The following is a 461373-nucleotide window of genomic DNA, read 5'->3' on the forward strand; positions in this document are numbered from 1 at the left end:
GAGCGACGCCGCGGTGGACGATGAGCTTCTTGTGCTGCGGCCCGTCGGGGTCCATCCACGCGATCGTGAGGCCGCCGAAGAGGGCGGGCGCCACGTTATCGGGGTGCCCTTCCAGCTCGGTCGCGAGCCGCAGCAGCGCATCGGGCCCGAGTTCGACGTCGCCGGAGAGCAGCCCCTTCGCCGCGAGCAGCCCCGCGACGACCGCCGCGCCGGAGGAGCCCATGCCCCGGCCGTGCGGGATCACGTTGCGGGCGCGCAGGCGCACACCCGGCATCCGCCGCCCGCACGCCTCGTAGGCGTAGGCCATCGAGCGCACCACGAGGTGGGAGGCGTCGCGCGGGATGTCGTCGGCGCCCTCCCCGGTGGCCTCGATGTCCAGCTCGCCGTCGGGCAGCGCCGTCACGGTGAGCTCGTCATAGACGCTCAGCGCCAGGCCCAGGGTGTCGAACCCCGGACCCAGGTTGGCGCTGGTCGCCGGCACGCGCACGACGACGGTGCGCCCCTCGGCGTCACCGCGGTCCGCCGCGACCTCCGGCGAGGGTGCGCTCACGCGGTGGCCTCCGCCACCAGCCCCAGCACCGAGGCGACCTCGCTCGTCGCGGCATCCACGACCGTCGGCTCGACCTGCGACCCGTCGGCGGCGCGCAGCGCCCACTGCGGGTCCTTCAGCCCGTGCCCCGTGACGGTGAGCACGACGCGCGCGCCGGCGGGCACGATGCCGGCCTCGGCACGGTCGAGCAGCCCGGCGACGCTGATGGCGGATGCCGGTTCGACGAAGACGCCGACGGAGCCGGCGAGGAGCTTCTGGGCGGCGAGGATGCGCTCGTCGTCGATCGCGCCGAACCAGCCGTCGGTGGCGTCCCGCGCTTCGAGGGCGAGTTCCCACGAGGCGGGGTTGCCGATGCGGATCGCACTGGCGATCGTCTCAGGGTGGCGCACCACTTCACCGCGCACGAGCGGCGCGGAGCCCTCGGCCTGGAAGCCGAACATGCGGGGAACCCGGGTGGCGGCGCCGCGCGCGGCTTCCTCGCGGTAGCCGCGGGAGTAGGCGGTGTAGTTGCCGGCGTTGCCCACGGGGATGAAGTGGAAGTCGGGCGCATCGCCCAGCTGCGAGACGACCTCGTACGCGGCCGTCTTCTGACCCTCGATGCGGTCGGGGTTGACGGAGTTGACCAGGTGCACCGGGTAGTGCTCGGCGAGCTCGCGGGCGATCTCGAGGCAGTCGTCGAAGTTGCCGCGCACCTGGATCAGCCGCCCGTTGTGGGCGACGGCCTGACTGAGCTTGCCCATCGCGATCTTGCCCTCGGGCACGAGCACCGCGGCGGTGATGCCGGCGTGCGCGGCGTAGGCGGCCGCCGAGGCCGACGTGTTGCCGGTCGACGCGCAGATGACCGCCTTCGCACCGTGCTCGACGGCGCGCGACAGCGCGACCGTCATGCCGCGGTCCTTGAACGAGCCGGTCGGGTTCATGCCCTCGTACTTCACCCACACGTCGGCACCGGTCATCCGCGACAGGGCCGGCGCCGGGATCAGCGGCGTGCCGCCCTCGCCGAGCGTGACCACCGTCGAGGCGTCGGTGACCCCGAGCCGGTCGGCGTATTCGCGGAGCACCCCGCGCCAGAGATGTGCCATGTCAGTTCCCCTCCACGCGCAGCACGGACACGACGCGTCCGACCACGCCGCTCTCGGCGAGCCGGGCGACCGTGTCGCTCAGATCCTGCTCACGCGCCGTGTGCGTTCCGATGACGAGCCGGGCGACGCCCGCCTCCTGCTCTGCGCCGGGGACGTCGGCCCCGGACAGGATGTTCTGCTCGACCGTGGCGATCGACACCCGGCCATCACTGAGGATGCCGGCGACGGACGCCAGCACACCCGGCAGGTCGTCGACCTCGAGCGTGATCTGGTACCGGGTCGTGACGTGCCCGATCGGGACCACCGGCAGGTTCGCACGGGTGGACTCCCCCACCCCGACACCACCGGCGATATGGCGTCGCGCCGCCGAGACGACATCGCCGAGGACGGCCGACGCGGTCTGCAGGCCGCCGGCGCCGGCGCCGTAGAACATGAGGTCGCCGGCGGCCTCGGCCTGCACGAACACGGCATTGTTCGCGCTGTGCACGCTCGCCAGCGGGTGGGCGCGCGGGACGAGCGCCGGGTACACGCGCACCGAGATGGCCTCGCCGGTCGGCGATGCGTCCGCCTCGCCGACCAGCCGCTCGCACACGGCCAGCAGCTTGATGACGTAGCCCGCGTGGCGCGCGGCATCCATCATCGCCTTGTCGATCCCCACGATGCCCTCACGGTGCACGGCCTCGATCGGCACGGCGGTGTGGAAGGCGAGGCTCGCGAGGATCGCGGCCTTCTGGGCGGCGTCGTAGCCCTCGATGTCGGCGGTGGGGTCGGCCTCGGCGTAGCCGAGCGCCTGAGCCTGGGCGAGCACGTCGTCGAACTCGGCACCCTCGGCATCCATCCGGTCGAGGATGTAGTTGGTGGTGCCGTTGACGATGCCCATGATGCGCTGCACGCGGTCACCGGCGAGCGAGTCGCGCAACGGCCGCACGATGGGGATCGCACCGGCGACCGCGGCTTCGTAGTACACCGACGCGCCGACCTGGTCGGCGGCGTCGAAGATCTCCGGTCCGTGGGTGGCCAGCAGCGCCTTGTTGGCCGTGACGACGTCGGCGCCGGAGTTGATCGCCTGCAGGATCAGCGTGCGTGCCGGCTCGATGCCGCCCATCAGCTCGATGACGATGTCGCTGCCGGCGATGAGCGGGTCGGGGTCGGTGGTGAACAGGTCGCGCGGCAGATCCACGTCGCGCGGGGCGTCGAGGTCGCGCACGGCGATCCCCGCCAGCTCGAGTGAGGCACCGGCGCGGTCGGCGAGCTCGTCGCCGTGCGTGAGCAGCAGGTCGGCGACCTGGGCGCCCACAGCTCCCGCTCCCAGCAGTGCGACACGCAGGCGGCGGTGATCGGTCATGCGGTTCCCTTCGTCGATGCGACCCCCACGTCACGGGCGAGCAGGTCGTCGACGGTCTCGCCGCGCACGATGACGCGCGCGGACCCATCGGCGACCGCCACGACCGGCGGGCGGGGGATGTAGTTGTAGTTGCTGGCGAGCGAGAAGCAGTACGCCCCCGTCGCCGGCACGGCCAGCAGGTCTCCGGGGGCGACGTCACCCGGCAGGTATTCGGCGTCGACGACGATGTCGCCCGACTCGCAGTGCTTGCCGACGACGCGCGCCAGGGCGGGTGCGGCATCGCTGCGGCGCGAGGCGACGCGCGCGCTGTAGTGCGCGCCGTACAGCGCCGGCCGGGCGTTGTCGCTCATCCCGCCGTCGACGCTCACGTAGAGCCGCTGCAGATCGTCGCTCGCCTGCACGTGCTTGACGGTGCCGACCTCGTAGAGGGTGACCCCTGCCGGCCCGACGATCGCGCGGCCGGGCTCGAACGCGACGACCGGGACCGGGATGCCGTGCGCCGCGCACTCGGCGGCGACGGCATCGACGATGCCCGCCGCGAGCTCCTCGATCGGTGTGGGGTCGTCGGCCGAGGTGTAGGCGATGCCGAAGCCGCCGCCGAGGTTGAGCACCGGCACCGGCCCGTCGGCGAGGAGCCGCGCGTGCACCTCCACCAGGCGGGCGGCGGATTGCGCGAACCCGGCGGTGCCGAAGATCTGCGACCCGATGTGGCAGTGCAGCCCGCCGAACTCCAGGCTCCCGAGGGAGCGGATGCGGGCGACCACCTCGTCGGCACGCGACAGCGGGAAGCCGAACTTCTGGTCCTCGTGGGCGGTGGCGAGGAAGTCGTGGGTCTCGGCGTGCACACCGCTGTTGACGCGCACCCGCACCGATTGCACGACGCCGTGGGCGGCGGCGACGGCCGCGACCCGGGTGATCTCGATGTCACTGTCGACGATGATCGACCCGACACCCACCTCGACGGCGCGGGCGATCTCAGCCTCGCTCTTGTTGTTGCCGTGGAAGCCGATGCGCGCGGGGTCGGCGCCGCCGGCCAGCGCGACGGCGAGCTCCCCGCCGGTGGCGACGTCGATCGACAGGCCCGCGGCGGTGACCCACCGCACGACCTCGGTGCAGAGGAACGCCTTGCCGGCGTAGTAGACCTGCGCGGTGGTGCCGTGCCGGGCGGCGGCCTCGTCGAACGCGATGCGCGTACGGCGCGCACGACGGCGCACCTCGTTCTCGTCGAGCACGTACAGCGGCGTGCCGAACCGGGCGGCGAGCTCGGTCACGGGCACTCCGCCGAGCCGCACCACGCCGTCGGCGTCGCGCACGGCCGAGTCCGGCCACACGCCGGAGACCAGCGCGTCGGCGTCCTCCGGCTCGACGAGCCACTCTGGGACGGACACACGGGCGGGCGAGGCGGACACGGAGCAGACCAATCGGGTGGGATACGGGAAGCTGCACCTGGCGGAGCAGCGGCCTGATGCCGGGCGGATCATCCACGCGCCGACGTTGCAAGCAGTCTAGGGCAACGGTCGCCCCGGGGCCGTGCGTGCGACGCGGTGTGACAGGCGATGCAGAAGCAGGCGGTCAGGAGCAGGCGCCGTCGGCCAGCAGCGTGCGGTCCACCAGGATGTCGTCGGCGACGTCGAAGCGCGCCCGCAGCACGTCGCCGGTCACGGCGACCTCGCTCAGGGTGAGCCCCTGCGGCAGGTACGCCGCGATGCAGACCGGCCAATCGCGCAGCACCGCATTGGAGACGATGCCGAACTGACGTCGCAGCTCGTCGGCGCCGATGTCCGACCCGGCGACCTGCACGCTCGAGGGCGTCAGCACAAGCTCGCCGTCCTTCGCACCGGGGGTCAGCGACAGCCCCACCGGGATCTGCGCGCCGAACAGCGACAGCTCGATCGTCGCGGTGATGTCGGGCTCGGCGAGGCCCACCGACTGCGCGGGGAACCCATCCACGGACGACAGCAGCTCCTGCAGCTGCGGCTGGTCCAGTGTCACGGTGGCGCGGCCATCACGGATCGTGCGCTCCCCGCTGACGGGGATGTCGCGGGCCTCGACGGCGATGTCACCGGTGAAGGGCCCGAAAGAGACGTCCGCGGAGGAGATCCGCAGCTCGTCGAGGCTGCCGCCGATCAGCTGCGGCAGCACCGCGCCGGGCACGTCGACGTCGATCGGGTGATCCTCGGGGAGCGACAGGTTGGTGACGATCTGCTGGCGGATCGTGTTCACCACGATGCCGCGCGCGATCGCCTCACCGGCGAACCAGGCCACGAGGGCGAGCACCACCACGACGAGGCCCGCGACGACCCACCGCAGTGTCCGGCGGGGACGACGCGGCGGCTCCCCCGACGACAGCACCCACTGCGCCGACGGGTCGGGAAGCGGCTGGGTGGGGTGCGTGTCGCCGGTCATGTCACATGCGCTCCGGCGCGGTGACCCCGAGCAGGTCCAGGCCGTTGCGCAGCACCTGGCCGGTCGCGTCGTTCAGCCACAGGCGGGTGCGGTGCAGGTCGGTGACGGGGTCGTCGCCGAGCGGGATCACGCGGCAGTTGTCGTACCAGCGGTGGTAGAGGCCCGCCAGCTCCTCGAGGTAGCGCGCCACACGGTGCGGCTCGCGCACCTCCGCGGCGAAGGCGACCGTGCGGGGGAACTCCTGCAGCGCGCCGAGCAGGGCCGACTCCGTCTCGTGGGTCAGCAGCTCGGGAGCGAAGGCGCTGCGGTCCACGCCGCTCTCGGCGGCGTTGCGCGCGACGTTGTGGGTGCGCGCATGGGCGTACTGCACGTAGAAGACGGGGTTGTCGTTGGTGCGCTTCTGCAGGATCTCGGGATCCAGCGTCAGCGGGGAGTCCGCGGGGTAGCGCGCGAGCGAGTACCGCAGCGCGTCGGTGCCGAGCCACTCGCGCAGGTCGTCGAGCTCGATGATGTTGCCCGCGCGCTTGGAGAGGCGGGCGCCGTTGATCGAGACGAGCTGCCCGATCAGCACCTCGATGTCCTTCTCGGGGTCGTCACCGGCGGCACCGGCGAGCGCCTTCAGACGGTGCACGTAACCGTGGTGGTCGGCGCCCAGCAGGTAGATCTTGTGCTGGAACCCGCGGTCGCTCTTGTTCAGGTAGTACGCGGCGTCCGCGGCGAAGTAGGTGAACTCCCCGTTGGAGCGACGGATGACGCGGTCCTTGTCGTCGCCGAAGTCGGTGGTGCGCACCCACACCGCGCCGTCCTGGTCGAACACGTGGCCCTGGGCGCGCAGGCGCTCCACGGCCTCCTCGACGAGGCTCGGTCCGCCGTCGGCGCCGGGGGCGTGCAGCAGCCGCTCGCTGAAGAAGACGTCGAAGTGCACGTTGAACTTCGCCAGCGACGCCTGCAGCTCGCCGAGCTGCAGTTCGTACGCACGGTCGCGTGCGGCGACCAGCTGCTCATCGGCGGGGAGGTCCAGGATGCCGGGATCCGCGGCCTGCACCCGCTGGGCGAGCTCATCGATGTACGCCCCGGCATAGCCGCCCTCGGGCGTGGGCTCGCCCTTCATCGCGGCGAGCACGGAGGCGCCGAAGCGGTCCATCTGCGCACCGGCGTCGTTGATGTAGAACTCGCGCACCAGCGTGGCGTCACAGGCCAGCAGCAGGCGGGCCATCGCGTCGCCGAGCGCCGCCCACCGGGTGTGTCCGATGTGCATCGGACCGGTGGGGTTGGCGCTGACGAACTCGAGGTTGATCGTGTTGCCGCGCTGACTGTCGTTGCGGCCGAAGGCGGCCCCCATCTCGACGATGGTCTTCGCCAGGGCGCCGGCGGTCGCGGCATCCAGGCGGATGTTGATGAAGCCGGGCCCGGCGACCTCGACCGAGGCGATGCCGGGGACGGCGGCGAGCGCCTCGGCGATCTCGGCCGCGAACTCCCGGGGGTTGGCCCCCACGGCCTTCGCGAGCTTCAGCGCCGCGTTGGACGCCCAATCCCCGTGGTCACGGTTCTTGGGCCGGTCCAGCGGCAGATCGGCGGGCGTCAGACCCTCGGTCGAGCCCGCGCGTCGCGCCTCGGCGGCCGGGCGGACGACGTCGAGCAGGACAGCGGAGAGGGCTTCAGGATCCATAACCCTCCGATTCTACGCGGGGCGTGCACGCCCGACCGCTCAGGCCAGCTGCACGAGCGCCGCGGGGTCGTCCGCGGCGGGATCGGATGCCGCCAGCGCGGCGGCCGCGGCATCGTCGCCGGCGCCGTCGGGCACGAGGTGCGCGTCCACCTGCATGCGGGTGAGCCCGACGTAGCCGCCGTGGTAGCTGAGGAAGGCGCAGTCGGCGGCGTCGCGGCCGGTCGCGATGCGCACGAGGGCGCTGCGTCGCGACAGCCGGGTGGCGTCGATGACGTACCAGGCACCGTCGAGGTACGCCTCCGCGACGGCGTGGAAGTCCATCGGCCGCAGGCCCGGCGCGTAGCACGCGGCATAGCGGGCGGGAACGTCCATCGCCCGCAGCAGCGCGATCACGAGGTGCGCGTAGTCGCGGCAGACCCCCTGCCCGCTGCTCAGCGTCGTCACCGCGGAGTCGGTGCCCTGGCTGAAGCCGAGGGTGTACGTGGTGGTGGTGGCGACGAAGTCCTCGACCGCGGCGACGAGCTCTCGCCCCCACAGCCCCCGGAACTGGCGCCGCGCCTGCGCGAACACCTCGTCGGACTGGCAGTAGCGGCTGGGCCGCAGGTACGTGATCGTCTCGAGCCCGCTCGCGTCGGGTGCGGCGGCACCCGCGGCGACGCGTGCCTCGTAGCGCACCTGCAGCGGTCCGGCGTGGCCCCGCAGCCGGTGCAGTCGCGCCCCGGCGGGGTCCGCGATCTCGGTGACCGCGACCGCGCCGTCGTCCTGCATCACGGTGAGCCGCTCCTGCACGAGGTGCGCGCTGCGAGCCGCTGTGATCTGCAGGATCAGGTCGACGTCCGCCCCCAGTTCGAGGTCGAGTTCGGCGGTCACGTTGCGCAGCACCGGGCTATCCTCGCACGCGGCCAGGGGCACCCCGGAACGGTGCGGACAGCGCGGCAGGGCGCCCGGGTGCGGGGCGCTCCGCGGTGACCTACCCTCGAAGCGTGACGCTCACCGCACGCCCGCGCAGCCGACGCGCGGCGTGGCCGCTCGCGGTGCTGATCGTCGCGGTCGCGGCCATCTGCCTGCTGGCGGTGTGGCGCCCGTGGCCGGCGCCCTCAGCGCCCGCCGCCGACGCCGGCGCCGGCAGTGCGGTGGCGGCCGACGCTCCCGCTGCACTGGACCTGCCCGCGGCGCCGCGCGTGCTGATCTTCGGCGACTCCTGGACCTACGGGTCGGCGGCGACCACCCTCACGCGGGGGTACGCGTACGTGGCAGCGCACCTGCACGGCTGGGATGCCGTCGTCGACGGCGTGCGCGGCAGCGGCTACCTGAAGCCGGGCAGCGACGGCGGCGCCTATGGCGAGCGCATCGCCGCACTCGACCCCGGGCTCTCCCCCGACCTCGTCATCGTGCAGGGGTCGATCAACGACCGCAGGCAGGGCGCTGCGGGCTATCGCGAAGCCGTCACCGCGGCATGGGACGACCTGACGGCGACGTACCCGCAGGCGCGCATCGTCATCCTCGGCCCCGCACCCCAGGTGCTTCCCGTCGAGGCCGAGACCGCTCGCATCGACCGCGACCTGCGGGAGCTCGCCGCGGCCCGCGGCTGGTGGTACGTCTCCCCCCTCGCCGGCGAGTGGATCACCGCTGACAACCACCGGGACGTGATCGACACCTCCGACATCGGCCGGGACCACCCCTCCACGGCCGGGCACGCCTACCTCGCGCAGCGCCTCGCGGAGGCGATCGCCGACATCTCGGTGACGACCCAGGTCGCCGCCGATCACGACAGCGAGCCACTCCCCGAGCCGCTCACCCCCTGAGGCGGCCCGCCTCGGCCCCGCGCCTAACCCACCGACGCCGACGTGTAAACCCCTGTGATCGTGGCGCCGTGGTTTCCTAGCGTCGAGACATGGACGCCACCTTCTCCCCCACCCATGCCATCGTGACCGCCTCGGATTCCGGCATCGGCGCCGCCACGGCGATCGCCCTGGCCGAAGCCGGGCTCGATGTGGGCATCACCTGGCACTCCGATGAGGAGGGTGCGCAGCACACCGCAGAAGCCGTGCGCGCCCGCGGCGCTCGTGCCGTCGTGGCGCAGTTCGACGCGACCGACCTCGCCGGCGCCCCGGCTGTGCTGGACCGGTTGGCAGAGGAGCTCGGCGGCGTGGACGTGTTCATCAACAACGCCGGCGGCGGCGGAGGCATCCCTGTGCTCGAGATGTCGCTGGACGACTGGCGCTCGACCGTCGCGCTCAACCTCGACGGTGCGTTCGTCGGCATGCAGTGGGCAGCCCGCCGCATGGCCGCGGCCGGCACGGGAGGACGCATCGTGGCCGTCACGAGCGTGCACGAGCATCAGCCGCGGGTCGGGTCGGCGGCGTACGTCTCCGCCAAGCACGGTCTGGGCGGGCTGGTGAAGACCATGGGCCAGGAGCTCGGAGCCGCGGGCATCACGGTCAACGCGGTGGCACCGGGCGAGATCGCGACTCCCATGAACGACATGGAGTCCGAGGATGCCGAGCAGACGCACCGCCCCGGCATCCCCGTCCCCCGGCCGGGTCGTCCCGAGGAGATCGCCGCAGTCGTGGCCTTCCTCGCCTCGCCGGCCGCCTCGTACGTGAACGGCGCGAGTTGGCCCGTCGACGGCGGCATGCTGCAGATGGGGCCGCAGGCCGGATCGCACCTCGAAAGCGACCAGTGGCGCCAGGGCTGACCGGACGAGCGTAGGCTCGAAGGGTGGGAAGAGGCCTCCGAGCATGAAGATCGTCGCATCAGCAGACTGGCGGGACGCCGTCCCGTTCGAAACCCCGGTGGTCGTCGCAGACGTCGTCCCCGGCGACCCGGCGCGCTGCGTCGCGTGCCGCACCGAAGCCGACCCGCACCCCCGCACGCAGCTGTGGGCCGTGAAGCACCGGCATCCGAAGCATCACGACGGGTTCATCCGCTTCTACTGCGCCGACCACCTGCCGGCGATGGAGCTGCCCGACGCGCCCGCGCCGGTCGCCGCCAAGCCCAAGCGCGCACCGCGCGCCTCGTCGCGCACCGCCGTCCGCCCCGAGCGCACCCCCGAGGTGCGCCGCAGCTCGTCGGTCGACGAAGCGCCGCGCGCGATGTGCCCCGAGTGCTTCGTCGAGGTGTCGGCGACGGGCATCTGCGGCATGTGCGGTCTCACCGTCGCGTGAGCAGCGTCCGCAGCGTCTAGGGATCCGAGGGCGACCTGTCAACCGCCCCCGCGCTGAGGTGGCGAGCAGCCAGAATCGACGAATGACCGGACTCGCTGTAATCCTCCTCATCGTCGGAATCGTCCTGCTGCTGCTGGGCGTGTTCGTCCAGGCCGTGCAGTTCCTGCTCTACGTCGGCATCATCATCATCGTCATCGCGATCATCGCGTGGCTCATGCGCTTCATCCGCCGTCAGGCCTGATCCCGACCGCCGCGGCGACCGTCGGTACACCCGGGCGGTCCCTCGCGCACGAGCCCCGGCTCGGCGCGCAGCCTTAGCGCCACTCCTCGCGCGCGATCGGCGCGGGAAGCTCACCGCCGCCCCGGCGGGCACGAGCCATCAGGGCGAGCTGCCCGGGCCGGTCCATCGCGTGCAGCACGCAGGGGCCGATCTCCTGCTCCCACGCCGCGGCGAACGCCTCGGCATCCGCCCGGCGACGCCCGATGGCGGTCGGCACCGGCAGGAGATGCCCGGTGTCCCGGCGTCGTGCTGCGAGGCGGAGCACACCGCGCACCAGGGGCGCCCGGCCTCCCTGACCCGTCTCGAGCAGGAAGCGGGGGGTGCGCACGACGCCGAACAGCTCCCCCAGCGCATCGGCGAGCGTCCGCTGATCGGCCGGGGCCGCCGACGGCGCCGAGAGGGCGATCGAGACCACCCCGCCCCGCGGCTCGCCCTCGATCGAGACGAGGTCTGCATCCACGTCGGCGACGCGTCCCGCCCGCCGCAGCGCCTCCCAGACCAGAGTCGCGATGCGAAGGTGGACTCCGGACGCTCGCGCGGTCTGCCCGCGAGTCTGACGCCATGCCATCCCGAGCGGGACGGCATGGACGATCCCCACGACGAGCACCGCGATCCCGGCGACCACGCCGAGCTCGGGTGAGGCCACCGCGACCCCCGCGGCCGCCGCTCCCGCCGTGCCGACGAGCGTCGCCGCGGCCGTCGCCCCGAACGCGCCGCCGAGGGCCCGTGACGCCGACGCGCTGGTGCGGAACACCGGCGCCCCGGGCCGTCGCGGAACCAGCGCGCTGACGCTCTCGCGGTCGAGGTACGCCTCGCCGATCCGCCATCGCGCGCGCGTGACCCCCCGCAGCGCCGGCGCGGACAGATCGTTCAGCGCGGCCACGGATGCCGCGGCATCCTTCGCCACCACCGCGTCCAGCGCCCGGCGCTGAGTCGCCGCCATCGCGATCGACAGGCCGCGCACCACCCGCGACGGCTCGTCGGCGTCGAGCCCCCAGAGCCTCGCGTGCTTGCGGGACAGGCGAGCGACATCGGGCTGCGCGCGCAGGGGGAACGACGGCGGCAGCACGGCGGTGACCGTCCAGTTGTGTGCGACCTTCTCCGGCCAGGCGGGGTCGAGGCGCAGCGTGCGCCCCCGCAGCTGCTGCGTCGCCGAGGCCGTCGACACGGCGGTCAGGTCGATGAGCGTGTTGACGGCGGGGCAGTCCCAGCCCTCGCCGAAGAGACCTCGCGTGCCGACGACGACCTGCACCGTTCCCTGAGCGAGCAGCACGGATGCCGCGCGCACGAGTGCCGCGGAGCCGGCCCCGGGCGCGTGGATCTGCGACACCTCAGGTGACTCCAGCACCGGCGCCGCGGCGACCGGCAGGCCGAGCACCTCGCTCAGCGCGGGGACGAGCACCTCCGCGTCCCGCGTCGCGATGCGCGTGGACCTGCCGGAGACGAGGATCGGGCGCAGTCCGCTCGTGGCGGCATCCGCCACCAGCGTCGCGAAGGTGCGCAGGGCGCCGGCAGTGCCCACGAGCCCGCCGTGCCTGTTGCCGTGCTCGGCGAAGTCGGTGACCACCAGCGCGCGCAGCCGGTCATCGCCCAGCGCCTCGCGCTCGGCGCCCAGGATGTCGCACGCGGCGTGGTCCTTCGCCAGCGATGAGGCGAGCATGGTTTCGACGGGGTCACGGGTGCGGCGGACCCCCCGATCGGTGATCGCGTAGCCGAAGTCGGCGAGGGTCCGGCGGATGCGGTGCCAGTGCTTCTCTTCGGCCGGATCCGGAAGCAGGCGGTCCAGCGCGAACCGCGCGAGCAGGCGCATCGCCTCGTCGGCGGTCGGCGGCCGGCGTGCGACGTCGGGCAGGCGCGGGACGAGAGGATGCTGCGGAGCGACGGTCGCCAGCATGGCCGCGGCCGCCTCGGCGCCGGCGAAGTCGGCGGCGAACGCGGCCGCGAGGCGGGCGTCGGCGGCGTCTTCTGCGGGCGGGGCGGGCGGCGCGGGCGGCGGCTCGAGATCGCTCGGCGCCGGTGGAGCGCCGGGCCCGGGCTCGGGCTCGGGCTCGGGCTGCAGGATGTCGACGAGGAGCTGCAGGCCGGCATCGCGGGCGAACGTGGTGCGCAGCAGCACCTCGAGCCCGTCGGCGTGGGCGGCGAGGAAGGCGAGCTCCTGCGGCGTCGGCTCGGTGAAACGCACGAGATCGCGGTAGGGCGCAAGGTTGCCCTCCCGCACCACCGCCGGCACCGGCACCTCGTAGTCCACGTCGCCCAGGAGCGAGGTGTAGTTGTCGTACTCCGCCGCGTCGTCGGGTGAGGGCAGCGTCGCCGTGAGGCCGATCAGCAGCGGCTCGCGGCCCGCGGCCCGCAGCCGCGCGACGAGGGTCGCCACCACCAGCGCCCAGTGATCGAGCAGGTGATGGCATTCGTCGAGCACGACGGTCTCCACGCCGTGCTCGACGAGCCGGTCGATGAGAGCGAGGGCGTTCGGGTGCAGCGCCGCCGCGAGCACGCCAGCATCCTCCCGCACCAGCTGCCGCCGCACCGTGCGCGACCGGCTCGCGATGCCGCGGCCGTAGGCCTTGGGATTCGCATCGGCGAGGTCGTCGAGCCAGCGCGTCGCGGCATCCGGCGAGCGCCCGTCGGCTTCGAGTTCGCCGAGCCAGCGCGTGCGGGCGATGCCGGCCAAGGGGTGGGCGGCGTCGAGCACGCTGAGGGCCTGGTAGGTCAGCGCCGTGAGCTCCGCCGGCTGCGCGGGGTCCTCCGACACGGCGGCCGGGTCGGGGGCGAGCGTCGCCGCGGCACGGGCCCACTGCCCGCGGATCGTCGTGGTCGGGGTCAGCACCACGGCGCGGCGTCCGCGTCGGGCGGCCAGCAGCAGACCCAGCAGGGTCTTGCCCGACCCTGGCGGCGCGACGATGTGCAGCGCCGCGCCGGCGTCGACGTCGACGCGGTCGAGCACGTCGGCCTGGTAGTGCCGCAGGGTGCCGGTGAAGTGCCAGTCCGCCAGCGCGGCGGTGACGGCAGGCTGCGGCATCCGATCAGCTTACGAGCACCCGTCGGGCGAACCGGGCTCCCGGCGGGAGCCGTCAGACTGGGAGGAGACAGATGAATGGAGACCCTGTGTCCTCACCGCAGCCCCGCCCGACCTCGGAGTACCAGCGCAACGCGTTCGCGCCGGCGATCCTCGCCGCGATCGCGTGCGTTGCCGGGACAGCGCTCATCGGTCACGAGTACTACCTCGCGATCCGCTTCATCGTGGCGATCCTCGCCGTGATCATCGGCTGGTTCGCCCTGCAGGCCCGCCAGTGGTGGTGGGCGCCGGTCATGCTGGCGATCGCCGTCGTCTGGAACCCGCTCTTCCCGTTCCCGTTCGCCGGCCCCTGGTGGTCGGGCGCGCACGCCGTTGCCGCGGCGGTGTTCCTCGTCGCCGGATCGCTGATCAAGACCCCGCGCACCCCGGCCTAGTCCGCGCCGCGTCCCCGAACCCTCACCGGTGTGGTGAGCGGACTCGCGGGAAGGTCCACCATCCCGGCCAGGAGCCGGCACGGCGAGGGATGCCGGGATCACCGACATCCCCCGCCGGCGCTGTCAGGCCACGCGGGCGCTGTGCGCCGCGGCGATCTCGCGCCCGGAGCGCACGGCGTGCTGCTCGGCGTCGGACTTCAGCGCCGCGGCCGTGTCGGCGAAGGCATCCATCGCGGGGTTCACCCCGACCAGAGTGAACGGCCGCTGCACGACGCGCAGGTCGAGACCCCAGACATCTTCGAGCACGCGGCGCAGCCACGCGGTCGAGTGGTCCCAGCCCTCCCGGGGGCTGCCCGGTGCGTAGTTGCCGCCCAGCACGGTGACGAGCGTCGCGGGCTTGCCGTGCAGTGCCGTCCCCTGCGGGTCGATGCGCGGATCGGTGTACGCGAGGTCGAACCACGTCTTGAAGTGCTGCGAGACGCCGTAATTGTACAGCGGCACGGCGAACAGCAGCGCGTCGGCGGCGGTCAGCTCATCCCCGATGGTCGTCGCGAGGTCGACGGCCGCCCGCTGGCGTTCGCTGCGCTCGGCCTCGGGCACGCCCGGCGCCGTGACGGCATCGGCCCACGCGGTGGCCGGCACCGGGTCGAGGCTGAGGTCGCGCCGGGTGACGGTGGAATGCGGGTGCGCAGCGAGCCACTCGGCCTCGACGAGGTCGGCCAGGGCACGGCTCGACGAGGTGGCGGGGAAGATGCTGGCATCCAGCCGGAAGAGGGACATGGGGCTCCGATCAGGGCTTGGGTTTCAGGAGTCGCTCCGAAAAGCAGAGCGACCAGCGAAACGCTAGCACGGTAGAGTCGGATTGTGGACGGGGACCAGCACGAGGGGCGGCAGTGTGACGCCGCCGTCAGCTTGGCCTTCTCGGTCCTCGGCAAGCGATGGAACGGCATGATCGTCGACGTGCTGCGCGGCGGGGCGATGTCGTTCGTCGAGCTGCGCCGGGGCGTGGGCGGCATCAGCGACGCCATGCTGTCCGATCGGCTCACCGAGCTGGCGCAGGCCGGGCTCGTGGTGCGCCAGGTCGCTCCCGGCCCTCCGGTGTCGGTGGCCTATGAGCTGACCGAGGCCGGCCGCGAGCTCCTCCCCCTGCTGACCCAACTGGGCCAGTGGGCGGCCGACCACCTCGGCGCCACCGCTCGCTGACGACGAGGCGTTCGCAGCGCAACGACGAATCGCCGCCCAGAACTGGACGGCGATCTTCGCGTGGAGTGGTGGTGGTGGGTTGTACGCGGAACCCGTTCTGCCGCGTGATTCCTGAGGTCTGGGGGGCATGCCGCACCGTTCATCCTCCGTGAAGCCCGCGTTAATCCTCCGCGCAGCCCTCACGCTAGCCGTGGCCTGGGTGCGACGTGCCCGGTGAAGGGGGTGGCCTGCCCAAACCCTGCAGGACTGCGACACCTCGACGAGCTGCGCGCTCGCGCCGGTGAATTGTCCAAGGCTTGACACCGTTGTAACTACGATCGGCTCATGACTGCGCTCGCTGCACTCGTCGATTTCTGGGATGAGGAGATTGACCGCTGGGTCAGCGGTCACGCCGGGGTGTCCGACCGACTGCAGCCATGGTTTGAGTCGTACCGAGGCAGGGGCCACGGAGAAGTGCGCCTCGACGCGTTTCCCGAGCCATACACCGGCCGACTGATCGGGAACTCGACGCCCGTCGTCATGCTCGGGCTGAACCCGGGTGCGGCGGTCCCTCGGTTCCAGGCCCCCGGTGGTGTGTTCTTCGAGCAGTTGAAGACTCTGCGCTACAGCGAGTGGGCCGCAACCGTGCCGTATGCGAGCAAGGAGTGGGAGAGCATTGCTGGCCCGAATCGCTTCTATCAGAACCGGTTTGCTTTCGCTCGCCGCCTCCTGGGCGAGCCGAACTGGTCTATTGCAAACGGCGTGTACTTCGAGTTGTACCCGTACCACTCATCCGGCGTGAACGCCTCGATGGAACCTCCCGGCGATGTCATTCGTGAATTCGTCCTCGATCCCATCGGCGATCTGGACACGCAGCACGTCTTCGCATTCGGGAAGCCCTGGTTCAGCGTTCCCGCGAGAATCGGCCTTCCGCCAGGCCGCGTCCTCTCGGCGAAGTGGGAGATCCCAAGCCGTGAGGCCAGGATCTACTCGTTGCCGAGCGGTCAGGACCTGATCGTGATGGCGCAGAACGGCTACGCCGGCCCTCCGGGCGCCGGCGACACGGAGGCACTTGCCCGGGCAATCGGTCTCCGCTGACTTCGTCGACATCTGTACGACAGTCGGGACTGCAGCCGCGGGTCACGGCCAGGAGCTCCTACATGGCCGTGAGCGCAGAGTGCGACCGCGTACTCGCCGGTCTCCTCATCGAGCACGATGGCGCCCCTCGTCGGTGAAGCTGACGGCCGGCGGCGCGGTCGGTGAGGGCATCGACGACGCCGCGGAGCACCTTCTCCGTGTATGTGTCGCCGAGTTCCCGCATGCTGGCGAGGAACTGTGGGCCGACGGCGTAGCCCGCGAGTTGGTATTCGAGCTTCTCGGAGGCGAGGGTGCGTGCCGGCCAACCGCGCGCTTCGATAGTGGTCCTGAGCCGCCGCGACCCACCTACCCCGATGCAGGCTCCGCAACGGGCCCGATCCGGTCAGCATGCGAACACATGACACGACTCCGACCAAACCCGAAACGCCGCCTGAATCCAGGCGGCGTTTCTTCGTTCCTAGAGGTTCCGCGTACGAGTTCCCACCCGTTCCGCGTACATCCCATGGCGGTGCCCCCGACAGGAGTCGAACCTGCGACCTACGGTACCGGAAACCGGCGCTCTATCCACTGAGCTACGGAGGCGTACCGAACGAGACTATCACCGGCGCAGCACGGCTCCCGACAACGCAGAACGCCCCGGAGCCGAAGCTCCGGGGCGATCAATTGCGTGTGTCGGTTTCCGTATCCGGTCACCTCTCGGTTTCCACGTTTCCGTTTTCTTCTCGCAGAACTGAAGCTACTCCGATCCGACGGGGCGTCAAGACTCCCGCCCGAAGTCGTCTCACCCTCCGGTTGAAGCTGAAGGATGCCGGCACTGCCGGTCTACTCGGGGCTGACGAGCTTCAGCCCGACGATGCAGCCCACGAGCCCCAGGATCAGCAGGAACTTCACGAGCGAGAAGGCCTCGTCCCCGGTGACCATCGCGTACGCCACCGTGATCGACGCCCCGATGCCCACCCACACCGCGTAGGCGGTGCCGGTGGAGATCTCGCGCATCGCGTAGGCGAGGCCGCCCATGCTCAGCACCAGCGCGACGCCGAACACCACCGACGGCCAGAGCTTGGTGAACCCCTCGGATTTGCCGAGGGCGGTCGCCCAGACGGCCTCGAGCACTCCCGACACGACAAGGACGATCCATGACATGACACAGCCTCCGTGGCCAGTCTTGTCGTTCACCGGGTACTGAACCCTCGTCCGGGGATCCGGTCGGGATCCGCCCCCGATGCTACCGCCGGGCACTGGGCAGCGGCCCACCGCGTGCACAACGTCGTCGATCCGGCGTCGAGCGCCCGCCGCCGGCGCCGTTTCCGCCCTCTCGCGCCGGAATGCCGACGTTGTGCACGCCGCGGCGGGCGCACACGCCCACAACCCGCGCACCGCTGCGGCCGTCCCCTGCAGGAGCCGGCCGGCCGGCGCACCGCGCGCACCGCGTGCACAACGTCGTCGATCCGGCGTCGAGGACGCCCGGAGGGGCCAGTTCCCCCCGTCCTGCGCGTCATTCCGCGACGCTGTGCACGTGGCTGCGCACGCGGCCGTGGCCGCCCCGCGCGGACCGGGCGGCCTGCACCAGCCGGCCGACCCCGGTCAGGGCGAGACGAAGAAGATCGCGTCGAGCATCCCCGGATTGTGGGCGTGCACCAGCACCGCGAACACCACCGCGTCGAACAGCAGGTGCACCGTCACGACGTACGCGAGCGAGCGCGTGCGCAGGAAGATGTAGCCCTGCAGCAGCGCGAACGGGATCGTCAGCGCCGGCCCCCACTCGCGGTAGCCCAGCTCCCACAGGAACGACACGAACACGATCGCCTGCAGCAGGTTGGCCGACAGGTCGGCGAAGTGCCGACGCAGCAGCGCGAACACGGTGCAGATGAAGAACAGCTCGTCCCAGATGCCGACGGCGCCGACGCCGACGAACAGGCGCGCGATGAGGTCGGGGGTGTCCACCACCGGCCAGTTCATGTAGACGCCCGACGTGATGAAGTAGAACGGCAGGATCAGCCACCCGAGCACCAGCACGAGCACCAGCCACACCCACTGGAAGGTGGTCCACCGCCCTCCCCCGTGCCACGGGAAGGAGATCGCCCGGTCGCGATACACCCAGCGGGAGATCACGTACGGCACCACGACGGCGCCGCCCAGAGCGAGCGTGAAGCGCACCATCGCGGCGTTGTCGAGCTCGGCCTTGAGGTCGATGAGACTCACGACGACCATGCCGGCGGCGATGAGGGACAGGTCGCGCACGAGGCTGGGCGGACGGGTGTCGGATGCCGCGCGCGCGGCATCGCGCCCACCCCGCCGTTCCACCAGAACGGCGGCGACGAGCCCCGCGATCAGCAGCCCCCAGCCGAGCAGCGGCTGCAGCAGCACGAAGAACGCCGGCGCGGCCAGACACACCAGCAGAGCCGGCACCGTCGCCAGCGACACGAGCGGCCGAGCCGCCGGGACGACCGTCTTCACGAGCGCGCCTTGCGCCGGTACGACAGGTCGCGGATGGCGCGGCCCTTCGCGGCGCCCTTGCGCTCGAAGGCGGTGACGACCCGTCCGGGGTAGCGCGGCGCCCAGTCGCCATCGAAGGCGGGCTCGAAGTCGGCGGCATCCGCCATGACGTCGCGCATCTGGAGGGCGTAGTCCTCCCAGTCGGTGGCCAGGCGCAGCACGCCGCCGTCGCGGAGCACGCGCGCGGCGAGCGCGGGGAAGGGCGGGGCGATCAATCGGCGCTTGGTGTGCTTGTGCTTGTGCCACGGGTCGGGGAAGAACACCCACAGCTCATCCACCGACGCTTCCGGCAGCAAGTGCTCGAGCACCTCGGGCGCGTTGGCCTCGACGACACGCAGGTTGCGCACGCCGGCACGCTCGGCGTCGAGCATGGTGCGGGCCAGGCCCGCCTTGAAGACCTCGACGGCGATGAAGTCGCCGTCCGGTCGGGCGGCGGCGGCGTGCACGATGGCGTGACCCTGGCCTGATCCGATCTCGACGACGAGAGGCGCGGCGCGGCCGAAGACGGATGCCGGGTCGATCTCCGAGCCCGCACGCACGCTGGTCGTCGCGCCGTCGCGCTCGAGCGGCAGGGCGTAGAACGGGGCGAGATCGCTCCAGGCACGCTCCTGCGCCTCGGTCATGCGGCCGCTGCGACGCACGAACGAGACCGTGCGCTTGCGGAACGGGGCGTCGGGGGCATCGTCGGCGGGGACGGTCGGGTCCGCGTCGGGCTCAGGATCCGGCATGCTCCCAGGCTACCGGGGGCGGCGAGCGCATCGCCCGGCGCTCAGCCCTCTTCGGTGACGAAGTCGATCAGCTGCTCCACCCGCCCCAGCAGCGCCGGGTCGAGGTCGCGGAAGGTGTGGACGCTCCCGAGGATGCGCTGCCAGGCCCTCGCGATGTCGGCCTGCTCCTCGGCCGGCCACCCCAGCGCGCGGCAGACGCCCGTCTTCCAGTCGATCCCGCGGGGCACGGTCGGCCAGGCGGGGATGCCGACGGCTCGCGGTGTCACGCACTCCCAGACGTCCACGTGCGGGTGACCGACGACCATCACGTGCGCGCCGTGGGGGCCGCGGGCGACGGCATCCGCGATGCGCTGCTCCTTCGATCCCGGCACGAGGTGGTCCACGAGCACCCCGTAGCGGCGCTGCGGGCCGGGAGGCTCGTCGCGCAGGGTCTGCTCGAGCAGGTCGATGCCCTCGAGGTACTCCACGACGACACCCTCGACCCGCAGGTCGGCGCCCCACACCTTCTCGACGAGCTCCGCGTCGTGACGCCCCTCGACGAGGATGCGGCTGGCCCGCGCCACCCGGGCGCGCTGTTCGGGCGCGGCGAAAGATCCGGATGCCGTGCGCGTGCGGGGCTTCGGGCCAGCGGTGGGCGCCGTCAGGCGCACGGGGTCGCCGTCGATGAGGAAGCCGCCGCCGAGCGGGAACTGCCGACGGCGCCCCACCCGATCCTCCAGCTCCACCAGGCCCGACTGCACGCCGGTGACCGCCCCACAGAATCCATCGCCGGCCACCTCGACCACCAGGCCGCGGTTCGCGGGCACTTGGGGGATCTCGCGCTTCCCCACGGTGCGCCACCCGGGTGCCAGCACGTCGCCGCCGTATCGATCGTCCATGTCTCCTCCGGGGGCACGAGCGTACCCGCGGGCGGCGACACGTCCGCGCCGACCCGCCGCACCGGCCGCCGGTCGGGGATTCTCATCGCGACCTCCCAGCAGCCGGACTACAGCGCGGCCGCGGGCGGGTGAATAGACTCGCCCTGAGGCGCTGTGAGGGGCCTCAGAAGGGGACACGATGCGCAGGCGCTGGGCCTTGGTGCTGGCCACGATTCTCGCAGTGCTCTTTTCCGCGGGGTCGGTGACGGCGTTCGCGACGGACCCTGTGCAGCTGGGCGGGGCCCGTCTGCTCGACCAGGCCGGGGTGCTCAGCAGCGCCGAGGTGGACAGGGTCGAGGACCGTCTCGCGGTGCTGTACGACGAGACCAGCGTCGACCTCTACGTCGTCCTCGTCGACGAATTCACGAATCCCGGCGATCGCCAGCAGTGGGCCGATGAGGTCGCGGTCGCCAATGGCCTCGGCGAACGGCAGTACCTGCTGGCCATCGCCACCGAGGGCCGCCAGTACTACATCTCCTCCGACCCGAACGGTCCCCTCAGCGACGGCGATCTCGACGCCATCGAGCAGGACATGCGCCCGCTGCTGGGACAGAACGACTACGCCGGCGCGATCGAGCTGGCGGCCGACCGGTTCGAGTCCGACCTCTCGGGCGGGGGCGGCGTCAGCTGGGTGTGGATCGTCGTCATCGTCGCCGCCGTGGGAGCACTCGTGTTCGTCTTCATCCGCACGCGACGCGGCGCGAAGAAGAGCGGCACGTCCGCGGACGAGGTCGCGGCGCTGCCGACGGCCGAACTCGCCCGCCGTGCCTCGTCGGCGCTCGTGGCCGTGGATGACGCCCTGCGCACCAGTGAGCAGGAGCTCGGCTTCGCCCGCGCGCAGTTCGGCGACGCCGCCACGGTCGAGTTCGCCGAGGCACTGGCCAAGGCCAAGGAGAATCTCAACCAGGCGTTCACGATCAAGCAGCAGCTCGACGACAGCGAACCCGACACGGAGGAGCAGACCCGGGCCTGGAACGCCGAGATCATCCGGCTGTGCGAGGAGGCCGACGCCGACCTCGACGAGAAGGCCGAAGCGTTCGAGGAGCTGCGCAAACTCGAGCAGAACGCCCCCGAAGCGCTCGCCCGCGTGCAGGAGCAGCGGGCCTCCGTCGGCGGCCGCCTCGATGCCGCCGCCACCACGTTGCAGACCCTGCGCAGCACTTACGCGCCTGAGGCACTCGCGACGGTGGCCGACAACCCCGACCAGGCCCGCGAGCGCCTGGCGTTCGCCGATGAGCAGCTCACCGCTGCCGCCGCCGCGATCGCTGCAGGCGAGGGGGGCGAGGCAGCCGTCGCCATCCGCGCGGCCGAGGGTGCCGTCGACCAGGCTGCGCTGCTGGAGGACGCGATCGGTCGGCTCCGCGACGACTTCGCGCAGGGCGAGAAGGATGCCACGGCACTCATCGCCGACCTCGAGCACGACATGGCCGTCGCCGCCGCGCTGCCCGACCCCGACGGTCAGGTCGCCGCGACCATCGCCGCCACCCGTCAGCAGGTCGACACCGCCCGCGCGAACCTGACCTCGACCGCCAAGCGGCCGCTGGTCACCCGCGAGGCCCTCGAGGCCGCGAACACCCGCATCGACGGCGTGGTCGCAGCCGTCCGCAATGCACAGGAGCGGGCGCAACGCGCCCAGCAGCAGCTCGGCCAGCAGATCGCCCAGGCTCAGGCGCAGGTGTCGGCCGCCGAGGACTACATCTCCGCGCGCCGGGGAGCCGTCGGCGCCCAGGCACGCACCCGGCTCGCCGAGGCGGGCGCCGCTCTCGTACAGGCGCAGCAGGTGGCCGCCACCGCGCCCGAGCAGGCTCTCCCCCTCGCGCAGCGCGCGACCCGTCTCGCTTCGCAGGCGATCCAGCAGGCCCAGAACGACGTGGGCGGCTTCACCGGCGGCGGCTACGGCAGCGGCGGTGACGGCAGCGTCATGGGAGCCGTCATCGGCGGCCTCGTCATCAACTCGCTGCTCAACAGCGGCGGCGGACGCGGCCGATCCGGCGGCTTCGGCGGCGGCTTCGGCGGCGGCTTCGGCGGCGGCTTCGGCGGCGGCGGCAGCCGCAGCGGGCGCAGCAGCGGCGGTTTCGGCGGCGGACGCAGCGGGCGCAGCAGCGGCGGCAGCCGCAGCGGCCGCAGCGGAGGGGGGCGCTTCTGACCCCCTGGCCCGGCCGCCGGCGCGCGGCATCCACCGTTCAGTCCACATCACTTCGACAGGAAGGCACATCCATGGCAAAGCAGTCCATCTTCGGTCGCATCTCGACCCTCATGAAGGCGAACATCAACGCGCTCCTCGACTCGGCCGAGGACCCGCAGAAGATGCTCGACCAGCTCGTGCGCGACTACACCAACTCCATCGCCGACGCCGAGTCGGCCATCGCCGAGACGATCGGCAACCTGCGCCTGCTCGAGCGCGACCACCAGGAGGACGTGCAGGCGGCCGCGGAATGGGGCAACAAGGCCCTCGCCGCCAGCCGCAAGGCCGACGAGCTGCGCACCGCCGGCAACACCGCCGACGCGGACAAGTTCGACAACCTGGCCAAGATCGCCCTTCAGCGTCAGATCAGCGAGGAGAACGAGGCCCGCGCGATCGCGCCGACCATCGCCACGCAGAGCGAGGTCGTCGAGAAGCTGAAGGACGGCCTCAACGGCATGAAGCAGAAGCTGGAGCAGCTGAAGTCGAAGCGCTCCGAGCTGCTGGCCCGTGCGAAGACCGCCGAGGCGCAGAACAAGGTGCACGACGCCGTGCGGTCGATCGACGTGCTCGACCCCACCAGCGAACTCGGCCGCTTCGAGGACAAGGTGCGCCGCCAGGAGGCCCTCGCAGCCGGCAAGCAGGAGCTCGCGGCGTCCACCCTCGACGCGCAGTTCAATCAGCTCGAGGACGTCGGCGAGCTCACCGAGGTCGAGGCGCGACTGGCTGCGCTGAAGTCCGGCGCCCCGGCGAAGGCGATCGACTCCGGCGCCTGAGCCGCACCGCACGACGCTCCGGGCGCCGCTCCTTCCGGGGCGGCGCCCGGAGTCGTCTCCGGCGCCGCGCGCGGCCGGCGATTTCCCACGGCGCGGACGCACGCCGCACCTCCTGCGACAGGGAAGGATGGTGTCATGACCCGGTTCATCGTCGTACCGCAATGGCAGGGCTCACCGTCTGCGCGCGCCATGCTCCTCGTCGATGGCGCGGAGGTGATCGCCGGCGACCTGCCGCGATCCGCCTGCACCCGCATCGACATCCCGCTCGAGGCCGGCGAGTCGCTCGGCACGGGCGTGCACCGGCTGAGCGCCCTGGCACGGATCCAGGCGCTGGTGACCGAAGCGCTCGCCCCTCTCGCCGAGCCCGCCGTGGTCGTCGGCGGCGACTGCGCCGTGGCCGTTCCCGCCATCGGACACGCGGCTCAGCGGCACCCGAACCTCGCGGTGGTCTGGCTCGACGCCCACCCGGATCTGCATGATCCGGCGTCCTCCCCGTCCGGAGCCTACGCGGGGATGGCACTGCGGGCGGTGCTCGGCGACGGCGAGCGCGCGCTGCCGGCCGGCGCGGTGCCGGCGGAGCGCGTCGTGCTGGCGGGGGCGCGCGAGGTGGATGCCGCAGAAGCCGCGTACCTGGAGGCATCCCCGCTCACCGTTCTCGCCGCCGACGCCCTCGCCGACCCCGATGCGCTGGCCGACGCGGTCGCCGCCACCGGGGCCGACGCCGTCTACGTGCACGTCGATCTGGACGTCCTGGATCCGGCAGCCATCATCGGGGTGAGCTCCGCCGTGCCGTTCGGTGTCGAGGTGCCGCAGCTGGTCGCCTCCCTCGCACGGCTGCGCAACCGGATCCCGCTGGTCGGCGCGTCGCTGGCCGGGTTCGCCCCGGTGACCCCGGCGGCCGCCGTCGACGACATGGGCGCGATCCTCCGGGTGATCGGCGCGCTCGCGTGAGTCCTCTCACCCCTCCCCCTGCCGGGTGGCGGGAGCGGGCCGACCGGGCCGTGGCCCGCGGTCGCCGCGCGGACCGCATGATCCCCGCCGTGCTGCTGGACTCCCCGCTCAGCCGGGTCGGCTACCTCGCGGGGACGGCCTTCGGATTCGTGTGGGGGACGCTGTGGTCCACCGGACCCATCGAACGCCGGGCGGGACTGTGGGTCTTCCGCGGGATGCCGTCGTGGACCTACGGGCGCGGCGGGGTGTGCGTGGGCGGCTGCTTCCTCACCGGAACCGGTCGCGTCACGCCGCAACTGCTGGCCCATGAGGCGCGGCACAAGCGTCAGTGGCAGCGCTACGGAGCCCTCATGCCGGTGCTGTACCTGCTGGCGGGGCGCAACCCGCTGACGAACCGCTTCGAGATCGAGGCCGGCCTCGAAGACGGCCGCTACGTGCCGCGGGGGTCGTGACGCGCGACGCCACGGCGCCACGGCGCCACGGTCGACCGTCAGCGGGCGGTCGAGAGCCCGAAGCGCTCGGGGGTGCGGATGTCCTCGGCGGGCATGCCGAGGGTGCCGGTGAGGTGGTCGACGATGTCGGCGGTGCCGAGGTAGCCGCCCAGGAGCATGACGCGGGTGCCGTGGCCGTCGGCGCACAGCATCTCGTCGGCCCAGGCGTTCACCGCGCGCGCGAGCGCCTGCCCGCGGGCGCAGCCCCGGCCGGTGCCCGGCTCACCCGAGCGGCGGGAGCGGTCGAGCCACGTCACCGTCATGCGCGGCGGCACGGCGAGGTCGGCCTGCCAGGACGCGTCGGGCACCTCGATGAAGACACGGCCCGTGGAGCACAGCGGCAGCGTGGCGATGAGCGCCTGCAGCTCGGCGAGCGCGTGCTCGTCGGCGGTCACCAGGTGCTGCACACGGGTGTGCTTGGCCGCGCGGCAGGCGGCGGCGCTGTGGGGTGCGGTGCTCATGACGCCTCCACGATACACCGACCAAGGGTTGCCTAACCTATGAAGGGCTGTGTACCAGCACCGACGTGAGTTCGGCGATCTCGTCGTCGCCCAAGCCGTGCGCGCGCAGGAACTCCACGGGCGCGCCGTAGCGCTCGCGCAGTCCGTCGAGCAGGGTGCGCATGGCGGCCGCGGGCGATTTCGTGGCCAGCTCCTCGAGGTGGCGGGACTGCGGATGCTGCGAGCGCAGGTACGCCAGCACCCGGGCGTTGCGCTGGGGAGGCAGCAGCGCCTCCGTGCGCGCGTAGTCGGCGACGACGGCATCCTCCGCCACTCCCGCGGCCGCGAGGGTCAGCGCCACCGTCACCCCGGTGCGGTCCTTGCCGACCGTGCAGTGCACGAGCACCGGCTGGTTCGCGAGCACCCCGCGCACGACCTCCACGACACGGTCTGCCGCCTCGTCGAGCAGCGCACGGTAGAAGTCGTCGAGACACACGTCCTGCTCGAAGAACGAGGCGGCCGAGCCCGTGAACAGCGGAAGTCGCAGGGTCTCCAACCCCAGGCCGTCCACCAGCGAGGGCTCGAGGGCCACCTCGTCGTCGGCACGCAGGTCGATCACCCGCCGCAGGCCCAGTTCGCGCAGCGTCGCCCTCCCGCTGTCGTCGAGGCGGGCGAGGTTGCCCGAGCGGAAGAGCACGCCCGACCGGGTGACGCCGGCGCGCGCCGGCAGCCCTCCGACGTCACGGAAGTTCAGCGCCCCCGCGACGATGCGGTCGGCGGCCGTCACGCGTTCTCCCCGGCGCGGGGCTCCACCGGGTAGCGTCCGGCGATGGCCACGCGGTTGAACGCGTTGATCGACACGAGGATCCAGCTGAGCGCGACATACTCCTGCTCCGAGAGGATGCCGCCGACGTGGTCGTACACCTCGTCGGAGACGCCCTCCTCATGGATGTACACGTGCGCCTCGGTGAGCTCGAGCGCGGCACGCTCCCGCTCGGTGAACACCCCGGAGTCGCGCCACACCGGCAGCTGCGCCACCAGGTCGACGTCCATTCCCGCTGCCACGGCGCGGTCCACGTGCACACGCACGCAGTAGGCGCACCCGTTGAGCTGCGACGCGTGGATCTGCACGAGTTCGCGCAGGCGGGCGTCGATGCCGGCGTCGTCGGCGAGCGACCCGACGGTCTTGGCGAGGCCTTCCAGCGCACGGTAGGCGCCGCGGGCGGAGCGGGACAGGTGCACACGCGGCTGATCGGTCATGGTCCGACCCTAGCCGCCTGCTGCGGAGGGGCGCCTGCGGCGGTGTGGCGCGCGCAGGCATCTCTCGGCGGAGCGCGATTATCCTGGTCGCGCCGCGCATGGGCACCCGATGCGCGACCATGCCCAGCAGGACCATAGGCTGTTACGCGCACCAGCGTATGCGGGGGCCCGCCAGCACCGACGCCGCCCGCCCTGTGAAAGGACCTCTCCCATGCTCCGCCGCAGCACCACCCTGGCCGCCGCCGTGCTCATGGCCGGCGCGCTCGCCCTCACCGCCTGCAGCGCGTCGCCGTCCCCGGCGCCGAGCACGAGCGCCGCCGCCGACCCGGATGCGTCGGTCGCGGTTCGCCTGGTCGCCGAGCCCGGCAACCTCGACATCCGCGAGACCGCGGGAGCCGCCCTCGACCAGCTGCTCATCGACAATGTCTACCAGGGCCTCGTCTCGCGCACGCCCGAGCAGGACATCGTCCCGGCGCTCGCCAGCGACTACGAGGTCTCCCCCGACGGCCTCACCTACACCTTCACGCTGCGGGAGGGCGTCGTCTTCCACGACGGCCAGCCGCTGACCCCGCAGGACGTCGTGTGGTCGCTCACCCAGGTGCGTGACACCCCGTCGTACCGCGACTCCGACCGTCTGGCGGGCGTCACCGGCATCGCAGTCGACGGCCAGGACATCGTCCTGACCCTCGCCGAACCCGACTCGAGCCTGCTGTGGAACCTCACCGGTCGCGCCGGACTCATCCTCAAGGAGGGTGACACGATCGACCGCAAGACGGCAGCCAACGGCACCGGTCCCTTCACCCTGTCGTCGTGGAAGCAGGGCGACAGCGTCACCCTGCAGCGATTCGAGCAGTACTGGGGCGACCCGGCGGGCGCCGCCGAGGTGGTCTTCGCCTACATCCCCGAGAACCAGGCGGCCCTCAACGCCGCTCTCGCCGGTGAAGTCGACGTGGTCACCGGTTTCGACGCGAACCTCGCCGAGCAGATCGAGGCCAACGGCGACTTCACCGTCGAGGTGGGCGCCTCCACCGACAAGGGCACGCTCGCGATGAACGCGTCCGAGGGCCCGCTGGCCGACGTGCAGGTGCGTCAGGCCATCCGCCAGGCGATCGACCACGACGCGATCGTCGAGGCGATCGGTGCCGGGCAGACGCAGTACGGACCGATCCCCGAACTCGACCCCGGCTATGAGGACCTCTCCGACGTCGCACCGTTCGACCCCGACGCGGCCCGCGAGCTGCTGGAAGAGGCCGGTGCGGACGACCTCGAGCTGACCCTCACCATCCCCTCGTTCTACGGCACGACGGTGTCGCAGATCCTGGTCTCCAACCTGCACGACGTGGGGGTGACTTTGAAGGTGGATGCCGTGGAGTTCTCGTCCTGGCTCAACGACGTGTACATCAACAAGGACTTCGACCTGAGCTTCGTGCTGCACACCGAGGCGCGCGACTTCGAGAACTGGGCGAACCCGGACTACTACTTCGGCTATGACAACGCCGAGGTGCAGGAGCTGTTCGCGCAGTCCCTCGCCGCAACCGACGAAGCCGAAGCCGCGGAACTGCTGGCCGAGGCCGCCCGCATCGTGTCCGAGGACCACGTGGCCGACTGGCTGTACAACGGCGCATCGGTCGTCGCCGTCGGCGCTAGCATCTCGGGTATGCCCACGGTGAACGTCAACGAGCGCCTGAACCTCGCCGAGCTGACCAAGAGCGAGGGGTGATCCGCTACGCGCTGACGCGGCTGGCCCTGCTGCTGCTTGGCCTCGTCGTCGCCAGCGTGTTGATCTTCCTGACCCTTCGGGTGCTCCCCGGCGACGTCGCCCAGATGATCGCGGGCGTCGGCAGCACCCCCGAGCAGGTCGCGGCCATCCGCACGCGACTGGGCCTGGACCAGCCGCTGTTCCTGCAGTACCTCGACTGGATGGCGGGCGTGGCCAGGGGCGACCTCGGCACGTCACTGCTGACCGGCGCACCCGTGGCCACCGAGCTCGCGCAGAAGGCGCAGGTCACGGTGCCCCTCGGCATCCTCGCCATGGTCATCGCCCTCGTCTTCAGCGTGCCGCTCGGGGTCGCCTCGGCGCTGCGCCGCGGCCGGGCCGACGGCACTCTCATCACCGTCGGCGCACAGACCCTCGCCGCTGTGCCGGTGGTGTGGGCGGGCATGATGCTCGTCGTGGTGTTCGCGGTGTGGCTCGGCTGGCTGCCCGCGCAGGGGTTCCCGCGCGCCGGGTGGACCGACCCATGGGCGGCCTGGCGGGCGCTGCTGCTGCCGGCGGTGACGATCGGCATCGTCGAGGGCGCCATGCTGCTGCGCTTCGTGCGCTCGGCGACGCTGCAGGCGGTGGGGCAGGACTACGTGCGCACCGCGGCCGCGAAGGGGCTGACCCGCACCCAGGCGCTGGTGCGGCACGGACTGCCCAACGTCGGACTCTCCGTGATCACGGTGCTCGGCCTTCAGGTGGCCGGCATCATCGTGGGCGCCGTCGTGATCGAGCAGCTGTTCTCGCTCCCCGGCATCGGTCGCATGCTGGTCACCGATGTGGGGCAGCGCGATCTGCCGAAGGTGCAGGGCGAGCTGCTCGTGCTCACCGGGTTCGTGCTCGTCGTCGGCTTCCTCGTCGACCTGTTCCACCGGGTCGTGGACCCCCGGCAGCGGGAGGCGGAATGAGCGCCCCCGCCGGTGCCACCTCCTCCCCCGCGATCACGGGGCGATGGGGCTGGCTGCGCCGACTCCTCCGCCTGACCACCGGGCGGGTCGGCGTGGCCGTCGTCCTCGCCGTCGGGGTCACCGCCGTCGTCGCAGCGGTCTGGACGCCGTTCAACCCGCAGCAGGTGGACATCTCCGAGCGCTGGGCGCCTCCCGGCTGGCCCCACGTGCTGGGCACCGACGGCACCGGCCGCGACATCCTCAGCCTCCTCATGGCGGGCTCGGTCACCACGGTGTGGGTCTCGCTCGGGGCGGGCCTGGTCGCCACGCTCGTCGGGCTGGTCCTCGCGTCGCTCGGTGCGCTCACCCGACGATGGATGCGCGAGTCGGTCGCCGTCCTGGTGGACATCCTCATCGCCTTCCCCGTGCTGCTGATCGCCATGATGATCTCCGCGGTCTGGGGGGGATCGCTCTGGGTGGTGATCCTGTCGGTCGGCATCGGCTTCGGCGTCAACATCGCCCGCGTCACACGGCCGGAGCTGCGACGCGTGCTGCACAGCGAGTTCGTGCTGGCGGGCAAAGCGGCAGGGCTTACCCCCGTGCAGAACCTGCTGCGCCACCTCTTCCCCAATGTCGCGCCGGTGTTCATCGTGCAGCTGTCATGGGGCATGGCGGTGGCGGTGCTCGCCGAGGCCGGCCTGTCGTACCTCGGCTTCGGCGCACCGCCCACCGAGCCGTCATGGGGGGTGCTGCTGAGCGAGCTGCAGAGCTACATCACGGTGCACCCGGTGTCGGTGGTCTGGCCCGGGCTGGCGATCACGCTCACCGTCCTCGGGCTGAACCTGCTGGGCGACGGGCTGCGTGAAGCCACCGACCCGACGCTCTCGCGCCGCAGCAATGCCGCACGCGCGCACGTTCCGGAGGTGGTGGCGTGAGTCTGCAGGTGCAGGACCTCGTGATCGAGCTCGGCGGTCGCCGCGTGGTCGACGGCGTCTCGTTCGAGGTGCCCGACTCGGCGCGCGTCGGGCTCATCGGCGAGTCCGGCTCGGGCAAGTCCCTCACCGCCCTGGCGATCATGGGCCTGCTGCCGGATGCCGCGACGGTCGAAGGCAGCATCCGCTGGAACGGGCGCGAGCTGGTCGGCCTGCCCGACCGCGAACTCGCGCAGCTGCGCGGCGACGAGATCGGCATCGTCTTCCAGGAGCCCCGCACGGCGCTGAACCCGATCCGCACCGTGGGCCGGCAGATCTCCGAGTCGGTGCGCATCCACGAAGGCGTCACCCGGCGCGAGGCGAAGTCACGCGCGGTGGCCGAGGCCCGCCGCGTCGCCCTCCCCGATCCCGAGCAGATCGTCGCCCGCTATCCCCATCAGCTCTCGGGCGGGCAGCGACAGCGGGTGGCGATCGCGATGGCTCTCGCCTGCCGCCCGCGCCTGCTCATCGCCGACGAGCCGACCACGGCCCTGGACGTGACGATCCAGGCCGAGATCCTGCATCTGCTCGGCACCCTCGTCACCGGGGACGGCATGTCGCTGGTGTTCATCACGCACGACCTGGCGGTGCTGTCCCAGATCGCCAGCCACGGGGTCGTGCTCGAGCACGGCCGCGTGGTCGAGTCGGCACCGGTGTCGACCCTGCTCACCCGTCCGTCGTCGGAGGTGACCCGCGGGCTGCTGCGGGACGCCACCGCGACACTGTGGCGACCGGGGGGCGCGCTGTGAGCGCCCTGCTGCGCGGCCGGGGCCTCACCCGCCGCCACCTCGCGCCTCGCTCCGGCCTGTTCACCCCCCGCCGGTACACGACGGCGCTGGAGGACGCCGACGTGGATGTGGCGGAGGGCTCCGCCCTCGGTGTCATCGGCGAGTCCGGCTCCGGCAAGTCGACCCTCGTGCGGCTGCTGCTGGGCCTGGACACCCCCACCGCGGGCACCGTGGACTTCGACGGCCGGCCGGTTGCGGCATCCGCCCCCGCCCGCTCGCTGCACTGGCTGCGACGCCAGACCGGTGTCGTCTTCCAGGACCCGTACGCATCGCTCGACCCCCGCATGAGCGTGGGACGCATCGTGGGCGAGCCGCTGTGGGCGCTGGGGATCGAGGGCGACCGGCGCGCGCGGGTGCGCGAGGTCCTCGCCGATGTCGGCCTGGAGCCGGACATGGCCGACCGTTTCCCGCACGAGTTCTCGGGCGGGCAGCGCCAGCGCATCGCGCTGGCCAGGGCGATCGTGCACCGCCCGCGGCTGCTCGTGGGCGATGAGCCGCTGTCGGCGCTGGACGTCACGGTGCGCGCTCAGATCCTCGAGCTGCTGCGGGAGCTGCGCCGCCGCGACGGGCTGGCGCTCGTGCTGGTGTCGCACGACATCGGCGTGGTGCAGAATCTCTGCGACGAGGTGATCGTCATGAAGGACGGCCGCATCGTCGAGGAGGGGCCGACCGAGAAGGTCCTGCTGACGCCGCAGGTGGCGTACACCCGGCGACTGCTGGCATCCATCCCGGTCATCGACCCGCGTGCCGGGCGCGAGGATGTCGCACCTCCCCCCTAGCCTCGTGGCATGAACGCCATCGTCCCGCCGTACCTGCTGGCCCGTCTCGCCGAGACCGACGCGCCGCACCTCGCGCGGGCCGCCCGCGCGGCGCGCAACACCCTGGCCGCGCAGCGGCACTACCGACCCGAGCTGACACGGCTGCGGCTGTCGATCGATGAAGACGGCGCCCTGGTCGCCGAGGGCGCCCCCTCCCCGAACCGCGTCGTCTCCGACGCGCAGAACGAGGAGAACCTGCCCGGCATGACGGTGCGAGGCGAGGGCGACCCGCCCACCGGCGACGCCGCGGCCGACGAGGCGTTCGACGGCCTGGGCGTGACCTTCGATTTCTTCTGGGACGCCTACCAGCGCGCGGGGATCGACGGGGTGGGCGGCACCCTGGCGGCGACGGTGCACTACGGCGTCGACTTCGACAACGCCTTCTGGAACGGCGAGCGCATGGTGTTCGGCGACGGCGACGGCGAGGTGTTCCGGGGGTTCACGGGTTCCCTCACCGTGGTCGCGCACGAGCTGACGCACGGGGTGACGGAGTACTCCGGCGGCCTGGCGTACGTGGGGCAGTCGGGCGCGCTCAACGAGTCGATCTCCGACGTCTTCGGCGCCCTCGTCGAGCAGCACCACCGGCAGCAGCGGGCCGACGAGGCGTCGTGGCTCATCGGGGAGGGCGTGTTCACCGACCTCGTGCAGGGTGTCGCGCTGCGCTCACTGGCCGCACCCGGCACGGCGTACGACGACGACGTGCTCGGGCGCGATCCCCAGCCTGGTCATCTGCGCGACTACGTCGACACCGAGGACGACAACGGCGGCGTGCACATCAACTCCGGCATCCCCAACCGCGCGTTCCATCTGGTGGCCACCGACCTCGGCGGCTTCGCCTGGGAGCGGGCGGGCCTCATCTGGTACCGCACGCTCACGGGTGGGTCGCTCGCGCCGAGCACCGACTTCGCCGCATTCGCCCGCGCCACACTCCTCACCGCCGCGGCGGAGTACGGTGAGGACTCGGAGGAGGTCGCCGCCGTCCGCGCCGGCTGGGCGGGCGTCGGCGTGATCGAGGATGCATCAGCGTGACGAACCCGACGTCTCCGTGACCGTCGTGCGCAGCGGCGGCATCGCCGGCCTTCGCCGGGAATGGCACGCCGAGGCCTGCGGAGCCGAGGCGAAGCCGTGGCTCGCCCTCATCGAGGGCTGCCCGTGGGACGAGCCCGTACCCGAGACGCCGGGGGCAGATCGCTTCCAGTGGCAGGTGAGCGCCGCCGTGGGCGCTGCCCGGCGGGACGCGCGGATGCCCGACGGCGCGGTGACCGCACCGTGGCGGGCGCTCATCGACGCCGTGCGCGGCGTCCCCGCCGTCAGCGGCCCGAAAGCCGCTCGCGCAGAGACTTCTTGACCGGCTTCAGCGACCTCTGCAGGTACACCGTGCCCAGCCAGCGGCCGAACTTGCGTCCCACACGTCCCATGCGACCCACCTCGACGAACCCGAGCCGCTCGTGCAGCGCGATCGACGCCTCGGCGCCTCGGTCGCTGATGACGGCGACCATCTCACGGATGCCGGCCTGCTCGCAGGCGACGATCAGCGCCTCCAGCAGCGCGCGTCCCAGGCCTTTGCCGGTGGCGGCCTGCCCGAGGTAGATCGAGTTCTCCACGCTGTAGCGGTAGGCCGATTTGCTCGACAGGGGCTGCACGAGGGCGTAACCGAGGATCTGGCCGGACGGCGCCTGCGCCACCAGGAACGGCATCCCCAGCTTCTGGAGGTGGTTCAGCTTCTCCCGCCACTGCGCGATCGACCACTTCTCCTCGTCGAAGGTCACCACCGAGTTGGTGACGTAGTGGTTGTAGATCTCGCGGATGTCGGGGACATCCCGCTCAGTGGCGGGTCGGATCTCGTAGGCGAAGGGATGCTCCGGATCCGGCCGCCGCCGCAGGTGCCACGGCAGACGCCGGCGGTCGCGGTCGTACTCGTCCTCCAGCATGAGGTCAGCCTAGAGCGGCAGCCGGCGGCAGCTCCCACCGCACCGGCGAGGACCCCTGCTGCACGAGCAGGGCGTCGGCGCGCGAGAACGGGCGTGACCCGAAGAACCCGCGTGATGCGGAGAGCGGAGACGGGTGCGGGGACTCGATGCGCGCCGTGTCGCCCAGCAGCGGCGCGAGCGAAGCGGCATCCCTCCCCCACAGGATCGCCACGAGCGGCCCGCCCCGGGCGACGAGGGCACGGATGGCGTGCTCGGTCACCTTCTCCCATCCCCAGCCGCGATGCGAGCCGGCCGCGCCCGGCGCGACGGTGAGCACGCGGTTGAGCAGCATGACGCCCTGGTCGCTCCACGCGGACAGGTCGCCGTGCTCCGCCGGGGCGATGCCGAGATCGTCCGACAGCTCCCGGTAGATGTTGCGCAGGCTCCGCGGGATCGGGCGCACGTGGGCGTCGACGGCGAAGGAGAGCCCGATCGGGTGCCCGGGGGTCGGGTAGGGGTCCTGCCCCACGATCAGCACGCGCACGTCGGCCATCGGACGCTGGAAGGCACGGAGCACGCGGTCACCGGCCGGCAGGTAGGCGCGCCCTGCGGCCGTCTCGGCGCGCAGTCGCTCGCCGAGGGCGGCGATGTCGCCCGCGACCGGCTGCAGCGCCTGCGCCCAGTCGGGAGCCACCAATCCCGCGTCGGCGAGTTCGGGCAGGGTCATCGCCATCCACTCCTCCGTCCACACCCGACCAGCCTACGGAGGGGCGCGCCGGGTGCGGGTGCGCGTCGGGTGCGCGACGGGTGCGCGTCGGGTGCGAGCCGGGTTTTCGGGTGCGCCGGCCGCCGCCTCCTCCACAGCCCGGGGTGGATTCGCGTCATCCACAATGTCCGCCTGACCTGGGGTTACCACCCGTTCGATGTCGGAGGGGAGCGGCAGAATCAGAGGCATGAACAGCTCCCCCATCGTCGACTCGATGGCCGTCGACTCGATCGCCGCCGCCTCACACGGCGCGGTGATCTCCGGCGTGGAGCAGACCCGCCGGGCGATCGCGGCGTTGCAGGCGCGGGAACTGCAGTGGCTGGCGCGGGCCGAGACGATTGCAGCCGAGGAGACATCCCGAGTGCCCTCGAGCGAGGGGCGTGAGCGCGAGATGCCGCGGCGGGCGATGGCGGCGGAACTCGCGGCCGTGCTGCGGCGTTCCGATCGCGGCATGCAGCAGCGGATGCGCGATGCCGCCGGGCTGGTGGGGGGATTCGCGGCGACGCTGGCGGCGCTGGAGGCGGGGAGAATCGACGTGGCCCACGTCCGGGTGATCCACGATGCCGGCGTCCGCATCACCGACCCCGAGGCCCGAGGCCGGTTCGAGCAGGCCGCACTGGTGGTCGCGGAGCGGGAGACGCCAGGGCGGGCGAAGCCGATCATCCTGATGCTGGCGCAGCGACTCGACCCGGTGCCGTTGCAGGAGCGGCATGCCGAAGCGACGGCGGGGCGGCGGGTGTGGGTGCGGGACCTCGACGACGGAATGGCCGAACTGGTGGCGACGCTGCCTGCTCCGCTGGCGTACGCGATCCGGGAGCGGCTGACCGCCTACGCCCGCGAGATCGTCGGCGCGGGGCGGGGTGCGCGAGGTGCGGCCGCCGCCGGCACCCCGGCGAGCGCAGACCTGGGCGATGACCGCGCCGTCGCCGGCACCGCAGGTGGGCATGTCACCGACGACGCCGTCGCAGAGGCGGACGTCATCGCGACCGACCGGCGCACCACCGACCAGGTGCGCGCCGACGTTCTCGCCGATCTGCTCCTCACTGGGCACGCCACCGCGCCGGTCTCCTCCGGCAGCATCCCCGCGACGGCTGCGATCACCGCCCACGTGCAGATCACCATCCCCGCCACGACCCTCACCGGTGACGACGCCGAACCCGCCGAGCTCGTCGGGTACGGACCGATCGACCCCGACACGGCCCGGCGCCTCGCCGCGACCGCCGGCATCTGGGAACGGCTGTTCACCTCCCCTGCCACCGGAGCAGTGCTTCAGGTCGACACGTACCGCCCCAGCGCCCGGATGCGCCGATTCCTCGATGCCCGCGACGAGCACTGCCGGTTCCCCGGCTGCCGCCGACCCGCACGGCAGTGCGACGGCGACCATACGATCGACGCCGCCCGTGGCGGACCGACGCGGGTCACGAACCTCGCAAATCTCTGCCCGGGCCGACATCACCCGCTCAAGCACGGGACTGCCTGGAGCGTGGTGCACAAACCCGACGGCATCCTCGAATGGACGAGTCCTGCCGGGCGCGTGTATGTCGACGTCCCGCGCCGGATGCTCGAGTTCAGAGCCTTCGCCGCGGCCGCCGAGCCCGCACCGTTCTAGACACCCGCCGTATCGGCGGCGGAGCTGTTCACTCCCCCGGCAGCCGCGGCCGCAGGGGGCCACGTGCGAGCAGGTGCTGCGCCGACTGCGCCACCGGGCGCATCGTGACGAGGTCGAGGTTGACGTGCCCCGGCGCGTTCATCGCGTACACGATGACGTCGGCCACATCGGATGCCACGAGCGGCTGCGCGACGCCGTCGTACACCTTCTCTGCGGCGGCACGGTCACCGCCGAGGCGGTTGAACGTGAACTCCTCCGTGTAGACCATCCCGGGTGCCACCTCCACGACCCGGATCGGCTCACCGTTGAGCTCCAGACGCAGGGCCTCGGCGAGCATGGACTCCCCCGCCTTGGCGGCGTTGTAGCCGCCACCGCCGGGGTACGCCCGCTGCGCCGCAGTGGAGGTGACGAACAGGGTGTCCGCATGCCCATCGACGGCAGCGGCGGCGCGCAGCTGAGGGAGGAGGGCTGCGACGAGCATCTGCGCCGAGAGGACGTTCACCTCGAACATCCAGCGCCAGTCCTCCGGATCGCCGTCCTCGACACGGTCGGTCCCGCGCGCCCCGCCAGCGACGTTCACGAGGGCGTGCACGGGGCCGGTCTCCGCGAGCCACGCCGCCAGGGCGTCCACGTCCGCCTGTCGCGTGAGATCGGCCGCATAGGCGGCCGCGCCCGTTTCGGCTTCCAGGGCGGCGAGACGGTCGGCGCGTCGGGCAACCCCGACGACGTCCCATCCGGTCGCCCGGAGGGCACGCACCGTCGCTTCCCCGATGCCCGAACTGGCTCCCGTGACTACCGCGCGTCGTGTCATGTGACCCACCGTACCGCGCACGTTACGTCACATTTCCGCGCCGTTGTTGACAAGAGCGCCCAGTCCGTAGCCTCAGACCAGGCCGCGGCAGCCGCGGTCGGCCCGAGATCCAGGAGTCATCATGTCCGCACCCGAGAACTGGCGCTTCGAGACCAAGCAGGTCCACTCCGGTGCCGCCCCGGACCCCGTCACCAAGGCGCGCGCGACGCCGATCTACCAGACCACCTCCTACGTGTTCGACAACGCCGACCACGCCGCGAACCTGTTCTCGCTGGCCGAGTTCGGCAACATCTACACGCGCATCCAGAACCCCACGCAGGACGTCGTCGAGCAGCGCATCGCGGCGCTGGAGGGCGGCACCGGCGCCCTGCTGGTGGCCAGCGGCCAGGCCGCCGAGACCTTCGCCGTGCTCAACATCGCGCAGGCAGGCGACCACATCGTCTCGTCGAGCTCGATCTACGGGGGCACGTACAACCTCTTCAAGTACACCCTCGCCAAGCTCGGGATCGAGACGACGTTCGTCGAGAACCAGGACGACCCCGAGGAGTGGCGCCGCGCCGTGCGCCCGAACACCAAGCTGTTCTTCGCCGAGACGATCGGCAACCCGCAGATCAACGTGCTCGACATCCGCACCGTCGCCGACATCGCGCACGAGTCCGGCGTCCCGCTCATCGTCGACAACACCATCGCCACGCCGTACCTCATCCGCCCCTTCGAGCACGGCGCCGACATCATCGTGCACTCGGCGACGAAGTTCCTCGGCGGCCACGGCACCACCATCGGCGGCGTCATCGTCGATGGCGGCAGCTTCGCGTGGTCGCAGAACGTCGAGAAGTTCCCGGGCCTCACCGAGCCCGACCCGTCCTACCACGGCGCGTCATACACCACCGCCGTCGGCGACGGGCTGGCGTACATCATCAAGGCGCGCGTGCAGCTGCTGCGCGACCTCGGTGCCGCGATCGCGCCGATGAGCGCCTGGCTGCTGCTGCAGGGCATCGAGACGCTGTCCCTGCGCATCGAGCGCCACGTGCAGAACGCGCAGGAGATCGCGGAGTGGCTGGAGAACCACGACGACGTCGCCGCGGTGAACTACTCCGGCCTTCCCACCTCGCCCTGGTACGCGGCGGCGAACACCTATGCGCCGAAGGGGGTCGGCGCCGTGCTGTCGTTCGAACTCAAGGGCGGTGTCGCGGCGGGTCGCGAGTTCGTCAACTCGCTCACCCTCTTCAGCCACCTCGCCAACATCGGCGACGTACGCTCGCTCGTGATCCACCCCGCCTCCACGACGCACTCGCAGCTGACCCCCGAGCAGCAGCTCACCTCGGGCGTCACCCCGGGGCTGGTGCGGCTGTCGGTGGGCATCGAGGCCGTCGACGACCTCAAGGCCGACCTCGCCCAGGCCCTCGCCGCCGCCCGTCGCCTGTCGGAGGCCGCGCGCGCCTGACGCGCCGCATCGGCACTACGACGCGCCCCGGCCCCGCATCGCGGCAGCCGGGGCGCGTCGCGTACGGCAGGCGGCACCCGGGGCATCGGCACAGGGCGGAACCGAACCCGCACCCCCCTTGTACGCTGACGCCGTGACCGACGCACTCGCCGCGACCTACGAGACCTTCGGGCGCCGCTGGGCGCACGGCACCTCCCCGCTGTACGAGGACTGGGCCACCGGCATCGCGGGAGACGCCGGCATCCTCGCCGTGCTCGCCGCCCTGCCACCGGCGATGCAGCAGCCCAACCGCATCTTCGCCGCAGCCCGCTGGGCGGGCAGTCCCCTCGAGCCGTTCCCGCAGTGGCGGAAGTGGCTCGAGGCGAACTGGGCACGGGTCGCCGAGATCGCCGCGTCCCGCACCACCCAGACCAACGAGCCCGCGCGGTGCGCCACGCTGGTGCCGCAGCTCGCACGTATCCCCGGTCCCCTCGCGCTGCTGGAGGTCGGCACCGCGGCGGGACTGTGCCTGCTGCCGGATCGCTTCGCCTACGAATACACGGCCCCCGGCGGCGTCCATGTCCTCGGCGATTCGCCCGTCGTGCTGCCGTGCCGCGTGGACGACGACGCAGCGGTGCCGCAGCGCGTTCCCGAGGTGATCTGGCGGCGCGGCATCGACCTGGCGCCGATCGATGCCCGCGACGACACGGCCGTCGACTGGCTCGCGACCCTCGTGTGGCCGGGTCCCGACCACGACGGGCGCGTCGCGCGGCTGCGGGCCGCAGCGGCCATGGCCGCGGCCGAGCCGCCCGACATCGTCCGCGGTGATCTGCTCGAGACGCTGCCCGACGTCGCCGCATCCGCGCCGGCGGATGCCACGCTCGTGATCTTCCACAGCGCCGTTCTGCTGTACCTCGACCAGGACGAGCGGCACCGCTTCGTCGAGCTGGTGCACCATGTGCGCGCCGCACGCGACGGCCGCGTGGTGTGGATCTCGAACGAGTCGTCGGGGACGCTGCCGGGAGTGGATGCGCGCGTGCCCGAGGGACTCGACACCGATCGGCGGTTCGTGCAGTCGGTCGACGGGATGCCGGTGGCTCTGGCCGGCCAGCACGGCGCGACCTACGAGGTGCGTCCTTTCACCGCCCCCGCGACGCCCGCGCGGGCTCTCTAGTCAGTCGCCGTCCCACCACCGCAGCACCCGCAGCGCACGCAGGGTGACCCAGCGGCTCGGGAAGCCCTCGCGCTCGGCCTCGAGCTCGAACAGCGTGGGGCCTTCGTGTGTCAGCTCCAGCTTCCACATCCCGAACGGGAGCATCTTCGCGCGCAGCAGCTCGATCGCCTCCGCGCAGCGATCGTCGCGATCCGGGCGTGCGGACCGGACGTAGTCCAGAGCCCGCAGCACGTCGTAATACCAGTGAGTCGGGAACGACGGCATGGTGAACCGGGGGTCGACGACCTCGCCGGTGGATGCCCGGCGGAAGAGGCGACGCTCCAGCAGATACTCCTCGCCGCGCAGGCGCGCTGAGGTCACGGCATCGGATTCCCCGCCGGCCTGCTCCCACGCCCACAGACCTTCGAGCGCGCAGATCGTCGAGTGGAACGACGAGGGGCTCGTGCCGTCTTCGTCCCAGCAGTTCCATCCGCCGTCGGCCAGCTGACCGGACAGCAGCGTCTCGACGATGCGCCCGCCGTCCTGGGCGAAGAAGGCGGCGTTGGCCAGCGCTCCGCCGTTGATGCACGGCTCCACCTCGCCCTCGAAGTAGGGCTGCCCTTCGTGCTCCCAGCGCACGTTCTCGCGCACCCGCGTGATTGCGCGCACCACCTCGGGTGCCGCCGGGTCGGGCCCGAACGCACGCAGCAGGTCGAGCGACGGGTGCGTGGCGGACCAGGCATCGAAGAAAGGACGGCTCTCGTCCACCCAGCCGGGGCGGTAGGTACCCCCGTCCCACAGCCCGTCCTCGGCCTGCTCGGCGAGGAGCCGGGCGCCCCACCCCTCCGTCGCCACCCGCGCCCGCTCCGCAGCAACCTCCTCGGGCGGGGCATCCGTCAGATCTCGCAGCACCTGCCAGCGGATGGCCGGGTCGGAGTCCAGGAGGTAGTCGATTGCGCTCATGCGCGCAAGCTACTCCCCTCCTCCGACACGTAACACGGGGCCGCGCCTCGACCGCACCGGCCAGAATGGGAACGTGGACTGGCAGACCTCCGAAGACACCGTGCCCTCGGCGCCGGTGACCGAGGCCGACGCACGCCTGCTGCTGGGCCGCCCGCCCGCGACCGGCGCCTGGCGCGACGGCGATCCGCCGGGCGAGCGCAGGTTCGCCGCGTTCGGCGCCTTCCGCACCGAGAGCGGACGCGAGCTGCCGGCGATGCGGCTCGCGTACGAGACCTGGGGCGAGCTGAACGCCGCGCGCGACAACGCCGTGCTGATCCTGCACGCCCTCACCGGCGACAGCCACGTGCGCGGTCCCGCCGGGCCGGGCCACCCCACCTCCGGCTGGTGGAGCGACATCGTCGGCCCGGGCGCCCCGATCGACACCGACCGCTGGTTCGTCGTGGCGCCCAACATGCTGGGCGGATGCCAGGGCTCCACGGGGCCGGCGAGCATCGGCCCCGACGGCTACGAGTGGGCCTCGCGATTCCCCTACCTCACCATCCGCGACCAGGTGGCGGCCCAGGTGCGCCTGGCCGACGCGCTCGGCATCGACCGCTGGGGGGCGGTCGTCGGCGGCTCGATGGGCGGCATGCACGCGCTGGAATGGGCCGTGTCCGAACCCGACCGCGTCGCGCGCCTCGCGATCCTGTCCGCCCCACCGGCCAACACCGCCGACCAGATCGCGCTGAACTCGGTGCAGCTGGAGGCGATCGCGATTGACCCGCGGTTCCAGGGCGGGGAGTACTACGACGCCGGCGACGGCGACGGCCCCCACCGAGGGCTGGCCCTCGCCCGCCGCATGGCTCTGCTGAACTACCGCTCGCCCACCGAGCTGAACTCCCGCTTCCAGCGCTCGTGGCAGTCCGGCAAGAGCCCGCTCGGTCACGGCGGCCGGTTCGCCGTGGAGTCGTATCTCGACTTCCACGGCAACAAGTTCACCCGTCGCTTCGACGCCAACAGCTACCTCGTTCTCGTCGAGGCGATGGACTCGCACGACGTCGGCCGCGAGCGCGGCGGCATCGAAGACGCCCTGGCCCGCGTGACCGCCACGACGCTCGTGCTCGGCATCGACAGCGACCGGCTCTTTCCCGTGGACGGGCAGCACCGCATCGCCCGCGGCATCCCGCGCACCCTCGACGGCGACCGCGCGGTGGTGCTCTCCAGCGACTTCGGCCACGACGGGTTCCTCATCGAGACCGAGGCGGTCGGCCACCACCTGCGGCGGCTGCTGCAGTCCTGAGCGCTCAGCCCGGCGTGAGCGTGTAGCGCCAGGGCAGGGCGCCGACTTCGAGCCGGTGGCGGGCGGCTCCGGGTGGGGCGGCCGCGTCGTACTCGTCGTCCTCCTGCCACATCAGCAGCGGCCCCTCGGCCCCGCGCCGGGCGACCGTTTCGAACGAGCGTCGACCGACGAGGCGCACCGCGGCGAGCGCCCCGGCGACATCGCCGTGGTCGCGCAGGCCGTGCAGCGTCACCCACGTCGGCGGGTACAGGATCATCTCGTCGCGGCCGTGGGCGGCCAGTGCGTCGGCAGGGCGCATCCAGCGCGCCGCGACAGCCTCATCGGGTGACGGCTGCACCTGACCGCCGGGGTCGGCGGCGACGAAGAACCAGGTGCGGATGCGCAGCGGCAGCCCCGGCGGCGGGTCCCACACCGACAGCGGCACGAGCTGGGCCGGGTCCACCACGAGCGCGCTCTCCTCCCGCGTCTCCCGCGCGGCCGCCCGGCGGGCCGGCGCGTCGTCGTCCCGGTCGTCGTCGCGTCGATCGGCGTCGTCGAGCCGGCCGCCGGGAAAGACCCACGCCCCGGCGAACGAGCCGCGGTCGGGCCTCTCCAGCATCAGCACCTCGACACCGGCCGCGCCGTCGCGCAGCAGCACGACGGTCGCCGCCACAGGGATCGCCGGATCCTCCGCGTCGCCGGGACGGCGCGGCGCCGACTCCCCCGCGGCGTCGGCGAGCGCCCGCAGCGCGCCGCGCCCGCCGTCGACCCCCGCCACGTCAGTCCGAGCGGGCGGCGTCGGACGCGGCGCCCGACGCCTGCGCCGGGTCGTCCTCCGATGCGGCGCGTTCGAGCGCCTGCTCGAGGCGCTGCACCTTGCCGTCGATCTCCCCGGAGTGACCGGGACGGATGTCGGCCTTCAGCACGAGTGAGACGCGCGACCCGAACGGCATCACCGCGTCGGTGGCGCGCTTGACGACGTCGAAGACCTCGTCCCATTCCCCCTCCACCTCGGTGAACATCGACGTCGTGCGGTGCGGCAGGCCCGAGGCGCGGACGACCGCGACGGCGGCGGCCACGGCGTCGTGCACCGAGCCGTCGGCGCGACCGGTGCCGCTGGGGGCGACGGAGAAGGCGATGAGCATGGGAGGACCTCCGGTTTCAGGGCGATGGTGCGAGAACGGATGCCGGGCGGCGGACGCGGGCAGGGACCGGCACGGCCGCGAGCCGCACCACCGCCCACACCAGCAGCGCGATGTAGAGGGCGTTGCGCACGGTCAGCACGCCCACCGGCAGCGCCGCGGCCGAGAGCACCCCGCCGTAGAGCACGGGGTACACCAGCTGCGTCAGCAGTGCGGTGACCAGGCCCAGCGCGGCGGGAGCCCACCACCGGCGGCGGTCGATCACGAGGCCGAGCACCAGCGGTGCGACCAGCCACGTGGCGAACTGCGGCGAGCCGACCTTGTTGAAGACGATGAGGACCGTCACGAGGCTGAGCGCCAGGGGCGGCAGCAGCACGGCGAACCGGGCGCCGCGCCACGCCTTGACCGCGCCGAGCGCGGCCACCGCCAGCACCGCGCCCGCCAGCAGCGGCGTCATGACGGCGATGACGAGATCGACCTGCGCGCCGGTGACCTGGAAGGTGAGCAGCTCGCGCTCGTAGTAGATCTGGGCACCGGGTGTCCCCCGCACGGCCTGCCACAGGTACACCGCGCTCACCGGCGCCTCCAGCTGCAGGCCGCGGCCGGTCTGACCGGCGACGAAGCCGAACACGTGGGCACCGCCGCCCGCCGCCACGACGCCGGCGACGACCAGCAGGGACACCGCGGCGGCGCCGCCGATCACCCGTCCCCGGCGGCGGCCGGCCACCAGCGCCGCCGCCAGCAGCGCCGCCGGCCACACCTTCATCCACGTCGCGATGGCCAGCAGCGCGGATGCCACGAGGGGCCGGCCCGCCAGCCACAGGCATCCGGCGATGGCCAGGGCGACGGTGAGACCGTCGAGCCGGTACATTCCCACGGGCCCGAGCGCGAGGATCGCGGCGAGCCAGAACGCCGCAGCAGCGGTGCGGCCGCGGGAGCGCCCGCGCCCCACGAGCAGCGCGAAAGCGAGCGCGTCGACGGCCGTCACCACCAGCGCCCAGCCGATCGTGTAGCCGCCGATCCACGACAGCGGCCAGGCCGCGATCATCGGCAGCAGCGCCAGCGGCGGGTACACCCACGAGAGGGTGACGCCCATGACCTCGGTGCCGGCGGGACAGAACCCGTCGAGCCCGCCGCGCAGCGCGCACCAGGCCCACGGCTCGTAGACGAGGTAGACGTCGCCCATGGGCTGATTCGGCAGCGCGAAGCCCAGCCCCGCCACCGCGGCATGCACCACGACGAACGCCAGCCACAGCACCGCTCGCCTCGACACGTCCCCCATCCTACGAACGTCTCCCCCGCCCGTCGGCAGCGGGTTCGGCCGCCGGGCGGTCAGAAGCGCCCCGACAGCACGCCGCCGACGATCCGCGGCAACGCCGCCGCGGCATCCATCGCGGTGATCGGCCCGTCCCCGACATCGGCGGCAGCCCGCGCTCCGGCGCGGCCGTGCAGCCACGCCCCCGACGCGGCGCAGCCCACCAGCGTCTCGCGATCCACGTCGCCCGCGGCAGCGGCGGATGCCACCAGCGCCGCGATCACGCCCGCCAGCACGTCCCCGGTGCCGGCGGTGGCCAGCCACGGCGTGCCGGCGCGCACCCGCACCGCCGTGCGGTCGGGGGCGGCCACGAGCGTCTCCGCCCCCTTCAGCAGCACCACGGCCCCCAGCGCCACGGCCGTCTCGGTCGCCGCCGCGGCACGATCGCCACCCTGCGGGTCGACGGCCGCGAGACCGAGGAGGGACCGCAGCGCGTCGTGCTCGCGGTCGTGCGGCGTGACGATGATCGGCGCCGTCGCCGCCGGCGCCAGATCCAGCGCCCCGGCGTCGACCACGACGGGCTCCTCACCGGCGAGCAGGTGCCGCAGCGCCGCGGTCTCCGCCTCGTCCCGACCGGCCGCGTCGGTTCCGGAGCCGATGAGCCATGCCTGCACCCTGCCGGGGGCGGTGACCGTCTCGGGCCGCCGCGCGAGCACGGATGCCGCGGCCCCGGCCGGTCCGAGGTAGCGCACCATGCCCACGCCGGTCCGCCACGCCGCCTCGACGCCGAGCACGGCGGCGCCCGGGTACCGGTCGGATCCGGTGCGCACCCCGACGACGCCGCGGGAATACTTGTGGTCGGCGTCCGTTGGCCTCCGGAGGGAGCTCACCACGTCCCCGCCCGTCCACACGCCCGTCGTCGTCATGGGCGTCACCCTACCCGTGCCGGAGACACCGTGACCCTGCTGCTGGACCCCCTGACCCTCGGTGCCGACACCGACACCGACACCGACACCGCCACCGTCGTCGCCCGCAACCGGCTGTGGGTCGCCCCCATGTGCCAGTACTCGGCCGAGGACGGGATGCCGGGTGAGTGGCATCACGTGCACCTGGCGCAGTTCGCGTCGGGCGGGGCGGGCATGGTCACGGCCGAGGCGACCGCGGTGACGCCCGACGGGCGGATCTCGCCCGACGACGTGGGGCTGTGGAACGACGCCCAGCGCGACGCCTGGGCGCCCATCGCCGCAGCCATCCGCCGCCGCGGGGCGGTCCCCGCGATCCAGCTCGCGCACGCCGGCCGCAAGGCGTCGACGTGGTCGCCCCTGACCGGCCGCCGCGGCGCGGTGCCGCACGCCGAGGGCGGCTGGCCCACCGTCGCACCCTCGGCCGTCGCATTCGACGGGTTCGCCGAGCCCCGCGCCCTCGACGCCGCGGGCATCGAGGAGGTCGTGGCCGCCTTCGCCGCCGCCGCACGACGGGCTGTGGCCGCCGGCTTCGACGTGCTGCAGGTGCACGCGGCCCACGGCTACCTGCTGCACCAGTTCCTCTCCCCGCTGTCCAACCGCCGCGACGACGACTACGGCGGGTCCCTGCAGAACCGGGCGCGGCTGCTGCTGCAGGTCTGCGATGCGGTGCGCGATGCGGCGCCGCATGCCGTGATCGCGGTGCGCTTCTCCGCGACCGACTGGGCCGAGGGCGGCTGGGACGTCGCCGACACGGTGACGGTCGCCGGCTGGGTCGCCGCGCGCGGCGTCACCCTCATCGACGTCTCCAGCGGCGGACTCGTCGCCCACCAGCGGATCACCACCGGGCCCGGCTACCAGGTCGCCTTCGCCCGCGCCGTGCGAGCCGGTGTCGACGTGCCCGTCAGTGCGGTCGGCGAGATCACCGACGCCGCGCAGGCCCAGTCGATCCTCGCCGCGGGCGACGCCGACGCCATCATGGCCGGACGGGAATGGCTGCGGGATCCCCACTTCGCGCTGCGCGCCGCCGGCGAGCTGGGCGCCGACATGGAGTGGCCCGCTCAGTACGTGCGAGCGCGCCGCCGCTGACACCCGACGCCGCGCACCGAGGGGGATGCCGGCCGACCCGGCATCCCCCTCGGGTCAGCGCAGCCGCCGAGTGGCGTCCTGCACCTCGCCGACGAGTTCTTCGAGGATGTCCTCGAGGAACAGCACGGCGGTGGTGCGGCCTGTCGCATCGCGCACCTGAGCGAGGTGGCGGCTGGAGCGGCGCATCACCGCGAGCGCGTCTTCGAGGTCGGTCGTCTCGGACACCGGCACCATGTGGTGGATGCGCTTGGGCTTGACAGGCTCGGCCGTCACGACCGCGGCATCCGCCCCCTCGGCCTCGCGCAGCACGTCCTTCAGGTGCACGTAGCCCACCGGGGCGCCCTCGTCGTCGACGATCACGTAGCGGGAGAAGCCGTGCCTGGCCACTGCGCGCTCGATCTCATCCGGGGTGGTCGACTGCGGCAGGGTCACCAGCGCGGACAGCGGAACGGCGACGTCGCCCGCCTTCTTGTCGGTGAACTCCACCGCCGCCGCAACCGCGCCGGTGACGTCGTCGAGCACGCCCTCGATGCGGGACTGGTTGACGATCGTGGCGACCTCTTCGAGCGTGAAGGTCGAGGCCGCCTCGTTCCTCGGCTCCACCCGGAACAGCCGCACCGCATGGTTGGCGATCCAGTTGAGGGACACGATGATCGGGTGGAAGAGCTTGGACACCCACACCAGCGGGGTGGCCAGCAGCAGCACCGCACGATCGGGCAGCGAGAACGCGAGGTTCTTCGGCACCATCTCGCCGAACACGACGTGCAGGTACGACACCACCAGCAACGCGACCACGAAGGCGGTCACGTCGACCGCGGCCTCGCCCAGTCCGGTGAGCCCGAGCGGCACCGCCAGCAGGTGGTGGATCGCCGGCTCCGACACGTTCAGGATCAGCAGCGAGCAGATCGTGATCCCCAGCTGCGCCGTGGCGAGCATGAGCGTGGCGTGCTCCATCGCCCACAGCGCGGTCTTGGCCGCCCGGGACCCCTTCTCGGCGAGCGGCTCGATCTGGGAGCGGCGTGCGGAGATGACGGCGAACTCGGCGCCGACGAAGAACGCGTTGAACGCCAGCAGCACGACCAGCCAGGCGAGGCCTGCCCAATCACTCATCGTCTGCCCCTTCCGCTGCGGCATCCGGGGTCGGGCGCGGTGTGAACCTCACTCTGTCGACACGGCGGCCGTCCATGCGCTGCACGGTCAGCGTGCCGTCTTCCAGCTCCACTTCGTCGCCCACCTTCGGGATGCGCTCCAGCACGCTCATGATGTACCCGCCCACGGTGTCGTAGACATCGCCTTCGGGCACCCGGATGCCGGTGCGGTCGCGCACCTCGTCGGGGCGCAGATCGCCGGGGAAGGTCACGAGGTCGGCGGTGCGCACGATGCCGGCGCGACTGCGGTCGTGCTCGTCGAGCACCTCGCCGACGATCTCCTCGACGAGGTCCTCCAGGGTCACCACACCCGCCGTGCCGCCGTACTCGTCGACGACGACGGCCATCTGGTAGCCGCGGGCGCGCAGTTCCGTGATGAGCGCGTCCAGGTGCACCGCCTCGGGCACGCGCAGGGGCTCGGAGGCGATCGCGGCGGCGGGCACCTCGGCGCGCCGCTCCCGCGGCACGCTGACGGCGGCCTTCAGATGCACGACGCCGGTGATGTCGTCCATCGACTCGTCGTAGACGGGGAAGCGACTGTGCCCGGTGCGGCGGGCCAGCTGGATCACATCCTCGACGGAGTCCGACGCCGCCACGGCGTGCACGCTCGGGCGCGGCGTCATCACATCGGCTGCGGTCAGGCGGGTGAAGGTCAGGGTGCGCTGCAGCAGCGAGGCGGTGTCCTGCTCGAGAACGCCGGCGCTGGCGGAGCGACGCACGAGGCTCGACAGCTCCTCGGCGGTGCGAGCGCCCGACAGCTCCTCCTTCGGCTCGACTCCCATCGCGCGCAGCACGCCGTTGGCGCTGCCGTTGAGCAGGCTGATGGCGGGCTTGAACACGGTGGTGAAGCCCACCTGGAACGGGATGACGAGCTTGGCGGTCTGGCGCGGCACCGCCAGGGCGAAGTTCTTCGGCACCAGCTCACCGAGGATCATCGAGAAGATCGTCGCGATCGACACGCCCACGACCGCCGCGATCGGCCGGGACACCGCCTCGGACCAGCCCCACGCCTCGAAGACGGGTGCCAGCAGGTTCGAGATGGCCGGCTCCATCGTGTAGCCGGTCAGCAGGGTCGTCAGCGTGATCCCCAGCTGTGCGCTGGACAGGTGGGTCGAGGTGACCCGCAGCGCCGAGATGGTCATCGCCAGGCGGGACTCCCCCGCAGCCTGACGGGCTTCGAGGTCGGCGCGGTCGAGGTTCACCAGGGCGAACTCACTGGCGACGAACAGACCGGTGCCCACGGTCAGGAGCAGCCCGACGCCGAGCATCACGTAGTCGAGCACACGTCACCCCCGGTCGGAGGCGAGGAGAGTCGGTGGAGCGGGCGTCTGGTACTGGGAGGGTCGTCCATCGTAGAGGGATTCTACGACACGCTCCTCTCCTCTCCCCGGGCGTTTCCCCGCAGCATCCGCCGGCCGCGCCAGGGTCAGCGGCATCACCAGCTGACGGGCAGCGCCTTGCCTTCCTCATAGCCGGCGGCCGACTGCAGGCCGACCATCGCACGCTCGTGGAACTGCGTCACCGTGGCCGCGCCGGCGTAGGTGAACGACGACCGCACTCCTGCGGTGATCATGTCGATGAGGTCCTCGATGCCCGGGCGCAGCGGATCGAGGTAGATCCGCGACGACGAGATGCCCTCGGCGAACAGTTCCTTGCGGGCGAGCTCATACGGGTCCAGCCGACCGAAGCGCCCGTGCACCGCCTTCGTGGATGCCATCCCCCACGATTCCTTGTACGCGCGTCCGGACTCGTCCTCCCGCAGCTCCCCCGGCGCCTCGATCGTGCCGGCGAACCACGACCCGATCATCACCGACGAGGCGCCCGCCGCCAGGGCGAGGGCCACATCCCGGGGATACCGCACGCCGCCGTCGGCCCAGACGTGGGCGCCCTGTTCCGCGGCGGCCTGCGCCGTCTCGTGCACGGCGGAGAACTGCGGCCGGCCGACCGCGGTCATCATGCGGGTCGTGCACATCGCGCCCGGGCCCACCCCGACCTTCACGATCGACGCGCCCGCCGCGACCAGATCGGCCACGCCTTCCCCGGTCACGACGTTGCCTGCCGCGATGGGGAGGCCGAGGTCCAGAGCCGACACCGCGCGCAGCGCCCGCAGCATGCCGTCCTGGTGCCCGTGCGCCGTGTCGATGACGAGCACGTCGACGCCCGCTGCCGCGAGGGCACGGGCCTTGGCCGCCACGTCGCCGTTGATGCCGATGGCCGCGGCGACGATGAGCCGACCGTCACGGTCCACGGCGGGCCGGTACACCGCCGAGCGCAGCGCGCTGCGTCGCGACAGGGTCCCCACGAGCATCCCGTGGTGCAGAACGCACACGACGTCGGTGTCGGCCGCCACGATGAGGTCGAAAGCCTGCCGCGGGGTCTCCACATCGTCGGCGTCGATCGCTGCCGCCCGACCGCGCACCAGGTCACCCAGCTGCGCGTCGGCCAGGGCGGTCCCGAGCCGCGTGGCCGGCACCACGCCGATGACGTCGTCCATGAGGAGGCCGCCTCCGGCCGCCGACCCCGTTGCGGGCGCGACGACGATGCCGTGGCCCTCGGTCGCGGGCAGCAGCCGCCGCGCGTCGGTGACGGTGGCCTCGGGGGGCAGCACGAGCGGGGTGTCCCACCGCACCGGCTGGTCCTTGACCCACCGGATGGCGGCATCCAGCTCCTGGAGCGCCATGTCCTGGGGGAGCACGCCGAGCCCGCCGCGTCGCGCGAGGGTCGCGGCCAGTCGCGCCCCGGTGACGGAGTTCATGTTCGACGACACCAGCGGGATGGTCGCCGGGGTGCCGTCGCCGGGCGCGAGGTCGACCTCCAGACGGCTCTGCACCGACGAATGGCGGGGCACGAGGAACACGTCCGAATAGGTCAGATCCACGGAGGGGCGCTCACCGGAGAATCGCATGGTGCCACGCTAGCCGCGCACGTGCTCCGGCGGGCCAGTATCCGAATCACCCGAAAGGTCAGCACGGGCCTGAGATGGCCCGGCAAAAGGCGTTAGTCTTGACTGTTGTGTGCGCGCAGGCGACGACGAGGCCGCGCGAATCGGAACTTCACCGAAGAAAGCAGGCGATCCAGCGTGTCCAGCCAGGTGACCGGCGTCGGAACCTCGAGCGAAGGCGAGTTCGGGGCAAACGCCTGGCTCGTCGATGAACTCTACGAGCAGTACAAGGCGGACAAGAACTCCGTGGACAAGGCCTGGTGGCCGGTGCTCGAGGCCTATCAGCCCGGGGAGGCCGCGGGCGCAGCGTCCGCCGGGGCCGGCGCACCCGCGCCCAAGGCCGAGCCTCACCCGGTGACCGCTCCGATCCCGGTGATCGGCACGCAGCCGGTGGCGCGCACCACCGCGCGTCCCGCCGCGCCCCAGCCGATCCCCGCCCAGGCGCAGGACCGCAAGCCGCGCGAGGCGGAGCAGGCGGGCGAGGACGTCGTCACTCCGCTGCGCGGCATGACCAAGACCCTCGCGGCGAACATGGACGAATCGCTGACCGTCCCCACCGCGACGAGCGTGCGCACGGTGCCGGCCAAGCTCATGATCGACAACCGCATCGTGATCAACAACCACATGGCGCGCACCCGCGGCGGCAAGGTGAGCTTCACCCACGTCATCGGGTGGGCGATCGTGCAGGCGCTGAAGATCTTCCCCAGCCAGAACGTCGCCTACGCCGAGGTCGACGGCAAGCCGTCGGTCGTGGCCCCCGCCCACATCAACCTGGGCATCGCGATCGACCTGCCCAAGCCCGACGGCTCGCGGTCGCTGCTGGTGCCGAGCATCAAGCGCGCCGAGACCCTGACGTTCGGCGAGTACCTCTCGGCATACGAGGACCTCGTCACCCGTGCCCGCGCCAACAAGCTCACCGCAGCGGACTTCCAGGGCACGACCATCTCGCTGACCAACCCCGGCGGCATCGGCACCGTGCACTCCGTGCCGCGGCTGATGAAGGGCCAGGGCTGCATCGTCGGCGCCGGCGCGCTGGAATACCCGGCGGAGTTCCAGGGGTCGAGCGAGAAGACGCTGGTCAACCTCGGCATCGGCAAGACGATCACCCTCACCAGCACCTACGACCACCGTGTCATCCAGGGCGCCGGCTCGGGGCAGTTCCTCAAGATCGTGCACGAGATGCTCACGGGCGGGCACGACTTCTACAGCGACATGTTCGCGGCGTTGCGCATTCCCTACGCGCCCATCCACTGGGCCAACGACATCAACGTCGACCTCGCCGAGCGCGTGGACAAGACCGCGCGCGTGCAGGAGCTCATCAACTCCTTCCGCGTGCGCGGCCACCTCATGGCCGACATCGACCCGCTGCAGTACATGCAGCGCACGCACCCCGACCTCGAGATCGAGAGCCACGGCCTCACGTTCTGGGACCTCGACCGCGAGTTCGTCACCAACGGCTTCGCCGGCAAGCGCACCATGAAGCTGCGCGACATCCTCGGGGTTCTGCGCGATTCCTACTGCCGCACCCTCGGCATCGAGTACATGCACATCCAGGACCCCGCGCAGCGCACGTGGTTCCAGGACAACGTCGAGTCGAAGTACGAGAAGCCCACCCACGACGAGCAGCTGCGGGTGCTGAGCAAGCTCAACGAGGCCGAGGCCTTCGAGACCTTCCTGCAGACCAAATACGTCGGCCAGAAGCGCTTCAGCCTCGAAGGCGGCGAGTCGCTCATCCCGCTGCTGGACCAGGTGCTGCGCGGCGCGGCCGACGCCGGCCTCGACGGCGCGGCCATCGGCATGGCGCACCGCGGCCGGCTCAACGTGCTCACCAACGTCGCAGGCAAGACCTACGGCCAGGTGTTCCGGGAGTTCGAGGGCTCCGTCGCGATCGGCTCGAAGAGCGGATCCGGCGATGTGAAGTACCACCTCGGCACCGAGGGGACGTTCATCGCCGACAACGGCAAGGAGCTGCCGGTGGTGCTGGCGGCCAACCCGTCGCACCTCGAGACCGTGGACGGCGTGCTCGAAGGCATCGTCCGGGCCAAGCAGGACCGCAAGCCCATCGGCACCTTCTCGTGGCTGCCGATCCTCGTGCACGGCGACGCGGCGTTCGCCGGTCAGGGCGTCGTGGTCGAGACGCTGCAGATGTCGCAGCTGCGCGGCTACCGCACGGGCGGCACGGTGCACGTGGTCGTCAACAACCAGGTCGGCTTCACGACCCTGCCTCAGGATGCCCGCACGTCGGTGTACGCCACCGATGTCGCCAAGACCATCCAGGCGCCCATCTTCCACGTGAACGGGGACGACCCCGAGGCGGTCGTCCGCGTGGCGGAGCTCGCCTTCCGCTACCGCGAGGAGTTCCACCGCGACGTCGTCATCGACCTCGTCTGCTATCGCCGTCGCGGTCACAACGAGGGCGACGACCCCTCGATGACGCAGCCGCTGATGACCAACCTCATCGAGGCGAAGCGGTCCGTCCGGCGCCTCTACACCGAGGCGCTCGTCGGCCGCGGCGACATCACCGAGGAGGAGTACGAGCAGGCCAAGCGCGACTTCCAGGAGCGCCTCGAGATCGCGTTCGCCGAGACGCACGCCGCCGAGACCGGCTCCTCCCCCGTCATCGATGCGGCGACAGCCGCGTCCGCGGTCGAGCCCGCGTCGGGTGAGCCGGAGAGCACGGGCGTCTCGCGCGAGGTGGTGCACCTCATCGGAGACGCGTTCGTGAACAAGCCCGACGGCTTCACGGTGCACAACAAGCTGCAGCAGCTGCTGGACAAGCGCAACGACATGAGCCGGAACGGCTCGATCGACTGGGCCTTCGGCGAGCTGCTGGCCTTCGGCTCGCTGCTGCTGGAGGGCACCAACGTGCGCCTGGCCGGCCAGGACGCCCGCCGCGGCACGTTCGTGCAGCGTCACTCGGTGCTCCACGACCGCGCCAACGGCCAGGAGTGGCTGCCGCTGACGAACCTGTCCGAGAACCAGGGCCGGTTCTGGGCGTACGACTCGCTGCTGAGCGAGTACGCGGCCATGGCCTTCGAGTACGGCTACTCCGTGGAGCGTCCCGACGCACTGGTGCTCTGGGAGGCGCAGTTCGGCGACTTCGCCGACGGCGCCCAGACCGTCATCGACACCTATCTGTCGTCGGCCGACCAGAAGTGGGGCCAGCAGTCCAGCGTCGTGCTGCTGCTGCCGCACGGCTACGAGGGTCAGGGACCCGACCACTCCTCGGCACGCATCGAGCGCTACCTGCAGCTGTGCGCCCAGGACAACATGACGGTCGCGCGTCCCTCGACGCCGGCGTCGTACTTCCACCTGCTGCGGCGCCAGGCGTACGCCCGGCCGCGCCGCCCGCTGGTGGTCTTCACCCCCAAGGCCATGCTGCGCCTGCGCGGAGCGACCAGCGCGGTGGACGACTTCCTCACCGGCAAGTTCGAGCCCGTGCTCGACGACGACCGCGGGCTGGAGCGGTCGGCTGTCAAGCGCGTGCTGCTGCACTCGGGCAAGATCCACTGGGACCTCCGGGCCGAGCTGGAGAAGAAGCCCAACCCCGAGATCGCACTGGTGCGCCTGGAGCAGTTCGCCCCCGCGCCGATCGATCAGCTCAACGCCGTCATCGAGAGCTACCCCGACGCCGAGCTGGTGTGGGTGCAGGACGAGCCCGAGAACCAGGGCGCCTGGCCGTTCATCGCGCTCGAGGTCGTCAAGCACCTGCGCGGCCGCACGATCGCCCGCGTCTCCCGCTCGGCTGCGGCGTCCACCGCGACCGGGTCGTCGAAGAAGCATGCGATCGAGCAGGCCGAGATCCTGCGTCAGGCGCTCACCCTCTGAGGTCGGCGCCGTGGACGGTCAGTGCGCGGCCTGCGCCTCGCGCAGGCGCGCCAGCACCTGGTCGCGCAGCTCCTCGGGAGCCGTCTCCTTGCAGGCACGCGCCACGACGTCGGTCAGTGTCTTGGCGACCAGCGCCTCGTCCTGACAGGCCGGACAGTGGTCGAGATGCTCGGTGATATCGGCGTGCGCCGTCTTGCAGACCTCGTTGCGCAGGTACTCCTCGAGGTCCCGGCGAGCCTTCTCGCAGCCGCAGTCGGTCATTTCGCACTCCTCGTCGCGGTCGTGTCGATCCCGCGTTCTCTCGCATAGTCGGCCAGCAGCTCCCGCAAGAGGCGTCTGCCGCGATGCAGGCGACTCATGACGGTGCCGATGGGTGTTTTCATGATGTCCGCGATCTCCTGATACGCGAAGCCTTCGACGTCGGCGAAGTACACCGCGAGGCGGAAGTCCTCGGGAATCGCCTGCAGCGCCTCCTTGACCGCGGATGCGGGCATGCGGTCGATGGCCTCGGCCTCCGCCGAACGGGCGCTGGTGGCCGTGGTGGACTCCGCACCCCCCAGCTGCCAGTCCTCGAGGTCGTCGAGCGTTCCCTGATAGGGCTCCCGCTGCTTCTTGCGGTAGGTGTTGATGTAGGTGTTGGTCAGGATCCGGTACAGCCACGCCTTCAGGTTCGTGCCCTGGGTGAACGACGCCCACGAGGCGAAGGCCTTCACGAACGTCTCCTGCACGAGGTCGGCCGCGTCGGCCGGGTTGCGGGTCATGCGCATCGCGGCTGCGTACAACTGATCCATGAACGGGAGCGCCTGCTCCTCGAACTGGGCGCGTGCGTCCGCTGCGGCATCCACTTGGTCGCTCATCACCGGCCAGTCTACGTCCGCGCTCAGAACGCCCCACGGGGGTTCGTCAAGGGTGACGGACATCTTTCTCCATTTCCTGGCGCAAACGGCGCGTTTCGTTAGGGTAGAACGCGATGAGCGTCGCTGAGTATTCCTCCCCACCTTCTGCCGATGACGGCGGGTGGGCCGCGCCCACCGCTGAGGCCCCCCTGGATGCCGTTGTGAGCGTCCCCGGATCCAAGTCGCTGACCAACCGGGAACTGATCCTGGCGGCCATCGCCGAGGGCCCCGGGAGGCTGATCTCGCCGCTGCACTCCGATGACTCCGCGCGCATGATCGAGGCGCTGCGGACGCTGGGAGTGGAGGTGCAGGAGGTCGCCGGGACCGGCGACTTCGGGCCCGACCTCGTGGTCACGCCGATCAGCCCGCTGACCGGCGATGCGGTCGTGGACTGCGGCCAGGCGGGCACGGTGATGCGCTTCGTCGCGGCGATCGCCGGCTTCGCCTCGGGCGAGGTGACCCTGACGGCCCACGAGACGGCTCTGCACCGCCCCATGGGCGAGATGATCAAGGCCCTGCGCGCCGTCGGCAACGACATCGACGACGAGGGCACCTGGTCGCTCCCGTTCATCGTGCACGGCCATGGCCACGTGCGCGGCGGCGAGGTCGAGATCGACGCCAGCGGTTCCAGCCAGTTCGTCTCCGGCCTGCTGCTGGCGGCGGCACGCTTCGACGTCGGGCTGACCCTGCGTCACGTCGGGCCGCGCCTGCCCAGCATCCCCCACATCGACATGACGGTCGAAGCCCTCGGGCACCGCGGTGTGCACGTGGAGCGGCCCAGCGCGACGGAGTGGATCGTGCCGGCCGGCCCGGTGCGCGCCAAGGACGTGGCGATCGAGCCCGACCTTTCCAACGCCGCGCCGTTCCTGGCCGCGGCGATGCTCGTCGGCGGTCACGTCTCCGTGACCGGCTGGCCGGCGCACTCGACGCAGCCCGGAGCCCTCCTCACCGAGATCCTCCCCGTCATGGGTGCCCGCACGCAGCGGCGGGGTGGCGCCCTGACCGTCACGGCCGGTGCCGGCGGCATCCACGGCGTCGACCTCGACCTGTCCGCGGCCAGTGAGCTCACGCCCACCCTCTGCGCCCTCGCGGCTTTCGCCGACGGACCCACGACCATCACCGGGATCGGCCACATCCGCGGCCACGAGACCGACCGCATCGCCGCGCTGGTGGGCAACCTGCGCGCACTGGGCGGCGAGGCGCACGAGCTGCCCGACGGCATCCGCATCGTCCCCCGCCCCCTGACCGGCGGCGTCTGGCGCGCACACCACGACCACCGCATGGCGACCACCGGTGCGCTCATCGGTCTGCTCGTGCCCGGCGTCGTCGTCGACGACATCGGCACGACCGCCAAGACGCTCCCGCAGTTCCCGGAACTGTGGGCGGCGATGCTCGGCGCCGACGCGGCGGACACCGCGCGGTGACCGCAGGCAGGAGGAGCCCGCGATGAGCTGGCTCGACCCCGACGACGACGACGAGCCCGACTTCGAGGCCGATATCCGCACGCGGCCCAACCCCAAGGCGAACCGCCCGCGTACGAAGCGCCGCCCCGCCCACACCGACGCCCGCATCGCGCGGGTGCTGGGCGTGGACCGGGGGCGCTACACGGTGCTCGTTGACGAGGATGGTCCCGACGAGCACACCGCCTTGGCCGTGCGCGCGCGCGAGTTGCGCAAGACCCCGATCGTCACCGGCGACCTCGCCCGCATCGTCGGCGACACCTCCGGAGCCGACGGCACCCTCTCGCGCATCGTGGGGCTGCAGGAGCGCACGTCGCTGCTGCGCCGCTCGGCCGACGACACCGACCAGGTGGAGCGGGTCGTCGTCGCCAACGCCGATCAGATGCTCGTCGTCGTCGCCGCGGCCGACCCCGAGCCGCGAGAGCGCCTCGTCGACCGCTATCTCATCGCGGCACTGGATGCCGGCATCCGCCCGCTCCTCGTCGTGACCAAGACCGATCTGGCCGACCCGACCGCGTTCCTGTCCCACTTCGAGGGCGTCGAAGGGCTGCAGGTGTTCACCAGCGCCCAGGGCGCCATGCCCGTGGACGAGATCGGCAGGCATCTGGTGGGACACTCCACGGTGTTCGTCGGCCACTCCGGGGTGGGCAAGTCCACGCTCGTCAACGCGTTGGTCCCGGAGGCCCGCCGGGCCACCGGCCACGTGAACGAGGTGACCGGACGCGGCCGCCACACGTCGAGCTCCACGGTGTCGCTGCGCTACCACGGTGCCGACGGCAGCGGCTGGGTCATCGACACGCCCGGGGTGCGCTCGTTCGGCCTCGGCCACGTCGATCCGGCGAACATCATCGCGGCCTACACCGATCTCGCCGCCGCGGCGGCAGAGTGCCCGCGTGGCTGCACCCACCTGCGCGATGCGCCTGACTGCGCCATCGCGGAGGCACTGGCCGAGGGCCGGCTCGGACCCAACGGCGCCGCGCGCGTGGATTCGCTGCAGCGGCTGCTGGAGACCTTCGCCGAGCGGGACAGGAACGCCGCCTCACGTCCTTAGGCTGGAGGGATGAAGCTCCAGCCCGGCTCCCCCGCGCCCGCGTTCACCCTCGACGACCAGGACGGCACCCCCGTCTCGCTCTCGTCACTGCGTGGCCGTCGCGTGATCCTCTACTTCTACCCGGCCGCCATGACCCCCGGCTGCACGACGCAGGCGTGCGACTTCCGCGACAGCTTCCCGGCGCTGCAGGCGGCCGGCTACACCGTGCTCGGCGTCTCGCGTGACGAGCCGGCGAAGCTGCGCACCTTCCGCGAGCGCGACGGGCTCAGCTTCGATCTGCTCAGCGATCCCGACCACGCCGTGCACGAGGCCTACGGCGCGTGGGGCGAGAAGATGAACTACGGCAAGGTCGTCGAGGGCGTCATCCGCTCGACCTTCGTCATCGACGCGGACGGCGTGATCGAGCAGGCTCTCTACAACGTGCGCGCGACCGGACACGTCGCCCGTCTGCGCACGCTGCTGCAGATCGCCTGAGCCCTCAGGCGCCGGGCTGCGCGTCGTCGCGCGGGTGCCGCGCAGCCGCAGCCCGGACGCTCAGGATGAGCAGCACGAGGGTCAGCAGCGCGGGAGCAGCCAGGGCCAGCGCCAGCGCGCCGTCGCCGAATGTCCCGGTGGCCGCGCCGAGGGCCACGGCCAGCAGCAGCAGCTGCAGGACGATCCCGCCCGAGCGGCCCCACGACTCGTCGCGCAGCACCGCGAACGCGAACGCCCCCATCGCGACCGCGCCGAGGCCGGTGACCACCAGCAGGGCGATCGCCGTCGGCACCGAAAGCGTGTCGCCTCCGGCGAGCGCGGCCGCCTCCCACACGACGAGGGCCGCCACGCCCAGCGCCTGCAGAGCCAGCAGCACACCGGCGACGCGTTCGGCAGGGGTCAGAGCAGGCATTGTCGGCATCCTCGAGTCAGCTTCCGGAATCCAGCGGGTCGTTGTGTGAATCGTCAACCCGCTCCGCCACCGCACAGCAAGTTCCTCGGAACACCCCAGGCTTCACTCTTGCCCGGACTCGTCGCACTGTGAAAGCATTGTCAGGTTGTGTGCTCCCACAGCGCCGTGGGGCGAGCAGAGGCTCGCATTTCCCCAGAGTACCGGATACCCGATTCGGCACACTGACACGCACGTGAACATTCCCCCCGAATAAGGAGCATCCTGATATGGATTGGCGCGACAAGTCTGCCTGCCTGACCGTCGACCCCGAACTGTTCTTCCCTGTGGGCAACACCGGCCCCGCCGTGGAGCAGATCGAGAAGGCCAAGGCTGTGTGCGCCCGCTGCACGGTCACCGAGATCTGCCTGCAGTACGCCCTGGAGACCGGTCAGGACTCCGGCGTCTGGGGCGGTCTCTCCGAGGACGAGCGCCGCGCCCTCAAGCGCCGCGCCGCCCGCGCCCGCCGCGCCAGCTGACGCCGTGCCGTCGCGATGGTGCCGGGGGGCGCCATCGCGACGCAGCGGCATCATCGCTCGACGTCAGCCGGCACTGCGCTTGATGTAGCGCAGGGGGATGTCGATAGTCACCTCGGTGCCGCTTCCCACGATCGTGTGCCAGTCGATCGTGCCACCCAGTTCACCCTGGATGAGGGTGCGCACGATCTGCGTTCCCAGACCGCGACCCACCTGACCCTCCGGCAGGCCGATCCCCGTGTCGCGCACGCTCACCGCGAGTCGGTCATCGGATCGCTCGGCGGCGATCTCCACGTCGCCCTCCTTGCCGGCGAGCCCGTGCTCGACCGCGTTGGTCACGAGCTCGGTCAGCGCGAGGGCGAGCGGCGTGGCGTACTCGCTGGGCAACGTGCCGAAGCGGCCGGTGGTGCGCGTGCGCGCGCGTGTGTTCGGCGCTGCGGCGACCTCGGCGACGAGCTTGAGCACCCGCGCGAAGACGTCGTCGAAGTCCACGTTCTGGGCGAGGCCGCCGGAGAGGGTGTCGTGCACCACCGCGATGGCCGACACCCGCCGCATCGCCTGCGTGAGCGCCTCCCGCGCCTCGTCGGAATGCGTGCGTCGCGCCTGGATGCGCAGCAGCGATGCGACCGTCTGCAGGTTGTTCTTCACCCGGTGGTGGATCTCACGGATCGTCGCATCCTTCGTGATGAGCTCCTGCTCCTGGTGGCGGATCTCCGTCACGTCGCGGCACAGCACGATCGCGCCGATCCGCTGGTCGTGATCGCGCAGCGGAATGGTCCGCAGCGAGACCGTGACGCCCCGCGCCTCGATGTCGGCCCGCCAGGGCGCGCGCCCGCTGACCACGACGGGCAGGGACTCGTCGAACTGCCGTGACGCGGGGAGGATGCCGGTGGTGACCTCGACGAGCGACTCCCCTTCCAGCTCCTCCTCGAAGCCCAGCCGGTTGAACGCCGACAGCGCGTTGGGGCTGGCGAACGTGGTCACCCCGTCGGGGTCGAGGCGGATGAGGCCGTCCGAGGCGCGCGGCGCGCCGCGGCGCGGCGAGGTGGGGGCGGTCAGGTCGGGGAAGTCGGCCGAGGCGACCATCGCGAACAGGTCGTCGGCGCAGTCGTTGAAGGTGATCTGCTGGCGCGACGGCGTGCGGGTCTCACCGAGGTTGGTGTGGCGGGTGAGCACGCCGAGCACCCGGGGGGGGTCATCGCCCGTGGCCCGTTCCCGCACGATCGGCACCGCCCGCACCCGCGTGGGGGTCTCCTCGAACCAGTCGGGCGAGGCGGAATCCACGATGCGGGCGCCGGTGAACGCGTCGCGCACCTGCGTGCGCCACTGCGGGCGCATGAGGTCGCCCACGATGTCACGGTAGAACAGCGTGGCCGCGCCGCTCGGCCGGGTGTGCGCCACCGCGATGAAGGAGCCGTCCGCGGTCGGAACCCAGATGACGATGTCGGCGAACGCCAGATCGGCCAGCAGCTGGCTGTCGCCGGCGAGGCGGTGCAGCCACTCCACATCGTCGGCGGTGGCCCATCCCTGGGCATAGACGAGATCGCTGAGCGTCGACATCCTTTCAGCCTAATCGGGTGCACTCAGGCGGTCCGCGCCGACGACCACCCCCTCCGGCCTGCGCGCTCGCGGCGCGGCCGTGCGGCGGGCGCGGACTCCGCAGCCACCGGCGCCAGCGCCTCGCCGACAAGCCGGCGCACCGCCGAGGACAGCGCGCTGCGCCCCGCCACCTCCCGCACCGGCCGGGACGACAGCATCGCGGCATCCGCGGCGCGGGTGTCCAGCGGAACGAACCACACGTCGCGGATGCCGCAGAACCGCTCGAGCGTCGCCCGCACCTGTCCGCGCGCATCGACCCCCAGCGCACCGGCGCGCAGCCGATTCACCACCACGACCACCGGTGTGGCGCCGATCGTGGCTCGCAGGTCGGCGTGCCCTCGCACGAACCGCGCGATGCCGACGGGGTCTGCCGCGGCCACGGCCACCACGAGGTCGGCAGCCTGCAGCACCGCCAGTGTGGCCGCGTTGCGGCGCGGCCCCGCCAGGTCGCTGACGATCTCCTCGTCGCGCTCCAGCGACGCGGCCACGTCCACGACGATCTCGTCCGCCCACCGGCGGCAGACGTCCAGCGCCGCCGTGATGCGGTCGCCGGTGAGCTCCGGCCAACGGCCGGGGCGGTTCAGCCCGGTGAGCACCTCGACACCGCGGCCGAGCGGCACGCCGATCCGGCTGAGCTCGGCGGAGGTGAGCGTGGACTGCTCCGCCTGACGGCAGGCGGACGCGAACCCCGGCCCCTCATCGGCCAGCCCCAGAGCGAGGGCGAGCGACGGAGCGTGGGTGTCGGCATCGACCAGGCCCACCCTGCGGCCGTCGCGGGCCAGTTCGACGGCGATTTCGACGGCGAGCGTGCTGCGCCCCGGCGCCCCTGTCGGCCCCCACACCGCGATCACCCTGCCCGACGCCGCCGGCGCCGTCGGCGGGGCGGCCGGTACGGCATCCATCGCGAGGGCTCGCGGAAGCGCTTCGAGGTCGGTCAGCGGCAGCGGTGCGGCCAGTCCGTAGAGCTCTGCCAGGCGGCCCTCCCCTGCGGCAGCGCACAGCGGCACGATGCGAACCCCGTGCCGGTCGCACAGCGAGACCAGTGCGGGGGCGATCGTGTCCCGCCGCAGCTCGAGGAGGAGCAGGTCGGCGGCGGTGACGACCGCCAGCAGCTCCCGCCCGGCATCGTCCAGAAGAGGGTCCGCCGCCGCGCGCGCGGGAGCGGCCGCGTTCACCGCCGCCGAGGCCTGCACGCCGTGCCGTTCCAGGCTCAGCGCGATGTCGGAGGCGGCGGCGCCGTCGACGGCCACGACCGCGGTGGTCACCGGCCACCGCCCGCCAGGGGCACGACCGACAGTGCGGCCCCACCGGCCACCGCCGCCAGAGCGGCCGCGACGTCGGCGCGCGGGATGATGAGTTCGAGCGCCGCCCCGTCGGAGCCGAGCACGGAGTCATCACGCGTGACGGTGGCGACGGTCGCGTCCGGCACGAGGATGCGGGGCTGATCGAACTGGCCGCGCTCCATCGCGGGCGCCGACCACACCTCGACCCGCGTGCCCGCCGCGACGCTCGCAGGCACATCGGTCGTGGATCGCAGCACCACCGAGGTGAGATCGCCCGACGACGCGGGGCCGACGGCGCTCAGCGGCACCAGCTCTCCCGACGTGATCGTGCGCGTGGCGATCGCGTCCGGCTCGAGCAGTCCCGGGGCGGCGTATGCCTCCCTGACCTGGCCGAGCGCGACGTCGACGACCTGCACGGCCGCGGCGTCGATGGCCTCACCCGGCACGATGGTGCGCACCGCGGCGAACACCGGCACCGTCTGTCGTGACGCCGACACCACGAACCAGACCCCGGCCACCGACGCGACGATCAGGACGACGCCGAGGGCGAACCTGACGTCGGCCCATGGCGCCCGCTTTCGCGCGGGCGGGATCTCCGGTGCGCTCATGCCCCCATCGTGACCCAGAGACTGAGGATGTGCCGAAGGTTATCCACAGCCCGGTGCGGGGGCGCCCGCAACGCCCCCGGACACCGATAATGAGGGCATGCCCCGCATGACCCCCTCCGAGGCGCGCCTGCTCGCCCCCGCGCAGGTCGCCGAGCTGCTGAGCGTGACCGTCGACGAGGTGGTCGCCCTCGTGCTCGACGGCAGGCTCCGCGGTATGAAGGTGGGTTCGCCGGCGCGGTGGCGCATCGAGCACGACAGCGTCGAGGAGTATCTCGACGCCCAGGCGGAGGAGGCGCGGCGCATGGCGCTGTGGCGGGAGTCCAACGCGGCGAGCTTCCCCGAGCTGTGGGGCCGGGGGACGGTGCACCGCCCGGACTGAGGCCCGCCGGCTCACCCCAGCGGGACCGTGGCGTCCAGCCGCACCCACGACACGGCATCGGTCGCGACGATGCGGTGTCCGCTGACCTCTCCCGCACGACGTGGCCGATCCCGATCGTGCAGGGCGAGGTCCAGATGGTCGGCCGCCGCACGGTCGATGGTGCCGGTGAGCACGCGGCCCGGCCCCACGCCCACGGCCACCGGGATGCGCCGTCGCGACAGGTCGCGCAGCACGAACCCCAGTGTCATCCGATCCGCCAGACGTGCGGCCGGCTGCCCGGGTCGCGCGGTGCGCAGCAGCTCTTCCTGCGCCAGCCCCAGCGCCGTCAGGGCCGCCAGCGGCACCAGCATCGCCGCACTGCGGCGGGTGGCCGTGTCCAGTGCGAACCAGTCCGCACCGACGGAAGAGACCGTGCCGGCGGCGACGGTGCCGTCGCGCAGTTCCGCGGAGACGGCGGCATCCGCCCCCGCGAGCGCGCGCAGCCGCTCACGCAGCGTGAGCTTGGACAGCCGCAGTCGCTCGGCCTCGGTGTCGAGCGCCGCCCGCTCGGCTTCCCATTCGGACGCGAGCTGGTCCTCGAGGTCCTCGAACAGGCGGTCCCAGCGCATTCCGCGAATGTAGCGCCCGGCCGCCGTCGTCCCTCCCGGTTGTCCACAGGTTGGAGCATTCTCATCCCGCGCCGTCCTGGCGTTGTGGTTCACTCGTGCCACTTCCCGCTGCGCGATCCGCCGAGAGAAAGGAAGCCTGATGCTCCCCTCCCCCTCTCCGGCGCCGCGAGCCGTCTCGACGAGCATCGCTGTCGACGACTTCCTCGCGCCGCAGCGCACCTCCGCCGAGGATCTTCCCGACCCCGAGCCGCTGCTGCGCAACCTCACCCGGGGCGTGCTGGAGGTGCTGGCGGGAGTGCGCGAAGTCGACCAGCTCGCGCGCTGGTTCACCGAGGAGACCTACCGCGCCCTGGTGACGCGGGCCAACCTCGCAGCGCGTGCCCGCAGCGCCCGCGGGGTGCCCGCCGCCCGCCCGGTGCACACCATCGGCACGATCCGGCAGTCCTCACCGCTGGACGGCGTCGTGGAGGCGGTGGTGGTGGTGTCCGGACCGGCACGCACGCGCGCGGTGGCGATCCGGCTGGAGGGGATGGACCACCGGTGGCGTGCCACCTCGCTGGCGCTCCTGTGACGTCGCGGCCTAACGGTCGCCGTCGTCGATCAACGTCAGCAGGGAGGCGAGCGCGTCGCGGATCTCCGCGTGATCGTACTGCGCGGCGCGACTCTCGCCGGAGATGACCCCGGAGCGGTGCACGCGCTGGAAGTTGCCGAACGGGAACGTGTAAGCCTTCTTGGTCTGCGCGTTCTCGCTGCGGTCGACGCCGAGGTGCCAATGGGAGTACTCGGTCCAGCCGGCCTTGTCGATGAAGGCGTTCTCCTCATCCGCATCGGGCGCGGCCTCGGACCAGTCGTCGCGCTCGTCGCGGACGACCTTGCCGTCGCGGATGAGGGCGCGCGCGTGACGCAGGGCGGGTCTGTTCAGCTCGATTGCCATGCGCCCGACGATAGGAAGCGGCGGCGATGGCCGGCAGAGGCTTGACGGGACGCGGCGCGTCCGCTCCGGTCACTGGCGGTAGGAGGACAGGAAGTTCCCCAGCCGCTCGATCGCCTCGGTGAGCACACGCGCCTCGGGGAGGGTCACGATGCGCAGGTGGTCGGGCGTGGGCCAGTTGAACCCGGTCCCCGGCACCAGCAGCACGTGCTCGGCGACGAGGAAGTCGTAGACGAGGCGGCTGTCGTCGTGGATCTCGTAGACCTCGGGGTCGAGTCGAGGAAAGGCGTACAGCGCGCCGGCGGGCTTGTGGCACGTGACACCGGGGATCGCCTCCAGGCCCTGCCACGCGGCATCCCGCTGCTCGTGCAGCCGCCCGGATGGGGCGATGAGCGCGTCGATCGACTGCACGCCCGACAGCGCCGCCTGCACCGCGTGCTGCGCGGGGACGTTCGGGCACAGGCGGGTGGATGCCAGCAGCTGGATGCCCTCCAGGAACCCGGCCGCATGCTTCTTCGGGCCGGTGATGACCAGCCAGCCGGAGCGGTAGCCGGCCACGCGGTAGGTCTTGGACAGACCGTTGAAGGTCAGGCACAGCAGATCGGGGGCGAGGGTCGCGAGCGGGATGTGCTCGGCGCCGTCGAACAGGATGCGGTCGTAGATCTCGTCGGACAGCAGCAGCAGCGAGTGCTCGCGCGCGATGTCCACGATCCCCTGCAGCACCTCGCGGCTGTAGACCGCGCCGGTGGGATTGTTGGGGTTGATCACGACGATCGCCTTGGTGCGGGGGGTGACCTTGGCACGGATGTCCTCGAGGTCGGGCTGCCAGCCGGCGGCGTCGTCGCAGCGGTAGTGCACCGGCGTGCCGTCGGCGAGGCTCGTCATCGCCGTCCACAGCGGGTAGTCCGGCGCGGGGATGAGGACCTCGTCACCCTCGTCCAGCAGCGCCTGCATGGTCATCGTGATCAGTTCGGAGACGCCGTTGCCGAGGTAGACGTCGTCGGGATCGAACAGCGGGAATCCCGGCGTCTGCTCATAGCGGGAGACCACGGCCCGCCGCGCCGACATGATGCCGCGGCTGTCGCTGTAACCGTGCGCCTGGGGCACCGCCTCGATCATGTCCCGCACGATCTGGAAGGGCGCTTCGAACCCGAACGCCGCCGGGTTGCCGGTGTTGAGCTTCAGGATCGTGTGCCCGTCGGCCTCGAGCCGGTCGGCCTCCACAAGGGCCTGACCGCGGATCTCGTAGAGGACGTTCTTCAGCTTGCTCGACTGGTCGAGCGTGCGCAGCGGGCTCATCGGATCAGGATATCCCCGTCGCCGGGGCGTCTCCTGCGCCGGCGCCGCAGACACCACCGGCGCAGGAGGCTCCCGTGGGAGTCGTCCTGCGCCGGTGCGCCCTCCCGCCTGCGGCGGGCGGGATGCCTTCGGTGCTACTTCTTCTTGCCGGCGGCGCGGCGCTGTGCGCGGTTCTGCCCACCGCTCGCACCGGGGGCCGCGGCCTCCGTGCGCTGGCCGAACGCGCCGCGGGCGCCCTCCTGCGGCTCGGCGTCGACGACGGCGCCGGGCGCTCCGGCGGCCCGAGCCTCGCGCAGCCGGGCGGTCGCCGCCTGCTGCACCTGGCCGCGCTCGTTGCGCACCTCGACGTCACCGGAGTCGCTGGGCGCGGAGTACTCCAGCCGCGGCTGCTCGGGAGCGACGAGGCCCTTCGCCTCGACCTCGGCCTCCTGGCCGTCGGTGCGACGCACCTCGACCTCGAGGTTGTAGAGGAACCCGACCGACTCCTCCTTGATCTGCCCCATCATCGCCTGGAACATCTGATAGCCCTCGCGCTGGTACTCGATCAGCGGGTCGCGCTGAGCCATCGCGCGCAGGCCGATGCCGTCCTTGAGGTAGTCCATCTCGTACAGGTGGTCGCGCCAGCGGCGGTCGAGCACCTGCAGCACGACGCGACGCTCCAGCTCGCGCATCGCCGGCGAACCCAGCGACTCCTCGCGGCGCTCGTATGCGATCTTGGCGTCGGAGAGGATCTCGCGCTTGAGGATCTCCGGGGTGATGCGGCCCTTGTGGCCGGCTTCGGAGACGACCTCGTCGATCGTGACCGAGACCGGGTACAGGGTCTTCAGCTCCGTCCACAGGGCGTCGAAGTCCCAGCTCTCGGTGTGGCCCGACGAGGTGTGGTCGTCGATGACCGAGCCGATCGCATCCTCGATGAAGTGCGAGATGCGGTCCGACAGGTCATCACCTTCGAGCATGTGACGGCGGTCGGCGTAGATCGCCTCGCGCTGCCGGTTGAGGACGTCGTCGTACTTCAGGACGTTCTTGCGGATCTCGGCGTTGCGGGATTCGACCTGGGACTGGGCGCTCTTGATCGCCCGCGAGACCATGGTCGACTCGATCGCGACATCGTCGGGGAAGTTGGTGCGCGCGAGGATCGCCTCGGCGGCCCCCGACTGGAACAGGCGCATCAGGTCGTCGGTCAGCGACAGGTAGAACCGGCTCTCTCCGGGGTCGCCCTGTCGACCGGAGCGGCCGCGCAGCTGGTTGTCGATGCGGCGCGACTCGTGACGCTCGGTGCCCAGAACGTACAGGCCGCCGGCGGCGACGACCTTCTCGGCCTCCTCCGCGACGGTGTCGCGCACCGCGGTGTACACCGCGTCCCACTCCGCCTCGTACTCCTCGGGGGTCTCGGCGGGGTCGAGACCCTTGGCCTTCATCTCCTGCACCGCGAGGAACTCGGCGTTGCCGCCGAGCATGATGTCGGTGCCTCGACCGGCCATGTTCGTCGCGACGGTCACGGCGCCCAGGCGCCCGGCACGGGCGACGATCTCGGCTTCACGCGCGTGGTTCTTGGCGTTGAGGACCTCGTGCTTGATGCCCTTCTTGGCCAGCAGCCGGGAGAGGTACTCGCTCTTCTCCACGCTCACGGTGCCCACCAGCACCGGCTGCCCGGCTGCGTGGCGCTCGGCGATGTCCTCGACGACCTGGGTGAACTTCGCCTGCTCGTTCTTGTACACCAGGTCGGGCTGATCCTTGCGGATCATCGGCTTGTTGGTGGGGATCGGAACGACGCCGAGCTTGTAGGTCGACATGAATTCCGCCGCCTCGGTCTCGGCGGTACCCGTCATGCCGGCGAGCTTTTCGTACAGGCGGAAGTAATTCTGCAGCGTGACCGTGGCGAGGGTCTGGTTCTCGGCCTTGACTGGAACACCCTCCTTCGCCTCGATCGCCTGGTGGATGCCTTCGTTGTAACGGCGGCCGACGAGGATGCGGCCGGTGTGCTCGTCGACGATCATGACCTCGTCGTTCATCACGACGTAGTCGGCGTCGCGCTTGAACAGTGCGAGCGCCTTGATCGAGTTGTTCAGGAACGAGATGAGGGGTGTGTTGGCCGACTCGTACAGGTTGTCGATGCCGAGGTAGTCCTCGACCTTCTCGATGCCCGGCTCGAGCACGCCGATCGTGCGCTTCTTCTCGTCGACCTCGTAGTCGACTCCCGCTTCGAGCGTCTTGGCGATCTTCGCGAACTCCACGAACCACCGGTTCGCCTCGCCCGAGGACGGGCCGGAGATGATCAGCGGGGTGCGTGCCTCATCGATGAGGATGGAGTCCACCTCGTCGACGATGGCGAAGAAGTGGCCGCGCTGGACCAGGTCCTCCTTGCGCCAGGCCATGTTGTCGCGCAGGTAGTCGAAGCCGAACTCGTTGTTGGTGCCGTAGGTGATGTCGGCGGCGTACTGCTCGCGGCGCACCTGCGGGTTCTGGCCGGCCACGATCGTGCCGTAGGTCATGCCGAGCGCGCGGTAGACGCGGCCCATGAGATCGGCCTGGTAGGAGGCGAGGTAGTCGTTGACGGTGATGACGTGCACGCCCTTGCCGGCGATGGCGTTGAGGTACACCGGGAGCGCCGCGGTCAGGGTCTTGCCCTCACCGGTCTTCATCTCGGCGATGTTGCCGAGGTGAAGCGCTGCGCCGCCCATCACCTGCACGTCGTAGGGGCGCTGGCCCAGGGTGCGCTTGGCCGCCTCACGCACGGCGGCGAAGGCCTCGGGCATGAGCTGGTCGAGCGTCTCACCGGCCTCGTAGCGGGCGCGCAGCTCGGCGGTCTCGCCGCGCAGCTCCTCGTCGGTGAGCTGGGTGTAGTCCTCTTCGAGGGCGCCGACCGCCTTGACGACCTGCTGCAGGCGCCTGAGCACGCGCCCCTCACCGGCACGGAGCAGTTTCTCGAGAGGGTTGGCCACGGGGCATCTCCATCTGTCGTTCGGGCGCGGGTTGCGCCGGCACCGTCACGCTCGGGCGCGCGGGCATACATCGCCATGTTATCCGCCTGTGACCTCGGCGTCGCCCGAACGTCGCGTCGACCCTCTCGCCGTGAGCGAACCTCGGCGCGCGCAGCGGCTGCGCCTTTAGGATCATCACATGGCCGGATTCTGGGGAAAGCGCAAGCGCGAGCAGCAGGAGCTGCAGGAGCAGGACGCTGATCTGGCCCGACGCGCGGGAGCAGCGCTCGTGGCAACGGATGAGCGACTGCGCTCCATCAGCGACGAGCTCGTGTTCGCCGACGCCGAGCTCGGCGCCGACGCCACGGTCGAGCTCCGAGAAGCGCTGGCGGCGGTGCGTCACCACCTCGGCGAGGCGTTCCACCTCAATCAGCTCAACCACGACGACATCCCCGACACCGTCGAGGAGCTGCGCACGCGCAACGCCCGCATCGTCCAGCTGTGCGAGTGGGCGGACGATCTGATCGACGACCGCACCGGCGCCCTGGCCGAGCGCATCGAGCGCGCGCGCCGCGCCCCCGAGATCCTCGCCGGCATCCGTGCCGACGTCGCCCGCCTCACCGCGCGCCTGTCGACCGCCCGCGCCGTGGTCGAACGCGTCAACTCGCGCTACGCCCCCGCTGCCGCGCAGCGGGTGTCGGGCAATCCTGACGAGGCCGCTGCGCTGCTGGAGTTCGCAGAGCACGGCGCCGATGTCGCCGAGCGCCGCCGCGACGCCGGTGAGCGCGGGCCCGCCAACGTCGCGCTCGAAGCGTCGATGGAGGCGGTGCGACGGGCGGGAACGCTGCTCGACGCCGTCGACGACTTCGAGGTCGAGGCTCTGCGCGCCCAGTCGACGCTGGCGGCCGTCGTGGCCGACTCCCGCGAGGACATCGTCGTCGCGCGCACCGCACCCCAGGTGCCGGCTGTCACCCGCGCCACGGCGGAGCTGGAGCGCGCCCTCAACGACCTCACCCCTGCCGGTGGCAAGGCCGACCCCTTCGCAGAGCTCACGGTGCTGCGTGAGAAGAACGCCGCGCTGGATGCCGCGATCGCACTGGCGCGCGAGCGGGCGGCGCGCCCGCTCCCCGACGAGGCGCACGTGCGTCACGCCATCGACGACGCCGACCGCCAGCTGGCCGTGGCCCGATCGGTCATCTCCGGCCACCGCGGCTGGATCGGGGCCGACGCGCGCACGCGCCTCGCCGAGGCCGAGAGCCTGCGCCTCGGGCTGGCGTCGGTCGCGGCGGGTCCGATCGCCGAGGACGACAGGGAGCGCGCTCTCGCCGATGCGCGCCGCTGCGGGCTGCTGGCCTCCGAGGCGCTGCAGTACGCCCAGCGCGACATCGACTCCTCCCGCCCCGATGCGGGATGGGGCGGCCCGCAGGGCGGCTGGGGCGGCGGACGCGGCGGCCCCGGCGGCAACAACGTCATGGGCGGAATCCTCGGCGGGCTCGTCATCGGCAGCCTCTTGGACGGCATGTTCGACTGAGCCCCGCGCAGGTCGGCTCCTTCACGGTGCGCCGCCGGCGCCCGCGGCGCTGCCTGCCCCACTCCCCTGCCCGACCCCGTGTCGGGTCGACGCCGGGCACAGAGAAGCGGATGCCGCGTGTAGGCGATGATCCACGCGGCATCCGCTTCGAGGTCTGCTGCTACGACGCAGCCGGCGGCGCGGCGGCGGTCAGCGAGATGACGCCGTAGTCCCAGCCCTTGCGCCGGTACACGACGCTCGGGTGATCGGTGCGGGCGTCGATGAAGAGGAAGAAGTCATGGCCGACCAGCTCCATGCGGTCGACCGCCTCTTCGACCGTCATCCACTCCGCGGCGAACTCCTTGGTGCGGATGACGACCGGGGTGTAGTCGGCTTCCTCCTCGGGGTCGGTCTGCACGGGCACGGAGCCGGTGGCGACGGCCTTGAGCACGTCGGCCGATGCGGGCTGCACGTCGATGCCCTCCAGCGAGCCGTTCTCCTTCTTGAAGGTCGCGCCGCGCGGCTTGTCGCGAGCATCCAGTCGCTTCTGCTTGGCGCGACGCAGCTGCTCGGCGAGCTTGTCGACGGCGAGGTCCAGTGCCGCGAACTTGTCACCGTCCGTGGCCTCGGCCCGCACCAGCGGACCCTTGCCGGTGAGGGTGAGCTCGACCGTCTCGTCTTCCATGCGGCCGTTGTGGTAGGCGCGGTGGGTCACCTTGACGTCCAGCCGCTGGGCCCGCGGAGCAAGGTGCTCTACACGCTGAGCCTTGTCTTCGACAACGGTGCGGAATCGATCGCTGATTCCCACTCCCACGCCGACAATGCTGGTATCCATCCTTGACCTCCTTGTTCCGGTCCGCCCGGCCAAGGGCGGACCATCAGTCGCCTTGTACCTGCAACGCTACCCTTCGGCCGCGCCGGTGTCACATCCCCGACAGGCGCGCGCCGTGCCGCGGCGTGGCGGCCACCGTCGCCGCCGCCACGACCTGCGCCCCGGCAGCCCGCAAGGCTCTCGCCGCCTCGGCGAGAGTGGCCCCGGTGGTCACGACGTCGTCCACGAGCACGACGCGCCGTCCTGCCGCGGCAGGCGCCGCCTCCAGCGATCCGGCGACGTTCTGCGCACGTGCTGCGCGGGTGAGGCCGCGCTGGTCGGCGCTGGCGCGCACCACCCGCAGCAGGCGCCACGGGCGGGCACCCGCGCGACGGGCGAGCAGTTCGACCGGCCGGTAGCCCCGCCGCCGCACGGCCGCCGCCGTCGAAGGAACCGGCACGACCGCGGTGCTCTCCCCGCACGATCCCAGAGCCGCGGCGAGCGCCGGGGCGAGGGCGGTGGCCAGGGTCGTCCGCCCCTCCTCCTTGAAAGCCCGCAGCACCCGCGCGGCTACGCCGTCGAATTCCAGGGCGCTGTGCACGTCGAGGCCGCCCAGCCTGCGGTGCAGGATCAGCCGGGGTGGTGCGAGGGCGGCGCGGCAGTCGGCGCACAGCGCCGTGTCGGGGTCGTCGCACCCCGCGCACCACGTGGGGAAGGCCAGCGCCAGCGCAGCGGCGAGCGCGTCACGCACGGACGGGTGGAGCGGGGCCATGCCCCAGTGTGCGCGGGGGTGACGGATGCCGGGACACGTTCTCCCCGGCATCCGCTGGTTTCCGCGCGATCTCCCTGCTGTGCAGGAGTCTCAGTCGGGGGCGCCCTGCACCGAGGCGAGGACACGCACCCCCGACGCGGTCGTGCCCCAATTGGTGCCGCGACGGACGTACATCGCGCCCTGGGCGTCGAGCAGCCGCGCGATCGAGACCTGGTTGGTCGCGGAGATGGCGACCGTGCGCGCCGGTCCGGTGACGGAGGTCGCAGGACCGCCGACCAGCTGCTCGACGATGGTGGTGTCGTCCTCGACCGCGGCGACGACGCCGAGATGACTGGCATCCATCCAGCCGACGTCGACACCGGTGCCCTCCAGCGGCGAGAGCGGGTGCGGCTCGCCGAGCCGCACGGGCACCCGTCCGTCACGGATGATGCCGGCCACCCACACGGCCGATCGGCCGCCCTCCGTGACGAGCGCTGCCACCCGGGTGCCGTCGCGCGACACCTCCATCGAGGTGATCCGGGAGGCGTCCGGCCAGGCATCCGCCACCTCGACCACGGTGCCGTCCGGCCCCGAGGCGCGCACGGCGCGAGGGTCGGTGCGCGGCACGCTCCACACCCACCCGTCGTTGTCGACGGACGGCGCGATGAGGTCGGGGCGGGTGTCCACCTCCGACCAGGTCCCCCCGTCCACGCGCGCCACCGCGCCGCCGGCGCGCAGCACCGCCGCGGTGCGCTGATCAGCGGTCACCTGCACGGCGGTGGGGGCGACGTCGAGGATGGCATCGGACAGCTGCGGGATCGGCTCGACGGTGTCGCCGCTGAGGAACCCGAACGTGTCGCCGACGAGCACGAGCGCCTGGGGCGGCACGCGGGTGGAGCGGGCCTCGACGCGCGTCGCGGCCAGCGGCTGACCGTCCACCGCCAGCTGCACGGCCGTCACACCTGCCCCGGCCAGACTCTCCTCCAGCTGCGTCTGCATGCGGTCGAGGGTCTCGCGGTCCAGGTCCAGCGCGCCCGCCGTCAGCTCGATCTGCGCCGTGCCGCCGTCGCGCACGGGAACCGTGCGCGCGGCGAGGGTCACGCCTTCGGGCACGGCCGTGGCCACGGCACCCGCCAGCCACGGACTCGGCTCGCCCTCCAGCAGCGCGCTGGCGATGCTGGTAGCGGGGTTGGTGGTGGTGAACCACCGCACGTCGGGCACGAGGTAGCTCCACGTCGGATCGAAGTACGCCAGCGCATAGCTGCGGAACACCACCTGGAACCAGGCGTCATCCATCACGATGCCGTCGGGCGCCTCGCTGATGCGCCACTGGCCGTCCTCCTTCGCCAGGCGGAACGGCAGTTCCAGCGCGATCCCGCCGACGTCCTCGTACTCCCCCGCCCCGTCGACCGTGGCGTCGGCGCGCACGCTGAGCAGGACGGCATCCTCCGACGCCTCGATGTACTGGCGCTCGGCGGAGTCGTCGACGGTGACGCCCGCGGTGGGGTCCCACTCCTCGCGCGCCTGCGAGGTGAGGTACTCGCGCGCGGTCGCCCACTCCCCGCGGGTGCCGGAGCCGGCGCGGATGAACCCCTCGACGATCTGCAACGGGGTGGCGCCGGGCTGGGGCGGGTCGGCGACGAACGAGATGTCCGGCGGTCGGGAATCGCCGTCCAGCGGCAGTCCGGGGTTGACCGGGCCGCTGGTGGGAAGGCCCGCGCAGGCCGACAGCACCAGCGCGGATGCCGTCGCGAACGCGAGCACGACGGCGCGCAGCGGTCGTCTCATCGTCTTTCCCTCCGGTCGGCGGGTGGGATCTCGATGGGCTGGGTCAAACCCAGCGTGTCGAAGGTGGCGTCGTCCCCCGGATCTGCGGGGATGGGGGACGCGCCGTCGAGATCGGCGTCGTGGCGCGGGATGGTCAGCACGAAGTGGGTGCCGCGCCCCAGCTGCGACCAGACGGCCAGCGTTCCACGGTGCAGCCGTGCGTCGCCGAGCGCGATCGAGAGCCCCAGCCCCGTGCCGCCGATCGTGCGGGTGCGGGCGGGGTCGGCGCGCCAGAACCGGTCGAACACCCGCTCGGCATCCGCCGCGGTCATGCCCAGCCCGTAGTCGCGGACCCCCAGCGCCACCGCGCGCTGGTCACTGTCGACGGTGACCACGATGGGCCGCCCCTCGCCGTGCTCGATGGCGTTGCCGAGCAGATTGCGCACGATGCGACGCACCCGGCGCGGGTCCATGTCCACCGGCGAATAACCCCCCGGCGCGATCAGGCGCACGTCGGTGCCGTGCTGGTCGGCGAGCTGCTGCATCGAGGCGATGACGTCCTCCGCCAGCTGGGCCATGCTCGTCGGCTCCGTCTCCAACTGCACGGAGCCGGCGTCGTATCGGCTGATCTCCAGCAGGTCTGTCAGCAACGTCTCGAACCGCTGAACCTGTGCGTGCAGCAACTCGGCGGCGCGCGCCGTGGCGGGGTCGAACTCGTCCCGCCGGTCGTTGAGCATGTCGGAGGCCAGCCGGATCGTCGTCAGCGGCGTGCGCAGCTCGTGCGAGACATCCGAGACGAACCGCTGCTGCACGAGCGACAGGTCGGCGAGGTCCTTGATCTGCGACTCGATGCTGTCGGCCATCGCGTTGAAGGAGCGGGCGAGGGTGGCCAGCTCGTCGTCGCCGCGCACCTGGAGGCGCACCCCGAGGTCACCTTCGGCGAGGCGCTCACTCGTACGCGCGGCATCCGCGATGGGTCGGGTGACCGAACGCAGCACGATCCACGAGATCGCTCCGAGCAGCAGCACCAGCACGCCGGCGACGATCCACAGGGTGGCCTGCACGAAACCGAGGGTCTGGGACGCATCGGCCAGGTCGTATCCGAAGTACAGCTCGTACGCGCCCACCTCGGGCACCAGCAGCTGCTGGCCCACGATGATGCCCGGCACCGTGCCGCCCTCCCCGTCGGGCAGCGCCACCGACTGCCACCACTGCAGCTCGGGTCCGTCCTGCACCGACGCGCGCAGACCCGCCGAGAGGTAGTCCTCGTTCAGCCCTCCGGTGGTGAAGCCCTGCGGGGCCAGCGGAGAGGTCGTGTCCGTGCGCAGCGCCGCGGTCATCTGGGTGGACGCCTGACGTGCCACGGTGCTGACGTTGACCAGCAGGTTGTCCACCGCGACGGGGTCGCCCGCGACCTCCGCGGAGTCCAGGGTCGCCTGGGCGGTCTGGGTCGTGCGGCTGGCGTCGTCGAGCACCTGCTCCAGGCGCGACTGGAACAGGTCGTTCTGAATGGCCAGCGCCATGAACACGAAGGATGCCAGCACCGCCAGGGCGCTCAGGCCGAGCGTGAGCAGCACGGTGCGGAAGCGCAGCGACCTGCGCCACGCGAACGCCAGTTCGGTGGGCCACGACCGCCAGTCCCGCAGGCGGGACTCCGCGTCCCGCGCGCCCGGGGACGCCATCGACCTCAGACCACCGCGCCGGCGCGGTAGCCCACGCCCCGCACCGTGGTGACGATGCGGGGGTTGTCGGGGTCGAGCTCGACCTTGGCGCGCAGCCGCTGCACGTGCACGTTGACCAGGCGCGTGTCGGCCTTGTAGTGGTAGCCCCAGACCTGCTCCAGCAGCATCTCGCGGGAGAACACCTGCTGCGGCTTGCTCGCCAGCGCCACCAGCAGCTCGAACTCCAGTGGCGTCAGGGCGATGACCTCGTCACCGCGACGCACCTCGTGGGCGGCGACGTCGACGGTGAGGTCGCCGATGCGCAGCGTCTCCCCCGCCGGCTGGCTCGCGGGGCGCAGGCGGGTGCGGATGCGGGCGACGAGCTCCTTCGGGTTGAAGGGCTTGACGATGTAGTCGTCCGCGCCCGACTCCAGGCCGCGCACGACGTCGGCGGTGTCGGTGCGGGCGGTGAGCATGATGATGGGCACGCCGGATTCGGCGCGGATGCGCGTGCAGATCTCGATGCCGTCGACACCGGGGAGCATGAGGTCCAGCAGCACGAGGTCGGGCCGTTCACTGCGCCATGCCTCGACCGCGGCCGCGCCGTCGGCGCAGAAGACGGGGTCGAAGCCCTCGGTGCGCAGCACGATGCCGATCATCTCGGCCAGCGCGGTATCGTCATCGACCACCAGGATGCGTGAGGTCATGGGTACGTGCTCGTCCTCCGGGTTCCCCGGCCCGCGCCGCGGACGAGCGGACGGGCTCCGCCTAGACTAGCCGACACCCCACGGACGTGGCGGCAGCGCCCCCGGCGGGCGCGCGCCCGACCTCGGCCGGTGTGGCACGATGGGACAACCCCAGCCGCACAGGGAGAGTCATGACCGCATATCCGGCCTGGACACCCGTCACCCGCCCGGGCATCATCCCGCTGCGTCCGCTGACGTTCGGGCTGGTCCTCGGCCGCTCGTTCTCGGCCCTGCGCCAGAACCCGCGGGTGCTGCTCGGATTCGCCGTCCTGGTGCAGTCGGTGGCCACGTTCCTCGGCACCACCGTCATCGTCGCGGTGAGTGTCCCCGCCTTCCTGCGACTGGACACCCTGCGCCCCGGCACCCCTGCGTTCGACCAGGTGCTCGCCGGGTCCGTCGCCATGGTCCTGGCTGCCAGTGTGCTGATCGGCCTGGCGCTGAGCGCCCTGAGCGTGCTCGTGCAGGGCGTCGTCGTCAGCGAGGTCGCCCATGCGGTGGTCGCCGAGAAGCTCACCCTGCGGGTGCTGTGGGCGCGGGTGAAGCCGGTGGCGTGGCGCCTCGTGGGCTACACGCTGCTGCTGTCGCTGGCGACGCTGGTGGTGCTGGGCGCGGTCGTGGCAGCCGTCGTGGCGCTGGTGTTCGCGGATGTGCTGTCGGGCGTGCTGCTGGGCGTCGGGCTGGGCCTCGCGGCGATCCCCCTCGTCCTGTGGCTGACGGTGAAGCTGCTGCTGGTGGCCCCCACGATCATCCTCGAGCACGCCACCATCCGCGGAGCCCTGGCGCGATCGTGGTCGCTCACCCGGGGACGCTTCTGGCCGATGCTGGGCGTCGTGGTGATCATCTCGATGGCGTTCGCCACCCTCGGTCAGCTGGTGAGCGTGCCGTTCTCCCTGGCGACGACGGCGGTGTCCACGGTGCTCACTCCCACCGGAGACCCCGAGACGTCGGGGTTCGTGCTCCTCATCGTCGGCGGCCTGCTGACGCAGGCGGTCACCGTGCTGATCCAGGCCGTCTCGCTCATCGTGCAGTCCACGGCCACGTCGCTGCTCTACATCGACGCACGCATGCGCCGCGAGGGCCTCGACCAGGATCTGCTGGCCTATGTGGAGCGCCGGGATGCCGGGGTGGCGGACCTGCCCGACCCGTACCGGCTGCACGTCGGGCGCGTCATCGCTCCGACCCCCGCCTACGCCTACGGCTACGCGCCGTCTCCCGGCTATCCGGGCTCGCCGGCCTACCCGCCATATGCCCCGTACCCGCCCGCGCCTCCGGCCGGTGCGGCGCCGGGATGGCCGACCGGTGCACCGGCGCCGACAGGGCCGACCGGCGCACCGGCGCCGGGCGTCGCCGCGCCCCCCGAGGGATGGACGGCACCCGACGGCTCCGCGCCGCCCGCCGAGGGAACCGCCCCGTGGGCACGCCCCTGAACCGGGCCGTGCCGCTGATCCCCGACGGCGATGAGGCACGGCGCTGGGCCGAGCAGGAGCTCGCCGACCCGGTGTACGACATCGCCGAGCCCACGCCGCTGGACCGGTTCGCGCACGCCGTGGCGGAGTTCTTCGCGAACCTGTTCGGCGGAGGCGTCCCCGAAGGCTGGGGGCCTTGGATCGCGGTGGTCGCGTCGGTGGTGGTCGTCGCGGTCGTCGTCATCGCACTGGCGGTCTGGGGCATGCCGCGGATGGCCGCCCGTTCCGCGCGCCCCGTCGACCTCTTCGGCGCGACCGAGCAGCGCAGCGCCGCGCAGCTGCGCGCCGCAGCGCAGAGCCACGCCGCCGCCGGGGAGTGGGACGCCGCGATCACCGAGCGCTTCCGCGCCCTCGCGCGCGCGCTGGGCGAGCGCGGCATCGTCGACGCCGCGCCGGGGGCGACGGTGCACGCCTTCGCCCGCGACGCCGCGCGCGCGTTCCCTGCCCTGGCCGACCGGCTCGACGCCGCCGCCGCGACCTTCGACGACGTGCGGTACCTCCGCCGCCCCGGCACCGCCGTGACCTACCGGGCCGTCGCGTCGGTGGACGAGGACGCGGCCGCGTCCGCACCCGCCCGACTCCAGCCCGCCGGCGTCGCCCTGTGACATCCACGACCGACGCGCCGGCATCGGCCACCCGCCGCCGCGCAGGCGCATGGGCGCTCATCGCCGCCGCGATCCTCGCGATCGGCGCGGGCTCGGCGGCGATGCTCGCCGCGGGCGAATGGACCGAGCGGGATGCGCTGGACCCCGCCTCCGTCGGGCCCACCGGCACGAGAGCGCTGGCGGAGGTGCTGCGCGGGCAGGGCGTGGAGGTGACCGTCGCCCGCGACCGGACGACGGCCGAGCGCGCCCTCGCCGCGGGCGGCGCCACGCTGGTCATCACCGACACGGCACCGCTCGACGACGCCACGTTGCGGGACATCGCCGGCGCCGCTGCAGACGTCGTGCTCGTCGACCCGCGCTCGCGCGATCTGCGACTGCTCCTGGGTGCCCAGAGCGCCGGGGTCGGCGACGGTGCCGATGCGGAGCCGGGCTGCGCGCTGCCCGACGCAGAGCGTTCGGGAACCATCGTCCCCGGGGCGGTCTTCACCGCGCCTTCCGGCGTCACCGCCTGCTACCCGTCGGGCGACGGCTACGGTCTGCTGCTGGCGGAGACGGATGCCGGCCGCATCGTCGCCCTGGATGCGCGCGAGCTCTTCTCTAACGCCGGCCTCGCGGAGGACGGCAACGCGGCCCTCGCCGCCCACCTGCTCGGCCGCAACGACGAGGTCGTCTGGTACCTGCCCGCGCTCGGCGACGGCGCCCTGCCCGACACCGCCCCGAGTCTGGGCGAGCTGACACCCGACTGGGTCACCCCCGCGATCGTGGTGCTGCTGGCTTCGGCGTCTGCGGCCATGCTGTGGCGCGGGCGCCGCTTCGGCCCCCTCGTCGCCGAGACGCTGCCGGTCACGGTGCGGGCGTCGGAGACGACAGAGGGCCGCGCCCGGCTGTACGCCCGCGCCAGGGACGCCGTGCATGCCGCCGACCAGCTGCGCATGGGGACGCTGGATCGCCTCGCCCGCACGCTCGGGCTCGGCCCCGCAGCCGCCGCGCCCGAGATCGCCGACGCCGCCGCGGCGCGCCTGGGCATCGACCGGGCACGCGTACGCGGCATCCTGATGGACGACCTGCCCGCCGACGACGGGGAGCTGGTCGCGCTGGCCGACGCCCTGGAGAACCTGGAGACGGCCGTCCGCGACGCCGTCCGACCCGAGAGGAACCCGCAGTGACCCACCTCGATCCGCCGCCCGTGGCCCCCGCAGACCCCGCCGCGCCCGCGGTCACGACCGCTGTGTCGGACGGCGACCTCCGCGAGGCGATGAACCGCGTGCGACGGGAGGTCGGCAAGGCCGTCGTCGGTCAGGACGGCGCCGTCACCGGGCTGCTCATCGCGCTGCTCGCCCGCGGCCACGTGCTGCTGGAAGGAGTGCCCGGGGTCGCCAAGACGCTGCTCGTGCGCGCGTTCAGCCGCGCCATCGGCCTGGACACCACGCGGGTGCAGTTCACGCCCGACCTCATGCCCGGTGACGTGTCCGGCTCGCTGGTGTACGACGCCCGCTCGGGCGAGTTCGAGTTCCGCGAGGGCCCGGTGTTCACCCACGTGCTGCTGGCGGACGAGATCAACCGCACCCCGCCCAAGACCCAGGCGGCACTGCTGGAGGCGATGGAGGAGCGACAGGTCTCCGCCGACGGCGTCACCCGGCCGCTCCCGGACCCTTTCCTGGTCGCGGCGACGCAGAACCCCATCGAGCACGAGGGCACCTACTCGCTGCCGGAGGCCCAGCTCGACCGCTTCCTGCTCAAGCTCCTCATCGACGTGCCCGCGCGCGAGGCGGAGCTGGCGGTGCTCCGCCGCCACGCCGACGGTTTCCGCCCCGGCGACCTCGCGGCCGCGGGAATCGACGCGGTCGTCGGCGCGGACGAGATCCGCGCCGCGCAGCGGGCCGCGGCATCCGTCGCCGTCTCCGACGACGTGCTCGCGTACGTCGTCGACCTCGCCCGCGCCACCCGGCAGTCGCCGTCCGTGCAGCTGGGCGCGAGCCCGCGCGCCGCGACGGCCCTGCTCGCGGCGGCGAAGGTCTGGGCGTGGCTGGGCGGCTACCCGGCGATCACCCCCGACCACGTGCAGGCGATGGTCGTGCCGGCGTGGCGCCACCGCCTGCGGCTGCGCCCGGAGGCGGAGATCGAAGGGGTCTCGGTCGAGGCGATCCTCTCCGCCGTGATGCAGCAGACCCCCGTGCCGATCTAGACCGCCGCCGCCACCGAATCGGAATCCCATGTACGTCACCGGCCGCTTCCCCGTGCTCGTCGCCCTCGGCGTCGTGCCCGTCGTGCTGCTCGGCTCCGCGGGCATCCCGCCCTGGCCGGTGGCGGTGGTCTGGCTGGTGCTGTGCGCGGCGACCGCCGCGGTCGACTCCGCCGTCGCCCCTCACCCCCGCAGCCTGCGGCTGACGCGCACCGGTCCGACGCGCACCCGCCTGGGCGAACGGATCGACACCGCGCTCATGGTCGAGAACACCGGCGGTCGCCGGGTGCGCGGTCTGCTGCGCGACGCGTGGCAGCCCACCGCCGGCGCCCCGACGCAGCGCGCCGCGATCGACGTGCCTCCCGGGGAGCGGCGACGCGTGCCTGTGCCGCTGCAGCCCGTGCGCCGCGGCGAGCTGCGCTCCGGGTTCGTCGTGGTGCGCTCGCTGGGGCCGCTGGGGATGGCCGGGCGCCAGGCCCGGCTGGACGTGCCAGGCACGGTGCGCGTGCTCCCGGCGTTCGCCTCGCGTCGTCACCTGCCGTCGCGGCTCGCGCGGCTGCGGGAGCTCGACGGCAACACCAGCCTGCAGGTGCGCGGTCAGGGCACCGAGTTCGACAGCCTGCGAGAATACGTGCGCGGCGACGACGTGCGCTCAATCGACTGGCGGGCGACGGCCCGCGCGGGCACCACGATGCTGCGCACGTGGCGCCCCGAGCGCGACCGGCACGTGGTGATCGTCGTGGACACCGGTCGCACCTCCGCCGCGCGGGTGGGCGACGGGGTGCGCCTGGATGCCGCAATGGAGGCCGCGCTGCTGCTGGCAGCCCTCGCCACGCGCGCCGGCGACCACGTGCACCTGGCGATGTTCGACCGGGTGCTGCGCGCCCGGGTCACCGGCATCGACGGCGCCGCCCTGCTGCCGGCCATGGTCGAGGCGATGGCGCCCGTGCAGGCGCAGCTCATCGACACCGATTGGGATGCCGCCTTCGCGCAGGTGCGCGCCCTCACCTCGCGGCCGGCGCTCGTGGTGCTGCTGACCGCGCAGGACAGTCCGGAGGCCTCACGGGGCTTTCTGGGGTCGTTGGGCGCGGTGACGCGGCGTGCCCACGTGCTGGTGGGCACCGCCGCCGACGGCGCGGCGGAGGACCCCGTGACGCCCACCCCCACCGCGCGGCGCGCGACCCGGCGCACCGCCGACGACGTGTACCGAGCGGCATCCGCCGAGCGCAGCGCCCGCGACGCCGCGCGCGTCGCCGCCGCCGTGACCCGTGCGGGAGGCGATGCGCTCACCGCCTCGGCCGACGACCTGCCACCGCGGATCGCCGACCGGTATCTGGCGCTCAAGGCCGCCGGCCGGCTCTGAGCCGCCGGTGCGCGCCACCCCCTAGCAACTCAGGTTGACACTCCCTGTGCCAGCAACGTATGTTGACAGCATGCACGCTTCTCAGATCGCCGACGCCGCCAGCGACACGGCCGACCCTCGCGCTGGGCTGCGCGCCGTGGCATCCCTGCGGATCCTCACCGACCGACTCGAGCTGCGGCAGGTCGAGGCTGCGCTGCGCGCGGGCATGACGTGGCAGACCATCGCCGATGCCCTCGGCGTCAGCCGTCAGGCGGTGCACAAGAAGTACGCCAAACGCATCGACCCGGCCATCCCGGTGCCGCGGAGGCACGGCTGATGGCGACGTTCGGCGAGGCGGTCGCCACGAGCCACGTCCTGTCGCTGATGGCCATGGAGGAGGCCTCCCGTCAGGGCCTGCGCGAAGCGGACTGCGAGCACCTGCTCATCGCCCTGGCCCTCGACGGCGGCGTGGCAGGTCAGGTGCTGCGCAGCCTCGGCGTGACCGTCGAGAAGACGCGGGCCGCCCTGTCGGCGCAGCACACCGCGCAGCTGGAGTCTCTCGGGGTCGAGGCGCCGGCGGTGGAGCCCGGACGGATCGTCTTCCACGAGACGCAGGGGTACCACTGGAGCGGGCGGGCGCTGCAGGTCATGAAGGATGCCTCCCGCGCCGGCCGGGGCGGCGATGCGCCTGCGATCCTGCGCGCGCTGGTCGCCGAGCCGAGCGGGTTCATCGCCGCGACCCTGGAGCGGCTCGGGACCGATGCGGACGAGGTGGCACGACGCCTGGACGACGCCGACCGGCTGCCGTCGGCACCGCGGCGACGACGAGACCAGGCTCCTTTGTCGACCTCGACGACGGCGTTCGTTCCGGCGCCGCCGGAGCAGGTGTGGGCGCTGGTGTCCGACGCGGAGCGGATCCCCGAATGGGATGCCGTCATCGGCAGCGTGACCCGACCGCACGGCGGGGCCGGCGGCGATGTCTGGATCGGCCGGCCCCGCACGCACGCCCCCGACGGGCGACCGCTGCGGATCACACCGGCGATGCGGCAGCAGGAGATGCATCTCGTGTCGACACAGGAACCGGTGTCGGTCCAGTGGCGCTTCCGGTATCCGGACGTCGCCCGCAGCCACGCCCGTCGCGTGACGCTCTCGCTCGAGCACGCCGCCGGCGGCACGCACCTGGGCATCTCCTTGGCCTGGGAACCACCCGCGGAGCGCCGGCCGCGCCCCCTCGCCGCTCTCGTGCTTCGCCCCCTGTATCGCGCCATGCTCTGGATGCAGGTCTCCGTGCTGGCCGCCGCCATCAGTCGCGTCTTCCGGCAATGACCGACGCGCTCTCTCGCAGTGGCGCTATCGGGGCCCGCGGCGGCGGGCTACTGTGAGCGCGAAAGGAGGCACAGCCATGAGCAATGATCCCCGTCCGGAAGAACACGTCGCCCCCACGCCTCTCGACCACGCCGCCGCCCCCGGAGGACCGAGCATGGCGCCGCGGCTCGTCGCCGAGGCGATGGGCACGTTCCTGCTGGTCTTCGGCTCTATCGGCGCCGCCCTGTTCGCCGCCGATGCCGGCCTGGGGCCAGACGGCACCTCGCTCGGCATCGGCTACGTGGGCGTGGCGCTCGCCTTCGGGCTGACGGTCGTCGCCGGCGCGTACGCGTGGGGACCGATCTCGGGCGGCCACTTCAACCCCGCCGTCACGCTCGGGCTGGCCGCCGCCGGCCGTTTCCCCTGGCGCGAGACCGGCGCCTACATCATCGCGCAGATCATCGGCGGGATCGTGGGCACGACCCTCATCGTGCTCATCGGGCTCTTCGGACCCGACGGCTGGCTGCGCTCCGCCCAAGACGGCGGCTTCGCCAGCAACGGGTTCGGCGAGCACTCCCCCGGCGGCTTCGGCCTCGGAGCCGCGATCGTGGTGGAGATCGCCTTCACCGCGATCTTCGTGCTCGTGATCCTCGGCGTGACCCACCCGAGCCGGGGCACCAAGCTCGCCGGCCTGGTCATCGGTCTCACGCTGACCCTCATCCACCTGGCATCCATCCCGGTGGACAACACCTCGGTCAACCCGGCCCGCTCGATCGCGACGGCGATCTACGGCGGCGGAGACGCACTGCTGCAGCTGTGGGTCTTCCTCGTCTTCCCGATCGTCGGCGCGCTGATCGCGGGCTTCGCCCACCGCGCGATGTTCGACGGACGCGAACTCGGCTGAGCGCAACGACCGACGGCCCGCCCCCTTGCGGGGACGGGCCGTCGTCGTGTTGCGGATCAGCGCAGGTCGAAGCGGTCGAGCTCCGTGACCTTGCCCCACGCCGCCACGAAGTCGCGCACGAACTTCTCGTTCGCGTCGTCGCTGGCGTAGACCTCGGCGAGCGCACGCAGCTCGGAGTTCGAGCCGAACAGCAGGTCGACGCGCGTGCCACGGCCGACACGCTCGCCCGAGCCGTCCTTGATGCCCTCGAACGCCTGCGAACCCGGGTCCAGCGGCGTCCAGGTGGTGCCGAGGTCGAGCAGGTTCACGAAGAAGTCGTTCGTCAGCACACCGGGGCGGTTCGTGAGCACGCCGTACTCGGATCCGTCCCAGTTCGCGCCGAGCACCCGCAGTCCGCCCACGAGCACCGTCATCTCGGGCGCCGTGAGGGTGAGCAGGTTCGCCTTGTCGATGAGGTGGTGCTCCTGCGGGAGGAACGCCTTGGGTCCGTAGTAGTTGCGGAACCCGTCGGCGGCCGGCTCGAGGTAGCCGAACGACTCGGCGTCGGTCTGCTCCTGCGTGGCGTCGGTGCGACCGGGGTGGAAGACCACCTCGGCCTCGACACCGGCGGCGGCAGCGGCCTTCTCGACCGCGGCGTTGCCCGCCAGCACGATGAGGTCGGCCAGCGACACCTTCTTGCCGTCGGTGCGCCCGTCGTTGAACGACGCCTGCACCTGCTCGAGGGTCTCGAGCACCAGCTTCAGCTGCGGCGGGTTGTTGACCTGCCAGTCCTTCTGCGGGGACAGGCGGATGCGGGAGCCGTTGACGCCGCCGCGCTTGTCGCTGCCGCGGAACGATGACGCCGCGGCCCACGTGGTGGACACGAGCTGCTCGGTGGTGAGTCCGGTCGCCAGGATCTGCTGCTTCAGCGCGGCCGCGTCGGCGGCGTCGATGAGCGCGTGGTCCACGGCGGGCACCGGGTCCTGCCAGATGAGCTCCTCGGTGGGGACCTCGGGGCCGAGGTACCGGGCGATGGGGCCCATGTCGCGGTGGGTCAGCTTGAACCAGGCGCGGGCGAAGGCATCGCCGAACGCCACCGGGTCTTCGAGGAAGCGGCGCGAGATCTTGTCGTACTCGGGGTCGACGCGCAGCGCCAGGTCGCTCGTGAGCATGCGGGGCTCCCGACGGGTCTGCGGGTCGTGCGCCATCGGCACCATGTCGGCGCCGGCACCGTTCGTGGGCCGCCACTGGTGCGCACCGGCCGGGCTCTTCATGAGCTCCCACTCGTACGCGTAGAGGATGTGGAAGAACTCGTTGTCCCAGCGGGTGGGGTGGTAGGTCCACGTCACCTCGAGGCCCGACGTGATCGTGTCGTCGCCCTTGCCGGTGCCGTAGTTGTTCTTCCAGCCCAGGCCCTGCATCTCCAGGCCCGCGGCCTCGGGGTTGTCCTCGAGGTTGGAGTCGGGAGCGGCGCCGTGGGTCTTGCCGAACGTGTGGCCGCCGGCGATGAGGGCGACGGTCTCCTCGTCGTTCATCCCCATGCGGGCGAACGTCTCGCGGATGTCACGCGCCGAGGCGAGCGGGTCGGGGTTGCCGGCCGGGCCCTCGGGGTTGACGTAGATGAGACCCATCTGCACGGCCGCGAGCGGCTTCTCGAGGTCGCGCTCACCCGTGTAGCGCTCGTCGCCGAGCCACGTGGTCTCAGGCCCCCAGTACACGTCGTCGTCCGGCTCCCAGACGTCGGCACGGCCGCCGCCGAAGCCGAAGGTCTCGAAGCCCATCGACTCCAGTGCGACGTTGCCGGCGAGGATCATCAGGTCGGCCCACGACAGCGACTGACCATACTTCTTCTTGACGGGCCACAGCAGGCGGCGGGCCTTGTCGAGGTTGACGTTGTCGGGCCAGCTGTTCAGCGGCGCGAAGCGCTGCTGACCGGCGCCGCCACCGCCGCGACCGTCGGTCGCGCGGTAGGTGCCCGCACTGTGCCAGGCCATGCGGATGATGAGGGGGCCGTAGTTGCCGAAGTCGGCGGGCCACCAGTCCTGCGACGTGGTGAGCGTCTCGGCGATGTCAGCCTTGACCGCGGCCAGGTCGAGCGCCGCGAATGCGGCCTTGTAATCGAAGTCTCCGCCCAGCGGGTTCGCCTCGACCGGGTTCTTCTTCAGGATCCGCAGGTTCAGCTGGTTCGGCCACCAGACGTTGTTGGCGGAGCCGGTGGTGGGGTGCGGCTGACCGGCGGGGTTGGCCAGGCCGGCTCCCGCGCCGTGCACGACGGGGCAGCCACCGGCGGCATCCGCCTTCGCGGCCTGCTCGGCGTGCGCACTGTCGGTGTCGGTCACGGTGACGGACTGGTCGATGCCGGTCGCGTCTTCGCCGATCTCGGGGATGGTGTCGTCGGTCATGGGGTCCTTCCACTTGCTGGTTCGGGTTGGAGAGAGGGGGCGGATCAGGCCGCGGCGCAGGAGTCGCAACGACCCCAGAACGTCACTTCCGCGGAAGTGACCGCGAACCCGTGGGTCTGGGAGGGGTGCATGCAGGGGGCATGACCCACCGTGCAGTCCACGTCCTCGACCCGTCCGCACGAGGTGCAGACGAGGTGGTGGTGGTTGTCGGCGACGCGCAGCTCGAAGAGCATGGGGCGCCCGGCGGGCTCGATGCGGCGCACCAGTCCCGCATCGGCGAAGTCGCCCAGCGCGTTGTAGACCGACTGCCGACTCGAACGCGGCGCCCCGGCCGCGACCTCGGCGAACACGTCGTCGGCGCTGGCATGGGGGTGCGCTGCGAGAGCCGCGTAGACGGCCTGACGCGAGTCGGTCACCCGGAGCCCCGAGGCACGGATCGCGGCAGCGGCATCCGTGTCGTGAAGGGGGGAGGTCATGCCCTCCAGCCTAGCCGTTGTTTTGATCTGTTCAAAACTGATGCGGCGTCGTCAGCCGGCCACCAGGCGGGGTGTGCCGCTTTCGTACTCGGTGAGATCGCCCGTCGCGCCCCGCCGGGACGCCCGGCCACCGACCAGGAGCATGTAGGTCAGGAACAGCCCCAGCGCGGCGGCGCCGATGCCGATCTTCAGCGGCCACGGCCACGGCTGGGCGGTGACGAAACCCTCGATGAGCCCCGCGACGGCGAGCGCGAAGACGAGGCCGATCGCCACCGTGGCCAGCGACCGCCCGGCGGCGGCGAGCGCTTCGCCCCGCCCTCGCGGGCCCGGGGCGACCCACGCCCAGAAGATGTGCAGACCCGCGGCGCCGGCGACGAAGATGCAGGTGAGCTCCAGCAGACCGTGCGGAGCGATGTGCAGCAGGAAGATGTCGCCCCGATCGAAGGCGAAGAGCACGGCGGCGGCGGTCCCCACCCCCACGGCGTTCTGGATCAGCACCATCACCGGCCAGAGGCCTGTGATGCCGAACAGCACGCACTGTGCGGCGATCCAGGCGTTGTTGGTCCAGACGGTGCCGGCGAAGACGGCGGCCGGGTTCTCGCTGTAGTACTGCGTGAAGTCGTTCTCGGCATACTGCTCCAGCTGCGCCTGGGAGCCCAGCGCCGCCAGCGCCGCCGGATCCCCCGCCACCCACGTCGCGACGATCGCCGCGATGACGATGCACCCCACGGCGATGGCGAGCGTCGTGTACCGCAACCGGTACAGCGCCGCCGGAAGCTGCTGCAGGAAGAACCTCGGCACCTGCCGCAGCACGTTGTCAGGGGTGCCCGTCAGGCGCAGCCGCGCCCGCGACAGCAGCGTCGACAGGTAGTCACCCTCGGGCGTGCGGCCGGCGGAGGTCTTCAGCTCGGCGAGGTCCGCCGAGGCCGCCCGGTAGCGGGTGACCAGTTCGTCGGCCTCCGCCCCGCTGAGACGCCCACGGCGGCCGAGTTCCTCGAGCCGCGCCCACTCCTGGCGCCGGGCGGCGGTGAGGGCGTCGGCATCCATGTGATTCACTGTAGCCATGCCGACGCCCGGGCCCGCCGTGGAGATCCACCAGGACGAGATCCTCACCGGCGAGGCGGTGGCGCTGGACGTGCAACCCGTCGGGTACTTCCTGCGGGCGCTCGGTGTGCTCATCGACATGCTGGCCGGCGTGGCGCTGTTCCTGCTGCTGGCCGGTGTCACGTCGTGGATCGCCGGGCAGAGCCTGCTGAACGCAGCTCTGTCGCCGGCGTTGACCATCACGGTGCTCGTGCTGGTGACGGTCGTCCTCCCCACCGTGGTGGAGACGGCCACGCGCGGGCGCAGCCTCGGCAAGCTCGTGGTCGGAGGGCGCATCGTGCGCGTCGACGGCGGGGCGTCGGGGTTCCGGCAGGCGTTCATCCGGGCGCTGGTGGGGGTGTTCGAGCTCTGGTTCACCCTCGGCGCCGTCGCCGGCATCGTCGCGGTGTTCACCCCTCGGGCGGAGCGGCTCGGCGATCTGCTGGCCGGCACCTACAGCGAGCGCACCCGCGCCCCGCGACTGCCGCCGGAGCCGCCGGGCGTGCCGCCGGCACTGGCGGGCTGGGCCGCCATCGCCGATGTGGGGCCGCTGCCCGACCGCACCGCGCGCCGCATCAGCCAGTTCGTGCGGCAGGCCGGGGACCTCGATCCCGCGGCGCGCGCACGCACTGCTGCCGCCCTCGCCGGCGAGGCCAGCACGTTCATCTCCCCCGTCCCGGCGGCCGATCCGGAGACGCTGCTGCTGGGCGTCATCGCCCTCCGGCGCGAGCGGGAGCTGCGCGCCCTGCGCGGCGAGGACGAGCGCACGGCGGCGCTCACCTCCGGAGTCACCGGCGCCCCGCGGGGGTTCCCGCAGCGCTGACCCCGCCCCGCGTGCCCGCCCGCGGCGCGTGCCCGCCTCGCCTGCCCCGCAGCGCCCGGCGGGCAGCGCCCGGCGGGCCGCTCGAGTGTCACTTCCGCACAGTGCGCGGTGACCTCACCCACCACACGCGACACCGGAGCAGCGCGCTTGCGGCACACGCCGACGCCCGGCGCCGCTCGAGTGTCGCTTCCGCACAGTGCGCGGGCACGCCACCCACCACACGCGACACCGGAGCGGCGCGTTTCAGGGAGGGGGCGCGGCGGCACGGGCGCGGCGGCCCGGCGCCGCTCGAGTGTCGCTTCCGCACGGTGCGCGGGCACCCCACCCACCACACGCGACACCGGAGCGGCGCGTTTCAGCGCCGGGGCGCGACGCCCGGGCGCGAGCGCGAGCACGGCGGTCAATAGCGGTAGTGGTCCAGCTTGTAGGGGCCCTCGACCGGCACGCCGATGTAGGCGGCCTGCGCGGGGGTGAGGGTGGTCAACTGCACACCCAGGGCATCGAGGTGCAGCCGCGCCACCTTCTCGTCGAGGTGCTTGGGCAGGGTGTGCACCGCCGTCGCGTAGACATCGCGCCGCGTGAACAGCTCGATCTGGGCCAGCACCTGGTTCGTGAACGACGCGCTCATGACGAAGGACGGATGCCCGGTGGCGTTGCCGAGGTTCATCAGCCGTCCCTCGCTGAGCACGAGCACGCTGCGGCCCGTCGGCAGTCGCCACTCGTGCACCTGCGGCTTGATCTCCACGCGCTGAGCCCCCGGCAGCGCCTCGAGTCCCGCCATGTCGATCTCGTTGTCGAAGTGCCCCACGTTGCCGACGACGGCGAGGTGCTTGAGCGAGAGGAGGTCCTCGACGGTGACGACGTCCTTGTTGCCGGTGCCGGTGATGAGGATGTCCACCTGGTCCGCGACGTCGGCCAGGCGCGCCACCTGGTAGCCGTCCATCGCGGCCTGCAGCGCGCAGATGGGGTCGACCTCGCTGACGATGACGCGGGCACCCTGCCCGCGCAGCGCCTCGGCGGCGCCCTTGCCGACGTCGCCGTACCCGCAGACGAACGCGACCTTGCCGCCGATCAGCACGTCGGTGGCACGGTTGAGCCCGTCGGGCAGCGAGTGGCGGATGCCGTATTTGTTGTCGAACTTGGACTTCGTCACCGAGTCGTTGACGTTGATGGCCGGAAAGAGCAGATCACCGGATGCCGCGAGCTCGTACAGCCGGTGCACCCCCGTCGTGGTCTCCTCCGTCACCCCGAGGAGGCCTTCTGCCATGCGGGTGAACCGCTGCGGGTCGCGGGCGAGGCTGCGCCGCAGCACGTCGAGGACGACCCGGTACTCCGCGGGGTCGTCGGGCGCGGCATCCGGCACTCCCCCGGCCTTCTCGAAGGCGACCCCCTTGTGCACGAGCAGCGTCGCGTCGCCTCCGTCGTCGAGGATGAGGTTGGGGCCGTCGAAGCCCTCGTCGCTCCAGTCGAAGATACGGTCGGCGAGGTCCCAATACTCCTCGAGCGTCTCGCCCTTCCACGCGAACACGGGGACGCCGCGGGGCTCGTCGACGGTGCCGTCGGGTCCGACGACGACGGCGGCGGCCGCCTCGTCCTGCGTGGAGAAGATGTTGCAGCTCGCCCAGCGCACGTGGGCGCCGAGGGCGACGAGCGTCTCGATCAGCACGGCGGTCTGCACCGTCATGTGCAGGGATCCGGCGATGCGTGCGCCGGCCAGCGGGCGGGTGGGGCCGAACTCCTCCCGCAGCGCCATGAGCCCCGGCATCTCGTTCTCGGCCAGCCTCAGCTGATGGCGGCCGGCCTCGGCGAGGGAGAGATCGGCGATGGCGTGACGGAGAGCGGGCGTCTGGGTCGGCATGCCGTCATTGTGCCACGCAGGGGCCCGCCGGGATCCGGCTCAGACGCGCAGCGTCTCATGCCGCACGACGACCCACCCCTTGGGGACCGACAGCCGGTCGGTGTGGATGGCGCACAGGTCGTGCGCGTGCGGATCGCCGCCCGCGCCGAGGGGTCCGAGGGCGGCCATCTGATCGCCGTAGTCGAACGTCAGCGTCGTGACGGCCTCGCGGGCGCAGCCCACCTTGGAACACAGTCTCTCGCGCATCGGGTCCACGCTAATGCCGACGGACGACGACGGATGGATGCCGCGCGGGGTGCTCAGAAGAAGCGGAACCGCTCGGGTCCGAGGTCCCAGGGATCCTTGTCGAGGTACTCCGCAGCGGCGCGGAAGACGGTGCTCTCGATGATCATGCGGCGGTGCAGCTCGTCCTCGCGGTGCGGCCGGCTCAGCCGCTCGATCGGCAGTCGGTACAGGATGATGCGCTTCTGTTCGGGCACCACGTGCCAGCGCGGGATGCCGTCGGCATCCGGGACGTCGGGCATCTCGCCGATCTCGAAGCGCACGTCCCGGAGGTCTTCCCACGCGCTGCGCAGGAACTCGGCAGCGGCTCCCACGGCCAGGTCGAACCGCTCGACGCGGCTGTCCAGGGGCGGCAGCGGCGGCCGGACGACCGGGCTGCGACCCTCGCGGCCGTGCCGGCCGTGGCGCGCGGGGCGGGGTCGGGCGACGGTCGCGCTGCGGGTCCGACGACGCATCATGCCCTCATCCTAAGCGGGTGTCGCCGCCGCGAGCGCCGGGCGGCGCACGGCAGGCACGGCACGGGCGGCCGGCGGCAGGGAGAGCGACCGACCGCGCCGCGGCTGGCCCCGGGCGGGGTCAGGGGTGGACGACCAGCGGCGACGCCGCGGCGTCGGCGGGCCACACGGCATAGGCCGCGACCGCTCCCTCGCCGGTGAAGCCCACCGCGGCATGCACGGGCCCCGTGGGGTCCAGTCGGTAGACGGCCCCCGGATCCACAGCGATGCGCGTCTCGCCACCGGCGGCGACGGTGATCTCGCGTGCGGCACCGGCACCCGCCTCGGCGACCAGGGCGACGGTGACCGCTTCCCCGCCGGGGTTCGCCACCGCCAGTGTCGGCGACGGCCCTGGGGCGACAGCCAGGAGCGCAGCCCCGTCCAGCCGGGGTGCAGCGACGTGCCAGCCGAAGTCGTCCCCGTCACCGAACCCGGTGGTCGTCCACACCGCCCCGACCACGGCTGCGCCGGCATCGACGTCCACCGTGTACGACCCCGCCGGCAGCCCGCCGAGGTCGAGCTCAAGGGGCAGTCCCGCCTCCAGCGGCACCTCTCGTGTCTCCACGTCGCGCCCGTCCGCGCGCACCGCGACGGTCGCCGTCGTCGACACCGTCGGGGACAGCAGCCTCAGGATCGTCGCCGGGTCGGACGCGCCCTCGGGGCCGGGCTCCGCGGTGACCGCCAGCCCGGGGATCACCACGCGCCGCTCGGGGGCGAGCTGAGCGCCGATCTGGTCGACGCCGCCGGCCAGCAGAGTGCGGGTGATGCTGGCCTGCAGACTGGCCTGCACCGGCGCGCCGGTCGAGACGATGTGCAGGATGGGGGCCTCTTCGCCGCGGGCGAGCGCCGCCAGCGGCACGATGCGCTGTGTGCCCGGCGCGACGACCAGCGCACCGGCCGGCGGGTTCTGCGCACCGGCTGCCCCGTAGGAGGTCACCTGCACGGTGGCGGGCACCTCACCCGGGTTGGCCAGCAGCAGCAGTCCCGACGAGCCGGTGGATGCCGCGCCTCCGACGATCCACGATTCCAGCAGGGGCGGGGCGCAGGATGCCGCGGCGAAGCCGGAGAGGTCCTCCTCCGCCACCTCCGCGGACGATGCCGCTGCGAGGTCGGTGCGGGTCTCCCCCGCCGGCGGCGCGGCGAAGGAGGGAGGCGTGGAGCCGGCGACCTGCGGGACGACGAGGGCGGCCTCGGCGAACGGCGGCTGACCGGCGCCGGATCCGGCGACGGTCGTGGCGCCGGCGGCGAGATCGATCGCGCCGGCGATGCCCGCGTCGCGGCCGATGGCCAGCAGTCCGCCGGGGCAGGCGAGCACGGATTCGGAGGGCGCAGGGTTGGCCACGACGCTGATCGGCGCGCGATCGTGGGACGGCCAGGCGACGGCGGCGGCGGTCACGGTGCCGGCCACGAGGGCGACGGCGGCCAGCGTGCCGCCCGCGAGGCGGGCGCTGGTCGCCCAGCGGAAGGTAGTGGTCATCGTCCCTCCCCGGCACGCAGTCCCACGACCCGCGGCACCCGGCGGGCATCCCGGCGGGTCTGGGAGGTGGGGATCGCCAGCAGCAGGGCGATCGTGAGCACGACCAGCTGCCCCATCGCGATGCTCCGCGCCGTCGCGACGGTGACAGCGGACGCGTCGGCGCGGGGGGTGATCTCACCGGAGATCCGCCAGAGCGACCCCCGCGCGGTCTCCCCCACCGGCTCGAGGCGGTTGCGCTGATCCAGCGCGATCGCCGCCGTGCGGCGCAGCGACTGCGCCGCCTCGGTGGCCACGTCCGACGCCGGGGCGAGGAGCACGAAGGCGATGCCGCGCTCCGCCAGCGGTGCGACCGGGTCGTCGGCGGCATCGGTGACGAGGTCGGCCACCAGCTCCGCCGTCTCACGGTCGGCGGCGGTCGGTGCGATCCGGGTGCTCTGCACCGTGCTCTGCCCGCCGAGGGTCTCACTCGCCCCCCACACGACCTCCGCGGCGACGGACCCGTCGTCCAGCGGCGCCAGCACGATCGTGCCGAGCGACGGCGATCCCCGTCCCTCCGCCGCCACGTACGCCGGCAGGGTGCTCGCCGACCCCTCCCGCAGCGCCGCCGCGTCACGGGTCTGCGCCGTCAGCGCCGGAACGGCGCACACCGCCAGCGCTGCCATGACGGCCGTGGCCGCCATGGCCCGCGCCGCGGAGGCGGCCGGGACGACGTCGAGGGTGACCAGGGCGGCGGCGATCACGCCGAGCCACGCCAGGCTGAGCCCGGCGCCGGGCCAGACCACGACGGGCTGGGCGCCGGCGGTCACGGCGACCGACACGGCGACAGCGGCGAAGGCCGTCGCGATGCCGAGCGCCGCCACCGTCAGCAGGACGATGCCGGCAGGCCACCGCACCGTCAGCGGCGCGATGAGGGCGAGCACAGCGGGAAGGGCGACCAGCAGGGGCACCCACCACACCGGGCCCCCCGAGAACTGTCCCCATCCACCGGGATCGGCCGTGGGGAATCCGGCCGCCAGCAGCGCTCGGCCTGCGGCGTCGGCCGCGGCGACCGGGCCGGCCCAGGGCACGCCGGGGTCGGCGAGCAGCCCCCACGGGTTGCCTGCGGAGAGCTGCTGCCAGACCAGCGGTGCGCTCATCGCCGCCGCCGGCACGACGAGCCAGGCGACACGCGCCGCGCCGCGGCCGCTGGCGCTCACCGCGGCGATGGCGAGCGCGATCAGCCACAGCGCGAGCAGCGCGGGCACGAGCGAGGGTGCCGCGGCGACGACGCCCGCCAGCACGAGCGAGGCGACGCCCGACGAGGCCCACGACCGATGAGCGACAGAGCCGGCGTAGAACAGCCATGGCAACAGCAGGTGGGCGACGACGGCCGCCGGACGCGGCTGCACGAGCGCGGCGAGGAATGCCGGCGCCAGCGCCCAGGCCACGCCGCCGGTGATGCGCAGCAGCGAGCGGTCGGTCACCCGCGTCGCGGCGAACCACCCGCCCAGCACCGCTAGCGGCAGCGCGAGCACCCACAGCACGACGAGCGCCTGCGAGGGGGCGGCGGGCGACATCGTTCCGATGAGGGCGACGACGCCGGCGAACGGGTCGGCGGCCGCGACGGTGTCGAGCCCCAGCGCGCGCTGACCGTAGGCGGCATCCGCCCACAGCTGGGTCACGGTCTCCCGCAGGGGCGCGAGGGCGCCGCCGCCCAGCACCGGCCACGCCAGCAGCGCCGGGAACGACGCGACCGACACCACGAGCGCGGCGAGCACGGCCCACGCGCCGCCGCCGCTGAAGAACCGCAGCTCGGTGCGGCGCGCGTCGGCGAGACGATCGGACTCGTCCGTGAGGGCGAGGTTGGTGCGCAGGTCAGCGCGGCCGGTCCGCAACGGCGCCAGGGCCTGCCACGACACCCGACGGGTGCGACGGATGCCGCTGCGCGCCCGGGCGACGGCGGGGATGCGCGCCATGGCGGTGACCGCCGCGGCCCATTCCGGCCAGACCTGACCCGGCTGCTTCGCGATGAGGTGCACGATGCTGCGCCACAGCGCGATCGGCAGGATCGCCAGCCACTGCAGCGGCAGTGCGGCCGCCGGCGCATAGACGAGCCTGCGGTGCAGCTGAGCCGTGCGCGCGGAGAAGACGCGTCGCAGGCGTCGACGCGACCCGTAGACCTCCGGGAGGCCGGCTACGCCGTCGCCGGCGACGGCGACCAGCGCCGAGGGGACGAGGGTGACGCGGCCCCCGGCGAGGCGGGCGCGCACGCCCAGATCGAGGCCCTCGTCCGCTCCCGAGAGCCCGCGGTCGAGCCCGCGCAGCTCTCGCCACAGGGCGGTGCGCACCAGGATGGCGCGGACGTCGGCGGCCAGCACGTCCTGTCCGGCATCGTGCTGCCCTTGATCGAGCTGGCCGTCGGCGAGGCCGACGGTGCGCCCGAGGGTGGTCATCGACACCCCCAGCGAGACGATCTCGCCGCGGTCGTCCCACCGCACGAGCTTGGGTGCGGCGAACGCGACCGAGGGTGCCAGCTCGAGCGCGCCGGCGAGGCGTGCGAGGGCGGGGGGCTCGGGTGCGGTGTCCTGCGCGAGCAGCCACACCGCGTCGCCCTGCACGCGGTGCGTGGCCAGCGCAGCGGCCTCCGCGTAGCGGGTCGTGCGCGGGGCTGAGATCACACCCTCGGCGCGCGAGTCCGCCGCGATCTGGCGCAGGTTGTCGTCTTCCCCGCAGAGCACGATCGTGAGGGCGTCGACGGGGCGCGTCTGCGCGTCGAGGGCCGCGAGCGTGCGCCGCAGGTGGAACGCGGCGGGAGTGCGACCGTCGGGGCGCACGACGAGGATGGCGTGAACTCGGGCGGGCATGACGGAGAAAGCCTATGCGCGTGTCACCGGCATGCCGGTGCGCCGCGCGCAGGTCGGACGGATCGGCTCAGGAGGCCTGTCGCTTGAGCTTGCGACGTTCGCGCTCGCTCAGCCCGCCCCAGATCCCGAACCGCTCGTCATTGTGCAGCGCGTACTCCAGGCACTCGGTGCGCACGTCGCACGAGGCGCAGATGCGCTTGGCGTCGCGGGTCGAGCCGCCCTTCTCGGGGAAGAACGCCTCGGGGTCGGTCTGCGAGCACAGGGCGTCGGTCTGCCACGCGAGGGCGCCGTCGTCGTCTGCCTCGACCGCACGGCGCACACCGGGCACACCGAGCTGCACCGGGTCGACGAACCAGTTGTCGGGAACGCCCGAGCGATACTGCGAACCAGTCATCTCGTCCCCCGCCTGCCGAATCCGTGCACCGTGTGTGCTGACACCTAATTACACCGGTGTGATTCGCTGCGGTCAAGTCGCAGATCGTAAACCCTCAACCGTCGCTTCAATCTTCTTGCGACTCCTCGGCGTGTCGCCTCGGCGTGTCGCGAATCCGATCCGGCGTCAACGGGACCCGGGTTGGGCGATGAAGACCTCGCCGTCGCCGGAGAGGAGCAGCGTGCGCTCGGCGGTGTCGGCGAAGACGGCGTGAGCCGGCTGCAGGCGATGGGATTCCCCTGCAGCGCCCGATACCGTCACCTCGCCGCTGACCACGAGGGCGATGGCCGGCGGACGCACGTCCACACGCGTGGACCCCTGGACGGCCACACGAAGCACCGCGAAGTCGGGGATGCCGACGTCGTACCGACCATCGGCGGGCACGAGGACGGGGACGGGCGCGGGGGTGGTGTCGACGACCCGCATCAGCTCGGGCACGTCGATGTGCTTCGGGGTGAGACCGCCGCGCAGCACGTTGTCGCTGGCCGCCATCACCTCCACCCCCAGTCCGTCCTGATAGGAGTGGAGCACGCCGGCGGGGGCGAACAGCGCCTCGCCGCGGCGCAGTTCGACGACATTCATCAGCACCGCGACGACCACCCCGGCGTCTCCGGGGAACTCGTCGGCGATGCGGCGGTACACGGCCAGTTCCGGCGCGAAGCCGGGCACCTCGGTGGTGCGCACGGCGGCGCAGACGTCGTCGACCGTCTCCTGCGCCCCCGCGGTGAGCAGCCACTCCAGCGTCCCCCGCAGCGCCTCTCCATCGTCGGCCGAGCTGTCGAGGTGCGCCATCAGCGCCGCGATGCCGGGACGGTCGCCGAGCGCCGCGAGCAGCGTGCGGGTCTGCGCGAGGGGCCGCAGCCCGACGAGCGCGCGGAACACGTCGCTGAGCGCGACGATGATCTCCGGCTTGTGGTTGTCGTCGCGGTAGGTGCGCTCAGCGGCATCCCTCGGAACACCGGATGCCTCTTCACGACCGAACCCCGCGCCGGCCTGCTCCTTCGAAGGGTGGACCTGGATCGACAGCGACGAGCCGGCAGCCAGCAGCTTCATCAGGAACGGAAGCGGGGCTTCGCCGTGCGCCCGCAGCCATTGGTCGAGCGTGCGGCCGGAGCCGTCGACCACGGTGCTGGGGCTGCCGGCGTGGTCGCCGTACCAGATCTCCGCCTCCGGGGCACCGGTGGGCGGCCGGCCGGTCAGGTCGGGCAGGAGCGTGGGCGACCCCCAGGCGTAGTCGCGGGGGCTGTTGAAGATCGGGACCAGCACGGCGCCAGCCTACGCGCGCGCCCGCGCTGCACGCGAAGTGGCGAGCGGTAGCCTGAACACACCATGGCCGTCCACACCACGCATCCGGTCGCCGCGCCCCCGGCGGCCCCTGCGCGTGAGCGGACCGGGGTGCTGCTGGTGCGGGCGTGGGCGGTGCTCGTGCTGCTGACCACGATCTGCGGCACCGCTCTGGTGCTGGCCTTCGGCGAGACCGTCGCCGCCGTGATCGGGGTGGCCACGGTCGTCGTGTCGGCCGCGGTCTGGGTCGTGGCGCGGCCCATCGTGCAGTGGCGACGCCTCCCCTGGTTCGCCCTGGCCTACGTCGCCTTCGCGGCGCTGTCGCTGCTGTGGACCGCCTGGCCGGAGACCACCGCGCTCACGCTGGCGCTCCTCGCGGTGACGACCTTCCAGGCGCTCTTCGTCGGCGCGATCCTCACGTGGCCCGAACTGGTGCGCGCCCTGTCGACGGCGTTCAAGTGGGTCGTGGTCCTCTCGCTCGCGTTCGAATTGTGGGTGTCGCTGTTCGTGGGCGGCCCGGTCCTTCCGCGGTTCGTGATCCCGCTGACTCCCGCACCCGACCCGATCGTCTACTGGTCGCGCGACAACCTGTTCGACGGCGGCCGCATCCAGGGCATCTTCGGCAGTGCCAACCCGCTCGCGTACGCCGCCCTGTTCGCGATCATCGTGTTCGCCGTGCGCTACGCCGCCCGCGTGCCGCACCGCGCCCTCCTCTGGGGGTGGATCGCCGCCGCGGCGTTCCTGTTCCTGCGCGCCGACTCCGCCACCGCCTACCTGGCGGCGCTCATGGTCGTCGTGGTGCTCATCACGGTGCTGATCATGCGCACCACCCGTCGCCCCGGCGAGCGCACCCGGTACTACATCGTGTACGCGGCCGTCGCCCTGGGCGGCCTGGCCGCCGCCTGGCTGCTGCGGGATGTGGTGTTCGGGCTGCTGGGCCGCACCGCCGACCTCACCGGCCGCGAGGGCATCTGGCAGAGCGTGCTCGAGCGCGCCGCGGAGCGCCCCGTCGCGGGATGGGGCTTCGCCTCGCCCTGGCTCCCCTGGGATCCGGCGTTCGACGGGTGGATCATCGACCACGGCGTCTCGGTGCTGCAGGCCCACAACATGTGGATCGACGTCTTCATGCAACTGGGCGTGATCGGCGTCGTGCTCTTGGCGACGACCTACCTGGCGTTCATCTGGCGGTCCTGGTTCTTCGCCGTGGACCGGCCCCGCTGGGATCTGCGCGCCGACCGCCCCTACTCGCCGCTCACGCTGCTGCCGACGCTGACCGGCGCTGTGCTGCTGGTGCAGGGGTTGGCCGAGTCCGGTCCGCTGGTGCTGTGGGGCTGGATGGCGGTGGTGCTGTTCGCCTTCAAGGTCAAGCAGGCGCCGCTGGTCGGCGTCGGTCCCGCCGAGCAGACGTTCGCGCACGAGCGCGGCGACCTGCCGCCGCGGGCGGCATGACCGGCCTCATCCCGCTCGCCGGCGGGCGAGGACCGGCGGGACTGCTGGCATCGGCCGCGATGGCCAGCGCCTACACCCACGCCGCGCTCGGGGCCGTGTTCGCCGGCTATGTGATCGAGCGGCTCTCCGGCCGCGTGACCTACCTCACGATCATCGGGGGGCTCTGCATCGTGGGGGCGGCGATCCTCGCCGCGCGTCGCCGCGAGCTCTCCGCGCTGCGCCTGGCGCCCACCACCCTGATCGTCTTCCTCCTGTGGCTGCTGGCGAGCGTGTCGTGGAGCCAGGATGCCGCCGGCACGATCGCGGCATGGCTCGGTATGACGGGACTGGCGTTCATCGCCGTCGTCATCGGCCATGTGCGCGACACCCTCCAGACCGCCCGCGCCCTGGGCGATGTGATGCGCGTGCTGCTGACGGTGTCGCTGGCGCTCGAGATCCTCTCCGGCATCCTGCTCGACATGCCCCTGAACTTCATCGGCGTCGAGGGGAACATCGCCCAGCTGGGACCGATCGAGGGCATTTTCGGCACCCGCAACTCGCTCGGGTTCGTCGCGGTGCTGGCCCTCATCACCTTCCTGGTGGAGTACCGCACCCTTTCGGTGCGACCGGGGGTGTCGCTGTACTCCGCCGTGCTGGCCGGCTCGCTGGCGGCGCTGTCGGACTCCCCCACCGTGCTCGTGCTGGCGGTCGCCGTGGCCACCGCCACCGGCGCGCTCGCCGTCGTGCGGCACACCCCCGCCGCGCGGCGCCTCTCGGTGCAGTGGGCCTTCGGTGCCGCGCTCGCTCTCGGACTCGTCGTGGCCTACCTCGGGCGGCACACGATCATCGCCTGGATCGGTGCCGCTCGCGACTTCTCGACCCGCTCCGACCTGTGGGCGCAGATCGTGGTGTTCGTGCGGGCGCGGCCCATCCAGGGGTGGGGCTGGACCGGCGCGTGGACCGACGACTTCCCGTTCGGCACCATCAACTACATCCTGCGCGAGGGTCACCTTTCGGCGCTGAACGCCTATTTCGACGTGCTCCTCCAGGTCGGCTGGGTGGGGCTGGTGCTGTTCGCCGTGTTCGCGGGACTCGCCTTCGTGCGCTCCTGGGTCGTCGCCGGCGAGCGGCGATCGATCGTCTACGCCTGGACACCGCTGATCCTCGTGGCGCTTCTGGTCGACTCGGTGTTCGAGAGCTTCACCCTCTCCGGCTACGGCTGGCTGATGCTCGCGCTGTGTGCGCTGCGGGCCGGACAGTCCCGCTCATGGCGCGAACGCATCGACGAGGCGTCCGCAGGAACCGACCTCCCCCCGGCGGTGGACCTCCCAGACGGCTCCCGGGGCGGGGCGGGGTAGGATCGACGCGCCATGCCCTCCGTTCCCGACGCCCCCGCCTCCGCGCCCTTCGACCCCGCTTCGGCGACGATCGCGGTCGTCACCTACAACCGGTCGGGCCTGCTGACGCGGCTGCTCGAGAGCATCTCGAACATGGAGCCCAAGCCCGGTCACCTCGTCATCGTCGACAACGCATCGACCGATGACACCACCGACGTCGTCGAATCGTTCCGCGACGGCATCGGCACCGAGATCGTGTACCGGCGCCTGGACACCAACACCGGCGGCTCCGGCGGGTTCAGCGAGGGGATGCGCATCGCCTACGAGCTGGGATCGACGTGGATCTGGCTCATGGACGACGACGTCGAGGTCATGCCCGACGGCCTCGCCCGCATGGGCGCGTGGGCCCCGCGGTTCAAGTCCATCCAGGGGCGGCGCTACGACTACGACGGCAGCGAGTTCTACTGGCAGTACCGCATCGCCGAGTCGATGGCCATTCCGATCCCCTTCGCCCCTGCCGGATTCGACGACTCCGGCTACAAGGTGATGAACTCCGGCTGCTTCGAGGGGATGTTCATCCACCGCGACATCGTCGCGCAGATCGGCCTGCCGGATCCGCGGTTCTTCATCTACTGGGACGACCAGATGTACGGCTGGCTGGCCTCGCGAAAGACCACCGCCGTCATCGTCGACGAGTTCGTGCTGCGCCGCACGCGTGAGATCCGCCAGTGGGACATGGGCATCCGCCACATGAACGCCTCCAGCGACGCCTACCGGTACTACATCATGCGCAACCGCGGTCATATGAAGCAGTACTACCGGGCGCTGGGCGTGTACCAGCCCGTGCTGTTCGGGCTCGGAACCGCGCTGACCTTCGGCAAGGAGCTCATCCGGCTGCTGTTCGTCGAGCACACCGTCCGTGGCACGTCGAACCTGTTCCGCGGTCTCCGCGACGGGCGCAAGATCGCCAAGGATGCCACGTGGAAGCCGATGCCTCCGCTCGCGGTCTCCGCTCCGACCGACCACTGACACCGAGGAGGCCCCTCGTGGCTCACGTGCTTCAGACCGCCGTCCTGCCCTTGGACCGGGATCCCGACCTGCTCCCCCTCTACGTCGACCCCGAGACGTGGACGTCGATCGATGAGGAGCCCGTGCGGGTCAGCTCGGTCGCCCAGCTCGGCAACATCCTCGGCCGCCACCGCGCCCGCATCGTCGCCGGCCGCCGGGTGTCGTTCGGAACCTACTTCAACGCGTTCCCCGCCTCGTACTGGCAGCACTGGACCGCGGTGCGTGACGTGACGCTGACCGTGCGCACCGACGGCCCGGCGACCATCCTGGTCTACCGCTCAAACGGCACCGGCGTGAAGCAGCGCATCGAGACGCGCGAGGTCACCGGCTCCTCGACCACGCACTTCACGCTGCGACTCGATCAGTACAGCGACGGCGGCTGGATCTGGTTCGACATCGCCGCCGACGAGACGGATGCCGTCTTCGAGGGGGCCGACTGGTCCACCGAGCAGGAGCCGGTCCGCGCGGGCCGGGCATCCATCGGCATCACCACCTACAACAAGCCGGACTACTGCGTCGGGACGCTGCGCGACCTCTCCGAGTCCGGAGACCTCCTCGAGCTGGTCGACCGCGTCTTCCTCATCGATCAAGGCACGCAGCTGGTCGCCGACGAGGAGGGCTACGACGAGGTCGCCGGCGCCCTCGGCGACACCCTCCAGGTGATCCGTCAACCCAACCTCGGCGGCTCGGGCGGATTCGCGCGCGCGATGCTCGAGACCCTCGACCGCCCCGACAGCGACTTCGTCCAGCTGCTCGACGACGACGTGCGCATCGAGCCGGAGTCGCTGCGCCGGTCGATCGTCTTCGGCCGCTACGCCTCGACGCCGACGATCGTGGGCGCCCACATGTTCGACCTGCTCGATCGCGCCAAGCTGCACGCGTGGGCGGAGGTCGTCGACGACGAGCCGTTCATGTGGCGCACGCTCTACCAGGAGCGCATGCCGCACGATTTCTCGGTGGCGAACCTGCGGCAGTCGCCGACGCTGCACATGCGCCTGGACGCCGACTACAACGGCTGGTGGATGTGCCTCATCCCGGTGGAGGTCATCCGCGCCGTCGGGCTGTCGCTTCCGGCCTTCATCAAATGGGACGACGCGGAGTTCTGCCTGCGTGCACGCGACGCCGGCTACCCCACGGTGTCGCTGCCGGGCGCTGCCCTCTGGCACGTGTCCTGGGTCGGCAAGGACGACTCGATCGACTGGCAGGCCTACTTCCATGCGCGCAACCGCATCGTCGCCGGCTTGCTGCACTCGCGCGCGCCGGGCGGTGGAACCCTGCTGCGGCACAGCCGTCGGGTGGACCTGAAGCACCTGATGATGATGCAGTACTACCCCGTGGCGCTGCGGCACAAGGCGCTGCGCGACGTGCTCTCCGGCCCTGCGCACATGACGCGGACGCTGGCCACGGCGATGCCGGAGGCCCGGGCACTGGCTCCGAGCTTCCCCGAGACGGTCGTGCACAAGGACGACGGCGTCCCGCTGCGCTCGCGTCGCGGTCGCCAGGTCTTCCGCTGGTCCCGGCGAAACGACTACGACAACCCCACCGGCTGGCGGCTGCGGCTGTTCACCGCGTCGACCCTCGTCGCGCACTGGCTGCACGCGCCCCGCCCGGAGAACCTGGCGATGCCCGAGGTCGAGTTCGGCAAGAACGACGCGCACTGGTGGCGCCTGCCCCGCTACGACAGCGCGCTGGTGAGCGCCGCCGACGGATCCGGGAAGAACATCTACACCCGCGACCGGGCCAAGTACCGCCGGATGCTGGTGGACAGCGTACGCCTGCACCGCCGGCTGCGGCGGGAATGGCCACGACTGTCGGCGCAGTACCGCGCCGCGCTGCCCGAGATCACGGGCGAGCAGTCGTGGCGCGAGGTGTTCCGCGACCGCTGAGCGTCAGCGCTTCGGCGTTCCGTAGTCCTCGTCATAGCGCGCGAGCACCTCCTCGATGGGCGCGTCCATCACCAGACGCCCACCGTCCAGGTACAGGCCGCGCGTGCAGAAGCGGCGCAGATCGCGCTCGTTGTGGCTGACGAAGAACAGCGTGCGCCCCTGCGCGAGCAGTTCGTCGATGCGACGGTAGCACTTCTCGCGGAAGGCTTTGTCCCCGACCGCCAGCACTTCGTCGACCAGCAGTATCGGCTCTTCGAGCTGGGAGACGACGGCGAACGCCAGTCGTACCTTCATTCCGCTGGAGAGGTGCTTGTAGGGGGTGTCCACTGCGTCGGCGAGTTCGGCGAACGCGATGATGCCGTCGAAGCGACGGCTCACCTCCGCCCGCGTCATCCCGTGCAGCCCCGACGTCAGGTAGACGTTCTCGCGCACCGTGAGGTCGCCGACGAACCCGCCCGTGATCTCGATGAGGGGCGCCACACCTCCGTTCACGACGACCTCCCCCACGTCGGGCAGCAGCACCCCCGCGACCAGCTTCAGCAGCGTGGATTTGCCCTGACCATTGCGACCCACGACGCCGATCGCCTCACCGGGGCGCACGGTGAACGAGACATCTTTGAGCGCCCAGAACTCCCCCGGCCGGCTGCGACGCGAGCGCCCGGCGAACAGGTCCTTGAGATTGCGGCCGCCACGGCGGCCACGGCGGAAGCGCACCCCCAGATCACGGGCTTCTATCGCGAAGTCGACGCCCATCACAGCTCCTTCAACACCGCGGGCTCGAGGCGCCGGAACACCAGCACGCCCAGCACGAGCACCAGCACACTGACGCAGGCCGAGCCGACGACCGCCGCAGTGTCCCACTGATCGGGGAAGAAGCCGACGCGGTACAGCGTGAAGATGCCGGCCAACGGGTTGATGACGGCGAGGTCGGCGAACGCACCGGGAAGGTCCTTCACACCGTAGATCACCGGCGAGGCGTAGAAGAGCGCCCGCAGCACCAGACGCGTGGTCCGCTCCAGATCCGCCCACAGCACACACAGCGGCGCGACGATGAGGCCGAGCCCGACCAGCAACATCGCCTGCAGCAGCACGGCCAGCGGGAACCACAGCAGGCCCCAGCCGGCGTGCGCTCCCGCGAACACAGCGAAACCGATCAGCACAGGCAGCGAGCAGAGGAACTCGATCCCCTTGCTCAGCACGATGCGGTTGACCCAGATCGACCTGGGGATCGAGGTGGAGCGCACGAGCCGCGCGTCCTTGTTGAACGCCCTCGTGAAGTCACTCACGGCGGCGTTGAACCACACCCAGGGCAGCAGCGCCGTGATCAGGAACACGATGTACGGGTTCTCACCGACGCCGCGGTTGAAGATCTGCGTGAAGACGAACCAGTAGATCCCGCTCATGACCAAGGGGTCGAGCACCGACCAGAGATACCCCAGCGCGCTGGTTGCGTAGCGCACCTTCAGATCGCGCGCGGTCAGCAGCCAGAGGGAGTGGAGATAGCGCCGCGGAGAACCGGGGGTACCGACGGTCGCACTGGTCACGCACCGAGTCTACGGTCCACCTCCATCGCTCAGCTGACGACGCCGGGCAAACGCCGCGGTGGCGGAGGGTTAGGATCGTACGGGAATCCGCCGCCGTCACCGGCAAGAGCTTCGCACCCCCTGGGAAGGCCGCCACCCGCTTTACTATGTGCTCGCATTCAACGCCTCGTCCGATAGGCATCCCCCTGCCGTCATCCGACTCGCCGCGCCGGTGCGAGAACCTATGAGCCGCCTCGCGATCGTCGCCCACTGGGATCCCCGCGGCGCCGCAGCGCCGCATTTCCTGCAACTGCTGGATCAGCTGTCATCGACCTTCGACGACGTCGTCGTCGCCAGCACGAGCGTGCTCACCGACGATGCCTCCCAGGCCATACGCCAACGCGCGTCCCTCGTCACACGCCCGAACATCGGGCAGGATTTCGGCTCATGGCACCAGGTGCTCGCTGACAACGGGTTCGCCCAGGATTACGACGAGCTGCTGCTCACGAACGACACCTACGTCGGCCTGCTCCGCCCCCTCGACGCCATGATCGAGGAGATGTCGACGAAGCCGGCGGATGTGTGGGGGATCACGGGGTCCGCCCGGCACGGACGGCACATCCAGAGCTACTTCCTGTACTTCACCCGACCCGCCCTGCATTCGCAGGCGTTCGAGCGGTTCTGGCGCGGGTGGCGCCCCGCCCCGACGCGCATGGCGACGATCATGGCGCACGAGATCGGACTCAGCAGGGCGTTCCGCGAGGCCGGATTCGCTCTGGGAACGTACTTCACCCCGACCGACGGCGAGCGGATGCGGGCGATCCGGAGAGGCACGCGCATGCTCCGCCTTCGGCACGTGCGCTGGCCGGCGGTGTTCCCCACCGCATCCGATGCTCATTTCGACCCCCGCCGGAAGAACGACCTGACGCAGGCGGACGCGCTCAACGCGGCCATCGTGTATGCCGACTCCGTTTTCGCGTCCGAGCGGATGCCGCTGGTGAAGTTCGACACCCTGCGCTACGACTCGCACTGGCTCGACACGGAAAAGCTGCTCAGCCTCTGCGAGGACGCCTACCCCGGAGCTTTCGCCGGCGTCCGCGAGTATCTGCGCGAGACGGACCCCCTCTACCCCGACCGCCCCACGGACAACCGCCCTCCCGCGCGCCTCTCCCGGTGGACCGCGCATCGTGTCGGCTACTCCGCGCGTCCCGTTTAGCGAGGAAGCAACATGATTCCGCTCCGACAGCAAGCAGTCGTGGCCGCGCGAGACGCGAGCCGCTACGCAAGATCCGTCCCTGCGGTGCGCCGTGTGCTCGAACGCAGCGACCCCGCCCGGCGCGTCCGGCGACTCCTGCGCGCCGGCATCATCGACGCGAATCTCTACGCCCGGCAGCTCGGCGTATCAGCCATCACCGAGAAGGAAGCCGCGGAGCACTACGTGCGCCAGGGCCACCTCGAGGGGATGACGCTCAACGCGCTGGTCGACAACTACCTCCTGAACGAGTCCATCGACTCGCAGGGCCGTCCGATCATCTACGAGTACGTGGCCAGACGCGATTGGTCCATCCCGGTGAGCCCTGTGTGGGACGTGCGGGCGACGCTGCGTCGGCATCCTGAGGCCTCCGCCCATCCCGGCGGGCCGGTGGGCTTCCTGTGGGAAGCCGTCAGCAAGGATCCCTCGACGCCGATCCCGGTGCACGGCAGCATGAGCATCGGCCAGATCCCATGGAGCGACTTCTACAAGATCGCCGGGCTGGCCATCGAGTCGTGGACGGACGATCGGCGACACCACGATGCACGGCAGATGAGCCTCAAGCTCGGGCACGCCCGCCGCCTCGGGCGTGAATGGGACGCCAGCGCGCGGCCGCCGATGGTGTCGATCATCTGCGCGACCTGGAACCGCGGCCCGGCCATCCGGAACATGATCGACGCGGTTCGGGCCCAGAGCTGGCAGAACTGGGAGCTGATCATCGTCGACGACGGCTCGTGGGACGACACCGCGGCGGTCGTCACCGGCGCCGCCGCCACCGACCCCCGCATCAGGCTGGTCGAGCGCGAACACGCGGGCGTCAGCGCGGCGAGGAACGCGGGCATCGCGGCCGCGAACGGGACGTACGTCGCATTCATCGACAGCGACAACGCCTGGGAACCGCACTTCCTCACCGACATGATCGTCGCCATGGAGGCCGACGGCGACGACGCCGCGTTCGCCACCATCGAGGTCGACCACGGCCGTCTTCGCGCATTCCGCCAGACGCAGCCCGACCGAGCCAGCCTCGCGATCGCCAACACGATCGATCTGAACACCCTGGTGGTCAAGCGCTCGGTGATCGAGGCCGTGGGCGGCTTCGACACCTCGTTGCGCCGCGCGGTGGATTACGATCTCATCCTTCGCATCGCGGATGAAACCCCGATCCGGCACATCCCCACTGTCGGCGCCGTGTACGACAACTCCGATTCCTCGACCGACCGCATATCCGCCACCGAGGCACTGGGTTGGAACAACGTGGTCCGGCTGCGTCACCAGGTCGACTGGGCGGAGCTGCGCACGCGTCCCCGCGTCGACGGGATCAGCGTTCTGCAGGTGATCGAAAGGGGCGACCGCGCCCTCCACGGCAAACTGGATCAGCTCGCCGCCCTCTCACGGGATGAGGACGTCTCCATCCACGTCGCGATGGTCGCGCCCACGCGGGATGAGTGGATGCTCGCCTCGATGGGCGCTCTCACCGCCCCTCGGCTCCAAGTGCACAACTACGTCAACCATGAGCCGTTCGCCTTCGCGGTGGACCGCATCATGCCCCACGTCGATCGGAACACGCTCGTCGTCGTGGGCCCCACCCTTCATCTCGATGCGACCAGCATCAGAGCTTTGGCCCACGAGGCGGAGACCCGCCAGGCGATCGTCGCGCCGCTCGTCCAGAACCCCGATGGCACCATCGGTGATCTCGGCCTCGGCTGGGTCAAGGGAACGCGTGAACCGTGCGCGATCCTCGGGGAGCATCCGGTCGAGGATGCGGATGCCCTGCCGGACGCTGTCGACGTGCCGGCGCTGGGGCAAGCGGTCTTCGCCGCGCGCACGGATGTCTTCCTCGATGCGGGCGGTCTGGACCCTCTGCTGTGGAACGAGTTCGAGACGACAGCGCTCAGTCTCGACGCGCGGCAGCTGACCCCTCCTGTCCCGAGCGTGATCATGACGAGGATCCGGGTGCGGCGGACCGCCGACTCCTCGGTTCGCAAGAAGGACCCTTCCGGCACGCTGCTCGCCCTCACGCAGCGCACCCGCACGATGAAGCCGACGCCGTGGAACACCTGGTACGAGCCCCTCGGGCAGCACATCGCCGCGCTTCTCCCGCTGACACAGGAGGGGAAAGCGCCCGCCGGACCTGCGTGGCGGCCGGTCGTCGAGCGGAATGTCCCGGCGACGTCGGAAGGAATGCCGCGGCTGCGCTGGGCGATCAAGATCGCCGCTCCCGTGGGGAAGATCGGCGAAGCCTGGGGAGACACGCACTTCGCTCGCTCGCTGGCCGACGCGCTGCGGCGCCTGGGGCAGGAAGTCGTCATCGACTTCCGCGAGGCGCATTCGCGCTCGACGGCGTACCTCGACGACGTGTCACTCGTGATTCGCGGCCTCGACCGCTGGGAGCCGACCACACCCGGCCTCTCGATGGTCTGGGTCATCAGTCATCCGGAACTGGTGACCGCCGCGGAGCTGCGTTCGTACGACCTCGCCTTCGCGGCATCCACCCGTTGGGCCGTTGCGGCGACCGAGCGCTGGGGTGTCGCCGTGCGCCCTCTGCTCCAGTGCACCGACGCCGGGCTGTTCCACCCCGGGGATGCCGAGCCCGGGGACGACATCCTGTTCGTCGGGAAGAGCCGGGATGTCCCGCGTCCGGTCGTCATGGCTCCCGTCGAGGCCGGGATCGACGTCAAGGTCTATGGACCGGACTGGTCGTCGTTCCTCGGCCCCGATCAGATCGCAGGCAGTTATGTGCCGAACGACGAGCTCTCGGACTACTACGCGCGCGCAGGAGTGGTCCTCAACGACCACTGGGAGGACATGCGCCGCGAAGGCTTCATCTCGAACCGAGTGTTCGACGTCGTGGCCTCCGGTGGGCGCGTCCTCACGGACGACGTCGAAGGGCTGGATGAGATCTTCGGGGACGCCGTGCGCACGTTCGGGTCGCCGGCCCAGCTCGTCGGCATGCTGCAGGCGGGATTCGACGATTGGGATCGCGCGCACCCGGCAGTGGCGCGCAGAATCGTCGAGGAGCACTCCTTCGACGCTCGCGCCCGGACGCTGCTCCAGTCTGCGATCGAAGCTCGGCGCGGGTCCGCTTAGGGCGGCCCGCGCCGGACCGGCGGTCAGGCGAGCGCGTTGTTCCACATCGACAGCGCGGCGCCGATCGCCATGTGCATGTCGAGGTACTGATAGGTGCCCAGGCGGCCGCCGAAATACACGTCCCGCTCACCCTTGGCCAGCTCCCGGTAGGCCAGCAGACCCGCACGGTCGCTCGCGGTGTTGACCGGGTAGTACGGCTCGTCGTCACGCGTGGCGAAGCGCGAGTACTCGCGCATGATGACCGTCTTGTCCGCGGGATAGCGGTCCCCGCGCTCGGGGTGGAAGTGCTTGAACTCGTGGATGCGGGTGTACGGCACGTCCGCGTCGGCGTAGTTCATCACCGGGGTGCCCTGGAAGTCCCCGATGTCGAGCACCTCCTCCTCGAAGTCGAGCGTGCGCCATGACAGCGCCCCCTCGGCGTAGTCGAAGTAGCGGTCCACCGGACCGGTGTACACGATCGGCAGCTGGCCGACGGTGGCCTTCTTGTTGAGCGGCTGGCCTTCGTCGAAGTAGTCCACACCGAGCTTCACCTCGATGTTGGGGTGGTCGGCCATGCGCTCGAGCCAGCGGGTGTACCCGTCGACGGGCAGACCCTCCCAGGTGTCGTTGAAGTACCGGTTGTCGTAGGTGTAGCGCACGGGGAGGCGGCTGATCACCTCTGCGGGGAGATCCTTCGGATCGGTCTGCCACTGCTTCGCCGTGTAGTCGCGGATGAAGGCCTCGTAGAGCGGCCGCCCGATCAGTCCGATACCGCGCTCCTCGAGGTTCTGCGCGGTCTGCGGATCGAACTCGCCCGCCTGCTCGTGGACGAGCGCACGGGCCTCCCCCGGGCTGTATGCCGCCTGGAAGAACTGGTTGATGGTGCCGAGATTGATCGGCAGCGGATACACGACCCCCGCATGGTTGGTGTAGACGCGGTGGACGTAGCGGGTGAAGTCGGTGAAGCGGTTGGCGTACTCCCACACGGTGGCGTTGGAGGTGTGGAAGAGGTGCGCACCGTACCGGTGCACCTCGATTCCGGTGGTCGCCTCCTCCTCGCTGTAGGCGTTGCCGCCGATGTGGTGGCGGCGATCGATCACCGTGACCTTGCGGCCGGCCGCGGCCGCCCGCTCGGCGACTGTCAGACCGAAGAAGCCGGAGCCGACGATGAGGATGTCCATGAACCGCGCCTTCTGCCGGCTGATCGGAGCCGACCAGAAGATTCTATTAGACGGCCTCTGCGGCGCCGCGCGCGACGGCGAGACGGCGGGCGTGCGCCACGCGGTAGACGGCGAGCGCCGACGCCACGATGAACAGCCCCACGGCGGCCCCGATGAGCCCCCAGAGCCCGATGAGCAGCGCCATGAGCGGCACCCCCAGGATGGCGGAGGCGAGGGAGGAGACGGCCAGCTGACGCGCGCCCCCGAGGGCGACCAGCGAGGACAGCCCGACGATCTGCGCGACGCACTCCCCCAGGAACGCCGCACCGCAGATCACACTGATGATCCACGGCATCGTGGCCTCGTCCAGGGTGAGCACGGCGGAGACCGGTGTCGCGAGCGCGGCCAGCAGGACGCCGCCGAGGCCGCCGACCCCGATGCTGACACGCACCGCCTGCAGCGCGCGCGTGCGCACCTCAGCCTGGCCCGCCTCCGGCACCCATCCTTGGACCGCCTGCAGCACCGGGGCGAGCGCGAGCACCCCGTATTTCATGAATCGGTCGACCACGGCGTACACCGGCGCGGCGGCCGGAGCCAGCGCCTGCACCAAGACGAGCGGCGCCGCCGTCCAGACGCTCGCGGACATGGTGCTCGAGACCCCGGCGAACTGCGAGCGGACGAGGTCGGTCGTGGGCGTCGGCGCCACGCCGCGCACCCTGCCGTCCGAGCGGCGGGTGAGGACGTAGATCGCCGAGCCGACGGCCCCACCGACCCCGGCGATGGCGGTGCACAGCAGATACGCCCAGAGTTCGGGGACGACGAGCACCACGAGCAGCCCGGCGACCTGGCCGAGGATCGCCGGGAGGGCGTCCCAGAAGAACAGGGCCACCGGCCGGTTCGTGCCCACCAGGTACCAGGCGGCGCTGAGCCCCGGGGTGACATAGCTGACCGCCGCGAGGGCGACCACGGCGGTCGGCTGGCCCGTGAGGAGCAGGCAGGTGATCGCCGCGACAGGCGCCAGCACGAGAAAGAGCACACCGCGGAACGCCAGGGACTGCCGGAACACCGATTTGCGCTGATGGGCCGGCAGCGCCGAGACCATGCTCGGGCCGGTGGCCCCCCAGCCGAACGCGACGAGCACCGCGAAGAACTGGCAGGCGACCTGCATGACCGCCAGCAGCCCCCACAGGTCTGCACCGAACCGGGAGATGAGCACCGGAATGGAGAACAGCCCCACGAGGGTGGATGCCACGATCGAGATGCCGAACAGCGCGCTTCGTCGGACCAAAGCATGCCCGAACAGACGCCTCACGAGGATCGCCGCCCCCGGATGCGGGCCTCGGTCGCTCCGGGGATCCGTCCCAGCCGCTCGCGCGCACCGTCCCGGATGCCGAGGGAGAGGGCGCGCAGCTGCGCGGCCCGGTCGGGCGAGAGCGCGACGCAGCCGACGATCATCTCGGTCATCTTCCACGTGCGCCACACCATCCAGCGCGCGCGGCCGCGCCGGTGGCGTCGGATCAGCACGACACTGTTGCGCGCCATGTAGTACGTGCGGAAGGGGGCGTGGTAGAGCACGTGGCGAGGTCGGCCGGCCAGCACCACCCGTCGACCGAAGACCATCAACGGAACCAGCTCGCCCAGGCCGTGCCCGATGGCCGAGCCTTCGGCGACGACGAACTCGTAGCCGAGATTCTCGGCACGGATGGTGAAGTCGGAGTCGACGGCGTCGATGAACAGCTCTTCGGCGAACGGGCCGACACGGTCGAGCACCTCGACGGGGATCAGTTGCCCGGCCTGGATCGGGTCGAACGCATATGCGGACCCCCTGCGGCGCATCACATGCTGGGTCCCGACCGTCTCGGGAACCACCGCCGCGACCCGGACGCCCGCAGCCCGCGCGTTGTCGAGTGTGGCGATGGCGCGATCCACGTACCCAGGGGGCGCCGTGGAGTCCTGGTCGAGCGTGAGGATCAGATCGGCGCCGGCGCTCTTGACGGCTTCGATGCCCACGTTCAGTGCGCGCGCGATCCCACTGTTCTCGGCGAGGGAGATCTGCGTGATGCGAGGGTGATCGATGGCCAGAGCGGCGAGACCGCCGCTGCCGTCGTCGACGACGACGACGTGGTCGATCTCGTCGGCGAGCGCCTGCACCCTCGAGCCGAAGTCCGCGGGCGGTCGGAACACGGGGACCACGGCGGCCACCCTTCGTGACATCTCGCTCCCCCAACAGGACTCATGTGCGCCAGCCGCAAGCACCCGATCCTACGTCATGCAGATTGGAGAACATCTTCGTAGACACCCCTCAGCCGCCCACCGAAAGCGCGGAGACCGTAGTGGTCTTCCGCCCATCGGGCCGCCCTGGCCGTGGCGTCGACGTCAGGAGAGCGAAGGGTCCCCACCACCGCTGACGCGAAGATGTCGGCGTCGTCCGTGACCGCCGCGAACACGTCGGGACCGTCGATCCCCTCGGCCCCCACCGGCGTCGCGACGATGGGGACGGAGCGCAGCATCGCGTCGATCGTCTTGAACTTCACGCCCGCGCCGGTGAAGATCGGCGCCACGAACACCGTGGCCGATGCGTAGTACGGCTCGAGCGAGTCGACGAATCCGGTCAATTCGACCCGCGGCAGGCGGTCGACGAGGCGAGCGAGCGCCGGCCGCGGATGTGCGCCGGCGATGACGAAACGCGCGGACGGCGCCTCTGACGCGACGCGCGGCCACACCTGCTCCAGGAACCACACGACCCCGTTGTGGTTGTCGGCGCGGTTCAGCGCACCGGTGAAAAGCACGACCGGCGCCGCGGGATCCTCGTTGCGCACGACGGCGTGTCCGGGCAGCGGTCCCAGCCCGGGCAGCACCGTCTCGACCCGGACCGATGGCTCCATCTCCCGGATCAGAGCGGCATCCTTGTCGCTGAAGGCGATCACCCGGTCGAGTGCGGAGAATGACCGCGTCTCCCTCGGTGCACTGCGCCGCGCCGCCATTCGATACGCGACACGCATCGGGCCTGCCGAGGTCTGCGCCGCACGGTTCCACCGCTGCGTGATCACATCGTGGGCGATGCCGACCAGCGGGGTGCGGGGCAGTCGAGCGCGCACGAGCGGCGCCAGCGCCATCATCTCGCTCCACTGGAACTCGATGAGGTCCGCTTGCTCCAGCACGCGCCACGGTGCGTCTCCATGGGCGAATGCGGTGCGCACGTTCCGGGTGACGGCGCTTCCCGCCCATGCGGACTCGAGGTCGCCGAGCAGCTTGAACCTGCCGCCACGGAGCAGACCGCGCCCGGTGACCAGCGCGGTGCGCTCGCCCTGCCCGAACAGAGTGGACGCCGACCTGTTGTCCGACGTGTCCGGCGCGATGAACCGCATGTCGAACTCGGACTGCAACGCCGAATAGTGACTGAGCAGGTACTGTCCGCCCGCATGGGGGATGCCGGCATGCGGGATATACTTGGTCACGCTGGCGAGCATCGGTCGAGACCCGCTTCCGAGTGCATTCGACGTCATGAAAGCATCCTCCGAGACAGGTTCGAGCGGGACACGCACTATGGAACAGTACGCCACCGTCGTCATCAGCTATCGCCGCCCGGAGCTGGTCGCCGCCGTGCTCGAGGCTCTCGCGCGACAGTCACCCCCACCTGCTCATGTCGTCGTCGTCGACAACGCCGGAGACCTCAGCGAACGGGTCCTCACCGACTCCAAGCTCGCCGACCGCTGCACCCTCGTGCGGCGCCCCGACAACCCCGGATACTCCGCTGCTGTCAACGAGGCGCGCGTCGTCGCCGCCGGCCTCGGTCTGCCTCACCTCCTCGTCCTCACGCACGATGCGCGGTTCGAGGATGACCTGGTCGCCCAGCTCGCCCAGGCGTTCCAAGACGATCGAGTGGCTGCGGCGGCTCCCGTGCTGCGCCTGGCGTCGGACCCGGCACGTGTCTTCTCGGCCGGCGGCCGACTCACTGCGGGCGGACGGGCGTGGAACACCACCGTCCCCGCTTCACACGTCGAGCCTTATCCCGTCGACTGGGTCGATGGGGCGATCGTGCTGTACGACGTCGCCGCACTGGATGCGATCGGGGGCATGGACGAGCGGTACTTCCTGTACTTCGAAGACGTCGACACCGCCTGGCGGCTGGCGCGCTCCGGCCGCCGCACCGTGATCGTCCCGACCGCGATCGCCTACCAGCAGCCCGGCGCCCACCCCCTCTACCTGGGGGTCCGCAACATGACGCTGTTCGCCCACGTGGCCGGCGTCCCGTCGTATCGCAGCATCCCAGCGGTCCTGCGTCGCGTCGCCGAGGAAGCAGCCTGGGCCGTGCTGCACGCACGCCGCCCCGCTCTCGGAGCCGCCTGGCGCGGCTGGCGCGACGGCAGGCGCGGGCTGTCGGGGCATCCGCCCGAAGGCCGCGCATGACCGGCCGCTTCGATGTGATGCTGCCCTTCTACGGCGAGATCTCGCAGTTCAGGGCGGCCGTCGACAGCGTGCGCGCACAGACCCACCGAGAGTGGCGCCTGGTCTGCGTGGACGACCACTACCCGTCGCTCGAGCCACGGGACTGGCTGCTGTCGCTGGACGATCCGCGCATCGAGTACATCCGCAACGACGAGAACCTCGGCGTGGCGCGCAACTTCAGCCGGTGTCTGTCGCTGGTGCGATCCGACCACTTCGTCGTCATGGGCGGAGACGACGTGATGCTGCCGGACTACCTCGCGACCGTGCAGCGGCTGGCGCACCGCCACCCCGAGGTCGACGTCATCCAGCCCGGCGTCGCCGTGATCGATGAGAGCGGCCGGCCCTCACGCCCGCTCGCCGACCGGGTGAAAGCCGTCCTCCGCCCCCGCGTGACGGGCGAGGACCGCGTTCTCGATGCGCACGAGATGGCGACCAGCCTCATCCGGGCCGACTGGGCGTACTTCCCGTCCATCACCTGGCGAACCCGGTCCGCGCAGGCGATCGGGTTCGACCACCGGTATGACATCGCGCTCGACCTGGCGCTGCTGATGGACATCGCACTACGCGGCGGCTCGATGGTGATCTCCGACGACGTGTGCTTCCTCTACCGTCGGCACCGCGCCTCCGCCTCCGCCGTCACGGCGAGCGCCGGCCTGCGGTTCGTCCAGGAGCGAGAGCTGTTCGACGCCTACGCGCAGCGTTTCGACGAGGCCGGCTGGCGCGACGCCGCGCGCATCGCGAGGCGTCGCGTGGTGTCCCGGCTCAACGCCGGCAGTGAGGCGGCAGCCGCGCTCCTCAGCGGCCATCCCCGGCAGGCGGGCCGCCTGCTCCGTCACGTCGTGGGCTGACCCGGGGCATCGTCGCTGGAGGCGTCTGCCTCCAGCACGGCGAGGCGTTGCTGCACCGCTTCGAGGTCCGCCCGCAGCAGCGCCGACTCTTCGGCCACCCGGCGGATCTCGTCTTCGGCACGCGAGAGCTCCCACGAGAGGTGGAGGGCCACTCCCAGCAGCAGAAGGATCGCCAGGCCGAAGATCAGGTTGGACGGCAGTGCGACCCCGAGCCACCGAGCGACGGTCGCCAAGAGCCCGGGGAACAGTCCCAGGATCAGCACCAGCACGCCGATGGCCAGCCACAGGACGGCGTACTTCTCGCGCAGGGCACGGGTGATGAGCAACCACATCACCACGCCGATGATGACGGATGCGAGCAGGATCCCGATGATGACCGTCATGCGCTCGCTCCCGCCACGCGCTCGGGCCGGCGCAGCAGCGCGAGGCTCAGCGCGAAACCGGACCGCAACAGGTAGATCATGGCCCGCAGCGGGCTGTGGCTGGGGCGTCCCGTGGCTCGTGGTCGCATGGCGACGCCGACCTGGGTCACCGTGAGTCCGGCGTGCACGGCAGCCACCAGGGAGTCGATCGTGTCGCCGAGATACTCCGCGGGGTAGTAGCGCACATACTGATCGATGGCCCGGCGGTTCGCCGCGCGGAACCCGCTCGTGACGTCGGTGAGCTTGGTGCGGGCCACGCGTGACAGCACTCCGGCCAGGACCACCATCGCCCAGCGCCGCGGACCCTTGACGGTGTACTCCCCGACGTCGGCGAAGCGCGCCCCGATCGAGATGTCGGCATGCTCCAGACCCGCGACGACCCGCAGGACGTCGTCGGGGTTGTGCTGCCCGTCGGCGTCCACCTGGATCGCACGCTGGTAGCCGTGACGCTGCGCGAAGAGGAAGCCGGTGCGCATCGCGCCCCCCACGCCGAGGTTGAACGGCAGCGGAATGACCTTCGCCCCCGCCGCTCGTGCGCGCACGGCGGTGTCGTCGGTGGACCCGTCATCGACGACGACCACGTCGAGCGAGTCGTGCGCCCGCAGGATCGCGGTGACGGTGTCACCGACCCCGTCGCCCTCGTTCCACGCGGGCACGATGACGAGGATGCGATCCGGGGAAACCATGTCGTCGATCATGTTACCCACCGCGGCGCCGCTCACTCGCACCCCACGACGCGGTAGAGCTTCGCGTCGCCTTGCTGATCGACCAGCTCGACCGCCGCCGAATCGGCGAGCCCGTCCAGGCCCGGGTAGCGCCGACCGTCGAAGCCAGGGGGCACCTCGCGTGTGCCGAAGTCCAGCACGTACTCGACTCCCGTCTCTTCGACGGCGTCGCAGACCTCGTCGCCCTCCACGGCATCCGCGAGTCCGCCGTTGATCTCGCGGATCTCCTCGGTCTCGTACATGAGCGTGTGCGGCATGAGGACGGGGATGCCGGCGAGCGCGTACGCCAGCGCGGCGCCCGTCCACGGACTCCCGGCGATGACGGCGTCCCGCGGCACGAGCTGATCGAGCCGATCGAGGAGAGCGAGCTCGTCCGTGCTGAGCAGTGCGGAGTGCCCGCTGAGTGCGAAGTGCGCTTCATGACCCTTGCGGACCGCCGCGGGCATGGGCCCCACCTGCGCCACCGCCACGAGAGCCGCCGTGGCCGCCACCGCCCCGGTCCACCACAGGGCCGACCCGTGCGGCAGCACGCGGCTCGCCTTGCTCGTCGACCATGACCAGATCGCCTGTGCGCCCCGTGCCGCCAGTGGCACGGCGGCGATGGGCAGCAGAGCGGCGAGTCGAGGGATGTTGTTGTACCAGCTCCCCGTCAGAACGTCACGGATGACCCACACGGAGCACCCGGCGACGACGACGTACAGCAGCACCGCGATCGCCCAGATGCCGACGGCGGCGATGTCACCGGCCGAGCGGCGGCGCAGCGACACCGCGACACCGAAGAGGGCGAGCGCCGCGACCAGGTAGGCGGGCACGAACCCGTACGCCCCGAGCGTGAGAGCATCCAGCAGCGCGCCAGGGAGCGAATCGGTGGGCGGCCAGCCGCGCGCCTCGGCCGGCGGGCGCAGGAGCTTCACGAGCACCACGCCCGCAACGAGATAAACCGCGAAGGCACCGAGCAGCGCCGCCCGCCGCACGCTCGTGCCCGTGCGCAGCGCGCGCACGAGCGCGACCACGACCAGCGGTGCGCCGAGGGCCAGCCACGCCACGAAAGCGCCCGGGTGGGCCACGGCGAGTCCGGGGAGCAGTCCGGCCACCAGCACCGCGCCCCATGCCGCGGGGACAGTCCTCGTGCGCGAGGGGCCGATGCCCAGCGCGAGCGCGAGTGCCGCGAGCGCGCCCGGGAGGAGGGCGAAGCCGAGTTGGAGCGGGTAGAGCACGCCGTACTGCATGAGCAGCAGCGGGAACTGCGGCAAGGCCGTGGAGACCACCGCCGTGGCGACCATCAGCGCGGTCCCGCCACCGAAGAGCGTTCGTGCGAGCAGCATCGCGCCGATCGGCCAGACGAGGGCCGCCACCACGATGGTGACGGCGTTGACCGCGAGCGGGATCGATGCCCCGGTCAGCTGCACGACCAGTGCCACGAGGGCGTGCCACTCGGCCGGGTAGAACGACTGCAGACCGGCAGGAGTGGTCAGCAGCCCCACCGACATCGACGACGCGTCAGCGGTGTCGAGGATGAAGCGCACGGCATTCAGGTGGAAGATGTTGTCGAAGGTCTGGGAGATGGCCTCGGGGTCGCCGAGCGTCTGCCCTACGCGCCACGACAGCAGCCCTGCGGCCAGGAGCACGCCGATGCCGACGACCCACGGCAGACGCAGCGACGGAAGCGCGAAACGCCCGCCGCGCGCCAGCACGAAGCGGAGTCCCGCGACGACCGCCCCCAGGACGAGGGTGGCTGCGGCGAGCGCGAGGGGCGACCACGCCAAGCCCACCAGCGGTGCGGCCGTCGCCGCCACGGCGACGGTGGACGCCCCGAACCCGGGTGCCAGCGCGAGCAGCAGCATGCCGCGCAGCCCGGCCAGCCAGCCGAGGATCGCGCCGGGCAGCCAGAGAACGATCGCGGCGACGGGCACGGCCAGCGCCAGTTGTATCCAGTCCACAAGGCCCTCCACGGGCGTTCGGTGCCCTGTCCTGGAACCCAAGCGTAATGACACGCCGCCTGAACGAGTGCTGACACGGCGGGAGGTCTCCGACCGCCATCCAGCGGGGGCGTGCGCTACTATGCCCTGCACCGCCGAGGGGCTGGGTAGGGAGAACAGCATGCCAGCTGTCGCACCGAACATCGCGTCCCCGGCGACGACGGGCGGCGATGCGGGCCTCCCGGAGCCGCCGGCCCGATCGGACGATGCCATGACGCGACCGGGGCCGCGCCCGCGCCGCTCCCCCGGCACGCCGCTGCGGTGGGACCGGATCGGCTGGGGCCTCCTGGCCGCGCTGCTCGGCGGTGCCGCGTTGCGGCTGGGTGGCGTCGCCTGGGGTTTGCCGGTCTCGCTGCATCCCGACGAGTGGGTCGTCGTGGAAGGCGCGATCGACATGGCGCAGCGCAACTCGTTCGAACCGCCCTTCTTCATGCGGCCCGACCACCTCGAGATCCAGTTGAGCTACCTGCTGTTCCAGGCGTGGAGCCATCTGGTCGCAGGCGCGTCCCCCGAGGTCGCGTTCACCGCGGATCCCGCCCCCTTCTACGCGCTCGCACGCACGGTCACGGCGGTCCTCGGCACCGCGATGATCCCCGTCGCGCACCTCATCGGGCGTGAGTACGCCCGCTCGGTCGGCCTGGTCATGGCTGTCGGGGTGGCGATCTTCCCGCCGTTCGTGGAGCACTCCCGGTATGCGACCCCAGACATCCCGCTCACCCTCGCGGTCATGATCGCCGTACTGGGCGCCATCCGGTACGCGCGGACGCAGTCGTGGCCGGACCTGACGCTCGCGACCTTCGGCGTGGCGGTGGGGGTGACGGCGAAGTATCCCGCGATCATCGCGGCCGTAGCCGTGGGCTACGCGGTCGTCTACGGCGCCGCACGCAGCCGGCGTCCTGCGCTCGTGTTCACGCGCGGCCTGGGGGCGCTGGGATTGTTCCTCCTCATGGTGTTCCTGCTGTCACCGACGCTCTTCACCAACATCGCCCAGGTGCGCCGGGAACTGTTCCAGCAGAACTCAACGGGCCACCTCGGCGCCGATGGACTGGACTGGGCGGGCAATCTCGCGTACTACGCGCAGGGCTTCCTCACCGAAGGAGGCTTGCTGCTCACGCTCTTCGCCGCCGCCGGCCTCGTCGTCATCACGTGGCGTCGATTGTGGAGCGCGGTTCCGCTGCTGGTCGGCGTGGTGTTCTGGATCGCGATCAGTGCACTGGCGCTGCACTGGGCGCGGTGGGCGCTGCCGATGTACCTCACCCCCGTGCTTCTGGCGGGTTTCGGCGTCGTCGCCGCATACCGCCTCGCGGGAGGTGTCCGCCCGCCCGCCCGCCGACCTGCGAAGGCGGCGGTCATCGCGCTCGTCGCGCTGTCCGCCGCGAGTCTTCTGCTGAGCTCGGTGACCTCGCTCGTCACCGCGCTCGCCCCCGACACCCGCGCCCTGGCTGCTCGAGACCTCGCCGCGGCCGGCATCACGGCCGAAGACGTCATCTCCGACGGCTACACCGCGTTTCTCCCCGACGTCGTCCGCACCGTCGCCACCGACCTCTTCGTGGAGGACGGCGTCCTCAGACCCCGGGTGGCCGACGACGCTCGCGCCTACGTGCTGACATCGTCCGGCATGGCCGACCGGTACCTGAAGATGCCAGGCACCGAGGGCGCCGCCGTCTACACGGCCATCGCATCTCAACTCATCGCAGAGCAGAGCTGGGAGCCCGTCCGCGATCTCCCCTCGAGTCCCTGGGAGCCGGTGGACATCGTCCAGGACGTCGCCCAGCTCATCGCGGTGTGGGACGGCGGCGCGTCCGGTCCGCGTCTCGTGCTGTATCGGTTCCCCGCCCCATGATCGCCGCACGCGAGTTCGGTGCTGGTCCGCCCCACATCAGGTGGGATGGCCTCGGATGCCTTTCGCGCGACGACGAGGCGCTGATCATCGGACGGGTGGGCTGATCTGTGGTTGAGAAGGACGAACCGCCGAGGCCCCCCGCAGACGAGTCCGTCAACGTGGCTGGTGGGATGAGCGGGCCTGACGGGCCCCTTCTGCGCCTGGTGAAGGACCGGCGCATCGCGTTCCTGATCGTCGGAGCCGTCAACACCCTCGTCGGCTTCGGATGGTTCGCGTTCTTCGATCTCATCATCGGGCATCTCTGGGGCTACATGGTGACCCTGCTGTTCGCACACGTCGCCAGCGTGTTGTGCGCATTCGTCCTGTACCGCCGGTTCGTCTTCCGGGTGCGTGGACATGTCTGGGTTGATCTCGCGCGGTTCGAGACGGTCTATCTCGCGGCACTCGGAGTCAACGCCGTTCTGCTGCCGCTGCTCGTGGAGCTCGCCCACCTTGAGCCGCTCGCAGCGCAGGCGCTGATCGTCGTCGTGACGACACTGATCAGCTACCTCGGCCACAGCCGGTTCTCCTTCCGCCGGCCCAAGGGGGCAGCGTGAACCCGAGCACTGCACTGAGCGTCGTCGTCCCCGCGTACAACAACGCGGCGACGATCCGCGAGACCATCGAGTCGATCCTCGCCCAGGACGGTGTCGACTTCGAACTCGTCATCGCCGACCATGCGTCCTCAGACGGCACCCGGCGCATCGCCGCCGAGTTCGCGCACGACCGCCGCGTCCGCATCATCGACACGCCCGCCGGGGGCGGCGCTGCACGCAACTGGAATCGCGTCACCCAAGCCGCCAACGGCATCTACCTCAAACTCGTCTGCGGCGATGACGTTCTCCGGCCCGGCGTGCTGGCGCGACAGGTCGCGCTGCTGCAGTCCTCGGATGCCGTGCTCACCGCGAGCCGACGCGACATCATCGACGCGCGCGGGCGCACCGTGATGAGCGCGTGGGGATTGCGCGGCATCGACCAGCCGCTGAGAGGGACGGAAGCTGCCCGGCGCGCGCTGCGCGCCGGGTCGAACGTGTTCGGCGAGCCGGCCTCGGTGATGATGCGCCGCAGCGCGCTGGTCGATGCCGGCGGGTGGTTCGATGCCTTCCCGTACCTCATCGATCAGGCGACCTACACGCGGGTGTTGGAGTCGGGAGGCTTCATCCCCGACCCGCAGGTCGGTGCCACCTTCCGGCTGTCCAGTGGGCAGTGGAGCGTGGCGCTCACGCGGTCCCAGGCTCGGCAGGCTCGCGCGTTCCATGCGTGGTTCCGCGATCGACGACCCGACATCGTCTCCCGACTCGACCTCATCCAGGGCGACATCCGCGCCACCACGATGGCGCACCTGCGCAGACTCTCGTACACCGTTCTCAAGAGGAGGATGTGATGACCGCAATGGAGCCGTTCATCCATGGGATCAGCATCGTCGTGCCCGTCTATCAAGGCGAGAGGACGTTGCACGCCGTCCTGGAGGAGCTGCAGCCGTACGTCGACGGCTTCACCACGCCTGACGGCCACTCCGCCCGGGTCCGTGAAGTGGTCCTCGCTCACGACCGGGGCCCGGATGCATCGGACGTGGTCATCCGCGAGCTCGCCGACGCGAGGGACTGGGTGACGCCCGTCTGGCTCAGCCGCAACTACGGACAGCACGCGGCGACGCTCGCCGGCATCGCCAGTTCGGGCGGAGACTGGATCGTCACGATCGATGAGGACGGCCAGCAGGACCCCGCGTTCATCGGCACGCTCCTGGACACGGCGCTGCGCGAACGCGCCGACGTCGTATACGCCGACCCCCTCAACCGCCCGCCGCACGGCTTCGTACGGAACACCGCCTCACGCGTATCCAAACGCGTGCTCGAAGTGGTTTTCGGCGGCGGGAGGGCCACTGACTTCAACAGCTACCGCCTGATCCTGGGCGAAGTCGGCCGCAGCGTGGCCGCCTATGCGGGGCAGGGCGTGTACCTGGACGTCGCGCTCGGCTGGGTCGCGGGGCGCATCACGACCGCACCCGTGCTGTTGCGCGAAGAAGGCGACCGCCGGTCGGGGTACTCGTACCGCCGACTGCTCGGCCATTTCTGGCACATGATCCTCACCTCCGGCACCCGTGGCCTGCGCATGGTCACGATCACCGGTCTGCTGTTCTTCCTCGGCGGCATCGGCTTCGCGATCTACCTCGTGCTGTCGCTGCTGGTCGGCGGCGGCGCCCCCGAGGGCTGGACATCGCAGATGGTCCTCACCGCGGTGGGTACCGGTGTGATCCTCGTCTCCCTGGGCATCATCGCGGAGTACCTCGGAGTCGCGGTCAACGTCGCGCTGGGAAAGCCGGCCTATCTGATCGTCCGCGACCCGCAGGCCGGGCCATTCGGACGCGTCACCCCACCCGACTCCGGAACCCGAGATGCCGACCGCCGCTAGGTGGATCATCGGGCACGGGCTGCTGGGCGGCGCCCTCGACCGAGCGCGCCGCGAGCCCGCCCGGCACTGCGTCGTCCGATGGCACGACCCGGACCTCGCCACGGCGGATCTCCTCGGCGAACTCCGCATTGCGACCGAGGGCGCGTCCGACCTCGAGATCTACTGGTGCGCCGGGAAGGGGGTGACCTCCACACCGGCAGCGCAGCTGAACGCCGAGGTGACGGTCTTCGCACGCTTCCTCGACGAGCTCCTCAGCGTGGATGCGCGCGCTCTCGAACGCGTCACCTTCTTCCTCGCCTCCTCCGTGGGCGGCGCCTATGCCGGCACGCCTTCACCCCCGTACAGCGAGAGCAGTCCGACCGCGCCACTGTCGGACTACGGGCGGGCCAAGCTCCGCATGGAGTCTCTCCTCACCCAAGCCACTGCCGAGGGGGCCTGGCGATCGTTCATCGCGCGGATCACCAACCTCTACGGCCCCGGACAGAACGCCGCGAAGGCTCAGGGCCTGATCTCCGTGCTCGCGAACGCCGATGTCACGGGGCGCCCGGTGAACGTCTACGTCTCCCTCGACACGCTGCGGGACTACATCTACGAGGACGACGCCGCCCGTGTCGTGGACGCAGCGATGCTCCGGCTGCGGGGTGTCGCCCCGGGAACCACGGTCATGAAGCTCGTGGGCACCATGCGCGCGGTGTCGATCGGCGCGATCCTGGGCGAGATCAACCGGGTCCGCCGGCGACGTGGGGCGGTGGTCCTCGGGCAGGGTGACGCCACAGGGCAGGCGTCGGATCTCCGGGTCAGGTCCGAGGTCTGGAACGATCTCGATGCCCTCGTGTCGACGACGTTCCCAGAGGGCATCGACCGTGTCTTCCGCGCCGCGCTCTCGAACCGTGCGCACGGCGCCTGAGCGCGCCGGAGGGGCTGCCCTCAGCGACCGATCACGACGCATGGCAGGATAGATCGTTGTGAAGGGCATCATTCTCGCCGGGGGCTCCGGCACGCGTCTGCATCCGATCACTCTCGGCGTCTCCAAGCAGCTGATCCCGGTGTACGACAAGCCGATGGTGTACTACCCGCTGTCGACGCTGATGCTCGCGGGCATCCGCGACATCCTGGTGATCACCACGCCCCACGACGCGCCCCACTTCGAGCGCCTCCTCGGCGACGGGTCGCAGTTCGGCATCCGGCTCACCTTCGCCCAGCAGCCCTCGCCCGACGGGCTCGCGCAGGCCTTCACCATCGGCGCCGACCACATCGGCGACGACAAGGTCGCGCTCGTGCTCGGCGACAACCTGCTCTACGGACCCGGCCTCGGCACGCAGCTCAAGCGCTACGACGACGTCGACGGCGGCGCGGTGTTCGCCTACTGGGTGGGCGAGCCCACCGCTTACGGCGTCGTGGAGTTCGACCAGGCCGGCCGCGCGGTCTCCCTCGAGGAGAAGCCCGCCGTCCCGAAGTCGAACTACGCCGTGCCCGGCTTGTACTTCTACGACAACGACGTCGTGCAGATCGCCCGCGAACTGCAGCCCTCCGCCCGCGGCGAGTACGAGATCACCGACGTCAACAAGGCCTACCTCGAGGCCGGCAAGCTGCAGGTCGAGGTGCTGCCGCGCGGCACGGCCTGGCTGGACACCGGGACGTTCGACCAGATGCTCGACGCCGGCGAGTACGTGCGCACCATGGAGCGACGCACCGGCATGCGCATCGGCGTGCCCGAAGAGGTCGCATGGCGCCAGGGCTTCCTCACCGACGAGCAGCTCGAACAGCGCGGCACCGCGCTGAAGAAGTCCGGATACGGCTCGTATCTGCTGGAACTGCTGGAGAGAGGGCACTGAAGATGCCGCGCAGACTGCTCGTGACCGGTGGAGCCGGTTTCATCGGCTCCAACTTCGTGCACCACGTCGTGGAGCACACCGACGACCACGTCACGGTGCTGGACAAGCTGACGTACGCCGGGAACCGCGCCTCGCTGGCGGGCCTTCCGGAGGACCGCGTGCGCTTCGTGCAGGGCGACATCGCCGACGCGACCATCGTCGATGAGCTCTTCGCCGAGACGGATGCCGTCGTGCACTACGCCGCCGAGTCGCACAACGACAACTCGCTGCACGACCCTCGCCCGTTCCTCGACACGAACATCGTGGGCACGTACACGCTGCTCGAGGCGGCGCGCAGGCACGATGTGCGCTTCCACCACATCTCCACCGACGAGGTGTACGGCGACCTGGAGCTGGACGACCCCGAGCGGTTCACCGAGAACACGCCCTACAACCCCTCCTCGCCCTACTCGTCGACCAAGGCGGGAAGCGACCTGCTGGTGCGCGCCTGGGTGCGCTCGTTCGGCGTGCAGGCGACGATCAGCAACTGCTCCAACAACTACGGGCCGTACCAGCACGTCGAGAAGTTCATCCCCCGCCAGATCACCAATGTCCTGCGCGGCATCCGCCCGAAGCTCTACGGCAAGGGCGAGAACGTCCGTGACTGGATCCACGCCGACGACCACTCCTCCGCGGTGCTGACGATCCTCGACAAGGGCGTCATCGGTGAGACCTACCTCATCGGCGCCGACGGTGAGAAGAACAACAAGGACGTCGTCGAACTCATCCTGACCCTCATGGGGCAGCCTGCCGACGCGTACGACCATGTCACCGACCGCGCGGGCCACGACCTGCGCTACGCGATCGACTCCACGAAGCTACGCACCGAGCTCGGGTGGACCCCCCGCTTCGAGGACTTCGAGGCCGGCCTCGCCTCGACCATCGACTGGTACCGCGAGAACGAGGACTGGTGGGCACCGGCCAAGGACGGCGTCGAGGCGTTCTACGCGGCGAAGGGCCAGTAGTGACCGAGTACGGCAAGGCGCTCGCTCCCACCGAGACGCCGATCCCCGGGCTGGTCATCTGGGACCTCCCCGTCCACGGCGACAGCCGGGGCTGGTTCAAGGAGAACTGGCAGCGGGAGAAGATGACCGCAGCCGGGCTTCCCGACTTCGGACCGGTGCAGAACAACATCTCCTTCAACGACGCGGTCGGCACGACCCGCGGCATCCACGCGGAGCCCTGGGACAAATGGGTGTCGGTGGCCACCGGCCGGATCTTCGGCGCCTGGGTGGACCTCCGGGAGGGGCCGACGTTCGGCGCGGTCTTCACCGCCGAGCTCGACCCGTCGAAGGCGATCTTCGTGCCGCGCGGCGTGGGGAACTCGTACCAGACCCTCGAACCCGACACCGCCTACACGTACCTCGTCAACGACCACTGGTCGCCCGAGGCGCACTACACGTTCCTCAACCTGGCCGATGAGACCGCCGCCATCGCCTGGCCGATCCCGTTGGATCGGGCAGAGCTGTCGGCGAAGGATGCCGCCCACCCGCGGCTGGCCGACGTCACCCCCGTGCCGCCGAAGAAGGTGCTCGTGCTCGGCGCCGGCGGTCAGCTCGGTCGCGCGCTGCGTGCCGAGTTCGGCGAGGCCCCGCACATCGAGTACGCCGACCGGGCCGAGCTCGACCTGACCGCGCCCGGCCTCGACACGGCCCGCCACTGGCGCGACTTCGACGTGATCATCAACGCCGCCGCCTACACCGCGGTCGACCTCGCCGAGACGGCGGAGGGACGGGCGGATGCCTGGGCGGCGAATGTGACCGGTGTGGGCGCGCTGGCCCGTGTGGCCGCCGCCAACGGCATCACGCTCGTGCACGTCTCCAGCGACTACGTCTTCGACGGCACGAAGCCCGGGCCCTACACCGAAGACGACCCGATGGCCCCGCTGGGTGTCTACGGACAGACCAAGGCCGCGGGCGATGCCGTGGTGGCCACGGTCCCCCGCCACTACATCGTGCGCACCAGCTGGGTCATCGGCGAGGGCGGCAACTTCGTACGGACCATGGCTTCCCTCGCAGAACGCGGCATCGACCCGAAGGTCGTGGGCGACCAGGTGGGTCGCCTCACGTTCACGACGGACATCGCGCGCGGCATCCGCCACCTGCTCGACACGCGTGCGGCGTACGGCGTGTACAACCTCACGGGCACGGGCGACCCGACGTCGTGGGCGGAAGTGGCGCGTCGGGTGTTCGAGCTGACCGGCCATGATCCTGCGCGCGTGACCCCGGTGAGCACCGAGGACTACTTCGCATCCGCCACCGGACCGGTGGCTCCGCGCCCCCGCAACAGTGTGCTCGCGACGGCGAAGATCGAGGCCACCGGATTCACCCCGGACGCCGCCGAGGCCTCACTTTCCACCTACCTGCAGGAGCGTTCCTCATGAAGCTGTCCGTCATCGGCTGCGGTTACCTCGGCGCCGTGCATGCGGCGGCGATGGCCTCGATCGGCCACGACGTGGTCGGCATCGACGTCGACACGCGCAAGATCGATGCGCTCTCGCGCGGTGAGGCTCCCTTCTTCGAACCCGGGCTGCAGGAGATCCTGACCGACGGCCTCGCCTCCGGGCGGCTGCGATTCACCACCGACATCGCCGAGGCCGCCGGCGCGGCCGTGCACTTCATCGGCGTGGGGACCCCGCAGCAGAAGGACGGCTACGCCGCCGACCTCACCTACGTCAACGCGGCTGTCGACGCGCTGATCCCGCACCTCAGCGCGGGGGACATCGTCGCCGGCAAGTCCACGGTGCCCGTGGGCACCGCCGCCGCTCTGGCGGAGCGGGTGCACCCCACCGGGGCGACGCTGGTGTGGAACCCCGAGTTCCTGCGCGAGGGCTTCGCGGTGCTGGACACCATCGACCCCGACCGGCTCGTCGCGGGCGTACCCGCCGGCCCCGAAGGGGAGCGCGCGGCCGAGGCACTGCGCGAGGTCTACCACCCGTCGGTGGCCAAGGGCACCCCGTTCATCGTGACCGACTACGCCACGGCAGAACTCGTCAAGGTCGCCGCCAACGCGTTCCTCGCCACGAAGATCAGCTTCATCAACGCGATGGCCGAGATCGCCGAGGTGACCGGCGCGGACGTCACGACCCTGGCCGACGCGATCGGACACGACGTCCGCATCGGCCGCCGATTCCTCGGTGCCGGGATCGGCTTCGGCGGCGGCTGCCTGCCGAAGGACATCCGTGCCTTCTCGGCGCGGGCCGAAGAACTCGGCCGGGGAGAGTCGGTGGCGTTCCTGCGCGAGATCGATGCGATCAACCTGCGCCGCCGCGACCGGGCCGTGGACCTCGTGGCTTCGGCGCTGGGCGGCTCCGTCTTCGAGAAGAACGTCACGGTGCTGGGCGCGGCATTCAAGCCCCACTCCGACGACATCCGCGACTCCCCCGCTCTCGATGTCGCCGTGCGCCTGCACGGCCTGGGTGCCCGCGTCACCATCACGGATCCCGAGGCGATCGACAACGCCCGGCGCGCCCACCCGCAGCTCAACTACGTCGCCGACCGCGACGAGGCTCTCCGCGGCGCGGACGCCGTCATCGTCGTCACCGAATGGGACGAGTACCGGCGGGAGCTCTCCCCCGAGCACGCCGCCTCCCTCGCCGCCGGACGCGTGATCGTCGACGGCCGCAACTGCCTGGATCCCGCCGCCTGGCGCGCCGCCGGCTGGCAGTACCACGGCATGGGCCGGCCGTGACCACCGATCCCCAGGTCGCGGTCGTCGTCCGCACCAAGGATCGTCCCCACTTCCTGCGGCGCGCGCTGACCAGCATCACCGCGCAGACGATGGGCGATTGGGAGTGCGTCATCGTCAACGACGGCGGCGACCCCGGTCCCGTCGAGACGCTCGTCGACGCCCTCGCCCCCGAGCACCGTGCCCGTGTGCGGATGATCCACTCCGAGCAGTCACGTGGGCGCTGGAAGAGCGCCAACGCGGGTGTGCTGGCCACGAGCGCTCCGCTGCTCGTCCTCCACGACGACGATGATTCCTGGCATCCTCACTTCCTCGACGATGCTGTGCGCTACCTGGACGCCCATCCTGAGCGGGACGGCGTCGTCGGCAGGATCGAGATCGTCTGGGAGCGCCGTAACGGCGACGACTACACCGCTGTTCGGCGGGAGATCTTCCAGCCGGAGCTGCAGGATGTGCTGCTCAGCGACGCCCTGCTGTTCAACCGGTACGTCCCCATCGGCTTCGTCTACCGTCGCCGCCTGCACGAAGAGCTCGGGCTCTACGATGACTCCCTCCCCGTGATCGGAGACTGGGCCTTCAACCTCAAGGTGCTCCAGCGCGGCGCCCTGGAATACCTGGGGGAAGAGCCGCGGGCGTACTGGCATCAGCGAGAAGGGGACACCGGGGCCGACGCGAACAGCGTCATCGGAGCGCGCAACGACCACTCCCGGTATGACGCGCTGCTGCGCGACGACGCGTTCCGCGGCTACGCGCAGGAGCACGGTCTGGGGCTGGTGCTCTACCTGACCAAGTTCATCGACCGACGGTTCGTTGACGTGGAGAACGGCATCCGCGCGGAGATCTATCAACTCCGTCCCGCTGTGCGGGTGCGGCGCCGTCTGGGTGCGCTGTTGCGTTCCCTGCGCCGCTCGCGGTGAACGCCGGCGTCAGCGGACGGCTGCGACGGCCTCTTCGATCGGGCCCTCGAAGATCTTCTTGCCCTTGCTCATAACGACCCCGCGGCTGCAGAGATCCTTGACCATGTTCACGTCGTGGGAGACGACCAGCATCGTGACGCCCTCGGAGGTGAGTTCCTTGATCTTGCGCGCGCACTTCGCACGGAAGGGCGCGTCTCCGACCGAGAGCACTTCGTCGACCAGCAGGACGTCGACGTCCACATGGATCGCGACCGCGAATGCCAGCCGCATGAACATGCCAGAGGAATAGTGCTTCACCTCCTGGTCGATGAAGTCGCCGATCTCGGAGAAGGCGACGATCTCGTCGAACCTCTCCTCGATCTGCTTCCGTTTCATCCCCAGGATCGCGGCGTTGAGGTAGACGTTCTCCCGGCCGGAGAGTTCGGGGTGGAACCCTGCACCCACCTCGATCAGACCGGCGACACGTCCTCTGGTGAACACGTGGCCGGAATCCGGCTGCAGCACACCCGAGATGAGCTTGAGAGTCGTGGACTTGCCCGACCCGTTCAGCCCGAGGATCGCGACGGACTCCCCCTCTGCGACCTGGAAGCTGACGTCGTCGAGCGCGAGGAACTGGTCGGAGGTGACCTTCTTCCCCTTGATCCAGCCGATGAAGGCTTCTTTGAAGGAGTGCGTGTTGCGCTTGAGGAAGTGCTTCGACACTCCGTCGACGATGATCGACGGACGCGTCACCACGTCGGGTGACTGAACGATGGAGGTTGATGTCATCTAGAGATCCTGAGCAAAGGTGCGTTCCATCTTGCGGAACACCGTCTGGCCGACAACGAGCATGATCAGGCAGGCCGCCACTCCCGCGATGGAGTACGCCCAGAAGAGAGGCGGGAACGGCTGCTGCTGTTCCACCGTCGCGTTCCAGAACCCGTGGTGGAACAGTTCCACGGCGACGGACAGGGGATTGGACATGTAGATCGCGAACACCGGCCCCGAGAGCACATCACGGACGAGCATCCAGGTGTACAGCACCGGCGATGTCCAGGTCGCGAACATCCGGATGATCTCGACGAAGTTCTGAGCGTCGCGGAAGCGGACGTTGATACCGCCGAAGAAGAGCCCGAGGCCCGTTGCGAACGCCACGATCAGGATCACCGCGCCGACGGCACCGAGCACGGCACCGATCGTCGGAGTCCAGCCCACCAGGAGGCAGATCACGAGGAGCACCAGCATCTGCGGTGCGAAGTGGATCAGCGCGACGATCACCGAAGCCGCAGGGAAGAGCTCCCTGGGAAGGTAGATCTTGTTGACGAGGGCGCGGTTCTCGACGATCGAGTTCGTCGCGTTCCCGAAGGCCTCGTTGAAGAGGTTGACGATGATGACGCCCGAGAACAGATAGATCGGGAAGTTCTCGATGTCCCGGTGGAACTGGAGGATGACCCCCATGACGAAGTAGTAGATGACAAACTGCGACAGCGGCTTGACGTAGGACCAGGTCCAGCCGAGCACCGAGTTGCGGTAACGCGTGGCCGTCCCCTTGCGGACGAGGAGACCGAGCAGGTATCGCCAGCGAATGAGGTCGACGAGGCCACGTCCGCGCCCAGGCACGTCGTAGTCAGTGAGGTCAATTTGGGTCATCATCCTGCACGCCGTTCCAGTGCCTGGCTCCCAGGCGCTCCTCTGATCGCGTCGTAATAGTCTAAGTGGTCTGTGGCCGGGAAACCGCCGTGACGCGGACGACGAAGGGACGACATGCCGAACATGCGATCGCACGCCGCACGAGCGGCCAGGCGGCTGCTGGGGGCGAGGTACGACACGGTTCGGGCCAGGCTCGTCGGGGCACCCCTGCCGCCTTCACCGGCGCGAGAGGCGGCCGCCCTGCAGGCCTCCGGGCTCTTCGACGCCGACTTCTACCGTCGACTGCGCGCCCTCCCCGCATCGACGGATCCCGCGAAGGACTATGCGCGGTACGGCAGCCGTCAGAAGCTGCCCTTCCATCCTCTGATCGAACCCGAGTACGTCGGAGGCGATGCTCTCGTGGCCCTCTCAGAGGGCCGGGTCGACGATTTCCTCGCGGCGCTCCGCCGTCTGCCCGTCGACCGTTGGGGGCCGCTGCTCGCGAACTGGCCGGTCGGCCAGCAACTCGGAGCCGACCGCAACCAGCTCGTCGTCTCCATGGACGGCATCGCGATGTCCGCTGAGGAAGCGGCTGAACGGCTCATCGATTTCCACGCCGGACTGGGGCATCCCACCGATGAGATCGGCGAGACGGACTGGCAGGCCGCCCTCACCGCACCCCGCGTCGAAGGCCGAGTGAGCGTCATCATGCTCACCTACCAGGACCACGCCATGACGACTGCGGCGGTGGACGCGGTCCTGCGCACCACCGAGAACGAGGACGTCGAGGTGGTCCTCGTGGACAACGCCTCACGGGACGCGGTCGGACGGGTGCTTGTCGCGCGCTACGGCTCCCATCCGCGCGTCCGCTACCTCCGCCCGGCGGTCAACCTCAACTTCGGGCCGGGGAGCAATCTCGGCGCGATCCGCTCCACGGGCGAATACCTCATGCTCCTCAACAACGACACGCTGCCGCAGAAGGGGTGGCTCGCGCCTCTGCTGGCGCGATTGACGCGCCCTGGAGTCACGGCGGTGCAGCCGTTGCTCCTCTACCCCGACGGGACGGTGCAGACGGCCGGCACCGTCTTCGCCGCGCCACGGAGCCTCGCTCACCACTTCCTCGTCGGCCACCCTCTCGCCGATGCCGTCCGACACGGGGGGACAGGCTTTCGTGCGATCACCGCGGGCGCGATGCTGATCCGCGCGTCCGACTTCCTCAGCCTGCGAGGCTTCGACCCCGCCTACGTGAACGGTCAGGAGGACGTCGACTTCTGCCTCCGCGCCGCACGCGACATCGGTGGCGGCTTCGACGTGGAGAGCAGTTCCCGCGTGATCCACTTCGAGAGCAAGACCCCCGGACGCATGGCGCGCGCTTCCGCCAATCGCCAGGTCCTCATGCATCGCTGGCGTGCCGAGCTCACCGCCGCCGATGCGCAGCAGTATGCGGAAGCCGGTCTCGAACTCGCTCACGCCCAGCCGGACATCAGCGGCCCCTTCGCGATCGCACGCCCCGTGGCGGTGCGCCCACGCCAGGAGAGGAAGCCTCGCTGGTCCATCGCCACCGACATCCCGGCGGCCGAAATCATCCTGGGCGACGGCCCCTCGCCCCATTGGTCGCTCGTGCGCGAACTGGTGGCGAGCATCGAGGATCTCGGACACGAGGTCACCGTCGACGCCGCAGAAGTGCGCCTTCGCGCGACCGCCTACCTGGACGACATCCGGCTGGTGTTCGGGGCCCGCAGCGACGCCTCCCCTTGGCTGGGGCGCTTCAACGTGCTCCTGTCGAACGGCGACACCACCGCCGGCCATGACGACGGCTTCGATGCAAGGCTCACCATCCCGTCGCTGGCGAACCCTGCCGAGGCAGCGGCACGACTGCGCGACATCTCGGCGTCCGCAGGCTTTCCCGTGGCCGACGTCTGAAGCGTCAGCCTCGCAGCACGCCGAGGCTGCCGGGCGAGACGGTGAGGACCGATTCCGGCGGGATCGTCGCGGGATCCACGCTCACGAGTGCTCCGCCCTGCGCGACGTAGACAGCGCCGCTCCCATCGGTGAGTCGCAGTTCGGAGACCGGGGCCGCTGACGAGAATCGCAGGGAGGCGCAGGTGGCCGCGTCGAGGGCCTGCACCCGCAGGCCGCCTTCGGCACCGGGGCGGAGTGCGCGCAGCTGGCCCTGAGCACCGACGTAGACGCTGCTCCCGCAGCCTACGAGCGGAGAGACCGATCCCCGAACCGGGTAGAGGACGCTCTCGGCCGCTGCCCGTATACTCAGCCGGCCGCTGATTCCGAGGTCATCACCGACGCCCCAGTTCGGCAGCGCAAGACGCCGTGCGCCGTCGATGAAGTAGACGGTGGGCTGACCTGTGCTGCGCACCACCGCCCCCGCAGTCGGGAGACCGCTCCCCTGCGGAAGCGCATCGAAATAGGCGGCTGTGATCCGGCGCGGATCAGGAGCCGTGCCGCCGTTGGCTTCCTGGGCCTGCGACGCGTTCTCGAGACGGATGAAGCCTCCAGCCGCGGCGACCGCCAGCCGTGAGCCATCCGTGACGAAGGCGGGGCCCGTCACCGTCCCTCTCGAAGGAATCTGTGCGCACGTCGACGGCGCGAGAGCGACCGTCGGGTTCCCTCCGGAATCCGCGGTCGTCATCAGCGACCGCCCGCTGTTGCCGGCGACGAAGAGGCTGTCCCCGCAACGGATGAACGGGCCGAGCGTGCCCTGCGCCGAACCCGCTGTGGCGAGGTGGGCCGCGCTGATCACGATGCTGGCCGTCGGAAGCCCCAACGCGCGGGACACCTCCCAATCAGGCAGCCGCAAGAGGGATGTTCCGTTGACGAGGAAGACGGCGCTGGTGCCGTCTGCGCGCACCATCGTGCCGGGGCGCAGGTAGGGCAGTGACTGGGTGAATACCCCCAGACTGCCCGCCGACATCCGGATGGTCGCGGGATAGCGACCGCCGTTGAGCTCCTGGAGGAGCTCGGCAGAGACGACGTGGCGCAGCGTGTCTCCGGTGAGGTGGTAGATCTCGGGCGCGCCCGTCACGCCGAGGAAGATCTGACCGGACTGCGGCGCTCCCTCGCGCACGAGTGCCGCGCACGTCGCCGCGTCGAGCGGAGTGGACGCGAGTCCTGTCGCGGCTCCATCCGGCAGACGGGTCAGCTTCTTCGAACCTGCGATGAAACGCTCCGTGCCGCAGATCGCGATCGGCGCGACGGAGCCCGCGACGGTGTATCCCGCCACCTGGCTCCGCTGCACCACCCGGAACGTCGATCCGGGGATTCCGTAGTCTGCGAGGCCGGCGAAGCTCGGGACGTAGATGAGCCGTCCGTCGCTGGTCGGGAGGTACACCCGCGATTCTCCGTCCACGCGGAGCGCGCGTGCAGGGGCGAAGAGCATGGGACCCGCGGGAAGCGCAGCCTGGGCCTCGCGCGGCATCACTGCCGCAAAGGGGGCGCTCCCCCCGTTGATCAACCGCGCGGACTCGGCGTCGAGCACCGGGCGCAGCGCTCCGGACCACCAGCGGTAGTAGCGTCCGGCGGCGTCCCGGGAGTAGTCGGTCACGGCTGGCCCGGCGCCGAACCGCGCATAGTGCTCCGGAGCGAGTTCGACGCGCTTGCTGCATTCCCCGCCCCAGCGCTGCACCAGCGTGCAGTTGCCGAATCGGTGCGTCTTGCCGCCCTGCAGATACGCGATGTCCCCGGTCGACGTGTTGCGCACGAAGAGGGACGCCCTTCCGGAGTCCGCGAATCGCTGGAGGTAGGACTGCGATGTCGAAACAGCCGTGCCGAACGCCTGGATGTACTCGGAGTACACGCCGGCGGGCACGTAGTACCGGCGCTCACCCGTGACCAGCCACACATCGATCCCGACCTTGACGAGGGCATTGGCGGTGCCCTGCGTCGAGCCGAACCAGTCGGTGAAGTACTGATAGAAGTTGCGGTTGCCGTAGGAGGAGCACCCGTCGCCCTCGCCGTAGCCGGCCCGCAGCGCGGCGGCGTTCGGCTGGTACGGGGTGTAGTAGTACAGCGCAGCCGTCGCCTGGTTGGCGATGTACACGGGGGACGAACCACATGACGCGTTGGGGTGCCAGCGCACGTTCCACGTCTTACCGGGCGCGTACCAGGTGAAGTAGTTGCTGGTCCCTGGCGGGTTGGCGTAGCGCTTCAGCTGCCACGCCGCCCCGTAGACCTGGTTGAAGAAGCCGAAGTAGCGCGAATCGCAGGCAGCGGTGTCGGGGCAGCCCTGACCCATCGCGATCTTGTACTGCGAGTCCACCGGCCAGGTGTCCGTGACCAGTCCCTGCTCCTTCTGGAGCATGACGATGAGAGCCTGGGGGTTGATGCCGCACGCCTGTGCCACCTTGAACAGGATCCGCGCGGCCGACTCCACGCCACCCCCCGCGTAGGCGTTGCACATGGCGTCTGCGGCGACGGCGCGCGTCGTGTCCGTCTTGCTCTTCAGGCAGACATGCCCCGAGCGGCATGTAGTCACCTTGGAGTTGAGGAAGGACTGGATCTGCGCCTCGGTCATCGTGGCCGAGTTGTAGAAGACGGCGTCGGAGACGATGTTGCCGGGCTGGAACTTCGTGAGGTCGGCGGTCTTGACGATGCCGGACGCCACACTCGATGTGGCCCGCTCCGTCTCCAACGAACGCCCGGCGGCCGCGGTCACCACGGCGGTCGCGGCAGCCTCACCCGGCACGGCCTGCGCAGGGGTGGCGACCACGAGCCCGGCCACCATCAGGAGGGCGGACGCGACGGCGGTCGCGGCTTTCGAGCGCAGGCGAAGCCGACGTGCGTGGGGGCGCAGCATGTGTCCAGTGTTACGGAAGTTGCCAGAGAATACCAACGGCGCGCCCAGAGAGGCCTGCTATGGGGTCACAGGTCGGCGTGCAGCTGCCATACGCGCTCCGCAGCGCCGGCCCACGAGAACGCGCGCCCGCGATCGCCGGCGAGGACAGCGGCGCGGGAACGTGCGGCATCCGAGCCCAGCAGCTGCGACAGGGCCCCACCGATGGCGTCGGCCGACGGCTGCGCGAGCGCTCCCCCGTCGACGACCAGCTCGCGGTTCGCGGGGGTGTCGGCGACCACGACGGGAAGGCTCAGGGTGAGCGCCTCGACGACGGCCCAGGGAAACCCCGTCACGGTCGAGGGCGAAACCAGCGCGGTCGCCCCGGCCAGCACCGCGGCGCGATCCGCCGCGGTGAGCGGTCCCGGCACGCGCAGGCGCGACTCATCGAGCCCCGCTGCCGCGCCCGCCTCCCGAATGGCCGCGGCACGATCGTCCGGCACGTTCATCACGACGACAGGAAGGTCCGCGCCGGAGGCCATCACTCCGGCGAACGCGATTTCCGCTCCCCCGGCCGTACCGTCGATGACGACATACTCCCCCGGCAGCTCCAGCGAGCGCCGCCGGCCCACTTCGTCGGTCGGCGCGGCGAAACCCTCCGGCGCCGCCCCGGCGATCACCCGGATCCGGTCGCCCAGCTTCGGCGCGACCTGCCGCAGCGCATCGGCGTGGGCATGGCTGGGAACCACCACGGCGTCGGCGTGCTTGACCGCCCGCTTGAGCATGGCCTTCTGCCACATCACGCCCGCGCGCCCGAGCTCCTCCGGAGCCTCCCAAGCGGTGAGGTCCCACAGCGTCACGACGGTCTGCTCGTGGGCGTAGACCCGGTCGTGCCGCACCAGCGGGGCGAGGAACGTGGGCGAGTGGATCATGCCGCCGGCGACCCCGGCGGCGACGCCGAGCTGCCATGATGCGGCCAGTTCGCGCCGCGGCAGCGGAGCGGCAGCGACGTCGGCGAGCCCGGGCACGTCGATGTGCAGGCGCGAGATCTCGTCGTCTGCGATGGCGGGCACCACCGCCGCCACCTCGCACGCCGGCGGCGCTGTGCGCACCAGCGCCCGCGCAAGCTGACGCGCGGCCTCGGCCGGCGCATCACCCGGGGCCGCGGGAGCGTCGAGCACCACGCGCAGCGTCGTCGTCATCGCTCAGCTCTCCGGCTCGGGCGTCGGCGGGTGCAGGGCGTCCCGCACGATCTCGTGCACCCGGTCGTAGTCGGGGTCGTCGGGGTCGATGCCGATGCCCATCGGCGTCAGCTCCAGGCTCGCGACGGGCTGCTCCTTGGCCTTGAGCGCCAGCTCGACGAAGGTCGGGAACATCGACTGCGGCACGTCCGTCTCGATGAGGTCCTGCCCGGCCGCCGCGATGTCGTTGAACCGGGTGAGCACCGTGGCCGGATCCAGCTGGGCGAGCATGGCCTGCTGCAGCTGACGCTGACGCTGCATGCGGTCCCAGTCGTTGGTGGTGTAGCGGGAGCGGGCGTACCACTGGGCGGTGTCGCCGTCCATGTGCTGCTCGCCCGCCTCGATCCAGCCGATGGCCCAGTCGTCGACGGGCTGGCCGTCGTACGCCGGCCCGCCGCCCTTCGGCAGTCGCTCGGCGACGGTGATGTCGACGCCGCCGAGAGCGTCGATCATGTCCGCGAAGCCGTGCATGTCGACGAACACGTAGTAGGGGATCTCGATGCCGAGGACCCCCTCCGCGGCATCCTTGGTCGCTTCGACCGCCGGGGTCGAGCCCACGGACTCCGCGTCGGGGTACAGGCCCGAGCCGTCGCGGCACACCTCGACCGCGTTCATGAGCTGATTGATGCCGGCGCCCCAGCCGCAGGTGGCATCCCCGTGCCCCTCGAAGCCGTCGGGATACAGGTCCTGCATGGGGCCGGCGGAGAACGGCGGGTTCTGGATGTCCCGCGGGATGCCGGTGATCGTCACAGCGCCGGTCTCGGCGTTGATCGAGACCACCGAGATGCTGTCGAACCGCATCGAGTCGCGGCCGTCGCCGCTGTCCGCCCCCAGCAGCAGGATGTTGTAGTAGCCGTCCGAAGGCGGCACGCTGGGGCCGCTCTGCCCGAAGATGCTGCCGAACGCGCCCCGCAGCGTGCCCACCGAGTAGGCCGCATACGCGGTCGTGCCGCCGGCGAGCACGAGCAGCGCCACCGCCAGTGCGGCGATGCCGACGCGGGCGCGCGGTCGCGTGCGGACCAGACGGGCCAGCCGCAGCGTGTCGACGGTGAGCACGACCCACAGCACGACGTAGGCGATCAGCACGACCTGCACCAGCGTGAGCACGAACCAGTTGGTGCCGAGCGTCGTCACGGCCTCGCGCCAGAGCAGCGCGCCGAGCGCCGCCACGACGATCAGCACCCACATCGTGAGCGTGGCGGCGACGCCGACGCGGCCGAGACGTCGATTGCCGGCCAGCACCTGGGCGGAGCCGGGCAGCAGGAAGTTGAGCACCACCAGCCACCAGGCCCGTCGGGTCATCACGTCGGCGGAACCGGCATCCGGATGCCGCATCGGGCGCTGCTGCAGCAACGAGCCGCGGCCGGATGTCCGGGAGCCGGCGGTCCGCGGCGGACTGGCAACGCTCACAGGGAGTCCTTCAGCCGCCGGTTCTTCTCCTCGACCTGGGCCTCGAGGTCGCGGGCATACCCCTCGATCCGGTCGGCGAGGCGGTCATCGCCGACACCGAGCATGCGCACGGCGAGGAGGCCGGCGTTCTTCGCGCCGTTGATGGAGACCGTCGCCACCGGGATGCCCGCGGGCATCTGCACGATGCTCAGCAGCGAGTCGAGTCCATCGAGCGTGGCCAGCTGCACCGGCACACCGATCACCGGCAGCGACGTCACCGAGGCGAGCATGCCGGGCAGGTGGGCGGCGCCTCCGGCACCGGCGATGATCACCTTGACACCACGGGCGCGGGCCTCGCGTCCGTAGCGGAGCAGCTTGTCAGGAGTGCGGTGGGCGGAGACGACCTCGACCTCGTGGGGCACGGCGAAATCCGACAGCGCCTGCGATGCGTCGCTCATGACCCGCCAATCGGAGTCTGAGCCCATCACGACGCCCACGAGGGGTTCTTCAGAGGAATGCAGCGGCCGGGTCACCCGTCAAGGCTAGGGCGCAAGCCTGCAAGTTGCCCGCAACGGCGCGCGTCCGCACTCCCCCGCTCCCGCCCGGAGGGGGCGGTCTTCACTCGAGGAAGTGCGCGGCGGCGGCGCGCGACTCGTACACGACGTCGTCGAGGTGCGCGCCGGCCACCGTCACATGGCCGACCTTGCGTCCGGGCCGAGGGGCCTTGCCGTAGGTGTGCACCTTGGCGGCAGGGTGCGCGTCCAGTGCAGCGGCGAACCGCTCCTCGAGGTCACCCTGCGCCGGACCGCCCAGGATGTTCACCATCACCGACCAGGGCTCGCGCGGCCGGGTATCGCCCAGCGGCAGATCGAGCACCGCACGCAGGTGCTGCTCGAACTGTCCCGTCACGGCGCCGTCCTGGCTCCAGTGGCCGCTGTTGTGCGGCCGCATGGCCAGTTCGTTGACCAGCAGACGGTGATCACTGGTCTCGAAGAGCTCGACGGCGAGCATCCCGGTGACGCCGAGACCCGTGGCGATGGCCTCACCGATACCGCGTGCCACCTCGACGAGCCTGTCGGCGGCGTGCGGGGCGGGGGCGATGACCTCAGCGCACACGCCGTCCCGCTGCACGGTCTCGACCACCGGGTACGACCTCAGATCGCCCGAGGGGCGGCGGGCCACCTGCTGCGCGAGCTCGCGGGTGAAGTCGACGAGCTCCTCCACCAGCAGCTCGCCGCCGCGGGCGTCCTCGGCGAGCGCCGTGAACCAGTCCTCCGCCTCGGCCGCGGACGAGACGACCCGCACGCCCTTCCCGTCGTATCCGCCGCGGGGCGTCTTGACCACGGCGCGCCCGCCGTGGGCGTCCAGGAACGCCTGAAGCCCGGTCGCATCGGCGACGGCGGCCCAGTCGGGCTGCGGCATCCCGAGCTCGTCCAGGCGCGCACGCATGAGCAGCTTGTCCTGCGCGAAACGGAGGGCATCGGGGCCCGGGTGCACGGCGACCCCGGCGTCGACGAGCGCGCGCAGCACGTCCTGCGGCACGTGCTCATGGTCGAACGTGACCACATCGACGTCGCGCGCGAACGCGAGCACCGTGTCGGCGTCGCGGTAGTCCCCCACGGCGGTCGCCGCGAGTGCGGCGGCCATGCCCGGCTCTTCGGCCAGCACGCGCAGCTCGACACCGAGCTCCACCGCCGGCGCGATCATCATCCGGGCCAGCTGCCCGCCGCCAACGACTCCGACACGCAGCGCCATGCCGCTCCTTCCGACTCTTTCATCTTCCCGCATCGCGCGCGGGCTGTGACGCCGCGCGCCTGGAGGCCGCTGCGCGCCTCAGCGTCCGGGCAACGGCGGCGGCGGCCCGGGGTCGCCCACGGTGGGGATCGCGTGCGAGTCCCGGTGGGCCAGGATCTGACTGACCTCCACCTGATCGGCGAGCACCTCGTGCACGAGCATGACGGCGGGGATGTTCTTCATCACCAGCGGCGCGTCCACGCCGTTGGAGAGGATCAGCGTGCCCGACCCCCACAGCCGCTGCAGGGGGCCGCGCCGCTCACGGATCGAGTACCCGCGGGCGTGCGGCAGCTCGCTGCGATGGGTGGTCAGCAGTCCGGAACGGGCGATCACCCGACGGGTGGTGATCGTGTACGTGCGCGACAGCCAGGTGAAGAACGGCATCACGACCAGCAGCAGCACGACCGCGGCAGCCGCGGTGGGCAGCATCCACGTCTCGAAGGGTGCCGGGAGGTTGTCCCAGTAGTACCCGACCGCTCCGGACACGGCGATGAGCACGAGCGCCGGCCAGACCAGGCGGCGGGCGTGGCCGCGCACACGCGCGACCTTGCGTTCGGGCGTGGGCGCTCCGGGCGCCGGGGTGAGGGGGCGCCCGGCGAAACTGGTCGGCTGGGTCACACGCCCATTGTGGCGGGCGCCGCCGACGTCGGCGCCGCGGCGCGCGGACCGCGGTTCAGCGCACGTGCACGACGTCGCCCGCGGAGACGGCCGTCTCCACCCCCGCGACGTCGACGACGAGCTGTCCCGCCGGATCGAGCCGCACCGCCTGACCGCGCAGCACGCCGCCGTCGGGCAGGCTCACCGCCACCTCACGACCGATCGTGTCGCAGCGCTGCTCGACGTCGACGGCGACGCCGGATGCCGTCGCGTCGCCGTCCGCCGCGGCGAGCCGACGCAGCAGGTCGTCGAGCACGGTGAGGTAGCGGGCGAGGAGATCGTCGAGGTCGACGTCGACTCCCACGGCCGCGAACGAGGTGGCGGTGGGGACCGGCAGGTCCGCCTCGCGCATGGCGGTGTTGACCCCGGCGCCGATGACGACGGCATCCGCGTCACCCGGGACGACCTCGGCGAGGATGCCGCACACCTTGCCGCCGTCCAGCAGCACGTCGTTGGGCCACTTCAATCGCACGTCGTGCGACCGCCCGCTCATCACCTCGGCCAGGGCCCGCACCATCGCCGCCCCGGCGCAGAGCGGGATCCACCCGCGCGCGGAGGCCGGGATGCCCGGCACCCGCACGAGCACCGACACCGCCAGGGCGGTTCCCGGCGGCGTCGTCCACGACCGGTCGAGCCGTCCCCGCCCGGCGCGCTGGTCGTCGGTGAGCAGCACCGACAGATGCGGATGCCCGGGAACGTCGGCAGCCGCGTCGCGCAGCAGATCGGCGTTGGTGGAGTCGGTGGTGGCGACGACCTGCAGTCGAGGTGAGACGGCTGCAGCCAGCGGGAAGCCTTCGGTGGGGAGCGTCATGGCGACACCCTACGCCGACCACTGTCACCCACAGCGGATCCGCTGACCTGTTGTGCCCACCCTCCAACTCCCGCGGGTGCGCGGTCGCTAGGGTGGAACGGTGACGGACCAGCCCGACCTCTCCACGACCGCCGGCAAGATCGCCGATCTGCGCAACCGCTATCAAGAGGCGGTCCTCGACGCCGAGGCCACCGCGCGCGAGAAGCAGCATGCCAAAGGCAAGCTCACCGCCCGCGAGCGCATCGAACTGCTGGTGGATCCCGGATCGTTCGTCGAGATCGACGAGTACGTCCGCCACCGCACCACCGCGTTCGGCATGGATCGCTCCCGCCCCTACGGCGACTCGGTCGTCACGGGTACGGGCACGATCCATGGCCGCACCGTCGCGGTGTACGCGCAGGACTTCTCCACCTTCGGCGGGTCACTCGGCGAGGTCGCCGGCGAGAAGATCATCAAGGTGATGCAGCTGGCTCTGCGGGGCGGGATGCCGATCATCGGCATGCTGGACTCCGGCGGGGCCCGCATCCAGGAGGGCGTGGTGGCCCTCGGCAAGTACGGGGAGATCTTCCGTCTGAACACCGCCGCCTCCGGCGTCATCCCTCAGATCTCGATCATCATGGGCCCGGCGGCCGGTGGCGCGGTCTACTCCCCTGCGCTGACCGACTTCGTGATCATGGTCGACAAGACCAGCCAGATGTTCGTCACCGGCCCGGACGTCATCAAGACCGTCACCGGCGAGGACGTCGGCATGGAGGAGCTCGGCGGCGCGCACACCCACAACACCCGCTCGGGCGTGGCGCACTACCTCGCAGAAGACGAGGACGACGCCCTCGACTACGCCCGCACGCTGATCGGGTTCCTGCCCGACAACAACATGGCCGAGCTGCCGGTGTACGAGAACGAGTTCGAGTGGGAGACGACGGACTCCGACCGCTTCCTGAACACGATCATCCCGGACTCGGCGAACCAGCCGTACGACATCCATCAGGTCATCGCCCACCTCGTCGACTCCGGCGATTTCCTCGAGGTGCAGCCGCTGTTCGCCCCCAACATCGTCATCGGGTTCGGGCGGGTCGAGGGCCGCACCGTCGGCATCATCGCCAACCAGCCCTCTCAGATGGCGGGCACCCTCAACATCGAAGCCGGCGAGAAGGCGAGCCGCTTCGTGCGCTTCTGCGATGCGTTCTCGGTGCCGATCGTCACCCTCGTGGACGTCCCGGGCTACCTTCCCGGCACCGACCAGGAGTGGACGGGCGTCATCCGCCGCGGTGCGAAGCTGCTGTACGCCTACGCCGAGGCCACGGTGCCGCTGGTGACCGTGATCCTGCGCAAGGCCTACGGCGGCGCGTACATCGTCATGGGCTCCAAGCAGCTGGGCGCCGACGTGAACCTCGCCTGGCCGACGGCCGAGATCGCCGTGATGGGTGGTCAGGGCGCGGTGAACATCCTCTACCGGGGCGAGATCCGCCGCGCCCAGGATGCCGGCGAGGACGTCGCCGCCGTGCGCGCGCGTCTGGCATCCGAGTACACGTACAACGTGGCATCCCCGTTCCTCGCCGCCGAGCGCGGGGAGCTGGACGGCATCATCGAGCCGGCCCAGACCCGCGTGGCGGTGGCGAAGGCGCTGCGGTCGCTGCGCGGCAAGCGCGCGAGCCTGCCGCCGAAGAAGCACGGGAACATTCCGCTGTGACCGCCCAGACCCCCGGCGATGCCCGCATCCGCGTCGACGTGCGCCGCGGCAGCCCGACCGAAGAGGATCTCGCTGCCGTGGTCGCCGTGGTCACCGAGGCGTACCACCGCGAGGCGGCCGCAGCGGTCGTCGACGATCCGCCGGTGCGTCCCGGGTGGGAGCTGGCCGCGCGCGGCCTGCGCCGCCCGCTGCACCGGGCTGCGGGCTGGCGCGGCGGAGTCGGCTGACCCCGCACCGGCGGTGTCCCCCAAAGTACCTACAGACATCCGCTTGCACGGTCTCGCATACTGAAGGAGCTGAACGCAATTCTGCGTCGGTCGACTCGCTTCGAATCTTCGAATCCGAGATCCGGCCCACCCGCGGAGAGGTTTTCGGGTAACCGCTCCGCACGGCGAGGGGCGGGCGGCTTCGCCGCCCCTCGCCTTCTCTCTTCCCGCGCCGTTCGTCCGGCGCGACGGACCCCTCCCGCCGGATGCACGGCATCGCCGCGAGGGGCGGGCAGCCCCGCTCTCAGGAGTCGCGGCCCGGCAGCTCGATCTCCCGCCACAGGTCCACCGTGTCCTCGCCATCGGAACGGGAGCGCCCGACCACCGTGACGGCCACCGTCTCGTGCGGCGCGGTGCGGATGTAGATCCGCTCGGATCCGGCGTTGCGCAGCACGTCCGCCAGCTGCGCCCGCACCTCCCGGAGTCCCCGCTCCCCGAGACCGTCCAGGCCGCCCTCGTCGAGCACCGTGACGTTCGCCCCGCGCTGGCGCGCCGCCTCGAGCACGCCGCGCACGTCGTCGTCGAGCAGTCGCCGCCCGCGCAGCTCGTCGCGCAGCCGCCCTTCGGCCAGCCTCGCCAGCTCACGCTCCTGCGGGTCGAGGTCGCCGCCGGCGGCGATCGTCCGTGTGAGGACGGGACCTGCCACCGCCAGCGCCCGCTGCACCTGCACGCGCCGCTCGCGCTGGCGTCCGGCCTGCGAGGCGAGCCACTCGGATGCGGCGCGCTGCAGTTCGCCGAGCTGCGTGCTCTCACGGGAGGCACGGTCAGTCGACCACATCAGCAGCTGGGCGGTGGCGGTCCACATCACCGACCCCACCAGTCCGAGCGACAACGCAGGCAGCGGCCCGATCCACGCGAAGCTCTGCGCGGCGAGCAGGAGGATGCCGGTGAAGCCGATGAAAGGTCGTCGACGCACGACGACGATGACCATGAGTGCGCCGATCGCCCCGATGGTCCACGTGGCGTGCAACTGATCCCGTGCGTCGGGGGCGACGCCCGTCCAGATGAGAGCGGGGACGACCACCGTCGACACGAGCGCGAGCACCCCCACCCAGGTCGGGAGGCGGGTGGGGCCGCTGACGCCGGTCGTCATGCCGGTGTCCTCCCCCGACGGAGCATGGGTTCGCCGCGCGAACACGCTCGGCTCCCAGAAGATGCACAGCCACGACGTGGCGAGGTAGAGCGCCACCGCCGCCGCCACCACCCAGCCGTTCGCGGCGTCGCCGTCCCACCATGGCCAGCCGAGACCGAGATAGGTGGTGAAGGCCACCCCGAGCGCGGACAGCACCGTCCGAGGCTGCAGTCTCATGTCGACGGACCCCATTCCAGCGTGACGCAGGTACCGGTGGCGGCGGACTCGACCTTGGCGACTCCCCCCACCGCCGCAACCCGGGCATAGATGGACGCGCGGATGCCGAGCCGGTCGTCGGGGACGGTGCCGAGGTCGAAGCCGCTGCCATCGTCGCGCACGACGATCCGCACGCGACCCGGCGTCTCCCCGTCGGCCACGGTGACGGCCAGCCCGGCCCCCGCAGCGTGCTCCACGGCATTGGCGACGGCCTGGGTCGCCGCCAGCACGAGCGCACGCGCCACCCGACCGGGCACCGTCAGGCACGGGTCCGTCAGCCGACGCTCCACCTGCAGGTCCAGCCCGACTTCCCGGCCGGCCGCCTCCAGGCGGTCGATCAGCTCGGCTGCCGGCAGCGGCACATCCGGCCCTTCACCGACGTCTTGCTCGGCGTTGGCCAGCCGCGTGAGCGCCTCCTGCGCCATGGCCACGGCCAGTGCCTGCTTGCGCGGGGTGTCGGCGCGTTCCGCGGCGATGAGCGCCGCCAGCACGCTGTCGTGCATGAGCGCGGCCACGGCCACCCGCTCGCGCTCCGCGGCATCGGCGGCGGCCGCCGCGGCGTAGGAGGCCACCGCCTCGCCACGAGCCCGGTCGACGCCGGTCGCCACGGCACGGTACACGCGGTCCAGGGTCAGCAGCACGGTGGCGAGGATGATCGCGTAGACGACGTCCAGCAGCACCGGCGCGACGAAGTCCGCCGCGAAGCCCACCTGCGTCAGCCGCACGACGCCGTACTCCACCGGCACCAGCACCGCCCACACCACCTGCAGCGGCGGCGGGAAGGCGAGGATCGCGGCGACCGTGGCGACGTTCAGGAGAAGCCAGATCCACGGCCCGCCCTCCGGGGAGGTCGGCATCGATGTCGCCGCCAGCGGCCAGGCCAGCAGCGCGAGCGGGTAGGCCACCGCGAAGACGCCGGTGGTCAGGCGCACGCCGCGACCGATCAGGCATCCGACGATCATCGCCAGCAACGGCACGAACACCACGATCATGAGCGCCGTGCGCCAGTCCGACTGCTCCTGCGTGGCGGACAGCGCGGTCACCAGCGCCTGGATGCCGAGGGCGATGCATCCCGCGCCGACGGTCAGCGAGGTGAACCGCTCCACCCGGGCGCGGGTGAACGTGGCCATGCCGGCCACGGTGTCGGCGGCGTGAGGGAACGTTCCGTGCGCCTGTGCGAGCACACGGCGCGTGGCCTCAGCGGACACCGGGGATCTCGTTGGGCTGGGTGAGGAGCCCGTCCTCCATCGCGCGGCGCGCGAGATCGACCTTGGTCGGCGCCGGGCGGCCGACCTCGACGTACTTGTATCGCACGCGCGTGATGTTCTCCTTCGCGGTGGAGTACGCCACCCCCAGCCGGTCGGCGACGACCTTCAGCGGCAGGCCCGCAGCGTACAGGCGCAGCACGTCGCGCTCGCGCGCGGACAGCTGCGCGTCGGCGAAGGCACGGTCGCCCTCGACGGCACTGGCCCACTCGACGTTGTCGAGGTGGTGACCGTCTGCGACCGTCTGCACGGCTTCGATGACCTCGTCGATGGGGCTGGCCTTGCTGATGACCCCGACGGCGCCGGCGGCGAGTGCCTCGCGCACGGTCGCGGGTCGGTCGGCGACGCTGTGGATGATGATGCTGGAGCCGTCGGCGACCAGGCGGGAGACGTTCTCGGTCACGGTGGCGCCGTCGCCCAGGGTCAGGTCGAGCACGACGACGTCCGCCGGCGCCTGCCTGCTGTACCGGCGCCAGTCGAGGTATTCGGTCACGGTGCTGCCGGAGAAGACGACGTGCTGCGTGCCGGAGCGATGCGAGGCGGCCTCCAGCCCGAGGCGCACCGACTCGTGGTCGTCGATGAGTGCCACGCGGATCATGCTGGCCATGCTAGCGCCGCGGTCGCGTGCGATTGAGTGTGGCGACCGCCTCGACATGGTGGGAGTGGGGGAAGATGTCGAGCGCATCGATGCGCGATGCCTCGTAGCCGGCGTCCCGGAAGGTCGCGATGTCGCGGGCGAGGGCGACGGGATCGCATGCGACGTAGACGACCGTCTCGGGTTCGAGGGACGCCAGCGCGGTGACCACCTCGCGTCCCGCCCCGGAGCGCGGCGGGTCGAGGACCACCACGCCGCGTGCGAGACGCTCCCGGTCACGGGGCGACGCGTCGCTGCTCCAGCGCTGCAGCCACCGGTCGACGCGACCGGTCTCGGCACGGGCGCCCACCCACGACGAGAGGTTCTCTCCCGCGTGCTCGGTGGCCCGCTCATCGGCTTCCACGCTGATCATGCGGGTCGCCGGGCCGCCCAGGTCGCCGATGACGGCGGCGAACAGTCCCACGCCGCCGTAGAGGTCCAGGTGCAGCGCATCGGCGTCGAGCCCGTCGGGCGCCGCGGCACGCAGGTGCGTCCCGACGAGCCCGCCCAGTGCGTCGGCGGCCTCGCGGTGCACCTGCCAGAAGCCCCCGGCGTCGACCCGGAAGTCGCGGCCGCCTGCCCGCTCGAGCACGACCTCACGGGCCGGGTCGCGGCGCGCCGCGCCGGGACGGGGGGCAGGGCGTCGCGCCCCGCGGCCCGGGCGTCGCGGCCCGGCCGGGCGGGACCGCTCGGGACGCGGCAGCACCCGCACCACGCCGTCGGCGGGCAGGACGAGATCGATGCGGCCCGGCTCGGACGCGGTCAGCCGCAGCGCGGCCTCCGCCAGGGCAGGGGCCGCCAGGGGGTGGTCGTCGACGCTCACGACGTGGTGGGTGCGTGCGGCGTAGGGGCCGACGCGCCCGTCGGCATCGACGTGCAGGCTCACCCGCGTGCGCCAGCCGGTGCCGTCGCCGTCGTCGACGGCGGCCACGGTCACGGGCAGGGAGAGCCCGCCCATGCGCTGGAGGGCGTCGGTCAGCACGCGCTGCTTCAGCTCGCGCTGGTGGGCGAGCTCGATGTGCCCGAAGTCCGCGCCGCCGGGCCGCTCGGAGGGATCCACGTCCACGTCGGCCTGCCGCCAGACGTGCGGCCTGCGGTGGGGTGAGGCCTCGAGGACCTCCAGCACCTCGCCTCGCCAGTACGAGGCCTTGCCGACGTCGGTGAGCCGCACGCGCACCCGCTCACCCGGAAGGGTGTCCGGGACGAACACGACCCGGCCCTCGTGGCGACCGACGAACACCCCGCCGTGCGCCACGTCGGTGATGTCGAGATCGATGAGGGCGTCTTGTGCGCCCGGGGAAACGGCCATCCTTCGATGCTCGCACACCGGGCTGAGGGGCACCCTACGCTGGGACGATGCGCGTGTGCCTGGCATCCACCTCCCCCGCCCGTCTGATGCTGCTGCGCCAGGCAGGTGTCGAACCGCTGATCGTCGCCCCGGAGGTGGACGAGGAGGCCGTCATCGCCGAAGTCGAGCGGTCCGAGGCCCGGACGCTCCCCGCGGATGAGCACGTGCTGCTGCTGGCCCGGCGCAAAGCCGACGACGTCGCCGCGCGGGTCGCGGCGAGCGGCTTCGACGGCCTCGTCATCGGCGGCGACTCGATGTTCGAGCTCGACGGAGAGATCCTCGGCAAGCCCTACACGGCCGAGGCCGCGATCGCGCGCTGGCGGGGCATGCGAGGGCGCACCGGCATCCTGCACTCCGGCCACAGCGTCGTGCGCGTCGGCGGCGGGCGGCCCGCCGCGCAGGCGAACGCTGTCGCCGCGGCATCCGTCACCTTCGCCGCCGACATCGACGACGCCGAGATCGAGGCGTACGTCGCCACCGGCGAACCGCTGCACGTGGCCGGGGCCTTCACCATCGACAGTCTCGGAGCACCCTTCATCGACGCGATCGACGGCGACCCCTCGACGGTGGTGGGCATGTCCCTCCCGACCGTGCGCCGCCTCGCCCGCGAACTCGGCGTGCCGTGGCACACCCTCTGGGCTTGATGGATCTCCACAGACGTTTTCGGAATTTTCTTGTGCGACGGATCCAAAGAACACCCCTCCAGCCTCGCTAGGCTGACATCCATGCCTGCTATCGCCAAGGTGCTCATCGCGAACCGCGGCGAGATCGCCGTCCGCATCATCCGTGCCGCTCGCGACTGCGGCAAGGCCTCCGTCGCGGTCTACGCCGAGCAGGATCGCGACGCCATGCACGCCCGCCTCGCCGACGAGGCATACTCCCTGGACGGCGCCACGAGCGCCGACACCTACCTGTCGATCGAGAAGATCCTCTCGGTGGCGCGGCGATCGGGAGCGGATGCCGTGCACCCCGGCTACGGCTTCCTCGCCGAGAACGCCGAGTTCGCCCGCGCCGTCATCGCGGCGGGCCTCGTCTGGATCGGACCGTCGCCGGAGGCCATCGAGGCGCTGGGCGACAAGGTCACCGCGCGCCACGTCGCCGAACGGGTGGGCGCACCGCTGGCTCCCGGCACCCCCGGTCCGGTCTCCAGCGCCGACGAAGTGACCGCCTTCGCCCGTGAGCACGGGCTGCCCATCGCCATCAAGGCCGCCTACGGCGGCGGCGGCCGCGGCCTGAAGGTCGCACGGGAGTTCGACGAGATCGCCGAGCAGTTCGCCTCCGCCACGCGAGAGGCCATCACGGCCTTCGGCCGCGGCGAGTGCTTCGTGGAGAAGTACCTCGATCGCCCGCGTCACGTGGAAACGCAGTGCCTGGCCGACTCCGCAGGCACCGTGGTGGTCGTCTCCACCCGCGACTGCTCGCTGCAGCGGCGCCACCAGAAGCTCGTCGAGGAGGCGCCGGCCCCCTTCCTCACCCCGGAGCAGAACGAGGTGCTCTACTCGGCGTCGAAGGCGATCCTCGCCGAGGTCGGCTACGTCGGCGCGGGAACGTGCGAGTTCCTCATCGGCGCCGACGGCACCATCTCGTTCCTCGAGGTCAACACACGGCTGCAGGTCGAGCACCCGGTCTCCGAGGAGGTCACCGGCATCGACCTGGTGCGCGAGCAGTTCCGCATCGCCGAGGGCGGCCTGCTCGACGGGGTCGACCCCGAGCCGACGGGCCACTCCATCGAGTTCCGCATCAACGGGGAGGACCCCGGGCGCGGCTTCCTCCCCCAGCCCGGTCGCATCCACGTGTTCAAGACGTTCGGCGGCCCCGGCATCCGTCTCGATTCCGGCGTCACCGCCGGTGACGTGGTCTCGGGCGCGTTCGACTCGCTGCTGGGGAAGATCATCGTGACCGGCCGCGACCGGGCGGAGGCGCTGGAGCGCGCCCGCCGCGCGCTGGACGAGTTCGAGGTCGCCGGCATGCCCACCGTGCTCCCCTTCCACCGCAAGGTGGTGCGCGACCCGGCCTTCACCGCGGCGGACGGCCGGTTCGGCGTGTTCACCCGGTGGATCGAGACGGAGTTCGACAACGACATCCCGCCGTGGGACGGCGAAGCGGATGCGACCGGCGCCGGAGAGGACCGTCACACCGTCGTCGTGGAGGTCGCCGGCAAGCGGCTGGAGGTGAGCCTTCCCGATCGCATCGCCGTGCCGACGAAGGTGGGCCGGCCCGCCGCCGTGCCGCCGTCACGGCGCACCCACGCCCCGACGGTCGTCGCGGGTGCCTCCGGTGACGCGGTGACATCGCCCATGCAGGCCACCATCGTCAAGGTCGCCGTCGCCGACGGCCAGCAGGTCGTCAAGGGCGATCTGGTGGTCGTGCTCGAGGCGATGAAGATGGAGCAGCCGATCCAGGCGCACAAGGACGGCGTCGTCTCGGCGATCGACGCAGAACCCGGCTCGACGGTGGCGGCCGGTCACCTGCTGCTGACGATCATCTGACCCGGCTGGCCCACGCCGGCCGGAGTCGCTCCGGAACCGGCGCCGGATGCCGCGATGCAGCTCAGCCGGCGCGCTCGGCTGCGCGCCTGATCAGCCGCGCGCTTCGGGCGTGCGGTCGACGATGTGCATCGCGCGGGCGGCATCGGTGATGGAGCCCGAGAGCGAGGGGTACACCGCGAAGACACGCGAGACCTGGTCGACGCTCAGGCGGCGCTCCACCGCGATGGCGATCGGGTAGATGAGCTCGGAGGCGCGCGGGGCGACGATGACGCCGCCGAGCACGGTGCCGCTGCCCTGGCGCGCGATGAGCTTGACGAATCCGTCGCGCACGCCCATCATCTTCGCCCGCGGGTTGGCCGCCAGCGGCAGCTTGTGCACGACCGCGTCGACCAGTCCCGCGTCGATGTCGGCCTGCTGCCACCCGACGGTGGCGATCTCCGGGGCGGTGAAGATGTTCGCGGTGATGCGCCGGCGCTCCAGCGGGATCACGGTGTCGCCGAGCGCGTGGAAGACGGCGGTGCGCCCCTGCATGGAGGCGACCGACGCGAGCGGCACGAAGGTGGTGCAGTCGCCGGCGGCGTAGATGTTGGGCACGGACGTGCGCGCAACGCGGTTGACCCGGATGTGGCCGGACTCGGTCAGCTGCACTCCTGCTTCCTCCAACCCGATCCCGGCGGTGTTGGGGACCGAGCCGACGGCCATCAGACAGTGGCTGCCTTCGACGGTGCGCCCGTCGGAGAGCGTCACCCGCACGCCGTCGGCGGTGCGCTCGACCTGCTGGGCGCGGGCCTTGGAGAGCACGTGCATCCCGCCCCGCGTGAAGACCCGCTCCAGCACCGCCGCGGCATCCGGGTCCTCGCCCGGCAGCACGTGGGCGCGGCTGGAGACGAGGGTGACCTCGGCGCCGAGGTTCATGTAAGCGCCGGCGAACTCCGCGCCGGTGACACCCGAGCCCACCACGATGAGGTGCTCCGGGAGCACCTTCATGTCGTAGAGCTGGGTCCACGTGAGGATGCGCTCCCCGTCGGGCGGCGCGGTGGGAAGCTCCCGCGGAGAGGAGCCCACCGACACCACGAGCGTGTCGGCCTCGACGCGGTCGAAGTCGGTGCCGCCGGGGCCCGTGGACACCACCACGGCACGATCACCCTCGAGACGCCCGTACCCGGAGACGATGCGCACCCCCGCCTCGGCGAGGCTGATGCGCATCTCGTCGGACTGCTGGCGCGCCAGCGCGAGCAGGCGCTTGTTGACGGCCGCGAGGTTGATCGCGATCTCCGGCTTGAGCGGCCGGCCATCACCGCCCCGGGCGAACAGCTGCACGCCCAGATCGCCGGCCTGGGAGATGGCGACGGCGGCATCGGCCGTGGCGATGAGGCTCTTGGAGGGGACGACGTCGGTGAGAACCGCCGCGCCTCCCACGCTCGCCCGCTCCACGAGCGTGACCTCGGCCCCCAGCTGCGCGGCGGCCAGCGCCGCCTCATAGCCGCCGGGGCCGCCACCGAGGACGGCGACGGTCTGGGTGCGCTCGAAGCTCAACGACATGCCCCTATTCTTCCAGCACTCGTCGGGCCCGCCTGCCGCAGTGGCCGCCCCGCCTCCGAGTTCTAGAGTGGGGGCATGTCCGACACGACTTCCCATCCCCTTGACGACCCCGCCGCCGACCCGTTCGGCGTGGCCGCCGACGCCGCCGCCGACATCGCCCGCATCACGGGCGTGGAACGGCACGACATCGCCCTCACCCTCGGCAGCGGGTGGGGCAAGGCCGCCGAGCTGATCGGCGAGACGACCGCGGTCTTCCCCGCGACCGACGTCACCGGCTTCAGCCGCCCCGCGCTGGAAGGCCACGTGGGAACGTTGCGCAGCGTCCGCACCGAGGCGGGCCGCAATGTGCTCATCATCGGCGCACGCACCCACTTCTATGAGGGACACGGCGTGCGTCGCGTGGTGCACAGCGTGCGCACCGCCGCCGCGACCGGGGCGAAGACGATGGTCCTCACCAACGGGGCGGGGGGCCTGCGACGCTCGTGGAAGCCGGGGCAGCCGGTGCTCATCAGCGATCACATCAACCTCACCGGCGCCTCGCCGCTGGAGGGCGCCACCTTCGTCGACCTCACCGACCTGTACTCGCCGCGACTGCGCGAGCTCGCCCGCGGCATCGACCCGACCCTCGACGAGGGCGTGTACTGCCAGTTCCGCGGGCCCCAGTACGAGACGCCCGCAGAGGTGCGCATGGCGGGCATCATCGGCGGCGACATCGTCGGCATGTCCACGGCGCTCGAGGCCATCGCCGCGCGGCAGGCCGGCATGGAGACCCTCGGATTCTCCCTCATCACGAACATGGCCGCCGGCATCCAGGAGACCCCCCTCAGCCACGGTGAGGTGCTCGAGGCCGGCCGCGAGGCCGAGCCCGTCATCTCGTCGCTGCTGGCCCGCGTGATCGGATCGCTGTGAACGGCCCGATCGACGCCGCGCGCGCCTGGCTCGCGCAGGACCCCGACCCGGTGACCCGCACCGAGTTGGAGCAGCTGCTGGAGCGGGCGGATGCCGGCGATGCCGCGGCATCCGCCAATCTGGCCGACCGTTTCGGCACCAGACTCGCGTTCGGCACGGCCGGCCTGCGCGGCCGGCTGGGCGCCGGCAGCAACCGCATGAACCGGGTGCTCGTGGCCCAGGCAGCCGCGGGGCTCGCCGCCTACCTCACCGAGCGTGCCGCGGCGGGCACCACTCCCACCGTCGTGATCGGCTACGACGGGCGGCGCAACTCCGACGTGTTCGCCCGCGACAGTGCGGAGCTGTTCGCAGGTGCGGGGCTGCGCGCGGTGCTGCTGCCGCGCATGCTGCCCACCCCGGTGCTCGCCTTCGCGGTGCGCCACCTCGGCGCGGCCGCCGGCGTCATGGTCACCGCCAGCCACAACCCGCCCGACGACAACGGATACAAGGTGTACCTCGGCGGGGACGACGACGGCGCCCAGATCGTGCCGCCGGCCGACGCCGACATCGCCCGGCACATCCAGCGGGTGGCGGATGCCGGCGACATCGGCTCGCTCCCCCGCTCGACCGACTACGCGATCGCCGATGAGTCGGTGGTCGACGCGTACATCGACGCCACGGCCGCAGTCGCACCCGCCCCTCCGGGAGCGGGCGGCATGACGTGGGTCTACACGGCGATGCACGGCGTGGGGTGGGAGACCTTCTCGCGCGTGCTCCAGCGGGCGGGCTACCCGGCTCCCACGACGGTGAGCGAGCAGATCGAACCGGACGGCACGTTCCCGACGGTCGCGTTCCCCAACCCCGAGGAGCCCGGCGCGATGGATCTGGCCTTCCAGGCGGCACGGGAGGCGGGGGCGGAGTTCGTCATCGCCAACGATCCCGACGCCGACCGCCTGGCCGTCGCGATCCCCGATCCCGAGGACCCGGAGGGCTGGCGACGGCTCACCGGCAACGAGATCGGCCTGCTGCTGGGATGGCGTGCCGCGCGGCGCGCCGCCGCGGGCGGGGCCGACCGCACGGCATCGCTGGCCTGCTCGCTGGTGTCGTCGCCGGGGCTGGCCGTCGTGGCCGAGCGGTACGGCCTGTCCTCTCACGCGACCCTCACCGGCTTCAAGTGGATCTCCCGCGCCCCCGGCATCGTGTACGGGTTCGAGGAGGCACTGGGCTACCTCGTCAACCCCGAGACGGTGCGCGACAAGGACGGCATCTCGGCTGCGGTCGCGATGCTCGGGCTCATCGCCGAGGCGCGCGAGCAGGGTGCCCAGGCCGGTGACCTGCTACGACAGTTCCAGGCCGAGTTCGGGTACTTCGACAGCGGCCAGGTGTCCCTGCGCGTCGACGACCTCTCGGTGATCGGCCGCATCATGGCGGCTCTGCGTGCCACACCGCCTGCCGAAGTCGGCGGGGTCGCGGTGACGCGCATCGACGACCTGCTGACAGGCGTCGACGGCGTGCCGCCGGGCGACGTGCTGCGCTTGTGGCTGGCCGACGGGTCGCGGGTCATCGTGCGTCCGAGCGGCACCGAGCCCAAACTCAAGGTCTACCTCGATGTGCGGGGCGAGTCCGCGTCCGACGCGCGGTCCCGGCTGCAGACACTGGAGGCCGGCGCGACCGAGCTGCTCGCCCGGGGCTGACGGACCCACCGCCGCCCGCGGGGCGTGTCGGTCGTGCGTGCTAATGTCCGTGCCGCAGGAGCACGCGGCGACCAGGGAGACGGCAGATGCGCGACGACGACGCGCCCCCGCGGGGCGATGACGACCATGGCGCGTCGGCGCAGCAGGCGCCGTCCGTCGAGGTGCCCGCGGGCACGGACGCGGCTGCTGTTGGGGGTGAGGCCGCGAACGCGGCTGCGGATCCGGCCCACTGGCTGCGCAACGTCGTGCTGTTCCTGGGCGGGCAGACCGTGAGTCTGTTCGGCTCCATGCTCGTGCAGTACACCGTCTTCTGGTACCTCACGCTGACCTACCAGCGCGGCGACATCATGGCCCTCGCCGCGGTGTTCGGCTTCCTGCCGCAGGCCATCGTGTCGATCTTCGGCGGGGTCTGGGCCGACCGGCACAACCGCAAGTACCTCATCATGGCGGCCGATGCCGCGATCGCGCTGACGACGCTCGCGCTGGCCGTCATCATGATGACCGGGTACGACGGGGTGTGGCTGATCTTCCTCACCCTGGCGATCCGCTCGGCGGGCGCGGGCATCCAGACCCCGGCGGTCTCCGCGCTCATCCCGCAGATCACCCCCGCGCGCAACCTCATGCGCATCAACGGGATCAACGGGTCGATCCAGTCGGCGATGGCGCTGCTGGCGCCCGCCGCTGCCGGCGCCGTCTTCGCGTGGGCGGCGACGGCGTGGGGTGGATCGGCGGCCTCGCTCATCCCGATCTTCTTCATCGACGTGGTCACCGCGGCCATCGGCATCCTGCTGCTGGCCTTCGTGCCCGTCGCCGCGGTGCGCCGCGCCGCCGACGCCCCGACCGGCTACTTCGCCGACCTCGTGGAGGGGGTGCGCTACGTCGCTCACCACGCGTTCCTCCGGTGGCTGCTGGCGCTGTTCGCGATCATCTTCCTGCTCACGGTGGCGCCCTCCAACCTCACCCCGCTCATGCTCGTGCGCTCCTTCGACGCCGGCGAGCAGCAGAACATCACGAACCTCGCCGTGCTCGAGATCGCCTTCAGCGTGGGCATGATGCTCGGCGGCATCGTCGTCGCCTCGTTCTTCGCCAAGCGCAGCCGCATCGGGATGATCGTCACCTCGGCGCTCGTGTTCGGCCTCCTGGCGGTGGGGATGGGACTCTCCCCCAACGTGTGGGTCTTCTTCGCGTTCATGTTCCTCGTGGGCCTGGCCGTTCCGTTCTTCTCGACGCCGTCGTTCACCCTGCTGCAGGAGACCGTCGAGCCGGAGCGGCAGGGACGCGTCTTCGGCTTCGTCGGCATCGTCATGGCCGTGGCGATGCCGCTGGGCATGTCGGTTCTGGGGCCGCTGGCCGACGTCGTCGCCATCGAGGTGCTGCTCGTGGCCACCGGCATCCTGACCTTCGTCGTGGTGGCTGCGGCGGTGGGACTTCCCGTCGGGCGACGGGCGGTGCAGGCCGCGCGCGATGCATCCCGCGCCGAAGACCCGGTGGCTGCGGCCGCCGCCGCCGACGCGGCGATGCACGACGGGCGATGACCCGCCGGAGCGGATCCGCCGCTCTCGCTAGGCTCGGAACGTGCTGCTGATTGACCCCATCGTCCTGGAGAACGCCCACGTGCGCCTGGAGCCCCTGGACGATCGGCACGCGCCCGACCTCGCGGCGGCATCCGCAGGGCTCGAGCACACGTGGTACACCTCCGTCCCCACGCCCGCCGGCATCGACGACGAGATCGCGCGACGTCGCGCGATGCAGGATGCCGGGACGATGAACGCCTGGGCGATCGTGCGGGAGGGCACCGCGGTCGGGATGACGACGTTCTGCGGCATCGACCAGGCGAACCGTCACGTCGAGATCGGCTACACGTGGCTCGCACTGTCGGCGCAGCGGACAGCGGTGAACACCGCGGCGAAGCTGCTGCTGCTCGGGCACGCTTTCGACGCGTGCGCCGCGATCGCGGTGGAGTTCCGCACCCACTGGCACAACCGGCAGTCGCGCCAGGCGATCGCGCGGCTCGGGGCGAAGCAGGACGGCGTGCTGCGCAACCACCGGCTTGGTCCGGGCGGCACGCTGCGCGACACCGTGGTGTTCTCGATCCTCCCGCACGAGTGGCCGGCGGTGTGCCTCGGGCTCGAGGAGCGACTGCGCCGCGGCTGACGGCGCCGGCCCGGTCACCCCCACCCTTTCCCGGCTCGGGAACCCACACGCGACCCAAACCCCCACCACCCCCGGCTCGGGAACCCACACGCGACCCAAACCCCCGCCACCCCCGGCTCGGGAACCCACACGCGACCCAAGGGCGCGGTGACGCCTCCTCCACACGGCGGGGATGCCGCGACCTGTCCACCATCCGGGACTTCGCCGTCGCACTTGCGCGCCCGGGGGGACGACGCTCGGACCATGACCGACGGCATCCCCCTGCTCACCCTCGACGATCTCCGCGCACGCGGACTGCCGTCGCGCCGGGTCGCTGCCGAGGCGGCGGGCGGGAGCCTGGTGCGACTGCGGCGAGGCATCTACGTCGATGCGGCCAGATGGCGGTCGGCTTATCCGGAGCAGCGCATCGTCGCCCGTGCGCACGCGCTGGCCGCCGTCTCGGCCCGCCGTCCGGTCTTCGCGTACGAGACGGCGCTCGCGCTGCTCGGTCAGCCGCTCTACCGCGCAAGTCACGACCGGGTGCACGTCATCGCGGATGCCGATCGCACCGGGCCTGCCCACGGCGTGGTGCGCCACCGCGGCGAGCCCGACCACGACGTGGTCGAGGTCGCCGGCCTGTTGTGCACGAACCTGGCGCGCTCCGTGGCCGATGTGGCTCGGACGGCGTCCTTCGAGCAGGCGGCCACGTCGGCCGACGCGGCGCTTCACACGCTGTTCGCGCCGCGCGACGGCGCCTACGACCTCTCCGGTGCAGGTGAGTTCCGTGAGTGCGTCCGTGGGATCGCGCGGACGAGAGCCCACGGCATCCGTCGCGCCGAGCGGGTTCTGGATTTCGCCGACGGAAGGGCGCATCTGCCCGGTGAGACGATCAGTCGCATCCGGCTGGTGGAGCTCGGTTTCCGGCGGATCCGGTTGCAGGCTGCCGTGCCCTCACCTTCGGGCAGCTACTTCGTCGACTTCGCTCTCGACGACGCCGACGCGTTCGGGGAGTTCGACGGGACCATCAAGTATCAGGACGGCGGGATGCTGGACGGGCGCTCGCGCGCGGACGTGTTCGACGCGGAGAAGCAGCGAGAGGACTGGATCCGCGGCACCACCCAACGCCGACTCGCGAGGTGGGGTTGGCCGCACGTGGCCACCGCGGCGGCGCTCGGTGAACGGCTCGGTGCCTTCGGCATCCACCCACCGCGCTGACCCGATCACCCGGGTTCGGGAACCGATATGCGACCCAAACCCCCGAAACACCCGGCTCGGGAACCGACACGCGACCCAAACCCCCGAAACACCCGGCTCGGGAACCGACACGCGACCCAAACCCCGCAACACCCGGCTCGGGAACCGACACGCGACCCAAACCCCGCAACACCCGGCTCGGGAACCGACACGCGACCCATACCCCGGCGAGGCGGCGAGGCCGCGACCGCGGCGACCGCGGCGACCGCGGCGACCGAACCCCGCGCGGCCGCCGACGTCAGCCGTCGATGACGGCGACCAGCTCATCCAGGAACGACGCGAAGTCGGTCCCGCGGCGCACGATCCGCTGCACGCTGTCGCGCTCGCTGAAGACCTCGACGAACTGCTCGAACACCGTCTGGAACGCGGCGCGGTCGCCCTCGGAGAACGCCGTGAACGCCACGACCTGCACACGGCCCTCACCCCACGCGATCGACGGCTCGGCGATGCCGATCGCGATCGCGGTGCGGGTGGCGGTCATTCCGATCGCGTGCGGCACGGCGAGCGCATCGGTGAACGCGGTGGACGAAAGACCCTCCCGCTCGATCGTGCGCTGCACGTACCCCTCGTCGATGATGCCCTCGGCCACGAGCGTCTCGCCGAGCCGACGGATCACCGCCTCTTCTCCGCCCTCGCCGTCGAGCCCCCGCACGAAGGCGGTCGGCGAGAAGTACCGCTCCAGCTCCTCGCGCAGGCGGGCCAGGCGGCGTCCCCGCCGCACCCTGCCGGCCGCCGCCTGCACACGCTCCACGTCGGCCTCGGTGAGGAACGGCTGGATCCGCACGATCCGCTCGCCCGGCGCCGGCGGCTCGATGGTCGTCAGCACCAGGTCGGTGCGGATTCCCGCCCAGTCGGGGTCGACGCGGGTCTCCACCCCGACGACCTCCACCACCTGCCCGAGCGAGCGGTCGACACTCGAGCGCAGCAGCTCGTGCAGCTCGTAATAGCCGGGGCAGACGATCGTCGCCGTGAGCATCTGGTCGGCGCGGCGGCTGCGCTCCAGGCGCCCCCCGACGTGCATGGCGATGTAGGCGATCTCGTCGTCCATCAGCGTGATGTCGAGCCGGTCGGCCAGGCGGCTGGCGATGTAGACGGCGACTTCGAAGATCATCGGGTAGGTCGATTTGAGCGAGCGCGTCAGCGGGTTGCGCGACCACGCCTGCGCCCGCGCGCGCTGCTGCAGGTTCTGCACGTGCAGGGCGAGGCGCACGATGAAGTCCTCGTGGGCGATGTCGACGAGGAACTCCGCCGCCGCCGCCATCACCACCTCCCGCACGGCGCGTTCGATATCGGGGTCCAGCCGCTTCATGGCCCGATCGTCGGGCGCGGTGCCGGGGGCCACGACGCGGGTGAGCACCAGGTTCGCCAGATGCCTGACGTCCCCCACCCCGAGCTGCACCCCCAGGTGCGCGAAGCTCAGACGGTCGATGAGGGCGCCGATCTCGGCGCGCGCCTCGTCGTCGTCGGATGCCGCGCCCTCCAGAGCCCGATCCCGCGCCACCCTGTCCGCGGCGATGGCGATGTGCATGACGACGTCGGCGATGCCGAGCTCGTTGACGAAGTAGCCGAGCGCGCCGAGCCCGGCGACGAGCTCGGTCTTGAACGGCCCGAACGCCTGCGCGCCGACGGATTCCGTCCCGAGCGTGCGGCGCAGCGCCTCGATGTCGAACGAGCCCGCATCCATCTCGTCGTGGGCGAGCCGGCTGAGCAGCCGCCGCTGGGCGGCCTCGGTGCCGCGCAGCCGCGCACGCGACGCCGAGCGCTCGAGCGTGAGCTCGGTCCCCCCGAGCAGTCCGCGCACCCGCGCAAGATCGGCATCCACCGTCGCGGGGCTGACGTGCAGGCGATCCGCCGTCTCGAACACATCGATGCCCTGATGCTCGTCCAGCAGCGTTCGCACCAGGGCGTGCAGTCGGTCGCGGGGGGTGCCGGCGTCTGTCTCGGCCCGCAGCGCCGTGCCCGCCTCCTGCCCTGCCCGGTACCCGAGCGGACCGGATTCGACCGCCCCGCCGCCCGGCACCCGGGCGTTGACGGCAGTGACATAGCTGCGCACGCTGCGCGGGGTGACCCCCAGGGAGTCGGCGAGCGTCGCCGCCGTGCGCCATTCGCCGTCTCGGGTGAGCAGTGCCAGGAGGCGGTCCTGCCTTGCTCTGGTCACGTGGATCTCCCCGAATACGGCGCCGGCTCCCAGTCAACCACGCCCCCACCTTCCGCCCCTGCGGAAGCAACCCTGGTTGTCCACTCCCAGCGGATTCACCACAATGGCCGGAGGAAGGCAGGTCGATGAGGATCCTCGTGGTGTGCGCAGCGGGAGCGTCGAGCACGTTCGTCGCGCAACGGGTGCGCCACGCCGCACACGACCGTGGTCTGCCCTACGCCGCCTTTGCGGGTACGGAGCAATCGCTTACCATCGATCTCGACTCGGCCGACGTCGTGCTGGTGGGCCCGCACCTCACGTACGCACTCGAGGACATCCGACGGGTGGCAGAGCCCCGCGGTACCGCCGTGGTGCTTCTCCCCGACGACATCTTCAGCGACCACGACGGCAGCCGCACGCTCGCTTTCGTCCAAGACGCCCTCAAAGAGACGGAGACCTTGTGACTGCACTCACACGAACCGTGCGCGTCGGTTCGAACAACGGACTGCACGCCCGCCCCGCGAAGATGTTCGCGCAGGCGGCGAAGGACTCCGGAATCCCCGTGACCATCGCGAAGGATGCCGGCGCGGCCGCCAACGCCGCCAGCATCCTCGGGGTGATCGCGCTCGGGGTGGAGCGCGGCGACTACGTGACCCTGACGGCCGACGGCGACGGAGCCGAAGCCATCCTCGATGAGCTGGCTGAGCTGCTGGCCACCGATCACGACGCCTGATGAACGACGAAGGAGAAAAGATGACCGAGCTGCGCGGAGTCGGAATCGGCCTGGGGGTGGCGCAGGGCCCGGTGGCCCGCATGTCCGAGCCGTTGCCCCCGCCGTCGGACGCGGCCAGCCAGCGCACTGCCGAGGAGGAGCGCGACCGCGCCCGCGCCTCGGTGGCTGCCGTCGCACGCGAGCTCGAAGAGCGCGGCGCGCACGCCGGCGGCGCCGCCCGTGACGTGCTCGAGGCGCAGGCGATGATGGCGGAGGATCCGGCGCTGCTGCAGCAGGTCGACGCCCGCATCGCGCAGGGCAAGACCGCCGAGTACGCCGTGTTCGACGCCTTCGCCTCGTTCCGCGAGCAGCTCACGGCCATGGGCGGCTACCTCGGCGAGCGCGCCGCCGACCTCGACGACGTCGCGCAGCGCGTCATCGCCCACCTGCAGGGCGTTCCCGCTCCGGGCGTGCCCGACCCCGGCCACCCGTTCGTGCTCGTGGCCCGCGACCTCGCCCCGGCCGACACCGCGCTGCTGGACCTCGACAAGGTGCTGGCGCTGGTGACGAGCGATGGCGGACCGACCTCGCACACCGCGATCCTCGCCCGAGAGAAGGCGATCGTGGCCGTGGTGGGCGCTGCCGGCGCCACGAACCTCGCCGACGGCGACACGGTCATCGTCGATGCGGCGGCAGGTCTGGTGGTCAGCGAGCCCTCCGCCGAGGATCTCGCCCGTGCACAGCACCGTGCCGACGCCCGCGCGTCCGCGGCATCCGCCCCCATCACCCCCGGCGCCCTCGCCGACGGCACGCCCGTGCCGCTGCTGGCCAACCTCGGCAAGCCCGAGGGGGCAGAGGAGGCCGTCGCGCTGGGAGCGGAGGGCGTGGGGCTGTTCCGCACGGAGTTCCTCTTCCTCAGTTCCAGCTCCGCACCCACCGTGGAGCAGCAGCGGGAGACGTACACGCAGCTGCTGCGGCACTTCCCCGGCAAGAAGGTGGTCGTGCGCGTGCTCGACGCCGGTGCCGACAAGCCGCTGGCCTTCCTCAACGACGCCCACGAGGACAATCCCGCTCTGGGCCTGCGCGGGCTGCGCGCCCTGCGCGCCAGCGAGGACATCCTGCGCGAGCAGTTGACCGCGCTGGCGCAGGCGGATGCCGCGACCGAGGCCGACGTGTGGGTGATGGCGCCGATGGTGTCCACGGTCGAGGAGGCACGGTACTTCACCGAGCTCGCCCGTGACTACGACCTCAAGATGGCCGGGATCATGGTCGAGGTCCCCTCGATCGCCCTCATGGCCGACAAGGCACTCGCCGTTGCGGACTTCGCCTCGATCGGCACGAACGACCTCACGCAGTACACCCTCGCCGCCGACCGTCTGCTCGGCTCGGTGGCAGCTTTCCAAGACCCCTGGCACCCCGCCGTGCTGCGCCTCATCCGCGAGGTCGGCGCCGCGGGGCAGGCCACCGGCAAGCCCGTCGGCATCTGCGGCGAGGCCGCAGCCGATCCGCTGCTGGCGGTCGTGCTCGTCGGTCTCGGCGCGTCGACCCTGTCGATGGCGCCCACCGCGCTGGCCGACGTGCGCGCCAGCCTGCTCACCCACACGTTCGGCGATGCGCAGCGCATCGCCGAAGCCGCCCTCACCGCCGACGACGCGGCGGGGGCACGCCTCGCGGCGCAGCAAGCCGCTACCCGAGAGAAGGAGACACAGCAATGACGACTGCGTCAGCCCCCGCCACCCAGGGCGGCAGCAAGGCGCGTGTCGGAGTCCAGCGCTTCGGCACGTTCCTGTCCGGCATGATCATGCCGAACATCCCCGCGCTCATCGCGTGGGGCATCTTCACCGCGTTCTTCATCGACGTGGGCTGGACCCCCAACGCCGACCTCGCGACCATCGTCGGTCCGTTCATCCACTACCTGCTGCCGATCATCATCGCCTACACCGCCGGCCACATGGTCTACGGCGTGCGCGGCGCGGTCGTCGGCTCGATCGCCGTCATGGGCGCGATCGCCGGTTCCGACCAGCTCATCGCCCAGTTCAACGCGACCCTCCCCGAGGGTGTGGCGCCGCTCGGCCAGATCCACATGTTCATCGGCGCCATGATCATGGGCCCGCTCGCGGCCTACACCATGAAGTGGCTCGACAAGCTGTGGGACGGCAAGATCCGCGCCGGCTTCGAGATGCTCGTGAACATGTTCTCGGCGGGCATCTGGGGCTTCGTCATGGCCATCGTCGGGTTCTACCCGGTGGCGTGGCTGGTCAACGGCCTGATGGATGTGCTCGGCAACGCGGTGGACTGGCTGGTCGAGGCCAACCTGCTGCCTCTGACGAGCATCCTCATCGAGCCGGCGAAGGTGTTCTTCCTGAACAACGCCATCAACCACGGCGTGCTCACGCCACTCGGCATCGCCCAGGCGGACGAGACCGGCAAGTCCATCCTGTTCCTGCTCGAAGCCAACCCCGGCCCCGGCCTCGGTCTGCTGCTGGCGTTCACGTTCTTCGGCATCGGCGCGGCTCGCGCGTCGGCCCCCGGCGCGGCCGTCATCCAGTTCTTCGGCGGCATCCACGAGGTCTACTTCCCGTTCGCCCTGATGAAGCCGGTGCTGATCGTCGCGCTCATCGCGGGCGGCATGACCGGTGTCACCACGAACATGCTGCTCGGCGCCGGCCTCCGCGCGCCGGCGGCACCGGGCTCGATCATCGCCGTGCTCGCACAGACGGCGAACGACAGCTACGTCGGTGTCATCCTGTCCGTCATCCTTTCGGCGGCGGTCACGTTCATCGTGGCGTCGCTCATCCTGCGGGCTTCTCGCAAGCGCGATCTGCTCGCCGAGGGCGACAAGTTCGCCTCCGCGGTCTCGCAGACCGAGGCGAACAAGGGCAAGACGTCGGCTGCCATGGATGCGCTGCGCGCCTCGGGCCGCAACGACCGTGAGTCCGTGCGCGAGGGCGAGCAGGCGGTGGACCGCCTCGAGACCGAGGCGGAGACCGGTGGTCGCCTGGACGGCGGCGCCGTCGCGGTCAAGCCGGTGCGCAACATCGTGTTCGCGTGCGACGCGGGCATGGGCTCCTCGGCCATGGGCGCGAGCGTCCTGCGCAACAAGATCAAGAAGGCGGGCATCGAGGATGTCACGGTCGTCAACAAGGCGATCGCGAACCTCGACCCCTCCGCCGACCTGGTCATCACGCAGAATCAGCTCACCGACCGGGCGCGGAAGCAGACGCCGAACGCCATCCACGTGTCGGTGGACAACTTCATGAACTCGCCGAAGTACGACGAGGTCGTGGAGATGGTGCGCGACCAGCACGACCGCGCGTGACAGACCGCTGCGGGGCCGGGCGGCGCGATGCCCCCGGCCCCGTGGCCTTTTTCCGTCGGGCGCGCAAGAGGTCGTCATGTCCCGCCCCGACTTGAGACAGTGAACACGGATGCCACGGCATCCGACCGATGAAAGGGGTAAGACATGGCACGGGACGTGCTGAACGTCGGACAGGTCCGCATCCACTCCGGCTCGGTGAGCCGCGAAGACGCGATGAAGGAGGCCGCCGACATCCTGGAGGCCGCCGGGGCCGTCACCCACGCTTACTTCGATGCGATGCAGCAGCGGGAGGAGACGGTCTCCACCTACATGGGCAACGAGCTCGCGATCCCGCACGGCACCAACGAGACGAAGGAGACGATCCTCGACTCGGCGCTGTCCTTCGTCCGCTATGACGGGGGCGTGGACTGGGACGGCAACCCGGTCACGTTCGTCGTGGGCATCGCGGGGAAGGGCGACGAGCACCTCGAGATCCTCTCGCAGATCGCGCTGCTGTTCTCCGACGATGACGAGGTCGCCAAGCTGAAGCAGGCCCAGTCGCCCGAGGAGCTCTACACCCTGCTGTCGGCGGTGAACGAATCATGAAGGCCGTCCACTTCGGCGCCGGCAACATCGGTCGCGGCTTCGTCGGCCTGCTGCTGCACGAGGGCGGCTACGAGCTGGTCTTCTCCGACGTCGCCGGCGACCTCGTCGACGCCATCAACGCCGCCGACTCCTACACGGTTCACGAGGTCGGCGAGGGCGGGGTCGACAAGGTGGTCACGGGCTTCCGTGCCGTCAACAGCCAGACCGACCCCCAGAAGGTGGTCGACGAGATCGCCACCGCCGACATCGTGACGACCGCGGTCGGTCCCACCGTGCTGCGCTTCGTCGCGCCCCACATCGTGGCCGGCCTCGGCACGCGCGACCCGGCTCTCCCGCCGCTGATCGTCATGGCGTGCGAGAACGCCATCAACGCCACCGATCTCCTGCGCGAGGAGATGCGCGCGCAGGCAGGCGACGCGTGGGATGCCATCGCCGGTCGCGCCGTCTTCGCCAACACGGCCGTCGACCGCATCGTGCCGGGCCAGCCGGCCGGCGGCGGGGTGGACGTGACGGTCGAGCCGTTCTTCGAGTGGGCCATCGAGGCGCCGCCCTTCCAGGGCGACCTGCCTTCGATCCCCGGCGCTCACTTCGTCGGCGACCTCGCCCCCTACATCGAGCGCAAGCTGTTCACCGTCAACACCGGGCACGCGGCGACGGCGTACTTCGGTGCGCGTGCGGGCGTGGACACGATCGCCGCAGCGCTGTCGGATTCGGTCATCATCGCGGCCGTCGCGCGGGCGCTGGAGGAGACCTCCGCACTGCTGGCGGCCAAGCACGGGCTGGATGCCGACGACCTCACGGACTACCGCGAGACCATCCTGCGGCGGTTCGCCAACCCCGCCCTGCCCGACACCGTCTGGCGGGTCGGGCGACAGCCGCTGCGCAAGCTCTCGCGCCACGAGCGGTTCATCGGCCCTGCTGCCGAGGCGGCGGAGCGCGGTCTGTCGGTCGACGCCCTGCTGGCTGCCGTGGGCGCCGCACTGGAGTTCGACGACGCGGAGGACCCGCAGTCCGTCGACCTGCAGCGGCTGCTGCGCGAGCAGGATGCCGCGACCTTCACGGCATCCGTCACCGGGCTCGAGCCGGACCACCCGCTGTTCTTCCGCGTTCAGCAACTGGTGCAGGCACGGCAGAGGGCCCTCTCCTGACCGATCCTGCCGGCGCGACGGTGCCGGACGACGAGGCTGTGGAGCCCGTCGCCGGCACCGCCGCCACGCCGCGGCGCCCACGTCGGCGCCGGGTGCTCAACTGGGTCCTCGGCTCGATCGGCGCTCTGCTGGTCGTGGTGGTGATCGGCGTCGTGGTGTGGAGCCAGATCGGCGTGATGGCCGCAGAACCGGAGCCGCTGGCGTCCGTCCGCGCCGACGAGCGGGTGCGCATCGCGGACGGGCCGGGCGCGATCGTCCTCTCCCCCACCTCAGTGGAATCGGACACGGGTCTGGTGTTCATCCCGGGTGCCAAGGTGGATCCGTGGGCGTACGCGGCGATCCTGGCGGGCATGGTGGCCAAGGACGAAGTGACGGTCGTCATCACGAAGCCCTGGCTGAACCTGGCCTTCTTCGATCCGCGGCCGCTGGATTCCTTCACCGGCCTCGCCCCCGACGTGGACACCTGGATCGTCGGCGGCCACTCGCTGGGCGGGGTGCGCGCGTGTCAGCTCGCCGAGGACGCCGATGCGCTCGCGCTGTTCGCGTCGTACTGCTCCGGCGACCTGTCCGACACCGATCTGCCGGTGCTGAGCCTGGCCGGCACGGACGACGGCCTGTCCACCCCGCAGAAGATCGCCGACGCCCGGCACCTGCTCCCCGCCGACGCGGAGATGGTCGAGATCGAGGGCGCCTCGCACGCCTCGTTCGGCGACTACGGCGCCCAGGCCGGCGACGGCGACCCCACGATCACCCGCGATGAGATGCATGAGGCGGTCACCGGTGGCCTCGGCTCCTTCGCCGATTCGCTGACGCGCTGAACCGGTCGGTCCGCCGTCTCAGTGAACAGCCGCTAACATCGACCCAGACGACGACGTCTGGGGGATCATGCGTGCGAACTATGCCGTCATCGGCGCGGGCCCATCAGGTTTGGCCGCCGCGCGGGCGCTGACGAAGGCCGGGCTGCAGGTGGTGGGGTACGAGGCCGCCGACGGCGTGGGTGGCCTCTGGGACATCGACAATCCCCGATCGAGCATGTACGAATCCGCCCACCTGATCTCGTCGCGCACGACCACCCAGTTCGCCGAGTACCCGATGCGCACCCGCGTCGACTACCCCGGGCACCGCGCGCTGCTGCAGTACTTCCGCGACTACGCCGACCGGTTCGATCTCACGGGGCGCTTCCGCTTCGCCACCACCGTGACCGCGGTCACGCGCGAGCCCGACGGCACCTGGACGGTGGAAGCCACCGGGCCGGAGGGCGCCACCAGCGAGCGCCACACCGGCGTGATCCTCGCCAACGGCACCCTCGCCCATCCCCGCGTGCCGGAGTTCCCCGGCACGTTCAGCGGCGAGCTGCTCCACACCAGCCGGTACAAGAGCGCCACCGCCCTCGCCGGCCGACGGGTGCTCATCATCGGCGCCGGCAACTCCGGCTGCGACATCGCCGTGGATGCCGTGCACCATGCGGCATCCGTCGACATGAGCGTGCGCCGCGGCTACCACTTCGTGCCGCGCTACCTCTTCGGCCGGCCGGCCGACACCCTCAACCAGGGCCGCCCGCTGCCGGCGCGGCTGAAGCAGGCGATCGACACCCGCGTGCTGCGTGCCTTCACGGGCGATCCCACGCGCTTCGGCTTCCCCCGCCCCGACCACCGCCTGTACGAGTCGCACCCCATCGTGAACACGATGCTGCTGAACCACCTCGGTCAGGGCGACCTGCGCATCCGTCCCGACGTCGCAGGGTGGGAGGGCTCGACGGTGCACTTCCGTGACGGCACCCGGGGCGAGTACGACACCGTGCTGCTGGCGACGGGCTACACGCTGGACTATCCCTTCGTCGATCGCGCCGAGCTGAACTGGACGGGCTGGTCGCCGCAGCTGTACCTGAACGTCTTTCCGCCGGCGTTCCGCGGCCTGTTCGTGATGGGCATGATCGAGGCCTCGGGCATCGGATGGCAGGGCCGCTATGAGCAGGCCGAGCTCATCGCCGCCTACCTCACCGCGCCGGAGGCGGTGCAGCGGGACTTCCGCCGCCGGGTGGCGGCCGGCCCGTGGCCCGATCTCACCGGCGGCTACCGGTATCTGGGGCTGGAGCGCATGTCCTACTACGTCAACAAAGACGCCTACCGCCGCGCCGTGCAGGCGGCGACGGCCGGGCTCGGCGGCACGGACGCGGGCGCGGGCGATGGGGAGGCAGGTGCGGGATCGCGCCGGGTGACGCACCGCGTGCGCAGATCGGCGGCACGCGCTGCGCGGGGCGTCCGGGCCGCGTGGGGAAGGAGCAGGGCATGACTCCCGACGACGTGGTGCTGAACTTCACCCCGGGCACCCTCATGATCCTCAACGTCGTGCTGGGGCTCATCATGCTCGGGATCGCGCTGGACACCAGCCCCGACGACTTCCGGGTCGTCGCCCGCAAGCCGCGCCCGTTCGCCGTAGCGATCCTCGCGCAGCTGCTCGTGCTCCCCGCGGTCACCCTGGGCCTCACGCTGCTGCTGCCGGTCACCGCGTCGATGGCGCTCGGCATGATCCTCGTCGCCTGCTGTCCACCGGGGAACATCTCGCAGGTGCTGACCCACCGCGCCGGAGGCAACGTCGCGCTCTCGGTGTCGATGACGGCGGTGGGCAACCTGCTCTACATCGTCGCCCTGCCCTTCAGCATCGCCTTCTGGGGATCGCTGCGGCCCGACACCCGTGCCCTGCTCGCGACGGTCTCGCTCAACGGCTGGCAGATGCTTCTGGAGATCCTGCTCATCATCGGCCTGCCGTTCCTGGTGGGCCTGGCGGTGCGGGCGAAGCTGCCGCGGGTCGCCGCGCGGGCGCAGCCGTTCGTGAAATGGTTCTCGCTCCTGGCCCTGCTCGGCTTCATCCTGGCCGCCCTCATCGGCAACTGGGGCTACTTCGTGGCGTTCCTGGGCGTCATCGTCCTCGTCGTCACGATCCACGACGCCGTCGCGCTGGCCATCGGCTACGGCACCGCGGTGGTCGGGGGTCTCGGCACGCGCGAGCGCAAGGCGGTGACATTCGAAGTCGGCATCCGAAACGCCGGACTCGGGCTGGGGCTGGTGTTCAGCTTCTTCGGCGGCCTGGGCGGCATGGCGATCGTCGCCGGCTGGTGGGGCATCTGGGACATCGTGGCCGGGCTCGTCGTCGCCGGGCTGTGGGCCCGGCACACGCGACGACGCACCGGGTCGGCGAAGGGCGACGCCTCGCGGCACGCGGCGGCATCCGACGTCGGCGGCCGCCCGGCCACCGGCGCGGCGCCCGGCAGCGGGACGGACGCGGCGGCGGGAGGTGCGGCATGACCGGCCAGGACCCGGCCCGAAGCACGGCGGATGCCGGCGCTCGCCGGGGCGCCCGCGTGCTCGTGACCGGCGGCGCGGGGTTCCTCGGCACCCATGTGATCGCCGCCCTGGCAGAGGTGCCGGGCGTGGACCTCGTGGTCGCGGGCGACGTGCGCTCCCCCGTCGACCCGCCGGCCGGAGTCCTCCACGAGCACCTCGACGTGACCCGGCGCGACACGGTCGACCCGGTGCTGCGGCGCCATCGGATCGACGTCGTCGTCCACCTCGCCGCGATCGTGAGCCCCGGGCGCGATCACGACCAGGAGTACCGCGTGGACGTCGATGGGACGTGCCACGTGCTGGAGGCGTGTCTGGAGACCAACGTGCGGCGCATCGTCGTGTCCTCGTCCGGCGCGGCATACGGCTACCACGCCGACAACCCGCCCTGGCTGCGCGAGCACCACCCGGTGCGCGGCAACGAGGAGTTCCCGTACGCCAAGCACAAGCGCCTCGTCGAGCAGCTCCTCGCCGCGTACCGCATGGCCCACCCCGAACTGGAGCAGACGGTGTTCCGCATCGGGACGATCCTCGGCCCCAGCGTGCGCAACCAGATCACCGCACTGTGGGACGGTCCGGGCATCCTCGCCGTGCGGGGATCGGACTCCCCCTTCGTCTTCGCGTGGGTCGACGACGTCGCCGCCGCGATGGCGCGGGCGGCCACCGACGGGCCGCCGGGGGTCTACAACGTCGCCGGCGACGGGTGCCTCACCGTCCGCGAGATCGCCTCCCGGCTGGGCAAGCCGGTGGTGACGGTGCCGCCCGGCCTGCTCGCGGCGGCGCTCCGCCTCGCACAGGCGCTGCGCCTGACGGTGCACGGCCCCGAACAGGTCGGCTTCCTCCGCCATCGTCCGGTGCTCGCGAACGACGCGCTCAAGCAGGATTTCGGGTTCACCCCGTCGCGCACCAGCGCCGAGGCGTTCGAGGAGTACCTCACCGCCCATCCCCGCGTGGCGCGCCGGCGGCGGGCCGCGGCGATCGACCGCTGACGCGGTCAGCCGGCGAAGCCCTCCGCGATGATCTCGATGAGCTCCTCGCGCTCTTCCACACTGAGGAAGGCGCCCGCGGCCGCGTTCAGCTGGAACGCCTCGAGGTCGTCGAGGTCGTACTCGAAGGTCTCGGCCAGCAGGGCGAGCTCTCGCGTGAGCGACGTGCGGCTCTGCGTGCGGTTGTCGACGTTCACGGTGACCGAGAAGCCGAGCTGGTACAGCAGATCGAACGGGTGGTCCGCGAGATCGGTGCCCCATTTCGACGAGGCGCCGGTCTGCAGGTTCGACGAGGGAGAGAGCTCCAACGGGATCTCCCGGTCGCGCACCCAGCGGGAGAGGTCGCCGAGCTGCACGAACACCTCCTCGCCTTCGCGCGAGACGACTTCGAGGTCCTCCGCCAGGCGCACCCCGTGCCCGAGCCGCAGCGCGCGACCGTCGATGAGGGCGGAGCGGATCGAGTCCAGCCCGGCCGCCTCCCCCGCGTGCACGGTCACGGGGAAGAAGTGCGCCGCGAGGTAGTCGAACGCGGCACGGTGCATTGCCGGCGGGAACCCGTCCTCGGCCCCGGCGATGTCGAAGCCCACGGCTCCGCGCGTGCGCATCGCCACCGCCAGCTCGGCGATCTCCATCGAACGGTCGGTGTGGCGCATCGCGGTGAGCAGCTGGCCCACGCGGATGTCGCGGCCACCCGACTCGACGGCATCCTCGCCCTCTTCGATGCCCTCCTGCACCGCTTCCACGGCCTCTTCGAGCGTGAGCCCGGCCTGGAGGTGCTGCTCGGGCGCCCAGCGCACCTCGCCGTAGACCACGCCGTCGGCGGCGAGGTCCTCGACGAACTCCCGAGCGACGCGAGTCAGCCCCTCGCGGGTCTGCATGACCGCCGTGGTGAGGTCGAAGGTCTTCAGGTACTCCACGAGAGAGCCGGAGTCACTGCGCTCCTCGAACCAATCCGCCAGCTCGCCGGGGTCGCTCTCCGGCACCTCCAGCCCGATCTCGTCGGCCAGTTCGATGATCGTCGCCGGGCGCACCGCGCCGTCGAGGTGGTCGTGCAGTGACACCTTGGGCAGTGCGCGCAGAGAGCGTCCCTGCAGCTGGACGTCGCCGTGCTGGTCGATGGCCATGGAGATTCCTTCGTTCGGATGCCGGGTCAGGCGGTGATGCGTTCGAGCACGAGCGGAGTGCGCGCCACTGCAGTGTCGCCGATCTCCCACGCGTCGTCGAGGGCGTCCAGCGCCCGGTCGAAGCGCTGGGCGTCATCCGCGAGCAGCGTGAAGAGCGGCTGCCCCGGGCGGACGGCGTCTCCGGGCTTCACGTGCAGGTCGATGCCGGCGGCGTGCACGACGGGGTCCTGGGCACGGGCGCGCCCGGCCCCCAGCCGCCAGGCGGCGATGCCGAAGGGCAGCGCGTCGAGCCGGGCGACGAAGCCCGACGAGGTCGCCGTGACGGTGTGGGTCTCGCGCGCGACCGGCAGGGCTGCGTCCGGGTCGCCGTCCTGGGCGCGGATCATGGCGCGCCACGTGTCCATCGCGCGGCCATCGCGCAGCGCCGCCTCGACATCGGCATCGGGCTGACCGGCCAGGGCGAGCATCTCGCGGGCGAGGGCGACGGTGAGCTCCACGACGTCGGCGGGACCGCCGCCGGCGAGCACCTCGACGGACTCCCGCACTTCGTTGGCGTTGCCGATCGCGAGCCCGAGCGGGGTGTTCATATCGGTGAGGAGGGCGGTGGTCGCCACTCCCGAGTCGGTCCCGAGCGCGACCATGGTGCGGGCGAGCTCGCGAGCCTTGTCGACATCGCGCATGAACGCGCCGCCGCCGAACTTCACGTCGAGCACGAGCGCGTCGGTGCCCTCGGCGATCTTCTTGGACATGATGCTCGAGGCGATGAGCGGGATCGCCTCGACCGTGCCGGTGACGTCGCGCAGCGCGTAGAGCTTCTTGTCCGCCGGCGCCAGGCCCGACCCGGCGGCGCAGATGACCGCGCCGATGTCACGCAGCTGCGCGAACAGCTCGTCGTTGGTCAGTGCCGCCCGCCATCCGGGGATCGATTCGAGCTTGTCGAGCGTGCCGCCGGTGTGGCCGAGTCCGCGCCCCGAGAGCTGCGGCACGGCGACGCCGAACGAGGCCACGAGCGGAGCCAGCGGGAGGGTGATCTTGTCGCCGACGCCCCCGGTGGAGTGCTTGTCGACGGTCGGCTTGCCGAGGCCACCGAAGCTCATGCGCTCGCCCGAGGCGATCATGGCGTCGGTGAGCACGCGGATCTCGTCGCGCTGCATGCCGTTGAGCAGGATCGCCATCGCGAACGACGCCATCTGCGCGTCGGCGACGTAGCCGCGGGTGTAGGCGTCGACCATCCAGCGCAGCGCGTCCTCGGGGACGGCTCCCCCGTCGCGCTTGGCGCGGATGACGTCGACGGCGTCGAAAGGCTCGGGCGTGCTCATCGTGCTGCTTCCTCCAGGTCGCGCGGCCCGAACGCGTCGGGCAGCACTTCGTCGATCGTGCGGATGCCGGAGACGGTCTCCAGCAGCATGCCGGGCAGCGAGAACTCGTAGAGCAGCTGCCGGCAGCGTCCGCACGGCATGATCGTCTGGCCGTCGTTGTTCACGCAGACGAAGGCCACCAGCTGTCCGCCGCCGGACATCTGCAGGTCGCCCACCAGCGCGCACTCGGCGCACAGGCCCACCCCGTACGAGGCGTTCTCCACGTTGCACCCCGCCACCACGCGGCCGTCGGTGACGAGGGCCGCAGCACCCACCCGATACCGCGAGTAGGGGGCGTACGCCCGCTCCATGGCCTCCGTCGCGACGGCGCGGAGATGGTCCCAATCGATGTCGGTCATGTCAGTGTCATCCCTTGATGTATGGCTTGCCGGCTGCCGCGGGTCCGCGGATCTGGCCGGCGAACCCGGCCACGGCGATGATCGTGACGACGTAGGGCAGCATGAGCATGAACTCGCTCGGAATGGGCGTGCCCAGCACCGTCAGCAGGTTCTGAAGGTTGGTCGCGAAGCCGAACAGCAGCGCGGCCAGGGCGGCGCGGATGGGATCCCAGCGGCCGAAGATCACGGCGGCCAGGGCGATGAAGCCGAGACCCGCGGTCATCTCCTTGCCGAACTGCGGCACCGACACCAGGGTGAAGTACGCCCCGCCCACGCCGGCGATCGCACCGGCCAGCGACACGTTCCAGAAGCGGGACATGTTGACCTTGATGCCCACGGTGTCGGCGGCCTGCGGGTGCTCGCCGACGGCGCGCAGACGCAGTCCCCAGCGGGTGCGGTACAGGCCCCACGCCACGACGGCGACGGTGATGTACATGAGGTACACCAGGAACGTCTGGTTGAACAGCACCGGTCCGATGATCGGGATGTCGCTCAGCAGCGGGATCTCCAGCCGCGTGAAGCGCACCGGGCGGTTGAGCGTGTTCTCGTTGGGCACCAGCAGCGCGCCGTAGAGGAAGCCGGTGAGTCCGGTGACGAGCACGTTCAGCACGACACCGACGATCACCTGGTCGACGAGGTACTTGATCGCGAACGCGGCCAGCACGAAGGCGACCAGCACGCCGCCGATCATCGCGCCGATCAGGCCGATGAAGGGGTTTCCGGTGATGCTGGACAGCAGCGCCGCCGAGAAGGCGCCCAGCAGCAGCTGGCCCTCGATGGCGACGTTGACCACGCCGACCCGTTCGCCGATGACCCCGCCCAGGGCGCCGAAGACCAGCGGCACCGACAGGGAGATCGCCCCGAACAGCAGACCGGTGACGGGCACCAGTCCGCCCGCGGCGGCCCACACCAGGAAGGCGAACACGCCGAGCACGGAGAAGACGATGATCAGCCACAGCGGCGGGCGACGGTACGACCAGGCATCCCACGCCGCCCAGGCCGTCAGCGCCAGCAGCAGCACGACCAGCAGCCAGCTGGTGGGTGCCGTGGGCAGCTCGACGTTGGGGAGCGCGATCGCCGAGGAGGCGTCGCCCAGGCGGAAAGTGCTGACACCATCGCGCGGGGCGAAGAAGAACAGTGCGGCCAGCAGCACCGTGACCAGCGCCAGGACCACGGGCACCTTCAGGTGCCGCTCCTTGACGGTGCCGAGCTGCAGGGCGCCGGGGTTGGGCGCCGTGGATGCGAGCGCGTTCATGCCACCACCGCCTTCTTCGCGGCCTTGGCTCTGGCCTTGGCCGCCTTCTCGACGTCGGTCTTGGGAAGGAAGAACACCGCGCGCAGCAGCGGCGGCGCCGCGATGAACAGCACGATGAGCGCCTGCACGACCAGCACGATGTCGACGGGGATGCCCTGGGCCTGCATCGAGAACGAGCCGGACTTCAACGCGCCGAACAGGATGCCGGCGGCGAAGGTGCCCCACGCCCGGCTGCGACCGAGGAGGGCCACGGTGATGGCGTCGAACCCGATGCCGGCGTCGATCGATCCGCTGAAGCCGGAGGTCACCGACCCCTGGATCTGGCTCATCGCGGCGAGGCCGGCCAGGCCGCCGGCGAAGAGCATGGCGTACACGTAGATGCGCTTGACGTTGATGCCGGCGGCGCGGGCGGCGTGCGGGTTCTCACCCACGGCACGCAGGCGCATGCCGAGGCTGGAGAACTCCACGATCCACCACACCGCGATCGTCGCGATGATCACCATGACGAAGCCCCAGTCCAGCAGCGGGAACGCCGCGCCGAACAGCTCGGGGAACTGGGCGGTTTCGGGCGTCGCCGAGGAGATGGGCTGGTTCGTTCCCGGCTTCTGCAGCAGTCCGGGGGTGCGGATCATCCACAGCAGCAGGTAGTAGGCGACGTAGTTGAGCATGATCGTGAGGATCACTTCGTGCGCGCCGGTGCGTGCCTTGAGCACACCCACGATGCCGCCCCACAGGGCGCCGCCGATGATGCCCGCGAGCATCGTCAGCGGCATGTGCAGGAAGAACGGCAGGTCGAGGTTGAACGCGAACAGCCCGGCGAACATCACGCCGACGAGCATCTGGCCGCGGGCGCCGATGTTGAACAGGCCGACGCGGAACGCCAGCGCCACGCCCAGACCGGCCGCGATGAGCGGTGCGGCGAAGCCCAGCGAGCTGGTCAGCGGGCGGATCTGGGCCGCGAAGTCCGCACCGCGCGGGTTGAACACCGCGCCGCGGAAGAGCGCCTCGTATCCGCCGTAGACGGCTTGCCAGATCGCGCTGAAGGTGTCGCCGGGGCGGGAGAAGAAATACCCGGCCGCCTCCTGCACGTCCTCGTCGGTGAAGGCGATCAGGATGCCGCCGACGATCATGGCCAGCACGATCGCGAGGATCGTGGTGAACGCGCTGCCGCGCAGCAGATCCTTGAAGAAGACGTTGGTCCGCGGCGGCGGCGGGATCTGCGGCTCACCCGCGAGCGGGCTGTTCACCGGCGGGAGCTGCTCGGGCGGCAGCCCCTTGGTCACGTCGTCGGGACCGGGCGTCGTGCCGGTCATGCTGCCACCTCCGGGTCGCTGGCGCCGGCCATCATGAGGCCGAGGATGTCGCGCGGGGTGTCGCCGGGGACGACGCCGACGATCGCGCCGCGGTACATGACCGCGATGCGGTCAGCCAGCGCGGTGACCTCGTCCAGCTCGGTGGACACCACGATCACCGGAACGCCGCTGTCGCGGGTCTCGATGATGCGCTTGTGGATGAATTCGATGGAGCCGACGTCGACGCCGCGGGTCGGCTGAGCGGCGACCAGCAGCCGCAGCTCACGGCTGAGCTCGCGGGCGATGACGACCTTCTGCTGGTTGCCTCCGGAGAGGGTCGCGGCCAGGGTGTGCGGGCCCTGCGTGCGGATGTCGTACTCGGCGATGCGGTCGCGCGCGAACGCATCGAGAGTCGGGCGCATGATCGTCCCCGCGCGCACGAACTCCTTGTCCGACGAACGGTCCAGGATGAGGTTCTCGGCGACCGAGAACCCTCCGACCAAGCCGTCCTCGTTGCGGTCCTCGGGGACGAAGCCGACGCCGGCATCGAGGATGCCGCGCACGCTCTTTCCCACCAGCTCCGTGCCGTCGAGGCTGATGGAGCCCTCCACACGGGCGGCGAGACCGACGATCGCGTCGACCAGTTCGGTCTGACCGTTGCCCTGCACGCCCGCGATGGCGAGCACCTCGCCGGGGCGCACGTCGAAGCTGACGTTGTCCACGACGATGCCGCCGCTGAGGGTGAGCACGCGGAGGTCGCGCACCTCGAGTCCGCCGGAGCCCACGTGCGGCGGCTGCTTCTGCACGGTCAGCTCGACCGCGCGGCCGACCATGAGGGAGGCCAGCTCGGTGTTCGACGCCGTCGGCGATGCCTCGCCGACCACCGCGCCGTGGCGGATGACGGTGATGCGATCAGCGACCTCGCGCACCTCGCGCAGCTTGTGCGTGATGAACACGATCGAGGTGCCCTCACTGCGCAGCTGGCGCATGATCGTCATCAGCTCGTCGGTCTCCTGCGGGGTGAGCACCGCGGTGGGCTCGTCGAAGACGAGCACCTTCGCGTCACGGGAGAGCGCCTTGATGATCTCGACGCGCTGCTGCACACCCACCGGCAGGTCGCCGACGGTGGCATCCGGGTCGATCTCGAACCCGAACCGGTCGGCCACGGCGCGCACGTGCGCGCGGGCGGCGGCGAGGTCGAGCCTGCCCAAGCCCTTCGTGGACTCGTGGCCCAGCATGACGTTCTCGGCGACGGTGAACACCGGGATCAGCATGAAGTGCTGGTGCACCATGCCGATGCCCGCCGCCATCGCGTCACCCGGCCCGCGGAAGTGCTGCGGCACCCCGTCGAGCAGGATCTCGCCCTCGTCAGCCTGATACAGGCCGTAGAGGACGTTCATCAGCGTGGACTTGCCGGCACCGTTCTCGCCGAGGAGCGCATGGATCTCACCCGGATTCACGGTGAGATCGATCCTGTCGTTGGCGACGAGGCTGCCGAATCGTTTGGTGATTCCGCGAAGCTCGAGCTTCATAACTGCACCCTATTCCAGGAGCCGCCTCGCGGGGAAAACGGCTCTCCCTGTCCATGGACATGCTCGGGGCGGGCAGCGACGAGCGCTGCCCGCCCCGAGCGAGACTTCAGAAGGTCACGGAGAGTTCGGGGACTCCACCGTGATGTCACCGGCGATGATCTGCTCCTGCAGCGCCGCCAGCTCGTCGGCGAGGCCCTCGGGCAGCTCGCTCTCGAAGTCGTGGAATCCGGAGAGCTTGACGCCCTCGTTCTCCAGCGTGCCGACGTACGGCTCGACGTCGAAGTCGCCGCCGGCGGCCTCGAGCGTTGCGTCGTACACGGCCACGTCGATGGCCTTCATGATCGACACGAGGGTCACGTCGGTGACGCTCTCATCGGCCACGGCGAGGTCCTTGTCCACGCCCAGCATGACGACATCCAGGCCACCGTCGGCGATGGCCGCCGCGGCGCTCTGGTAGATCGGTCCACCGACGGGGAGGATGACGTCCACACCCTGGTCGAGCACGCCCTGCGCGGTCTGCTTGGCGGTGTCGTTGGCCGCGAAGCCGCCGGTGAAGGCGCCCTCCTGTGCGGCGGTGTCCCAGCCGAAGACCTGCACGGAGCCGGACTTGTCCTCGTTGTACTTGTCGACGCCCTGCTCGAAGCCGTCCATGAACACGGCGACCGACGGGATCTGCATGCCGCCGAAGGTGCCGACCTTGTTCACGTCGTTCTGAGCCGACCAGGCGGCCGCGGCGTAGCCGCCGAGGTACGACGCCTGCGCGGTGTCGAAGACGAGGGGCTTGATGTTCGGGGCGTCGGTGGCGCCGTCGAAGTCGTTGTCGGCCCAGTCGTCGATGATCGCGTAGTCGATCTCGGGGTTGGCCAGCGCCGACTCGACCGTGGCGGCCGAGAGGTTGAAGCCGACCGAGACGATGAACGAGCAGCCCTCGGAGACGAGCGTCTCGAGGTTCGGCGCGTAGTCGTTGGGCGAGGTCGACTCCATCTCGATGCCCTCGATGCCGAGCTCCTCGAGAGCACGGTCCATGCCCTCCTTGGCCGACTGGTTGAACGAACGATCGTTCCAGCCGCCCTCGTCGGAGATCAGGCAGGGCTTGAAGTCGTCTGCCGGCTCGGGTGCGGCATTGCCGCCGGTGTTCTCCTCGGGCGCGGTTCCGCAGCCGGCGAGGGCGACGAGCAGCGCAGCGGCGCCGGTTGCGCCGAGGACCTTCTTGGTGGTCGAGATGGTCAATGCAGCCTCCACATTGATGGCCGCCGCGGATTTCGCGACGCCAGTTGAAAGTTACCTACTGTGACGCGATGCCCTTGACCACATCGCCCCTTCATGGCCAATGGTTACAAAGACGCAATCATCGCGTCATAGAGAGCTCACAACACGTCCCCGCGGCCGGTGAGTTTGAGGGCATCGACAACGCCCTTCACGCGCTGGGCGTGCTCACTGGTGGTGACCAGCAGCGCGTCCTCGGTGTCGACGACCACGATGTCCTGCACGCCGATCAGGCTGATGACACGAGAGGTCTGACTCACCACGATCCCGCTGGCCGCATCCGAGAGGATGCGGGCGTTCTTCCCCAGGATCGCCAGCTCGTTGCGTCCGTGGGAGTTGAGCTTGGCCAGGCTGGCGAAGTCCCCCACGTCGTCCCAGTCGAAGTGACCGGGGATCACGGCCAGGCGACCCTTCTCGGCCGCCGGCTCGGCCACGACGTAGTCGATGGCGATCTTGGGAAGTGTCGGCCACACCCGGTCGACGACGGGACCGCGACGCTCCCGGTCGTCCCACGCCTCCGCGAGCTCCAGCAGTCCGGCGTGCAGCTCCGGCGCATTCTCGGCGAGCTCGGCCAGGAGCACATCCGCCCGGGAGATGAACATGCCCGCGTTCCACAGGTAGGAGCGGTCGCCGAAGTACTCCTTCGCGGTCTCGAGATCGGGCTTCTCCACGAAGCGCTCGACGATCGCGGCCTCCGGGGCGCCGTCGACGATCAGCTCGCCGTCCTTCTTGATGTAGCCGAACCCCACCGAGGGTTCTGAGGGCTGGATGCCGATCGTGCAGATGTACCCGTCCCGTGCCACGGCGACGGCCTGCTGCACCGCGAACTCGAACGTGCGCGTGCCGCGGATGACGTGATCGGCGGCGAACGAGCCGATGATGACGTCGGGCTCCCTCCGCACCAGCACGGCCGCGGCCAACCCGATCGCCGCGGCGGACTCCCGCTGCTCGGATTCGAGGAACACGTTGCGATCGGGGATCCCGGGCAGCTGCTCCTCGACGGCGGCGCGGTGCGCGCGCCCGGTGACCACGGCGATGCGGTCGGCACCGGACAGCGACTCCAGCCGGTCCCAGGTGTCGCGCAGCAGCGTCTGGCCGGAGCCGGTGAGGTCGTGCAGGAACTTGGGCGCGTCGGCGCGCGACAGCGGCCACAGCCGGCTGCCGATGCCCCCCGCGGGGATGACGGCGTAGAAGTCCGGGATGGTGTGGGACATACCCCCAGGCTATCGACACCACACATCCGGACCCCTTATCGGCCGACCCTGCCGCCGGACGCCCCGGCCCGCGCCGTCGCCCAGCACTCGATCCGCGGGAATAGGATGGAGGCGCGTCCCTTGTGGCGCACCGCGGACGACGCCCCCGATCGTGAGAGCGAGCCGCCAACCCCCTGTCGATCATGGAGGACGAAAGTGGCTGCACCAGCACGCCTCACACCGTCGGTGACCGAGACCACGTCGAGAACACCGCGGGGCACCCTGTACCGCGGCAACGAGGGCATGTGGTCGTGGGTCCTGCACCGCATCACCGGTGTTGCGATCTTCTTCTTCCTGCTCGTGCACGTGCTCGACACGGCGCTGATCCGCGTGGCCCCCGAGGCGTACAACGCGGTCATGAGCACCTACAAGAACCCGATCATGGGCATCGGCGAGGTCGTGCTGGTCGCGGCCGTCGCCTACCACGCCTACAACGGGCTGCGCATCATCCTCGTGGACTTCTGGTCCAAGGGTGCGCGCTACCAGCGCCAGCTGTGGTGGGGCGTCCTCGCCCTCTGGCTGGTGACCCTGGTGCCCTTCACGGTGCGCCATCTGTCCATCGTCTTCGCCGCCGGATGGGGAGACCACTGATGACTTCCGAGACCCTCGCCGCGCCCCGCACGCCGCACTCGACGCCCCGTAAGAAGGGCGCGAACCTCGAGAAGTGGGGCTGGATCTACATGCGCGTCTCCGGCGTGCTGCTGGTCGTGCTGATCTTCGGCCACCTCTTCGTGAACCTGATGCTGGGCGAAGGCATCCACGGCATCGACTTCGCGTTCGTCGCCGGCAAGCTCGCCTCGCCGTTCTGGCAGTGGTGGGACGTGCTGATGCTGTGGCTGGCGTTCATCCACGGCGCCAACGGCATGCGCACGATCGTCAACGACTACGTCACCGGACCCAAGGCCCGTCGCGTGCTGGTGTGGGCGATCTGGCTGTCGGCCGGTTTCATGATCGTCCTGGGCACGCTCGTGGTGTTCACCTTCGACCCGTGCCTCGGGATCGAGAACAGCACCACGCAGTGGCTGATCGAGAAGTGCGCGGCGTAGCGACGCCGCGCGACACAGCAGAGATTGAAGGCATCTGACACGTGAGCACCCAGAGCGAAGGCAGCGTCGTCAAGGACGGCGTGCACTACCACCAGTTCGACATCGTGATCGTGGGCGCCGGCGGTGCCGGCATGCGCGCGGCGATCGAAGCCGGGCCCGGCGCGAAGACCGCCGTGATCTCCAAGCTGTACCCGACCCGCTCGCACACCGGTGCGGCGCAGGGCGGCATGGCGGCGGCCCTGGCCAACGTCGAAGAGGACTCGTGGGAGTGGCACACCTTCGACACCGTCAAGGGCGGCGACTACCTCGTCGACCAGGATGCCGCGGAGATCCTGGCCAAGGAGGCGATCGACGCCGTCATCGACCTCGAGAACATGGGGCTGCCGTTCAACCGCACCCCCGAGGGCAAGATCGACCAGCGTCGCTTCGGCGGGCACACCGCCGACCACGGCAAGACGCCGGTGCGCCGCGCCTGCTACGCCGCCGACCGCACCGGTCACATGATCCTGCAGACGCTGTTCCAGAACTGCGTCAAGCTCGGCATCAACTTCTTCAACGAGTTCTACGTGCTCGACCTCATCACGGTGAAGGCCGAGGACGGCTCGATGCAGGTCGCGGGCGTCGTCGCCTACGACCTCGCGACGGGCGACCTCCACGTCTTCCAGTCCAAGGCGACGATCTTCGCCACGGGCGGGTTCGGCAAGATCTTCAAGACGACCTCCAACGCCCACACCCTCACCGGTGACGGCGTCGGCGTCATCTGGCGCAAGGGTCTGCCGCTGGAGGACATGGAGTTCTTCCAGTTCCACCCGACCGGCCTGGCCGGTCTCGGCATCCTCCTCACCGAGGGCGCCCGCGGCGAGGGAGCGATCCTGCGCAACGCCTCGGGTGAGCGCTTCATGGAGCGCTACGCGCCCACCATCAAGGACCTCGCCCCGCGCGACATCGTGAGCCGCTGCATGGTGCAGGAGGTGGCCGAGGGCCGCGGCGCCGGACCCGAGCGCGACTACGTGCTGCTGGACTGCACGCACCTGGGCGCCGAGGTGCTCGAGACGAAGCTCCCCGACATCACGGAGTTCGCCCGCACCTACCTGGGCGTGGACCCGGTCGTGGAGCCCGTACCGGTCATGCCGACCGCCCACTACGCGATGGGCGGCATCCCGACGAACGTCAACGCCGAGGTGCTCAGCGACAACACCACGGTCGTCCCGGGCCTCTACGCCGCCGGCGAATGCGCCTGCGTGTCGGTGCACGGCTCGAACCGCCTCGGCACCAACTCGCTGCTGGACATCAACGTGTTCGGCAAGCGCGCCGGGCGCAACGCCGTCGAGTACGTGCAGACCGCAGACTTCGTGCCCCTGCCGGAGGACCCGGCCAAGGAGGTGCGGGAGATGATCGAGAGCCTGCGCAACAACCCGGGCACCGAGCGCATCGCCGTGCTCCGCAAGACCCTGCAGGACGAGATGGACCGCAAGGCCCAGGTGTTCCGCACCGACGAATCGCTCTCCGAGGTCATGGACGTCATCGCGGACCTCCGCGAGCGCTACCGCAACGTGCACGTCGACGACAAGGGCAAGCGCTTCAACACCGACCTGCTCGAAGCGGTCGAGCTCGGCTTCCTGCTCGACCTCGCCGAGGTCGTCGTCGTCACCGCCCGCAACCGCAAGGAGAGCCGTGGCGGTCACATGCGCGACGACTACCCCAAGCGCGACGACGAGAACTACATGAAGCACACGATGGCGTACCTCTCCGGCGACCCGCATTCGTCGCACCCGGAGGACCACATCCGCCTGGACTGGAAACCCGTCGTCATCACCCGCTACCAGCCGATGGAGAGGAAGTACTAGGCATGGCCAGCGCACTCGCCCCCGCCGAGACGGCCGACGCCGTGGAGTCCGGCGCCACCGGCATCCAGTCGTTCCTCGTCACGTTCATCATCCGCCGCTTCGACCCGGAGAAGGACACCGAGCCGCGCTGGGTGGACTACGACGTGGAGCTGTACGCCACCGACCGCGTGCTCGACGCCCTGCACAAGATCAAGTGGGAGGTCGACGGCTCGCTGAGCTTCCGCCGCTCGTGTGCCCACGGCATCTGCGGCTCGGACGCCATGCGCATCAACGGCCGCAACCGCCTGGCCTGCAAGACGCTCATCAAGGACCTCGACATCTCCAAGCCCATCTACGTGGAGGCCATCAAGGGCCTGCCGCTGGAGAAGGACCTGATCGTCGACATGGAGCCGTTCTTCGCGTCGTACCGCGAGGTGCAGCCGTTCCTCATCTCGAACTCCGCGCCGGAGCCGGGCAAGGAGCGCATCCAGACGATCGCGAACCGCGAGATCTTCGACGACACCACCAAGTGCATCCTGTGCGCGGCGTGCACCTCGTCGTGCCCCGTGTTCTGGACCGACGGGCAGTACTTCGGCCCCGCCGCGATCGTCAACGCCCACCGGTTCATCTTCGACTCGCGCGACGACGCCGGCGACGCACGCCTGGACATCCTCAACGACAAGGAGGGGGTGTGGCGCTGCCGCACCACCTTCAACTGCACCGAGGCGTGCCCCCGCGGCATCGAGGTCACCAAGGCCATCGCCGAGGTCAAGCAGGCGATCCTGCGCAAGTAGTCGCGCACTGCGCGCTGAACGGGGGCGGATGCCGGCGGGTGCGGCATCCGCCCTCGCTACGCTGTCGACGTGAGCTCTTCACCTGCGCGGCCGCCGTCGGATGACGCCGGCTGGCGTGCTCGGTGGGACGACTCCGCGCTGCGGGGGCGACTCGACGAGCCCCTCGACCGCGCGAACAAGCTCACACGCCGCACACTGAAGGCGTTCCCCGTGCGGGTGTGGCGGCATTTCCTGCGGCACAACGGATTCCTCCTGGCGGCGAGCATCAGCTACCAATCGCTGTTCTCGATCTTCGCCGCCCTGTACTTCGCGTTCGCCTTGGCGGGCGCGTGGCTCGGCTCGCGCGCACAGGCCGTGGCCGGGCTCATCACGATCGTCGACACCTACGTGCCCGACCTCATCTCCGCCGGCGGGGTCATCTCCCCCGACGAGGTCGAGGCCATCGCCCGCAGCAGCGGCGGCGTGCTCGCGGTCACGGGTGTCGTGGCCTTCCTCGTGGCGGTATGGACCGCGATCGGGTTCGTCACCTTCACCCGCCGCGCCGTGCGCGACATCTTCGGACTGCCCTTCGACGGGCGCAACTACTTCCTGCTGAAGGCGCGTGACCTCGTCGCGGCTCTGCTGTTCGGCGCCGCCCTGGTGGTGGGTGCGGGTCTGTCGAGCTTCGCCGCCGGCGCGCTGAACGTGCTGCTGGGCGCCCTCGACATCGGCGACACCTCCACCTGGGTGCAGGTGCTCAGCCGCGTGCTCTCCGTCGCCGTCGCCTTCGGCATCGCCGCGACCGCGATGGCGGGGCTGTTCCGCTTTCTCGCCGGGACTTCGCTGCCGTGGCGCACCATCTGGCCCGGCGCCCTGCTCGGCGGGGCGGGACTGGTGGTGCTGCAGCTGGGTGCCGGCACACTGCTGTCCTACACGCCGTCCAACCCGCTGCTGGTGACCTTCTCCGCGCTCATCGGCATGCTCCTGTGGTTCCGGCTGAACGGCGTGGTGATCCTGGTGGCCGCGTCGTGGATCGCCGTCGCCGCCGCCGACCACGAGATCCCGCTGACGCACCTGACCGATGCCGAGCGCCGCCGGCGTGAACTGGGCGCCCTGGCCATCGCGGCCGAGGTGCGCCTGCGCCGCGTGCGCGCCGAACGGGCCGCCGCCCCCTGGTGGCGGCGGTGGATCGCCGACCGGCGCGTGAGCGCGGCCCGGGCGGACCTGGCGCGCGCCCGCGCCGCGGTGCCCCCCGAGGACGAGCCCCGCCTGCTCACATTCGACTGAGCATCGGCCGTGCGGCGGTGTCCGCTCCCCCGATTACGCTTGCCGTCGTGCCCCGAACGATCCGCATCGCCTCCGTCAACGTCAACGGCATCCGTGCCGCCGTCCGCAAGGGCATGACGCCCTGGCTCGAAGACGCGGGAGTGGACGTCCTCACCCTGCAGGAGGTGCGGGCCGAGGCCGCGGACCTGGCCGCCGCCCTGCCGGGCTGGCACGTGGTCAACGACGAGGCACTGGCCAAGGGCCGCGCCGGTGTCGCGATCGCCGCCCGCGAGCCCCTCGACGTCTGGCGCACCGACCTCGGCGGCGACGACACCCTCGATGCGAAGGGCCGCTGGGTCGAGGCCGACATCGAGGTCGACGGCGAGCGGCTCACCGTCGTGAGCGCCTACGTCTTCACGGGGCAGGTCGACACCGACAAGCAGGTCGCGAAGTACGCGTTCCTCGACGCGATGGAGGCGCGGATGCCGCTCCTCGCCGCGGACGGCTCGCTCGCCGTCATCACCGGGGACCTCAATGTCGGGCATCGGGAGCTCGACATCCGCAATTGGAAGGGCAACGTCAAGAAGGCCGGGTTCCTCCCGCGCGAGCGGGCGTACTTCGACCGGTTCACCGGGCCCGCCGGCGCCGAGGTGCGAGGCGTCGACGGATCGACGGGCACCGGCCTCGGCTGGATCGATGTGGGGCGCACCTTCCATGGCGAGGTCGACGGCCCGTACACGTGGTGGTCGAACCGCGGAAAGGCGTTCGACACCGACACCGGCTGGCGCATCGACTACCACCTCGCCTCCCCCGCCCTCGGGTCCCGGGTGGTGGACTACCGCGTCGTCCGCGCGCCCTCGTGGGACACCCGCTGGAGCGACCACGCGCCGGTGATCGCCGACTACACCCTCGGCGTCTGAGCCCGGCACGGCGAGGGCGGTGGCATCCGCTCTCTAGACTGGAGGGGTGACCAGACCCCGCCTCTACTCCGGAATGCAGCCCTCCGCCGATTCGCTCCAGGTCGGCAACTACATCGGGGCGCTTCTGCAGTGGCGTGACCTGCAGGAGGCGTACGAGGCGTACTTCTCGGTGGTGGACCTGCACGCGCTCACCCAGCCGAACGATCCAGGGGTGCTGCGGGAGAAGACCCGCCGCACGGCCGCGCAGTACATCGCCGCCGGCATTGAGCCGTCGCGGTCGACCCTGTACGTGCAGTCGCACGTGCGCGCCCACGCCGAGCTGGCCTGGATCCTGTCGACCATCACCGGTTTCGGCGAGGCGTCACGCATGACGCAGTTCAAGGACAAGTCGCAGCGCTACGGCGCCGACACCACCTCGGTCGGGCTGTTCACCTACCCGATCCTGATGGCCGCGGACATCCTGCTGTACCAGACCGACATCGTGCCGGTCGGCGACGACCAGAAGCAGCACGTCGAGCTCACCCGCGACCTCGCGGCGCGCTTCAACTCGCGCTACGGCGAGACGTTCACCGTGCCGATGCCGGTGATCCAGAAGGAGACGGCGCGCATCTACGACCTGCAGGACCCGCTGGCGAAGATGTCGAAGTCGGCCGAGTCCGACGCCGGCGTGCTGTGGCTGCTGGATGACCCGAAGGTCTCGGCGAAGAAGATCATGCGCGCCGTCACCGACAGCGAGGGCGTGGTGCGGTACGACCGGGAGAACAAGCCCGGGGTGTCGAACCTCCTCGTGATCTATGCGGCGCTGACGGGTCGGCAGATCCCCTCGATCGAGGACGAGTACGCCGGCCGTGGCTACGGCGACTTCAAGAAGGGACTCGCCGAGGTCGTGGTCGAGGAGTTCGGCCCCGTGCGCGCCCGCGCCCTGGAGCTGCTCGACGACCCCGCCGAGCTCGACCGCGTGCTCGCCGCCAACGCGGCCCGCGCCGACGAGGTCGCCGACAAGACGCTGTCGCAGGTCTACGACCGCGTGGGTCTGCTGCGCCGAGGCTGAGGTCCCGGCGGGCCACCCCGTCGCTTCCCACCGCAGGGCACCGGCGCGCTCGGCGTCGGCCGGTCCGCATGACCGACGCCGGCCGGGCGGGCGCGCGCCGCGTTCCGGGGGGGCGCGTGCACAACGTCGCCGAACCGGCTGCGAGGGCCCGTCGACAGCCACCGCAGGCCGGCGCACCGACGCGATCACCGTCGTTGTGCGCGGCCCAGGCCTTGTCCGAGGCCGCACCCAGGGGCAGGATCGGACAATCGCGCGACGCGGTGCCACCCTCCGAGGAGCAGCCATGCCCGAGAAGAAGCCCTGGACCACCGGACGTCTCGATGGCAGGATCGCCGTGGTCACCGGGGCGGCGCGCGGAATCGGCGCGGCCGCCGCAGTCGCCCTCGCACGGGCGGGCGCCGACGTTGTCGGGATCGACATCATCGCCGTGGTCAGCCGCGCCGACGACTTCCCGCCCGCGACCCAGGGGGAACTGGACGACACCGGCGCCCGGGTGCGCGATGCCGGCACGCGCTGCTGGGCATCGTCGCCGATCACCGCGACATCGGCGCGCTCCGCGACGTCGCGACCGAGGTCGAGACGACCTGGGGCGGCGTGGACATCGTCTTCGCGAACGCCGGCATCCAGGCTTTCAAGCCCATTCTCGAGATGGCGGACGCCGACTGGCACGACCAGATCGACAACAACCTCACCGGCACTGCGAACATGCTGCGCGTCTTCGCGCCGCTGCTGGTGCGCCGCGGAGGGGGGCGGATCATCGTGACGTCGTCGACGCAGGGCCAGCACGGCACCAAGTGGGGGTCGGCCTACTCGGCGTCGAAGTGGGGCATCATCGGGCTGATGAAGTCCGCGGCGCTGGAGCTCGGAGCCCACGGCATCACGGTGAACGCCGTGATCCCGGGCCTCGTCGACACGGCGCTCACGCGCCATGAGGACCGGTACGCGCAGGCGATCGCCGTCTCGGGGTCGTCGCCGTCGGGCGATGTCGCCGACGACGAGGCGACCGCCCGCCGGATGCTGGCTGCCAAGAGCCCCATGGGCCTGCCCTGGATCGAGCCGGAGGACGTCGCGCCGCTCGTGGTGTTCCTCGCGTCGGACGAAGCGCGGCTGATCAGCGGGACCTCGCTCGCGGTCACGGCCGGGGACAGCGCGAACGTCACCGCCTGACCCGCGCGGCGGGTGTCACGCCGAGGCGTGCACAACGTCGCGGATCCGGCGCGCCGCCGGGCTACGGCGCGCGTGTGCTGCGCCGGCGGGGACGGGTGGCGACGTTGTGCACGCGACGCAGCGGCGCCCCGTGCGCCATCACGTCACGGAGGGCGGCGATCACCTCGTCCGGCCGGTGGATGACGTCCTCCGCAATCGGTCGCAGCGTGACGTAGCCCAGGCGCGCGGCCTGGAGGTCGCGCCGGCGGTCGCGACGTCCCTCGAGCCATCCGCCGTGGAACTGCGCGCTGTCGCACTCGATGATGAGCCAGCCGTCGACGACGAGGTCCACCCGGCCCACGCCCGGGATGAGGACCTGCACCTCGACCTGCCACCCCTGGGCGCGCAGCATCAGACGCAGCAGCGTCTCGATGCCCGACTCCGCGCGCCGGTCGAGGTGGGCGCGCAGGATGCCGAAGCGTCGCGGCAGCAGCCGGAACACGTCCGCGATGCCCGCCTCGTCCACCCGACCCTGGTGCCATGCGCTGTCCAGGGTGGCGATGGCCGCCCGCGGGGGCTGGCACCGGCATGCCTGCGCGAGGGCCTCGATGAGCGGTGCGGCGAGCGCATCGGACGCCGCCGCTGTGCACCGCCAGTGGCGCTCCAGCCCGTCGCGACGCGGCGGGAGACGGGTGGCGCCGTAGTCCATCTGGACGTGCGTGGCGGTCGCGTCGAGCACGAAGACGCCCCAGGCCGCCAGCAGCGAGAGGCAGTCGAGGCGGCCGCCCTCACGGGCCGCGAGCAGGAAGGCGGGCGGACAGTCACCGGGCACATACGTTCCGCGTCGCACGCGAATCAGCGCGCCGCCCGCGACTGCTGAGTCGATCCGGCGGCGCGGCACCCCGCCGGCGCGCAGCATCGCGTAGCTGACGGTGGTCGGCGAGGTGCCGACGACGGGGGTCGGGATCACCCTCCCACTGTGTCGCGGCGGCATCGCCGTCCTTCGGCGATCGGCTGGTCCGTGGACAGCTGCCCGTGTTGCCAGGCCTGGGGAGGAGGCGCCGCGGCCGGCGCGCGCGGCGGCGGGCGTGCAGAATGTCGCGACCGTCGCGGGGCACGACGGACACCACCGGGGCACAACGTCGCGGGATCGGGGCGCAGGGCCGTGAACGCGTCAGGGACCGCCCCGGTGCGGGCGGGGTGGCGACGTTGTGCACGCCGCTCGGGGCGCGCGGCGGCGGAGTGGCGACGTTGTGCACGGACAGCCACGACAACGGCCTGTCAAGCGCGGCGGGCCTCGGCGGGCCTCGGCGGGCCGCGGCGGGCCGCGGCGGGCCGCGGCGGGCGGCGGGCTGCCATGTGCGGGCGGCGGTGGGTGCGGGCGGCAGTGGGCGCGGGCGGGGCGCGCGGCGGCGCAGGGCGGCGGCGGAAGGCGGACGGCCGCGACGGAGTTAGGCTCGAATGATGCAACCCGTCAGTCTCCGCACGTCCCGCCTCGAGCTGTCGCTCCCGACCCCGGCCGATGCCGACGCCGTGACGGAGGCCGCGCAGGACCCCGAGGTGCCGCGGTGGACCACCCTCCCCTCCCCCTACACCCGCACGCACGCCGATGACTTCATCGCTCTGGCCGCCCAGTGGTGGGAGGACGAGACCGAGCTCACGTGGGCGATCCGCCACGACGGGCAGTGGATCGGCATGATCGGCCTGCAGCACCTGCGCCCCGGCGGCGACGCCGAGATCGGCTTCTGGATGGCCGCCGGCGCACGCGGCCAGGGCTACCTCGGCGAGGCGGCCCGCGCGGTGATCGACTTCTCCTTCGGTGAGGCGCTGCGCCTGCAGCGGGTGGAGTGGCAGGCGATCGTCGGCAACATCCCCTCCGCGCGCACCGCGCGCTCGCTCGGGTTCCGCTACGAGGGCCTGATGCGCCAGAAGCTCGTCGACCCGCGCGGGCGCCACGACGGCTGGGTCGCCGGTCTCCTCCCCACCGACGACCGCACCCCCGTGGACTGGCCGATCCTGGCGGTCTGACCGCCGCGGTGCCGGCGGTTCGTGCCAGGATGCCGGTATGCCCGAGATGCCGGAGGTGCAGGGACTGGTCGACTTCCTCGGCGAGCGCACACGCGGCCTGCGCGTGACGACCGCACGCGTGGCGAGCATCGCCGCGCTGAAGACCTATGACCCTCCGGTCGACGCGCTCGTCGGCGCGGGGATCGAGACGGCGGCACGGCACGGGAAGTTCATCGACCTCGCCGCCCGCACCGATGCCGGCGAAGCGCTGCACCTCGTGTTCCACCTGGCCAAAGCCGGGTGGCTGCGGTGGTACGACGCCCTGCCCGCCACGGTGATCAAGCCGGGCCGCACCCCGATCGCGCTGCGCATCGGCTTCGACGACGGCTCGGGCTTCGACCTCACCGAGGCCGGCACCAAGAAGTCGCTCGCCGTGTACGTCGTGCGCGACCCCGCCGAGGTGCCCGGCATCGCCCGTCTCGGCCCCGACCCGCTCGCGCCGGGATTCGACCGCGACGCGTTGGCCGGCCTGCTCGCGGGCCGCCGCACCCAGATCAAGGGGGTGCTGCGCGACCAGTCGATCATCGCCGGCATCGGCAACGCCTACTCGGACGAGATCCTCCACGCCGCACGCATGTCGCCGTACGCCCTCGCGGCCGGCCTCGATGACGGTGAGGTCGACCGGCTGTTCGCGGCACTGCGCGACACCCTCGCCGAAGCACTCGCCGCGGCATCGGGCAAGCCCCCGGCGGACCTGAAGGATGCCAAGCGCCGCGGCATGCGGGTGCATGGGCGGCGGGGCGAGGCGTGCCCCGTGTGCGGAGACGAGGTGCGGTCGGTCTTCTTCGCCGACAACTCCCTGGAGTACTGCGCCACCTGCCAGACCGGCGGCAAGGTGCTCGCCGACCGCCGCCTGTCACGCCTGCTGAAGTAGCGCTACTGGTCGGTGCCCATGAGGATGCGGGCGTCCTCGTCGACCCAGTCGAACGACTTCGTCACCGCCTTGCGCCACAGCCGGTAGCGGCGTTCGCTCTCGTCCCGGTCCATGCGCGGCTCGAAGCGCGCGTCTTCGCGCCACTGCTGACGCAGCTCGTCCTCATCGGCCCACACGCCGGTCGCCAGCCCGGCCGCGTACGCGGCGCCGAGCGCGGTGGTCTCGACGATGCGGGGCCGCACCACGGGGATGCCGAGGATGTCGGCCTGGAACTGCATGAGCAGGTCGTTGCGGGTCATGCCCCCGTCCACCCGCAGCTCCGTCAGCGGCGCACCGGTGTCGGCGACGACCGCCTCGACGATGTCGCGGGTCTGGAAGGCGGTGGATTCCAGCGCCGCGCGGGCGATGTGCGCACGGGTGACGTAGCGGGTCATCCCCACCAGAGCGCCGCGGGCGTCGGGGCGCCAGTACGGCGCGAACAGCCCCGAGAACGCCGGCACGAAGTAGGCGCCGCCGGCGTTGTCGACGGTGGCGGCGAGCGTTTCGACGTCTTGCGAGCGCGCGATGATCCCGAGGTTGTCGCGCAGCCACTGCACGAGCGATCCGGTGACCGCGATCGACCCTTCGAGCGCGTAGTGGGCCGGCTCGTCACCCCGGCGATACGCGACCGTCGTGATGAGTCCGTGCTGCGAGCGCACGAGCTCGTCACCGGTGTTGACGAGCAGGAAGTTGCCGGTGCCGTAGGTGTTCTTCGACTCCCCCGCGCCGAACGCCGCCTGGCCGAAGGTCGCGGCCTGCTGGTCTCCGAGGATGCCGGCGATGGGGACCCCGCGTGCCACGCCGGGCACGGCGACCTCGCCCACCACCTGCGACGACGAGCGGATCTCGGGCAGCATCGCGCGCGGGATGTCCCAGACGGCGAGCAGCTCGTCGGACCAGTCGAGCGTGCGCAGGTCCATCAGCAGCGTGCGGCTGGCGTTGGTGACGTCGGTGACGTGGATGCCGCCACGGCTGCCGCCGGTGAGGTTCCAGATCACCCAGGTGTCGGGGGTGCCGAAGAGCACCTCGCCGGCCTCGGCGGCGGCGCGAGCCCCCGGGACGGCATCGAGGATCCACGCGATCTTCGACGCGGAGAAGTAGGTCGCCAGCGGCAAGCCGGTCTGCTCGGCGAACCGCAGGCCGCCGGCATCCGACTGCGCCGCGAGCTCGTCGATGCGCCGCTGGGTGCGGGTGTCCTGCCAGACGATCGCGTTCGCGATCGGCCGGCCGGTGCGGCGGTCCCAGAGCATGGTGGTCTCGCGCTGGTTGGTGATGCCGATCGCGGCGACCTCGCTCGCCGCCAGCCCGGCGCGGGCGACAGCCGAGGAGAGCACCCACTCGGTGTTGGTCCAGATCTCGACCGGGTCGTGCTCCACCCAGCCGGCCCGAGGGAAGATCTGCTCGTGCTCCCGCTGCGCCGTGGCGACGATCGAGCCGGCGGAGTCGAAGACGATCGCGCGCGTCGACGTGGTGCCCTGATCGATCGCGATGACGTGATCGGCCATCATGCCTCCAGGGTCGTCGCGGCCAGCTCCTGACCCGACGGCTCGGCGGCGGGCTCGGGTTCGGCGGCGCGCACGGCCCGCAGCGCCCTCGCCGCCTCGTGGTGGACGCGTTCGTCGTCCCACCCCAGCACCGGGGCGATGGCCTCGGCGACCTCCAGCGCGAGGGCGGGGGTCACCGCGCCCGTGAATGCCAGGCCGGTGCGGCGCAGCAGCACGTCATCGAGGTGATGCACATCCTCGGTGGCGGCGAGGTGCCGCAGTTCGCCGGTGCTGTGGTGGGGGGCGCCCTGCAGGGGGCGGTCGGTCTCGTCGGCGGCGACCGCGGCGATGTAATCGGCCGCGATCGTGCCGTAGCGCCCCAGCAGCTGGTCCACCCGCTCGGCGGGCACCGTGCCGGAGTGCGCCTTGACCCACTGCGCGCGGGCGCGCTGGGTGCCGGGGAAGCCGCGCCCTCCGCCGATCGCGACGCCCTTCGTGGACCGGCGCCGCGGCACGGCCAGCTCGCTCAGGACCGTGTCGGTCAGCCGCTCGGCCGATGCGCGGAAGGTCGTCCACTTGCCGCCGACCAGGCTCAGCACGATCGCGGACAGCCCGGCGACGCGTGTGCGGTCGATGCGGTAGTCCCGCGAGACGAAGCCGGGGGCGACGTCGTCGTGCCGCGGCAGCGGGCGCACCCCCGAGAACCGGTAGACGATCTGGTCGCGCTCCACCGGGATGCCGGGAAGCACCTGGGCGACGAGGTCGATGAAGTAGTCGACCTCCGCCTCGGTGCACACGGCGGGTTCGCGCATGTCGTGCTCGATGTCCGTCGTGCCCACGAGCACACGGCCGCGCAGCGGATAGATCAGCACGATCCGTCCGTCCTCGTTCTCGAAGAACAGCTCACGGCCGCCGGTGGCGGCGAGAAGCTCGGGGTTGTCCACGACGATGTGCGAGCCCTTGGTGCCGCCCATGCGCTCGACGCGGTCGCCGAGCGCGGCGTTGGTGAGGTCGACCCACGGGCCGCTGGCGTTGACGACCACCGCCGCGGTGAAGCGGATCTCCTCGCCGCTCATCGCGTCGCGGAGCACGACCGCGTCGTCTGCCGTGCCGACGGCGGCGGTGTAGGCGGCGGCGCGGGCGCGATCGCCGCCCGCGCGCAGGCCGTCGCGCAGCACGTCGATGGCGAGCCGCTCGGGGTCGTGCACCGAGGCATCCCAGTAGGTGGCGGTGTACTTCACCGCGGGGTTCAGGTCGGGCAGCTGCTGCAGCGAGCGCTTCCGCCCGTGGAAGGTGTGCCGGGGCACCTGGCCGCCGCCACGGGAGAAGGAGTCGTAGATGACCAGGCCGATCTTGATCAGGGCCGCGCCGCGCTCGCGCGCCCGGCCGCTGCCGTGCCGCAGGAATCGCAGCGGGGCGGACAGCAGTCCGGAGAAGGTCGAGAAGATCGGGATCGTCGTCTGCAGCGGGCGCACGTAGTGGGGCGCGATCTTGAGCAGCGAGTTGCGCTCGGTGACCGCCTCGTGCACCAGGCGGAACTCCCCGTTCTCGAGGTAGCGCACGCCGCCGTGGATCATGTGGGATGAGGCGGCCGACGCGCCGCTGACATAGTCGGCGCGTTCCACCAGCGCCACGTCCACCCCCTGCATGGCGAGGTCGCGGAAGGTCGCGAGCCCGTTGATCCCGCCGCCGATGATCAGCACGTCTGCATGCGGGCGGGCGGCGAGGGCGGCGAATCCGGTGTGTGCGTCGTCGTTGTGCATGATCACGTCTCTTCCTCGTAGGCGCTCTGTCCACCCTCGCATGCTTCCGGGGCCCGGGACGCGTATGCGTGGGCCGCCGCGCTGAGCAGTGCCTGTGCGACGGCACGGGCGACCGGCACCGAGGCCGACTCCCGCACCCGCAGGGTGGTGATCGTGACCGCGCCCTCGCTCCAGCGGATCGTCACGGTGCTGGCCGCAGCACCACGCAGCCAGCCGGAGAAGATCCCCGAGTGGACCACGGCCGGGCGCAGAGGTCCGGGAATCCCGCTGATGACGCGCTCGCCCAGGAGGTCTTCGAACGCGATGCCCAGCACCGCCTCGCCCGGCACCGACCGGAAGGGGCCCCTCCGGTCGAGCCACTCGGTGCGAGGCACCCAGTCGCCGTCACCGGCCCGCCCGACCAGCCGCGCGGACGGGAGGTAGTCGAATGCGTCGCCGAGCGCGCCGTCGTCCTCCGCCAGCAGCAGGACGCGCCCGCCCGCGGCGGCATGGTGTCGAGCCGACTCGGTGAACCGACGGGTGACCAGCAGCGCTCCCGGCTCCTCGACGGTCACGAGATCCACGCCCAGTCCGCTCAGCCAGATGGCCGTCTCGTCGTCACCCGCGACACAGCGCAGGCCCGAGACCGCTTCGTGCGCGACGACGATCACCTCGGCGGTGTCGCGCGCGACGACGGCGCCGTCGATGACCAGCTCGACCGCGATCTCGTACTGACCGGGCGTCTTCGGCAGCGCGACGGTGACATCGGCGGCACGAGGGGAATCGCCGACGACGCCGAGGTCCCGCGGGCCCGCCTCGTCGCCGAGCAGGCGCAGCCGCGCGCCGGGGCCGGCCCCCCGCGGGCCGGGGAGCGCGGTCACCGTGACGGGAAGGATGTCCCCGGCGAAGACGCTGTAGGCGGCGGGGCGCAGCGCGACGGCGTGTTCGCCGTTGACCATGCCGAACTCGGAGGTGAACTGCTTCGGCCGGCGGTTCATGTCGAACAGTCCGTTGGCCTCCCACTGCACGTCGCTGAGCTGCGTGAGCACGTAGCCACGGATCTCGGGGTGCAGCCGGATGCTGGTGGTCTGATAGCGGTTGGCCACCGACTGGGCGCGCTGAAGCTGGGAGAGGAGCTCCTCCCACGAGCCGAAGACGCCGTCCAGGCCCAGCGAGACGAACCGATCGCGCAGCCCGGTGGCGTCGGCGGCTCCGAAGGCCCAGCCGGCCCCGAGGGCGAACCACCACGGCTCCTCGCCGTCGATGTACTGCTCGCGCACATCCGGCAGGCCCCAGTTGCCGAACTCCGACAGCATGAGGGGTTCTTCTCCCGTGCGGACGGCATCGCCGTAGGGCGAGAAGGTCCATGCGGGCCGCCCGGCGAACTCGGCGATCTTGGAATCCCACTCGCGGCGGGATTCCGGGATGCCCCGGTACAGGTGGTAGTCGTCGACCTGGGTGCGCAGATGGAAATTGGGGGCGCAGGCGGAGTTGTCCACGATGACGTGGCCCGGCAGCTCGGCGCGGAATTCCTCATACATTCCGCGGAGCCACGAGCGCTGCTCGTCCTGCGACAGATCGACGCCCCATGACTCGTTCATGATCGTCCACATGACGATCGACGGGTGGTGGACGTCCTCTGCGACGATGTCGTGCAGCAGCGCCCGCGCCTCCTGGGCGCCCCTGCGCGTCCAGGTCATCCAGCTGGGCAGCTCCGTCCACACCAGCATGCCGAGGCGGTCGGCGATGTCGTAGTACCGCGGGTCGGGACGTTTGATGTGCACGCGCAGCATGTTGAAGCCCAGCGCACGGGTCTGCCGCAGGAGCTCCTCCCACTGGGCGAAGTCGTCCGCCATGGGCTGGGAACCAGGGTGGTAGTCCTGATCGAGCACCGCGCGCAGATAGATCTCCCGGCCGTTGAGGTGGAATCGGCCGTCCGCTGCGGTGAACTCGCGGAAGCCGGTCGAGCGCTCCACGGCATCCACGACGGCGTCGCCCTCGCGCACCTCCACGCGGACGTCGTAGAGCACCGGGGAGTCGAGATCCCACCGCTCTGCCCCGTCCACATGCACCGTCGCCCGGTGGCGATCGCCCGCCGCATGCAGGCGCGCCTCGGCCTGCACGTCGCCGCCGCGCGAGACCACGACGTGCACCTCGCGCCCTGCCGCCACGGCCGGGGTGACCTCGGCGGAGACGTCGAGGGTCGCCGCAGCCGCATCGGCGCGCACGCTCACCCGCCGCACGTGCGCGTCGTGTCGCTCTTCGAGGCGCACCGACTGCCAGATGCCCGCCGTCGTGCCGTACCACGACTGCTTCCCCAGGGGGCGCTCGAGGAAACCGGGCTCGCCGTCGTCCCCCACGCGCGGCGGGTAGGAGACCGTCACCTCGAGGATGTTCTCACCCGCTCGCATCGCTGCCGTCGCATCGAACTCGAAGGGCATCCACGCTCCTTCGTGCTCTCCGAGCAGGATGCCGTTGAGCACGACGCGTGCGTGGTGGTTGACCGCGTCGAACCGCAGCACCCACCGCCGCTCCGCGTCGGCGGCTTCACCGTCGAAGCGGCGTTCGTATCGCACCGTGTCGTGCGCGTCGCCCGCACCGGGGATCTGCGCCGTCCAGGCGCCCGGCACGGTGACGTCGGCCGTTGCGCCGTCGGGGAGGTGCAGGGTCCACGTGCCGTCGAGACGGAGCCGGCGACGGGGATGGGATGGCATGGGGTTTCCTTCCGGGGAGAGGGACGCGGGGCCCGCCGAGGGCGGACCCCGCGTCGGGGGGACGGGCTCGGGTACCCGTCAGTCCAGCTGCTGCTCGACGCGGCTCTGCGCTTCGGCCAGCGCGGCGGCGACGTCCTTCCCGTTGAACCAGACCTCTTCCAGCTGCGTGTGGATGAGATCCTTCACGGCGGTCCAGTTGTCGATCTGCGGCACGAAGCGGATGTCGTTCAGCGCCGTCGACGTGTAGAACTCGCGGTTCGGCGCCGCCTGATACGCGTCGGACTCGACCACGGACACCCGCGGTGCGATGTGTCCGGTCGCGACGGCCCAGACATCGGTGTTGTCGTAGAGGAACGATGCGAACTCGAGAGCGGCGCGGTAGGCGACCGGGTCGTCGTCACGCTGACGCGGCAGGACCCACATGTGCGACGAAGCCCACACGGCCGGCTCGCCCATGAGAGCGGGGAAGTCGGTGACGGCGTAGCCGAACGGCGCCGTGGCGGCGTATTCGTTGACCACCCAGGTGCCGTTGACCAGGATGGCGGACTTGCCGCTCTTCCATTCGTCGATGGAGCCGGCGTAGTCGGCGTCGGTGTGGATGTAGCCACCCTCGATGAGCTCGTTCATCAGCTCCAGGGCCGCCGCGGCCTCGGGGGTGTCGATCTGCGCCTCACCGTCGGCCGAGACGACGTCCGACCCCTGCTGGCGCACGAGGGAGTAGAACATGCGCCACGCCATGTCGTCGTTCGCGACGCCGAGCGAGAACAGGTAGGTGCCCGTCTTCTCCTTGACCGCGGCCGCCATCTCCAGCAGCTCGTCGGCGGACGTGGGCATGATCGGTCGCCCGTCCTCGCCCATGTATCCCGCGGCGCCGAGGATGTCGGTGTTGATGTGGGCGAGGATGGCGTGCGAGTCGAAGGGCACCGCATAGGTCTTGTCGTCGTAGACCACCGACGACTGGGCCTGGGCGGTGCTGTCAGACAGGTCGATGCCCACTGCCTCGGGATCGAAGGCCAGCAGCTGGTCGCGCTGGGCGTAGTCCGACATGGAGTAGTCGTGCAGGTTGGCAATGTCGGCGGGGTCGCCGCCGGCCACCGAGGCGTTGAAGGCGTCGTAGTAGGAGTGCCAGTCGGCGCCGCCGAGCCGCTCGACGGTGATGCCGTACTCGTTCTCCGCGTTGAACTGGTTGGTGAGGATCTGGATCGCCTCGCACTCGCTGGCCGCGAGCGACGGATCGGTCACGCCCTGCGTGGTCTCCTCGCAGTCGCCGAACATGCGCGACATCGTGATCGTGACGCCGTCGAGCTGGTCGTCGGTGACCGCCGCGATGCGGTCGACGAGGTCGTCGGCACCGCTTCCGGCCTCGCTCCCGGTGCCGGTGCCCGTGCCGCACGCCGTCAGCAGCATCGCCGCTGCCGTCAGCGACGCCGCTGCGCCGGCGAATCTGGTTTTCCGCATGTGTGTTTTCCTCTCTCTGGTGGACGTCTCGTCCTGGTCAGCCGCGAACGACCGGGTCGGGTGCCCGGCATTCGACGGACAGGTCATTTGCCGCCCGAGGTCATCGAGATGCCTCGGATCAGGTGGCGCTGGAACAGCAGGAAGATGATGAGCAGCGGCAGCGATCCGACGAGGCCGCGCGCCATGAGGCTTCCCAGCTCCGTCGCCTGCGCGAAGTTGCCCTGCAGCGACGCCAGGCCGGTGGTGATCGTGAACATCTCCGAACGGGTGGCCGAGACGAGAGGCCACAGGTAGTCGTTCCAGGTCTGCACGAAGGTGAAGATGGCCAGCGCGATCATGGCGGGCCTGGCCAGCGGCAGCATGATGAAGAAGAAGGTCCGCCAGGGACCCGCACCATCGATCCGCGCCGCCTCCTCGACCTCGTGCGGCACCTTCGAGAAGAACTGCGTCATCAGGAACACGCCGAGAGGCGCGGCGATGCGCGGCAGGATCAGAGCCGCATAGGTGTTGTGCATCTGCACGTCCGCGACCATCGTGAACAGCGGGACGAACATCGCCTCCTTCGGGATCATCAGCCCCGCCAGCACGCTGGCGTAGACCACCGCTTTGCCCCGGAAGTCGATCCGCGCGAAGGCGTAGCCCGCCATGGCGCACAGCAGCACCGTGAGCACCGTGGTGACGATGCTGACCACGGCGCTGTTGAGGAACCAGCGCGAGGTGAGCCCCACCGAGAAGACACCCAGGAGGTTGTCGAGGGTGATGTCCCGGGGGATGAGGAACTGGGTCTCCCGGGTCAGGGCGGCGTTGTCGCTCAGCGCCAGCGAGGTCATCCACAGCATCGGAAGCAGCCAGACGACCGCGGCGACGATCATCGCGACGTGGTACCAGGAAGCGGCCGAGGCGCGGCGGAGGGCGGAACGGGCAGGCGGGCGCACCTGCGGCGCCGGCGAGGAGGCGGCGGACGGTGTCGAGGTCACTGCGGCGGTCGTCATTTGCTTTCGTCCTTGCCGAGGTACTTCATCTGAATGACCGACACCACGAGCATGATGGCGAACAGCACGAGGGACATCGCCGAGGCGTACCCCAGCTCGAAGTCCCGGAAGCCGGTCTGGTAGATGTGCCGGATCACCACGTCGGTGGCGCTGCCGGGACCGCCCCCGGTCATGATGTTGACCTGCCCGAACACCTGGAACGATGCGATCACCTGCATCACCATGACCAGCAGGAGCACGTGCCGGATGCCGGGAAGGGTGACGTGGATGAACTTGCCCCACGGGCCCGCGCCGTCGAGGGACGCCGCTTCGTAGAGCGACGCGTCGACGTCCTGCAGGCCCGCGGCGAACAGCACGAGGTTGAAGCCCACCGTCCACCACACCGTCGTGGCGATGATCGCGATCATGGCGGTGTCGGTGCTCGACAGCCAGGGGATCGGGGCGATGCCCAGCGGCTCCAGCAGGGCCGCCAGCAGGCCCTGATTCGGCGAGAGGAAATAGGTCCAGATCAGCGTGACGACGGAGACGGGAAGGATGTAGGGCAGGAAGAACGCCATCTGATACCACCGGGCGCCACGGCGTCCGCCCTGCAGGGCGAGCGCCATCACCAGGCCGAGACCGGCGATGAGGGGCGTGGAGACAGCGGTGAACAGCAGCGTGTTCTGCAGCGCCGTCCAGAACCGCGGGTCGTACCAGAAGCCGGTCTCACCCGGGTGGAACCCGAGCGCGAAGGCGATGGCGACGAGGCCGATGGCTCCGGCGGCGTTCCACACCGTCAGGCGGCGCCGCCGCACGGCGCTGACCACGACCACGGCGGCGAGCGCGAGAACCGCCAGGCGCCACCAGAACAGATGGCCCATGCTCCACGTGATGTCCACGCCCCACAGCATCCGGACGTAGTTGTCCACGCCGATGAACTCGCGTGTGTGGCCGAGCAGGTCCCAGTCGTGGACGCTCATCACGACCGCCTGCACGACGGGGATGAGCACGAACACCACATAGAGGGCCACGAAGGGCCCGATGAACGCGATCCCGTACCTCAGGCCGCTCTTGCCGCCGCGGGACGCACGCGCGGTCGCCACCGCTCGCTCGGCCTGGATCGTCGCCATGATGCTCATTTCTTGCCACGTTGCAAATTGCGCGATCAGTCTGCCCACGCGACATACTCGTTGTCAACTCGGCACCGCTTCGCGGCGCCCTGGACGCACACGCAGACACCGACGAGGGGGGCGGGATGGCCACGAGCATGCGCGACGTCGCACAGCTCGCGGGGGTATCGCCCCGCACGGTGTCCAACGTCGTCAACGAGTACGAGTACGTGCGCGACAGCACGCGGGAGCGGGTGCTGCGTGCGATCGAGGAGCTCAACTACAAGCCCAACATCTCCGCCCGCCGGCTGCGGGAGGGGCGCACGCGCATCCTCGGATTCGCGGTGCCGGAACTGTCGCAGCCCTACTTCGCAGAGCTGTCGGAGCTGGTCGAGTCCGCCGCCCACGCGCGCGGCTACACCGTGATCGCCACACAGACGGCGGGGCGCAAGGACAACGAGCTGCGCATGCTGCGCGAGTTCACCTCGCATCTCGTCGACGGCCTCATCTTCAGCCCCTTCACCCTCACCGACGAGGAGTTCCACGCCGCGACCCCGAGCGTTCCCACCGTGCTGATCGGGGAGCAGATCTCCAGCCCCCGCCACACCGGCATCGCCATCGACAACGTGCAGGCGACGACCGACATCACCCGGCACCTGCTCGAGCAGCGTCGGCGGCGCATCGCCGTGCTCGGCGCCTACCACTCCGACCTCTACCGCAGCGCCAGACTCCGTCTGCAGGGGTACCGCGACGCACTCGAGTCCTCCGGCATCGCATTCGATCCCGACCTGGTCCTGTACACCGACCGCTTCGGGCGCCGAGCCGGCTACGACGGGGTCACCGGTGCGCTCGCCCACGGCCTGCGCTTCGACGCACTCGTGTGCTTCACCGACATGCTCGCCTTCGGCGCCGTCCGCGCGTTCGCCGATGCGGGCGTGCGCGTGCCCGAGGACGTCGCCATCGCCTCGATCGACGACGTGCAGGAGGCGGAGTTCTCCGTCCCCTCCCTCACGACCGTCGCGCCGGACAAGAAGGCGATCGCCGACACCGCGGTGGAGCAGGTGCTCTCCCTCGTGGACGAGCCGGAGGCTCCGCCGCGCAGCGTCGAGATCGCCTACCGTCTCGTCACGAGGGAGAGCTCGGCCGTCGGGGAATGAAAGACCCCAGAGCGCGTTGAGTAGACTCGAGAGCAATACGTGCTCCGGGGTCGGTGAGAATCCGAACCGGCGGTGACAGTCCGCGAACCCGCGCCGAGAGGCAGAGGTTGACCCGGTGGAAATCCGGGACCGACGGTGATGCGACGCAAGTCGTCAGTCCGGATGGGAGGCAGCACGGGGCGACGCGGTGCGCGTCGTCTGTGGCCACCCGCCCCCGGAGACCCGACCGGAGGACGAGGGATGACCGCGACACATCGCGAACGCGAGGCCATGGCCCGCGCGCTGTCGCTGGCCGCGCGCGGTCCCCGCGGGGTGAACCCGCAGGTGGGCGCCGTCCTGCTCTCCCCCGGCGGCGACGTTCTCTCCGAAGGCTGGCACCACGGCGCGGGTACCGCGCACGCCGAGGTGGAGGCCCTGCGCGCGCTCGCGCCGGGAGCCGCCCGCGGCGCCACCGCGGTGGTCACCCTCGAGCCCTGCAACCACACCGGTCGCACCGGCCCGTGCAGCGAGGCGCTCATCGAGGCCGGCATCGCCCGGGTCGTGTACGCCGTCGACGACCCCGGCGAGCGCTCCTCGGGAGGGGCCGAGCGACTGCGGGCCGCCGGGGTGGAGGTCGTTCCCGGCGTGCTCGCCGACGAGGGACGCGCCCTGCTGGACTCGTGGCTGACCGTGCAGCGGCTCGGCCGCCCCCACGTGACGGTGAAGTGGGCGCAGTCACTCGACGGCCGCGCCGCTGCCGCGGACGGCACGAGCCAGTGGATCACCGGTCCCGCCGCCCGTGCCGATGTGCACCGTCGCCGGTCGGAAGCGGATGCCATCGTGGTCGGCACCGGCACGCTGCTGGCCGACGACCCCGCCCTCACCGCCCGGCGCGACGACGGCACCCTGTACGACGCGCAGCCGATGCCGGTCGTGCTCGGGCGCCGCGACGTGCCGGCATCCGCCGCCGTCACCCGCCACCCCCGCCCGCTGCTGCAGCACGGCGGCGGCACCTTGTTCGACGAGCACGGCGACGTCGCCGGATCCCTGCTGCACGATCTGCGCGAGCGCGGCGTGCACCGCGTCTTCGTCGAAGGCGGCCCGACCGTGGCCGGCGCCTTCCTGCGCGCGGGCCTCGCAGACGAGATCCTCGTCTACCTCGCCCCCACCCTGCTCGGCGGCCCCGTGTCGGCCGTGGGCGATGTCGGGGTGACGACCATCGACGAGCAGCTGCGCCTGCGCGTGGCATCCGTCGAACGACTCGGCGACGATCTGCTGATCGTCGCGACAGCCCGCCATGAGCGGGACGCACGACAGGAAGGAACCGCCTGATGTTCACCGGGATCGTGGAGGAGCAGGGCGAGATCACCGCCATCGAGCCGTCCGGCGACGGCGTGCGACTGACCGTGCGCGCCCCGCTGGCGGTGTCGGATGCCGGGCACGGCGACTCCATCTCGATCAGCGGTGTGTGCCTGACGGTCGTCGACCGCGCGAGCGATGTGTTCACCGCCGACGTCATGAAGCAGACGCTCGACATGTCGACCCTCGGCGGGCTCGGCACCGGCACGCGCGTGAACGTCGAGCGGGCGATGGCCGCTCACGGCCGTCTGGGAGGCCACATCGTGCAGGGTCACATCGACGGCACCGGCGAGGTGCTCGAGGTGCGCCCCGGCGACCAGTGGCGGGTGCTGCGGATCTCCCTCGACCCCGCTCACGCGCCCCTCGTCGTGGACAAGGGCTCCATCGCCGTCGACGGCGTGTCGCTGACCGTCAGCGCCGTGAGCCCCGCCGACGCCGCGGAGGCGTGGTTCGAGGTGTCGCTCATCCCCGAGACGCTCACCGCCACGACGCTCGGCGCCCTCTCCCCCGGCGACCGCGTGAACCTCGAGACCGACATTCTGGCGCGCCACGTGCAGCGCCTGCTCGCATTCCCCCCGACCGCCCCGGCGGTCCCGAACGAAGGAGGCTCGCGATGAGCCTTTCCACCATCCCCGAGGCCCTCGAGGCGCTGCGCGCCGGGCGCCCGGTCATCGTCGCCGACGATGAGAACCGCGAGAACGAAGGCGACGTCGTCATCTCGGCACAGCTCGCCACCCCCGAGTGGATCGCCTGGACGGTCCGCCACTCCAGCGGCTTCATCTGCGCCCCCATGCCCGCCGAATGGGCCGACCGGCTCGATCTGCCGCCCATGGTCGAGGTCAACGAAGACGCCCGCGGCACCGCGTACACGGTGAGTGTCGACGCCGCTGAGAACGTCACCACGGGCATCAGCGCCGCCGACCGCTCGCACACCCTCAATGTGCTGGCCGACCCCCGGTCCACTCCGTCGAGCGTGATCCGTCCCGGCCACATCCTGCCGCTGCGCGCGGTGGAGGGCGGCGTGCGTGAGCGCGGCGGCCACACCGAGGCCTCCGTCGACCTCATGCGCCTGGCGGGCCTCGAGCCCGTGGCCGCGATCTGCGAACTCGTCGCCGACGACGGATCGATGATGCGCCTGCCCGCGCTGATGGAGCTCGGCGAGCGCGACGGGCTGCACGTCATCACGATCGAGCAGCTCGTGGCCTACCTCGACGAGCACGAGCCGCAGGGCCCCGGCGACTCCGGGCCGCAGCGGCGGCGGGTGAGCCTTCGCGCGGAGGCCAAGCTGCCCACCGCCCACGGCACCTTCCGGGTGCTGGCCTACAAGGACCGCGTCACCGGCACGGACCACCTCGCCATCGTCTCGGGCGATCTCACCGGGGACGCACCGCTGGTGCGCGTGCATTCCGAGTGCCTCACCGGCGAGGCGTTCGGGTCGCTCAAGTGCGAGTGCGGTCCGCAGCTGGATGCCGCGCTCGACGCGATCTCGGTCGCCGGGGGCGTCGTGGTGTACATGCGGGGCCATGAGGGTCGCGGCATCGGCCTGATCAACAAGCTGCGCGCGTACAGCCTGCAGGAGAACGGGCTGGACACCGTCGACGCCAACCTCGCGCTCGGCCTTCCCGCCGATGCGCGCGACTACGCCGCCGCGGCCGGCATCCTCGCCGATCTCGGCGTGGACGAGCTGCGTCTGCTGACCAACAACACCGACAAGGTGGCGCAGCTGCGCGCCCTCGGCCTCGACGTCGTCGAGCAGGTCCCCCTGCTCGTGGGCGTGGGCCCCAACAACCACCAGTACCTGGTGACGAAGGCCGAGCGTATGGGCCACATCATCGCCAGCGACGATCTCGACGGCGCGCTCGCGCGCACGAAGGAGGCCAGCGCATGAGCGGCACCGGTTCCCCCGAGCAGCACACCCCCGTCGACGGCAGCGGCCTGCGCGTCGTCGTCATCGCCGGCACCTGGCACGACGTCATCACCGACGGCCTCATCGCCGGCGCCCGGCGCGCCCTCGACGCCTCGGGCGCGCAGTGGTCGCTGGTGCGCGTGCCCGGCTCGTTCGAGCTGCCGGTGGCGGCGAAGACGGCGCTGGATGCCGGGGCCGACGCCGTCGTCGCGCTCGGTGTCATCATCCGCGGCGGCACGCCGCACTTCGAGTACGTCTCGGCGGCCGCGACCGACGGGCTCACCCGCGTCGCGCTGGACACCGGCAAGCCGGTCGGCTTCGGGGTGCTCACCCTCGACGACGAGCAGCAGGGCCTGGACCGCGCGGGCCTGGAGGGGTCCCAGGAGGACAAGGGCGCGGAGGCGGCGGACGCCGCCCTGCGCACGGCGCTCGTGCTGCGTGGGCTGCGCGGCTGACGCCCGCCTCCCTCGGCGTCGCTGAGGGCGGGGTCTACACTGTCGGCCATGGAGATCCTGCGGCACGTCGTCCTCCTCATCCACATCACCGGTTTCGCGCTGCTCTTCGGCGCCTGGGCGGTAGAGGCCTTCGGCGGAAGGCGCCGGTTCACCCGCATCATGAACGTCGGGATGACCCTCGCGTTCATCGCGGGACTGATCCTCGCCGCGCCCTGGGGCATCGACCACGAGCTGAACTACACCAAGCTCGCCGTCAAGCTCGTCGTGCTGCTCATCATCGGTGCGGTGATGGGGATCGGCGGCGCCCGCCAGCGCAAGACCGGCGGCGTGCCGACCGCGATGTTCTGGTCGGTGGGCGTTCTCACGCTGCTCAACGCGGGCATCGCCGTCATCTGGCGCTGATCCCGCGCCGATCCCGGAAGGATTCCGACAGGGGCTTAGGATGAACAACCGTGCGGCCGCGACAACGCGGGCGCGCCCGGTGATTCAGCGCTGAGACGCCCGCCGCACCACCCTGCTCCGGACGCCTGCCACCGGACCGTCCCACCCGGACGGGCCCACCATTTGTCGACAGGTATCCTCCTCCATGTCCTCAGCACCCGCGGCATCCACCGCTCCCGCCAATCCCCGGTCGCGCGTCATCACCGCGAGCCTGGTCGGCACGACGATCGAGTTCTACGACTTCTACGTCTACGCGACCGCCGCCGTCCTGGTCTTCCCCATCCTCTTCTTCCCCACCGGCGACGAGACCACGGCCCTGCTGTCGTCGTTCGCCGTGTTCGGCGCTGCCATGGTCGCCCGCCCCATCGGCGCGGTCGTGTTCGGCCACTTCGGCGACCGGTTCGGCCGCAAGGCCACCCTCGTCGGCTCGCTGCTGACCATGGGCATCGCGACCTTCCTCATCGGTCTGCTGCCGACCTATGACGACATCGGCTGGTGGGCGGCGCTGCTGCTGCTGACGTTGCGCCTCGCACAGGGCTTCGCGCTGGGCGGCGAGTGGTCCGGCGCGGCGCTCGTGGCCACCGAGAACGCCCCGAAGGGCAAGCGCGCCTGGTACGGCACCTTCCCGCAGCTCGGCGCCCCCATCGGATTCATCATCGCCAACGGCGTCTTCCTCATCATCAACTTCGCACTCCCCCACCCCGACGGCCCCGCCCAGCGCTCTGCGGACTTCCTGGAGTGGGGCTGGCGCGTGCCGTTCCTCTTCTCCGCGGTGATGGTCATCGTCGGCCTCTGGGTGCGACTGAAGCTGGTCGAGTCCGAGACCTTCGCGAAGGCGGAGAAGACCGGTGCGATCCGCAGGTTCCCGCTCGGCGAGGTCGTCCGCCGCCACTGGCGGCCGCTCATCCTCGGCACGTTCATCATGCTGGCGACCTACGTGCTGTTCTACCTGATGACGAGCTTCACCCTGTCCTACGGCACGAAGCCGGGGCTCGAGGCCGCCGAGCAGGCCGCCCTCGACAACGGTCTGGCGTTCGACGCGGCCGCCTACGTGCCCGGGCTCGGGTTCGGATACACCGACTTCGTGATCATGCAGATCATCGGCGTGGTGTTCTTCGGCATCTTCACGCTGCTGTCCGGACCCGTCGCCGACAGCATCGGACGTCGCAAGCTGCTGCTGTGGGTCACCGCCGCCATCGCGGTGTTCGGTCTGCTGTTCAACGTCTTCCTGCTCCCGCACGCCGATCCGATGTTCACCGGCGCCCTCACGCAGGCCTTCCTGATCTTCGGGTTCATGCTGATGGGCGTGACGTTCGGCCCGATGGGCGCCGTGCTGCCGGAGCTGTTCCCGACGAACGTGCGCTACACCGGCTCGGCGATCTCGTACAACGTCTCGTCCATCCTGGGCGCGGCGCTCGCGCCGCTGGTGGCGGTGGCGCTGTGGGCAGCGGCCGACGGCCAGCCGTGGCTGGTCGGTGTCTATCTCACCGGCTCGGCGGTGCTGACCTTCATCGCCCTGATGCTCTCCAAGGAGACCAAGGACGTCGACTACGAGACCAACATCGGTCTCGGCGTCACCGGTTCGCTCTGACGCGACCGACAGCACGGCGGATGCCGCGGGGCCGAGGCTCCGCGGCATCCGCCGTTCTGCGTTCCGAAGCGTGCGACCGACGTCAGTCGAGGAACAGCGCACGCAGGCGCTTGGTGGTGAACACCAGCCCGACGACGATCATCACGACGTAGTAGAGGATGTGCCAGCCCATGTCGGGGCTCATCGCGCCGGTCGTGAACCCGCGGATCATCTCCACTCCGTGCCAGAGCGGGAACGCCATCACGATCCACTGGACGACCTCGGGGTACACCGTGATGGGGTACAGGGTCGACGAGAACAGGAACATCGGCAGCAGCACGAAATTGATCCAGTCCATGTGCTGGAACGTCTTCATGTAGCTGGTGACGGCCATGCCGAGGCTGGCGAACCCGAAGGCGATCAGCAGAACCGCGGGGATGGCGAGGATCGCCGTGGGGGCGAGGTTCAATCCCAGGATCTGCATGATGATGAGGAACCCGGTGGCGTAGAGGAGGCCCCGCAGCAGCGCGTAGAGCATCTCGCCGAGGGCGACGTCCAGCGGGCCCAGTGACGTCGACAGCATCCCCTCGTAGAGCTTGCCGTAGTTGAGCTTGAAGAAGACGTTCCAGGTGGAGTCGTACACCGCGCCGTTCATCGCCGACACCGCCAGCAGCGCCGGCGCGATGAACGCCGCGTACGACACCGCCACGCCGGCGCTGGTCTGCACGTCGCCGATGAGCGCCCCGAGCCCGATGCCCATCGAGGCCAGGTAGAACACCGGCTCGAAGAAGCCGGAGAACACCACGACCCAGCTGGACGAGCGCGCGGCGAGCAGCCCCCGCTGCACGACGGCCCAGGGGTTGCCCGCCCACAGCGCCCGCACCCCGCCGCGGCGCGCGACGGCCTCGGGCGGTCCGGCGGGCGGTTGCGGCCCCGTGGCGTATGTCGCGCTCACTTGGCGAGCCTCCGTTCGAAGAAGTGACGACCGAGCAGCCAGCCCGCGATGGCCAGCACGAGCAGGTAGCCGACGTGCACCGCGAGCATCGGCGGCAGCCCGTCGCCGTAGGTCGCCGCCCGCCCGAGCTCGGTGGCGTGCCACAGGGGCGAGATCCAGCCGATCCACTGCAGCCATCCCGGCAGCTCCGAGAGCGGATAGAAGGTGCCGGAGAAGAGGAACATCGGCATGAAGATGAACCGCTGCACCAGCGCGAACTGTCCCTTGTCGTCTTCGATCGATGCCGCGTAGGCCATGATCGGGATGCCGAAGGCGAGCCCGGCGGCGAGGCCCGCCAAGATCGACAGCCATCCGGTCGCCGGGTCGGGGACGGCACCGAAGAGCCACAGGAACAGGTAGTACAGGACGACCGTCACGACCATGCGCGCGGCGGCGCCGGCGACCACTCCCCCGGCGATCTGGGCCGAAGACAGCGGCGAGGCGCTGAAGCCGTAGAAGTACCGGCGCCACTTGAACCCGGCCATGACCGGGTAGGTGAACTCCTCCGATGCCACGGCGATCGCCGCCGTCATCAGCAGCGCGGGCGCGACGAAGACGAGGTAGTCCACCTCCTGCCCGCGGTCGACGACGGGCGCGTCGATGAGGGCGGCCAGACCCACGGCCATACCCAGCAGGTACAGCACAGGCTGCCCGAGGGCGCCGACGACGATCGTCCAGCCGTAGGCGCGCATCGCGCGCACCATGTGCTCGGTGACGTACCAGGCACCGCGGGCGCGGGGTTTGCGACCCCACTCCAGCGCCTCGGCGCGCATCTCGTCGAGCGACGGGTTCGCCGCCGCCGCCGTCTGCGGCGCCTGCGGGTCGTTCGCGGCCGTCATTCGATCAGCGACCTTCCCGTGAGCCGCAGGAACACGTCCTCGAGCGACGAGCGCCGCACCAGACTCGTGATCGGCTCGAGGCCGGTCGCCGTGACCCGCTCCAAGGCCTGCTCGCCGTCGTGCGCGTAGATGAGGATGCGGTCGGGCAGCACCTCGACCCGCTCGCCGATGCCGTGCAGCTGCGCGGCGACCTGCTCATTGCGCGCCGAGCCGAAGCGCACCTCCAGCACCTCACGGCTGGAGTGCTCGCGGATGAGCGAGGCGGGCGTGCCCTCGGCCATGATGCGCCCCTCGTCCACGACGACGAGCCGGTCGCAGAGCTGCTCGGCCTCGTCCATGTAGTGCGTCGTCAGCACGAGCGTGGTGCCGCGCTCCTTGAGCCGGAACAGGCGGTCCCACAGCACATGGCGCGCCTGCGGGTCCAGTCCCGTCGTCGGCTCGTCCAGGAGCAGGATGCGCGGGTCGTTGATGAGGCCGCGCGCGATCGTCAGCCGGCGCTTCATCCCTCCCGAGAGCTGGTCGACCTTGCTCTTGGCCTTGTCCTGCAGCTGGGCGAACGCCAGGAGCTCGTCGGCCTTCTCCGCGCACACCCGACCGGGCAGGCCGAAGTAGCGACCGTAGATGTAGAGGTTCTCGCGGGCGTTCAGCTCGCCGTCGAGGTTGTCCTGCTGCGGCACGACTCCCAGACGCGACCGGATCTCGGGCCCGTAGCGGTCGGGGTCGAGTCCGAGGATCTGCAGGTCGCCACCGGTGCGGGTCGACACCGCCCCGATCATCTTCATCGTCGTGGACTTGCCGGCGCCGTTGGGGCCGAGCAGCCCGAAGGACTCGCCCGGCGCGACCTCGAACGACAGCCCGTCGACGGCGACGAAGTCGGGCTTGCCCTTCGCACGATAGGCCTTGACGAGGTTGCGGGCGGAGATGACCGGTTCTGGCACCGCACCACAGTAGCGCCGCGCTCCGACACCGGAGGCGAGGAATGTCAACAGATGTTGACTGCGCTCCTCCCCGTCAACTATTGTTGACCCCCGAAGGAGGGCACCATGAGCGCAGACGACATCCGCACGCTGATCGGCTCACCAGGCGAGCGGGAGCCGATCGCCGAGCTGCACCGCCTGACCGAGGTGCGCCGGGAGCTCTCCCGCGCCGAGGAGGCGCAGGTGCGCCGCGCCCGCAACCTCGGGTTCTCCTGGCAGGCGATCGCCGCAGCCCTCGGCGTCAGCAAACAAGCAGCGCACAGGAAGTACGGTCGACGATGACCCCCCCACGGACGAACGAGGTATCCGCCATGTCCTCCCCCCGCCCCTCCCGCGGCCGTCGCGGTCGCAGCGCGGCCTCCGACGGCCCCCGCGCGAGCCTGAAGCAGCTGCTGCCCTTCCTGCTGGAGCACAAGCGCGTGCTCGTCGTCGTCGCAGCCCTCAGCGTGTTCGAGGCGCTCGCGACGCTCGGCCAGCCGCTCGTCGTGGGCCAGGTGATCGAGCGGGTGCAGGGCGGAGAGGTGCTCGGCACCCTCGTGTGGGTGCTGGTGGGCCTCGTCGTGGCATCCTCGCTGATCGGCGCATGGCAGCACTATCTGCTGCAGCGCACCGGCACCGCCGTGGTGTACTCCAGCCGCCGACGCCTCATCGCCCGCCTGCTGCATCTGCCCATCAGGGAATTCGACGCACGGCGCACCGGCGACCTCGTCTCACGCGTGGGCACCGACACGACACTGCTGTACGCCGTCCTCACGCAGGGGTTCGCCGACTCGATCGGCAGCGTCCTCATCTTCGTCGGCGCGATGGTCGCGATGCTCCTCATCGACCCGCTGCTGCTGCTGCTCATCCTCGTGGTGATCGGCGCGTCGGCCACCGTCGTGGGGCTGCTCAGCGGCCGCATCCGCTCGGCCACGCAGGCGCAGCAGCAGAAGGTCGGCGAGCTGTCGTCGGGGGTGGAGCGCGCGATCGGCTCGATCCGCACCATCCGCGCCGCGGGCGCCGCCGAGCGCGAGCAGCAGGCCATCGACGAGACGGCACGCGGCGCCTACGACGCCGGTGTGCGGGTCGCGAAGGCCTCGGCGCTGGTGGTTCCCGTGGCCGGGGTCGCCCTGCAGGTGTCGTTGCTCGTCGTGCTCGGCGTGGGCGGGTTCCGAGTGGCATCCGGCGCGATCTCGATCGCCCAGCTCGTCACCTTCGTGATGTTCCTCTTCTTCCTCGTGCAGCCGCTCGCGTCGTTCTTCGGCGCGATCACGTCGGTCAACCAGGCCCTGGGCGCCCTCGGACGCATCCAGGAGGTGCTGGACCTGCCGACGGAGACCGGCGACGACGCGACCATCGCCGCGGCCGCCGTGGCGCCGTCGGAGCGACCGGACGACGCCCCCGCGATCGAGTTCCGCGACGTGCGGTTCCGCTACCCCGAGGCCGTGGTCGCCGCCCGGCGCAGCGCCGAGAGCGAGGCCCTGCGCGCGCTCGCCGATGCGCACGTGGACGCCGCAGCGGTCGAGCTGGCCGATGGCGAGCACCGTGACGACGACGTGCTGCGGGGGGTGTCGTTCTCGGTTCCGGCGGGCGCCCGGGTGGCGCTGGTCGGCCCGTCCGGCGCCGGCAAGAGCACCACCCTCGCCCTGATCGAGCGGTTCTACGACCCGACCGGCGGAGCGATCCTGCTGCACGGCCGCGACATCCGCAGCCTCGACCGCGGCGAGCTGCGCGCCCAGCTCGGCTACGTCGAGCAGGACGCCCCGACCCTCGCCGGCACCATCGCCGACAATCTGCGGCTCGCCTCCCCCACGGCATCCGACGCCGAGTGCGAGCGGGTGCTGCGCGACGTCAACCTCGGCGACGTGCTCGAACGCAGCCCGCTGGGGCTAGAGGCCCCCGTGGGCGAGGCCGGCGTCATGCTCTCGGGCGGCGAGCGCCAGCGGCTCGCGATCGCGCGGGCGCTGCTGGCCGCCCCGCCGATCCTGCTGCTGGACGAATCGACGTCGTCCCTCGACGGCCTCAACGAGCAGCGCATGCGCGAGGCGATCGACGCGGTGGCCACCGGTCGCACGCTCATCGTGATCGCGCACCGCCTGTCGACGGTGGTCGACAGCGACCACATCGTGGTCATCGACCGCGGCGAGGTCGTCGGTCAGGGCACCCACTCCGAACTGGTCGCGTCGACACCGCTGTACCGCGACCTCGCGAAGCACCAGCTGCTGGTCTGACCGGGCCCGCCCTGCGCGCGCGCGAGCGCCGGGGCGGGGCGGGCGCGCAGCGACGGATGCCGCAGGGCTGGCCCGCGGCATCCGCGCTGAGGCTCCCCCCGGATGCCTCAGCTCTGCTGGGCGAGCTTCAGTCGGTACCGCAGCGCGGCGAGCTCCGCCTGCAGCGTGGCCGGGACGCGACCGTCGAAGGTGCGGTAGAACTCCTCGGTGAGGTCGGCCTCCTGCAGCCACAGGTCGGGATCGATGGCGAAGAGCTCGTCGAGGTCGTCCTGGCTGACGGCCACCCCGTCGAGGTTCAGGTCCTCCACCCGCGGGAGGCGGCCGATGGGGCTGTCCACCGCGGGCACGGTGCCCTCGACCCGCCGCACGATCCAGTCGATCACGCGGGAGTTGTCACCGAAGCCCGGCCACAGGAAGCGACCATCCGAGCCCTTGCGGAACCAGTTGACCTGGAAGATGCGCGGGGCGCGGTCGAACCGCACCTTCTGCCCGACCTTCAGCCAGTGCGCGAAGTAGTCGGCCATGTTGTAGCCGCAGAAGGGCAGCATCGCGAAGGGGTCGCGGCGCAGCTCGCCGACTGTGCCCTCCGCGGCGGCGGTGCGCTCGGAGGAGATGTTCGAGCCCAGGAAGACCCCGTGCGCCCAGTCGGTGGCCTCGACCACGAGCGGAACGTTGGTCGCCCGGCGGCCGCCGAAGAGGATGACGTCCAGCGGCACGCCCTCGGGCGCGTCCCAGTCGCCGGCGATCTGCGGGCACTGCGCCGCGGCGACGGTGAAGCGCGAGTTGGGGTGGGCGGCGGGGCGGCCGCTGGCGGGCGTCCAGGGGTTGCCCTCCCAATCGGTCAGCTGTGCCGGCGCCTCATCGGTGAGCCCCTCCCACCACACGTCGCCGTCGGGGCGCAGCGCGACGTTGGTGAAGATCGTGTTTCCCCACAGGGTCTCCACCGCGGTGACGTTTGTCGACTCGCCGGTGCCGGGTGCGACACCGAAGAACCCGGCCTCGGGGTTGATGGCCCACAGCCGCCCGTCCTCGCCCGGGCGGATCCAGGTGATGTCGTCGCCGAGAGTCTCGACACGGTAGCCCGGCAGGGTGGGGCGGAGCATCGCGAGGTTGGTCTTGCCGCAGGCCGAGGGGAACGCCGCTGCGATGTGGAACGCCTTCCCCTTCGGGTCGATGACGCGGATGAGCAGCATGTGCTCGGCCAGCCACCCCTCGTCGCGGCCGATCACCGACGCGATGCGCAGCGCGAAGCACTTCTTGGCGAGGATCGCGTTGCCGCCGTAGCCGGAGCCGTACGACCACACCTCGAGGGTGTCGGGGAAGTGCACGATGTACTTCTCGTCGTTGCACGGCCACGCCACGTCCTGCTCGCCCGGCGCGAGCGGCGCGCCGACGGAGTGCACCGTCTTGACCCAGGGCTTGCCCGCCTCGATCGCCTCGAGCACGCTGCCGCCGACGCGCGTCATGATCCCGATGGATGTCACCGCGTACGCGCTGTCGGTGATCTGCACGCCGATGTGCGAGAGCGGGCCGCCGACGGCTCCCATCGAGAACGGCACGACGTACATCGTGCGTCCGCGCATGGAGCCGGCGAACAGCGGGGTGATGGTGCCGCGGATCTCGTCGGGGGCGATCCAGTTGTTCGTGGGGCCGGCGTCCTGCTCACGCTCCGAGGCGATGAAGGTGCGCGCCTCGGTGCGGGCGACGTCGCTCGGGTGCGAGCGTGCCAGGTACGAGCCGGGTCGCCACTCCGGGTTGAGCTTGATGAGCTTGCCCTCGTCGACCATCTCGCGCAGCAGAGCCTCGTTCTCCGCAGCGGAGCCGTCGACCCAGTGGATGCGGTCGGGCTGGGTCAGCGCGGCGATCTCGTCGACCCAGTTGTACAGCGCCTCGGCACCCTCGCCGGTGAGGGTGGGGCGGGCACCGTACGACACGGCCGCGGGAGCGGTGCGCGCCGGGCTCGGGGCGGGGCGGGCGAAGATGTCTGCGAGGGCCATGATCTCTCCTTCAGGGGGGAACATCCTCAGAATGACGTGCTCAAGGGGTGTCTTATCGCAAATTGCGGCAGTAAGAATCTCGGATCTTTCGTTAGCATCAAGGAATGCCGACCTCCTCGATCGAACTGGCGACCCTGGGCCATCGCATCCGCCATCACCGCCTGGAGCGAGGGCTCACGCTCGACGAGCTCGGTGCGACCGTGGGCGTCGCCGGCAGCCAGCTGAGCCTCATCGAGAACGGCAAGCGCGAGCCGAAGCTGTCGCTGCTGCAGGCCATCGCGGATGCCACCGGCACCGACGTCGCGAGTCTGCTCTCCGCCGAGCCGCCCAACCGCCGCGCGGCGCTGGAGATCGAGCTCGAGCGCGCGCAGTCCAGCACCGTGTTCCGCCGGCTGGGGGTCGCGCCGGTGAAGGTGACCAAAGGGATGCCGGACGAGACCATCGAGTCGATCATCGGCCTGCACCGCGAGCTGCAGCGGCGGGAGCGGGAGGCGATCGCGACTCCGGAGGAGGCCCGGCGGGCCAACACCGAGCTGCGGCTGGCCATGCGCACCCGGCACAACCACCTCCCCGAGATCGAAGCCCTGGCGGAGAAGCAGCTGAAAGCCGCCGGACACGTGTCGGGAGCCCTCACCCACCGGACCGTGAGCATCATGGCCTCGCAGCTGGGATTCGAGCTCATCTACGCCGGCGACCTGCCGACGTCCGTCCGCTCGGTGACCGATCTCGAGAACGGGCGGATCTACCTGCCTCCGGCATCCATCCCCGGCGGTCACGGACTGCGGTCGATGGCACTGCAGGCCATGGCGCACCGGCTGCTCGGGCACCGCCAACCCACCGACTACGCCGACTTCCTGCAGCAGCGGCTCGAGATCAACTACTACGCCGCCTGCTGTCTCATGCCCGAAGCGGCATCCGTCGCTTTCCTCCAGCAGGCCAAGCGCGACCGCAACCTCGCCGTGGAGGACTTCCGCGACGCGTTCGGCGTGACCCACGAGGCCGCGGGGATGCGGATGACCAACCTGCTGACCACGCACCTCGGCATCCCGCTGCACTTCCTGCGCGTCGACGGCACCGGCGCCATCTCCCGCGTGTACGAGAACGACGGCCTGCCGCTGCCGATGGACGTCACCGGAGCGGTGGAAGGGCAGATCGTGTGCAAGCGGTTCCTCGCGCGGTCGGCCTTCGAGGAGCACAACCGCACCACCGAGCACTACCAGTACACCGACACCCCGGGGGGCACCTTCTGGTGCTCCACCCAGACCGGCAGCACCTCCGACGGCGAGTTCTCGATCACCGTGGGCGTGCCCTTCGACGACGCGCGGTGGTTCCGCGGCAGGGAGACCCCCAAGCGGGCGACATCGTCGTGCCCCGATGAGGCGTGCTGCCGTCGCCCGCCCGCCGACGTCGCCGCCCGCTGGCAGGGCAAGGCGTGGCCGAGCGCGCGCGTGCACATGCAGATGTTCTCGCCCCTGCCGCGGGGAGCCTTCCCCGGCGTCGATGACACCGAGGTGTACGACTTCCTGGAGCGGCACGCGCAGGGGTGACGGGCCTCAGGACGTGACGAACCGCAGGAAGCGCGCGAGCGCCGCGGCGACGTCGGCGGACGGCGGGGTCGCTGCGGGCGCCCCGAAGAGCCGAGCCTCCGGCGCCACCGCATGCCTGCCCGCGGCGCGGGAGTGCGACCAGACGCCGCAGACCTCCCCGTCCGCCACCAGGATCGGTCGGACCATCCCGTTCTTGGACGGCCCCACCTCGGGCAGGAAGGGGGCCGGGCACATCACGGCGCGATCGGCGTAGGGCAGATACAGCTCCTCGAAGGGCGACAGGGCCAGCACCGGGGGCGCGGTGCCGATGCGGCGGGGCGCCGGCCCCCGGCGCACGAACCGCGCGCCCCCGCCGGCACCGCCCACCGGCTCGACCTCGTCGGCGGCCGCCTCGGCAGCCGCACGCGCCACCCCGAGCGGCAGCCCCGACCACCAGGCGAAATCCCGTGCGCCTGCGGGTCCGTGTCCCGTGACGAAGCGCGTGAAGAAGGCGGCGAGCGGGTCTGCGGGGGTGTCCTGTTCGCCCGCCCACTCGTCCACCAGCACGAAGCTCTGCTCCCGCGTCGGCCCGTCTGCGCGGGGGACGACGGGGCCCTGGCAGACGACCAGCCGCGTCGAGAGCATCACCAGCAGGTGGTAGCCGCGCTGCCGCGCTGTGGAGACGCCGGCAGCCTCGAGCGCCGCGAACAGCTCCGCACGTGTGAGCCTGCCCCCTCCGCGAAGGGCTGCACGCACCGCGCGCTCGGCCCGCAGCGACTCCGCGTCGTCGATGCCCTCGGCTCGGTGCACGCCCGCCGCCTGCTGCCGCTGCCGTGCTCCGGTGAGCGAGAGCACCCAGGCCAGGTCCCGGGCGGGCACGATGTGGATCGTGCCGCGCATCGTCCACGCGCGCACCAGGTCGCCGCGGTCGAAGGCGGCATCCACGTCGCTCAGCGTCGGCGAGCCGCGGGTGCGGGCCGCCAGCGCCCACCGCCCGCCCCAGAACTCCTGAGCCTGCACGGCCAGCATGTGGGATGCCGCCTCGGCGACCGTGGCAGCCGGAGCGCTCAGCCGCTGGGAGCGCAGGCGCTCGCGGCGGAGGGAGGCGGCATCCATCCGCTCATCATGGACGACCCTGCCGACGTCCGCGGCAGGGGTCGCCGTGCACCGGTGTGCACAATGTCGCCACCACGCCCGCGCCAGGCCCGGAATGCCGCCCGCGCGGGCACCCGGCGCCGGATTCGGCGACGTTGTGCGCGCGCCCGCGCGGGCACCCGGCGCCGGATTCGGCGACGTTGTGCGCGGGGACCACGGCCACCCCGTGCGATGCGAGCCGCCCGGGCCATCCGCACTCGGCGCCGCGCGGCGTGCACGATGTCGCCACGACGCCCGCGCCAGGGCCGGAATGCCGCCCGCGCGGGCACCGGGCCCCGCCTTCGGCGACGTTGTGCGCGGGGACGTCAGGCGAAGGGGTTCGCGGTGAGGGTGTACTTCGTCTGCAGGTACTCGTGGATGCCTTCGGCGCCGCCCTCGCGCCCGAGGCCCGACATCTTCCAGCCGCCGAACGGCGCGGCCGCATTCGAGACGACCCCCACGTTCAGGCCCATCATGCCCGTCTGCAGCCGCTCGATCATCCGCTGACCGCGGCTGAGACTCTCGGTGTAGACGTATGAGACCAGGCCGTACTCGGTGTCGTTGGCGATGCGAACCGCGTCGTCCTCGTCATCGAAGGGCACGATCGCCAGCACCGGGCCGAAGATCTCCTCGCGGAGGATCTCGCTGCCGGGCCGCACGTCGCTGAGCACCGTGGCGGCGAAGAATGAGCCGGGGCGGTCGATCTCGGCACCGCCGGTGCGCAGCGTGGCGCCGCGCTCGACAGCGTCGGCCACCAGCTGACCGGTCTTGGCCACCGCCTTGTCGTCGATGAGCGGGCCGATGACGACGCCCTCCTCGGTGCCGCGCCCGGTGCGGAACGACTCGACGCGCTCGGTGACCCGGCGGGCGAACTCGTCCGCGACCGCGCGGTGCACGATGAAGCGGTTGGCCGCCGTGCAGGCCTGGCCGATGTTGCGGAACTTCGCCGCGATGGCTCCGTCGACGGCCTTGTCGAGGTCCGCGTCGTCGAACACGATGAACGGCGCGTTGCCGCCGAGCTCCATCGACGTGCGCAGCACGCCCTTCGCGGCCTTCTCCAGCAGGGACACCCCCACGGGCGTCGAGCCGGTGAACGAGAGCTTGCGCAGACGGGGGTCGGCGATGATCGCGTCGGACATCGGCCCCGACGACGCGGTCGTGACGACGTTCACGACCCCGGCGGGCAGCCCGGCATCCTCCAGCAGCTTCGCGAAGGCGAGGGTGGTGAGCGGGGTGAGGGCGGCGGGCTTGATCACGACGGTGCAGCCGGCGGCGAGCGCGGGCGCGATCTTGCGGGTCGCCATGGCGAGGGGGAAGTTCCACGGCGTGATGAGGAAGCAGGGCCCCACCGGGTGCTGGGTGACGATCATGCGACCGGTGCCCTCGGGGTTCGCCCCGTAGCGCCCGTTCGCGCGCACCGCCTCCTCGCTGAACCACCGCAGGAACTCACCGCCGTACGCCACCTCGCCGCGGGCCTCGGCGAGGGGCTTGCCCATCTCGATGGTCATGAGCAGGGCGAAGTCCTCCTTGCGCTCCTGCAGCAGGTCGAACGCGCGGCGGAGGATCTCGGCGCGCTCGCGGGCCGGGGTCGCAGCCCAGGCCGGGAACGCCGCATCGGCGGCATCCAGTGCGGCCACGCCGTCGGCGACCGAGGCGCTGGCGATGGTCTTCACGACGTCGCCCGTGGCGGGGTCGACCACATCGAGCGTCGCGCCGTCCGCAGCGGCGCGCCACACGCCGTCGATGAACAGCCCGTCCGGCACGCCGGCCAGCAGCTCGATCTCACGCTCGTCGCTCATGAAGACTCCTTCGTCGGTGGATGCCGCAGACACGCGTCACGATGATCGTATACGATCGCGTGCCGAACGCGTCCCCCTATACTCGTACCGTCCAGCGGCCGCGCGCGCCGCCGGTGCCCGAAAAAGGGGCACGCAGCCACCTCGAGGCCACGACCGACGATGGTCGCGGGCGGGTGAGCCAGACACACACGGCATCCATTCACCGTCCCTGTACCTGGAGCACCGCCCATGCCTTCCGTCTCCGCGCACGTCGCCGTCACCCTCGCCACCCAGATCGATCACGTCTTCGGGCTGATGGGCAACGGCAACGCCTGGTTCCTCGACGCCCTGGTGCGCGACACCGATGCCTCCTTCACCGCCGTGCGCCACGAAGCGGGCGCCGTCGTCGCCGCCGACGCCTATCACCGCGCCTCGGGGCGATTGGCCGCCGCCACGGCGACGTACGGCGCCGGTTTCACCAACACCCTCACCGCGCTGGCCGAGGCGGTGCAGGCGCACGTGCCGCTGGTGCTCGTCGTGGGCGACGAGCCCACATCGGGCCCCCGCCCGTGGGATGTCGACCAGATCGCCCTGGCGGCGGCGGTCGGCGCCCGCACCTACACCGTGGGACGCACGGATGCCGCCGCGACCACCGTCATCGCGATCGAGCACGCCCTGACGTACCGGGTGCCGACGGTGCTGGCGATCCCCTACGACGTGGCCACGCGCGAGGCCGGCCCCATCCCCACCGCGCCGGCGCCCGCGCTGCCGGCGCCGCTGCAGCCGTCGGGCTTCGGCCAGGCCGCGGTGGCCGAGCTCGCCCGCGCGCTGGCCGGCGCGCAGCGCCCGCTGCTGCTCGCGGGCCGGGGCGCGTGGGTCGCCGGCGCCGGGGAGGCGCTCGGGCGCATCGCCGACGCCGTGGGGGCGGTCACCGCCACCACCGCGCTCGGGCGCGGGGTGTTCCCCCGCCCGGAGTACGACCTCGGCGTGACCGGCGGGTTCGGCGCGGAGGAAGCGATGCAGCAGGTGCGCGAGGCCGACGTCGCGGTGGTCTTCGGCGCGTCGCTGAACCAGTTCACGATGCGCTTCGGCGACCTGTTCGCCCCCGGCACCCGGGTGGTGCAGGTCGACACCGCCCCGGCGGCGACCCATCCGCACGTCGGCTCCTTCGTGCGCGGCGACGCGGCCGTGGTGGCCGCCGCCCTCGCCGACGAGCTGGATCAGCTGCGACCGGCGGGGTCGGGCTGGCGGGAGTCGCTGGACGCGGCGGCGCTGCGCACTCAGGAGGCCGGTGAGCAGTTCGCCACCGACGGTCGCCTCGACCCTCGCGCGGTGGCGGCGCGTATCGGCGAGCTGCTGCCGGAGGACCGCGTGGTGGTCTCGGACGGCGGTCACTTCATCGGCTGGGCGAACATGTACTGGCCGGTGGCCTCTCCCGACCGCATGATGATGATCGGCACCGCGTTCCAGTCGATCGGCCTGGGTTTCCCGAGCGTCCCCGGCGCGGCGCTGGCCCAACCGGATGCCACGGTGGTGCTGACCACCGGCGACGGCGGTGGCCTCATGGCGCTGGCCGACCTGGAGTCGGCGGTGCGCGTGGCCGGCGGGCGGGGCCTGGCCGTGGTGTGGAATGACGGGGCCTACGGCGCCGAGGTGAACCTGTACGGGCTGAAGGGCGTCGCCCGCGGCCCGATGATGATCCCCGACGTGGATTTCGCCGGTCTGGCATCCGCCGTCGGCGCCCACGGCGTGGTCGTGCGGGAGCTCGCCGACCTGCAGGTGCTGGCGGAGTGGACCGCCCAGGCGGCATCCGAACGCCCGTACCTGCTGCTGGATGTGCGCATCTCGTCGTCGGTCGTCGCCCCGTACCAGCAGGAGATCATCCGCGTGAACTCCTGACCCGCCCGCGTGCCCGCGGCGCGGGCGGGCGGGGCGCGGCGCGGCGCGCGCGGGCGCTGCTCCGGTGTCGCGAACGGCGGATCGCGCGAGCGGGCACCGTGCGAAAGCGACACCGGAACCGCGCGGGCACGCGAGCGCACCGCCGGGCTCCGGGTACGGCTCGACGCGCTGCTCCGGTGTCGCGAACGGCGGATCGCGCGAGCGGGCACCGTGCGAAAGCGACACCGGAACCGCGCGGGCACGCGGGCACGCGGGCACGCGGGCGCGCGGGCGCGCGGGCACGGCACACGCACACACGCACACGCGGCGCGCGGACGGCGGCGAGGCCGTTCCCGGGAGAGGGCGGGGGGACACCTCTCCCGGGAACGGGTCTAGGCGACGGGCGCCGCCACGCCCAGCGGCGCGGTGGTGGCGCGCGACTCGGCGGGCTCCGTCATGTGCTGGGCGAAGAAGTCCGCGAGCTCCCCCGTGGCCGACAGCGGCAGCACGTGCGCGACGTACTGGTCGGGACGCACGACGACCACGGCCCCGCCCCGGTCGATGCCGCGCAGCGCGAAGATGTCCTCGTCGGGACGCGCGGCGTAGATCTTCTCGTAGTCGATCAGCCCGAAGGGCCCCACCCGCGGCAGGAACACCGAGGGGATCTCCGCCATCTCGACCTCGGAGTGGTCCTGCTGGTAGACCGCCTTCACGTCGAACACGGCGTCGAGATCGGCATCCGCCGGGGTGAAGCGCAGAACCGGCGACGCGGATGCCGTCGCCAGCCAGTCCGCCCACTCCCGCAGCGCCGACGCGTCGCGGTCGGCGAAGGCGTAGATGCGCCACCGGCCGTCGGCCCGGGCGTGGTGGCCGAGGTGGGCGGGCACCGCGTCGCCGATGCGCACGACGGGCGCCGACTTCAAGCGTTTGCCGACGGGGAAGCCCGTGGCCAGGTCCTGGTGCGTCGCCTCGCCGACGATCATCGACGGCCGGTACTGCGTCATGAACCCGGCGGGGAACTCCGCCGTGGCCGTGTAGAACTCGGCGAGCTCCTCGGGACTGTCGAACTCCTCAGGCTTCTTGGCCATGAGGCTCGACCACTCCTTGTCGAAGTCGATCAGGTTCTGCGCGATCTCCTGCCGCTCCGCGGAGTACGTCGACAGGAGCGTCTCGGGCGCCCGCCCGGTGAGCACCGATCCGAGCTTCCAGCCGAGGTTGAACCCGTCCTGCATCGACACGTTCATGCCCTGGCCGGCCTTGGCGCTGTGGGTGTGGCAGGCGTCCCCGCAGATGAACACGTGCGGGGTGCCGTCCTGGCCGGGATCGATGTCGTCGAACTTGTCGGTCACACGGTGCCCGACCTCGTACACCGACCACCAGGCGACGTCCTTCACCTCGAGCGTGTACTGCCCGAGGATCGCGTTGGCCTTGGAGATGATCGTCTCCAGCGGGGTCGTGCGCACCTTGCCGTTGTCGCCTTCGGGCACCTCGCCCAGGTCGACGTACATGCGGAACAGGTGGCCGCCCTCGCGGGGGATGTGCAGGATGCTGCCATGCTCGGACTGGATCGCGCACTTGATGCGGATGTCGGGGAAGTCGGTGACCGCCAGCACGTCCATCACGCCCCACGCGTGCCGGGACTGGTCGCCGATGTGCCGACGCCCGATCACCTGGCGCACCTTGCTGCGCGCGCCGTCGCAGCCGACGACGTACCGTGCGCGCACCGTGCGCTGCTGACCGGCGTCGGGTCCATCCGTGCGCTCCAGCGTGACCGTGACGGGGCGGTCCCCCTCGCCGACCTCGAGCGAGACGAACTCCCAGCCGTAGTCGGGGGTGATGCGTGCCGGCGAGGTCGCGGCGACCTCGCCGAAGTAGTCCAGCACACGGGCCTGGTTGACGATGAGGTGCGGGAACTCGCTGATGCCGTGGGGGTCGTCGTCGGCGCGCGCGGTGCGCACAATGCGCGAGCGGTCGGTGGTGTCCGGTGCCCAGAAGTTCATCTCGCTGATGCGATAGGCCTCGGCGGTGATGCGCTCGGCGAAGCCGAAGGCCTGGAACGTCTCGACGCTGCGCGCCTGGATGCCGTCGGCCTGCCCGATCGCCAGGCGGCCGGGACGGCGCTCGACGATGCGGGTCGTCACGGAGGGGTACTGCGCCAGCTGGGCGGCCAGCAGCATGCCGGCGGGTCCGGATCCGACGATGAGCACGTCCATCTCGTCGGGAAGCTCGGCGGGCCGGTCGAGGCCCGTTCCCGCCGCGGGCTGCACGCGCGGGTCGGTGGAGACGTAGCCGTGGTGGTGGAACTGCATCGTCGTCGATTCCTTCCTCGGACGCGACGTCATGCGTTGACGTCGTCGTCATCGTGTTCTATATTCGAACACGTCGTTCTACTATTGAACAGATCGTATACGACCGGTTGCGCTGCGGCAAGCATCCGGCGGAGAGGACGCCCCGTGCCCGAGGCCCCCGCGTCACAGACCCTGAGCCGCGGCATCCGCATTCTGGAAGTGCTCGCGGATGCGCCCGGCCCCCTCACGATCGACGAGGTCGCGGCGCGCCTGGAGGTGCACCGCTCCGTGGCCTACCGGCTGGTGCGCACCCTCGAGGACCACGGACTGGTCTCCCGCGACGCGTCCGGCCGACTGACGCTCGGCGCGCGCATGGCCGCCCTCGCCGCCGGCGTGGCCCACGACCTGCAGGCCGAGGCCCTCCCCGAGCTCACCGCCGTCGCCAACGAGCTCGGCATGACCTGCTTCCTCGCGGTGCTCGATCACGACCAGTGCATCACCCTCGCCAGCGTCGAGCCGCGACATGCCGTCGCGTCGGTGGCACAGCGCCCGGGGGCGCGGCATCCCATCACCGTGGGGGCGCCCAGCAAGGCGATCCTGTCGACCCTGGCTGCCGAGCACTGGCCGGTGCCGCTGCCGGCGGCGCTCGCCGACCAGGTCGCCGCCGCCGCCGAGCGCGGCTACGCCACCAGCGCCGACGAGGTCATCCCGACGGTGCAGTCGGTGGCGGTGCCGCTGCGGCTGCGCGCGCCGGCGCGCCCCGCGGCGATCGCCGTCGTGCACGTGGGCGGCCGGGCCGACCACGCCGCCATCGCGCGGCGGCTGCAGCGCTCGGCCGACGCGATCCGCGAGGCCCTCGACGGGTGACGACGAAGGGCTCGGATGCCGCGGCATCCGAGCCCTCCGCATCGCGCGGGGTCAGGCCCTGGACATCCCGTAGATCGGGCTCTTGGCCTGCTCCTGCTCGTGGTCGGGGCCCAGCGGAATGCCGCTGCGGTCGCGCAGCAGCAGCGTGGCCACGAGCCCGAGCAGGGTCATGCCGGCGAGGTAGAAGGTCACGGCATCGGTCGACCCGGTCGCCTGCACCAGCGCCTGCGCGATGGTCGGGGCGAACGCACCACCGAGGATCGCGCCGATCGCGTACGAGATCGACACTCCCGAGAACCGGATGGATGCCGGGAACAGCTCGGCGTACAGCGCCGCCTGCGGCCCGTAGGTGAACCCGAGGCCGGCGGTCAGGAGCACCAGCCCCAGGGTGAGCAGCCCGATGCTGCCGGTGTTCACGAGCGGGAACAGGGCGAACACACCCGCGAGCTGCAGCGCCCAGCCGACGAGGTACGTGTTGCGGCGGCCGATCTTGTCTCCCGCCCAGCCGGCGATCCAGGTGAAGACCAGCCACGACACGGCGGAGATCGTGACAGCGCCCAGCACATCGGCGGTCTGCAGACCGACCGGACCCTCGGGGTCGGTCGCGTAGCGCTGGATGTAGCCGCCGGTGGTCATGTAGCCCACGGCGTTGTTGCCGGCGAACACGAGCGCCGCGACGATCACCAGCAGCGCGTGCTTGCGGAACAGCTGCACGATCGGCATGCGCGTCTGCTCCTTGCGCTCGGCGAGCTCGGTGAACACCGGGCTCTCCTCGACCTTCTTGCGCACGTAGTAGCCGATGAGGATCAGCACGAACGACAGCAGGAACGGGATGCGCCAGCCCCACTCGAGGAAGGCGTCGCCCGGAGCGATGACGGCCATGAGGCCGAGCATGCCGCTGGCCAGCAGCAGACCCAGCGGCACGCCGATCTGCGGCGAGGCGCCGAACAGGCTGCGCTTGGCCTTGGGCGCGTGCTCGACGGCCATGAGCACGGCGCCGCCCCATTCGCCGCCCGCGGAGATGCCCTGAAGGATGCGCAGGAAGATCAGCAGGGCGGGGGCGGCGATGCCGATGGCGGCGTACGTCGGCAGCAGACCGACGAGGGTGGTCGCGACGCCCATCAGCATGAGCGTGAGCATCAGCACCAGACGGCGGCCGTACTTGTCACCGAGGTGCCCGGCCAGGAAGGCGCCGAGCGGGCGGAACAGGAAGCTGATGCCCACGGTGATGAACGAGAGGATCTGCGCGAACTCCTCGCCGGCGGGGGCGAAGAAGAGCTGGCCGAAGACCAGGCCCGCGGCGGAGGCGTAGAGGAAGAAGTCGTACCACTCGACGGTGGTACCGACCACCGTGGCGAAGACGACCCTTCTGCGGTCCTTCGCGACGGCGATTGTGCCGGTAGGGGTGAAGCCCGAGGTGGGCGTGGGGTGACTCATCGTTGTGACTCCCAAAGGTGACGGCTCTGTCTTGTGTCGGGTCCACCGGGGTTGCCGGTGGTGGCATGATCATATACGATTTCGGATACGACGCAAGGGCGAGGGAGCTCATGACCATCGACACCACCACCGATCCCCGGTTCTCCGGCCTTCCCGGCCGCCCCGGCAAGATCATCGCCGTGCACCTGAGCTACGAATCGCGCGCAGCCCAGCGCGGGCGCCGCCCCGCCGCCCCGTCGTACTTCTTCAAGGCATCCAGTTCGGTCGCCGCCACCGGCGGAACCGTCGAACGCCCGGAGGGCACGGAGCTGCTCGCCTTCGAGGGCGAGATCGCGCTCGTGATCGGCACGGCCGCGCGGCGCGTCTCCCTCGCCCGCGCCTGGGAGCACGTCGGCTGGGTCACCGCCGCCGACGACCTGGGGCTGTACGACCTCCGCGCGGCAGACAAGGGCTCCAACGTGCGTTCCAAGGGCGGCGACGGGTTCACCCCGATCGGCCCCAGCCTGATCGATGCACGCACCGTCGAGCCCACCGAACTGCGGGTGCGGGCATGGGTCAACGGCGAGCTGCGACAGCACGGCACGACGGCGGACCTCATCTTCCCGCTGGCCCAGTTCGTCGCCGATCTCTCCCAGCACTTCACCCTCGAGCCGGGCGACGTGATCCTCACCGGCACGCCGGCGGGCTCCTCGGTCGTCCAGCCCGGCGATGTCGTGGAGGTCGAAGTGGATGCCCCCGAGTCCGGCGCCACCTCCGGTCGCCTCACCACCACCGTCGTCGCCGGCCCCGCCGTGCCGTTCGATCCGCAGCTGGGCTCGCTCCCCCGCGTCGACGACACCCAGCGCGAAGAGGCGTGGGGCTCCCGCGACGCCGCCGGCCTGCCGACGACGGGTCTGGACCCGGCGCTGCGCGCCCAGCTCGAGCGCATCCCCGTCGCCGCGCTCTCCCAGCAGCTGCGCAAGCGCGGCCTCAACAACGTGACGGTCGACGGGGTGCGCCCCACCCACCCCGACCAGAAGCTCGTCGGCACCGCCAAGACGCTGCGCTTCGTCCCCGGCCGCGAAGACCTGTTCGCGGCGCACGGCGGCGGCTACAACGCGCAGAAGCGCGCCTTCGACGCCGTCGACGAAGGCGAGGTCCTCGTCATCGAGGCCCGCGGCGAAGCGGGCTCCGGCACGCTCGGCGACATCCTCGCCATCCGCGCCCGCGTCCGCGGCGCCGCCGGGATCGTCACCGACGGGGGCGTCCGCGACGCCGAGGCGGTCGCCGCCGTCGGCATCCCGGTCTACTCCGCCGGCGCCCACCCCGCTGTGCTCGGCCGCAAGCACGTCCCGTGGGAGACCGACGTCGCCGTCGCGTGCGGGGGCACCACGGTGCTGCCCGGCGACATCATCGTCGGCGACGCCGACGGCGTGATCGTGCTTCCGCCCGCCCTCGCGCAGGAGGTCGCCGATGCGGCGCTCGCGCAGGAGGAGGAAGACGCGTGGGTCGCCCGGCAGGTCGCCGCGGGGAACCCCGTCGACGGGCTCTTCCCCATGAACGCGCAGTGGCGCGCGCGGTACGACGCCGAGCGGGCGGGGTCCTGACATGGATGCCGTCAGCAAGTCGCAGCGCGCCTACCAGTGGATCAAGGAGCGCATCGCCGCCCAGGAGTTCACGCCGGGCTACCGGCTGGTGCTGGGCACGATCGCCGGCGAGCTCGACATGAGCGTGGTGCCGGTGCGCGAGGCGATCCGCCAGCTGGAGGCGGAGGGACTGGTGACCTTCGAGCGCAATGTGGGTGCCCACGTGTCGATGGTCGACGACTCGCAGTATCGCTACAGCATGCAGGCGCTGAGCGTGCTGGAGGGCACGGCGACCGCGCTGGCATCCCGCGCCATCACCGAGTCCGACATCCGGGACGCCCGGGCGATCAACGAGCAGATGGTGCAGCGTCTGTCGGACTTCGAGCCGCGCGCGTTCACCGCGCTCAACCAGCGCTTCCACGAGATCCTCTACGCCCGCTGCGCGAACCCGCGCCTGCTCGAGCTCGTGCAGGCCGAGTGGGCACGGCTCGGACATCTGCGCGACTCGACCTTCACCTTCGTGCCCGGCCGCGCACAGGAATCGGTGCGCGAGCACGAGGAGATCCTGCGCCTCATCGAGCGCGGGGCCCCCCTCGGCGACATCGAGCAGGCCGCCCGTCGACACCGGGTGGCCACCCTCGACGCCTACATGATCCACGAACACCCCGACGAGACGCTCCGTCTCCCGGCCTTCTGACCTTTCGCCGACCTGGAGGAACCGACATGACCGACGCCCCCGCGCTGGACCGCCGCCACGTCCCCGCCGACCTGCCCGAGCGCATCCGCCACTACATCGACGGCACATTCGTCGACTCGGTGGACGGCGACACGTTCGATGTGCTCGAGCCGGTGTCCAACGAGACCTACGTCACCGCCGCCGCCGGCAAGAAGGCCGACATCGACCTGGCCGTCGCGGCTGCCCGCCGGGCGTTCACCGACGGGCCGTGGCCGAAGATGCTGCCGCGCGAGCGCTCGCGCGTGCTGCACCGCATCGCCGACCTCGTGGAGTCGCGCGACGCCCGGCTGGCCGAGCTGGAATCCTTCGACTCGGGCCTGCCGATCACGCAGGCCCTCGGTCAGGCCCGCCGGGCCGCCGAGAACTTCCGCTTCTTCGCCGACCTGATCGTGGCGCAGTCCGATGACACGTTCAAGGTGCCCGGACGCCAGATCAACTACGTCAACCGCAAGCCGATCGGCGTGGCCGGGCTCATCACCCCGTGGAACACCCCGTTCATGCTCGAGTCGTGGAAGCTCGCCCCGGCGCTGGCCACCGGCAACACCGTCGTGCTCAAGCCCGCCGAGTTCACACCGCTGTCGGCGTCGCTGTGGGCCGGGATCTTCGAGGAGGCGGGGCTGCCGCAGGGCGTGTTCAACCTCGTCAACGGCCTGGGCGAGGATGCCGGCGACGCACTGGTGAAGCACCCCGACGTGCCGCTCATCTCGTTCACCGGCGAGAGCTCCACGGGCCAGCTGATCTTCGCCAACGCCGCGCCCTACCTAAAGGGTCTGTCGATGGAGCTCGGCGGCAAGTCCCCCGCGATCGTCTTCGCCGACGCCGACCTCGAGGCGGCGGTGGATGCCACGATCTTCGGCGTCTTCTCCCTCAACGGCGAGCGCTGCACCGCCGGCAGCCGCATCCTCGTTCAGCGCGACATCTACGACGAGTTCGTCGAGCGCTACGCCGCGCAGGCGCGGCGCGTGAAGGTCGGCTATCCGCATGACCCGGCGACCGAGGTCGGCGCCCTCGTGCACCCCGAGCATTTCGAGAAGGTCATGGGCTACATCGAGATCGGCAAGACCGAGGGACGCCTCGTCGCCGGCGGCGGCCAGCCCGAGGACTTCGCGTTCGGCAACTTCGTCGCCCCCACGGTGTTCGCCGACGTGTCGCCGGAGGCACGCATCTTCCAGGAGGAGATCTTCGGACCGGTCGTCGCGATCACGCCGTTCGACACCGACGAGGATGCCCTGCGCCTGGCCAACGACACGAAGTACGGCCTGGCCGCGTATGTCTGGACCAACGACCTCAAGCGGGCCCACAACTTCTCGCAGGCGGTCGACGCGGGCATGGTGTGGCTGAACTCCAACAACGTGCGGGACCTGCGCACGCCGTTCGGGGGCGTCAAGGCCTCCGGCCTCGGCCACGAGGGCGGCTACCGCTCGATCGACTTCTACACCGACCAGCAGGCCGTGCACATCACCCTCGGCAAGGTGCACAACCCGACCTTCGGCAAGAACTGACCCACTCCGCCCGGATAGCAAGGACGCTGACATGACCCACCGCGACGACATGACCCTGACCTCCTCGGGCTTCTACGTCTCCCAGGAAGCCCCCATCCAGACCGACGACCCGGTGCCGACCCCCTCGGTTCCCGCGCCGGACATCCTGCGCTGCGCCTACATGGAGCTCGTGGTGACCGACCTCGCGGCATCCCGCGAGTTCTACGTCGACGTGCTCGGCCTCTACGTGACCGAGGAGGACGACACCGCGATCTACCTCCGCTCGACGGAGGAGTTCATCCACCACAACCTGGTGCTGCGCAAAGGCGACGTCGCCGCGGTCGCCGCATTCTCCTACCGCGTGCGGTCGGCGGAAGACCTCGACAAGGCGGTCGCGTTCTACACCGAGCTCGGATGCCGCGTGGAGCGGCGTCCCGAAGGATTCGTGAAGGGCATCGGCGACGCGGTGCGCGTGCAGGACCCGCTGGGCTTCCCATACGAGTTCTTCTTCCAGACCGAGCACGTCGAGCGCCTCGCCTGGCGCTACGACCTGCACACCCCCGGCGAGCTGGTGCGCCTGGACCACTTCAACCAGGTGACCCCCGACGTCCCCCGCGCGGTGAAGTTCATGCAGGACCTCGGCTTCCGCGTGACCGAGGACATCCAGGACGACGAGGGCACCGTGTACGCCGCGTGGATGCGCCGCAAGCCCACCGTGCACGACACCGCCATGACCGGCGGCGACGGCCCGCGCATGCACCACGTCGCCTTCGCCACGCACGAGAAGCACAACATCCTGGCGATCTGCGACAAGCTCGGCGCCCTGCGCCGCTCCGACGCGATCGAGCGCGGACCGGGCCGCCACGGCGTCTCGAACGCCTTCTACCTGTACCTGCGCGACCCCGACGGGCACCGCGTGGAGATCTACACGCAGGACTACTACACCGGCGACCCCGACAACCCGGTGATCACCTGGGACGTCCACGACAACCAGCGCCGCGACTGGTGGGGCAACCCGGTCGTGCCGTCGTGGTACACCGAGGCGTCGCTCGTGCTCGATCTCGACGGCAACCCGCAGCCGGTCGTCGCGCGCACCGACAGCAGCGAGATGGCGGTGACCATCGGCGCCGACGGGTTCTCGTACACGCGCCCCGGCGAGGACACGCTGCCGGAGTACAAGCAGGGCGAGTACAAGCTGGGCCACCAGCTCTGACCCCCGGTCGCCCTCGGTCGTTGAGCGAGCGCAGCGAGACGAAACGCCCCACACCCACCGCACCCGCCGGTCGTTGAGCGAGCCCAGCGAGACGAAACGCCCCACACCCGCGGCGTTTCGTCTCGCTCACTGCGCTCCCTCGCTCAACGACCACCCCAGCGAGACGAAACGCCCCACACCCACCACGTTTCGTCTCGCTCACTGCGCTCCCTCGCTCAACGACCACCCCAGCGAGACGAAACGCCGCCCAGAACCCGTACGCTGACCACACCGAAGGAGACACCGATGCTGGATGCCGACACGATCGCCGCGATCGCGGACGAGCTCGCCGAGGCTGACCGCGTGCACGGCGTTATCCCCCGCATCACGGCCCGCTACCCGCAGGCGACGGTCGAGGACTCCTACGCGATCCAGGGCGTGTGGCGCGACAAGAACCTCGCCGCCGGGCGCCGCCTGGTGGGCCGCAAGATCGGACTGACCTCGAAGGCGATGCAGCAGGCCACCGGCATCACCGAGCCGGATTACGGGGTGATGTTCGACGACACCGTCTACCCCAGCGGGGCGGAGATCCCCGTCGATCACTTCTCGAACGTGCGCATCGAGGTGGAGCTGGCGTTCGTGCTCAAGCACGCGCTGTCGGGCCCCGACTGCACGCTCGAGGATGCCCTGGCTGCGATCGACTACGCCGTGCCGGCGCTGGAGGTGCTCAACTCGCACATCGAACTCGACGGCCGCACGATCGTCGACACGATCGCGGACAACGCCGCCTATGGTGCGATGGTGCTCGGCGACGTGCACAAGCGGCCCGACGAGATCGACCTGCGCTGGGTTCCCGGGGTGCTCTCCCGCAACGGCGAGATCGAGGAGACCGGCGTCGCCGCGGGGGTGCTCGGCCACCCCGCCACCGGCGTCGCGTGGCTGGCGAACAAGTTCCACGCCCACGGCGCCTGCCTCGAGGCGGGCGAGATCATCCTGGCGGGATCGTTCACCCGGCCGATGTGGGTGAGCCGAGGGGACATGGTCCGCTGCGACTACGGTCCGATGGGAGTCATCGAATGCCGCTTCATCTGACACCGACCTTCCGCCATGACCTGGCCGGGGCGTCCCGCCCGCTCGCCGGCATCTGGGTGTGCACGGGCTCACCGCTGGTCGCCGAGATCTGCGCCGGGTCCGGGATGGACTGGGTGCTCATCGACATGGAGCACTCCCCCAACGGACTCGCCTCGGTGCTGGCCCAGCTGCAGGCCGTCGCCGCCTACCCGATCACGCCGGTCGTGCGCGTCCCGGCAGCCGATCCGGTGACGATCAAGCAGGTGCTCGACCTCGGGGCGCAGAACATCCTCGTGCCGATGGTCTCGTCGGCCGACGAGGCGCGGTCCGTCGTCGCTGCGGCGCACTACCCGCCGCGGGGGATCCGCGGAGTCGGCTCGGCCCTGGCCCGCTCGGCCCGGTGGAACCGCGTCGACGGCTACCTCGCCCACGCGTCCGACCATGTGTCGGTGTTCGTCCAGATCGAGACGGCCGCCGGCGTCGACGCCGCGGCCGAGATCGCCGCCGTCGACGGCGTGGACGGGATCTTCGTCGGCCCCTCCGACCTCGCCGCCTCCCTCGGCGTGCTCGGTCAGCAGTCGCATCCCGACGTCCTCGCCGCCGTGGAGCGGGCTTTCACCGCCGTCCGCGCGGCGGGAAAGCCGGTCGGGGTCAATGCGTTCGACCCCGCCGTCGCCGAGGCCTACCTCCGCGACGGGGCGTCGTTCGTCCTCGTCGGGGCCGATGTGGCGCTGCTGGCGAGGGGATCCGAGGCGCTGGCGGAGCGGTGGTGCGCCGTGCGCGATGACGGGCCGACCGCCTCGTACTGACTCCGCCACGGCTGATTATGAGAGTTCGATGAGAGTCTCCAGCCGACCTGCGCGTGTCTGTTCAGGTGGAACGTAGGTTCTCCATACCGAACACTCAGGTTCGCTGACGGAGGCCTCCCGGATGACTCGATCGCTGTCGTTCCCGCGTTTGCTGCAACTCTTCGCCGCGCTGGGGGTGACAGCACTCCTCCTGGTCATGCTCGCTCCCCCGGCCCGCGCCGCCACCGGCGCAGACGGTTTCACCGGCAGCCCGGTCTCGCCCGAGGGCCCGGCGGATGTGACGAGCCGCTCCGCCACCGGCAAGCTCGCAGAGAGCGACCCCGATGTGCTCGCGCGGACGGACGCGGCCCGCACGACGGTCATGGTGAAGGTCGACGTCGACCCCGTGGCCGCGTATGCCGGCGGCATCGAGGGCTTCGCGGCGACGAGCCCCGCGGTCACCGGACGCGACCTCGGTGACAGCGACGTCACCGCGTACACCGCCTACGTGCAGGAGCGGCTGGATGCCGCGTTCGCCGAGATCCAGGCATCCGTCCCCGGCGCAGAACTCGTGTCCCGCTACGTGATGGCGTACGGCGGCCTGTCGATCATCCTTCCCGCCAACCGGGCGAAGGACGTCGCCGGCATCGAGGGCGTCGCCGCCGTGCAGGAGAACGCCCTGCACACGCGCACCGCCGCCGCCCCGGAGGAGACCCCCGCCCCGGAGGAGACCGCCACCCCGGAGGAGACCCCCGCGCCTGAGCAGACCACGGCGCCGGAGGAGACTCCTGCACCCGAGGAGACCGCGGCGCCGGAAGAGACCCCCGCACCGGAGGAGACCGCGGCGCCGGAAGAGACCCCCGCACCCGAGGAGCCCCAGGGACCGGTCACCTACGACACCAACGGCATCGACAACGACGGCTCCACCTTCGTCGGCGCCGACGCCGTCTGGCCGAGCCTCGGCGGCCGCGACAAGGCCGGCGTGGGCGTCATCGTCGGCGTGATCGACACCGGCATCTGGCCGGAGCACCCGATGCTCGTCGACAACGGCATCCCGGCCCCCGAAGGCGGCCCCTGGGCGTGCGAGTTCGGCGGCGGAGCAGAGGGCGCAGGCGACGACTTCTCCTGCAACGACAAGCTCATCGGCGCCTACGCGTTCCTCGACACGTATCAGCGCGTGGCACCGGAGCGGGCCGGCGCAGTGGACTTCTGCGGCGCGGACGTCTGCTCGGCCCGCGACTCCGACGGACACGGCACCCACACCGCCACCACCGCTGCGGGCAGCGCCGTGGACAGCTCGGTCGTGCTCGGCGTCGACCACGGCCCCATCAGCGGCATCGCCCCGGGCGCCTCGATCATCGCCTACCGCGCCCTCGGCCCGGCCGGCGGATACACCGCCGACCTCGTCGAGGCCGTCGAGCAGACGATCCTCGACGGCGTCGACGTGATCAACTACTCGATCAGCGGCTCCGCGAGCGTCTACACCGACGCGGTGGGCCTGGCGTTCCTCGACGCCTACGCCGCCGGCATCGCCGTGCACGCCTCCGCCGGCAACTCCGGCCCCGGCGCCTCCACGGCCAACCACGCCGGCCCGTGGCTGACGACCGTCGCCGCGTCCACCCTCGACCGGGCGTTCACGACCACCCTCGAACTGTCCTCGACCGACGGCGGCACACTGACCAAGTCCGGCGCGACCGTCACGCAGGGTGTCACCGACGCCCCCGTGGTCCGCGCCGACGCCGTGCCGGGCTACACCGGTGGCGTCCGCTGCGAGCAGCCCTTCGCCGACGGCAGCCTCACCGGCACCGTCGTGGTGTGCGAGCGCGGCGGCAACGGCCGTGTCGCGAAGGGCTACAACGCCTTCCTCGGCGACGCGGCAGGCATGATCCTCTACAACCCGACGACGCAGGAGACCAACACCGACAACCACTTCCTCCCCACGATCCACCTGGAGGGACCGAACGACGAGGTCCTCGCCTTCCTGACCCGCCCGGGCGTCACCGCCTCGTGGGGTCCCGGAATGGCGAGCCGTGCTCCCGGCGACGTGATGGCCAGCTTCAGCTCGCGCGGCCCGATCGGGGAGTTCCTCAAGCCCGACGTCACCGGTCCCGGCATCCAGGTGCTCGCCGGTCACACGCCCGAGCCCAGCGGCCCCGACTCCGGACCTGCCGGCCAGTACTACCAGGCCATCGCGGGCACCTCGATGTCGTCGCCTCACGCCGCGGGCGTTGCAGCCCTCGTGATCGCGGCGCGGCCGGACTTCACCCCCGGTCAGGTCAAGTCGGCGCTCATGACCTCCTCCCTGCAGGATGTCGTCAACGCGGACGGATCGCCGGCCGGCGCGTTCGACCGCGGTGCAGGCAGCATCCGCGCCGACCGCGCGGTGGCCCCCCTGCTCACCATCTCGGAATCGGCCGACCGCTTCGTGGCGAGCGCCGCGGACCCGCTGGGTCGCGTCGACCTCAACATCCCGAGCATCTACGTCGACCCGATGCCGGGCGCGATCGAGACCAAGCGCACCGTCACCAACGTCAGCGGCAAGTCGCAGACCTTCCGGGTCAGCGACGAGGCGACGGGCGGCCTGCGGGTGACGGTGTTCCCGTCGCGGTTCACCATCGCTCCGGGAAAGTCCAAGACGCTGTCGGTGATCATCGACGGGCTGGAGTCGGACGAGGGATGGCAGCAGGGTGAGATCACCCTGACGCCCACCCGCGGCGGCTCCGACGTGGTCATCCCGCTCGCGGCGAACGTGCGCGAGGCGGAGGTGTCGCTGGCCCAGTCCTGCGAGCCCGAGAGCATCCGCCGCGGTTCGAGCACCACCTGCACGGTGTCTGCGACGAACTTCCTGCCGGTGGAGGTGCCTGCGACCATCAACGTCGCCGCGCACCCGTTCCTGAACGTGCGCAACGTCACCGCACCCGCCAAGCGCCAGTTCCTCGGCGCGAAGTGGAGCGGCACGCTCAGCCCGGCGCTCGCGCCGAGCATCGACGCGGTCGGCCCGGATGACGGGACCCACCCCGCGGGCGGCTACCTGTCGCTGGCGAGCATGGGAATCGCCCCGGTGGCGACTCTCGGCGACGAGGCGATCGTGAACTACACGGTGCCGTCGTTCTCCTACGGCGGCGAGGTGTACAGCCGCATCGGCATCGTCTCGAACGGGTATGTCGTCGTCGGCGGCGGTACCTCGGCGGATGTGTCGTACCAGTCCACCGGAATCCCCGACCCGACGGTGCCCAACAACGTGCTGGCGCCGTACTGGACCGACCTGAACCCGGAGGAGGGGGGCGCGGTTCGCGTGGGCTCGCTCAGCGACGGGGTGAACAGCTACCTCGTGGTCGAGTGGGAGGACGTGCCGACCTACAGCGGCAACGCGACCAACACGTTCCAGCTGTGGCTGACGCTCGGCGCCACCGAGGGCCAGTGGTTCGCTTACGGCGACGCGCCGGTCTCGGATGCCGCGACCACCGCGGTCACGGGAGCGGAGAACCGCAATGGCACCAGCGGCGTGATCGCCGACGCACCCACGGCCGACTCGGTGTACGCGGTGACGACGTCGCCCCCCACCGCCGGCGGCACGGTGTCGTTCGACTACAGCGCGACCGGAGTGCTGCGCGGCTCGTGGGACATCTGGGCGACGCTGACGAGTCCGCAGCTGCGGGCGACGCCGGCCGAGCAGACGACGGTCACGGTGCGCTGACCCGCATCATCACGGGTCGCTGACACCACATCTGGCGGCCGAGGCAGGGGGACAACCCCCTGACTCGGTCGCCAGCTGTCGTCTCACGGGTGCGCGGGCGATGGGATGCCGCGCACGCGACCGGCGTGGCACAGTGGCGGTATGAAGACCTGGGTCGTGAGATTCGTCTCGCTGTACGTGTTCAACGTCGTGGTGCTGCTGCTGCTCGGCGCGCTGCTGCCCACTGTGCGGGTGGGGTGGGCAGCGCTGTGGGCGGGCGTCCTGCTGACGGCGGGCACGATCTGGCTGAAGCCCGCGATCGCGAAGCTGTTCCGGGGGATCGCCGCCCGGTCGGCCAGTCGCCGCAATCGCCTCGGCGAGAAGGTCGTGCAGGCCGCGCTCGTGTTCGTCGTCGAGCTGGTGATCTGGGTGCTCGTCGTGGTGTTCTCCGCCGTGGCGGTGACGCGCATCGTGGGCTGGCTCCTGCCGCCGCTGGTGCTGCTGCTCGCCTGGATCGTCTACGACATCGTCGACGACCGCCTCGAGGCCCGCGCCGCAGCGCTGTACGACCGCGCGCTGGGCGGTCGCCGCGGCACCCCGGCATCCACCCCCACCCCGGCATCCGCCCCCACCGACGTCCCCCGCCCCAGCACCACGCCCCCGCCGCCGCGCCCCGCAGCCGACGACGGCCTCACCGAGGAGCAGCGCCGCATGCTCGACGAGCTCGGCAAGGGCTGACCCCGCTCCCGTCGCTGAAACGGCATCTGGCGGCCGAGACAGCGGGTGATTCCCACGGTCTCAGCCGCCAGTTGCGGTCTCACCGGTCAGGGGTGCCGACCGCGGGCTACGACGAGACGCTGCGCTCGGCGGCTTCCACGACGTTGGTCATCAGCAGCGCCACGGTCATCGGGCCCACCCCGCCGGGGTTGGGCGAGAGGTATCCGGCCACATCGACGACGTCGGGGTGCACGTCGCCGTAGACCCGGTTCTTGCCGGTCTCGGGGTCGGTCTCCCGCGTCACGCCCACATCGAGCACCGCCGCGCCCGGCGCGACGTGCTCGGGGCGCACCAGATGCTTCACTCCCGCAGCCGCGACGATGACGTCGGCGCCGCGCAGGTGCCGCTCCAGGTCGACCGTTCCGGTGTGGGTGAGGGTCACCGTCGCGTTGATGTCGCGCCGGGTCAGCAGCAGACCGATCGAGCGACCGATGGTGACCCCACGGCCGACCACGACCACATTCTTGCCGCGCAGGTCGTAGCCGTTGCGGGTCAGCAGCTCGATGACGCCGCGCGGCGTGCACGGCAGCGGCGAGGCGATGGGCGTGTTCACGTTGAGCACGAGCCGGCCGAGGTTGGTCGGGTGCAGACCGTCGGCATCCTTCGCCGGGTCGATCCGCTCCAGGATCGCGTCGGTGTCGAGGTGCTTCGGCAGCGGCAGCTGCACGATGTACCCGTGACAGGAGGGATCGGCGTTGAGCTCGTCGATCAGCTGTTCGACCTGCTGCTGCGTCGCGTCGGCGGGCAGCTCGCGCTGGATCGAGTTCATCCCGATCGCCTCGGACTGCTTGTGCTTCATGCCGACGTACAGCTGGGATGCCGGGTCGGCCCCCACCAGCACGGTCGCGATGCCGGGGACGATGCCCTTCTCCGCCAGCGCCGCCACCCGGGCGCGCAGCTCGTCCTTGATCGCCGCCGCGGTCGCGACGCCGTCGAGCCGGACCGCGGTCACTGCTGCAGACCGGGGTACAGCGGGAACGCCGCGGTGAGCGCGGCGACGCGCACACGCAGCGCCTCGAGGTCGGCGCCCGGCTGCAGGGCCAGGGCGATGACGTCGGCGACCTCGGTGAACTCGGCGTCACCGAACCCGCGGGTCGCGAGCGCAGGCGTCCCGATGCGCAGGCCCGAGGTCACCATCGGCGGCCGCGGGTCGTTGGGGACGGCGTTGCGGTTCACCGTGATGTGGATCTCGTGCAGCAGATCCTCGGCCTGCTTGCCGTCGATCGCCGCGTCGCGCAGGTCCACCAGCACCAGGTGCACGTCGGTGCCGCCGGAGCGCACCGCGATGCCGGCATCCTTGACGTCCTGCTGCGTGAGGCGGTCGGCGAGGATCGCAGCTCCCCGCAGCACGCGCTCCTGCCGCTCGACGAACTCGGGGGTCGCGGCGAGCTTGAACGCCGTCGCCTTGGCGGCGATGACGTGCATGAGCGGCCCGCCCTGCTGACCCGGGAAGACGGCGGTGTTGATCTTCTTGGCGATGTCGGCGTCGTTGCTGAGGATGAAGCCGGAGCGCGGCCCGCCGATGGTCTTGTGCACGGTCGACGACACGACGTGCGCGTGCGGCACGGGGTTCGGGTGCAGCCCGGCGGCGACGAGCCCGGCGAAGTGTGCCATGTCGACCCAGAGAAGCGCGCCCACCTCGTCGGCGATGGCGCGGAAGGCGGCGAAGTCCAGCTGACGGGGGTAGGCCGACCAGCCCGCGATGATGACCTTCGGCTTGTGCTCGAGGGCGAGGCGGCGCACCTCGTCCATGTCGACCAGCGACGTCTCGGCATCCACGCCGTACGCGACGATGTTGTAGAGCCGGCCCGAGAAGTTGATCTTCATGCCGTGCGTCAGGTGACCGCCGTGGTCGAGCGAGAGACCCAGCAGCGTGTCGCCGGGGCGGGCGATGGCGTGCAGCACCGCCGCGTTGGCCGACGCGCCCGAGTGCGGCTGCACGTTGGCGAACTGCGCGCCGAACAGCGACTTCGCCCGCTCGATGGCGAGCTCCTCGGCGACGTCGACCTCTTCGCAGCCGCCGTAGTAGCGGCGACCCGGGTAGCCCTCGGCGTATTTGTTGGTCAGCACCGAGCCCTGCGACTGCAGCACCGACACCGGCACGAAGTTCTCGGAGGCGATCATCTCGAGGTAGCCGCGCTGGCGGTCGAGCTCGCGCTCGAGCACCTGTGCGATCTCGGGATCGACCTCGGCGAGGGGGGCGTTGAACACGGAATCGGTCATGGCGATCTCCAGACGGCAGCGGTACGTGATGGTCGAGAAGCCCGCGCACGGGCGTATCGAGACCCGGCCCAGGCGTGCGGTCGAATGCCCTGTCGGTCGCTCCCCGGTGGTCACCCACCTCAACGCCAGTCGCGACACCCAGAGCATAGCGGATGCCGCGTGGGCCACCCCCGCCGCGTGCCGGGCGACACCGCGCGGACAGGCGGATCACGCGTTGCTACGCTGGTGCACCGTGAAGACCCAGGGCGCACTCCGCGCGGACCGCGTCATCCATCACGTCCGGCTCATCGATGCCGGGGAGATCACCGACGACGCCTGGATCGCGTTCCGCGACGGGCGGGTCGCCGCCGTCGGGCAGGGCGACACCTGGCGAGACCACTCCCCCGTCGATGTGCACGACGGGGACGGCGCATGGCTCACCCCCGGGTTCGTCGACATCCACGCGCACGGCGGGGCGGGCCACGCGTTCGACGACGGGGCCGACGCCATCGCCGAGGCGCGCGCGATGCACCGCTCCCGCGGGACCACCCGGGCGGTGCTGTCTCTCGTGACGGCATCCATCGACGACCTCGCCGCACGCGTCGCGACGGTCGCACGTCTGGCCCGAGAGGATGCCACGATCCTCGGCTCGCACCTCGAGGGCCCCTTCCTGGACCTCGGCCACAAGGGCGCGCACACCCCCGCGCTGCTGCGGGCACCGGACGCGGCCGCCGTCGACCGCCTGCTCGCTGCCGGCGACGGCACCATCCGGCAGGTGACGCTCGCCCCCGAGCTTCCCGGAGCGGACGACGCGATCCGCCGGTTCACCGCCGCCGGCGTCGCCGTGGCGGTGGGGCACACCGACGCCGACGCCGACGCCACCCGGCGCGCGTTCGACGCGGGTGCGACGATCCTCACGCATGCCTTCAACGGCATGCGCGGCATCCACCACCGGGATCCGGGGCCCGTCGTCGCGGCGATGCAGGACGAGCGGGTCACGCTCGAGCTCATCGCCGACGGGACCCACGTGCATCCCGACGTGATGCGGGTGGTGTTCGCCGGCGCTCCCGGCCGTGTCGCCCTCATCACCGATGCGATGGGGGCCGCCGGGTCGGCCGACGGCGCCTACACGCTCGGCGGGCTCGCGGTGACGGTGACCGACGGGGTGGCGCGCCTGGACGACGGCGGATCGATCGCCGGGTCGACGCTGACGCAGGACGCGGCGCTGCGGATCGTCACCGGGCAGTGCGGCGTCTCGATGCCCGACGCGGTCGACGCGCTCACCGCCGTGCCCGCCCGAGCCATCGGCGCACAGGCGGGATCGCTGGCCGTGGGCGCCACAGCCGATGCGGTGCTGCTGGACGCCGCACTCGGCGTCCGTGCGGTGTGGGTCGACGGCGTTCCCGCGTAGCCGTCCCGCGGGCCCCAGGCCGCGCCGCACGTAGACTGAGGGCATGTCCGATCTGCCCTCCGTGCGCCCCGCGAAACCCGCCGAGCCGCAGCCGACGTCCGCCGAGCCGCAGCCCGGCACGCGGCGCGCCCTCGACGTGATCGACGTGCTGTCGGTCGTCGCCGGCCTCTTCGCGTTCGGCACTCTGGCCTTCTGGGGCTTCATCGCGTGGGACGTCCCCTGGAATCTCGTCGTCGGCATCGGCGCCCCCGTCGTGGCGATCCTGCTGTGGGCGCTGTTCGTCTCCCCTCGCGCCGTGCTCGCGGTGCACCCGTTCGTGCGGGCCCTCGTGGAGCTGCTGGTCTACGCGGCCGCGACGATCGCCTGGTGGGCGCTCGGCAACGTGTGGGTCGGCCTCGGCTTCGCCGTCGTCGCCGTCACCGTCGGCGTCATCTCCGGCCGGCGTCGCCTGGCATGAGCACCGCCGCGCAGCCGGCGACCGACGTGGTCGCGCTGCTGCGCGAAGCGCTCGGCGCCGGGGTCGACACCTCCCCCGCGGCGCGGCAGGCGGCACGCGCCGACAAGTCCGGCCACGCGTCCTCCGGCGCACCGCTGGCCGTCGTGCACGCGGCATCCGTCGCGGACGTGCAGCACACGCTGCGCATCGCCACCGCCACCGGCACCCCCGTGGTGACCCGCGGCGCCGGCACGGGACTGGCCGGCGGCGCCAACGCGGGTGACGGTGAGATCGCGCTGTCGGTGCGGGGCATGGACCGCATCCTCGAGGTGCGTCCCGACGACCTGCTCGCGGTGGTGGAGCCCGGCATCATCAACGCCGAGCTGAACGCCGCGCTCGCCCCGCAGGGGCTGTGGTGGGCCCCCGACCCCGCCAGCCGCGACATCTCCACCGTCGGCGGGAACATCGCCACCGGCGCCGGCGGTCTGCTGTGCGCCAAGTACGGCGTCGTGCGCGATGCCGTGCTCGGCCTGGATGTGGTGCTCGCCGACGGCCGGCTGCTGCGCCTCGGCCACCGCAGCGTCAAGGGCGTCACCGGCCTCGACCTCACCGCGCTCATGATCGGCTCGGAAGGAACCCTCGGCGTCATCGTGGGTGCCACGCTCAAGCTGCGCCGCCTCGTCCCCGGCGGCACGCGCACCCTCGCCGCCACGTTCTCCGACGTGCGCGCGGCCGCCGTCGGTTCGGCCGCGGTCACCGCCGCGGGCCTGCAGCCGGCGATCATGGAGCTGATGGATGCCGTCAGCCTCGAGGCGGTCCACCGACTGCTGCAGCTGACGCCCCCCACCCCGGGTGCGGCCCAGCTCACGATCCAGACCGACGGTCCCGCCGCCGACGCCGAGGCCCGCGACATCGCCGCCGTGCTGAGCGCCGCGGGAGGAACGGTGGTGCTCGCCGAGGACGAGGCCGAGGGCGAGCGCCTGCTGGCGGTGCGCCGTGCGATGCACCCGGCCATGGAGACCCTCGGCACGACCCTCATCGAGGACGTCTCGGTGCCCCGCAGCGCCCTGCCTGCGATGTTCGACGAGATCGCCCGCGTCGAGCGCGACCACGGCATGGTGATCCCGACGGTGGCGCACGCCGGCGACGGCAACCTGCACCCGAACTTCGTGTTCGAGGGCGCCGAGGTGCCGCCGGCGGTCTGGGATGCGGCGGACGACCTGTTCCGGTCAGCGCTGCGCCTCGGCGGCACGCTGACCGGCGAGCACGGCATCGGCGTGCTCAAGCGGCGGTGGCTGGCCGACGAGCTCGGCGACGATCAGTGGCAGCTGCAGCGGGACATCGCCCGCGTGTTCGACCCTCTCGGGATCCTCAATCCCGGCAAGGTCTTCTCCCCCTGAGCGCCGCCGGCCCGCGCCGTGCTCAGAGACCCTGCCAGGCCGGCTTGTTCTCCCAGGTGTAGCGGTAGTAGTCGGAACGCTGCAGCTGGGACGCCGCGGCTTCGTCGACCACGACCGTCGCGTGCGGGTGCAGCTGGATCGCGGAGCCCGGGAGCGACGCGGTCACCGGCCCCTCGACCGCGCCGGCCACCGCAGCGGCCTTGCCCTCGCCGAAGGCCAGCAGCACCAGGTGCCGGGCCGAGAGGATGGTGCCCAGGCCCTGCGTGATGCAGTGCATCGGCACCTCGTCGACCGAGGTGAAGAAGCGCGCGTTGTCGTCGCGCGTCTGCGCGGTGAGCGTCTTCACCCTCGTGCGGGAGGCGAAGGACGATCCCGGCTCGTTGAAGCCGATGTGCCCGTCGGTGCCGATGCCGAGGATCTGCAGGTCGACACCGCCGGCCTCGGCGATCGCGCGCTCGTAATCCTCGCCGGCGTGCTCGATGCCCTCGAGCGACCCGTTCGGCACCCGCACCCGCGCAGGATCCAGTCCGAGCGGCTCGACGACCTCACGCGTGATGACGTTGCGGTAGCTCTCGGGGTGGGCGGGGTCGATGCCCACGTACTCGTCCAGTGCGAACCCGCGCACCCGGGAGAAGTCCACCTCGCCGTGACGGGCGCGCAGCGCCTCGTAGACCGGAAGCGGGGTGGAACCGGTGGCCAGTCCCAGCACGGCGTCCGGCTTGCGCTCGACCAGACCCAGAATCTCCGCTGCGACGAGTGCTCCGGCATCCGCCTTCGACGGGACGATCACGATCTCAGCCATGGGTTGCTTCCTCCTCGGTGGTGGCGACGGCGCCGATCGGCGCGGACGACATCTCCATCCAACCGCACCTCGGCGCGCGCCGCCGCAGGTCGCGCGCACGCCGGTGCGTCTTTCCGTGACCGATCCGTTGCCCCCGGTGTGTCACCCGTCTATTACCATGGAGAGGACGTATCGACTCACACAAACCGGGGGGTGGATTGTGACGGACGTGGTCACCAGACCTGAGACAGGCAGTTCGGACGCCGTTGGCGGCGATGACGCGACGACCGTCGTCCTCGATCCGACGGGTACCGACTCCGACGTGCGCTGGGCCCCCGTGGAACCGGCGCCCAAGAAGCGGCACCTCGGTCTGTGGATCGGCATTCCCGCCGCCGTGGTCGCGCTGGGTGCGGCCGCTGCCTCCCTCGTGCTCGTCGCCCCCGGCACCAGCGTCGCCGGCGTCTCCGTCGGCTGGCTCACTCCCGGGGCTGCCGCCGAGGCGGTCTCGGAGCGGCTCAACGGGACCGAACTCATCGTCGACGGCACAGCCGTGTCGGCCGCCGACCTGGGCGCCACCATCGACGCGCAGGCGCTCGCGAGTGCCGCGTTCGAGGAGCGTCCCCTGTGGAACGTGACCCAGTGGTTCGGCGATCCGATCGCCGCGCCGGTGGCGATCGACGCGGAGCAGGCCGCCACCGCGGTGCGCGACGCCGCGCCGGGCCTGTACGTCGCGCCCACCGACGCCGAATTGGCGTTCGATGCGGCCTCTCAGACGTACGTCGTCACCCCCGCCATCGACGGCGAGGGCGTCGACCCCGCGTCGGTGCAGAGCGCGCTGCAGCAGGCCTTCGACGGCGGGGCATCCTCGGTGGTCCTCGAGGACCCCTCGATGGCTCCGCTGGCCGCCCACACGACCACCGAAGAGGCCCAGACCGGCGCCGACGTGCTCAACGCCATGCTCTCCTCCGCCGGGTTCTACATCGGTGAGGAGCGCGCCGTCCCGATCGACCCCGCCCTGCTGGCATCCTGGATCACCGTCTCCACCGACGACGACGGCGGCGTCGTGTTCACCGCCGACGCCGACGCGATCCAGCCGGTCGTCGACACGCTCCCGGGGATCGTCGACCGCGACCCGGTGGACGCCACCGTCATCACCAACAGCGCCGGCGAGAACCTCTGGGACATCCAGGCGGGCCAGACCGGCCGCGCCCTGGAATCCACCGACGGCATCGCCGCGGGCTTCGCCGAGCAGCTGGCCGACGGCAACGCCGTCTACGCCCTTCCCGTCGTCGAGACGGAGTTCAAGACCACCGCGCTGGCCCGGTCGATCGACGTCAACCTCAGCAGCCAGTGGGTGACCCTCTGGGAGAACGGCAAGGCCGTCGACGGCTGGTCGGTCTCCACGGGAAAGCAGGGCGCTCCCACCTATCCCGGTGAATACACGATCCAGAGCATGTACCCCATGCAGACGCTCTACGGCACGTACCGCGGACCGAACGGCGAGGACCTCGGCCCCTACGTGCAGCCCGACGTGAAGTGGATGATGTACTTCAACGGCGGCCAGGCGTTCCACGGCGTGTACTGGCACAGCAACTGGGGAACCCCGAGCAGCCACGGCTGTGTCGGGATGCCCGAGTGGCGTGCCGCGCAGCTGTACGACTGGGCGGCTCCCGGCGTCGAGGTGTCGATCCACTACTGAGGCGCGCGCCACCTCTAGGGTGGCGTTCGTGCCCCGCTTCGACCTCTCTCCCGCCGAGCTCGCCGTCTACCGACCCGATGTGCGCGAACCGCACGATTTCGACGGGTTCTGGGAGCGCACGCTGCAGGAGTCGCGCGCCCGCGGCGGCGAGGTGACGCGCGAGCGCGTCGCCACCCCGTTCACGGTGCTCGAGGTCTTCGACGTCACCTTCCCGGGGTTCGACGGCGACCCGGTGCGCGCCTGGCTGACCCTGCCCCGCGGCGCGGAGGGCCCGCTTCCGGCAGTCGTGGAGTACAACGGCTACGGCGGGGGACGGGGTCTTCCCGGGGAGCGCAGCACCTGGGCGACCGCCGGCTATGCCCACCTGTTCATGGACACCCGCGGTCAGGGCTCGACCTGGGGCTCGGGCGGGGACACCCCCGATCCGCACGGGGCGGGACCCGCTGCGAACGGGTTCATGACCCGCGGCATCCTCGACCCGGAGCAGTACTACTACCGCCGCGTGTTCACCGACGCGGTGCGCGCGGTCGACGCCGTCCGGGCGATGCCCGAGGTCGACCCGACACGCGTCGCCGTCACGGGAGGCAGCCAGGGCGGCGGCATCACGCTGGCCGTGGCGGGGCTGTGCGACGGTCTCGTCGCGGCCATGCCCGACGTGCCGTTCCTGTGCCACTTCGATCGCGCCGTGGGGCTCACCGACAGCGATCCCTATCAGGAGGTCGTGCGCTATCTCTCCGTGCACCGCGGCGCGGACGAGGCGGTGTTCCGCACCCTGTCGTACTTCGACGGGGTCGCCTTCGCGCGTCGGGCGACGGCGCCGTCGCTGTTCTCGGTCGCCCTCCTCGACCCGGTGTGCCCGCCGTCGACCGTCTACGCGGCGTTCAACCACTACCGCGGCGAGAAGGCGATCGAGGTCTACACCCACAACGAGCACGAGGGCGGGCAGGCGTACCAGTGGTTCGCGCAGGCCGCCTTCCTCGGCCGGCAGGTGTCGCGCGGGTGACGGCGAGGTGACGGCATCCGGCCGAGCGTGCGTCGTGCCCGGAAACCCCGTTACCCTGTTGGGCATGGCTGAGCTGCGTGTAGAGGAACTGTCCGCATCCACGATCGTCGCGGTGAACAACATGTCGCTCAAGCCCGGGCAGGAGCGCTTCCTCGCCCCCGAGAGCTACGCGATCGCCGCGACCGTCGTCAACCCCGCCACCGCCTGGCAGCGCGTCGTGCTCGACGGCGACGAGGTCGTCGGCTTCGTCAGCGCGAACTTCGACCCGGAGGCCCCGCAGGAGCACTTCCGCTCCGTGCTGTGGCGCATCAACGTGGATGCCGACGACCAGGGGCGCGGCGTCGGCCGCTTCGCCGTCGAGCAGCTGCTCGCGGAGGCCCGCGACCGCGGCATGGACCACGTCGACGTCATCTACGAGGGTGGCGAGGGCGGTCCGGAGACCTTCTTCCGCCGCGTGGGCTTCACCCCCGTCGGCGAGACCGAGTTCGGCGAGATCGTCGCCGAGGTGCGCCTCTAGTCGCTTCGCGCTTCGTCGCATCCGGTGTCGTCGCGGGGCCCTGTGTCTGCCGTGCCCCTCGCGCCGGTTCGGGGACCGATACGCGCCCCAAACCCGCCCACCCACGGGCTCGGGAACCGATACGCGACCCAAACCGCCCACCCACGGGGTTCGGGAACCGACACGCGCCCCAAACCGCCCACCCACGGGGTTCGGGAACCGACACGCGACCCAAACGGGCCACGATCACCCACGCGCCCCGGGGATCCGACCCCCGCCCCAAACCCGCCCATCCGGGGGTTCGGGAGCCGATACGCGACCCAAACCGGCCCCGCGGCGGCTTCGGGAACCGATACGCGACCCAAACCGGAAGGGCGCGCCACGCGGCACCCCGCACGCGGGCTGAACGACGACGGGCGGCCGAGATGACGGTTCATCGTCTCGGCCGCCCGTTGCGGTCTCACGGCCCGGAGGGGCCGCGGGCGGCGATCAGCCGATGCTGTCGATCACGGCGTTGAACGTCTCCGACGGCCGCATGACGCCCTCGACCAGGGCGCCGTCGGGGCGGTAGTACCCGCCGATGTCGACGGGCGAGCCCTGCACCGCGTTCAGTTCGGCGACGATCTGCTCCTCCTGCGACGCCAGCGCCTCGGCGATCGGCGCGAACACCGCGGCGAGGTCGGCATCGGCGGTCTGGCGGGCCAGCTCCTGCGCCCAGTACAGCGCGAGGTAGAAGTGGCTGCCGCGGTTGTCGATCGTGCCGAGCTTGCGGCCGGGTGAGCGGTCCTGCTCGAGGAACGTGCCGGTCGCGGCATCCAGCGTGTCGGCCAGCACCTGCGCCTTCACGTTGCCGGTCGTCGTCGCCAGGTGCTCGAGGGATGCCGCCAGCGCGAAGAATTCACCCAGGGAATCCCACCGCAGGTAGTTCTCGCTCAGCAGCTGCTGCACGTGCTTGGGCGCCGAGCCGCCGGCGCCGGTTTCGAAGAGGCCTCCCCCGGCCAGCAGCGGGACGATCGAGAGCATCTTGGCGCTCGTGCCGACCTCGAGGATCGGGAAGAGGTCGGTGAGGTAGTCGCGCAGCACGTTGCCGGTGACCGAGATGGTGTCCTCGCCCTTGCGGATGCGGTCCAGCGAGTACTGGGTGGCTTCGGCCGGCGCGAGGATCTCGATCGTGAGGCCCTCGGTGTCGTGGTCGGCGAGGTAGGTCTTGACCTTCTCGATGAGCTGTGCGTCGTGCGCGCGGGACGCGTCGAGCCAGAACACGGCGGGGGCGCCGGTGGCGCGCGCGCGGGTGACGGCGAGCTTCACCCAGTCGCGCACGGCGATGTCCTTGGTCTGCGTCGCACGCCAGATGTCGCCGGGGGCGACGGTGTGCTCCAGCAGCACGTCGCCGGCGGAGTTCACCACCTGCACGACGCCCTCCGACGCGATCTCGAACGTCTTGTCGTGGCTGCCGTACTCCTCGGCCGCCTGCGCCATGAGGCCGACGTTGGGAACGCTGCCGATGGTGGCGGGGTCCAGCGGGCCGTGCGCGATGACGTCGTCGATGACGGTCTGGTACACCCCGGCGTACGACGAGTCGGGAATGACCGCGATGGTGTCGTCCTCGCCGCCGTCGGCGCCCCAGAGCTTGCCGCCGTTGCGCACGAGCGCCGGCATCGAGGCATCCACGATGACGTCGGACGGCACGTGCAGGTTGGTGATGCCCTTGTCGGAGTTGACATACGACAGGCGCGGGCCCTGTGCCATCGCGTCGGTGAAGGCGGCGATGATCTCCTCGCCGCCGTCGACGCCCTTCAGGCCCGACAGGATGCCGCCGAGACCGTCGTTCGGCGTGAGGCCGGCGGCGGCGATGCGGTCGCCGTAGCGGGCGAAGACGTCGGCGAAGTAGGCGCGCACGACGTGGCCGAAGATGATCGGGTCGCTGACCTTCATCATCGTGGCCTTCAAGTGCACCGAGTACAGCACGTCGTCAGCCGCGGCTGCGCGCAGCGTGTCGGCCAGGAACGCGTCCAGGGCCGCGGCGGAGAGGAAGGTGCCATCCACGATCTCGCCGGGGAGCACCTTCAGCCCTTCCTTGAGGGTGGTGACGGTGCCGTCGGATGCCACGTGCTGGATCGTCAGCACGTCATCGGCGGGGATCACCACGGAGGTCTCGTTGGACTTGAAGTCGTCGTGGCCGAGCGTGGCGACACGCGTCTTGGAGCCCTCGGCGAAGGGCTTGTTGCGGTGCGGGTGCTTGCGGGCGTAGTTCTTCACCGACAGCGGCGCGCGGCGGTCGCTGTTGCCCTCGCGCAGCACCGGGTTCACCGCGGAGCCCTTGATGCGGTCGTACCGGGCGCGGATGTCCTTCTCCTCGAGGGTGGCGGGCTCATCCGGGTAGTCGGGGATGTCGTAGCCGGCCGCCTGCAGCTCGGCGATGGCCGCCTTGAGCTGGGGGATGGAGGCGGAGATGTTGGGAAGCTTGATGATGTTCGCCTCGGGCAGCGTCGCGAGGCCGCCGAGCTCGGCGAGCGCGTCGCCGACCTGCTGCTGCGTCGTCAGACGCTGGGGGAAAGCGGCCAGCACGCGGCCGGTCAGCGAGATGTCCCGCGTCTCGACGGACACCCCAGCCTGACCGGTGTAGGCCTGCACGATGGGCAGGAACGATGCCGTCGCCAGCGCCGGCGCCTCGTCGGTGTACGTGTAGATGATGGTCGGCTCGGTCACTGTCGTATTCTCCGTCCGGAACTGCAATTGTCTCGATATCAAGATACCCCGGGCGCCGGCGAAGGGCCTGCGGATGCCGGCGCCCGGCTGACCGGGCGGGAGCGGATGCCGCCTTTCAGGCGCGGCGCCCGCTCCCGCCCGCGATCACACCAGCGATTCCCGCCAGGCGGCGTGCAGCTGGGCGAACTTGCCCGTGCCGGCGATGAGCTCGGCAGGGGTGTCGTCCTCGATGATCCGGCCGTGCTCCATCACGAGCACGCGGTCGGCGATCGCCACCGTCGACAGGCGGTGGGCGATGATGATCGCCGTGCGATCGGACAGCAGGGTCTGCAGCGCGTCCTGGATCATGCGCTCGCTCGGCATGTCGAGCGACGCGGTCGCCTCATCGAGGATCAGCACCGCCGGGTCGGCGAGGAACGCGCGCGCGAACGAGATCAGCTGACGCTGACCGGCCGACACGCGGCCGCCTCGCTTGTTCACGTCGGTGTCGTAGCCGTCGGGCAGGGCGCGGATGAAGGCATCCGCCCCCACCGCGCGCGCGGCCGCGGTGATCTCCTCGAGGGTCGCGTCGGGCTTGCCGAGCGCGATGTTGTCGGCGACGGTCCCGCTGAACAGGTAGGCCTCCTGCGTGACCATGACGATCGCGCGGCGCAGGTCCTTCGGGTGCAGCGACCGCAGGTCGACCCCGTCGAGGGTGATGGCGCCGCGGGTGGGGTCGTAGAACCGCGACACGAGCTTCGCGAGCGTCGACTTGCCCGCACCGGTCGTGCCCACCAGCGCGACGGTCTGCCCCGCGGGGATGTCCAGCGTGAAATCGGGCAGGATGGTGCGCCCGGACGCGTAGCCGAACTCGACGTCCTGGAAGCGGACGTGCCCCTTGGCATGCCAGAGATCCACCGGATCGGCGGGGTCGGGGACGGTGGGCTCCTCCTCCAGCACCCCGGACACCTTCTCGAGCGCGGCGGCGGCGGACTGGTAGGAGTTCAGGAAGAACGCCACCTCGCCCAGGGGGGCGAAGAAGTTGCGCACGTACAGCACCACGGCGAGAGTGCCGAGGCCGATCGTGCCGTCGATCAGGCGGACGCCGCCCCACAGCAGCACAGCGGCCACCGTCACCGCCGACACGGCCATGAGGCCGGGCTCGAAGGTGCCGAACAGGCGGATCGAGCGCATGTTGACGTCACGGTAGTCGCGGGCCAGCGTGCCGAACTCCGCGTCGTTGCGCTCCTCCTTGCGGAACGCCTTCACCGCCCGGATGCCGGTCATGGTCTCGACGAACTTGACGATCACCTTGGCGCTGACCACCCGGGATTCGCGGTACACCAGCTGCGAGCGCAGGTAGAACCAGCGCATCAGCAGGTACAGCGGCAGCCCCATCGCCATGAGGATGACGCCGGACTGCCAGTCCAGCAGCAGCAGCGCGATGAGGGTGAAGCTGCCGTAGAGCACGCCGGAGACGAGTTCGTTGAGGCCGCCGTCGAGAAGCTCGCGGATGGTGTCGAGGTCGCTGGTCTGGCGCGAGATGATGCGGCCCGACGTGTACGACTCGTGGAACTCCAGGCTCAGCCGCTGCGTGTGCACGAAGATGCGCTTGCGCAGGTCGAGCATGACGGCCTGGGTGAGACGCGCGGTGATGACGACGTACCAGGCGATCAGGAGCGCCCCGCCGATGCCGGCGACGAGGTAGACCAGCACGACCACGATCGCCGGCATCCAGTCGCCCTCGTCGAGCACGCGCGGGAGCGCCTGGTTGATGCCGATGGCGATCAGTGCGGGGCCGATCACCCGCAGCGCCGTCGAGACGACCAGCACCACGGCGGCGAGGGCGAGCTGGCCCTTCAGCGGCGAGACGAGGGACCCGAGCAGGCGCAGCGAGCGGCGCCGCACGGCACGGCTCTCCTCCTTGGTGTAGTCGGAGCGGTCTTCCCCGCTGGTACCGGTGACGGTGCTCACAGGTTCACCTCCCTCTCCCGCGCGCGGGAGTCTTCGTCTTCGAGGCTCGAGATGACGTGACGGTAGTGCTCGCTCGTGCGCATCAGCTCCGAGTGGGTGCCCACCGCGGTCACGCGGCCGCCCTCCAGCAGCGCGACCCGGTCGGCGAGGGTCACCGTCGACGGACGGTGGGCGACGACGAGTGCGGTGGTGTCGGCGAGCACCTCGCGCAGTGCGTCTTCGACGAGTGCCTCGGTGTCCACGTCCAGGGCCGACAGCGGGTCATCGAGCACGAGCACCGCCGGGCGGGCGGCGACGGCGCGCGCCAGCGCCAGGCGCTGACGCTGCCCGCCGGACAGGCTCATGCCCTCTTCGCCGATGACCGTGTCGACGCCGTCGGGCAGCTCGTAGGCGAACCCGGCCTGCGCCACGGCGAGCGCCTCGTGCAGCACCCGCTCGGCTTCGTCGCTGCCGGATTCCAGGTCCTCGCGGCCCAGCAGCACGTTGTCGCGCACCGACTGCGAGAACAGCGTCGCGTCCTCGAACGCCATGCCGACGTGGGTGCGCAGCTCCCGCAGCGTCAGGTCGCGCACGTCGATGCCGTCGAGGGTGACCCGACCGCCGGTGACGTCGTACAGCCGCGCCGGCAACGTGGTCAGGGTCGTCTTCCCTGATCCGGTCAGGCCGACCAGCGCCATCGTCTCACCGGGGTGCAGCTCGAGGTCGATGCCGTCGAGCAGGTCCCGCTCCCCCGGGCCGGCGTCCTGATACCGGAAGTGGGCGTTCTCGAACCGCAGCAGGCCGCGCGGCTCGGTGAGGGTGACCGGCTCGGCCGGATCGACGATCGTGTTCTCCTCGTCGAACACCTCGAAGATGCGGTCGGTGGCGGTGCGCGCATCGAGGAGGAAGGAGAAGAGGAATCCGATCGACTCCATCGGCCAGCGCAGCACCGTCGCCATGGCGAAGAACGCCAGCAGCCCCGGCACGGTCAGCTCGCCCGCCTGCACGAGCACGATGCCCGCCGCCAGACACAGCGCGAAGGCGATGTCGGGCAGGAGGGTCAGCCAGAACCAGATGAAACCGACCGAGCGCGCCTTGCTCAGCTCGGTCTCGCGCAGCGACTCCGCCTGACGGGTGAACTTCTGCAGCGCGTGCTTGCCGCGGCCGAAGGCCTTGAGCACGCGGATGCCGTGGACGCTCTCCTCCACCGACGTGGCGAGGTCGCCCGCTTGGTCCTGACTGCGCCGTGCGAGCGTGCCGTAGGTCTTCTCGAACCGGTATCCGGCGTACCACAGCGGTGCGGAGCACACGAGGAAGATCGTGCCCAGCAGCCAGTGCCAGTTGAACAGCAGCGCCAGTCCCACGATGATCGTCAGCGCGTTGACCACCAGCAGCACGAGGCCGAACGCCATCCAGCGGCGCACCATGCTGATGTCCTGCATCATGCGGCTGAGCAGCTGACCCGACTGCCAGCGGTCGTGGAACGAGACCGGCAGACGCTGCAGGCGGGCGTAGAACCCGTGGCGCAGGTCGTACTCGATGAGGGTCGCGGGCCCCAGGACGAACCAGCGGCGCAGCCACACCATCGCCGCCTCGGCGAGGCCCAGCGCGAGGATCCCGACGGATCCCCAGATGAGCAGCACGATGTCGCCCGAGGCGATGGGTCCGTCGATCAGCGCCTCGAGGACGAGCGGGATGGCCAGGGCCAGCAAGCTCGCGACCAGGGCGCTCGCGGCGCCGAGGATGAGCCGCGGAAGCACGGGCTTGGCGTAGGGCAGCAGGCGCAGGAGCGCGCGGGGGGTGGAGAGTCTCTCAGGAGAGGAAGTCATGATCCTTGCGGGTGTCCGAAGCGGGGTGTCGCAGAAGGGCGACACCGACGGGGATGAGGAGGAAGAAGAAGAAGAAGGATGCCGAGGGCGGCCAGACGGGGCCGGCGGACATCGGTGCCGCCGGGCGGTGCCGCTTGCAGGCGGGGTGAGCGGCGCTTCGCGGCGCGTAGGCGCGCGGTGTTCCCGGAGGAGTCCGCGCCTACCAGGCTCGCGTCGCGGGACCGGCGGGGAACGGGAGGCGCACGATCGGCTTCGCGGTGACGGCCTGGAACATGGCTTCCTCCTGAGGATCTGCGTCGGGCTGCTCGCGCGACAGCGACAGCTCTCCAGCCTAACCCTGGGAAAACACTGAAGGCAACAGCTCCGCGGCGTCGATGTCGGATTCCGCCTCACGACGCAGCAGCCGGCGCTTGACGTCGACCCCCCAGGCGAATCCGCCCGCGGTGCCGTCGCCGCGCAGCACGCGATGGCAGGGCACGAACAGCGCGGCGGCGTTGCGGGCGCACACCGATGCCGCGGCACGCACCGCTCGCGGGTTGCCCAGTGCGGCGGCGAAGGAGCTGTAGGTGAGCGGGCGGCCGGGGGCGATGCGGCGCAGCGCCGTCCATCCCGCCTGCTGCAGGGCGGTGCCTGCCTGGTGCACCGGCACGGCGTCGATGGCGGTGAGGTCGTCGGCGTAGTACGCCCGCACGGCATCGGCGGCGCCCAGGCCCCCCTCCCGCACCACGTCCGGGCGCAGGGTGGGGTGGATTCGGGCGACGAGCATCGCGGGGTCGGCGGTCCAACCCGCGGCCAGGACCGCGCCGTCGGTACGGGCCACGATCGTGAACGCACCGTCGGGGGTGTCGAAGGTCTCGATGAGGGCGGTCATGCGCCGGTTCCTTCCGTGACGGGGGTTGCGGGGCGGCTGCGGCCTGCCGGCGGCGTGCCCGGTTCGCCACCGAGGCGCTCCGCAGCCGCGGCAGGGACGGTTGCCGTGCGGGCGGACGGCAGGGCGGCGCGCCAGAGGTGCGCCGTGAGGTAGGTGCGCCACGGCGCGGTGCGGGCGGACCACGCGACCAGACCTGCGGGGTCGGCCGGGATGCCGAGCGCCGCAGCGCCCGCGCGGGCGGCGACATCGCCCGGCAGCAGCACGTCGGGGTCGCCGGAGACGCGCATGCGCACGTAGTCGGCCGTCCAGGGGCCGATGCCGGGCATGGCCAGCAGCCGCTCGCGCTGGGCGACGGGGTCGTCCCCGGTGCTGAGCACCAGCGTGCCGTCGGCGAGTGCGGCGGCCGCGCCGGTGATCGCGCGGATGCGGGCAGCGGGTCCCCGCAGCACGTCGGCTCCGTGCTCGGCGATCGCAGCCATCGTCGGAAAGAGCCGGTCGGTGCCCTCGTGCTCGGGGATCCGCTCCCCCAGCGCCTCGGTCAGCCGCGTGAGCACGGTGCGGGCGGAGGCGACGGAGATCTGCTGGCCGACCATGGCGCGGATCAGCATCTCGTGCGGGTCCGCGGCGCCGGGCACGCGCATGCCGGGGGTGCGCTGCACGGCGTCCGCGAGTTCGGGGTGGCGGGACAGAGCCTCATCGACGGCGAGGGGGTCGGCGTCGAGGTCGAACAATCGGCGCACGCGCGCCACGAGCACGGGCAGGTCACCGAGGCGGGTGAGCCGCGCTTCCAGGCGGAGCCGCGTGCCCTCGGCGCGCAGACGGAACCAGGCCGTGCCTCCCGGCAGGGCGAGGGTGCGTGCGAACGAGGTCGCCGTGGCCGTCTCGACGCCCGCGACGGCACGGGCGTGCATCCAGGCGAACAGCCCCGCCAGGTCGATCGGCTGCCGCGCCGGCAGGGTGAGCTCGATCAGGCCCGGCGCGGGCGTGGGCGCCTGTGCTCGCTGCCGTCGCGCACGCAGGGCGCTGGGCGGCATCCCGAACACTTCCCGCACCGTGTCGTTGAACTGGCGCACGCTGGTGAACCCGGCCGAGAAGGCGACGTCGGATGCCGGCAGGTCGGTGCCCACCAGCAGCATGCGCGCCGTGTGGGCCCGGTGCGCGCGCGCCAGGGCCAGAGGGCCCGCCCCGAGCTCGGCGGTCAGCAGCCGGTTGAGGTGGCGCATGGAATAGCCGAGCCGTGCCGCGAGCCCGGAGACGCCCTCCCGCTCGACCACGCCCTCGGCGATGAGGCGCATGGCGCGACCGGCGGCGTCGCTGCGCAGATCCCATGCCGGCGAGCCCGGGGCGGCTTCGGGCAGGCAGCGCTTGCAGGCGCGGTAACCGGCCTCGTGCGCGGCGGCGCTGGTGGCGAAGAACTCGACGTTGCCGGGCTTCGGCGTGCGCGCAGGACAGCTGGGGCGGCAGTAGATGCCGGTGGTGCGCACGGCGGTCACGAACTGCCCGTCGAAGCGGGCGTCGCGCGAGTCGATGGCGCGATACCGCTCGGAGAAGGTCATCGCAGAGCCGGTCACGCTCCCAGCCTGCCACGCCCCGCACCCGCCGGCTCGCGGAAATCGGACATCGCAGCCGGGCGACGAACCCGCCCCGCGCCCGCAGACGGCATCCGCCGGTGCGCGGCGTCGTCGCGGCGGGTGCCGTCACGACGTCACGATCGCGAAGCCTCCTGTCGGCAGCACCACGGTCTTCTCGTCGCGGATCGTCCGCTCCCCCTTCGGCACGCCCTCGGCGCTGTACACCGTGACGACGGAGGTCACGCCGGGCTCACCCACCCGCACCGGCTGCGACGCCGACGCGGCGGAGTGCACCAGCTCGGTGCGTCCATCTCCGGTCAGCACGAGGCGCGAGACGAACGGATGCACCAGCAGCCCGTCGATCAGCGGATGCCCCTCCGCCACCTCGACGCGTACGGTGCCGCGCCGGGGATCGAGTGGATGCCGCAGGGTGTGCGGCGCCAGGATCCCGTCGGCCGGCGACGCGCCCTGCGGCGGCGCCGACTCCGAGATCTCGCCCAGGGGCTTGCGGTCGGTGCTCCAGCGCGTGACGCTCGACTGCCCCGGCGCCGACCACAGCACCGGCTCGACCCACCGGCCGGACTCGCCCGTGCCCACGTCGAACACCGCGTACCCGCCGGGCGGCAGGCTGAGGGCCTGCCCCGACCACAGCGACTCGCCGGTCCAGGGCTCGGGCTGCAGCACCTCGCCCGAGGTCTCGGTCGCGGCCTCCGCCTCCACGAGGCGCAGCCCGTCGCGCTCCGCGACCGTCGTGATGCCGGTGGCGCGCGCGGCCACCGCGGGGCGCGCATCGAGCGCGATCATCGTCAGCAGCCCGTGGATGGTGCTCTCGGCGCCGCTGTTGCGATTGACGCCGCCGTCGGGCTGCAGCCCGTCGAAGGTGACCCCGGTCGCGCGGTCGTACATCGTCGTGCCGGAGCGGTTGGCGCCGAAGTACCACGCCGCCTGCATCGCCGCGAGATCGGCGAACCCGCTCGACCCGCTCGCATCGGCGACGGCCAGCAGCGACTGCACGCGCGCGTCGACCCCGTACGCGATCTGCACCCGGTCGGCCGGCGTCGGCGACCATCCGTTGTCCGGCCCGCCGGCCGTGAGCAGCGTCGGGGTGAAGACGGCGGCGTCGCGCACGGCCGGCGCCAGCAGTCCCGGGTCGTCCAGCCGCTGGGATGCCACGGCCAGGGCCGCCGGCATCTGCGCGCCCCACGCATGCCATGTGCTGCGCGAGAGCGCCCACGGCAGCAGCGCGCCGTAGGGCCAGGTGCGCGCATCCCCGGCGGAGAGCGCCGCGATGCCCTCGGAGAGCTGCCGCAGCGCCCGGGCGGCGCGTTCGTCGTCGGGCGCCGCGCCGACGCGGGCCGACAGCCCGAGCACGGCTTCCGCCGAGGCATCCGCCCCGTCGACGATCAGCCACGCCGGCACGAGCACGCCGTCGACCTGCTGCCACTGCCGGTAGCGCACGAGCACCTGCCGCTCCAGCGCGTCGAGGGCGAGGCTCAAGCGGGCCTCGAGGAAGGCGGCGAAGTCCGGATCGCTCTCCTGGAACGCCGCGTACCCCTCCCCCAGCGCCCAGATCGTGCGGGCGAGCCAGTAGCTGGGTCCGGAGTCGGACGGGTCGGGAAGCTCCACCGGCTCGGCGGACGGGTTGAGGGTGCCGTCCGGCTGCATCCACAGCACGACGTTGCCGGCGTTGTCGCCCGTCGTGGTCTGCAGGTACGCCGTCGAGCGCAGCAGCTCGTACGCACGGTCGCGACTGGCGTCATCGTCGGTCTGGCGCCAGTGGCGCAGGTACACCACCGCGGCGCGCGCGATGTCATCGGCGTTGAACGCGCCCTGACCCCAGTACCCCGTAGCCGGGTCCAGCGGCCCGCCCCCGACCCGCTCGAACGCGCCGCCGTCGCGTGCGTCGGCATACGTCCACGGCATGGTGAGCACGGGCTCCTCGCCCAGCCGATACGTGTCGTGACCGGCCACCGCCGGCGGCGGCTGCACCTCGTCGAGCAGGAACTCCAGGTGGGAGAGGTTCGTCAGCGGCCCCTCGGATGCCGCCGCGATCGCGGCATCCGCATCGTCGGCGCTCACGGTGCGGACGGATGCCGGCCGCGTCGGCGCCGACACCGCCGCGGCGGGGGCCACGAGTGCCGCCGCGGTCGCCACCGCCGCGACGGCCACCGAGCGCATCGCCCACCGCGCCGTGGCGATCATGACAGCCGCTCCAGCTCTGCCGCGCCGATGGCGGCATCCGCCATGCCGTAGAAGACGAACAGGCGCCCCTCGATGCGTTCGATCGCGGTCGGGAACACCACGTTGGGCACCGGGCCGGTGCGCTCCTCGGCGATCTCCGGCGCCAGCAGCGGCTCGGCGGTGCGGGCCAGCACCCGGGAGGGATCGTCGCCGTCGAGCAGCAGCGCGCCGGCGGCGTAGGTGACGTGCTGCTGCGGGGTGAAGGCTTCCGTGATGACACCGGTGACGCCGTGATGCAGCACCAGCCACCCTTCGGGGACCCGCAGCGGCGGCGGCCCGCCGCCGATCTTCAGCTCCTCGAAGTCGAACCGTGGCCCCGCGACGAAGCGGTGCTGCTCCCACAGCGTCACCGCGGCGAGATCCTCCCGCACGGCCGCGAGCGGAACGTAGCTGATCCAGATGCCGTCGCGCCCGTCGGGGACGCCGGCCGGCGCCTGCACTCCCTGTCCCGGGCGTGTCTGGCCGATATCCCACATGGGTCGGTGCAGCACCGCCAGGGCGGGCGTGCCATCGGGCGCGGTCACCGGCTCCGGGAAGAATGCGGCGTCCTTGTTGTGGAAGAGGTTCAGGTCGGTGTCGAGCTCATCGTCGTCATAGCGGAACAGCACGGGGCCCAGCCGCCGCCAGGATCGCAGGTCGGTCGAGACCGCCACCGCCGTGCGCGGCCCCAGCGGCCCGAACGCCACGTACGTCATCACGTGCAGGCCGAGCGCGTCGATCCAGGTGACGCGCGGGTCCTCCACACCGGCGTTGCCGACGCCGCGCTCCCAGTCGCGATCGGGGGCGAGTACGACGCCCTCGCGCTCCACCCCGACGGGCACCCCGTCCGCCACGACGACCCGCGCGAGCCCCACGCGTGACACGTTGCCTGCCGCCACGAGCCGCGGCAGCAGGTACAGCTGCCCGTCGGGACCGCGGCCGGATCCGGGGTTGAGCACCCCCTCCGCCTCGGCGGGCGCCTCGGGATCCGGGGTCATGACGACCCCCAGCCGGGTGAGCCGATAGGGCACGGATGTCGTGACGGATGCGGACATGGGTCAGCCTTTCACTCCGGAACCGAGGTCGTTGGAGGTGAAGTAGCGCTGGAACAGGATGAACAGCGCCACGGCGGGAGCGGCCAGCACCACGGCGCCGGCCATCATCGCCCCAAAGGGGTTGGACGTGGATGCCGCGATGTTCGAGATGAAGTTCGCCAGCGACACCGCGAGCGGCTGCATCGAGGCGTCCTTCGTGATGAGGAACGGCCACAGGAACTCGTTCCACGGCCCGATGAAAGTCAGCAGCACCGCCGTCACGAGCGCCGGCCGCACCAGGGGCAGCGCCACGTTCCACAGCAGCCGGAACTCGCCCGCGCCGTCGATGCGCGCCGCCGAGAACAGATCCGGCGGGAGCTGCAGGAAGTACTGGCGGAAGATGATCACCGCGGTGGAGTTGATGAAGAAGGGCAGGATCATGCCGAGGTAGTTGTCGGAGAGACCGTAGTCGCGGGCGATCATGACGTAGAGCGGGATCATCAGCAGCTGGAACGGCACGACCTGCACCAGCAGCACGAGGGCGAAGGTCGCCCGCCGGCCCCGCCACTGCAGCACGGCCAGCGCGTACCCCGCCAGCACGCCGAACACCACCGTCCCGATGAGCACCCCGCCGGTGAAGATGCCCGAGTTGATGAGACCGCGCACCAGGTCGATGCGCTCGTTGATGTTGGCGTAGTTCTCCAGCGTGAGGTTGCCGGGCTCCGGGAACGCCCCCGCGAGGGTGGGATCGACGTCGGTCTGCAGCGAGCCGACGACCATGTAATAGAAGGGGAAGAGGAACGCCACCGCGCCGATCGTCAGCACCGCATACAGGGCGATGCGACTCCCCAGTGCATGCTTCACGATTCCTCCCCGCCGACGAGCTTGCGCTGCACCGCCGCGATGACGAGCACGAACACGATGAGCATCACCCCGATCGCCGCGGCGACGTCGGGGTTGCCCTGCTCGATGCCCCGCTGATAGATCAGCAGCACCGGCGAGGTGGATGCCCCGTTGGGACCGCCGCCCCCGGTGAGCAGGTAGGGCTCGGTGAAGAGGTTCGCCCCGGTGATGGTCGACAGCAGCAGCACCAGCAGCGTCGCGGGACGCACCCCGGGAACGGTGACGGAGAAGAACTGCCTCAGCCTTCCCCCGCCGTCCATCGACACCGATTCGTACAGCTCGCGCGGCACGTTCTGCAGGGCGGCGAGGTACAGCAGGATGTAGAAGCCGAGCCCCTTCCAGGTCACGAACAGGGCGATCGTGGGCATCGCCAGCGCGCTGTTGACCAGCCACGATGGGTCGGGCGCGAGCGGGCCGAGCAGGTTGTTGACCAGGCCGTCGCGCGAGAACAGGAACAGCCACACCGCCACGACGGCGACGGATGCCGAGACGTAGGGGACGTAGTAGCTGACCCGGAAGAACGTGCGCGCCCGCACGACGCGGTCCAGCGCCGTCGCCAGCACGATCGAGAGCACGACCGTCAACGGCACGTTGATGAGGAGGAAGACGCCCACGTTGCGGAAGGACTGCCAGACGGCGGGGTCGCCGAGCACCGCGGCGTAGTTGGCGAAGCCGACGAACGGCCGCTCCACGTCGGCTCCGGGCGCGGCGAAGAAGTAATCCTGGAACGACATCCACACCGCGAAGACGATCGGCCACGCGAAGACGAGCAGCACGAACACGAGGTAGGGCGCCGACAGCAGCAGGCCGAACGGCTGCGGACCGAGCACCCGTCGCCGGCGGACGGCTGCGGCATCCGACCGTCGTCGCCGCGTCCCCCCGTCAGACAGCGGCGCGGCGTCTGCGTCGCTCGCCGGCCGGGCGACGGTGCTCATGTCAGCTGCCCGCCGCGAGCTCGTTCACGCGCGTGGCGGTGTCGGAGAGGAACGTGTCGACGTCTGTCTCGCCGAAGATCACAGCTTCGGAGTAGCCGTCACGGAACGCCTGCCAGATCTCCACCGAGTTGGGCACGTTCGGCACCTCGACGGTGCGGGCGGCCTGCTCGCCGAACGCGGCGTAGGCCGGGTTGGCGTCGAAGTAGTCCGCGAACTCCTCCGTGAGGTTGTCTCGCAGCGGCATCTGCCCGGTCTCCTCGAGCCAGATGCCGTCCTGGTCCGCGCTCGTGGCGAACTTCAGCACGTCCCACGCGGTGCCCTTGTTCTCGCATGCCGTGAACATGCCCACGTTCTTGGCGTCGCTGAAGGTCCAGGTCTGCGCGGCATCCGTCCCGCCCTCGGTCGGCACCGGCACGGAGCCCCAGTTCACGTCGTCGCCGTACACCGCGATCGCCCAGGGGCCGACGATCGACATCGCCGCCTGCGCGTCGGCGAACGCATCGCCCTGGTACTGCTCGCGTCCGGCCAGCCCCTCGTCGTACATGGTGCGCCAGAACTCGGCGACGGCGACGGCGTCATCGCTGTCGAAGGTCGCCTCCCCCTCCTCGACCAGCTGGGTGCCGCCGGTCTGCGCGGCGTACAGGGGGTAGAAGTCGAACCAGGACTGGAAGAACTCGCTCGTGGGCGCGGGGTTGATGGCGTAGGGGGCGACGCCGGCCTCCGTCAGCGTGCGGGCGGTGTCGAGGAACTCGTCGTAGGTCGACAGCGCGGGGGCTTCCGGGTCGAGTCCGGCCTGGCTGAACAGATCCTTGTTGTAGAAGATCATCACCGGGTTGGCCTTCCACGGCAGCTGGTAGAAGCCGCCGTCCTCCGACCGGTACTGCTCGGCGATGTCGCCGCTGCGTTCGACGATGTAGTCGTCGCCGTCCTCGAACTCCGACAGGTTCACCAGGCCACCCTGCTTCTGGAACTGCGGCACCGCCGCGGGCGACGTGTTGAAGATCAGGCACGGCGCATTGCCGGCGGTGATGGCGGCGCCGATCACCTCTTCGCTGGATGCCCCGGCAGGGATCTCCTGAGCCTTCACCTGCTCGTCGGGGTGGTCTGCGTTCCACGCCTCCACCATCTGCTCGCCCCAGGCGATCTCCGCCTCGTTGTTGGAGTACCAGATGGTGATGTCTCCTCGCCCCTCGAGGTCGCCGGCCTCCCCTCCGCCGCCTCCGCCACTGCAGGCGGCGAGGGTGAGGATGCCGGCCATGGCACCGGCCGTGATGAGGATGCGTCGCATGGTGTGCCCCCTTGTCGATGGCCGCCCGCCCCGTCGCGGACAGCCCCGCCGGTGCGAGCGGTTCACGCGTGATTAGAGACCCGGCGCAGTCGCCGCTCAACCCCTTGCGTGGCGTCAGCGCCGGGTGTAGCCGCCCGAAAGCGAGACGGCGGGCAGCATGGCCGCTCCTCCTTCGGGACGATCGCGCGTGACGGCGGCGACGCGGCGCGCTAGCGTGCCGGGATGAGCGACTACGACGTCATCGTCATCGGGGCCGGTGCCACCGGCGAGAACGTGGCCGACCGCGCCGTGCAGGGGGGGCTCCGCGCCGTCATCGTCGAAGCAGAGCTCGTCGGCGGCGAGTGCTCCTATTGGGCGTGCATGCCGTCCAAGGCGCTGCTGCGCAGCACCCGCGCGATCCGCGCCGCCCAGGCCGTCGACGGCGCGCGGCAGGCGGTCACCGGGGAGGTGGACGTCGCCGGCGCGCTGCGCCGCCGCGACCGGATCACCCACGACTGGTCGGACGAGAGCCAGGTCGACTGGCTGCGCGGTGCCGGCATCGACCTCGTACGCGGCCACGCCACCCTCACCGGCGCGCGCCGTGTGCGGGTGACGCGCGCCGACGGCACCGCAGCAGACCTCGAGGCACGCCGCGCCGTCGTGGTCGCCACGGGGTCGGCGGCGCTCCTGCCCGACATCCCGGGCCTGGCCGGCATCCGCCCGTGGACCAGCCGCGACGCCACGAGCGCACACGCGGCGCCGACGTCGCTCGCGATCCTCGGCGGCGGCGTCGTGGCCGCCGAGATGGCCACCGCCTATGCCGGCTTTGGCACCACGGTGACCATGATCGTGCGCTCGCGCCTGCTGGGGACGATGGAGCCCTTCGCCGCCGACCTCGTCACCGAGGCGCTCTCCGACGGGGGCGTGGACATCCGCACCGGTGTGGAGGTCGTCCGCGCCGAGCGCGTCGAGGGCCAGGATGCCGTGCTGCACCTCTCCGACGGCTCGCGGATCGCCGCCGCCGAGGTCCTCGTGGCCACCGGCCGCACCCCCCGCACCGGCGACCTCGGAGTGGACGCCGTGGGACTCACACCCGGCGAGTGGCTCGACGTCGATGACACGATGCTCGTGCGCGGCACCGACTGGCTGTACGCCGTCGGCGACGTCAACGGCCGGGCGCTCCTGACCCATCAGGGCAAGTACCAGGCGCGCGCCGCCGGCGACGTGATCGCCGCCCGCGCAGCCGGGCAGGACGTGAAGGACCGGCCGTGGGGCGCACACGTCGCCACGGCGGACCACGCCGCCGTGCCGCAGGTCACCTTCACCGACCCCGAGATCGCCTCCGTCGGGCTCACCGCGCGCGCCGCAGAGCGGGCCGGGCTGCGTGTCCGCGTGCTCGATTACGACCTCGCCGCTGTGGCGGGGGCATCCGTGCACGCCGACGAGTACCGCGGCCAGGCGCGGGCCGTCGTCGACGAGGACCGCCGCGTGCTGGTCGGCGCGACCTTCGCGGGGCCCGACGTCGCCGAGCTGCTGCACGCCGCGACCGTCGCCGTGGTGGGCGAGGTGCCGCTGCACCGGCTCTGGCACGCTGTGCCGGCGTACCCGACCCTCAGCGAAGTGTGGCTGCGCTGGCTGGAGGGTGCGGGTCGGGCCACCGCCTGACGCACGGTGCCTCCGCGGCGCCGACGACGCACCCGGCGACGCGGCTGCTCACCGGGGTCAGTGGAAGAAGTGGCGCTCCCCGGTGAAGAACATCGTTGCGCCGGCGCTGCGCACCGCGTCGATGACCTCTTCGTCGCGCACCGACCCGCCGGGCTGGATGATCGTGCGCACCCCGGCATCCAGCAGCACCTGAACACCGTCGGCGAAGGGGAAGAACGCGTCGGATGCCGCGACCGATCCGGTCGCGCGGTCGCCCGCCCGCTCCACGGCCAGCCGGCACGAGTCGACGCGGTTGACCTGTCCCATGCCGATGCCGACCGTGGCCGAAGCCTTGGCGAGCACGATGGCGTTGGACTTCACCGCACGGCACGCCTTCCACGCGAACGACAGGTTCATGAGGTCCTCGTCGGCCGGGCGCTCCCCGGTCACCAGCTGCCAGCCGTCGACGAGCGACTCGATCTCGGCGGGGAACCGGTCGGCGTCCTGCAGCAGCAGGCCGCCCGACACCAGCCGCACGTCCATCGGCTCCTGACGCCAGTCGGCGGGCAGCTTCATCACGCGCAGGTTCTTCTTGAGGCGGAAGACCTCCAGCGCCTCGGGCTCGAAGTCGGGGGCGACGATGACCTCGGTGAAGATGTCGCGCAGGTTCTCGGCCATCTTCAGCGTCACCGTGCGGTTGGCGGCGATCACGCCGCCGAAGGCCGAGACCGGGTCGCACTCGTGGGCACGCAGGTGGGCCGAGGCGATCGGGTCCAGCGCCTGCGGCGCCGCCACGGCGATGCCGCACGGGTTGGCGTGCTTGATGATGGCCACGGCGGGCTTGATCAGGTCGAAGGCGGCGCGCAGCGCGGCATCGGCGTCGACGTAGTTGTTGTACGACATCTCCTTGCCCTGCAGCTGCGTGGCCTGCGCGATGCCGTGACCGCCCACGGTCGTGTAGATCGCGGCGCGCTGGTGCGAGTTCTCCCCGTAGCGCAGGGTCGCCAGCCGCTCGGCCTTGATCGTCAGGTGGGCGGGGAGGTCCCCCTCTTCGGCGAGGGTCTGCTCGGCGAACCACGTCGACACCGCGGCGTCGTACGCAGCGGTGTGCGAGAAGGCACGCGCGGCCAGCTCGCGACGCTGCGAGAGCGTGGTGCCGCCCGCGGCGATGGCGTCGATGACGGCGGGGTACGACTCGGGCGAGACGACGACGGCGACGTTGGCGAAGTTCTTCGCGCTGGCGCGCACCATCGCCGGGCCGCCGATGTCGATCTGCTCGACCACGTCGTCGCCGGCCGCGCCGGAGGCGACCGTCTCGACGAAGGGGTAGAGGTTCACGACCACGAGCTCGAACGCCTCGATGCCGAGTTCGGTGAGCTGCCGCTCGTGGTCCTCCAAGCGGAGGTCGGCCAGCAGGCCCGCGTGCACACTGGGGTGCAGCGTCTTCACCCGGCCGCCGAGCGACTCCGGGAAGCCCGTGACGGCGGCGACGTCGGTGACGGCGTATCCGGCGTCACGGATGGTGGCCGCCGTGGAGCCGGTGGAGACGATCTCGACCCCGGCATCGGCGAGCGCGCCGGCGAGCACCAGCAGGTCGGTCTTGTCGCTCACCGACACCAGCGCACGGCGCACCGGGACGACGTCGCGGGAACGGTAGAGGGACGGGTCGTGGCTCGGGGCGGCCATGGGGAACTCCTCCGGGTCAGGGTGTGGATGCCGCGACGAGGTCCAGCTCACCGACGGCGATGCGGCGCACCACGTCGATCAGCAGACGGCGCTCGACGGGCTTGATGCGCTCGTGCAGGCTGTGCTCGTCGTCCCCGGGCAGCACGTCCACGCGCTCCTGCGCGAGGATCGGCCCCGAGTCGACACCGGTGTCGACGACGATGACGCTGGCCCCGGTTCGCTCCGCGCCCGCGGCGAGCGCGTCGCGCACGCCGTGGGCACCGGGGAACTCGGGCAGGTAGGCGGGGTGGGTGTTGATGATGCGCGGCGACCACGCGTCCACGACGGCGCCGGGCAGCAGCTTCATCAGTCCGCTGAGGACGATGAGGTCGGGGTTCCAGACCTCCAGCTGCGCGTGGAGCTGCGCCCCCCACTCGTCGCGCGCGGCGGCACCGCGCCACGGGATGACGAAACTCGGCACGCCGAACGCCTCGGCGTGGGCCAGACCCTCGGCCTCGCGGTCGGCCCCGACGACGACCACGCGCGCCGGGAAGGCAGGATCGGCCGCAGCCTCGAGGAGAGCCCGGAGATTGGACCCGGCACCCGAGATGAGGACGGCAACCGTGAGCACCGCGTCAGTCTATCGGCGTGCGCGGGACCTGATCCGCGGCCGGGTGATCGGTGCTCGCGGCGGGGTCGTCGGGCGTCGCAGGCAGGGCCGCCTCGTCCTGCGGGGCGAGCGGGCTGCGCGGGGGCGCAGCGGCGTCGTCGTCCTGGTTCCGCGGCGACAGCAGCAGGATCGCCGCGCCCAGGCCCGCCTCCAGGCCGACGGCGAGGGCGACGGGCCCCGGCTCCGGCCCGACCACGGCGAGGGCGCCCGGGCCGAACGAGCCGGACGCCAGCACCGCCAGCACCGCGACGGCGCACGCCGCCGTCACCGCGATCCCCAGAGCGATGACCAGGCGCGGGGCGACCGGCTCGTGCTCCGCGGCATCCGCGGCGTGACCGCGCACCAGCTGCGATCGCGCGACCCAGCCGGCCAGGCACCCCGCAGCCACCGGCACGAGGGCGAGCAGAAGCAGCCACGGAGAGCTGGACTCCGGAAGCGCCCCCAGCACCGGGATGCTCGGCAGCACCCCGACCGACGTGCCCACCGGCGAAACGACGGTGTCGGCCCCGACGGCGAATCCTGGCCCGGCCAGGAACGACACCGCCCACACCACGAAGGTCGGCACGTAGCCGAGCTGGCCCAGGGTGATCACCGAGGCGCCGAGCGCGTCGACCTGCCCGGCCTGGAACAGCGAGAGCACGTGAGCGCCGCGCAGCACGATGGACAGCACCAGCAGCAGCGCCCCGGCGCCGATGAGCACCATGACGACGATCGTGGCGCCCCGGGCGATGAGACCGGGCACCTCCACCCAGGCGCCTCCCCGCCGCTGCAGCGCCGTGTGCACCCCGTCCACCACGCCGTCGTCGCCGGCGCGCCACGCGACGGTGAGCACGCCGCCCAATGCGGGCACGGCGAACACGAGCACGGGGAACAGCACCGCCTGCCACAGTTCGACCGTGGCGATGTCGTTGGCGGTCGTCACGGCCGCCCCGGCCGCGGCGGCAGCCACGACGACGGTGCCGGAGAGCATGCCGATGAACCCGGCACCCGCCCGGGCGGCGCGGGCGCCGGAGCGGCCGGCGAACACCGCGGTGAACAGGGCGAGGGCCAGCGGAGCGAGGGAGACGGTGAAGGATGCCGCTGCCTCGCTGATGCCGGCGGGCACCGTGAACTCCTGCGGAAGGGTCACGGCGAGCGGCACGAGGTGCCCCAGCTGCCAGAGACGGCCGGCGGTGGGCCACAGCCCTGACCAGGGAGCTTCCGGGCCGAACCCGAAGATCCACAGCAGTGTCAGCGGCGCGAGCGCGACGACGAGCCCCACGGCGACGGCGAGGGCGGCGTCGAAGGCGGCGAGGAGGGCGACGAGCAGGCGATTCATCCGCTGTCGACCCTACCCGCGGCCCGTGCGCGGCCCGGGCGCGCCGCGGGGCGCGTCATACGTGTCAGGACTCACAGCCGATCGCAATAGATTTGAGGTATGACCTCCACCTCCCGGGGCGCGACGCCGCCCACCGCCACGCCTGCCCACCCGAAGGGCACGCTCGACCGCTTCTTCTCGATCACCGAACGTGGCTCCACGGTCGGCACCGAGGTGCGCGGCGGCCTCGTCACCTTCGTGACGATGGCCTACATCGTGATCCTGAACCCGATCATCCTGTCGACGGCCGACGTCGACGGCACGTTCCTCGCGCCGGAAGCGGTCGCGGCCAGCACCGCCCTCACCGCCGGGTTCATGACGATCCTCTTCGGCATCGTCACCCGCCTGCCCTTCGCGTTCGCCGCGGGTCTGGGCATCAACGCGTTCCTCGCCTTCTCGGTCGTCGGCCAGGTGACCTGGGGCGAGGCGATGGCCCTCACCATCATCAACGGCCTCATCATCGTGCTGCTGGCGGCGACCGGCCTGCGCAAGATGATCTTCGACGCCGTGCCCGTGCAGCTCAAGCTCGCGATCACGGTCGGCATCGGCCTGTTCATCGCGTTCATCGGCTTCGTGAACGCGGGCTTCGTGAACACCGGTGGCGGCACGCCCCTCGAGCTCGGCACGGCGGGGTCGATCGCAACGGTCGACACGCTGCTGTTCGTCGTCACGCTGCTGCTGGGCGGCATCCTGATCGCGCTCAAGGTGAAGGGCGCGATCCTCATCGCCCTCGTCGCCGGCACGGTGCTCGCCGCGATCGTCAACATCTTCACGCCCGTCGCCGACTTCGGTCTCACGGGCGGGATCTTCGCCCTCCCCGACCTCAGCCTCGTGGGTGCGGTGGACTTCGGCTTCGACTTCGCGAAGGTCGGGTTCGTCGCGCTGCTGATGTTCGTGTTCACGCTCGTGTTCACGAACTTCTTCGACGCCATGGGCACCATGACGGGCCTGGCGAAGGAGGCCGGCCTCGCCGACGCGAAGGGCGACTTCCCGCGCATCAAGTCGGCGCTCGTCGTCGAGGGCGTCGGCGCCGTCGTCGGTGGCGCGACCTCGTCGTCGTCGGCGACCGTGTTCGTCGAGTCCGGCTCGGGCATCGGCGAGGGCGCACGCACAGGCCTGGCGAACGTCGTCACCGGCCTGCTGTTCCTGCTGGCGATGTTCGTCACGCCGGTCACCGGCCTCGTTCCCGGCTTCATCGCCGCCGCGGCGCTGGTGCTCGTCGGCGCCATGATGCTCTCGCAGATCAAGAACATCGACTTCGCGGACTTCAACGTGCTGCTGCCGGTGTTCCTGACGGTCACGGTCATGCCGCTGACGTACTCGATCGCCAATGGCATCGGCGCCGGCTTCGTCAGCTGGGTGCTCGTCAACGCACTGTCGGGCAAGGCCCGCCAGGTGCACTGGCTGCTGTGGATCGTCGCCGCCGGCTTCGTCGTGTTCTTCGCCCGCGGCCCCATCGAGGCGCTGCTGGCCTGACCCGTCGTCGAGGGCTGAGCCGGCGCGCCGCGCCGCTCAGTCCTCGACCGGCTCCAGCACGAAGACGGCGATGCGCCGGTCGGTCTTGGCCTGGTACGCGTCGTAGTCGGGCCAGACGGCGGTGGCGCGAGCCCACCACTGGGCATACTCGTCGCCGTCGAGCTGCCGCGCCACGTACTCGCGGCGGTCGGCGCCGTCCTGCAGGGCCACGCGCGGGTTCTTCCGCAGGTTCCAATACCAGGCGGGCGGTTCCGGGGCGCCGCCCTTGGAGGCCACCACGGCATACCGGCCGTCGTGCTCCACCCGCATCAGCGCGGTCTTGCGCACGCCCCCGCTCTTGGCACCCACCGTCGTCAGCACGATGATGGGGACGCCGCGCAGGGTGTTCGCCTCCCGGCCGCCCGACGCCTCGTACTGCTCGGCCTGGGTGCGCGCCCACTCGGAAGTGCTCGGCAGGTAGTCGCCTGTGATCGCCATGGCCACCACGCTAGTGCCGATCCGCTGCGGTGGCGCCGCCGAAGACGACGAAGGGTGGATGCCGCGTGGCATCCACCCTTCGTGCGTTCCCGTGCCTGTTACAGCGCGGCGATGATCTCGCGCATCAGCTCGGCGGTCTCGGACGGCGTCTTGCCGACCTTGACCCCGGCGGCCTCGAGGGCCTCCTTCTTGGCCTGCGCGGTGCCCGCCGAGCCTGAGACGATGGCGCCGGCGTGGCCCATGGTCTTGCCCTCGGGGGCGGTGAAGCCCGCGACGTAGCCGACGACCGGCTTGGTGACGTTGGCCTTGATGAACTCCGCCGCACGCTCTTCGGCGTCGCCGCCGATCTCGCCGATCATGACGATCGCCTTGGTCTCGGGGTCGGCCTCGAACGCCGCGAGGGCGTCGATGTGCGTGGTGCCGATGACCGGGTCGCCGCCGATGCCGATGGCGGTCGAGAACCCGAGGTCACGCAGCTCGAACATCATCTGGTAGGTCAGGGTGCCCGACTTCGACACCAGGCCGATGGGGCCCTTGCCGGTGATGTTGGCGGGGGTGATGCCCACCAGCGACTCGCCGGGGGTGATGATGCCGGGGCAGTTCGGACCGATGATGCGGGTGGCGTTGCCCTTGCTCTCGGCGTAGGCCCAGGCCTCGGCGGTGTCACCGACGGGCACGCCCTCGGTGATCACCACGAGCAGGCCGATGCCGGCGTCGATGGCTTCGATCATGGCGTCCTTGGTGAACGCCGGCGGCACGAAGGCGATCGACACGTCGGCGCCGGTCTTCTCCATCGCCTCGGCGACCGAGGCGAAGACGGGCAGCTCGACGGGGTTGCCGTCCTTGTCGGTGTGCGAGACGGTCGTGCCGGCCTTGCGGGCGTTGACGCCGCCGACGATGTCCGTGCCGGCCTTGAGCATCAGGGCGGTGTGCTTGGTGCCCTCCCCGCCGGTGATGCCCTGGACGATGACCTTGGAGTCTTTGTTGAGGTAGATCGACATTGCGTTGTCCTTCTTCGTCCGGGGGTCAGGCGTTCGCGAGCTCGGCGGCCTTGTCGGCGCCTTCGTCCATGCCGGCGGCGAGGGTGACGAGGGGGTTGTTCGCGGCCGCGAGGATCGCACGTCCCTCCTCGACCTGGTTGCCGTCCAGGCGCACCACGAGCGGCTTGCTGGCGGTGTCGCCCAGGATCTCCAGGGCCTTCACGATGCCCTCGGCCACCGCGACACACGACGTGATGCCGCCGAAGACGTTGACGAAGACGCTCTTGACCTGCTCGTCGTTGAGGATGACATCCAGACCCGCGGCCATGACCGTCGCCGATGCCCCGCCGCCGATGTCGAGGAAGTTCGCCGGCTTCACGCCGCCGTGCTTCTCACCGGCGTAGGCGACGACGTCGAGGGTCGACATGACCAGGCCCGCGCCGTTTCCGATGATGCCGACCTGGCCGTCGAGCTTGACGTAGTTCAGACCGGCGGCCTTGGCCTTGGCCTCGAGCGGGTCGGCGGCGTCCTTGTCCTCGAGCAGCTCGTGCTCGGGGTGGCGCACCTCGCTGGCGTTGTCGTCGAGGGTGACCTTGCCGTCGAGGGCGACGATGTCGCCGGCGCCGGTGAGCACGAGCGGGTTGACCTCGACGAGGGTCGCGCCCTCGCCCTTGTAGACGTCGTAGAGCTTGACGAAGACGTCGGCGACCTTCTCGACGAGCTCCTCGGGGAACTTCGCCTCACGGGCGATCTCGAGCGCCTTGTCCTTGTCGATGCCGGTGAGGGGGTTGACCTCGATGCGGGCCAGCGCCTCCGGCTTCTCGACCGCCAGCTGCTCGATCTCCATGCCGCCCTCGACCGAGCAGAGGCTCAGGTACGAGCGGTTGGAGCGGTCCAGCAGCACCGAGAAGTAGAACTCCTGGGCGATGTCGGCGCCGGCGGCGACCATGACGCGCTTGACGACATGGCCCTTGATGTCGAGGCCGAGGATCGCCTTCGCCGCCTCGTAGGCGTCGTCGGGGGTCTTGGCGACCTTGACGCCGCCCGCCTTGCCGCGGCCTCCGGTCTTGACCTGCGCCTTGACGACGACGAGTCCGCCGATCTTCTCGGCAGCCGCCTTCGCCTCCTCGGGGGTGTCCGCGACGATACCGGCGAGCACCGGCACCTCGTACTTCTCGAATAGGTCTCGTGCCTGGTACTCGTACAGATCCACGTGCAATCCTTCGCTGGGCGACGGTGGGTTTCGGTGCCGAAAACAATCTCGATGTCGAGAGATCAGCCAATCCCCCAGCCTACTACCCGCGCATGACAGGTCCCGCCGCGCTTCGGCGAGGTCGGCAACGGGCGCGGATGCCGGCGCACTCAGCCGTCGGCGCGACGCGGAAGCGTCGGCAGGTCCCGACAGGCGGGGCCCTCGATGCGGGTGCCGTCGGGGGCGAACCGCGATGCGTGCAGCGGGCAGTCCCACGTGCATTCGGCGTCGTTCCACGCCACGACGCCGCCCAGATGACTGCAGACGGCGCTGACCGCGCGGGTCCGCCCGCCGACGGTCGACACCGCCACCGGCCGGCCGCCGCGCTGGGCGACGACCCCCTCGCCCTCGGCGGGGCGGGGAACGGGCACGGGCTGTCGCTCGGCCTCGAACCATCCGCGGGCAGCGGCACCGGCGATCTTCGCGTTCTCGATCAGTCCGCGGCCGATGTCCCCCGGCATGGTCAGTCGCGTGCCGATCTGCCTCATCCACTGCGGCAGCTCCTCACGGGCCTGCCCGCGGATCTCGGCCGCCAGCCGCAACGCCGCCCACGGCGCGTTGGTGAGCCCCCATTTGGCGTAGCCGGTGGCGAAGCGCACCCTGCCGAAGCCGCGCGGCAGCGCGCCGACGAAGGGGATGAGGTTGTGCGAGGTGTAGTCCTGCGCCGACCACCGGTGCGTGGGCTCGGCACCCGGGAAGTGTCGCTGCGTCCAGACGATGAGGTCGTCCACGAGGGCGCGCTCCGACAGCGCGCGCCCCACGGGGTGTCCGTTGCCGCCGACGATGAGGTTCGCCCCGTCCTGTGCCACGGGCCGCAGCGAGCGGGTGGGGCCGTCGACGGAGAGGAACAGGCCCGTCGGCACGTCGCCGGGCGTGCGGAAGGAGACGCAGTACGAGCGGTGCCCGCTGACCTTCGCGAAGGTGAGGCCACGGTCGACGATCGGGATGCCGGTGGCCAGCACGACGTGCTCGGCGGTCATCTCCCCCGCCGAGGTGCGCAGCACCGGGCGCGGGGGCATCGACAGCCCCGTGACGCGCACGCCGGTGTGCAGGCGCCCGCCGGCGGCGACGAACGCGGCGGCGAGCGCGCGCGTGAGGGTGTCGGGGTCCAGCGCCGTCTGCCCGTCCAGCGCCACCGCGCGCGCGATGGGGAACGGCAGGTCGTCGGTCTCGGAGTGGAGGGCGATGCGCGCCGGCAGTCCCGCCTCGCGCGCGACGTCGTGCTCGTCGTGCACGGTGCCGGCCTGATCGGCGTGCTGCGCGTAGGAGTAGGCGGTGTGCACGGTGCGGTCGACGCCGGCGGCATCCGCGAAGGCCAGCAGCCACTCCTGCCCCGCCCGGTTCGCCTCGACGTAGGCCTTCACCAGCGACGCCGGATGGTGCGCACGGATGGTCGAGAGCGTGCTGCCCTGCAGCAGCGACACCTTGCCCGTGTTGGATCCGCTCGCGCGCGCGGCGACGTCGCCGGCCTCCACCACGGCGACGTCGAAGCCGTCGAGTGCGAGCAGCACCCCGGTGCAGAGACCCGTCAGGCCGGCGCCCACGATGACGACATCACGGTGCGCACCCGGCTCGTAGGGCGCTGAGGGGACGGCGGGTGTCTGCTGCTGCTTCCACAGGGGGTCCATCGCCACACTCAAACGTGGGTGACAGCACGCTTCAACCGGCTTGACAGGCGGCACAGTAGGCTCCGGTGTCATGAGTGACACCGCTGCGACCGCGCCCGCCTCGCGCACCGCCGTGGTGGCGGTGGCGCTGGACCTCTTCGCCACGCAGGGGTTCGAGGCGACCTCGGTGGAGCAGATCGCCCAGGCGGCCGGGGTGTCGCGGTCGACGTTCTTCCGCCAGTTCGGCGGCAAGGACGACGTGGTCTTCGCCGACCACGAGGTGCTGCTCGAGCGGCTGCGCGCGTTCCTCGCCGAGGATCATGCCGATCCGTGGCAGGCGGTCTGCGAGGCGTCGATCATCGTGTTCCAGCACTTCGCCGCCGATCCCGAGCCCGCGCGCCGGCGCTACGCCGTGGTGCGGGGCGTGCCGGCGCTGCGCGACCGCGAGATCGTGACGGTGTTCCGCTACGAGCGGCTCTTCGACGAGTACCTGCGCGCGACCATCCCCGACCTCGATCCCCTCGACGCCGTCGGATTCGCGGCACTCGTGACGGCCGTGCACAACCACGTGCTGCGCCAGCTGCTGCGCGGAACCAGGCGGGTGCCGGCATCCGTGCTGCGCGCGGCGCTCAACGACGTGCTGGCCCGGTTCGGCGTCGCCCCGACAGCGGAACCGGCGGACGACGACGTCGTGGTGGCGGTGTTCCCCAAGCGCATGCCCGCAGCCGAGGTCGCCCGGCGCGTGCGCGCCTCGCTCGAGGGCTGATCGCCGCGCCTCGCGCCGGCCGGGCCCCCGCGCTGATTCGGCCGCCTGACCCGGCCGCGCCGGCCTGGGTGCCGCGCAGCCCGGCCCGCAGGGCGGGCACAACGTCGCCATTACGGCCCAGCGGGCCCCGGTAGCGGCACCGCCGCCCCCTCCCCCGCGCGGATCGGCGGCGTTGTGCACGGCGCCGCCCTGCACCCGAGCGCTCCGCTGCCGCGCTGGTTTCTGCCGTCTGACCCGGCCGCGCGGGAGTGCGGCTGGCAGGGCGTGCACAACGTCGCCACCGCGGACCGGGGAGCGTCGGTTCCCACCCCCGAGGCCCGTTCCCCGCGCGGATCGGCGGCGTTGTGCACGGCGCCGCCCCACGCCCGAGCGCTCCGCGGCCGCGCTGGGTCGACTTCCGACCCGGCCGCGCCGGCCGAGCTTCCCCAGCAGCCCGGCCCGCAGGACGTGCACAACGTCGCCACCGCGGACCGGGGAGCGCCGGTTCCCACCCCCGAGGCCCGATCCCCGCACGGATCGGCGGCGTTGTGCACAGCACCGCCCCACGCCCGAGCGCTCCGCTGCCGCGGAGAGCGACCGCGCGCGGGATCAGAGGGCGACGAGCACCTGCGCCAGCAGGATCTTCACCACCATCGCGGCGGGGTACACCAGGGTGTACGCCAGCGCCACGCGGGTGTCGTAGCCGGTGCGCATGTTCGCGAACGCCAGGATCGCGGGGTTGGTGAGCGTGCCCGCCATGACCCCGGCCAGGCGGGTGCCGCCGGTGTGCATGAGGTGGCGCGCGACGACGTAGGTGCCGACGACGCTGATCGTCGTGATGACGAAGCCCAGCAGCAGCAGCTGCAGGATCTCCCCGGACGTGATCGCCGAGATGACCAGAGACCCGGCCTTCGTCCCGGCGTAGGCGAGGAAGATCAGCAGCCCCAGCTCCGACAGCACACTGGATGCCGTCGCGGGCAGAGTCGTCACGATCGGTCCGATCCGGCGGATGCGACCGAAGATCAGCCCGACGATGAGCGTGCCCGCGGCCGCACCGAGCGCGAAGGTGCCGCCGCCGGGCAACGGGACGGAGATGAGGCCGAGCCCGAGCCCTGCGGCGATACCCAGGGCCAGCGCCATCGGGTTGATGTCGCTGATGCCGCGTTCCGAGTCGCCGATCAGCTCGGTCAGGCGGGGCATGGCCTCGCGCGGGCCCACCACCTGCAGCCGATCACCCTGCTGCAGCACCAAGGTGCCGGTCGCGACGATGTCGACGTCGCCGCGGCGCACGCGCGGGATGGTGGCCCCGAATCGCTCACGCAGCCCGAGGCTCGCGATCGGGCGGCCGGCCAGCTGCGGGTTCGACAGGATCATGCGGCGGTACTCGAGGTGGGTGCGGTCCTGCACGATGTCCAGCGACGACGCATGGCCGAGCTCGGCCGCCACCGCCTCGACGGCATCCTGCGGGCCGATGACGTTGACCACTCCCCCGGGCGGCAGCTCGGTCTCGGGGCCGACGGTGGCCATCTCGCCCCCGCCCTTCGGCCGCAGTCGCGAGAAGGTGATGCGGCCGCCGTAGCGCGTGCTGACCGCGCCGGCGGTGGGTCGCGCCATGGTGTCGATGCGCACGGCCTTGTCGACGAGCGCCACCGGCTCGTCGGTGTCGTCGGCGCGGTGGCGCAACGCCAGTCCCACCGCGAGCATCGGCGCGATCACCCCGAACACGTAGGCGCTGGCGTAGCCGACGGTCGCCTCGGGGCTTCCTCCCGTCGCCGCGAGGGCAGGGGTGTTGGTGACCGCGCCGGCGAAGGTGCCGGCGATCGTGGGGGCGGAGACCCCCATCGCCCCGCCGAGCAGGAACGCCGTCCCCGCGGCGAGCACGAGAAAGCCGGTGACCACCAGCAGCAGCGGGTAGGCGGTGCGCAGGGCGTGGCCGAAACCCGGACCGGCCATGAGGCCCACGCAGAAGGCGAACACCACCAGCCCGATGTCGCCGATGAGGGCGGGAAGCTCGATCGTGACGCCGTTCGCGACGCCCCAGGCGGTGAGTCCCATCGCGCCGAACAGCACGCCGATGGCGCCCAGCGAGACGCCCGCGACCCGCACCCGTCCCAGCGCCGACCCCAGCCCGACGAGGAGGAATGCGGTGAGCACCGGGTACGCGGCGAGGAACTCGAAGACCGGGCGCATGTCCCGAGTATGGCGCGCCGCATCCGCTGCGGCGAGGGCACTCCCGCGTGTCCGCCGCGGCGGGCAGGATGGGCGCATGTACGACATCCCCGCGCCGATGCTGGCCAAGGCCGTCGCCGAGATCCCCGACCGTCCGGGCCTGAGCTTCGAGCCCAAATGGGATGGATTCCGCGCGCTCGTCGCGTGGGACGGCACCGACGTCGAGATCGGGTCGCGCGGCGCCAAGCCGCTCACCCGCTACTTTCCCGAGCTCGTCGCCGCTTTCGCGCGCCTGCTGCCGGAACCCTGCCTCGTCGACGGCGAGATCGTGGTGGCGGTGGGGCCGCCGGGGGCGCAGCACCTGGACTGGCCGGCACTGTCGCAGCGGATCCACCCCGCGGCATCCCGTGTGGCGCTGCTGTCGACCGAGACCCCGGCGATGTTCATCGCGTTCGACCTGCTGGCCCGCGGCGACCGCGACCTGCAGGCCGAGCCGTTCGCTGAGCGCCGCTCCCAGCTCGAAGACCTGCTGGGAGGGGTGCCCGATCCGGTGCACGTCACCCGGACGACGGCGGATGCCGCACAGGCGCGGCGCTGGCTGGCCGAGTTCGAGGGCGCAGGCCTCGACGGCGTGGTCGCCAAGCCACTCGACCTGCCCTACGCTCCCGGCAAGCGCACGATGCTCAAGATCAAGCACGCCCGCACCGCCGACGTGATCGCCCTCGGATACCGCATCCACAAGAGCGGCGAGGGCGTCGGGTCGCTGCTCGTGGGGCTGTATGACGACAGCGGCCGGCTGCGCAACGTCGGCGGCGTCGCCGCGTTCAGCAACGCGCGCCGGCTGGAGCTCGTCGACGAGCTGGCGCCGCTGGTCGAGACCGACGCCGACGGGGCTGCGGTCACGGGCGCGACGGATCGCTCGCGCTTCTCCGCCGCGAAGGACACGTCGTTCGTGCGGCTGCGCCCCGAGCGCGTGCTCGAGGTGCGCTACGACCAGCTGGAGGGCGACCGGTTCCGCCACACCGTGCAATTCGAGCGCTGGCGTCCCGACCGCGACCCGCAGTCATGCACCTACGACCAGCTCGAGACCGTCGGCGCCTACGACCTCGCCGACGTGCTGCAGTGACCGCCGCCGCCTCCTGACGGGTACGGTCGTCGCATGGGATTGTTCACACGCGCGCCCCGGTCGATCACCGTCGACGCCCCGCTGCGGCTCGACAGCGAGTCGCCCGTCCAGCTGGCCGCCGACCGCGCGCCGTGGAGCCTCTGGGCCGACGGCATGGGAAAGCTCGCCACCCGCGCCCTGCAGCTGATCTTCGTCGTCATCGTGGCCGCCGCGATCGTGCTGGGCATCCAGCAGGTCACCGTGGTGACGATCCCCCTCGTGATCGCGCTCATCCTCGCCTCGGCATTCGCCCCTGTGATGGGGTGGATGCGGCGGCGCGGGGTCCCCGCGGTGCTCGCCACCGTCACCACGCTGCTGGCGATCGTCGTGATCCTGAGTGCCGTCGGCTGGCTCATCGTCTGGGCCGTGCGCGACCAGTGGGACGAGTTGTACAGCAAAGCCCAGGACGGCTTCACCCAGGCGGTGGCCTGGTTCGGAACCCTCGACCTCCCCATCGACCAGGCACAGGTCGACGAGTGGGTGGGCAGTGTCACCGACTTCCTCACCAGCGCGCAGTTCGGCTCGGGGGCACTGGCCGGCGTCGGCGCCGTGGCCAATTTCGTCACCGGCTTCGTGCTGCTGGTGGTCATGCTCTTCTTCTTCCTCAAGGACGGCCCGCAGATGTGGGCGTTCCTGCTGCGCCCGTTCCGTGGCGAGAACTACGCCCGCGCGGTGCGCATCGGCGACAAGACGGTCACGACCCTGGGCTCCTACGTCCGCGGCACGGCCACGGTCGCCGCGGTGGATGCCATCGGCATCCTCATCGGCCTGCTGATCCTGCAGGTGCCGCTGGCGATCCCGCTGGCGACCCTGGTGTTCCTGCTCGCCTTCATCCCGATCGTGGGTGCGACCGTCGCGGGCATCCTCGCGGCCCTCGTGGCCCTCGTGGCCAACGGCTGGGTCGTCGCCCTCGTCGTGGTGGGCCTCGTGGTGCTCGTCAACCAGCTGGAGGGCAACTTCCTGCAGCCCGTGCTCATGGGCCGGTCGCTGAAGCTGCACGCGTTCGTCGTGCTGGTCGCGTTGACCGTCGGCACCGTGCTGGCCGGCATCCTCGGTGCGGTGCTGGCGGTGCCGATCACCGCCGTGGTCTGGGGCGCGATCCTGGTGTGGGACGGGGAGAGCACCCCCGCCCGCTGGGCACGACCCAAGCCGGGCGAAGAGACCGCCGGGTCGACGGAGCGCTGGCGACTGCGCAAGCGCAAGCGGGACGCCGCGCGATCCCAGCGCGGCGAGCAGCCCGTCGTGCAGGCGGCGCCCTAGCCGACGCGGCCGAAGACGCGCTCAGCCCTCGTCGGGCTGCCGGGCCCGGCTGGGCTGCACGCGCGGCGGCTCACCCGGCATCTTCGGAAAGTCGGGAGGGAACGGCAGCTCGCCGAGCCCGTCCTGGAGATCCCGCTGCCACCACTCCAGCAGAGTGTCGATGCGGCCCGGTTTCGCTGCGAGGTCCGCCCACGGGTCGCCCACGTCGGCGAGCCGCTGCGGCACGGAGCGGATCGTGAACAACGCCGGATCGACGCCCGCTTCGATCTCGTCCCAGCTGACGGGTGTGGACACCGTCGCACCGGGAAGCGCGCGCGGGCTGTAGGCGCCCGCCATCGTGCGGTCGCGGTTGGCCTGGTTGAAGTCGAGGAAGATGCGCTCGCCCCGCTCCTCCTTCCACCAGTTCATCGTGACCTTCTCCGGCATCCGCCGTTCGAGCTCGCGCCCGGCGGCGATGACGGCGTGACGCACATCGAGGAACTCGTGGGTCGGCTCGATCGGGCAGAACACGTGGATGCCGCGATTGCCGCTGGTCTTGAGGAACGCCGTCAGTCCCGCCTCGGCCAGCACCTCGCGCAGCGCGGGGGCGACCGCTGCGGCATCGGCGAAGTCGGTGCCCGGCTGCGGGTCGAGGTCGATGCGCAGCTCGACCGGGTCGTCGGTGTCGCCGGCGAGCGAAGCCCAGGGGTGGAAGACGACGGTGTTCATCTGCGCGGCCCACACCACCGCGGCGGCCTCCCGCAGCACGACCTGGGGATGCCGGCGCCCGCTGTTGTAGGTGCACATCACCTCGTCGACGTAGTCGGGGACGCCCTTGGGCGGGTTCTTGGAGAAGAACCGTTCCCCGTCGATTCCGCCGGGGAACCGCTCGAGCGAGACCGGGCGGTCGCCGTTGGCGGCGAGGAAGGGGACCGACACGGCGATCAGGTACTCGGCCAGTTCGTGCTTGGTGATGCCGAGATCGGGCCAGAGCACCCGGTTGGGGCTGGACAGCCCGACCTCGCGGTCGCCGTCGGGCCCCGGGACGGTGAGGGTGATGCGCTCCGATGCCATGCCCCGACCCTAGAGGTCGGTCGCGCGGCGCGCACCCGGCCGACGCCTGGACCCGTGCACAACGTCGCTGATCGGGGGCGAAACCGCCCGGCCGCGCGGTCAGGCACGCGGCGGTCGGTGGTTCGGCGACGTTGTGCACGCCGCGCCGTCGGCTCGACCGGCGGGCGGCGGGCGGCGAGCGGCGAGCGGCGGTCCCAGCGCCGTCGGGTCACCCGGCGACGGGCGGGCGCGAGCGCCGGCCAGGTCAGCCGGCGAGGGCGATCACCGGCGCCAACGCCGGACGGTCGAGCATGATCCAGGGGCCGCCCGGGTCGACCACGACGCCGGTCAGCCCTTCGTCGGCGGCGATCGCCTTGCCGAGCTGCTCGGGCGAAAGGGGCACCGCACGGTCGTTGCGCCCGAGCACCGCGACCTCGAGGGGGTGCGAGAAGACCTCCAGACGGCGGCTGCCGTCGGCGGCGCGCACCTCCGAGACGCCCATGCGCTTCTCCGCGCCCGGGACCTCGCCGGCTGCCACCCACACGCGGGTGCGTGCGAGGGCCTCACCCACCGCCGCTGCCGTGGCCTCCGTGCGCTCGGCGGCGAGAAGGTTCTTGAGGGTGAACGCGGGGTCGGCGTCAGAGAGCGCCTTCTCGATCAGGGCCTTCGGCAGCACGGCGCGACGGCCGGGCGACGCGTGGTCGATGATGATGCCGGCGTACGGACCGGACACGACGTTACGCAGGACCGCCCCCGACGGCTGGCCCATCGCGGAGGTCTGCGCGTCGCCGTCGGAGCTGACGCTGTCCTGCAGCGCGTCGCCGCCCGTGAACGCGAGCAGGTACCGGTCGTCGCCCAGGGCCGAGACGGCCATCGTGAGTTCCTTGCCCTCAGCGAGCTGCGCTTTCGCATCGCCGCGGACCCGCACATAGAGGTGCCCCTGCAGCAGCTGGCGCAGCAGGGCGATGATGTCGACAGGCTGGGGCTGCTCGGGCATGGCCGCGACCGCCGCGCGCACCAGCATGTTGTCGGGAAGGCCGGGCACCGTCTCGGTGCGCGCGGGCGCCTCGGCGGGCCCGCGCAGGGTGCGTCGCGCGCCCTCGGGCAGGGGCTCGGGGGCCGGCCTGGCCGCCTTTCCGAAGGTGGACATCGAGATGTTCACCTGCGGCACGGCCTCGACCGGCGCGGCGGCATCCGGCTCGGACGTGGCAGCCTGCGCGGAAGCAGCCGGGGCCGCCGGTGCGTCGCCGTCGGTCGCAGGGTTCTTGTCGCGTCGTGAGAACAGAGCCATATGTTCGAGCGTACCGGGTGGTCTTCGGCGCCCTCCTGCCGTCAGGACGTGGTCAGTCCGCGAGGGCGCGGAGGATGCCCTGCTCGAGGTACGGAACCAGCGTGCGTGCCCAGGTCGCCGTGACGTGGTGCGCGTCACGGTACACCAGCACATTCCCGATGACCGGCGGGCACACGTTCTCGTCGCAGTAGAACTCCGTCAGGTCGACGAGCTCGGCGTTGGGCACCAGCGCGGCCGCCTCCGCATTCCCGTCTGTCCGCGCGAGTGCGTCCGCCCGAGGCCGGGCACACGCGGTCGCCGCATTCGCCAGGTTCTGCGCGACGCACGCTGCTGTCTCGGGAGTCATACCGGGGTTGTCCCGGATCGCAACGATAGGAATATCCGGGAGTGCGCTCCAGGCTTCCACCAGCCCGCGGACGGTCGCTTCATCCACCGTCTCGCCTTCCGAGGGGGTCACCGCAACCGATCCGGTATTCGTGACCACGAGAAGGTCAGGCGGGTCGCCCTGGATCCGCTCCATGATGGAGGCTCGCCACAGCCTGCAAGCGCGGCGGCTCGCCTCCGCAACAGGACGCGGTTCTGCGGCGGTGAGGTAACAGCCACCCGCCCCGGCGACTTGCATTTGCCAACCCTGCCGCTCCGCGATCGCACCATAGGCGCCGATGAGCGTGTTGTTGTGCGAGTCGCCTACGGCCAGCACTCGCATCATGGGAGCCTCCGGCTCGTGGATGGTGCAGATCTTCGCGGCACCGGTGTCGTCCGATCCCCAGCACTCCGGCAGGTTGGCGTCATCGCTGACCGCCACCGAAGGATCGGGCACCACGAGGCCGGCGAGTCGTGAGTCCTCGCAGGGCGCCAGCACGGGGTCGACCGCGGCGGCGCCGAAGCACTCAGGCGGATCGGACTCGTAGGAGGTCAGCAGGTCAGCTCGAGCCTTGTCACGCTGGTCGACGCTGACGAGTGCTGCCCCGGCCACAGCGACCACCAGGGTCATGCCCAGTGCGCTCCACAGGGCGACCGTGCGCGGGCGACGGCCGCCGAGCAGCTGTGGCGAGAAGCGCACGGGCTCCTCGATGAACCGGGTCGACAGCCACGCGAGCGCGAGCGCCGCGATCGCGATGCTCACCTTGTCCAGCGCCGACAGCGGCCTGCCCGTCGCGAAGGGGAGCAGGACGATGAGCGGCCAGTGCCAGAGGTACACCGCGTAGGAGACATGCCCCAGCAGTGCGACGGGGCGCCACCGGCCGACTCGCCCTATCGGAGACCGGGCGCCCGCCCACAGCACGAGCAGCGTCCCGGCGACCGGCAGCGCGGCCGCGATTCCCGGGAACGGCGTGTCAGCGGTGTAGAGCAGCGTCGCGGCGCCGATCATGGCGACGCCGGCCACGGACAGGGCCACCCTCATCCACCTCGGCGCCTCGACGGCGACGAACGCGAGCAGCGCACCCGCGCCGAACTCCCACGCTCGCGTGAACGAAGAGAAGTATGCGATCGAAGGGGAGTAGGCGACCAAGAACACAGAGTAGGCGAAAGACGCGACGACAGCGACCGCGACGACAACAGCCATAGCGATCTGCACCGCGCGGCGGCGGCGCCGGGCAGCGGCAACAGCGACGAGCAACAGCAGCGGCAGGACGAAATAGAACTGCTCCTCGACCGACAGGGTCCAGAAGTGCTGAGTGGGCGACGCCGCGTTGTCCATCGCGAGGTAGTCGACCGAATCCCACGCCAGGCCCCAGTTCTCGATGTACAGGACGGAGGCGATGATCTCCCGCAGGAACTGCCGCCAGTGCAGGTCCGGCACGAGCACCACCACTGCGACGGCAGTCGCGAGGAGCACCGTCAGCGAAGCGGGCAGCAGCCGGACAGCCCGTCGCGCCCAAAAGCGGGCGACGCGGATCGTGCCCGTGCGGGACGCCTCGCGGAGCAGGTGCGAGGTGATGAGGAAGCCGCTGATGACGAAGAAGACGTCGACGCCGACGAACCCGCCCTGCAGCCGATTGGGCCACAGGTGGTACAGCAGCACCGCGCCGACCGCCAGGGCGCGCAGCGCCTGGATGTCGGCGCGCAGATTCCCCTGCTCTGCGGCGGTCCGTCGCTTCGGGACGACGGCCGACGGAATCGTCACGCTCACCGAGACAGTCTAGGAGACCGGCGCCGGGGCTCAGATCTTGGTGATCGGCGCGACCTTGATCAGCAGCTTCTTCGCCCCCGCCGTGTCGAAGCGCACGTGGGCGATGCGCTTGGCGCCCTCTCCGGTGACGGTGTCGACGCGGCCCTCGCCGAAGTCGTCGTGGCGGATGCGGTCCCCGGCGGCGAGCTCGAGGTCGCCGTTGTCGCGCACCTTGGCCGTCACGCGGTTCGGGAACCGGCTGGGGTCGGTGACGCGAGCCGAGCGCCCGAGCGGCACCAGATCATCGCCGTAGCGCGATCCGCCCCCGAAGCCCCCCGATGACCCGGATCCGCCGCCGGGTCGTCGCGCGTTGAGCGCCCGCGACTGGCTTCCGCCGCGCGAGTTGACGTCGCCGGGCGACTGCCGCCAGTTCACCAAACCGGCCGGGATCTCCTGCAGGAAGCGGCTCGGCATGGCCGCCGAGACCTCCCCGAACTGCGCACGCGTCATCGCCAGCGACAGGTACAGCCGGCGTCGGGCCCGGGTGATGCCGACGTAGAACAGCCGGCGCTCCTCCTGCGGCCCGCCGGGCTCCCCCGCGGAGATGCGGTGCGGGATGAGGTCCTCTTCGACACCGGTGATGAAGACCGTGTCGAACTCCAGGCCCTTGGCCGTGTGGAGGGTCATCAGCGACACGGAGCCGGAACCGTCATCGAGGTCGTCGGCATCCGATACCAGGGCGACGTCGGTGAGGAAGTCGAGGATCGTGCCCTCCGGGTTGTTGCGGGCGAACTCGCGGGCCACGGCGACGAATTCGTCGAGGTTCTCCACGCGCGCTTCGTCCTGCGGGTCCTTGCTGCGCCGCAGCGCGTCGAGGTAGCCGCTCTTGTTCAGCAGCAGCGTCAGCCCCTGCGGGATCACCGACGGCGGCGGCAGTTCCCCGGAGGTGGGGAGCATGAGGGCGGATGCCTCGGCCAACACGGCGTCCAGCTGCGAGATGGCGGTCTGGAGCTTCGGCCCCACGCCGAGCGCGGAGGCGTTGGCGAGCGCGTCGCGGAAGGTGATCTGCTCCTCGGCGGCGTAGCGGGCGATGGCCGTCTCGGTGACGTCTCCGATGCCCCGGCGAGGACGGTTCAGGATGCGGCGCACCGCCATCTCGTCGGCCGGGTTGGCGACCGCGGTGAGGTAGGCCAGGGCGTCCTTGATCTCGGCACGCTCGTAGAACTTCGTGCCGCCCATGATCTTGTACGGCACCGCCGAGCGGATGAAGATCTCCTCCAGCGCTCGGGACTGCGAGTTGGTGCGGTAGAACACGGCCATGTCGGAGTAGCCGACGCCGGCCTTGCGCACCCGCTCGATCTCGTCAGCGACGAACTGCGCCTCGTCGTGCTGCGAATAGCCGGTGAAGCCGACGATCTGCTCACCCTCGCCGACATCAGTCCACAGCTTCTTCTCCTTGCGGTCGAAGTTGTTGCCGATGACGGCGTTCGCCGCGGAGAGGATGTTCTGCGTGGAGCGGTAGTTCTGCTCGAGCAGCACCACCTCCGCGCCGGGGAAGTCGCGCTCGAACTCGCTGATGTTGCGGATGTCGGCGCCGCGGAAGGCGTAGATGGACTGGTCCGAGTCACCGACCACGGTGAGCGACGCACCCTCGAGCCCGGGGCCGTTCGCCGCCGGCTCGGGCTCGAAGATCATCATTCCGCCGGCGGAATACGGCTCGGCGCCGCTGGCGCCGGACACCGGACGGGTGAGTTCGCGGATGAGCGAGTACTGAGCGTGGTTGGTGTCCTGGTACTCATCGACGAGGATGTGGCGGAACCGGCGGCGGTAGACGTCGGCGACGTGCGGGAAGGCGCGGAACAGGTAGACGGTCTGGGCGATGAGGTCGTCGAAGTCGAACGCGTTCGCTCGCCGCAGCGAACGCTCGTAGTCGGCGAACACCTCGACGAAGACGCGCTCGGCGGGGTCGTTCATGTTCGCCTGCCGCGCGTAGGACTCGGCGTCGGCCAGCTCGTTCTTGAGCTTCGAGATCTTGCCCTGCACCGCAGCGGGAGTGAGTCCGAACGCGTCGGCCTCGTGCTGCTTCACGAGGCGCTTGATGAGCGCTCGGGAGTCGCCGGAGTCGTAGATGCTGAAGGAGCTCCTGAAGCCGAACTGCTCGGCCTCGCGGCGGAGGATGCGCACGCAGGCGGAGTGGAAGGTGGAGATCCACATGCCCTTGGATGCCTCACCGACCAGCTGCCCCACGCGCTCGCGCATCTCGCCGGCGGCCTTGTTGGTGAAGGTGATCGCGAGGATCTGGCTCGGCCAGGCTTCACGATTGCGCAGCAGCGAGGCGATACGGTGCGTCAGCACACGGGTCTTGCCCGACCCGGCGCCGGCGACGATGAGCAGGGCCGGCCCGCGATAGGTCACGGCACGGCGCTGCGGCTCGTTGAGCCCCCGCAGCAGATCGTCGTCCTCCCGCGGTCCAGCATCGCCGACGATCACGGGAACGGATGCCGCTTCGCGCGCGGCCGGAGCAGAGTCGGTCATGTCCTCTCAAGTCTAGGCGCGCACCCCGACACCGGCCTGGGCGCCTCCCCAGGGCGGTAATGGGAGAATCGTCGCGTGCGCACCCTCCTGAACATCATCTGGCTGGTCCTCGCCGGATTCTGGCTGTTCCTCGGCTACCTCGCCGCGGGTGTCGTCCTGTGCGTGCTGATCGTGACGATCCCCTGGGGCATCGCCTCATTCCGCATCGGACTGTATGCGTTGTGGCCCTTCGGTCGCACCGTCGTCGCGAAGCCCACCGCCGGCAGCTGGTCGTTCCTCGGCAACGTGGTGTGGGTGCTCGTCGCGGGCATCTGGCTCGCGCTGGGGCACATCCTCTCGGGCATCGCCCTGTGCATCACGATCATCGGCATCCCCCTCGGCATCGCGGACTTCAAGATGGTGCCGGTGTCGCTCGCGCCCCTGGGCAAGGAGATCGTCTCCACCCGTGTGGGCGCGTTCGACCGCGCCGTCGCGCGCTGACGTCTCCGGACCGCCGGGCGCTCATCGATCACCACCGACCGCTGCAGCGGTCGACCCCGCCGCCACCGCCTGAGCGTCGCCGCGGGGAAGCCGCGTGCGGCTCGGGCCAGCGGTTCTTCGATACCGCGCCGAGCACAACGTCGCCGATTCGCACTCGGTCGCGTCGGATTCGCCCCCTCCGCCCCCGGGCCGAGGGATCCTGACGACGTTGTGCACGCCGATCCCGGGCGGCCGCCGTCCCCCGTCAGAGGTACCTGCCCGGCGGGCCGTCCGTCACGCACCGTCACACGCCGCCACCGACCGCAACAAGCCGACCCCGTGTCGGCGCGAGCGCCTAGCGTGGGGTCATCGCGGCGATCCGGGTGGTCCCGGGCACCGGCTCATACCCGGGTGCGTTGCGGGTTCGACTCCCGCCGTCGCGTCGAGCCGGCGAGCGACCCCTCAGCGCGCGAAATGCGCCATTCCGACGGCGGTAGGGTGTTCTTCCGCCCTACGCCACGCGCGCCTGTCACCGCGCTGCGAGGTCATGCTCACCGGCGAACATCCCTAGGAACGGCCACATGTCCCCGCTCGGCGAACTGATCGCGCCCCGGCGTCTCGGCCGCGACTTCCGCTGGCTGCTCGCGTCGTCGTGGACGAGCAACATCGGCGACGGCATCGCCCTGTCGGCGGCGCCGCTGCTGCTCGCGTCGCTGACCTCGTCACCGCTGCTCGTGGCGGCGGGCGCGATGATGCAGTTCCTCCCCTGGCTGCTGTGCGGCCTGGTGGCCGGCTCCATCGCCGACCACCATGACCGGCGCCGGCTGGTCATGGTGGCCAACGGCTCGCGGGCGGTGATCGTCCTGGGCCTGGTGGTCTTCCTCGCCACCGGCCAGGTCACGGTCGCGGTCGTGCTCGCTTCGGCGTTCCTCTACGGCACCGCGGAAGTCTTCGCCGACACCGCCGGCAGCACCCTCATGCCCATGCTGGTGCGCCCCGGCGACCTCGGCATCGGCAACGCCCGTCTGCAGGCCGGCTACCTCGTCGGAAACCAGCTGGCGGGTCCGCCGCTGGGGGCCTTCCTCTTCGCGCTCGGGTCGTTCTGGCCCTTCCTCATGCAGATCGTGTGCGTGAGCCTGGCGGTCGTGCTCATCTCGCGCATCGCTCGCACTCCGGTGCCGGCGAAGGACGAGCCGACGACGGATGCCCCGAAGGTGCACCCCATCCGGGAGGGGCTGCAGTGGCTGCGTGCCCACCCGCCCGTGCGCACGCTCGTGGTCATCATCCTGGTGTTCAACGTGACGTGGGCGGCGCCCTGGAGCATCCTCGTGCTCTACGCGACCGAGCACCTCGACATGGGCGCCGTCGGCTTCGGCGCGCTGACGACCGCCTCCGCCATCGGCGGCCTGGCGGGCACGGCATGCTTCGGCTGGCTGGAGCGCCACGTCTCGTTCGCGACGCTCATGCGCGTATGCCTCTCCCTCGAAGTGCTCATGCACCTCGCGTTCGCGCTCACGACGATCCCCGCCGTCGCCTTCATCATCATGTTCGGCTTCGGTGCCTACGCCTTCATCTGGGGCACCATCTCCACCACCGTGCGCCAGCGGCTGGTGCCGCTGCATCTGCAGGGCCGCATCGCCTCGGTGAACATGGTGGGGGTCTTCGGCGGCCTCGTGATCGGCCAGCTTCTCGGCGGGCTGATCGCCCAAGGGTGGGGGCTCACCGCCCCGTGGTGGTTCGCCTTCGGCGGCTCCGCCATCACGCTGCTGCTGGTGTGGCGCTCGATCTCCCACATCGCCGCCGCGCGGCCGGTGCTGGGCGAGCCGGACCGCGACGACGACGCGGCGTAGCCGGTCGCGGCCGGCACCTCACGCCGCAGCGCTCGCGGCGGCGGAGATCAGGCCGATGCCGGTGGCGATCAGCCCCACGGCGAGCACGCCCGCTCCCAGCCAGACCAGGGCGATGGCGCGTCCTGGCCGTTGCGGGTCCGTCCCGAGCACGGACAGGAAGAACCCCGCCGGCATCAGGATCGCGGAGACCAGCACGCCGGTCGGCCCGACCCCCGCCCAGGGCTCGCCCACACCGGCGGCCTGGCTGAGCAGCAGCATCACGAGACCGAGGATGACCAGCACCCCGGCGTGGGCGTGCCCGGCACGGAAGAACGTGGACTGCAGGACGTTCGCCCGCTTCTGCCCCCGCACGATCCGCAGCATGAGCACGCCGCCGGTCTCGATGGTGACGATGGTCAGCACGACGATCCCTGCCGTGAGGCTCGCTCCAGCGTCCATGACACCCTCCTTGGTTGGATAGTTCAACTCCCCATTATTGGATAGTGATACTCTCCAACTGTCAACCCCCCTCCTTCACTCCTTCGATACAGAGGTGCTCACGATGCGGATCTCCGAGTTGGCGCGTGCGGCGCGTGTTCCCCTGGCGACCGTGAAGTTCTATCTGCGCGAGGGCGTCCTCCCGCCTGGCCACGCCACCAGCGCGACCCAGGCGACGTACGACGAGACCCACCTCCAGCGCCTGCGCCTGATCCGTTCCCTGCTCGAAGTCGGCGGTCTTCCGCTGGCCAAGGTGCGAGCCGTGCTCGACGTCGTCGATACCCCGGGACCCGATCCATACGCCGCGGTCGGTCACGCGATGGCCGCACTCCCCCCGTACGTCGCGGCGCCGACTCCTTCCTCACGGGCGACGTCGCTGCTCGACGCGATCGGTCTCGCCTATGACCCCGATGCCGCGGCCGTCGCCCAACTCGACGCGGCGCTGGCCGGCCTCGAGGCCGCCGACCGCCCGCTCAGCACGGAGACCGCGCGACGCTACGCGGCGCAGATCCGCGTCATCGCCGAGCGCGAGGTCGGCTCCGTCGAGGGCGACGGCACGCGCGACCTGGCCACCGTCGTGCAGGACATCGTGCTCGGCACCGTGCTGATGGAGCCGGTCATCCTCGCCCTGCGCCGACTGATGCATGCCTCGCTGTACCGCGAATTCCTTCGCGACGCCCCTCAGCAGATGGGCGAGGAGAGCACCTGATCGCGAGCAGGATGCTCAGCTGATCGGACGACCTCTGGTCTGGCCGTCAGGTGGCGCTGTAGGAACCGACGAAGTCGCGCAGCGCGTGCTCTTCGGGCAGTTCGACCCAGAGCCTGCTGCTGCCCGCGGTGGAGCCCAGGCCGTTGACCACGGCGGCGCCGCCCAGGTCGTCGAGCAACTGCGCGATGTCGGCGGCATACGCGTCGGCGACGTATCCGACGCCGCGCCCGCGTGCGTAGACGGCGATCGCCGAGGCATCGCGACGGTTGCCGGGCTCGCGGCGCAGCACGTACATGCGGTCCCCGGCATGCGAGCGCTCGTGGTCATCCGCGAGGAAGTGGGTGCGCTCCACCCGAGCGCGGGTCGATTCGAGTCCGCGCAGATCGGGGAGGGCGGCGTGCTCGTGGGCGCGCAGCGACAGCAGAGAGCGGACGTGTTCCCACCAGACAGACATTCCGATCAGGTTATCGAAAGTGCCCTGGGAAACCGCCGGTGCGGTGGTGGGCGCCGTCTACCGCTCCGCATCGGCGGGCTCCGGCGACGTCGTGAACCCGATGAGCTTGTGCGTGCCGTCGCACCACGGCTTGATCGCCGACACGCCGCAGCGGCAGAGCGCCACCGTGCGCCGCGGCTGACGGATCTCCTCCCCCGCCTCATCACGGAAGACGACGTCTCCACGGACGACCAGGGGCCCGTCGGGATAGGGGGTGATGGTGGGCTCTCGGCCGGTCATGCTGTCCTCCTCAGTGCGCGCAGCGGTGTGGCCGCGCGAAGAATACGGGCGTCGCGATAGCGGACGCCGCCGCGCAGTCGCAGCGCCGCCGCTATCCAGACGGTGACGGTGCGCTCCGCCGCCCAGGCGACGGCCCACAGGGTGTCGGTCCTGCGGAACCACGTCCGCCCGCCTCCACGGACGCGCCCCACCTCGGCGAGCGCGACGACCACAAGGGCCACCGGCACCAGCACCCGTGCGCCGCCCACCCTGACCAGCAGCGCGAGGGCCGGCAGCAGCGCCAGCTCCCGCACGAGGCGCACCGGCTGCGCGAAATCGTCGTAGGCCTGCCGCACGCGCTGCTCGAAGAAGCGATTCACGCTCGACGGCCGACGCGGAACGTACAGATCGGATGCCACGTCGACCCGGCCGCCGGCAGCGCGCACGGTGCGCTCCAACTCCAGATTCTCGAACAGCACGTCGGTGTCGTAGCGGCCGTGCGGCAGAACACTGCGGCGCACGGCCACCGTGCCGCAGAAGTCTCCGCCCAGGGCGCGGTTGAGCAGGGTGCGCCCCGTGTCCCAGCGCGCGTGCCACGGCGCGGGGACGAAGACGTTCTGAGGACGCACGAGCTCGGCTCGGTCGAGTCGGTCGAGCGCCTCGGCCAGTTGCTCCCGGCCGTACCGCACGTCGTCGTCGGCGATCACGACCTTGTCGTGGCGGGCCAGGCCGAGACCGGTGACTGCGCCGCAGGCCTTGCCGTTGGCGCCCGAGACGGCCGGGGGCACATGGCGCAGGAACGGCCACGCGCGGGCGTGGGCCTCGAAGACGGCGACCTCCGACCCATCCACGACTGTCACGTCGATCATGGACGCCAGTGGCAGGAGGTATTCCGTCAACTCCCGAAGTCCGGCGTCATCGCTCCACCGCAACGGCAGCACGTACTCGCCGTGCAGCCGATCCTCAGTCGGTGGCTGTCCGGCGCTCATGCCATTCCTCGCGCAGCGCGCTCCGCCCCTGCTGCCAGGCGTGCAGGATGTGATCGCCTGCCCAGCCGTCGACCGTGAGGCAGGCCGCCGCGCCGAAGAGGATGTCCGGCAGCAGGTCGGGTTCGTCTTCGGCGAGCGCTCCGGCGAGGTCGCGTCCGGCGATCTGCTCGTGCACGGCGTCCGCCTCGACGTGCTCGTCGAAGTACGCCGTGACGTCCTCACCGAATCCGGCACGCCGGAATCCGTCGCCGTAGTGCTTGTTGGGGATGGACGACGTCATCTCGAAGGCCGCGAGGTGCCCGACGATGGCCCCACGCAGGCGCCGGTTCAGCCCGAACATGGACATCATGTTCAGCGACGCCAGAGTGACCGCCGGCACCGCGTCGACGTACGCGCCGTACGTGTCGTCGAGGCCGGCGCCGCGCATCGTCGCGGCGAAGATGCCGGCGTGGGCGCGGTCGGGGTCGCCGCTGCCGTACTCGTCGAACTGGATCTCCATCATCGCCGCCTTCGCGCGGCCGGTCAGGCGCGGCACCGCCCACGAGTGCGGGTCGGCCTCGCGCAGAGTGTAGATGCTGCGGTGCATGAGGAATTCCTGCAGCTGCGCGACGGATGCCGTCTTGGCCACGTACCTTGCCAGGCTCGGACCGGGCGTGGGTGCCGTGAGGGAGAACAGCAGCCGCGCGACGGCGTCGACGGTGGGCTCGGGCTGCGCCGGCACCGGCACCTCGCGGCGCAGCTGCGCCTCGAACGCGTCCTCCAGCAGCCGACGAGCGGCGAGCAGGCCCAGGTCCCACTCGCGAGCGACCGGAAGATCCGGCAGCGACCCGTAATGGAGGGAGGAGAGAAGAAACAGCGACAGCTGCACGTCATCGTCGCGGACGACATCGTCGGCGAGGGCGAGGGCTGCGGCGGCCGCCTCGGGGGCGCCGGCCGCGGATGTGGCGTCGTCGGCCAGCAGCTCGAGGATCTCTCGGCTGAGCGGACCGCGTGCCGCGGGCCGGGCGGAGGTGTGCGGCTCAGCGGGGGCGTGAAGGGTCATCGTGGTTCCCGTCGGTGCGAGTGGCGACGCCCAGCATCGCAAGAACCGGGCGGCACCCGCATTCGCTTGACGCCCCGCCGTCGACTCGCTATCGCCGCCGCGCGTCGCTAGCACCGCGTCCGGCCCGAGGACAACCCTCTCCCCGCGCGCACCGGCCCCGGCCAGCCTGGGCGCATGTCGCCGCACACCCCGGTCCGGGCGGAGGTCGCTCCCGGCATCCATCGCCTCAGCCGCGCCCACGTGAACTGCTACCTCATCCACACCGACGACGGACTTCCGGGGATGTGGCGGGACCTGGTCGCGCTGCTCGCCGACCTGGGCGCGACCCCCGGCGACATCGATGCCGTCGTGCTCACCCACGGCCACTTCGACCATGTCGGCATGTCCCGTCGCCTCGCGACCGATCACGGTGTGCGCCACCTCGTGCACGAGCGCGACCGTCGCCTCGCGCGGCATCCCTACCGGTACCGCCATGCCGCCGCTCGCTGGGTCTACCCGTTCCGCCACCCGCGCGCGATCCCCGTCATCTCCCGCATGGCTGCGGCGGGGGCGCTCGGCATCCGGGGCGTCGACGCGACGGGGACGATCATCCCGGGCACCCCGCTGGACCTACCCGGCCACCCGGTCCCGGTCTTCACCCCCGGCCACACCGATGGCCATTGCGTGCTGTTCCTTCCGGAGCAAGGGATGCTGCTGTCGGGAGATGCTCTGGTCACCCTCGATCCGTACACCGGGCGCACCGGCCCCCGGATCGTGGCAAACGCGGCGACGGCCGATCCGGATGCCGCGCTGGCCTCCCTCGCCGCACTGGCGGAGACCGGCGCCGCCGCCGTGCTCCCCGGTCACGGCGAGGCGTGGGCGGAGGGGGCTGCTGCCGCGGTCGCGCACGCGCGCCGGGTCGGCGCTTCCTGACGGCGGTACTCCCGCTCCGCGGCCACGTCAATCCCTTCCCGGACCCCGCGGCGCGTGCCTACGGTCGTGGCATCCATCCCGATAAAAGGAGGACACGATGACCGAAGAGACCGGACACCCCAGCCAGGCCGAAGGCGACGACCCGGACCGCCCCAGCGACGCCGCGCAGGACGAGGGCGCCACCGGCCACCCTTCGCAGGCCGAGGGTGAAGACACCGACGACGCCTAGAGCACCCGACGACCCGACCGCTCAGCCCGACACCGACTCCGTCGGCCGGCACAGCTGCACAATGCGGCTGAGATGACCGGCCACCGCGACGGCGGGATCGGGCTGGGTGGGGTCGGAGGGCGACCGGCCGGCGACGGCGTGCGTGTAGCTGCCCACGGCGGATGCCGCCGACGTCGCAGCCGCCGCTGCCTCCGGCCCATCGGGCACGTCGGCGAGCAGTCCGCCGCAGGCGCGCAGGGCGGCCGCGAGCGCGCGGCCCGTGACGGCGTCGGTCCCGATACCCGGGTGCTGGGCAAGCACCTCGGTCACCTCCCGCACGAGCAGCGTCACGCGCTCCAACGTCGCCCATGCCTGCTCGGCATCCTCGCGCTCGCCGACGCGTCGACGACCGCGCGGGTTCGCCCGGGCGCTTCGGGCCGCTTCCCGCACGCCCTCCGCGACCGACGCCGCCAGCGAGCCGAGCTCGTCGGCATCACGACCGAGGCGCTCGGGATCCAGCCCGCCGGCGTCCGCCTCGTCGGCGATCCGCTCGAGCTCCCCTGCCAGGCGTGACCGCAGCTGCGAGAGCTGCGCCCCGGCCTCGCGCAGATACAGCGGTGGCAGCAGCACGTAGTTGGCCACGACCCCGACCAGCACGCCGAACGCGATCGTGACGATGTACGAGGTCGAGAACTCGTCCGCATGCCGTCCGCCCAGGAGCAGCACGAACAGGCCCGCGATCGCGATCCAGTCGCGCCCGGCCCCGAGTCGGCGGATGCCGCCCAGCGCGACCCCCGCCCCGATCACGAGGGCGACGGCCACCAGGCCGGGCGCCCCGGCGTACAGGGCGGTCAGCGCGCCGAAGCCGAGCAGGATGCCGAGGGCGAGTCCCCCGAGGGCTTGCATCCCGGCCCGGGCGGAGTCGGCGACTGTCGGGTACATGCTCACGAGCACACCCATCGGCGCGTAGTACGAGTACTCCGCGTCGGCGAACGGGACGTACGGCGCGAGATACCACGCGACCGCGGCGGCGACGGCGGTCTTCGCCGCCAGCAGCAGGCGTGACAGCGCAACGACCTCGCCGCCTGCGGTGCGCAGCGACGCGACCAGCGCGGGGCGACGAGCGGTTCGTGAGGAGGTGTGCGTCACCTCCTGGGCACCCGCCGCCTCAATCGTCCGCGCCGGCGATGGTCTCGCCGTCGTCGTCGAGCGGCACGGGCCGCTCCTCATCGGGCACCGGAACGGGCAGCCCGGTCTCGGGGTCCACAGGACGGTCGTCGTCGATGAAGGGGATGGGGAGTCCGGTGTGCGGGTCGGTGAGACCCTCGCCATCGGGGATGGACAAGCTCATGTCGTGCTCCTTTCCTCCCGCACAGCATGCGCCCCTGCGGGACCAGACGCATCCGGTTGACTGCAGATCAAGGCCCCGCTATGCAAGCTCAAAGGCTCCGTTCAGGTTGACCGTGACAAGATCGTTACTCAACACGCGCCCGCAATCACGCGGAATACCCGAAACCCGACCATGCGCCGACCCGAACGGCGCCGACCCGAGGGCTCCCCCGAGCCCAGAGGAATCGTTTGTCCCAGTCCCACATCTCCTCAGCATCCAACCGCCGCGCTTCTCGTCTCGCCGCAGCGGCACAGCAGGTCCGCACTCGTCGGAATCCGCAGTGGACGGCACGCACGGTGCTCACGGCGGTACGCGCCCGGATCGCCAGCACCCGCGCCTCGCTCGCAGAGCCTGCCGGCCGTCGCCGCGCACTGCAGGGGACGTTCGCGATCACCATCGCCCTCAGCATGGCGACCACGGTTGCTCTTCCCGCGATGGCGCTGGCTCCGCTGAACACGACCATCGCCGCTCAGCCCATCTCGGCCGGCGCCACCGCGGCGACCGAGAACCTCGCCGCGGCCACAGCCGCCGAGCCGATGGCGACACAGTCGCTGGTCGTGGCATCCGATGAGGAGGACGTGACCTTCGAGCGCGCGTCCTACTCCGCCACGACACCGCAGGAGATCGAGGCGGCCGCCGCCGCGAAGGCGGCGGAGGCCGCACGCCAGGCCGAACTCGAGCGCGCCCGGCTCGCCGCGCAGATCGCGGGCGGCAACCTGGCCTCTGTCTCGTCCGCTCTGCCGGTCGTCGGCGCCAGCGGCGTGACGCGGCCGCTGCCCTTCTTCAACAACTTCGGCACCCCCTATGCGGGGCACCGCGGCGTGGACTACATGGTCGGCGCCGGCACCCCCATCATGTCGATCGCCGACGGCGTCGTGATCGAGTCGTCGGAGAGCGGCCCCGGCTGGGGCGTCTACGTCAAGATCGCCCACAACATCAACGGCGTGAGCGTCACGTCGCTGTACGCCCACATGACCTACGGCACCCGCACGGTGCAGGTCGGCGACCGCGTGTCCGCCGGACAGGTCATCGGTCAGGTCGGCGAGACCGGCCGCGCGTTCGGCGCCCACCTGCACCTCGAGGTGCAGGTCAACAACAGCTACGTCAACGGCGAGAGCTGGCTGCTGGCCAACGGCGTCTGACCCGCCCTCACCGCACCGAGCGGTGAGACGACATCTGGCGGCCGAGACGATGGGTACCACCCACGGTCTCGGCCGCCAGTTGCAGTTTCAGCGTGCGCCGGCGCGTGCGGGACGGCGCGCGGCCGCGGCGCGGCGAGAGGCGGCGGCGCGGCGAGCGGCGGTCAGGCGATGCGGGTGCCGCGCGGCAGGGCGCGGGCGGGCGTGCGGGTGCGGCGGTACGCCCACGCCATGAGCGCGCCGGCCAGCACCACCTGCACGCCGAGCCCGACGAACCAGCTCGGCACCGTACCCTCGACCATGTCCCGCCCGCTCGTCTGCTCATCTCCCACCGCCGGGGCGCACTCGTCGTACGTGCGTTCCAGCTCGGGCGGCTGCTGGATCGAGCGCACCGCGAGCTTGAGGGCGCCGAAGAGGTCGGGCGGCCAGCCGTTGCGGTCGTACTGCAACGGGATCGCATCGGCGAGGACGACGAACGGGTTGGCCGCCAGCAGCCACCACACGGTGTCGGGCCGGGGGATCTCGTAGGTGGTCGTCTCCCAGTCGTCGCTGCAGGTCACCCCGGTGTCGGTGTAGTCCACCACCACGCGATAGGAGGAGACCACCTCGCTGCGCACGCTGAACGACACCAGCGCCACGGCGATGGGCGTTCCGATGACCAGCGCGGCCACCACGAGATAGGTGGTGGCCACGGAGAAGAGCGGTCGGGCGAGGATGCCGCTGAGCGCTGTGCCGATGGCGGCGACGACGCCGATCTCGATCACCAGGATGAGAAGCGACACGAGCACCGTCACGGGGTTCACCCCGCCCGCGAGCGTGGCGATCACGAGGAAGGGCACCGCGACGACGGCGAACGCCAGCCCGGTCGCCCAGGCGGCGAGGAACCGGCCGACGAGGATCTCGCCGGTCGTGGCGAGCGTCACCTGCACCGGGGCGAGGGTGGCGGCATCCCGGTCGCCGTTGATGGAGTTGCCGCTGAGGGTCGGTGAGACCAGCAGCGTCAGCAGCAGGGTGACCAGCACCACGGTCGAGTAGACGCCGGCACCCCGGTCGCCGCTGCCGCTCCACGCGAGGAAGGACAGCGCGGTCACGCCGATCAGCAGCAGGGCGAACACCCCCAGCAGCACATACCAGGCGACCGAGCGCATGCGCTGGATGAGCTCGAGACGCACGAGCGTCCGGATGCGTCTGACGTTCATGCCGCTCCTCCCGGGGTTCCCGGCTGCTCACGCAGATCCAGGAAGGTGTGCTCGAGCATCCCCGTGGCGGCGGAGAACTCCGCTACGGGGAGCCCTGCCGCGACCAGTGCGGCGAGCCCGCGCGCGGCATCCGCGTCGGAAGCGAATCCGACCAGCACATCACGTCGATCGGTCGGGAGGATGCCGGCGTCGAGCCCCAGCGCGGTGGCCACCGGCAGCACAGCGGCGATGCCGTCGCGGTCGGCCAGGCGCACCCGCCAGGTGCGCGTCCGCGAAGCGGCGGCGGCCACCCGGTCGGCGGTCACCGTCTCGCCGGCGACGAGGAACACCGCGTCGTCGATGACCTCCTCGAGCTCGGAGAGCACGTGGCTGGAGATCAGCACGGTGCGCCCCTCGGCGGCGAAGCGGCGCAGCAGCACGCGCAGGTCGATGCGGGCCTGGGGGTCGAGTCCCGATGCGGGCTCGTCCAGCAGCAGCACGTGAGGGTCGTGCACGAGAGCGCGGGCGAGCCCCAGCTTCTGCTTCTGCCCGCGCGACAGCACGCGTGCGGGGGCATCGGCGAGGTCCTCGAGCCCGAGCTCGCGCAGCAGCTCCGCCGCACGCGCCTTCGCCTGCGCCCGCGGCAGGTCGTACAGCTCACCGGTGACCGCGATCGTCTCCCGGGCGGTGAGCGCCGGCCATGCCCCGAGGGCGTCCGGCATCCACCCGAGCAGGCGCCGGGCCGCGGCCGGATCGGAGATGGGATCGACGCCGCCGATGCGCACCTCGCCCGCGTCGGGGGCGAGAAGCGAGGCCAGCATCAGCATGAGGGTCGTCTTGCCGGAGCCGTTGGGCCCGACCAGGCCCGTCACCGCCCCAGCCCGCGCCTGCAGCGTCACGTCACGCACCGCGTGCACGTCGCCGAACGATCGGCGCACGCCGCGCGCCGTGATTCCCGGGTTGGTCACAAGGCCGACCCTAGTGGAGCGGCCGTTGCGCCCCGTCATCGCGCAGCGCCGACACGCCCAGGTCGGGGTGGTCCACGAACACCCCGTCGACGCCGGCATCCACCAGCTCGCGCCACTCCGCCTCGTAGTCACCCCACGCGGCCTTGCCCCCCGGCCCGCGGTGACGCCGGGCGAGGAAGGCGTTCTCGGGTCGGGCCGTCCACGTGAACACCGTGAGCCCGCGGCTTCGCGCGTCGGCGACGAGCGTGGGAGCCCCGGGCGGGCGATCGCGCCGGTCGGGGTCGAGGATCATCCGCTTGTCGACGCTGATGCCGTCGACCTCGCCCCTCAGCCCCTCCAAACCCGCGGATGAGGACAGGTCCCGATAGGTGGGCGCAGCACGCCCCGACGCCACGACCAGATCGAAAGGGCTCCCCGTCGCCTCAAACAACAGCACGTACCGCGCGCGGATGCCGGTGGCGCGCAGCTGCGCGAGGGCAGTGGGCTCGAAGGACTCCACGATCAGCGGCAGCCGGCCCTCCGCCCACCCCGCCGCCTGCAGCTCGCCGGCGATGAGCTCGGCCAGGTCCCACCCGAGCGCCGACATGTAAGTGGCGTGCTTCACTTCGAGCACCACGCCGATCTCGCGCCCCTGATCCTCGGATGCCGCACGCACGAGGTCCAGCACGTCGCGCAGGGTCAGCACCGGCTGGGTGTCATCGAAGCTCGCGCTGGCCGGGCGCAGCGCCGGCAGACGCTCGCGGCAGCGCAGGCCTGTCAGCTCCTCGGCGGTGAAGTCCTCGGCGAACCAGCCGGTCAGCCTCTCACCGTCCACGCTCTTCGTGGTGCGTCGCGCGGCATACTCCGGGCGGTCGGCGACGTCGGTGGTGCCGCCGATCTCGTTCTCGTGCCGCACGATGAGCACGCCGTCGCGGCTGACCACGACGTCGGGCTCGACGGCATCCACCCCGAGTTCCAGGGCCAGCGCATAGGAGGACCGGCTGTGCTCGGGGCGGTAGCCGGGCGCACCGCGGTGGCCGATGACGAGCGGGCGGGGACGGGGCACCCGCTCAGGCTACGCGCGGGGCGCCGCTCACAGCCCGGGCATCCGACGTTCCATGCTCGCTCTCAGCGATATGCAAGACCACCCCACGGGCGTGTCGGATACTGTGGAGACACACAGCACGGCGCTGTGTCACCTATCCCGACTTTGGAGTGTGAGAGCACGTGGCCCTCAACAACCCCGCATTCGCCAACCCGGCGTTCCAGGAGCAGCGTCCCGGTCTGACGCCGCCCGCCGCTCCGGGCGCCGCTACCTCGTACGCCGCCGCCCAGCACCAGGGCGTCGACGTCGCCGCCCAGGCTCAGATGGAGGGCATGTACGCCGCTCCGTCCGCCGGGGCCGTCGAAACCGATCGCATGACCGTCGAGGACACCGTCGTCAAGACGGTCGGCCTCTTCGGCATCCTCGTCGCCGCCGCCGTCGTCGGCTGGATGTGGACCCTGTCGCCGCTGCCCAACAGCGCCCCGACGATGATGCCGTGGATCATCGGCGCGCTCGGCGGCTTCGTGCTGGCGATGGTCGTCATCTTCACGTCGCGCAAGAAGATCCGCCCCGGCCTGATCTTCGCCTACGCGGCCTTCGAGGGCCTGTTCGTCGGTGGCATCTCGGCGTACTTCGAGTTCGTCTTCCCCGGCATCGTCATGCAGGCGACCCTCGCCACCCTCGCGGTGGTCGGCGTCACGCTGGCCCTCTTCGCCAGCGGCAAGGTGCGCGCGTCGAAGAAGGCCACCAAGATCTTCATGATCGCGATGATCGGCTACCTCATCTTCTCGCTGCTGAACGTCGTGCTCATGCTCACGAACGTCATCCCCGAGGACATGATGTTCGGCGCGCGCAGCATGCCGAGCCCGCTCTTCGGCATTCCGTGGGGCGTCCTCCTCGGTGTGGTCGTGGTCATCCTGGCCGCGTACTCGCTGGTGCTCGACTTCGACCAGGTGCAGCAGGGCGTGCGCAACGGCGCTCCCCGCCAGTTCGCCTGGATGGGTGCCTTCGGCATCATGGTCACCGTCGTGTGGCTGTACGTCGAGATCCTGCGGATGCTCGCCATCCTGCGCGGCAACGACTGACACCTCGCATCACGAAGGGGCCGTCCCACCGGGGCGGCCCCTTCGTCGTCCCCGGCCCCGTCCCCCGCCCCGTCCCCACCGTGAGACGAAAGCCGGTGGCCGAGACGGCGGGTACCACCCATGTTCTCGGCCGTCAGGATTCGTCTCACCGATGCGGCGGGCGGCCGGGGCGCGAGGCGGGGGCGTCGAGGGCGGCGCGCGCGGCGACGGCGAGAGCGCGCATCGAGGAGGCGGCATCCATCTGCGCGGCCGCCGCCCGCGCGGCATCCGACAGCCAGGCGCGCACGCCCGGCCCCGTCAGAAGCGCGGTCAGCGCGCCGGCGAGAGCGTCGACGTCACCGTCGGGCACCAGCATGCCGCCGCCTCGCGCGAGGGTGTCGCGGGGCCCGTAGGGCATGTCGTACGAGACCACCGGCACACCGTGGCCCAGCGCCTCGAGCACGACCAGCGGCTGCCCCTCGTTCGTGCTGGTCAAGGCGAACAGGTCGGCGGTGGCCCACGCCGCCTCGGGATCGGCGGTGTGACCGTGCAGCACCACCGCGTCGGCGACGCCGAGCTCGTCGGCGAGCGACTGCAGCGCCGCGCGCTCCGGCCCGTCGCCGTAGACATGCAGCTCGGCGTGCGGCACCGACGCGCGCACGGTCGCCAGCGCCCGGATGGCGTGATCGACGCGCTTGCGGGCGCTCAGCGTGTTGAGCATGACGATGCGCCCCGCCACCGGGTCGTTCGCGAGCCCCGACGGCGCGGGATGAGGCACGACGAACGAGCGGATGCCGTCGCCCACGCGTCGCTCCACGTCGCGCTGCTGCGACGGGGTGAGCCACAGCACGCCGTCGAAGCGGTCGGCGATGTCGAGCCACCGCGACCACGCGGCATCCATCGGCGCGTCCCACGTATACGGCGCCTGCAGGTGGCAGGCGTGGGTGGTGTGCAGCACCCGGATCGCGGGGTCGAGCAGCGGAGGCGCATCGGCCACCAGCAGCTCCCCCACCTGGCGCGCCTCGCAGAGCACCGCCACCGGGCGTGCGGATGCCGCGGCGCGCGCATTCACCCACGCGCGGTACAGCCCGCCGAACCCCGGCAGCCAGCCCACCGGCGCCGCGCCGTCCTCGGACCACACGGTCACCGGCGCGGAACTCAGGTGCCATGCCGGGTCACCGGAGATCACCGGAAGCTCCAGCACGGTGCGGCCTGCGGCATCGGCGATGACACGGGCGCCGGTCACCGTGCCGTGCGCGTCTTCGTCCGGCGCCGGCGCGGGAAGCGGCAGGGCCGCCGCGCGCAGCCAGCCGGCATCCGCGCGGGCGTCGTCGAAGAGGTTGCGCAGGTCGTCCGGGTCCGTGAGCAGCCCCCGGCGCACCCACTCCGCGCGATCGCGGTCGTGGTCGGCCCGCTCGCCCGGGTCGACGGTGAGCAGCGTCACCCGCGCGCCGGCGGCGGCCATGTCCTGCGCGCGGCGCAGCACCGAGATGGTGAAGCCGCCGTCGCGGTCGGGGATCAGCCGGCTCGCCAGAACCAGGTAGTCGGCATCGGGCAGCACGGAATCGGGCAGCACGGGGTCGGTCATCGATCCATCCTCCCCCACGCCTCTCGGTCGGCTGCCGATCCCCGGCCGCAAACGACGGATGCCGCGACCCTCAGGCCGCGGCATCCGTCACCGGCTCACTCCCACTCGATGGTCCCCGGGGGCTTGCTCGTCACGTCGAGCACCACGCGGTTGACCTCGCGCACCTCGTTGGTGATGCGGTTGGAGATCTTCGACAGCACGTCGTAGGGAAGGCGCGTCCAGTCGGCGGTCATCGCGTCCTCGCTCGAGACCGGGCGCAGCACGATCGGGTGGCCGTAGGTGCGGCCGTCGCCCTGCACCCCCACGGAGCGCACGTCGGCCAGCAGCACGACCGGGCACTGCCAGATCTCGCCGTCGAGGCCGGCCTTGGTCAGCTCCTCGCGGGCGATGGCGTCGGCCTCACGCAGAATCTCGAGACGGTCAGCGGTGACCTCGCCCACGATCCGGATGCCGAGGCCGGGGCCCGGAAACGGCTGGCGCGCGACGATGACCTCGGGAAGACCCAGCTCGCGGCCGATCGCGCGCACCTCGTCCTTGAAGAGGGTGCGCAGCGGCTCGACGAGTTCGAACCGCAGGTCCTCAGGGAGGCCGCCGACGTTGTGGTGGCTCTTGATGTTGGCCGTGCCGCTGCCGCCGCCGGACTCGACGACGTCGGGGTACAGCGTGCCCTGCACGAGGAAGCGGATCGGCTGACCGTCGGCCTCGGCTTCGGCCACGAGCTCCGCCTCGGCCTGCTCGAAGGTGCGGATGAACTCGCGCCCGATGATCTTGCGCTTCTGCTCGGGGTCGCTGACACCGGCCAACGCGGTGAGGAACCGCTCACGGGCGTCGACGGTGACCAGACGCACGCCGGTGGAGGCGACGTAGTCCTGCTCGACCTGCTCCCGCTCGTTCTTCCGCAGCAGGCCGTGGTCGACGAAGATGCAGACGAGCTGGTCGCCGACGGCCTCGTGCACGAGGGCCGCAGCGACGGCGGAGTCGACCCCGCCCGACAGCCCGCAGATGACGCGGCCGGTGCCGACCTGCTCGCGGATCTTCGCGACCTGCTCGGCGATGACGTTGCCGCTGTTCCAGTCGGCGGGAAGCCCGGCCGCCTTGTGCAGGAAGTTCTCCAGCACCTCCTGGCCGTGGTCGGTGTGCTTGACCTCCGGATGCCACTGCACGCCGTACAGGCGACGCTCGTCGCTGCCGAAGGCGGCGACGGGGGTGGCGGCGGTGGACGCGAGCACCTCGAAGCCCTCGGGCGCGGCCGAGACCTGGTCGCCGTGGCTCATCCACACGTTCTGCGTGGACGGCTGACCCGACAGCAGCACGCCGCCGTCGCCGCTCAGCGCGGCATCGGTCGCGCCGTACTCGCGCAGGCCGGTGTTGGCGACCTCGCCACCGAGGGTCTTGGCCATGACCTGGAAGCCGTAGCAGATGCCCAGCGTGGGCACGCCGAGGTCGAAGACGGCGGGGTCGAGCGCCGGGGCGCCCGGCTCGTACACCGACGACGGACCGCCGGAGAGGATGATGCCCACCGGGTCCTTGGCGGCGATCTCCTCGGCCGTCGCGGTGTGCGGCACGATCTCGCTGTAGACGCCGGCCTCGCGCACGCGGCGCGCGATCAGCTGGGCGTACTGGGCGCCGAAATCGACCACCAGCACGGGGCGCTGGGCGGTCTCGGTCTGAGAAGTCAACGGTTGCCTTCCGTAGCGGGGGCGGGGGCGGGATCGGGTGCACCGGCGGACGCCGGGGGCGTGGTTGGCACGGGAGCGGCGTCGCCGGCGACGACCGCCGCAGCTGCGGCATCGGCTTCGCGGCGGGCGAGGTAGGCCTTGACGTCGCGGGCGACGCCGGCCTCCATGAAGAACGACAGCAGGGGCACGATGCCGCCGCTGGCCAGCAGCAGGAACCGCCAGAACGGCCACCGCATGAGGCTCCAGATGCGGAAGCATGCGAAGAGGTACACCACGTAGAACCAGCCGTGCGCGATGAGGATGCCCAGCGACAGGTTCAGACCGTCACCGGTGGAGATGAGCTCCCCCTCGGGACCGGGGACGACGGGCGCGAGCCACAGCAGTCCGCCCGAACCCCCGGCGAAGACCTCGACAGCCAGGGGCGTGTACTTCAGGACCATCTCGGCGCAGAGCAGCAGCAGTCCCACACCGGTGATCACCGAGGCGATCTGGTAGAAGCGCAGAGCCCCGCGGATCGCCGGAAAGGAGGCGAGTTTGGGTGCCGGCATGGGTTCCATCCTACCGCCGCCGCCTGAGTCCCCCGCCCGCGCGCGGAGGCCTCACGGCGCGTTCGCGGCGGCATCCTCCTCGAGGGCCTCGAGCTCCTTCTCCCACGCGTCGCGGGCCAGCCGGTACCACATGTAGAACGCGAAGCCGGCGAAGACGACCCACTCCACCGCGTAGAAGATGTTGAGCCAGTTCACCGACGAGCCCTCGTCGGGCGGCGGCGAGTGGATCGCCTCGAGGCCGGCGAACGGCTCGGCCGATGTGAGGTACGCGCGGTACACGTCGAGGCCCTCGGTGTCATGCCACTGCGCCAGCAGAGCCGCCGGAGACATGCGGGTCATCTCGTGCGGGTCCGTCCCGCGCGGCGGGATGGCGGGACCTTCGTCGGCGATGATCCGACCGGTGACGTCGACGACGGCATCCGGGTGCTGTTCGGCTTGCGCTTCGAGCTCCTCGACGGCGGCGGCGGCACGCTCGCGTGTGGGCGCCCAGCCGACGGCGACGGCCAGCGACGTGGGCTGGTCACTGCCGACGGAGGCGGCGTCGAGGCGCAGCTGGCCGGTGACCCAGTAGCCTTCCGTCCCGTCATTGAAACGGGAACCCACGACGAGGAAGTCGCCGGGGATCCATCTCCCGGACGCCTCGACCTTCTGGCCTCCCAGCGGCTGCGACAGATACTGCCCGGGCTCGGTCACCTCGGCGATGGGCCGCACCTGCTCGGTCGCCCCCGGGCGCGGTGGGTCGGTGTCGATGGCATTGCCCAGCTGCCACTGGCCGAGCCAGGCGAACACGCCGGCGATCGCCAGGGCGAGGGCGAGCATGCCGAGCCACCAGGGACGGAGCATCACCTCGCGCAGCGTCGGCGGAAACTGCAGCGGCACGGCGGATGCCGCGGCATCCGCCGTCGACGCGCTCGTCGCCGACCCCGCACCGGGGGTGGCGTGCGTGTGCGGGTCGTGCGCGTGCATCACTTGGCTGCGTACGGCGCGACGACGACCTCGACGCGCTGGAACTCCTTGAGGTCCGAGTAGCCGGTCGTCGCCATCGACTTCTTGAGCGCGCCGATGAGGTTGGCGGTTCCGTCTGCGACGGGGGCCGGCCCGTAGAGCACGGACTCGAGGTTCATCTTCTGCTCGACGCGGATACGGCTGCCGCGCGGGAGCTGGGGATGGTGGGCTTCGGCGCCCCAGTGGTAGCCGCGCCCGGGGGCGTCGGTGGCGCGGGCGAGGGCGACGCCGAGCATGACGGCATCCGCCCCCATGGCGAGCGCCTTCACGATGTCACCCGAGGTGCCGACGCTGCCGTCGGCGATGACGTGCACATAGCGCCCGCCCGACTCATCGAGGTAGTCGCGGCGAGCGCCGGCGACGTCGGCGACGGCGGTCGCCATGGGTGCGTGGATGCCGAGCGTCGCGCGGGTGGTCGAGGCGGCTCCTCCGCCGAAGCCGACGAGCACGCCCGCCGCGCCCGTGCGCATGAGGTGCAGGGCCGCGGTGTAGGTCGACGCACCACCGACGATGACGGGCACGTCGAGGTCGTAGATGAATTTCTTGAGGTTCAGGGGCGCGTCGACGCTGGAGACGTGCTCGGCCGAGACGGTGGTGCCGCGGATGACGAACAGATCGACGCCGGCGGCGACGACGGTCTCGTACAGCTCCTGCGTGCGCTGCGGGGTGAGGGCGCCGGCGACGGTGACGCCTGCGGCGCGGATCTCGGCGAGCCGATCGCGCACGAGCTCGGGCTTGATCGGCTCGGCGTACAGCTCCTGCATGCGGGCGGTCGCGTTCTCGGCGGGGAGCCCTGCGATCTCGGCCAGCAGGGGGTCCGGGTCGTCGTAACGGGTCCACAGGCCCTCGAGGTCGAGCACACCGAGCCCGCCGAGACGGCCCAGCATGATGGCCGTCCGCGGACTGACGACGGAGTCCATCGGGGCGCCCAGCACCGGGATGTCGAACTGGAAGGCGTCGATGGCCCAGCCCGTCGAGACGTCCTCGGGGTTGCGGGTGCGCCGCGAAGGCACGACCGCGATGTCGTCGAACGCGTAGGCGCGGCGTGCGCGCTTGGCGCGGCCGATCTCGATCTCCATGCTCACCCCTCCAGCCTACCCGCCCCCTCTTCCCCACCCGCCGAGTGCGTGCTCGGGGGCCGGAAGGCGGCGGCGGTGCGCAGGCTACTTGCGGTAGTTCGGGGCCTCGACCACGATCTGCACGTCGTGGGGGTGGGACTCCTTCAGCCCTGCGGGGGTGATCCGCACGAATTTGCCGCGGGCCTTCAGCTCCTCGACCGTGCGGGCGCCGACGTAGAACATCGACTGGCGCAGGCCGCCGACGAGCTGGTAGGCCACCGCCGACACCGGTCCGCGGTACACCACCTGCCCCTCGATCCCCTCGGGGATGAGCTTGTCGTCGCTGGGCACGTCGGCCTGGAAGTAGCGGTCCTTGGAGTACGACGTCTTCTTGCCGCGCGTCTGCAGCGCACCGAGCGAGCCCATGCCGCGGTACTGCTTGTACTGCTTGCCGCCGACGAACACGATCTCGCCCGGCGACTCGTCGGTGCCGGCGAACAGCGAGCCGATCATCACGCTGTCGGCTCCCGCGACGAGCGCCTTCGCGATGTCGCCGGAGTACTGCAGCCCGCCGTCGGCGATCACCGGGACGCCGGCCTCGCGCGCTGCGAGGGATGCCTCGTACACCGCGGTCACCTGCGGCACGCCGACGCCGGCGACGACGCGGGTGGTGCAGATCGACCCCGGTCCGACGCCGACCTTGACGGCATCCACTCCCGCGTCGATGAGCGCCTGTGCGCCCTCGCGCGTGGCGACGTTGCCGCCGATGACGTCGATGTGGTCGAACGTCGGGTCGGCCTTGATGCGCCGCACCATGTCGATCACACCCGCCGACTGGCCGTTGGCCGTGTCGACGACCAGCACGTCCACCGCCGCGTCGCGCAGCGCCTCGGCGCGCTCCCACGCGTCGCCGAAGAAGCCGATCGCCGCACCCACGCGCAGGCGACCCTGCTCGTCCTTCGTGGCCAGCGGATACTTCTCGCTCTTGTCGAAGTCCTTGATCGTGATGAGACCGGCGAGCTTTCCGTCATCGTCGATGAGCGGCAGCTTCTCGACCCGGTGGTGGGCGAACAGGGCGATGACCTCGTTCGCCCCGATGCCGACCTTGCCGGTGATCAGTCCCTCGCTGGTCATGACGTCGCGCACCTTGGTGGTCTGCCGCTCGAAGCCGGAGACGAAGCGCATGTCACGGTTGGTGATGATGCCCAGCAGGCGCCCGTCATCGTCGACGACCGGCAGCCCGGAGATGCGGTACTGCGCGCACATGGCGTCGACCTCTTCGATCGACGCGTCGGGCGTGGTCGTGATCGGGTCGGTGATCATGCCCGACTCGCTGCGCTTGACGCGGTCGACCATCGCGGCCTGATCGGCGATGGAGAGGTTGCGGTGGATGATGCCGAGCCCACCCTCGCGGGCGATGGCGATCGCCATGCGCGCCTCGGTGACGGTATCCATGGCCGCGGCGATGAGCGGCGTTGCCACCGTGATGCGGCGGGTCACGCGCGAGGACGTGTCGGCGTCGCTGGGGATGACGTCTGTGTGCCCGGGAAGCAGAAGCACGTCGTCGTAGGTCAGTCCGACGAAGCCGAAGGGGTCGTTGTGATCCATGGGTGTGTCTCCTGCGCGCGCGGCGCGTTGTGCGGGTGTTCGACGACGGCCGGCGATGGCGCCTGTACTGATTCTAAGCGCCGGAAGGACCCGTTCATTCCCGCGCGCGTACCGCATCGTGCCGATGTCCGGGTCGCGCCGCGCCGCGTGAGAACGGCTTGGAAACGTACCGTAGGCGAAACAACGCCGACACATTACGCTCATACCGTCGTACATCGAGGCTGATGTCGAACCCGCGAATCGGCCTCCCGTACCGAAAGCGGAGGTTCCGTGAGTTCCACCACGACGACGCAGCGACGCAGCCCCCGATGGCTGGGTGTCCTCGTCGGTCTTCTCCTTGCTGCGGCTATGGCCCTGCTGGCAGCCCCGACAGGGGCACACGCCGCGACGACACCGCCCGACACCCCGGGTGGCGATCAGGAGCAGACCGACTACTACTTCGGCGGTGTCATCACCTTCGACGACGAGCCCGTCCCCGACGTCACCGTCGGGATCGAGGGTGGTGGCTTCGAAGCGGAGACCGTCACCGGCGCCGACGGCCGCTGGCGCCTCTATGTTCCCGAGAAGGACCCGTACACCCTCACCGTCGACGAGTCCACGCTTCCCGACGGCGTGATCGTCGAAGGCGAATCGGCGTCGCAGGAGGTGGAGTTCGGCCTCACCGGCTCGAAGATCGTCAACCTGTTCCTCGGCGAGGGGGTGCGCCAGACCACGTCGTTCATCGACCAGCTGGTCGAGCGCATCTTCAACGGCCTGAACTTCGGTCTGCTGCTGGCCCTCGCCGCCATCGGCGTCTCGCTCATCTTCGGCACCACGGGTCTGACGAACTTCGCCCACGCCGAGATGGTGACCTTCGGCGCGATCATCGCGATCGTCATGGGGACGTTCTGGCAGGTGCCGATGTGGATCACGATCCCGGTCGTGGTCATCGTCGGCGCAGCGTTCGGCTGGACGCTGGATGCCGGGCTGTGGCGGCCGCTGCGCCGCCGCGGGATCGGCCTCGTGCCGCTGATGATCGTCAGCATCGGCCTGTCGCTGGCGCTGCGATACCTGTATCAGTACTTCCTCACCGGTTCGACGTATCAGCTGCCCGGCGCCGGCTCCACCCGCATCCCGCTGTTCGGGGCGGTGCAGCTGTCTCCGGTGAGCCTGATGTCGATGGGCATCAGCATCATCGTCATCGTGGCGGTGGCACTGTGGCTGCTGCGCACCCGCGTCGGCAAGGCCACCCGCGCGATCTCGGACAACCCCGGGCTCGCCGCCGCGTCGGGCATCGACGTCGACCGGGTCGTCCGCATCGTCTGGATGATGGCCGCCGCCCTCGCGGCGCTCGCCGGCATCCTGTGGGGCTACTTCCGCCCCGGCGTGCGGTGGGACATGGGCGTGCACATCCTGCTGCTCATCTTCGCCGCCGTGACGCTCGGCGGTCTCGGCACCGCGTTCGGCGCCCTCGTCGGCGCCATCATCGTCGGTCTGCTGGTCGAGGTCTCGACCCTCTGGCTGCCGTCGGACCTGAAGTACGTGGGGGCGCTGGTCGTCCTCATCTTGATCCTGCTGGTGAGGCCCCAGGGAATCCTGGGCCGCAAAGAGAGACTCGGATAGGAGGCGACCATGGATTGGGGAGGCATTCTCAACAACACCGCGGGGTGGCTGTTCAGCCCGACGACGATCGCCTACGCCCTCGCGGCGACGGGCCTCGCGGTGCACTTCGGCTACGCCGGACTGCTCAACTTCGGCATGGCCGGATTCATGGCCATCGGCGCGTACAGCTACGCGATCTCGATCCTGTCGTTCGGGCTGCCCTGGTGGGTCGGCATCATCGTCGGCATGGTCGCGGCGAGCGTGTTCGCGCTCATCCTCGGCATCCCGACGCTGCGCCTGCGTGCGGACTACCTCGCCATCGTGACGATCGCGGCGGCGGAGATCGTGCGCCTGCTGTTCACGACGACGGCCTTCGACGAGTACACCAACTCGGCCGACGGTCTCGGCGGCTACCACGCCGGCTTCCGCGCGGCGAACCCGTTCCCCGAAGGGACGTACGGATTCGGCCCGTGGGTCTACACCGCCACCGAACTGTGGGTGCGGGTGTTCGGCCTGTTCCTGCTGGCCGTGGCGATCCTCATCGTGTGGTCGGTGATGCGCAGCCCGTGGGGCCGCGTGCTCAAGGGCATCCGCGAAGACGAGGATGCCGTGCGCTCGCTCGGCAAGAACGTCTTCGGCTACAAGATGCAGGCCCTCGTGCTCGGCGGCATCTTCGGGGCGATGGGCGGCGTCGTGTTCGCCCTGCCCTCGGCGGTGGTGCCGGCGACGTACACCACGAGCCTCACGTTCTTCATCTGGACGATCCTGCTGCTCGGCGGCGCCGCCACCGTGTTCGGTCCGGCACTGGGCGCGGTGATCTTCTGGGTGATCATGGCATTCCTCGACGGGGTGCTCCCGGCACTCGCGTCCCAGGGCATCCTGCCGATCTCGCCCATCCAGGCGGGCACCCTGCGCTTCGTCTTCGTCGGCGTCGCGCTCATGCTGCTCGTCATCTTCCGCCCGCAGGGCATCCTCGGCAACAAGAGGGAGCTGACCTTTGTCAAGTAACACGCCTCAGTCGCCACCCGAGCCGCCGCCGTCGACCGGCAGCATCCGCCGCCCGAAGACCGGCGGCCTGGCCAAGGGCGAACCGGTCCCCGGCGTCGCGAAGGTCGACCCGATCCTCATCGCCGACAACGTCACCCGTCGCTTCGGCGGCCTGACGGCCGTCGACGTCGAGCACCTGGAGATCCCGCGCAACGCGATCACCGCGCTGATCGGGCCGAACGGCGCGGGGAAGACCACGCTGTTCAACCTGCTCTGCGGCTTCGACAAGCCGAACTCGGGCACGTGGAGCTACGACGGCCAGCAGCTGTCCGGCATCCCGTCGTTCAAGGTCGCCCGCATGGGCCAGGTGCGCACGTTCCAGCTCACCAAGGCACTGTCTCTCCTGACGGTGCTGGAGAACATGAAGCTGGGCGCCACCAAGCAGATCGGCGAGCGGTTCTGGACGAGCATGCTGCCCTTCCTCTGGCGCAAGCAGGAGACCGAGATCGAGCAGAAGGCCCGCGAGCTGCTGGCGCGGTTCAAGCTCGACACCAAGGCCGACGACTACGCCGCATCGCTGTCGGGCGGTCAGCGCAAGCTGCTGGAGATGGCGCGGGCGCTGATGAGCGACCCCAACCTGGTCATGCTCGACGAGCCGATGGCGGGGGTGAACCCGGCACTGACGCAGTCGCTGCTGGACCACATCCTCGATCTCAAGGAGCTCGGCATGACCGTGCTGTTCGTCGAGCACGACATGCACATGGTGCGCCACATCGCCGACTGGGTGGTGGTGATGGCCGAGGGCAAGGTCGTCGCCGAGGGTCCGCCCGACAGCGTCATGCAGGACAAGTCGGTCATCGATGCCTACCTCGGCGCGCATCAGGACGTCGACCTCGGCGTGGTGACCGGTCGCGTCGCGGGAGAGCTGGACACGTCCGCGATGGCGCTGCTGGAGGAGATCCACGAAGAGGAAGAGGCGTCGATCGCCGAAGCCGAGGAGGAGACGAAGTGAGCGAGCCCTCAACCGGCGCAGGCCCCGGCGGCGCCACCGCGGTGTCTTCGGAAGTCGTGGTGAGCGTCGACGATCTGACCGCGGGATACCTGCCGGGTATCAACATCATCAACAACGCCAATCTCGTGGCGCATCGCGGTGAGCTCATCGGCATCATCGGCCCCAACGGCGCCGGCAAGTCGACGCTGCTCAAGGCGATCTTCGGCATGGTGAAGGTGCGGGGCGGCGAGATCACGCTCAACGGCGAGAGCATCGTCGGACTGAAATCCGACAAGCTCGTGCAGCGCGGAGTGGGCTTCGTGCCGCAGACGAACAACGTCTTCCCGTCGCTGACGATCGAGGAGAACCTGCAGATGGGTCTCTATCAGCGGCCGAAGGCCTACGCCGAGCGGCTGGAATTCGTCACCGGGATCTTCGCCGAGCTCGGCAAGCGACTCAAGCAGCGCGCCGGCTCGCTCTCGGGCGGCGAGCGCCAGATGGTGGCGATGAGCCGTGCGCTCATGATGGACCCGGCGGTGCTGCTGCTCGACGAGCCCAGCGCCGGCCTCTCACCGGTGCGCCAGGACGACGCGTTCATCCGCGTCTCCGACATCAACAAGGCGGGCGTGACGATCATCATGGTCGAGCAGAACGCGCGCCGCTGCCTGCAGATCTGCGACCGCGGATACGTGCTCGACCAGGGGCGCGATGCGTACCAGGGCACCGGCCGCGAGCTGCTGAGCGACCCGAAGGTCATCGGACTGTACCTGGGCACGCTCGGCGAAGACGACTGACGCGGGGCGCCCGGACGAGGGGGGGTGGATGCCACGGCATCCACCCCCCTTTCTCGCGCGCGTGAGCCGTGCACGGGCAGGCACCGCGGGCCGGGCCAGCGCGCGCGGGCGCCGCGGCACGGGCCAGCGCGGGCCTGTTCCGGTGTCGCAAATGGACCCTGCCCCGCGCAGGAACCAGCCAAACGCGACACTCGAGCAGCACGGGCGGGCACCGGCGTGCACGCGTCAGCACCGCGAACCGCGGGGCATCGCGCGGCCTGTTCCGGTGTCGCAAACGGACCATGCCCCGCGCAGCAACCGACCAAACGCGACACTCGAGCAGCACGGGCGGGCACCGGCGTGCACGCGTCAGCACCGCGAACCGCGGGGCATCGCGCGGCCTGTTCCGGTGTCGCAAACGGACCCTGCCCCGCGCAGCAACCAGCCAAACGCGACACTCGAGCAGCACGGGCGGGCACCGGCGTGCACGCGCAGGCACGGGGCAGCGCCGGCGGGCACCGGCGCGGGCAGGCCGCGGGCACGGGCACGCCGCGGGCACGGGAAAGGCCCCGGAGCACGCTCCGGGGCCTTTCGCGCGGCGTCAGTTGACGCGCGTGTGGATGTTGTCGGCGCCGTACTGGAAGATGCCGATCGTCGCCTCGGTCGGGTCGCCGGCCTCGTCGAACGCGACGCCACCGGAGTAGCCGTCGTAGTCGGCGGTGCCACCGTCGAGGATGATGTCGGCGCAGTCGGCGAACGACTCGCACTTCTCACCATCGCCGGAGCCGCCCGAGACCTCCGCCAGCGCACCGGCGATGTCGCCCGGGTCGGAGGAGTTGGCCGCGAGTGCGGCGAGCGCCAGCAGCACGACGGCGTCGTACGACTCCGCCGCGTAGTTGAAGTCGACCAGTTCGCTGCCGTCCTGCTCGAGCCACTGGGCCGACAGGCGCTCCTGGAAGTCGTCCGAAAGCACCGGGCCGGGCTGGGTGCCCTTCGATCCCTCGATCGACACCGGCATGTCGGCGCCCCACTGCGAGATGTTGCCATCCACGAAGTAGAAGTTCGCGCCGTCGAAGCCGCTGTTCACGAACGACGGGACGATGGTCGCCGTCTCCTCGAACCCGATCACCGCGATGGCGTCGGGGTTCTCGGCGAGGATCGACGAGACCTGTGCGCTGAAGTTCGTGTCACCCAGGTTGTACGACTCGCTGGCGACGACCTCGCCACCGGTGGCGGTGAAGGTCTCGCTCAGCGCGGCCTCGAGGCCGGTGCCGTAGGCATCGTTCAGGTAGATGATGCCGAGGGCCTTGTGGCCGTCCTCCGCGATGAGGTTGCCGAGCACCTCGCCCTGCAGCAGGTCGCTGGGGGCGGTGCGCCAGTAGAGGTTGTCGTCGTCCCACGTCGTGAAGTCCGGCGACGTGTTCGCCGGCGAGAACGTGATGACGCCGGCACCGACGGCCTGGTCGAGGAACAGCTTGGTCACACCCGACGACGCGGCGCCGATGAGGGCCTGCACCCCGTTGCCGAGCAGGCGCGGCACGGTGGTCTCGTAGGCCTTGTTGTCGGTGTCACCCGAGTCGCCGTACTCCACCTCGACGGTGATGCCCTTGTCCGCCTCGTTGATCTCGGCGACGGCCAGGCCCACACCCGCCTCCTCCGGCGGGCCGAGGTATGCCAGCGAGCCGGTCTGCGGCAGAACGGTGCCGATGCTGAGGGTGAGTGCCTCGCGCTCCTCGGTCGGCCCCGCGGAGGTCTCTGCGGGCTCGCTCGTACCGGCACAGCCGGCCAGGATCATCGCGCTCGCCCCGGCCACGGCGACGACGCCGAGGAACGAGGAACGGCGCGAACGTGTGAAGACGCTCATAGTGCTCCCTAATTGTGGTGAAAGACACGGAAGGTCGGGCGCCGTGCCAGTGGGTCCCAACCTAAACCCCGCTCCTCACCCGCAATGTTGCGATGTGTTAACGGTCTGAAACAGAACAGTCTCGGAACGATAACGGCGGCGCCCGCATTTGATATGAGCGGATGCCGGAGCGACGGCATCCGCTCAGGTCACCGCGCCGAGGTCGTCCACCCCGCGCGGCCGCCGGGCATGACGGAGCGAGTCGGCGGTGAGCAGGGTGAGCGCGAGCCACACCAGCGCGAAGCCCGCCCAGCGTTCGGGCGGCATGTCCTCACCGAGCCACACCCCGATCGCGAACTGCAGGATGGGCGCGACGAACTGCAGCAGGCCCATGACCGTCAGTGGCGCACGCCGCGCGCCGGCGGCGAAGAAGAGCAGCGGCGTGGCGGTGATGACCCCGGCGAGCCCGAGCAGCACGGCGTGCCCGATACCGGCGGTGCCCATCGTGATACCGGTGGTCGCGCCGACGACGATGAGCTGCACGATCGCGACCGGCAGCAGCCAGAACGACTCGAGGGTCAGGCCGCTGACGGCATCCACCGCCGGACCCAGCTGCTTCTTCACCAGCCCGTACAGGCCGAACGAGGCGGCGAGGGTGAGGGCGATCCACGGGAAGGCGCCGTAGCCGACGACGATGACCACGACCGCCGCTGCGGCGATGCCGAGGGCGACCCACTGCGTGACCCGCAGGCGCTCACGCAGCACCAGCACCCCGAGCAGCACCGTCACGATCGGATTGATGAAGTATCCGAGGCTCGCCTCGAGCACGTGGCCCGTGAGCGTGGCGATGAGGAAGACCTGCCAGTTGACGTAGATCAGCGCCCCGGCGACGGCCGTCCACAGCAGCAGGCGCGGCCGGCGCACGATCGCGATGATCTTCGGCCACGACCGGGTCACCGTCAGCAGCAGCAGGCAGAAGACGAACGACAGCAGCACCCGCCAGGACACGACCTCCCACGGGCCGGTGGGGGCGAGCACGAGGAAATAGAGGGGCATGAAGCCCCACAGGAAGTAGGACGCGAAGGCGTACACCCCGCCGAGCAGGCGCTCGCGGGCGGGGTCGGCGGCAGGGGCTGTCGTCACCGCCTCAGCCTAGAGCCGCCGCAACGACGAAGGCCCCGGATGCCAGTGGCATCCGGGGCCTTCAGAAGTGAAGAGCAGTCCGATCAGCGGACGACGACAGCCAGCACGTCGCGGGCCGACAGCACGAGCAGCTCGTCGCTACCGAACTTGACCTCGGTGCCGCCGTACTTGCTGTAGATCACGCGGTCGCCGACGGCGACGTCGAGCGGAATGCGGTTGCCGTTGTCGTCGATGCGGCCGGGGCCCACGGCGACGACCTCGCCCTCCTGGGGCTTCTCCTTCGCGGTGTCAGGAATGACCAGCCCGCTGGCGGTGGTCTGCTCGGCCTCGACCTGCTTGATGACGATGCGGTCCTCGAGCGGCTTGATGGAAACCGACACGGTCTACCTCTTTCTTGGAACTGAAGACTCGTTAGCACCCACCTGTTGAGAGTGCTAACGCAAGTGTACGGGCGCACTGGCACTCATGCAACGCGAGTGCCAGTCGAGGTGACGCCCCGTGACGCCGGCCGGTCGCGCAGCCACGTGGCGGCGCGCGACGGCCGGCCACCCTAGGCTGAACGGGTGGACTTGTCCGAGCTGACCGCGTTGCTGACCCCCGAAGGGCTGCGGCTGCTCGACGCGACCGGTCCCATCCGCAGCACCGCCGACGCGGCCGCTGCGGTGTCGCGACTGCGGGCTGCGGGGCACTCCCCTGATCTGGTCTCCGCCGTCGTCGGCCAGGCCAGGCTGCGGGTGAAGGCAGAGGCGAAGTTCGGCGAGTTCGCCGATCGGATGCTCTTCACGCGCGCGGGCCTGGAGCAGTCCACGCGGCTGGCGGTCGCCGCGCGTCACGCCGGCCGCTTCCGCGACGCCGGCTTCTCCCGCGTGGCCGATCTCGGCTGCGGCATCGGCGGCGACGCGCTGGGCCTGGCCGCCCTGGGCCTGGAGGTCGAGGCCGTCGAAGCCGACGAGGTGACCGCGGCGATCGCGGCGTACAACCTCGCCCCGTTCGGCCAGCAGGTGCGGGTGCACCACGGTCGCGCGGAGTCGTTCGACGTCCCCTCGGTCGACGCGGTCTGGCTCGATCCGGCCCGTCGTACCGCCGGTCACACCGAGACCACCCGACTGGGCCCCGACGCCTGGTCGCCCTCGCTGGAATGGGTCTTCTCGCTGGCCGAGCAAACGCCGGCGGGCATCAAGCTGGGTCCTGCCTTCGACCGCACGGCCCTGCCGGCCGACGTCGAGGCGCAGTGGATCAGCGTCGACGGCTCGACCATCGAACTCGTCGTGTGGACCGGCCGCCTCGCGCGTCCCGGCATCCGCCGTGCCGCCCTCGTGCTGCGCGGCGACACCGCCCATGAGATCACCGCCGCCGCCGACGCACCCGACGCACCGGTGCGCGAGCTCGGCGCGTTCGTGCACGAGCCGGACGGCGCCGTGATCCGCGCCAGGCTGATCGGCGAGGTCGCCCGGCGGCTGGATGCCGGGATGCTCGCCCCGGGCATCGCGTACCTCACCGGCGAGGCCGCCATGACGAGCCCGTTCGTGTCGAGCTTCCGGGTGCGCGAGCGTCTGCCGGCCGATGTGAAGAATCTGTCCAAGGCGCTGCGCGAGCGGGGCATCGGCACCCTGGAGATCAAGAAGCGCGGGGTCGACGTCGACCCGGCGACGCTGCGGACGAAGCTCAAGCTGTCGGGCACCGCCTCGGCGACCCTGCTGCTCACCCGCGTGGGCAGCAAGCGGCTGGCGCTGCTGGCAGACCGCGTCGTCTGAGCCCGCGGGGCGCGCTGACGCCCCGGGCGCCGTCAGCCGAGCAGGTCGGACGTCTGTGCGGCCCACACGAGCCACCCCGCGCTGTACAGCACGGACAGCACGCCGAGCACGAGCGCCCACACCGCGATGGGGCGGCTCTCCAGTGGCCGGCACAGTGCGACGATCGCGGCCACGGCCGCGCCGATGCCGAGGGGGAAGCCCCAGCCGACGAACCACGAGACGACGACCGCGACGATCGCGAATCCGAGGGCCCATCCGGCGATGCCGACGCCGGGGCGCTGCGGCTCGGTCCAGGTGGGAACCGTGCCGGTGGTGGCGACCGCGACGTCCACCGGCGCGGTCGGGAGGCGATGGAAGCCGCCCCGGTGCTCCCCCGGCAGCCGCGGCGCCTCGTCGGCGGGGACGACGTCGGGTGACGGCGGCTCGACCCGCGGGTCTGCGGCGGGCAACGGGTCTGCGGCGGGCGACGGGTCGGGCAACGGCGGGGGGACGGCGGGCCACGACGGTGAGACGGCGGGTGGCGGCGGCGGGACGGCCGCGGCGGGCGACGCGGCAGTGGCGGGCGGCGGGACCGCGGCTGCGGCGGGCGGCGGGACGGCCGCGCCGGACGGCGCAACCGGCGGCGCGGCAGGAGTCGACTCCGTCGCACCCGCGTCGCGGCGGCGGCGGCGCGTGGCATCCGGGCGTTCGTCGCTCATGCGGGCACCTCCTCAGCCACCTGGATCTCGGTGACCGGCAGCGTCGAGTCCGCGCCGAAGTGCAGGGTCGAGGGCGGCCGGCCCGCGGTGATGAGCTCGGCGGCGAGCCCTGCGATCATGGCGCCGTTGTCGGTGCACAGGCTCAGCGGCGGGATCCGCACGGTCACCCCCACCTCGGCGGCGCGGGCGAGGGCCACCTCCCGCAGGCGCCGGTTGGCGATGACACCCCCGCCCAGCAGCAGCCGCGGCACGTCGTGGCGCACGCAGGCGTCGAGCGCCTTGGTGACGAGCACGTCCACGACCGCCTCCCGGAAGGATGCCGCGACGTCGGCGGCCGGCACGGGCTCCCCCGCTGCCTCGCGCTGCTCGATCCAGCGCGCCACGGCGGTCTTCAGCCCCGAGAACGAGAAGTCGTAGCGGTGATCGGCCATGTCCGAGGCGCGGGAGAGACCGCGGGGGAAGCGGATGGCCGCCGGGTCGCCGGCGGCGGCGGCGCGGTCGATCTCGGGGCCGCCGGGGTACGGCAGCCCCAGGATGCGGGCCACCTTGTCGAACGCCTCGCCGGCGGCGTCGTCGACGGTCTCGCCGAGCATCTCCACATCGGTGGTGAGGTCGCGCACCAGCAGCAGCGAGGTGTGGCCGCCGCTGACCAGCAGCGCCACGGTGGGGTACTCGACCGCGTCTCCGGTCAGCAGGTCGGCGGCGATGTGCCCCACGAGGTGGTTGACGGCGTACAGGGGCACGCCCAGCCCGACCGCGAGGGCTTTGGCCGCGCCCACTCCGACCATGAGCGCCCCCGCGAGTCCGGGGCCGCTGGTGACGGCCACGGCGTCGAGATCGGCCAGCGAGAGCGGCCGCCCCTCGGCGGCGGACGCGTCGGCCAGGGCGCGCTCGATCGCCGGCTGCAGCGCTTCGAGGTGGGCGCGGGCGGCGATCTCGGGCACGACGCCGCCGTAGCGGGCGTGCTCGTCCATCGAGCTGGCGATGGTGTTGGCGAGCAGGCGCCGGCCGCGGACGATGCCGATGCCGGTCTCGTCGCAGCTGGTCTCGATGCCCAGCACGAGCGGGTCGACACGGTTCACAGGCGATCCTCCGGGGGTGCGGTGTCGGCGGTGCGGGTCGCGATCGCCGCGTCGTCGGTGAGGGCGACGTCGGCGCTCGTCGAGAGCGTGCCACCGGCGCCGGGGTCGGGGACGGACGACGTGGCCCAGCTGCGCAGGTCGAGCCGCATCACGACGGCATCCACGTCGTCCGGCTGGTAGTAGCGGGGGCGACGGCCGAGTTCGGTGAAGCCCTCCGAGGCGTACAGCGCGGCCGCGACGGGATTGTCGGCACGCACCTCGAGGAAGACCTCCGCGGCGCCGCGGCTCGCCGCCTCGGTCAGCAACGCCCGCAGCAGGGTGCGCCCGTAGCCGCGTCCACGGGCGGCGGCCGCGACGGCGATGGTCTGCACATCGGCATCCTTCGCCCCGGCCGGTGCGCGCAGCCCGGCGTAGCCGACCAGCACGCCCGCCTCTTCGAGGGCGAGGTAGCGCCCGTGCGGCGACGCGATCTCGGCGCGCATGGCCGTCTCGCTCCACGCGTCGGTGGGGAAGGCGGCCCGCTCGAGCGCCATGATGGCCCCGAGGTCGGCCACCGTGGCGGTGCGCACGCCCGCGCTCACGCGCCGACCTTCTTGCGCGGCGCCGGAACGGACACGTCCGGGGTGCGCAGGTACAGCGGCTCGGCGGGGCCGAGGGGCCGGCCGGCGGCGAGGGTGCGTGCGGCGACGAGCGCGAGCAGCGTCGCCGGCACCGCAGTGGCGTCGTGGCGGCGGGCATCGAGGGTGCCGAGTCGGGCATCGAGGTCGTCGCGCGGGACGAGGGCGGGACCGGCGACGCACACGGGCAGGCCGTCGTCGTCCATCCCCTCGTAGACGGAGTACGCGAACTCGCGGCGGCGGGCATCGGTGACGACGGCGAACCGCGGGGTGTCTTCCCCGGCGATCGCGTCGGCGAGCAGCACCTCCAGCGCGACGGCGTGGTGACTGGGGACGGGCACGAGCGGGATGCCGCGCGCCAGCGCGAAAGCGGTCGCCGCGGCGATGCCCACCCGCAGGCCGGTGAACGGACCGGGGCCCATCCCCGCGGCCACGTGCGTGAGCGCGACGGGCTCGGGTGCGCCGGTGGCTCCCACGGGCCCGTAGGCCGCCTCGTCGAGCACCTGCCGCAGCAGGTCGCCGATCACCTCGGCGTGGCCGAGCGGGTTGGCGGCGGCGGCGGAAGCGCGCACGACGCCGTCATCCTCGACGATGGCGAGCGCCGTTCCGAGCGAGGTGTCGATGCCGAGGATCACCCTCCCAGGCTACCCGCGCGGGCGCGTGGCATCCTCGTCCCGGCTGCAGGCGCGCACCGGCCGGGCCCTCGTCGGTTCAGGGGCGACGGGAGACGACGACCCGGCGCGGGGTGTCGGCGTCGAGTTCCTCGGTGGCGCGGGAGAACGTGCCGCAGGCGGTGTCGACACCGCGGCCGTGCCACTCGCGGTCGAGCTCCACCTCCCACCAGTCGTCACGCAGGCCGGGCACCATGTCGCGTCCCCACTCCACCACCACGACGGAGCCGTCGAGGTCGATGTCGAGGTCGTCGAGCTCGGCCGCCGAGCCGAGCCGGTACGCGTCGACGTGCACGAGAGCAGGGCCGCCCACGAGCGACGGGTGGGTGCGGGCGATGACGAAGGTGGGGCTCTGCACGGGACCGCGCACTCCCAGACCCGCCGCGATCCCGCGCGTCAGCGTGGTCTTGCCCGCTCCGAGCGCCCCGGTGAGCACCACCAGGTCGCCCGCGCGCAGGCTCTCGCCGAAGGCGCGGCCGAGGGCCTCCATGTCGGCCGGGGAGTCGATCTCGCGCTCGCCGACGAAGCCATCCAGTCCGCTCATCGCCGCCCTCCCGTGCACATCGTCGCCGATCCGGGCGCCAGGCAGGGCAGAGACCGGTTGCGCGCGCCGACCCCGCCCGCGATGGCGACGTTGTGCGCGGCCGGCGCGGTGCGGGCTGCCCCGATCACGACGACACCTCGCTGCGGGGAACGCGCTGCCCGATGCGCGTGACGATCTCGTAGTTGATCGACCCGGATGCCGTGCCCCATTCGTCCGCCGCCGGCACGCCCCGCTCCGGGTCGCCGAAGAGCACCGCCTCGTCCCCCACCGCCACCGGGGCATCGCCCACGTCGACGACGAACTGGTCCATGGCGATGCGCCCGGCCACCGTGTACCGGCGACCGCCGATCACGACCGGGCCGCGACCCGAGGCGGCGCGCGGCACGCCGTCGGCGTAGCCCAGCGGCACCAGGGCCAGCGTCGTCTCGGTCTCGGTGCGGTGGGTGTACCCGTACGACACCCCCTGGCCTGCGGGCACGCGGCGGACGGCGGCGACGGCGGCGCGCAGCGTCATCGCGGGGCGGAGTCCCAGGTCGGCAGACGTGCGGTCGTCGAACGGCGACAGCCCGTACATGCCGATGCCGATGCGCACGCAGTCCAGCCGGGCTTCGGGCAGTGCGATCGCGGCATTCGTCGCGGCGATGTGGTGCACCTGCGGGGCGAGCCCGGCCGCCGAGGCCAGGGCGGCCGCCTCGTGGAACGTCTTCAGCGCGACGCGATCGTCTTCGACGGAGGTGTTGGAGAGGTGGCTGAACAGACCGGCGACCCGCACCTCGCCCTGCCTCTCCAGCCGCGCAGCCTCGGCGAACGCCTCGGTCCAGTCCGCCGGCGCCAGGCCGTTGCGGCCCAGTCCGGTCTCGACCTTCAGGTGCACGGACACCGGACGATCGGCGGATGCCGCCGCGGCGGCGGCCCGCAGCTGATCGCCGCTCGAGATCCCCAGTTCGATGCCCTGCGCCGCCGCGTCGGCGAACGATGCACCGGGGGCGTGCAGCCACGCGAGCACGGGCGCATCGATGCCGGCGCGTCGCAGCTCCAGCGCCTCCTGCACATCCACGACGCCCAGGCGGGTGGCACCGGCGGCGAGGGCGGCCCGCGCGGTGCGTGCCGCGCCGTGCCCGTACCCGTCGGCCTTGACCACGGCGAGCACCTCGACGCCGGTGAGCTGTCGCAGGTGGCGCACGTTCGCGCCGATCGCACCGACATCGACGACGGCTTCGCGCAGGAGGCCGGCCGGCATCCGCGTCATGATGCACCCTCGACGGCGGGTGCGGCCACGCCCACGCCGCCCACGGCACCGGCGCCGAGCGCCTCGGCCACGACATAGGCGGTGGCGAAGCCGCCGTCGTGCGAGAGCGACAGATGCAGGGTCGTGATGCCCCGCTCGGCCACGACGTCGGCCGTCGAGCCGGTGAGGGTGAACCAGGGGCGGCCGGAGGGCTCCGGCGTGATCTCGATCTCGGTCCAGTGCACGCCGTCCGAGCCGCCGAGCGCCTTGATGAGTGCTTCCTTCGCGGCGTAGCGGGCGGCCAGCGACCGCGCCGGCAGCTTCCGCTCGGTGGGCGAGAACAGGCGCTCGACCAGGCGCGGCGTGCGCTCGAGCGACCGTTCGAACCGGGGGATGTCGACGAGGTCGATGCCGATTCCGACGATCACGCGGGCCTCCCTGGCGTCGCAGATCGGACCGTGCGCCGCCTCTGCCAGCCTACTCCGCGACGCGGCGGGAGCGCCCTGCGGCCCGGTCAGAGCTCGGCGAACCGCGCTTCGCAGCCGGGGGCGAGATCCTCGTACCGCCGCTGCCATCCCTCGCCGTCGCGATCGGCGCCGGGTGTGCGCAGGTGCGCGTCGAGCGCTTCGAGATAGGCGCGCCAGCCGGCCGCGTACGAAGAGGACCGGATGCCGGTGTGCTCGAGCACGAGCCGGGTGCCGCCGTCGACGGTCTCCAGCCGCACGACCAGCTCGGTCGGCTCCTCCCCCTCGGCGTGCCAGACGGTCGTGAACCCGCGCGGCGGGTCGCATGCGGTGATGGTTCCGCTGCCCCACGCGCCCTCTCCGTCGCCGTCGGCGACCTCCCACCGGCCGCCCAGTGCGAGGTCGCCGGAGTAGTCCGCCATCCACCGCGCCAGCCGGTCGCGCTGGGTGACCGCTGCCCACAGGTCGTCGAGGTCGGTGGCGTAGACCTCGTCGTAGACGAGGCGGTAGCCGTCGCCGTGCCGCTGGATGAGGGGGCTGCCGAGTGTCATGAGGCGTCCTTTCGTCGGGGTGAGGGATGCCGCGCCGGTGCGGCATCCGCCGACCGCGCCGTGGCACGTGCGCCGCGGGCGATCTCGGTGTGGAGGGCGTCGAGACGTTGCGCCCACGGTGCCCGCAGGCGCGCGAGCGCAGCCTCCGCCGCCGCCAGCCCTGCTGGATCGACGGCGTAGATGCGGCGGGTCCCCTCGGGCGTCGACGTCACGAACCCGTTGTCGCGCAGCACCCGCAGGTGCTGCGACACCGCCGGCTGCGAGATGCCGTACTCGCTGCGGATCAGCTCGACGAGCGCCCCCGCGGGCTGCGCGCCATAGGCGAGCACCTCGAGGATCCGCCGCCGGGCGGCATCCGCCAGCACATCGAACACGTCCACGTCAGGACTATATAAGTAGCAACTTATCTAACGCAACGACGGAAAGAAACCGCAGACCACCCGCAGAAGGACGCCCGGGGCACGGCGCCCCACGCCCCGACGCCCGCGGGAGGGATGACTCCCCCGCGGGCGATCGTGCTCACTCGACGGTGACGGACTTCGCGAGGTTGCGGGGCTGGTCGACGTCCAGTCCCTTGGCGGTGGCCAGGCCCATCGCGAAGATGTGCAGCGGAACGACCGCCAGCAGCGGCTCGAACAGCGGCCCCGCCAACGGGATGCGCAGCACCTCGTCGGCGTACGGCAGCACCGCGGCGTCGCCCTCTTCGGCGACCGCGATGACGCGAGCGCCGCGCGCACGGATCTCCTGGATATTGGAGACGACCTTCTTGTGCAGCTCGGCGGACTCGCGCGGCGAGGGGACGATGACGAAGACCGGCTGTCCGGGCTCGATCAGCGCGATCGGGCCGTGCTTGAGCTCGCCGGCGGCGAAGCCCTCGGCGTGGATGTACGAGATCTCCTTGAGCTTGAGCGCTCCCTCGAGGGCGATCGGGTAGCCGACGTGGCGCCCGAGGAACAGCACGGAGCGGGTGTCGGCCATCCAATGGGCGAACTGCTCGATGTGCGCCTGCTCCTCGGCGAGGATGTGCGCGATCTTGGCGGGGACCGCCTCGAGTTCGCGCGCATGCTCGGCGACCTGCACCTCGGTCAGCGCACCGCGCAGGCGACCGACGTGCAGCGCCAGCAGGTACAGCGCGGTGATCTGTGCGATGAACGCCTTCGTCGAGGCCACGGCGACCTCGGGTCCGGCGTGGGTGTAGACGACGGCATCCGATTCCCGGGGGATGGTGGCGCCCTGGGTGTTGCAGATCGAGAGGGTCTTCGCGCCGTGCGCCGAGGCGTACTTCACCGCCATCAGCGTGTCCATCGTCTCGCCGGACTGGCTGATCGACACCACGAGGGTGTCGGGTCCGATCACCGGGTCGCGGTAGCGGAACTCGTGGGCCAGCTCCACGTCGACGGGGATGCGCGTCCACTGCTCCAGGGCGTACTTGCCCACCATCCCGGCGTACGCGGCGGTGCCGCACGCGAGGATGACGATGCGGTTGACGCCGAGGAACAGCTCGTCGAGTCCGTCGAGCTCGGGGATCTGCACGACGCCCTCGTGGATGCGACCGAGCACTGTCTTGGCGACGGCCTCGGGCTCCTCCGAGACCTCCTTCGCCATGAACGACGGCCAGCCGCCCTTCTCCGCGGCGGACGCGTCCCACACCACCTCGAACGGCTCCACCTCGACGTCGTTGCCGTCGAAATCGGTGACGGTGACGGCATCGGGCGTGATCGCGACGATCTGGTCCTGACCGATGGCCAGGGCGTTGCGGGTGTGCTCCACGAACGCGGCGACGTCGGAGCCGAGGAAGTTCTCGCCCTCACCCAGGCCGATCACCAGCGGCGAGTTGCGGCGAGCGCCGACCACCACGCCGGGGCTGTCCTGGTGCATCGCCAGCAGGGTGAACGCGCCCTCCAGCTGGGACACGACGGACCGGAATGCCGCGACGAGGTCGCCGCTCTGCTCACGGTAGGCCCGCCCGAGGAGCACCGCCGCCACCTCGGTGTCGGTCTCACTGCGGAACGTGTAGCCCTCCGACACGAGCTCGGCCTTCAGGTCGGCGAAGTTCTCGATGATGCCGTTGTGGATGACGGCGAGACGGTCGTCGTCGGCAAGGTGCGGATGCGCGTTGGCGTCGGTGGGCGCACCGTGCGTTGCCCACCGCGTGTGGCCGATCCCGGTGGTGCCGTCGGGCATCGGGTGCGCGGCGAGGTCGTCGCGGAGCACGCTCAGCTTGCCCGCCCGCTTGCGGGTGCCCATGTGCCCGGTGTCGTCGATCACGGCGACACCGGCCGAGTCGTAGCCCCGGTATTCCAGACGGGCCAGGCCGGAGAGGAGGATGTCCTGGCTCGGCCGCGGGCCGACGTATCCGATGATTCCGCACATGCTTGCGATCCTAAACCGGATCGTCGTGGGCACCTCACGCACGCGGGCTGGGCACCACCGCTGCGCTGTCCGCTCGTCGATGCCCGTGGGCCACGCGTCGATCAGGGCACGCGGGCCATGGGACCCCGCGCCGGCATCCCGGTGAGCACGCGCACCACGTCGTCGACGACGTCGCGGTTGCGCAGCAGCCCGTCGTGGGCGCACTCGCCTCCGCCGAACGGCACGACGGCGTCACCGCGGAGCAGGGCCGCGATGCCGAGCGCGTCCGGAGACACCCGCTCCTCGCAGCGCGCCTCGAAGGTGGTGTCGGCATCTGCGACGGCGGATGCACGAGAGACCAACCCGTCACCGAACGACAGCACCATCTCGCCGACGCGCAGCCGGGCGTCGCCGGCCACGGCGTGCACGGCGAGGGACTCGGGCCATGCCGGCATCGAGCGCAGCTCCTCCGATCCGACATGCAGCGCGCGCCCCGCCTCGCCCGTGTTGGCGATCGAGGTGCGCAGCCACGTCGGCAGCCCGCAGCCGTTCATCGCGTCTGCCGCCAGGTCGCGATTGCACAGATCCACCAGCGCCGGCACGATGAGCGCCCGCGCGGCGGAGCCGGCGCCGATGACGGTGCCGGTCACCAGCGAGATGGCGTCGAGGAGGGCGGCGGCATCCGAGCCGAGGCTGGGGGTGCCGACGGTCACGACCTGCCCGACCAGGGGCACGAGGTCGGGGTGCGCGGAGACCGCGTGACGCATCGCCAGGCCTCCCATCGAGTGCGCGACCACGTCGACGGGGGCCTGGGTCTGCTCGGCCAGGGTGCGGATGGCATCCGCCAATCCGTCCACGACCGCGTCGCCACCCACCCACGCCGAGGAGGTCTGCGAGTAATCGAATGCGTGCAGCGTCGTCCCCGGGAGCGCCTCGAGCGCCTCCTGCACCGAGCCGGGCGCCGCGGACGATGCCATGGGACGGCCGAGAGCGGCCGCCGAGACCTTCCCGCCATCCGCCGCCGCGTGATGTGCGAACGGGGACTGGGCGATACCCGGCTGGGCGCCGTCGGCGCTCGGCAGGGACGTGCTCAACCAGCCGTGCACGAACAGCACGGCCTGGTCGGCCTCGGCGACCCGCTCGGGATCGGACAGACTCACCAGCGTTCCCCGCGCCGCATCCGCCCGGTCGGAAGGCGCCGCGGTGGAGCGCTCTGCGGCCGGGGCGGCGTCGGCGGCGGCATGCGACGGCAACGGCACCCCTGAGCTGGTGTAGACGATCACCGCAACCAGGCCCAGCGCGATGCGGGCGATCTGAGAACCGCGGAGCCGGCCAGGCACCCTGAGGCGCCGGGGCGACGCGCTCTGCGTGGCCGCAGCGTTCGCCGCCGGTCGCACCGGAGCGGACGTCTCTGATGCGCTCGTGCGGGCGCTCAGCAGAGACGTCCGACGGGTGGACGACCTGCGGCGATGATGCGCCATCAGGCGGATCTCGAGCGCGCGATGGTAACCCCCATATCACCGATTATGGGGGGTAACCACGGCGTGTCGACAACAGCCGGCAGCCGGGCGCGAAGCGGGGCCCTCTCGGGCCAGCCATTTGGGGACTGATTCACTCGAGAGGGCCCCATACCGCGCACTCTCGAGCGCTCCGTTGGGGACGGTACACGCTCGAATCGCCGCTTGGGGGGCAGCTGAGTTATTCGCGTCGGCGCGTCAATGCTAGCGGATGTCCCTAGACCGAGGGCGGATGCGGCGCGCCCGAACTGACACGAGTCATCTGCGCCCGCCATGGGGAGCAGTCCCCTGTTCTGGGCCACGGCAATCTGTGTAATATGGCCGCCGACGGGCGAGGGCCTGAGGCATTTGGGGAGTCCCGGGCGATTCACCTCCCGTCGAACCATGGGGGCATTGGGGACACCGTGCACCGTGGGGGGACGTTGTGCCGTGCATACGATCGTGTGCACGGCACAACGTGTATTCGGGGGCGTGGTCGCGCCGCAGCGGTGATCACGCGCCCCGGCGAATCGCTTCCCCTCCGCCCGCCCCGTGTGGCATACTCAACCCACGCCCGCCCCCTCGGGGGCCGCGGAGCTCCGAGGGGTCGGACTCCGCTTCGGTCCGATGTGGGAATCGGACCGCGACAGGACGGGCGCCTTGTTGGGGGATGCGCGGACTTGTCCGCGCAGGGGGACACTGGGGAACGCGTTCATGGGGAAACGGCTAGTTCTGCGCACGCATTCGCGCGCACTCCGTCGGCTCGAGACGGATCCGTTCGACGCCGGAGCGCGTCGGTGAGCGGCGCGACCGTATCGCTGGGGGCAGCGACCGCTCCGCTGGGGGACGTGACGACGTCGCTGGGGGGCGGCACTGCTGTCAACGCTCCCCGATTCCTGCCCCTGCTGGAGCGTCGGCTCACCGTCGTCCGGCGACGGCGGGCGATCGGCGCTGCCGTCGACGTGGCGGCGATCCTCTCGAGCACGGCGCTCGCCCTCGCGGTGATGCCGCCCTTCGGCGCCGCAGGCGTCGTCGCGCTCGTGCAGGCGGGCGTCTTCGCGGCCGTGTGGATCGTGGGGCTGCTGGTGGCGCGGGGGGCGGGTGCCCGCCGCGACGCCGGTCGGCGGTTCGGCGTGATCGCCGCGGCTCAATCCGCCGCGGCCGCGCTGGCTCTGGTCGCGATCACGACGGCCGCCATGGGGTGGCCGATGGTCCCGCAGCTCGCGCTGGTCGCGGCGCCTGCCGGCATCACAGGGCTCGTGGGGGCGCGCGCTGTACGGCTGGTCGTACGGCTGCGCCGGCGCGACAACGCGGAACTCGCGCCGCGCACCCTGATCGTGGGCGACCGCGACGCCGTCGAGCACACGATCCGCTCCCTGCGCATGGATCCGCGGCTTCAGCACCACGTCGTGGGCACAGCCCTGCGGGAGACGGACAGCAGCGTGCTGACCGTCGACGGCCTCACCTACCCCGTGCTGGGGTCGCCGGGACAGGCCGCGGACATCGCCCGTGAGCTCTGCGTCGAGACGGTCATCGTCGCGGGGGCGACGGATGACCCGGACTTCACCCGGCGGCTCAGCTGGAGCCTGGAGGGCGCGGCCACCGACCTGGTGTTCGCCACCCGCCTGACCGACGTGGTCCGCTCCCGCATCTCGGTGGAACGGACGCACGGGCTGGCCCTGACACGCGTCAGGCTCCCCCGGTTCGACCACTCGCGGATGAGCGCGAAGCGGGCGCTCGACGTGGCCGTCGCGCTCGTCGCGCTCGTCCCGATCGCGTTGATCACACCGATCATCGCCCTGCTGATCACCATGGACACTCCGGGGGGCGTGTTCTTCAGACAGCAGCGGATCGGGCGCGATGGGCGCGAGTTCGGCATCCTGAAGTTCCGCACGATGCGCGCAACGGCCGAGACCGAGCGGGAGGAGCTCATCGGTCACAACGAGGGCGCCGGGCCGCTGTTCAAGATGAAGGCCGACCCGCGTGTGACGAGGGTGGGCAAGGTGCTGAGGCGGTTCTCGCTCGATGAGCTTCCGCAGTTCTGGAACGTGCTGATGGGCGAGATGAGCGTCGTGGGGCCGCGGCCCCCGCTGCCCGACGAGGTGCGCGGCTATGACCGCGCGGTGCTGCGCCGGCTGTACGTGCAGCCCGGCATCACCGGCCTCTGGCAGGTCAGCGGACGCAGCGACCTGTCATGGGACGAGAGCGTCCGTCTGGATCTGCACTACGTCGAGAACTGGTCGCTGGCCACCGACCTGCGCATCATCATGCGCACCGCGGCGGTCATGGTGCGGCCCCAGGGCGCCTACTGATGCGGGGGACGGTCGCAGGCGCCCCCGGCTCTCGAGCTTCCGTGCTCTTCCGCGGGGATCCGCGGCGGGCCACGGACCAGTTGTGGCGGCTCATGTCCTGATCCGGGCGATGGATGCCAGCACCCTACGGGGCCTGCGGCCCGCCCGGCCGGGCATCCGTTGCCCCCTCCCCCTGAGGGGCATGAGCCGTCCACTCCCCCGGCACCCCGGTCATCGGGCAGGGCCTGGCCGGCGCCGTCGCCGGATCCCAGCCCGTGCCGTGTCGCCGATCACACGGGCGAGCGCAGCACCTCGATGACCCGATCCTGATCGTCCTGGCTCATCGTGTGGAACATCGGCAGCACCAGCGTGTGGTCGGTGAGACGGTCCGTCGCGGGCAGTCCGTTCGTGGGGACGACGTCCCGGTACGGAGGCTGCCGGTGGGATGCCATGACGCCGCGGCGAGCGGACACATCTGCTTCGGCGAGCGCGGCCAGCAGCCCGTCGCGGTCGGTGGGGTACTCATCGAGCACCTCCACCCAGAACGACTGCACATTTCCTGTCCCGTAGTCGGGATCCGCGACGGGCCGCAGCCCGGGTATCCCGCGGATGGCGGCGCGGTAGCGCGCGGCGAGCTCGCGCCGACGCTGGACGACCAGCGGCAGGCGCTGCAGCTGCACCCGGCCGATCGCCGCCTGCATGTCGGTCATGCGGAAGTTGTATCCCACCTCGGCGTACTCCTCGACGAGCGGCAGCACCGACGCGCGGCGCTCGGCCCCGGAGACCGTCGCGGCGTGGTCGCGCAGCCGACGTGCGCGCTTGGCCCAATCGCCGCGCGCGGTGGTCAGCATGCCGCCTTCCCCCGTGGTCACGAGATTCCTCGGGTGGAAGGACCACGCCACGATCTCCGCTCCGGCCCCCACCGGCCGACCCTTGTACGTGGAACCGGCGCCGCACGCGGCATCCTCGATCACGATGATCCCGAGCGGATCGGTCGCGCTGCGCACGTCATCGAGGTCGACGGGCACGCCTCCCTGGTCCACGGCGATCACGGCTTTGGTCGCAGAGGTGATCGCCATGCTCACCGTCGTTCCCGTCACGTTCCCCGTGATCGGGTCGACATCGGCGAACACGGGGTTCGCTCCCACATGGCGCACGGCGTTGATCGTCGCGATGAAGCAATACGAGGGCACGACGACGTCATCCCCCGGACCGATCCCTGCAACGCGCAGCGCGAGGTGACGCGCGGTCGTACCGCTGGTCGTCGCCACGGCGAAGCGCCCGTCCACGGCCTCGGCGAACTCCCGCTCGAACTGCGCCACCCTCGGCCCTTGCGCGATCCAGCCGCTGGCGATGACCTCGGTGACGGCCTCGACCTCTTCGCGGCCCAGCCAGGGGACCATGAAGGTGACCCGCGTGCTCATCACCTCTCCGCCGCGGAGTGAACACGTGCCGGCGATTTCCCCATGAATCCCCCCATCGCCTGCCACCCCGCAGGGGTCGGCAGGAATCCGGTCCTCCGCGCTTCGGGTGAGACGCGGACCGCGCCACCCCTGGCGCGGACGGACCGACATCCCCGTTCGCAGTGTATCCAGAAGTGGTTGCGCGGCACCAGCGCCGGTTCAGGCGGCGGCCCGGCGGCATCCGCCGGTCAGAGCTTGCGCAGCAGCACCCGCTCCACGGCGTGGTCGGCGCCCTTCTCCAGCACGAGCGTCGCACGGTGCCGGGTGGGCTCGACGTTCTCCCGCAGGTTGGGGAGGTTGATGTCGTTCCAGAAGCCCAGCGCGAGGGTCACGGCCTCGTCGTCGCCGACGCCGGCGAAGCGGTTGAAGAACGAGTTCGGGTTGGTGAAGGCGGCGCGACGCAGCGCCAGGAACCGCTCGACGAACCACTGCCTGATGTGTTCGGCATCGGCGTCGATGTAGATCGAGAAGTCGAAGAGATCACTGACCGCCACGTCGTTGGGGGACGGCGGCGGCTGCAGCACGTTCAGGCCCTCGACGATGACGACGTCGGGACGGCGCACGGTGACCTGCGCGTCGGTGATGATGTCGTACCGCATGTGCGAGTAGAACGGCGCCCGCACCTCGCCGGCTCCGCTTTTGACCTCGGTGAGGAACTGCACCAGGGCGCGGCGGTCGTACGACTCCGGGAATCCCTTGCGGTGCATGATGCCCCGGCGCTCGAGCTCGGCGTTGGAGTAGAGGAATCCGTCTGTGGTCACCAGTTCGACGCGCGGAGTCCCGGGCCAGCGGCTCATCAACTCGCGCAGCAGGCGCGCGATGGTGGACTTGCCGACGGCGACGGAGCCGGCGACCCCGACCACGAAGGGCGTCGTGGTGTCCAGCTCCCCCAGGAACGCACTCTCCTCCGCGCCCAGGCGTTTGGTGTTCTCCGCGTACAGCGACAGCAGCCGGCTGAGCGGGAGATAGACCTGACGCACCTCGTCGAGGTCGAGCCGGTCGCCGATGCCGCGCAGCTGCACGACCTCGGTCTCGGTCAGCGGGTTCGGGATGCCGCCGGCCAGCCGCGCCCATTCGGGTCGGTCGATCTCGCGGTAGAGCTCCCGCGCCAGAGGTGCGGGAGCGGGAGCATCGGCGTCGCGCGCGGCAGTGGTCTCGGCCATCGCGCCCATCGTATCGGTGCGACGGTGCGGGTCCACGCACCCGCACGGGCGACGCCGTGCACGGCCGACCGCCTCGCGGCCGAAGCGACGCACAAGGCCGGGACGCCGGGGTATCCGCGCCGCTACGCTGACCCCGTGCGCCTTGGAGTCCTCGACATCGGTTCGAACACCGTCCACCTGCTGATCGCGGATGTGATCCCCGGCGGCAGGCCGCACGCGACGACCAGCCGCCGCACGGTGCTGCGACTGATGCGCTACCTGGAGCCCGATGGGTCGATCAGCGCCGACGGCGTGGACGCCCTTGTGGCCGCGGTGACCGACGCCCGCGAGACCGTGGCCCGCGAGAACGTCGCCGAATTGCTGGCGACGGCCACGAGCGCCGTGCGCGAGGCGAAGAACGGCAAGGCGGTGATCGCGCGGATCGAGGAGGCGCTGGGCCAGGAGCTGCAGGTGCTCGGCGGTGAGACGGAGGCGCGGTTCACCTTCCTCGCCGTGCGCCGCTGGTTCGGGTGGTCGGCCGGACAGATCCTGCTGTTCGACATCGGCGGCGGCTCGCTGGAGCTGGCCGCGGGTGCGGACGAGCTTCCGGATGCCGCGGCCTCCGTGCCCCTGGGGGCCGGGCGCATGACGGTGAAGTACCTGCCGAACGACCCGCCCGGCGCCGACGAGGTCGACCGCCTGCGCAAGCACGCGCGCAAGACGCTCGCCCCCGTGGCGGAGATGTTCGCGGACCTGCCGCGCCCCGATCACGTCGTCGGATCGTCCAAGGCGATCCGCTCACTGGCGAAGCTGGCGGGGTACCCCGTGCCCGGCTGGTCGGGGATCGAGCGCATGGTGCTGCCCCGCTCAGCGCTGAAGGAGTGGATCCCTCGCCTTGCGCAGATGCCGGCGGCCGCGCGCGAGGCGCTGCCGGGCATCACCGCGGACCGCACGTTCCAGATCGTCGCGGCGGCCGTCGTGCTGCACCGCGCGATGAAGGCCCTCGATGTCGATGAGCTCGAGGTCAGCCCGTGGGCGCTGCGCGAAGGCGTGCTGCTGCGCTACATCGAGTCCCTGTCGTGGACCGCCCCCACCACCGACTGAGCACTCCCCGCACCACCTGCCCGAGAGAACCGCCACCCGCCAATGCGGAGAGGACCGGCCCCCAGAGCGCGGCCCTCTCGCGGCCACAGCGCTCGTGCACAAGCGCAGGCCAGTCGGCGTCAGAGCGAGGAGACGACGCGTGGGGGGAATGCGACGTCAGCACGGCTCCAGTGCCGGTGCCCTCATTTCTATCGCATCTGCGGCACCACAACCAAGAAACCGGCCCTGCGACACGGTGAAACCTACGCAGGAAGGGCGAGACGCTCGCTCACGACGGCTGCCAACTGCGCCGCCACGTCGCTGGCGACGTCTGCGGTCTCGGCCTCGACCATCACGCGCACGAGCGGCTCGGTTCCGGAGGCGCGGAGCAGGACGCGACCCGACATGCCGAGTGCGGCGGCTGCGGACGCCACCGCCTCCTGCACGCCTTCGTCGTCGTCGACGCGGGAGCGGTCGACGTCCCGCACGTTGACGAGAACCTGCGGGAAGACGGTCATGACGGATGCCAGTTCGGCGAGCGTCTTGCCGGTGCGCGCCATCTCGGCGCACAGGTGCAGGCCGGTGAGCAGACCGTCGCCGGTGGTGGCGAAGTCGCTCATGATGACGTGGCCCGACTGCTCGCCGCCGAGGGAGAACCCGCTGGCGCTCATCCGTTCCAGAACGTAGCGGTCGCCCACACCCGTCTGCTCGACATGGATGCCGCTGGCGGCCATGGCCCGGTGCAGGCCGAGGTTGCTCATCACGGTGGCGACGAGGGTGTCGTCCTTGAGTCGTCCGCGGCTCTTCATCGACAGGGCGAGGATGGCCATGATCTGATCGCCGTCCACGATGCGGCCGTCGGCGTCCACGGCCAGGCAGCGGTCGGCGTCGCCGTCGTGGGCGATGCCGATGTCGGCGCCGACGCGCACGACCTCTCCGGCGAGCACATCGAGGTGCGTCGAGCCGTAGCCGTCGTTGATGTTGAGCCCGTCGGGGTCGGCCCCGATGACGGTCACTTTGGCCCCCGCGTCGGTGAAGACGTCGGGCGAGACGCCGGATGCCGCGCCGTGGGCGCAGTCGATCACGACGTGCAGGCCGTCGAGGCGGTGAGGCAGCGACGCGAGGAGGTGCACGATGTAGCGGTCCTCGGCGTCGGCGAACCGCTGGATGCGCCCGACGTCGCCGCCGGTGGGCTGCAGCTTGGGTCCCGACATCGCCTCTTCGATGCGCGCCTCGACCTCATCGGGCAGCTTCACCCCGCCGCGGGCGAAGAGCTTGATCCCGTTGTCGGGCGCGGGATTGTGGGACGCCGAGACCATCACGCCGAAATCGGCATCGCGGTCGGCCACCAGGAACGCGGCAGCGGGCGTCGGCACCACGCCGGCGTCGAGCACATCGACGCCCGACGAGGCGAGACCCGCCTCGACCGCAGCCGAGAGGAACTCCCCCGATATGCGGGGGTCGCGGGCGACGACCGCGGTCAGTCGTCTGCCCGCCTGCCGCCGTGCCGTCGCAATACGCCCCTGGCCCAGGACGACGGCAGTCGCCTGGGCCAGGGAGAGCGCGAGGTCGGCGGTGAGGGGGCCGTTGGCCAGCCCCCGCACACCATCCGTGCCGAACAGCGCCATCTGCTGAGTGATCAGCGCTTCGAGTACTGAGGTGCCTTGCGGGCCTTCTTGAGACCGGCCTTCTTGCGCTCGATGACGCGGGCGTCACGCGAGAGGAAGCCGGCCTTCTTGAGGGTCGGGCGGTTGTTCTCGGCGTCGATCTGGTTGAGCGCACGGGCGATGCCGAGGCGCAGCGCGCCGGCCTGGCCCGAGTCACCGCCACCCGAGATGCGGGCGATGACGTCGTATGCGCCGGTGAGGTTGAGCACCGTGAACGGGTCGGTGATCAGCTGCTGGTGCAGCTTGTTCGGGAAGTAGTCCTCGAGCGTGCGGCCGTTGACCGTGATGGTGCCCGAGCCGGGGATCAGACGCACGCGGGCGATGGCCTGCTTGCGACGGCCGACCGCTGCGCCGGGAACCGAAAGGACGGGGCGCGCGACGGCGGCCTGCGTCTCCTCGGCGGGAGTCTCGGTGGAGTAGTTCTGCGGGGTCTCTTCGATGTTCGCCATCAGTTGTCCTTAAATCTGAGGGGCGCTTACTGGGCGACCTGGTCGAGGGTGTACGTCTTGGGCTGCTGCGCCGCGTGCGGGTGCTCGCCGCCGGCGTAGACCTTCAGCTTCGAGAGCTGCTGGCGGCCGAGGCTGTTCTTCGGCAGCATGCCGCGGATCGCCTTCTCGACGGCGCGGGCCGGGTTCTTCTCGAGGAGCTCCTCGTAGGAGACCGACTTGAGGCCGCCCGGGTAGCCGGAGTGGCGGTAGGCACGCTTCTTCTGGAGCTTCTGGCCCGTCAGCGCGACCTTGTCGGCGTTGACGATGATGACGAAGTCACCGGAGTCCATGTGGTTGGCGAAGGTGGCCTTGTGCTTGCCACGCAGAAGGGCGGCGGCGTGCGAGGCGAGGCGACCGAGGACGACGTCTGTTGCGTCGATGACCAGCCACTCGCGCTGGATCTCGCCAGCCTTGGGGGTGAAAGTGCGCGTCACGATAGTGCTGCTTTCTTGTGTCGAACGGAGGAGTTCGTGAATCCCACTCCGGGGTGGTTCGCGCCGCAGAAGCGGTCGAACACGCCAGTGGAGGGCTCACGTTCGCGGTGCCGGCCAGCAGGCGGCCTGCACCAAAGAGACAGCTTAGCACGCCACGTCCCGGCATTCGGAGATCACGGGTGCCGACCCGGGAGGCTACGCCCGCCGCCAGATCCTCGCAACCCCATGCAGACCACCGCACGCCGAAGTTAGCGTCGGGTCATGAGCACACCTGAGCGAGGCGACCTCGGCGCACCAGTGTACGACCCGGCATCCACGGGCGCTGCGGCGAGAGTCGATGCGTCCCACACGCTGCAGCGCGACGTCGTGGGGCGGGAGAAGGAGCGATTCGGCGGATTCCACTTCGGGGCGGCGTTCTTCGGCTGGCTGACCGCGGTCGGCGCAGTGGTGGTGCTCGGCACCCTCGTGGGCGCGATCGGCCTCGCCGTCGCGTCAGAGGCGACGCTCGAAGAGGTCGTCGATGCCGCCGCCAGTGACACTGCGGGCATCGTCGGCGCGATCGTCCTGGCCGTCGTGTTGTTCGTCGCCTACGTCGCGGGCGGTTATGTGGCCGGGCGCATGGCCCGCTTCAGCGGAGTGAAGCAGGGTCTGGCGGTCTGGATCTGGGCGGTGGTCATTGCGATCGTCATCGCGGTCGTGGGTGCCATCACCGGAAGCCGGGACAGCGCCCTCAGCGGACTGCAGGGGCTGCCGCAGATCCCCGTCGACGCCGAGTCGGCGACCCTGACGGGCATCCTCACCGCCCTGGGGGTGGCGATCGTCACCCTCCTCGGCGCACTGCTGGGCGGGGCAGCCGGAATGCGTTATCACCGCCGGGTCGACCGCGTCGGCCTCGGCAGACAGGAGAACGGAACATGATCGGATCCCATGACATCGCCAGCCTGGTGGGCCGCCACGTGGTCGACACCGACGGCGACAAGGTGGGCACGGTCGGACAGGTCTACGTCGACCCGACCACCGGCACCCCCAACTGGATGACCGTGAAGACCGGACTGTTCGGCACGTCCGAGTCGTTCGTCCCCCTCGAGCAGGCGGAGGAGGTCGACGGCGGCGTGCGCATCCCCTATGGGAAGGATGCCGTCAAGCACGCTCCGCGCATCGATTCGGATGCAGAGCTCACCCACCGCGAGGAGGAGGAGCTCTACGCGTACTACGCGCTGCGCGACGCCCCAGAAACGGATGGCGACGACCGAGGGCACACGCACGAGCACGAGCACGACGGGCAGAGCCACGAGCACGAGCACGCTCACCGCGACGACCACGACCACGACCACGACCAGGCGAGCCCCGCGGATGCCGGAGACGCCGCCACCGCTCCCCCGGCGGCATCCGGCGGCCTGCGGCTGCGGCGGTACGTCGTGACGGAGCAGGTCACCGTGACCGTGCCCGTCACCCGCGAAGAGGTGCGGCTCGAACCCGACCCGTCGCCCGCGGCGGCCTCCGAAGACGGCGCCGCCACAGAAACCCCCACAGACCGCTGACGCGGTCGTGGACCCCCAAGAGAAGGAGATTGCCATGGGCATCGGAGACGACATGAAGCACAAGGGCGAAGAGCTCAAGGGTCAGGCCAAGGAGGGCATCGGCAAGGCGACCGGTGACAAGTCGATGGAGACCGAGGGTCACGTCGACCAGGCCAAGGGCAAGGGCAAGCAGGCCGTCGACGAGGTCAAGGACGCCGTCACCGACAAGTAGGCACCCACAAGAAGCGGCCGCTCCCCTTTCGGGGGGCGGCCGCTTCTCTGCGCGCCGACGGAGCCGACGACGACGGACTAGGCCATCGCCACCAACGCCGCGTCACGCGCGTTGCGCGCCCGGGCGAGGTGCACCGCGGCGTCCAGCGCCTGACGCAGCTGTGTGCTGGATGTGTGCGCGGTGTAGGGGAAGTACACGACTTCCACTCCCACCGCGGCGAACTCGCGCTCGAGCTGCTCCCCCCGAGGGGTGCCGCGCCAGTCATCGCCCTTGAAGAAGTGCGTGAAGCGCAGCTCCTCCCACACCTGCAGCTTGTCGGGGACGGCCTCGATGTGCACCTCGTCCACGAAGTCGACGTGGCGCACGATCTCGGCGCGCTCGTCCGTGGGGATGAACGACGACAGACCCTTCGTCTGCAAGAGCATCTCGTCGCTCACCACCCCGGCGATGAGGTGATCGCAATGCTCGCGAGCAAGACGAAGGATGTTCAGATGCCCCACGTGGAACAGGTCGAACGCCCCCGCCGCATAGCCCACTCGTTGTGTCATGACGCCCCCAAAACGCATGTCACACGCTCCCGGCCCCAACCGGGTCACGCGATTTCCCCAAGGTCGACGAGTTCCCCCACGTCGACTGACGCCGACAGTACACCTCACCCGCCGGTGTGCCAACTCGGCTCCCGCGCCCCTCGATGGCGGCGCGCGGACGTCCGCGAAGAGCAGATGCTTTGCTTCGCGGCGGATCAGTGTAAGAATCACCTTGCACGGCCGGTGGGACGGCCGCGGAGAAATCCGAGCACCGGATGAACGCCTGGGGGCATCATCCGACGACATTGGGGAATCAGCGGCTTCGGCCGCTCATTGGGGGATCGCGGCGCTGCCGCAATGTTCCTGGGGGGGAGCAACATGCAGTTCGACATCGTCGTGCACGCAGCCGCAACCGAGGCGGGTGGATGCCATGGTGCTTGAGCAGACCACGGCATCCGCTTCTTCGGCGATCACCGAGCTGGCGCCGGGCGAGGCGCCGCGCGCGGTGGCGCACGCCCGGTCCACCGAACGCCGGCGGCCGACCGCACATCTGTCCATCGCGATGTTCGGAACCCGCGGGGTTCCTGCCGCATACGGCGGCTTCGAGACCGCCGTCGAAGAGGTGGGCTACCGGCTGGTCGAGCGCGGTCACCGCGTGACGGTCTACACCCGCGGCGGCGAGCGCGACCTCACCGAGTACCGCGGCATGCGCGTCGTTCAGCTGCCCGCACTGTCGGTCAAGCAGCTCGAGACACTCAGCCACACCGGCTTCTCGGTGCTGCACGCCGTGACCCACCGCCGCCCCGACGCGGCATTCGTGTTCAACGCGGCCAACTCGCCGTTCATCCCGATGCTGCGTGCCCGCGGCATCCCCGTCGCCCTGCACATGGACGGGCTCGAATGGCGCCGCTCGAAGTGGGGCCGCGGCGGAGCCGCCTACTACCGGTGGGCAGAAGAGCACGGCGTGCGGGCGGCCGACGCGCTGATCGCCGACGCGCCGGGGATCGCGGAGTACTACGAGGACGAGTTCCAGGCGCCGACCGAGCTCATCCGCTACGGCGCGCCGATCCTCAACGGGGTGTCCGACGAGGGCGTGCGGGCGCTGGGCCTGGAGAGCGGCGGCTACCACCTCGTGGTGGCGCGCTTCGAGCCCGAGAACCACGTTCTCGAGATCGTGAAGGGCTACCGCGCCAGCGCGGGCCGAAAGCCGCTCATCGTCGTGGGCTCCGCGCCGTATGCGGCCGAGTACACCCAGGCGATCGCTGCCGCTGCCCAGGGCGACGAGCGCATCCGCATGCTCGGCGGCGTGTACGACCAGGAGCTGCTCGACGCGCTGTACGCGCACGCCTTCACCTACGTGCACGGGCACTCCGTGGGAGGGACGAACCCGTCGCTGCTGCGCGCCATGGGCGCCGGCACCGCTGTCATCGCCTACGACGTCACCTTCAACCGCGAGGTGCTCGACGATGAGGGGTGGTTCTTCTTCGGCGAGGGTGACATCGCGGGCCACTTCGCCGCTGTCGAGGCGCACCCCGACGGCGTGCACGGCCGCGGCGAGGCGCTGAAGCGGCGAGCCGAAGCGCAGTTCCGGTGGGACGACGTGGCCGACGCGTACGAAGACCTGGCGCTCCGCCTGGCCGCTGGCGAGTCGGCGCACTCCGGCATGCGCCGCACCACGCGCTCCGTGACCTCGTGGTCGACGACCAGCTCGTGAGCGCGCAGCGATCTCACGGACATCCGCGCGGCGACGACAGCCGGGGCGGCATCACATGACACAGCAGACGACCCTCCATCCCGATGGCGCGGCAGGCGCCGACACCGCTGCCCCTGCCCGGCGGCGCCGGCGGGGGCTGGCATCCATCGAAGACCTCGGGAGCAGGCGCGGCACGCTGCTGTCGATCGGCAGCAGCGCCGCGGCGCGCTTCATCGTGCTGCCGATCAGCGCGGTGCTCGGCATCGTGGTCACCCGGCTGATCATCGACAACTACGGCGTGGCCTCCTACGGGCAGTACATCCTGCTCGTGGCGATCGCGGGGCTCATTCCGTTCAGCGACCTGGGACTGACCGCCGCGATCATGAACGCCGTCGCCGGGGCGAAGGATCCACGCACCGACAGCAACCTGCGCCTCGTGCTCATCTCGTGCATGCGGCTGCTGTTCATCTGCTCGTCGGTGGTCATCGTTGTGGCCGTGGTGCTCTTCGTCTCGGGGCTCTGGCCCACCGTGCTGGGCGGCGCGCTCACCCCGGAATCCGGGGCCCTCGCCGCCACTCTTTGCCTGGCGATCTTCGGCCTGAACATGCTGATCGCCTACGGGCAGCGCATTCTCGCCGCCCTGGGACTGAACGTGCTGGTCGTGCTGCTCGGCGCCATTCAGACCCCGATCGTGCTCGCCGTGCTGTGGGTGATGATCGCCACCTCTGCCGACGGCGGGTACATCGCCGTCGCGTCCTACGCGGCCACGACGGTGATCTGCCTCATCGCGATGATCATCGCCTCCCGCAAGCTCAAGCCCATGCTCGGCAGCGCGCTGCGCGGGGCCTTGGACCGCCGCATCCGCGGCGCGAGAGTGATGAACACCGCCTGGCCGATGCTCATCCAGATGGTTGCGCTGCCGATCGCGATGTCGTCGGACCGCCTCGTGCTCAGCCTCATCGGCACCCTGGACGATCTCGCGCAGTACAGCCTCGCGAATCAGATCTTCTCCCCCGTGTTCGCCGTGGTGACGGCCGCGGGCTTCGCCCTGTGGCCGGTGTTCGCGAAGGCCCGCGCCGCGGGTAAGGCCGCGCCGGTGTCGCCCATGAAGATGTCCGTGGCGTTCGCCGTCGCCGCAGCGGCGGCATGCCTCGCGCTGAGCCTGGCAGCGGGGTGGCTCGCCGAACTGGCATCCGGAGGGCAGATTCAGTTGCCCGCGAGCCTGCTCATCGCCTTCAGCGTGTTCATCGTGATCCAATCGGCGAAGTACCCGTTCGGCATGTACCTCACCGACGCGTCGGGGCTGCGATTCCAGGCCTACTTGATCCTCGGCATGCTGCCGGTGAACCTCGGGTTGACCATCCTTCTCATCCCGGCACTCGGCTCCCTGGGCCCCGTGGTCGGGTCGATCGTCGGCGTGCTGGCATTCCAGCTCATTCCGAACGCCGTCCTCGTGCGTCGCCGCGTCCGCGAAGTGGCGTCGTCGAGCGCATCGACGGAGGAGACGTGAACGTGGGATCGCCGGACAGCGGCCGCGTCGTGATCGCCGTGCACCCGGGCGCCGAGTTGTTCGGGTCCGACCGCATGTTCCTCCAGAGCGTCATCGGGCTGCGCGAGCGCGGCGTCGACGTGATCGCCGTCCTCGCGTCGGCCGGCCCCCTGGTGGAGCAGTTGCGAGCAGCCGGAGCCCAGGTCGACGTCATACCGATGATGGTGCTGCGCAAGTCATTCCGCACCCCCCTCGGCCTGCTGCGACTCTTCGCCGCCGCGATACGCAACGTGCGGGCCGCGACACGACTCATCGACGAACGGCGTCCCGACGCCGTTTACGTGAGCACCGCGATCGTGCCGGTCTGGCCGGTCGTGGCGCGACTGAAGGGCGTGCGCATCGTCAGTCACCTCCATGAGGCCGAGGCCTCCGCAGGCACGCTGATGAAGAAGGTGCTGTACACACCGCATCGCCCCTCACACGCGGTGATCGTCAACAGTCGATTCACGCGCGAAACCATGCTCTCGTCGGCGCCGCGTATCGGTAGCCGGACGAACATCGTCTACAACGGGGTGAGCGGTCCGCCTGTCAGCGCGAACCCGCCGCGTCCGCGCGTCGACGACGGGCTGCGCGTCCTCTATATAGGGCGGCTTTCGCCGAGGAAAGGCCCCGACGTCCTCATCGAGGCGCTCGCAATCGCGCGCGACGAGGGATTGCCTTGCTCGCTCCGGCTGCTGGGCAGCGTTTATCCGGGATACGAGTGGTTCGAGGACCAACTGCGCGCACGCGTGGATCTGCTCGGCTTGCACGACCAGGTCGAGTTCGCGGGGTTCGACTCCGATATCTGGCCGAGCCTGGCTGCTGCTGATGTCCTCGTCGTGCCCTCGGTCGTAGACGAGCCGTTCGGCAACACCGCCGTGGAAGGCCTGCTCGCACGGCGCCCCGTGATCGTCAGCGACACCAGCGGACTGCGGGAGGCGGCGGGCGGTTACCCGACCGCCCTGCTCACCGCGCCCGGCGATGCCGCAGCGCTGGCCACCGCGCTCCAGACTGTGCGCGCGAGCTGGGCGAGCCTCTGCCGAGATGTGGCGATCAGCGCAGCGACGGCCGAACAGCGCAACGGGATCGCCGCCTACCGGGCAGCCGTCGCGACGTCGGTGCTCGGCGCTGACGAACGCATCGCGGCCCCGGCCCGATGACCGCTACGCTCAGTAGCGCAGTGCCGCACACTCACGGTTGGGGGACCAGTGACGATGTACCACGGGATGCGCTTGCTGCGCACGTCCATGACGAACCAGGGCGTCAGTCGATGACGGCGGTGGATTACTTCCGATCGCTTCGCAGACGCTGGGTCGTCATCGTGGTGCTGACGGTTCTCGGCGGGCTGGCAGGCTTCGCCTATGCCTCGACCCAGACGGAGACCTTCCGCGCACAGGCGGCGGTGGTGGTCATCCCCACGCGAGGCGACAGCACGATGGAGCTCGTGCAGGGATCGAACTACGTGCAGGGCCTCGTGCAGACCTACGCCGTGGTGGCGACGTCGCCCGCCGTGCTGGGGCCCGTGATCGAAGAACTCGAGCTCGATACGACACCCCGTGCCCTCGCCGGTCGCATCACCGTCGATTCGCCGCTGGACACGACGGTGCTCGAGATCGCAGCAACCGGGGCGGATCCGGAGATGACGGCGAACATCGCCAACGCGGTCGCTGACCAGTTGGCGGATGCCGTGGAGGATCTGGCCCCGCAGACGCAGACCTCCGGTCCCGCCGTGCGCGTGGAGACGATCAGCGAGGCGGTCGCACCGCGCGCCCCGATTGCGCCCAACACGCGGCTGATCGCCATCGCCGGCGCACTCGCCGGGTTCGTGCTCGGGGTCGTCTACGCGGTGCTGCGTCAACTGCTCGCAACGCGACTCACGTCACGGGAGGACGTGGCGGCCGTCACCGACATGCCCATCCTCGGCGAGGTGAGCGCCGCCGGCGGCACTTCCCTGCCGGCGGCGGTGCGGGATTCGGCGGTGAGTGCCGCCGCGGAGTCGGTGCGCGGCATCGCCGCGGGTCTGCGCTTCGCCAACATCGATGGCGATGCGAAGGTCATCCTGATCACGTCGGCCGTCTCTGGAGAGGGCAAGTCGTCGATCGCCCTGGCGACGGCGCTCATCCTCGCCGAGCAGGGTCAGCGCACACTGCTGATCGACGCGGACCTGCGCCGAGGGTCCATCGCGACCCTGACCGGGCTCGAAGGTGGTGTCGGTGTGACGACGGTGCTCCTGGGCGACGCAACCGAAGACGAAGCGCTGCATCAGTGGGGTTCGCCGAGCCTTCGGATCATGACGAGTGGGACCATCCCACCCAACCCCGGCCAGCTGCTGGCCTCCGACCACCTGCGCGATCTCATCTCCGCAGCCCGAGAGCGCTTCGACGTCGTCATCGTCGACAGCCCGCCCGTGCTCGCCGTGAGCGACCCGATGTGGCTCGCGCCGATCGTCGACGGGATCGTCGTGATCGCCCGCTACCGATACACCAAGCGGGACGAGCTGGTGCGCGCACTGGGTGAGCTGGAATCCACCCGCGCCCGAGTCTTCGGGCTCGTGCTCAACGGGACCAAGCGTGCGGCGGGCAACCCCTACTACGTCGCCGACGCGCCCGCCAAGCGCGGCTCGCGCTCGCGCACGCCGCGCGCCGTCCTCACCGAGTGATGTCCTCCCCCGTCCGGGCGCGAACGGGCGAGCGCGGCGCCGCGCGCGGCGTGGCCGTGCTGCTCGCCGTCGCGAGCGGCGCGTGGATCCTCCTCCCGTACAACGTGCCCCTGGGGGCAATGCTCGCCGCGGCGATGGTTCCCGTGTGGCTTCCGGTGCTGCGCCGGTTCCGCCTCCTTCTCGCACTCACGGCGCTCTGCGTCGTCGCGGTGGTGAGCGGTGTACTGCTGAGTTGGGCGGCCGTTCCCATGCGAGAGGTGCTGCCGTCGGCGCTCGTGGAACGCTCGGCCATGCTGATCGGACTGATCGCCGTCGTCGGCGCGCTGGTGTGGGCTCGTGGAGTGATCGGTTCATCGGGCGTCGCGATCGCCTTCGGCGTCGGCCTCGTGGTGGGGGTGCTCCCCGATATCGGCGGCGGCGCCTCCTGGCGGTTCACCTACTCCATCCCCGTCACTGTGCTCGCCCTGGCCATCAGCGCCCGGCGCGGCCACCCGGCGACCCAGCTCGCCGTGATCACCGCACTGGTCGTCGTGGGCGCACTGAACGGGTCCCGCTCGAACACCGCCATGCTGGCTCTGGCGGCGACCGTCGTGGTGTGGCAGTGGGCGAACCGGTCCCTGCTGAAAGGGCGGCGCCGCGCAGGAAACCTGGCGACCCTGCTGCTGCTGGGCGTCGCGATCTTCTTCACCGCGCAGGCCGCGATTCTGGAGGGATTCTTCGGCGAAGCCGCGCAGTCCCGCTCAGAGCAGCAGATCGCCGGTTCCGGCTCGCTGCTGCTCGGCGGGCGTCCGGAGCTCGCCGCTTCCATCGCCCTCATCACCGACCATCCACTGGGCCTGGGGTCGGGCACCGTCGCCTCGTCGGCCGACGTCATCTCCGCCAAGACGGCGATGCTGGGGATCGGTTACGACCCCGACAACGGCTACGTCAACCGCTACCTCTTCGGCAGTGCGATCGAGCTGCATTCCCTCGCGGGGGATTTCTGGGTCTGGTTCGGCCTGCCCGGACTCGCCGTCTGCGCCACGATCGCCGTCATCGTGGCTCTCGGAATCGATCGCCAACTGCGTATGGGCACGGCTTCCGCTCTCGTGGTGTATCTCGCCGCGCGCTTCGCATGGGATCTCGCTTTCAGCCCCGCGCTGTCGTCAGTGAAGCTGCTGCCCCTGACGCTTGCGCTCCTCGCTGTGCCGGTCGCCGTGCGGGCGGTCAAACATTCCTCTGCGCGGACTCGGGCCGCTTCGCGAGAAGCAGACGTGGCGGCGGCTCGAACAGCCACCGCAGGGCGCCACGGCGGCTCACGCGGTACAGGGCGAGCGACAGCATGATCGCCGCGATCGCGACCAAGGGCGGGTAGACGATCGCCGCTGCTTCGAGCAGGGGCGCCGGCGGCGCGATGACCCCCACGGCGCTGAGCACGATGATGATCGGCGTGTGCGCGAGATATACGGGCAGTGTCTTCGCCCCCAACGAGACGACAACGGAAACGTGCTGCAGCGCCTGTGATGCGGCGACACCCGCGAGCACGCCGAGCACCCCGAGCGCGGGCATGATGCCCGGCACCGTTGTCAGTCCCCAGTGGGTGACGGCGACAGCGCCGGCGGCCCAGACGAAGAAGACGCCGCCGCGCAGCAGCCACCCGCTGTGCGCCGCGTAGCGGAACAGGGCCGCCCGCAGCACCATGCCGCCGAAGAAGAAGAAGTAGTACTTGCACAGCCCCGTCCACCCCGGCGAGGGCAGAGGCAACAGCCCGGTGAAACCGACCACCGATACCGCGAAGGACGCGATGAGCACGATGGATGCCGGCAGCCGCCGTGTCACGCGGTTGAGCAGAAAGAACAACGCCAGCGCCCAGATGAACCAGAGCTCGAAGCGGGGCACCACGGGCGCCATGAGCGTGTCGAAGATCTCCCGGCGGAAGTTGATCCCGGTGCCATGCAACCCCTGGCCGAGCCAGTAGGGCCCGAGATCGATCACTGCCCACAGGACGAAGACCCAGGCGAAAAGACGAAGCTTGGTGTTCCACAGGTCAGCGACGGGAGCCGTGGCCCACTTCGCAGCGAACAGCCCTGCAAGCGTGAAGAACAGCGGCAAGCGCATCGTCGCCAGCGTGTCATTGACCTGCTGCCAGGCCGCCGTATCCGCAGGCAGGCCGTCGAGCCATCGGGCGGCATGGAAGAGCACGACGAGCGCGATCGCAATCCCCTTGCCCGCGTCGACCCAGCGCACTCTGGCGGGTCCCCCTGTCGCGTCTGCCCGCCACAACGCCCGCACGTGACCTCCCCCAGGTCGACAGATGCACGGTGACCCCCAGTCCCGCACCCCAATGAGAAGTGTCTCATACCGAGACGCGCTGTGTCCTGCCCGTGTTTGTATTGCCCGATCGGCCGAACCCGGTCCCGCTCTCCCCCGACGAAAGCGTTTTTCCGCATGCCTTCTCCCCGTCGTTTCCGCGCGCCTCGCGCTCTCGCTCTGCTGGTCGCAGGGCTGATGACCACCTCGCTCGCGCTGGCGACGTCCGCTCCGGCTGCCGCCGCGACGGATGTCTCGGACGACTTCTCGCGATCGGTATCGCAGGGATGGGGGAAGACGGCATCTGGTCTCACATGGACGAGCAGCGCCGGCAGCAGCGGCAGCGTGGTCGACGGGTCGGGGCGCGTCAGCCACACGCCGGGCACCGGTGCGACGCAGACCCTCTCATCGACCATCGATCGCGACACCGTCTTCAGCGCGCTGCTGTGGCCGGAGAAGGCGACCGCCGCGGGCAACGGCGCGACGATCTCCTTGGGTCTGCGCTCCGACGGAGGTCGGTCGTACCAGGCACGTGTGCGGTTCGGGACGTCTGGCGTGAACCTGTGGATGAGCCGCTTTGACGGCTCGACCGCGAAGGAGACGGTGCTGACGTCGACGAAGCCGATCGCCGCCTTCCGCGAGGGGCAGCGCATCCGCGCGGAGTTCAGCGTCACCGGAGACACCGCGGTCTCGATCAAGGCGCGCATCTGGATCGACGGCACCCCCAAGCCCGCCGAGTGGCAGCAGGTGCACGAGGACCGCAGCGCCGAGCGTCTCGCCCAGGCGGGGTCCGCGGTCGTCGCCACGCACCTGTCGTCTGCGTCGGCCGCCAACGCGGTACGCATCGACGACGTGCGCATCGTCACCGCGGGCACGACTACACCGGCCCCGACACCCGCTCCTGCGCCGACACCCGCCCCGGCACCCGCCCCCGCACCGGCCCCGGCCCCCGCTCCGGCGCAGGGCACCGCGGGAAGCCTCCCTGTGGGCAGCGCGTCCTATCCCGTTCCCGCCGGCGCGGTGTACGTCGTTCCCAAGGGAAAGAATGCCGGGTCGGGAACCCTCGCCGATCCGTACCAGAGCGCCGCACACGCGGCGGCGAAGGCCCCTAACGGCTCGACGATCGTCTTGCGCGGAGGCACCTACCGCGAGTATGTGTACGTCGGCTTCAACCGCAAGCTGACGATCCAGGCCTACCCCGGCGAAGCGGTGTGGTTCGACGGCAGTTCTCCGGTGACCAACTGGACGAAGTCCGGCAGCACCTGGGTCAGCACCGGCTGGAACCACAAGTTCGATCGACGCATCTCCTTCAACGCCAACCTGGATGAGACGAGCCGTTTCGTCGATAGCCGCAACCCCTACGCCGGGTACCCGGAGCAGGTGTGGATCAACGGCGCGGCACTGCGGCAGGTCGGATCAGCGTCGGCCGTGACCTCCGGCACGTTCTTCGTCGATGAGGCCGGGAAGCGCCTCATCATCGGCAGCGACCCTTCGGGCAAGCGCGTAGAGGCCACGACTCTGGCTCAGGCGATCAAGGTGCAGGGCAAGGGCACCGTCCTGCGCGGCTTCGGTGTGCAGCGTTATGCCACCACGCTGAACCTCATGGGCACCGTCACCGCCGAGGTGGACGGGATCACCCTCGAGAACATGGTTGTGCGCGACAACGCCACGGTGGGGGTGTACACCTGGAACGACAACCAGACGTTCCGCAAGCTCACGCTGACCGGCAACGGCATGCTCGGCCTCGGCGCGAACGGCACCGACAACCTCAAGATCACCGAATCCGTCATCAGCGGCAACAACACGCAGATGTTCAAACCAGCGCCCGTGTCCGGCGGCCTGAAACTGTCACACGTCCAGAACGTGGACGTGTCCAGGAACGTGATCTCCGACAACGACAGCGCCGGCCTCTGGTTCGACGTGAACTCGTATGACCTGCGCATCACACGCAACCGCGTCACCGGCAACTCCACCAGTGGCGTGCAATTGGAGATCAGCGAGAAGGCGATCGTCGCCGACAACTACATCGCCGGCAACCACACGGGTCTGCACATCAACAACACCGGCAACGTGAAGGTGTGGAACAACACTATCGACGGAACCAGTCGCGCGCTCAGCTTCGCCAAGGACAGTCGCACGCAATCGGACGGTGCCCTCGCGACCAAGATCCCGTGGCTGATGCGCAATCTGCAATTCCGCAACAACGTCATCTCGTACAGCCCGAAGGGCAGCAACTGCGCCTACCTGACGCAGGACTACCAGCAGAAGGCCCTGGGGAGCGCATTCGGCATCTCGTCCGACAGCAACGTGTTCTACCGGCAGAGTGCGACTGCACCCGCCAATTTCGCGTGCTGGGCGAACGGCACGGCGGGCACGCGCAGCTTCAAGACCCTTGAGTCGTTCTCGAGTTTCACGGGCAATGAGAAGAACTCCGCGGAATGGCTCGGTAGCCCTGTGATCAACAGCGACCTCACCGTGCGCGGCGACGTGCTCTCCGCTCCGCGGGCCGGCCTGGCAGGACTGCCGGCAGACGTCGCGGCGGCGATCGGTGTCGCGGCCGGCCAGAAGCGCATCGGTCCCTTCTCCGCGCCGACGAAGTGAGGCCCGCCGCGGCGACGCTAGCATCGACCCATGGGGCGATCGGGTGGGGGTCAGTCACGTGCGATCGTGCTGTATCCGTCGGGACGGGATCTCGGCGCATGGCGAGACCGGCACGCCCGCGGCGAGGGGCCGGATGAATGGCCGTACGGGCTGAACCACCTAAGGGACCATTTCGGCTCAGTCACCCCGCAGAACCTCACCACTGACTCCGCCATCCGGCGGGCGACACGGCGCGTGCTGGCGGCCGCCCCCGTTCGGCGCAGCCGGTCGGGAGCGGTCGCCTTCACATGGGACGAGAACAGCGCCGCACGCTTGGCGTTCTCCCGAGGCGTGGGCACCCGATACTGCGGTGTGGTGTGGCTGACGGATGCCGTGGACCGCGAAGGACCGCAGGCTCTCGCTCCGATGCGACGCGCCCTGCGCAAGATGGACGGCGTGTGGGTACTCAGCGCCGCGCAGGTGCAGCCGCTGCGGGAGTTCTTGGGGCCCGCCGGTCCCCCCGTGCATCACGTGCTCTTCGGGATCGACGAGGCATTCTTCACCGCTCACCCCTACCCTGAGCGACCGTTGGTGGTCAGCGTCGGTGGCGATCGTGATCGCGATGCGGCCACGCTGTTCCAAGCCCTCGAGAGAATCCGCGCCCAGCGTCCCGACGTCGAGATCGTCGTGCAGAGCACGTCCACCGCACCTCCGCCCAGCGGGGTGCGAGTCGTCCCCTATCTGACCCACGCGGAGCTGCGGAACCTGTATGCCCGCGCGAGCGTGGCGGTCATCGCCACGCGCGACAACTCCCACGTGTCGGGTATGACGGTGGGGCTCGAGGTGATGTCCACGGGTCGACCGATCGTCATCACGGAGACAGCCGGCATGGACGACTACTTCACACCCGAGGGCGGCGCCGCCCTCGTGCCGCTCGGGGACGCCGCGGCACTGAGCGACCACGCGCTGGCCCTTCTCAACGACCCGGCCGGCGCCGCGCGCGCGGGTGCCGCAGCGCGTCGTCGGGTGGAATCGACCTTCACCACACGCCACCTCGCGTCGCGACTCGCCGCTCTCGCCCGCCGCTCGGTGTAGCCGCAGGTCACACCGCGCTGCCCCAATCCGACACAGCTCCGACGGGCAGGGCCGGGTTGCCCACGACGATGCTGCCCGGTTCCACGGAGCGCCGCACCACGGAGCCGGCCCCGACCACTGCACCGGCACCGACCTCGACGCCCTTGAGCACCATGGACCGTGCGCCGATCAGCGCGCGGGGTCCCAGCACGATGGGTCGGGTGTGGCTGCGCCGCCGTCCGGTCTCATCGGCGAGCCAGTGGAAGTCGGTGTCGAGAATCTGCACATCCCACGAGATGCGGGTGCCTTGCTCGATCACGACGGAGGACTGCACGTTCACGATGCTGCGGTCCCCGATCTTCGAGCCCGATCGCATGGTGAGCACGGCACCAGGGCCGACCCAGATCTGCACACCAGAGGTCAACGTGACCCCACGGTCGAACCGACGCTCTCCTGGGCCGCCGAGCTTCACGCCGCGCCCGATGCGCACCCCGGGGTGACCCCGCAGCACCCCCCGCCCGTAGGCGACAAGGTGCTTACGGTGGGCCAGAAGCCGTCGCAGGATGCCTCGCTTCGAGTGGGTTGCATCGGTCACGGCTGCTCCTCCTCGCCGTCGGCGTACATCCACGCGCGGGCCGACTCCCGCCCATCGCGGGAGGGCAGATCGGACCAGACATCCTCCGGCGTGCGGCGTGATGTCAGCGCTGCGACGAGTTCCGCAGACAGCTCCCGCTCGACGGCCTCCTCCGGCACGACGTGGTGCCCGTGATCGCGAAGCCAGCGTGCGATACCCGTCTCGTCGGTGGTCACGACGGCGCACCCCTGCGCGAGGGCTTCAGCGATGGGCAGGCCGACCTGCTCGCGCCACAGCGGTCGACGGCGAGAAGGCAGAGTGAGCACCTTCGCCCCTCTGAGCGCGCGGTAGATCTCCTCGCGGGGCGGATCGATGAGCAGCGACACCTGTGGGTCGGCGTCGGCCAGCCGCCGCGCGTCGTCCTCACCTGCGCCCCGCCCCACGATCACCAACCGCGCGCCGGGCACCGATGCGCGCACCGCCGGCCAAGCCGCGAGCAACGCGGGAAATCCCTTGCGCTCGGACAGATCGCCCACGAATGCCAATGTCTCCGGGCGTGGGTCCCCGGTCGCCTCCGGGTCACGCGTGGGAAGCGCCTCGATCAGCTCGGTCTCGGGATCACGACGCCCGCTCAGTTCTTCCCCGTAGAGCTGCGCCGCCTGTGACGTCCCGAAGGCGACGCGATCCAGCGCCCGCCACACCGCGGGCGCGAGCAGCCGCTGCAGCCGATGCCTCGCCCCCGCCTTCAGCGGCAGGTTGCGCAGCATCTGCGCGGTAGGCATGTTGCCGATGGCGTAGGCCACCGCCACCGGCCGCGGGTCTCCCACGACCCGGGCGCGCAGGCGAGCCGCGACGATGAAGGCGAGGCTGCGCGTGGCAGCTCTGACCACGAGCGGCTCGTTGACCTCGATCACGTCGACGCGATGTGTAAGGGCATGCCGGGTGGATGCCAGGAGGCCTCGCCGCAGCACGTCGACGCCCCGGGCGACGTCGGCGTCGAAGTCGTAGCGCCGACCGCGGTAAAGGATCGTGACCCCCTCGCCCAGTTCAACTGCGCGCTCGAGATGCGCGGTGCGCACCACCTCGTAGATCTGCACGATCGTTCTCACCTTCGGCGTCCGGCCGACAGCATCGGCGACCGGACGCCCCGGGCGTGTGAGTGGAAACTGCGAAGTGGAGACGCTCATCACGGCAGGGCGTTGACCTGGAGGTTGTCGAAGGTGAGGGTGACCGGCACCCGGGTGGCGGCGTTCGGAACGAAAGCGTAAACCCCGACGGAACCAGGCGCCTGCAGTCCGGCGACGTTGTTGGTGCGCTCGACCTGCCAGCCCGGCTCGGGCGTGCCGTCCTTCCACACCTTCGCCGAGATCGTGGTGACCCCCGCGGCGGTCTTCGTGTCGACCCGGAACAGATACTTCGCACCAGGCTCGATCACGACACCCGTCTCGACCGCCGCACCCACCGCGGTGCTTCCGCCCCGCAGCACGTTCAGCCGAGCACTGCCGTCGGCCGCCGTGCGGATGCGCACCATGTACTGGTCGTCTCCCACCCGACGCGCGATCAACCCGATGTACATCGCGTCGTTGATCTTGTCGACAGCGAACTCCCCCGTGAACGACGTCGATGTGCTGTCGATGACCGCGCTGTCGACATTGACCGTCGACGACCCCGGCATCGTGATCCGACCCACGCCATCAGCGACCGCGAACCGGTTCGCCCCCGTACGCAGCGTCCACGCGCCTCCGACGTCCGCCGAACCCCAACCCGACGCCACCGTGCGACCGAACGCATCCGCGAACAGCTGACCCGCCGGCGGCTCCACCGGAGCCGCCACCGTCACCTCAGCCGTCGTCGTCGCCGCCGCGCCGCCGTTGTCGGTCACCGTCAACCGCACCGTGTACGTCCCCGCCGCAGCGAACGCGTGCGACGCCGTCGCCCCGGCACCCGTGCCGCCGTCACCGAAGTCCCACGCATACGACGCGATCGACCCATCAGCATCCGACGAACCCGAACCATCCACCGACACCGACAACCCCGACACCGCCGACGTGAACACCGCCACCGGCGCCACATTCGCGGGCGGGTCGACGGGAGGATCGACCGGCGGAACCACGACGGAATCCGGATTCACGACCTGGAGGTTGTCGAAGGTGAGGGTGACGGGCACCCGGGTGGCGGCGTTCGGAACGAAAGCGTAAACCCCGACGGAACCAGGCGCCTGCAGTCCGGCGACGTTGTTGGTGCGCTCGACCTGCCAGCCCGGCTCGGGCGTGCCGTCCTTCCACACCTTCGCCGAGATCGTGGTGACCCCCGCGGCGGTCTTCGTGTCGACCCGGAACAGATACTTCGCACCAGGCTCGATCACGACACCCGTCTCGACCGCCGCACCCACCGCGGTGCTTCCGCCCCGCAGCACGTTCAGCCGAGCACTGCCGTCGGCCGCCGTGCGGATGCGCACCATGTACTGGTCGTCTCCCACCCGACGCGCGATCAACCCGATGTACATCGCGTCGTTGATCTTGTCGACAGCGAACTCCCCCGTGAACGACGTCGATGTGCTGTCGATGACCGCGCTGTCGACATTGACCGTCGACGACCCCGGCATCGTGATCCGACCCACGCCATCAGCGACCGCGAACCGGTTCGCCCCCGTACGCAGCGTCCACGCGCCTCCGACGTCCGCCGAACCCCAACCCGACGCCACCGTGCGACCGAACGCATCCGCGAACAGCTGACCCGCCGGCGGCTCCACCGGAGCCGCCACCGTCACCTCAGCCGTCGTCGTCGCCGCCGCGCCGCCGTTGTCGGTCACCGTCAACCGCACCGTGTACGTCCCCGCCGCAGCGAACGCGTGCGACGCCGTCGCCCCGGCACCCGTGCCGCCGTCACCGAAGTCCCACGCATACGACGCGATCGACCCATCAGCATCCGACGAACCCGAACCATCCACCGACACCGACAACCCCGACACCGCCGACGTGAACACCGCCACCGGCGCCACATTCGCGGGCAGCGTCGTGTCGACCCCCCGCGTGGTGGTGGCGGTCGCACCACGGTTGTCCGTGACCGTCAGGGTGACGGTATACGGCCCGGGGACGCCATAGCGGTGCGTGGCAGTCGCACCGGTGCCCGTGCTGCCGTCACCGAAGTTCCACGCGTACGACACGATCGTGCCGTCGGGGTCGCTGGACGCAGCCGCATCCACCGAGATGTCCTGTCCCTCCTTGCGCAGGGTGAAGCTGGCCGTCGGCGCCTGGTTCGGCGCGACCAGCTCGACGACCTGGGTCACGCTGTGCGTGGCGCCGTCGTCGTCGGTGACGGTGAGTGTGATGCCCTTGCCGCCGGCCGACGCATACAGATGGGTGGCGGTGGGGCCGGTGGCCGTCGTGCCGTCACCGAAGTCCCATGTGTACGAGGCGATCGTGCCGTCGCTGTCGCTCGAAGAGGCGGCGTCGACACTGACCCGGAGGTCGTCGGCTGCAACCGTGAACCGCGCCGTCGGCGCGACGTTCGGCGGCTCGACCACCACCTGCTGGGTGGTTGTCGCGGTCGCGCCGTCATCGTCGGTCACCGTCAGCCGCACCGTATAGGTGCCACCCGTCGCGTAGGTGTGCGTCGCGAGCGCCTCAGCCGACACGCCTCCATCGCCGAACTCCCACGCGTAGGTCGCGATGCGGCCGTCGCTGTCGGTCGAGGGTGCGGCATCGGCCGTGATCGTCAGCCCGTCGACGGCGACGGCGAAGGCCGCCACGGGGGCCTGGTTCGGGATCGGCGCACCCGAGCCCACCGCGTGGTGCGCGGCGACCTCGTCGGCCGTGAGCACACGCGTGTACATCGCCGCCTCGTCGAAGCTGCCGATGAGATTCTGCGAGCTGGAGCCCCACGTGGTGCCACCGCCGACGCGCCAGTAGCCGGAGTAGGACTGCGCCTGAGTCTGCGGGTTGGTCCCCCGCAGCGTGCCATCGACGTACAGTCGCATCCCGTCGGGGCCCTGCGTGGCGACGACGTGGTGCCACTGCCCGTCATTGAGCGCGGCCTGAGTGACGACCGTGTTCTCCTGCCCCGTCCATGCTCCGAACACCAGGCGTCCGTCATCGCGCATGAAGACGTGGCGGTCGTGGTTGCTCGAGTTGCCCGACTGGGTGTCGGCGAAGCCGAAGAGCTTGCCACCCTCCGACGTCGTGGTCTTGAACCATGTCTCGACGCTGTACACCGTAGGGGCGGGCCCGCTCGCGGTCGTGTAGGCGTTGCCGCCGTTCGTGTTCGAGCACCCCATCTCCCACCACTGACAGGTGCGCTTGTTGAAGGAGATGCCCCGGGTCGATTCTCCGAGGGCACCGGCAGCGCCACGCGTGTAGTCACCGGCAAGTGCCCCCGGGTTCTCCTGCACGCCCGAGTCGACGACCGTCGCACCCGATGTTTCGTCGAACCTCCAGTAGAAGTCGGGATCGGACTTGTAGATGAGTGATCCGTAGGCGTCACGGGGTTCGGCGGGCAGGTCGAGTACGCCACCGGCGGCCTCGAAGTGGCCGCGGATCTGCGTGGTCGACAGGGGCGCCGCGTAGATCGCGACGTCGTCGATCAGCCCGTTGAAGTTGTCGGAGCTCGGACGGTTCGTCCACCCGTTGAGGTTGTCACCGCCGACGCGCCAGTAGCCCTGGTAGTCCTGCCCACCGGTGACGTCGGCACGCTGCGCGACCCGCTTGCCGTCGACGAACAGCTTCATGCCGTCGGAGCCGAGCGAGGCCACCACATGGTGCCACCGGCCGTCGTTGTACGACGCCGTGCTGTTGACGGTGCGCACACCCCCGGGGTGGGCACCGAACCAGAGGCGGCCGGCGTCGTCCATGTAGACCTGCCGGTCGTAGCTGCTCGACAGCCCGGTGTTCGCATTGCCGAAGCCGACGATCTTGCCGCCACGGGTGCTGGTGGTCTTGATCCACGTCTCGATGGTGAAGCTGTTCGGTCCCGTGGCGCTCTGGGCGGCACCGCCGAACCCGTTGACGAACGCCGTGGCGGTGTTGGCGTCACCTTCGATCGCTCCCGCAGCACTGCGGGTGTACTCGCCGCTCAGAGCGAGGTCGTTGGTGCCACTCCAGTCGAAGGCCGTCGCGCCGGCCGCCTCGTTCAGACGCCAGTAGTTGAGAGCGTCGTCACCGAGCACAGCGTCGACGTACGCAGACGGCGCTTCGTTGGAGACGGTGACACTGACCCACGGCGACTTGACGACGTTGCCGCTCGGATCGGTGACGGTCACCCGGTAGCGGTGGCTGGCACCCGGCTGCAGCCCGGCGTCGCTCACCACCTCGCCGGTCGGCTGCCAGAAGGTCGCGGCGATGGTCTTCTCGCTGATGGGTGCCGACGTCTCGTTGTCGCGGTAGACGCGGTAGGTCAGCGACAGGTCGTCGCGGTCCCAGTTCGTCTGATAGCGCAGACGAACCTTGCCGGACTCGTAGGAGGTCACCGACGGCGTCCAGCTCTCACCGGACAGGCGCGGGCCCTGCTTGTTCGGCGCGAGCGACCGCACCGCGAAGCGCACGAGGCCCTGCTGCCGGGTGCCGTTGACGCTGGGGAACTCTCCGCCGTAGATGACGTAGTCGTCGTTTCCGGTGACCGTCCAGACCGCCTGGTTCTGCCCGGTGAACGTTCCGGGAGGCGTCAGCGGGTACCAGTTGAGGATCTCGGGCCGCGGCGTGCCCGGGTGGTCGGGGTAGCCGTAGATGTCGGGCGTGTTGACGCCCCGCGCGTCGGTCGTCCAGGCGGTGGCGTGGTTGAAGCTCCACGGGTTGGTCTGCGGAAAGCCCCCGCTGTTGCCGCAGTAGTGCTTGTGGCTGGCTGAGTAGGCGATGTCGCGCACGATCGCGATGTCGTAGGTGTCGCCGTGGCAGTCCTCGATCCAGGCAAGCGAGCCGTCGGCCCAGTTGCCGGCGAAGGAGCCCTCGAGCGTGCCGGCGCTGCCGTAGTGCCACCCGACGCCATAGAACTTGGTGCCGTCGGTGGCCAGCGACATGATGCCGGAGCCCTCACCGGCGTTGCGGATGCGCGTGTTCACTCCGAGAGGAAGTCCCGCGCCGGTCGCACCATCGGCGCGGAAGATACCGAAGCCGGGATTGCCTGACCCGCCGACCGAGCGGAAATTGCCGGAGAAGACCACCTGCGAACCGGTGGCGTCGGCCACGATGCTCTGCACCTGGCCCTCGTCCACCGGCACCGAGAACGGCAGCACGGCGGTGCCCGCGGCATTCAGCTTGGCCACGCGGTTGCGCGGCTGCGATCCGACCGCGGTGAAGTAGCCGGCCACGTACACGCCGTCGGCGGTCGGGTACACGGCCTTGCCGATGTTGTTCAGGCTGAGCGTGTTGGCCGTCAGATTGCCGCTGGGCAGGTCGAGCACGGCGAAGCGCGAACGTGCCTGCCCGTTCACCTGCGAGAACGACCCGGTGACGTAGAGCTTCTTGCCGTCGGGCGACGCGGCGAGCTCGTTGACACGGTTGTTGAAGGTCGGCGCGAACGAGGCGATCAGCTGCCCCGTCGTCAGGTCGTAGGCGACGATGTTGGTGCGCTTGGTGAGGTTCTGCCCCACCGCGGCGCCCGCCGGTCGCACGTTCTCGAACTGGCCCGCCGCGTACACCGTGTTGCCGACGATCGTCTGCGTCCACACCACGCCGTTGTCGATCTGCAGCGTCGGCAGGGCGTCAGCCGACACCGTCTCGGGCAGAGGTGGCACCGCTGCGGCGGTCGGTGGCGGCACCTCCTCCGCCAGCGCCGTGGACGGCACGGCCAGAAGGCCGGCGATGACGACGGCTCCAGTGATTACGGACGCAAGGACACGACGGCCCCGAGTGTGCAGCGACACAGCGACTTCCCCCAAGTAAGCGCCGATTCCGCTTCTTCCCCAAGAAGCCGACGCGATTGACCCACCCCCAGTGGGATCGGGCACAGCATATGGGCCGGATCGGCCCGCCCGCAAGAGCGGGTTTCAGCTCAGTGAGCCTTCGAAGGCCACGATGGGCTCGGTCACGACGAGGTCGACCTCCACACGCACGCGCCCGCGCTGGTCTTCGGGTACTTCGAAGACGAACGTTCCCGAGGCCTTCTCCCCCGGTGCGACCGACCGCGGGAAGGGCGACCCCTCCGGCAACGACACCGGGCTCGCCTGCAGCAGGTCGTCGCCGTAGTAGACCGTGACGACGGTCGTCGTCAGGTCGATCGCGGCGTCGGTGTCGTTCGCGATCTCCGCGGTCACGCGCAGCGCGGGCCCACTGATCTCGCCGGGCAGCTTCGCCTCGCCCGTGACGGACTCGATCCCTGTGACCGAGGCGGTGACGCCGTCGGTGACGACCGCCGTCTCGTCGAAGGCGACCGGCTCGGCCGGGCCGCGGTCGGGTGCGGCACCGTCCGCGCCGTCCCCCGGCGTGGCATCGGGGGTCGCGGCCTGCGGCGTCGCGGCATCCGGTGTCGCCGAATCCGGTGCCGGCGTGGTCGTCGGCGTGGACGCCGCGGGCTGCGCCGTGTCATCGGTCCCCGAGTTCACGGCGACGGCGATGCCGACCACGGCACCCACGACGATCACCGCCAGCGCCGCCCACAGCCAGCCTCGCCGATTCGGCGCCGCGCGCTGCGCGCCGTCGTCCGCCGTCGTCTCACGGTCCCCATTCATCGCCGTCTCCCCCCGGTTACGCGATACCCCGCCATGACTGTACTCCGTCAGCGACCCGGCACGTGCCCGGCCGCGATCCGCCGGCCGTCTCGGATGCCGCGCACGGCTGCCCGCCAGGGGGCCGCCGACTGCACCAGCTGCCGCCGGCCGCCCCGCAGCAGGATCTCCTTCGCCGACGACAGCATGCCCGAGCGCCACCGGCGCACGCCGGCGTCGTCGAGGTGCTTGGCCGCGAACAGCATGCGGTTGCGGATGTTGTAGTAGTAGTACAGCTCGGACTTGGCGTGACCGCGGCGGCTTCTGTCGGTCTGCGTGCCGCCTTCGTCATGCACCGCGACGGCGTCGTCGACGACGACCAACTCGCCGCCGGCCCGCTGCGCCCGGCGCGAGAAGTCGACGTCTTCCCAGTACAGGAAGTAGCTCTCGTCGAAGCCTCCGGCGGCATCCCACAGCTCCACGGGAACCCACAGGCAGGCGCCGGTCAGCCACTCCCACCGGTCGTCGCCCGGGTGGACCGGCCGCTTCGCGCGACCACGGGTCACACCGTCGGAGAGATACACGTCGGCTCCGGCGAACCAGGTCGCGCCCGTGCTGGTGACGATGCGCGGCGCGCAGAGCGCCCGGTGGGCGGGGTCGCGCGCACGCAGCCGTGCGACGCAGCCCTCGCGCAGCACCGCGTCGGGGTTCAGCAGCACCAGATCCTGCGCCCCGTGCTCCCGCGCACGGGCGACTCCCGCGTTGACCCCGCCGCCGAACCCCAGGTTGGTGTCGGGTTCCACCAGCTGCCAGGCATGGTCGGCGGCGAGCCGACGCACCCTCTCGCGTTCCGCAGACGTCGAGACGTTGTCGACGACGACCACGATGTCGGCTGCGGCGGCGCGCTGCGAGGTGACGAGGTTCTGCGCCAGCAGGTCGCTGGAGCCGTAGTTCACCACGACGATCGCCAGCGGCCGCGGTGCCGCGGACTCAGCCGACATCGCGCATCTCGCGGAACCACTTGACCGCCGCGGCGACCAGGAACAGGGCGTTGGCGGCGAACAGCAGACCGTACGCGACGAGGAACACCGGCGGCGCGCCCCACAGCACGAACACCAGGCAGACCATGCCGAAGTCGGTCGGCAGCAGCATCATCGAGCGCGCGAAGGTGCCGCCGCCGCGCGAGTGCGTGGACGGCACGCCGCGGGCACCCTTGAGCAGGTCGTTGAGCAGCATGCCGAAGAACGTCGTGGTGGCGACGGCCGAGAATCCGAGCGGGATGAGCAGGGATGCCGCCGGCAGCTCGGGCGCGAACCGGTAGAGGCCGATGGCCACCGCCAGATGCAGCGAGGAGATCTTCAGCGCGTCGACGAAGTGGTCGAGCCACTCCCCGGCGATGCTGCCACCGCCGCGCAACCGGGCGACCTGCCCGTCGGCGGAGTCCCATGCGTACCCGAGCACGAGCAGTGCGGCGACGACGAGACCGAGCCACCAGCTGACCGGTGCGAGGGCGAGCAGCGCGATCGCGGCGAAGGTGTGCACGGCGCTCACGGCGGTGACCTGGTTGGGCGTCAGGCCCAGACCGTACGCCACCGCGGCGAGCACACGACCGAGCTTGCGGTTGACGTACACGGAGTACGCGGGTGCTCCCCGGGCATGGCCTTTCTGCGCCGAGCGCAGTCGGGTGAGCGTCGCCGCGAATGAGCGATCGGTCAGTTCCGTGGTCACGTCATCTCCTCCTGGCGCTGCCGCGCGGCGGTTGCCGCACGTGCGCCGTAATACGCATGATCCCGGCCGGCCAGACCGTCGATCCCTCCCAGACCGCGCGCCAGGTCGCGACGCCCGACCGCATCCGCGCCCTGGGACCGACTGACCGTCGCCGCGGCGATCCTGATCGTTCCGGATCCCATTCGCGCCAGCGCGGCGGCGAGCGCACGCGCCCGAACACCGACCCTGCGCCCGCGCGAGTCCTCGGCGAGCGCCAGGGACACTCGTACGCCTGCTGCCGCCATGCCGCGGGTGCGGTGCAGGGCGTGCTGACGACTCTGACGGTGGGCGGGCAGATGGTCCAGCACCCCGGCGTCCCTGCACCAGACCATGCGCGCACCCCTCGCGCGCAGTTGCGACGTGAAGAGACTGTCCTCCCCGCCACTGCGACCGAAGCGCTCATCGAACCGCACCCGAGACTGCCTGACGAAGCTCATGTCGAGCAGCAGGTTGTTCGACGCCGCCGCGCTGATGGCGTCGCCGGTCTGCAGGTGAGTGCGATGTGCACGCGCGAAGAACCCGCCCGCGACGACCCAAGGGTCCAGCACGCCGTCGACCACAGTGCGCACGGGTCCTGCGACCACATCGGCATCGTGGTCACGTCGCGTGCGCAGCAGAGCGGCGAGCCACCCCGGGTCGGCCGGCGTCTCGTCGTCATCGATGAACACGACGACGTCGCAGTCGCGTGCCTCGTCGAGCGCCCTGTTGCGCACGGCTGCGACGCCGGGCGTGGCCTCGCGCAGGTATCGCAGCGGCAACTCGGTGCGCACGATGACATCGGCGGCACTGCCCGCCGGGTCGTTGTCGACCACGACGACCGACACCTCGCGGCACAGCGCTTCGTCGATCGCGGTCGCCGTCACAGCAGGCAAGGACGCCAGCAGCCGCGCCAGATCTTCGGGACGCCGGTAGGTCGGAATGCAGATGGCCACCGAGCCGGCGGGCCTAGGGACTTCGTGAGAGGACGTCATCTTCCTGTCGCCACCCGGATCTTCATCAGCACCCATCTCGGGTGAAGGGCCGTCGCTGCGGTGATGTTCACCACGAACGAGGCGAGGCGCCGGTCGAGCCACGCGAGCCCGGCCAGGCGGTAGTGCAGAGCTCCTCGGTCCTTGCGATACCAGCGCCAGCGCGTGCGCCGGTCGGGTGCGTTGTTCTCGCTCCAGGTGGCGAAGTCATCGACGTCAGCCCGGGCGAGCTGCTGACGGTTGCGGTAGACGATGTAGCGCGTCATCATCCGCTGCTCGGATATGTGGGCGAACGAACTGGATGAATTGTGGATGCGGTAGAGCACGTGCGGTTCGGTGATCGTGCGCACCTCCCAGCCGGCGTCGTAGACGAGCCGGTTGATGATCTCGAGGTCCTGGGCGTAATCGAACGTCGGGTCGTAGAGCCCGGCCGCCACGACGGCATCGCGCCGATAGGTGATCGCGGGGTGCGGCACCAGAATCTCGCGCCCCGCCGCACGCATCCGAGCGAATTCCTCCCGATTCTTGGGCCCGGCCGAGACGCGGCCGGCGATGCGGCCGCTCATGCCGAGGTATCGCCCTTCGCTGGACACCGCACCCAGCGCGGCATCCTCACGCAGTTCGTGCACTTGCGCGGCGAACCTTCCCGGCAGGACGAGGTCGTCATGCTCTGCGACTGCGATGTACTCGGGGCACCCGGGGTGGGTGATGCCGGCGTTCAGCGCACGGGAGACCCCCTGCGGTTCGTCGTGCCGCAACACCGTGATGCGCGTGTCGCGCTCGGCGGCCTGCTGCACGAGCCGCTCGCTTCCGTCGGTCGACCCGTCGTCGACGACCACCACCTCGCCGTCGTCCGGCAGGTCCGCCAGCACGCTGCGCAGCGCTTCCGCGAAGAACGCGGCGGCGTTGTGGACCGGCATGACGACGCGCAGCGAAACGCCGCCCAGACCGCTCTCATCAGGCATGTGTCCCCCTCACACGAAGCCCTTGCGCAGCGACGATTCCCCTTCGTCGCTGCATCCCCTGCAGGCCAGTATGCCCCGTCGCGGCAAGATCTGCCCCTAGTATGCGTGTGGGGGATGCGGCATCACGGGGAGATGCCGCACGATTTCACCACGACGGGGGTACGTGTGGATTTCGCGACGGCTGTGGGGGCCGAAAGCATGGCGCCGCGGCGCCGAGTGCTGATGAGCGCGTACGCGTGCGGGCCGGATGCCGGCCCTGAGGCGAGCGCCGGCTGGGAGTTCGCGCGCGCCGCCGCGCGCACCTGCGACGTGTGGGTCATCACCCGGCCGCGCTTCGAAGCGGGCGTCACCGAGGCGCTGCGAGCCGAACCCGATCTGGCCGAGCACCTGCACATGGTCTATTACGACCCGTCGGCGCGGGTGGTGCGGATGAAGCGGCGCGCGTGGGATCTGTACTGGTTCTACCCGCTGTGGCAGCGAGGGCTCGGCCGGGTGGCGCAGGCTCTGCATGCCGAGGTCGGCTTCGACGTGGCGCATCACGTGACATTCGCGAACGACTGGATGCCGGCGGGCGTGCGCGCGCTGCGGGATGTGCCGTTCGTGTGGGGTCCCGTCGGCGGATCGAGTTCACTGCCGATCGCACGACTCGCTCGCTGGCTGGGAGTGCGTGGCGTGGTCACCGAGCTTGTCCGCACCGCCGTGACCCGGCCGCTGCGCGCCGTGGGAGGCGATCCGACCGGGCGTCGGGCTGCCCTCGTGGTGGCGCAGAACCCGCAGGTCGCCGAGCATTTCGCGCGCCTGGGGGCGACGACCGTGGTCGAGCCCAATGCCACTCTCGACGACCTGCCGCCCCGGGCCGCACAGCTCGAGCAACGCACCGCCGTGTTCGCCGGCCGCCTGTTGGCGTGGAAGGGCGCTGCCCTGGCGATCGATGCCCTCGCGCATCCGCTGCTGGCCGGGTGGCGGCTGCATGTCTACGGCTCGGGCTACGACCTCGGCAGGCTGCGGCGCCGCGCGCGCCGACAGGGCGTGGCCGATCGGGTCGAGTTCCGCGGCCACGCGCCGCGCGCTGACCTGCTCGCGGCGATCGCCCGCGCCGAGGTGTTCCTGTTCCCCTCGATGCACGACCAGGCCGGCTGGGTGGTGGCGGAGGCGACCTCGATGGGGTGTCCGGTGGTGTGCCTGCCGCTGGGTGGGCCCCCGGTGCTCGCCCAGCCCAACGCCCACGTCGCCGCGTTGTCGGGGGACATCGTGCGCAACGTCGCCGTGCAGGTGCGGCAGGCGGCGGCGCAGGGCGGTGTGGCAACCGACCGGTGGTCGATCGACCGGCTGCCCGGAGTGGTGGCGGGCTGGTACGCGGCTGTCGCTGAGCGGGCCGCGGCATCCGCCCCGGCCGCTGCCCCCGGCGAGCGCCCGCCGCTGGTGGTGCTCGAGTCCTTCAGCATCCCGAAGCCCACGACCAACCCGTACATCACGCAGCTGTACCGGTCGCTGTCGCAGCGCGTCGACGTCGAGGTGATCCCATTCGACTACCGCTCCGCCCTGTGGGGCCGGTACGACGTCGCGCACCTGCACTGGCCGGAGTTGATGATGGGCGGACACCGCTGGATCGGCCGCGCGGCTCGGCGCACCCTGACAGCGGCGGTCATCGTGCGCTGGCGGCTGACCCGCACGCCGGTCGTTCGCACGATGCACAACCTCGAGCGGCCGACGAACATCGACCGCATCGACAACTGGCTGCTCGACCGGATCGACGCGCTGACCGCTCTGGACATCCGGCTGAACGAGCGCACGCCGCAGCGCAGCGCCGTGCCGGGCACGGTGATCCCGCACGGCCACTACCGCGACTGGTTCGGTCCCCTTCGCGCCGGCGCCGAGACCGAGCCGGTGTCGGGACGCATCGTCTACGCCGGCCTCGTCCGTCGCTACAAAGGAGTCGAAGACCTCGTCGCCGCGTTCACCGGCTGGGATGATCCGTCGGTGTCGCTGCACATCGCCGGCAAGCCCTCGACCGCCGATCTGGCGGAGGGACTGCGCGCGTCGGCGCAGGGCGATGCGCGCGTGAGCTTCGACCTGCGCTTTCTCGAGGAGCCCGAGCTGGTGCAGACCATCACATCGGCCGAACTCGTGGTGCTGCCGTACCGCCACATGCACAACAGCGGCACCGCGCTGGCGGCCCTGTCCCTGGGGCGGCCGGTGCTGGTGCCCGACAACGATGTGAACCGCGACCTGGCGAGGGAAGTCGGCCCCGGATGGGTGCACCTCTTCTCGGGCGCGCTCACCACCGACGTGCTGGCGCAGACGCTGCGGGCCGCGCAGCAGCAGCGCGGCCGGCCCGACCTGTCGGCGCGCGAATGGCCCGAGAGCGCCCGCGCCCACGTCGAGGCCTTCCACCGCGCTCACCGCGCGCATCGCGGCGAGCGGCAGGAGCTCGCCGTTGGCTGAGTTCCCGGCGCCGTCGGGCGCACCCGCTCGCGTCGCATCGCCGCAGGAGTCGGCCCTGCCGGGAAGTTCCGCCGCCCTCGAGATCGTCACCGTCTGCACCGGCAACATCTGCCGCTCCCCGCTCGCGGAATTGCTGTTGCGTCGGCGCCTCGGCGATCTCGGCGTCGCGGTGCACAGCGTCGGCACCCGTGGGCTCGTCGGCACGCCGTTGACCGAGCAGACCCGCAAGCTGGCAGTCGCCCGCGGCGTGCCTGCCGCGCAGGCCGCCGCCCACCGGGGGCGGTGGCTCGAACAGCATCACCTCGTCACCCCCCAGCTCGTTCTGGCGATGGCGCGCGAGCACCGACGGGCGGTGGTGGAGCTGGTGCCCGCCCGCCTGCGCTCCACGTTCACGGTGCGCGAGTTCGCCCGGCTGGCCGCAACGCTCCGCGACGCCGAGCTGACCGCGGCCGTCGAGGCGACGGGACCGGATGCCGCGGCGCGCCTGCGCGCCGTCGTCGCTCTGGTAGCGGGGCAGCGTGGCGTCGCTCACCCCCCGGCCGAGCCGTCGGACGACGATGTCGTCGACCCTTACCGGCGCTCGTGGCGCACCTATCAACGATCCGTGGCGCAGTTGGAACCCGCGCTCGACGAGGTGGTGCGGGTGGTGCGGGTGGCTGTGCCGCGGCACGCCCCGGTCGCGGACTGACGCAACCCGTCGCCATCTTCTCCGCAGAAGCTCTGCGTCGCCTGCGGCGCGTTCCGCCATGCCGGCGTCGTCGGCATCTGGCACAATCGGAGCCATACAGAGCGGCTTGACCGCTCCGCCATCACTGGGGGGTCACATGGCGCATAACGCTTCACCACGCGCGGTGGTCATCGACGATGACCCCGACGTGCGACATCTGCTCGTGGAGATCCTCACCAGCGCGGGATTCGTCGTCACCGCCACAGACAACGGGGCAGACGGCGTGGCCGCGGTGACCGCCTACGACCCCGCCATCACCACCGTCGACGTCGACATGCCCGGCATCGACGGATTCGAGGCGATTCGCCGCATCCGCGCCGCAGGCAGTGACACCTACGTCCTTCTCGTCACCGCGCTCTCGGATGAGGCCGACGCCGTCATGGGCTTCGGCGTCGGCGCCGACGATGTGGTCGTGAAGCCGTTCCGCGCGCGCGAGCTGCGCGCGCGGCTGCTGGCGATGCTGCGCCGCCCGCGGGGCTTCAACGCGGAGTCCGGAGCGGTCGGCCGGCCGCTCGTGCCGCGGATCCCCGGCACCCCCGAGGGACCGCCCGACGTGGTGCGCCTCGACGGGCTGCTGCTGGACCGCGAGACCCGCACCGTCGTCGTCGACGGCGCAGACGTGTCGCTCACGCGGTCGGAGTTCGAGATCCTCGCGACCATCCTCGAGTCGGGGCGGCGTGTGCGCAGCAAGGCCGACCTCGTGCTCACCCTGCACGACGAGACCTACCTCGACCCGGCCCGGGTCAGCGATGCCGACGTGCGCGCGATCGAAGCGCACATGACCAACCTGCGCCGCAAGCTCGGCGACAGCGCCCAGGACCCGCGATTCATCGAGACGGTGCGCGGGGCGGGATACCGGGCAGTGTCCGGTCCCGACTACAGCGACGACGACCTCGACGACTGATCGCCGTGCCTGGCTACGCTGACGACAGGGCGCGGGAGTTGCCGTCCGACGCGCCATCTCGGCGCCATGACGCCCCCCATCGGTGGATCAGCTCGCGCACACGGTCGATCTGGCATTGGCAGCTCGCCGTCGCCGTCGCCGTCTCCGCGATCACGGTGACGGTCGCCTTGCTGTCGCCCGAGACCTTCACGAGACCGACCTTCAACGCCGGGGTCACGCTCACGATCGCCGTCAGCGCGGCCGCCCTCGCCGTGCCCTGGCACCGGCTGAGCAAGCCGGCAGTGGCACTTCTCCCTGCCATCGACATCATCACCATCGGGCTCATGGCGCACCAGGGGTCCGAGCTGCTGACGCTGCTCTGGGTGTTCCCCGTCACCTGGCTCGCCACGCACTACACGCTGCCGTGGCTCATCGCCGGCCTCTGCGAGATCGCGGGCATCCTCGTCACCGGCACGCTGGTGACCGCGGTCACCCCCGACCGCACGCTGAGCGTCATCGTGGTGCTGCTGGCACTGGCGTTCATCGGCATCACCATCACCACCACCGCCCGGCGAACGCGCGCGTTCCGACGGCTGCTCGAGCGGCAGTTCCATCAGCTCGAACGCACGCTCCGCCGCGTCGAGGCGCAGGAGAAGCGCGCGATGGCGCTGTTCAATTCCGTCGACACCGCGCTCGCCCGCGTCGACCGGCGCGGCGTGGTCCGCGGCGCCAACCACGCCTACCGGCGTCTGTACGCCATCGGCGACGTCGCCAACCCGCACCCCACCGCCGCGGTCGAATACGACACCTACCGCGGCAACCCGCTGCCGCCGCAGCGCACCATGCTCGCCCGCGCCGGCCGAGGAGAGCTCTTCGACGATCATCGCTTCTGGCTGTTCGACGCCGAGGGCATGTGGCACGCGCTGGATGCCACGACCAGCGCCAGCCCGGCCACGCCCGACGAACCCGAGGTGACGCTGCTGGCTCTGCGCGACGTCACCGCGGCCGTCACCGCGGAGCAGGAGAAGAGCACGATGACGACCATGGTCTCCCACGAGCTGCGCAACCCGCTCACCGCGATCATCGGCCACATCGACCTGCTGCTGGACCGAGACGATCTCCCCGCCGACGCCATCGACAACCTCACCGTGGTGGAGAACGCCGGACAGCGCATGCAGCGCCTGATCACCTCCGTGCTCGACGGCAGCGCACCCACCCCGCCGGCAGAGCGGGTCGATCTGCGCCGAGTGGTGGCCGCATCGGTGGACGCCTTCCATCCGGTGGCGCAGACCGCACAGCTCACCGTCGAACCCGCCATCGACCCCGACCTTCACGTGTCGGGTGACGCGTTCCGTCTTCGCCAGGTGGTAGACAACATCCTCGGCAACGCCGTCAAGTACACACCGCGCGGCGGTCAGGTGCGCGTCGAAGCACGCCGTGTCGGCCGAGAGGTGCGACTGACGGTCAGCGACACCGGCATCGGCATCTCCCCCGCAGACATCGAGCGCGTGTTCGAGCCGTACTTCCGAGCCGAGACCGCGCGGGCCAGCGGCATTCCCGGCACCGGGCTGGGCATGGTCATCAGCCGCGAGATCGTGCACGAGCACGGCGGACGGCTCGAGTTGACCAGCGCGCTCGGCCACGGCACCGACGTCGTGGTGCACCTGACAGCGGTGGATGCCGCCGACGCAGAGAGGATCGCCGAATGATCGACCCCACCATCGCCATCGCGTTCGTGGCGCTGTCGACCGTGAATGCGGCGGTGATCATTGGGCTGGGGTTCCTCCGCAACCCCACCCGTGCCGCCGCCATCTGGTCGTTCGCCTTCTGCCTGGCGATGATCACCGCCTTCGGCTGGGTCGCCGCCGACGCCTCCGGCTCGTCCGCGCTGCGCGCGGGCTGCGGCGCGGCGCTGCTCGGCGCCAGCGCCTTCATCTGGTCGGGTCTGCGCTCGTGGCGGGGAGTTGCGGACCACCTGTGGATCCCCATCGTGTTCACCGTGCTGTCGGCGGTGGCCCTCCCCCTGTCGACCGCCACCTCCACATTCGCGCTGGCGTTCCGCGGGGCCTTCGTCATGGCCGCGGTCTTCGCCGCGCTCACCCTCGTCGAGCTGACACGGACCGAGGCGCGTCTGCGTCACGAAGTGCTGCCTCTCACGCTCGCGTCGGTCGGTTTCATCCTGTTCGCGGTGCTCAGCACCGTCGAAGGAGTACTGAAGGGCATGCCCGCCGCAGGCACCGACGGTCTCGACCTCATCCGCGATCTCAACAGCCTGGGCGCGGTGCTCTACGGCTCGGCGGCCACGACGACGCTGCTTCTGCTCATCCGCGACGGGCAGTCGACGACCGTCGTCGGCCGCGCCCGCAGCACCTTCCGGGTGGTGGCCGAAGACCGGCTGCGCCGGGCCGAGTCGGCCGGCGACCGGTGGTGGTGTGTCCTGGAAGTGAGTCTGGACAACCCCGACGAGTTGCACGAAGCCTTCAGCACCACCGACTTCGCCCGCAGCACCGAGCGCTTCGTTCGCGACGTGCGTTCGGTGCTGCCTGCCGATGCCGACGTCGACGTGCAGGACGACACCCGGGTGGTGGCGCTGCTCCCCCGCCCCGAGGGCGCGGTGCGCCAACTGCTGTCCCGCCTGCTCGAACGCATCGCCACTCCCGACCCTGCCCAGCCGATCGCCGTGCGGGTCTCGGCGAGCATCGGTTGGGCCGCGGTGGACACCGTCGGCTACGACCTCGATGCGCTGCTCAGCGCAGCGCACGACGCATGCGACGAGGCGCAGCGGGCGGGCGGGGACCGGTGGGAGCGGGTCGCCGCCCCCCTGCTCCCTTCCTGACACCCCGCGCCGGACAGGTAATGTTCCCCGTGTGCCTCACCCTGCTGCGACTCCGCGCAACATGCTCGGTCGCCGCCGGCGGGTCCTCCCACGCCGGCTCCCCCGACGCCGGTTCCCTCGCGGCCTCACTGTGGCCCTCATCGCGCTCGGCGTCGTCGTCGTGCTGGGCGGTCTCGCCGCCGTCGGGATCGGGGTGACGCGATTCGCGCAGGCGCTCGGCGCGCAGCCGCCGGCGGTGGGCACCGTCGTGCAGACGCAATCCGGCTCCGCGGCCGCGCGGGCCGCGAAGGACCCTTCGGCCACCCCGCAACAGCGCGCCGCTGCGGACTACCTCGCCGCGCAGCCGACCGCCTACTGGCTGACGCCGGAGCGTGACCCGATCGGCCAGGTCTGGAACCGGATCGCCGCCCTCGCCGCCGAAGCCCGGGAACAGGACGCCGCGCTCGCCGTGGTCGTCTACGGCCTGCCCGGACGGGACTGCGGCAGCTTCTCGGCCGGCGGTCTCGACGAGGACGACTACGCCACGTGGACGGGCGAGATCGGCAAGGCTCTGGCGAACGCGCGCGACCTGCAGCGCATCGTCGTGCTCGAGCCGGACAGCCTCGCGCTCGCCCCCGAGTGCGGCAACCTCGCGGACCGCACCCGGCAGCTCGGCGGCGCCGTCGACCGGCTGGCGGGCGACAACACCTGGATCTACCTCGACGGCGGTCACGCCACCTGGCATCCGCCGGCGGTGATGGCGGGCATCCTCACCCAGACGGGACTGCTCGACCGGGTGCGCGGCTTCGCCACCAACGTGTCGAACTACAACGCGGCCGACGCGGAGTTCGACTACGCGCACGCGCTGGCCGCCGAACTCGGCGGAGGTCATGCGCTCATCGACACCTCGCGCAGCGGCGCCGGGTCGGATGGTGTCTGGTGCAACGCCTCGGGGCGCCTCATCGGCGAGCCGGGCGGGACGTTCGGCGACGAGGTCGTCGACACCAACCTGTGGATCAAGCCCCCGGGCGAGAGCGACGGCTCCTGCAACGGCGGCCCGCCGGCCGGGCAGTGGTGGGCGGATGCCGCGGTGGAGCTCAGCCGCGACGCGCGCTGACGACACGCCACCACCGCGTTTCGTCTCGCTTCGCTCGCTCAACGACCCACGCGGGCAACCGCGTTTCGTCTCGCTTCGCTCGCTCAACGACCCACGTGGGCAACCGCGTTTCGTCTCGCTTCGCTCGCTCAACGACCCACGCGGGCAACCGCGTTTCGTCTCGCTCCGCTCGCTCAACGACCCGGGATTCGGCTCGCTGCGCTCGCTCGGCGACCCGGGCCGATCGGGGGCGTCCGCGCGGCATCCCGGGCGTGTGTAGCATGAGCAGACCCCCCTCTCCGCACCCGAGGTTTCCCCGTATGAGTGATTTCGTCGCGCCCGTGAAGACCGCGGTGATCGTCGAGGACGACCCCGACATCCGCCACCTGCTCGCCGAGGTCCTGGAGGCGATGGGATTCTCGACGGTGTCGGTGGGCAACGGCATCGACGGGGTGCGCGCGGTGCTCACCTACCAGCCGCTCATCACGACGCTCGACGTCTCGATGCCGGGCATCGACGGGTTCGAAGCAGCGCGGCGCATCCGCGCCCAGAGCGACACCTACATCATCATGCTCACCGGACTCGAGGACGAGGCCGACGTCGTGCTCGGCTTGTCGTCGGGCGCCGACGAGTACATCTACAAGCCGTTCCGACCCCGCGAGCTGCGCGCCCGCATCGACGCCCTGCTGCGCCGACCGCGGGCCGGCAGCGCCGCACCCGTCGCCCCGCGCCAGGATCAGGTGGGCCCGTCGTTCCCGGGCGCGCGCCCGGTGACCTCGTCGATCCAGGTGGTGCGCGGGGGTGCCGCCGCCGGCTCCGCCACGGCCGCCGTCGCGGAGCCGATCGAGTACGTGGCGACCCCGGCGGCGACCCCCGAGCGGATGCCGGCCCCCGTCGCGGACACATCGGGGGCGCAGGGGAAGGGCGCGGCATCCGAGGGTCGCGCCGTCATCGTCGCCTCGTCGGAGGGCCCCCAGCCGGGTACCGATCTCGCTCCCGTCGGCACCGTGCGCCTCGGACCGTCTGCCATCGTGCACCGCGACCTGCAGCTCGACCCCGACAGCCGTGTCGCCGTCGCCGGGACCGCGGAGCTCGATCTGACCCGCACCGAGTTCGACCTGCTGGCGACACTCATGGCGTCGAAGCGACGCGTGCGCAGCAAGGCCGACCTGACACTCGTGCTGCGCGGCGAGTCTTACGTCACCACCTACTTCGTCGGCGACGCGGACAAGCGTGCCATCGAGGCGCACATGACGAACCTGCGCCGCAAGCTCGGGGACAACCCCGCCAACCCGCGGTACATCGAGACCGTGCGCGGGGTCGGCTACCGCATGACCTCCGAAGCCCTGGCCTGACCCCGACCCGGCCCGGCCCGCCCGCCCCGGGCCGCCCCCCCCCTGGGCCGCCCCCGCCCTGGGCCGTGAGACGAAAACTGACGGACGAGACCGCGGTTGTTACCCACAGTCTCGGCCGTCAGTTTTCGTCTCAGTGATTCCGGCGCGGCGCCGCCGGTGCGCGGGTCAGACCTTGAATCCCTGGTGACGGCGCAGGAGCTTGAACACCATCGTCAGGGTCTGCAGCACGGTCACCACACCGACGATCGGCCACCCCACCCACAGGATCGTCGACTGCACGAGCGGTCCGAGCATCGACCAGATCACGCTCATCGCGACGATCACGACGACCAGCAGCACGAGCGGCATCCAGTGCGCTGAGCCGCCGCCGGTCTCCGCGCGCGCCTGCATGGCCCAGTTGTCCACCTTCTTACGGGAGAGGAAGCGGGTCCACGAACGCAGAAAGTGACTGATGCGGATCCACATGAAGATCTCCGCGGGGAAGATGAGGCCGGCGAACGCCACATCGCGGGCGTTGCGGTTCTTCATCGTGTACGCGATGCGCAGGTTCAGCAGCACCGCCACCACCGGCGGCAGCAGCCACAGCGGCGAGAACACGAACGCGTTGATCGACAGCGACCCCGCCAGCAGGGTCAGGAAGGCCACGCGCACGAACAGGTTGGTGAGCATGCCGAAGTTCTCGAACCAGCGCATCCGCAGGTTCGGGTGGAACGGCTGGCCCTTCGTGTCACCGCGCTGCCCGGGCCACATCAGCTCGATGGAGCCATACGTCCACTTGACCTGCTGGGCGTCGTAGCCGCGCAGCGTGGTCATGCCGCCGACGTCGGCGCGGGCATAGGGGCTGATCTTGGTGAGGAAGCCGGCGCTCTTGATCTGCAGCGACAGCAGCGAGTCCTCGACCTCACTGTCCTTCACCCACGGCGTCGACTGCCGGTTCTGCTTCATCGCCTCGCGCAGCGCCGTAGTCGAGAAGATCGAGAACTGACCTCCGAGCACCGCCATGTTGCGCCCGTGCAGCAGGTTCTGCAGGTTGAACGCCGCGAACTGGGTGCGCTGCCCGGCGATGAGGAACTTGCCCACCAGTCCCTTGATGGGCTGGTCGTCGATCGAGTAGATCGCGGAGATGCCGCCGATGCGCGAGTCCGACACCGCCTCGGTCTCGAGGTACTCCACCGCACGCGGGTCGGCGATGGTGTCGCCGTCGACGCCCAGCAGGTAGTCGTAGCCCTCGACGAGTGCGTAGCCGTAGTTGAGCGCGCCGACCTTCTTGTCGGGGTTCTTGCCGATGTCGTGCACGAAGACCTCGGTGAACTGCTCCCCCAGGTCGGTGACGATCTCGTGCGGCCCGGCGTACTCCGAGGCGATCTTCACGGTGGCGTCGGTGGTGTTGTTGACCACCAGATGGATAACGTCCGGCACGCGGGTCTGAGCCAGCAGACTCTCGAGCACGGCTGCGATCGACTCCTCCTCGTTGTACGCGGGGATGACGCAGCCGATGGTCGAGCGATGCCCGGTGGCGTTCTCGAGCACCGATGAGAAGTCGTCGGCGAAGCCGTTCTCCGACGTGAGGTCGTCGGATGCCTGAGGGGCGGATGCCGGCGCGCTCATGATGCGGGCTCCTCGGTGCCGGCGCCCGAGTCGGTTCCGGCGCCCGGCTCGGAGACCGGGAAGATCGCGATGGGCAGCTGGTGGTAGACGGTCTGCTGCAGGAACGAGGTGTCGTCGTTGGCCGAGCCCTCGACCCAGATCGACAGCTGGAACTGCAGCGTGAGCCCGAACGTATCGGGCGGAAGCTGGTGGATCGTCGTCTCGGGCACGTGCAGTCCGCCCTGGAAGCTGTTCAGCAGCAGCCCTCGGTCGGACCGCAGCGTGTCGGTGGGCACGAGCGTGCGGGGGTCGGCGGCGAACTGGAACGGCGTTGACACCTGCCCCCCGGTCTGTGCGGTCTGCGAGGTGATGCCGACCTGGGAGATGTACACCCGGCGCTTCTGAGTGAGCACCGCCTTGTCGTCCACGCGGTGGTCGTAGACGTTGACGGCGAAGCCGAAGGTCTTCTCCCCCTCCGGCATCCACTCACGGGTGCGCTTCGGCGCGGCGGCCCAGACGTCGAGACGCACCTCGAGCCCGTCACTCACATCGGAGGTGAGCGACACCGACCCGTCGTAGGTGAACTGCGAGTCGAACTCCATGCTGGGCGTCGCCGTCGGCAGCGGCTGAGGCGTGCGCTCCACCGCGGCGGAGTCGGATCCGGTGATCGCGTCGAGCAGCGGCGTGCAGCCTGTCAGTGGCAGCGCGGCCGCGACGATGATCGCGGTACCGGCCAGCAGGCGGGCAGGGTGGAACGAACGGGGGGATGACATGGCTCACCGGCTTCAGCGGGCGCAGAGGTGCGCAGGGGGATGCCGGCGGAGATTCGGTGATCGGGTTCACGCGGATGCCGGTGGTTGAAGTCTAGGAACCGCTGAGGGCGTGGGGAGGCGTCTTGGGGCTTCCTTGTGCTTCCCTTGCGCTTACGCGGTGGCCCGAACACAGGGTCGGGGGGGAACGTCACTCTGCGGCGGCGGGCGGCGCGGCGATGGCGATGGTCAGCACGTCGGTCGCGGTCTGCTTGGCGTACTCGCTCGATGTCGGCGTCGTCTGCACGAGGAAGTCGAACGTGAACTGCACGGTGACGAAGGTGGCGTCGTCGGGCACCGACCCGACGTTGAAGGTCTGCGAGTAGCTGTAGGGGCTCAGCACGAGGTAGCCCGGGCTGACCGTCGCGGCATCCGCCTGCGGGTCGAGCGTCTCGAAGGTCTCGGCCGCGTTGGCGGGCACGACGTTCATGGTGGCCTTCTGCAGGTACACCTTCTGCCCGTCGTTGGGCGTGACGGTCGTGACCATCGACATGCTGAGAGGCTTGACGCCGGTCGGGGTCCAGCGATCCATCGACAGATCCGACCAGTAGTCCACCGTGGCCGACACCGCCCCCGCCGTGAGCTCGCGCTGCGTGCTGCCCCCGGAAAGGTCGCTCGCCACCGGCGCGGGCACGGGCGCTGTGGCCCGAGGGGTCGCCTCGGCCTCGCTCTCGGGCGCCGTCGTCCAGGGCGCCGGGCCGCACCCCGTGAGCGCGCCCGCGGCGATCAGCAGGATCGCGATGAGCCCGCCTGCACGCTTGCCACCTCGTCGCATCGGGTCTCCTGTTCCGCCGCTCTCGCCGCGGCCGGACGGCGCGAGCGGTCCCTGAATTCTACGCGCCTGCAGTGAGCGGCCTGTGCGCCGTCAGGACAGCCCGCAGGTCCCCCGACGCACCGCCATCGACGCCTCCAGTCTCAGCGTTAGATAAAGACCCACAGTTCTAGCGCAACTTTCCCGCAAGAGCCTCAAGGCTCGACTTCCGCCCGTTTCAATTGCCTGAGTGACGACGTGGGGATCGTCTCACAGGGGGTAGCTGTCAGCCGGCCACGAGTTTGGGGGACTCGGGCCGGCTGCAGCGCCCACACCCTGTTACGCGGCGTCGTCAGCCGCGCGTGACAGCGACGACGGGGTCGCCGTCACGAGGATCGGCAGATGGTCGCTGCGGCCCTGCGGAAGCGTCGTGACCCGCTCGATGTCGAAGCCGACCGACGTTGCGAAGTCGTAGTGACCGCGGAAGAACTTGTACCGCGTGTAGGTGCGCATGTCGCTCAGCGTGAGTTCGTAGCCGTGCTCCCGCACCTTCTGGCCCAGGCTCTCCTTGAAGACGGGGTAGTTGTAGTCCCCGACCATCAGGGTGGGCAGCGAGTCGCCCAGATCCGCCAGCTCGGTCAGCGCCGCCTTGATCTGATGGCGGCGCAAGGAGTTCAGCGCCGTCAGCGGCGCGGCGTGGAACGAGGCGACGATGAACTCGCGGTTGTTGTCGATGTCGCGCAGCCGCACGCCCAGCATCCGCTCCTCTGCGGGCTTGAGCACACGGTCGTGCAGCGACTTCTTCAGCGACATCGAGCGCGCCTCGAGCACGCGGAACGTGTTGTCGCGGTAGTACACCGCGAGGCCCAGCCTGTTGCGGCGGGTGGAGTCGGCAAGAGTGAGGCCGCCGATCTGCCGGGGCAGCTCCGCCGTCACCGCCTCCTGCAGGCACAGCACGTTGGCCGCGTGCCGTTCGACCAGCTCCGACAGTTCGCCGGCGGCGCGGTGCTTGCGCAGGTTGTACGAGATGAGTCTCATCGTGAGTCCCAGCGTATGCCCGACGCCTGGCCGCGAGGTGACGGTTGCACGTGCGGTGGCTGAACGCTATTCGGCGTCGCGGCGGTTGCGCGTCTGGGCGGCGCGTGCGGCGAGCAGATCATCGGCGGGGTACCCCACCTCGGTGAGGGTGAGCCCGCGCGCGGCCAGCACCTTGAACTCGCTCGTGCGCACCGCGTCGTCGCGCAGGGTGACGACGTCGGCGGGGCTGAGACGGCCCTCGCCCACCGCCACGCAGGCGCCCACCAGCGCACGCACCATGCTGTGGCAGAACGCGTCGGCCTTGACGGATGCCACGAGCACGCCGAGGTCGTCGCGATGCCACCCGAACTCCAGCAGGGTGCGGATGGTCGTCGCCTCGTCACGCGGCTTGCAGTACGCGGCGAAGTCGTGCAACCCGATCAGCGAGCGCGCGGCGGCGTCCATCCCGGCGACGTCGAGGTGAGCGCGCACGCTGGTGGTGCGGTGGCGCTCGAGCGGGTCGTAGCCGGTGGCGAGATCGGCGATGCGGTACTCGTAGCGGCGGCTGTTCGCCGAGAACCGGGCGTCGAAGCCTTCCGGCGCGATGGACGTGCGCCGCACGACCGCGTCGGGGTACTGGCCCAGCACGCCGCCGATGCGGGCGGCGAGCGCCGCCACGCGTTCGCTGTCGTCATCGTCGACCGCGGCGTCTGCGGCATCCACTCGGTCGTCACGCCGCCGCCCGCGCCGCGAGCGCAGGCGGTGCAGCTGCCCGTCGTCGAGGTCGAGGTGCGCCACCTGCCCGGTCGCGTGCACGCCGGCATCCGTGCGCCCGGCGACGACCAGGCGCGGCGAGCCGCCGAGGATCCGCGTGACGGCATCCTCGATCGTGCCCTGCACGGTGCGCAGTCCGGGCTGACGCGCCCACCCGCGGAAGTGCGTGCCGTCGTAGGCGATGTCGAGACGGATGCGCACCCCGACATCCTAATTCGCGTCGGCGCCGGGCCCGTCAGCGCGTGACGACCGTGACCGTGGCCAGCCGCTGCAGCACCTCGTGGCTGACCGAGCCGAGCAGGAACCGCGCGAGCGCGTTGCGCCCGTGCGTGCCGATGACGGCCAGCTTGGCGCCGGCGGCGAGGTCGTTGATCACCGCGGAGGGGTGCCCCTCCACCGCACGCTCCTCGATGACGAGGTCGGGGTACTGCGACCGCAGACCCGCCATCGACAGGGCGAGGGCCTCGGTGGCCGCCTGCTGCATGTTCTTCAGGTACAGGTCGGGGTAGACCATCGTGGCGTTGCGCGGCATCGCCACCGGCGTCCACACGCACACCGCGGTGAGCGGCTCACCCAGACGGTCGGCCTCGGCTGCGGCGAAGGCGATCGCATGCTCCGACACCGGCGAACCGTCGACGCCGACGATGACGCCGGCGCGGTCGTGGATCTCGATGTCGGGCACGACCACGACCGGGCAGTGCGAGGCGGCGACGATGCGGATGCCGTGCGCCCCGCGTGCGGGGCCTGATCCCGGACCCCGGTAGTCGCTGCCGATCACGAGCAGCGCGGCACGCTCGGATGCCTCGGCGAGGGTCGTCACCGGGTTTCCGGCATCCACCCGCGTCGTCACCTCGACGCCCGCTTCGGCGACCCGCGCCGCTTCGGCCTGCAGCATGCGCTGGGCGGCGTCGAGCACCAGGTCCATCACCGCGCCCTCGCCGACGGTGCCGATCGCGCCGCCGACGACGCTCACGAGCTCCACCTTCTGGCGACGCTGAATGGCTCGACGCGTCGCCCACTCGACGGCCCTGCGTGCAGCGGGGGCTTCGGTCACTCCGACAACGATCGTTCCGGTCATTTCATCCTCCGTGGGAGTCGTGCGCCTGCGGCCAGCCTATTGCGCCGGGGGGCGCCGCGCCCGGGGTCGGCCGGAGAAATCGCCGGGGTCGCAGACTCTCCCTGCGCGCTCAGACTCGGAGGCCGCCCCGACCTAGACTGGGAGGGTCTTTGGCCGCCACCGCCCACACCGGCGCCGCGCCCCGCCACCACCCCCTGCGAGCTGTCTTGAACGCACCGATGACTTCGCGCGCCCTGCGCCATGCGGGGCTCGACGGACTCCGCGCGCTCGCGGTGACCCTGGTGGTCGTCTACCACCTGTTCCCCTCCTGGGGGCTGCGCAGCGGCTTTCTGGGGGTGGACGTGTTCTTCGTCATCTCCGGGTTCCTCATCACCTCGCTGCTGCTGCGGGAGCGGTCCGCACACGGACGCATCCGCCTGCGCGACTTCTGGCGGCGACGCGCTCGACGCCTGCTCCCGGCGCTGGCGGTGGTGGTCACCGTATGCGCGAGCGTGGCCTGGCTGGTCGGCGCGGACGTACTGGTGGGCTTGGACTGGCAGCTGCTGGGTGCGGCGACCTTCTCATACAACTGGGCGTCGGTGATCGCCGGAGGGGACTACTTCGCCTCGACCGCACCCGAGCTCTTCGGCAACCTCTGGTCTCTCGCTGTCGAGGAGCAGTTCTACCTGCTCTGGCCGCTGCTGCTGCCGCTCGTCATGCTGCTGCCGCGCCGGTGGGCGCGGGTGACGGTGGCATCGATCGCCGCCGCCGGCTCGGCGGTGTGGGCCGCCGCGCTGATCGCGGGCGGGGCGGCTGCCACCCGCGTCTACTTCGGCACCGACACCCACGCGTTCGGGCTGCTGCTGGGCGTCGCGCTGGCGTTCGCCACTCACCGCGTCGCCTCGCGTGCGGCGGATGCCGCGGCGTCGACCACCGCCGTCGCGCTGCAGGCCGACGCTTCGGATGCCGCCGGGCGCCGCGCGCCGCGAGTGCGCACGGACATCGCGGGCACGGTGGCGGTCGTCGGCATCCTCGCACTCGCGGCGCTGCCGGTGTTCGAGGGGGCGCTCACCTATCCGGGTGTGCTGGTGGCGGCGTCGGCGCTGACGGTCGCCGCCATCGCCGCCGCCACCCGGCCCGGCTCGCGGCTGGGTCCGGCGCTGGATATGGCGCCGCTGCGGTGGGTGGGCGAGCGGTCGTACGGCCTCTACCTCTGGCACTGGCCCGTGGTCGTGCTGGTGGCGTACGCCGCCACGGGCCGCGGCCCCGACACGGCCACGCCGCCCTGGGCGGGCGCGATCGCGCTGGCCGTGACCCTCATCGCCGCAGAGGCGTCGTACCGGTGGGTGGAGACCCCCGTCCGCCGACACGGCTTCCGCGCAGCGCTGCGCGAGCTGCGCGGGCGGCTCGCGAGCAACCCCCGGCGCCGCTTCAGCGCCGTCGCGGCCCTCACCGCGGCGGCGATCGCGCTCAGCGGCACGACGGCAGCGCTCGCGACGGCACCCGCCGCGACCACCGGCGGGGCGGCGATCGAAGCGGGGCACGCGGCGCTGCAGGCCGCCGCAGACGAAGCGCGGCAGCGCGCGGAAGACGCCGCCCGTGCCGAGGCGGAGTCCGCCGATGCCGGGCGCGACGCGGACCAGGAGGAGTCGACCGACGCCTCCCCGGAGCCGCACGCCTCGGGCGGCCCGGAAGCGGACGCCGAGGCCCCCGACGACGCCGGTGCGCACGAGGCGATCACCGGCGACCAGATCACCGCGGTCGGCGACTCGGTCATGCTGGCGTCGGCGCCGGCGCTGCTCGAGCGCTACCCCGGCATCGCGATCGATGCCGCCGTCTCACGCTCGATGTGGGCAGGGCTCGACGTGCTGCGGGCGCTGGAGGATCACGGGGCGCTGCGCCCGGTGATCGTCGTGGGACTCGGCACCAACGGATCGGTGCCGGCGGAAGCACTGCAGGAGATGGCACTCATCGCCGGTCCCGACCGGCGCCTCGTGCTCGTGGACGCGTTCGCGCCCCGCGATTGGATCCCCGGGGTCAACGACGATCTGCGCGCGTTCGCCCGTGGCCGCAGCAATGTCAGCCTCGCGACCTGGAGCGATGCGATCGCCGCGCACACCGATCTGCTCGCCGGCGACGGCGTGCACCCCGGCCCGACCGGGGCCGACCTCTACGCGGCGACCGTGCAGGATGCCGTGAAGGCGCTCGATGCCGAATACCCCGCCGGCCGGGAGCGGGCCGCGGTCCGCGAGTCCACCTCACCGCTGCGGGGTCGCCCGTCGGCGCAGTGACGCCGGGTCAGTACCGGCGCACGAGCGCCCGCTCGCGCGCTGTCGCGACGAACCCGAGACGCTCGTAGAGCGCGTTGGCACCCGTCGGGCTCTCGGTGTCGACGTCGAGCACCGCGCGCTCGAGGCCGGCATCGGCGGCGGCGCGCAGGCTCCGCGCGATGACGGCCGGAGCCAGCCCCCGCCCGCGGTGCGAGCGCACGACACCGATGAGGTCGATGTAGGCGTGGGAGGCTCCCAGCGCATCCCAGTCGTCCTCGTTCACCGACGCGAGGCACAGGGCCACCACGCGGTCGCCGTCCAGCGCGAGGGTGGACAGGTCGGGGCGCAGGAAGGGCCCTTCCACGAACTTCAGCCAGCCTTCGCGCTGCGAGGGCAGGCTCCCCCAGTGATCACGGAAGGCGTCGTTGCGGGCCTCGAGCACGTCCAGCGCGCGATCGGCCGTGTAAGGCACCAGTGTGATGTCGTCGGGTGCCGGCCGCTCGTCGGCGGGCGCGGTCAGATCCCGCTCCATCGTCGAGAACCAGCGCTCGACCTGCAGCCCGCGCCGTTCGAAGAGGGCGGCGGCATCGTCGTTGCTGCCCTCGGCGTAGGCCTTCACCACCCCGGGCAGGGGCGAGTCGACCTCAGCGAGGCGCCGGAGCGCCTGATCATGCTGCCACGCGACCAGCTGCGTGCCGATGCCGCGTCGGCGGACATCGGGATGCACCGCGCCCTGCAACTCGACCTGCACACGCACGTCCCGGGACGGGTGAAGGAACACACTGCCTACGGCGACCGGGCTGCCCTCGGCGGTGAAGCCGATCACGGTGTCGCGTTCGTGGTCGATGTGCGGCAGCTCGAATGAGTCGGCGACGTCTTGGCGCGGCGTGGTCCACGTGGGGTGGTCCACACGATCTGCGGCCAGCAGCACGCTGTGCATCGCGTCGATGTCGTCACGCGTGGCCATGCGCCACGTGGGAACGTCGGGATGCTGCGGCAGTGCGGGCTCGGGCACGACGCCGATGCGCTCGGGCAGGTTCGGATCAGTCACCGCTCCACGCTATCGCGCGCGGGATGGCGCACGAACTGTCGCGTTAACGAGAGAAAGCCACCCAACTTTGGGTGGCTTTCTCACGGAAGAAGTCCGGCGGTGTCCTACTCTCCCACAGGGTCCCCCCTGCAGTACCATCGGCGCTGAGAGGCTTAGCTTCCGGGTTCGGTATGTGTCCGGGCGTTTCCCTCTCGCTATGGCCGCCGAAACACTATTGATGTTTCAGTCTGCACACAACAAAAGATTGTTGTCATGCGGTTCTCGACCGTACATCGAGAACCACTCAGTGGACGCGTAGCACCTCAAACGGGTGTGTTATCAAGTCATCGGCTTATTAGTACCAGTCAGCTGCATGCATTGCTGCACTTCCACATCTGGCCTATCAACCCAGTAGTCTAGCTGGGAGCCTCTCGCCCGAAGGCATGGAAGTCTCATCTTGAGGCCGGCTTCCCGCTTAGATGCTTTCAGCGGTTATCCATCCCGAACGTAGCTAACCAGCGGTGCTCCTGGCGGAACAACTGGCACACCAGAGGTTCGTCCAACCCGGTCCTCTCGTACTAGGGTCAGATCCTCTCAAACTTCCTACGCGCGCAGCGGATAGGGACCGAACTGTCTCACGACGTTCTAAACCCAGCTCGCGTACCGCTTTAATGGGCGAACAGCCCAACCCTTGGGACCTACTCCAGCCCCAGGATGCGACGAGCCGACATCGAGGTGCCAAACCATGCCGTCGATATGGACTCTTGGGCAAGATCAGCCTGTTATCCCCGAGGTACCTTTTATCCGTTGAGCGACAGCGCTTCCACAAGCCACTGCCGGATCACTAGTCCCGACTTTCGTCCCTGCTCGACCTGTCAGTCTCACAGTCAAGCTCCCTTGTGCACTTACACTCGCCACCTGATTGCCAACCAGGTTGAGGGAACCTTTGGGCGCCTCCGTTACTTTTTGGGAGGCAACCGCCCCAGTTAAACTACCCACCAGGCACTGTCCCTGAACCGGATTACGGTTCGAAGTTAGATATCCAGAGTGACCAGAGTGGTATTTCAACAATGACTCCACATGAACTGGCGTCCATGCTTCAAAGTCTCCCACCTATCCTACACAAGCCACACCGAACACCAATACCAAGCTGTAGTAAAGGTCACGGGGTCTTTCCGTCCTGCTGCGCGTAACGAGCATCTTTACTCGTAATGCAATTTCGCCGAGTTCGCGGTTGAGACAGTTGGGAAGTCGTTACGCCATTCGTGCAGGTCGGAACTTACCCGACAAGGAATTTCGCTACCTTAGGATGGTTATAGTTACCACCGCCGTTTACTGGGGCTTAAATTCTCAGCTTCGCCTTGCGGCTAACCGGTCCTCTTAACCTTCCAGCACCGGGCAGGCGTCAGTCCGTATACATCGTCTTGCGACTTGGCACGGACCTGTGTTTTTAGTAAACAGTCGCTACCCACTAGTCTCTGCGGCCTCCAAACGCTTTCGGAGCAAGTCCTAATACGTCGAAGGCCCCCCTTCTCCCGAAGTTACGGGGGCATTTTGCCGAGTTCCTTAACCACGATTCTCTCGATCTCCTTGGTATTCTCTACCTGACCACCTGAGTCGGTTTGGGGTACGGGCGGCTAGAACCTCGCGTCGATGCTTTTCTTGGCAGCATAGGATCACCCACTTTTTATCCGCATCGTGTCTCAGCCTGTATGAGTGACGGATTTGCCTATCACTCGGCCTACGCACTTGCCCCGGGACAACCATCGCCCGGGTTGGGCTACCTTCCTGCGTCACACCTGTTAATACGCTAACCGCACCAGCATGGGGTCGTGCGCTAGCTCCAACGTTCTCACCCCGAAGGGATCGAATCAGAGGAATTCGGGCACTTAGCACCACTGGATTAGCTTGGGCGGTTCTTCGCCGGTACGGGAATATCAACCCGTTGTCCATCGACTACGCCTGTCGGCCTCGCCTTAGGTCCCGACTTACCCAGGGAAGATTAGCTTGACCCTGGAACCCTTGGTCTTTCGGAGGACGTGTTTCTCACACGTCTTTCGCTACTCATGCCTGCATTCTCACTCGTGTAGCCTCCACGGCTGGTTCACACCGCCGCTTCGCTGGCCACACGACGCTCTCCTACCCATCAACACGGCTGGACCACGAAGGCCTACCAATAATGTCAATGCCACAACTTCGGTGGCGTGCTTGAGCCCCGTTACATTGTCGGCGCGGAATCACTTGACCAGTGAGCTATTACGCACTCTTTCAAGGGTGGCTGCTTCTAAGCCAACCTCCTGGTTGTCTAAGCAACTCCACATCCTTTCCCACTTAGCACGCGCTTTGGGACCTTAGTTGGTGGTCTGGGTTGTTTCCCTCTCGACTATGAAGCTTATCCCCCACAGTCTCACTGCTGCGCTCTCACTTACCGGCATTCGGAGTTTGGCTGACGTCAGTAACCTTGTAGGGCCCATCGGCCATCCAGTAGCTCTACCTCCGGCAAGAAACACGCAACGCTGCACCTAAATGCATTTCGGAGAGAACCAGCTATCACGAAGTTTGATTGGCCTTTCACCCCTATCCACAGCTCATCCCCTCAGTTTTCAACCTAAGTGGGTTCGGTCCTCCACGACGTCTTACCGTCGCTTCAACCTGGCCATGGATAGATCACTTCGCTTCGGGTCTAGGACATGCGACTGAATCGCCCTATTCAGACTCGCTTTCGCTACGGCTACCCCTCACGGGTTAACCTCGCCACATATCGCTAACTCGCAGGCTCATTCTTCAAAAGGCACGCTGTCACCCCTACTAAGGAGGCTCCAACGGTTTGTAAGCAAACGGTTTCAGGTACTATTTCACTCCCCTCCCGGGGTACTTTTCACCTTTCCCTCACGGTACTTGTCCGCTATCGGTCATCTGGGAGTATTTAGGCTTATCAGGTGGTCCTGACAGATTCACACGGGATTTCTCGGGCCCCGTGCTACTTGGGATACTCTTCGCGTCAAGAGAGGCATGTCGACTACGGGGTTCGCACCCTCTATGACCAGGCTTTCAATCCTGTTCGTCTATACCTTCTTGTAACGCCGACAATTCGGCAGAACTGTCTGAAAAGTCCCACAACCCCGAATACGCAACTCCTGCCGGATATCACACGTACTCGGTTTAGCCTGTTCCGGTTTCGCTCGCCACTACTAACGGAATCGCGGTTGCTTTCTCTTCCTGTGGGTACTGAGATGTTTCACTTCCCCACGTTCCCTCTACCCGCCCTATATATTCAGGCGGGAGTCACTGGGTCGGCACGCCGCCCAGCGGGGTTTCCCCATTCGGAAATCCTCGGATCAAAGTGTGCTTATCCACTCCCCAAGGCTTATCGCAGATTGCTACGTCCTTCTTCGGCTCCAGATGCCAAGGCATTCACCGTTTGCTCTTAAAGACTTGAAAATCACATGAGTTTGAATCAAAACTCGCAACCCAAGCTGCAAGCAGCTCGGATCAGAAATTGACTAATGATCTTTAAGATCATCGATCGAAACAATCCATAAAGGATCATCTCGAAGATGCTCGCGTCCACTGTGTAGTTCTCAAAGTACGGGCGGTACCCACCCCGCTCACCAGCAAAGCCGGCAAACAAAAGCAGGTCCAGAGGATCCGTCTGACACTCAACCCCGAAAGGCCAGTGCGCATCCGGTCCCTCAGGACCCAACAGCGTGCATGTGCCGGCAGCCTCACCCCACCCGTTCCAGCTGCAAGCAGCGTACTGAGATGAAGGTCAACCCTCCGACACCAAGTCAAATGTTCCACCCATGAGCTACCGGCGGGAACGTATGTCCCGATCCGGCGCCTGGACACCCGAGGGTGCCAGATGCTCCTTAGAAAGGAGGTGATCCAGCCGCACCTTCCGGTACGGCTACCTTGTTACGACTTAGTCCTAATTACCGATCCCACCTTCGACGGCTCCCTCCACAAGGGTTGGGCCACCGGCTTCAGGTGTTACCGACTTTCATGACTTGACGGGCGGTGTGTACAAGACCCGGGAACGTATTCACCGCAGCGTTGCTGATCTGCGATTACTAGCGACTCCGACTTCATGAGGTCGAGTTGCAGACCTCAATCCGAACTGGGACCGGCTTTTTGGGATTCGCTCCACCTCACGGTATTGCAGCCCTTTGTACCGGCCATTGTAGCATGCGTGAAGCCCAAGACATAAGGGGCATGATGATTTGACGTCATCCCCACCTTCCTCCGAGTTGACCCCGGCAGTATCCCATGAGTTCCCACCATTACGTGCTGGCAACATAGAACGAGGGTTGCGCTCGTTGCGGGACTTAACCCAACATCTCACGACACGAGCTGACGACAACCATGCACCACCTGTTTACGAGTGTCCAAAGAGTTGACCATTTCTGGCCCGTTCTCGTATATGTCAAGCCTTGGTAAGGTTCTTCGCGTTGCATCGAATTAATCCGCATGCTCCGCCGCTTGTGCGGGTCCCCGTCAATTCCTTTGAGTTTTAGCCTTGCGGCCGTACTCCCCAGGCGGGGAACTTAATGCGTTAGCTGCGTCACGGAATCCGTGGAATGGACCCCACAACTAGTTCCCAACGTTTACGGGGTGGACTACCAGGGTATCTAAGCCTGTTTGCTCCCCACCCTTTCGCTCCTCAGCGTCAGTTACGGCCCAGAGATCTGCCTTCGCCATCGGTGTTCCTCCTGATATCTGCGCATTCCACCGCTACACCAGGAATTCCAATCTCCCCTACCGCACTCTAGTCTGCCCGTACCCACTGCAGGCCCGAGGTTGAGCCTCGGGATTTCACAGCAGACGCGACAAACCGCCTACGAGCTCTTTACGCCCAATAATTCCGGATAACGCTTGCGCCCTACGTATTACCGCGGCTGCTGGCACGTAGTTAGCCGGCGCTTTTTCTGCAGGTACCGTCACTTTCGCTTCTTCCCTGCTAAAAGAGGTTTACAACCCGAAGGCCGTCGTCCCTCACGCGGCGTTGCTGCATCAGGCTTTCGCCCATTGTGCAATATTCCCCACTGCTGCCTCCCGTAGGAGTCTGGGCCGTGTCTCAGTCCCAGTGTGGCCGGTCACCCTCTCAGGCCGGCTACCCGTCGACGCCTTGGTGAGCCATTACCTCACCAACAAGCTGATAGGCCGCGAGCCCATCCCAGACCGAAAAATCTTTCCAACTGCTGACCATGCGGTCGCAGCTCGTATCCAGTATTAGACGCCGTTTCCAGCGCTTATCCCAGAGTCAGGGGCAGGTTGCTCACGTGTTACTCACCCGTTCGCCACTGATCCACAGAGCAAGCTCTGCTTCACCGTTCGACTTGCATGTGTTAAGCACGCCGCCAGCGTTCATCCTGAGCCAGGATCAAACTCTCCGTAAAAGAAAAATACTGACAACGACCGGAAAAAGGCCGAAGCAGCGAGTTTGAACTGACCAAATGGATGTCATTACTGACTTATCCGTTGCCGACACCGAAGTGCCGGACTTTGATCCAAAGGAATCTCACCCGGTAAAAACCGGGACGAGGTTATTTGGCATTTGACAAGTGCACGCTGTTGAGTTCTCAAGGATCGGATGCTCCTCCCGACAGACCTCTCGGCCTGCCCTGAAGGGCGTCGTTTCATGTTTGCGGTCCGACGTTCCAGATCGGCGCTTCGGCGGGCGGTTGCCTGCCAGTGGTCCCTGACCTGGTTCTGCGAACCGGAGTCCCTATCGTAGCACAACCTCAGTGAGGCGTAACCAGGATGGGGGATGTTGGCTGCATGAGAGGAGCGGGGCCTTCCGGCCGCTTCGCTTTCCCCTTTGGGGCCAACAGAGAAAACATTACGCGGGATCCGGGGGCCCGGCAAATCCGGGCCGCCCCCCGGGCGTGTCGCCCGGAATCACGCGGAAGTCGCGGGGGTGCCGGCCCCGTCCCTCGGGGAGCTCCGGCGGCGCAGCAGCTGCACGGCCGCAGCGAGCGCGACCGTCCCCGCGCCCCACAGCGCGCAGGCCGGCGGAAGCACCCGGTACGCCAGGTGCGCCACAGTGAACTCCGCATCGAGCGGACCGTAGAGCGCAAGGCCGATGACCCAGGCACCGACGAGCACGGCGGGAAGCGACAGCCACCATGCCGCACGCACGGCACGCGGCAGCATCCGCGCCGGGAGCCCGGTCGCCTCCTGCGTACGCAGGCGCAGCAGCGCCCAGGCCGCGATCACTGCGATACCCACCACGCCGGAGCCGTACTGCAGCCACTTGAAGCCGGTGAATGGACCCCACGCGTCACCCAGCGCCGGAAAGACCGCGACGCCCCAGCGCCCCTCGTGCGTGAAGGCATCCCACACCATGTGCGTCAGCACGCCCAGCAGCAGCGAGAGCGCCACCAGCACGAGGTGACCGCGGGCGTAGCGGCCGCCCGGCAGCCGCCCCACCGTGTCCCGTGCGGCCGCGGCCGCTCCCCTGTCCCATTCCGGCGGCAGCCGCACGGCCAGCCAGGCCGGGGAGAGTTCGCGCACGGCCGGGCGCAGCACGCACCGCCACACCAGCAGCAGGACGAACGCGGTGAGCACGGTGACGAGCAGGCCGCCCACCGAGTGGGTGAGGCCGTAGGTCAGCGGCGTCCCGCGCAGGAACAGCGGGAGGTCCGGCGTCATCGCCCCGATCGCGATCGCCGCCGGGATCAGCGGGGTGCGGATGAACGGCAGCGCGACGACGGCGTGACTGGGAGTGAACGGCATCCTTCGCTCCCCCGGCCGCCTACCGGGTCAGACCGCGGCCGGCGCCGGGAACAGCCCGGCGAGGGTCTTCTTGCCGCGCCGCAGCACCGACACGCCCCCGGGGAGCCCGCCGGTCACCAGCGCCGCCTCATCCTCGACACGCACGCCGTCGAGCGACACCCCGCCCTGCGCGATCGCGCGACGCGCCTCCGAGAGGCTCGCCGTCAGGCCGGTGTCGACGAGCGCCTGCACCACCGTCGTGCCGGCGGGCACCTCGGCGTGGGGAAGCTCCTCGAGCGCGGAGCGGAGCGTGCCGGCATCCAGCGTCGTCAGGTCGCCCTTGCCGAAGAGCGCCTCGGATGCCGCGATGACGGCTGCCGCGGCGTCCGTGCCGTGCACGAGCGCCGTCACCTCCAGCGCGAGCCGCTTCTGCGCCGCACGCCGGAAAGGCTCTTCGGCCACGAGACGTTCGTACTCCGTGATCTCGTCGCGCGTGAGGAATGTGAACACCTTCAGCCTGCTGACCACGTCGGCGTCGTCGGTGTTGAGCCAGAACTGGTACATCCGGTACGGGCTGCACATCTCGGGATCGAGCCAGACGGCGTTGCCCTCGCTCTTGCCGAACTTCGTGCCGTCGCTGTTGGTGATCAGCGGCGTGCCGATCGCGTGCACCGAGACGCCCTCCACGCGGTGGATGAGATCCGTGCCGCTGGTGAGGTTGCCCCACTGGTCGCTGCCTCCGGTCTGCAGCACGCAGTCGTACTGGCGGTAGAGCTCGAGGTAGTCCATCCCCTGGAGGATCTGGTAGCTGAACTCGGTGTAGCTGATGCCGGCGTCGGAATTGAGCCGCGCCGCGACCGCGTCCTTCTTGAGCATCGTGCCGACGCGGTAGTGCTTGCCGACCTCGCGGAGGAAGTCGATGGCGCTCAGCGGGGCCGTCCAGTCGAGGTTGTTGACGATGCGCGCGGCGTTGTCCCCCTCGAAGCTGAGGAACCGCTCGACCTGTCCGCGCAGGCGCGTCACCCACTCGGCGACCACCTCGGGGGTGTTCAAGGTGCGCTCGGCCGATGGCCGCGGGTCGCCGATGAGACCGGTCGATCCGCCGACCAGCCCGAGGGGGCGGTGCCCGGCGAGCTGGATGCGACGCAGGGTCAGCAGCTGCACCAGATTGCCCAGGTGCAGGCTCGGCGCCGTCGGGTCGAAACCGCAGTAGTACGTGATCGGGTCGCCCGCGAGCAGTTCGCGCAGCGCCTGCTGATCCGTGGACACATGCACGAGGCCGCGCCAGACGAGCTCGTCCCAGACGTTCTCGAACGTGGGGTCGATGGCAGGCTCGGCGACCGTCAAGGCTTCGGTTGACACGCGCTCCAGGCTATCAGCGCCGGGGCGGCGAGCCCGTCGGATCAGGCCGCCGCCACCTCGTCGTACAGGCCGATCAGGTTGCCCTCGCTGTCGCGGATGTACGCCCACCGCGACGTCTCATCGAGCGGCTGGATCGCCCCCACCAGTTCGCCACCGCGGGCCTGCGCGAGGGCCACGGTGTCCTCGATGCGGTCGACGGTGAAGACCACGGTCGGATGCGGGGCGGTGCCGCGCTGGTGCAGGTCGCCGCTGACGCCCTCGCCATCGGGCTGTCGCAGCATGCCCATGTCGTCGCCCCACGGCTCATACTCGAACCCGAGGACCTCACGGTAGAACTCCTGCGCACGGCCGATGTCGTCTGCGGGGATCTCGAAGTGCTCCATCTTCGCCATGGTCAGAGGATGGCCTAGGCGACACGGGGAGGCAAGAGTCGCATCTCGCGAGCGTGCGGGAGGGCCGTGCGAGACTGTGCCGCATGCCGGTCGTGTTCCCCGATGCCCTCGTCTCCGCCTTCGTGACGATCTCGCTGTTCCTCGCGCTCGCAGCGGCGCTGGCGCTCATCGTGGTGAACCTGCGCAGGCCCCGGAACACCACGCTGGCGGTCGCCGGCGGCATCGTCGTGCTGTGCCTGCTGGTCGTCGCGGTGCTGCCGTGGAACGCACCCGGTCTGCTCGGCCTCATCGTCGCGCTGCCCGCGGTCGCGCTGGCCGTGCTCGGCGGCGACCCGGTCGTGCGCCGCGTGCTCGCGATCGCGACGCACGGCACCGTGCGCGAAGGCGTCGCCGGCGGCATCCTCGTCTCGGCGCGTGCGGATGCCGGAGACGACCCGGGCTCGATGCAGGAGATCCTGCGCGGCGGCACCACCATCGGCTACCTCGAGCGGCTCGGGGTCGTGCTCGGCATCATCGCCGGCTTCCCCGAGGCGATCGCCGTGGTCGTGGCCCTCAAGGGCATCGGCCGCTTCTCGGAACTGGCGACCCCCGCCGCGCGCGAGCGCTTCATCGTCGGCACGCTCGCCAGCCTGCTGTGGGCCTGCGTCGTCGGAGCGATCGTCCGCCTCGCGATCACGTAGGGCGCTTTTCGGGGCCCGCACACGACGAAGCCCGCCCCGGCGAACCGGAGCGGGCTTCGTGATGCAGCGGATGCCGCGAGTCACTCGGACTTCGCGGGCTCCTCGACGGCGTCCTCGGCGGCGGCCTCAGCGGCAGCGCCCTCCTCGGGCGACTCGGCGCCGGCCTCGGCGACCGGGGTCTCCTCGGCGGGGGTCTCCTCGACCACGGTCTCCTCGGCGGGAGCCTCGGCCTCGGCGGCCGGAGCAGCAGCAGCGGCCGCGCCCGACTTCTTCGCCGACTTCGGCTTCGGGTTCACCGGCTCGAGCACGAGCTCGATGACGGCCATGGGGGCGTTGTCGCCCTTGCGGTTGCCGATCTTCGTGATGCGGGTGTAGCCGCCCTCACGCTCGGCGACCTGCGGCGCGATCTCCGTGAACAGGGTGTGCACGACCGTCTTGTCGCCGATGACCGACAGCACGCGACGGCGTGCGTGCAGGTCGCCGCGCTTGGCGAACGTGATGAGGCGCTCTGCCAGCGGACGCACGCGCTTGGCCTTGGTCACGGTGGTCGTGATCGAGCCGTGGGTGTACAGCGCGGCGGCCAGGTTCGCGAGAAGCAGGCGCTCGTGGGCGGGGCCGCCTCCGAGGCGGGGACCCTTGGTGGGCTTGGGCATGTCAATTACTCCAGTTGGAAAGAAGAAGGCTCTGCATGTCGCTTCCCGGCTTCAGGCCGAGTCGCGGCATCGGGGACCGATCAGATGTTCTCGTCGTCGTAGCCGCCGTAGAAGTGCGCGCCGTCGAACCCGGGAACCGAGTCCTTCAGCGACAGGCCGAGCGAGACGAGCTTGTCGCGCACCTCGTCGACCGACTTCTGACCGAAGTTGCGGATGTTCATCAGCTGCGTCTCGGACAGGGCGACCAGCTCCGAGACCGTGTTGATGCCCTCGCGCTTGAGGCAGTTGTACGAACGCACCGACAGGTCGAGGTCCTCGATCGGCATCGACAGCTCGTTGGAGAGCACCGTCTCCACGGGCGCGGGGCCGATCTCGATGCCCTCGGCCTCGACGTTCAGCTCGCGCGCCAGACCGAACAGCTCGGTCAGGGTGCGGCCGGCCGATGCGACGGCGTCACGGGGAGCCATCGAAGCCTTGGTCTCGACGTCGAGCACGAGCTTGTCGAAGTCGGTGCGCTCACCGGCACGGGTCGCGTCGACGCGGTAGCTCACCTTGAGCACCGGCGAGTAGATCGAGTCGATCGGGACGACCCCGGCCTCGGCGTACTCGTTGCGGTTCTGGGTGGCCGAGACGTAGCCGCGGCCACGCTCGATCGTCAGCTCGAGCTCGAACTTGGCGGTGTCGTTGAGCGTCGCGATGACCAGCTCGGGGTTGTGCACCTCGACACCGGCCGGGGCGGAGATGTCCGCCGCGGTGACCTCGCCCGCACCCGTCTTGCGCAGGTAAGCGGTGATGGGCTCATCGCGCTCGCTCGAGACGACGAGCTGCTTGATGTTGAGGATGATCTCGGTGACATCCTCCTTCACCCCGGGGATGGTGCTGAACTCGTGCAGCACGCCGTCGATGCGGATGCTGGTGACGGCGGCGCCGGGAATCGACGACAGCAGGCTGCGACGCAGCGCGTTGCCGATCGTGTAGCCGAATCCGGGCTCGAGCGGCTCGATGATGAACCGGCTGCGGAACTCGCCGATCTTCTCCTCGGTCAGAGTGGGACGCTGTGCGATGAGCACGATGTGTTCCTTTCAATCACGTGACCGCTATATGACACGTGGGTGTGGTGAGGTGTTGAGTTGTCTCGAGGATGCCGCGCGTCGCGGCATCCGGAAAGCGCGAGTTCGACCGGCTCGGGGCGGGACGGCTCGAATGGCCGTCCCGCCCCCTGAGCCTGTCGAGGAATCAGACGCGGCGACGCTTGGGCGGGCGGCAGCCGTTGTGCGCCTGCGGGGTGACGTCCTGAATGGACCCCACCTCGAGGCCGGCGGCCGTCAGCGAGCGGATCGCGGTCTCGCGGCCCGAACCCGGACCCTTCACGAAGACGTCGACCTTCTTGACGCCGTGCTCCTGAGCCTGGCGCGCAGCCGACTCCGCAGCCATGCCTGCGGCATAGGGGGTCGACTTGCGCGAGCCCTTGAAGCCCACACCGCCGGACGAAGCCCAGCTGATGACGGCGCCGGACGGGTCGGTGATCGAGACGATCGTGTTATTGAACGTCGACTTGATGTGGGCGTGGCCCAGCGCGATGTTCTTCTTCTCCTTGCGACGCGGCTTGCGCGCGGCGCTCTTGGCCTGTGCCATGTTGTGCGTTCTCCCTAAATCCTGGGGCGCCGGCGGAGGCCTAGCGCGCCTTCTTCTTGCCGGCGACCGTGCGCTTGGGGCCCTTGCGGGTACGCGCGTTGGTCTTGGTGCGCTGGCCGCGCACCGGCAGGCCGCGGCGGTGGCGCAGGCCCTCGTACGAACCGATCTCGACCTTGCGGCGGATGTCGGCGGCCACCTCGCGGCGAAGGTCACCCTCCACCTTGTAGTTGCCCTCGATGTAGTCGCGGAGCGCGACGAGCTGATCGTCGCTGAGGTCCTTGACGCGGATGCTCTCGTCGATCCCGGTGGCGCTGAGGATCTCGTGGGAACGGGTACGGCCAACGCCGTAGATGTAGGTCAGGGCGATGACCACGCGCTTATCGCGCGGGATGTCGACGCCGGCAAGACGTGCCATGCGGCTCTCCTAGGAGTGAGTGGAGGTGTGGAACAGGATCGGTGCCCGGGCCTCCGCCCCGAGGTGTCCCCCGCTCGCGCGGGTTCTGATCCTGCCGTGTGTATGTGTTCAGTTGTACGACTGGGTGGGCGGGGATGCCGTGGCATCCCGCCGCGTCAGCCCTGGCGCTGCTTGTGGCGCGGGTTGGACTTGCAGATGACCATCACGCGGCCGTGGCGGCGGATGACCTTGCAGTGGTCGCAGATGGGCTTGACGGAGGGATTGACCTTCATGATTTTCCTGTTCGCTGTCTTCGCCGGGCGGGCACGCGAGGGCCCGGGGCGTTACTTCTCGACCGGTCTAGCGGTAGCGGTAGACGATGCGACCGCGCGTGAGGTCGTACGGGCTGAGCTCGACGACGACACGGTCTTCGGGGATGATGCGGATGTAGTTCTGCCGCATCTTGCCGGAGATGGTCGCGAGCACCTTGTGTCCGTTGCTCAGCTCCACGCGGAACATCGCGTTCGGGAGAGCCTCGGAGATCACACCCTCGATCTCGATGACACCGTCTTTCTTCGCCATACGCTCGCTTACAGTTGTGCGGACCGGTCGGTCTGCGGTGGATGGGATTCGGTGCGGCGACACGCCAAAGCGGGCGCAACGCACCAAACGTCAAGCATACGTGGTAGTGACCGCGGCGGCAACTCGGGCGTGTCGGTCGCGGCGTGTCGCCGGGGGACGCGTGGGGTTCACGCAGGGAAGACCCGGAAGTGCGCAAGCCGCTCCCCCAGCGTGTCGGCGCTCTCGAGGTGGGCCTGCCCTGCTCTGACGAAGGGTCGCCCGGTCGTGCCGCGGATCCAGTCCTCCCTCTCCTTCTCGGCCAGCAGCACCGCCTCGAGGTCGACGGCCCCCCGCAGCGCCGGGTCGGTGTACTTGCCCCTGCCGTCGAACTCGAACCAGGCGGGCACCGCCTCCAAGCCGATGTCGATCCAGAACCAGCCGCCGCGCGGCGCGCGGACCGGCACCTGCGGCACCAGCGCGGTGAAGCCGAGGTCCCGCAGGAACAGGCGGCACAGCGTCTCGCCTGCGGTCTCGGCGCGGCCGTCGGCGAAGGTCAGCACTCGACGGCCCAGCCGCACACCCCGTGCGCGCGGATGTCGGACGAGGTGCTCCGCCACCTCCCGGCGGAACGCGGCGTCGGCATCGTCGTCGTAGGTGCGGGTGCGCGCCGTGTAGGCGACCTGATGGAGGGCGGCATCGGCGATGGCGAGGCCTGCTGCCTCGGGCGCGAGACGGATGACGTCCGCCACCGTGCGGGAGAGCGTCGTGCACGGGATGCCGCACACGACCGTGCGGTCGTGTATCGGCACCTCGATCTCGTGGCGTGCGACGATCCGGTCGCCGCCTGCGACGAGACCGTTCGTTCTGGCGCCACTCACATGCACCCGCTGCGGCCGCAGCCGCAGCAGGGGAAGACCGTGCAGCACCGCCGCGGACACGAAGGAGAAGACGGCATCCGTCCCGCGCCGGCGTTCGTGCGCGGCCACGACGCGGAGGAGGTGGCGGTCCTCGGAGTAGGCGGCACGCCAGGTCGCATCCGGCACGTACCAGCCACGGTGGATTCGGCGCAGCTCCCCCGCCTCGACCGCGCCGGCCAGCCGGCGGGGCGACATGCCGGTCGCTTCGAGTCGGCTGCGGGACAGCAGGTGGCCGCGGGCCTCGGGAACATCCATGCCCCCACGGTGGCCCACTCCGGAGACGCGTGCCGCGGCATCCCCCAGTTCCGCGCAGGTTCCCGCGTGATGGCCGCTTGTGGAGACATCGCCGCCACCACCCCGCACCCCCGCGGCCGGTCCGCGAGGCGGCCGCGCACGACGATTCGGGCTCGCCAGCCCACACCGAGAGGACGAACCCACACTTCCCGCGCGTTCGCCGCGTGTGGGTTGGTGCGTTGCATGTGGGTTCGAGACGTCGCGGTACCTGTCTGCGACAGATCACGAGCCACGAGCCCCGCCGGACCGACGCGAGCCCCCGGTCCTACCTCCGACCCGCCGAAGCCCTGCCCCGGCCCCGCCCCGCCCTCGCCCGGGTCCGCCCAAGCCCCGCCCCGATCCCGCTCGCCCCGCCCCGGCCCCGGCCGGGCCCACCCCGCCCCGGCGCCGCCCCGGTCCCGGCACGTCCTTCGCGCAGCTCCGATCCCGCTCGCCGACGCCACCCCCGCCCGGGCCCGCCCGGCCCAGTCCCGGCAGCTCCTTCGCGCGGCTCTGTGCGCGGCCACCCCACACCGAATGCACGAAACCACACCTCCCGCGCGTTCGGGGGGTGTGGTCTCGTGCGTTGCGTGTGGGTTCGCGGTGCGGATGCGCGGATGCCGGGGCTCCCGGATGCCGGGGCTCCCGGATGCCGGGGCTCGCGGATGCCGGCGGCCAGGATGCCGGGCCGGCGCGCGCCCGCGGGAACTACTGACCCAGGCGGTCGGTGATGTCGGCGGCGACGTTTCCGCTGATGGTGACGTACTCGCCGTTCACCAGCAGCGTGGGGGTGCCCGCCTGGCCCTGCTCATTGGCGGGGAGCTTCTGCGACTGGGCCTGCACGAACTTGTTGTAAGTGCCGTCCTCGATGCAGGCTGCGGCGTCGGGGGCCCCGGCATCCGCGGCCATCGACGCCATCAGCTCGTTGCTGAGGCCCTGGCCGGTCGGGTGCTCGGCGAACACGGCCTGCATGAAGTCGTAGGCCGCCTCGCCTCCGGCCTCTTCGGCGACGCAGTACATCGCGCCGGCGGAGCGGGCAGAGAATTCGGTGCCGGATGCCGCGTTCAGCCCCGACAGCGCGACCGGCTGCAGACGCAGCGTGATGTCACCGGACTCGACCAGCGACGCGATCTCAGGGCCGTAGAGGTCCTCGAAGTCCTGGCAGTGGGGGCAGAAGAAGTCGGCCCACACCTCGACCTCGTCGGGCCCGTCGCCCACGATGATGGCGCCGGTCTCGGCCTCGACGGCCGCGCTCTCCGGCGGGGAGCCGGGCGAGGTCGCCGAGCTGTTCATGAACCAGACCAGCGCGCCGACGCCGACGAGCACGACGACGACCGCCACACTCACCCAGATCGCGAACCAGTTGGTCTTGTTGCCTGCCGCTGCCACGAGCCGCCCCTATCCGATCTTGCGCGGGACCACGCCGAACGGCGCGAGGCCCGCTGCTCCTCCATCGGGCGCCGTGAGCACCCAGATGCCTTCATCATGCACCGCGACGCTATGTTCCCAGTGTGAGCCGGCCGAGCCGTCGATGGTCGAGACCGTCCAGTCGTCGTCCTCGACGAAGGTCTCCTCGCTGCCGGCGACCACCATCGGCTCGATCGCCAGGCACAGACCCGGCTTGACCTCGGGTCCGCGGTCGGCGACCCGGTAGTTGAACACCGACGGCGCCTCGTGCATCTTGCGGCCGATCCCGTGGCCGACATAGTCGCGCAGGATGCCGTAGTCCTCGCCGGAATCCTCGATGTACCCCTGCACGGCCGCACCGACCTCACCGATGTGACGGGCGTGCGCGAGCGCGGCGATGCCGGCCCAGAGCGACCCCTCGGTCACCTCGGACAGCCGCTCGCGGGCGGCGACGAGTTCGGGCCGCGACGGGTCGGGCACGACGACGGTGATCGCCGAGTCCCCGTTCCACCCGCGGTACTGGGCCCCGGCGTCGATCGACACGATGTCGCCCGGCTCGAGTGCGCGGTCGCTGGGGATGCCGTGGACGACCTGCTCGTTCACCGACGTGCAGACGGTGTGGCGGTAGCCGCGCACCAGCTGGAAGTTCGACTCGGCCCCGCGTGCGCGGATGACCTCGGACGCGGCGGCATCCAGCTGCAGCGTCGTCACCCCCGGCGCCACCAGCGCCCGCACGGCGTCGAGCGCGGCGGCGGTGATGAGTCCGGGTTCGACCATCGACCGCAGCTGCGCGGGGGTCTTGTAGATGGAGCGGCGCAGCACGTCGATCAGGCGCCGACGAGATCGCGCGCGGCCAGCGCGGCGCGGATCCGCTCGGTGATCTCGTCCAGCGTGCCGACGCCGTCGATCGTGTCGACGATGCCGCGCCCGCGGTAGACGTCGAGGATCGGCGCGGTCTCCCGCTCGTAGATGCCGAGGCGGTTCGCGATGACCTCTTCGGTGTCGTCGGTGCGGCCCTGCTCGGCGGCGCGCAGCGTGAGCCGCGAGATGCTCTCATCGCGGGGCACGCTCAGCTCGATCACGCCGGTGAGCTCCTCGCCGCGGCCATCCAGGAACGCGTCGAGGTCGGCCACCTGGCCGAGATTGCGGGGGTAGCCGTCGAGGAGGAAGCCGGCGGCGGCGTCGTCCTGCGTGAGCCGGTCGCGCACGATCGCGCTGGTCAGCTCGTCGGGGACGAGGTTGCCGGCCTCGATGATGGCCTGCACCTGCTTGCCGAGCTCGGTGCCGGCCTTCACGTTGGCGCGGAACACGTCGCCGGTGGAGATGACGGGGATGCCGAAGGCCTCGGCGACGCGCACGCCCTGCGTGCCCTTGCCCGAGCCCTGCGGTCCGACGATGAGAAGACGGGGGATGGTCATCGGAGGAGTCCTTCGTAGTGGCGCTGCTGCAGCTGGGCGTCGATCTGCTTGACCGTCTCGAGACCCACGCCGACGATGATGAGGATCGACGCGCCACCGAACGGGAAGTTCTGGTTGGCGCCGACCGTCGCGAGGGCCAGCAGCGGGAGCAGGGCGATGAGACCCAGGTAGATCGATCCCGGCAGTGTGATGCGCGTCAGCACGTAGTCGAGGTACTCGGCGGTCGGCCGGCCGGCACGGATGCCGGGGATGAATCCGCCGTACTTCTTCATGTTGTCCGCGACATCGACCGGGTTGAACGTGATGGCGACGTAGAAGTAGGTGAAGCCGACGATCAGCAGGAAGTAGACCGCCATGTAGAACGGGCTGTCACCGGTGGTGAAGTACTGCTGGATCCAGGCCACCCAGCCGGGGATGTTGCCGTCGGCATCGGGCGTCTGGTTGAACTGCGCGATCAGGGCGGGGATGTACAGCAGCGACGAGGCGAAGATGACGGGCACGACGCCGGCCATGTTCACCTTGATCGGGATGTAGGTGTTGGTGCCGCCGTAGGTGCGCCGACCGACCATGCGCTTGGCGTACTGCACCGGGATGCGCCGCTGGGACTGCTCGACGAACACGACCAGCGCGACGGTGAGGATGCCGACCGCGAGCACCAGGAGGAAGATCTCGAAGCTGCGTGCCTGCCAGATCGACCACATGGCCGAGGGGAAGGTCGCTGCGATCGAGGTGAAGATGAGGATCGACATGCCGTTGCCGACGCCGCGCTCGGTGACGAGCTCCGCGAACCACATGATGAGGCCGGTGCCGGCGGTCATCGTGATGATCATGAGCAGCTGGGCCCACCACGCGTCGTTGGTGAGCACCTGCTCGCAGTCGGCGATGCCGGTGATGCCGAAGAGCTGGCCGCTGCGGGCCACGGTGATGAGCGTGGTCGACTGCAGCATCGCGAGGGCGATGGTGAGGTAGCGCGTGTACTGGGTCAGCTTGGCCTGGCCGGCCTGGCCTTCCTTGTACAGGGCCTCGAAGTGCGGGATGACCACACGCAGCAGCTGCACGATGATCGTCGCGGTGATGTACGGCATCACGCCGAGCGCGAAGATCGACAGCTGCAGCAGGGCGCCACCGGAGAAGAGGTTCACCAGTGAGAGCAGGCCCTCGGTGCTGCCGGACTGCGCGAGACACGACTGCACGTTCGGGAAGTCCACGAACGGCGTCGGCACGTGCGCGCCCAGGCGATAGATGGCGATGATCGCGAGCGTGAAGCCGATCTTCCGCCGCAGGTCGGGTGTGCGGAAGACCCGCGCGATGGCGCTGAACAAGTCGGATTCCTCCAGTGAGATCGGCGGCGGCACAAGGCGCGCCGTCAACCAGAGTACGGCACAGGGGCCGGAGCGCTGCTCCGGCCCCTGTGGCGCGATTACTTGATGGTGCCGCCGGCGGCGACGATCTTCTGCTCAGCGGAGCCGGAGACCTTGTCCACCGACACCGTGAGCGGGACCGAGATGTCGCCGGTGCCGAGCACCTTGACCTTCTCGTTCTTGCGAACGGCACCCTTGGCGACCAGGTCGCCCACGGTGACGTCGCCACCCTGCGGGTACAGCTCGGCGAGCTTCTCGAGGTTCACGACCTGGTACTCGACGCGGAACGGGTTCTTGAACCCGCGCAGCTTCGGAGTGCGCATGTGCAGCGGCATCTGGCCGCCCTCGAAGCCGACCTTCACGCTGTAGCGGGCTTTGGTGCCCTTGGTGCCACGGCCCGAGGTCTTACCCTTCGAGCCCTCACCGCGGCCGACACGGGTCTTGGCCGTGTTGGAACCGGGGACCGGGCGCAGGTGGTGGACCTTCAGCACGCCGGGACGGGATGCCGGGGCATCCTTCTTCGGCGCAGCCTTGGGGGCAGCCGACTTCTTGGCGGCAGCCTTCTTGGGCGCGGCCGTCGTGACGGCCTCGTCCTTCTTCTCGGCCTTCTCAGCCATTAGTCGATCTCCTCAACCTTGACGAGGTGGGCGACGGTCTTGACGTAGCCGCGCGTCTGCGCGTCGTCGGGACGGACGACCGAGTCGCCGATCCGCTTGAGACCGAGGCTGCGCAGCGTGTCACGCTGGTTCTGCTTCTCGCTCACCTTGGACTTGACCTGCGTCACCTTCAGACGGGCAGCCATCAGGCACCTACCTTCTTCGCCGCAGCGGCCTTGGCTTCGTTGCGGATGATGATCGCCGGAACGACCGCGTCGTAGTCCAGACCACGACGGGCGGCAACGGCACGGGGCTCCTCGAGGCTCTTGAGGGCCTCGACGGTCGCGTGCACGATGTTGATCGTGTTGGACGAACCCAGCGACTTCGACAGCACGTCGTGGATGCCGGCGCACTCGAGCACGGCACGCACGGGACCACCGGCGATGACACCGGTACCGGCGGCAGCCGGACGCAGCAGCACCACACCGGCGGCGGCCTCACCCTGCACGGGGTGCGGGATGGTGGAGCCGACGCGGGGCACGCGGAAGAAGTTGCGCTTGGCCTCTTCGACACCCTTCGAGATGGCCAGGGGCACCTCGCGGGCCTTGCCGTAGCCGACACCCACGAGACCGTTGCCGTCGCCGACCACCACGAGGGCGGTGAAGCTGAAGCGACGGCCACCCTTGACGACCTTCGACACGCGGTTGATCGTGACGACGCGCTCGAGGAACTGGCTGTCGTTGCGGTCGCGCGAGTTGCGGTCGCGGGTCTGGCTGCGCTCGCGACCCCCGCGGCGCGGCTCGCGCTCCGCAGTCGCCGTCTCGGGCGCGGCCTCGGCCGCAGCCGGAGCGGTTTCGGTCACTTCGTTCTCCTTGTTCTCGCTCACAGGTTCAGGCCTCCCTCGCGGGCGCCGTCGGCGATCGCGGCGACGCGGCCCGCATAGCGGTTGCCACCACGGTCGAACACGACGTCGGTGACGCCGGCGGCCTTGGCACGCTCGGCGACCAGCTCGCCGACCTTGCGGGCCTTGGCGGTCTTGTCACCGTCGAAGGCGCGCAGGTCGGTCTCGAGGGTCGACGCCGACGCAAGGGTGTGACCCTTGCTGTCGTCGACCAGCTGGACGAAGACGTGACGGGCCGAACGGGTGACGACAAGACGCGGACGCGCCTCGGTGCCGACGACCTTCTTGCGCAGACGCGCGTGACGACGCGCGCGTGCGACGGACTTGGAAGTCACAGCCATGGTTACTTACCAGCCTTTCCGGCCTTGCGCCGAACGACCTCGCCGGCGTAGCGCACACCCTTGCCCTTGTACGGCTCGGGCTTGCGGATCTTGCGGATGTTGGCGGCGGCTTCACCGACGGCCTGCTTGTCGATGCCGCTCACCGTGAGCTTGTTGTTGCCCTCGACCGTGAACGTGATGCCGGCCGGCGGGTCGACGAGCACGGGGTGCGAGAAGCCGAGGGCGAACTCGACCGAGCCGCCCTTCTGGGCCACGCGGTAACCGGTGCCGACGACCTCAAGGCCCTTGGTGTAGCCCTGGGTGACGCCGATGATGTTGTTGTTGATGAGCGTGCGCGTCAGACCGTGGAGCGAACGCGACTCGCGCTCGTCGTCGGGACGGGAGACCAGAACCTGGTTCTCCTGGACAGCGACCTCGATGGGGCGCGCCACGGTGAGCTTGAGCTCACCCTTGGGGCCCTTGACGGAGACATCCTGGCCGGAGACCTCGACGGTCACGTCGGCGGGGATGTCGATGGGAAGACGACCGATGCGGGACATTCAGATCACCACACGTAGGCGAGGACTTCCCCGCCGACGCCCTTCGACTCAGCCTGGCGGTCCGTGAGGAGACCAGAGGAGGTGGACAGGATCGCGACGCCGAGGCCACCGAGAACGGTGGGCAGCTCGGTCGAGCGTGCGTACACGCGCAGACCCGGCTTGGAGACGCGCTTGATGCCGGCGATGGACCGCTCGCGGTTGGGGCCGTACTTCAGCGACAGCGTGAGGGTCTGGCCGACACGGGCGTCGGAGACCTCCCAACCGGCGATGTAGCCCTCCTGCTGGAGGATCTCGGCGATGTGAGTCTTGAGCTTGGAGCTCGGCATGGACACCGTTTCGTGGTGGGCCGAGTTCGCGTTGCGCAGACGGGTCAGCATGTCTGCGACCGGGTCTGTCATTGTCATGTGTTGTTTCCTTTGTTCACGAGGTTTCGGATGCCGTTACGCGACAGCCGACCTTCGATGACTTGCGATGTTCAGTTGTAGCGGGCGTTCGGTCCCGGACACGAAGCCCGGGACCAAACGCCCCACTCTATCGGATCACGCCTGGGCGTCGTCCCCACGGAAGGGGAAGCCCAGCTGACGCAGCAGCGAGCGGCCTTCTTCGTCGGTGGACGCCGTGGTGACCACGGTGATGTCGAAGCCGCGAACGCGGTCGATCTTGTCCTGGTTGATCTCGTGGAACACCGACTGCTCCTGCAGGCCGAAGGTGTAGTTTCCGTGACCGTCGAACTGCTTGGGCGACAGACCGCGGAAGTCGCGGATGCGCGGCAGCGCCAGGTTCACGAGACGGTCCAGGAACTCCCACGCACGGTCCCCACGAAGGGTGACGTGCGCGCCGATGGCCTGACCCTCGCGCAGCTTGAACTGCGCGATGGACTTGCGGGCCTTGGTGACGACCGGCTTCTGGCCGGTGATCTTGGTGAGGTCGTCGACCGCACCATCGATCACCTTGCTGTCACGCGCAGCCTCACCGACACCGGTGTTGACGACGACCTTGACGATCCGCGGGGTCTGCATGACGTTCGAGTAGCCGAACTCCTCCTGCAGCGCCTTCTGGATCTCGTTCTTGTACTTCTGCTTCAGGCGGGGCTGGATCTTGCCAGCCTCCGCGGCAGGTGCAGTGCTCATTCTCAGAGGTCCTTGCCTGACTTCTTCGCGTAGCGCACGCGGACCGTGCGCTTGACGCCGTCCTTGACCTGCTCCTCGACGCGTCGACCGACACGGGTCGGCTTCTTCGTCTCGGGGTCGACCAGGGCGACATTCGAGATGTGGATGGGAGCCTCGAACGTCTCGAGACCGCCCGTCTTGGTGCCGCGCTGGGTCTGACCCACGCGGGTGTGCTTGGTGACGTAGTTCACGCCTTCGACGATGACGCGGTTGCGCTCGACAAGGACCTCGAGGACCTTGCCCTGCTTACCGCGGTCTCCGCCGCGCTCGGGCTTGGCGCCCGTGATGACCTGAACCAGGTCGCCCTTCTTGATCTTCGCCATGATCAAATGACCTCCGGGGCGAGCGAGACGATCTTCATGAACTTCTTGTCGCGAAGTTCACGACCGACGGGTCCGAAGATGCGGGTGCCGCGGGGCTCCCCGTCGTTCTTCAGGATCACGGCGGCGTTCTCGTCGAACTTGATGTACGAACCGTCGGGACGACGGGTCGACTTGACGGTGCGCACGATGACGGCCTTGACGACATCACCCTTCTTGACGTTTCCGCCGGGGATGGCATCCTTCACCGTCGCGACGATGATGTCGCCCACGCCGGCGTACCGGCGAGCAGAGCCGCCGAGCACACGGATCGTGAGCAGCTCCTTGGCGCCGGTGTTGTCGGCGACCTTGAGTCGGGATTCGTTCTGAATCACTTCTTACTCCTTGGATTCCAAGAAGGCCGAGGCCTTACTTGGCCTTCTCGAGGATCTCGACCAGGCGCCAGCGCTTGGTGGCGCTCAGCGGGCGGGTCTCGTTGATGAGCACGAGGTCGCCGATGCCGGCGGTGTTGCCCTCGTCGTGGGCCTTGACCTTCGACGTGCGGCGGATGACCTTGCCGTACAGCGGGTGCTTCACGCGGTCCTCGACCTCGACGACGATGGTCTTGTCCATCTTGTCGCTGACGACGTAGCCGCGGCGCGACTTGCGGTAACCACGGGCGTTCTCGTCGCGCACGTCGCGCGCGGCCGACTCGTGGCCGGCGGCCTCGGTGGCCGGCGCCGCCTTGGCGGCGGTCTTCTTCTCGGTGGTCTCAGCCATCACTCGGCCTCTTCCTTCACGGCCTCGTCAGCGGCATCCGCCTTCTTGGCCTTCGTCTTCTTCGCCTTCGTCGCGGTCTCGGCGGGGGCGGGCGTGGCACGGATGCCCAGCTCGCGCTCGCGGATCACGGTGTACAGCCGCGCGATGTCGCGCTTGACCGCACGGATGCGGCCGTGGCTGTCGAGCTGGCCGGTGGCCGACTGGAAGCGCAGGTTGAACAGCTCTTCCTTGGCCTTGCGCAGCTCCTCCACGAGGCGCTGGTCTTCGAACGTATCGAGCTCGCTCGGTGCGAGCGTCTTGGTGCCGACGGCCATTACGCGTCGCCCTCCTCGCGCTTGATGATGCGTGCCTTCAGGGGCAGCTTGTGGATGGCACGGGTCAGTGCCTCACGAGCGAGCTGCTCGTTGACGCCGGCGACCTCGAAGAGGACGCGACCCGGCTTGACATTTGCGACCCACCATTCCGGGGAACCCTTACCGGAACCCATGCGGGTCTCGGCGGGCTTCTTGGTCAGCGGACGGTCGGGGTAGATGTTGATCCACACCTTTCCACCACGCTTGATGTGACGGGTCATGGCGATACGAGCGGACTCGATCTGACGGTTCGTCACGTACGCGGGGGTCAGGGCCTGGATGCCGAACTCGCCGAAGGAGACCTTCGTGCCGCCGGTGGCCTGGCCTGAGCGACCCGGGTGATGCTGCTTGCGGTACTTGACCTTGCGGGGGATAAGCATTACGCCGATGCTCCTTCTGCGACGGGTGCCTCGTTGCGCGGGCCACGACGACGGTCGCCGCCGCGGTCGTCGCGACCGCGGGACTTGGGCGCGTTGGCCTGCTCGCGAGCGAGCTCCTTGTTGGTGAGGTCGCCCTTGTAGATCCAGACCTTCACGCCGATGCGGCCGAAGGTGGTCCTGGCCTCGTAGAACCCGTAGTCGATGTTCGCGCGCAGGGTGTGCAGGGGCACACGGCCTTCGCGGTAGAACTCCGAGCGGCTCATCTCGGCGCCGCCGAGGCGGCCGGAGACCTGGATGCGGATGCCCTTGGCACCGGCACGCTGGGCGCCCTGCAGGCCCTTGCGCATCGCGCGGCGGAACGCCACACGTGCGGAGAGCTGCTCGGCGATGCCCTGCGCGACCAGCTGGGCGTCGGCCTCGGGGTTCTTGACCTCGAGGATGTTCAGCTGGATCTGCTTGCCGGTGAGCTTCTCGAGGTCGGCGCGGATGCGCTCGGCCTCGGCGCCACGGCGGCCGATGACGATGCCCGGGCGGGCGGTGTGGATGTCGACGCGCACGCGGTCACGGGTGCGCTCGATCTCGATGTTGCTCACGCCGGCGCGGTCGAGCTGCGTCTGCAGGAGCTTGCGGATCTTGATGTCCTCGGCGACGTAGTCGGCGTAGCGCTGGCCCGGCTTGGTCGAGTCGGAGAACCACCGCGACACGTGGTCGGTCGTGATGCCGAGGCGGAAGCCGTAGGGGTGAACCTTCTGTCCCATTACTTACTCGCCTTCTTCGTGTTCGTGGCGGGGGCAGCAGCGTCGACCTCGGGGGTCGCCAGCTCCACCGTGATGTGGCTGGTGCGCTTCTTAATCTGGAAGGCACGACCCTGCGCACGGGGGCGGAAACGCTTGAGCGTCGAGCCCTCGTCGACGTACGCGTTCTTCACGTACAGGTCCTGGTCATCCAGGAACTCGCCGTTCTTGTCGGCGGCGACGCGTGCGTTCGCCATCGCGGAAGCGACGAGCTTGTAGATCGGCTCGGACGCACTCTGCGGCGCGAACTTCAGGATGGCCAGAGCCTCCTGAGCCTGCTTGCCCTTGATGAGAGCGACGACACGACGAGCCTTCTGAGGGGTCACGCGGATGTGTCGCACGCGGGCGATGGAATCCACCATCTCTCTCTCCTCTCTGCGCCACCGCGTCAGCGGCGGCGGCCCTTCTTGTCGTCCTTCACGTGGCCGCGGAAGGTGCGGGTGGGCGCGAACTCGCCCAGTTTGTGACCGACCATGGTCTCGGTCACGAACACGGGGATGTGCTTGCGACCGTCGTGCACGGCGATGGTGTGACCCAGCATTGCCGGGATGATCATCGAACGGCGCGACCAGGTCTTGATGACGTTCTTGGAACCGGCTTCGTTCTGCGAGACGACCTTGCGAAGCAGGTGCTCGTCGACGAAGGGGCCCTTCTTAAGGCTGCGAGGCATCTTCCTCTACTCCTACTTACGCTTCTTGCCGGCGTTGCGACGACGGACGATGTACTTGTCGCTTTCCTTGTTGGCGTGGCGGGTGCGACCCTCAGCCTGACCCCAAGGAGAAACCGGGTGACGACCACCGGAGGTCTTACCCTCACCACCACCGTGGGGGTGGTCGACCGGGTTCATCGCGACACCGCGGACGGTCGGGCGGATGCCCTTCCAGCGGTTGCGGCCGGCCTTGCCCCAGTTGATGTTCGACTGCTCGGCGTTGCCGACCTCGCCGATCGTGGCGCGGCAGCGTGCGTCGACGTTGCGGATCTCACCCGAGGGCAGACGAAGCTGCGCGTAGGGGCCGTCCTTGGCGACGAGGCGCACGGAGGTGCCCGCCGAACGCGCCAGCTTCGCGCCGCCGCCGGGGCGGAGCTCGATGGCGTGGATGACGGTACCCGTGGGGATGTTGCGCAGCGGCAGGTTGTTGCCCGGCTTGATGTCAGCGCCGGCACCCGACTCGACGATGTCGCCCTGCGCCAGCTTGTTCGGCGCGATGATGTATCGCTTCTCGCCGTCGAAGTAGTGCAGCAGCGCGATGCGCGCGGTGCGGTTGGGGTCATACTCGATGTGAGCGACCCGGGCGTTGACGCCGTCCTTGTCATTGCGACGGAAGTCGATGACGCGGTACTGGCGCTTGTGGCCACCGCCGATGTGGCGGGTGGTGATGCGGCCCTGGTTGTTGCGGCCACCGGTCTTGGAGAGCGGGCGGAGGAGCGACTTCTCAGGCGTCGATCGGGTGATCTCGGCGAAGTCGGCCACCGACGAGCCGCGGCGACCCGGGGTCGTGGGCTTGTACTTGCGAATAGCCATGTTCTCTAGTCCTCTGTCCCGACCGTCAGCCGACTGCCGTGAAGATGTCGATGGTGCCCGACTTGAGCGTCACGATGGCGCGCTTGGTGTCCTTGCGCTTTCCCATCCCGAAGCGGGTGCGACGCGCCTTGCCGGGGCGGTTGAGGGTGTTCACCGAGGCGACCTTGACGTTGAAGATCTTCTCGACGGCCAGCTTGATCTCGGTCTTCGAGGCACGGGGGTCCACGAGGAACGTGTACTTGCCCTCGTCGATGAGCCCGTAGCTCTTCTCCGAGACGACCGGCTTGAGGATGATGTCGCGCGGGTCCTTGTTCACTGCGATGTTCGCCGTGGTCATGCCGAGACCTCCTCGGTGGTGGCCTTCTTCGACGCGACGAAGGCGTCGTAGGCGGCCTTGGTGAAGACGATGTCGTCGGAGACGAGCACGTCGTAGGCGTTGAGCTGGTCGAAGGTCAGCACGTGGACGTACGCGAGGTTGCGCACGCTCTTCACGGTGATCTCGTCGCCGCGCTCGATGACCACGAGGACGTTCTTCGTGGCCGAGAGCCCGGAGAGCACCGCGGCAGCGGCCTTCGTCGAGGGGGCACCGTCGATCCCGAAGGACTCGACGACGTGCAGACGCTCCCCGCGAGCGCGGTCGCTGAGCGCGCCCAGCAGGGCGGCGGCGACCATCTTCTTGGGGGTGCGCTGCGAGTAGTCGCGCGGCTTGGGGCCGTGCACGATGCCACCGCCGGTCATCTGAGGAGCACGGATCGAGCCCTGACGAGCGTTACCGGTGCCCTTCTGCTTGAACGGCTTGCGGCCTGCACCGGAGACCTCACCACGACGCTTGGTCGAGTGGGTGCCCTGGCGGGCAGCGGCGAGCTGCGCGACGACGACCTGGTGGATCAGGGGGATGTTCGTCTTGACGTCGAACAGCGCGGCGGGCAGCTCCACAGAGCCGGCCTTCTTGCCGTCGGCAGTACGGACGTCGAGCGCGAGAGTCGAGTCAGCCATGATCAGGCACCCTTCACTGCGTTGCGGACGTAGACGATGCGGCCGCGCGCGCCGGGGACGGCGCCCTTGACGAGCAGCAGACCCTTCTCGGCGTCGACGGCGTGCACCGTGAGGTTGAGGACGGTCACGCGCTCGCCACCCATACGGCCGGCCATGCGCATGCCCTTGAAGACGCGGCTCGGAGTCGACGAGGCGCCGATCGAGCCGGGCTTGCGGTGGTTGCGGTGTGCACCGTGCGAAGCGGAGACACCCTTGAAGTTGTGACGCTTCATGACACCCGCGGTGCCCTTGCCCTTGCTGGTGCCGACGACGTCGACCAGCTGGCCGGCCTCGAAGGTGCCGTCCACCGTGAGCTCCTGACCGAGTGAGTAGTCAGCGGCGTCGGCGGTGCGCACCTCGGTGAGGTGGCGGCGGGGGGTCACGCCGGCAGCCTCGAAGTGGGCCGTCTGCGGCTTGTTGACCTTGCGGGGGTCGATCTGCCCGTACGCGATCTGAACGGCCTTGTAGCCGTCCTTCTCGGGGGTGCGGACCTGGGTCACCACGTTGGGGGCGACCTCGATCACGGTGACGGGAACGAGCTTGCCGTTCTCATCCCAGACCTGGGTCATGCCGAGCTTCGTGCCCAGGAGACCCTTCGAAACCTTGTTGTTGATGTCAGCCATGTCGGACCTCAGAGCTTGATCTCGATGTTGACGTCGGCCGGCAGGTCGAGCCGCATCAGCGAGTCGACAGCCTTGGGCGTCGGGTCGATGATGTCGATGAGGCGCTTGTGGGTGCGCATCTCGAAGTGCTCGCGGCTGTCCTTGTACTTGTGGGGCGACCGGATGACGCACACGACGTTCTTCTCGGTCGGCAGGGGCACGGGGCCCACGACCGTCGCGCCCGCACGGGTCACGGTGTCGACGATCTTCCGCGCCGACGTGTCGATGACCTCGTGGTCATACGACTTCAGGCGAATGCGGATCTTCTGTCCCGCCATTGTCTGCTCACTCTCTTTCCGCGTCTTACGTCTCACGGGTCGTGAGCGCATTGGACGCACGGTGGCGCTCTGTCGCGCCGGGCACTTGTCCACCGCCGGAGGACGGGGATGCTGCACCGCTGTTCTGCTGTCAAACCGCACGCCGATCGACGTCCGGCTCCTCACTCCCCCGTGCGCATGCAATGCGACCCGGGTGACCGGGTTGGGGTGTGTGGGATGTGGTGTTCTGCTGCCCGCGGCCTAGGACCCTGCGCGTTCGCGCCGCCTATGCACTGCCGTGACAGTGATCCGGGGCACGCTCAGCGGCCACCGGAATGTGGAACTTCACTAGTGTACGCGGCGCCCGGGCGTGTCGCAAACTCGGGCGTGTCGGCGAAATCCGCCCGCCTCTCACGCCTCCTGGCGTCTGCGGCGAAGGATCATCAGCAGCAGGATACCGCCGACCAGTGCCGTGCCACCCAGCCAGCCGGTCGCGATGGGCGGGGTGCCGCCGGTGCCGGCGAGGCCCGGCACGGGTGCCGGTGCGGGACGGATGACGGGCACCGCACAGCCGCTGTCGGTGACCGCACCGCTGGGTTGCGTGGCGGTGGCGGTGTTGAAGAATCCGCCGCCGTCGGCGGTGCACTCCCGTGCCGTCGCCGGGAGCGGGTTCTGCGACGAGGTGGCATCCACCCGATAGGTGTACGTGTCCACCCCGCCGGGCTCGATCACGACGTCGGCGACCGGCGGCGATCCCACCCACCCCTGCGCCACGATGGCGAACGCGGCGTCGAACTGCGGCGCGTCGGTGAGCGTGTACGTCGTCGGGAGCAGACCCGGGTTGGTGACCGTGACCAGGTAATCGATGCGCCACCGTCCCTCGCCGAGGGTCGTCACCGTGCCATCGGACTTCTCCAGCACCACCGGGACCACGACGAGCTCGCTGCAGTCCGTGGCGACGGAATCGGTCACGCCGTTCTCCACCCTGGCGAGGTTCCACACGCCGCCGCCGGTGTCGGGCGAATCACCGCAGACCAGGTCGTCGGCAGCCGCGTCCACGGCGCTGACCTGCGCACTCACGATGTAGGTGTGCACCGCGCCGTCCGGAAGGAGGCCCGTCGCGACCTGGGTCTGCGCAGTGCCGTCCCACCCGGGGGTGAGTGCGGCGGAGCCCGCGCCGGCCGGATCGATCTCCGGGCCGGTCACCGTCCACGCCGTCACGAGCGTGATCGCGCCGGTGAGCGACTCGGGGACGTCGTCGAGCGTGTACGCGACGGTGACGCCGCTGGTGTTGGACACCAGCACGGCATACGAGACGTTCCAGACTCCACCGCCGAGCGGGGTGGCGGGCTGGGCGATCTTGTCCACGGTCGGCCCGCCCGGTTCGGCGCAGCCGTCGTCCTCTGCGGTGCCGCCGGGGAAGGCGACCGTGGCGGTGTTGAAGAATGCTCCGCCCTCACCGGGTTCGCACACCAGCGACGGGTCGTCCGCGGCGTCGACGGTCGCCACGATGCGGTAGGTGTACTCGGCGGTCCCTCCTGCCGCGAGAGGGATGTTCGGCGCGGGGGCGGTTCCCACCCAATCGCCCGACTCGAGGACGAGGCCCTCGCCCAGGTCGGGGGCGTCGGTGAGGGTGTAGACCGTCGCGACGGTGTCGCTGGTATTGGCGACGGTCACGACGTAGTCGATCTGCCACCGGCCGTCGGGAAGCTGCTGCGCCGCACCGTCGCTCTTGTCGACGGTCACCGGGGCGGTCTCCACGGTCACGCAGCCCTCGGCATCCACCACGATCTCGCCGGAGGTGACACCTGCGGTGTTGACGATTCCGCCGCCGGTGGTGGCGCACGGGCCCGGGTCCGTCGCCTCGACGGTCGGACGCAGCACGCCGCTGACGGTGTACGACAGGGATGCCGCCGGCTGCACCTGCCCGGTGAACACCGCCGCGGTCTCCCCGGGGCCCGCGGTCGTGGCGGTCGGGGCCGGCGCCTCGCCGACAGCGGCGATGCTCCACACGTCTCCGTCGAGCTCCCAGCCGCCGGGGACGCTCGGGAGCGTATCGGTCAGTGCTGCCTGCACCGCCACCGCCCCCGGGTTGCTCAGCGTCAGCGTGTACGAGACGTTCCACGAGGCGTCGGGGTTCTGCGTGGCGGGGTCGACGCCCGTCTTCACCAGTGCCGGGAACGCCGGCTCTCCGCAGCCGAACACCGTCTGGTCGTCCTCGCCGGTCGCCGACAGTGTCGCCGCATTGAGGAAGCCGCCCGCTTCGGGCTCGCCGGGCGACGCGTCGCACCGCCAGGCATCGCCGTCCTGGGTTCCGTTCGCGATCGTCGCCGTCACGGTGACGGTATAGGTGTGCGTCGCCCGCGCCGCGGGGTCACCGCTGGTCGGCAGCGAGACGTCGGTGGCGAGGGTGGCGGTCCCGGCCGGCAGCGTGAACTCGCCTGAGGTGCCGTCGGGGCCGGTCCAGGTGGCCGCGGTCGGCGTGATCCCCTCGCCGTACTGCAGGGCGTCGGCGAGGCTGTAGATGTACGTCGAGGTGTCGGAGTTGTTCGTGACGACGATGTCGTAGGAGATGGTCCACGTGCCGTCGGCGTTCTGCACCGGCGAACCGTCCGTCACCTGCTTGTCGATCGTCCCCTCCGCCCGGATCGCCGTGTTGACGATCTCGCAGGTCACGTCGACGCCGAGGCTGAGGCGCACCACTCCGGCCGAGACGAGCGGGTACTCCGCGCCGCCGTCGGTCTCGACGCAGGCCCAGTCGCCGGCGGTGTATCCGGAGGGCCCGAACGTCTCCGACAGTGCGTAGTCGACGTCGGCGGCGACCTGCCCGGACACCGCGGCGGTGGTCGTCCCGGTGCGGGTGCCTTCGCCCGACAGCACGGGGTCGCTCTCGCCCGCGACGGCGTTGAGCGTCCACTGCTCGGGCGTGGCGGTGCCGACGCCACCCTGGTTGTCGACGTTCTTCACCAGCGTGAGCGTCGGGGCGATGGCCGCATTGGTGAACGTGCACGTGACGGACTGGCCGTTGGCGACGGTCACGACGGGAGCGTCGCGGGTGACGCCGCCGGTGTCGCACGACAGCGCCGTCCACGCGTAGTCCGCGATCTGGTCGACCTCGGCCAGCGTGTAGCTGCCGGCGGGCACCGACTGGGTCTGCGCGTGGTCGAAGACGAGCGCCTCGCCCGTGGCGGGCTGGGCCGTCAGTCGCTGGTTCCAGTCGGCCGGTACCGCGCTGCCGCCCAGGGTGTTGTCGACGTCCTTGACCAGGGTGAGGGAGCCGGGCACGTCGGTGTTGCCGAACGTGCAGGTGACGTCCTCGGCGATGCCCAGTGTGAGGGTCGGATCCTCGGGCGAGATGGTCGCGCCGTTGTCGCAGGCGAGAGAGGTCCAGTCGTATCCTGCCGGACCGCCGGATTCGGCGAGGGTGAACTCCGCGCCGGCCGGGACGGCAACGGCGGTGACGGCGGGCGTGCCGGTGACGCCGCTGAGTGCGGGTCCGCCGGGGGTGCTCGCCGCGAGCGTCCACTCGGTGGGCTCCGCGGTGCCGCCGTTGGCGTTGGTGACGGTCTTCACCAGCGTCAGGGTGGGTGCGACGTCATCGTTGGTGAAGGAGCAGGTGACCTCTTCGCCGTTGGCGACGGTGACGGTGGGCGATTCCAGCGTCGTCGACCCGGTGCTGCAGGTCAGTGCCGTCCACTCGTAGCCTTCCGGGCCACCGGACTCGGCGAGGGTGTACTCACCGGCGGTGACCTGCTGGGACACGTCGTGGTCGAAGGCGATGGCCGTCCCCCCGGCGGGCTGCGCCGTGAGTGCCTGGTTCCAGTCCGCCGGCACGGCGGTGCCGCCGTCGTCGTTGACGACCTGCTTGAGCAGGGTGAGGGTTCCCGGCACGTCGTCGTTGACGAACGTGCAGGTGACGTCCTCGTCCAGCGCCAGGGTCACCGTCGGGTCGGCCACCGAGGCATCGGCGCCGTTGTCGCACGCGAGCGACGACCAGTCGTAGCCATCCGGTCCGGTCTCGGCGAGCGTGTACTCGCTGTTGGCCGGGACGGTGACCGCGGTGACGGCGGTCGCGCCGCTCGCACCCGACAGGTCGGGTCCGCCCGGGGTCGTCGCCGACAGCGTCCAGTCGGTCGCGGCCGCGGTGCCGCCGTTGTCGTTCACGACGGTCTTGACGAGGGTGAGCGTGGGCGCGATGTCGTCGTTGACGAAGGTGCAGGTGACGTTGTCCCCGTTGGGCACCGTGACCGTCGGCGAGGTCAGGGAGGTCTGGCCCGTGGTGCAGGACAGGCCGGTCAACTCGTAGCCCGCGAGCTGGTCGATCTCAGCGAGGGTGTACGTTCCGCCCGGCACGCCGATCGTCTCGCTGTGGTCGAAGACCAGGGTGTCGCCGGTGGCGGGCTGCGCGGTGAGCCGCTGATTCCAGTCTTCCGGCACGGCTGTGCCCCCGTTGTCGTTGACGATCTCCTTGACCAGGGTGAGGCTGCCGGCGAGGTCGGTGTTGCTGAAGGTGCACGTGACGTCCGCGGCGAGACCGAGGGTCAACGTCGGGCTCTCCGGAGAGATCTCCGCCCCGTTGTCGCACGAGAGCGCGACCCAGTCGTAGCCGGCGGGCCCACCGCTCTCGGCGAGCGTGTAGGTCGCGCCCGCCGGGACGGTGACGCCGGTGACGGTCTCGGCGCCCGAGACGCCCGTGAGGTCCGGCCCCCCGGGGGTGGTCGCCGACAGGGTCCAGTCCGTCGCCACGGCCGTCCCGCCCTGGGCGTTCGTGACCTCCTTGACCAGCGTGAGGGTGGGGGCGATGTCGTCGTTGACGAACGTGCAGGTGACGTCTTCGCCGACCTGGAGCGTCAGCGTCGGGCTCGACGGCGACACGGCCGCCCCGTTGTCGCACGTGAGCGACTCCCACGTGTATCCATCAGGGCCGCTCTCGGCGAGGGTGTACGGCACGCCGCCGATCACGGAGACGCCGGTCACCTCGGCACTGCCGGAGACTCCGCTCAGGCCGGGCTCACCCGGACTCGTGGCCGACAGCGTCCAATCGGTCGCTGCGGCGGTGCCGCCGCTGTCGTTGGTGACGGTCTTCACCAGCGTGAGGGTGGGCGCGACGTCGACGTTGACGAAGCGGTAGGTGTTGGCCCCCAGCGCCGGCACGCTCACGGTCGGGTCGACCTGTGTCCACACGCCGTTGATCAGCTGTTCCAGCGCGAACTGTCGGTACCCGGGGCCGCCCCCGGCTTCGGAGAGCGTGTACTCCTGGCCCGGCCGTACGGAGAAGGTGTTCGCCGCCGTTGCGCTGGGCGCTCCGGTGACGGTGGTCGGCGTGAGGCCGGGGACGCCGGCCGCCGGGTCTGCGGTCAGCTCCCACGCGTCGGCGGTGAGCGTGCCGCCTTCGTCGTTGACGACCTCCTTGAGCAGCGTGATGACGGCCGTCTGGTTGGTCGCGGTGCAGGTGACGTTCTGTCCGAGCGCGACCGTGACGCCACCGTCTGCGCCGTCGTAATCGCTGCCGCCGACGACGCAGTCCCAGCTTCCGGTGGCGCCATCGATCAGCGTTGCGCCCTCCTCCACCGTCTGCAGGTACGTGGCGGGTCCCGTCTCCGTGAGCAGGTAGCGCACGCCCGGCGAGACGGGGGCCGACGTGCCGCTCACTCCGGAGGGGCCGTCGAGGCCGGTCCCGCCGATCGGGGTCGCCGTCAGAGTGAAGTCGCTCGCGGTCGCATCGCCATTGGCGATCGACTTCACCAGCGTCAAGGTGCTCACGCACGTGACGGTGTTGGTGACCGTGACGACATTCGGGTCATCGGTGGTGATGACGTAGTCCCCTGCTCCGCTGGAGGTGTAGGTGCACCCCGGTGGCAGGTTCGTGACCTCTTCGTCGATCGCCACCGTGTCGCCGGGTGTGAACTGGGTGTAGGTGGTGCCGAACGTGCGGGGCTCACCGTCGAGCAAGAGGTCGGCGGTGCCCACCGGCTGCTCCCCGTCGGCGTATTCCACGCCGTCGACGATCCACTCCTTGTCCACACGCAGCGAGACCGTGGGGCTCGGTGCCCGGTTGTAGACGGAGCAGGTGACGATTCCGCCCTGCTGGGCCGCTGTGGTGAATCCGAGATCTCCGCTGTCGGTGACCGCCACCGGCGCGCCGGTGTTGTCTCTGCAGACGGCGTTCGCCCCTCCCTGCGGAACGAGCTCGAACCCGGCCTGGAGGGATTCCGTGATGGTGACATCCGCCGTGCCACCGGCGGCGATGCCGCTGGCAGCGAAGCTGACCGCTCCGGTGTCGTTGGTCTGGCCGGTCGCGGGTTCCACCGTGACGCCGGCGGCGTCGGTGGTCGCTGCGAACGTCCACCCGGGCGCGGGTACGGCGTCGTCGACGTCGCCGTCCGAGGGGATGACGAGCTTCGTGACGTTGACCGTTCCGGCGCATTCGCCCAGCGCCCGTTCCTCGAGGAACTCCCGGAGGTCTTCGTAGTTGTCGACGAGGAAGTAGTCCGCGCCGAGGGTGGGGCCGGAGATGGCCTGCAGGTTCTGCACCTCCGCAGCCGAGGCCGCGCCGATCCCGACACCGACGACGCTCGTGCCGCGGTCGAGCTTCAGGGCATTGGCGGAGAAGACGGCGTTCTCCATCTCCACGATGCGTGTCGTGCTCCCCGGCCCCGAAGGCGCCCCACCCGCGCCGGTTCCCGGGGGGCCGTAGAACGTGGGGCTGCCGTCGGTGAGCACGAGTACGACGTCGAGGGTGTCGGCGGCACTGGCCTGGGTGACCTGCCAGAGCCCCTGGTCCCAGTTCGTCCCCTGCCGCCAGTCGCCGGTGTTGACGACCGTGAGGCCGTTCGCCTTGTTGCGCACCGTGGCCGCGCCCGACGCGGTGGACACGGGCGTGAGGGGCAGGGTGGTGTTCGCGGCACCGGCGGCGGGGGCGCCGCCGGCGAACGTCCAGATGCCGATGGAGGACGGGGTGCCCTCGAGCGTGTCGACGAAGCTTGCGGCTGCGTTGCGGAGGTCCTGCTGTGAGCTCAGCAGGGAGTTCGAGAGGTCGACGAGCAGGCCGACCCGCAGTCCGCAGGTCTGGGCCAGCGTCGGATTCTCGGCCTCGTTCGCCCACTGACTGCCGCGCGCCTGCAGGTTGCTTGCGCCGGTGGTCTGCTGGGGGTAGGTCACGCTCTCGCCGGGCGGGATCACCTCGGTACGCAGGCGGTAGGGCTGCTGGACCACCTCCGTGCCGGTGCCGAGGTCGAAGCTGTCGATGATGCGGTATCCCGCAGGCGCCCCGGTCTCGATCACCCAGTACTGTGCGCCGGAGGACACCGTCACGTCGCACAAGCCGTCCGCCCCCGTCACGCAGGTCCCGACGAGGTTCGCGGGATCGGTGTCGGGCTCGGTGTCCGTCCCGCCGCTGTAGACCGAGAACGTCGCCCCGGCCAGCGGCCCGACAGTCTGAGCGCCCGTGCGCTCGCCACCCTTCCTCAGCACCAGCGTGGTCGGTTCGACGGAGGTGTGCGTGAAGGTGCACGAGGCGACGAGCGAGGCGGTTCCGGTGCCGATGTACTGCAGCAGCGCCTCCGCCTCGGTGAACTGCAGGCGAGTGCCACCCGTGGTGTCGTTGAGGAAGCAGCTGACGGTCGTGGTGTAGTCGTCGGTCACCCCAGGGGTGCCGATCGCCTGGAGCGTGTACGAGCCCGGCTTGGGCACCCGGCGGCTCTGGCCGCTCGCGAACGTGTACCAGTCGGTGCTGCCCACGATGTTGGCGCGCAACTCCCAGTCCGCGGTCGTGGCGGCGCCTCCCTGCACGACGTTGACGATGCTGAGCGTGCCGCAGACGGAGTTCCCTCCCACGCAGTCGTTGGGGACGGCGGCGAGGGGCGTCACGATTCCGGGCTCCGGGGCGACCTCGGCCTCCGGCGCGGGGGCCACGGGTTCGGGGTCGACGGCGTCCGGGGCTGCTGGCGTCGAGGGCTCCGCGTCGCCGGGGGCGGGGGCGGGAGCGGTCGGCGGCAGAGCCGGATCCTGCGGCCGGGGTGTGTCGGTCGCAGGATCCGGTGGTGCGGTGGGCGGCGCGGACGGCTCCTCCTCGGGCGCGGGTGCGACGGGACCGGGATCGACCGGGGCCTCCTCGGCGGGGGCCTCCGCCGCCGCAGACGTGGGCGGCTCGGTCGGTGGGGGTGTCACGGTCGCCGCGCCGGCGGGAACGGCACCGGCGAAGGTCAGTGCGGCGGCGAGCAGCACGGCGAGCAGAGCGCTCGGCTGGCGGAGACCAACCCTTCCCACGTGCCCCTCGCGGAGACGTCGGGGAGTCCGTCGTTCGGAATTGCGCGCACGCCGATCACCGTTCATGTCCACACCCTCATCGCACCGCCGACGTCCGGATGGCCCGGTCGGACCTCCCAAGTCGCGTGTTGTTCTGCGGGTGTGTGGCCCCCCAGGACCGCTCGCAGCACGTGCTCACGGACAAGCTACAAAGGGCCTGTCAAACCGTCAAGGGGGGTCTCGCGTCGCCCCGCCGCACGCACGACACCCCCGGAGCGTGCTCCGGGGGTGTCGTGCGTGCGGCGCTCAGTTCGCTCCGTCCGCCTTCGGCGCGGCATCCCGCTGGTCGCCCGCCTGGGCCTGCGCCGAACCGTCATTGCCGACCGCGCCGTCCACCTTGTCGCGCACGTCGTCGACCTTCGCGTCGGCCGAGTCGGGGGTGATCTTCTTGACGAACTCCGCGGCCGCATTGATGACGTTGTCACTGACCTGCTCCGCTTTGTCGGAGTGCAGCGCCTGCTCGATCTTCTCCTTGTTCTGCTCGAGGAACTGCTTGCTCTTGTTCACCACGTCGTCGATGCCCATGAGGACTCCCTTGTCGGTGCGCGGACGATCCGCTCGCGTTCATCATCACCCCGCGCCCGAACGCACGAAACCCCCCGGATCGCTCCAGGGGGTTTCGTGAAGGAACTCGAAAGAGTTACTTGATGATCTTGGTCACCGTGCCGGCGCCGACGGTGCGGCCACCCTCACGGATCGCGAAGCCGAGGCCCTCTTCCATGGCGATCGGCTGGATCAGCTCGACCGTCATGTCGGTGGTGTCACCGGGCATGACCATCTCGGTGCCCTCGGGCAGCGTGATGACACCGGTGACGTCCGTGGTGCGGAAGTAGAACTGCGGACGGTAGTTCGTGTAGAAGGGGTTGTGACGGCCACCCTCCTCCTTCGAGAGGATGTACGCGGTGCCCTCGAAGTTGGTGTGCGGCGTGACCGAACCGGGCTTCACGATGACCTGGCCGCGCTCGACGTCGTCACGCTTGGTGCCGCGCAGGAGCAGACCACAGTTCTCGCCGGCCCAGGCCTCGTCGAGCTGCTTGTGGAACATCTCGATACCGGTGACGATCGTCTTCTGCGTCGGGCGCAGACCCACGATCTCGACCTCGGAGTTGATGGCCAGGGTGCCGCGCTCGGCGCGACCCGTGACGACCGTGCCACGGCCGGTGATGGTGAAGACGTCCTCGACGGGCATGAGGAACGGCTTGTCCTTGTCACGCACCGGGTCGGGGATGGACTCGTCGACGGCCTCCATGAGCTCGACGATCGACTGAACCCACTTCTCGTCGCCCTCGAGAGCCTTCAGGCCCGAGACGCGCACGACGGGGGCGTTGTCGCCGTCGAAGTCCTGCGAGGAGAGGAGCTCGCGCACCTCGAGCTCGACGAGCTCCAGGATCTCCTCGTCGTCGACCATGTCCGACTTGTTCAGCGCGACCAGCAGGTACGGCACGCCGACCTGCTTGGCGAGCAGCACGTGCTCACGCGTCTGAGCCATGGGGCCGTCGGTCGCCGCGACCACGAGGATCGCGCCGTCCATCTGAGCGGCACCGGTGATCATGTTCTTGATGTAGTCAGCGTGACCGGGCGCGTCGACGTGCGCGTAGTGACGCTTGGGGGTCTCGTACTCGACGTGCGAGATGTTGATCGTGATGCCGCGCTGACGCTCCTCGGGGGCCGAGTCGATCGACGCGAAGTCGCGCTGCACGTTGGTGGCCGACGGGTACTTGTCGGCGAGCACCTTGGAGATCGCCGCGGTCAGCGTGGTCTTGCCGTGGTCAACGTGACCGATGGTTCCGATGTTGACGTGCGGCTTGGTCCGCTCGAACTTGGCCTTAGCCACTGGGTCCTCCTCAGGACAGTCGTGTAGTGCACGGGCGCTGGATTGCGACCGGGGCGCTACGGGGATTGGTTCAGTCTAGTAGACAGGTCGGTATTCAGTTGGGTGGATGCCGGGAGCTCACCGCGAAGGTGAGGCGAGCCCCGGCACCAGGGTTATTCGCCCTTGTTCTTCTGGACGATCTCGTCGGCCACGGCGCGGGGCACCTCGGCGTAGCTGTCGAACTCCATCGAGTAGACGGCGCGACCCGAGGTCTTCGAGCGCAGGTCTCCGATGTAGCCGAACATCTCCGACAGCGGCACCAGCGCCCGCACGACCTTGACGCCTGCGGCATCCTCCATCGACTGGATCTGGCCACGACGCGAGTTCAGGTCGCCGATGACGTCGCCCATGTACTCCTCGGGCGTACGCACCTCGACGCTCATGAGCGGCTCGAGGATGACCGGGTTGGCCTTGCGCAGCGCTTCCTTGAAGCCCATGGAACCGGCGATCTTGAACGCCATCTCCGAGGAGTCGACGTCGTGCGAAGCACCGTCGAGCAGCGTCGCCTTGACACCCACGATGGGGTAGCCGGCGAGCACGCCGACGTTCATCGCGTCCTGGAAGCCCTGGTTGGTCGGCTCGATGTACTCGCGCGGGATGCGGCCACCGGTGACCTTGTTCTCGAACTCGTACGTCTTGTCGGCCGTGACCTCGAGGGGCTCGATCGCGAACTGGATCTTCGCGAACTGACCCGAGCCACCGGTCTGCTTCTTGTGGGTGTAGTCGTGACGCTCGACGGCCTTCTTGATCGTCTCGCGGTACGCCACCTGCGGCTTGCCGACGTTGGCCTCGACGCGGAACTCGCGCTTCATGCGGTCCACGAGGATGTCCAGGTGCAGCTCGCCCATACCCTTGATGACCGTCTGACCGGTCTCGGGGTTGAGCTCGGTGCGGAAGGTCGGGTCCTCCTCGGCGAGCTTCTGGATCGCCAGACCCAGCTTCTCCTGGTCGGCCTTCGTCTTCGGCTCGATCGCGACCTCGATGACGGGCTCGGGGAAGGTCATCGACTCGAGCACGACCGGGGCGGCCGGGTCGGCGAGGGTGTCACCGGTGGTGGTGTCCTTCAGGCCGATGACGGCGTAGATATTGCCCGCGGTGACCGAGTCGACCGGGTTCTCCTTGTTGGCGTGCATCTGGAAGATCTTGCCGATGCGCTCCTTCTTGCCCTTGGTGGAGTTGACCACCTGAGCGCCCGAGTCCAGGTGACCGGAGTACACGCGGATGTAGGTCAGGCGACCGAAGAAGGGGTGCACCGCGACCTTGAACGCCAGCGCGGCGAACGGGTCGTTGGCGTCGGGGTGACGCTCGATGATCTTCTCTTCGTCCTTGGGGTCGTGGGCCTCGATGGCCGGCACGTCCAGGGGCGAGGGGAGGTAGTCCACGACGGCGTCGAGCATGGGCTGCACGCCGCGGTTCTTGAACGCGGAGCCGCAGAGCACGGGGTACAGGTCACCGTTGACGGTGAGCTTGCGGATGGCGCCCTTGATCTCGGCGAGCGTGAGCTCCTCACCGGCGAAGTACTTCTCGAGCAGCGCCTCGTCGGTCTCGGCGACCGTCTCGAGCAGCTTCTCGCGGTACTCGGCAGCGCGGTCGGCGAGGTCGGCGGGAATCTCCTGCACCTCGTACTTGGCGCCCATGGTGACGTCACCCTTGGAGTCGCCGGGCCAGACCAGCGCGCGCATCTCGACGAGGTCGATGACGCCGACGAAGTCGTTCTCGGCGCCGATGGGCAGCTGCAGCACGAGCGGCTTGGCGCCCAGGCGCTTGATGATGGTGTCGACCGTGAAGTAGAAGTCGGCGCCCAGCTTGTCCATCTTGTTGACGAAGCAGATGCGGGGGACGTCGTACTTGTCGGCCTGACGCCACACGGTCTCCGACTGGGGCTCGACGCCCTCCTTGCCGTCGAAGACGGCGACGGCGCCGTCGAGCACGCGCAGCGAGCGCTCGACCTCGACCGTGAAGTCGACGTGGCCGGGGGTGTCGATGATGTTGATCTGGTTCTTGTTCCAGAAGCAGGTCACGGCGGCAGACGTGATCGTGATGCCGCGCTCCTTCTCCTGCTCCATCCAGTCGGTCGTCGAAGCGCCGTCGTGCGTCTCACCGAGCTTGTGGTTGACGCCCGTGTAGAACAGGATGCGCTCGGTCGTCGTCGTCTTGCCGGCATCGATGTGCGCCATGATGCCGATGTTGCGGACCTTGTTGAGGTCGGTGAGCACGTCTTGTGCCACGGGGTGTCCTTACGTTTCGTTGCGGATGTCGCGGGGGCCGGCACCGCCGTCGAGGCCGGGGGTCGGATCTGCATCCGACCCCCGGACCGTCGACAGGGGTTTACCAGCGGTAGTGGGCGAAGGCGCGGTTCGACTCGGCCATCTTGTGGGTGTCCTCGCGGCGCTTGACCGCGGCACCCAGGCCGTTCGAGGCATCCAGGATCTCGTTCTGGAGGCGCTCGGTCATCGTCTTCTCACGACGACCCTTCGCGTAGCTGACCAGCCAGCGCAGGGCCAGCGTGTTGGCGCGGTGAGGCTTGACCTCGACCGGCACCTGGTAGGTCGAGCCACCGACACGGCGGCTCTTGACCTCGAGCGTGGGGCGCACGTTGTCGAGCGCCTTCTTGAGCGTGGCCACGGCGTCCTGGCCGTTCTTGGCCTCGACGCCGCGCAGCGCGGTGTAGACGATCGACTCGGCGAGCGACTTCTTGCCGTCGACGAGGATCTTGTTCACCAGCTGGCTGACGATCGGTGCGCCGTAAACCGGGTCGTTGACGACGGGGCGCTTCGGGGCGGGTCCCTTACGAGGCATCTAACTCAACCCTTCTTCGCACCGTAGCGGCTGCGAGCCTGCTTACGGTTCTTGACGGCCTGGGTGTCCAGGGCGCCGCGGACGATCTTGTAGCGCACACCCGGCAGGTCCTTCACACGACCGCCGCGCACGAGCACGAGCGAGTGCTCCTGCAGGTTGTGGCCCTCGCCGGGGATGTAGGCGGTGACCTCGGTGCCGTTGCGGAGCTTGACACGGGCGACCTTGCGCATGGCCGAGTTCGGCTTCTTGGGCGTGGTCGTGTAGACGCGGGTGCAGACCCCGGCCTGCTGCGGGTTCGCCTTCAGCGCGGGAGCCTTGGTCTTGACGACCTTCGGCGAGCGCCCCTTGCGAACCAACTGCTGAATGGTTGGCACGTTCTCTCCTTGTTGTGCTGCACGGTGACAGCGTCGTGGTTTCACCACAGATCCACCGGCGCGGCGCGAAGCGGCCGAACGTTTCGAGGGTGGATATGCCGTGGGGGTGGCCTGTTCGCAGGCCGGTCCCTCAGGTGCGGCGCGTCCCGACCCCGTTCCGTGCCATGGCACGACGCAGGGCGCGCAATGCGCACACCCGATCCATGATACGTCGCGCCCGGGTGCCGGTCAAACGAGGCTCTCTCAGGCGTCGGCGCGCACGAGGCGGAACACAGCGTCGCCCAGCAGGAACCTCTCCCCCGGCGCCAATTCCGCACCCGGGTCCGCCTCCACCTCCGTGCCCATGAGGGTCGGCAGGAGCACGCCGTTGGTGGACCCGAGGTCGGTGACCCGCCAGCGGTCGCCCGCGAGCTCGAGCCGCGCGTGGGTCTTGGAGACGGTGCGGGTGTCGTCGGGGACGGCCACGAGCTGCGCGCCGCGGTATGCGGGGTCGCCCGCAGGCTGGCGGCCGAGGATGACGACGTCGGCGGTCAGGTCGATGCCCGGTCCGGATGCCGGCTGCAGCGTCCACCGGGCGCGGCGGCGGCGCGTGAGCACCGTCTCCTCGGCGAAGTCCTCATGGGAGGATGCGGGATCGGTCTGCGCCGCGGCCACCAGGGCGGAGCGCGGTGCTCCCGCCACGGGTGCGCCGGCGACCGCGGAGACCTCGTCTGCAGTGTCGAGGGGGAACTCGGGGCCGGGACCGGCGGGCGTGCGCGGTGTGCCCACCGGCGCGCGGGTGACGGCGGGGAAAGAGGGGTCGATGTCGACGGGTGAGGTGCGCAGCGACGTCACCGGCGCCGTGGGCACGCGCGGCGGCGTGGCGGGCACCGCACCACCGGAGCGAGCGCGCTCGGGTCCGGTGCTGCCGTCCTCCGCCAGCGGCGGGAGCCCGGTGGGGACGGCACGCGCGGCGATCGGATCGCCCTGCGGCGGCTGCGAGATCGCCGACACCTCATCGAAGCCGCTGGCCCACCGCTCGTCGAACGCCTGAGCGGCGGGCGCTGCCGGCTCGCCGGTGGGCGTCCACGGCACCGCCCCGGCGCCATCTGCGGGGCGCTCCGGCGGGGGCGCGAACCGATCATCCGGCATGGCGTCCGACGCGACGACGGCGACCGGCGCCGTGTGCAGACCGGGGAGCGCCGGGGCCGGAGCGGAAGCCGGGAACGATGTCGGGGGCGCCCAGGCCGACGCCGCCGCATCCCCGATCGCGGCGGCATCCGCGATCGCGGCATCCATCGCCGCTCCCTCCGCCGACTCGGGGACCGCCGACGCCGGGACGGCAGGCGCAGTTCCTGCGGCCGGCTGCGCCCACGGATCGGGCTCGACGGACGCGACCGCGGCTGAGCGGTGAGGCTCGGGGGCGGGGGCGGCGTACCGTTCGGCGCGCGCGGGCGGCAGGGTGCCGCCGGAGGCTTCGACGTCGCGCGTGCGGGCGTAGACGGGCGCCGAGACGGTGTCCGTGCGCTGCCAGCGGGCCACGCCGAACCCGACGACGCTGGCCCACACCGGGAAGAGCACGGCGGCCAGAGCCGTCATGCCGCCGCCCAGACCGAAGCCGCGGTTGATGCGGTGCACGGCCACGATGGTCGCGACCCAGAAGGCGATCCATCCGAGCACCGGCACGAGCACCAGCAGGAACAGCCAGCCCGACATGCCCGCGACCATCAGCAGGGTGATCTGGTTGACGATCGGCACCCAGGCGCGCCACTGCTCCTGGCCGATCTTGCCGAACACCGCGGAGAGCCCGAGGGCGGTCCAGATGTAGACGGCGACGGTGGGGATGACCGCGACGAGCAGGATCAGCACGAACACGGCGGGAGAGACGTCGGACACGATGATCAGGGGCGCTGGGGAGCGCCCGCACCTCCTTCCCGGCGGGTTGTGCGGTGCGACACCGCGCTTCGAGATGCCTCCACCCTAGGGCGCGCGGCAGCGCCGCTGTGCGCAGCGGGCATCACGCGGGCTCCGCTCCATCGAGACCGGAGTCGAGCCCGGGGCCGGGGTCGGGTCCGAAGGGCGCGTCGAGCGAACGGGTGAGCTCGTCGAGCATCGCGGCGACCTGGGGCTCGACGTACTGGGCGACCCCGGCCTGGATGCGCAGACGGTGCCGCAGCAGCACGGCGCAGATCTCGCGGCCGATCATGTTGGCGTAGTCGTCGGCCAGACCCACCTCCTGGCGCAGGGCGGCCTTCGCTTCGGGGGTGAGCGGCGGGAGGTCGGGGACGTCGGCGTCGGCCTGCTCCGCCATGCCGGCGAGGGTGAACAGGAACGGGGCGCCGGGAACAGGCTCCGGATCCAGCGGCAGTCCTTCGAACTCGGGCTCGAGGTTCTCGGCGGGCCGATAGCTGCGCGCGCGGTTGCGGGCCGCCTGCTGGTCGAGCTCCGCCTGCAGGAGCGGCAGGTTCTGCGCGGTGTATGCGGCCACCGCGCCATCGACGATCGCCTTGATGCGGGTGGACAGGCCGTGCTGCACACCGTGCGGCACATCGGAGCCGAGCCCCGCCGCCGACAGCACGGGCGAGCCGAAGCAGCGACGGCACGGGGCCACGCGCCCGCGGTGAGTGGCCGGCTCCCAGCGGGGAAGCCAGCGCAGCCAGGCATCCACGGCCTGGCCGACCTGCGTCTCGAGCGAGCGCTCCACGGTCACATTCTCGCCTGTGCGCGCCCGGGGCGCACGGTGCGCCCCGCCGTGACCGCGCCGATCACTCGTCCTCGTCGCTCTCCCACGGCCAGCGCGGTCGCTCCGCCCGCGTGCGCACGAGCGCCACGGCCGACCACCCCGCCACGGCTGCCGCGAGGGCCAGCACGACCGAGAACCACGACAGCACGAAGCTGCCGATCGCCGCCGTGAGGGCCGACGACGGGACACCCCCGAGCACGGCGCCCACCACCAGGCCCAGGAGGTATCCGAGGAAGCCCAGCAGGGCCGAGACGAACGCGGCACCGTAGGACGGGCGCGCCGAGCGCAGCATCACCACCAGGCCCACCGCGATCGCGCCGGCGGACACGGCCATCGCCACGACTCCCGGCAGCGGACCGGCGCCGGGGGCTTCGAGCACGTCCCGGGACGTCACGAGGCTCGTCACGCCCAGCCCTGCGATCGCGAGGGCGAGATAGCCGACGAGCGCGAGGGCCACCGCCGTCGCCGGCGGGACCCCCTGACGCTCGGACATCACTGGCGGTAGAGCTGCGGCCCGGCCTCGAGGGTGCGCTCGTACTCGCGCTGCGCCTCGGCGTTGAGCTCGGTGACTCGACGGCCGCGTGCGGCGACCCAGGCGCCGAACCAGATCGTCAGCTCACGTCCCAGGATGAACGCGGTGGCGGCCAGCGGCACGAGCAGCTGGCTCTCGACCAGCGCCGCACCCTGGGAGGCCGTGAGCGTCCAGAACGGCGCATCCATCAGCTGGCCGAGCAGGTGACCGCCGTAGGCGGCGACACCGACCAGCAGGCCGAAGATGACCCACAGGCCCCAGCGGCCGCGGTTGATGATCGCGCCGAGCAGCCAGAACGCCAGGAAGAACGAGATGACCGGCATCCACAGCGCCCAGGTCGTGAGCGCGCCGAGCGTGACCTCGACGAGGTTCTCCTCGGTGATGTCACCGGCGATCGCGGCGAAGCCGAGCCAGGCTGCTAGGTACAGGGCGCCGAACGCCACCGCCGCGAGCAGGCCGATCGCTCCGGCGGCGCCCCGGTTGCCCCGCGGACGCGGCGCCTCGGGCGCCTGCACGAAGATGGGCTGCGGCCCGGGCGCTGCCGGGTAGGCGTCGGGAGCGGCCGTGTCATATGCCGTCGCGGCAGGGGCGTCGTATGCCGTCGCCGCGGGCACCTCGGCCGCCGGCGAGGCCGCAGGGGCGTCGTACGCGGCCGCTGCGGGCGGCTCGTAGGCCGTCGTCGCGGGGGCGTCGTAGCTGACGGCCGCCACCTCGCGGTCGGTCTCGTACGTCTCTGCCCGCTCGTCGCGGGCGAACGTCTCGGACCGGTCGCCGGCCGCCCCTGCGGTGGCGGCGGGTGCGGCGTCGCTGAGGTCGCGCACCGGCGCCACGGGGTCGGCGGGGTCGTAGCCCGCCGCGGCGTAGTCGTCTTCGGTGGGCTCGTAGTCCGGCGACAGCGGGTCTGCGGTGCGGGGGGCGTCGGCGTTCGTCGACGCCGGCTCGGCCGGGTAGCCGTCGGCCACCGCGTCGCGCCCGGCGGCTTCGGCATCGGCCAGACCCTCGTGGGCGCGCCCGACGACGTCGTCCACCGTGGTGGGTTCCTCCACCGGCTCGCCGTACTTGGGGTCGGTCATGGGATGCACTCCTCCCGCGGAGGCACACGCCACCGCAGTGGAGAGGCTAACGCGCGCGAACCCCTCACCCGCGCAGGCGTGCCGCCGTGTGTCGCACTCCGATGCGAGCGGATGCCCGATCTAGAGTTGCGGCATGGCTGACCCGACGCCCACCCGGAGGGCCGCGCGCGCCTGCTCCCTCGCCGCCCTCGCCCTCGCCGCCGCGACGCTGGGCGGCTGCGCGGCGGAGCAGCCCGCCCCGGCATCCACCGTCGTCGCCACTCCCCCTGCCGCGACGAGCACGCCCACGCCGTCGGCCACGCCGCTGCCGGGGGCGGCCGACCTGCCGCGCGACTGCCGCGCGATCGTGTCGGGGTCGGTGCTGGCGCAACTGGGCGACACCCCGCTGAACGACCCCGCGTTCGCGGACACCGGCACCCAGCCGGACGGCACCCTCGTGTGCGTCTGGGGCGCTGCCGACGCCGCGACGACGAACCTCCGCACCGTCATCTCCGCCGTCGAGCACAACCCGACGATGGATGCCCTCAACGGCCTCGTCGCCGAGGATGAGTACCTCTGCTACCAGCCCGACGAGGGCGTGCGCTGCGAGAAGAGCTGGCAGAACGAGCGGTACCCGGTGACCGACGGACGCACGCTGTACTACCGCGAGGGCGTGCTGATCGACACGACCTACTCCAACCTGGCACCCACCGGCTTCACCGACGCCGTCGTCGAGGCCGTGTTCGGCTGATCAGCCGCGCCACACCGCTTCGGCCACGCGCGAGGCGTAGCGCTCCGGGTGCCAGGCGGTCTCGGTCGTCGACAGCCAGAGCCCTTCGCCGAACTCCAGCGTCTCGTACACCTCGTCGGCCGCCTTCGTGCAGCGCACCCGCCCGTCCGCGACGACACCGCACCCGTAGCCGAGGTCGGGGAGAGCCGCCTGCGCGATCGCGCCGGCGTCGGAGCCCACGGCGGCGAGGGTGGTCGAGATGCTCCCGGCCTCCGACGTCCACGTGCAGGTGAAGCGCACATCCGGGGCGAGCGAGTCCACGAGCACGGTGGCCGACGTCTTCGGCACCGAGCGGTCCTGATCCAGCTCCGAACCCGGCTGCCACGACAGGCCGGCCCACAGCGCGTCGGAGTAGAGCCTTCGGCACTCCCCCGGGGTGACCGCTTCGGGGGCATCCGCCGCCTCGGCCTGCTGACCCTGCTGACCGTCGCGCAGCGAGTCGCCGGTCAGTCCCACCACCGCGGGCAGCCCGGGAAGCGCCAACCACACCAGCGCCGCCACGATCCCCGCGGAAAGCACGCCCGCCGTCCACGCCAGCCAGGTGCTGCGTCCACCGGTCCTCGCCATGCCTCACCTCTCCGCAGACCACGCTAGAACCTCGCGGGGTCGCGGTGGGGAGGCACGCGGACGACGAAGGCCCCCGGCGCGAGCCGGGGGCCTTCGTGCGGTTCCGGGCGGGCGCCGCAGCGCCCGCCCGGATCGCTCAGTTGTACGTGCCGGGCGTGAAGTCGTCCGTCGAGAAGCTGTCGAAGTCGACGTAGCTCAGGTCGGTGTCGCTGTACGTCCCGTCCGAGGCGAAGATGCGGTTGGGGTACCGCTCGCTCTTGGCCTCCTCCGTCGCCTCCACGGCGACGTTGCGGTACTTCGCAAGTCCCGTGCCGGCGGGGATGAGCTTTCCGATGATGACGTTCTCCTTGAGACCGACGAGCGGGTCGCTGCGACCCTCCATCGCCGCCTGCGTGAGCACGCGGGTGGTCTCCTGGAACGACGCCGCCGACAGCCACGACTCCGTCGCGAGCGACGCCTTCGTGATACCCATCAGCTCGGGACGGCCCGATGCGGGACGCTTGCCCTCGGCGACCGCCTCGCGGTTCATGCTCTGGTAGCGCTTGAAGTCCACCAGCTCACCCGGAAGCAGCTTCGTCTCGCCGTGGTCGACGACCGTCACCTTGCGCAGCATCTGGCGCACGATGACCTCGATGTGCTTGTCGTGGATCGGCACACCCTGCGACCGGTACACGCCCTGCACGCCGTTCACGAGGTACTTCTGCACCTCGCGGGCGCCCATGACGCGCATGACCTCCTTGGGGTCGAGCGTGCCGACCTGCAGGGGCTGGCCGACCGTGACGTGCTGGCCGTCCTCGACCAGCAGCGTGGCGCGCTTGAGCACGGGGTACACGTGCGGCTCGTCGCCGTTGTCGGGCGTCAGGATGACCTTCTTGGCCTTGTCCGTCTCGTCGATCGTGATGCGTCCGGCGGACTCTGCGATCGGCGACGCACCCTTGGGGGTACGGGCCTCGAAGAGCTCCTGCACGCGGGGCAGACCCTGCGTGATGTCGTCGGCCGAGGCCGAACCACCGGTGTGGAACGTACGCATCGTCAGCTGCGTGCCGGGCTCACCGATCGACTGGGCCGCGATGATGCCGACGGCCTCGCCGATGTCGACGATCTTGCCGGTGGCCAGCGAGCGGCCGTAGCACTTCGCGCAGACGCCGACGGCCGAGTCGCAGGTCAGGACCGAGCGGACCTTGATGGTCTCGATGCCGGCCTCGACGAGCTTGTCGATGAGCACGTCGCCCACGTCGTCACCCGCGGCGGCCACGACCGTGCCCTGCGCGTCGACCACGTCGGCGGCGAGGGTACGGGCGAACACCGAGTTCTCGACGTTGTCGTCGCGACGCAGCGTGCCGTCCGCCCCGGGGGCGGCGATGGTGAACTCCAGGCCCTTGCCGGTGCCGCAGTCCTCTTCGCGGATGATGACGTCCTGCGAGACGTCCACGAGACGACGGGTCAGGTAACCCGAGTCCGCGGTACGCAGAGCCGTGTCGGCCAGACCCTTTCGGGCACCGTGGGTGGCGATGAAGTACTCCGCCACCGACAGACCCTCGCGGTACGAGGAGATGATCGGGCGGGGGATGATCTCACCCTTGGGGTTGTTCACCAGGCCTCGCATACCCGCGATGTTGCGGATCTGCAGCCAGTTACCACGGGCGCCGGAGCTGACCATGCGGTTGATGGTGTTGTCGGCCGGGAAGTTGTCCCGCATCGCCTTCTGCACCTCGTCGGTGGCCTCGGTCCAGATCTTGATGAGCTCCTGACGACGCTCGGCGTCGGTCGTGAGGCCCTTCTCGAACTGTCCCTGCACCTTGGCGGCCTGCTTCTCGTAGCCGGCGACGATCTCGGCCTTGTTCGGCGGCGTCAGCACGTCGCTGAGCGCGACGGTGACACCCGAACGGGTGGCCCAGTAGAAGCCGGCGTCCTTGATGCGGTCCAGCGATGCGGCGACCTCGACCTTGGGGTACTCCTCGGCCAGCTTGTTGACGATCTGCGACAGCTTGCCCTTGTCGGCCTGCTCCCGCACGAACGGGTAGCCCTTGGGGAGCGTGTCGTTGAAGATCGCCTGGCCGAGCGAGGCGTCCACGAGACCGTGGCGCTCGTAGCCCTCGGGCGCTTCGCCCTCGAGGAACGACAGGCCGGGGATGCGGATGCGCACCTTGGCCTGCAGGTCGAGGGTGCCCTCGTCCTTGGCCAGGATGGCCTCGCCGACCGAGCCGAACACGCGACCCTCGCCGGTGGCGCCTTCCTTGACCGTGGTCAGGTGGTGCAGACCGATGATCATGTCCTGCGAAGGCAGGGTCACCGGGCGGCCGTCCGACGGCTTCAGGATGTTGTTCGACGCCAGCATCAGGATGCGGGCCTCGGCCTGGGCCTCGACCGACAGCGGCAGGTGCACGGCCATCTGGTCACCGTCGAAGTCGGCGTTGAACGCGGCGCACACCAGCGGGTGGAGCTGGATGGCCTTGCCCTCGACGAGCTGCGGCTCGAACGCCTGGATGCCGAGGCGGTGCAGCGTGGGCGCACGGTTCAGCAGCACGGGGCGCTCGCGGATGATCTCCTCGAGCACGTCCCAGACCTCGGGACGGGTGCGCTCGACGGCGCGCTTGGCGGCCTTGATGTTCTGGGAGTGACCCAGGTCGATCAGGCGCTTGATGACGAACGGCTTGAACAGCTCCAGCGCCATCTGCTTGGGCAGACCGCACTGGTGCAGCTTCAGCTGGGGTCCGACGATGATCACCGAACGGCCCGAGTAGTCCACGCGCTTGCCGAGCAGGTTCTGACGGAACCGGCCCTGCTTGCCCTTGAGCATGTCGGACAGCGACTTCAGCGCACGGTTGCCCGTGCCGGTGACGGGACGACCGCGACGGCCGTTGTCGAACAGCGCGTCGACGGCCTCCTGCAGCATCCGCTTCTCGTTGTTGACGATGATCTCAGGGGCCCCGAGGTCGATCAGACGACGCAGACGGTTGTTGCGGTTGATCACGCGGCGGTACAGGTCGTTCAGGTCGCTGGTGGCGAAGCGGCCACCGTCGAGCTGCACCATCGGGCGCAGCTCCGGCGGGATCACCGGGACGACGTCCAGCACCATGGCGGCCGGGCTCATGCCCGTCGACAGGAACGAGTTGACGACCTTCAGGCGCTTGATCGCGCGGATCTTGCGCTGACCCTTGCCCTCGGAGATCTGCAGGTGCAGGTTCTCGGCCTCCGCGGCCAGGTCGAACGCCTCGAGGCGGCGCTTGATGGACTCGGCGCCCATGTAGGCCTCGAAGTACTGGCCGAAGCGGTCCTGGAGCTCGTGGAAGACGTCGTCCTCCTGCTTCAGGTTGCCCACCTCGAGGGTGCGGAACTCCTCCCAGACCCGCTCGAGCTTCGAGATCTGCTCGTCGAAGTTCTTGCGGATGGATGCCATCTCCTTCTCGGCGGCATCCTTGACCTTCTTCTTCTGGTCGGCCTTCGCGCCTTCCTCCTCCAGCGCGGCGAGCTCTTCTTCCAGCTTCGCCAGGCGGGCGGCGACGCGGGCGTCGCGGCGGTCGCCGAGGTTCTTCATCTCCAGGCGGAGGTTGGCCTCGTGCGTGGGCATGTCACGGTGACGAGCATCCTCGTCGACCGAGATCACCATGTAGGCGGCGAAGTAGATGACCTTCTCGAGGTCCTTCGGCGCCATGTCCAGCAGGTAGCCCAGGCGCGACGGGACGCCCTTGAAGTACCAGATGTGGGTGACGGGCGCGGCGAGCTCGATGTGGCCCATGCGCTCGCGGCGGACGGAGCTCTTGGTGACCTCCACGCCGCAGCGCTCGCAGACGATGCCCTTGAAGCGGACGCGCTTGTACTTTCCGCAGGCGCACTCCCAGTCGCGGGAGGGCCCGAAGATCTGCTCGCCGAAGAGGCCGTCCTTCTCGGGCTTGAGCGTGCGGTAGTTGATGGTCTCGGGCTTCTTGACCTCGCCGAAGGACCAACGACGGATGTCGTCGGCGGTGGCCAGACCGATGCGAAGCTCATCGAAAGATGTTGCGTCGAGCACTAGTTCTCCTGTGTCTCAAAAAGTTTTCGGTGATCGGGCCGCCCGCGGGCGGCCCTGCGTGATCGGCCGGATCAGATCTCGTCGATCGAGGTCGACTCGAAGCGGGTGGAGATGTTGATGCCCAACTCCTCCGCGGCGCGGAACGCCTCGTCCTCGCCGTCGCGGAGGTTGACCGCGGTGCCGTCTGCCGAGAGCACCTCCACGTTCAGGCAGAGCGACTGCATCTCCTTCATCAGCACCTTGAAGGACTCGGGGATGCCGGGCTCCTGGATGTTCTCGCCCTTGACGATGGCCTCGTAGACCTTCACGCGGCCCACGATGTCGTCGGACTTGATCGTCAGGAGCTCCTGCAGCGCGTATGCGGCGCCGTAGGCCTCGAGGGCCCACACCTCCATCTCACCGAAGCGCTGACCGCCGAACTGCGCCTTACCACCCAGCGGCTGCTGCGTGATCATCGAGTACGGACCGGTGGAGCGCGCGTGGATCTTGTCGTCCACGAGGTGGTGCAGCTTCAGGATGTACATGTAGCCCACCGAGATCGGCGCCGGGAACGGCTCGCCGGAGCGGCCGTCGAACAGCAGCGTCTTTCCGGTGGAGTCGATCAGGCGCTCACCGTCGCGGTTCTTCAGCGTGGAGTCCAGCAGACCTGCGATCTCCTGCTCGAACGCGCCGTCGAACACCGGGGTGGCGACCTTCGTGCCGGGAGCGGCCTCGAGCGCCTCAGCGGGGAGGTTCGCCGCCCACTCCGGGGTGCCTTCGACCTTCCAGCCCTGCTGCGCGATCCACCCGAGGTGGAGCTCGAGCACCTGACCGAAGTTCATGCGGCCCGGGATGCCCAGCGGGTTGAGGATGACGTCGACCGGCGTGCCGTCGGCGAGGAAGGGCATGTCCTCGATCGGGAGGATCTTGGCGATGACGCCCTTGTTGCCGTGACGGCCGGCGAGCTTGTCGCCCTCGGTGATCTTGCGCTTCTGGGCGATGTAGACCACGACGCGGCGGTTGACGCCCGAGCCGAGCTCGTCGTCGCCGTCCTCGGCGTTGAACTCCTTGACCGCGATGATCGTGCCCTGCTCACCGTGGGGGACCTTCAGCGACGTGTCGCGCACCTCGCGGCTCTTCTCGTTGAAGATCGCGCGCAGCAGGCGCTCCTCGGCGCTCAGCTCGGTCTCGCCCTTGGGCGTGACCTTGCCGACGAGGATGTCGCCGGGGCGGACCTCGGCGCCGATGCGGACGATGCCGCGCTCGTCGAGGTCCTTCAGCAGCTCGGGGCTGACGTTGGGCAGATCACGGGTGATCTCCTCCTTGCCGAGCTTGGTGTCACGGGCGTCGACCTCGTACTCCTCGATGTGGATCGAGGAGAGGGTGTCGTCCTTCACCAGGTTCTGGCTGAGGATGATCGCGTCCTCGAAGTTGTGGCCTTCCCACGTCATGAACGCCACGAGGAGGTTCTTGCCGAGCGCGAGCTCGCCGTTCTCCGTCGCGGGTCCGTCGGCGATGACCTCGCCGGCCTCGATGCGGTCGCCCGCCGAGACGATGACGCGCTGGTTGTAGCTCGTGCCCTGGTTGGAGCGGTCGAACTTGCGCAGGAAGTAGTCCTGGGTGCCGCCCTCGTCGAGCTGCACGGTCACGACGTCGGCCGAGACCTCCAGCACGACACCGGCCTTCTCGGCGGTGACGACGTCACCGGCGTCGATCGCGGCGTAGCCCTCCATACCGGTGCCGACCACGGGCGACTCGCTGCGCAGCAGCGGGACGGCCTGACGCTGCATGTTCGCACCCATCAGGGCGCGGTTCGCGTCGTCGTGCTCGAGGAACGGGATGAGCGAGGTCGCCACCGACACCATCTGGCGCGGCGAGACGTCCATGTAGCCGATCTCGTCGGCGGGGAACAGGTCGACCTCGCCGCCCTGGCCGCGACGGGCGAGAACGCGCTCGTCGGCGAAGGCGCCGTCTTCCTTGAGCTCCACACCGGCCTGGGCGACGATGAAGTCGCTCTCCTCGCTGGCGGTGAGGTAGTCGATCTGGTCGGTCACGCGACCGTCGACGACCTTGCGGTACGGGGTCTCGATGAAGCCGAACGCGTTGATGCGCGCGAAGGACGCGAGCGAGCCGATCAGGCCGATGTTCGGGCCTTCCGGGGTCTCGATCGGGCACATGCGGCCGTAGTGCGAGGGGTGGACGTCACGGACCTCGACGCCGGCACGCTCACGGGAGAGGCCGCCGGGGCCCAGCGCCGACAGGCGGCGCTTGTGGGTCAGACCCGCGAGCGGGTTGTTCTGGTCCATGAACTGCGACAGCTGCGACGTTCCGAAGAACTCCTTGATCGCGGCGACGACGGGGCGCACGTTGATCAGGGTCTGCGGCGTGATCGCCTCGATGTCCTGCGTGGTCATGCGCTCGCGGACGACGCGCTCCATGCGGGACAGTCCGGTGCGCACCTGATTCTGGATGAGCTCGCCGACGGCGCGGATGCGACGGTTGCCGAAGTTGTCGATGTCGTCGACGTCCAGGCGGATCTCGGCGGGCTGGCCGTTGCGGATGCCGTCGAACGTGACGTCGCCGCGGTGCAGGCGCACCAGGTACTTGATCGTCGCGACGATGTCGTCGACGGTGAGCACCGAGTCGCTCAGCGGCCTGTCGAGGCCGAGCTTCTGGTTGATCTTGTAGCGACCGACCTTCGCGAGGTCGTAGCGCTTGGAGTTGAAGTAGAAGTTGTCCAGCAGCGCGCGGGCGGCCTCGGCGGCGACCTGCTCGCCCGGACGCAGCTTGCGGTAGATGTCGCGGAGGGCGTCTTCCTTCGTGAGGATGGTGTCCTTGGACAGCGTCTCCTCGATGGAGTCGAAGCCGGCGAACTCCGCCATGATGTCCTCGCTGGACAGGCCCAGGGCCTTCAGGAACACCGTGACGGACTGCTTGCGCTTGCGATCGATGCGCACGCCCACCTGATCGCGCTTGTCGATCTCGAACTCGAGCCAGGCACCGCGGCTGGGGATGACGCGCGCCGAGACGATGTCCTTGTCGGAGGTCTTGTCGGGCGTCTTGTCGAAGTAGACGCCGGGAGAGCGCACGAGCTGCGAGACGACGACGCGCTCGGTGCCGTTGATGATGAAGGTGCCCTTGCCGGTCTGCAGCGGGAAGTCCCCCATGAAGACGGTCTGGGTCTTGATCTCACCGGTGAGGTGGTTCATGAACTCGGCCTCGACGTACAGCGGGGCGGCATACGTCTTGCCGCGCTCCTTGCACTCCTCGATCGAGTACTTCTCCGGCTCGAGGTACGGGTTCGTGAACGACAGCTGCATCGTCTCGCCGAGGTCCTCGATCGGGGAGATCTCCTCGAAGATCTCCTCCAGACCGCTGATCTCGGGGACATCGGTGCGGCCCTCGGCCTGCGCCTGAGCGACGCGGGCCTTCCAGGCGTCGTTGCCGACGAGCCAGTCGAAGGACTCCGTCTGCAGCGCCAGGAGGTCGGGGACCTCCAGCGTGTCGGAGATCTTCGCGAACGAGAGCCGCGAAGCTCCGCGTCCGTTCTTGAGGTTGGTGGTGGGGGTGGATGCGTTGCGCGCAGCAGCCAAGGGGATTACCTCCGTGGGCCCGGGCGAGGGCTCGTTTTCCTTGTCGTCAGGTGGAGTGCTCCCTGTAGATCCCGAAGCCTGACGACCGCACGCCGCGATGAAGCGGGGGAACGCAGGCACAGCCGACCACCATATGAGGGCAAGGGGAGGGAGCGCAAAGAACAACTATATGCCGCGCGACGCGCCATGTCCAGCCGAATTCTTGACGAGGTCTGGATGCTGAGGTATAACCGCGCGGCGTCCTCATTCTCGCGCCCCGACCTGACGTTCGGCTGTGCGGTTCCGCGCCGTGCCGGGGGCCGAACCACGCGACTTTCGCGGGCGGCCCGCAGGGGTCACGGTGCGGGACGGGCATGGCGGAACCGCACCTTCCGCCCGGGGAGCAGCTGGGCGAGGGCATCGAGGGCGCCGTCGGTCGCGACGGCGATCACGGGGTAGCCGCCCGTGACGGGGCCGTCGACGCCGAGGACCGTCGGACGGCCGCCGGGCGGCACCTGGAGGGCGCCCGGCACCATCGCCTCGCTGGGAAGCTCGCCGGCGCGGGTACGGGCGAGGGCCGGGCCGTCCAGGCGGATGCCGACGCGGTCGGCCTCGGCGGTGACCGTCCAGGTGGCCGCATAAAGGGTCTCCAGGGCCGACGGGGCGAACCACCCGGCACGCGGCCCGGGAGCCAGCTCGAGTTCGACCAGCGCGTGCGGCGGGGGCCCCCAGGGATGCACGTCCAGCGCGGGGATGCCGCCGGCGACGTCTCCCGCGAGCGACAGGATGTCGCCCGCGGCGAGCGGTGCGGGCCCGAGACCGGCGAGCACGTCGGTGGCCCGGGAGCCGGCCGCGCGGGGCGCGTCGAACCCGCCGCGCACCGCCAGGTAGGCCCGGGCACCGGCGGTGAACCGGTCGAGGCGCAGCTCGGCGCCGGCGGGCCACGGGAACGGCACGTACGGGTCGACCGTCCGCCCCGCCACGACGAGCGGGCCCCAGGCGCCGGTGACGACGGCGACGAGGTCGCGGCCGGCCCGCAGGCGGCATCCGCCCATCGTCACCTCGATCGCCGCGGCGTTCTCGGCGTTGCCGAGCAGGCGGTTGGCCGTGCGCAGTGCCCCGCGGTCGGCGGCGCCGGAGCGGGCGATGCCCTCGGCGGCGCGCCCCGGGCGGCCGAGGTCCTGCACGGTCGCGAGCGGACCCGGCGCGACAACCTCGACCGCCTCCTCCCCGTGAGACTGCATCTGGCGCGCGAGACGTGGGGAGTTTCCCACGGTCTCGGCCGCCAGATGCGGTCTCAGCGAAGCGGCGGGGGCGGCGTCGACGGATGCCGCGACGGCGGCGAAGCGCACGCGGCCGCCCGGGGCGAGCAGGGCCGGGGATGCCGCGGCAGGGTCGAACAGCGTTGCGTCGGTGCGCCCGATGAGCCGCCATCCGCCCGGGGTGGCTCGGGGGTAGGCGCCGGTGAACGCGCCGGCGAGCCCGACGCTGCCGGCGGGCACCCGGGTGCGCGGCGTCGACAGCCGCGGCACGTCGAAGGACCAGTCCTCGCTGACGAGGTAGCCGAACCCCGGCGCGAAGCCTGTGAACGCGACGGACCAGCGCGCTTCCCGATGCCGACGCACCAGCTGCTCGACGCTCATCCCCAGCAGATCGGCCGCCGCGGCGAGGTCGGGGCCGTCGTACACGACCTCCAGCGTGACCGTCTCCCCCCGGGTGCGCTCCGGCGGCACCGGCGGCGCGGAGGCGATCCAGGTGCGCGCCGCCGCGACGGACAGCACCCCCGGATCCACCCGCACCAGCACGGTGCAGGCCGCCGGCACGAGGTCGACCACCCCCGCGGGTCGCGACGCCTGCAACCGAGAGAACAGCGCGACCGCCTCGGAGGTGCCGTCCACCTCGGCCAGCACGCCGTCGCGCCCCATCGGCAGCAGCCGCGCGGCCGGCGCGGCGCCGCTCACCACGGCGCCCGCACGACGATGCCCGCCGCCGCCAGCGCCGCCCGCACCGCGCGGGCCATGCCCACTGCACCGGGCGAATCGCCGTGCACGCAGAGCGAGGCGGCATCCGTCACCACCGTCGACCCGTCGACGGTGGTGACAACGCCCTCCACCGCCAGGCGCACGGCCCGTGCCGCCACTGCGTCGGCCTCGTGCAGCAGCGCCCCCGGCTCGCCGCGCGGCACGAGGGTGCCGTCGGGGCGGTAGCCGCGGTCGAGGAACGCCTCCCGCACGAACTCCAGCCCCGCCCCGGCGGCGGCCGCGGCGATCGCGCCGCCGAGCCCGAGGACGGGCACCGCGCGGCCGAGGCGGTCGGACAGCTCCGCGACGGATGCCGCAACGGCCGCCGCCGCACGGGAGTCGGCGGAGACGGCGTGGTACAGCGCTCCGTGCGGCTTCACGTAGCGGATGTCGGCGCCGGCAGCGGCGAGCGCGGCGAGCTGACCCGTCACCTCCGCCCGCAGCGCCGAGGGATCGGTGGCCATGTGCACGCGCCCGAAGTTGGCCCGGTCGGGAAACGACGGGTGGGCGCCCACCGCCACGGTCCTCGCGGCGGCCGCGGCCACCGCCGCCCGCATCGACGCGGCATCCCCGGCATGGCCGCCGCACGCGATGCTGGCGCTGGAGACGACGGCGAACATCGCGGCGTCGTCGGCGGTGGGCACACCGTCGACCGTCTCACCCAGGTCGGCGTTGAGGTCGATCGCGCGCATGCCCCCACGGTAGCCCGCACGGCGGCAGCGATCCGTTCCGTCGTCCCCGCGGAGCGCGCACCCACCGCAGCGGCGTGGCCCTCCCCCGCCGGCGCGCGACACGGCGCGCGTTACGAACCCGTAAAGGCTTCCCACCGACCGGTGCGGCGGGGGCGGCGGCACGGCAGGATGGAGCGCATGCCCCAGGACGCCGCACCGCTGCTGCAGGTTCGAGATCTCGCCGTCGATTTCCGCACCATGGACGGCTCGGTGCGTGCGATCGAGCACGTCGAGTTCGACCTCGCCGCCGGGGAGACCCTCGCGATCGTCGGAGAGTCGGGATCGGGTAAGTCCACCACCGCGATGGCCGTGATCGGGCTGCTCGCCGGCAACGGCCGCGTCGCGGAGGGCAGCATCCTGCTGGACGGACGCCAGCTGGTCGGCGCTTCGGAGTCCGTGATGCGCGGGATCAGGGGCAAGACGATCGGCCTCGTGCCGCAGGACCCGATGTCCAACCTCAATCCGGTGTCGAAGATCGGCACGCAGATCGCCGAGACCCTCCTCGCCCACGGCATGGCCACCCGCGCCAACGTCGCGCAGAAAGTGGTGGAGACCCTCGCCGCCGCGGGCCTGCCCGACGCCGAGAAGCGCGCGAAGCAGTACCCGCACGAGTTCTCCGGCGGCATGCGCCAGCGCGCGCTCATCGCCATCGGACTGGCCTGCAACCCGCGACTGCTCATCGCCGACGAGCCCACCAGCGCTCTGGACGTCACCGTGCAGAAGACGATCCTCGATCAGCTCGGGCGCATGACCGCCGACCTCGGCACCGCCCTCATGCTCATCACCCACGATCTGGGACTCGCCGCCGAGCGCGCCTCCCGGGTGATCGTCATGCACCGCGGCCGCATCGTCGAGCAGGGTCCCGCGCGTCAGATCCTCGAGGACCCGCAGGCGGAGTACACCAAGGCGCTCGTCGCCGCAGCGCCCTCGGTGGCCGCCGTTCGTCTGCGCCCGCAGGTGTTCCGCCGACCGGATGCCACGGGTGCGCAGCCCGCCGCGGGCTCCGATGCCGCGGGCACGGGCACCGGACCGGCGCCGATCCCCACCGCGAGGGCGGCGACGACGACCCCGCGCACCGGCGCCGCCGGGGCGGCCGACGCCGGTGCGGCATCCGCCGTCGACAACATCCTCGAGGTCGAGGGCCTCACCAAGGTGTTCCCGGTGCGCGGCAGCAAGGAGGACTTCACCGCGGTGAAGGACGTCTCCTTCGCGATCCCCCGGGGGGAGACGGTGGCGGTGGTCGGCGAGTCGGGCTCGGGGAAGACCACGACGGCGCGCATGGTGCTGAAGGTCGTCGAGGCGACCTCGGGGTCGATCCGGTTCGACGGCCAGGACGTCGCGTCGCTGAAGGGGCGCGAGCTGCGCACCTTCCGCCAGCGGGTGCAGCCGATCTTCCAGGACCCCTACTCGTCGCTGAACCCGATGTTCACGATCGAGCGGATCATCGAGGAGCCGCTGTCGTTCTACAAGCGCGGCTCGGCGAAGCAGCGCAGCGCGCGCGTGCGCAAGCTCATGGACGACGTGGCCCTGCCGCAGTCGATGCTGCGCCGCTACCCGGCGGAGCTGTCGGGCGGCCAGCGGCAGCGCGTCGCGATCGCGCGGGCGCTGGCCCTCTCCCCCGACCTCATCGTGTGCGACGAGCCGGTCTCCGCACTGGACGTGCTCGTGCAGGCGCAGATCCTGACGCTGCTGGGCGACCTGCAGCGCGAGTACGGGCAGAGCTACCTGTTCATCTCCCACGACCTGGCCGTGGTGCGCCTCATCAGCGACTACGTCTGCGTCATGAAGGACGGTGTGCTGGTCGAGGCTGCCACCTCCGAGGAGATCTTCACCAACGCCCGTGACCCGTACACCCGCAAGCTGCTGGCATCCATCCCCGGCAACGAGCTCGACATCGCGGTCTGACCCGCCGGGCGGGCGTTTCGTCTTGCTGCGCGCGCTCAACGACCGGGGGGCAGCGGGGGCGGGCGTTTCGTCTTGCTGCGCTCGCTCAACGACCGGGGGGGCAGCGGGGGCGGGCGTTTCGTCTCGCTGCGCTCGCTCAACGACCGGGGGCTGCGCGCGCTCAACGACCGGGGGCTGCGCTCGCTCAACGACCGGGGGTCAGCGGGCGCGGGTGCGGGGGTCCATCGCCTCGCGCAACGACTCGCCCAGCAGCGTGAAGCCGAGCGCCGTGATGGCGATGCAGATGCCGGGGAGGAAGGCCAGCCACGGCGCGATGGCCAGCTCCGCCTGCGCGTAGGTGAGCATGCGGCCCCACTCCGCCGTCTCCGGGCGTCCGCCGCCGAGGCCGAGGAACGACAGCGCCGCGGCGTCGATCACGGCGGTGGCGAGGGTGAGCGTGCCCTGCACGATGACCGGTCCGAGGCTGTTGGGCAGCACGTGGGTCATCGTGATGCGGCCGCGGCCGAGCCCCAGCGTCTGCGCCGACAGGACGTAGTCGCTCGAGCGCTGCTGCAGCATCGACGCCCGCAGCAGCCGTGCGAAGATCGGCACCTGCGATGCACCGATGGCGATCATCACCGCCAGCTGCGACTGGCCGAGCACCGCGGCGATCGACACCGCCAGCAGCAGGTTCGGCACCGACAGCAGGATGTCGACGAAGCGCATCACGACGTTGTCGACCCAGCCGCCGAATGTGCCGGCGACGAGTCCGAGCAGCGCGCCGCCGGCCAGCCCGAACGCGGTGGAGATGACGCCGATGAGCAGCGACGCCTGCGCACCCCAGATCAGCTTGGACAGCACATCGCCTCCGAAGCGGTCCAGCCCCAGCGGGAACTCGGCCAGCTCCCCCGGCCCGGGGATCGACGTCGGCGTGATGAAGCGTGCGCCCGGCAGCGCCAGCTGCGGGTACGGCGCCAACAACGGCGCGAGAACCGAGACCGCCACGAAGAGGAACACGATGACCGCGCCGATCCAGGCCGTCGGGTTGCGCCGCAGGCGGCGGAAGACGTCGCGCCAGAAGCCGCCCTGCGTCGTGGCGGCGAGCAGCTGCCCATCGACGACGGCGGTGTCGTCGACGGGTCCGCCGCTCGGGGCGGGGGGAAGGATGCTGGAGCTCACGAGACCCTCACTCTCGGGTCGATCACGCTGTACGACACGTCGACCAGCAGGTTGATGAGCGCATAGGCGATGGCGATGAAGATGATGAAGCCCTGCAGCACCGGGAAGTCGCGTGTGAAGATGGCGCGGGCGAGGAACGACCCGATGCCGGGGAAGGCGAACACCGTCTCGGTGAGGATCGCCCCCGACAGCAGCAGGCCCGCCTGCAGACCCACCGTGGTGATGACCGGCAGCATGGCGTTGCGCAGGATGAAGCGCTCGCGCAGCGTCCTCTGCGCCACCCCCTTGGCCTTGCCGGTGCGCACGTAGTCGGCGTTCTGCACTTCGAGCACGGAGGCCCGGGTGATGCGCACGATGATCGCGAGCGGGATGGTGCCGAGCGCGAGCGCCGGCAGCAGCAGGTGCAGGAGAGCGTCGCCAGCGGCATCCCACTCGCCGGTCAGCAGCCCGTCGAGCACATAGAACCCGGTGTAGTGCGTCGCGTCGATGCGCGGGTTCTGCCGGCCGTCGCTGGGGAGCCAGCCCAGCTGCACGGCGAAGATGTACTTGAGGATGAAGGCCAGGAAGAACACCGGGATGGTGATGCCGACGAGGCTGAACACGACCGCGGCGTGGTCGGTGAAGCGGCCGTGGCGACGGGCCGCCCAGTAGCCGAGCGGGATGCCGATGCCCACCGCGATGATCAGCGCGAGCAGCGACAGCTCGATGGTGGCGGGGAAGCGGCGGAAGAACTCCTCCGTGACCGGGCGGCCGGTCTGCAGCGACGTGCCGAAGTCTCCGGAGAGGAGCCTGCCCATCCACACGAGGTACTGCTCGATGATGGGCCGGTTGAAGCCGTAGAGCTCGTTGATGCGCTCCACCGCCTCGGGAGTGGCCTTCTCACCGAGCAGGGCCACCGCGGGGCCGCCGGGCAGCGCCCGGACCCAGAAGAACAGCAGCAGGCTCAAGCCGAACAGGGTGGGGATCAGAAGCAGCAGCCTCTTGCCGATGGTGCGCAGCAATGCGTGATCTCTCGTCGTCGTCGTCATCGGGCGTGCGGTGCGGGAGGAGGGGGCGCCTCCTCCCGCACCGCACCTTACGGCACGGCCGCGCTTACTCGGTCAGGACGATCTCGCTGAAGACCTCGTCGTTGACCGGGCTGGCGGGGTAGCTCTCCACGCGCGGGTCGAACGCCAGGGTCGGCGCCGGGTGGGCCAGCGGCACGCCCGGGATGAAGCTCGCGACCATCTCGTTGATGTCCTCGTACAGCGCCGACTGCTCCTGGAGGTTCGGGATGCCGCGGGCCTCCTGCAGCGCCTGGAACAGCGCGGGGTTGTCGAAGCCCCACTCGGCCGACTTGCCGCCGAAGAACACACCCACGAAGTTGTCGGTGTCGTTGTAGTCGCCGGTCCAGCCCAGCAGGTGGATGCCGTGATCGGTGCCGCCGGTGATGAGGTCGAGGTAGTCGCCCCACTCGTTCGAGACCGGGTTGGTCACGACGCCGGCCTCGCCCAGCTGGGCGGAGAGCACGGTGAAGATCTGCTCCGGGTCCGGCATGTACGGCCGCGACACGTTGACGGGGTAGTTGAACGTCAGCGTCAGCGGGTTCGCCTCGTCGTATCCCGCCTCGGCGAGCAGCTCCTGGGCCTTGGCCGGGTCGTACTCATAGGTGGTGACGTCGTCGTTGTAGCCGTTGACCGTGTCGGGCATGAACTGCGTCGCCTTCTCGGTGCCCTCGGGGAGCACCTGCGAGATGAGCGCGTCCTTGTCGATCGCGTACGACAGCGCCTCACGCACGAGCGGGTCCTGCAGCTCGGGCACGGCCTGGTTGAACGCGAGGTAGAGGATCGTGAACGGCGGGCGCGAGACCATCGTGAAGCCCTTGTCCTCGAGGGCGGCGGTGTCGGCGGGGCCGACGAGGTCGTAGCCGTCGATGGAGCCGGCCTCGAGAGCCTGACGTCGTGCGGTCGGGTCGTCGATCACGCGGAAGATGATCTCGTCGATCTGGCCGGTGTCGCCCCAGTAGTCCTCGTTGGCCACGAGCGTGAGCTGCTCGCCCGGTGCCCACTCCGAGAAGACGTAGGGTCCCGTGCCCGACGGGTGGCCCATCGCGTACTCCGACAGCGTGGGGGCCTCGGCGGTGCCGCCCACCTCGTCGGCGGCGAACTCCTCCATCGCGGCGGGGCTCTGCATCGAGAACGCCGGCAGCGACAATGCGGGGATGAACCCGGCGAAGGGCTGGTTCAGCGTGACGGTCGCCGTCGTCTCGTCATCGGCGGTGCAGGACGCGTAGACCGCGGACTCCGGGTCGGAGGCGTAGCCGCGGAACAGCTTGTTGTAGTAGTAGCCGAGCGCCTCGCTGGCGGCCAGGCCCTCCCAGTTGTACCAGCGGTCGAAGTTGGCGCAGACGGCCTCGGCGTTGAAGTCGGTGCCGTCGTGGAAGGTCACGCCCTCCTTGAGCGAGAAGGTGTGGGTGAGTCCGTCCTCCGACGACTCCCACGACTCGGCCAGCAGCGGCGCGGGGTCGGCCGTGCCGGGCTCGGTGCCGACGAGGCCCTCGAAGATCTGGCGGGCGACGCGGAACGTCTCGCCGTCCTGGGCGAAGGCGGGGTCGAGGCTGGCCGGGTCCGCGGACGCACCGAAGACGAACGTGCCGTCGACCTCAGCGTCGGTGGTCGCGTCGTCGGTGCCGGTGTCCCGCTGGCTCGAGCAGCCCGACAGCACGAGCGCGGCCAAGGCCACACCCGCGGCGGCCATCATGGCCCCGCGTCGGTTACGTGAGTGGATCATGGGTCGTGAACCTTCCCTGAGAGCGAAGCCGCAGAGCCGCTCGGGAGCAACGCGACGGCACGTGAGATGATCTCCGACGCTACCGCTGCGGCACGGTCGGGTTGATTACACCTTTGTCTCGATCCTGTTTCGTCTGCGGCGAGGCGGATGCCGCACGCCCGCGGGTAGCGTGGAGGAATGGCCCGAGCGAGCATCGAGGAACCCCCGCCGCAGGCGCGACTGTCGGACGGCACGCTCGCGCGGATCGTGCCGTCGCGCTACGTCTCGGGGTACGAGCTCGACGTCGACGGCACGCCGCAGTCCCACGTCGACCTCGATGACCCCACCCATCTGCACTTCGAGTACATCGCCCGCATGGGCGCGGTGATCGACCGGCTGCGGATGCCGGGACAGCCGCTCTCGGCGGTGCATCTGGGGGCGGGCGCGCTGACGCTCCCCCGGTACATCGAGGCGACGCGGCCCGGCTCGCGCCAGCAGGTCATCGAATTGGAACAAGCACTCGCCGACCTCGTGCGCACCGAACTGCCGCTGCCGCGCGGCGCGCAGGTGCGCATGCGCATCGGTGACGCCCGCGCGGGGCTGGACCGCCTGCCGCCGGCGCTGGTGGGCAACGCCGACCTGCTGGTGTCCGACGTCTTCGCCGGCGCGCAGACCCCGGCGCACCTGACGACGGTGGAGTTCTACCGTGCCGCCGCCCGCGTCCTCTCCCCCGACGGCGTGCTGCTGGTCAACGTCGCCGATGGTCAGGGGCTGGCGTTCGCGCGCCGCCAGGTGGCCACGGTGCGGGAGGTCTTCGCGCACGTCATCGTGCTCGCCGAGGTGCAGCTGTTCAAGGGACGCCGGTTCGGCAACCTCGTCATCGCCGCTTCGGCGGCACCCCTTCCCACCGAGTGGCTGCCGCGGCTGATGGCCGCCGGCCCCCACCCGGCGAAGGTGGCCCAGGGCGCGGAGCTGGACGAGTTCGTGCGCGGGGCGAAGGTGGCCACCGACGCCGATGCGACGCCGTCTCCCAAGCCGTCGGCATCCGTCTTCGCCCGCTGACGCGCGGCGGGGACGGCCGGGGTCGACGGTCGCCCGGCGCGGATGCCGGGGCGTCGGCGTGCCCTCGGGCCGGTCGCCGTGAGCCGGGTGAGACTGTAGGGCGAGCGAGCACGGAAGGAGTCGATCGTGAGCTACATCCTCGGGTACGACCCGGACACCCTGCGCGAGCAGGTGGATCCGGAAGCGTGTCAGGCGCGCCTCGACGAGATCGGCGAGCAGCGCAGCCTGGCGGCGCTGCTCGAGCGCGTGTGGCTGCTGAAGGTGCTCGACCGGCTCGATGACGCCCTGGCCGTGTCGGAGCAGTCGGTGCGCCTGGCCCGCATGGCCGGCACCCGCAAGGACCTGCTGCGGGCGCGCGTGCTGCACGCCACCGTGATGCAGTTCCGTGGCGCTTTCGCCGCAGCCGAGCAGGAGCTCACCACCTGCGCCGAAGAGGCCGACGGGCAGGGCTGGGCCGCCCTCGGGGCCTTCGCCTACCAGCACCGCGGCAAGGTGCACTTCGACGCCGGCGATTTCGCCGCCGCCCGTGTCGACTTCAAGAGGGCGCTGTTCCTGCGACAGGAGGCGGGCGCTCCAGAGGACGAGCTCGAGTCGACGCTGCTGGCCATCGACGCCGCCGAGCGTCGGCGCGGCCGCGCACTCGCCGGCTGAGTGTCGTAGGTACGTTCTACCCTTTCGTCATGTCAGATCTGCAGGACGTGCGGCGCATGGCGCAGCAGCTCATCGCCGCCCACCTCGAAGAGTCGTGGTCTTTCGGGTTCGACAACGCCAAGCGTCGCGCGGGACTGTGCAACTACCGCGACCGCCGCATCAGCGTCTCGCGCTACCTCGCGGCCCGCTACGACGACGAAACCAACCGGCAGACGCTGCTGCACGAGGTCGCCCACGCACTGGCGGGCGCCCCGGCCGGGCACGGCGCCGCCTGGCGGCGCACCGCACGCAGCCTGGGCTACACCGGGGGAACGACCCACCACGGCGAGCCGGCCAACGACCTCGCGCCCTGGGTGGGCGAGTGCCCCGCCGGGCACGTGGCCTACCGGCACCGGCGCGTCAGCCGCGCCACCTCGTGTGCGAAGTGCGCCCCGACCTTCGACGAGCGGCACCTGTTCCGCTGGCACCGGCGCGAGATCACGACCGCCACCCGGCTCGCCGCGCTCACCCCGCGCTGACGGCGTCCGTCCCCGCGCGGCCGGGCGCCCACCACGCGGACCGGAAGCACCCGGGCACCGGGGCACCGGGGCACCGCCCGGATCAGAACCGCTCGAAGACCCCCTGGCGCAGCACGGGCACCGCATCGACGGCGTCGATCTCGGCCGCGGCCCGCACCTCGTCGCCCCGGCCGTGCTCCCCCAGCTCCTGGCCCGATCCGCTCGCGCTGAGCAGGTGGCGCGCGGCGGCGCGCAGGCCGCGGAAGGCCTCACAGGCCGCCGCGGCCTCGGGCGAGGAGTGGTCGAGCCCCCGCTGGGCGAGGGCGTCGATCACCGCGCCGGCGCCGAGCTGATCCTCGACGGCGAAGCGCACCGGCGCTCCGGCATCCGCCGACTCGCGCTCGCCGGCCGCGAGCACCACGACGCTCGTGCGGGTGCCCCGCCGCACCTGCTCCGCCAACACGGCGTCGGCCACGGCGGAGGCGTTGCGCAAACTCCCCAGCAGCACCGTGGTGCCGGTGCCGGCGAGGGATGCCGCCAGCGGAGCGCCGTTGCGCGATCCGGTGGCGGCAGCGTCATCCGCCGTCACCTGCTCACCCGCCGCGACCCGGTCGGCCACGGCGGTCGAGAAACGCAGCACGTCGACCACCACGGTGACGTCGGCGGGGGCCAGGCGCGCGCTCCCCGCCTCCCCCCACTCGAAGCGCACCTGGTAGCGGGACTGGTCGAACGGCGAGGGCATCGATCCAGGCTACGCGTCGGCGCGAGCGGCGATCACCGGCCGCAGGGCCAGCGCCAGCCCGAGCACGTTGCGGGCGCCGCGCTGCAGCTCGCCCAGCGTGATGCCGTCGGGCCGCGCCAGCGACTCGAGGATCGTGTCGTCGGCGTAGTCCGCGGGCCCCGCCTCGGTCTTCACACCGCCCGGCATGAGCACATCGACCTGGGCGCGCACGCGGTAGGCGTTGTCGGCGAGATCGGGGAAGTCGGGGTCGACGGCATCCTCCATCCACCAGTCGGTGATGACGCAGCCGGCGTAGCCCCACTCCCCGCGCAGGATGGTCGTGACGAGGTCGTAGTGGTAGTGCGCCCAGACGCCGTTGACCTGGTTGTACGAGGTCATGATCGTGCGGGGAGCGGCCTCGGCCACGCAGAGCTCGAACCCGCGCAGGTAGATCTCCCGCAGGGCGCGCTCGGAGACGCGGGAGTCGTTGCGGGTGCGGTTGGTCTCCTGGTTGTTGGCGGCGAAGTGCTTCGGGCACGCGGACACCCCCACCGACTGCACGCCCTGCACGATGGCGGCGCCGAAGCGACCGGTCACCAGGGGGTCCTCGGAGAAGTACTCGAAGTTGCGGCCGCACAGCGGGTCGCGGTGGATGTTCATGCCCGGGCTCAGCAGCACGTCCGAGCCCTTGCGCAGCATCTCCTGGCCGTGGAGGGCCGCCATCTCCGCCACGAGCGCGGTGTTCCACGTCGACGCCAGCGCCGTCCCGGAGGGCAGCAGCGAGGCATAGGCCGACAGCCGCAGGCCGCTGGGGCCGTCCGTGGTGGTCACCGGCGGCACGCCCTTGGCACGCAGCGACGGCGAGACGCCGCCCAGCACGCCGGCGTTGCCGGGGGCGCCGAGCGGGCTGTGCATCGTGACGTCACCGCGTGCGAGCAGCGCCAGCTCCTCAGCGGACAACTGGGCGACGAACTCATCCAGGCTCGCACGGCCGGCCGCGACGTCGTCGAGCACGATGCCGCGGTCGCCGGTGGCGGGGATCTCGGCGGGAAGGCCGGCCAGCACCCGCTCGCGGCGGTCGACGGTGGCCAGGGGCACGTCCTCCCACGCCACGACGGCGGTGCCGTCGGCGTCGCGAGCGAGCGTCATGCGCGGGAACAGGGTCTGCGCGGCGGCGGCCTCGGTGACCTGCCGGACCACCTCGAGGGCGTCGAGGGTCACCGTCAGCGCCGGGCGCGCCGAGCGCACGTCGGTGCCGACGTGCACGACGTAATCCCCGGGCTCCAGCACGAAGGCGCTGCGGTTGCCGGTGACCCCGGAGTCGTCGTAGGAGGCGAGGTCGGACAGGCGGAACTCCAGCGTCAGCCGCTCGGACTCCCCCGGTGCCAGCAGCCGCGTCTTGGCGAACGCCGCCAGTGCCCGAGCGGGCTTGCCCAGCGCGCCGTCGGGAGCGGCGAGGTAGGCCTGCACCGTCTCCTTGCCGCTGTGCACCGCGTCGGTGTTGCGCACCTCGACGGCCAGCCGCACCGTGCCGCCCTCCGACCCCGCCTCGACCACGGTGACCTCGAAGGCGGCGTAGCCCAACCCGAAGCCGAACGGGAACTGCACCCGCTCGGGGGCGAACGTCTCGAAGTAGCGGTAGCCGACGAAGACGTCCTCGGCGTAGACGTTGGCGTCGAGGCCGCCGAAGTTGGGGGCGCTGGGGTAGTCGGCGTAGGTGTGCGCGATAGTGTCGGTCAGCTTGCCGCTCGGCGCGATGTCGCCTGCCAGCAGCGACGCGATCGCGCGGGCGCCCTCCATGCCGCCTTGCCAGGCGTAGAGCACGGCGCCGATGCGCTCGCCGTAGGTGTCGAGCCACGACAGGTCCATGACGTTGCCCGCGTCGAGGACCACGACGGTGCGCTCGAACGCACCGGTGACGAGGTCGAGCATGGCCCGCTCGTCGTCGGTGAGGTAGAAGCTGCCCGGCTCGAGCACGCTCTCGCGCGCCTCGCCGGCGGCCCGGCCGATGACGACGACGGCCGTGCCCGCGCGAGAGGCGGCGGCCGTCACGAGCCCGGCGTCGAGCGGCATCTCGGGGAAGTGGTGCGGCCACTGCCCCCACGTGCCGTCGTAAGAAGGACGGTTCGCGGAGGTCCACGCCGTGTAGACGTCGGCGATCTCGCCGTCGACCTGCACACCGGCATCGCGCAGTCCCGCCAGCAGGTTCCAGATGTAGGGCACCTTCACGTCGCCGCCCGAGCCGTAGCCCACCGCGAACCAGTCGATCTGCACCCGGCCGAACACCGCAACGGGGCGCTCGGTGCCCAGGGGCAGCACGCCGTCGTTGCGCAGCAGCACGGCGCCTTCGGCGGCGGCCTGGCGTGCGACGCCGGCCAGCTGCGGGTCGAGGCTCGGGTCGGTGTCGAGCAGCAGCGCGGAGATCTGCGCGACGGACTCGACGGGCGGGCGCGCGTGGGAGCGGTCGCCGGACTCGGTGGCGGGATTCGTGGTCATCGGTCGTCCTTGAGAGTGAGCAACGTGGGAGCGCTCCCACACTACCGCGTGGAAGACTGCGTGGATGCGGATTCTGCTGAAGCTGGTTCTGGACTGCGATGCCGATGCCGCCTGGCGTGCTCTGCACTCGCCGCGGGCGGTCGCCGAGCTCTACGGCCCGCTCCTCGAGATGCACCCCATGGATGCCGCGGGCCTGCCGTCGCGGCTCGAACCGGGAGCCGACGTGCCGGTGTCGCTGCGCGCCGCCGGCGTCGCCGTGGGCCAACAGCTGATCCATGTGAGCGACCGGCGCCTCGAGGACACCCGCGGTCCGGTGCGGGTGCTGCGCGACAGCGGCATCCCGCTCACCGGTCCGCTGGCGGTACTCGACACCTGGGACCACCAGATGGCGGTCTCCCCCGCCCCCGGCGACCCCGACCGCACCCTCTGGCGCGAGCGCCTGGTGATCGGCGGGGCCGCCGCTCCCCTGCTGTGGCCGGTGCTGTGGGGGGTGTGGCAGTGGCGCGCGGCGCGGCTGCGCACCCTCGCCCCCACGTGGGCCTACGACCCGCCGGCCGCCGCGCCGGGTGACGGCGCCCAGCCCGGCGACGGCGCCGCCGCCGCGGACTGACCGCCCGCCACCCTCACGGTCAGTCGGCGAGCGCCGCGACCGGGGCGACCCGCGTCGCGAGCCGTGTCGGCACCACCGCGGCGACGAGCGTCAGCACGGCCGTGGCGATCACGACCACGAGCACCGGCAGCAGCGGCAGCGCGGGGGCGATGAACGTCGGCGCCGACCACGCCGGCGGAATCCTCACCGAGCCGAGCAGCGACTGGGCCCCCACCCAGCCGTACGCGACGCCGAGCAGCAGTCCGAAGGCCAGCGCCGTCACCGTGACGTGCGCCGCCTCCAGCAGCACCATGCGGCGCACCTGCCCGCCGCTGAGACCGAGCGCCCGCAGCAGTCCCAGCTCCCGGCGGCGCTGCACGACGCCGATCGTGAGCAGGTTCACCAGCCCCACCGCCGCGATCACGGCACTGACCCCCACCAGCGCCATCATCACCGCGGCGAACGAGTCCAGCATCCCCGCGAACGAGGCGTCGATCTCGCCGCCGGCGGAGACCGCGACCAGCACCTTCACCGACTCCGCCGCGACGGCGAACATCGTCACCAGCGCCACGCCCATCACGACGCCGATCGCCATGCGACTGGAGCGCTCCGGGTAGCGCAACGCGTTCTCGGCGGCCAGGCGCGCCGGCGCCGAGCGGCCGAACGCCCGCGCGGTCAGCCGCAGCAGCGGCGGCATGATCACCGGTGCCGCGAGGGTCAGCCCGGTGAACGACAGCAGCCCGCCGAAGAACGAGATCACCACGCCCAGCGGTGTGACGAAGCCCGCGACGACGCCCAGCGCCAGCAGTGCCACGCCGACCCCCAGCAGCACCAGCGCGGTGACGGTGCGGCCACGCCGCCCCGCGACCTGTGCACGGGACATCTCGACCGACCCGCCCAGCGCCTGCAGCGGCGTGACCGAGAGCACCCGTCGCGAGCCGACCCAGGCAGCCGCCCACGTCGTCAGCGCCACCGCGATCGCCGGCAGCGGCAGCGCCGGCTGCGCGACGACGTAGCCGCTGTCGATGCCGACCAGCCGGTCGAGCAGGGGCACCACGAGGATGCAGGTGACCGTGCCGAGCGCGAGCCCCCCGAAGGCGCCGATCGCCCCGACGACCAGACCCTGCCCCGCCACTTCGGCGCGCTGCGACCGTGCCGAGGCCCCGATCAACCGCATCAGCGCGATGCGGCGGGTGCGGCCCGCCACGATCGTGGCGAAGGTGTTGGCCGTCACCATCGCGCCGACGTAGACCGCCACGCCTGCCAGCAGCACGCTCAGGATGCCGATGACGGCCGCCAGGGTCTCGGAGTCGCCGAAGAAGGGGTCGGCCCGCAACACCGTCGCGATGTAGCCGGTGGCCGTCAGCAGCAGGACACCGAACCCGGCGGAGATCCCCGAGACCAGCACGGTCGCCCCCATGCCGCGCTCGCGCAGCCAGGCCAGTCGACCCGGCACCCGCCGGGCCGACTCGACGGCACCGGGGTGCGGTGCCGTCGCCACGTCGGCGAACGCGGTCACGACCGCACCCCGGCATCCGCGTCCGCGGCCACGCCGACGCCGCCGAGCTCGGCGGCCAGCATGAACGCCGAGATCTCCTCCGCCGTCTGCCGGGGCTTGTCGGCCACGATGCGACCGTCGGCCAGGTGCAGCACGCGGTCGGCGTGCGAGGCAGCGACGGGGTCGTGGGTGACCATCGCGATCGACTGGCCCGCGCTGCGCGCGGCGGTGGCCAGCAGGGCCAGCACCTCTCGCCCGCTGCGGGAGTCGAGGTTGCCGGTGGGCTCGTCGGCGAAGACGAGGTCGGGCCCCGTCGCCAAGGCGCGGGCGATCGCGACGCGCTGCTGCTGACCGCCCGAGAGCTCGTGCGGCCGGTGCCCCAGGCGGGCGCCCAGGCCCAGCGTGTCGATGAGACCGTCGATGCGGGCCCGCTCGATCGCGCTCGGGCGCCGGCCGTCGAGGTCGAACGGCAGCAGGATGTTGCCGAAGGCGTCGAGGGTGGGCACGAGGTTGAACGCCTGGAAGACGAAGCCGACGCGGCGACGGCGCAGCACCGTCAGCTCGAGGTCGCTCAGCCCGGTGATCTCGGTGTCGCCGATCCAGGCGCGGCCGCTCGTCGCGGCATCCAGTCCGGCCATGATGTGCATGAGCGTCGACTTGCCCGAGCCGCTCGGCCCCATGATCGCGGTGAACTCTCCGCGGCGGATGCCGACGCTCACGCCGTCGAGGGCGCGCACCGCGGTGCTCCCCTCGCCATAGGTCTTGGTGAGGCCCTGCACCCGGGCAGCGAGCCCCAGCTCTGTCGTGGTGATCTCCATGACATCGACGCTACGGAGCCACCCCCGTCGGCCGCGTCCGCCCAGAGGCTGCTGCGGGGTACATCGCAAGGATGATCTGCACTCCCCCGCGCGGCTTGCGGGGGGCGGCGCGTCAGGCCAGGCCGTGCTCGAACGCGAAGACCACCAGCTGCACGCGGTCGCGCAGTCCCAGCTTCGCGAGGATGCGACTGATGTGGGTCTTCACGGTCGCCTCGGAGAGGAACTCGCGTCCGGCGATCTCGGCGTTGCTGAGGCCGCGAGCGGCGAGGGCGAAGATCTCCTTCTCCCGATCGGTGAGCGAGGCGAACTGGGGCGGAACGGCCTGCACGGGCTCGGCGAAGTGCGCGAACAGCTGCGTGGTGGCCGCCGCCGCGATGACGGCGGATCCGGCGTGGACGGTGCGGATCGCCGCGAGCAGGAACTCGGGGTCGGCATCCTTCAGGAGGAACCCGCTCGCCCCCTGCCGGATCGCCCGGGCTGCGGCCTCGTCGAGGTCGAAAGTGGTGAGCATCACGATGCGCGGCGGCGACCCGTCGAAGACCGGGTCGTCCAGCAGCGCGGCGGTCGCGGTGAGGCCGTCCATGACCGGCATCCGGATGTCCATCAGCACGACATCCGGGCGGGTGCCGCGCACCACCCCGATCGCCTCGCGTCCGTCGGAGGCCTCACCGACCACCTCGAGGTCGGGCTGGGAGTCGACGAGCATGCGGATGCCGGCGCGGAACAGGGCCTGGTCGTCGACGAGCACGACGCGCACCGGGGCGCTCACGCCGCACCGCCGATCGGAAGGGACGCGCGCACGACGAACGCGCCGTTCTCACGTCCGGCGTCGAGGGTGCCGCCGGCCAGCAGCGCGCGCTCGCGCATGCCGATGAGCCCGTGCCCGCGCGCGGGCTCGTCGGTCGCGGGGGCATCGCCGGCGGGATTGTCCACGAGGATCGTCACCCGGTCAGGATGCCACGCCAGCTTCACCGTGACCGCACCGCCCGCACCGTGACGCAGCGCGTTGGTGAGGGCCTCCTGCAGGATGCGGTAGACCGCCAGCTGGATCGCCGCGGGCGGGGACCCGGGCGACACAGGGTCGACGTCGACCCGCAGGTCGACGCCCGCCGAGCGCACCTGCGCGTAGAGCTCCTCGAGGTCGGCGATCGTCGGCTGCGGCCCCTCCCCCTGGCTGTGGCGCAGCTGCGTCAGCAGCAGCCGTACGTCCGCCAGCGCCGAACGGGCGGTGGTGGAGATGGTCGCCAGCGCCGTCGTGGCGGCCTGCGGATCGGCCGCCGCGGCATAACGGGCGCCGTCGGCCTGGGCGATCACGACGGCCAGCGAGTGGGCGACGACATCGTGCATATCGCGGGCGATGCGCACCCGCTCCTGCTCGGCGGCGGTCTCAGCTTCCGCCGCCCGCTGCGCCTGGCGATTCTCGCGGGCGCGGATGCCGGTGCGCACCAGCGCACCCAGGGTCCACCACAGCCCCAGCCCGAAGGCCGCGGCGATGAGCAGGGCGACCGCGGTGGGGAGGTTCGACCAGCTGAGGATGTTGACCCCCGGCAGCAAGCCGAACACATAGACGGTGATGACGACGGCACCGAGGATCGACGACGCGAGCCCGGCCCAGAACACCCGTCGCGATCCGTAGGCGGCGGTCGCGTACAGCACGGCGAAGATCGCGATGTCGGCGAACCCCGGCGTGCGCAGGAACCCCATCTGCAGAATGGCGCCGGCCCAGGCGACCCCCAGAGCGAGGGCGGGCGAGGCCCGGCGCAGCGCGAGGGCGATCGCCATGGACAGCACCAGGAACGTCGCCGACACGGTGCCGAACGCGGCGGCCGAGGAGGTGACCAGCTCGTACGGCAGCGCCATCAGCGCGAAGAGCCCCGCCACGACCACGTCGACGACGATCTGATAGGGCTTCAGCGGGCGGAACACCCTTCGACGCTACGCGAGAGTGGGGCAGCGCCGCGTCCGTCGCAGGATGTATCCGGCCGACCCGGCCGCGGCGGGCGGGCCGGGCGGGCGGGGCTGCCGGGGCTGCTCGAGTGTCACGAAAGGTGAGTGCCGCGGACGAGGACCGTGCGCACGCGACACCGGAGCAGCGCGGTCGCCGCGGGGCATCGTCCACTAGCATCGCCGGTACCGGAGAACGGTCGACGAGGACCGACACCGGCGGCAGCGCAGCCTCGTGCTCCGCCGGACGCCTGCCTGTCGTGCCGCCGGCCGTCGGCGCCGCCACCGCGGCCCCGACCCGACGCGGATGCCACACCCCGGCATCCGGAAAGGACATGACGTGACCGACATCCTCGACCACTGGGTCTCCGGCAGCAGCTGGGCGGGCGCCTCCACGCGCACCGCACCCGTCTACGACCCGGCCCGCGGCGCCGTGCACACGCAGGTGCGCCTGGCGACCGCAGCCGACGTCGACGCCGTCGTCGCCGCAGCATCCGAGGCCTGGCAGGACTGGCGCGACGCCTCCGTCGCCCGGCGCACCGCCGTGATGTTCGCCTTCCGGGAGCTTCTCCACGCCCGCAAAGACGAACTGGCGCGAATCCTCACCCGCGAGCACGGCAAGGTGCTGGCGGATGCGCACGGCGAGATCGCCCGCGGCATGGAAGTCGTGGAGTTCGCCTGCGGGCTCGGACACCTCACCAAGGGCGCCTACACCGAGAACGCCTCGGGCGGGGTCGACGTCTACACGCTGCGTCAGAGCCTCGGCGTCGTCGGCATCATCAGCCCCTTCAACTTCCCCGCCATGGTGCCGCTGTGGTTTTTCTCCGTCGCCATCGCCGCGGGCAACGCCGTCGTGCTCAAGCCCAGCGAGAAGGACCCGACCGCCGCGAACTGGATGGCCGCCCTGATGCGTGAGGCGGGCCTGCCCGACGGCGTCTTCAACGTCGTGCACGGCGACAAGGAGGCCGTCGACGCGCTGCTCGTGCACCCGGACGTGCGGGCGGTGTCGTTCGTCGGCTCGACCCCCATCGCCCGCTACGTCTACGAGACCGCCACCGGACACGGCAAGCGCGTGCAGGCGTTCGGCGGCGCGAAGAACCACATGCTGGTGCTCCCCGACGCCGACCTCGACCTCGTCGCCGACGCGGCCGTCAACGCCGGCTTCGGCTCGGCCGGCGAGCGCTGCATGGCCGTGTCGGTCGTGCTGGCCGTCGACGCGGTCGCCGACGAACTGGTGTCGAAGGTGCGCGAGCGCATGGCGACGCTGCGCACCGGCGACGGCCTGCGCGGCTGCGACATGGGACCGCTCATCACCGGCGCCCACCGCGACCGTGTCGCGTCGTACATCGAGCGCGCGCCCGCCGACGGCGCCACCGTCGTCGTCGACGGCCGTGACGTCGAGGCCGACGGCGACCCCGACGGGTTCTGGCTCGGACCCACTCTGCTCGACCGCGTGCCCACGACGTCGCCGGTGTACAGCGACGAGATCTTCGGCCCGGTGCTGTCGGTCGTGCGGGTCTCCGGCTACGAAGAGGGCCTCGCGATCATCAACGCGAGCCCCTACGGCAACGGCACCGCCATCTTCACCAACGACGGCGGCGCGGCGCGGCGGTTCCAGCGGGAGGCGCAGGTGGGGATGATCGGCATCAACGTGCCGATCCCAGTGCCGGTCGCCTACCACTCCTTCGGCGGCTGGAAGGCGTCGCTGTTCGGCGACGCCAAGGCGTACGGGCCCCACGGCTTCGACTTCTTCACCTCGGAGAAGGCCATCACCAGCCGGTGGCTCGACCCCTCGCACGGCGGCCTGAACCTCGGGTTCCCGCAGCACGACTGACGGGGGCTCCGGCGGGTCGGCACCGGCCCGCCGGACCCGGTTGGCGCGCCGGCCCAGCCGCGCGCGCAGGTCAGGGCGCGTAGACGCGCAGGTCAGGGCGCGTAGACGCGCAGCCCGTCGGGCACGGCCCGCACGGCGAGGGTGAAGCCCGACGGCGACGCCTCCTCCAGCTCGCCGTCGTGCACGTACACCGCCGGCGCCCCGTCCGGCTGCACGCGCACGCGCCAGCTGTCGGCCACCTCACGCTCGAACTCCGTCGCCGGCGGCATCACGCGCAGCGCCCGCAGCACGCGCAGGGTGCGGCGGCCGAATGCCAGCGACGCCATCGCCCGCACCCGGGAGCCGCGCGCGTGGTGCAGCCGCACGTCGAGCACGGGGTCCGCCAGCGTCACGCGCTGCATCATCGCGTGCCGCTGGGGATCGTTGCGCCCCACCCCGACGAAGGCCGACCAGACCGTTGCGGTGCGGCCGTCCCGACGCACCCGCACCGGCTGGGCCTCGCGCAGCGCGACGATGATCGCCCCCACCCCTCCCAGCCACTTGCCCAGGCTCGCCCGTTCGGTGCGCTCGGCGAGGAACTGCGGATAGTTCCCCAGCGACACCGCGTTGAGCACGGTGATCGGTGCGCCGTCGTCGATCGAGAGCTCGGCGACGACCACGTCGCGCAGCGTCCCCGCGGCGAAGGCGGCGAGCGCGGCATCCACGTCGTCGAGACCGGCGGAGCGGGCGAAGTGGTTGAACGTGCCACCCGGGACCACCAGCAGGGGCACGCCGTGCCGCCGGGCCAGGTGCGCCATGCGCGACACCGACCCGTCGCCGCCGAGCACGCCCAGCACGCGCGGTCGATCGTCGCCGGCCATCGCCGTCGCCACGGCGTCGTCGAGGTCGCCGTCGGGACCCAGCTCCTGCACCCGCGCGCGCGGCAGCCGCTCACGGATCACCGGCAGCGGGTCGGCCCGCAGCACCGCCTCGCCGGCGCTGCTGTTGGCGAGGAGGAGAAGCCCGTCGCCGTCGGGACGGGCGGGCGAGATGTGGTCGGGCATGGCCGCGACGCTACCGGCCGGGCACAGTCGAGGAGACGACTTGACAGCGCCTCGATATGCTGGCCCAACCCTGACAGCCGCCGGCGCACGGACGCGCCGGCCGACCCCGAAGATCGGAGGTTCCATGTCCATCGATGCCGCCACCACCCGTGAGCGCAAGTCCATCGTCGGCGAACCCGAGGTCGTCGAGGACGGCCGGGCCGCCGGGGTCGAGCACTCCCCCGAGTGGCGCGCGCTGGCCGCCGCCGCCACCGCCCTGCAGCAGCTGCAGGCGCAGGACGGGTCGGTCCCCGACCCGGACGACCACGCCGCCGCCCGCGGGCTCGTCGCCGAGATCACCGACGCCATCGACGCGCTCGCTCCGCTGTTCCCGCACGACGCGGAGTACCTGACCGCCGTGATCGAGGACTTCGACCGCTGGGTCGAGGGCGGCTTCGGCGTGCCCGACTTCCTCGACTCGCTCATCGCTTTCCAGCCGCAGCGGAACCGCGTCGACGGCATCCGCCACCTCGTCGTGTTCCCGATGTACACGCAGAACGGATCCCGCAACCGGTTCATCGAGGCCGTGCTGGCGGAGGTCATCTGGCCGGAATTCGTCGCCGACCTCGAGACCCGGTACACGAACGGGCTGTTCGTCTCGTTGCGGCTGGTGGACTTCACGCCCGGGTACGACACGAACTCCGCGGTGCTGTTCCCCGAGACGGTCGCGATGCGCGAGATTCCGCCGTTCACGTGGGGCGCGATCTTCCAGGACCGCGAGGCGGCACGCTACCGGCGCGTGGTGCGCGCGGCATCCGAGATCACCAAGCTCGACCTGCCGGACGAGGCGGCCCGTCTGCTGGAGGATCAGCAGCTGGCGGAGAAGACCTTCGTCATGTGGGACATCATCCACGACCGCACGCACATGCGCGGCGACCTGCCGTTCGATCCGTTCATGATCAAGCAGCGGATGCCGTTCTTCCTCTACTCGCTGGAGGAGCTGCGCTGCGACCTCACCGCGTTCCGGGAGTGCGTCGGCATCCAGCAGGAGCTGCAGGCGCGCGTGGATGCCGGGGAGCACTTGTCCCCGGCTCAGGCCGAGACGCTCGAGCACGCCGGGCTGGTCCAGTACGCGGTGATCTTCGACCGCATCTTCCGGTTCGCGATCACCGGCAGCCGCGTGCGCAACTACGACGGGCTCGGCGGTCAGCTGCTGTTCGCGTGGCTGCACCAGCGCGGGGTGCTGCACTGGACCGACACGGCCCTCGCCTTCGACTGGGATGAGGTGCCCGCGGCGGTCGTGGCGCTGGGAGCGGCGATCGACGAGCTGTACTGGCAGTCGATCGACCGGCCGAAGGTGGCGCACTGGCTCGCCGCGTACGAGCTGGTCAGCTCGGTCGTGACCCCGCACCCCGCCTCGGCGTGGGCGCGAGGTCTGCCGCATGAGGTGCTCGCGGGTCCGCCGAAGGGCTACACCGACGCGGTGCTGGACGACGAGTTCCCGCTGTCGATGTTCTACGAGGCGCTCGAGAAGAAGATGCGCGACGTGATCGCCTCGACCTCCGGCATCCGCGGTACGGACTGACGCCGCTTCGCCCGCCCGCTGGGGAATCGCTATCCCCTGGGGCCTCGCCGTGCGGGGTGTCTCAGCCGGATGGTGGTTTCTCAGCGGCGGGCGCCGGCGCGTCGGCGGCCGTGTCGGGTGCCACGGTGTCGGGTGCCACGGCGTCGGATGCCACGGCGTCGGATGCCACGGCGTCGGATGCCACGGCGTCGGCCGCCGGGGCGTCGGCCGCCGGGGCGTCGGCGTAGTACGTCGACAGCCGCCGGTACGACCGGGTGGTGAAGGCCAGCAGCGCTGCAGCGACGAGCACGGCGCCGGCCGCGAGGAAGACGAGGGCGATGCCACGGGCCTCCCCCTCACCGAGGACCCACCGCCAGGCGTCGGCGCCGGCATCCCCCGCCATGTACGGGATGATCCAGAACTGCGCGATCGGGGCGATGAGGAAGGCCGTGAGGGGCGACGCCGCCGACTCCAGCGCCTGCGCGAAGCCGAAGACCCTCCCCTGCCGGCGGAAGGGCACGACCTTCTGGATCACCGTCTGCTCCGCCGCCTCGACCGCCGGGATGAGCGCCATGTAGACCCAGATGCCGGCGGCGTAGAGCCACCACCACTCCCGGATCGTGAACACCGCCCCGAGCACCCCCATGGCGACGACCGCCAGCAGCAGGGTGCGCATCGGGTTGCGCCCGAGGCCCCAGCGGGCGATGACCGCGCCGCCGACGATGAAGCCGGTGGCGGTGACCCCGAGCACGACGCCCCACATCTCCACGGGGAAGAGGGTGAGCCCGTACGGGTCCATGAGGGCGACGTAGACACCGCCGATGAAATTGTTGAACGTCGCGAAGATGATCAGTGCGAACAGGCCCGGCACCGCGGAGATCGCCCCGATGCTGCCGCGCAGATCGACGCGCGGCGCCCGCCCGTCCACCTGCGCCGGGGCCGCCTCGGGGATGCGCACCCACAGCAGGTGCCCGAGAGCCGCGGCAGTGAGCGCGATCGCGATGACCAGCGTCCACCCCATGCCGAGCAGACCGATCGACAGGCCCGAGAAGACGCTGGTGACGATGAACGCGAGCCCCTGCACGGTGCCCACGAGGCCGTTCGCGTTCGCGTGGCGCTCGGTGGGGACGAGCAGCGTCACGGTGGTGGACAGCGCGATGTTGCGCATGTTCTCGATGACCGCGCCGAACAGCACGATGGCCGAGAACACCCAGAACCACGGCCGCCGGAGATCGATCAGGATGACCTCGGGGAAGAGCAGGTACAGGACGCCGGCCACGATGAACGCCGCCAGCGTCACCAGGCTCGACACCACCATCACGCGGTGCTTGCGGTGCCGGTCGACGAGCGTGCCGAACGGGATCGAGAACACCGCGACGAGCAGCATGTACGCCCCGCCGATGAGGCCGGTCGCCAGCACGGAACGGGTCTCGAGGTACGCCCAGAAGGTGAGGGCGAACCACAGGAAGCTGGTGGTGATGTTCGCCACCGCGGTGTTCACCAGCACCTGCACGAACACGCGCATGCCGCCGGCCGGCGCGAGGGGTGAGGCGTTCCCGGTTGCGTCCGCCGGGAGGGCGTTCTCCGCCATGGGGGCGAGGGTAATCGCCGCCTCCGACACCCGACACCCCCTCCGCGGCCGCCGACCCCCGGTCGCTGCGGGCCGGCTCCCGCCGGTCACCTGCGGGCCGGCCCTCGCCGGTCCCGTGCACAACGTCGCTGATCCGTGGCCGAACCGGGGCCGCAGCCGCGAAAACCACGCCCCCAGGGGCGGAAAGGCGACGTTGTGCACGCCGGCGCGGCGCGGAGCATGGCCGGAGCGGCGCGGAGCATGGCCGGAGCGGCGCGGAGCATGGCCGGAGCGGCGCGGGCACGGCTCGGGGACCGGGCGGGGCGTGACGGCCGGGCCGTGCACAACGTCGCTGATCCGTGGCCGAGCCGGGGCCGCAGCCGCGAAACCACGCCCACAGGGGCGGAAAGGCGACGTTGTGCACGCCGGCGCGGCGCGGGGGCGAGCTCCCGCGCCGCCGAGACCAGCGCCCGCGCCGCGGAGACCGGGCGGGGCGGGTCCGCGCGGCGAGGTGAGCCGGCGTGGCTAGGCTGGACCACCGTGACGACCCTCCACGACACCACCGTCCGCGGCTTCGCCAGTGACAACTACTCCGGCGTGCACCCCGAGGTGCTCGCCGCCATCGCCGCGGCAGGCGGCGGCCACCAGACCGCCTACGGCGACGACGTCTACACCGCCCGCCTGCAGGAGGTGTTCGCCCACCACTTCGGCGGTGAGGTCGAGGCGTTCCCCGTCTTCAACGGCACCGGCGCGAACGTCACCGGCCTGCAGTCGATGCTGCCCCGCTGGGGCGCGGTCATCGCCGCGAGCACGGCGCACATCAACGTCGACGAGGGCGGCGCTCCCGAGCGCGTGGCCGGCATCAAGCTGCTGACCGTCCCGACCGACGACGGCAAGCTCACGCCCGAGCTGGTCGACCGCGAGGCGTGGGGCTGGGGCGACGAGCACCGGGCCCAGCCGCTGGTCGTCTCCATCACGCAGTCCACCGAGCTGGGCACGCTGTACACCCCCGACGAGATCCGCGCCCTCGCCGACCACGCCCACGCGCGCGGCATGCGCCTGCACCTCGACGGCGCCCGCATCGCCAATGCCGCCGCGGCCTTGGACCTGCCCCTGCGCGCCTTCACCCGCGACGCCGGCGTCGACGTGCTGAGCTTCGGCGGCACCAAGAACGGTGCGATGCTCGGCGAGGCGATCGTGGTGCTGGACCCCGCGGCATCCGAGGGACTGCGGTACCTGCGCAAGCTCAACATGCAGCTGTCGTCGAAGATGCGGTTCGTCTCGGCGCAGCTGATCGCCCTTCTGGAGCGCGACCTCTGGCTGCGCAGCGCCCGCCACGCCAACGCCATGGCGGCACGCCTGCGTGCTGGCGTCGAGGCCGGCATCGCCGACGGCTCGATCCGCGGCGTCGCGTTCACCCAGCCGACCCAGGTCAACGGCGTCTTCGCGACGCTCCCCGACGGCGTGGCCGATCAGCTGCGCGAGAGCTTCCGCTTCTACGACTGGGATGCCGCGCGCCGCGAGGTGCGCTGGATGTGCTCGTTCGACACGCAGCCCGAAGACGTCGACGCGTTCGTCGCCGAGCTGGCGCGTCTGACGCGCGGCTGACCGGCCCCGGCGCGCGCTACGGCGCCGCAGGCCGGGTCATCGGGATGTGGGGGATGTCGTCTTCGACGAAGACCTCCCCGGAACGGGTGAAACCGAAGCCCGCGTACCAGCCCTCGAGCTGCAGCTGCCCGTCCAGCACGATCTGCGCTTCGGCGCACGCGTCGACGGCGCGCCGCATGAGTTCCGCGGCGAGCCCCCGACCCCGAGCCGCCGCGGCCGTCGCGACCCGTCCGATGCGGCGGCCGTCGGTCTCCCGCAGCACGCGCAGCGTGGCGAGGACCTCGCCGTCCTCCTCCGCCCAGTACAGCCGGGCGCCCGGCTCGACGTCCCGGCCGTCGAGGTCGTCGTAGGCCGCGCGCTGCTCGACGACGAACACGTCGATGCGGAGCTTCAGGATCGAGTACAAGCGGACGGGGTCCATTTCGGCGGGGGCCGCCTCATGGAAGCTGACGGGCACGTCGAACACTCCTTCTTCACCGGGGGTGACACCCTCGATTATTTCAGGCGTGCGGATGCCGCGCCGCGCCGCCGACCACGGGTCAGTGCCCGAGCGCGGCCACCACGTCGAGAAGGGTCGACGGCCCGCCGACGTTTCCCGGGACGACGACGTACAGGCGGTCCTCGCCGTCGGCGGAGACGAGATCCCACACGGAGACCCCCGGCAGCACCTGGCCGCGCACGCGGGCGCGCGTGGCGCCGACGCCGGTGCGGGCCAGCTCCGCCGACGTGATGCCGCCCTTGGCGACGACCGCCTCGACGTCGGGGACGAGCGTCTTGACCGCGGTGGTGAGGGCGCGCATCACGAGCTCGCCGTGGCGCAGGGTGTTGTGCTCGGGCCGTCGCGTGCGCTCGGTCGAGATGATCGCGAGCCCGGTCTCAGCCAGTCGCTGCCTCGCCTCGGCGGCCGCCGCGCGCCCGGCGGCATCGGGGTCGGCGAACGCGTCGTCGGTGGCGATCACGACCGCAGGCCCGTGCCGCACCTCGAGCGGGGCGAGCTGCGCAGACGCCCCCGCGGTGTGCGACCCGCACGCGACGATCATGCGTGCCGGCTGCGTCACGAGCGGGGTGGGCAGCAGGCCGTCGGATGCCACTCCCGCGAGCGCCGCCGCGAGAGGCGCCGCGCTGCGCACCACCACGTCCCTGCCCGCCGCGCGCGCCTCGCGGATGCCGGCGGCGACGAGATCGATGTCGGTGTCGTCCGCCGCATCGGGAATGATCACCGCTCCGGCCGGCGCTGTCGCGATCGTGTCGGCGAGACCCCCGGCGCGCAGGTCGGACAGCGGCACGGCGACGGCGGGGCGTCCGGACTTCTCGGCGACGTAGTCCACCAGCACACCGGTGGTGAAGGGGAAGACCGGGTCGTCGGCGTACTCCGTCTCGTGCGCGGGAAGAGTCTCGTCGCCGATGCGCACGAGGTGCACGCCGTCGACCGTCGTGCGGCCTCCCGCGGGGAAGGCGGGGCAGAAGACGATGACGGATCCGTCGCCGACGAACTGCGTGGTCTCTGCGAACACGTGCCCCCGCAGGGTGGAGTCCCCCCGCAGCACGAACTGCACGTCTTCGCCCAGTGCGGCGGCGGCCGCCCGCGCGGCGTCGCGCACGTCGCGCACGAGGGCGACGGCGGCATCCTCGTCGATCGCCCGCGAGTTCGTCTGCACGTACACGCTGTCGGCGTGGGTGAGCGCCTCGCGGATGCCGTCGGCGTCGACCGCGAGCAGCACGTCGACCCCCGTGGCGGACTGCGTGCCGGTGGGGTCGTCGTCGAGCACCACGGTCTTCACGAGGCACTGCCCTCCCGGTAGGTCTCGATCACGCTGGAGTCATCGCGCCGCCCCAGACCACGCGCCTCCGCGGCAAGGAACCGCTCACGCGCCGACCGCAGCACGGGCAGGTCGATCCCCGCCGCCTCGGCCGCCTCGGCGACGAGCCCGGTGTCCTTGACGAAGATGCCCACCTGACTGAGCACCGGGGCGTCCTCGCCGGCGAGCATGCGCGGCCCGCGGTCACCGAGCATGAAGGATGCCGCCGCTCCCCCGCCGACGACGTCGAGGACGAACGCGGGGTCGAGGTCCAGCCGCTCGGCCAGGGCGAGCGCCTCCGCAGCGGCGACGATGTGCACCGCGGCGAGGTGCTGGTTGACGACCTTCACCGCCTGCCCCTCACCGACCCGGCCGCCCACCACGCGGGCGGTGCCGAGGGCGTCGAGGACCGGGGCGGCGTCGGCGAGCGCGGCCGGGGACCCCGACGCGAACAGCACCAGGTCGCCGCGGCCGGCGCGGGCGACTCCGCCGCTGACGGGCGCGTCGACGACCGCGGCCCCTGCCGCCTCCAGCCGCGCGGCCTCGGCGCGCACGACATCGGGGCCGACGGTGGCCGAGATGATCCAGGTGCGGCCGGCCGCGGCATCCGCGGCGAGCGCGGCATCCACCACCGCCGCCAGCTGCGCGCCGGTGGCGACCATGACGACCACGACCTCGACGTCACCGGCGTCGGCGATGTCGGCGACGGCGCGCACGCCGGCCGCCTCTGCCCGCTCCCGGCCGGCGGAGACGGGCTCCACCCCCACGAGCGGCAGTCCCGCGCGCACGATGCTCTCGGCCATCGGCAGCCCGATCGCGCCGAGTCCGACGAAGGCCACCTGGGGGTGACGGGCCATGGGATCTCCTCTTCCGGACGACGGGGGCACCGCGGTGCGGGGCGCTCAGGCGCCCCGCACCGGCGTCAGTGACCGGGGACGGGCGCGGCCTCCGCGTCTTCGAGCAGCGCGTCCGCCCGGGAACGGAAGAACTTCGTGCACGCCATCATGATCGCCGCGAGGAATCCGAACACACCGAGCGAGACCACGCCCCACGCCCCGGAGTCCGTCGGGAAGGCCTCGTTGATGCCGGTGCGCATGATGGGCGCGACGAAGCCGCCGAGGTTGCCGAGCGAGTTGATGAGGCCGATGCCGGTGGCCGCGGCCGCGCCGGTGAGGAACGCCGTGGGGAAGGACCACGTGATGGGACCGGTCGACAGGAACGATGCCACGGCGACGGTGATCGCGGCGATGCCCAGCAGCGCCAGCCCGTTCGCGCCGGCCCAGGCCGACACGAAGATCGACAGGCCCGTGATGATGAAGAATGCCGTCCCCCACGTGCGCCGGCGACGCAGGGTGTGCGCGTGCTTGCCGACGTAGTAGCAGGCGAAGAGGCCGACCGCCCACGGGATGGCGGTCACCAGACCCACCTCCCAGCCCACGGCCTTGCCGATGAGTCCGGAAACCTGCTGAGGCAGGTAGAAAGTGGTGCCGTACACCGCGATCTGCAGGCAGAAGTAGATGACGGTGAAGTACCAGACCTTCCAGTTCACCAAGGCCGC

402 protein-coding genes, 2 tRNA genes, 3 rRNA genes and 3 riboswitches (2 of these 410 running past the window's edge) are annotated in these 461373 nt (G+C 70.9%); of the genes, 162 read left to right on the top strand and 245 right to left on the bottom strand.

The window, feature by feature from the left end:
* The 7 genes from thrB to QNO26_RS11025 form a co-directional block, all read right to left on the bottom strand.
* Window positions 1–550: the 5' portion of a homoserine kinase gene (thrB, locus tag QNO26_RS10995; protein WP_257638236.1), read on the bottom strand. 419 nt of this gene lie to the left of the window's left edge; 550 of the gene's 969 nt are visible here — the first part of the coding sequence; the start codon lies at window positions 548–550; its stop codon lies beyond the left edge, outside the window.
* On the bottom strand, window positions 547–1632 hold the full coding sequence (gene thrC, locus QNO26_RS11000) for a threonine synthase (RefSeq protein WP_257533413.1): 1086 nt from the start codon (window positions 1630–1632) through the stop codon (window positions 547–549). The genes thrB and thrC overlap by 4 nt, the downstream gene beginning before the upstream one ends.
* Before the next feature lies 1 nt (window position 1633).
* Window positions 1634–2977 (bottom strand): homoserine dehydrogenase, encoded by a 1344-nt coding sequence (locus QNO26_RS11005; protein WP_257533415.1) that lies wholly within the window; start codon window positions 2975–2977, stop codon window positions 1634–1636.
* Entirely contained in the window at window positions 2974–4386 is a 1413-nt protein-coding gene (gene lysA / locus QNO26_RS11010; protein ID WP_257638235.1) for a diaminopimelate decarboxylase, read from the bottom strand. Before lysA ends, QNO26_RS11005 begins: the two co-directional genes overlap by 4 nt.
* A gap of 163 nt (window positions 4387–4549) precedes the next feature.
* The gene (locus tag QNO26_RS11015) at window positions 4550–5383 is read right to left on the bottom strand and encodes an LmeA family phospholipid-binding protein (RefSeq protein WP_257533419.1); all 834 of its coding nucleotides are present in this window, start codon (window positions 5381–5383) and stop codon (window positions 4550–4552) included.
* Between the two features lies 1 nt (window position 5384).
* Complete coding sequence (locus tag QNO26_RS11020) at window positions 5385–7052, bottom strand: arginine--tRNA ligase (RefSeq protein WP_257533421.1); 1668 nt, start codon at window positions 7050–7052, stop codon at window positions 5385–5387.
* A 39-nt stretch (window positions 7053–7091) separates the two neighbouring features.
* Window positions 7092–7934, bottom strand: a complete 843-nt coding sequence (locus tag QNO26_RS11025; RefSeq protein WP_257638234.1) for a transglutaminase-like domain-containing protein — start codon at window positions 7932–7934, stop codon at window positions 7092–7094.
* 101 nt (window positions 7935–8035) lie between these two features.
* Here QNO26_RS11025 and QNO26_RS11030 point away from each other — a divergent pair, with 101 nt between their 5' ends.
* The 4 genes from QNO26_RS11030 to QNO26_RS11045 all read left to right on the top strand — a co-directional run bounded on the left by QNO26_RS11030 (window position 8036) and on the right by QNO26_RS11045 (window position 10460).
* Window positions 8036–8857, top strand: a complete 822-nt coding sequence (locus tag QNO26_RS11030) for an SGNH/GDSL hydrolase family protein (protein ID WP_257638233.1) — start codon at window positions 8036–8038, stop codon at window positions 8855–8857.
* 89 nt (window positions 8858–8946) lie between these two features.
* Window positions 8947–9750, top strand: coding sequence for an SDR family oxidoreductase (locus QNO26_RS11035; RefSeq protein WP_257533427.1), 804 nt, complete (start codon window positions 8947–8949; stop codon window positions 9748–9750).
* Window positions 9751–9793: 43 nt separating this feature from the next.
* Window positions 9794–10219 carry a glucose-6-phosphate dehydrogenase gene (locus QNO26_RS11040; protein ID WP_257533429.1) on the top strand — a complete coding sequence of 142 codons (426 nt, stop codon included), beginning with the start codon at window positions 9794–9796 and terminating at the stop codon, window positions 10217–10219.
* 82 nt (window positions 10220–10301) lie between these two features.
* Window positions 10302–10460 carry a hypothetical protein gene (locus tag QNO26_RS11045; RefSeq protein ID WP_257533431.1) on the top strand — a complete coding sequence of 53 codons (159 nt, stop codon included), beginning with the start codon at window positions 10302–10304 and terminating at the stop codon, window positions 10458–10460.
* Window positions 10461–10533: 73 nt separating this feature from the next.
* Here the strand turns inward: QNO26_RS11045 and QNO26_RS11050 are convergent, their stop codons facing one another.
* On the bottom strand, window positions 10534–13518 hold the full coding sequence (locus tag QNO26_RS11050; protein WP_257638232.1) for a DEAD/DEAH box helicase family protein: 2985 nt from the start codon (window positions 13516–13518) through the stop codon (window positions 10534–10536).
* 71 nt (window positions 13519–13589) lie between these two features.
* Here QNO26_RS11050 and QNO26_RS11055 point away from each other — a divergent pair, with 71 nt between their 5' ends.
* Window positions 13590–13949 carry a DUF6804 family protein gene (locus tag QNO26_RS11055; protein ID WP_257533434.1) on the top strand — a complete coding sequence of 120 codons (360 nt, stop codon included), beginning with the start codon at window positions 13590–13592 and terminating at the stop codon, window positions 13947–13949.
* Between the two features lie 123 nt (window positions 13950–14072).
* On the opposite strand, the gene QNO26_RS11060 is transcribed toward QNO26_RS11055, so the two are convergent.
* Complete coding sequence (locus QNO26_RS11060; protein ID WP_257638231.1) at window positions 14073–14729, bottom strand: FMN-dependent NADH-azoreductase; 657 nt, start codon at window positions 14727–14729, stop codon at window positions 14073–14075.
* An 84-nt stretch (window positions 14730–14813) separates the two neighbouring features.
* Between QNO26_RS11060 and QNO26_RS11065 the strand changes: the two genes are divergently transcribed.
* Both QNO26_RS11065 and brig1 read left to right on the top strand, forming a co-directional pair.
* Window positions 14814–15152, top strand: coding sequence for a winged helix-turn-helix transcriptional regulator (locus tag QNO26_RS11065; protein WP_257533439.1), 339 nt, complete (start codon window positions 14814–14816; stop codon window positions 15150–15152).
* 324 nt (window positions 15153–15476) lie between these two features.
* Entirely contained in the window at window positions 15477–16229 is a 753-nt protein-coding gene (gene brig1, locus QNO26_RS11070) for an anti-phage DNA glycosylase Brig1 (protein WP_257638230.1), read from the top strand.
* Between the two features lie 509 nt (window positions 16230–16738).
* Here the strand turns inward: brig1 and QNO26_RS11075 are convergent.
* From QNO26_RS11075 to QNO26_RS11095, 5 genes are all read right to left on the bottom strand, one after another.
* Window positions 16739–16811 (bottom strand) — tRNA-Arg (locus tag QNO26_RS11075).
* A gap of 240 nt (window positions 16812–17051) precedes the next feature.
* Complete coding sequence (locus tag QNO26_RS11080) at window positions 17052–17372, bottom strand: DMT family transporter (protein ID WP_257533441.1); 321 nt, start codon at window positions 17370–17372, stop codon at window positions 17052–17054.
* A gap of 11 nt (window positions 17373–17383) precedes the next feature.
* A riboswitch (guanidine-III (ykkC-III) riboswitch) is annotated at window positions 17384–17448 on the bottom strand.
* 365 nt (window positions 17449–17813) lie between these two features.
* Window positions 17814–18686, bottom strand: a complete 873-nt coding sequence (locus QNO26_RS11085; protein WP_257638229.1) for a CPBP family intramembrane glutamic endopeptidase — start codon at window positions 18684–18686, stop codon at window positions 17814–17816.
* On the bottom strand, window positions 18683–19453 hold the full coding sequence (trmB, locus tag QNO26_RS11090) for a tRNA (guanosine(46)-N7)-methyltransferase TrmB (RefSeq protein WP_257638228.1): 771 nt from the start codon (window positions 19451–19453) through the stop codon (window positions 18683–18685). The genes QNO26_RS11085 and trmB overlap by 4 nt, the downstream gene beginning before the upstream one ends.
* A 41-nt stretch (window positions 19454–19494) precedes the next feature.
* On the bottom strand, window positions 19495–20331 hold the full coding sequence (locus QNO26_RS11095) for a DUF3097 domain-containing protein (protein ID WP_257526629.1): 837 nt from the start codon (window positions 20329–20331) through the stop codon (window positions 19495–19497).
* Between the two features lie 178 nt (window positions 20332–20509).
* Between QNO26_RS11095 and QNO26_RS11100 the strand changes: the two genes are divergently transcribed.
* The 4 genes from QNO26_RS11100 (at window position 20510) to QNO26_RS11115 (ending at window position 24731) form a co-directional block, all read left to right on the top strand.
* The gene (locus tag QNO26_RS11100; protein ID WP_257526628.1) at window positions 20510–22516 is read left to right on the top strand and encodes a TPM domain-containing protein; all 2007 of its coding nucleotides are present in this window, start codon (window positions 20510–20512) and stop codon (window positions 22514–22516) included.
* 71 nt (window positions 22517–22587) lie between these two features.
* Window positions 22588–23328 (top strand): PspA/IM30 family protein, encoded by a 741-nt coding sequence (locus QNO26_RS11105; RefSeq protein WP_257526627.1) that lies wholly within the window; start codon window positions 22588–22590, stop codon window positions 23326–23328.
* Between the two features lie 135 nt (window positions 23329–23463).
* Window positions 23464–24279 (top strand): arginase family protein, encoded by an 816-nt coding sequence (locus tag QNO26_RS11110; RefSeq protein WP_257526625.1) that lies wholly within the window; start codon window positions 23464–23466, stop codon window positions 24277–24279.
* On the top strand, window positions 24276–24731 hold the full coding sequence (locus QNO26_RS11115; protein WP_257526624.1) for a Fe-S oxidoreductase: 456 nt from the start codon (window positions 24276–24278) through the stop codon (window positions 24729–24731). Before QNO26_RS11110 ends, QNO26_RS11115 begins: the two co-directional genes overlap by 4 nt.
* Window positions 24732–24769: 38 nt before the next feature.
* Here QNO26_RS11115 and QNO26_RS11120 read toward each other — a convergent pair whose 3' ends face one another.
* Genes QNO26_RS11120 through QNO26_RS11130 form a run of 3 tightly spaced genes read right to left on the bottom strand, consistent with a single transcriptional unit; the run spans window position 24770 to window position 26470 of the window.
* Complete coding sequence (locus tag QNO26_RS11120) at window positions 24770–25231, bottom strand: siderophore-interacting protein (protein ID WP_257526623.1); 462 nt, start codon at window positions 25229–25231, stop codon at window positions 24770–24772.
* 37 nt (window positions 25232–25268) lie between these two features.
* Window positions 25269–25997 carry a tyrosine-protein phosphatase gene (locus QNO26_RS11125; RefSeq protein ID WP_257526622.1) on the bottom strand — a complete coding sequence of 243 codons (729 nt, stop codon included), beginning with the start codon at window positions 25995–25997 and terminating at the stop codon, window positions 25269–25271.
* On the bottom strand, window positions 25994–26470 hold the full coding sequence (locus QNO26_RS11130; protein WP_257526621.1) for a carboxymuconolactone decarboxylase family protein: 477 nt from the start codon (window positions 26468–26470) through the stop codon (window positions 25994–25996). The genes QNO26_RS11125 and QNO26_RS11130 overlap by 4 nt, the downstream gene beginning before the upstream one ends.
* A 211-nt stretch (window positions 26471–26681) precedes the next feature.
* Here QNO26_RS11130 and QNO26_RS11135 point away from each other — a divergent pair, with 211 nt between their 5' ends.
* Genes QNO26_RS11135 through QNO26_RS11165 form a run of 7 tightly spaced genes read left to right on the top strand, consistent with a single transcriptional unit; the run spans window position 26682 to window position 33041 of the window.
* The gene (locus QNO26_RS11135) at window positions 26682–28190 is read left to right on the top strand and encodes an ABC transporter substrate-binding protein (protein ID WP_257526620.1); all 1509 of its coding nucleotides are present in this window, start codon (window positions 26682–26684) and stop codon (window positions 28188–28190) included.
* Window positions 28187–29137, top strand: a complete 951-nt coding sequence (locus QNO26_RS11140) for an ABC transporter permease (protein WP_257526619.1) — start codon at window positions 28187–28189, stop codon at window positions 29135–29137. Before QNO26_RS11135 ends, QNO26_RS11140 begins: the two co-directional genes overlap by 4 nt.
* Window positions 29134–30051 carry an ABC transporter permease gene (locus tag QNO26_RS11145; protein WP_257526618.1) on the top strand — a complete coding sequence of 306 codons (918 nt, stop codon included), beginning with the start codon at window positions 29134–29136 and terminating at the stop codon, window positions 30049–30051. Before QNO26_RS11140 ends, QNO26_RS11145 begins: the two co-directional genes overlap by 4 nt.
* Window positions 30048–30836: an ATP-binding cassette domain-containing protein gene (locus QNO26_RS11150; RefSeq protein ID WP_257526617.1), complete on the top strand. Its 789-nt coding sequence runs from the start codon at window positions 30048–30050 to the stop codon at window positions 30834–30836. The genes QNO26_RS11145 and QNO26_RS11150 overlap by 4 nt, the downstream gene beginning before the upstream one ends.
* Complete coding sequence (locus QNO26_RS11155) at window positions 30833–31654, top strand: ABC transporter ATP-binding protein (protein WP_257526615.1); 822 nt, start codon at window positions 30833–30835, stop codon at window positions 31652–31654. The genes QNO26_RS11150 and QNO26_RS11155 overlap by 4 nt, the downstream gene beginning before the upstream one ends.
* Window positions 31655–31663: 9 nt before the next feature.
* A complete protein-coding gene (locus tag QNO26_RS11160; RefSeq protein WP_257526614.1) occupies window positions 31664–32722 on the top strand; it encodes a M4 family metallopeptidase in 1059 nt (352 codons plus the stop codon).
* Window positions 32709–33041, top strand: coding sequence for a protealysin inhibitor emfourin (locus QNO26_RS11165; RefSeq protein WP_257526613.1), 333 nt, complete (start codon window positions 32709–32711; stop codon window positions 33039–33041). Before QNO26_RS11160 ends, QNO26_RS11165 begins: the two co-directional genes overlap by 14 nt.
* Here QNO26_RS11165 and QNO26_RS11170 read toward each other — a convergent pair.
* Complete coding sequence (locus QNO26_RS11170) at window positions 33004–33624, bottom strand: GNAT family N-acetyltransferase (RefSeq protein ID WP_257526612.1); 621 nt, start codon at window positions 33622–33624, stop codon at window positions 33004–33006. The two genes, QNO26_RS11165 and QNO26_RS11170, sit on opposite strands and share 38 nt — an antisense overlap.
* Window positions 33625–33628: 4 nt before the next feature.
* Window positions 33629–34336: a uracil-DNA glycosylase gene (locus QNO26_RS11175; RefSeq protein WP_257533558.1), complete on the bottom strand. Its 708-nt coding sequence runs from the start codon at window positions 34334–34336 to the stop codon at window positions 33629–33631.
* A 220-nt stretch (window positions 34337–34556) separates the two neighbouring features.
* Here QNO26_RS11175 and QNO26_RS11180 point away from each other — a divergent pair, with 220 nt between their 5' ends.
* The gene (locus QNO26_RS11180) at window positions 34557–35978 is read left to right on the top strand and encodes an HNH endonuclease signature motif containing protein (RefSeq protein ID WP_257526611.1); all 1422 of its coding nucleotides are present in this window, start codon (window positions 34557–34559) and stop codon (window positions 35976–35978) included.
* Window positions 35979–36006: 28 nt separating this feature from the next.
* Here QNO26_RS11180 and QNO26_RS11185 read toward each other — a convergent pair whose 3' ends face one another.
* Complete coding sequence (locus tag QNO26_RS11185; protein WP_257526610.1) at window positions 36007–36789, bottom strand: SDR family oxidoreductase; 783 nt, start codon at window positions 36787–36789, stop codon at window positions 36007–36009.
* 121 nt (window positions 36790–36910) lie between these two features.
* On the opposite strand from QNO26_RS11185, the gene QNO26_RS11190 reads away from it, so the two are divergent.
* Together QNO26_RS11190 and QNO26_RS11195 are read left to right on the top strand one after the other, a co-directional pair.
* Complete coding sequence (locus QNO26_RS11190; RefSeq protein WP_257526609.1) at window positions 36911–38233, top strand: bifunctional o-acetylhomoserine/o-acetylserine sulfhydrylase; 1323 nt, start codon at window positions 36911–36913, stop codon at window positions 38231–38233.
* A 133-nt stretch (window positions 38234–38366) separates the two neighbouring features.
* Complete coding sequence (locus QNO26_RS11195) at window positions 38367–39386, top strand: DUF2332 domain-containing protein (protein ID WP_257526608.1); 1020 nt, start codon at window positions 38367–38369, stop codon at window positions 39384–39386.
* Here QNO26_RS11195 and QNO26_RS11200 read toward each other — a convergent pair whose 3' ends face one another.
* Complete coding sequence (locus tag QNO26_RS11200) at window positions 39387–40328, bottom strand: hypothetical protein (RefSeq protein ID WP_257526607.1); 942 nt, start codon at window positions 40326–40328, stop codon at window positions 39387–39389. It lies immediately after the preceding gene.
* Window positions 40329–40401: 73 nt separating this feature from the next.
* On the opposite strand from QNO26_RS11200, the gene metX reads away from it, so the two are divergent.
* Window positions 40402–41607, top strand: a complete 1206-nt coding sequence (gene metX / locus QNO26_RS11205; RefSeq protein ID WP_257526606.1) for a homoserine O-acetyltransferase MetX — start codon at window positions 40402–40404, stop codon at window positions 41605–41607.
* 4 nt (window positions 41608–41611) lie between these two features.
* Here metX and QNO26_RS11210 read toward each other — a convergent pair whose 3' ends face one another.
* The 4 genes from QNO26_RS11210 to QNO26_RS11225 are packed head-to-tail and all read right to left on the bottom strand — an operon-like array spanning window position 41612 to window position 44909.
* A complete protein-coding gene (locus QNO26_RS11210) occupies window positions 41612–42364 on the bottom strand; it encodes an NUDIX domain-containing protein (RefSeq protein WP_257526605.1) in 753 nt (250 codons plus the stop codon).
* Between the two features lies 1 nt (window position 42365).
* Window positions 42366–42731 carry a thiamine-binding protein gene (locus QNO26_RS11215; protein ID WP_257526604.1) on the bottom strand — a complete coding sequence of 122 codons (366 nt, stop codon included), beginning with the start codon at window positions 42729–42731 and terminating at the stop codon, window positions 42366–42368.
* Between the two features lie 16 nt (window positions 42732–42747).
* Window positions 42748–44001 (bottom strand): glycosyltransferase 87 family protein, encoded by a 1254-nt coding sequence (locus tag QNO26_RS11220; RefSeq protein ID WP_257526603.1) that lies wholly within the window; start codon window positions 43999–44001, stop codon window positions 42748–42750.
* Between the two features lie 59 nt (window positions 44002–44060).
* Window positions 44061–44909, bottom strand: a complete 849-nt coding sequence (locus tag QNO26_RS11225) for an ADP-dependent NAD(P)H-hydrate dehydratase (RefSeq protein WP_257526602.1) — start codon at window positions 44907–44909, stop codon at window positions 44061–44063.
* Between the two features lie 30 nt (window positions 44910–44939).
* On the opposite strand from QNO26_RS11225, the gene QNO26_RS11230 reads away from it, so the two are divergent.
* A complete protein-coding gene (locus QNO26_RS11230) occupies window positions 44940–46034 on the top strand; it encodes an NADH:flavin oxidoreductase/NADH oxidase (RefSeq protein WP_374679351.1) in 1095 nt (364 codons plus the stop codon).
* A 54-nt stretch (window positions 46035–46088) separates the two neighbouring features.
* On the opposite strand, the gene QNO26_RS11235 is transcribed toward QNO26_RS11230, so the two are convergent.
* The 3 genes from QNO26_RS11235 to guaB1 form a co-directional block, all read right to left on the bottom strand.
* Entirely contained in the window at window positions 46089–47144 is a 1056-nt protein-coding gene (locus tag QNO26_RS11235) for a hemolysin family protein (protein WP_257526601.1), read from the bottom strand.
* Window positions 47137–48450, bottom strand: coding sequence for a hemolysin family protein (locus QNO26_RS11240; RefSeq protein WP_257533562.1), 1314 nt, complete (start codon window positions 48448–48450; stop codon window positions 47137–47139). Before QNO26_RS11240 ends, QNO26_RS11235 begins: the two co-directional genes overlap by 8 nt.
* A 167-nt stretch (window positions 48451–48617) precedes the next feature.
* Entirely contained in the window at window positions 48618–50087 is a 1470-nt protein-coding gene (guaB1, locus tag QNO26_RS11245) for a GMP reductase (protein ID WP_257526600.1), read from the bottom strand.
* 174 nt (window positions 50088–50261) lie between these two features.
* Here guaB1 and QNO26_RS11250 point away from each other — a divergent pair, with 174 nt between their 5' ends.
* Window positions 50262–53951, top strand: a complete 3690-nt coding sequence (locus tag QNO26_RS11250) for a multifunctional oxoglutarate decarboxylase/oxoglutarate dehydrogenase thiamine pyrophosphate-binding subunit/dihydrolipoyllysine-residue succinyltransferase subunit (protein ID WP_257526599.1) — start codon at window positions 50262–50264, stop codon at window positions 53949–53951.
* A gap of 18 nt (window positions 53952–53969) precedes the next feature.
* On the opposite strand, the gene QNO26_RS11255 is transcribed toward QNO26_RS11250, so the two are convergent.
* Together QNO26_RS11255 and QNO26_RS11260 are read right to left on the bottom strand one after the other, a co-directional pair.
* Window positions 53970–54212, bottom strand: coding sequence for a zf-HC2 domain-containing protein (locus QNO26_RS11255; RefSeq protein WP_257526598.1), 243 nt, complete (start codon window positions 54210–54212; stop codon window positions 53970–53972).
* A complete protein-coding gene (locus tag QNO26_RS11260; RefSeq protein WP_257526597.1) occupies window positions 54209–54808 on the bottom strand; it encodes a sigma-70 family RNA polymerase sigma factor in 600 nt (199 codons plus the stop codon). Before QNO26_RS11260 ends, QNO26_RS11255 begins: the two co-directional genes overlap by 4 nt.
* 113 nt (window positions 54809–54921) lie before the next feature.
* On the opposite strand from QNO26_RS11260, the gene aroA reads away from it, so the two are divergent.
* From aroA to bcp, 3 genes are read left to right on the top strand one after another with little or no spacing between them, the layout of a single operon-like run.
* Window positions 54922–56271 carry a 3-phosphoshikimate 1-carboxyvinyltransferase gene (gene aroA, locus QNO26_RS11265; protein ID WP_257526596.1) on the top strand — a complete coding sequence of 450 codons (1350 nt, stop codon included), beginning with the start codon at window positions 54922–54924 and terminating at the stop codon, window positions 56269–56271.
* 22 nt (window positions 56272–56293) lie between these two features.
* Window positions 56294–57358, top strand: a complete 1065-nt coding sequence (gene rsgA, locus QNO26_RS11270) for a ribosome small subunit-dependent GTPase A (RefSeq protein WP_257526595.1) — start codon at window positions 56294–56296, stop codon at window positions 57356–57358.
* Window positions 57359–57367: 9 nt separating this feature from the next.
* On the top strand, window positions 57368–57832 hold the full coding sequence (gene bcp / locus QNO26_RS11275) for a thioredoxin-dependent thiol peroxidase (protein WP_257526594.1): 465 nt from the start codon (window positions 57368–57370) through the stop codon (window positions 57830–57832).
* Between the two features lie 4 nt (window positions 57833–57836).
* Here bcp and QNO26_RS11280 read toward each other — a convergent pair whose 3' ends face one another.
* Window positions 57837–58244 carry a histidine kinase gene (locus tag QNO26_RS11280; protein ID WP_257526593.1) on the bottom strand — a complete coding sequence of 136 codons (408 nt, stop codon included), beginning with the start codon at window positions 58242–58244 and terminating at the stop codon, window positions 57837–57839.
* Window positions 58245–58510: 266 nt separating this feature from the next.
* On the opposite strand from QNO26_RS11280, the gene QNO26_RS11285 reads away from it, so the two are divergent.
* On the top strand, window positions 58511–58759 hold the full coding sequence (locus tag QNO26_RS11285) for a WhiB family transcriptional regulator (protein WP_191718336.1): 249 nt from the start codon (window positions 58511–58513) through the stop codon (window positions 58757–58759).
* Between the two features lie 63 nt (window positions 58760–58822).
* On the opposite strand, the gene QNO26_RS11290 is transcribed toward QNO26_RS11285, so the two are convergent.
* Genes QNO26_RS11290 through QNO26_RS11300 form a run of 3 tightly spaced genes read right to left on the bottom strand, consistent with a single transcriptional unit; the run spans window position 58823 to window position 62246 of the window.
* Window positions 58823–60316 (bottom strand): sensor histidine kinase, encoded by a 1494-nt coding sequence (locus tag QNO26_RS11290; protein ID WP_257526592.1) that lies wholly within the window; start codon window positions 60314–60316, stop codon window positions 58823–58825.
* A 23-nt stretch (window positions 60317–60339) separates the two neighbouring features.
* Window positions 60340–61620, bottom strand: coding sequence for a CpaE/TadZ family protein (locus QNO26_RS11295; RefSeq protein WP_257526591.1), 1281 nt, complete (start codon window positions 61618–61620; stop codon window positions 60340–60342).
* Complete coding sequence (locus QNO26_RS11300; RefSeq protein WP_257526590.1) at window positions 61617–62246, bottom strand: hypothetical protein; 630 nt, start codon at window positions 62244–62246, stop codon at window positions 61617–61619. Before QNO26_RS11300 ends, QNO26_RS11295 begins: the two co-directional genes overlap by 4 nt.
* A gap of 97 nt (window positions 62247–62343) precedes the next feature.
* Between QNO26_RS11300 and QNO26_RS11305 the strand changes: the two genes are divergently transcribed.
* The gene (locus QNO26_RS11305; RefSeq protein ID WP_257526589.1) at window positions 62344–62625 is read left to right on the top strand and encodes a helix-turn-helix domain-containing protein; all 282 of its coding nucleotides are present in this window, start codon (window positions 62344–62346) and stop codon (window positions 62623–62625) included.
* An 11-nt stretch (window positions 62626–62636) separates the two neighbouring features.
* On the opposite strand, the gene QNO26_RS11310 is transcribed toward QNO26_RS11305, so the two are convergent.
* Window positions 62637–63233 (bottom strand): hypothetical protein, encoded by a 597-nt coding sequence (locus QNO26_RS11310; protein WP_257526587.1) that lies wholly within the window; start codon window positions 63231–63233, stop codon window positions 62637–62639.
* 139 nt (window positions 63234–63372) lie between these two features.
* Here QNO26_RS11310 and QNO26_RS11315 point away from each other — a divergent pair, with 139 nt between their 5' ends.
* Complete coding sequence (locus QNO26_RS11315) at window positions 63373–63804, top strand: Rv3235 family protein (protein WP_257526586.1); 432 nt, start codon at window positions 63373–63375, stop codon at window positions 63802–63804.
* 9 nt (window positions 63805–63813) lie between these two features.
* On the opposite strand, the gene QNO26_RS11320 is transcribed toward QNO26_RS11315, so the two are convergent.
* The 3 genes from QNO26_RS11320 to secA all read right to left on the bottom strand — a co-directional run bounded on the left by QNO26_RS11320 (window position 63814) and on the right by secA (window position 68405).
* Window positions 63814–64167, bottom strand: coding sequence for a hypothetical protein (locus QNO26_RS11320; RefSeq protein ID WP_257526585.1), 354 nt, complete (start codon window positions 64165–64167; stop codon window positions 63814–63816).
* Window positions 64168–64236: 69 nt separating this feature from the next.
* Window positions 64237–65463: a pyridoxal phosphate-dependent aminotransferase gene (locus QNO26_RS11325; protein WP_257526584.1), complete on the bottom strand. Its 1227-nt coding sequence runs from the start codon at window positions 65461–65463 to the stop codon at window positions 64237–64239.
* A 134-nt stretch (window positions 65464–65597) separates the two neighbouring features.
* The gene (gene secA, locus QNO26_RS11330) at window positions 65598–68405 is read right to left on the bottom strand and encodes a preprotein translocase subunit SecA (protein ID WP_257526583.1); all 2808 of its coding nucleotides are present in this window, start codon (window positions 68403–68405) and stop codon (window positions 65598–65600) included.
* Between the two features lie 178 nt (window positions 68406–68583).
* On the opposite strand from secA, the gene QNO26_RS11335 reads away from it, so the two are divergent.
* Complete coding sequence (locus QNO26_RS11335; protein WP_257526582.1) at window positions 68584–69915, top strand: coiled-coil domain-containing protein; 1332 nt, start codon at window positions 68584–68586, stop codon at window positions 69913–69915.
* A gap of 160 nt (window positions 69916–70075) precedes the next feature.
* On the opposite strand, the gene hpf is transcribed toward QNO26_RS11335, so the two are convergent.
* The 5 genes from hpf to mtrA all read right to left on the bottom strand — a co-directional run bounded on the left by hpf (window position 70076) and on the right by mtrA (window position 75591).
* Complete coding sequence (gene hpf, locus QNO26_RS11340) at window positions 70076–70729, bottom strand: ribosome hibernation-promoting factor, HPF/YfiA family (protein WP_257526581.1); 654 nt, start codon at window positions 70727–70729, stop codon at window positions 70076–70078.
* Between the two features lie 88 nt (window positions 70730–70817).
* Window positions 70818–71477 (bottom strand): ComF family protein, encoded by a 660-nt coding sequence (locus QNO26_RS11345; RefSeq protein WP_257526580.1) that lies wholly within the window; start codon window positions 71475–71477, stop codon window positions 70818–70820.
* Window positions 71478–71567: 90 nt separating this feature from the next.
* Window positions 71568–73244, bottom strand: coding sequence for an LpqB family beta-propeller domain-containing protein (locus QNO26_RS11350; protein WP_257526579.1), 1677 nt, complete (start codon window positions 73242–73244; stop codon window positions 71568–71570).
* A complete protein-coding gene (mtrB, locus tag QNO26_RS11355; protein WP_257526578.1) occupies window positions 73241–74905 on the bottom strand; it encodes an MtrAB system histidine kinase MtrB in 1665 nt (554 codons plus the stop codon). Before mtrB ends, QNO26_RS11350 begins: the two co-directional genes overlap by 4 nt.
* 5 nt (window positions 74906–74910) lie before the next feature.
* Window positions 74911–75591, bottom strand: coding sequence for an MtrAB system response regulator MtrA (mtrA, locus tag QNO26_RS11360; RefSeq protein ID WP_257526577.1), 681 nt, complete (start codon window positions 75589–75591; stop codon window positions 74911–74913).
* A 170-nt stretch (window positions 75592–75761) separates the two neighbouring features.
* Here mtrA and QNO26_RS11365 point away from each other — a divergent pair, with 170 nt between their 5' ends.
* The 8 genes from QNO26_RS11365 to aqpZ all read left to right on the top strand — a co-directional run bounded on the left by QNO26_RS11365 (window position 75762) and on the right by aqpZ (window position 83434).
* Window positions 75762–77057: a glycerophosphoryl diester phosphodiesterase membrane domain-containing protein gene (locus QNO26_RS11365; protein ID WP_257526575.1), complete on the top strand. Its 1296-nt coding sequence runs from the start codon at window positions 75762–75764 to the stop codon at window positions 77055–77057.
* Window positions 77042–77701 (top strand): DUF4129 domain-containing protein, encoded by a 660-nt coding sequence (locus QNO26_RS11370; protein WP_257526574.1) that lies wholly within the window; start codon window positions 77042–77044, stop codon window positions 77699–77701. The genes QNO26_RS11365 and QNO26_RS11370 overlap by 16 nt, the downstream gene beginning before the upstream one ends.
* Window positions 77698–78867: a DUF4350 domain-containing protein gene (locus QNO26_RS11375; protein ID WP_257526573.1), complete on the top strand. Its 1170-nt coding sequence runs from the start codon at window positions 77698–77700 to the stop codon at window positions 78865–78867. Before QNO26_RS11370 ends, QNO26_RS11375 begins: the two co-directional genes overlap by 4 nt.
* Before the next feature lie 89 nt (window positions 78868–78956).
* Window positions 78957–79886: an AAA family ATPase gene (locus QNO26_RS11380; protein WP_257533564.1), complete on the top strand. Its 930-nt coding sequence runs from the start codon at window positions 78957–78959 to the stop codon at window positions 79884–79886.
* Between the two features lie 28 nt (window positions 79887–79914).
* Entirely contained in the window at window positions 79915–81246 is a 1332-nt protein-coding gene (locus tag QNO26_RS11385; protein ID WP_257526571.1) for a DUF58 domain-containing protein, read from the top strand.
* Between the two features lie 70 nt (window positions 81247–81316).
* On the top strand, window positions 81317–81562 hold the full coding sequence (locus QNO26_RS11390; protein ID WP_257526570.1) for a helix-turn-helix domain-containing protein: 246 nt from the start codon (window positions 81317–81319) through the stop codon (window positions 81560–81562).
* Window positions 81562–82551 carry an SRPBCC family protein gene (locus tag QNO26_RS11395; RefSeq protein ID WP_257526569.1) on the top strand — a complete coding sequence of 330 codons (990 nt, stop codon included), beginning with the start codon at window positions 81562–81564 and terminating at the stop codon, window positions 82549–82551. Before QNO26_RS11390 ends, QNO26_RS11395 begins: the two co-directional genes overlap by 1 nt.
* A 76-nt stretch (window positions 82552–82627) precedes the next feature.
* Window positions 82628–83434, top strand: a complete 807-nt coding sequence (aqpZ, locus tag QNO26_RS11400) for an aquaporin Z (protein ID WP_374679350.1) — start codon at window positions 82628–82630, stop codon at window positions 83432–83434.
* Window positions 83435–83490: 56 nt separating this feature from the next.
* On the opposite strand, the gene katG is transcribed toward aqpZ, so the two are convergent.
* The 3 genes from katG to QNO26_RS11415 are packed head-to-tail and all read right to left on the bottom strand — an operon-like array spanning window position 83491 to window position 87338.
* A complete protein-coding gene (gene katG / locus QNO26_RS11405; protein WP_257526568.1) occupies window positions 83491–85815 on the bottom strand; it encodes a catalase/peroxidase HPI in 2325 nt (774 codons plus the stop codon).
* 44 nt (window positions 85816–85859) lie between these two features.
* Complete coding sequence (locus QNO26_RS11410; RefSeq protein WP_257526567.1) at window positions 85860–86291, bottom strand: Fur family transcriptional regulator; 432 nt, start codon at window positions 86289–86291, stop codon at window positions 85860–85862.
* A gap of 51 nt (window positions 86292–86342) precedes the next feature.
* Window positions 86343–87338: a stage II sporulation protein M gene (locus tag QNO26_RS11415; RefSeq protein WP_257526566.1), complete on the bottom strand. Its 996-nt coding sequence runs from the start codon at window positions 87336–87338 to the stop codon at window positions 86343–86345.
* 16 nt (window positions 87339–87354) lie between these two features.
* Here QNO26_RS11415 and QNO26_RS11420 point away from each other — a divergent pair, with 16 nt between their 5' ends.
* Window positions 87355–88197, top strand: a complete 843-nt coding sequence (locus QNO26_RS11420; RefSeq protein ID WP_257526565.1) for an RDD family protein — start codon at window positions 87355–87357, stop codon at window positions 88195–88197.
* 400 nt (window positions 88198–88597) lie between these two features.
* Here the strand turns inward: QNO26_RS11420 and ahcY are convergent, their stop codons facing one another.
* From ahcY to manA, 7 genes are all read right to left on the bottom strand, one after another.
* On the bottom strand, window positions 88598–90055 hold the full coding sequence (gene ahcY, locus QNO26_RS11425) for an adenosylhomocysteinase (RefSeq protein ID WP_257526564.1): 1458 nt from the start codon (window positions 90053–90055) through the stop codon (window positions 88598–88600).
* A gap of 39 nt (window positions 90056–90094) precedes the next feature.
* Window positions 90095–90301 (bottom strand): DUF3499 domain-containing protein, encoded by a 207-nt coding sequence (locus QNO26_RS11430; protein WP_257526562.1) that lies wholly within the window; start codon window positions 90299–90301, stop codon window positions 90095–90097.
* Window positions 90302–90354: 53 nt separating this feature from the next.
* A complete protein-coding gene (locus QNO26_RS11435) occupies window positions 90355–90795 on the bottom strand; it encodes a metallopeptidase family protein (protein WP_257526561.1) in 441 nt (146 codons plus the stop codon).
* Between the two features lie 118 nt (window positions 90796–90913).
* Window positions 90914–92308 carry a DUF5719 family protein gene (locus QNO26_RS11440; protein WP_257526560.1) on the bottom strand — a complete coding sequence of 465 codons (1395 nt, stop codon included), beginning with the start codon at window positions 92306–92308 and terminating at the stop codon, window positions 90914–90916.
* Window positions 92305–95151, bottom strand: a complete 2847-nt coding sequence (locus tag QNO26_RS11445; RefSeq protein WP_257526559.1) for a glycosyltransferase — start codon at window positions 95149–95151, stop codon at window positions 92305–92307. The genes QNO26_RS11440 and QNO26_RS11445 overlap by 4 nt, the downstream gene beginning before the upstream one ends.
* A 67-nt stretch (window positions 95152–95218) precedes the next feature.
* Window positions 95219–95545, bottom strand: a complete 327-nt coding sequence (locus QNO26_RS11450) for a WhiB family transcriptional regulator (RefSeq protein ID WP_257526558.1) — start codon at window positions 95543–95545, stop codon at window positions 95219–95221.
* Window positions 95546–95710: 165 nt separating this feature from the next.
* Window positions 95711–96850 (bottom strand): mannose-6-phosphate isomerase, class I, encoded by a 1140-nt coding sequence (manA, locus tag QNO26_RS11455; RefSeq protein ID WP_257526557.1) that lies wholly within the window; start codon window positions 96848–96850, stop codon window positions 95711–95713.
* 63 nt (window positions 96851–96913) lie between these two features.
* On the opposite strand from manA, the gene QNO26_RS11460 reads away from it, so the two are divergent.
* Genes QNO26_RS11460 through QNO26_RS11475 form a run of 4 tightly spaced genes read left to right on the top strand, consistent with a single transcriptional unit; the run spans window position 96914 to window position 102587 of the window.
* Complete coding sequence (locus tag QNO26_RS11460; protein ID WP_257526556.1) at window positions 96914–98317, top strand: O-antigen ligase family protein; 1404 nt, start codon at window positions 96914–96916, stop codon at window positions 98315–98317.
* Window positions 98314–99654, top strand: a complete 1341-nt coding sequence (locus QNO26_RS11465; protein WP_257526555.1) for an O-antigen ligase family protein — start codon at window positions 98314–98316, stop codon at window positions 99652–99654. The genes QNO26_RS11460 and QNO26_RS11465 overlap by 4 nt, the downstream gene beginning before the upstream one ends.
* A 12-nt stretch (window positions 99655–99666) precedes the next feature.
* A complete protein-coding gene (locus QNO26_RS11470; protein WP_257526554.1) occupies window positions 99667–100662 on the top strand; it encodes a glycosyltransferase family 2 protein in 996 nt (331 codons plus the stop codon).
* Window positions 100663–100679: 17 nt separating this feature from the next.
* Window positions 100680–102587, top strand: a complete 1908-nt coding sequence (locus QNO26_RS11475) for a glycosyltransferase (protein WP_257526553.1) — start codon at window positions 100680–100682, stop codon at window positions 102585–102587.
* 3 nt (window positions 102588–102590) lie between these two features.
* Here QNO26_RS11475 and QNO26_RS11480 read toward each other — a convergent pair whose 3' ends face one another.
* Both QNO26_RS11480 and QNO26_RS11485 read right to left on the bottom strand, forming a co-directional pair.
* Window positions 102591–103340, bottom strand: coding sequence for an ABC transporter ATP-binding protein (locus QNO26_RS11480; RefSeq protein ID WP_257526552.1), 750 nt, complete (start codon window positions 103338–103340; stop codon window positions 102591–102593).
* Window positions 103340–104131, bottom strand: a complete 792-nt coding sequence (locus tag QNO26_RS11485) for an ABC transporter permease (protein WP_257526551.1) — start codon at window positions 104129–104131, stop codon at window positions 103340–103342. The genes QNO26_RS11480 and QNO26_RS11485 overlap by 1 nt, the downstream gene beginning before the upstream one ends.
* A 223-nt stretch (window positions 104132–104354) precedes the next feature.
* Here QNO26_RS11485 and QNO26_RS11490 point away from each other — a divergent pair, with 223 nt between their 5' ends.
* Both QNO26_RS11490 and QNO26_RS11495 read left to right on the top strand, forming a co-directional pair.
* Window positions 104355–105326: a rhamnan synthesis F family protein gene (locus QNO26_RS11490; protein ID WP_257526550.1), complete on the top strand. Its 972-nt coding sequence runs from the start codon at window positions 104355–104357 to the stop codon at window positions 105324–105326.
* 39 nt (window positions 105327–105365) lie between these two features.
* Window positions 105366–108449 carry a glycosyltransferase gene (locus tag QNO26_RS11495; RefSeq protein WP_257526549.1) on the top strand — a complete coding sequence of 1028 codons (3084 nt, stop codon included), beginning with the start codon at window positions 105366–105368 and terminating at the stop codon, window positions 108447–108449.
* A gap of 23 nt (window positions 108450–108472) precedes the next feature.
* On the opposite strand, the gene glf is transcribed toward QNO26_RS11495, so the two are convergent.
* From glf to QNO26_RS11515, 4 genes are all read right to left on the bottom strand, one after another.
* Window positions 108473–109609: a UDP-galactopyranose mutase gene (glf, locus tag QNO26_RS11500; protein ID WP_257526547.1), complete on the bottom strand. Its 1137-nt coding sequence runs from the start codon at window positions 109607–109609 to the stop codon at window positions 108473–108475.
* Window positions 109610–109655: 46 nt separating this feature from the next.
* A complete protein-coding gene (locus QNO26_RS11505) occupies window positions 109656–110876 on the bottom strand; it encodes a polysaccharide biosynthesis protein (protein WP_257526546.1) in 1221 nt (406 codons plus the stop codon).
* 20 nt (window positions 110877–110896) lie between these two features.
* Window positions 110897–111781 (bottom strand): glycosyltransferase, encoded by an 885-nt coding sequence (locus QNO26_RS11510; RefSeq protein WP_257526545.1) that lies wholly within the window; start codon window positions 111779–111781, stop codon window positions 110897–110899.
* A 74-nt stretch (window positions 111782–111855) separates the two neighbouring features.
* Window positions 111856–113046 carry a glycosyltransferase gene (locus QNO26_RS11515; protein WP_257526544.1) on the bottom strand — a complete coding sequence of 397 codons (1191 nt, stop codon included), beginning with the start codon at window positions 113044–113046 and terminating at the stop codon, window positions 111856–111858.
* An 88-nt stretch (window positions 113047–113134) separates the two neighbouring features.
* Between QNO26_RS11515 and QNO26_RS11520 the strand changes: the two genes are divergently transcribed.
* Together QNO26_RS11520 and QNO26_RS11525 are read left to right on the top strand one after the other, a co-directional pair.
* Complete coding sequence (locus tag QNO26_RS11520; RefSeq protein ID WP_257526542.1) at window positions 113135–113998, top strand: glycosyltransferase family 2 protein; 864 nt, start codon at window positions 113135–113137, stop codon at window positions 113996–113998.
* Window positions 113995–114885 carry a glycosyltransferase family 2 protein gene (locus tag QNO26_RS11525; RefSeq protein ID WP_257526541.1) on the top strand — a complete coding sequence of 297 codons (891 nt, stop codon included), beginning with the start codon at window positions 113995–113997 and terminating at the stop codon, window positions 114883–114885. The genes QNO26_RS11520 and QNO26_RS11525 overlap by 4 nt, the downstream gene beginning before the upstream one ends.
* Here QNO26_RS11525 and QNO26_RS11530 read toward each other — a convergent pair.
* Genes QNO26_RS11530 through QNO26_RS11540 form a run of 3 tightly spaced genes read right to left on the bottom strand, consistent with a single transcriptional unit; the run spans window position 114870 to window position 117984 of the window.
* Window positions 114870–115268 (bottom strand): DUF2304 domain-containing protein, encoded by a 399-nt coding sequence (locus tag QNO26_RS11530; RefSeq protein WP_257526540.1) that lies wholly within the window; start codon window positions 115266–115268, stop codon window positions 114870–114872. The two genes, QNO26_RS11525 and QNO26_RS11530, sit on opposite strands and share 16 nt — an antisense overlap.
* Window positions 115265–115993, bottom strand: a complete 729-nt coding sequence (locus QNO26_RS11535) for a glycosyltransferase family 2 protein (RefSeq protein WP_257526539.1) — start codon at window positions 115991–115993, stop codon at window positions 115265–115267. The genes QNO26_RS11530 and QNO26_RS11535 overlap by 4 nt, the downstream gene beginning before the upstream one ends.
* A gap of 32 nt (window positions 115994–116025) precedes the next feature.
* On the bottom strand, window positions 116026–117984 hold the full coding sequence (locus tag QNO26_RS11540) for a DUF6541 family protein (protein ID WP_257526538.1): 1959 nt from the start codon (window positions 117982–117984) through the stop codon (window positions 116026–116028).
* A gap of 148 nt (window positions 117985–118132) precedes the next feature.
* Between QNO26_RS11540 and QNO26_RS11545 the strand changes: the two genes are divergently transcribed.
* The 10 genes from QNO26_RS11545 to QNO26_RS11590 all read left to right on the top strand — a co-directional run bounded on the left by QNO26_RS11545 (window position 118133) and on the right by QNO26_RS11590 (window position 128783).
* Window positions 118133–119854, top strand: coding sequence for an ArnT family glycosyltransferase (locus QNO26_RS11545; RefSeq protein ID WP_257526536.1), 1722 nt, complete (start codon window positions 118133–118135; stop codon window positions 119852–119854).
* A gap of 170 nt (window positions 119855–120024) precedes the next feature.
* A complete protein-coding gene (locus QNO26_RS11550) occupies window positions 120025–120450 on the top strand; it encodes a GtrA family protein (RefSeq protein ID WP_257526535.1) in 426 nt (141 codons plus the stop codon).
* Window positions 120447–121277 (top strand): glycosyltransferase family 2 protein, encoded by an 831-nt coding sequence (locus QNO26_RS11555; RefSeq protein WP_257526534.1) that lies wholly within the window; start codon window positions 120447–120449, stop codon window positions 121275–121277. Before QNO26_RS11550 ends, QNO26_RS11555 begins: the two co-directional genes overlap by 4 nt.
* The gene (locus QNO26_RS11560; protein ID WP_257526533.1) at window positions 121277–122305 is read left to right on the top strand and encodes a glycosyltransferase; all 1029 of its coding nucleotides are present in this window, start codon (window positions 121277–121279) and stop codon (window positions 122303–122305) included. Before QNO26_RS11555 ends, QNO26_RS11560 begins: the two co-directional genes overlap by 1 nt.
* The gene (locus QNO26_RS11565; protein WP_257526532.1) at window positions 122289–123212 is read left to right on the top strand and encodes an NAD-dependent epimerase/dehydratase family protein; all 924 of its coding nucleotides are present in this window, start codon (window positions 122289–122291) and stop codon (window positions 123210–123212) included. Before QNO26_RS11560 ends, QNO26_RS11565 begins: the two co-directional genes overlap by 17 nt.
* A 58-nt stretch (window positions 123213–123270) precedes the next feature.
* Entirely contained in the window at window positions 123271–124140 is an 870-nt protein-coding gene (gene rfbA, locus QNO26_RS11570) for a glucose-1-phosphate thymidylyltransferase RfbA (RefSeq protein ID WP_257526531.1), read from the top strand.
* Window positions 124141–124142: 2 nt separating this feature from the next.
* A complete protein-coding gene (gene rfbB, locus QNO26_RS11575; RefSeq protein WP_257526530.1) occupies window positions 124143–125144 on the top strand; it encodes a dTDP-glucose 4,6-dehydratase in 1002 nt (333 codons plus the stop codon).
* Window positions 125144–126562 (top strand): dTDP-4-dehydrorhamnose reductase, encoded by a 1419-nt coding sequence (gene rfbD / locus QNO26_RS11580; RefSeq protein WP_257526529.1) that lies wholly within the window; start codon window positions 125144–125146, stop codon window positions 126560–126562. Before rfbB ends, rfbD begins: the two co-directional genes overlap by 1 nt.
* On the top strand, window positions 126559–127869 hold the full coding sequence (locus QNO26_RS11585; RefSeq protein WP_257526528.1) for a UDP-glucose dehydrogenase family protein: 1311 nt from the start codon (window positions 126559–126561) through the stop codon (window positions 127867–127869). The genes rfbD and QNO26_RS11585 overlap by 4 nt, the downstream gene beginning before the upstream one ends.
* A complete protein-coding gene (locus QNO26_RS11590) occupies window positions 127866–128783 on the top strand; it encodes a glycosyltransferase family 2 protein (RefSeq protein ID WP_257526527.1) in 918 nt (305 codons plus the stop codon). The genes QNO26_RS11585 and QNO26_RS11590 overlap by 4 nt, the downstream gene beginning before the upstream one ends.
* Before the next feature lie 9 nt (window positions 128784–128792).
* Here QNO26_RS11590 and QNO26_RS11595 read toward each other — a convergent pair whose 3' ends face one another.
* Complete coding sequence (locus QNO26_RS11595) at window positions 128793–129551, bottom strand: ABC transporter ATP-binding protein (protein ID WP_257526526.1); 759 nt, start codon at window positions 129549–129551, stop codon at window positions 128793–128795.
* Window positions 129552–130412: an ABC transporter permease gene (locus QNO26_RS11600; RefSeq protein WP_257526525.1), complete on the bottom strand. Its 861-nt coding sequence runs from the start codon at window positions 130410–130412 to the stop codon at window positions 129552–129554. It abuts the gene before it with no gap.
* Between the two features lie 114 nt (window positions 130413–130526).
* On the opposite strand from QNO26_RS11600, the gene QNO26_RS11605 reads away from it, so the two are divergent.
* On the top strand, window positions 130527–132314 hold the full coding sequence (locus QNO26_RS11605) for a glycosyltransferase family 2 protein (RefSeq protein ID WP_257526524.1): 1788 nt from the start codon (window positions 130527–130529) through the stop codon (window positions 132312–132314).
* A gap of 4 nt (window positions 132315–132318) precedes the next feature.
* Here the strand turns inward: QNO26_RS11605 and QNO26_RS11610 are convergent, their stop codons facing one another.
* The 7 genes from QNO26_RS11610 to QNO26_RS11640 form a co-directional block, all read right to left on the bottom strand.
* A complete protein-coding gene (locus tag QNO26_RS11610; protein WP_257526523.1) occupies window positions 132319–135201 on the bottom strand; it encodes a hypothetical protein in 2883 nt (960 codons plus the stop codon).
* Between the two features lie 65 nt (window positions 135202–135266).
* Entirely contained in the window at window positions 135267–136379 is a 1113-nt protein-coding gene (locus QNO26_RS11615) for a glycosyltransferase (protein ID WP_257526522.1), read from the bottom strand.
* 3 nt (window positions 136380–136382) lie between these two features.
* Window positions 136383–137828 carry an LCP family protein gene (locus tag QNO26_RS11620; protein ID WP_257526520.1) on the bottom strand — a complete coding sequence of 482 codons (1446 nt, stop codon included), beginning with the start codon at window positions 137826–137828 and terminating at the stop codon, window positions 136383–136385.
* Window positions 137825–138292, bottom strand: coding sequence for a 5-(carboxyamino)imidazole ribonucleotide mutase (purE, locus tag QNO26_RS11625; protein ID WP_257533568.1), 468 nt, complete (start codon window positions 138290–138292; stop codon window positions 137825–137827). Before purE ends, QNO26_RS11620 begins: the two co-directional genes overlap by 4 nt.
* A 133-nt stretch (window positions 138293–138425) precedes the next feature.
* Window positions 138426–139562 carry a 5-(carboxyamino)imidazole ribonucleotide synthase gene (locus QNO26_RS11630; RefSeq protein ID WP_257526519.1) on the bottom strand — a complete coding sequence of 379 codons (1137 nt, stop codon included), beginning with the start codon at window positions 139560–139562 and terminating at the stop codon, window positions 138426–138428.
* A 78-nt stretch (window positions 139563–139640) separates the two neighbouring features.
* On the bottom strand, window positions 139641–140219 hold the full coding sequence (locus QNO26_RS11635) for a PH domain-containing protein (RefSeq protein ID WP_257526518.1): 579 nt from the start codon (window positions 140217–140219) through the stop codon (window positions 139641–139643).
* A 55-nt stretch (window positions 140220–140274) separates the two neighbouring features.
* Entirely contained in the window at window positions 140275–141069 is a 795-nt protein-coding gene (locus QNO26_RS11640; protein ID WP_257526517.1) for a biotin--[acetyl-CoA-carboxylase] ligase, read from the bottom strand.
* A 100-nt stretch (window positions 141070–141169) separates the two neighbouring features.
* On the opposite strand from QNO26_RS11640, the gene QNO26_RS11645 reads away from it, so the two are divergent.
* A complete protein-coding gene (locus QNO26_RS11645; RefSeq protein ID WP_257526516.1) occupies window positions 141170–142759 on the top strand; it encodes an acyl-CoA carboxylase subunit beta in 1590 nt (529 codons plus the stop codon).
* On the top strand, window positions 142756–142986 hold the full coding sequence (locus QNO26_RS11650; RefSeq protein ID WP_257526515.1) for an acyl-CoA carboxylase epsilon subunit: 231 nt from the start codon (window positions 142756–142758) through the stop codon (window positions 142984–142986). Before QNO26_RS11645 ends, QNO26_RS11650 begins: the two co-directional genes overlap by 4 nt.
* A gap of 283 nt (window positions 142987–143269) precedes the next feature.
* Here QNO26_RS11650 and QNO26_RS11655 read toward each other — a convergent pair whose 3' ends face one another.
* Genes QNO26_RS11655 through QNO26_RS11670 form a run of 4 tightly spaced genes read right to left on the bottom strand, consistent with a single transcriptional unit; the run spans window position 143270 to window position 147581 of the window.
* A complete protein-coding gene (locus QNO26_RS11655) occupies window positions 143270–144334 on the bottom strand; it encodes a hypothetical protein (RefSeq protein WP_257526514.1) in 1065 nt (354 codons plus the stop codon).
* On the bottom strand, window positions 144331–145581 hold the full coding sequence (locus tag QNO26_RS11660; RefSeq protein WP_257526513.1) for a sensor histidine kinase: 1251 nt from the start codon (window positions 145579–145581) through the stop codon (window positions 144331–144333). Before QNO26_RS11660 ends, QNO26_RS11655 begins: the two co-directional genes overlap by 4 nt.
* Window positions 145571–146236 carry a response regulator transcription factor gene (locus QNO26_RS11665; protein WP_257526511.1) on the bottom strand — a complete coding sequence of 222 codons (666 nt, stop codon included), beginning with the start codon at window positions 146234–146236 and terminating at the stop codon, window positions 145571–145573. The genes QNO26_RS11660 and QNO26_RS11665 overlap by 11 nt, the downstream gene beginning before the upstream one ends.
* A 10-nt stretch (window positions 146237–146246) precedes the next feature.
* Window positions 146247–147581: a class I SAM-dependent RNA methyltransferase gene (locus QNO26_RS11670; RefSeq protein ID WP_257526510.1), complete on the bottom strand. Its 1335-nt coding sequence runs from the start codon at window positions 147579–147581 to the stop codon at window positions 146247–146249.
* Between the two features lie 47 nt (window positions 147582–147628).
* On the opposite strand from QNO26_RS11670, the gene QNO26_RS11675 reads away from it, so the two are divergent.
* Window positions 147629–148264 (top strand): Maf family protein, encoded by a 636-nt coding sequence (locus tag QNO26_RS11675; RefSeq protein ID WP_257526509.1) that lies wholly within the window; start codon window positions 147629–147631, stop codon window positions 148262–148264.
* 81 nt (window positions 148265–148345) lie between these two features.
* Window positions 148346–150109 carry an acetyl/propionyl/methylcrotonyl-CoA carboxylase subunit alpha gene (locus QNO26_RS11680; protein WP_257526508.1) on the top strand — a complete coding sequence of 588 codons (1764 nt, stop codon included), beginning with the start codon at window positions 148346–148348 and terminating at the stop codon, window positions 150107–150109.
* A 90-nt stretch (window positions 150110–150199) separates the two neighbouring features.
* On the opposite strand, the gene QNO26_RS11685 is transcribed toward QNO26_RS11680, so the two are convergent.
* Window positions 150200–151651, bottom strand: coding sequence for an NAD(P)H-quinone dehydrogenase (locus QNO26_RS11685; RefSeq protein WP_257526507.1), 1452 nt, complete (start codon window positions 151649–151651; stop codon window positions 150200–150202).
* A gap of 75 nt (window positions 151652–151726) precedes the next feature.
* Between QNO26_RS11685 and QNO26_RS11690 the strand changes: the two genes are divergently transcribed.
* The 5 genes from QNO26_RS11690 (at window position 151727) to QNO26_RS11710 (ending at window position 157581) form a co-directional block, all read left to right on the top strand.
* A complete protein-coding gene (locus QNO26_RS11690) occupies window positions 151727–152560 on the top strand; it encodes a purine-nucleoside phosphorylase (protein WP_257526506.1) in 834 nt (277 codons plus the stop codon).
* Complete coding sequence (locus QNO26_RS11695) at window positions 152557–154233, top strand: phospho-sugar mutase (RefSeq protein ID WP_257526505.1); 1677 nt, start codon at window positions 152557–152559, stop codon at window positions 154231–154233. Before QNO26_RS11690 ends, QNO26_RS11695 begins: the two co-directional genes overlap by 4 nt.
* A gap of 86 nt (window positions 154234–154319) precedes the next feature.
* A complete protein-coding gene (locus tag QNO26_RS11700; RefSeq protein ID WP_257526504.1) occupies window positions 154320–155768 on the top strand; it encodes an MFS transporter in 1449 nt (482 codons plus the stop codon).
* A gap of 40 nt (window positions 155769–155808) precedes the next feature.
* On the top strand, window positions 155809–156387 hold the full coding sequence (locus tag QNO26_RS11705) for a GNAT family N-acetyltransferase (protein ID WP_257526503.1): 579 nt from the start codon (window positions 155809–155811) through the stop codon (window positions 156385–156387).
* Window positions 156388–156630: 243 nt separating this feature from the next.
* Window positions 156631–157581 (top strand): hypothetical protein, encoded by a 951-nt coding sequence (locus QNO26_RS11710; RefSeq protein ID WP_257526501.1) that lies wholly within the window; start codon window positions 156631–156633, stop codon window positions 157579–157581.
* Window positions 157582–157858: 277 nt separating this feature from the next.
* On the opposite strand, the gene QNO26_RS11715 is transcribed toward QNO26_RS11710, so the two are convergent.
* Window positions 157859–159778: a BglG family transcription antiterminator gene (locus QNO26_RS11715; RefSeq protein ID WP_257526500.1), complete on the bottom strand. Its 1920-nt coding sequence runs from the start codon at window positions 159776–159778 to the stop codon at window positions 157859–157861.
* A gap of 125 nt (window positions 159779–159903) precedes the next feature.
* Between QNO26_RS11715 and QNO26_RS11720 the strand changes: the two genes are divergently transcribed.
* The 10 genes from QNO26_RS11720 to QNO26_RS11765 all read left to right on the top strand — a co-directional run bounded on the left by QNO26_RS11720 (window position 159904) and on the right by QNO26_RS11765 (window position 169851).
* Window positions 159904–160221, top strand: coding sequence for a PTS sugar transporter subunit IIB (locus tag QNO26_RS11720; protein ID WP_257526499.1), 318 nt, complete (start codon window positions 159904–159906; stop codon window positions 160219–160221).
* Window positions 160218–160490: an HPr family phosphocarrier protein gene (locus QNO26_RS11725; RefSeq protein WP_257526498.1), complete on the top strand. Its 273-nt coding sequence runs from the start codon at window positions 160218–160220 to the stop codon at window positions 160488–160490. The genes QNO26_RS11720 and QNO26_RS11725 overlap by 4 nt, the downstream gene beginning before the upstream one ends.
* 20 nt (window positions 160491–160510) lie before the next feature.
* Window positions 160511–162184 carry a phosphoenolpyruvate--protein phosphotransferase gene (gene ptsP / locus QNO26_RS11730; protein ID WP_257526497.1) on the top strand — a complete coding sequence of 558 codons (1674 nt, stop codon included), beginning with the start codon at window positions 160511–160513 and terminating at the stop codon, window positions 162182–162184.
* The gene (locus QNO26_RS11735) at window positions 162181–163788 is read left to right on the top strand and encodes a PTS mannitol transporter subunit IIBC (RefSeq protein ID WP_257526496.1); all 1608 of its coding nucleotides are present in this window, start codon (window positions 162181–162183) and stop codon (window positions 163786–163788) included. The genes ptsP and QNO26_RS11735 overlap by 4 nt, the downstream gene beginning before the upstream one ends.
* Window positions 163789–163932: 144 nt before the next feature.
* Entirely contained in the window at window positions 163933–164373 is a 441-nt protein-coding gene (locus QNO26_RS11740) for a PTS mannitol transporter subunit IIA (RefSeq protein ID WP_257526495.1), read from the top strand.
* A complete protein-coding gene (locus QNO26_RS11745) occupies window positions 164370–165521 on the top strand; it encodes a mannitol-1-phosphate 5-dehydrogenase (protein WP_257526494.1) in 1152 nt (383 codons plus the stop codon). The genes QNO26_RS11740 and QNO26_RS11745 overlap by 4 nt, the downstream gene beginning before the upstream one ends.
* A gap of 20 nt (window positions 165522–165541) precedes the next feature.
* Entirely contained in the window at window positions 165542–166339 is a 798-nt protein-coding gene (locus tag QNO26_RS11750; protein ID WP_257526493.1) for an alpha/beta hydrolase, read from the top strand.
* 67 nt (window positions 166340–166406) lie between these two features.
* A complete protein-coding gene (locus QNO26_RS11755; RefSeq protein ID WP_257526492.1) occupies window positions 166407–167813 on the top strand; it encodes a flavin-containing monooxygenase in 1407 nt (468 codons plus the stop codon).
* Window positions 167810–168826, top strand: a complete 1017-nt coding sequence (locus QNO26_RS11760) for a bile acid:sodium symporter family protein (protein ID WP_257526491.1) — start codon at window positions 167810–167812, stop codon at window positions 168824–168826. The genes QNO26_RS11755 and QNO26_RS11760 overlap by 4 nt, the downstream gene beginning before the upstream one ends.
* Window positions 168823–169851: an NAD-dependent epimerase/dehydratase family protein gene (locus QNO26_RS11765; RefSeq protein ID WP_257526490.1), complete on the top strand. Its 1029-nt coding sequence runs from the start codon at window positions 168823–168825 to the stop codon at window positions 169849–169851. The genes QNO26_RS11760 and QNO26_RS11765 overlap by 4 nt, the downstream gene beginning before the upstream one ends.
* A 5-nt stretch (window positions 169852–169856) precedes the next feature.
* Here QNO26_RS11765 and QNO26_RS11770 read toward each other — a convergent pair whose 3' ends face one another.
* The 8 genes from QNO26_RS11770 to QNO26_RS11805 form a co-directional block, all read right to left on the bottom strand.
* Window positions 169857–170972, bottom strand: coding sequence for an adenosine deaminase (locus tag QNO26_RS11770; protein WP_257526489.1), 1116 nt, complete (start codon window positions 170970–170972; stop codon window positions 169857–169859).
* A 26-nt stretch (window positions 170973–170998) separates the two neighbouring features.
* A complete protein-coding gene (locus tag QNO26_RS11775) occupies window positions 170999–172291 on the bottom strand; it encodes a thymidine phosphorylase (protein WP_257526488.1) in 1293 nt (430 codons plus the stop codon).
* Complete coding sequence (locus tag QNO26_RS11780; protein ID WP_257526487.1) at window positions 172288–172689, bottom strand: cytidine deaminase; 402 nt, start codon at window positions 172687–172689, stop codon at window positions 172288–172290. Before QNO26_RS11780 ends, QNO26_RS11775 begins: the two co-directional genes overlap by 4 nt.
* A 7-nt stretch (window positions 172690–172696) precedes the next feature.
* A complete protein-coding gene (locus QNO26_RS11785) occupies window positions 172697–173983 on the bottom strand; it encodes an ABC transporter permease (RefSeq protein ID WP_257526486.1) in 1287 nt (428 codons plus the stop codon).
* On the bottom strand, window positions 173980–175296 hold the full coding sequence (locus tag QNO26_RS11790; RefSeq protein WP_257526485.1) for an ABC transporter permease: 1317 nt from the start codon (window positions 175294–175296) through the stop codon (window positions 173980–173982). The genes QNO26_RS11785 and QNO26_RS11790 overlap by 4 nt, the downstream gene beginning before the upstream one ends.
* Window positions 175293–176807, bottom strand: coding sequence for an ABC transporter ATP-binding protein (locus QNO26_RS11795; protein WP_257526484.1), 1515 nt, complete (start codon window positions 176805–176807; stop codon window positions 175293–175295). The genes QNO26_RS11790 and QNO26_RS11795 overlap by 4 nt, the downstream gene beginning before the upstream one ends.
* 114 nt (window positions 176808–176921) lie before the next feature.
* A complete protein-coding gene (locus tag QNO26_RS11800; RefSeq protein ID WP_257526483.1) occupies window positions 176922–178037 on the bottom strand; it encodes a BMP family lipoprotein in 1116 nt (371 codons plus the stop codon).
* A 137-nt stretch (window positions 178038–178174) separates the two neighbouring features.
* Entirely contained in the window at window positions 178175–179287 is a 1113-nt protein-coding gene (locus tag QNO26_RS11805) for a mannose-1-phosphate guanylyltransferase (protein WP_257526482.1), read from the bottom strand.
* Between the two features lie 195 nt (window positions 179288–179482).
* Here QNO26_RS11805 and sdhC point away from each other — a divergent pair, with 195 nt between their 5' ends.
* The 8 genes from sdhC (at window position 179483) to QNO26_RS11845 (ending at window position 187375) form a co-directional block, all read left to right on the top strand.
* On the top strand, window positions 179483–179917 hold the full coding sequence (gene sdhC, locus QNO26_RS11810) for a succinate dehydrogenase, cytochrome b556 subunit (protein WP_257526481.1): 435 nt from the start codon (window positions 179483–179485) through the stop codon (window positions 179915–179917).
* Window positions 179917–180372 carry a succinate dehydrogenase hydrophobic membrane anchor subunit gene (locus QNO26_RS11815; RefSeq protein WP_257526480.1) on the top strand — a complete coding sequence of 152 codons (456 nt, stop codon included), beginning with the start codon at window positions 179917–179919 and terminating at the stop codon, window positions 180370–180372. The genes sdhC and QNO26_RS11815 overlap by 1 nt, the downstream gene beginning before the upstream one ends.
* 41 nt (window positions 180373–180413) lie before the next feature.
* Window positions 180414–182219, top strand: a complete 1806-nt coding sequence (gene sdhA, locus QNO26_RS11820; protein ID WP_257526479.1) for a succinate dehydrogenase flavoprotein subunit — start codon at window positions 180414–180416, stop codon at window positions 182217–182219.
* 2 nt (window positions 182220–182221) lie between these two features.
* A complete protein-coding gene (locus QNO26_RS11825) occupies window positions 182222–182992 on the top strand; it encodes a succinate dehydrogenase iron-sulfur subunit (RefSeq protein WP_257526478.1) in 771 nt (256 codons plus the stop codon).
* Between the two features lie 69 nt (window positions 182993–183061).
* Window positions 183062–184258 (top strand): YihY/virulence factor BrkB family protein, encoded by a 1197-nt coding sequence (locus QNO26_RS11830; protein WP_257526477.1) that lies wholly within the window; start codon window positions 183062–183064, stop codon window positions 184256–184258.
* Between the two features lie 47 nt (window positions 184259–184305).
* Window positions 184306–185157 (top strand): exodeoxyribonuclease III, encoded by an 852-nt coding sequence (locus QNO26_RS11835; RefSeq protein ID WP_257526476.1) that lies wholly within the window; start codon window positions 184306–184308, stop codon window positions 185155–185157.
* 46 nt (window positions 185158–185203) lie between these two features.
* On the top strand, window positions 185204–186208 hold the full coding sequence (trpS, locus tag QNO26_RS11840) for a tryptophan--tRNA ligase (protein WP_257526474.1): 1005 nt from the start codon (window positions 185204–185206) through the stop codon (window positions 186206–186208).
* A gap of 543 nt (window positions 186209–186751) precedes the next feature.
* A complete protein-coding gene (locus QNO26_RS11845; RefSeq protein ID WP_257533569.1) occupies window positions 186752–187375 on the top strand; it encodes an SDR family NAD(P)-dependent oxidoreductase in 624 nt (207 codons plus the stop codon).
* 61 nt (window positions 187376–187436) lie between these two features.
* Here QNO26_RS11845 and QNO26_RS11850 read toward each other — a convergent pair whose 3' ends face one another.
* Window positions 187437–188324 (bottom strand): endonuclease domain-containing protein, encoded by an 888-nt coding sequence (locus QNO26_RS11850; RefSeq protein ID WP_257526473.1) that lies wholly within the window; start codon window positions 188322–188324, stop codon window positions 187437–187439.
* 494 nt (window positions 188325–188818) lie between these two features.
* Between QNO26_RS11850 and QNO26_RS11855 the strand changes: the two genes are divergently transcribed.
* Window positions 188819–189382, top strand: a complete 564-nt coding sequence (locus QNO26_RS11855; protein WP_257526472.1) for a GNAT family N-acetyltransferase — start codon at window positions 188819–188821, stop codon at window positions 189380–189382.
* 37 nt (window positions 189383–189419) lie between these two features.
* Window positions 189420–190295 (top strand): Fpg/Nei family DNA glycosylase, encoded by an 876-nt coding sequence (locus QNO26_RS11860; protein ID WP_257526471.1) that lies wholly within the window; start codon window positions 189420–189422, stop codon window positions 190293–190295.
* 2 nt (window positions 190296–190297) lie between these two features.
* Here the strand turns inward: QNO26_RS11860 and glpK are convergent, their stop codons facing one another.
* The 6 genes from glpK to QNO26_RS11890 all read right to left on the bottom strand — a co-directional run bounded on the left by glpK (window position 190298) and on the right by QNO26_RS11890 (window position 199833).
* Window positions 190298–191839, bottom strand: coding sequence for a glycerol kinase GlpK (gene glpK, locus QNO26_RS11865; RefSeq protein ID WP_257533570.1), 1542 nt, complete (start codon window positions 191837–191839; stop codon window positions 190298–190300).
* The gene (locus QNO26_RS11870) at window positions 191839–193581 is read right to left on the bottom strand and encodes a glycerol-3-phosphate dehydrogenase/oxidase (protein WP_257533571.1); all 1743 of its coding nucleotides are present in this window, start codon (window positions 193579–193581) and stop codon (window positions 191839–191841) included. Before QNO26_RS11870 ends, glpK begins: the two co-directional genes overlap by 1 nt.
* Window positions 193582–193583: 2 nt before the next feature.
* A complete protein-coding gene (locus QNO26_RS11875; protein WP_257526470.1) occupies window positions 193584–196274 on the bottom strand; it encodes a sugar-binding domain-containing protein in 2691 nt (896 codons plus the stop codon).
* 78 nt (window positions 196275–196352) lie between these two features.
* Window positions 196353–197732: an extracellular solute-binding protein gene (locus QNO26_RS11880; RefSeq protein ID WP_257526469.1), complete on the bottom strand. Its 1380-nt coding sequence runs from the start codon at window positions 197730–197732 to the stop codon at window positions 196353–196355.
* Window positions 197733–197815: 83 nt separating this feature from the next.
* Window positions 197816–198724, bottom strand: coding sequence for a carbohydrate ABC transporter permease (locus QNO26_RS11885; RefSeq protein ID WP_257526468.1), 909 nt, complete (start codon window positions 198722–198724; stop codon window positions 197816–197818).
* Window positions 198721–199833, bottom strand: a complete 1113-nt coding sequence (locus tag QNO26_RS11890) for a carbohydrate ABC transporter permease (RefSeq protein ID WP_257526467.1) — start codon at window positions 199831–199833, stop codon at window positions 198721–198723. The genes QNO26_RS11885 and QNO26_RS11890 overlap by 4 nt, the downstream gene beginning before the upstream one ends.
* 125 nt (window positions 199834–199958) lie before the next feature.
* On the opposite strand from QNO26_RS11890, the gene QNO26_RS11895 reads away from it, so the two are divergent.
* The 7 genes from QNO26_RS11895 to QNO26_RS11925 all read left to right on the top strand — a co-directional run bounded on the left by QNO26_RS11895 (window position 199959) and on the right by QNO26_RS11925 (window position 206700).
* Window positions 199959–200969, top strand: coding sequence for a LacI family DNA-binding transcriptional regulator (locus tag QNO26_RS11895; RefSeq protein ID WP_257526466.1), 1011 nt, complete (start codon window positions 199959–199961; stop codon window positions 200967–200969).
* Window positions 200970–201005: 36 nt separating this feature from the next.
* Window positions 201006–201148, top strand: a riboswitch (FMN riboswitch).
* A 61-nt stretch (window positions 201149–201209) separates the two neighbouring features.
* On the top strand, window positions 201210–202280 hold the full coding sequence (ribD, locus tag QNO26_RS11900; RefSeq protein ID WP_257526465.1) for a bifunctional diaminohydroxyphosphoribosylaminopyrimidine deaminase/5-amino-6-(5-phosphoribosylamino)uracil reductase RibD: 1071 nt from the start codon (window positions 201210–201212) through the stop codon (window positions 202278–202280).
* On the top strand, window positions 202280–202924 hold the full coding sequence (locus QNO26_RS11905; RefSeq protein ID WP_257526464.1) for a riboflavin synthase: 645 nt from the start codon (window positions 202280–202282) through the stop codon (window positions 202922–202924). The genes ribD and QNO26_RS11905 overlap by 1 nt, the downstream gene beginning before the upstream one ends.
* Window positions 202921–204195 carry a 3,4-dihydroxy-2-butanone-4-phosphate synthase gene (gene ribB / locus QNO26_RS11910; RefSeq protein WP_257526463.1) on the top strand — a complete coding sequence of 425 codons (1275 nt, stop codon included), beginning with the start codon at window positions 202921–202923 and terminating at the stop codon, window positions 204193–204195. Before QNO26_RS11905 ends, ribB begins: the two co-directional genes overlap by 4 nt.
* Window positions 204192–204668, top strand: a complete 477-nt coding sequence (gene ribH, locus QNO26_RS11915) for a 6,7-dimethyl-8-ribityllumazine synthase (RefSeq protein WP_257526462.1) — start codon at window positions 204192–204194, stop codon at window positions 204666–204668. Before ribB ends, ribH begins: the two co-directional genes overlap by 4 nt.
* 48 nt (window positions 204669–204716) lie before the next feature.
* A complete protein-coding gene (locus QNO26_RS11920; protein WP_257526461.1) occupies window positions 204717–205070 on the top strand; it encodes a Fe-S protein in 354 nt (117 codons plus the stop codon).
* A gap of 184 nt (window positions 205071–205254) precedes the next feature.
* Complete coding sequence (locus tag QNO26_RS11925) at window positions 205255–206700, top strand: MFS transporter (RefSeq protein ID WP_257526460.1); 1446 nt, start codon at window positions 205255–205257, stop codon at window positions 206698–206700.
* An 82-nt stretch (window positions 206701–206782) separates the two neighbouring features.
* On the opposite strand, the gene QNO26_RS11930 is transcribed toward QNO26_RS11925, so the two are convergent.
* Genes QNO26_RS11930 through QNO26_RS11940 form a run of 3 tightly spaced genes read right to left on the bottom strand, consistent with a single transcriptional unit; the run spans window position 206783 to window position 209450 of the window.
* Window positions 206783–207634, bottom strand: a complete 852-nt coding sequence (locus QNO26_RS11930) for an ABC transporter permease (RefSeq protein WP_374679349.1) — start codon at window positions 207632–207634, stop codon at window positions 206783–206785.
* Window positions 207631–208512: an ABC transporter permease gene (locus QNO26_RS11935; RefSeq protein ID WP_257526458.1), complete on the bottom strand. Its 882-nt coding sequence runs from the start codon at window positions 208510–208512 to the stop codon at window positions 207631–207633. The genes QNO26_RS11930 and QNO26_RS11935 overlap by 4 nt, the downstream gene beginning before the upstream one ends.
* Window positions 208509–209450, bottom strand: a complete 942-nt coding sequence (locus QNO26_RS11940) for an ABC transporter ATP-binding protein (RefSeq protein ID WP_257526457.1) — start codon at window positions 209448–209450, stop codon at window positions 208509–208511. The genes QNO26_RS11935 and QNO26_RS11940 overlap by 4 nt, the downstream gene beginning before the upstream one ends.
* A 105-nt stretch (window positions 209451–209555) precedes the next feature.
* On the opposite strand from QNO26_RS11940, the gene QNO26_RS11945 reads away from it, so the two are divergent.
* Complete coding sequence (locus QNO26_RS11945; RefSeq protein WP_257526456.1) at window positions 209556–209771, top strand: AsnC family protein; 216 nt, start codon at window positions 209556–209558, stop codon at window positions 209769–209771.
* Between the two features lie 29 nt (window positions 209772–209800).
* Window positions 209801–211699: an ABC transporter ATP-binding protein gene (locus QNO26_RS11950; RefSeq protein ID WP_257526455.1), complete on the top strand. Its 1899-nt coding sequence runs from the start codon at window positions 209801–209803 to the stop codon at window positions 211697–211699.
* 107 nt (window positions 211700–211806) lie between these two features.
* Here QNO26_RS11950 and QNO26_RS11955 read toward each other — a convergent pair whose 3' ends face one another.
* Window positions 211807–213696: a phosphoenolpyruvate carboxykinase (GTP) gene (locus QNO26_RS11955; protein ID WP_257526454.1), complete on the bottom strand. Its 1890-nt coding sequence runs from the start codon at window positions 213694–213696 to the stop codon at window positions 211807–211809.
* 104 nt (window positions 213697–213800) lie between these two features.
* On the opposite strand from QNO26_RS11955, the gene QNO26_RS11960 reads away from it, so the two are divergent.
* Window positions 213801–215243, top strand: coding sequence for an XRE family transcriptional regulator (locus QNO26_RS11960; protein WP_257526453.1), 1443 nt, complete (start codon window positions 213801–213803; stop codon window positions 215241–215243).
* A 6-nt stretch (window positions 215244–215249) separates the two neighbouring features.
* On the opposite strand, the gene QNO26_RS11965 is transcribed toward QNO26_RS11960, so the two are convergent.
* Window positions 215250–216338 carry a winged helix DNA-binding domain-containing protein gene (locus tag QNO26_RS11965; RefSeq protein WP_257526452.1) on the bottom strand — a complete coding sequence of 363 codons (1089 nt, stop codon included), beginning with the start codon at window positions 216336–216338 and terminating at the stop codon, window positions 215250–215252.
* Between the two features lie 344 nt (window positions 216339–216682).
* On the bottom strand, window positions 216683–218155 hold the full coding sequence (locus QNO26_RS11970) for an NAD-dependent succinate-semialdehyde dehydrogenase (protein ID WP_257526449.1): 1473 nt from the start codon (window positions 218153–218155) through the stop codon (window positions 216683–216685).
* A gap of 228 nt (window positions 218156–218383) precedes the next feature.
* Here QNO26_RS11970 and QNO26_RS11975 point away from each other — a divergent pair, with 228 nt between their 5' ends.
* Complete coding sequence (locus QNO26_RS11975) at window positions 218384–220033, top strand: thiamine pyrophosphate-binding protein (RefSeq protein ID WP_257526448.1); 1650 nt, start codon at window positions 218384–218386, stop codon at window positions 220031–220033.
* Window positions 220034–220404: 371 nt separating this feature from the next.
* Here QNO26_RS11975 and QNO26_RS11980 read toward each other — a convergent pair whose 3' ends face one another.
* On the bottom strand, window positions 220405–222321 hold the full coding sequence (locus QNO26_RS11980; protein ID WP_257638262.1) for an FAD-binding monooxygenase: 1917 nt from the start codon (window positions 222319–222321) through the stop codon (window positions 220405–220407).
* Between the two features lie 144 nt (window positions 222322–222465).
* Here QNO26_RS11980 and QNO26_RS11985 point away from each other — a divergent pair, with 144 nt between their 5' ends.
* Window positions 222466–223167: an IclR family transcriptional regulator gene (locus QNO26_RS11985; RefSeq protein WP_257526447.1), complete on the top strand. Its 702-nt coding sequence runs from the start codon at window positions 222466–222468 to the stop codon at window positions 223165–223167.
* 51 nt (window positions 223168–223218) lie between these two features.
* Here QNO26_RS11985 and QNO26_RS11990 read toward each other — a convergent pair whose 3' ends face one another.
* Window positions 223219–224604 carry an MFS transporter gene (locus QNO26_RS11990; RefSeq protein ID WP_257526445.1) on the bottom strand — a complete coding sequence of 462 codons (1386 nt, stop codon included), beginning with the start codon at window positions 224602–224604 and terminating at the stop codon, window positions 223219–223221.
* Window positions 224605–224714: 110 nt separating this feature from the next.
* Between QNO26_RS11990 and QNO26_RS11995 the strand changes: the two genes are divergently transcribed.
* The 8 genes from QNO26_RS11995 (at window position 224715) to QNO26_RS12030 (ending at window position 235851) form a co-directional block, all read left to right on the top strand.
* Entirely contained in the window at window positions 224715–226190 is a 1476-nt protein-coding gene (locus QNO26_RS11995) for a fumarylacetoacetate hydrolase family protein (RefSeq protein ID WP_257526444.1), read from the top strand.
* 1 nt (window position 226191) lies between these two features.
* Window positions 226192–226866 carry a GntR family transcriptional regulator gene (locus QNO26_RS12000; RefSeq protein ID WP_257526443.1) on the top strand — a complete coding sequence of 225 codons (675 nt, stop codon included), beginning with the start codon at window positions 226192–226194 and terminating at the stop codon, window positions 226864–226866.
* A 26-nt stretch (window positions 226867–226892) separates the two neighbouring features.
* The gene (gene hpaE / locus QNO26_RS12005; protein ID WP_257526442.1) at window positions 226893–228407 is read left to right on the top strand and encodes a 5-carboxymethyl-2-hydroxymuconate semialdehyde dehydrogenase; all 1515 of its coding nucleotides are present in this window, start codon (window positions 226893–226895) and stop codon (window positions 228405–228407) included.
* A gap of 31 nt (window positions 228408–228438) precedes the next feature.
* On the top strand, window positions 228439–229599 hold the full coding sequence (hpaD, locus tag QNO26_RS12010) for a 3,4-dihydroxyphenylacetate 2,3-dioxygenase (protein ID WP_257526441.1): 1161 nt from the start codon (window positions 228439–228441) through the stop codon (window positions 229597–229599).
* A 285-nt stretch (window positions 229600–229884) separates the two neighbouring features.
* Complete coding sequence (locus tag QNO26_RS12015; protein WP_257526440.1) at window positions 229885–230670, top strand: 2-keto-4-pentenoate hydratase; 786 nt, start codon at window positions 229885–229887, stop codon at window positions 230668–230670.
* Complete coding sequence (locus QNO26_RS12020) at window positions 230655–231458, top strand: HpcH/HpaI aldolase family protein (protein WP_257526439.1); 804 nt, start codon at window positions 230655–230657, stop codon at window positions 231456–231458. The genes QNO26_RS12015 and QNO26_RS12020 overlap by 16 nt, the downstream gene beginning before the upstream one ends.
* 121 nt (window positions 231459–231579) lie before the next feature.
* Window positions 231580–235134 (top strand): S8 family serine peptidase, encoded by a 3555-nt coding sequence (locus QNO26_RS12025; protein ID WP_257526438.1) that lies wholly within the window; start codon window positions 231580–231582, stop codon window positions 235132–235134.
* A 141-nt stretch (window positions 235135–235275) separates the two neighbouring features.
* Window positions 235276–235851: a hypothetical protein gene (locus QNO26_RS12030; protein WP_257526437.1), complete on the top strand. Its 576-nt coding sequence runs from the start codon at window positions 235276–235278 to the stop codon at window positions 235849–235851.
* Between the two features lie 106 nt (window positions 235852–235957).
* Here QNO26_RS12030 and QNO26_RS12035 read toward each other — a convergent pair whose 3' ends face one another.
* Window positions 235958–236842 (bottom strand): bifunctional methylenetetrahydrofolate dehydrogenase/methenyltetrahydrofolate cyclohydrolase, encoded by an 885-nt coding sequence (locus QNO26_RS12035; RefSeq protein ID WP_257526436.1) that lies wholly within the window; start codon window positions 236840–236842, stop codon window positions 235958–235960.
* Window positions 236839–238113, bottom strand: a complete 1275-nt coding sequence (gene glyA / locus QNO26_RS12040) for a serine hydroxymethyltransferase (protein WP_257526435.1) — start codon at window positions 238111–238113, stop codon at window positions 236839–236841. The genes QNO26_RS12035 and glyA overlap by 4 nt, the downstream gene beginning before the upstream one ends.
* Before the next feature lie 59 nt (window positions 238114–238172).
* Window positions 238173–238256, bottom strand: a riboswitch (ZMP/ZTP riboswitch).
* 89 nt (window positions 238257–238345) lie between these two features.
* On the opposite strand from glyA, the gene nagA reads away from it, so the two are divergent.
* The 3 genes from nagA to QNO26_RS12055 are packed head-to-tail and all read left to right on the top strand — an operon-like array spanning window position 238346 to window position 241339.
* Window positions 238346–239503: an N-acetylglucosamine-6-phosphate deacetylase gene (nagA, locus tag QNO26_RS12045; RefSeq protein ID WP_257526434.1), complete on the top strand. Its 1158-nt coding sequence runs from the start codon at window positions 238346–238348 to the stop codon at window positions 239501–239503.
* 43 nt (window positions 239504–239546) lie between these two features.
* Entirely contained in the window at window positions 239547–239960 is a 414-nt protein-coding gene (locus tag QNO26_RS12050; RefSeq protein ID WP_257526433.1) for a YrdB family protein, read from the top strand.
* Window positions 239957–241339 carry an FAD-binding oxidoreductase gene (locus QNO26_RS12055; RefSeq protein WP_257526432.1) on the top strand — a complete coding sequence of 461 codons (1383 nt, stop codon included), beginning with the start codon at window positions 239957–239959 and terminating at the stop codon, window positions 241337–241339. Before QNO26_RS12050 ends, QNO26_RS12055 begins: the two co-directional genes overlap by 4 nt.
* 22 nt (window positions 241340–241361) lie before the next feature.
* On the opposite strand, the gene nagB is transcribed toward QNO26_RS12055, so the two are convergent.
* Window positions 241362–242141 (bottom strand): glucosamine-6-phosphate deaminase, encoded by a 780-nt coding sequence (gene nagB, locus QNO26_RS12060; RefSeq protein WP_257526431.1) that lies wholly within the window; start codon window positions 242139–242141, stop codon window positions 241362–241364.
* 208 nt (window positions 242142–242349) lie between these two features.
* Here nagB and QNO26_RS12065 point away from each other — a divergent pair, with 208 nt between their 5' ends.
* The 3 genes from QNO26_RS12065 (at window position 242350) to QNO26_RS12075 (ending at window position 245339) form a co-directional block, all read left to right on the top strand.
* Window positions 242350–243819, top strand: coding sequence for a L,D-transpeptidase family protein (locus tag QNO26_RS12065; protein WP_257526430.1), 1470 nt, complete (start codon window positions 242350–242352; stop codon window positions 243817–243819).
* Between the two features lie 28 nt (window positions 243820–243847).
* On the top strand, window positions 243848–244822 hold the full coding sequence (locus QNO26_RS12070) for an acetylxylan esterase (protein WP_285181642.1): 975 nt from the start codon (window positions 243848–243850) through the stop codon (window positions 244820–244822).
* A gap of 64 nt (window positions 244823–244886) precedes the next feature.
* A complete protein-coding gene (locus tag QNO26_RS12075) occupies window positions 244887–245339 on the top strand; it encodes a GNAT family N-acetyltransferase (protein ID WP_257526428.1) in 453 nt (150 codons plus the stop codon).
* Window positions 245340–245807: 468 nt separating this feature from the next.
* On the opposite strand, the gene QNO26_RS12080 is transcribed toward QNO26_RS12075, so the two are convergent.
* The 11 genes from QNO26_RS12080 to QNO26_RS12130 all read right to left on the bottom strand — a co-directional run bounded on the left by QNO26_RS12080 (window position 245808) and on the right by QNO26_RS12130 (window position 260610).
* Complete coding sequence (locus tag QNO26_RS12080) at window positions 245808–248027, bottom strand: NADP-dependent isocitrate dehydrogenase (protein WP_257526427.1); 2220 nt, start codon at window positions 248025–248027, stop codon at window positions 245808–245810.
* 144 nt (window positions 248028–248171) lie between these two features.
* Window positions 248172–249980 (bottom strand): ABC transporter ATP-binding protein, encoded by a 1809-nt coding sequence (locus tag QNO26_RS12085; RefSeq protein ID WP_257526426.1) that lies wholly within the window; start codon window positions 249978–249980, stop codon window positions 248172–248174.
* The gene (locus QNO26_RS12090) at window positions 249977–251788 is read right to left on the bottom strand and encodes an ABC transporter ATP-binding protein (RefSeq protein ID WP_257526425.1); all 1812 of its coding nucleotides are present in this window, start codon (window positions 251786–251788) and stop codon (window positions 249977–249979) included. Before QNO26_RS12090 ends, QNO26_RS12085 begins: the two co-directional genes overlap by 4 nt.
* A complete protein-coding gene (locus tag QNO26_RS12095; protein ID WP_257526424.1) occupies window positions 251772–251900 on the bottom strand; it encodes a hypothetical protein in 129 nt (42 codons plus the stop codon). The genes QNO26_RS12090 and QNO26_RS12095 overlap by 17 nt, the downstream gene beginning before the upstream one ends.
* 219 nt (window positions 251901–252119) lie before the next feature.
* A complete protein-coding gene (locus QNO26_RS12100; protein WP_257526423.1) occupies window positions 252120–252659 on the bottom strand; it encodes a methylated-DNA--[protein]-cysteine S-methyltransferase in 540 nt (179 codons plus the stop codon).
* Window positions 252656–254215 (bottom strand): AlkA N-terminal domain-containing protein, encoded by a 1560-nt coding sequence (locus tag QNO26_RS12105; RefSeq protein WP_257638261.1) that lies wholly within the window; start codon window positions 254213–254215, stop codon window positions 252656–252658. Before QNO26_RS12105 ends, QNO26_RS12100 begins: the two co-directional genes overlap by 4 nt.
* A 141-nt stretch (window positions 254216–254356) precedes the next feature.
* Window positions 254357–256432, bottom strand: coding sequence for a hypothetical protein (locus QNO26_RS12110; RefSeq protein ID WP_257526422.1), 2076 nt, complete (start codon window positions 256430–256432; stop codon window positions 254357–254359).
* The gene (locus tag QNO26_RS12115) at window positions 256429–257505 is read right to left on the bottom strand and encodes a glycoside hydrolase family 130 protein (protein WP_257526421.1); all 1077 of its coding nucleotides are present in this window, start codon (window positions 257503–257505) and stop codon (window positions 256429–256431) included. The genes QNO26_RS12110 and QNO26_RS12115 overlap by 4 nt, the downstream gene beginning before the upstream one ends.
* 3 nt (window positions 257506–257508) lie before the next feature.
* Window positions 257509–258348 (bottom strand): carbohydrate ABC transporter permease, encoded by an 840-nt coding sequence (locus QNO26_RS12120; RefSeq protein WP_257526420.1) that lies wholly within the window; start codon window positions 258346–258348, stop codon window positions 257509–257511.
* Window positions 258345–259322 (bottom strand): carbohydrate ABC transporter permease, encoded by a 978-nt coding sequence (locus QNO26_RS12125; RefSeq protein WP_257526419.1) that lies wholly within the window; start codon window positions 259320–259322, stop codon window positions 258345–258347. Before QNO26_RS12125 ends, QNO26_RS12120 begins: the two co-directional genes overlap by 4 nt.
* A 1-nt stretch (window position 259323) precedes the next feature.
* The gene (locus QNO26_RS12130; RefSeq protein ID WP_257526418.1) at window positions 259324–260610 is read right to left on the bottom strand and encodes an extracellular solute-binding protein; all 1287 of its coding nucleotides are present in this window, start codon (window positions 260608–260610) and stop codon (window positions 259324–259326) included.
* 222 nt (window positions 260611–260832) lie between these two features.
* Here QNO26_RS12130 and QNO26_RS12135 point away from each other — a divergent pair, with 222 nt between their 5' ends.
* Entirely contained in the window at window positions 260833–262254 is a 1422-nt protein-coding gene (locus QNO26_RS12135) for a dihydrolipoyl dehydrogenase family protein (RefSeq protein WP_257526417.1), read from the top strand.
* A gap of 57 nt (window positions 262255–262311) precedes the next feature.
* Here QNO26_RS12135 and purH read toward each other — a convergent pair whose 3' ends face one another.
* From purH to QNO26_RS12150, 3 genes are read right to left on the bottom strand one after another with little or no spacing between them, the layout of a single operon-like run.
* Window positions 262312–263919 (bottom strand): bifunctional phosphoribosylaminoimidazolecarboxamide formyltransferase/IMP cyclohydrolase, encoded by a 1608-nt coding sequence (gene purH, locus QNO26_RS12140; protein WP_257526415.1) that lies wholly within the window; start codon window positions 263917–263919, stop codon window positions 262312–262314.
* 16 nt (window positions 263920–263935) lie between these two features.
* The gene (gene purN / locus QNO26_RS12145) at window positions 263936–264529 is read right to left on the bottom strand and encodes a phosphoribosylglycinamide formyltransferase (RefSeq protein WP_257526414.1); all 594 of its coding nucleotides are present in this window, start codon (window positions 264527–264529) and stop codon (window positions 263936–263938) included.
* Between the two features lie 4 nt (window positions 264530–264533).
* Window positions 264534–265886: a cell division protein PerM gene (locus tag QNO26_RS12150; RefSeq protein ID WP_257526413.1), complete on the bottom strand. Its 1353-nt coding sequence runs from the start codon at window positions 265884–265886 to the stop codon at window positions 264534–264536.
* Between the two features lie 99 nt (window positions 265887–265985).
* Between QNO26_RS12150 and QNO26_RS12155 the strand changes: the two genes are divergently transcribed.
* Window positions 265986–267401 (top strand): NCS2 family permease, encoded by a 1416-nt coding sequence (locus QNO26_RS12155; RefSeq protein WP_257526412.1) that lies wholly within the window; start codon window positions 265986–265988, stop codon window positions 267399–267401.
* A gap of 36 nt (window positions 267402–267437) precedes the next feature.
* On the opposite strand, the gene QNO26_RS12160 is transcribed toward QNO26_RS12155, so the two are convergent.
* The 4 genes from QNO26_RS12160 to QNO26_RS12175 all read right to left on the bottom strand — a co-directional run bounded on the left by QNO26_RS12160 (window position 267438) and on the right by QNO26_RS12175 (window position 271738).
* Window positions 267438–267878, bottom strand: coding sequence for a nitroreductase family deazaflavin-dependent oxidoreductase (locus QNO26_RS12160; RefSeq protein WP_257526411.1), 441 nt, complete (start codon window positions 267876–267878; stop codon window positions 267438–267440).
* 98 nt (window positions 267879–267976) lie between these two features.
* Window positions 267977–268879 (bottom strand): succinate--CoA ligase subunit alpha, encoded by a 903-nt coding sequence (sucD, locus tag QNO26_RS12165; RefSeq protein WP_257526410.1) that lies wholly within the window; start codon window positions 268877–268879, stop codon window positions 267977–267979.
* Between the two features lie 25 nt (window positions 268880–268904).
* Window positions 268905–270071 carry an ADP-forming succinate--CoA ligase subunit beta gene (gene sucC, locus QNO26_RS12170; protein ID WP_257526409.1) on the bottom strand — a complete coding sequence of 389 codons (1167 nt, stop codon included), beginning with the start codon at window positions 270069–270071 and terminating at the stop codon, window positions 268905–268907.
* Window positions 270072–270220: 149 nt separating this feature from the next.
* The gene (locus QNO26_RS12175) at window positions 270221–271738 is read right to left on the bottom strand and encodes an FAD-dependent oxidoreductase (RefSeq protein WP_257526408.1); all 1518 of its coding nucleotides are present in this window, start codon (window positions 271736–271738) and stop codon (window positions 270221–270223) included.
* Between the two features lie 70 nt (window positions 271739–271808).
* On the opposite strand from QNO26_RS12175, the gene QNO26_RS12180 reads away from it, so the two are divergent.
* Window positions 271809–272483: a TetR/AcrR family transcriptional regulator gene (locus tag QNO26_RS12180; RefSeq protein WP_257526407.1), complete on the top strand. Its 675-nt coding sequence runs from the start codon at window positions 271809–271811 to the stop codon at window positions 272481–272483.
* A 588-nt stretch (window positions 272484–273071) separates the two neighbouring features.
* Here the strand turns inward: QNO26_RS12180 and QNO26_RS12185 are convergent.
* Window positions 273072–274652 (bottom strand): aspartate:alanine exchanger family transporter, encoded by a 1581-nt coding sequence (locus QNO26_RS12185; protein ID WP_257526406.1) that lies wholly within the window; start codon window positions 274650–274652, stop codon window positions 273072–273074.
* A 76-nt stretch (window positions 274653–274728) separates the two neighbouring features.
* On the opposite strand from QNO26_RS12185, the gene QNO26_RS12190 reads away from it, so the two are divergent.
* Both QNO26_RS12190 and QNO26_RS12195 read left to right on the top strand, forming a co-directional pair.
* Window positions 274729–275757, top strand: coding sequence for an ATP-dependent DNA ligase (locus QNO26_RS12190; protein WP_257526405.1), 1029 nt, complete (start codon window positions 274729–274731; stop codon window positions 275755–275757).
* 33 nt (window positions 275758–275790) lie between these two features.
* Entirely contained in the window at window positions 275791–277056 is a 1266-nt protein-coding gene (locus tag QNO26_RS12195) for an AI-2E family transporter (RefSeq protein WP_257526404.1), read from the top strand.
* Window positions 277057–277077: 21 nt separating this feature from the next.
* Here the strand turns inward: QNO26_RS12195 and ligD are convergent, their stop codons facing one another.
* The 4 genes from ligD to QNO26_RS12215 all read right to left on the bottom strand — a co-directional run bounded on the left by ligD (window position 277078) and on the right by QNO26_RS12215 (window position 284027).
* Complete coding sequence (ligD, locus tag QNO26_RS12200; protein WP_257526403.1) at window positions 277078–278109, bottom strand: non-homologous end-joining DNA ligase; 1032 nt, start codon at window positions 278107–278109, stop codon at window positions 277078–277080.
* Window positions 278110–278353: 244 nt separating this feature from the next.
* On the bottom strand, window positions 278354–279379 hold the full coding sequence (locus QNO26_RS12205; RefSeq protein WP_257526402.1) for an SseB family protein: 1026 nt from the start codon (window positions 279377–279379) through the stop codon (window positions 278354–278356).
* A gap of 52 nt (window positions 279380–279431) precedes the next feature.
* Window positions 279432–281513, bottom strand: coding sequence for an acyltransferase family protein (locus tag QNO26_RS12210; RefSeq protein ID WP_257526401.1), 2082 nt, complete (start codon window positions 281511–281513; stop codon window positions 279432–279434).
* A gap of 30 nt (window positions 281514–281543) precedes the next feature.
* Window positions 281544–284027, bottom strand: coding sequence for an ATP-dependent helicase (locus QNO26_RS12215; RefSeq protein WP_257526400.1), 2484 nt, complete (start codon window positions 284025–284027; stop codon window positions 281544–281546).
* Window positions 284028–284102: 75 nt separating this feature from the next.
* On the opposite strand from QNO26_RS12215, the gene QNO26_RS12220 reads away from it, so the two are divergent.
* The 3 genes from QNO26_RS12220 (at window position 284103) to QNO26_RS12230 (ending at window position 286336) form a co-directional block, all read left to right on the top strand.
* Window positions 284103–284507 carry a YccF domain-containing protein gene (locus QNO26_RS12220; RefSeq protein ID WP_257526399.1) on the top strand — a complete coding sequence of 135 codons (405 nt, stop codon included), beginning with the start codon at window positions 284103–284105 and terminating at the stop codon, window positions 284505–284507.
* Window positions 284508–284856: 349 nt separating this feature from the next.
* A tRNA-Met gene (locus tag QNO26_RS12225) sits at window positions 284857–284929 on the top strand.
* Between the two features lie 138 nt (window positions 284930–285067).
* Window positions 285068–286336 carry an MFS transporter gene (locus QNO26_RS12230; RefSeq protein WP_257526397.1) on the top strand — a complete coding sequence of 423 codons (1269 nt, stop codon included), beginning with the start codon at window positions 285068–285070 and terminating at the stop codon, window positions 286334–286336.
* 18 nt (window positions 286337–286354) lie between these two features.
* On the opposite strand, the gene QNO26_RS12235 is transcribed toward QNO26_RS12230, so the two are convergent.
* The gene (locus QNO26_RS12235) at window positions 286355–286774 is read right to left on the bottom strand and encodes a hypothetical protein (RefSeq protein ID WP_257526395.1); all 420 of its coding nucleotides are present in this window, start codon (window positions 286772–286774) and stop codon (window positions 286355–286357) included.
* A gap of 103 nt (window positions 286775–286877) precedes the next feature.
* On the opposite strand from QNO26_RS12235, the gene QNO26_RS12240 reads away from it, so the two are divergent.
* On the top strand, window positions 286878–287522 hold the full coding sequence (locus QNO26_RS12240) for a MerR family transcriptional regulator (RefSeq protein ID WP_257526394.1): 645 nt from the start codon (window positions 286878–286880) through the stop codon (window positions 287520–287522).
* Between the two features lie 46 nt (window positions 287523–287568).
* Here the strand turns inward: QNO26_RS12240 and QNO26_RS12245 are convergent, their stop codons facing one another.
* Genes QNO26_RS12245 through QNO26_RS12260 form a run of 4 tightly spaced genes read right to left on the bottom strand, consistent with a single transcriptional unit; the run spans window position 287569 to window position 290265 of the window.
* The gene (locus QNO26_RS12245; RefSeq protein WP_257526393.1) at window positions 287569–287976 is read right to left on the bottom strand and encodes an HIRAN domain-containing protein; all 408 of its coding nucleotides are present in this window, start codon (window positions 287974–287976) and stop codon (window positions 287569–287571) included.
* A 57-nt stretch (window positions 287977–288033) separates the two neighbouring features.
* Entirely contained in the window at window positions 288034–288255 is a 222-nt protein-coding gene (locus QNO26_RS12250) for a CDGSH iron-sulfur domain-containing protein (protein WP_257526392.1), read from the bottom strand.
* A complete protein-coding gene (locus tag QNO26_RS12255; protein ID WP_257526391.1) occupies window positions 288252–289223 on the bottom strand; it encodes a glycosyltransferase family 2 protein in 972 nt (323 codons plus the stop codon). The genes QNO26_RS12250 and QNO26_RS12255 overlap by 4 nt, the downstream gene beginning before the upstream one ends.
* Window positions 289198–290265 (bottom strand): iron-containing redox enzyme family protein, encoded by a 1068-nt coding sequence (locus tag QNO26_RS12260; RefSeq protein ID WP_257526390.1) that lies wholly within the window; start codon window positions 290263–290265, stop codon window positions 289198–289200. Before QNO26_RS12260 ends, QNO26_RS12255 begins: the two co-directional genes overlap by 26 nt.
* Before the next feature lie 174 nt (window positions 290266–290439).
* Here QNO26_RS12260 and QNO26_RS12265 point away from each other — a divergent pair, with 174 nt between their 5' ends.
* Together QNO26_RS12265 and QNO26_RS12270 are read left to right on the top strand one after the other, a co-directional pair.
* Window positions 290440–291177 carry an MBL fold metallo-hydrolase gene (locus tag QNO26_RS12265; protein ID WP_257526389.1) on the top strand — a complete coding sequence of 246 codons (738 nt, stop codon included), beginning with the start codon at window positions 290440–290442 and terminating at the stop codon, window positions 291175–291177.
* Window positions 291178–291274: 97 nt separating this feature from the next.
* Window positions 291275–291406 carry a hypothetical protein gene (locus QNO26_RS12270; RefSeq protein ID WP_257526388.1) on the top strand — a complete coding sequence of 44 codons (132 nt, stop codon included), beginning with the start codon at window positions 291275–291277 and terminating at the stop codon, window positions 291404–291406.
* A gap of 21 nt (window positions 291407–291427) precedes the next feature.
* On the opposite strand, the gene QNO26_RS12275 is transcribed toward QNO26_RS12270, so the two are convergent.
* Together QNO26_RS12275 and QNO26_RS12280 are read right to left on the bottom strand one after the other, a co-directional pair.
* Entirely contained in the window at window positions 291428–292534 is a 1107-nt protein-coding gene (locus QNO26_RS12275) for an aromatic acid exporter family protein (RefSeq protein WP_257526387.1), read from the bottom strand.
* 19 nt (window positions 292535–292553) lie between these two features.
* Window positions 292554–292736 carry a hypothetical protein gene (locus QNO26_RS12280; protein WP_257526386.1) on the bottom strand — a complete coding sequence of 61 codons (183 nt, stop codon included), beginning with the start codon at window positions 292734–292736 and terminating at the stop codon, window positions 292554–292556.
* 227 nt (window positions 292737–292963) lie between these two features.
* Between QNO26_RS12280 and QNO26_RS12285 the strand changes: the two genes are divergently transcribed.
* Window positions 292964–293917: a M23 family metallopeptidase gene (locus QNO26_RS12285; protein ID WP_257526385.1), complete on the top strand. Its 954-nt coding sequence runs from the start codon at window positions 292964–292966 to the stop codon at window positions 293915–293917.
* Between the two features lie 161 nt (window positions 293918–294078).
* On the opposite strand, the gene QNO26_RS12290 is transcribed toward QNO26_RS12285, so the two are convergent.
* The 3 genes from QNO26_RS12290 to QNO26_RS12300 are packed head-to-tail and all read right to left on the bottom strand — an operon-like array spanning window position 294079 to window position 297105.
* Window positions 294079–295113, bottom strand: coding sequence for an ABC transporter permease (locus QNO26_RS12290; protein WP_257526384.1), 1035 nt, complete (start codon window positions 295111–295113; stop codon window positions 294079–294081).
* Window positions 295110–296060, bottom strand: a complete 951-nt coding sequence (locus QNO26_RS12295; protein ID WP_257526383.1) for an ABC transporter ATP-binding protein — start codon at window positions 296058–296060, stop codon at window positions 295110–295112. Before QNO26_RS12295 ends, QNO26_RS12290 begins: the two co-directional genes overlap by 4 nt.
* Before the next feature lie 10 nt (window positions 296061–296070).
* A complete protein-coding gene (locus tag QNO26_RS12300) occupies window positions 296071–297105 on the bottom strand; it encodes a glycerophosphodiester phosphodiesterase family protein (RefSeq protein WP_257526381.1) in 1035 nt (344 codons plus the stop codon).
* 161 nt (window positions 297106–297266) lie between these two features.
* Here QNO26_RS12300 and QNO26_RS12305 point away from each other — a divergent pair, with 161 nt between their 5' ends.
* Complete coding sequence (locus tag QNO26_RS12305) at window positions 297267–298169, top strand: Bax inhibitor-1/YccA family protein (protein WP_257526379.1); 903 nt, start codon at window positions 297267–297269, stop codon at window positions 298167–298169.
* Between the two features lie 145 nt (window positions 298170–298314).
* Here QNO26_RS12305 and QNO26_RS12310 read toward each other — a convergent pair whose 3' ends face one another.
* The 6 genes from QNO26_RS12310 to guaB all read right to left on the bottom strand — a co-directional run bounded on the left by QNO26_RS12310 (window position 298315) and on the right by guaB (window position 305634).
* Entirely contained in the window at window positions 298315–299736 is a 1422-nt protein-coding gene (locus QNO26_RS12310) for a glycosyltransferase (protein WP_257526377.1), read from the bottom strand.
* Window positions 299737–299831: 95 nt separating this feature from the next.
* Complete coding sequence (guaA, locus tag QNO26_RS12315; protein ID WP_257526376.1) at window positions 299832–301415, bottom strand: glutamine-hydrolyzing GMP synthase; 1584 nt, start codon at window positions 301413–301415, stop codon at window positions 299832–299834.
* Window positions 301412–301963 (bottom strand): DUF3817 domain-containing protein, encoded by a 552-nt coding sequence (locus QNO26_RS12320; RefSeq protein ID WP_257526375.1) that lies wholly within the window; start codon window positions 301961–301963, stop codon window positions 301412–301414. Before QNO26_RS12320 ends, guaA begins: the two co-directional genes overlap by 4 nt.
* A gap of 51 nt (window positions 301964–302014) precedes the next feature.
* The gene (locus tag QNO26_RS12325; RefSeq protein ID WP_257638260.1) at window positions 302015–302806 is read right to left on the bottom strand and encodes an SURF1 family protein; all 792 of its coding nucleotides are present in this window, start codon (window positions 302804–302806) and stop codon (window positions 302015–302017) included.
* 122 nt (window positions 302807–302928) lie between these two features.
* The gene (locus tag QNO26_RS12330) at window positions 302929–304047 is read right to left on the bottom strand and encodes a GuaB3 family IMP dehydrogenase-related protein (protein ID WP_257533930.1); all 1119 of its coding nucleotides are present in this window, start codon (window positions 304045–304047) and stop codon (window positions 302929–302931) included.
* 84 nt (window positions 304048–304131) lie between these two features.
* Window positions 304132–305634, bottom strand: a complete 1503-nt coding sequence (gene guaB, locus QNO26_RS12335; protein ID WP_257526374.1) for an IMP dehydrogenase — start codon at window positions 305632–305634, stop codon at window positions 304132–304134.
* A 348-nt stretch (window positions 305635–305982) separates the two neighbouring features.
* On the opposite strand from guaB, the gene QNO26_RS12340 reads away from it, so the two are divergent.
* From QNO26_RS12340 to QNO26_RS12355, 4 genes are read left to right on the top strand one after another with little or no spacing between them, the layout of a single operon-like run.
* The gene (locus QNO26_RS12340; protein ID WP_257526373.1) at window positions 305983–307236 is read left to right on the top strand and encodes a branched-chain amino acid ABC transporter permease; all 1254 of its coding nucleotides are present in this window, start codon (window positions 305983–305985) and stop codon (window positions 307234–307236) included.
* Between the two features lie 9 nt (window positions 307237–307245).
* The gene (locus QNO26_RS12345; RefSeq protein ID WP_257526372.1) at window positions 307246–308223 is read left to right on the top strand and encodes a branched-chain amino acid ABC transporter permease; all 978 of its coding nucleotides are present in this window, start codon (window positions 307246–307248) and stop codon (window positions 308221–308223) included.
* Window positions 308213–309214 (top strand): ABC transporter ATP-binding protein, encoded by a 1002-nt coding sequence (locus tag QNO26_RS12350; protein WP_374679348.1) that lies wholly within the window; start codon window positions 308213–308215, stop codon window positions 309212–309214. Before QNO26_RS12345 ends, QNO26_RS12350 begins: the two co-directional genes overlap by 11 nt.
* A complete protein-coding gene (locus tag QNO26_RS12355; protein WP_374679347.1) occupies window positions 309211–309987 on the top strand; it encodes an ABC transporter ATP-binding protein in 777 nt (258 codons plus the stop codon). Before QNO26_RS12350 ends, QNO26_RS12355 begins: the two co-directional genes overlap by 4 nt.
* Before the next feature lie 580 nt (window positions 309988–310567).
* Here QNO26_RS12355 and QNO26_RS12360 read toward each other — a convergent pair.
* From QNO26_RS12360 to groES, 3 genes are all read right to left on the bottom strand, one after another.
* Window positions 310568–311830, bottom strand: a complete 1263-nt coding sequence (locus QNO26_RS12360) for an ABC transporter substrate-binding protein (RefSeq protein WP_257526371.1) — start codon at window positions 311828–311830, stop codon at window positions 310568–310570.
* Window positions 311831–312013: 183 nt separating this feature from the next.
* Window positions 312014–312952, bottom strand: coding sequence for an EamA family transporter RarD (gene rarD / locus QNO26_RS12365; protein WP_257526370.1), 939 nt, complete (start codon window positions 312950–312952; stop codon window positions 312014–312016).
* Window positions 312953–313035: 83 nt separating this feature from the next.
* The gene (groES, locus tag QNO26_RS12370; RefSeq protein ID WP_257526369.1) at window positions 313036–313332 is read right to left on the bottom strand and encodes a co-chaperone GroES; all 297 of its coding nucleotides are present in this window, start codon (window positions 313330–313332) and stop codon (window positions 313036–313038) included.
* Between the two features lie 183 nt (window positions 313333–313515).
* On the opposite strand from groES, the gene QNO26_RS12375 reads away from it, so the two are divergent.
* Window positions 313516–314706, top strand: a complete 1191-nt coding sequence (locus QNO26_RS12375; protein WP_257526368.1) for a THUMP-like domain-containing protein — start codon at window positions 313516–313518, stop codon at window positions 314704–314706.
* A gap of 32 nt (window positions 314707–314738) precedes the next feature.
* On the opposite strand, the gene QNO26_RS12380 is transcribed toward QNO26_RS12375, so the two are convergent.
* From QNO26_RS12380 to QNO26_RS12430, 11 genes are all read right to left on the bottom strand, one after another.
* Entirely contained in the window at window positions 314739–315404 is a 666-nt protein-coding gene (locus tag QNO26_RS12380) for a hypothetical protein (RefSeq protein WP_257526367.1), read from the bottom strand.
* The gene (gene tsaD, locus QNO26_RS12385) at window positions 315401–316486 is read right to left on the bottom strand and encodes a tRNA (adenosine(37)-N6)-threonylcarbamoyltransferase complex transferase subunit TsaD (protein ID WP_257526366.1); all 1086 of its coding nucleotides are present in this window, start codon (window positions 316484–316486) and stop codon (window positions 315401–315403) included. The genes QNO26_RS12380 and tsaD overlap by 4 nt, the downstream gene beginning before the upstream one ends.
* Window positions 316483–317067, bottom strand: a complete 585-nt coding sequence (gene rimI / locus QNO26_RS12390; protein ID WP_257526365.1) for a ribosomal protein S18-alanine N-acetyltransferase — start codon at window positions 317065–317067, stop codon at window positions 316483–316485. The genes tsaD and rimI overlap by 4 nt, the downstream gene beginning before the upstream one ends.
* Complete coding sequence (gene tsaB / locus QNO26_RS12395) at window positions 317064–317738, bottom strand: tRNA (adenosine(37)-N6)-threonylcarbamoyltransferase complex dimerization subunit type 1 TsaB (protein ID WP_257526364.1); 675 nt, start codon at window positions 317736–317738, stop codon at window positions 317064–317066. Before tsaB ends, rimI begins: the two co-directional genes overlap by 4 nt.
* 76 nt (window positions 317739–317814) lie before the next feature.
* On the bottom strand, window positions 317815–318318 hold the full coding sequence (tsaE, locus tag QNO26_RS12400; protein ID WP_257526363.1) for a tRNA (adenosine(37)-N6)-threonylcarbamoyltransferase complex ATPase subunit type 1 TsaE: 504 nt from the start codon (window positions 318316–318318) through the stop codon (window positions 317815–317817).
* Between the two features lie 124 nt (window positions 318319–318442).
* Entirely contained in the window at window positions 318443–319567 is a 1125-nt protein-coding gene (alr, locus tag QNO26_RS12405) for an alanine racemase (RefSeq protein ID WP_257526361.1), read from the bottom strand.
* A complete protein-coding gene (locus QNO26_RS12410; protein WP_257526360.1) occupies window positions 319564–319974 on the bottom strand; it encodes a holo-ACP synthase in 411 nt (136 codons plus the stop codon). The genes alr and QNO26_RS12410 overlap by 4 nt, the downstream gene beginning before the upstream one ends.
* 86 nt (window positions 319975–320060) lie before the next feature.
* The gene (locus tag QNO26_RS12415; RefSeq protein ID WP_257526359.1) at window positions 320061–320561 is read right to left on the bottom strand and encodes an SRPBCC domain-containing protein; all 501 of its coding nucleotides are present in this window, start codon (window positions 320559–320561) and stop codon (window positions 320061–320063) included.
* Window positions 320558–320941, bottom strand: a complete 384-nt coding sequence (locus tag QNO26_RS12420; protein WP_257526357.1) for an ArsR/SmtB family transcription factor — start codon at window positions 320939–320941, stop codon at window positions 320558–320560. Before QNO26_RS12420 ends, QNO26_RS12415 begins: the two co-directional genes overlap by 4 nt.
* A gap of 139 nt (window positions 320942–321080) precedes the next feature.
* On the bottom strand, window positions 321081–322934 hold the full coding sequence (gene glmS / locus QNO26_RS12425; RefSeq protein WP_257526356.1) for a glutamine--fructose-6-phosphate transaminase (isomerizing): 1854 nt from the start codon (window positions 322932–322934) through the stop codon (window positions 321081–321083).
* 101 nt (window positions 322935–323035) lie between these two features.
* Window positions 323036–324253: an esterase/lipase family protein gene (locus QNO26_RS12430; protein ID WP_257526355.1), complete on the bottom strand. Its 1218-nt coding sequence runs from the start codon at window positions 324251–324253 to the stop codon at window positions 323036–323038.
* Window positions 324254–325206: 953 nt separating this feature from the next.
* Between QNO26_RS12430 and QNO26_RS12435 the strand changes: the two genes are divergently transcribed.
* Window positions 325207–326721 carry a sugar transferase gene (locus QNO26_RS12435; RefSeq protein ID WP_257526354.1) on the top strand — a complete coding sequence of 505 codons (1515 nt, stop codon included), beginning with the start codon at window positions 325207–325209 and terminating at the stop codon, window positions 326719–326721.
* Window positions 326722–326990: 269 nt separating this feature from the next.
* Here the strand turns inward: QNO26_RS12435 and QNO26_RS12440 are convergent, their stop codons facing one another.
* Both QNO26_RS12440 and coaA read right to left on the bottom strand, forming a co-directional pair.
* Window positions 326991–328124: a DegT/DnrJ/EryC1/StrS family aminotransferase gene (locus tag QNO26_RS12440; protein WP_257526353.1), complete on the bottom strand. Its 1134-nt coding sequence runs from the start codon at window positions 328122–328124 to the stop codon at window positions 326991–326993.
* A 227-nt stretch (window positions 328125–328351) separates the two neighbouring features.
* On the bottom strand, window positions 328352–329326 hold the full coding sequence (gene coaA, locus QNO26_RS12445; RefSeq protein ID WP_257526352.1) for a type I pantothenate kinase: 975 nt from the start codon (window positions 329324–329326) through the stop codon (window positions 328352–328354).
* 135 nt (window positions 329327–329461) lie between these two features.
* Here coaA and QNO26_RS12450 point away from each other — a divergent pair, with 135 nt between their 5' ends.
* Entirely contained in the window at window positions 329462–330409 is a 948-nt protein-coding gene (locus QNO26_RS12450) for a Ppx/GppA phosphatase family protein (RefSeq protein ID WP_257526351.1), read from the top strand.
* Window positions 330410–330651: 242 nt separating this feature from the next.
* Here the strand turns inward: QNO26_RS12450 and glmM are convergent, their stop codons facing one another.
* The 3 genes from glmM to rplM are packed head-to-tail and all read right to left on the bottom strand — an operon-like array spanning window position 330652 to window position 332977.
* Window positions 330652–332016: a phosphoglucosamine mutase gene (gene glmM / locus QNO26_RS12455; protein ID WP_257526350.1), complete on the bottom strand. Its 1365-nt coding sequence runs from the start codon at window positions 332014–332016 to the stop codon at window positions 330652–330654.
* A gap of 11 nt (window positions 332017–332027) precedes the next feature.
* Complete coding sequence (rpsI, locus tag QNO26_RS12460; RefSeq protein WP_257526349.1) at window positions 332028–332504, bottom strand: 30S ribosomal protein S9; 477 nt, start codon at window positions 332502–332504, stop codon at window positions 332028–332030.
* Between the two features lie 26 nt (window positions 332505–332530).
* A complete protein-coding gene (gene rplM / locus QNO26_RS12465) occupies window positions 332531–332977 on the bottom strand; it encodes a 50S ribosomal protein L13 (RefSeq protein ID WP_257526348.1) in 447 nt (148 codons plus the stop codon).
* 261 nt (window positions 332978–333238) lie between these two features.
* Here rplM and QNO26_RS12470 point away from each other — a divergent pair, with 261 nt between their 5' ends.
* Genes QNO26_RS12470 through QNO26_RS12480 form a run of 3 tightly spaced genes read left to right on the top strand, consistent with a single transcriptional unit; the run spans window position 333239 to window position 334729 of the window.
* On the top strand, window positions 333239–333895 hold the full coding sequence (locus QNO26_RS12470) for a hypothetical protein (RefSeq protein WP_257526347.1): 657 nt from the start codon (window positions 333239–333241) through the stop codon (window positions 333893–333895).
* Complete coding sequence (locus QNO26_RS12475) at window positions 333892–334518, top strand: PRC-barrel domain-containing protein (protein WP_257526346.1); 627 nt, start codon at window positions 333892–333894, stop codon at window positions 334516–334518. Before QNO26_RS12470 ends, QNO26_RS12475 begins: the two co-directional genes overlap by 4 nt.
* A gap of 34 nt (window positions 334519–334552) precedes the next feature.
* Complete coding sequence (locus QNO26_RS12480; RefSeq protein WP_257526345.1) at window positions 334553–334729, top strand: CsbD family protein; 177 nt, start codon at window positions 334553–334555, stop codon at window positions 334727–334729.
* A gap of 77 nt (window positions 334730–334806) precedes the next feature.
* On the opposite strand, the gene QNO26_RS12485 is transcribed toward QNO26_RS12480, so the two are convergent.
* Window positions 334807–335277 carry an FAD synthase family protein gene (locus tag QNO26_RS12485; RefSeq protein WP_257526344.1) on the bottom strand — a complete coding sequence of 157 codons (471 nt, stop codon included), beginning with the start codon at window positions 335275–335277 and terminating at the stop codon, window positions 334807–334809.
* 541 nt (window positions 335278–335818) lie between these two features.
* Here QNO26_RS12485 and QNO26_RS12490 point away from each other — a divergent pair.
* From QNO26_RS12490 to QNO26_RS12510, 5 genes are all read left to right on the top strand, one after another.
* Window positions 335819–336970: a DUF1972 domain-containing protein gene (locus QNO26_RS12490; RefSeq protein WP_257533933.1), complete on the top strand. Its 1152-nt coding sequence runs from the start codon at window positions 335819–335821 to the stop codon at window positions 336968–336970.
* A 55-nt stretch (window positions 336971–337025) separates the two neighbouring features.
* Complete coding sequence (locus QNO26_RS12495; RefSeq protein ID WP_257526343.1) at window positions 337026–338459, top strand: lipopolysaccharide biosynthesis protein; 1434 nt, start codon at window positions 337026–337028, stop codon at window positions 338457–338459.
* 2 nt (window positions 338460–338461) lie between these two features.
* The gene (locus tag QNO26_RS12500) at window positions 338462–339637 is read left to right on the top strand and encodes a glycosyltransferase (RefSeq protein ID WP_257526342.1); all 1176 of its coding nucleotides are present in this window, start codon (window positions 338462–338464) and stop codon (window positions 339635–339637) included.
* Window positions 339638–339747: 110 nt separating this feature from the next.
* Complete coding sequence (locus tag QNO26_RS12505) at window positions 339748–341136, top strand: tyrosine-protein kinase domain-containing protein (protein ID WP_257526341.1); 1389 nt, start codon at window positions 339748–339750, stop codon at window positions 341134–341136.
* Window positions 341136–342461, top strand: a complete 1326-nt coding sequence (locus tag QNO26_RS12510) for an O-antigen ligase family protein (protein WP_257526340.1) — start codon at window positions 341136–341138, stop codon at window positions 342459–342461. Before QNO26_RS12505 ends, QNO26_RS12510 begins: the two co-directional genes overlap by 1 nt.
* On the opposite strand, the gene QNO26_RS12515 is transcribed toward QNO26_RS12510, so the two are convergent.
* On the bottom strand, window positions 342343–343362 hold the full coding sequence (locus QNO26_RS12515) for an acyltransferase family protein (protein WP_257526339.1): 1020 nt from the start codon (window positions 343360–343362) through the stop codon (window positions 342343–342345). The two genes, QNO26_RS12510 and QNO26_RS12515, sit on opposite strands and share 119 nt — an antisense overlap.
* Window positions 343363–343563: 201 nt before the next feature.
* Here QNO26_RS12515 and QNO26_RS12520 point away from each other — a divergent pair, with 201 nt between their 5' ends.
* Complete coding sequence (locus QNO26_RS12520) at window positions 343564–346026, top strand: right-handed parallel beta-helix repeat-containing protein (protein WP_257526338.1); 2463 nt, start codon at window positions 343564–343566, stop codon at window positions 346024–346026.
* 234 nt (window positions 346027–346260) lie between these two features.
* Complete coding sequence (locus QNO26_RS12525; RefSeq protein ID WP_257526337.1) at window positions 346261–347100, top strand: glycosyltransferase family 4 protein; 840 nt, start codon at window positions 346261–346263, stop codon at window positions 347098–347100.
* A 7-nt stretch (window positions 347101–347107) separates the two neighbouring features.
* Here the strand turns inward: QNO26_RS12525 and QNO26_RS12530 are convergent, their stop codons facing one another.
* From QNO26_RS12530 to QNO26_RS12565, 8 genes are all read right to left on the bottom strand, one after another.
* Window positions 347108–347674: an acyltransferase gene (locus QNO26_RS12530; RefSeq protein ID WP_257526336.1), complete on the bottom strand. Its 567-nt coding sequence runs from the start codon at window positions 347672–347674 to the stop codon at window positions 347108–347110.
* The gene (locus tag QNO26_RS12535; protein ID WP_257526335.1) at window positions 347671–348750 is read right to left on the bottom strand and encodes a glycosyltransferase; all 1080 of its coding nucleotides are present in this window, start codon (window positions 348748–348750) and stop codon (window positions 347671–347673) included. Before QNO26_RS12535 ends, QNO26_RS12530 begins: the two co-directional genes overlap by 4 nt.
* A gap of 89 nt (window positions 348751–348839) precedes the next feature.
* Window positions 348840–354431 carry a PKD domain-containing protein gene (locus QNO26_RS12540; protein WP_285181645.1) on the bottom strand — a complete coding sequence of 1864 codons (5592 nt, stop codon included), beginning with the start codon at window positions 354429–354431 and terminating at the stop codon, window positions 348840–348842.
* 201 nt (window positions 354432–354632) lie between these two features.
* Entirely contained in the window at window positions 354633–355313 is a 681-nt protein-coding gene (locus tag QNO26_RS12545) for a translocation/assembly module TamB domain-containing protein (protein WP_257534054.1), read from the bottom strand.
* A gap of 47 nt (window positions 355314–355360) precedes the next feature.
* Window positions 355361–356290 (bottom strand): glycosyltransferase family 2 protein, encoded by a 930-nt coding sequence (locus QNO26_RS12550; RefSeq protein ID WP_257638772.1) that lies wholly within the window; start codon window positions 356288–356290, stop codon window positions 355361–355363.
* Window positions 356280–357017: a CDP-alcohol phosphatidyltransferase family protein gene (locus QNO26_RS12555; protein ID WP_257534056.1), complete on the bottom strand. Its 738-nt coding sequence runs from the start codon at window positions 357015–357017 to the stop codon at window positions 356280–356282. Before QNO26_RS12555 ends, QNO26_RS12550 begins: the two co-directional genes overlap by 11 nt.
* Entirely contained in the window at window positions 357014–358027 is a 1014-nt protein-coding gene (locus QNO26_RS12560; protein WP_285181649.1) for a glycosyltransferase family 2 protein, read from the bottom strand. Before QNO26_RS12560 ends, QNO26_RS12555 begins: the two co-directional genes overlap by 4 nt.
* Window positions 358024–358989: a glycosyltransferase family 2 protein gene (locus QNO26_RS12565; protein WP_257534058.1), complete on the bottom strand. Its 966-nt coding sequence runs from the start codon at window positions 358987–358989 to the stop codon at window positions 358024–358026. Before QNO26_RS12565 ends, QNO26_RS12560 begins: the two co-directional genes overlap by 4 nt.
* 222 nt (window positions 358990–359211) lie before the next feature.
* On the opposite strand from QNO26_RS12565, the gene QNO26_RS12570 reads away from it, so the two are divergent.
* The 7 genes from QNO26_RS12570 to QNO26_RS12600 all read left to right on the top strand — a co-directional run bounded on the left by QNO26_RS12570 (window position 359212) and on the right by QNO26_RS12600 (window position 368310).
* Window positions 359212–361434 carry a glycosyltransferase gene (locus QNO26_RS12570; protein ID WP_257638771.1) on the top strand — a complete coding sequence of 741 codons (2223 nt, stop codon included), beginning with the start codon at window positions 359212–359214 and terminating at the stop codon, window positions 361432–361434.
* Window positions 361427–362122 carry an arsenate reductase/protein-tyrosine-phosphatase family protein gene (locus tag QNO26_RS12575; protein WP_285181651.1) on the top strand — a complete coding sequence of 232 codons (696 nt, stop codon included), beginning with the start codon at window positions 361427–361429 and terminating at the stop codon, window positions 362120–362122. Before QNO26_RS12570 ends, QNO26_RS12575 begins: the two co-directional genes overlap by 8 nt.
* Before the next feature lie 136 nt (window positions 362123–362258).
* Window positions 362259–363065 carry a response regulator transcription factor gene (locus tag QNO26_RS12580; protein WP_257534062.1) on the top strand — a complete coding sequence of 269 codons (807 nt, stop codon included), beginning with the start codon at window positions 362259–362261 and terminating at the stop codon, window positions 363063–363065.
* 5 nt (window positions 363066–363070) lie between these two features.
* Window positions 363071–364753, top strand: coding sequence for a sensor histidine kinase (locus QNO26_RS12585; RefSeq protein ID WP_257638770.1), 1683 nt, complete (start codon window positions 363071–363073; stop codon window positions 364751–364753).
* Window positions 364750–365880: a nucleotidyl cyclase domain-containing protein gene (locus QNO26_RS12590; RefSeq protein WP_257534065.1), complete on the top strand. Its 1131-nt coding sequence runs from the start codon at window positions 364750–364752 to the stop codon at window positions 365878–365880. Before QNO26_RS12585 ends, QNO26_RS12590 begins: the two co-directional genes overlap by 4 nt.
* A 130-nt stretch (window positions 365881–366010) precedes the next feature.
* Window positions 366011–366976, top strand: a complete 966-nt coding sequence (locus tag QNO26_RS12595) for a glycoside hydrolase family 6 protein (RefSeq protein WP_257638769.1) — start codon at window positions 366011–366013, stop codon at window positions 366974–366976.
* Between the two features lie 299 nt (window positions 366977–367275).
* Window positions 367276–368310, top strand: a complete 1035-nt coding sequence (locus QNO26_RS12600; RefSeq protein ID WP_257534068.1) for a response regulator transcription factor — start codon at window positions 367276–367278, stop codon at window positions 368308–368310.
* Window positions 368311–368475: 165 nt separating this feature from the next.
* Here QNO26_RS12600 and QNO26_RS12605 read toward each other — a convergent pair whose 3' ends face one another.
* The 6 genes from QNO26_RS12605 to QNO26_RS12630 form a co-directional block, all read right to left on the bottom strand.
* On the bottom strand, window positions 368476–369918 hold the full coding sequence (locus QNO26_RS12605; protein WP_257534070.1) for a glycosyltransferase family 2 protein: 1443 nt from the start codon (window positions 369916–369918) through the stop codon (window positions 368476–368478).
* Entirely contained in the window at window positions 369915–370670 is a 756-nt protein-coding gene (locus tag QNO26_RS12610; RefSeq protein ID WP_257534072.1) for a fructose 1,6-bisphosphatase, read from the bottom strand. The genes QNO26_RS12605 and QNO26_RS12610 overlap by 4 nt, the downstream gene beginning before the upstream one ends.
* 187 nt (window positions 370671–370857) lie before the next feature.
* A complete protein-coding gene (locus QNO26_RS12615; protein ID WP_257638768.1) occupies window positions 370858–371481 on the bottom strand; it encodes a hypothetical protein in 624 nt (207 codons plus the stop codon).
* 315 nt (window positions 371482–371796) lie between these two features.
* On the bottom strand, window positions 371797–372495 hold the full coding sequence (locus QNO26_RS12620; protein ID WP_257534075.1) for an endonuclease/exonuclease/phosphatase family protein: 699 nt from the start codon (window positions 372493–372495) through the stop codon (window positions 371797–371799).
* A gap of 66 nt (window positions 372496–372561) precedes the next feature.
* Window positions 372562–373449 carry a tRNA pseudouridine synthase A gene (locus QNO26_RS12625; protein WP_257534077.1) on the bottom strand — a complete coding sequence of 296 codons (888 nt, stop codon included), beginning with the start codon at window positions 373447–373449 and terminating at the stop codon, window positions 372562–372564.
* A gap of 34 nt (window positions 373450–373483) precedes the next feature.
* Complete coding sequence (locus QNO26_RS12630) at window positions 373484–374326, bottom strand: universal stress protein (RefSeq protein ID WP_257534079.1); 843 nt, start codon at window positions 374324–374326, stop codon at window positions 373484–373486.
* A 218-nt stretch (window positions 374327–374544) separates the two neighbouring features.
* On the opposite strand from QNO26_RS12630, the gene QNO26_RS12635 reads away from it, so the two are divergent.
* The gene (locus QNO26_RS12635; protein WP_257534082.1) at window positions 374545–376596 is read left to right on the top strand and encodes an acyltransferase family protein; all 2052 of its coding nucleotides are present in this window, start codon (window positions 374545–374547) and stop codon (window positions 376594–376596) included.
* 7 nt (window positions 376597–376603) lie between these two features.
* On the opposite strand, the gene QNO26_RS12640 is transcribed toward QNO26_RS12635, so the two are convergent.
* The 7 genes from QNO26_RS12640 to QNO26_RS12670 form a co-directional block, all read right to left on the bottom strand.
* Complete coding sequence (locus QNO26_RS12640; RefSeq protein WP_257534083.1) at window positions 376604–377626, bottom strand: GNAT family N-acetyltransferase; 1023 nt, start codon at window positions 377624–377626, stop codon at window positions 376604–376606.
* Window positions 377627–377717: 91 nt separating this feature from the next.
* A 5S ribosomal RNA gene (gene rrf, locus QNO26_RS12645) occupies window positions 377718–377834 on the bottom strand.
* Window positions 377835–377940: 106 nt separating this feature from the next.
* Window positions 377941–381046 (bottom strand): 23S ribosomal RNA (locus tag QNO26_RS12650).
* A gap of 432 nt (window positions 381047–381478) precedes the next feature.
* Window positions 381479–383001 (bottom strand): 16S ribosomal RNA (locus tag QNO26_RS12655).
* The 16S, 23S and 5S rRNA genes sit together here, the layout of an rRNA operon.
* Before the next feature lie 502 nt (window positions 383002–383503).
* On the bottom strand, window positions 383504–384340 hold the full coding sequence (locus QNO26_RS12660) for a DUF4184 family protein (protein WP_257533574.1): 837 nt from the start codon (window positions 384338–384340) through the stop codon (window positions 383504–383506).
* A gap of 27 nt (window positions 384341–384367) precedes the next feature.
* Window positions 384368–385681 (bottom strand): tyrosine--tRNA ligase, encoded by a 1314-nt coding sequence (gene tyrS / locus QNO26_RS12665; protein ID WP_257533575.1) that lies wholly within the window; start codon window positions 385679–385681, stop codon window positions 384368–384370.
* A gap of 41 nt (window positions 385682–385722) precedes the next feature.
* Window positions 385723–386073: a VOC family protein gene (locus QNO26_RS12670; RefSeq protein ID WP_257533576.1), complete on the bottom strand. Its 351-nt coding sequence runs from the start codon at window positions 386071–386073 to the stop codon at window positions 385723–385725.
* An 83-nt stretch (window positions 386074–386156) separates the two neighbouring features.
* On the opposite strand from QNO26_RS12670, the gene QNO26_RS12675 reads away from it, so the two are divergent.
* Window positions 386157–386753: a hypothetical protein gene (locus QNO26_RS12675; RefSeq protein ID WP_257533577.1), complete on the top strand. Its 597-nt coding sequence runs from the start codon at window positions 386157–386159 to the stop codon at window positions 386751–386753.
* 80 nt (window positions 386754–386833) lie between these two features.
* On the opposite strand, the gene rplQ is transcribed toward QNO26_RS12675, so the two are convergent.
* The 41 genes from rplQ to QNO26_RS12880 all read right to left on the bottom strand — a co-directional run bounded on the left by rplQ (window position 386834) and on the right by QNO26_RS12880 (window position 422680).
* The gene (gene rplQ, locus QNO26_RS12680) at window positions 386834–387406 is read right to left on the bottom strand and encodes a 50S ribosomal protein L17 (protein WP_257533578.1); all 573 of its coding nucleotides are present in this window, start codon (window positions 387404–387406) and stop codon (window positions 386834–386836) included.
* Window positions 387407–387486: 80 nt separating this feature from the next.
* Window positions 387487–388476, bottom strand: a complete 990-nt coding sequence (locus QNO26_RS12685; protein WP_257495819.1) for a DNA-directed RNA polymerase subunit alpha — start codon at window positions 388474–388476, stop codon at window positions 387487–387489.
* Between the two features lie 166 nt (window positions 388477–388642).
* Window positions 388643–389041, bottom strand: coding sequence for a 30S ribosomal protein S11 (gene rpsK / locus QNO26_RS12690; RefSeq protein WP_023954078.1), 399 nt, complete (start codon window positions 389039–389041; stop codon window positions 388643–388645).
* A gap of 40 nt (window positions 389042–389081) precedes the next feature.
* A complete protein-coding gene (gene rpsM, locus QNO26_RS12695) occupies window positions 389082–389456 on the bottom strand; it encodes a 30S ribosomal protein S13 (protein ID WP_257533579.1) in 375 nt (124 codons plus the stop codon).
* A 155-nt stretch (window positions 389457–389611) separates the two neighbouring features.
* A complete protein-coding gene (gene rpmJ, locus QNO26_RS12700; RefSeq protein ID WP_005050492.1) occupies window positions 389612–389728 on the bottom strand; it encodes a 50S ribosomal protein L36 in 117 nt (38 codons plus the stop codon).
* 67 nt (window positions 389729–389795) lie between these two features.
* Window positions 389796–390017 carry a translation initiation factor IF-1 gene (gene infA, locus QNO26_RS12705; protein WP_017201569.1) on the bottom strand — a complete coding sequence of 74 codons (222 nt, stop codon included), beginning with the start codon at window positions 390015–390017 and terminating at the stop codon, window positions 389796–389798.
* 167 nt (window positions 390018–390184) lie between these two features.
* Entirely contained in the window at window positions 390185–391168 is a 984-nt protein-coding gene (locus QNO26_RS12710) for a type IV toxin-antitoxin system AbiEi family antitoxin domain-containing protein (RefSeq protein ID WP_257533580.1), read from the bottom strand.
* A 726-nt stretch (window positions 391169–391894) separates the two neighbouring features.
* The gene (locus QNO26_RS12715) at window positions 391895–392575 is read right to left on the bottom strand and encodes a DsbA family protein (RefSeq protein ID WP_257638694.1); all 681 of its coding nucleotides are present in this window, start codon (window positions 392573–392575) and stop codon (window positions 391895–391897) included.
* 9 nt (window positions 392576–392584) lie between these two features.
* On the bottom strand, window positions 392585–393415 hold the full coding sequence (map, locus tag QNO26_RS12720) for a type I methionyl aminopeptidase (RefSeq protein WP_257533582.1): 831 nt from the start codon (window positions 393413–393415) through the stop codon (window positions 392585–392587).
* Between the two features lie 5 nt (window positions 393416–393420).
* Window positions 393421–394011, bottom strand: a complete 591-nt coding sequence (locus QNO26_RS12725; protein WP_306816758.1) for an adenylate kinase — start codon at window positions 394009–394011, stop codon at window positions 393421–393423.
* Complete coding sequence (gene secY, locus QNO26_RS12730; protein WP_257533583.1) at window positions 394008–395333, bottom strand: preprotein translocase subunit SecY; 1326 nt, start codon at window positions 395331–395333, stop codon at window positions 394008–394010. Before secY ends, QNO26_RS12725 begins: the two co-directional genes overlap by 4 nt.
* A 98-nt stretch (window positions 395334–395431) precedes the next feature.
* Complete coding sequence (rplO, locus tag QNO26_RS12735; protein ID WP_257533584.1) at window positions 395432–395989, bottom strand: 50S ribosomal protein L15; 558 nt, start codon at window positions 395987–395989, stop codon at window positions 395432–395434.
* Window positions 395989–396174, bottom strand: a complete 186-nt coding sequence (gene rpmD, locus QNO26_RS12740) for a 50S ribosomal protein L30 (protein ID WP_023954062.1) — start codon at window positions 396172–396174, stop codon at window positions 395989–395991. The genes rplO and rpmD overlap by 1 nt, the downstream gene beginning before the upstream one ends.
* Window positions 396174–396854, bottom strand: coding sequence for a 30S ribosomal protein S5 (rpsE, locus tag QNO26_RS12745; protein ID WP_285181658.1), 681 nt, complete (start codon window positions 396852–396854; stop codon window positions 396174–396176). The genes rpmD and rpsE overlap by 1 nt, the downstream gene beginning before the upstream one ends.
* Window positions 396851–397210, bottom strand: a complete 360-nt coding sequence (rplR, locus tag QNO26_RS12750; protein ID WP_257533586.1) for a 50S ribosomal protein L18 — start codon at window positions 397208–397210, stop codon at window positions 396851–396853. Before rplR ends, rpsE begins: the two co-directional genes overlap by 4 nt.
* Window positions 397211–397212: 2 nt before the next feature.
* Window positions 397213–397749, bottom strand: a complete 537-nt coding sequence (gene rplF, locus QNO26_RS12755) for a 50S ribosomal protein L6 (RefSeq protein WP_257533587.1) — start codon at window positions 397747–397749, stop codon at window positions 397213–397215.
* 5 nt (window positions 397750–397754) lie between these two features.
* Window positions 397755–398153, bottom strand: a complete 399-nt coding sequence (gene rpsH, locus QNO26_RS12760) for a 30S ribosomal protein S8 (protein WP_257533588.1) — start codon at window positions 398151–398153, stop codon at window positions 397755–397757.
* A gap of 135 nt (window positions 398154–398288) precedes the next feature.
* Window positions 398289–398879: a 50S ribosomal protein L5 gene (gene rplE / locus QNO26_RS12765; protein ID WP_257533589.1), complete on the bottom strand. Its 591-nt coding sequence runs from the start codon at window positions 398877–398879 to the stop codon at window positions 398289–398291.
* A gap of 2 nt (window positions 398880–398881) precedes the next feature.
* Entirely contained in the window at window positions 398882–399241 is a 360-nt protein-coding gene (gene rplX, locus QNO26_RS12770) for a 50S ribosomal protein L24 (protein ID WP_257533590.1), read from the bottom strand.
* A 2-nt stretch (window positions 399242–399243) separates the two neighbouring features.
* A complete protein-coding gene (gene rplN / locus QNO26_RS12775; RefSeq protein ID WP_191719471.1) occupies window positions 399244–399612 on the bottom strand; it encodes a 50S ribosomal protein L14 in 369 nt (122 codons plus the stop codon).
* A gap of 34 nt (window positions 399613–399646) precedes the next feature.
* Window positions 399647–399997, bottom strand: coding sequence for a 30S ribosomal protein S17 (gene rpsQ / locus QNO26_RS12780; RefSeq protein WP_257533591.1), 351 nt, complete (start codon window positions 399995–399997; stop codon window positions 399647–399649).
* Window positions 399997–400311 carry a 50S ribosomal protein L29 gene (gene rpmC / locus QNO26_RS12785; protein WP_257533592.1) on the bottom strand — a complete coding sequence of 105 codons (315 nt, stop codon included), beginning with the start codon at window positions 400309–400311 and terminating at the stop codon, window positions 399997–399999. The genes rpsQ and rpmC overlap by 1 nt, the downstream gene beginning before the upstream one ends.
* Entirely contained in the window at window positions 400311–400730 is a 420-nt protein-coding gene (rplP, locus tag QNO26_RS12790; RefSeq protein WP_029145865.1) for a 50S ribosomal protein L16, read from the bottom strand. The genes rpmC and rplP overlap by 1 nt, the downstream gene beginning before the upstream one ends.
* Entirely contained in the window at window positions 400730–401488 is a 759-nt protein-coding gene (gene rpsC, locus QNO26_RS12795) for a 30S ribosomal protein S3 (RefSeq protein ID WP_257533593.1), read from the bottom strand. The genes rplP and rpsC overlap by 1 nt, the downstream gene beginning before the upstream one ends.
* Window positions 401488–401886, bottom strand: a complete 399-nt coding sequence (gene rplV, locus QNO26_RS12800; RefSeq protein ID WP_257533594.1) for a 50S ribosomal protein L22 — start codon at window positions 401884–401886, stop codon at window positions 401488–401490. The genes rpsC and rplV overlap by 1 nt, the downstream gene beginning before the upstream one ends.
* Before the next feature lie 26 nt (window positions 401887–401912).
* The gene (gene rpsS, locus QNO26_RS12805; protein WP_135063327.1) at window positions 401913–402194 is read right to left on the bottom strand and encodes a 30S ribosomal protein S19; all 282 of its coding nucleotides are present in this window, start codon (window positions 402192–402194) and stop codon (window positions 401913–401915) included.
* Between the two features lie 12 nt (window positions 402195–402206).
* Window positions 402207–403046 (bottom strand): 50S ribosomal protein L2, encoded by an 840-nt coding sequence (rplB, locus tag QNO26_RS12810; RefSeq protein ID WP_257533595.1) that lies wholly within the window; start codon window positions 403044–403046, stop codon window positions 402207–402209.
* Window positions 403047–403071: 25 nt separating this feature from the next.
* Window positions 403072–403383, bottom strand: a complete 312-nt coding sequence (gene rplW / locus QNO26_RS12815) for a 50S ribosomal protein L23 (protein WP_257533596.1) — start codon at window positions 403381–403383, stop codon at window positions 403072–403074.
* Window positions 403380–404042 (bottom strand): 50S ribosomal protein L4, encoded by a 663-nt coding sequence (rplD, locus tag QNO26_RS12820; protein WP_257533597.1) that lies wholly within the window; start codon window positions 404040–404042, stop codon window positions 403380–403382. Before rplD ends, rplW begins: the two co-directional genes overlap by 4 nt.
* A gap of 2 nt (window positions 404043–404044) precedes the next feature.
* The gene (gene rplC / locus QNO26_RS12825) at window positions 404045–404704 is read right to left on the bottom strand and encodes a 50S ribosomal protein L3 (protein WP_257495796.1); all 660 of its coding nucleotides are present in this window, start codon (window positions 404702–404704) and stop codon (window positions 404045–404047) included.
* Between the two features lie 8 nt (window positions 404705–404712).
* Window positions 404713–405021, bottom strand: a complete 309-nt coding sequence (rpsJ, locus tag QNO26_RS12830; RefSeq protein WP_005050520.1) for a 30S ribosomal protein S10 — start codon at window positions 405019–405021, stop codon at window positions 404713–404715.
* Window positions 405022–405411: 390 nt separating this feature from the next.
* The gene (locus QNO26_RS12835) at window positions 405412–413268 is read right to left on the bottom strand and encodes a prealbumin-like fold domain-containing protein (protein WP_257638693.1); all 7857 of its coding nucleotides are present in this window, start codon (window positions 413266–413268) and stop codon (window positions 405412–405414) included.
* A 285-nt stretch (window positions 413269–413553) separates the two neighbouring features.
* On the bottom strand, window positions 413554–413832 hold the full coding sequence (locus QNO26_RS12840; RefSeq protein ID WP_306816760.1) for a hypothetical protein: 279 nt from the start codon (window positions 413830–413832) through the stop codon (window positions 413554–413556).
* A gap of 115 nt (window positions 413833–413947) precedes the next feature.
* The gene (tuf, locus tag QNO26_RS12845) at window positions 413948–415141 is read right to left on the bottom strand and encodes an elongation factor Tu (RefSeq protein WP_257533599.1); all 1194 of its coding nucleotides are present in this window, start codon (window positions 415139–415141) and stop codon (window positions 413948–413950) included.
* Window positions 415142–415293: 152 nt separating this feature from the next.
* A complete protein-coding gene (gene fusA, locus QNO26_RS12850) occupies window positions 415294–417408 on the bottom strand; it encodes an elongation factor G (protein WP_257533600.1) in 2115 nt (704 codons plus the stop codon).
* Between the two features lie 100 nt (window positions 417409–417508).
* Entirely contained in the window at window positions 417509–417979 is a 471-nt protein-coding gene (gene rpsG / locus QNO26_RS12855; RefSeq protein ID WP_137418066.1) for a 30S ribosomal protein S7, read from the bottom strand.
* A 5-nt stretch (window positions 417980–417984) separates the two neighbouring features.
* The gene (gene rpsL, locus QNO26_RS12860; protein ID WP_137845679.1) at window positions 417985–418353 is read right to left on the bottom strand and encodes a 30S ribosomal protein S12; all 369 of its coding nucleotides are present in this window, start codon (window positions 418351–418353) and stop codon (window positions 417985–417987) included.
* Between the two features lie 243 nt (window positions 418354–418596).
* Complete coding sequence (locus QNO26_RS12865) at window positions 418597–420228, bottom strand: DUF5684 domain-containing protein (protein ID WP_257533601.1); 1632 nt, start codon at window positions 420226–420228, stop codon at window positions 418597–418599.
* Between the two features lie 121 nt (window positions 420229–420349).
* Window positions 420350–421036, bottom strand: coding sequence for a spermidine/putrescine ABC transporter substrate-binding protein (locus tag QNO26_RS12870; protein ID WP_257533602.1), 687 nt, complete (start codon window positions 421034–421036; stop codon window positions 420350–420352).
* A gap of 61 nt (window positions 421037–421097) precedes the next feature.
* Window positions 421098–421568, bottom strand: coding sequence for a DUF6121 family protein (locus QNO26_RS12875; RefSeq protein WP_257638692.1), 471 nt, complete (start codon window positions 421566–421568; stop codon window positions 421098–421100).
* The gene (locus QNO26_RS12880; protein ID WP_257533604.1) at window positions 421568–422680 is read right to left on the bottom strand and encodes an ABC transporter; all 1113 of its coding nucleotides are present in this window, start codon (window positions 422678–422680) and stop codon (window positions 421568–421570) included. Before QNO26_RS12880 ends, QNO26_RS12875 begins: the two co-directional genes overlap by 1 nt.
* A 133-nt stretch (window positions 422681–422813) precedes the next feature.
* On the opposite strand from QNO26_RS12880, the gene QNO26_RS12885 reads away from it, so the two are divergent.
* The gene (locus QNO26_RS12885) at window positions 422814–423410 is read left to right on the top strand and encodes a DUF3558 domain-containing protein (protein ID WP_257533605.1); all 597 of its coding nucleotides are present in this window, start codon (window positions 422814–422816) and stop codon (window positions 423408–423410) included.
* Here QNO26_RS12885 and QNO26_RS12890 read toward each other — a convergent pair whose 3' ends face one another.
* The 5 genes from QNO26_RS12890 to pxpA all read right to left on the bottom strand — a co-directional run bounded on the left by QNO26_RS12890 (window position 423411) and on the right by pxpA (window position 434292).
* Window positions 423411–424016, bottom strand: a complete 606-nt coding sequence (locus QNO26_RS12890; RefSeq protein ID WP_257638691.1) for a hypothetical protein — start codon at window positions 424014–424016, stop codon at window positions 423411–423413.
* 136 nt (window positions 424017–424152) lie between these two features.
* On the bottom strand, window positions 424153–428028 hold the full coding sequence (locus QNO26_RS12895; RefSeq protein WP_257533607.1) for a DNA-directed RNA polymerase subunit beta': 3876 nt from the start codon (window positions 428026–428028) through the stop codon (window positions 424153–424155).
* Window positions 428029–428099: 71 nt separating this feature from the next.
* Entirely contained in the window at window positions 428100–431600 is a 3501-nt protein-coding gene (gene rpoB, locus QNO26_RS12900) for a DNA-directed RNA polymerase subunit beta (RefSeq protein WP_257533608.1), read from the bottom strand.
* A 335-nt stretch (window positions 431601–431935) separates the two neighbouring features.
* On the bottom strand, window positions 431936–433540 hold the full coding sequence (locus QNO26_RS12905) for a 5-oxoprolinase subunit B/C family protein (RefSeq protein WP_257638690.1): 1605 nt from the start codon (window positions 433538–433540) through the stop codon (window positions 431936–431938).
* Window positions 433537–434292, bottom strand: a complete 756-nt coding sequence (pxpA, locus tag QNO26_RS12910; RefSeq protein WP_257638689.1) for a 5-oxoprolinase subunit PxpA — start codon at window positions 434290–434292, stop codon at window positions 433537–433539. The genes QNO26_RS12905 and pxpA overlap by 4 nt, the downstream gene beginning before the upstream one ends.
* A 177-nt stretch (window positions 434293–434469) precedes the next feature.
* On the opposite strand from pxpA, the gene QNO26_RS12915 reads away from it, so the two are divergent.
* The gene (locus QNO26_RS12915; RefSeq protein ID WP_257533611.1) at window positions 434470–436236 is read left to right on the top strand and encodes a dipeptide ABC transporter ATP-binding protein; all 1767 of its coding nucleotides are present in this window, start codon (window positions 434470–434472) and stop codon (window positions 436234–436236) included.
* Window positions 436237–436434: 198 nt separating this feature from the next.
* Here the strand turns inward: QNO26_RS12915 and QNO26_RS12920 are convergent, their stop codons facing one another.
* From QNO26_RS12920 to QNO26_RS12930, 3 genes are all read right to left on the bottom strand, one after another.
* Complete coding sequence (locus QNO26_RS12920; RefSeq protein ID WP_374679395.1) at window positions 436435–437394, bottom strand: ABC transporter permease; 960 nt, start codon at window positions 437392–437394, stop codon at window positions 436435–436437.
* A complete protein-coding gene (locus tag QNO26_RS12925; protein WP_257533773.1) occupies window positions 437391–438395 on the bottom strand; it encodes an ABC transporter permease in 1005 nt (334 codons plus the stop codon). Before QNO26_RS12925 ends, QNO26_RS12920 begins: the two co-directional genes overlap by 4 nt.
* A 91-nt stretch (window positions 438396–438486) precedes the next feature.
* Window positions 438487–440163, bottom strand: coding sequence for an ABC transporter substrate-binding protein (locus QNO26_RS12930; RefSeq protein ID WP_257533612.1), 1677 nt, complete (start codon window positions 440161–440163; stop codon window positions 438487–438489).
* A 177-nt stretch (window positions 440164–440340) separates the two neighbouring features.
* On the opposite strand from QNO26_RS12930, the gene QNO26_RS12935 reads away from it, so the two are divergent.
* From QNO26_RS12935 to QNO26_RS12945, 3 genes are all read left to right on the top strand, one after another.
* Window positions 440341–441204: a spermidine synthase gene (locus QNO26_RS12935; RefSeq protein ID WP_257533613.1), complete on the top strand. Its 864-nt coding sequence runs from the start codon at window positions 440341–440343 to the stop codon at window positions 441202–441204.
* Window positions 441205–441330: 126 nt separating this feature from the next.
* Window positions 441331–441855 (top strand): hypothetical protein, encoded by a 525-nt coding sequence (locus QNO26_RS12940; protein WP_257533614.1) that lies wholly within the window; start codon window positions 441331–441333, stop codon window positions 441853–441855.
* Between the two features lie 29 nt (window positions 441856–441884).
* Window positions 441885–442373: a SprT-like domain-containing protein gene (locus QNO26_RS12945; protein ID WP_257533615.1), complete on the top strand. Its 489-nt coding sequence runs from the start codon at window positions 441885–441887 to the stop codon at window positions 442371–442373.
* Between the two features lie 82 nt (window positions 442374–442455).
* Here QNO26_RS12945 and QNO26_RS12950 read toward each other — a convergent pair whose 3' ends face one another.
* Window positions 442456–443094: a 2-phosphosulfolactate phosphatase gene (locus tag QNO26_RS12950; RefSeq protein ID WP_257533616.1), complete on the bottom strand. Its 639-nt coding sequence runs from the start codon at window positions 443092–443094 to the stop codon at window positions 442456–442458.
* A gap of 9 nt (window positions 443095–443103) precedes the next feature.
* Window positions 443104–445569 (bottom strand): glycoside hydrolase family 3 protein, encoded by a 2466-nt coding sequence (locus QNO26_RS12955; protein ID WP_257533617.1) that lies wholly within the window; start codon window positions 445567–445569, stop codon window positions 443104–443106.
* 64 nt (window positions 445570–445633) lie between these two features.
* On the opposite strand from QNO26_RS12955, the gene QNO26_RS12960 reads away from it, so the two are divergent.
* A complete protein-coding gene (locus tag QNO26_RS12960) occupies window positions 445634–446179 on the top strand; it encodes a hypothetical protein (RefSeq protein ID WP_257638686.1) in 546 nt (181 codons plus the stop codon).
* Between the two features lie 19 nt (window positions 446180–446198).
* Here the strand turns inward: QNO26_RS12960 and QNO26_RS12965 are convergent, their stop codons facing one another.
* The 4 genes from QNO26_RS12965 to QNO26_RS12980 all read right to left on the bottom strand — a co-directional run bounded on the left by QNO26_RS12965 (window position 446199) and on the right by QNO26_RS12980 (window position 450400).
* A complete protein-coding gene (locus tag QNO26_RS12965) occupies window positions 446199–447677 on the bottom strand; it encodes an ABC transporter permease (RefSeq protein WP_374679393.1) in 1479 nt (492 codons plus the stop codon).
* Complete coding sequence (locus QNO26_RS12970) at window positions 447674–448474, bottom strand: ABC transporter ATP-binding protein (protein ID WP_257638685.1); 801 nt, start codon at window positions 448472–448474, stop codon at window positions 447674–447676. Before QNO26_RS12970 ends, QNO26_RS12965 begins: the two co-directional genes overlap by 4 nt.
* A 112-nt stretch (window positions 448475–448586) precedes the next feature.
* Window positions 448587–449243 (bottom strand): response regulator, encoded by a 657-nt coding sequence (locus QNO26_RS12975; RefSeq protein ID WP_257638684.1) that lies wholly within the window; start codon window positions 449241–449243, stop codon window positions 448587–448589.
* Complete coding sequence (locus QNO26_RS12980; protein ID WP_257638683.1) at window positions 449240–450400, bottom strand: sensor histidine kinase; 1161 nt, start codon at window positions 450398–450400, stop codon at window positions 449240–449242. The genes QNO26_RS12975 and QNO26_RS12980 overlap by 4 nt, the downstream gene beginning before the upstream one ends.
* Before the next feature lie 358 nt (window positions 450401–450758).
* Between QNO26_RS12980 and QNO26_RS12985 the strand changes: the two genes are divergently transcribed.
* Complete coding sequence (locus QNO26_RS12985) at window positions 450759–452252, top strand: CoA-acylating methylmalonate-semialdehyde dehydrogenase (protein WP_374940946.1); 1494 nt, start codon at window positions 450759–450761, stop codon at window positions 452250–452252.
* 92 nt (window positions 452253–452344) lie between these two features.
* Here the strand turns inward: QNO26_RS12985 and QNO26_RS12990 are convergent, their stop codons facing one another.
* Window positions 452345–453295, bottom strand: a complete 951-nt coding sequence (locus tag QNO26_RS12990) for a diacylglycerol/lipid kinase family protein (RefSeq protein ID WP_257533623.1) — start codon at window positions 453293–453295, stop codon at window positions 452345–452347.
* A 124-nt stretch (window positions 453296–453419) separates the two neighbouring features.
* Here QNO26_RS12990 and QNO26_RS12995 point away from each other — a divergent pair, with 124 nt between their 5' ends.
* Window positions 453420–454859 (top strand): DUF6421 family protein, encoded by a 1440-nt coding sequence (locus tag QNO26_RS12995; RefSeq protein WP_257533624.1) that lies wholly within the window; start codon window positions 453420–453422, stop codon window positions 454857–454859.
* 61 nt (window positions 454860–454920) lie between these two features.
* Here QNO26_RS12995 and QNO26_RS13000 read toward each other — a convergent pair whose 3' ends face one another.
* Window positions 454921–456363: an MFS transporter gene (locus QNO26_RS13000; RefSeq protein WP_257638687.1), complete on the bottom strand. Its 1443-nt coding sequence runs from the start codon at window positions 456361–456363 to the stop codon at window positions 454921–454923.
* A gap of 585 nt (window positions 456364–456948) precedes the next feature.
* On the opposite strand from QNO26_RS13000, the gene QNO26_RS13005 reads away from it, so the two are divergent.
* Window positions 456949–458016, top strand: coding sequence for a threonine aldolase family protein (locus QNO26_RS13005; RefSeq protein ID WP_257533625.1), 1068 nt, complete (start codon window positions 456949–456951; stop codon window positions 458014–458016).
* 16 nt (window positions 458017–458032) lie between these two features.
* Here the strand turns inward: QNO26_RS13005 and QNO26_RS13010 are convergent, their stop codons facing one another.
* From QNO26_RS13010 to QNO26_RS13025, 4 genes are all read right to left on the bottom strand, one after another.
* Entirely contained in the window at window positions 458033–458473 is a 441-nt protein-coding gene (locus QNO26_RS13010; RefSeq protein WP_257638682.1) for a GNAT family N-acetyltransferase, read from the bottom strand.
* 82 nt (window positions 458474–458555) lie between these two features.
* Window positions 458556–459797, bottom strand: coding sequence for a four-carbon acid sugar kinase family protein (locus QNO26_RS13015; RefSeq protein WP_257533627.1), 1242 nt, complete (start codon window positions 459795–459797; stop codon window positions 458556–458558).
* Window positions 459794–460672, bottom strand: a complete 879-nt coding sequence (locus QNO26_RS13020; protein ID WP_257533628.1) for an NAD(P)-dependent oxidoreductase — start codon at window positions 460670–460672, stop codon at window positions 459794–459796. The genes QNO26_RS13015 and QNO26_RS13020 overlap by 4 nt, the downstream gene beginning before the upstream one ends.
* A 65-nt stretch (window positions 460673–460737) precedes the next feature.
* Window positions 460738–461373: the 3' end of an MFS transporter gene (locus QNO26_RS13025; RefSeq protein ID WP_257533629.1), read on the bottom strand. The gene runs 747 nt beyond the window's last position; 636 of the gene's 1383 nt are visible here — the last part of the coding sequence; its start codon lies beyond the right edge, outside the window; it ends in the stop codon at window positions 460738–460740.

The sequence above is a fragment of the Microbacterium sp. zg-Y1090 genome (assembly GCF_030246945.1).
Lineage (GTDB): Bacteria > Actinomycetota > Actinomycetes > Actinomycetales > Microbacteriaceae > Microbacterium > Microbacterium wangruii.

Excerpts from the sequence above, each read along its gene's own strand:
- rplF (WP_257533587.1), bottom strand. The coding sequence starts at position 397,749 with ATGTCCCGCATCGGTCGTCTTCCCATCGACATCCCCGCCGACGTGACC.
- aroA (WP_257526596.1), top strand. The coding sequence starts at position 54,922 with ATGAGCGTCGCTGAGTATTCCTCCCCACCTTCTGCCGATGACGGCGGG.
- QNO26_RS11760 (WP_257526491.1), top strand. The coding sequence starts at position 167,810 with ATGACTCCCGACGACGTGGTGCTGAACTTCACCCCGGGCACCCTCATG.
- QNO26_RS11860 (WP_257526471.1), top strand. The coding sequence starts at position 189,420 with ATGCCCGAGATGCCGGAGGTGCAGGGACTGGTCGACTTCCTCGGCGAG.
- QNO26_RS11960 (WP_257526453.1), top strand. The coding sequence starts at position 213,801 with ATGCCGACCTCCTCGATCGAACTGGCGACCCTGGGCCATCGCATCCGC.
- rplB (WP_257533595.1), bottom strand. The coding sequence starts at position 403,046 with ATGGCTATTCGCAAGTACAAGCCCACGACCCCGGGTCGCCGCGGCTCG.
- QNO26_RS12440 (WP_257526353.1), bottom strand. The coding sequence starts at position 328,124 with ATGAGCACGCGGGTCACCTTCATGGTCCCCTGGCTGGGCCGCGAAGAG.
- QNO26_RS12130 (WP_257526418.1), bottom strand. The coding sequence starts at position 260,610 with ATGCGACGCATCCTCATCACGGCCGGTGCCATGGCCGGCATCCTCACC.
- thrC (WP_257533413.1), bottom strand. The coding sequence starts at position 1,632 with ATGGCACATCTCTGGCGCGGGGTGCTCCGCGAATACGCCGACCGGCTC.
- QNO26_RS12000 (WP_257526443.1), top strand. The coding sequence starts at position 226,192 with ATGGATGCCGTCAGCAAGTCGCAGCGCGCCTACCAGTGGATCAAGGAG.
- QNO26_RS12470 (WP_257526347.1), top strand. The coding sequence starts at position 333,239 with ATGAGCACACCTGAGCGAGGCGACCTCGGCGCACCAGTGTACGACCCG.
- QNO26_RS12600 (WP_257534068.1), top strand. The coding sequence starts at position 367,276 with ATGAGTGATTTCGTCGCGCCCGTGAAGACCGCGGTGATCGTCGAGGAC.
- QNO26_RS12235 (WP_257526395.1), bottom strand. The coding sequence starts at position 286,774 with ATGGACGCTGGAGCGAGCCTCACGGCAGGGATCGTCGTGCTGACCATC.
- QNO26_RS11410 (WP_257526567.1), bottom strand. The coding sequence starts at position 86,291 with ATGACCTCCCCCCTTCACGACACGGATGCCGCTGCCGCGATCCGTGCC.
- QNO26_RS12970 (WP_257638685.1), bottom strand. The coding sequence starts at position 448,474 with ATGGAGATCACCACGACAGAGCTGGGGCTCGCTGCCCGGGTGCAGGGC.
- aqpZ (WP_374679350.1), top strand. The coding sequence starts at position 82,628 with ATGAGCAATGATCCCCGTCCGGAAGAACACGTCGCCCCCACGCCTCTC.
- guaB (WP_257526374.1), bottom strand. The coding sequence starts at position 305,634 with ATGGATCACAACGACCCCTTCGGCTTCGTCGGACTGACCTACGACGAC.
- QNO26_RS11655 (WP_257526514.1), bottom strand. The coding sequence starts at position 144,334 with ATGAGACTGCAGCCTCGGACGGTGCTGTCCGCGCTCGGGGTGGCCTTC.
- rplP (WP_029145865.1), bottom strand. The coding sequence starts at position 400,730 with ATGCTTATCCCCCGCAAGGTCAAGTACCGCAAGCAGCATCACCCGGGT.
- QNO26_RS11385 (WP_257526571.1), top strand. The coding sequence starts at position 79,915 with ATGTACGTCACCGGCCGCTTCCCCGTGCTCGTCGCCCTCGGCGTCGTG.
- QNO26_RS11880 (WP_257526469.1), bottom strand. The coding sequence starts at position 197,732 with ATGCGGAAAACCAGATTCGCCGGCGCAGCGGCGTCGCTGACGGCAGCG.
- QNO26_RS11775 (WP_257526488.1), bottom strand. The coding sequence starts at position 172,291 with ATGAGCACGCCCGAGCCTTTCGACGCCGTCGACGTCATCCGCGCCAAG.
- QNO26_RS11420 (WP_257526565.1), top strand. The coding sequence starts at position 87,355 with ATGCCGACGCCCGGGCCCGCCGTGGAGATCCACCAGGACGAGATCCTC.
- rplV (WP_257533594.1), bottom strand. The coding sequence starts at position 401,886 with ATGGTGGATTCCATCGCCCGCGTGCGACACATCCGCGTGACCCCTCAG.
- QNO26_RS11190 (WP_257526609.1), top strand. The coding sequence starts at position 36,911 with ATGTCCGCACCCGAGAACTGGCGCTTCGAGACCAAGCAGGTCCACTCC.
- QNO26_RS11640 (WP_257526517.1), bottom strand. The coding sequence starts at position 141,069 with ATGACGCTCCCCACCGAAGGCTTCCCGCTGGCTGCAGCCGTCTCACCT.
- QNO26_RS11875 (WP_257526470.1), bottom strand. The coding sequence starts at position 196,274 with ATGCCATCCCATCCCCGTCGCCGGCTCCGTCTCGACGGCACGTGGACC.
- hpf (WP_257526581.1), bottom strand. The coding sequence starts at position 70,729 with ATGGATACCAGCATTGTCGGCGTGGGAGTGGGAATCAGCGATCGATTC.
- QNO26_RS11755 (WP_257526492.1), top strand. The coding sequence starts at position 166,407 with ATGCGTGCGAACTATGCCGTCATCGGCGCGGGCCCATCAGGTTTGGCC.
- QNO26_RS11905 (WP_257526464.1), top strand. The coding sequence starts at position 202,280 with ATGTTCACCGGGATCGTGGAGGAGCAGGGCGAGATCACCGCCATCGAG.
- QNO26_RS12050 (WP_257526433.1), top strand. The coding sequence starts at position 239,547 with ATGTCCGATCTGCCCTCCGTGCGCCCCGCGAAACCCGCCGAGCCGCAG.
- QNO26_RS11315 (WP_257526586.1), top strand. The coding sequence starts at position 63,373 with ATGCTCCCCTCCCCCTCTCCGGCGCCGCGAGCCGTCTCGACGAGCATC.
- QNO26_RS11720 (WP_257526499.1), top strand. The coding sequence starts at position 159,904 with ATGAGGATCCTCGTGGTGTGCGCAGCGGGAGCGTCGAGCACGTTCGTC.
- QNO26_RS12320 (WP_257526375.1), bottom strand. The coding sequence starts at position 301,963 with ATGCCGGCACCCAAACTCGCCTCCTTTCCGGCGATCCGCGGGGCTCTG.
- QNO26_RS12415 (WP_257526359.1), bottom strand. The coding sequence starts at position 320,561 with ATGACACTCGGCAGCCCCCTCATCCAGCGGCACGGCGACGGCTACCGC.
- QNO26_RS11325 (WP_257526584.1), bottom strand. The coding sequence starts at position 65,463 with ATGAGCCCGCTGCGCACGCTCGACCAGTCGAGCAAGCTGAAGAACGTC.
- QNO26_RS11565 (WP_257526532.1), top strand. The coding sequence starts at position 122,289 with ATGCCGACCGCCGCTAGGTGGATCATCGGGCACGGGCTGCTGGGCGGC.
- rplW (WP_257533596.1), bottom strand. The coding sequence starts at position 403,383 with ATGACCACGGCGAACATCGCAGTGAACAAGGACCCGCGCGACATCATC.
- QNO26_RS11815 (WP_257526480.1), top strand. The coding sequence starts at position 179,917 with ATGACTTCCGAGACCCTCGCCGCGCCCCGCACGCCGCACTCGACGCCC.
- rplD (WP_257533597.1), bottom strand. The coding sequence starts at position 404,042 with ATGGCTGACTCGACTCTCGCGCTCGACGTCCGTACTGCCGACGGCAAG.
- QNO26_RS11530 (WP_257526540.1), bottom strand. The coding sequence starts at position 115,268 with ATGACGGTCATCATCGGGATCCTGCTCGCATCCGTCATCATCGGCGTG.
- hpaE (WP_257526442.1), top strand. The coding sequence starts at position 226,893 with ATGACCGACGCCCCCGCGCTGGACCGCCGCCACGTCCCCGCCGACCTG.
- QNO26_RS11110 (WP_257526625.1), top strand. The coding sequence starts at position 23,464 with ATGACCCGGTTCATCGTCGTACCGCAATGGCAGGGCTCACCGTCTGCG.
- rpsK (WP_023954078.1), bottom strand. The coding sequence starts at position 389,041 with ATGGCACAGGCCAAGAGCGCCGCGCGCAAGCCGCGTCGCAAGGAGAAG.
- QNO26_RS11395 (WP_257526569.1), top strand. The coding sequence starts at position 81,562 with ATGGCGACGTTCGGCGAGGCGGTCGCCACGAGCCACGTCCTGTCGCTG.
- QNO26_RS11980 (WP_257638262.1), bottom strand. The coding sequence starts at position 222,321 with ATGCAGTTCCACCACCACGGCTACGTCTCCACCGACCCGCGCGTGCAG.
- mtrB (WP_257526578.1), bottom strand. The coding sequence starts at position 74,905 with ATGGCGTCCCCGGGCGCGCGGGACGCGGAGTCCCGCCTGCGGGACTGG.
- trmB (WP_257638228.1), bottom strand. The coding sequence starts at position 19,453 with ATGCCGGATCCTGAGCCCGACGCGGACCCGACCGTCCCCGCCGACGAT.
- QNO26_RS11225 (WP_257526602.1), bottom strand. The coding sequence starts at position 44,909 with ATGACGACGACGGGCGTGTGGACGGGCGGGGACGTGGTGAGCTCCCTC.
- brig1 (WP_257638230.1), top strand. The coding sequence starts at position 15,477 with ATGACTGCGCTCGCTGCACTCGTCGATTTCTGGGATGAGGAGATTGAC.
- QNO26_RS11345 (WP_257526580.1), bottom strand. The coding sequence starts at position 71,477 with ATGGCCCCGCTCCACCCGTCCGTGCGTGACGCGCTCGCCGCTGCGCTG.
- rplC (WP_257495796.1), bottom strand. The coding sequence starts at position 404,704 with ATGGCTGACATCAACAACAAGGTTTCGAAGGGTCTCCTGGGCACGAAG.
- QNO26_RS12480 (WP_257526345.1), top strand. The coding sequence starts at position 334,553 with ATGGGCATCGGAGACGACATGAAGCACAAGGGCGAAGAGCTCAAGGGT.
- QNO26_RS12950 (WP_257533616.1), bottom strand. The coding sequence starts at position 443,094 with ATGCCCTCGCCGTTCGACCAGTCCCGCTACCAGGTGCGCTTCGAGTGG.
- QNO26_RS12880 (WP_257533604.1), bottom strand. The coding sequence starts at position 422,680 with ATGACCGACCCCAAGTACGGCGAGCCGGTGGAGGAACCCACCACGGTG.
- QNO26_RS11435 (WP_257526561.1), bottom strand. The coding sequence starts at position 90,795 with ATGATGCGTCGTCGGACCCGCAGCGCGACCGTCGCCCGACCCCGCCCC.
- QNO26_RS11765 (WP_257526490.1), top strand. The coding sequence starts at position 168,823 with ATGACCGGCCAGGACCCGGCCCGAAGCACGGCGGATGCCGGCGCTCGC.
- ahcY (WP_257526564.1), bottom strand. The coding sequence starts at position 90,055 with ATGCCGACCCAGACGCCCGCTCTCCGTCACGCCATCGCCGATCTCTCC.
- QNO26_RS11745 (WP_257526494.1), top strand. The coding sequence starts at position 164,370 with ATGAAGGCCGTCCACTTCGGCGCCGGCAACATCGGTCGCGGCTTCGTC.
- QNO26_RS12475 (WP_257526346.1), top strand. The coding sequence starts at position 333,892 with ATGATCGGATCCCATGACATCGCCAGCCTGGTGGGCCGCCACGTGGTC.
- alr (WP_257526361.1), bottom strand. The coding sequence starts at position 319,567 with ATGACGCGGATGCCGGCCGGCCTCCTGCGCGAAGCCGTCGTCGATGTC.
- QNO26_RS12560 (WP_285181649.1), bottom strand. The coding sequence starts at position 358,027 with ATGACGTCCTCTCACGAAGTCCCTAGGCCCGCCGGCTCGGTGGCCATC.
- nagB (WP_257526431.1), bottom strand. The coding sequence starts at position 242,141 with ATGGCTGAGATCGTGATCGTCCCGTCGAAGGCGGATGCCGGAGCACTC.
- QNO26_RS12105 (WP_257638261.1), bottom strand. The coding sequence starts at position 254,215 with ATGACCTTCTCCGAGCGGTATCGCGCCATCGACTCGCGCGACGCCCGC.
- purE (WP_257533568.1), bottom strand. The coding sequence starts at position 138,292 with ATGGGCTCAGACTCCGATTGGCGGGTCATGAGCGACGCATCGCAGGCG.
- QNO26_RS12240 (WP_257526394.1), top strand. The coding sequence starts at position 286,878 with ATGCGGATCTCCGAGTTGGCGCGTGCGGCGCGTGTTCCCCTGGCGACC.
- QNO26_RS12945 (WP_257533615.1), top strand. The coding sequence starts at position 441,885 with ATGTCAGATCTGCAGGACGTGCGGCGCATGGCGCAGCAGCTCATCGCC.
- QNO26_RS11060 (WP_257638231.1), bottom strand. The coding sequence starts at position 14,729 with ATGTCCCTCTTCCGGCTGGATGCCAGCATCTTCCCCGCCACCTCGTCG.
- rplE (WP_257533589.1), bottom strand. The coding sequence starts at position 398,879 with ATGAGCACTGCACCTGCCGCGGAGGCTGGCAAGATCCAGCCCCGCCTG.
- ligD (WP_257526403.1), bottom strand. The coding sequence starts at position 278,109 with ATGGCATCGGAGCGCATCACCCTCACCGTCCCGGGGCCCGACGGCGAC.
- QNO26_RS11050 (WP_257638232.1), bottom strand. The coding sequence starts at position 13,518 with ATGCCGCAGCCTGCCGTCACCGCCGCGCTGGCGGACTGGCACTTCACC.
- rpsG (WP_137418066.1), bottom strand. The coding sequence starts at position 417,979 with ATGCCTCGTAAGGGACCCGCCCCGAAGCGCCCCGTCGTCAACGACCCG.
- purH (WP_257526415.1), bottom strand. The coding sequence starts at position 263,919 with ATGGCCGCCCCGAGCCACGACCCGTCCCTCTACCGTTCCCGCGACGTC.
- QNO26_RS11780 (WP_257526487.1), bottom strand. The coding sequence starts at position 172,689 with ATGACCGACATCGATTGGGACCATCTCCGCGCCGTCGCGACGGAGGCC.
- QNO26_RS11890 (WP_257526467.1), bottom strand. The coding sequence starts at position 199,833 with ATGGCGACGATCCAGGCCGAGCGAGCGGTGGCGACCGCGCGTGCGTCC.
- QNO26_RS12125 (WP_257526419.1), bottom strand. The coding sequence starts at position 259,322 with ATGAGCACCGTCGCCCGGCCGGCGAGCGACGCAGACGCCGCGCCGCTG.
- ribD (WP_257526465.1), top strand. The coding sequence starts at position 201,210 with ATGACCGCGACACATCGCGAACGCGAGGCCATGGCCCGCGCGCTGTCG.
- glmM (WP_257526350.1), bottom strand. The coding sequence starts at position 332,016 with ATGGCGCTGTTCGGCACGGATGGTGTGCGGGGGCTGGCCAACGGCCCC.
- QNO26_RS11690 (WP_257526506.1), top strand. The coding sequence starts at position 151,727 with ATGTCCGACACGACTTCCCATCCCCTTGACGACCCCGCCGCCGACCCG.
- QNO26_RS11055 (WP_257533434.1), top strand. The coding sequence starts at position 13,590 with ATGAATGGAGACCCTGTGTCCTCACCGCAGCCCCGCCCGACCTCGGAG.
- QNO26_RS11990 (WP_257526445.1), bottom strand. The coding sequence starts at position 224,604 with ATGAGTCACCCCACGCCCACCTCGGGCTTCACCCCTACCGGCACAATC.
- QNO26_RS11035 (WP_257533427.1), top strand. The coding sequence starts at position 8,947 with ATGGACGCCACCTTCTCCCCCACCCATGCCATCGTGACCGCCTCGGAT.
- QNO26_RS12960 (WP_257638686.1), top strand. The coding sequence starts at position 445,634 with ATGCGGATTCTGCTGAAGCTGGTTCTGGACTGCGATGCCGATGCCGCC.
- QNO26_RS11700 (WP_257526504.1), top strand. The coding sequence starts at position 154,320 with ATGCGCGACGACGACGCGCCCCCGCGGGGCGATGACGACCATGGCGCG.
- QNO26_RS11630 (WP_257526519.1), bottom strand. The coding sequence starts at position 139,562 with ATGGCGCTGCGTGTCGGAGTCGTTGGCGGCGGGCAGCTGGCCCGGATG.
- QNO26_RS11280 (WP_257526593.1), bottom strand. The coding sequence starts at position 58,244 with ATGCCTGCTCTGACCCCTGCCGAACGCGTCGCCGGTGTGCTGCTGGCT.
- QNO26_RS11770 (WP_257526489.1), bottom strand. The coding sequence starts at position 170,972 with ATGGCCATCGACCAGCACGGCGACGTCCAGCTGCAGGGACGCTCTCTG.
- QNO26_RS12620 (WP_257534075.1), bottom strand. The coding sequence starts at position 372,495 with ATGAGACTCATCTCGTACAACCTGCGCAAGCACCGCGCCGCCGGCGAA.
- QNO26_RS11320 (WP_257526585.1), bottom strand. The coding sequence starts at position 64,167 with ATGGCAATCGAGCTGAACAGACCCGCCCTGCGTCACGCGCGCGCCCTC.
- QNO26_RS11415 (WP_257526566.1), bottom strand. The coding sequence starts at position 87,338 with ATGGATGCCGACGCCCTCACCGCCGCCCGGCGCCAGGAGTGGGCGCGG.
- QNO26_RS11615 (WP_257526522.1), bottom strand. The coding sequence starts at position 136,379 with ATGACGACGACGCTGCGCGTGGTGCTCGACGCTCCCGCGGCCCCGGGT.
- QNO26_RS11160 (WP_257526614.1), top strand. The coding sequence starts at position 31,664 with ATGAACGCCATCGTCCCGCCGTACCTGCTGGCCCGTCTCGCCGAGACC.
- QNO26_RS11305 (WP_257526589.1), top strand. The coding sequence starts at position 62,344 with ATGCCCCGCATGACCCCCTCCGAGGCGCGCCTGCTCGCCCCCGCGCAG.
- QNO26_RS12935 (WP_257533613.1), top strand. The coding sequence starts at position 440,341 with ATGGCCCGAGCGAGCATCGAGGAACCCCCGCCGCAGGCGCGACTGTCG.
- QNO26_RS12155 (WP_257526412.1), top strand. The coding sequence starts at position 265,986 with ATGACCTCCACCTCCCGGGGCGCGACGCCGCCCACCGCCACGCCTGCC.
- rpsJ (WP_005050520.1), bottom strand. The coding sequence starts at position 405,021 with ATGGCGGGACAGAAGATCCGCATTCGCCTGAAGTCGTATGACCACGAG.
- QNO26_RS11550 (WP_257526535.1), top strand. The coding sequence starts at position 120,025 with ATGAGCGGGCCTGACGGGCCCCTTCTGCGCCTGGTGAAGGACCGGCGC.
- QNO26_RS11300 (WP_257526590.1), bottom strand. The coding sequence starts at position 62,246 with ATGAGCGCACCGGAGATCCCGCCCGCGCGAAAGCGGGCGCCATGGGCC.
- QNO26_RS11950 (WP_257526455.1), top strand. The coding sequence starts at position 209,801 with ATGTCCTCCCCCCGCCCCTCCCGCGGCCGTCGCGGTCGCAGCGCGGCC.
- QNO26_RS11260 (WP_257526597.1), bottom strand. The coding sequence starts at position 54,808 with ATGAGCGACCAAGTGGATGCCGCAGCGGACGCACGCGCCCAGTTCGAG.
- QNO26_RS11610 (WP_257526523.1), bottom strand. The coding sequence starts at position 135,201 with ATGCTGCGCCCCCACGCACGTCGGCTTCGCCTGCGCTCGAAAGCCGCG.
- QNO26_RS11335 (WP_257526582.1), top strand. The coding sequence starts at position 68,584 with ATGGCCGGATTCTGGGGAAAGCGCAAGCGCGAGCAGCAGGAGCTGCAG.
- QNO26_RS12195 (WP_257526404.1), top strand. The coding sequence starts at position 275,791 with ATGGGATTGTTCACACGCGCGCCCCGGTCGATCACCGTCGACGCCCCG.
- QNO26_RS12150 (WP_257526413.1), bottom strand. The coding sequence starts at position 265,886 with ATGAATCGCCTGCTCGTCGCCCTCCTCGCCGCCTTCGACGCCGCCCTC.
- QNO26_RS11665 (WP_257526511.1), bottom strand. The coding sequence starts at position 146,236 with ATGATCCGCGTGGCACTCATCGACGACCACGAGTCGGTGCGCCTCGGG.
- QNO26_RS11955 (WP_257526454.1), bottom strand. The coding sequence starts at position 213,696 with ATGGCCCTCGCAGACATCTTCGCCCGCCCCGCCCCGAGCCCGGCGCGC.
- QNO26_RS12360 (WP_257526371.1), bottom strand. The coding sequence starts at position 311,830 with ATGAGCGTCTTCACACGTTCGCGCCGTTCCTCGTTCCTCGGCGTCGTC.
- QNO26_RS12100 (WP_257526423.1), bottom strand. The coding sequence starts at position 252,659 with ATGACCGCCCTCATCGAGACCTTCGACACCCCCGACGGTGCGTTCACG.
- QNO26_RS12630 (WP_257534079.1), bottom strand. The coding sequence starts at position 374,326 with ATGACCGGAACGATCGTTGTCGGAGTGACCGAAGCCCCCGCTGCACGC.
- QNO26_RS12505 (WP_257526341.1), top strand. The coding sequence starts at position 339,748 with ATGACGGCGGTGGATTACTTCCGATCGCTTCGCAGACGCTGGGTCGTC.
- QNO26_RS11470 (WP_257526554.1), top strand. The coding sequence starts at position 99,667 with ATGCCCTCCGTTCCCGACGCCCCCGCCTCCGCGCCCTTCGACCCCGCT.
- QNO26_RS12095 (WP_257526424.1), bottom strand. The coding sequence starts at position 251,900 with ATGTCCGCCGGCCCCGTCTGGCCGCCCTCGGCATCCTTCTTCTTCTTC.
- QNO26_RS11895 (WP_257526466.1), top strand. The coding sequence starts at position 199,959 with ATGGCCACGAGCATGCGCGACGTCGCACAGCTCGCGGGGGTATCGCCC.
- QNO26_RS11995 (WP_257526444.1), top strand. The coding sequence starts at position 224,715 with ATGACCATCGACACCACCACCGATCCCCGGTTCTCCGGCCTTCCCGGC.
- glyA (WP_257526435.1), bottom strand. The coding sequence starts at position 238,113 with ATGACCGATTCCGTGTTCAACGCCCCCCTCGCCGAGGTCGATCCCGAG.
- QNO26_RS11535 (WP_257526539.1), bottom strand. The coding sequence starts at position 115,993 with ATGGTTTCCCCGGATCGCATCCTCGTCATCGTGCCCGCGTGGAACGAG.
- QNO26_RS11970 (WP_257526449.1), bottom strand. The coding sequence starts at position 218,155 with ATGAGCGACGAGCGTGAGATCGAGCTGCTGGCCGGCGTGCCGGACGGG.
- QNO26_RS12605 (WP_257534070.1), bottom strand. The coding sequence starts at position 369,918 with ATGAGCGCGCCGGCATCCGCCCCTCAGGCATCCGACGACCTCACGTCG.
- QNO26_RS11795 (WP_257526484.1), bottom strand. The coding sequence starts at position 176,807 with ATGAAGCTCGAGCTTCGCGGAATCACCAAACGATTCGGCAGCCTCGTC.
- QNO26_RS11885 (WP_257526468.1), bottom strand. The coding sequence starts at position 198,724 with ATGACGACCGCCGCAGTGACCTCGACACCGTCCGCCGCCTCCTCGCCG.
- QNO26_RS12310 (WP_257526377.1), bottom strand. The coding sequence starts at position 299,736 with ATGACCGACCCCGTGCTGCCCGATTCCGTGCTGCCCGATGCCGACTAC.
- QNO26_RS12635 (WP_257534082.1), top strand. The coding sequence starts at position 374,545 with ATGACTTCGCGCGCCCTGCGCCATGCGGGGCTCGACGGACTCCGCGCG.
- QNO26_RS12215 (WP_257526400.1), bottom strand. The coding sequence starts at position 284,027 with ATGACCGACTCTGCTCCGGCCGCGCGCGAAGCGGCATCCGTTCCCGTG.
- QNO26_RS11600 (WP_257526525.1), bottom strand. The coding sequence starts at position 130,412 with ATGACCCAAATTGACCTCACTGACTACGACGTGCCTGGGCGCGGACGT.
- QNO26_RS11130 (WP_257526621.1), bottom strand. The coding sequence starts at position 26,470 with ATGACCGATCAGCCGCGTGTGCACCTGTCCCGCTCCGCCCGCGGCGCC.
- rpmJ (WP_005050492.1), bottom strand. The coding sequence starts at position 389,728 with ATGAAGGTCAATCCCTCCGTCAAGCCCATCTGCGACCACTGCAAGGTC.
- QNO26_RS11170 (WP_257526612.1), bottom strand. The coding sequence starts at position 33,624 with ATGCTGGAGGACGAGTACGACCGCGACCGCCGGCGTCTGCCGTGGCAC.
- QNO26_RS12190 (WP_257526405.1), top strand. The coding sequence starts at position 274,729 with ATGTACGACATCCCCGCGCCGATGCTGGCCAAGGCCGTCGCCGAGATC.
- QNO26_RS12340 (WP_257526373.1), top strand. The coding sequence starts at position 305,983 with ATGGCCCTGCTGGCAGCCCCGACAGGGGCACACGCCGCGACGACACCG.
- rpsS (WP_135063327.1), bottom strand. The coding sequence starts at position 402,194 with ATGCCTCGCAGCCTTAAGAAGGGCCCCTTCGTCGACGAGCACCTGCTT.
- QNO26_RS12205 (WP_257526402.1), bottom strand. The coding sequence starts at position 279,379 with ATGGCTCTGTTCTCACGACGCGACAAGAACCCTGCGACCGACGGCGAC.
- QNO26_RS12995 (WP_257533624.1), top strand. The coding sequence starts at position 453,420 with ATGTCCATCGATGCCGCCACCACCCGTGAGCGCAAGTCCATCGTCGGC.
- QNO26_RS11675 (WP_257526509.1), top strand. The coding sequence starts at position 147,629 with ATGCGCGTGTGCCTGGCATCCACCTCCCCCGCCCGTCTGATGCTGCTG.
- QNO26_RS11525 (WP_257526541.1), top strand. The coding sequence starts at position 113,995 with ATGACCGGCCGCTTCGATGTGATGCTGCCCTTCTACGGCGAGATCTCG.
- QNO26_RS12545 (WP_257534054.1), bottom strand. The coding sequence starts at position 355,313 with ATGAATGGGGACCGTGAGACGACGGCGGACGACGGCGCGCAGCGCGCG.
- rpsI (WP_257526349.1), bottom strand. The coding sequence starts at position 332,504 with ATGGCGAACATCGAAGAGACCCCGCAGAACTACTCCACCGAGACTCCC.
- QNO26_RS12570 (WP_257638771.1), top strand. The coding sequence starts at position 359,212 with ATGAGCGCGTACGCGTGCGGGCCGGATGCCGGCCCTGAGGCGAGCGCC.
- QNO26_RS11310 (WP_257526587.1), bottom strand. The coding sequence starts at position 63,233 with ATGCGCTGGGACCGCCTGTTCGAGGACCTCGAGGACCAGCTCGCGTCC.
- QNO26_RS12265 (WP_257526389.1), top strand. The coding sequence starts at position 290,440 with ATGTCGCCGCACACCCCGGTCCGGGCGGAGGTCGCTCCCGGCATCCAT.
- QNO26_RS11100 (WP_257526628.1), top strand. The coding sequence starts at position 20,510 with ATGCGCAGGCGCTGGGCCTTGGTGCTGGCCACGATTCTCGCAGTGCTC.
- QNO26_RS11450 (WP_257526558.1), bottom strand. The coding sequence starts at position 95,545 with ATGACTGGTTCGCAGTATCGCTCGGGCGTTCCCGACAACTGGTTCGTC.
- QNO26_RS11710 (WP_257526501.1), top strand. The coding sequence starts at position 156,631 with ATGACCGACGGCATCCCCCTGCTCACCCTCGACGATCTCCGCGCACGC.
- QNO26_RS11855 (WP_257526472.1), top strand. The coding sequence starts at position 188,819 with ATGCAACCCGTCAGTCTCCGCACGTCCCGCCTCGAGCTGTCGCTCCCG.
- QNO26_RS13020 (WP_257533628.1), bottom strand. The coding sequence starts at position 460,672 with ATGGCCCGTCACCCCCAGGTGGCCTTCGTCGGACTCGGCGCGATCGGG.
- katG (WP_257526568.1), bottom strand. The coding sequence starts at position 85,815 with ATGACCGACGACACCATCCCCGAGATCGGCGAAGACGCGACCGGCATC.
- QNO26_RS12110 (WP_257526422.1), bottom strand. The coding sequence starts at position 256,432 with ATGATCGCCACGGCGCGGTGGGCGATGCGCTCGGTGGCCGTCGCGGCG.
- QNO26_RS11680 (WP_257526508.1), top strand. The coding sequence starts at position 148,346 with ATGCCTGCTATCGCCAAGGTGCTCATCGCGAACCGCGGCGAGATCGCC.
- QNO26_RS12615 (WP_257638768.1), bottom strand. The coding sequence starts at position 371,481 with ATGCGACGAGGTGGCAAGCGTGCAGGCGGGCTCATCGCGATCCTGCTG.
- QNO26_RS12135 (WP_257526417.1), top strand. The coding sequence starts at position 260,833 with ATGAGCGACTACGACGTCATCGTCATCGGGGCCGGTGCCACCGGCGAG.
- QNO26_RS11735 (WP_257526496.1), top strand. The coding sequence starts at position 162,181 with ATGACGACTGCGTCAGCCCCCGCCACCCAGGGCGGCAGCAAGGCGCGT.
- QNO26_RS11235 (WP_257526601.1), bottom strand. The coding sequence starts at position 47,144 with ATGAGTGATTGGGCAGGCCTCGCCTGGCTGGTCGTGCTGCTGGCGTTC.
- QNO26_RS12055 (WP_257526432.1), top strand. The coding sequence starts at position 239,957 with ATGAGCACCGCCGCGCAGCCGGCGACCGACGTGGTCGCGCTGCTGCGC.
- QNO26_RS12840 (WP_306816760.1), bottom strand. The coding sequence starts at position 413,832 with ATGGGCATCGACGACGTGGTGAACAAGAGCAAGCAGTTCCTCGAGCAG.
- QNO26_RS12175 (WP_257526408.1), bottom strand. The coding sequence starts at position 271,738 with ATGGACCCCCTGTGGAAGCAGCAGCAGACACCCGCCGTCCCCTCAGCG.
- QNO26_RS12380 (WP_257526367.1), bottom strand. The coding sequence starts at position 315,404 with ATGAGCGACGAACGCCCGGATGCCACGCGCCGCCGCCGCCGCGACGCG.
- QNO26_RS11445 (WP_257526559.1), bottom strand. The coding sequence starts at position 95,151 with ATGCCCGCCCGAGTTCACGCCATCCTCGTCGTGCGCCCCGACGGTCGC.
- QNO26_RS11255 (WP_257526598.1), bottom strand. The coding sequence starts at position 54,212 with ATGACCGACTGCGGCTGCGAGAAGGCTCGCCGGGACCTCGAGGAGTAC.
- QNO26_RS12115 (WP_257526421.1), bottom strand. The coding sequence starts at position 257,505 with ATGTCCGCATCCGTCACGACATCCGTGCCCTATCGGCTCACCCGGCTG.
- QNO26_RS11605 (WP_257526524.1), top strand. The coding sequence starts at position 130,527 with ATGCCGAACATGCGATCGCACGCCGCACGAGCGGCCAGGCGGCTGCTG.
- QNO26_RS11015 (WP_257533419.1), bottom strand. The coding sequence starts at position 5,383 with ATGACCGGCGACACGCACCCCACCCAGCCGCTTCCCGACCCGTCGGCG.
- QNO26_RS11005 (WP_257533415.1), bottom strand. The coding sequence starts at position 2,977 with ATGACCGATCACCGCCGCCTGCGTGTCGCACTGCTGGGAGCGGGAGCT.
- QNO26_RS11350 (WP_257526579.1), bottom strand. The coding sequence starts at position 73,244 with ATGAGACGACCGCTGCGCGCCGTCGTGCTCGCGTTCGCGACGGCATCC.
- QNO26_RS11685 (WP_257526507.1), bottom strand. The coding sequence starts at position 151,651 with ATGTCGTTGAGCTTCGAGCGCACCCAGACCGTCGCCGTCCTCGGTGGC.
- QNO26_RS11240 (WP_257533562.1), bottom strand. The coding sequence starts at position 48,450 with ATGCTCGGCGTCGGGCTGCTCCTGACCGTGGGCACCGGTCTGTTCGTC.
- QNO26_RS12270 (WP_257526388.1), top strand. The coding sequence starts at position 291,275 with ATGACCGAAGAGACCGGACACCCCAGCCAGGCCGAAGGCGACGACCCG.
- QNO26_RS11520 (WP_257526542.1), top strand. The coding sequence starts at position 113,135 with ATGGAACAGTACGCCACCGTCGTCATCAGCTATCGCCGCCCGGAGCTG.
- QNO26_RS11285 (WP_191718336.1), top strand. The coding sequence starts at position 58,511 with ATGGATTGGCGCGACAAGTCTGCCTGCCTGACCGTCGACCCCGAACTG.
- QNO26_RS12565 (WP_257534058.1), bottom strand. The coding sequence starts at position 358,989 with ATGCCTGATGAGAGCGGTCTGGGCGGCGTTTCGCTGCGCGTCGTCATG.
- rplX (WP_257533590.1), bottom strand. The coding sequence starts at position 399,241 with ATGGCGAAGATCAAGAAGGGCGACCTGGTTCAGGTCATCACGGGCGCC.
- QNO26_RS11095 (WP_257526629.1), bottom strand. The coding sequence starts at position 20,331 with ATGGACGATCGATACGGCGGCGACGTGCTGGCACCCGGGTGGCGCACC.
- QNO26_RS12030 (WP_257526437.1), top strand. The coding sequence starts at position 235,276 with ATGAAGACCTGGGTCGTGAGATTCGTCTCGCTGTACGTGTTCAACGTC.
- QNO26_RS11180 (WP_257526611.1), top strand. The coding sequence starts at position 34,557 with ATGAACAGCTCCCCCATCGTCGACTCGATGGCCGTCGACTCGATCGCC.
- QNO26_RS11390 (WP_257526570.1), top strand. The coding sequence starts at position 81,317 with ATGCACGCTTCTCAGATCGCCGACGCCGCCAGCGACACGGCCGACCCT.
- QNO26_RS11185 (WP_257526610.1), bottom strand. The coding sequence starts at position 36,789 with ATGACACGACGCGCGGTAGTCACGGGAGCCAGTTCGGGCATCGGGGAA.
- QNO26_RS11020 (WP_257533421.1), bottom strand. The coding sequence starts at position 7,052 with ATGGATCCTGAAGCCCTCTCCGCTGTCCTGCTCGACGTCGTCCGCCCG.
- rpsM (WP_257533579.1), bottom strand. The coding sequence starts at position 389,456 with ATGGCACGTCTTGCCGGCGTCGACATCCCGCGCGATAAGCGCGTGGTC.
- QNO26_RS12550 (WP_257638772.1), bottom strand. The coding sequence starts at position 356,290 with ATGTCGGCTGAGTCCGCGGCACCGCGGCCGCTGGCGATCGTCGTGGTG.
- QNO26_RS12495 (WP_257526343.1), top strand. The coding sequence starts at position 337,026 with ATGACACAGCAGACGACCCTCCATCCCGATGGCGCGGCAGGCGCCGAC.
- QNO26_RS11290 (WP_257526592.1), bottom strand. The coding sequence starts at position 60,316 with ATGTCGACGCTCAGCGATCTCGTCTATGCCCAGGGATGGGCCACCGCC.
- QNO26_RS12710 (WP_257533580.1), bottom strand. The coding sequence starts at position 391,168 with ATGGATGTTCCCGAGGCCCGCGGCCACCTGCTGTCCCGCAGCCGACTC.
- QNO26_RS12660 (WP_257533574.1), bottom strand. The coding sequence starts at position 384,340 with ATGCCGTTCACTCCCAGTCACGCCGTCGTCGCGCTGCCGTTCATCCGC.
- infA (WP_017201569.1), bottom strand. The coding sequence starts at position 390,017 with ATGGCGAAGAAAGACGGTGTCATCGAGATCGAGGGTGTGATCTCCGAG.
- QNO26_RS12160 (WP_257526411.1), bottom strand. The coding sequence starts at position 267,878 with ATGGCGATCACAGGCGACTACCTGCCGAGCACTTCCGAGTGGGCGCGC.
- rpmC (WP_257533592.1), bottom strand. The coding sequence starts at position 400,311 with ATGGCCGTCGGCACCAAGACGCTCGCACCGAGCGAGCTCGATACGTTC.
- QNO26_RS11825 (WP_257526478.1), top strand. The coding sequence starts at position 182,222 with ATGGCCAGCGCACTCGCCCCCGCCGAGACGGCCGACGCCGTGGAGTCC.
- QNO26_RS12670 (WP_257533576.1), bottom strand. The coding sequence starts at position 386,073 with ATGGCGAAGATGGAGCACTTCGAGATCCCCGCAGACGACATCGGCCGT.
- QNO26_RS11045 (WP_257533431.1), top strand. The coding sequence starts at position 10,302 with ATGACCGGACTCGCTGTAATCCTCCTCATCGTCGGAATCGTCCTGCTG.
- QNO26_RS12345 (WP_257526372.1), top strand. The coding sequence starts at position 307,246 with ATGGATTGGGGAGGCATTCTCAACAACACCGCGGGGTGGCTGTTCAGC.
- rplR (WP_257533586.1), bottom strand. The coding sequence starts at position 397,210 with ATGGCTGTGACTTCCAAGTCCGTCGCACGCGCGCGTCGTCACGCGCGT.
- QNO26_RS12955 (WP_257533617.1), bottom strand. The coding sequence starts at position 445,569 with ATGACCACGAATCCCGCCACCGAGTCCGGCGACCGCTCCCACGCGCGC.
- rpsQ (WP_257533591.1), bottom strand. The coding sequence starts at position 399,997 with ATGGCTGAGACCACCGAGAAGAAGACCGCCGCCAAGGCGGCGCCGGCC.
- QNO26_RS12915 (WP_257533611.1), top strand. The coding sequence starts at position 434,470 with ATGCCCCAGGACGCCGCACCGCTGCTGCAGGTTCGAGATCTCGCCGTC.
- QNO26_RS11215 (WP_257526604.1), bottom strand. The coding sequence starts at position 42,731 with ATGCTCATCGCCTTCTCCGTCGCCCCCAGCGGCACCGGTCGCGCCGAC.
- QNO26_RS11945 (WP_257526456.1), top strand. The coding sequence starts at position 209,556 with ATGAGCGCAGACGACATCCGCACGCTGATCGGCTCACCAGGCGAGCGG.
- rpsC (WP_257533593.1), bottom strand. The coding sequence starts at position 401,488 with ATGGGACAGAAGGTTCACCCCTACGGCTTCCGCCTCGGCATCACGACC.
- QNO26_RS12990 (WP_257533623.1), bottom strand. The coding sequence starts at position 453,295 with ATGCCCGACCACATCTCGCCCGCCCGTCCCGACGGCGACGGGCTTCTC.
- QNO26_RS12185 (WP_257526406.1), bottom strand. The coding sequence starts at position 274,652 with ATGCGCCCGGTCTTCGAGTTCCTCGCCGCGTACCCGGTGCTCACCGCA.
- QNO26_RS12890 (WP_257638691.1), bottom strand. The coding sequence starts at position 424,016 with ATGGCGAGGACCGGTGGACGCAGCACCTGGCTGGCGTGGACGGCGGGC.
- pxpA (WP_257638689.1), bottom strand. The coding sequence starts at position 434,292 with ATGCGCGCGATCGACCTCAACGCCGACCTGGGTGAGACGGTCGACGGT.
- QNO26_RS11585 (WP_257526528.1), top strand. The coding sequence starts at position 126,559 with ATGAAGCTGTCCGTCATCGGCTGCGGTTACCTCGGCGCCGTGCATGCG.
- QNO26_RS11165 (WP_257526613.1), top strand. The coding sequence starts at position 32,709 with ATGCATCAGCGTGACGAACCCGACGTCTCCGTGACCGTCGTGCGCAGC.
- QNO26_RS12490 (WP_257533933.1), top strand. The coding sequence starts at position 335,819 with ATGTTCGGAACCCGCGGGGTTCCTGCCGCATACGGCGGCTTCGAGACC.
- QNO26_RS12180 (WP_257526407.1), top strand. The coding sequence starts at position 271,809 with ATGAGTGACACCGCTGCGACCGCGCCCGCCTCGCGCACCGCCGTGGTG.
- QNO26_RS11135 (WP_257526620.1), top strand. The coding sequence starts at position 26,682 with ATGCTCCGCCGCAGCACCACCCTGGCCGCCGCCGTGCTCATGGCCGGC.
- glpK (WP_257533570.1), bottom strand. The coding sequence starts at position 191,839 with ATGGCCGATCACGTCATCGCGATCGATCAGGGCACCACGTCGACGCGC.
- QNO26_RS12510 (WP_257526340.1), top strand. The coding sequence starts at position 341,136 with ATGTCCTCCCCCGTCCGGGCGCGAACGGGCGAGCGCGGCGCCGCGCGC.
- rsgA (WP_257526595.1), top strand. The coding sequence starts at position 56,294 with ATGAGCTGGCTCGACCCCGACGACGACGACGAGCCCGACTTCGAGGCC.
- QNO26_RS11430 (WP_257526562.1), bottom strand. The coding sequence starts at position 90,301 with ATGCGCGAGAGACTGTGTTCCAAGGTGGGCTGCGCCCGCGAGGCCGTC.
- QNO26_RS11975 (WP_257526448.1), top strand. The coding sequence starts at position 218,384 with ATGCCTTCCGTCTCCGCGCACGTCGCCGTCACCCTCGCCACCCAGATC.
- QNO26_RS12230 (WP_257526397.1), top strand. The coding sequence starts at position 285,068 with ATGTCCCCGCTCGGCGAACTGATCGCGCCCCGGCGTCTCGGCCGCGAC.
- QNO26_RS11740 (WP_257526495.1), top strand. The coding sequence starts at position 163,933 with ATGGCACGGGACGTGCTGAACGTCGGACAGGTCCGCATCCACTCCGGC.
- glf (WP_257526547.1), bottom strand. The coding sequence starts at position 109,609 with ATGGACATCCTCATCGTCGGCTCCGGCTTCTTCGGTCTGACAGTCGCC.
- QNO26_RS11790 (WP_257526485.1), bottom strand. The coding sequence starts at position 175,296 with ATGACCGGCACGACGCCCGGTCCCGACGACGTGACCAAGGGGCTGCCG.
- QNO26_RS11200 (WP_257526607.1), bottom strand. The coding sequence starts at position 40,328 with ATGAGCGCAATCGACTACCTCCTGGACTCCGACCCGGCCATCCGCTGG.
- ptsP (WP_257526497.1), top strand. The coding sequence starts at position 160,511 with ATGACCGAGCTGCGCGGAGTCGGAATCGGCCTGGGGGTGGCGCAGGGC.
- coaA (WP_257526352.1), bottom strand. The coding sequence starts at position 329,326 with ATGGCCGAGACCACTGCCGCGCGCGACGCCGATGCTCCCGCTCCCGCA.
- guaB1 (WP_257526600.1), bottom strand. The coding sequence starts at position 50,087 with ATGCGATTCTCCGGTGAGCGCCCCTCCGTGGATCTGACCTATTCGGAC.
- QNO26_RS12325 (WP_257638260.1), bottom strand. The coding sequence starts at position 302,806 with ATGCTCCGTCCCTGGTGGCTCGGCATGCTCGCCCTCGCCCTGGCGATC.
- hpaD (WP_257526441.1), top strand. The coding sequence starts at position 228,439 with ATGACCCACCGCGACGACATGACCCTGACCTCCTCGGGCTTCTACGTC.
- rpmD (WP_023954062.1), bottom strand. The coding sequence starts at position 396,174 with ATGGCTGCCCGTCTGAAGGTGACGCAGGTCAAGTCCAAGGTGAGCGAG.
- QNO26_RS12290 (WP_257526384.1), bottom strand. The coding sequence starts at position 295,113 with ATGAACGTCAGACGCATCCGGACGCTCGTGCGTCTCGAGCTCATCCAG.
- QNO26_RS12245 (WP_257526393.1), bottom strand. The coding sequence starts at position 287,976 with ATGTCTGTCTGGTGGGAACACGTCCGCTCTCTGCTGTCGCTGCGCGCC.
- QNO26_RS12675 (WP_257533577.1), top strand. The coding sequence starts at position 386,157 with ATGCCGGTCGTGTTCCCCGATGCCCTCGTCTCCGCCTTCGTGACGATC.
- QNO26_RS12330 (WP_257533930.1), bottom strand. The coding sequence starts at position 304,047 with ATGGAGATCGAGATCGGCCGCGCCAAGCGCGCACGCCGCGCCTACGCG.
- QNO26_RS11925 (WP_257526460.1), top strand. The coding sequence starts at position 205,255 with ATGTCCTCAGCACCCGCGGCATCCACCGCTCCCGCCAATCCCCGGTCG.
- QNO26_RS11040 (WP_257533429.1), top strand. The coding sequence starts at position 9,794 with ATGAAGATCGTCGCATCAGCAGACTGGCGGGACGCCGTCCCGTTCGAA.
- QNO26_RS11965 (WP_257526452.1), bottom strand. The coding sequence starts at position 216,338 with ATGGATGCCGCCTCCCTCCGCCGCGAGCGCCTGCGCTCCCAGCGGCTG.
- QNO26_RS11560 (WP_257526533.1), top strand. The coding sequence starts at position 121,277 with ATGACCGCAATGGAGCCGTTCATCCATGGGATCAGCATCGTCGTGCCC.
- tsaE (WP_257526363.1), bottom strand. The coding sequence starts at position 318,318 with ATGAGCGGACTGGATGGCTTCGTCGGCGAGCGCGAGATCGACTCCCCG.
- QNO26_RS12610 (WP_257534072.1), bottom strand. The coding sequence starts at position 370,670 with ATGTCATCCCCCCGTTCGTTCCACCCTGCCCGCCTGCTGGCCGGTACC.
- QNO26_RS12885 (WP_257533605.1), top strand. The coding sequence starts at position 422,814 with ATGGCTGACCCGACGCCCACCCGGAGGGCCGCGCGCGCCTGCTCCCTC.
- QNO26_RS11365 (WP_257526575.1), top strand. The coding sequence starts at position 75,762 with ATGACCGCATATCCGGCCTGGACACCCGTCACCCGCCCGGGCATCATC.
- ribH (WP_257526462.1), top strand. The coding sequence starts at position 204,192 with ATGAGCGGCACCGGTTCCCCCGAGCAGCACACCCCCGTCGACGGCAGC.
- QNO26_RS11105 (WP_257526627.1), top strand. The coding sequence starts at position 22,588 with ATGGCAAAGCAGTCCATCTTCGGTCGCATCTCGACCCTCATGAAGGCG.
- rplO (WP_257533584.1), bottom strand. The coding sequence starts at position 395,989 with ATGGCTGAGAAGGCCGAGAAGAAGGACGAGGCCGTCACGACGGCCGCG.
- QNO26_RS12260 (WP_257526390.1), bottom strand. The coding sequence starts at position 290,265 with ATGACCCTTCACGCCCCCGCTGAGCCGCACACCTCCGCCCGGCCCGCG.
- QNO26_RS11480 (WP_257526552.1), bottom strand. The coding sequence starts at position 103,340 with ATGGGCGTCGACTTCGCGATAGAAGCCCGTGATCTGGGGGTGCGCTTC.
- QNO26_RS12255 (WP_257526391.1), bottom strand. The coding sequence starts at position 289,223 with ATGAGCGCCGGACAGCCACCGACTGAGGATCGGCTGCACGGCGAGTAC.
- QNO26_RS12580 (WP_257534062.1), top strand. The coding sequence starts at position 362,259 with ATGGCGCATAACGCTTCACCACGCGCGGTGGTCATCGACGATGACCCC.
- QNO26_RS12485 (WP_257526344.1), bottom strand. The coding sequence starts at position 335,277 with ATGACACAACGAGTGGGCTATGCGGCGGGGGCGTTCGACCTGTTCCAC.
- QNO26_RS11920 (WP_257526461.1), top strand. The coding sequence starts at position 204,717 with ATGGAGATCCTGCGGCACGTCGTCCTCCTCATCCACATCACCGGTTTC.
- sucD (WP_257526410.1), bottom strand. The coding sequence starts at position 268,879 with ATGTCGATCTACCTCAACAAAGACTCCAAGGTCATCGTCCAGGGCATC.
- QNO26_RS11120 (WP_257526623.1), bottom strand. The coding sequence starts at position 25,231 with ATGAGCACCGCACCCCACAGCGCCGCCGCCTGCCGCGCGGCCAAGCAC.
- QNO26_RS11870 (WP_257533571.1), bottom strand. The coding sequence starts at position 193,581 with ATGCACAACGACGACGCACACACCGGATTCGCCGCCCTCGCCGCCCGC.
- QNO26_RS11080 (WP_257533441.1), bottom strand. The coding sequence starts at position 17,372 with ATGTCATGGATCGTCCTTGTCGTGTCGGGAGTGCTCGAGGCCGTCTGG.
- QNO26_RS11545 (WP_257526536.1), top strand. The coding sequence starts at position 118,133 with ATGCCAGCTGTCGCACCGAACATCGCGTCCCCGGCGACGACGGGCGGC.
- QNO26_RS11805 (WP_257526482.1), bottom strand. The coding sequence starts at position 179,287 with ATGTCCCACACCATCCCGGACTTCTACGCCGTCATCCCCGCGGGGGGC.
- QNO26_RS11465 (WP_257526555.1), top strand. The coding sequence starts at position 98,314 with ATGACCGGCCTCATCCCGCTCGCCGGCGGGCGAGGACCGGCGGGACTG.
- QNO26_RS12875 (WP_257638692.1), bottom strand. The coding sequence starts at position 421,568 with ATGTCCGAGCGTCAGGGGGTCCCGCCGGCGACGGCGGTGGCCCTCGCG.
- QNO26_RS12930 (WP_257533612.1), bottom strand. The coding sequence starts at position 440,163 with ATGATCCACTCACGTAACCGACGCGGGGCCATGATGGCCGCCGCGGGT.
- QNO26_RS12590 (WP_257534065.1), top strand. The coding sequence starts at position 364,750 with ATGATCGACCCCACCATCGCCATCGCGTTCGTGGCGCTGTCGACCGTG.
- QNO26_RS11595 (WP_257526526.1), bottom strand. The coding sequence starts at position 129,551 with ATGACATCAACCTCCATCGTTCAGTCACCCGACGTGGTGACGCGTCCG.
- QNO26_RS12280 (WP_257526386.1), bottom strand. The coding sequence starts at position 292,736 with ATGAGCTTGTCCATCCCCGATGGCGAGGGTCTCACCGACCCGCACACC.
- QNO26_RS12090 (WP_257526425.1), bottom strand. The coding sequence starts at position 251,788 with ATGACTTCCTCTCCTGAGAGACTCTCCACCCCCCGCGCGCTCCTGCGC.
- mtrA (WP_257526577.1), bottom strand. The coding sequence starts at position 75,591 with ATGACCTCACGCATCCTGGTGGTCGATGACGATACCGCGCTGGCCGAG.
- ribB (WP_257526463.1), top strand. The coding sequence starts at position 202,921 with ATGAGCCTTTCCACCATCCCCGAGGCCCTCGAGGCGCTGCGCGCCGGG.
- QNO26_RS11440 (WP_257526560.1), bottom strand. The coding sequence starts at position 92,308 with ATGACCACTACCTTCCGCTGGGCGACCAGCGCCCGCCTCGCGGGCGGC.
- QNO26_RS12250 (WP_257526392.1), bottom strand. The coding sequence starts at position 288,255 with ATGACCGGCCGAGAGCCCACCATCACCCCCTATCCCGACGGGCCCCTG.
- glmS (WP_257526356.1), bottom strand. The coding sequence starts at position 322,934 with ATGTGCGGAATCATCGGATACGTCGGCCCGCGGCCGAGCCAGGACATC.
- QNO26_RS12025 (WP_257526438.1), top strand. The coding sequence starts at position 231,580 with ATGACTCGATCGCTGTCGTTCCCGCGTTTGCTGCAACTCTTCGCCGCG.
- bcp (WP_257526594.1), top strand. The coding sequence starts at position 57,368 with ATGAAGCTCCAGCCCGGCTCCCCCGCGCCCGCGTTCACCCTCGACGAC.
- QNO26_RS11175 (WP_257533558.1), bottom strand. The coding sequence starts at position 34,336 with ATGGCGATGACCCTGCCCGAACTCGCCGACGCGGGATTGGTGGCTCCC.
- rplQ (WP_257533578.1), bottom strand. The coding sequence starts at position 387,406 with ATGCCCAAGCCCACCAAGGGTCCCCGCCTCGGAGGCGGCCCCGCCCAC.
- QNO26_RS12520 (WP_257526338.1), top strand. The coding sequence starts at position 343,564 with ATGCCTTCTCCCCGTCGTTTCCGCGCGCCTCGCGCTCTCGCTCTGCTG.
- QNO26_RS11785 (WP_257526486.1), bottom strand. The coding sequence starts at position 173,983 with ATGAACGCGCTCGCATCCACGGCGCCCAACCCCGGCGCCCTGCAGCTC.
- rfbB (WP_257526530.1), top strand. The coding sequence starts at position 124,143 with ATGCCGCGCAGACTGCTCGTGACCGGTGGAGCCGGTTTCATCGGCTCC.
- QNO26_RS13000 (WP_257638687.1), bottom strand. The coding sequence starts at position 456,363 with ATGCGCGTGTTCGTGCAGGTGCTGGTGAACACCGCGGTGGCGAACATC.
- QNO26_RS12075 (WP_257526428.1), top strand. The coding sequence starts at position 244,887 with ATGGCTGAGCTGCGTGTAGAGGAACTGTCCGCATCCACGATCGTCGCG.
- QNO26_RS11460 (WP_257526556.1), top strand. The coding sequence starts at position 96,914 with ATGGCCGTCCACACCACGCATCCGGTCGCCGCGCCCCCGGCGGCCCCT.
- rpsH (WP_257533588.1), bottom strand. The coding sequence starts at position 398,153 with ATGACAATGACAGACCCGGTCGCAGACATGCTGACCCGTCTGCGCAAC.
- QNO26_RS11380 (WP_257533564.1), top strand. The coding sequence starts at position 78,957 with ATGAACCGCGTGCGACGGGAGGTCGGCAAGGCCGTCGTCGGTCAGGAC.
- QNO26_RS11490 (WP_257526550.1), top strand. The coding sequence starts at position 104,355 with ATGAGCCGCCTCGCGATCGTCGCCCACTGGGATCCCCGCGGCGCCGCA.
- QNO26_RS11670 (WP_257526510.1), bottom strand. The coding sequence starts at position 147,581 with ATGGCCGTTTCCCCGGGCGCACAAGACGCCCTCATCGATCTCGACATC.
- QNO26_RS11145 (WP_257526618.1), top strand. The coding sequence starts at position 29,134 with ATGAGCGCCCCCGCCGGTGCCACCTCCTCCCCCGCGATCACGGGGCGA.
- QNO26_RS12020 (WP_257526439.1), top strand. The coding sequence starts at position 230,655 with ATGCCGCTTCATCTGACACCGACCTTCCGCCATGACCTGGCCGGGGCG.
- QNO26_RS11935 (WP_257526458.1), bottom strand. The coding sequence starts at position 208,512 with ATGACGGCCGCGAACGACCCGCAGGCGCCGCAGACGGCGGCGGCGGCG.
- QNO26_RS12015 (WP_257526440.1), top strand. The coding sequence starts at position 229,885 with ATGCTGGATGCCGACACGATCGCCGCGATCGCGGACGAGCTCGCCGAG.
- QNO26_RS12725 (WP_306816758.1), bottom strand. The coding sequence starts at position 394,011 with ATGACCATCCCCCGTCTTCTCATCGTCGGACCGCAGGGCTCGGGCAAG.